At 59.3% G+C, this 455,967-nt stretch carries 420 protein-coding genes, 12 tRNA genes and 1 other RNA gene (1 of these 433 running past the window's edge); 296 read left to right on the top strand and 137 right to left on the bottom strand.

Annotation, left to right across the window (positions count from 1 at the left end; all coding sequences use genetic code 11):
- Together AACZ26_RS06205 and AACZ26_RS06210 are read right to left on the bottom strand one after the other, a co-directional pair.
- Window positions 1-586: the 5' end (the start) of a glycine betaine/L-proline ABC transporter ATP-binding protein gene (locus AACZ26_RS06205; RefSeq protein WP_339619976.1), read on the bottom strand. The gene continues 713 nt to the left of window position 1, outside the view; only the first 586 of its 1,299 coding nucleotides appear in the window; its start codon is at window positions 584-586; its stop codon lies beyond the left edge, outside the window.
- A gap of 412 nt (window positions 587-998) precedes the next feature.
- Entirely contained in the window at window positions 999-1,868 is an 870-nt protein-coding gene (locus AACZ26_RS06210; protein WP_339619978.1) for an acyl-CoA thioesterase II, read from the bottom strand.
- Between the two features lie 19 nt (window positions 1,869-1,887).
- Here AACZ26_RS06210 and AACZ26_RS06215 point away from each other — a divergent pair, with 19 nt between their 5' ends.
- Window positions 1,888-2,568: a hypothetical protein gene (locus tag AACZ26_RS06215; protein ID WP_339619980.1), complete on the top strand. Its 681-nt coding sequence runs from the start codon at window positions 1,888-1,890 to the stop codon at window positions 2,566-2,568.
- 7 nt (window positions 2,569-2,575) lie between these two features.
- Here AACZ26_RS06215 and AACZ26_RS06220 read toward each other — a convergent pair whose 3' ends face one another.
- The 3 genes from AACZ26_RS06220 to AACZ26_RS06230 form a co-directional block, all read right to left on the bottom strand.
- Window positions 2,576-3,136 (bottom strand): hypothetical protein, encoded by a 561-nt coding sequence (locus AACZ26_RS06220; RefSeq protein ID WP_339619982.1) that lies wholly within the window; start codon window positions 3,134-3,136, stop codon window positions 2,576-2,578.
- A 192-nt stretch (window positions 3,137-3,328) separates the two neighbouring features.
- Window positions 3,329-4,006, bottom strand: coding sequence for a DUF2510 domain-containing protein (locus AACZ26_RS06225; protein ID WP_339619984.1), 678 nt, complete (start codon window positions 4,004-4,006; stop codon window positions 3,329-3,331).
- A 37-nt stretch (window positions 4,007-4,043) separates the two neighbouring features.
- Window positions 4,044-5,717, bottom strand: a complete 1,674-nt coding sequence (locus AACZ26_RS06230) for an FAD-binding dehydrogenase (protein ID WP_339619986.1) — start codon at window positions 5,715-5,717, stop codon at window positions 4,044-4,046.
- Between the two features lie 251 nt (window positions 5,718-5,968).
- Here AACZ26_RS06230 and pdhA point away from each other — a divergent pair, with 251 nt between their 5' ends.
- The 5 genes from pdhA to AACZ26_RS06255 are packed head-to-tail and all read left to right on the top strand — an operon-like array spanning window position 5,969 to window position 10,926.
- A complete protein-coding gene (pdhA, locus tag AACZ26_RS06235; RefSeq protein WP_339619988.1) occupies window positions 5,969-7,087 on the top strand; it encodes a pyruvate dehydrogenase (acetyl-transferring) E1 component subunit alpha in 1,119 nt (372 codons plus the stop codon).
- Window positions 7,084-8,085 (top strand): alpha-ketoacid dehydrogenase subunit beta, encoded by a 1,002-nt coding sequence (locus AACZ26_RS06240; protein WP_339619989.1) that lies wholly within the window; start codon window positions 7,084-7,086, stop codon window positions 8,083-8,085. The genes pdhA and AACZ26_RS06240 overlap by 4 nt, the downstream gene beginning before the upstream one ends.
- On the top strand, window positions 8,085-9,551 hold the full coding sequence (locus AACZ26_RS06245) for a dihydrolipoamide acetyltransferase family protein (RefSeq protein ID WP_339619992.1): 1,467 nt from the start codon (window positions 8,085-8,087) through the stop codon (window positions 9,549-9,551). Before AACZ26_RS06240 ends, AACZ26_RS06245 begins: the two co-directional genes overlap by 1 nt.
- Window positions 9,552-9,586: 35 nt before the next feature.
- Window positions 9,587-10,159 (top strand): signal peptidase II, encoded by a 573-nt coding sequence (locus AACZ26_RS06250; RefSeq protein ID WP_339619994.1) that lies wholly within the window; start codon window positions 9,587-9,589, stop codon window positions 10,157-10,159.
- Window positions 10,156-10,926, top strand: a complete 771-nt coding sequence (locus AACZ26_RS06255; RefSeq protein WP_339619995.1) for a hypothetical protein — start codon at window positions 10,156-10,158, stop codon at window positions 10,924-10,926. The genes AACZ26_RS06250 and AACZ26_RS06255 overlap by 4 nt, the downstream gene beginning before the upstream one ends.
- 14 nt (window positions 10,927-10,940) lie before the next feature.
- Here AACZ26_RS06255 and AACZ26_RS06260 read toward each other — a convergent pair whose 3' ends face one another.
- Window positions 10,941-11,516 carry a TetR/AcrR family transcriptional regulator gene (locus AACZ26_RS06260; protein ID WP_339619996.1) on the bottom strand — a complete coding sequence of 192 codons (576 nt, stop codon included), beginning with the start codon at window positions 11,514-11,516 and terminating at the stop codon, window positions 10,941-10,943.
- A gap of 98 nt (window positions 11,517-11,614) precedes the next feature.
- Here AACZ26_RS06260 and AACZ26_RS06265 point away from each other — a divergent pair, with 98 nt between their 5' ends.
- From AACZ26_RS06265 to AACZ26_RS06285, 5 genes are read left to right on the top strand one after another with little or no spacing between them, the layout of a single operon-like run.
- The gene (locus tag AACZ26_RS06265; RefSeq protein ID WP_339619997.1) at window positions 11,615-13,216 is read left to right on the top strand and encodes a carboxyl transferase domain-containing protein; all 1,602 of its coding nucleotides are present in this window, start codon (window positions 11,615-11,617) and stop codon (window positions 13,214-13,216) included.
- A gap of 5 nt (window positions 13,217-13,221) precedes the next feature.
- Window positions 13,222-15,240 carry a biotin carboxylase N-terminal domain-containing protein gene (locus tag AACZ26_RS06270; protein ID WP_339619999.1) on the top strand — a complete coding sequence of 673 codons (2,019 nt, stop codon included), beginning with the start codon at window positions 13,222-13,224 and terminating at the stop codon, window positions 15,238-15,240.
- Complete coding sequence (locus AACZ26_RS06275) at window positions 15,237-16,424, top strand: acyl-CoA dehydrogenase family protein (protein WP_339620001.1); 1,188 nt, start codon at window positions 15,237-15,239, stop codon at window positions 16,422-16,424. The genes AACZ26_RS06270 and AACZ26_RS06275 overlap by 4 nt, the downstream gene beginning before the upstream one ends.
- Entirely contained in the window at window positions 16,421-16,900 is a 480-nt protein-coding gene (locus AACZ26_RS06280; protein WP_100388689.1) for a MaoC family dehydratase, read from the top strand. The genes AACZ26_RS06275 and AACZ26_RS06280 overlap by 4 nt, the downstream gene beginning before the upstream one ends.
- On the top strand, window positions 16,897-17,712 hold the full coding sequence (locus AACZ26_RS06285) for a CoA ester lyase (protein WP_339620005.1): 816 nt from the start codon (window positions 16,897-16,899) through the stop codon (window positions 17,710-17,712). Before AACZ26_RS06280 ends, AACZ26_RS06285 begins: the two co-directional genes overlap by 4 nt.
- Before the next feature lie 161 nt (window positions 17,713-17,873).
- Here the strand turns inward: AACZ26_RS06285 and AACZ26_RS06290 are convergent, their stop codons facing one another.
- Window positions 17,874-18,734 carry a DUF3800 domain-containing protein gene (locus AACZ26_RS06290; RefSeq protein WP_339620008.1) on the bottom strand — a complete coding sequence of 287 codons (861 nt, stop codon included), beginning with the start codon at window positions 18,732-18,734 and terminating at the stop codon, window positions 17,874-17,876.
- A gap of 62 nt (window positions 18,735-18,796) precedes the next feature.
- On the opposite strand from AACZ26_RS06290, the gene AACZ26_RS06295 reads away from it, so the two are divergent.
- From AACZ26_RS06295 to AACZ26_RS06305, 3 genes are all read left to right on the top strand, one after another.
- Window positions 18,797-19,120 (top strand): HpcH/HpaI aldolase/citrate lyase family protein, encoded by a 324-nt coding sequence (locus AACZ26_RS06295; protein WP_339620011.1) that lies wholly within the window; start codon window positions 18,797-18,799, stop codon window positions 19,118-19,120.
- Window positions 19,121-19,408: 288 nt separating this feature from the next.
- The gene (locus AACZ26_RS06300) at window positions 19,409-20,014 is read left to right on the top strand and encodes a hypothetical protein (RefSeq protein ID WP_339620013.1); all 606 of its coding nucleotides are present in this window, start codon (window positions 19,409-19,411) and stop codon (window positions 20,012-20,014) included.
- 95 nt (window positions 20,015-20,109) lie between these two features.
- Window positions 20,110-20,334 (top strand): hypothetical protein, encoded by a 225-nt coding sequence (locus AACZ26_RS06305; RefSeq protein ID WP_339620015.1) that lies wholly within the window; start codon window positions 20,110-20,112, stop codon window positions 20,332-20,334.
- A 138-nt stretch (window positions 20,335-20,472) separates the two neighbouring features.
- On the opposite strand, the gene AACZ26_RS06310 is transcribed toward AACZ26_RS06305, so the two are convergent.
- From AACZ26_RS06310 to AACZ26_RS06325, 4 genes are all read right to left on the bottom strand, one after another.
- A complete protein-coding gene (locus AACZ26_RS06310; protein WP_339620017.1) occupies window positions 20,473-22,554 on the bottom strand; it encodes a hypothetical protein in 2,082 nt (693 codons plus the stop codon).
- Between the two features lie 1,802 nt (window positions 22,555-24,356).
- Window positions 24,357-25,214 (bottom strand): DUF2971 domain-containing protein, encoded by an 858-nt coding sequence (locus tag AACZ26_RS06315; protein WP_339620019.1) that lies wholly within the window; start codon window positions 25,212-25,214, stop codon window positions 24,357-24,359.
- 518 nt (window positions 25,215-25,732) lie between these two features.
- Window positions 25,733-27,085 (bottom strand): NAD(P)/FAD-dependent oxidoreductase, encoded by a 1,353-nt coding sequence (locus AACZ26_RS06320; protein ID WP_339620020.1) that lies wholly within the window; start codon window positions 27,083-27,085, stop codon window positions 25,733-25,735.
- Entirely contained in the window at window positions 27,078-27,380 is a 303-nt protein-coding gene (locus tag AACZ26_RS06325) for a thioredoxin family protein (RefSeq protein ID WP_339620021.1), read from the bottom strand. Before AACZ26_RS06325 ends, AACZ26_RS06320 begins: the two co-directional genes overlap by 8 nt.
- A 54-nt stretch (window positions 27,381-27,434) precedes the next feature.
- Here AACZ26_RS06325 and AACZ26_RS06330 point away from each other — a divergent pair, with 54 nt between their 5' ends.
- Window positions 27,435-27,833 (top strand): heavy metal-responsive transcriptional regulator, encoded by a 399-nt coding sequence (locus tag AACZ26_RS06330; RefSeq protein WP_339620022.1) that lies wholly within the window; start codon window positions 27,435-27,437, stop codon window positions 27,831-27,833.
- Window positions 27,834-27,854: 21 nt separating this feature from the next.
- On the opposite strand, the gene AACZ26_RS06335 is transcribed toward AACZ26_RS06330, so the two are convergent.
- The 3 genes from AACZ26_RS06335 to pepN form a co-directional block, all read right to left on the bottom strand.
- The gene (locus AACZ26_RS06335) at window positions 27,855-28,226 is read right to left on the bottom strand and encodes a globin (RefSeq protein ID WP_040800259.1); all 372 of its coding nucleotides are present in this window, start codon (window positions 28,224-28,226) and stop codon (window positions 27,855-27,857) included.
- 128 nt (window positions 28,227-28,354) lie between these two features.
- Window positions 28,355-29,356 (bottom strand): mechanosensitive ion channel domain-containing protein, encoded by a 1,002-nt coding sequence (locus AACZ26_RS06340; protein WP_339620024.1) that lies wholly within the window; start codon window positions 29,354-29,356, stop codon window positions 28,355-28,357.
- Between the two features lie 77 nt (window positions 29,357-29,433).
- Window positions 29,434-31,974, bottom strand: coding sequence for an aminopeptidase N (gene pepN, locus AACZ26_RS06345; RefSeq protein WP_339620025.1), 2,541 nt, complete (start codon window positions 31,972-31,974; stop codon window positions 29,434-29,436).
- A gap of 106 nt (window positions 31,975-32,080) precedes the next feature.
- On the opposite strand from pepN, the gene AACZ26_RS06350 reads away from it, so the two are divergent.
- Genes AACZ26_RS06350 through AACZ26_RS06365 form a run of 4 tightly spaced genes read left to right on the top strand, consistent with a single transcriptional unit; the run spans window position 32,081 to window position 35,657 of the window.
- Window positions 32,081-32,569, top strand: a complete 489-nt coding sequence (locus tag AACZ26_RS06350) for a ribose-5-phosphate isomerase (protein ID WP_339620027.1) — start codon at window positions 32,081-32,083, stop codon at window positions 32,567-32,569.
- Complete coding sequence (locus AACZ26_RS06355; protein WP_339620029.1) at window positions 32,569-33,597, top strand: DNA-formamidopyrimidine glycosylase family protein; 1,029 nt, start codon at window positions 32,569-32,571, stop codon at window positions 33,595-33,597. The genes AACZ26_RS06350 and AACZ26_RS06355 overlap by 1 nt, the downstream gene beginning before the upstream one ends.
- A 1-nt stretch (window position 33,598) precedes the next feature.
- Window positions 33,599-34,222 (top strand): FMN-binding negative transcriptional regulator, encoded by a 624-nt coding sequence (locus AACZ26_RS06360; RefSeq protein ID WP_339620031.1) that lies wholly within the window; start codon window positions 33,599-33,601, stop codon window positions 34,220-34,222.
- Window positions 34,209-35,657, top strand: coding sequence for an amidohydrolase (locus AACZ26_RS06365; protein WP_339620033.1), 1,449 nt, complete (start codon window positions 34,209-34,211; stop codon window positions 35,655-35,657). Before AACZ26_RS06360 ends, AACZ26_RS06365 begins: the two co-directional genes overlap by 14 nt.
- Before the next feature lie 21 nt (window positions 35,658-35,678).
- Here the strand turns inward: AACZ26_RS06365 and AACZ26_RS06370 are convergent, their stop codons facing one another.
- Window positions 35,679-36,167, bottom strand: coding sequence for a DNA starvation/stationary phase protection protein (locus AACZ26_RS06370; RefSeq protein ID WP_339620035.1), 489 nt, complete (start codon window positions 36,165-36,167; stop codon window positions 35,679-35,681).
- A 240-nt stretch (window positions 36,168-36,407) separates the two neighbouring features.
- On the opposite strand from AACZ26_RS06370, the gene AACZ26_RS06375 reads away from it, so the two are divergent.
- Window positions 36,408-37,778: a sensor histidine kinase gene (locus tag AACZ26_RS06375; protein ID WP_339620037.1), complete on the top strand. Its 1,371-nt coding sequence runs from the start codon at window positions 36,408-36,410 to the stop codon at window positions 37,776-37,778.
- 10 nt (window positions 37,779-37,788) lie between these two features.
- A complete protein-coding gene (locus AACZ26_RS06380; RefSeq protein WP_339620038.1) occupies window positions 37,789-38,436 on the top strand; it encodes a response regulator transcription factor in 648 nt (215 codons plus the stop codon).
- Between the two features lie 65 nt (window positions 38,437-38,501).
- Here AACZ26_RS06380 and AACZ26_RS06385 read toward each other — a convergent pair whose 3' ends face one another.
- Window positions 38,502-42,326 (bottom strand): SCO7613 C-terminal domain-containing membrane protein, encoded by a 3,825-nt coding sequence (locus AACZ26_RS06385; RefSeq protein WP_339620040.1) that lies wholly within the window; start codon window positions 42,324-42,326, stop codon window positions 38,502-38,504.
- 51 nt (window positions 42,327-42,377) lie between these two features.
- Window positions 42,378-42,563: a DUF2510 domain-containing protein gene (locus tag AACZ26_RS06390; RefSeq protein ID WP_339620041.1), complete on the bottom strand. Its 186-nt coding sequence runs from the start codon at window positions 42,561-42,563 to the stop codon at window positions 42,378-42,380.
- A 185-nt stretch (window positions 42,564-42,748) separates the two neighbouring features.
- Between AACZ26_RS06390 and AACZ26_RS06395 the strand changes: the two genes are divergently transcribed.
- Window positions 42,749-42,922: a hypothetical protein gene (locus tag AACZ26_RS06395; RefSeq protein ID WP_339620042.1), complete on the top strand. Its 174-nt coding sequence runs from the start codon at window positions 42,749-42,751 to the stop codon at window positions 42,920-42,922.
- Between the two features lie 6 nt (window positions 42,923-42,928).
- Complete coding sequence (locus AACZ26_RS06400; RefSeq protein ID WP_339620043.1) at window positions 42,929-43,840, top strand: alpha/beta hydrolase; 912 nt, start codon at window positions 42,929-42,931, stop codon at window positions 43,838-43,840.
- Between the two features lie 73 nt (window positions 43,841-43,913).
- Here AACZ26_RS06400 and AACZ26_RS06405 read toward each other — a convergent pair.
- Window positions 43,914-43,987 (bottom strand) — tRNA-Gly (locus tag AACZ26_RS06405).
- Window positions 43,988-44,244: 257 nt separating this feature from the next.
- On the opposite strand from AACZ26_RS06405, the gene AACZ26_RS06410 reads away from it, so the two are divergent.
- Window positions 44,245-44,318: transfer RNA gene (locus tag AACZ26_RS06410), tRNA-Pro, on the top strand.
- A gap of 35 nt (window positions 44,319-44,353) precedes the next feature.
- Window positions 44,354-45,715, top strand: a complete 1,362-nt coding sequence (tig, locus tag AACZ26_RS06415) for a trigger factor (protein WP_339620045.1) — start codon at window positions 44,354-44,356, stop codon at window positions 45,713-45,715.
- A gap of 67 nt (window positions 45,716-45,782) precedes the next feature.
- Here the strand turns inward: tig and AACZ26_RS06420 are convergent, their stop codons facing one another.
- Complete coding sequence (locus tag AACZ26_RS06420; protein ID WP_339620047.1) at window positions 45,783-46,742, bottom strand: nucleoside hydrolase; 960 nt, start codon at window positions 46,740-46,742, stop codon at window positions 45,783-45,785.
- Between the two features lie 38 nt (window positions 46,743-46,780).
- A complete protein-coding gene (locus AACZ26_RS06425; RefSeq protein WP_339620049.1) occupies window positions 46,781-47,269 on the bottom strand; it encodes a tetratricopeptide repeat protein in 489 nt (162 codons plus the stop codon).
- A 119-nt stretch (window positions 47,270-47,388) separates the two neighbouring features.
- Between AACZ26_RS06425 and AACZ26_RS06430 the strand changes: the two genes are divergently transcribed.
- Window positions 47,389-48,009 carry an ATP-dependent Clp protease proteolytic subunit gene (locus tag AACZ26_RS06430; protein ID WP_339620051.1) on the top strand — a complete coding sequence of 207 codons (621 nt, stop codon included), beginning with the start codon at window positions 47,389-47,391 and terminating at the stop codon, window positions 48,007-48,009.
- A 2-nt stretch (window positions 48,010-48,011) separates the two neighbouring features.
- Complete coding sequence (locus AACZ26_RS06435; protein ID WP_339620053.1) at window positions 48,012-48,686, top strand: ATP-dependent Clp protease proteolytic subunit; 675 nt, start codon at window positions 48,012-48,014, stop codon at window positions 48,684-48,686.
- A gap of 102 nt (window positions 48,687-48,788) precedes the next feature.
- Here the strand turns inward: AACZ26_RS06435 and AACZ26_RS06440 are convergent, their stop codons facing one another.
- From AACZ26_RS06440 to AACZ26_RS06450, 3 genes are all read right to left on the bottom strand, one after another.
- Window positions 48,789-49,418 (bottom strand): copper resistance CopC family protein, encoded by a 630-nt coding sequence (locus AACZ26_RS06440; protein WP_339620055.1) that lies wholly within the window; start codon window positions 49,416-49,418, stop codon window positions 48,789-48,791.
- A gap of 8 nt (window positions 49,419-49,426) precedes the next feature.
- Window positions 49,427-50,149, bottom strand: coding sequence for a YcnI family protein (locus tag AACZ26_RS06445; RefSeq protein WP_339620057.1), 723 nt, complete (start codon window positions 50,147-50,149; stop codon window positions 49,427-49,429).
- Between the two features lie 61 nt (window positions 50,150-50,210).
- Window positions 50,211-50,789 carry a hypothetical protein gene (locus AACZ26_RS06450; protein WP_339620059.1) on the bottom strand — a complete coding sequence of 193 codons (579 nt, stop codon included), beginning with the start codon at window positions 50,787-50,789 and terminating at the stop codon, window positions 50,211-50,213.
- Between the two features lie 190 nt (window positions 50,790-50,979).
- Here AACZ26_RS06450 and clpX point away from each other — a divergent pair, with 190 nt between their 5' ends.
- On the top strand, window positions 50,980-52,257 hold the full coding sequence (gene clpX / locus AACZ26_RS06455; RefSeq protein ID WP_339620060.1) for an ATP-dependent Clp protease ATP-binding subunit ClpX: 1,278 nt from the start codon (window positions 50,980-50,982) through the stop codon (window positions 52,255-52,257).
- A gap of 311 nt (window positions 52,258-52,568) precedes the next feature.
- Here clpX and AACZ26_RS06460 read toward each other — a convergent pair whose 3' ends face one another.
- Window positions 52,569-53,231 (bottom strand): GntR family transcriptional regulator, encoded by a 663-nt coding sequence (locus AACZ26_RS06460; RefSeq protein ID WP_339620061.1) that lies wholly within the window; start codon window positions 53,229-53,231, stop codon window positions 52,569-52,571.
- Between the two features lie 117 nt (window positions 53,232-53,348).
- On the opposite strand from AACZ26_RS06460, the gene AACZ26_RS06465 reads away from it, so the two are divergent.
- Together AACZ26_RS06465 and AACZ26_RS06470 are read left to right on the top strand one after the other, a co-directional pair.
- The gene (locus AACZ26_RS06465; protein ID WP_339620063.1) at window positions 53,349-54,356 is read left to right on the top strand and encodes a 1-aminocyclopropane-1-carboxylate deaminase; all 1,008 of its coding nucleotides are present in this window, start codon (window positions 53,349-53,351) and stop codon (window positions 54,354-54,356) included.
- A 165-nt stretch (window positions 54,357-54,521) separates the two neighbouring features.
- Window positions 54,522-56,876, top strand: coding sequence for a transketolase-like TK C-terminal-containing protein (locus AACZ26_RS06470; protein WP_339620064.1), 2,355 nt, complete (start codon window positions 54,522-54,524; stop codon window positions 56,874-56,876).
- On the opposite strand, the gene AACZ26_RS06475 is transcribed toward AACZ26_RS06470, so the two are convergent.
- Complete coding sequence (locus tag AACZ26_RS06475) at window positions 56,873-58,897, bottom strand: M3 family metallopeptidase (protein ID WP_339620066.1); 2,025 nt, start codon at window positions 58,895-58,897, stop codon at window positions 56,873-56,875. The two genes, AACZ26_RS06470 and AACZ26_RS06475, sit on opposite strands and share 4 nt — an antisense overlap.
- Window positions 58,898-58,919: 22 nt before the next feature.
- Between AACZ26_RS06475 and AACZ26_RS06480 the strand changes: the two genes are divergently transcribed.
- The gene (locus AACZ26_RS06480) at window positions 58,920-59,711 is read left to right on the top strand and encodes a class I SAM-dependent methyltransferase (protein WP_339620068.1); all 792 of its coding nucleotides are present in this window, start codon (window positions 58,920-58,922) and stop codon (window positions 59,709-59,711) included.
- A gap of 45 nt (window positions 59,712-59,756) precedes the next feature.
- Here AACZ26_RS06480 and AACZ26_RS06485 read toward each other — a convergent pair whose 3' ends face one another.
- The 11 genes from AACZ26_RS06485 to AACZ26_RS06535 all read right to left on the bottom strand — a co-directional run bounded on the left by AACZ26_RS06485 (window position 59,757) and on the right by AACZ26_RS06535 (window position 71,279).
- The gene (locus AACZ26_RS06485; protein WP_339620069.1) at window positions 59,757-60,584 is read right to left on the bottom strand and encodes a PKD domain-containing protein; all 828 of its coding nucleotides are present in this window, start codon (window positions 60,582-60,584) and stop codon (window positions 59,757-59,759) included.
- Entirely contained in the window at window positions 60,578-61,132 is a 555-nt protein-coding gene (locus AACZ26_RS06490; protein WP_339620070.1) for a hypothetical protein, read from the bottom strand. The genes AACZ26_RS06485 and AACZ26_RS06490 overlap by 7 nt, the downstream gene beginning before the upstream one ends.
- 137 nt (window positions 61,133-61,269) lie before the next feature.
- On the bottom strand, window positions 61,270-61,500 hold the full coding sequence (locus AACZ26_RS06495) for a hypothetical protein (RefSeq protein WP_339620073.1): 231 nt from the start codon (window positions 61,498-61,500) through the stop codon (window positions 61,270-61,272).
- Window positions 61,500-61,979, bottom strand: coding sequence for a GNAT family N-acetyltransferase (locus AACZ26_RS06500; RefSeq protein ID WP_339620075.1), 480 nt, complete (start codon window positions 61,977-61,979; stop codon window positions 61,500-61,502). The genes AACZ26_RS06495 and AACZ26_RS06500 overlap by 1 nt, the downstream gene beginning before the upstream one ends.
- A gap of 63 nt (window positions 61,980-62,042) precedes the next feature.
- The gene (valS, locus tag AACZ26_RS06505; RefSeq protein WP_339620078.1) at window positions 62,043-64,640 is read right to left on the bottom strand and encodes a valine--tRNA ligase; all 2,598 of its coding nucleotides are present in this window, start codon (window positions 64,638-64,640) and stop codon (window positions 62,043-62,045) included.
- Between the two features lie 91 nt (window positions 64,641-64,731).
- A complete protein-coding gene (locus AACZ26_RS06510; protein ID WP_339620080.1) occupies window positions 64,732-65,337 on the bottom strand; it encodes a TetR/AcrR family transcriptional regulator in 606 nt (201 codons plus the stop codon).
- A 4-nt stretch (window positions 65,338-65,341) separates the two neighbouring features.
- The gene (locus AACZ26_RS06515; protein WP_339620081.1) at window positions 65,342-67,009 is read right to left on the bottom strand and encodes an ABC transporter ATP-binding protein; all 1,668 of its coding nucleotides are present in this window, start codon (window positions 67,007-67,009) and stop codon (window positions 65,342-65,344) included.
- Window positions 67,006-67,887, bottom strand: coding sequence for an ABC transporter permease (locus tag AACZ26_RS06520; RefSeq protein WP_339620082.1), 882 nt, complete (start codon window positions 67,885-67,887; stop codon window positions 67,006-67,008). Before AACZ26_RS06520 ends, AACZ26_RS06515 begins: the two co-directional genes overlap by 4 nt.
- Complete coding sequence (locus tag AACZ26_RS06525; protein ID WP_339620084.1) at window positions 67,884-68,882, bottom strand: ABC transporter permease; 999 nt, start codon at window positions 68,880-68,882, stop codon at window positions 67,884-67,886. The genes AACZ26_RS06520 and AACZ26_RS06525 overlap by 4 nt, the downstream gene beginning before the upstream one ends.
- Before the next feature lie 18 nt (window positions 68,883-68,900).
- A complete protein-coding gene (locus AACZ26_RS06530; protein ID WP_339620087.1) occupies window positions 68,901-70,535 on the bottom strand; it encodes an ABC transporter substrate-binding protein in 1,635 nt (544 codons plus the stop codon).
- A 144-nt stretch (window positions 70,536-70,679) separates the two neighbouring features.
- Window positions 70,680-71,279, bottom strand: a complete 600-nt coding sequence (locus AACZ26_RS06535; protein WP_339620089.1) for a biotin transporter BioY — start codon at window positions 71,277-71,279, stop codon at window positions 70,680-70,682.
- 282 nt (window positions 71,280-71,561) lie between these two features.
- Between AACZ26_RS06535 and AACZ26_RS06540 the strand changes: the two genes are divergently transcribed.
- From AACZ26_RS06540 to ndk, 7 genes are all read left to right on the top strand, one after another.
- The gene (locus AACZ26_RS06540) at window positions 71,562-72,815 is read left to right on the top strand and encodes a cation:proton antiporter (protein ID WP_339620090.1); all 1,254 of its coding nucleotides are present in this window, start codon (window positions 71,562-71,564) and stop codon (window positions 72,813-72,815) included.
- A 65-nt stretch (window positions 72,816-72,880) separates the two neighbouring features.
- A complete protein-coding gene (locus tag AACZ26_RS06545; protein ID WP_339620091.1) occupies window positions 72,881-73,231 on the top strand; it encodes a GntR family transcriptional regulator in 351 nt (116 codons plus the stop codon).
- On the top strand, window positions 73,228-74,232 hold the full coding sequence (locus tag AACZ26_RS06550) for a DUF1648 domain-containing protein (RefSeq protein ID WP_339620092.1): 1,005 nt from the start codon (window positions 73,228-73,230) through the stop codon (window positions 74,230-74,232). The genes AACZ26_RS06545 and AACZ26_RS06550 overlap by 4 nt, the downstream gene beginning before the upstream one ends.
- Window positions 74,233-74,480: 248 nt before the next feature.
- On the top strand, window positions 74,481-77,771 hold the full coding sequence (gene ileS / locus AACZ26_RS06555) for an isoleucine--tRNA ligase (protein WP_339620093.1): 3,291 nt from the start codon (window positions 74,481-74,483) through the stop codon (window positions 77,769-77,771).
- Complete coding sequence (locus AACZ26_RS06560) at window positions 77,764-79,323, top strand: folylpolyglutamate synthase/dihydrofolate synthase family protein (RefSeq protein WP_339620095.1); 1,560 nt, start codon at window positions 77,764-77,766, stop codon at window positions 79,321-79,323. Before ileS ends, AACZ26_RS06560 begins: the two co-directional genes overlap by 8 nt.
- Window positions 79,320-79,721 carry a DUF4233 domain-containing protein gene (locus AACZ26_RS06565; RefSeq protein WP_339620097.1) on the top strand — a complete coding sequence of 134 codons (402 nt, stop codon included), beginning with the start codon at window positions 79,320-79,322 and terminating at the stop codon, window positions 79,719-79,721. Before AACZ26_RS06560 ends, AACZ26_RS06565 begins: the two co-directional genes overlap by 4 nt.
- The gene (gene ndk / locus AACZ26_RS06570) at window positions 79,718-80,134 is read left to right on the top strand and encodes a nucleoside-diphosphate kinase (RefSeq protein ID WP_339620099.1); all 417 of its coding nucleotides are present in this window, start codon (window positions 79,718-79,720) and stop codon (window positions 80,132-80,134) included. The genes AACZ26_RS06565 and ndk overlap by 4 nt, the downstream gene beginning before the upstream one ends.
- A gap of 108 nt (window positions 80,135-80,242) precedes the next feature.
- Here ndk and AACZ26_RS06575 read toward each other — a convergent pair whose 3' ends face one another.
- Window positions 80,243-80,842 (bottom strand): vitamin K epoxide reductase family protein, encoded by a 600-nt coding sequence (locus tag AACZ26_RS06575; protein ID WP_339620101.1) that lies wholly within the window; start codon window positions 80,840-80,842, stop codon window positions 80,243-80,245.
- A 327-nt stretch (window positions 80,843-81,169) separates the two neighbouring features.
- Here AACZ26_RS06575 and AACZ26_RS06580 point away from each other — a divergent pair, with 327 nt between their 5' ends.
- The 5 genes from AACZ26_RS06580 to AACZ26_RS06600 all read left to right on the top strand — a co-directional run bounded on the left by AACZ26_RS06580 (window position 81,170) and on the right by AACZ26_RS06600 (window position 87,167).
- The gene (locus AACZ26_RS06580) at window positions 81,170-83,941 is read left to right on the top strand and encodes an Rne/Rng family ribonuclease (protein ID WP_339620103.1); all 2,772 of its coding nucleotides are present in this window, start codon (window positions 81,170-81,172) and stop codon (window positions 83,939-83,941) included.
- 49 nt (window positions 83,942-83,990) lie between these two features.
- Window positions 83,991-84,305 (top strand): hypothetical protein, encoded by a 315-nt coding sequence (locus AACZ26_RS06585; protein WP_339620104.1) that lies wholly within the window; start codon window positions 83,991-83,993, stop codon window positions 84,303-84,305.
- Between the two features lie 67 nt (window positions 84,306-84,372).
- Window positions 84,373-85,047, top strand: a complete 675-nt coding sequence (locus tag AACZ26_RS06590; RefSeq protein ID WP_339620105.1) for a permease — start codon at window positions 84,373-84,375, stop codon at window positions 85,045-85,047.
- The gene (locus AACZ26_RS06595; RefSeq protein ID WP_339620106.1) at window positions 85,037-85,786 is read left to right on the top strand and encodes a TIGR03943 family putative permease subunit; all 750 of its coding nucleotides are present in this window, start codon (window positions 85,037-85,039) and stop codon (window positions 85,784-85,786) included. The genes AACZ26_RS06590 and AACZ26_RS06595 overlap by 11 nt, the downstream gene beginning before the upstream one ends.
- Window positions 85,767-87,167 (top strand): Ig-like domain-containing protein, encoded by a 1,401-nt coding sequence (locus AACZ26_RS06600; RefSeq protein ID WP_339620108.1) that lies wholly within the window; start codon window positions 85,767-85,769, stop codon window positions 87,165-87,167. Before AACZ26_RS06595 ends, AACZ26_RS06600 begins: the two co-directional genes overlap by 20 nt.
- Before the next feature lie 54 nt (window positions 87,168-87,221).
- Here the strand turns inward: AACZ26_RS06600 and AACZ26_RS06605 are convergent, their stop codons facing one another.
- Window positions 87,222-87,494 carry a DUF4031 domain-containing protein gene (locus AACZ26_RS06605; RefSeq protein ID WP_339620110.1) on the bottom strand — a complete coding sequence of 91 codons (273 nt, stop codon included), beginning with the start codon at window positions 87,492-87,494 and terminating at the stop codon, window positions 87,222-87,224.
- Between the two features lie 315 nt (window positions 87,495-87,809).
- Between AACZ26_RS06605 and rplU the strand changes: the two genes are divergently transcribed.
- The 14 genes from rplU (at window position 87,810) to AACZ26_RS06675 (ending at window position 99,453) form a co-directional block, all read left to right on the top strand.
- The gene (rplU, locus tag AACZ26_RS06610; protein ID WP_009772527.1) at window positions 87,810-88,118 is read left to right on the top strand and encodes a 50S ribosomal protein L21; all 309 of its coding nucleotides are present in this window, start codon (window positions 87,810-87,812) and stop codon (window positions 88,116-88,118) included.
- A gap of 31 nt (window positions 88,119-88,149) precedes the next feature.
- Complete coding sequence (gene rpmA / locus AACZ26_RS06615) at window positions 88,150-88,401, top strand: 50S ribosomal protein L27 (protein WP_100388745.1); 252 nt, start codon at window positions 88,150-88,152, stop codon at window positions 88,399-88,401.
- Window positions 88,402-88,534: 133 nt separating this feature from the next.
- Window positions 88,535-90,079 (top strand): GTPase ObgE, encoded by a 1,545-nt coding sequence (gene obgE, locus AACZ26_RS06620; RefSeq protein WP_339620113.1) that lies wholly within the window; start codon window positions 88,535-88,537, stop codon window positions 90,077-90,079.
- Entirely contained in the window at window positions 90,072-90,869 is a 798-nt protein-coding gene (gene proB / locus AACZ26_RS06625; RefSeq protein ID WP_339620114.1) for a glutamate 5-kinase, read from the top strand. The genes obgE and proB overlap by 8 nt, the downstream gene beginning before the upstream one ends.
- 39 nt (window positions 90,870-90,908) lie before the next feature.
- Window positions 90,909-92,177, top strand: a complete 1,269-nt coding sequence (locus AACZ26_RS06630; protein WP_339620115.1) for a glutamate-5-semialdehyde dehydrogenase — start codon at window positions 90,909-90,911, stop codon at window positions 92,175-92,177.
- 30 nt (window positions 92,178-92,207) lie between these two features.
- Complete coding sequence (locus tag AACZ26_RS06635; RefSeq protein WP_339620116.1) at window positions 92,208-92,402, top strand: hypothetical protein; 195 nt, start codon at window positions 92,208-92,210, stop codon at window positions 92,400-92,402.
- Window positions 92,403-92,411: 9 nt separating this feature from the next.
- A complete protein-coding gene (gene nadD / locus AACZ26_RS06640; RefSeq protein ID WP_339620117.1) occupies window positions 92,412-93,014 on the top strand; it encodes a nicotinate-nucleotide adenylyltransferase in 603 nt (200 codons plus the stop codon).
- Window positions 93,014-94,450 (top strand): hypothetical protein, encoded by a 1,437-nt coding sequence (locus AACZ26_RS06645; RefSeq protein WP_339620118.1) that lies wholly within the window; start codon window positions 93,014-93,016, stop codon window positions 94,448-94,450. The genes nadD and AACZ26_RS06645 overlap by 1 nt, the downstream gene beginning before the upstream one ends.
- 42 nt (window positions 94,451-94,492) lie before the next feature.
- Complete coding sequence (gene rsfS, locus AACZ26_RS06650) at window positions 94,493-94,888, top strand: ribosome silencing factor (protein WP_339620119.1); 396 nt, start codon at window positions 94,493-94,495, stop codon at window positions 94,886-94,888.
- A gap of 120 nt (window positions 94,889-95,008) precedes the next feature.
- Window positions 95,009-95,998, top strand: coding sequence for an ATP-binding cassette domain-containing protein (locus AACZ26_RS06655; protein ID WP_339620120.1), 990 nt, complete (start codon window positions 95,009-95,011; stop codon window positions 95,996-95,998).
- Window positions 95,995-96,696: a methionine ABC transporter permease gene (locus AACZ26_RS06660; RefSeq protein WP_339620121.1), complete on the top strand. Its 702-nt coding sequence runs from the start codon at window positions 95,995-95,997 to the stop codon at window positions 96,694-96,696. The genes AACZ26_RS06655 and AACZ26_RS06660 overlap by 4 nt, the downstream gene beginning before the upstream one ends.
- Before the next feature lie 72 nt (window positions 96,697-96,768).
- Window positions 96,769-97,596, top strand: coding sequence for a MetQ/NlpA family ABC transporter substrate-binding protein (locus tag AACZ26_RS06665; protein ID WP_339620122.1), 828 nt, complete (start codon window positions 96,769-96,771; stop codon window positions 97,594-97,596).
- A 188-nt stretch (window positions 97,597-97,784) separates the two neighbouring features.
- Window positions 97,785-97,861 (top strand) — tRNA-Ala (locus AACZ26_RS06670).
- Window positions 97,862-98,016: 155 nt separating this feature from the next.
- Window positions 98,017-99,453 (top strand): DUF2130 domain-containing protein, encoded by a 1,437-nt coding sequence (locus AACZ26_RS06675; protein ID WP_339620123.1) that lies wholly within the window; start codon window positions 98,017-98,019, stop codon window positions 99,451-99,453.
- A gap of 46 nt (window positions 99,454-99,499) precedes the next feature.
- On the opposite strand, the gene AACZ26_RS06680 is transcribed toward AACZ26_RS06675, so the two are convergent.
- The 5 genes from AACZ26_RS06680 to AACZ26_RS06700 are packed head-to-tail and all read right to left on the bottom strand — an operon-like array spanning window position 99,500 to window position 105,167.
- The gene (locus tag AACZ26_RS06680) at window positions 99,500-100,699 is read right to left on the bottom strand and encodes a cation:proton antiporter (RefSeq protein ID WP_339620124.1); all 1,200 of its coding nucleotides are present in this window, start codon (window positions 100,697-100,699) and stop codon (window positions 99,500-99,502) included.
- Window positions 100,700-100,708: 9 nt separating this feature from the next.
- The gene (locus AACZ26_RS06685) at window positions 100,709-101,203 is read right to left on the bottom strand and encodes a TrkA C-terminal domain-containing protein (RefSeq protein ID WP_339620125.1); all 495 of its coding nucleotides are present in this window, start codon (window positions 101,201-101,203) and stop codon (window positions 100,709-100,711) included.
- Between the two features lie 56 nt (window positions 101,204-101,259).
- Entirely contained in the window at window positions 101,260-102,054 is a 795-nt protein-coding gene (locus AACZ26_RS06690) for a ferritin-like domain-containing protein (RefSeq protein WP_339620127.1), read from the bottom strand.
- A gap of 12 nt (window positions 102,055-102,066) precedes the next feature.
- Window positions 102,067-104,370, bottom strand: a complete 2,304-nt coding sequence (locus tag AACZ26_RS06695; RefSeq protein WP_339620129.1) for an SDR family oxidoreductase — start codon at window positions 104,368-104,370, stop codon at window positions 102,067-102,069.
- Complete coding sequence (locus tag AACZ26_RS06700; protein ID WP_339620130.1) at window positions 104,367-105,167, bottom strand: hypothetical protein; 801 nt, start codon at window positions 105,165-105,167, stop codon at window positions 104,367-104,369. Before AACZ26_RS06700 ends, AACZ26_RS06695 begins: the two co-directional genes overlap by 4 nt.
- 110 nt (window positions 105,168-105,277) lie before the next feature.
- Between AACZ26_RS06700 and AACZ26_RS06705 the strand changes: the two genes are divergently transcribed.
- The 3 genes from AACZ26_RS06705 to AACZ26_RS06715 are packed head-to-tail and all read left to right on the top strand — an operon-like array spanning window position 105,278 to window position 108,593.
- The gene (locus AACZ26_RS06705) at window positions 105,278-106,093 is read left to right on the top strand and encodes an SDR family NAD(P)-dependent oxidoreductase (protein ID WP_339620131.1); all 816 of its coding nucleotides are present in this window, start codon (window positions 105,278-105,280) and stop codon (window positions 106,091-106,093) included.
- Window positions 106,090-106,785 carry a lysophospholipid acyltransferase family protein gene (locus tag AACZ26_RS06710; RefSeq protein WP_339620133.1) on the top strand — a complete coding sequence of 232 codons (696 nt, stop codon included), beginning with the start codon at window positions 106,090-106,092 and terminating at the stop codon, window positions 106,783-106,785. Before AACZ26_RS06705 ends, AACZ26_RS06710 begins: the two co-directional genes overlap by 4 nt.
- The gene (locus AACZ26_RS06715) at window positions 106,782-108,593 is read left to right on the top strand and encodes an FAD-binding oxidoreductase (RefSeq protein WP_339620135.1); all 1,812 of its coding nucleotides are present in this window, start codon (window positions 106,782-106,784) and stop codon (window positions 108,591-108,593) included. Before AACZ26_RS06710 ends, AACZ26_RS06715 begins: the two co-directional genes overlap by 4 nt.
- Here AACZ26_RS06715 and AACZ26_RS06720 read toward each other — a convergent pair.
- Together AACZ26_RS06720 and AACZ26_RS06725 are read right to left on the bottom strand one after the other, a co-directional pair.
- A complete protein-coding gene (locus AACZ26_RS06720; RefSeq protein ID WP_339620136.1) occupies window positions 108,577-108,816 on the bottom strand; it encodes a hypothetical protein in 240 nt (79 codons plus the stop codon). The two genes, AACZ26_RS06715 and AACZ26_RS06720, sit on opposite strands and share 17 nt — an antisense overlap.
- Window positions 108,810-110,288, bottom strand: coding sequence for an SDR family NAD(P)-dependent oxidoreductase (locus AACZ26_RS06725; RefSeq protein WP_339620138.1), 1,479 nt, complete (start codon window positions 110,286-110,288; stop codon window positions 108,810-108,812). Before AACZ26_RS06725 ends, AACZ26_RS06720 begins: the two co-directional genes overlap by 7 nt.
- Before the next feature lie 69 nt (window positions 110,289-110,357).
- On the opposite strand from AACZ26_RS06725, the gene AACZ26_RS06730 reads away from it, so the two are divergent.
- The 3 genes from AACZ26_RS06730 to AACZ26_RS06740 are packed head-to-tail and all read left to right on the top strand — an operon-like array spanning window position 110,358 to window position 115,293.
- Window positions 110,358-111,251, top strand: a complete 894-nt coding sequence (locus tag AACZ26_RS06730) for an EamA family transporter (protein ID WP_339620140.1) — start codon at window positions 110,358-110,360, stop codon at window positions 111,249-111,251.
- A 52-nt stretch (window positions 111,252-111,303) separates the two neighbouring features.
- The gene (locus tag AACZ26_RS06735; RefSeq protein ID WP_339620142.1) at window positions 111,304-113,853 is read left to right on the top strand and encodes a DUF3516 domain-containing protein; all 2,550 of its coding nucleotides are present in this window, start codon (window positions 111,304-111,306) and stop codon (window positions 113,851-113,853) included.
- Between the two features lie 54 nt (window positions 113,854-113,907).
- Window positions 113,908-115,293 (top strand): MFS transporter, encoded by a 1,386-nt coding sequence (locus AACZ26_RS06740; RefSeq protein WP_339620144.1) that lies wholly within the window; start codon window positions 113,908-113,910, stop codon window positions 115,291-115,293.
- Between the two features lie 7 nt (window positions 115,294-115,300).
- Here the strand turns inward: AACZ26_RS06740 and AACZ26_RS06745 are convergent, their stop codons facing one another.
- Window positions 115,301-116,122 carry a UbiA family prenyltransferase gene (locus AACZ26_RS06745; RefSeq protein ID WP_339620146.1) on the bottom strand — a complete coding sequence of 274 codons (822 nt, stop codon included), beginning with the start codon at window positions 116,120-116,122 and terminating at the stop codon, window positions 115,301-115,303.
- 28 nt (window positions 116,123-116,150) lie between these two features.
- On the opposite strand from AACZ26_RS06745, the gene AACZ26_RS06750 reads away from it, so the two are divergent.
- A complete protein-coding gene (locus tag AACZ26_RS06750) occupies window positions 116,151-116,660 on the top strand; it encodes a hypothetical protein (RefSeq protein WP_339620147.1) in 510 nt (169 codons plus the stop codon).
- A gap of 33 nt (window positions 116,661-116,693) precedes the next feature.
- The gene (locus tag AACZ26_RS06755) at window positions 116,694-117,884 is read left to right on the top strand and encodes a glycoside hydrolase family 3 N-terminal domain-containing protein (protein WP_339620149.1); all 1,191 of its coding nucleotides are present in this window, start codon (window positions 116,694-116,696) and stop codon (window positions 117,882-117,884) included.
- Here AACZ26_RS06755 and AACZ26_RS06760 read toward each other — a convergent pair whose 3' ends face one another.
- The 4 genes from AACZ26_RS06760 to AACZ26_RS06775 form a co-directional block, all read right to left on the bottom strand.
- Window positions 117,885-118,928, bottom strand: coding sequence for an FUSC family protein (locus AACZ26_RS06760; protein ID WP_339620150.1), 1,044 nt, complete (start codon window positions 118,926-118,928; stop codon window positions 117,885-117,887).
- Window positions 118,925-120,721 carry a glycoside hydrolase family 15 protein gene (locus tag AACZ26_RS06765; RefSeq protein WP_339620152.1) on the bottom strand — a complete coding sequence of 599 codons (1,797 nt, stop codon included), beginning with the start codon at window positions 120,719-120,721 and terminating at the stop codon, window positions 118,925-118,927. The genes AACZ26_RS06760 and AACZ26_RS06765 overlap by 4 nt, the downstream gene beginning before the upstream one ends.
- A gap of 80 nt (window positions 120,722-120,801) precedes the next feature.
- Window positions 120,802-121,854, bottom strand: a complete 1,053-nt coding sequence (locus tag AACZ26_RS06770) for a phosphatase domain-containing protein (RefSeq protein ID WP_339620153.1) — start codon at window positions 121,852-121,854, stop codon at window positions 120,802-120,804.
- Window positions 121,855-121,913: 59 nt separating this feature from the next.
- Window positions 121,914-122,597 (bottom strand): SOS response-associated peptidase, encoded by a 684-nt coding sequence (locus tag AACZ26_RS06775; RefSeq protein ID WP_339620154.1) that lies wholly within the window; start codon window positions 122,595-122,597, stop codon window positions 121,914-121,916.
- Between the two features lie 102 nt (window positions 122,598-122,699).
- Between AACZ26_RS06775 and AACZ26_RS06780 the strand changes: the two genes are divergently transcribed.
- From AACZ26_RS06780 to AACZ26_RS06800, 5 genes are all read left to right on the top strand, one after another.
- Entirely contained in the window at window positions 122,700-123,350 is a 651-nt protein-coding gene (locus tag AACZ26_RS06780; protein WP_339620155.1) for a TetR/AcrR family transcriptional regulator, read from the top strand.
- 129 nt (window positions 123,351-123,479) lie between these two features.
- Window positions 123,480-124,307: an ATP-binding cassette domain-containing protein gene (locus tag AACZ26_RS06785; RefSeq protein WP_339620156.1), complete on the top strand. Its 828-nt coding sequence runs from the start codon at window positions 123,480-123,482 to the stop codon at window positions 124,305-124,307.
- Entirely contained in the window at window positions 124,304-124,981 is a 678-nt protein-coding gene (locus AACZ26_RS06790) for an ABC transporter permease (protein ID WP_339620157.1), read from the top strand. Before AACZ26_RS06785 ends, AACZ26_RS06790 begins: the two co-directional genes overlap by 4 nt.
- Window positions 124,978-125,730, top strand: coding sequence for an ABC transporter permease subunit (locus AACZ26_RS06795; protein ID WP_339620158.1), 753 nt, complete (start codon window positions 124,978-124,980; stop codon window positions 125,728-125,730). Before AACZ26_RS06790 ends, AACZ26_RS06795 begins: the two co-directional genes overlap by 4 nt.
- A gap of 2 nt (window positions 125,731-125,732) precedes the next feature.
- The gene (locus tag AACZ26_RS06800) at window positions 125,733-126,644 is read left to right on the top strand and encodes an ABC transporter substrate-binding protein (RefSeq protein ID WP_339620159.1); all 912 of its coding nucleotides are present in this window, start codon (window positions 125,733-125,735) and stop codon (window positions 126,642-126,644) included.
- Window positions 126,645-126,722: 78 nt separating this feature from the next.
- Here the strand turns inward: AACZ26_RS06800 and AACZ26_RS06805 are convergent, their stop codons facing one another.
- Window positions 126,723-127,403: a DedA family protein gene (locus tag AACZ26_RS06805; RefSeq protein WP_339620644.1), complete on the bottom strand. Its 681-nt coding sequence runs from the start codon at window positions 127,401-127,403 to the stop codon at window positions 126,723-126,725.
- A 73-nt stretch (window positions 127,404-127,476) separates the two neighbouring features.
- Complete coding sequence (locus tag AACZ26_RS06810) at window positions 127,477-128,241, bottom strand: aminotransferase class IV (RefSeq protein WP_339620160.1); 765 nt, start codon at window positions 128,239-128,241, stop codon at window positions 127,477-127,479.
- A gap of 11 nt (window positions 128,242-128,252) precedes the next feature.
- Here AACZ26_RS06810 and AACZ26_RS06815 point away from each other — a divergent pair, with 11 nt between their 5' ends.
- The 5 genes from AACZ26_RS06815 to holA all read left to right on the top strand — a co-directional run bounded on the left by AACZ26_RS06815 (window position 128,253) and on the right by holA (window position 136,541).
- Window positions 128,253-129,668, top strand: a complete 1,416-nt coding sequence (locus AACZ26_RS06815; protein ID WP_339620161.1) for an anthranilate synthase component I family protein — start codon at window positions 128,253-128,255, stop codon at window positions 129,666-129,668.
- Between the two features lie 175 nt (window positions 129,669-129,843).
- Window positions 129,844-132,450 (top strand): leucine--tRNA ligase, encoded by a 2,607-nt coding sequence (leuS, locus tag AACZ26_RS06820; protein ID WP_339620162.1) that lies wholly within the window; start codon window positions 129,844-129,846, stop codon window positions 132,448-132,450.
- 62 nt (window positions 132,451-132,512) lie between these two features.
- Window positions 132,513-133,103 (top strand): ComEA family DNA-binding protein, encoded by a 591-nt coding sequence (locus AACZ26_RS06825; RefSeq protein WP_339620163.1) that lies wholly within the window; start codon window positions 132,513-132,515, stop codon window positions 133,101-133,103.
- Window positions 133,100-135,481 (top strand): ComEC/Rec2 family competence protein, encoded by a 2,382-nt coding sequence (locus tag AACZ26_RS06830; RefSeq protein WP_339620164.1) that lies wholly within the window; start codon window positions 133,100-133,102, stop codon window positions 135,479-135,481. The genes AACZ26_RS06825 and AACZ26_RS06830 overlap by 4 nt, the downstream gene beginning before the upstream one ends.
- Window positions 135,482-135,512: 31 nt before the next feature.
- On the top strand, window positions 135,513-136,541 hold the full coding sequence (gene holA, locus AACZ26_RS06835) for a DNA polymerase III subunit delta (protein ID WP_339620166.1): 1,029 nt from the start codon (window positions 135,513-135,515) through the stop codon (window positions 136,539-136,541).
- A 119-nt stretch (window positions 136,542-136,660) separates the two neighbouring features.
- Here the strand turns inward: holA and rpsT are convergent, their stop codons facing one another.
- Complete coding sequence (gene rpsT / locus AACZ26_RS06840) at window positions 136,661-136,921, bottom strand: 30S ribosomal protein S20 (RefSeq protein ID WP_339620168.1); 261 nt, start codon at window positions 136,919-136,921, stop codon at window positions 136,661-136,663.
- Window positions 136,922-137,329: 408 nt separating this feature from the next.
- On the opposite strand from rpsT, the gene AACZ26_RS06845 reads away from it, so the two are divergent.
- From AACZ26_RS06845 to AACZ26_RS06855, 3 genes are all read left to right on the top strand, one after another.
- On the top strand, window positions 137,330-137,728 hold the full coding sequence (locus AACZ26_RS06845) for a DUF4190 domain-containing protein (RefSeq protein WP_339620170.1): 399 nt from the start codon (window positions 137,330-137,332) through the stop codon (window positions 137,726-137,728).
- 112 nt (window positions 137,729-137,840) lie between these two features.
- The gene (lepA, locus tag AACZ26_RS06850; protein ID WP_339620172.1) at window positions 137,841-139,709 is read left to right on the top strand and encodes a translation elongation factor 4; all 1,869 of its coding nucleotides are present in this window, start codon (window positions 137,841-137,843) and stop codon (window positions 139,707-139,709) included.
- A gap of 4 nt (window positions 139,710-139,713) precedes the next feature.
- A complete protein-coding gene (locus AACZ26_RS06855; protein ID WP_339620174.1) occupies window positions 139,714-140,310 on the top strand; it encodes a DUF1990 domain-containing protein in 597 nt (198 codons plus the stop codon).
- 19 nt (window positions 140,311-140,329) lie between these two features.
- On the opposite strand, the gene AACZ26_RS06860 is transcribed toward AACZ26_RS06855, so the two are convergent.
- Window positions 140,330-141,001 (bottom strand): HAD hydrolase-like protein, encoded by a 672-nt coding sequence (locus tag AACZ26_RS06860; RefSeq protein ID WP_339620646.1) that lies wholly within the window; start codon window positions 140,999-141,001, stop codon window positions 140,330-140,332.
- Window positions 141,002-141,103: 102 nt separating this feature from the next.
- Here AACZ26_RS06860 and hemW point away from each other — a divergent pair, with 102 nt between their 5' ends.
- Window positions 141,104-142,354, top strand: a complete 1,251-nt coding sequence (hemW, locus tag AACZ26_RS06865) for a radical SAM family heme chaperone HemW (protein WP_339620176.1) — start codon at window positions 141,104-141,106, stop codon at window positions 142,352-142,354.
- Window positions 142,355-142,368: 14 nt separating this feature from the next.
- On the opposite strand, the gene AACZ26_RS06870 is transcribed toward hemW, so the two are convergent.
- Together AACZ26_RS06870 and AACZ26_RS06875 are read right to left on the bottom strand one after the other, a co-directional pair.
- Window positions 142,369-142,743: a DUF4870 domain-containing protein gene (locus tag AACZ26_RS06870; RefSeq protein ID WP_339620178.1), complete on the bottom strand. Its 375-nt coding sequence runs from the start codon at window positions 142,741-142,743 to the stop codon at window positions 142,369-142,371.
- Between the two features lie 91 nt (window positions 142,744-142,834).
- A complete protein-coding gene (locus AACZ26_RS06875; protein WP_339620180.1) occupies window positions 142,835-143,233 on the bottom strand; it encodes a DUF4870 domain-containing protein in 399 nt (132 codons plus the stop codon).
- 211 nt (window positions 143,234-143,444) lie between these two features.
- Here AACZ26_RS06875 and hrcA point away from each other — a divergent pair, with 211 nt between their 5' ends.
- From hrcA to AACZ26_RS06975, 20 genes are all read left to right on the top strand, one after another.
- Entirely contained in the window at window positions 143,445-144,467 is a 1,023-nt protein-coding gene (gene hrcA / locus AACZ26_RS06880) for a heat-inducible transcriptional repressor HrcA (protein WP_339620182.1), read from the top strand.
- Window positions 144,468-144,490: 23 nt separating this feature from the next.
- The gene (gene dnaJ, locus AACZ26_RS06885; RefSeq protein WP_339620184.1) at window positions 144,491-145,588 is read left to right on the top strand and encodes a molecular chaperone DnaJ; all 1,098 of its coding nucleotides are present in this window, start codon (window positions 144,491-144,493) and stop codon (window positions 145,586-145,588) included.
- Between the two features lie 6 nt (window positions 145,589-145,594).
- Window positions 145,595-146,326 (top strand): 16S rRNA (uracil(1498)-N(3))-methyltransferase, encoded by a 732-nt coding sequence (locus AACZ26_RS06890; protein WP_339620186.1) that lies wholly within the window; start codon window positions 145,595-145,597, stop codon window positions 146,324-146,326.
- A 17-nt stretch (window positions 146,327-146,343) separates the two neighbouring features.
- Complete coding sequence (locus tag AACZ26_RS06895; RefSeq protein WP_339620188.1) at window positions 146,344-146,694, top strand: histidine triad nucleotide-binding protein; 351 nt, start codon at window positions 146,344-146,346, stop codon at window positions 146,692-146,694.
- Complete coding sequence (locus AACZ26_RS06900; protein WP_339620190.1) at window positions 146,684-147,733, top strand: PhoH family protein; 1,050 nt, start codon at window positions 146,684-146,686, stop codon at window positions 147,731-147,733. The genes AACZ26_RS06895 and AACZ26_RS06900 overlap by 11 nt, the downstream gene beginning before the upstream one ends.
- A 1-nt stretch (window position 147,734) precedes the next feature.
- Window positions 147,735-148,196 carry an rRNA maturation RNase YbeY gene (gene ybeY, locus AACZ26_RS06905; RefSeq protein ID WP_339620192.1) on the top strand — a complete coding sequence of 154 codons (462 nt, stop codon included), beginning with the start codon at window positions 147,735-147,737 and terminating at the stop codon, window positions 148,194-148,196.
- Window positions 148,197-148,202: 6 nt separating this feature from the next.
- A complete protein-coding gene (locus AACZ26_RS06910; RefSeq protein ID WP_339620194.1) occupies window positions 148,203-149,513 on the top strand; it encodes a hemolysin family protein in 1,311 nt (436 codons plus the stop codon).
- Window positions 149,510-150,409 (top strand): GTPase Era, encoded by a 900-nt coding sequence (era, locus tag AACZ26_RS06915; RefSeq protein ID WP_339620196.1) that lies wholly within the window; start codon window positions 149,510-149,512, stop codon window positions 150,407-150,409. The genes AACZ26_RS06910 and era overlap by 4 nt, the downstream gene beginning before the upstream one ends.
- Before the next feature lie 100 nt (window positions 150,410-150,509).
- Window positions 150,510-151,682, top strand: coding sequence for a histidine kinase (locus AACZ26_RS06920; protein WP_339620198.1), 1,173 nt, complete (start codon window positions 150,510-150,512; stop codon window positions 151,680-151,682).
- The gene (locus tag AACZ26_RS06925) at window positions 151,679-152,326 is read left to right on the top strand and encodes a response regulator transcription factor (RefSeq protein ID WP_339620200.1); all 648 of its coding nucleotides are present in this window, start codon (window positions 151,679-151,681) and stop codon (window positions 152,324-152,326) included. Before AACZ26_RS06920 ends, AACZ26_RS06925 begins: the two co-directional genes overlap by 4 nt.
- Window positions 152,327-152,399: 73 nt before the next feature.
- On the top strand, window positions 152,400-153,161 hold the full coding sequence (locus AACZ26_RS06930; protein ID WP_339620202.1) for an ABC transporter ATP-binding protein: 762 nt from the start codon (window positions 152,400-152,402) through the stop codon (window positions 153,159-153,161).
- Window positions 153,158-154,552, top strand: a complete 1,395-nt coding sequence (locus tag AACZ26_RS06935) for an FtsX-like permease family protein (RefSeq protein ID WP_339620204.1) — start codon at window positions 153,158-153,160, stop codon at window positions 154,550-154,552. Before AACZ26_RS06930 ends, AACZ26_RS06935 begins: the two co-directional genes overlap by 4 nt.
- Before the next feature lie 236 nt (window positions 154,553-154,788).
- A complete protein-coding gene (gene leuA / locus AACZ26_RS06940) occupies window positions 154,789-156,567 on the top strand; it encodes a 2-isopropylmalate synthase (protein WP_339620206.1) in 1,779 nt (592 codons plus the stop codon).
- A 271-nt stretch (window positions 156,568-156,838) separates the two neighbouring features.
- Entirely contained in the window at window positions 156,839-157,567 is a 729-nt protein-coding gene (gene recO / locus AACZ26_RS06945; protein WP_339620208.1) for a DNA repair protein RecO, read from the top strand.
- Complete coding sequence (locus AACZ26_RS06950) at window positions 157,564-158,376, top strand: isoprenyl transferase (protein WP_339620210.1); 813 nt, start codon at window positions 157,564-157,566, stop codon at window positions 158,374-158,376. The genes recO and AACZ26_RS06950 overlap by 4 nt, the downstream gene beginning before the upstream one ends.
- Window positions 158,377-158,546: 170 nt before the next feature.
- Window positions 158,547-159,263, top strand: a complete 717-nt coding sequence (locus tag AACZ26_RS06955; RefSeq protein ID WP_339620212.1) for an NrtR DNA-binding winged helix domain-containing protein — start codon at window positions 158,547-158,549, stop codon at window positions 159,261-159,263.
- Window positions 159,250-160,539: a quinolinate synthase NadA gene (nadA, locus tag AACZ26_RS06960; protein WP_339620214.1), complete on the top strand. Its 1,290-nt coding sequence runs from the start codon at window positions 159,250-159,252 to the stop codon at window positions 160,537-160,539. Before AACZ26_RS06955 ends, nadA begins: the two co-directional genes overlap by 14 nt.
- Window positions 160,540-160,541: 2 nt before the next feature.
- A complete protein-coding gene (gene nadB, locus AACZ26_RS06965) occupies window positions 160,542-162,107 on the top strand; it encodes an L-aspartate oxidase (RefSeq protein ID WP_339620216.1) in 1,566 nt (521 codons plus the stop codon).
- Window positions 162,104-162,961, top strand: a complete 858-nt coding sequence (gene nadC / locus AACZ26_RS06970; RefSeq protein WP_339620218.1) for a carboxylating nicotinate-nucleotide diphosphorylase — start codon at window positions 162,104-162,106, stop codon at window positions 162,959-162,961. Before nadB ends, nadC begins: the two co-directional genes overlap by 4 nt.
- Entirely contained in the window at window positions 162,961-164,205 is a 1,245-nt protein-coding gene (locus AACZ26_RS06975; RefSeq protein ID WP_339620220.1) for a cysteine desulfurase family protein, read from the top strand. Before nadC ends, AACZ26_RS06975 begins: the two co-directional genes overlap by 1 nt.
- Here the strand turns inward: AACZ26_RS06975 and AACZ26_RS06980 are convergent.
- Window positions 164,175-165,137, bottom strand: a complete 963-nt coding sequence (locus tag AACZ26_RS06980; RefSeq protein ID WP_339620222.1) for a LysR family transcriptional regulator — start codon at window positions 165,135-165,137, stop codon at window positions 164,175-164,177. The genes AACZ26_RS06975 and AACZ26_RS06980 overlap by 31 nt on opposite strands.
- An 81-nt stretch (window positions 165,138-165,218) precedes the next feature.
- Between AACZ26_RS06980 and AACZ26_RS06985 the strand changes: the two genes are divergently transcribed.
- From AACZ26_RS06985 to AACZ26_RS07005, 5 genes are all read left to right on the top strand, one after another.
- Window positions 165,219-166,265 (top strand): aminotransferase class V-fold PLP-dependent enzyme, encoded by a 1,047-nt coding sequence (locus AACZ26_RS06985; RefSeq protein WP_339620224.1) that lies wholly within the window; start codon window positions 165,219-165,221, stop codon window positions 166,263-166,265.
- 55 nt (window positions 166,266-166,320) lie between these two features.
- On the top strand, window positions 166,321-167,706 hold the full coding sequence (locus tag AACZ26_RS06990; RefSeq protein ID WP_339620226.1) for a glycine--tRNA ligase: 1,386 nt from the start codon (window positions 166,321-166,323) through the stop codon (window positions 167,704-167,706).
- A 256-nt stretch (window positions 167,707-167,962) separates the two neighbouring features.
- A complete protein-coding gene (locus AACZ26_RS06995; protein ID WP_339620228.1) occupies window positions 167,963-168,907 on the top strand; it encodes a type IV toxin-antitoxin system AbiEi family antitoxin domain-containing protein in 945 nt (314 codons plus the stop codon).
- Between the two features lie 119 nt (window positions 168,908-169,026).
- The gene (locus AACZ26_RS07000) at window positions 169,027-169,695 is read left to right on the top strand and encodes a DsbA family oxidoreductase (RefSeq protein WP_339620230.1); all 669 of its coding nucleotides are present in this window, start codon (window positions 169,027-169,029) and stop codon (window positions 169,693-169,695) included.
- A 3-nt stretch (window positions 169,696-169,698) separates the two neighbouring features.
- Window positions 169,699-169,848 (top strand): hypothetical protein, encoded by a 150-nt coding sequence (locus AACZ26_RS07005; protein WP_339620232.1) that lies wholly within the window; start codon window positions 169,699-169,701, stop codon window positions 169,846-169,848.
- A gap of 128 nt (window positions 169,849-169,976) precedes the next feature.
- On the opposite strand, the gene AACZ26_RS07010 is transcribed toward AACZ26_RS07005, so the two are convergent.
- Window positions 169,977-170,417: a hypothetical protein gene (locus AACZ26_RS07010; protein ID WP_339620234.1), complete on the bottom strand. Its 441-nt coding sequence runs from the start codon at window positions 170,415-170,417 to the stop codon at window positions 169,977-169,979.
- Window positions 170,417-170,896, bottom strand: coding sequence for a YbaK/EbsC family protein (locus AACZ26_RS07015; RefSeq protein ID WP_339620236.1), 480 nt, complete (start codon window positions 170,894-170,896; stop codon window positions 170,417-170,419). The genes AACZ26_RS07010 and AACZ26_RS07015 overlap by 1 nt, the downstream gene beginning before the upstream one ends.
- A gap of 63 nt (window positions 170,897-170,959) precedes the next feature.
- Here AACZ26_RS07015 and dusB point away from each other — a divergent pair, with 63 nt between their 5' ends.
- From dusB to AACZ26_RS07085, 14 genes are all read left to right on the top strand, one after another.
- Window positions 170,960-172,120: a tRNA dihydrouridine synthase DusB gene (dusB, locus tag AACZ26_RS07020; RefSeq protein WP_339620648.1), complete on the top strand. Its 1,161-nt coding sequence runs from the start codon at window positions 170,960-170,962 to the stop codon at window positions 172,118-172,120.
- Complete coding sequence (locus tag AACZ26_RS07025; protein WP_339620238.1) at window positions 172,110-173,354, top strand: deoxyguanosinetriphosphate triphosphohydrolase; 1,245 nt, start codon at window positions 172,110-172,112, stop codon at window positions 173,352-173,354. Before dusB ends, AACZ26_RS07025 begins: the two co-directional genes overlap by 11 nt.
- A gap of 32 nt (window positions 173,355-173,386) precedes the next feature.
- Entirely contained in the window at window positions 173,387-175,312 is a 1,926-nt protein-coding gene (gene dnaG, locus AACZ26_RS07030; RefSeq protein ID WP_339620240.1) for a DNA primase, read from the top strand.
- Window positions 175,313-175,472: 160 nt separating this feature from the next.
- Window positions 175,473-177,095, top strand: coding sequence for an ABC transporter substrate-binding protein (locus AACZ26_RS07035; RefSeq protein ID WP_339620242.1), 1,623 nt, complete (start codon window positions 175,473-175,475; stop codon window positions 177,093-177,095).
- A gap of 108 nt (window positions 177,096-177,203) precedes the next feature.
- On the top strand, window positions 177,204-178,298 hold the full coding sequence (locus tag AACZ26_RS07040; protein ID WP_339620244.1) for an ABC transporter permease: 1,095 nt from the start codon (window positions 177,204-177,206) through the stop codon (window positions 178,296-178,298).
- Between the two features lie 2 nt (window positions 178,299-178,300).
- Window positions 178,301-179,329: an ABC transporter permease gene (locus AACZ26_RS07045; protein ID WP_339620246.1), complete on the top strand. Its 1,029-nt coding sequence runs from the start codon at window positions 178,301-178,303 to the stop codon at window positions 179,327-179,329.
- A complete protein-coding gene (locus AACZ26_RS07050) occupies window positions 179,326-181,005 on the top strand; it encodes an ABC transporter ATP-binding protein (RefSeq protein ID WP_339620248.1) in 1,680 nt (559 codons plus the stop codon). Before AACZ26_RS07045 ends, AACZ26_RS07050 begins: the two co-directional genes overlap by 4 nt.
- A 1-nt stretch (window position 181,006) precedes the next feature.
- Window positions 181,007-181,828 (top strand): ABC transporter ATP-binding protein, encoded by an 822-nt coding sequence (locus AACZ26_RS07055; protein WP_339620250.1) that lies wholly within the window; start codon window positions 181,007-181,009, stop codon window positions 181,826-181,828.
- Window positions 181,815-182,837 carry a beta-propeller fold lactonase family protein gene (locus AACZ26_RS07060; protein ID WP_339620252.1) on the top strand — a complete coding sequence of 341 codons (1,023 nt, stop codon included), beginning with the start codon at window positions 181,815-181,817 and terminating at the stop codon, window positions 182,835-182,837. The genes AACZ26_RS07055 and AACZ26_RS07060 overlap by 14 nt, the downstream gene beginning before the upstream one ends.
- 51 nt (window positions 182,838-182,888) lie before the next feature.
- Window positions 182,889-182,961 (top strand) — tRNA-Asn (locus AACZ26_RS07065).
- 205 nt (window positions 182,962-183,166) lie between these two features.
- Window positions 183,167-184,471: a sensor histidine kinase gene (locus AACZ26_RS07070; RefSeq protein WP_339620254.1), complete on the top strand. Its 1,305-nt coding sequence runs from the start codon at window positions 183,167-183,169 to the stop codon at window positions 184,469-184,471.
- Window positions 184,468-185,133, top strand: coding sequence for a response regulator transcription factor (locus AACZ26_RS07075; protein ID WP_339620256.1), 666 nt, complete (start codon window positions 184,468-184,470; stop codon window positions 185,131-185,133). The genes AACZ26_RS07070 and AACZ26_RS07075 overlap by 4 nt, the downstream gene beginning before the upstream one ends.
- On the top strand, window positions 185,130-185,876 hold the full coding sequence (locus AACZ26_RS07080; protein ID WP_339620258.1) for an AzlC family ABC transporter permease: 747 nt from the start codon (window positions 185,130-185,132) through the stop codon (window positions 185,874-185,876). Before AACZ26_RS07075 ends, AACZ26_RS07080 begins: the two co-directional genes overlap by 4 nt.
- The gene (locus tag AACZ26_RS07085; RefSeq protein ID WP_339620260.1) at window positions 185,873-186,178 is read left to right on the top strand and encodes an AzlD domain-containing protein; all 306 of its coding nucleotides are present in this window, start codon (window positions 185,873-185,875) and stop codon (window positions 186,176-186,178) included. Before AACZ26_RS07080 ends, AACZ26_RS07085 begins: the two co-directional genes overlap by 4 nt.
- Before the next feature lie 21 nt (window positions 186,179-186,199).
- Here AACZ26_RS07085 and def read toward each other — a convergent pair whose 3' ends face one another.
- Window positions 186,200-186,763, bottom strand: coding sequence for a peptide deformylase (def, locus tag AACZ26_RS07090; RefSeq protein WP_339620262.1), 564 nt, complete (start codon window positions 186,761-186,763; stop codon window positions 186,200-186,202).
- Between the two features lie 40 nt (window positions 186,764-186,803).
- Between def and AACZ26_RS07095 the strand changes: the two genes are divergently transcribed.
- The gene (locus AACZ26_RS07095; RefSeq protein WP_339620264.1) at window positions 186,804-187,745 is read left to right on the top strand and encodes a DMT family transporter; all 942 of its coding nucleotides are present in this window, start codon (window positions 186,804-186,806) and stop codon (window positions 187,743-187,745) included.
- A gap of 129 nt (window positions 187,746-187,874) precedes the next feature.
- Window positions 187,875-189,119 carry a glycosyltransferase gene (locus tag AACZ26_RS07100; RefSeq protein WP_339620266.1) on the top strand — a complete coding sequence of 415 codons (1,245 nt, stop codon included), beginning with the start codon at window positions 187,875-187,877 and terminating at the stop codon, window positions 189,117-189,119.
- Between the two features lie 55 nt (window positions 189,120-189,174).
- On the opposite strand, the gene AACZ26_RS07105 is transcribed toward AACZ26_RS07100, so the two are convergent.
- Window positions 189,175-189,717 (bottom strand): DNA starvation/stationary phase protection protein, encoded by a 543-nt coding sequence (locus AACZ26_RS07105; protein WP_339620268.1) that lies wholly within the window; start codon window positions 189,715-189,717, stop codon window positions 189,175-189,177.
- Window positions 189,718-189,890: 173 nt separating this feature from the next.
- On the opposite strand from AACZ26_RS07105, the gene AACZ26_RS07110 reads away from it, so the two are divergent.
- Together AACZ26_RS07110 and AACZ26_RS07115 are read left to right on the top strand one after the other, a co-directional pair.
- Window positions 189,891-189,964: transfer RNA gene (locus tag AACZ26_RS07110), tRNA-Ile, on the top strand.
- Window positions 189,965-190,127: 163 nt separating this feature from the next.
- A complete protein-coding gene (locus AACZ26_RS07115; RefSeq protein WP_339620270.1) occupies window positions 190,128-192,992 on the top strand; it encodes an FAD-binding and (Fe-S)-binding domain-containing protein in 2,865 nt (954 codons plus the stop codon).
- Between the two features lie 21 nt (window positions 192,993-193,013).
- On the opposite strand, the gene AACZ26_RS07120 is transcribed toward AACZ26_RS07115, so the two are convergent.
- Entirely contained in the window at window positions 193,014-193,673 is a 660-nt protein-coding gene (locus AACZ26_RS07120; protein WP_339620272.1) for a Pr6Pr family membrane protein, read from the bottom strand.
- A 223-nt stretch (window positions 193,674-193,896) separates the two neighbouring features.
- Here AACZ26_RS07120 and AACZ26_RS07125 point away from each other — a divergent pair, with 223 nt between their 5' ends.
- On the top strand, window positions 193,897-194,022 hold the full coding sequence (locus AACZ26_RS07125) for a hypothetical protein (RefSeq protein ID WP_339620274.1): 126 nt from the start codon (window positions 193,897-193,899) through the stop codon (window positions 194,020-194,022).
- Between the two features lie 134 nt (window positions 194,023-194,156).
- On the opposite strand, the gene AACZ26_RS07130 is transcribed toward AACZ26_RS07125, so the two are convergent.
- On the bottom strand, window positions 194,157-194,345 hold the full coding sequence (locus AACZ26_RS07130; RefSeq protein WP_339620276.1) for a PLDc N-terminal domain-containing protein: 189 nt from the start codon (window positions 194,343-194,345) through the stop codon (window positions 194,157-194,159).
- A 34-nt stretch (window positions 194,346-194,379) separates the two neighbouring features.
- Here AACZ26_RS07130 and AACZ26_RS07135 point away from each other — a divergent pair, with 34 nt between their 5' ends.
- Complete coding sequence (locus AACZ26_RS07135) at window positions 194,380-195,738, top strand: CoA transferase (protein ID WP_339620278.1); 1,359 nt, start codon at window positions 194,380-194,382, stop codon at window positions 195,736-195,738.
- A 103-nt stretch (window positions 195,739-195,841) separates the two neighbouring features.
- Window positions 195,842-196,669, top strand: coding sequence for a DUF1684 domain-containing protein (locus AACZ26_RS07140; RefSeq protein WP_339620280.1), 828 nt, complete (start codon window positions 195,842-195,844; stop codon window positions 196,667-196,669).
- A gap of 40 nt (window positions 196,670-196,709) precedes the next feature.
- Here the strand turns inward: AACZ26_RS07140 and AACZ26_RS07145 are convergent, their stop codons facing one another.
- Window positions 196,710-198,179, bottom strand: coding sequence for a helix-turn-helix domain-containing protein (locus AACZ26_RS07145; protein ID WP_339620282.1), 1,470 nt, complete (start codon window positions 198,177-198,179; stop codon window positions 196,710-196,712).
- Between the two features lie 140 nt (window positions 198,180-198,319).
- Between AACZ26_RS07145 and aceA the strand changes: the two genes are divergently transcribed.
- The 6 genes from aceA (at window position 198,320) to AACZ26_RS07175 (ending at window position 206,491) form a co-directional block, all read left to right on the top strand.
- On the top strand, window positions 198,320-199,621 hold the full coding sequence (gene aceA, locus AACZ26_RS07150) for an isocitrate lyase (RefSeq protein WP_339620284.1): 1,302 nt from the start codon (window positions 198,320-198,322) through the stop codon (window positions 199,619-199,621).
- Between the two features lie 35 nt (window positions 199,622-199,656).
- Window positions 199,657-201,276, top strand: coding sequence for a malate synthase A (gene aceB / locus AACZ26_RS07155; RefSeq protein WP_339620286.1), 1,620 nt, complete (start codon window positions 199,657-199,659; stop codon window positions 201,274-201,276).
- A 60-nt stretch (window positions 201,277-201,336) separates the two neighbouring features.
- Complete coding sequence (locus AACZ26_RS07160) at window positions 201,337-202,629, top strand: transcriptional regulator (protein ID WP_339620288.1); 1,293 nt, start codon at window positions 201,337-201,339, stop codon at window positions 202,627-202,629.
- 134 nt (window positions 202,630-202,763) lie between these two features.
- A complete protein-coding gene (locus tag AACZ26_RS07165; protein WP_339620290.1) occupies window positions 202,764-204,287 on the top strand; it encodes an aldehyde dehydrogenase family protein in 1,524 nt (507 codons plus the stop codon).
- 83 nt (window positions 204,288-204,370) lie between these two features.
- Window positions 204,371-204,778, top strand: coding sequence for a DUF779 domain-containing protein (locus AACZ26_RS07170; protein ID WP_339620291.1), 408 nt, complete (start codon window positions 204,371-204,373; stop codon window positions 204,776-204,778).
- A 36-nt stretch (window positions 204,779-204,814) separates the two neighbouring features.
- Complete coding sequence (locus AACZ26_RS07175; protein WP_339620292.1) at window positions 204,815-206,491, top strand: bifunctional 3'-5' exonuclease/DNA polymerase; 1,677 nt, start codon at window positions 204,815-204,817, stop codon at window positions 206,489-206,491.
- A gap of 23 nt (window positions 206,492-206,514) precedes the next feature.
- Here AACZ26_RS07175 and AACZ26_RS07180 read toward each other — a convergent pair whose 3' ends face one another.
- Together AACZ26_RS07180 and AACZ26_RS07185 are read right to left on the bottom strand one after the other, a co-directional pair.
- Complete coding sequence (locus AACZ26_RS07180) at window positions 206,515-207,384, bottom strand: class I SAM-dependent methyltransferase (protein ID WP_339620293.1); 870 nt, start codon at window positions 207,382-207,384, stop codon at window positions 206,515-206,517.
- A complete protein-coding gene (locus AACZ26_RS07185; RefSeq protein ID WP_339620294.1) occupies window positions 207,381-208,043 on the bottom strand; it encodes a PadR family transcriptional regulator in 663 nt (220 codons plus the stop codon). The genes AACZ26_RS07180 and AACZ26_RS07185 overlap by 4 nt, the downstream gene beginning before the upstream one ends.
- 275 nt (window positions 208,044-208,318) lie before the next feature.
- Here AACZ26_RS07185 and AACZ26_RS07190 point away from each other — a divergent pair, with 275 nt between their 5' ends.
- A complete protein-coding gene (locus AACZ26_RS07190) occupies window positions 208,319-209,068 on the top strand; it encodes a hypothetical protein (RefSeq protein WP_339620295.1) in 750 nt (249 codons plus the stop codon).
- Between the two features lie 4 nt (window positions 209,069-209,072).
- On the opposite strand, the gene AACZ26_RS07195 is transcribed toward AACZ26_RS07190, so the two are convergent.
- Window positions 209,073-209,660 (bottom strand): Lrp/AsnC family transcriptional regulator, encoded by a 588-nt coding sequence (locus AACZ26_RS07195; RefSeq protein WP_339620296.1) that lies wholly within the window; start codon window positions 209,658-209,660, stop codon window positions 209,073-209,075.
- A 134-nt stretch (window positions 209,661-209,794) separates the two neighbouring features.
- Between AACZ26_RS07195 and AACZ26_RS07200 the strand changes: the two genes are divergently transcribed.
- From AACZ26_RS07200 to AACZ26_RS07230, 7 genes are all read left to right on the top strand, one after another.
- On the top strand, window positions 209,795-211,357 hold the full coding sequence (locus AACZ26_RS07200) for an ABC transporter substrate-binding protein (RefSeq protein WP_339620298.1): 1,563 nt from the start codon (window positions 209,795-209,797) through the stop codon (window positions 211,355-211,357).
- Between the two features lie 14 nt (window positions 211,358-211,371).
- Window positions 211,372-212,433: an ABC transporter permease gene (locus tag AACZ26_RS07205; RefSeq protein ID WP_339620299.1), complete on the top strand. Its 1,062-nt coding sequence runs from the start codon at window positions 211,372-211,374 to the stop codon at window positions 212,431-212,433.
- On the top strand, window positions 212,430-213,284 hold the full coding sequence (locus tag AACZ26_RS07210) for an ABC transporter permease (RefSeq protein WP_339620301.1): 855 nt from the start codon (window positions 212,430-212,432) through the stop codon (window positions 213,282-213,284). Before AACZ26_RS07205 ends, AACZ26_RS07210 begins: the two co-directional genes overlap by 4 nt.
- Complete coding sequence (locus AACZ26_RS07215) at window positions 213,281-214,150, top strand: ABC transporter ATP-binding protein (protein WP_339620303.1); 870 nt, start codon at window positions 213,281-213,283, stop codon at window positions 214,148-214,150. Before AACZ26_RS07210 ends, AACZ26_RS07215 begins: the two co-directional genes overlap by 4 nt.
- On the top strand, window positions 214,147-214,989 hold the full coding sequence (locus tag AACZ26_RS07220; RefSeq protein WP_339620304.1) for an ABC transporter ATP-binding protein: 843 nt from the start codon (window positions 214,147-214,149) through the stop codon (window positions 214,987-214,989). Before AACZ26_RS07215 ends, AACZ26_RS07220 begins: the two co-directional genes overlap by 4 nt.
- Before the next feature lie 154 nt (window positions 214,990-215,143).
- Complete coding sequence (locus AACZ26_RS07225) at window positions 215,144-215,647, top strand: DUF3145 domain-containing protein (RefSeq protein WP_339620305.1); 504 nt, start codon at window positions 215,144-215,146, stop codon at window positions 215,645-215,647.
- A gap of 361 nt (window positions 215,648-216,008) precedes the next feature.
- On the top strand, window positions 216,009-216,746 hold the full coding sequence (locus AACZ26_RS07230; RefSeq protein ID WP_339620306.1) for an SDR family oxidoreductase: 738 nt from the start codon (window positions 216,009-216,011) through the stop codon (window positions 216,744-216,746).
- A 141-nt stretch (window positions 216,747-216,887) separates the two neighbouring features.
- On the opposite strand, the gene AACZ26_RS07235 is transcribed toward AACZ26_RS07230, so the two are convergent.
- The 6 genes from AACZ26_RS07235 to aceE form a co-directional block, all read right to left on the bottom strand.
- Complete coding sequence (locus AACZ26_RS07235) at window positions 216,888-218,123, bottom strand: beta-ketoacyl-[acyl-carrier-protein] synthase family protein (protein ID WP_339620307.1); 1,236 nt, start codon at window positions 218,121-218,123, stop codon at window positions 216,888-216,890.
- A 113-nt stretch (window positions 218,124-218,236) separates the two neighbouring features.
- The gene (locus tag AACZ26_RS07240; protein ID WP_010202791.1) at window positions 218,237-218,485 is read right to left on the bottom strand and encodes an acyl carrier protein; all 249 of its coding nucleotides are present in this window, start codon (window positions 218,483-218,485) and stop codon (window positions 218,237-218,239) included.
- Between the two features lie 67 nt (window positions 218,486-218,552).
- Window positions 218,553-219,557, bottom strand: a complete 1,005-nt coding sequence (locus AACZ26_RS07245; RefSeq protein WP_339620308.1) for a beta-ketoacyl-ACP synthase III — start codon at window positions 219,555-219,557, stop codon at window positions 218,553-218,555.
- Window positions 219,554-220,474, bottom strand: coding sequence for an ACP S-malonyltransferase (locus AACZ26_RS07250; RefSeq protein ID WP_339620309.1), 921 nt, complete (start codon window positions 220,472-220,474; stop codon window positions 219,554-219,556). The genes AACZ26_RS07245 and AACZ26_RS07250 overlap by 4 nt, the downstream gene beginning before the upstream one ends.
- Before the next feature lie 93 nt (window positions 220,475-220,567).
- Window positions 220,568-221,716 carry a helix-turn-helix domain-containing protein gene (locus AACZ26_RS07255; protein WP_339620310.1) on the bottom strand — a complete coding sequence of 383 codons (1,149 nt, stop codon included), beginning with the start codon at window positions 221,714-221,716 and terminating at the stop codon, window positions 220,568-220,570.
- A gap of 51 nt (window positions 221,717-221,767) precedes the next feature.
- On the bottom strand, window positions 221,768-224,494 hold the full coding sequence (gene aceE, locus AACZ26_RS07260; protein WP_339620311.1) for a pyruvate dehydrogenase (acetyl-transferring), homodimeric type: 2,727 nt from the start codon (window positions 224,492-224,494) through the stop codon (window positions 221,768-221,770).
- 180 nt (window positions 224,495-224,674) lie between these two features.
- Between aceE and AACZ26_RS07265 the strand changes: the two genes are divergently transcribed.
- From AACZ26_RS07265 to rnpB, 8 genes are all read left to right on the top strand, one after another.
- On the top strand, window positions 224,675-225,148 hold the full coding sequence (locus AACZ26_RS07265; protein ID WP_339620312.1) for a redoxin domain-containing protein: 474 nt from the start codon (window positions 224,675-224,677) through the stop codon (window positions 225,146-225,148).
- Window positions 225,149-225,226: 78 nt separating this feature from the next.
- Window positions 225,227-225,302: transfer RNA gene (locus tag AACZ26_RS07270), tRNA-Val, on the top strand.
- 121 nt (window positions 225,303-225,423) lie between these two features.
- A complete protein-coding gene (locus tag AACZ26_RS07275; RefSeq protein ID WP_339620314.1) occupies window positions 225,424-226,854 on the top strand; it encodes an aminotransferase class V-fold PLP-dependent enzyme in 1,431 nt (476 codons plus the stop codon).
- 68 nt (window positions 226,855-226,922) lie between these two features.
- Window positions 226,923-227,846, top strand: a complete 924-nt coding sequence (locus AACZ26_RS07280; RefSeq protein WP_339620316.1) for a DMT family transporter — start codon at window positions 226,923-226,925, stop codon at window positions 227,844-227,846.
- A 9-nt stretch (window positions 227,847-227,855) separates the two neighbouring features.
- Window positions 227,856-232,619, top strand: a complete 4,764-nt coding sequence (locus AACZ26_RS07285; protein ID WP_339620318.1) for a cytosine permease — start codon at window positions 227,856-227,858, stop codon at window positions 232,617-232,619.
- A 9-nt stretch (window positions 232,620-232,628) separates the two neighbouring features.
- Window positions 232,629-233,447: a Nif3-like dinuclear metal center hexameric protein gene (locus tag AACZ26_RS07290; RefSeq protein ID WP_339620320.1), complete on the top strand. Its 819-nt coding sequence runs from the start codon at window positions 232,629-232,631 to the stop codon at window positions 233,445-233,447.
- Window positions 233,448-233,477: 30 nt separating this feature from the next.
- Window positions 233,478-234,218 (top strand): hypothetical protein, encoded by a 741-nt coding sequence (locus AACZ26_RS07295; RefSeq protein WP_339620322.1) that lies wholly within the window; start codon window positions 233,478-233,480, stop codon window positions 234,216-234,218.
- A 31-nt stretch (window positions 234,219-234,249) separates the two neighbouring features.
- An RNA gene (gene rnpB / locus AACZ26_RS07300) (RNase P RNA component class A) lies at window positions 234,250-234,621 on the top strand.
- Window positions 234,622-234,637: 16 nt separating this feature from the next.
- Here rnpB and AACZ26_RS07305 read toward each other — a convergent pair.
- Genes AACZ26_RS07305 through map form a run of 3 tightly spaced genes read right to left on the bottom strand, consistent with a single transcriptional unit; the run spans window position 234,638 to window position 237,003 of the window.
- Entirely contained in the window at window positions 234,638-235,348 is a 711-nt protein-coding gene (locus tag AACZ26_RS07305) for a VIT family protein (RefSeq protein WP_339620324.1), read from the bottom strand.
- Window positions 235,349-235,350: 2 nt separating this feature from the next.
- Window positions 235,351-236,097 (bottom strand): polyphosphate--glucose phosphotransferase, encoded by a 747-nt coding sequence (locus AACZ26_RS07310; protein WP_339620326.1) that lies wholly within the window; start codon window positions 236,095-236,097, stop codon window positions 235,351-235,353.
- A gap of 39 nt (window positions 236,098-236,136) precedes the next feature.
- Window positions 236,137-237,003, bottom strand: coding sequence for a type I methionyl aminopeptidase (map, locus tag AACZ26_RS07315; RefSeq protein ID WP_339620328.1), 867 nt, complete (start codon window positions 237,001-237,003; stop codon window positions 236,137-236,139).
- Between the two features lie 49 nt (window positions 237,004-237,052).
- On the opposite strand from map, the gene AACZ26_RS07320 reads away from it, so the two are divergent.
- Entirely contained in the window at window positions 237,053-237,220 is a 168-nt protein-coding gene (locus tag AACZ26_RS07320; RefSeq protein WP_339620329.1) for a methionine aminopeptidase, read from the top strand.
- A 72-nt stretch (window positions 237,221-237,292) separates the two neighbouring features.
- Here the strand turns inward: AACZ26_RS07320 and gdhA are convergent, their stop codons facing one another.
- Window positions 237,293-238,642, bottom strand: a complete 1,350-nt coding sequence (gene gdhA, locus AACZ26_RS07325; protein WP_339620330.1) for an NADP-specific glutamate dehydrogenase — start codon at window positions 238,640-238,642, stop codon at window positions 237,293-237,295.
- A gap of 46 nt (window positions 238,643-238,688) precedes the next feature.
- Window positions 238,689-239,519, bottom strand: a complete 831-nt coding sequence (gene panB, locus AACZ26_RS07330) for a 3-methyl-2-oxobutanoate hydroxymethyltransferase (protein WP_339620331.1) — start codon at window positions 239,517-239,519, stop codon at window positions 238,689-238,691.
- Between the two features lie 151 nt (window positions 239,520-239,670).
- Between panB and glnA (AACZ26_RS07335) the strand changes: the two genes are divergently transcribed.
- Entirely contained in the window at window positions 239,671-241,008 is a 1,338-nt protein-coding gene (gene glnA / locus AACZ26_RS07335) for a type I glutamate--ammonia ligase (RefSeq protein ID WP_100388865.1), read from the top strand.
- 16 nt (window positions 241,009-241,024) lie between these two features.
- On the top strand, window positions 241,025-243,958 hold the full coding sequence (locus AACZ26_RS07340; protein WP_339620334.1) for a bifunctional [glutamine synthetase] adenylyltransferase/[glutamine synthetase]-adenylyl-L-tyrosine phosphorylase: 2,934 nt from the start codon (window positions 241,025-241,027) through the stop codon (window positions 243,956-243,958).
- Between the two features lie 66 nt (window positions 243,959-244,024).
- Here the strand turns inward: AACZ26_RS07340 and glnA (AACZ26_RS07345) are convergent, their stop codons facing one another.
- The gene (glnA, locus tag AACZ26_RS07345) at window positions 244,025-245,461 is read right to left on the bottom strand and encodes a type I glutamate--ammonia ligase (protein ID WP_339620336.1); all 1,437 of its coding nucleotides are present in this window, start codon (window positions 245,459-245,461) and stop codon (window positions 244,025-244,027) included.
- A 137-nt stretch (window positions 245,462-245,598) separates the two neighbouring features.
- On the opposite strand from glnA (AACZ26_RS07345), the gene AACZ26_RS07350 reads away from it, so the two are divergent.
- The gene (locus AACZ26_RS07350) at window positions 245,599-246,003 is read left to right on the top strand and encodes an RDD family protein (protein WP_339620338.1); all 405 of its coding nucleotides are present in this window, start codon (window positions 245,599-245,601) and stop codon (window positions 246,001-246,003) included.
- 128 nt (window positions 246,004-246,131) lie between these two features.
- Here the strand turns inward: AACZ26_RS07350 and AACZ26_RS07355 are convergent, their stop codons facing one another.
- The gene (locus AACZ26_RS07355) at window positions 246,132-246,848 is read right to left on the bottom strand and encodes a DUF4191 domain-containing protein (protein WP_339620340.1); all 717 of its coding nucleotides are present in this window, start codon (window positions 246,846-246,848) and stop codon (window positions 246,132-246,134) included.
- Window positions 246,849-247,026: 178 nt separating this feature from the next.
- On the opposite strand from AACZ26_RS07355, the gene AACZ26_RS07360 reads away from it, so the two are divergent.
- On the top strand, window positions 247,027-248,529 hold the full coding sequence (locus AACZ26_RS07360) for a hypothetical protein (RefSeq protein ID WP_339620342.1): 1,503 nt from the start codon (window positions 247,027-247,029) through the stop codon (window positions 248,527-248,529).
- Between the two features lie 15 nt (window positions 248,530-248,544).
- Here the strand turns inward: AACZ26_RS07360 and sucB are convergent, their stop codons facing one another.
- From sucB to AACZ26_RS07375, 3 genes are all read right to left on the bottom strand, one after another.
- A complete protein-coding gene (gene sucB / locus AACZ26_RS07365; protein WP_339620344.1) occupies window positions 248,545-250,053 on the bottom strand; it encodes a 2-oxoglutarate dehydrogenase, E2 component, dihydrolipoamide succinyltransferase in 1,509 nt (502 codons plus the stop codon).
- Window positions 250,054-250,113: 60 nt separating this feature from the next.
- On the bottom strand, window positions 250,114-251,487 hold the full coding sequence (lpdA, locus tag AACZ26_RS07370; protein ID WP_339620346.1) for a dihydrolipoyl dehydrogenase: 1,374 nt from the start codon (window positions 251,485-251,487) through the stop codon (window positions 250,114-250,116).
- A gap of 98 nt (window positions 251,488-251,585) precedes the next feature.
- The gene (locus tag AACZ26_RS07375) at window positions 251,586-253,073 is read right to left on the bottom strand and encodes a leucyl aminopeptidase (protein ID WP_339620348.1); all 1,488 of its coding nucleotides are present in this window, start codon (window positions 253,071-253,073) and stop codon (window positions 251,586-251,588) included.
- Between the two features lie 101 nt (window positions 253,074-253,174).
- Between AACZ26_RS07375 and AACZ26_RS07380 the strand changes: the two genes are divergently transcribed.
- The 3 genes from AACZ26_RS07380 to AACZ26_RS07390 all read left to right on the top strand — a co-directional run bounded on the left by AACZ26_RS07380 (window position 253,175) and on the right by AACZ26_RS07390 (window position 256,382).
- A complete protein-coding gene (locus AACZ26_RS07380; RefSeq protein ID WP_339620350.1) occupies window positions 253,175-254,110 on the top strand; it encodes a PAC2 family protein in 936 nt (311 codons plus the stop codon).
- Window positions 254,111-254,323: 213 nt separating this feature from the next.
- Complete coding sequence (locus AACZ26_RS07385; RefSeq protein WP_339620351.1) at window positions 254,324-255,676, top strand: RNA polymerase sigma factor; 1,353 nt, start codon at window positions 254,324-254,326, stop codon at window positions 255,674-255,676.
- A gap of 7 nt (window positions 255,677-255,683) precedes the next feature.
- Window positions 255,684-256,382: a coenzyme F420-0:L-glutamate ligase gene (locus AACZ26_RS07390; RefSeq protein ID WP_339620352.1), complete on the top strand. Its 699-nt coding sequence runs from the start codon at window positions 255,684-255,686 to the stop codon at window positions 256,380-256,382.
- Between the two features lie 92 nt (window positions 256,383-256,474).
- Here the strand turns inward: AACZ26_RS07390 and AACZ26_RS07395 are convergent, their stop codons facing one another.
- Together AACZ26_RS07395 and AACZ26_RS07400 are read right to left on the bottom strand one after the other, a co-directional pair.
- Window positions 256,475-257,476, bottom strand: a complete 1,002-nt coding sequence (locus tag AACZ26_RS07395; RefSeq protein ID WP_339620353.1) for a sugar-transfer associated ATP-grasp domain-containing protein — start codon at window positions 257,474-257,476, stop codon at window positions 256,475-256,477.
- A 73-nt stretch (window positions 257,477-257,549) separates the two neighbouring features.
- Window positions 257,550-257,768, bottom strand: a complete 219-nt coding sequence (locus tag AACZ26_RS07400; RefSeq protein WP_339620355.1) for a hypothetical protein — start codon at window positions 257,766-257,768, stop codon at window positions 257,550-257,552.
- A gap of 215 nt (window positions 257,769-257,983) precedes the next feature.
- On the opposite strand from AACZ26_RS07400, the gene AACZ26_RS07405 reads away from it, so the two are divergent.
- On the top strand, window positions 257,984-260,062 hold the full coding sequence (locus AACZ26_RS07405) for a DNA topoisomerase IV subunit B (protein WP_339620357.1): 2,079 nt from the start codon (window positions 257,984-257,986) through the stop codon (window positions 260,060-260,062).
- Window positions 260,063-260,215: 153 nt separating this feature from the next.
- Here the strand turns inward: AACZ26_RS07405 and AACZ26_RS07410 are convergent, their stop codons facing one another.
- Window positions 260,216-262,675: a DNA topoisomerase (ATP-hydrolyzing) gene (locus tag AACZ26_RS07410; RefSeq protein ID WP_339620358.1), complete on the bottom strand. Its 2,460-nt coding sequence runs from the start codon at window positions 262,673-262,675 to the stop codon at window positions 260,216-260,218.
- 40 nt (window positions 262,676-262,715) lie between these two features.
- Here AACZ26_RS07410 and AACZ26_RS07415 point away from each other — a divergent pair, with 40 nt between their 5' ends.
- The gene (locus tag AACZ26_RS07415; protein ID WP_339620359.1) at window positions 262,716-263,828 is read left to right on the top strand and encodes a nucleotide pyrophosphatase/phosphodiesterase family protein; all 1,113 of its coding nucleotides are present in this window, start codon (window positions 262,716-262,718) and stop codon (window positions 263,826-263,828) included.
- 47 nt (window positions 263,829-263,875) lie between these two features.
- Here the strand turns inward: AACZ26_RS07415 and sepH are convergent, their stop codons facing one another.
- Complete coding sequence (sepH, locus tag AACZ26_RS07420) at window positions 263,876-264,886, bottom strand: septation protein SepH (RefSeq protein WP_339620360.1); 1,011 nt, start codon at window positions 264,884-264,886, stop codon at window positions 263,876-263,878.
- 200 nt (window positions 264,887-265,086) lie between these two features.
- On the opposite strand from sepH, the gene AACZ26_RS07425 reads away from it, so the two are divergent.
- On the top strand, window positions 265,087-265,380 hold the full coding sequence (locus tag AACZ26_RS07425) for a DUF4193 domain-containing protein (protein ID WP_339620362.1): 294 nt from the start codon (window positions 265,087-265,089) through the stop codon (window positions 265,378-265,380).
- Here the strand turns inward: AACZ26_RS07425 and AACZ26_RS07430 are convergent.
- A complete protein-coding gene (locus tag AACZ26_RS07430) occupies window positions 265,355-265,810 on the bottom strand; it encodes a DUF3093 domain-containing protein (protein ID WP_339620363.1) in 456 nt (151 codons plus the stop codon). The two genes, AACZ26_RS07425 and AACZ26_RS07430, sit on opposite strands and share 26 nt — an antisense overlap.
- A 69-nt stretch (window positions 265,811-265,879) precedes the next feature.
- Between AACZ26_RS07430 and dut the strand changes: the two genes are divergently transcribed.
- The 5 genes from dut to dxs all read left to right on the top strand — a co-directional run bounded on the left by dut (window position 265,880) and on the right by dxs (window position 272,765).
- Entirely contained in the window at window positions 265,880-266,344 is a 465-nt protein-coding gene (dut, locus tag AACZ26_RS07435; RefSeq protein WP_339620364.1) for a dUTP diphosphatase, read from the top strand.
- Window positions 266,341-266,949, top strand: coding sequence for a DUF3710 domain-containing protein (locus AACZ26_RS07440; RefSeq protein WP_339620365.1), 609 nt, complete (start codon window positions 266,341-266,343; stop codon window positions 266,947-266,949). The genes dut and AACZ26_RS07440 overlap by 4 nt, the downstream gene beginning before the upstream one ends.
- Window positions 266,946-267,677, top strand: a complete 732-nt coding sequence (locus AACZ26_RS07445; protein ID WP_339620366.1) for a DUF3159 domain-containing protein — start codon at window positions 266,946-266,948, stop codon at window positions 267,675-267,677. The genes AACZ26_RS07440 and AACZ26_RS07445 overlap by 4 nt, the downstream gene beginning before the upstream one ends.
- A gap of 182 nt (window positions 267,678-267,859) precedes the next feature.
- Window positions 267,860-270,676 carry an aconitate hydratase gene (locus AACZ26_RS07450; protein WP_339620367.1) on the top strand — a complete coding sequence of 939 codons (2,817 nt, stop codon included), beginning with the start codon at window positions 267,860-267,862 and terminating at the stop codon, window positions 270,674-270,676.
- 142 nt (window positions 270,677-270,818) lie between these two features.
- Complete coding sequence (gene dxs / locus AACZ26_RS07455) at window positions 270,819-272,765, top strand: 1-deoxy-D-xylulose-5-phosphate synthase (protein ID WP_339620368.1); 1,947 nt, start codon at window positions 270,819-270,821, stop codon at window positions 272,763-272,765.
- Window positions 272,766-272,868: 103 nt separating this feature from the next.
- Here dxs and AACZ26_RS07460 read toward each other — a convergent pair whose 3' ends face one another.
- The 4 genes from AACZ26_RS07460 to AACZ26_RS07475 form a co-directional block, all read right to left on the bottom strand.
- Entirely contained in the window at window positions 272,869-274,992 is a 2,124-nt protein-coding gene (locus AACZ26_RS07460) for a 3-hydroxyacyl-CoA dehydrogenase NAD-binding domain-containing protein (RefSeq protein WP_339620369.1), read from the bottom strand.
- A gap of 2 nt (window positions 274,993-274,994) precedes the next feature.
- Entirely contained in the window at window positions 274,995-276,191 is a 1,197-nt protein-coding gene (locus tag AACZ26_RS07465; RefSeq protein ID WP_339620370.1) for a thiolase family protein, read from the bottom strand.
- A gap of 77 nt (window positions 276,192-276,268) precedes the next feature.
- Window positions 276,269-277,528: an HRDC domain-containing protein gene (locus tag AACZ26_RS07470; protein WP_339620371.1), complete on the bottom strand. Its 1,260-nt coding sequence runs from the start codon at window positions 277,526-277,528 to the stop codon at window positions 276,269-276,271.
- Window positions 277,521-278,117, bottom strand: coding sequence for a DUF3000 domain-containing protein (locus tag AACZ26_RS07475; RefSeq protein ID WP_339620372.1), 597 nt, complete (start codon window positions 278,115-278,117; stop codon window positions 277,521-277,523). The genes AACZ26_RS07470 and AACZ26_RS07475 overlap by 8 nt, the downstream gene beginning before the upstream one ends.
- A 79-nt stretch (window positions 278,118-278,196) precedes the next feature.
- Here AACZ26_RS07475 and AACZ26_RS07480 point away from each other — a divergent pair, with 79 nt between their 5' ends.
- Window positions 278,197-279,393, top strand: coding sequence for an alpha/beta fold hydrolase (locus AACZ26_RS07480; RefSeq protein WP_339620373.1), 1,197 nt, complete (start codon window positions 278,197-278,199; stop codon window positions 279,391-279,393).
- A 39-nt stretch (window positions 279,394-279,432) separates the two neighbouring features.
- On the opposite strand, the gene AACZ26_RS07485 is transcribed toward AACZ26_RS07480, so the two are convergent.
- On the bottom strand, window positions 279,433-279,870 hold the full coding sequence (locus tag AACZ26_RS07485) for a SufE family protein (protein ID WP_339620374.1): 438 nt from the start codon (window positions 279,868-279,870) through the stop codon (window positions 279,433-279,435).
- A gap of 9 nt (window positions 279,871-279,879) precedes the next feature.
- A complete protein-coding gene (locus tag AACZ26_RS07490) occupies window positions 279,880-280,779 on the bottom strand; it encodes a sulfurtransferase (RefSeq protein WP_339620375.1) in 900 nt (299 codons plus the stop codon).
- A gap of 139 nt (window positions 280,780-280,918) precedes the next feature.
- On the opposite strand from AACZ26_RS07490, the gene zapE reads away from it, so the two are divergent.
- A complete protein-coding gene (zapE, locus tag AACZ26_RS07495; RefSeq protein ID WP_339620376.1) occupies window positions 280,919-281,929 on the top strand; it encodes a cell division protein ZapE in 1,011 nt (336 codons plus the stop codon).
- A gap of 86 nt (window positions 281,930-282,015) precedes the next feature.
- Complete coding sequence (locus AACZ26_RS07500; protein WP_339620377.1) at window positions 282,016-283,107, top strand: ammonium transporter; 1,092 nt, start codon at window positions 282,016-282,018, stop codon at window positions 283,105-283,107.
- Here AACZ26_RS07500 and AACZ26_RS07505 read toward each other — a convergent pair.
- Window positions 283,018-283,848 (bottom strand): EI24 domain-containing protein, encoded by an 831-nt coding sequence (locus tag AACZ26_RS07505; protein ID WP_339620379.1) that lies wholly within the window; start codon window positions 283,846-283,848, stop codon window positions 283,018-283,020. The two genes, AACZ26_RS07500 and AACZ26_RS07505, sit on opposite strands and share 90 nt — an antisense overlap.
- Window positions 283,849-283,927: 79 nt before the next feature.
- Window positions 283,928-284,000 (bottom strand) — tRNA-Val (locus AACZ26_RS07510).
- A 116-nt stretch (window positions 284,001-284,116) separates the two neighbouring features.
- On the opposite strand from AACZ26_RS07510, the gene AACZ26_RS07515 reads away from it, so the two are divergent.
- The 16 genes from AACZ26_RS07515 to AACZ26_RS07590 all read left to right on the top strand — a co-directional run bounded on the left by AACZ26_RS07515 (window position 284,117) and on the right by AACZ26_RS07590 (window position 298,101).
- A tRNA-Gly gene (locus AACZ26_RS07515) sits at window positions 284,117-284,188 on the top strand.
- Window positions 284,189-284,228: 40 nt separating this feature from the next.
- Window positions 284,229-284,299, top strand: a tRNA-Cys gene (locus AACZ26_RS07520).
- Window positions 284,300-284,351: 52 nt separating this feature from the next.
- Window positions 284,352-284,423, top strand: a tRNA-Val gene (locus AACZ26_RS07525).
- A gap of 207 nt (window positions 284,424-284,630) precedes the next feature.
- Window positions 284,631-286,544, top strand: a complete 1,914-nt coding sequence (gene thrS / locus AACZ26_RS07530) for a threonine--tRNA ligase (protein ID WP_339620649.1) — start codon at window positions 284,631-284,633, stop codon at window positions 286,542-286,544.
- 3 nt (window positions 286,545-286,547) lie between these two features.
- A complete protein-coding gene (locus AACZ26_RS07535) occupies window positions 286,548-287,111 on the top strand; it encodes an HIT domain-containing protein (RefSeq protein WP_339620380.1) in 564 nt (187 codons plus the stop codon).
- Between the two features lie 50 nt (window positions 287,112-287,161).
- Window positions 287,162-288,064: a pyridoxal 5'-phosphate synthase lyase subunit PdxS gene (pdxS, locus tag AACZ26_RS07540; protein WP_339620381.1), complete on the top strand. Its 903-nt coding sequence runs from the start codon at window positions 287,162-287,164 to the stop codon at window positions 288,062-288,064.
- Window positions 288,054-288,665 (top strand): pyridoxal 5'-phosphate synthase glutaminase subunit PdxT, encoded by a 612-nt coding sequence (gene pdxT, locus AACZ26_RS07545; RefSeq protein WP_339620382.1) that lies wholly within the window; start codon window positions 288,054-288,056, stop codon window positions 288,663-288,665. The genes pdxS and pdxT overlap by 11 nt, the downstream gene beginning before the upstream one ends.
- A gap of 18 nt (window positions 288,666-288,683) precedes the next feature.
- Window positions 288,684-289,298, top strand: coding sequence for a hypothetical protein (locus AACZ26_RS07550; protein ID WP_339620384.1), 615 nt, complete (start codon window positions 288,684-288,686; stop codon window positions 289,296-289,298).
- Window positions 289,299-289,349: 51 nt separating this feature from the next.
- Window positions 289,350-290,108: a YebC/PmpR family DNA-binding transcriptional regulator gene (locus AACZ26_RS07555; RefSeq protein WP_339620386.1), complete on the top strand. Its 759-nt coding sequence runs from the start codon at window positions 289,350-289,352 to the stop codon at window positions 290,106-290,108.
- A 9-nt stretch (window positions 290,109-290,117) separates the two neighbouring features.
- Window positions 290,118-290,747 (top strand): crossover junction endodeoxyribonuclease RuvC, encoded by a 630-nt coding sequence (gene ruvC, locus AACZ26_RS07560; RefSeq protein ID WP_339620650.1) that lies wholly within the window; start codon window positions 290,118-290,120, stop codon window positions 290,745-290,747.
- Window positions 290,744-291,361, top strand: coding sequence for a Holliday junction branch migration protein RuvA (gene ruvA, locus AACZ26_RS07565; protein ID WP_339620388.1), 618 nt, complete (start codon window positions 290,744-290,746; stop codon window positions 291,359-291,361). Before ruvC ends, ruvA begins: the two co-directional genes overlap by 4 nt.
- A complete protein-coding gene (gene ruvB / locus AACZ26_RS07570) occupies window positions 291,361-292,395 on the top strand; it encodes a Holliday junction branch migration DNA helicase RuvB (protein ID WP_339620389.1) in 1,035 nt (344 codons plus the stop codon). Before ruvA ends, ruvB begins: the two co-directional genes overlap by 1 nt.
- A gap of 65 nt (window positions 292,396-292,460) precedes the next feature.
- Entirely contained in the window at window positions 292,461-292,880 is a 420-nt protein-coding gene (locus AACZ26_RS07575; RefSeq protein WP_339620391.1) for a preprotein translocase subunit YajC, read from the top strand.
- A gap of 109 nt (window positions 292,881-292,989) precedes the next feature.
- On the top strand, window positions 292,990-294,726 hold the full coding sequence (gene secD, locus AACZ26_RS07580) for a protein translocase subunit SecD (protein ID WP_339620393.1): 1,737 nt from the start codon (window positions 292,990-292,992) through the stop codon (window positions 294,724-294,726).
- The gene (gene secF, locus AACZ26_RS07585; protein WP_339620394.1) at window positions 294,726-295,742 is read left to right on the top strand and encodes a protein translocase subunit SecF; all 1,017 of its coding nucleotides are present in this window, start codon (window positions 294,726-294,728) and stop codon (window positions 295,740-295,742) included. The genes secD and secF overlap by 1 nt, the downstream gene beginning before the upstream one ends.
- A 112-nt stretch (window positions 295,743-295,854) precedes the next feature.
- The gene (locus AACZ26_RS07590; RefSeq protein ID WP_339620396.1) at window positions 295,855-298,101 is read left to right on the top strand and encodes a bifunctional (p)ppGpp synthetase/guanosine-3',5'-bis(diphosphate) 3'-pyrophosphohydrolase; all 2,247 of its coding nucleotides are present in this window, start codon (window positions 295,855-295,857) and stop codon (window positions 298,099-298,101) included.
- Window positions 298,102-298,108: 7 nt separating this feature from the next.
- On the opposite strand, the gene AACZ26_RS07595 is transcribed toward AACZ26_RS07590, so the two are convergent.
- The 3 genes from AACZ26_RS07595 to AACZ26_RS07605 form a co-directional block, all read right to left on the bottom strand.
- Entirely contained in the window at window positions 298,109-298,672 is a 564-nt protein-coding gene (locus AACZ26_RS07595; protein WP_339620398.1) for a hypothetical protein, read from the bottom strand.
- Between the two features lie 82 nt (window positions 298,673-298,754).
- On the bottom strand, window positions 298,755-299,984 hold the full coding sequence (locus tag AACZ26_RS07600) for a DUF349 domain-containing protein (RefSeq protein WP_339620399.1): 1,230 nt from the start codon (window positions 299,982-299,984) through the stop codon (window positions 298,755-298,757).
- Window positions 299,985-300,067: 83 nt separating this feature from the next.
- Window positions 300,068-300,862, bottom strand: coding sequence for a peptidylprolyl isomerase (locus AACZ26_RS07605; RefSeq protein WP_339620400.1), 795 nt, complete (start codon window positions 300,860-300,862; stop codon window positions 300,068-300,070).
- Window positions 300,863-301,014: 152 nt separating this feature from the next.
- On the opposite strand from AACZ26_RS07605, the gene AACZ26_RS07610 reads away from it, so the two are divergent.
- From AACZ26_RS07610 to pyk, 47 genes are all read left to right on the top strand, one after another.
- Window positions 301,015-302,346, top strand: a complete 1,332-nt coding sequence (locus AACZ26_RS07610) for a replication-associated recombination protein A (protein WP_339620402.1) — start codon at window positions 301,015-301,017, stop codon at window positions 302,344-302,346.
- A gap of 253 nt (window positions 302,347-302,599) precedes the next feature.
- A complete protein-coding gene (rpsD, locus tag AACZ26_RS07615; protein WP_339620403.1) occupies window positions 302,600-303,229 on the top strand; it encodes a 30S ribosomal protein S4 in 630 nt (209 codons plus the stop codon).
- A gap of 117 nt (window positions 303,230-303,346) precedes the next feature.
- The gene (locus AACZ26_RS07620) at window positions 303,347-303,712 is read left to right on the top strand and encodes a DUF948 domain-containing protein (protein WP_339620405.1); all 366 of its coding nucleotides are present in this window, start codon (window positions 303,347-303,349) and stop codon (window positions 303,710-303,712) included.
- Window positions 303,713-303,766: 54 nt separating this feature from the next.
- On the top strand, window positions 303,767-303,991 hold the full coding sequence (locus AACZ26_RS07625) for a hypothetical protein (protein ID WP_339620407.1): 225 nt from the start codon (window positions 303,767-303,769) through the stop codon (window positions 303,989-303,991).
- 50 nt (window positions 303,992-304,041) lie between these two features.
- Complete coding sequence (gene alaS, locus AACZ26_RS07630; RefSeq protein ID WP_339620409.1) at window positions 304,042-306,696, top strand: alanine--tRNA ligase; 2,655 nt, start codon at window positions 304,042-304,044, stop codon at window positions 306,694-306,696.
- 3 nt (window positions 306,697-306,699) lie between these two features.
- The gene (gene ruvX, locus AACZ26_RS07635) at window positions 306,700-307,161 is read left to right on the top strand and encodes a Holliday junction resolvase RuvX (protein WP_339620411.1); all 462 of its coding nucleotides are present in this window, start codon (window positions 306,700-306,702) and stop codon (window positions 307,159-307,161) included.
- 3 nt (window positions 307,162-307,164) lie between these two features.
- Window positions 307,165-308,640, top strand: a complete 1,476-nt coding sequence (mltG, locus tag AACZ26_RS07640; RefSeq protein WP_339620412.1) for an endolytic transglycosylase MltG — start codon at window positions 307,165-307,167, stop codon at window positions 308,638-308,640.
- Window positions 308,634-309,521, top strand: coding sequence for a shikimate dehydrogenase (locus AACZ26_RS07645; protein WP_339620413.1), 888 nt, complete (start codon window positions 308,634-308,636; stop codon window positions 309,519-309,521). Before mltG ends, AACZ26_RS07645 begins: the two co-directional genes overlap by 7 nt.
- A 42-nt stretch (window positions 309,522-309,563) precedes the next feature.
- Entirely contained in the window at window positions 309,564-310,769 is a 1,206-nt protein-coding gene (gene aroC, locus AACZ26_RS07650; RefSeq protein WP_339620415.1) for a chorismate synthase, read from the top strand.
- Window positions 310,759-311,268, top strand: coding sequence for a shikimate kinase (locus AACZ26_RS07655; protein WP_339620417.1), 510 nt, complete (start codon window positions 310,759-310,761; stop codon window positions 311,266-311,268). The genes aroC and AACZ26_RS07655 overlap by 11 nt, the downstream gene beginning before the upstream one ends.
- Window positions 311,265-312,341, top strand: a complete 1,077-nt coding sequence (gene aroB / locus AACZ26_RS07660) for a 3-dehydroquinate synthase (protein ID WP_339620418.1) — start codon at window positions 311,265-311,267, stop codon at window positions 312,339-312,341. The genes AACZ26_RS07655 and aroB overlap by 4 nt, the downstream gene beginning before the upstream one ends.
- 26 nt (window positions 312,342-312,367) lie before the next feature.
- Complete coding sequence (locus AACZ26_RS07665) at window positions 312,368-312,823, top strand: type II 3-dehydroquinate dehydratase (RefSeq protein WP_339620420.1); 456 nt, start codon at window positions 312,368-312,370, stop codon at window positions 312,821-312,823.
- 71 nt (window positions 312,824-312,894) lie between these two features.
- The gene (gene efp, locus AACZ26_RS07670; RefSeq protein WP_339620421.1) at window positions 312,895-313,458 is read left to right on the top strand and encodes an elongation factor P; all 564 of its coding nucleotides are present in this window, start codon (window positions 312,895-312,897) and stop codon (window positions 313,456-313,458) included.
- A complete protein-coding gene (nusB, locus tag AACZ26_RS07675; protein ID WP_339620422.1) occupies window positions 313,459-313,872 on the top strand; it encodes a transcription antitermination factor NusB in 414 nt (137 codons plus the stop codon).
- A 91-nt stretch (window positions 313,873-313,963) separates the two neighbouring features.
- The gene (locus tag AACZ26_RS07680; RefSeq protein WP_339620423.1) at window positions 313,964-314,785 is read left to right on the top strand and encodes an ABC transporter ATP-binding protein; all 822 of its coding nucleotides are present in this window, start codon (window positions 313,964-313,966) and stop codon (window positions 314,783-314,785) included.
- A 41-nt stretch (window positions 314,786-314,826) separates the two neighbouring features.
- Window positions 314,827-315,867: an aliphatic sulfonate ABC transporter substrate-binding protein gene (locus tag AACZ26_RS07685; RefSeq protein WP_339620424.1), complete on the top strand. Its 1,041-nt coding sequence runs from the start codon at window positions 314,827-314,829 to the stop codon at window positions 315,865-315,867.
- Complete coding sequence (locus AACZ26_RS07690) at window positions 315,833-316,705, top strand: ABC transporter permease (RefSeq protein ID WP_339620425.1); 873 nt, start codon at window positions 315,833-315,835, stop codon at window positions 316,703-316,705. Before AACZ26_RS07685 ends, AACZ26_RS07690 begins: the two co-directional genes overlap by 35 nt.
- Window positions 316,706-316,804: 99 nt before the next feature.
- Window positions 316,805-317,332 (top strand): bifunctional pyr operon transcriptional regulator/uracil phosphoribosyltransferase PyrR, encoded by a 528-nt coding sequence (gene pyrR / locus AACZ26_RS07695; protein ID WP_339620426.1) that lies wholly within the window; start codon window positions 316,805-316,807, stop codon window positions 317,330-317,332.
- Window positions 317,329-318,276, top strand: coding sequence for an aspartate carbamoyltransferase catalytic subunit (locus tag AACZ26_RS07700; protein ID WP_339620427.1), 948 nt, complete (start codon window positions 317,329-317,331; stop codon window positions 318,274-318,276). Before pyrR ends, AACZ26_RS07700 begins: the two co-directional genes overlap by 4 nt.
- A 58-nt stretch (window positions 318,277-318,334) precedes the next feature.
- Entirely contained in the window at window positions 318,335-319,660 is a 1,326-nt protein-coding gene (locus tag AACZ26_RS07705; protein ID WP_339620428.1) for a dihydroorotase, read from the top strand.
- On the top strand, window positions 319,653-320,147 hold the full coding sequence (locus AACZ26_RS07710) for a hypothetical protein (RefSeq protein ID WP_339620429.1): 495 nt from the start codon (window positions 319,653-319,655) through the stop codon (window positions 320,145-320,147). Before AACZ26_RS07705 ends, AACZ26_RS07710 begins: the two co-directional genes overlap by 8 nt.
- Window positions 320,144-321,283, top strand: a complete 1,140-nt coding sequence (gene carA / locus AACZ26_RS07715; protein ID WP_339620431.1) for a glutamine-hydrolyzing carbamoyl-phosphate synthase small subunit — start codon at window positions 320,144-320,146, stop codon at window positions 321,281-321,283. The genes AACZ26_RS07710 and carA overlap by 4 nt, the downstream gene beginning before the upstream one ends.
- Complete coding sequence (gene carB, locus AACZ26_RS07720; protein WP_339620432.1) at window positions 321,283-324,597, top strand: carbamoyl-phosphate synthase large subunit; 3,315 nt, start codon at window positions 321,283-321,285, stop codon at window positions 324,595-324,597. The genes carA and carB overlap by 1 nt, the downstream gene beginning before the upstream one ends.
- On the top strand, window positions 324,590-325,432 hold the full coding sequence (gene pyrF / locus AACZ26_RS07725) for an orotidine-5'-phosphate decarboxylase (RefSeq protein WP_339620434.1): 843 nt from the start codon (window positions 324,590-324,592) through the stop codon (window positions 325,430-325,432). Before carB ends, pyrF begins: the two co-directional genes overlap by 8 nt.
- A complete protein-coding gene (gmk, locus tag AACZ26_RS07730) occupies window positions 325,432-326,361 on the top strand; it encodes a guanylate kinase (protein WP_339620436.1) in 930 nt (309 codons plus the stop codon). Before pyrF ends, gmk begins: the two co-directional genes overlap by 1 nt.
- Entirely contained in the window at window positions 326,354-326,614 is a 261-nt protein-coding gene (gene rpoZ, locus AACZ26_RS07735) for a DNA-directed RNA polymerase subunit omega (RefSeq protein WP_100388939.1), read from the top strand. The genes gmk and rpoZ overlap by 8 nt, the downstream gene beginning before the upstream one ends.
- A gap of 11 nt (window positions 326,615-326,625) precedes the next feature.
- Window positions 326,626-327,825 (top strand): bifunctional phosphopantothenoylcysteine decarboxylase/phosphopantothenate--cysteine ligase CoaBC, encoded by a 1,200-nt coding sequence (coaBC, locus tag AACZ26_RS07740; RefSeq protein WP_339620438.1) that lies wholly within the window; start codon window positions 326,626-326,628, stop codon window positions 327,823-327,825.
- Window positions 327,826-327,854: 29 nt separating this feature from the next.
- Window positions 327,855-329,051, top strand: coding sequence for a methionine adenosyltransferase (gene metK / locus AACZ26_RS07745; RefSeq protein ID WP_339620439.1), 1,197 nt, complete (start codon window positions 327,855-327,857; stop codon window positions 329,049-329,051).
- A 2-nt stretch (window positions 329,052-329,053) separates the two neighbouring features.
- Window positions 329,054-331,030 carry a primosomal protein N' gene (locus AACZ26_RS07750; protein WP_339620440.1) on the top strand — a complete coding sequence of 659 codons (1,977 nt, stop codon included), beginning with the start codon at window positions 329,054-329,056 and terminating at the stop codon, window positions 331,028-331,030.
- Between the two features lie 54 nt (window positions 331,031-331,084).
- Window positions 331,085-332,005, top strand: a complete 921-nt coding sequence (gene fmt, locus AACZ26_RS07755) for a methionyl-tRNA formyltransferase (protein WP_339620651.1) — start codon at window positions 331,085-331,087, stop codon at window positions 332,003-332,005.
- Window positions 332,002-333,366: a transcription antitermination factor NusB gene (locus AACZ26_RS07760; protein ID WP_339620441.1), complete on the top strand. Its 1,365-nt coding sequence runs from the start codon at window positions 332,002-332,004 to the stop codon at window positions 333,364-333,366. Before fmt ends, AACZ26_RS07760 begins: the two co-directional genes overlap by 4 nt.
- Window positions 333,367-333,379: 13 nt before the next feature.
- Window positions 333,380-334,051, top strand: a complete 672-nt coding sequence (rpe, locus tag AACZ26_RS07765; protein WP_339620442.1) for a ribulose-phosphate 3-epimerase — start codon at window positions 333,380-333,382, stop codon at window positions 334,049-334,051.
- Window positions 334,052-334,187: 136 nt separating this feature from the next.
- Window positions 334,188-334,562, top strand: a complete 375-nt coding sequence (locus AACZ26_RS07770; RefSeq protein ID WP_339620443.1) for an FKBP-type peptidyl-prolyl cis-trans isomerase — start codon at window positions 334,188-334,190, stop codon at window positions 334,560-334,562.
- Between the two features lie 59 nt (window positions 334,563-334,621).
- Entirely contained in the window at window positions 334,622-334,885 is a 264-nt protein-coding gene (locus AACZ26_RS07775; protein WP_339620444.1) for a phosphoribosyl-ATP diphosphatase, read from the top strand.
- 43 nt (window positions 334,886-334,928) lie between these two features.
- Window positions 334,929-335,768: an ATP phosphoribosyltransferase gene (gene hisG / locus AACZ26_RS07780; protein ID WP_339620445.1), complete on the top strand. Its 840-nt coding sequence runs from the start codon at window positions 334,929-334,931 to the stop codon at window positions 335,766-335,768.
- 2 nt (window positions 335,769-335,770) lie between these two features.
- Window positions 335,771-336,523, top strand: coding sequence for an imidazole glycerol phosphate synthase subunit HisF (hisF, locus tag AACZ26_RS07785; protein WP_339620447.1), 753 nt, complete (start codon window positions 335,771-335,773; stop codon window positions 336,521-336,523).
- The gene (gene hisI, locus AACZ26_RS07790; RefSeq protein ID WP_339620448.1) at window positions 336,520-336,897 is read left to right on the top strand and encodes a phosphoribosyl-AMP cyclohydrolase; all 378 of its coding nucleotides are present in this window, start codon (window positions 336,520-336,522) and stop codon (window positions 336,895-336,897) included. The genes hisF and hisI overlap by 4 nt, the downstream gene beginning before the upstream one ends.
- A complete protein-coding gene (locus AACZ26_RS07795) occupies window positions 336,890-338,416 on the top strand; it encodes an anthranilate synthase component I (RefSeq protein WP_339620449.1) in 1,527 nt (508 codons plus the stop codon). The genes hisI and AACZ26_RS07795 overlap by 8 nt, the downstream gene beginning before the upstream one ends.
- Window positions 338,413-338,982, top strand: a complete 570-nt coding sequence (locus AACZ26_RS07800) for a Trp biosynthesis-associated membrane protein (protein WP_339620450.1) — start codon at window positions 338,413-338,415, stop codon at window positions 338,980-338,982. Before AACZ26_RS07795 ends, AACZ26_RS07800 begins: the two co-directional genes overlap by 4 nt.
- 60 nt (window positions 338,983-339,042) lie before the next feature.
- A complete protein-coding gene (locus AACZ26_RS07805; protein WP_339620451.1) occupies window positions 339,043-339,273 on the top strand; it encodes a DUF6704 family protein in 231 nt (76 codons plus the stop codon).
- Between the two features lies 1 nt (window position 339,274).
- Window positions 339,275-340,045 carry an indole-3-glycerol phosphate synthase TrpC gene (trpC, locus tag AACZ26_RS07810; protein WP_339620452.1) on the top strand — a complete coding sequence of 257 codons (771 nt, stop codon included), beginning with the start codon at window positions 339,275-339,277 and terminating at the stop codon, window positions 340,043-340,045.
- A complete protein-coding gene (gene trpB, locus AACZ26_RS07815) occupies window positions 340,045-341,268 on the top strand; it encodes a tryptophan synthase subunit beta (RefSeq protein WP_339620453.1) in 1,224 nt (407 codons plus the stop codon). Before trpC ends, trpB begins: the two co-directional genes overlap by 1 nt.
- Entirely contained in the window at window positions 341,265-342,047 is a 783-nt protein-coding gene (gene trpA / locus AACZ26_RS07820) for a tryptophan synthase subunit alpha (protein WP_339620454.1), read from the top strand. The genes trpB and trpA overlap by 4 nt, the downstream gene beginning before the upstream one ends.
- A gap of 33 nt (window positions 342,048-342,080) precedes the next feature.
- Entirely contained in the window at window positions 342,081-343,130 is a 1,050-nt protein-coding gene (lgt, locus tag AACZ26_RS07825) for a prolipoprotein diacylglyceryl transferase (RefSeq protein ID WP_339620652.1), read from the top strand.
- 107 nt (window positions 343,131-343,237) lie between these two features.
- The gene (gltB, locus tag AACZ26_RS07830; RefSeq protein ID WP_339620455.1) at window positions 343,238-347,812 is read left to right on the top strand and encodes a glutamate synthase large subunit; all 4,575 of its coding nucleotides are present in this window, start codon (window positions 343,238-343,240) and stop codon (window positions 347,810-347,812) included.
- Complete coding sequence (locus AACZ26_RS07835) at window positions 347,805-349,262, top strand: glutamate synthase subunit beta (protein ID WP_339620456.1); 1,458 nt, start codon at window positions 347,805-347,807, stop codon at window positions 349,260-349,262. Before gltB ends, AACZ26_RS07835 begins: the two co-directional genes overlap by 8 nt.
- 46 nt (window positions 349,263-349,308) lie before the next feature.
- A complete protein-coding gene (gene pyk, locus AACZ26_RS07840) occupies window positions 349,309-350,754 on the top strand; it encodes a pyruvate kinase (protein WP_339620457.1) in 1,446 nt (481 codons plus the stop codon).
- A gap of 117 nt (window positions 350,755-350,871) precedes the next feature.
- On the opposite strand, the gene AACZ26_RS07845 is transcribed toward pyk, so the two are convergent.
- A tRNA-Leu gene (locus tag AACZ26_RS07845) sits at window positions 350,872-350,954 on the bottom strand.
- A gap of 39 nt (window positions 350,955-350,993) precedes the next feature.
- Between AACZ26_RS07845 and AACZ26_RS07850 the strand changes: the two genes are divergently transcribed.
- On the top strand, window positions 350,994-351,599 hold the full coding sequence (locus AACZ26_RS07850) for an ANTAR domain-containing response regulator (RefSeq protein ID WP_100388959.1): 606 nt from the start codon (window positions 350,994-350,996) through the stop codon (window positions 351,597-351,599).
- Window positions 351,600-351,682: 83 nt separating this feature from the next.
- Here the strand turns inward: AACZ26_RS07850 and AACZ26_RS07855 are convergent, their stop codons facing one another.
- Window positions 351,683-352,114 (bottom strand): hotdog fold thioesterase, encoded by a 432-nt coding sequence (locus AACZ26_RS07855; RefSeq protein ID WP_339620458.1) that lies wholly within the window; start codon window positions 352,112-352,114, stop codon window positions 351,683-351,685.
- A gap of 87 nt (window positions 352,115-352,201) precedes the next feature.
- On the opposite strand from AACZ26_RS07855, the gene polA reads away from it, so the two are divergent.
- The 4 genes from polA to rpsA all read left to right on the top strand — a co-directional run bounded on the left by polA (window position 352,202) and on the right by rpsA (window position 358,643).
- Window positions 352,202-354,850: a DNA polymerase I gene (gene polA, locus AACZ26_RS07860; protein WP_339620459.1), complete on the top strand. Its 2,649-nt coding sequence runs from the start codon at window positions 352,202-352,204 to the stop codon at window positions 354,848-354,850.
- A gap of 76 nt (window positions 354,851-354,926) precedes the next feature.
- Complete coding sequence (locus tag AACZ26_RS07865; protein WP_339620460.1) at window positions 354,927-355,193, top strand: HPr family phosphocarrier protein; 267 nt, start codon at window positions 354,927-354,929, stop codon at window positions 355,191-355,193.
- Between the two features lie 36 nt (window positions 355,194-355,229).
- A complete protein-coding gene (locus tag AACZ26_RS07870; RefSeq protein WP_339620461.1) occupies window positions 355,230-356,942 on the top strand; it encodes a DUF885 domain-containing protein in 1,713 nt (570 codons plus the stop codon).
- Between the two features lie 234 nt (window positions 356,943-357,176).
- Window positions 357,177-358,643 carry a 30S ribosomal protein S1 gene (gene rpsA / locus AACZ26_RS07875; protein ID WP_100389304.1) on the top strand — a complete coding sequence of 489 codons (1,467 nt, stop codon included), beginning with the start codon at window positions 357,177-357,179 and terminating at the stop codon, window positions 358,641-358,643.
- Between the two features lie 142 nt (window positions 358,644-358,785).
- On the opposite strand, the gene AACZ26_RS07880 is transcribed toward rpsA, so the two are convergent.
- Window positions 358,786-359,376 (bottom strand): DUF4126 domain-containing protein, encoded by a 591-nt coding sequence (locus AACZ26_RS07880; RefSeq protein WP_339620464.1) that lies wholly within the window; start codon window positions 359,374-359,376, stop codon window positions 358,786-358,788.
- 39 nt (window positions 359,377-359,415) lie between these two features.
- Between AACZ26_RS07880 and coaE the strand changes: the two genes are divergently transcribed.
- Window positions 359,416-360,033: a dephospho-CoA kinase gene (coaE, locus tag AACZ26_RS07885; protein WP_339620466.1), complete on the top strand. Its 618-nt coding sequence runs from the start codon at window positions 359,416-359,418 to the stop codon at window positions 360,031-360,033.
- Between the two features lie 59 nt (window positions 360,034-360,092).
- Window positions 360,093-362,165: an excinuclease ABC subunit UvrB gene (gene uvrB, locus AACZ26_RS07890; protein WP_339620468.1), complete on the top strand. Its 2,073-nt coding sequence runs from the start codon at window positions 360,093-360,095 to the stop codon at window positions 362,163-362,165.
- 15 nt (window positions 362,166-362,180) lie between these two features.
- Here the strand turns inward: uvrB and AACZ26_RS07895 are convergent, their stop codons facing one another.
- Window positions 362,181-363,302, bottom strand: coding sequence for a glycosyltransferase (locus tag AACZ26_RS07895; RefSeq protein ID WP_339620470.1), 1,122 nt, complete (start codon window positions 363,300-363,302; stop codon window positions 362,181-362,183).
- Window positions 363,303-363,381: 79 nt separating this feature from the next.
- Between AACZ26_RS07895 and uvrA the strand changes: the two genes are divergently transcribed.
- From uvrA to AACZ26_RS07945, 10 genes are all read left to right on the top strand, one after another.
- Window positions 363,382-366,255, top strand: a complete 2,874-nt coding sequence (gene uvrA, locus AACZ26_RS07900) for an excinuclease ABC subunit UvrA (protein WP_339620472.1) — start codon at window positions 363,382-363,384, stop codon at window positions 366,253-366,255.
- 17 nt (window positions 366,256-366,272) lie between these two features.
- Window positions 366,273-368,216: an excinuclease ABC subunit UvrC gene (gene uvrC, locus AACZ26_RS07905; RefSeq protein WP_339620474.1), complete on the top strand. Its 1,944-nt coding sequence runs from the start codon at window positions 366,273-366,275 to the stop codon at window positions 368,214-368,216.
- A 12-nt stretch (window positions 368,217-368,228) separates the two neighbouring features.
- On the top strand, window positions 368,229-369,104 hold the full coding sequence (gene rapZ, locus AACZ26_RS07910) for an RNase adapter RapZ (protein ID WP_339620476.1): 876 nt from the start codon (window positions 368,229-368,231) through the stop codon (window positions 369,102-369,104).
- A 45-nt stretch (window positions 369,105-369,149) separates the two neighbouring features.
- Window positions 369,150-370,133 carry a DNA-binding protein WhiA gene (whiA, locus tag AACZ26_RS07915; RefSeq protein ID WP_339620478.1) on the top strand — a complete coding sequence of 328 codons (984 nt, stop codon included), beginning with the start codon at window positions 369,150-369,152 and terminating at the stop codon, window positions 370,131-370,133.
- Between the two features lie 107 nt (window positions 370,134-370,240).
- On the top strand, window positions 370,241-370,867 hold the full coding sequence (locus AACZ26_RS07920) for a superoxide dismutase (protein ID WP_339620480.1): 627 nt from the start codon (window positions 370,241-370,243) through the stop codon (window positions 370,865-370,867).
- A 107-nt stretch (window positions 370,868-370,974) separates the two neighbouring features.
- Window positions 370,975-371,982 carry a type I glyceraldehyde-3-phosphate dehydrogenase gene (gene gap, locus AACZ26_RS07925; RefSeq protein WP_339620482.1) on the top strand — a complete coding sequence of 336 codons (1,008 nt, stop codon included), beginning with the start codon at window positions 370,975-370,977 and terminating at the stop codon, window positions 371,980-371,982.
- A 13-nt stretch (window positions 371,983-371,995) separates the two neighbouring features.
- On the top strand, window positions 371,996-373,213 hold the full coding sequence (locus AACZ26_RS07930; RefSeq protein ID WP_339620484.1) for a phosphoglycerate kinase: 1,218 nt from the start codon (window positions 371,996-371,998) through the stop codon (window positions 373,211-373,213).
- A complete protein-coding gene (gene tpiA, locus AACZ26_RS07935; protein WP_339620485.1) occupies window positions 373,201-373,998 on the top strand; it encodes a triose-phosphate isomerase in 798 nt (265 codons plus the stop codon). The genes AACZ26_RS07930 and tpiA overlap by 13 nt, the downstream gene beginning before the upstream one ends.
- Before the next feature lie 46 nt (window positions 373,999-374,044).
- On the top strand, window positions 374,045-374,293 hold the full coding sequence (secG, locus tag AACZ26_RS07940) for a preprotein translocase subunit SecG (protein WP_100388976.1): 249 nt from the start codon (window positions 374,045-374,047) through the stop codon (window positions 374,291-374,293).
- Between the two features lie 29 nt (window positions 374,294-374,322).
- The gene (locus AACZ26_RS07945; protein WP_339620487.1) at window positions 374,323-374,685 is read left to right on the top strand and encodes an RNA polymerase-binding protein RbpA; all 363 of its coding nucleotides are present in this window, start codon (window positions 374,323-374,325) and stop codon (window positions 374,683-374,685) included.
- A gap of 129 nt (window positions 374,686-374,814) precedes the next feature.
- Here AACZ26_RS07945 and pgl read toward each other — a convergent pair whose 3' ends face one another.
- From pgl to tkt, 6 genes are read right to left on the bottom strand one after another with little or no spacing between them, the layout of a single operon-like run.
- Window positions 374,815-375,618 carry a 6-phosphogluconolactonase gene (gene pgl, locus AACZ26_RS07950; protein ID WP_339620489.1) on the bottom strand — a complete coding sequence of 268 codons (804 nt, stop codon included), beginning with the start codon at window positions 375,616-375,618 and terminating at the stop codon, window positions 374,815-374,817.
- Window positions 375,618-376,589, bottom strand: a complete 972-nt coding sequence (locus AACZ26_RS07955) for a glucose-6-phosphate dehydrogenase assembly protein OpcA (RefSeq protein WP_339620491.1) — start codon at window positions 376,587-376,589, stop codon at window positions 375,618-375,620. The genes pgl and AACZ26_RS07955 overlap by 1 nt, the downstream gene beginning before the upstream one ends.
- Entirely contained in the window at window positions 376,586-378,127 is a 1,542-nt protein-coding gene (zwf, locus tag AACZ26_RS07960; protein WP_339620493.1) for a glucose-6-phosphate dehydrogenase, read from the bottom strand. The genes AACZ26_RS07955 and zwf overlap by 4 nt, the downstream gene beginning before the upstream one ends.
- A gap of 35 nt (window positions 378,128-378,162) precedes the next feature.
- Window positions 378,163-379,761 (bottom strand): glucose-6-phosphate isomerase, encoded by a 1,599-nt coding sequence (locus AACZ26_RS07965; RefSeq protein WP_339620495.1) that lies wholly within the window; start codon window positions 379,759-379,761, stop codon window positions 378,163-378,165.
- Window positions 379,758-380,870 (bottom strand): transaldolase, encoded by a 1,113-nt coding sequence (tal, locus tag AACZ26_RS07970; RefSeq protein WP_339620497.1) that lies wholly within the window; start codon window positions 380,868-380,870, stop codon window positions 379,758-379,760. Before tal ends, AACZ26_RS07965 begins: the two co-directional genes overlap by 4 nt.
- Before the next feature lie 24 nt (window positions 380,871-380,894).
- Entirely contained in the window at window positions 380,895-382,988 is a 2,094-nt protein-coding gene (tkt, locus tag AACZ26_RS07975; protein ID WP_339620499.1) for a transketolase, read from the bottom strand.
- 232 nt (window positions 382,989-383,220) lie between these two features.
- Between tkt and AACZ26_RS07980 the strand changes: the two genes are divergently transcribed.
- The gene (locus AACZ26_RS07980; protein WP_339620653.1) at window positions 383,221-384,141 is read left to right on the top strand and encodes a heme o synthase; all 921 of its coding nucleotides are present in this window, start codon (window positions 383,221-383,223) and stop codon (window positions 384,139-384,141) included.
- 25 nt (window positions 384,142-384,166) lie between these two features.
- Here AACZ26_RS07980 and AACZ26_RS07985 read toward each other — a convergent pair whose 3' ends face one another.
- On the bottom strand, window positions 384,167-385,087 hold the full coding sequence (locus tag AACZ26_RS07985) for a COX15/CtaA family protein (RefSeq protein WP_339620501.1): 921 nt from the start codon (window positions 385,085-385,087) through the stop codon (window positions 384,167-384,169).
- Window positions 385,088-385,333: 246 nt separating this feature from the next.
- Here AACZ26_RS07985 and sufB point away from each other — a divergent pair, with 246 nt between their 5' ends.
- From sufB to AACZ26_RS08010, 5 genes are read left to right on the top strand one after another with little or no spacing between them, the layout of a single operon-like run.
- Window positions 385,334-386,752 (top strand): Fe-S cluster assembly protein SufB, encoded by a 1,419-nt coding sequence (sufB, locus tag AACZ26_RS07990; RefSeq protein WP_339620503.1) that lies wholly within the window; start codon window positions 385,334-385,336, stop codon window positions 386,750-386,752.
- A gap of 3 nt (window positions 386,753-386,755) precedes the next feature.
- Window positions 386,756-387,943, top strand: coding sequence for a Fe-S cluster assembly protein SufD (sufD, locus tag AACZ26_RS07995; RefSeq protein ID WP_339620654.1), 1,188 nt, complete (start codon window positions 386,756-386,758; stop codon window positions 387,941-387,943).
- On the top strand, window positions 387,940-388,275 hold the full coding sequence (locus AACZ26_RS08000; protein ID WP_339620505.1) for a non-heme iron oxygenase ferredoxin subunit: 336 nt from the start codon (window positions 387,940-387,942) through the stop codon (window positions 388,273-388,275). Before sufD ends, AACZ26_RS08000 begins: the two co-directional genes overlap by 4 nt.
- Window positions 388,276-388,312: 37 nt before the next feature.
- Window positions 388,313-389,077, top strand: a complete 765-nt coding sequence (gene sufC / locus AACZ26_RS08005; protein WP_339620507.1) for a Fe-S cluster assembly ATPase SufC — start codon at window positions 388,313-388,315, stop codon at window positions 389,075-389,077.
- A 4-nt stretch (window positions 389,078-389,081) separates the two neighbouring features.
- Complete coding sequence (locus tag AACZ26_RS08010; protein ID WP_339620509.1) at window positions 389,082-389,411, top strand: metal-sulfur cluster assembly factor; 330 nt, start codon at window positions 389,082-389,084, stop codon at window positions 389,409-389,411.
- Here AACZ26_RS08010 and AACZ26_RS08015 read toward each other — a convergent pair.
- Window positions 389,408-390,028: a biotin transporter BioY gene (locus AACZ26_RS08015; RefSeq protein WP_339620511.1), complete on the bottom strand. Its 621-nt coding sequence runs from the start codon at window positions 390,026-390,028 to the stop codon at window positions 389,408-389,410. The genes AACZ26_RS08010 and AACZ26_RS08015 overlap by 4 nt on opposite strands.
- 116 nt (window positions 390,029-390,144) lie before the next feature.
- Here AACZ26_RS08015 and AACZ26_RS08020 point away from each other — a divergent pair, with 116 nt between their 5' ends.
- Window positions 390,145-391,743 carry an ABC-F family ATP-binding cassette domain-containing protein gene (locus AACZ26_RS08020; protein WP_339620513.1) on the top strand — a complete coding sequence of 533 codons (1,599 nt, stop codon included), beginning with the start codon at window positions 390,145-390,147 and terminating at the stop codon, window positions 391,741-391,743.
- On the opposite strand, the gene AACZ26_RS08025 is transcribed toward AACZ26_RS08020, so the two are convergent.
- Genes AACZ26_RS08025 through AACZ26_RS08035 form a run of 3 tightly spaced genes read right to left on the bottom strand, consistent with a single transcriptional unit; the run spans window position 391,740 to window position 393,111 of the window.
- Window positions 391,740-392,579: an SURF1 family protein gene (locus AACZ26_RS08025; protein WP_339620515.1), complete on the bottom strand. Its 840-nt coding sequence runs from the start codon at window positions 392,577-392,579 to the stop codon at window positions 391,740-391,742. The genes AACZ26_RS08020 and AACZ26_RS08025 overlap by 4 nt on opposite strands.
- Window positions 392,576-392,812, bottom strand: a complete 237-nt coding sequence (locus AACZ26_RS08030; protein ID WP_339620655.1) for a hypothetical protein — start codon at window positions 392,810-392,812, stop codon at window positions 392,576-392,578. The genes AACZ26_RS08025 and AACZ26_RS08030 overlap by 4 nt, the downstream gene beginning before the upstream one ends.
- On the bottom strand, window positions 392,812-393,111 hold the full coding sequence (locus AACZ26_RS08035) for a DUF3099 domain-containing protein (RefSeq protein ID WP_339620517.1): 300 nt from the start codon (window positions 393,109-393,111) through the stop codon (window positions 392,812-392,814). Before AACZ26_RS08035 ends, AACZ26_RS08030 begins: the two co-directional genes overlap by 1 nt.
- Before the next feature lie 70 nt (window positions 393,112-393,181).
- Between AACZ26_RS08035 and AACZ26_RS08040 the strand changes: the two genes are divergently transcribed.
- Window positions 393,182-393,904 carry a beta-ketoacyl-ACP reductase gene (locus tag AACZ26_RS08040; protein ID WP_339620519.1) on the top strand — a complete coding sequence of 241 codons (723 nt, stop codon included), beginning with the start codon at window positions 393,182-393,184 and terminating at the stop codon, window positions 393,902-393,904.
- Here the strand turns inward: AACZ26_RS08040 and serB are convergent, their stop codons facing one another.
- Window positions 393,905-394,543: a phosphoserine phosphatase SerB gene (gene serB, locus AACZ26_RS08045; RefSeq protein ID WP_339620521.1), complete on the bottom strand. Its 639-nt coding sequence runs from the start codon at window positions 394,541-394,543 to the stop codon at window positions 393,905-393,907. It abuts the gene before it with no gap.
- A 129-nt stretch (window positions 394,544-394,672) separates the two neighbouring features.
- Between serB and AACZ26_RS08050 the strand changes: the two genes are divergently transcribed.
- Both AACZ26_RS08050 and AACZ26_RS08055 read left to right on the top strand, forming a co-directional pair.
- Window positions 394,673-395,455 carry an ATP-binding cassette domain-containing protein gene (locus tag AACZ26_RS08050; RefSeq protein WP_339620522.1) on the top strand — a complete coding sequence of 261 codons (783 nt, stop codon included), beginning with the start codon at window positions 394,673-394,675 and terminating at the stop codon, window positions 395,453-395,455.
- A gap of 73 nt (window positions 395,456-395,528) precedes the next feature.
- Window positions 395,529-395,780: a type B 50S ribosomal protein L31 gene (locus AACZ26_RS08055; protein ID WP_339620523.1), complete on the top strand. Its 252-nt coding sequence runs from the start codon at window positions 395,529-395,531 to the stop codon at window positions 395,778-395,780.
- Between the two features lie 153 nt (window positions 395,781-395,933).
- On the opposite strand, the gene AACZ26_RS08060 is transcribed toward AACZ26_RS08055, so the two are convergent.
- Window positions 395,934-396,632 carry a 3'-5' exonuclease gene (locus AACZ26_RS08060; protein WP_339620525.1) on the bottom strand — a complete coding sequence of 233 codons (699 nt, stop codon included), beginning with the start codon at window positions 396,630-396,632 and terminating at the stop codon, window positions 395,934-395,936.
- Between the two features lie 145 nt (window positions 396,633-396,777).
- Here AACZ26_RS08060 and AACZ26_RS08065 point away from each other — a divergent pair, with 145 nt between their 5' ends.
- Complete coding sequence (locus AACZ26_RS08065) at window positions 396,778-397,689, top strand: alpha/beta hydrolase (RefSeq protein WP_339620527.1); 912 nt, start codon at window positions 396,778-396,780, stop codon at window positions 397,687-397,689.
- The gene (locus tag AACZ26_RS08070) at window positions 397,686-398,771 is read left to right on the top strand and encodes a glycosyltransferase family 1 protein (protein WP_339620529.1); all 1,086 of its coding nucleotides are present in this window, start codon (window positions 397,686-397,688) and stop codon (window positions 398,769-398,771) included. Before AACZ26_RS08065 ends, AACZ26_RS08070 begins: the two co-directional genes overlap by 4 nt.
- A gap of 6 nt (window positions 398,772-398,777) precedes the next feature.
- Here AACZ26_RS08070 and AACZ26_RS08075 read toward each other — a convergent pair whose 3' ends face one another.
- Complete coding sequence (locus AACZ26_RS08075; RefSeq protein ID WP_339620531.1) at window positions 398,778-399,407, bottom strand: histidine phosphatase family protein; 630 nt, start codon at window positions 399,405-399,407, stop codon at window positions 398,778-398,780.
- A 53-nt stretch (window positions 399,408-399,460) separates the two neighbouring features.
- A complete protein-coding gene (locus AACZ26_RS08080) occupies window positions 399,461-400,291 on the bottom strand; it encodes a Sir2 family NAD-dependent protein deacetylase (protein WP_339620533.1) in 831 nt (276 codons plus the stop codon).
- 82 nt (window positions 400,292-400,373) lie between these two features.
- Between AACZ26_RS08080 and AACZ26_RS08085 the strand changes: the two genes are divergently transcribed.
- The 3 genes from AACZ26_RS08085 to AACZ26_RS08095 all read left to right on the top strand — a co-directional run bounded on the left by AACZ26_RS08085 (window position 400,374) and on the right by AACZ26_RS08095 (window position 403,655).
- Window positions 400,374-401,177: an RNA methyltransferase gene (locus AACZ26_RS08085; RefSeq protein WP_339620656.1), complete on the top strand. Its 804-nt coding sequence runs from the start codon at window positions 400,374-400,376 to the stop codon at window positions 401,175-401,177.
- A 33-nt stretch (window positions 401,178-401,210) separates the two neighbouring features.
- A complete protein-coding gene (locus AACZ26_RS08090) occupies window positions 401,211-402,437 on the top strand; it encodes a D-alanyl-D-alanine carboxypeptidase (RefSeq protein ID WP_339620534.1) in 1,227 nt (408 codons plus the stop codon).
- Between the two features lie 111 nt (window positions 402,438-402,548).
- Window positions 402,549-403,655: an acyl-CoA desaturase gene (locus tag AACZ26_RS08095; RefSeq protein ID WP_339620536.1), complete on the top strand. Its 1,107-nt coding sequence runs from the start codon at window positions 402,549-402,551 to the stop codon at window positions 403,653-403,655.
- A gap of 111 nt (window positions 403,656-403,766) precedes the next feature.
- On the opposite strand, the gene AACZ26_RS08100 is transcribed toward AACZ26_RS08095, so the two are convergent.
- Window positions 403,767-404,528, bottom strand: coding sequence for an SGNH/GDSL hydrolase family protein (locus AACZ26_RS08100; RefSeq protein WP_339620537.1), 762 nt, complete (start codon window positions 404,526-404,528; stop codon window positions 403,767-403,769).
- Window positions 404,529-404,682: 154 nt separating this feature from the next.
- On the opposite strand from AACZ26_RS08100, the gene AACZ26_RS08105 reads away from it, so the two are divergent.
- From AACZ26_RS08105 to AACZ26_RS08115, 3 genes are all read left to right on the top strand, one after another.
- Window positions 404,683-404,946: a GlsB/YeaQ/YmgE family stress response membrane protein gene (locus AACZ26_RS08105; RefSeq protein ID WP_339620538.1), complete on the top strand. Its 264-nt coding sequence runs from the start codon at window positions 404,683-404,685 to the stop codon at window positions 404,944-404,946.
- A gap of 126 nt (window positions 404,947-405,072) precedes the next feature.
- Window positions 405,073-406,320 (top strand): DNA polymerase IV, encoded by a 1,248-nt coding sequence (gene dinB, locus AACZ26_RS08110; protein WP_339620539.1) that lies wholly within the window; start codon window positions 405,073-405,075, stop codon window positions 406,318-406,320.
- 97 nt (window positions 406,321-406,417) lie between these two features.
- Window positions 406,418-408,187 (top strand): DEAD/DEAH box helicase, encoded by a 1,770-nt coding sequence (locus AACZ26_RS08115; protein WP_339620540.1) that lies wholly within the window; start codon window positions 406,418-406,420, stop codon window positions 408,185-408,187.
- 143 nt (window positions 408,188-408,330) lie between these two features.
- Here AACZ26_RS08115 and AACZ26_RS08120 read toward each other — a convergent pair whose 3' ends face one another.
- The 4 genes from AACZ26_RS08120 to AACZ26_RS08135 form a co-directional block, all read right to left on the bottom strand.
- The gene (locus tag AACZ26_RS08120) at window positions 408,331-408,534 is read right to left on the bottom strand and encodes a cold-shock protein (RefSeq protein ID WP_100389010.1); all 204 of its coding nucleotides are present in this window, start codon (window positions 408,532-408,534) and stop codon (window positions 408,331-408,333) included.
- A gap of 154 nt (window positions 408,535-408,688) precedes the next feature.
- A complete protein-coding gene (locus tag AACZ26_RS08125) occupies window positions 408,689-412,132 on the bottom strand; it encodes an error-prone DNA polymerase (protein ID WP_339620541.1) in 3,444 nt (1,147 codons plus the stop codon).
- Window positions 412,132-413,718 carry a DNA polymerase Y family protein gene (locus tag AACZ26_RS08130; protein WP_339620542.1) on the bottom strand — a complete coding sequence of 529 codons (1,587 nt, stop codon included), beginning with the start codon at window positions 413,716-413,718 and terminating at the stop codon, window positions 412,132-412,134. The genes AACZ26_RS08125 and AACZ26_RS08130 overlap by 1 nt, the downstream gene beginning before the upstream one ends.
- Before the next feature lie 13 nt (window positions 413,719-413,731).
- Entirely contained in the window at window positions 413,732-414,517 is a 786-nt protein-coding gene (locus tag AACZ26_RS08135; RefSeq protein WP_339620544.1) for a hypothetical protein, read from the bottom strand.
- A gap of 78 nt (window positions 414,518-414,595) precedes the next feature.
- Between AACZ26_RS08135 and AACZ26_RS08140 the strand changes: the two genes are divergently transcribed.
- The 3 genes from AACZ26_RS08140 (at window position 414,596) to AACZ26_RS08150 (ending at window position 417,332) form a co-directional block, all read left to right on the top strand.
- On the top strand, window positions 414,596-415,606 hold the full coding sequence (locus AACZ26_RS08140; protein ID WP_339620546.1) for an ATP-binding cassette domain-containing protein: 1,011 nt from the start codon (window positions 414,596-414,598) through the stop codon (window positions 415,604-415,606).
- Complete coding sequence (locus AACZ26_RS08145; protein ID WP_339620547.1) at window positions 415,603-416,448, top strand: ABC transporter permease; 846 nt, start codon at window positions 415,603-415,605, stop codon at window positions 416,446-416,448. The genes AACZ26_RS08140 and AACZ26_RS08145 overlap by 4 nt, the downstream gene beginning before the upstream one ends.
- Before the next feature lie 182 nt (window positions 416,449-416,630).
- Window positions 416,631-417,332, top strand: coding sequence for a GDSL-type esterase/lipase family protein (locus AACZ26_RS08150; RefSeq protein ID WP_339620549.1), 702 nt, complete (start codon window positions 416,631-416,633; stop codon window positions 417,330-417,332).
- 21 nt (window positions 417,333-417,353) lie between these two features.
- On the opposite strand, the gene AACZ26_RS08155 is transcribed toward AACZ26_RS08150, so the two are convergent.
- On the bottom strand, window positions 417,354-418,073 hold the full coding sequence (locus tag AACZ26_RS08155; RefSeq protein ID WP_339620550.1) for a LysR family transcriptional regulator substrate-binding protein: 720 nt from the start codon (window positions 418,071-418,073) through the stop codon (window positions 417,354-417,356).
- A 37-nt stretch (window positions 418,074-418,110) separates the two neighbouring features.
- Here AACZ26_RS08155 and AACZ26_RS08160 point away from each other — a divergent pair, with 37 nt between their 5' ends.
- The 5 genes from AACZ26_RS08160 (at window position 418,111) to AACZ26_RS08180 (ending at window position 423,277) form a co-directional block, all read left to right on the top strand.
- The gene (locus AACZ26_RS08160) at window positions 418,111-418,473 is read left to right on the top strand and encodes a DUF5997 family protein (protein ID WP_339620657.1); all 363 of its coding nucleotides are present in this window, start codon (window positions 418,111-418,113) and stop codon (window positions 418,471-418,473) included.
- 373 nt (window positions 418,474-418,846) lie between these two features.
- Window positions 418,847-419,758, top strand: a complete 912-nt coding sequence (locus tag AACZ26_RS08165; protein WP_339620552.1) for a GAF domain-containing protein — start codon at window positions 418,847-418,849, stop codon at window positions 419,756-419,758.
- A 51-nt stretch (window positions 419,759-419,809) separates the two neighbouring features.
- Window positions 419,810-420,559 (top strand): DarT ssDNA thymidine ADP-ribosyltransferase family protein, encoded by a 750-nt coding sequence (locus tag AACZ26_RS08170; RefSeq protein ID WP_339620554.1) that lies wholly within the window; start codon window positions 419,810-419,812, stop codon window positions 420,557-420,559.
- Window positions 420,560-420,580: 21 nt separating this feature from the next.
- Window positions 420,581-421,900, top strand: a complete 1,320-nt coding sequence (locus AACZ26_RS08175) for a GNAT family N-acetyltransferase (RefSeq protein WP_339620555.1) — start codon at window positions 420,581-420,583, stop codon at window positions 421,898-421,900.
- Between the two features lie 78 nt (window positions 421,901-421,978).
- On the top strand, window positions 421,979-423,277 hold the full coding sequence (locus AACZ26_RS08180) for a M18 family aminopeptidase (protein ID WP_339620556.1): 1,299 nt from the start codon (window positions 421,979-421,981) through the stop codon (window positions 423,275-423,277).
- A gap of 71 nt (window positions 423,278-423,348) precedes the next feature.
- On the opposite strand, the gene AACZ26_RS08185 is transcribed toward AACZ26_RS08180, so the two are convergent.
- Entirely contained in the window at window positions 423,349-423,870 is a 522-nt protein-coding gene (locus AACZ26_RS08185) for an RNase H family protein (RefSeq protein WP_339620557.1), read from the bottom strand.
- 124 nt (window positions 423,871-423,994) lie between these two features.
- Between AACZ26_RS08185 and AACZ26_RS08190 the strand changes: the two genes are divergently transcribed.
- Both AACZ26_RS08190 and AACZ26_RS08195 read left to right on the top strand, forming a co-directional pair.
- Window positions 423,995-424,768, top strand: coding sequence for an ABC transporter ATP-binding protein (locus AACZ26_RS08190; RefSeq protein WP_339620558.1), 774 nt, complete (start codon window positions 423,995-423,997; stop codon window positions 424,766-424,768).
- Window positions 424,750-426,321 carry a transporter gene (locus AACZ26_RS08195; RefSeq protein ID WP_339620560.1) on the top strand — a complete coding sequence of 524 codons (1,572 nt, stop codon included), beginning with the start codon at window positions 424,750-424,752 and terminating at the stop codon, window positions 426,319-426,321. Before AACZ26_RS08190 ends, AACZ26_RS08195 begins: the two co-directional genes overlap by 19 nt.
- A 31-nt stretch (window positions 426,322-426,352) precedes the next feature.
- On the opposite strand, the gene AACZ26_RS08200 is transcribed toward AACZ26_RS08195, so the two are convergent.
- Window positions 426,353-426,637 (bottom strand): GNAT family N-acetyltransferase, encoded by a 285-nt coding sequence (locus AACZ26_RS08200; RefSeq protein ID WP_339620561.1) that lies wholly within the window; start codon window positions 426,635-426,637, stop codon window positions 426,353-426,355.
- 11 nt (window positions 426,638-426,648) lie between these two features.
- On the bottom strand, window positions 426,649-427,134 hold the full coding sequence (locus tag AACZ26_RS08205; RefSeq protein ID WP_339620562.1) for a glutathione peroxidase: 486 nt from the start codon (window positions 427,132-427,134) through the stop codon (window positions 426,649-426,651).
- 121 nt (window positions 427,135-427,255) lie between these two features.
- Between AACZ26_RS08205 and AACZ26_RS08210 the strand changes: the two genes are divergently transcribed.
- From AACZ26_RS08210 to AACZ26_RS08220, 3 genes are all read left to right on the top strand, one after another.
- The gene (locus AACZ26_RS08210; RefSeq protein WP_339620564.1) at window positions 427,256-428,194 is read left to right on the top strand and encodes a DnaJ domain-containing protein; all 939 of its coding nucleotides are present in this window, start codon (window positions 427,256-427,258) and stop codon (window positions 428,192-428,194) included.
- A gap of 100 nt (window positions 428,195-428,294) precedes the next feature.
- On the top strand, window positions 428,295-429,563 hold the full coding sequence (locus AACZ26_RS08215) for an APC family permease (RefSeq protein ID WP_339620565.1): 1,269 nt from the start codon (window positions 428,295-428,297) through the stop codon (window positions 429,561-429,563).
- 38 nt (window positions 429,564-429,601) lie between these two features.
- Window positions 429,602-430,321, top strand: a complete 720-nt coding sequence (locus AACZ26_RS08220; RefSeq protein WP_339620658.1) for an endonuclease/exonuclease/phosphatase family protein — start codon at window positions 429,602-429,604, stop codon at window positions 430,319-430,321.
- A 47-nt stretch (window positions 430,322-430,368) separates the two neighbouring features.
- On the opposite strand, the gene AACZ26_RS08225 is transcribed toward AACZ26_RS08220, so the two are convergent.
- Together AACZ26_RS08225 and AACZ26_RS08230 are read right to left on the bottom strand one after the other, a co-directional pair.
- The gene (locus tag AACZ26_RS08225; RefSeq protein WP_339620659.1) at window positions 430,369-431,886 is read right to left on the bottom strand and encodes a SulP family inorganic anion transporter; all 1,518 of its coding nucleotides are present in this window, start codon (window positions 431,884-431,886) and stop codon (window positions 430,369-430,371) included.
- 205 nt (window positions 431,887-432,091) lie between these two features.
- On the bottom strand, window positions 432,092-432,952 hold the full coding sequence (locus AACZ26_RS08230) for an SDR family oxidoreductase (RefSeq protein ID WP_339620566.1): 861 nt from the start codon (window positions 432,950-432,952) through the stop codon (window positions 432,092-432,094).
- A gap of 110 nt (window positions 432,953-433,062) precedes the next feature.
- Between AACZ26_RS08230 and AACZ26_RS08235 the strand changes: the two genes are divergently transcribed.
- Complete coding sequence (locus tag AACZ26_RS08235; protein ID WP_339620568.1) at window positions 433,063-433,449, top strand: helix-turn-helix domain-containing protein; 387 nt, start codon at window positions 433,063-433,065, stop codon at window positions 433,447-433,449.
- A gap of 29 nt (window positions 433,450-433,478) precedes the next feature.
- Here AACZ26_RS08235 and AACZ26_RS08240 read toward each other — a convergent pair whose 3' ends face one another.
- The 3 genes from AACZ26_RS08240 to AACZ26_RS08250 form a co-directional block, all read right to left on the bottom strand.
- Window positions 433,479-435,179, bottom strand: coding sequence for an AarF/UbiB family protein (locus tag AACZ26_RS08240; protein ID WP_339620570.1), 1,701 nt, complete (start codon window positions 435,177-435,179; stop codon window positions 433,479-433,481).
- A gap of 35 nt (window positions 435,180-435,214) precedes the next feature.
- Entirely contained in the window at window positions 435,215-435,781 is a 567-nt protein-coding gene (locus AACZ26_RS08245) for a PadR family transcriptional regulator (protein WP_339620571.1), read from the bottom strand.
- Between the two features lie 231 nt (window positions 435,782-436,012).
- Window positions 436,013-436,096: transfer RNA gene (locus AACZ26_RS08250), tRNA-Leu, on the bottom strand.
- Window positions 436,097-436,248: 152 nt separating this feature from the next.
- Between AACZ26_RS08250 and AACZ26_RS08255 the strand changes: the two genes are divergently transcribed.
- A complete protein-coding gene (locus AACZ26_RS08255; protein WP_339620572.1) occupies window positions 436,249-437,580 on the top strand; it encodes a M20/M25/M40 family metallo-hydrolase in 1,332 nt (443 codons plus the stop codon).
- 24 nt (window positions 437,581-437,604) lie between these two features.
- Window positions 437,605-438,456, top strand: a complete 852-nt coding sequence (locus AACZ26_RS08260) for an undecaprenyl-diphosphate phosphatase (RefSeq protein ID WP_339620574.1) — start codon at window positions 437,605-437,607, stop codon at window positions 438,454-438,456.
- A gap of 36 nt (window positions 438,457-438,492) precedes the next feature.
- Here the strand turns inward: AACZ26_RS08260 and AACZ26_RS08265 are convergent, their stop codons facing one another.
- Window positions 438,493-439,428, bottom strand: coding sequence for a PAC2 family protein (locus AACZ26_RS08265; protein WP_339620576.1), 936 nt, complete (start codon window positions 439,426-439,428; stop codon window positions 438,493-438,495).
- A 64-nt stretch (window positions 439,429-439,492) separates the two neighbouring features.
- Between AACZ26_RS08265 and AACZ26_RS08270 the strand changes: the two genes are divergently transcribed.
- The 12 genes from AACZ26_RS08270 (at window position 439,493) to AACZ26_RS08325 (ending at window position 450,753) form a co-directional block, all read left to right on the top strand.
- The gene (locus tag AACZ26_RS08270; protein ID WP_339620577.1) at window positions 439,493-440,164 is read left to right on the top strand and encodes an HAD family phosphatase; all 672 of its coding nucleotides are present in this window, start codon (window positions 439,493-439,495) and stop codon (window positions 440,162-440,164) included.
- The gene (locus AACZ26_RS08275; protein ID WP_339620578.1) at window positions 440,161-441,147 is read left to right on the top strand and encodes a tRNA (adenine-N1)-methyltransferase; all 987 of its coding nucleotides are present in this window, start codon (window positions 440,161-440,163) and stop codon (window positions 441,145-441,147) included. Before AACZ26_RS08270 ends, AACZ26_RS08275 begins: the two co-directional genes overlap by 4 nt.
- Before the next feature lie 10 nt (window positions 441,148-441,157).
- Window positions 441,158-442,159: a peptidylprolyl isomerase gene (locus tag AACZ26_RS08280; RefSeq protein WP_339620579.1), complete on the top strand. Its 1,002-nt coding sequence runs from the start codon at window positions 441,158-441,160 to the stop codon at window positions 442,157-442,159.
- 48 nt (window positions 442,160-442,207) lie between these two features.
- Entirely contained in the window at window positions 442,208-443,191 is a 984-nt protein-coding gene (locus AACZ26_RS08285; RefSeq protein ID WP_339620581.1) for a WYL domain-containing protein, read from the top strand.
- A complete protein-coding gene (locus tag AACZ26_RS08290; protein WP_339620583.1) occupies window positions 443,184-444,167 on the top strand; it encodes a WYL domain-containing protein in 984 nt (327 codons plus the stop codon). Before AACZ26_RS08285 ends, AACZ26_RS08290 begins: the two co-directional genes overlap by 8 nt.
- Window positions 444,168-444,175: 8 nt before the next feature.
- Window positions 444,176-444,523, top strand: a complete 348-nt coding sequence (locus AACZ26_RS08295; protein ID WP_339620585.1) for a hypothetical protein — start codon at window positions 444,176-444,178, stop codon at window positions 444,521-444,523.
- Window positions 444,524-444,907, top strand: coding sequence for a hypothetical protein (locus AACZ26_RS08300; protein WP_339620587.1), 384 nt, complete (start codon window positions 444,524-444,526; stop codon window positions 444,905-444,907).
- A 64-nt stretch (window positions 444,908-444,971) separates the two neighbouring features.
- Window positions 444,972-445,190 carry a Sec-independent protein translocase subunit TatA gene (gene tatA / locus AACZ26_RS08305; RefSeq protein WP_339620588.1) on the top strand — a complete coding sequence of 73 codons (219 nt, stop codon included), beginning with the start codon at window positions 444,972-444,974 and terminating at the stop codon, window positions 445,188-445,190.
- Window positions 445,191-445,240: 50 nt separating this feature from the next.
- Window positions 445,241-446,014 carry a twin-arginine translocase subunit TatC gene (tatC, locus tag AACZ26_RS08310; protein WP_339620590.1) on the top strand — a complete coding sequence of 258 codons (774 nt, stop codon included), beginning with the start codon at window positions 445,241-445,243 and terminating at the stop codon, window positions 446,012-446,014.
- Between the two features lie 10 nt (window positions 446,015-446,024).
- The gene (locus tag AACZ26_RS08315) at window positions 446,025-448,457 is read left to right on the top strand and encodes a DEAD/DEAH box helicase (protein WP_339620591.1); all 2,433 of its coding nucleotides are present in this window, start codon (window positions 446,025-446,027) and stop codon (window positions 448,455-448,457) included.
- Between the two features lie 12 nt (window positions 448,458-448,469).
- Complete coding sequence (gene lnt / locus AACZ26_RS08320) at window positions 448,470-450,035, top strand: apolipoprotein N-acyltransferase (RefSeq protein WP_339620660.1); 1,566 nt, start codon at window positions 448,470-448,472, stop codon at window positions 450,033-450,035.
- Window positions 450,028-450,753 carry a polyprenol monophosphomannose synthase gene (locus AACZ26_RS08325; RefSeq protein WP_339620592.1) on the top strand — a complete coding sequence of 242 codons (726 nt, stop codon included), beginning with the start codon at window positions 450,028-450,030 and terminating at the stop codon, window positions 450,751-450,753. The genes lnt and AACZ26_RS08325 overlap by 8 nt, the downstream gene beginning before the upstream one ends.
- Here the strand turns inward: AACZ26_RS08325 and AACZ26_RS08330 are convergent, their stop codons facing one another.
- The 4 genes from AACZ26_RS08330 to AACZ26_RS08345 form a co-directional block, all read right to left on the bottom strand.
- The gene (locus AACZ26_RS08330; protein WP_339620593.1) at window positions 450,754-451,119 is read right to left on the bottom strand and encodes an RNA polymerase-binding protein RbpA; all 366 of its coding nucleotides are present in this window, start codon (window positions 451,117-451,119) and stop codon (window positions 450,754-450,756) included.
- Between the two features lie 142 nt (window positions 451,120-451,261).
- Entirely contained in the window at window positions 451,262-452,044 is a 783-nt protein-coding gene (locus AACZ26_RS08335; RefSeq protein WP_339620595.1) for a glycerophosphodiester phosphodiesterase family protein, read from the bottom strand.
- Window positions 452,019-452,933, bottom strand: coding sequence for an SPFH domain-containing protein (locus AACZ26_RS08340; protein WP_339620596.1), 915 nt, complete (start codon window positions 452,931-452,933; stop codon window positions 452,019-452,021). Before AACZ26_RS08340 ends, AACZ26_RS08335 begins: the two co-directional genes overlap by 26 nt.
- The gene (locus AACZ26_RS08345; RefSeq protein ID WP_339620597.1) at window positions 452,930-453,460 is read right to left on the bottom strand and encodes an NfeD family protein; all 531 of its coding nucleotides are present in this window, start codon (window positions 453,458-453,460) and stop codon (window positions 452,930-452,932) included. Before AACZ26_RS08345 ends, AACZ26_RS08340 begins: the two co-directional genes overlap by 4 nt.
- Window positions 453,461-453,561: 101 nt before the next feature.
- On the opposite strand from AACZ26_RS08345, the gene AACZ26_RS08350 reads away from it, so the two are divergent.
- From AACZ26_RS08350 to AACZ26_RS08365, 4 genes are all read left to right on the top strand, one after another.
- A complete protein-coding gene (locus AACZ26_RS08350; RefSeq protein ID WP_339620598.1) occupies window positions 453,562-454,338 on the top strand; it encodes an SDR family oxidoreductase in 777 nt (258 codons plus the stop codon).
- Between the two features lie 10 nt (window positions 454,339-454,348).
- Window positions 454,349-454,804 (top strand): NUDIX domain-containing protein, encoded by a 456-nt coding sequence (locus AACZ26_RS08355; protein WP_339620599.1) that lies wholly within the window; start codon window positions 454,349-454,351, stop codon window positions 454,802-454,804.
- Window positions 454,801-455,298 (top strand): heme-binding protein, encoded by a 498-nt coding sequence (locus AACZ26_RS08360; RefSeq protein WP_339620600.1) that lies wholly within the window; start codon window positions 454,801-454,803, stop codon window positions 455,296-455,298. Before AACZ26_RS08355 ends, AACZ26_RS08360 begins: the two co-directional genes overlap by 4 nt.
- Window positions 455,299-455,605: 307 nt before the next feature.
- Window positions 455,606-455,743 carry a hypothetical protein gene (locus AACZ26_RS08365; protein WP_339620602.1) on the top strand — a complete coding sequence of 46 codons (138 nt, stop codon included), beginning with the start codon at window positions 455,606-455,608 and terminating at the stop codon, window positions 455,741-455,743.
- The last annotated feature ends 224 nt before the right edge of the window (window positions 455,744-455,967 follow it).

The following is a 455,967-nucleotide window of genomic DNA, read 5'->3' on the forward strand; positions in this document are numbered from 1 at the left end:
CTAGCGCACTGAATGCCTCGTCCATGAGGAGCACGTCGGTGTCGGCGGCTAAGGCGCGGGCAAGACCCACACGCTGCTGCATTCCACCGGAAAGTTGCGATGGCATCTTTTCGCCCCAGCCCTTGAGGCCGACGAGGTCGATTGTCTTCTGGGCGCGAGCCAGTCGCTCGTCGCGGGGCACGCCCTGCACTTCGAGAGCGTAAGCGGCATTCTCGAGAACACTGCGGTGCGGGAACAGCGCAAAATGCTGGAACACCATGGAGATGTGGCGACGGCGAACGTCGCGAAGTTTGGGGGCAGAGATGCCGGTGATGAGGTCGCCGCCGACGGTGACGGAACCTGAGGTCGTGTCCCACAGGCCGTTGAGCATGCGGATCAGCGTTGACTTTCCTGAACCGGAGAGACCCATGACGACGAAGATCTCGCCTTGGTGAACGTCGAAGCTCGCGTCGATGACCGCAGCTGTTCCCAGGTCTGAGATCTCATCGCGAGAGGCACCGTTCTTGAGCCGCTCGACTGCTTCATGGGGGCGTCGACCAAAAACCTTGTAGAGATTTTTGGCGCTGACTGCAATGTTGTCGGTCACGTTCTCCTGAATGCTGGGCACCTGAGGGCTTCGCTTTTCTTGATTACGGTCCGGGTTGAACGCAGCTTTCAACTCAACCAGCGCGCGTTGCGTGATTGGCGAAAGGGAACACACTGTCGGAGCGGTTCCACTGCGAAACAACCATACGAACGACGCTCTCAAAGAGTGGCGTTCGCGGCCTGATTCGTAGCACCTTGCCCACAAAGCCAAACAGGCACACCGGGGGCAAGGCCGATATCCACGGTAACGTTTTTCCAGCATTTGTGCAGGCTCGAGTCCGCCAGATTGGGGACATAGCGAGGTGTCGGCTTGGTTCGATCCGCGGCAGAATGGGGATCGAGCGGGGTGGGGTTTGTTACCGCTTTGTTACATTACGGTTCGCTGCAACCGTCAAATCTGACGAATATTGTGGCTAGTCGCGCGGAGGGCGAACCATGCCCTCTTGGGCAACGCTTGCAATAAGTCGCCCTGAGCGATCGTAGATTCGCCCGAGCGCAAGGCCGCGCCCGCCGATCGCATTGGGGGACTCCTGCACGTAGAGAAGCCACTCGTCAACGCGAGCATCCCGATGCCACCACATCGCGTGATCGAGGCTCGCAACTTTGATATCCGGGGTTGCCCACGCGAGGCCGTGACGTCGCAAAATCGACTCCAGGATTGAGTAGTCGCTGGCATAGGCAAGTGCAGCGCGATGCAGATTCTGGTCGTCAGGCATGGGGCCAACAGATTTGAGCCAGACCGCCTGATGCGCCACTGTGCCGCCGTCAACGCCGAGAAAGATCGGGGACGTTACATAGCGCATGTCGAAGGGGCGCTGCGAGGCCCAGTACCGAGCGACCGGATGATCGACTGCTGCAAGAATCTCTGCCGTCGTCGGGAGCGACTCCGGGTCGGGGAGATCAGCGGGCATATCAATCTGGTGGTCGAGCCCCTCATCATCATCCTGAAAAGAAGCGATCGCCGAGAGGATAGGCACGCCGTCCTGATAGGCCTGAGTGCGGCGGGTCGAAAAAGAGCGACCATCGTGAATGCGGTCGACCGAGAACGTAATGGGCAGGTTCACGTCACCCGGGCGCAGGAAATATCCGTGCATCGAGTGCACGACTCTGTCGGCGGCGAGAGTGCGCTGAGCGGCAACAAGAGCCTGCGCTAACACTTGGCCACCGAAGACTCGGCCCTGCGGCATCCATTGGCTAGGACCGGTAAAAATGTCTTCACTTGTTCGTGCACCGGTGTCGGTCAGATCAAGGGCAGTCAGAAGCCCAGACATAGGGTCGCTCATGCCTGTAGTTTAGAGGCCTATGACTGGAACGTTTACTTTGGTCGATTCCCTCGCACTGGGCGACCTGCAGGTTTTCTTGGGACGAGCTGCCCGAGTGGATGAAGGCTCCGTGCGCCTCATCGGTGGCGCTGGAGTTCTAGCCGTCTATGTTTCTGTGCTGCATCCCGCCGGATTGCTCGATCAGAGCCCCACGGTACTGGGATTGCGCACCTTCGCTCTCGGGGCAAAAGGCGACTTTGACGCGGTTGTTCCGGTGCGCTCACTTCTCGCGAGAATTGAAAGTGCACTGGAAGATTCCGCTGATGCAACCAGCGAGCCCGTCGAGGTGAGCCTGCCGATGAGTGTCAACACCGTCACCTGGGCGGCCATTACGCCACCCCGCGGTGGTTGGGTAGCTATCGATTCGGTTCCTAGCGCCGTGCTTGAAGAAGCAGCACGCGCAGGAATCGACGAAGTCGCGGCGGCGATCCCGACCGGCACCGGCGAAGCACTTGTTCACAAAGTGCGCACCGAAGTCTGGGGGCGCCCACTCGATGAGCCCGATTACCTGCCTGCGGGTGCAGGGTTCGCGGCGGTCAGCCTCGGGTTCCTCGGAGACGATGAAGCGGCATCCGTCTACGAATCAGGGGCGTGGACACGACTCACGACGAAGCGCGGGCACGTGCTTGTCAAGCGTCGGGCCTGGTCAGTCGCGCGCTAGCGACCGACTAAAAGCCACCGGTAACCACGCCGAGCGTGGAACCGAAGTTCGACACCGCGATGTACGCGCCGCCGAACATCGCAGCCGCCCCAAGAACCTGAACCGCAAGAGTCGCCCAGAAGATCGAAAGCCCCGAACCCACGTAGCGCTTGACGTTGGCGGTTCGCCCAATCATGAAGACCAGGGCGCCGAAATAGATCAGGCCCCAGGGCATGGGATAGGGCACTCCGCGGCTTTCTAGCTTTTTGCCGTCTGAGCGAGCTAAGAAGAAGCTGGCGATGAAAGCAAACCAGATGCTGCCCATCGCCGCGGCATAGAGCGGACTAGTCACGATCGCGAATTGTTCCTCAGGCGAATACAGGCTCGTGTCGAGTCCGGCTGTGGTCGCCGTAATGTAACTCATACCCACGAACGGGAATAGCGAGAGCACGACAATTGCCCACGCCTGCCACGTGTGGGGCGACGGCATGGCTGCTGATGCCCCGGTGCTATAGGGGGCTCGCGAGGAAACAGGAGTCGCTGCTGCTGGTGTCGTCGCGATCGGTTGAGCGCTTGCGGGATGGCTCACCGAGGCCGTCGCGGAAAACGCTGCACTGGCTAAGGCGGGCTGATGAGTGACGCCCGCAGGCTGGTGCGATACGACGGTGCTGCCGGGAACATACTCCGAAGGGCCCCAGGATGAGCCGTTCCACCACGCTTTGCCGCCGCGGCAGATGGCTTCTGAAGCTCAGACGACCGTAATGCTCGTGTGCGCGAGTCGTTAGTAGGTGAACTCCGTCACATAGTTCATCGTGGCGTTCACCAAGTTCACGACAAAGATGCCTCCCGCAACAATGCTGAGCACCTGAACCCCAATTGCCGCCCAAAGGGGAGCTATGCCATGACCAGTGCGGCGTCGAGCGACAACGGAGCGCCCGATAACGTACACAAGGCTGCCTAAGAAAATGAAGGCCCAGTGGAACGGCCGGTCGATACCGCGAGCGCTGAGGATTCGGCGGTCGAAAATCGCCAACGGAATGCTGACGCCGTAGATCAGCCATCCCCCCACAAGGGCGAGCAGATATCCCGGATCAGAATACTGGCGGAGTTGGGCCGTGAACGCATCTTCGCCTACCGCGGGCAACCAGCTCGAGACATCGATGAGGAGATACGACGGGGCGATGATGAGAGGCAAGAGCGCCAGCACCCAGATTTGCCACGTATTTGTTGCGGCGTCGCTGAGAGCGCTCGGTGCCGTGTGCGAATAGTTTGCAGCGACCGGCGCCACCGTAGCAGTAGGGGCGTTCGCAGTGGGGGCCGAGGTCGGTAGCGGCGTCGCATCAGCGGGCACCGTGTTGGCCGCAGCCCATTCGGTGCCATTCCACCAGCGAGGAGCAGCTCCTCCGGCGGGATCGCGATACCAACCAGCGGACGGGAGGGGAGTCGAGGCGTCATTCACGCTGCGATCCTAGCCGCGGTCAGAACAAAGTTGAAAGTTACTCGCTGGCGTTTTGTGTTCCCGCAACGCTTCGGCCCGCGGCCCGTCCGCTGAAAAGACAGCCGCCGAGGAAGGTTCCTTCGAGCGCACGGTAGCCGTGCATCCCGCCGCCACCGAATCCGCTGGCCTCGCCGGCAGCCCACAACCCGGGCACTACCGCGCCGTCGACACCGAGCACGCTCCCGGAAAGGTCGGTCTGGATGCCGCCCAAACTCTTGCGGGTCAGAATATTCAGCTTGACCGCAATGAGCGGTCCCGCTTTCGGGTCAAGGATGCGGTGAGGCTTGGCCACCCGAATCAGTTTGTCGCCCAGGTAGTTACGTGCCTGTCGCAGCGCAGTGATCTGGGAGTCCTTAGTGAAAGAGTTGGTGAGTTCGCGATCACGCGCTTCGATTTCGAGCCGCACCTGTTCGGCGTTGATCGCGACTTCAGGTGTGAGGTTCTGCATGCCGTCGAGCAGTTCGTCAAGGGTGTCGGCGACGATGAAGTCCGCTCCATGCCTTTTGAACGCTTCTACGGGGTCCGCTGCGCCTTTGCCTAACCGTTGCTTGAGGAGTTCGCGCACGCTTTTGCCCGTGAGGTCGGGATTCTGTTCGCTGCCGGAGAGAGCGAACTCTTTCTCGATGATCGCTTGCGTGAGCACGAACCACGAGTGGTCGTAGCCGGTAGAGACGATGTGTTCGAGGGTTCCGAGGGTGTCGAAACCCGGGAAGAGGGGAGCCGGGAGGCGATGGCCTGTCGCGTCGAGCCAGACACTAGACGGGCCAGGGAGGATGCGGATGCCGTGCTTCGGCCACACCGGATCCCAGTTCTGGATGCCTTCGACGTAGTGCCACATGCGGTCGCCGTTGATGAGGCGAGCTCCGGCGTTTTCGGCGATGCCGAGCATCCGGCCGTCAACGTGGGCGGGAACGCCGCTGAGCAGCTGTGCGGGCGCAGGCCCCAAGCGTGCAGGCCAGTGCGCGCGCACGAGTTCGTGATTGCCGCCGATTCCACCCGAGGTGACGATCGTGGCGGGGGCACGAAGTTCGAAATCGCCGACTACCGTTCGATTGCTTGCGGCTCCACGTGCTGCATCATCCGGTGCAAGCGTTGCACCACGTACGCCGACGACAGCACCGTTCTCGGAGATGAGTTCGTCAACGCGGTGACGCACGTGCAGCGTCGCGAGTCCCTGCTCGATTCCGCGGTGCAAGGCAGCAACAAAAGGTTCGATGACGGCCGGGCCAGTGCCCCACGTGATGTGGAAGCGCGGTACCGAATTGCCGTGACCGAGAGCCGTGTAGCCGCCGCGCTCTGCCCAGCCGACGACGGGGAAGAACTTCACCCCGCGCTCGCGGAGCCACTCGCGCTTCTCGCCCGCCGCGAACTGAAGATAGGCCTCAGCCCAGCGACGCGGCCACTCGTCTTCGTCGCGATCAAACCCGGCCGTGCCGAACCAATCTTGCCGCGCGAGTTCCAGAGAATCCTTGATGCCGAGCCGACGCTGTTCAGGTGAATTGACGAGGAACATGCCGCCGAACGACCACCACGCTTGGCCGCCCAGACTCGCTTCTGGCTCCTGCTCGACGAGCGCAATACGTTTGCCAGCGGCGAGCAGCTCGGCCGCAGCAACCAGGCCAGCGAGGCCGCCTCCGACAACGATTGCATCCAATTCGGGGGACTGCGGCATCCGTGGCTCCTTCGACACTGTGACTCTCGGTGACGCCAACGCTGGCGCACTCCTGCGCTGCCAGTATGCCGCGTCATCCTCACAATATGGGGCGACTTTCGTGCGGCATCTTGTGAACGGCCCGGTGTGTAGGTACCGTCAGATTAACTCCGAGCGACGAGGCTCGGGTCAACCTGCGGTTTACCAACCGCGGTTGTGAGGATCGCTGGAGCGCAGCACATCAGCAGGCGCGCTGGCAGATCGGAGAAACGATGAGTACCACCGTGCCCGTGAAAGCCCAGAATTCTGTGGCGAAGAAGCAAACTCCTGAGTTTGTGCAACTTCTCGACCCGGATGGTCGGCGGCTGAGCGACGAACTCTATGACCCGTGGATATCAGACGTTACCGGTGATCAACTCGCGAGCCTCTACGAAGACCTCATCATCGTGCGCCGTATCGATACGGAAGCAACAGCTCTGCAACGTCAGGGCGAACTTGGCCTGTGGCCACCACTGCTCGGGCAAGAAGCCGCGCAGGTCGGCTCGGCCCGCACACTGCGCCCCGACGATTTCGTGTTCTCCAGCTATCGCGAGAATGCTGTCGCGTACTGCCGTGGTGTGAAACTGCCCGATCTCGTGCGGGTGTGGCGCGGAACCGCAGCCTCCGGATGGGATCCCTTCGAGATCGGCATGGCAACGCCTGCCGTCATTATCGGCGCCCAAACGCTGCACGCAACCGGCTATGCCGTCGGCTGCAAGTTCGACGGCGCTGACAGCGTCTCAGTCGCTTACTTCGGCGATGGTGCCACGAGCGAGGGCGACGTCAACGAAGCAATGATCTTTGCTGCCTCCTTCAATGCTCCCGTGATTTTCTTCTGCCAAAACAATCAGTGGGCAATCTCTGAGCCCGTGGGACTTCAAGCACAGCGGCCGATTGCCGACCGTGCTCCGGGGTTCGGGATTCCGAGCATCCGCGTCGATGGCAACGATGTTTTGGCTGTCATGGCGGCAACACGCAGCGCCCTTGATCGCGCTCGCACGGGCGGTGGACCGACCTTCATCGAGGCCGTGACGTATCGCCGCGGTCCCCACACAACCTCTGACGACCCGAGCCGCTATGTTGACCCTGCTGTCGCCGCAGAGTGGGAGGCGAAGGATCCGATTGCGCGCGTTGAAGCATTTTTGCGCAGCGAGGGGGTGCTGACCGACGAACTGGCAGCATCCATTCAGGCGCGGGCAGACGCGGTAGCGGCAGAGTTCCGGGCCGGATGTGTGGGGCTCGAGAACCCCGAACCGCTCAGCGTGTTCGACAACGTCTATGCGACCGAGCACTCGGGGCTCGCTCGCCAAAAGAGCCAGTACAAGGCCTACCTTGAGGGGTTTGAAAAATGACTGAACTCACTCTGGCGAAAGCTCTTGGCTCTGGACTGCGCCGTGCCCTCAGCGATGACGACAAAGTTGTCTTGCTTGGTGAAGACATCGGAACTCTGGGTGGCGTTTTTCGCGTCACCGATGGCTTGCAGCGTGACTTCGGCACGGAGCGCGTGATCGATACCCCGCTCGCCGAGGCAGGAATCATCGGCATGGCGGTGGGGCTTGCGTTCCGCGGCTACCGCCCGGTGTGCGAAATTCAGTTCGACGGCTTCATTTATCCCGGCTTCGATCAGATCGTCGCTCAAGTTGCGAAGTTGCACTACCGCACAGCAGGAAAGGTGCGGATGCCGCTGACGATTCGTGTGCCGTACGGCGGAGGCATCGGCGCGGTCGAGCACCACTCGGAGTCGCCCGAAGCCTATTTTGCTCACACGGCCGGATTGCGGGTTGTCACGTGCTCAACTCCGCAGGATGCCCACAGCATGCTGCGCGAAGCGATCGCGAGTGACGACCCGGTGCTGTTCTTCGAGCCCAAGCGTCGCTACTGGACCAAGGGCGAAGTTGACGAGGATGCGGAAGGTCTGCCGATGGGCAAAGCCCGCGTCGTCACCGAGGGAAGCGATGTCACGCTTGTGACGTATGGCCCGCTCGTCGCTACGGCGATCGATGCCGCCGTCGCCGCATCCGACGACGGTATTTCTCTTGAGGTGATTGATCTTCGATCGCTGTCGCCCGTCGACTTCGACACCGTTGCGGCAAGCGTGCAAAAGACGGGGCGGCTCGTGATTACCCACGAAGCCTCGGAATCGGGCGGCCTCGGTGCAGAAATCGCGGCAACCCTCACCGACCGCTGTTTCTACTATTTGGAAGCGGCTCCTGTGCGCATCACTGGCTTCGATGTGCCGTATCCGGCCGCGAAGTTGGAAGATCACTTCTTGCCCGACCTCGACCGCATCCTCGATGGTGTTGACCGTGCGCTGGGTCGCGTGAACTCACTCACCGGTTGGAGCGCGTAATGGCTGTCAAAGAGTTTGCTCTGCCCGATTTGGGCGAAGGTCTCACCGAGTCTGAGCTCGTTGAGTGGCACGTCGCTGTTGGCGATCTCGTGACGCTCAATCAGCCCATCGCCGAAGTGGAGACGGCAAAGGCCATCGTGTCTCTGCCGTCACCGGTTGCCGGCACGATTTCAGCACTGCACGCCGAGCCGGGCACGACGGTGCAAGTGGGCACGAGGATTGTGACGTTTGAGCTCGACGGTGGGGCTGGAGCGGGTGGCGACAATGCGTCTGCTGCTCCGGTTGCTACGTCGGATGCTGACGCTTCCGCTGAGCGCGACGCGAACGGCAGCGACAGCGAGGCAGCGCCGGCCGCGGCAGAAGCGCCGGAGCGCAACTCGGTGCTCGTGGGCTACGGTCCCGCAGTCGAGAGCGGCAAGCGCCCGACGCGCAAGCCGCGCATCGCGCCTGCGGCATCCGGCTCGGCAGAATCTGCAGCGGAGACTCCTGCGGCTTCGGGCGAGGCAGCGCCCGCTGCAGCAACCGAGCCCGCTGGGACAAGCGAGCGCGCCGTCACGCCCGCAGAGGCCCGCACCACGACGACTCCGCCCGTGCGTAAGCTCGCGGCCGATCGCCGTATCGACCTGACTCAACTGACGGGCACGGGGCCCGACGGCATCATCACTCGTGACGATGTGTTGAGTGCGGCAGAACATTCGCCCGCCGCAACGCACGCTGACGAGCAGACCCCGGCGGGAGCATCCGCCCCGTCTCGCAGCGGCGCACTCGCCCAACGTGCGCGCGAAACTCGCACGCCGATCAAGTCGGTGCGCAAGGCAACAGCGGCCGCTATGGTTGCGAGCGCCTTTACTGCACCTCACGTCACCGAGTTTCTGACGGTCGATGTCACGCGCACGGTGGAGTTGGTGGCCAAGCTCAAGGCTCAGGGCACAGCGGCATCCGTGCTGGCCGTTGTCGCTAAGGCGCTGTGTATTGCTGTGGCGCGTAACCCCTCGCTCAATTCTCGGTGGGATACCGAAGCCAACGAGATCATTGAATTCGGGTACGTCAACCTCGGTATCGCTGTCGCGACTCCGCGCGGACTGATGGTGCCGAACCTCAAAGATGCTGACGCCATGAGCCTGGCTGAACTCACGGACGCTATCGGCGATCTTGCTCGCAATGCGCGAGCGAGCAAGGCAACTCCGGCGTCGCTCAACGGCGGAACTATATCGATCACCAACGTCGGTGTCTTCGGTATCGACGCGGGAACGCCCATCCTGAATCCGGGTGAAGCCGCCATTCTGGCCATGGGTGCCGTGCGAAAAATGCCGTGGGAACACCGCGGCGACATCGCGCTGCGCGATGTCATGACGCTGAGTCTGTCGTTCGATCATCGCCTCGTCGATGGCGAGCAGGGCGCACGATTCTTGACCGATGTTGGCTCGATTCTGAACGACCCAGGCACCGTCCTGACGATGGTGTGACAGCAGGAGTGGCCGCGACAGGTAAGAATGGTCTTATGACCGAGAATCTCGACCCTGCTGCGGCCACCCCTGCCTCGCGCGCCCCGCGCCGACTGCTGGTGGGTCTTTTCGCGCTCGCCGCCTTCGTGATTGCTGCTGACCAGCTCAGCAAGTGGTGGGCCGAAGCCAACCTCGGTGGCGGTAAGAACATCCCGATCATTGGCGATTTGCTGTCGTTCCAGCTCGTCTACAACCCCGGCGCTGCTTTCTCGCTCGCTGAGGAATACACCTGGGTTCTCACGATCATTGCCGCGCTCGCCGTTGTCGCCATCACGTGGTATGCGTGGACGGTGCAGTCGCGGGCGTGGGCTGTCGCACTCGGCATGCTCCTCGGTGGGGCCATCACGCACCTCGGCGACCGTCTGTTCCGTGAACCCGGTTTTGCGCGCGGTCACGTGGTCGACTTCATCAACTACAACGGCTACTTCATTGGAAACATCGCTGATATTGCTCTCGTCGGTGGAGCTGTCATGATCGTCGTCATCTCGATCATGGGTATTTCGGCGAAGCCCGAACCGGTCGTCGCCAGTGACGCGGATGCTCCGGCGAAAGCCACGACAAGCGAATGACTGACCTCAGCCTCCGCATGCCGAATACCCGGCTGCGCGCCGTACTGAACCTCGGCACGAGGCGAACGCCGCCGATCGATTTGCCACCCATGCTCGCCGCGCCTGAACTTTTTGCGGGCTGGGATGACGAAGCGCTGGTGAGCGATCTGCACGTGGAGTACCCGCACGGTCAGTTGCACTGCGAAACCACGAGCGAAGGCGTCAGCCACCACTTTCACACCCCGCAGGGCGAGGCTCGCGAGTCGAGCCCGTGGTCGGCGAATGACACTCGCACTCTCGTGTTGTGGGCAACGCGACTAGCGAGCGACTTTCATGCGCTGTTGCCGAACGTGCTCGATGACATCACTCAGGCTGCCGCGTGGCACGACGCCGGCTTTGATCTGTACATTTGCGAAGTAGCCGAGCCTGCTCAGCTCGATCTCTTGGAGATCGAAGTCGAGGGCGAGCTGCTGACGCTGCCGTGGCTCGGCGCGGGCACCGTTGGTCATGACCACATCGAGGGCGAGAATCATCCGATCGCGCTGCTGTGGGGTGCTGGGGAGTCTGAGCCCGACCAGCCCATTGCTGAAGCCTGGACTGATCCGCGCACGGGCGAGCCTCGCTCGAAGGCTGTGCCCGGCGTCGACTGGGACACCATTGGGCTTCCGGTTGAAGAAGTGTTGCCGTGGCTTGAAGGCATCTATCTCAATCACCACGTGATTCCGGATGCCGAAGGCACGCTCTTGAACGCTGTGCTGCGTCGACTCGGTGGTCTCGACCGCGACTAGCGGTCGCTCGCTCGCTAGGCGTTGAGGGCGGCTAACGCCATCCGCTCGAGCACGGCACGTGTCGCGCCGGCGCGCCCACTGTGGGGAGTGGAGTTGATGAGCCCGAAGGTGGCGTGGGCGCGTGTGCGCAGTTCGGCGGTCGCGGCATCCGGATTTATCTGGGAGAGCACGCCAACCCACAGTTCGACGTAACTGCGTTGCAGAGTGCGCACCTCGTGTTGGTCGCTGGCGGCGAGGCTGTCGAGGTCGCGATCTTGAACGCGGATGACGTCAGCGTTGCCGAGCGCAAAGTTGACGTGAAATTTCACGAGGCTTTCGAGCGCGGCTCGTGGTGTGGCGGCGTGCTCGATTACGCGCTGGGCTCCGCTGCGCAGGTTGGTGCTGGCGTCGACGAGCATTGCGGCGAGCACGTCTTGTTTGCCGTCGAAGTGGCGGTAGACGGCGGGGCCGCTGACGCCGGCCGCGGCACCGAGTTCTTCGAGGGAGACCCGGGTGAATCCGCGCTCGGCGAAGAGGCTGGCGGCGGCGGCGAGGAGGGCCTCACGTCGGTCGGCCTTCGCTTGGCTTCGCGGAGTTGGCGTCTCGTTCATGTTCTGAGTCTAGACAGTTCGGTTAATGCTCGCTAACCTATTTGAGTTAGTAGTGACTAACCCAAGTGGCCACAAGCTGCGCTGAACGAAGGTGTTCGATGGAGAAGATGTCGACCGCCGCTATACCGTCTGATCCGACGTTTGCGGCTAACGAAGAGTCAATGCGCGGCCTTGTCGAGCAATTGCGCGAACGACTGGCGACGACAGCTCTCGGTGGCTCGGAGAAATCTCGCGAACGCCACGTCTCTCGCGGCAAGCTCCTGCCGCGTGATCGAGTCGATGAGCTGCTCGATGAGGGCAGCCCATTCATTGAGATTGCCCCGCTCGCCGCGAATGGAATCTACGACGACCAAGCCCCCGGCGCCGGCGTTATTGCCGGTATCGGTCTCATCCACTCTCGCCCGGTTCTCGTGATCTCGAATGATGCCACGGTCAAGGGCGGCACTTACTTTCCGCTGACGGTTAAAAAGCATTTGCGGGCGCAAGAGATCGCGCTCGAGAACACGTTGCCGTGCGTGTACCTCGTTGACTCGGGTGGCGCTTTTCTCCCGATGCAGGACGAGGTGTTTCCTGACCGCGACCACTTCGGGCGCATCTTCTACAACCAGGCCAGGCTTTCGGCGGCGGGCATCCCGCAGATCGCCTCGGTCATGGGGTCGTGCACCGCGGGCGGCGCGTATGTGCCGGCGATGAGCGATGAAACGATCATTGTGCGCAATCAGGGCACGATTTTCTTGGGTGGTCCGCCGCTCGTGAAGGCCGCCATTGGCGAGATCGTCACGGCCGAAGAACTCGGCGGGGGAGACGTGCACGCGCGCACTTCGGGCGTCACCGACCATCTCGCCGATGACGACCGCCATGCGCTTGAGATTGTGCGGGACATCATCAAGACGATCCCCAAGCCTGCTGCTCCCGCGTGGGATGTTGTCGCCTCGCGGCCGCCCGCCGTGAACCCTGATGAGCTTTACGGGGTCGTGCCCACCGACGTGCAAAGCCCCTACGAAGTGCGCGAAGTGATCGCGCGACTCGTGGACGGCAGCGAGTTCCACGAATTCAAGAAGGAATACGGCACAACGCTCATCACCGGGTTCGCGACGCTGCACGGGCATCCGATCGGCATCGTCGCTAACGCTGGCGTGCTGTTCAGCGAGTCGGCGCTCAAGGGCGCGCACTTCATCGAGCTGTGCGATCAGCGCGGAATCCCGCTGTTGTTCCTGCAGAACATTTCTGGCTTCATGGTCGGTAAGGAATATGAGGCCGGCGGCATTGCCAAGAACGGAGCGAAGATGGTGACCGCGGTCGCGACAACCCGCGTTCCGAAGTTCACGGTCGTCATCGGTGGCTCGTTTGGTGCCGGCAACTATTCGATGTGCGGTCGTTCGTATTCGCCGCGCTTCTTGTGGATGTGGCCCAACGCCCGCATCTCGGTCATGGGCGGCCCGCAGGCTGCTGCCGTGCTCTCCACGGTGCGCCGCGATCAGCTCGGCGAAGACGCCTTCACCGACGACGACAAGGTCGAGTTCGAGAAACCCATCCGCGAACAATACGAACGTCAGGGCAGCCCCTACTATTCGACAGCCCGCCTCTGGGATGACGGAATCATTGACCCGAAAGACACCAGAGACGTGCTCGGCATGGCCCTCGATATCGCCGCGGCCACCCCGCTGCCTGAACCGGGCTTCGGCCTCTTCCGGATGTGATTGCCATGTTCTCTCAAGTTTTGGTCGCCAATCGTGGCGAAATTTCCTGTCGCATCACGCGCACCCTGCACTCGATGGGCATCCGCTCGATCGCGGTCTATACCGAGCACGATCGTGACGCGAAGCACGTTCAAGTAGCGGATGCCGCGGTGCTGATCGACAGCTACCTCTCGGTCGAATCGATCGTTGCCGCCACCCATGCCGTAGATGGCATGCGTGCTGATGCGGTTCACCCGGGCTATGGCTTCCTCTCCGAAAACGCGCACTTAGCCGAGGCCTGCGCTGCTGCCGGAATCACGTTTATCGGTCCCGGCGTTGAAGCCCTCGAGATTATGGGCGACAAGATTGCGTCGAAGATGCACGTGACCGAACGCGGTGTCGCGGTGATCCCGGGCATTGCTGAGCCGGGTATGACGAACGACGATCTGGTGGCTGCTGCTGCCGAGGTCGGGTTCCCGCTGCTGATCAAGCCGTCGGCCGGTGGCGGTGGCAAGGGCATGACGATCGTGCGCGAGCCCGATGCTGTTGCCGGTGCTCTCGACTCTGCTCGGCGCGTGGCCAGTGCCGCGTTCGGCGATGACACGCTCTTTCTCGAGCGCCTCGTCGAGAAGCCCCGCCACATCGAGGTGCAGGTTCTGGCTGATGGCCACGGCACGATCATCCACTTGGGGGAGCGCGAATGTTCACTGCAGCGTCGCCACCAAAAGATCATCGAAGAAGCGCCATCACCGCTGCTCGATGAAGCAACGCGGCAGCGCATTGGTGAGGCGGCCTGCGAGGTCGCGCGCAGCGTGAGCTACATCGGTGCAGGAACCGTCGAGTTCCTCGTCTCCGACAACGCGCCCGACGAGTTCTTCTTCATGGAGATGAACACCCGACTGCAAGTGGAGCACCCCGTCACCGAAATGGTCACGGGTTTCGACCTCGTGGAGTGGCAAGTGCGAATCGCTGCTGGCGAGAAGCTCACGGTGGAGACTCCAACGCTTACCGGCCACGCGGTCGAGGCGCGTATTTACTCCGAAGATCCCGCCAACGACTTCTTGCCGTCCGCCGGTCAGATCGTGCACCTGCACGAAGCTGCCGACGGAAGTTCGGCCAGCACTGCCACAACCAGCACAGCCGCGACCAGCGTCCGCGTTGACAGCTCGCTCATCCAGGGCGGCACGGTCTCGGCCAACTATGACCCCATGCTCGCGAAGGTCATCGCCCACGGGGCCACGCGCGCCGAAGCACTCCGCGCCCTCGACCGTGCCCTCGCCGACACCGTCATCTTGGGTGTCACGACCAACATCGAATTCCTCCGCGCCCTCCTCAACCGCGACGACGTCACAGCGGGCCACCTCGACACGGGCCTCATCGAACGGGCTCTTGCCGAGATTGAGTTCGCTGCGCCAACCCCGGCGGTGCTCGCAGCGGCGGCTCTGAGCATCCACTCCAAACGCTGGATGCCGGGCTCACCCTGGCAGCAGCCGAGCGGCTGGCGTGTGGGCCAGCATCGTCCGGCCCGCTACCGTCTGGCCTGTGCGGGGCAGGTGCACGAGGTTCTGGTTGCCGGCCCGCCCAGCGCAGCGGAGGTCACGATCGACGGCTCCACCATTCCGGCGCGCCTGACGAGCACCGGTGTCGAGTGGGGCACCCAGAGCATCCGTCTCGCCCTAGAAACTGTCGACGCGACGGTGTGGATTGGGCAGGAGGGCACTTCCTGGGCTCTCACTGCGCAGTCTCGCGCCGAGTCACTCGCGGCCCATCGCGCGACTCTCGCGAGAGTCGCCGGTGTGGTCGATCCCGAGTTGCGTTCGCCGATGCCCGGCACGGTTGTGGCCGTTGCGGTGGCGAACGGAGATTCTGTGACGGCCGGTCAGACGGTGCTCACGATTGAAGCCATGAAGATGGAACACCCCGTTGTCGCAACCCTCGATGGGGTTGTCGACATCAGTTTGAAGCCTGGCGATCTGGTCACACGCGATCAGATTGTTGCCCGAATCGAATCGCCACAAGCGAGCACTGAAGGAGAAACCTCATGAGTCACGACGCTACCCGCGGCGAAATCACCCACCTCGGCCTCACTGATGAGCAGCTGAAGTTGAGCGCTGATGTGCGCGATTTCGCTGACAAGGTTGTGGCTCCGGCAGCGTATGAGTACGACACGAAGCGTGAACTGCCCTACGGCATCATCGCTGAGATGGGTGAGATGGGTCTCTTCGGTTTGCCGTTCCCGAAGGAGTACGGCGGGCAGGGCAAGGATTACGTTTCGTTGTGTCTCGCGATTGAGCAGCTTGCTCGCGTTGACCAGTCGATCGCGGTGACGCTCGAGGCGGGCATCGGTCTTGGCGCTATGCCGATCTTCAAGCACGGTAGCGAGGAACAGAAGCAGCAGTGGGTTCCGATGCTCGCGCGCGGTCAAGCTCTCGCTGGTTTCGGCCTGACTGAAGCGGATGCCGGTTCCGATGCTGCGGGAACCAAGACCACTGCCGAGCTCGTCGATGGCGAATGGGTCATCAATGGCACGAAGCAGTTCATCACTAACTCGGGCAGCGAGATCACGAAGGTCGTGACGGTCACGGCGGTCACGGGTCGTCGAGAGAATGGCAAGCCTGAGCTGAGCGCCATCCTCGTTCCGAACGGCACGCCGGGCTTCACGGTGCACCCGCCTTACGACAAGGTCGGCTGGCACACTTCAGACACGCACCCGCTGTCGTTCGACAATGTGCGGGTTCCCGAAGAGAACCTGATGGGGGAGCGCGGCCGTGGTTTCGCAAACTTCATTGAGGCTCTGGATGAGGGTCGTGTTGCGTTCGCTGCACTCTGCACGGGGGCAGCTCAGGGGTGTCTGGAGGAATCGATCCGGTACGCCAACGAACGTCACGTCTTCGGCCGTTCGATTGGGTCGAACCAGCACATTGCGTTCAAGATTGCGCGGATGCAGGCCCGGGTTCATACGGCACGCTTGGCAACCTACGACGCAGCCCGCAAACTGGTTGCCGGGGTTCCTTTCAAGATGGAGGCGAGCTTGGCGAAAATGATCAGCAGCGAGGCGGCCATGGATAACGCTCGGGATGCCACCCAGATCTTTGGTGGCTATGGCTTCATGAACGAGAACCCTGTCGCCCGCCACTACCGCGACTCGAAGGTGCTGGAGCTTGGTGAGGGCACCACTGAGGTGCAGATGATGGTCATTGCTCGTGAGCTGGGGTTCGCGACCCTATGACCGGCAAACGGATTCAGCAGCGTGGTCTCTGGTTCGACGAGTTCGAGGAGGGCGCGGTCTATCTGCACGCGCCCGGCCGCACTGTCACCGAAGCTGACAACGTTCTTTTCACGACGATGACGATGAACACCCAGTCGCTGCATTTGGATGCCGCGTGGTCGGAGCAGCAGCCTTTCGGGCAGCGGTTGGTGAACTCGATGTTCACGCTGTCGACGATGGTGGGGGCATCGGTGGCTCAGTTGACGCAGGGCACGATTGTGGCGAACTTGGGCTTCACGGAGGTCAATTTTCCGCATCCGCTGTATCACGGCGACACGATGTATTCCGAGTCTGAAGTGCTAGAGAAGCGGCTGTCGAAGTCGCGCCCCGGCCAGGGAATCATTTCGTTGCGTCACACCGCCAAGAACCAGGATGGTGTTGTGGTGGCTGTGGCAACCCGTTCGGTGATGGTCTGGACTGAGGAGGGCGCACCGTGATTTTCACTTTAGGGCCGTCGATTCTGTTTGTTCCGGGCGATCGCCCTGACCGTTATGCCAAGGCGCTTGAGCGCGCGGATGCCATCATCATTGACCTTGAGGATGCCGTCGCCAGTGTCGACAAGGCTGCGGCCCGCGCTGCTTTGATCGCTAACCCGATGGATCCGGCCCGCACGATCGTGCGACTGAACCCGGCCGGCACCGAGGATCACGATAGTGACCTTGAGGCGCTGGAGCAGACGGAGTATCGCACGGTGATGCTCTCGAAGTCGGAGTCGGTTGCTGACTTCGATGCGCTCACTGACCTCGACGTGATCGCCCTGTGTGAGACGGCGCGGGGCGTGCTCGCTGCGACAAGTTTGGCGGCGCTGGATTGCGTGGTTGCTCTCATGTGGGGTGCCGAAGATCTGGTGGCGTCGCTCGGCGGCTCATCGTCGCGCGAAGATTCCGGCCCCTACCGTGGTGTCGCGCTGCATGCGCGTTCGTCGGTGTTGCTCGCGGCCGGCGCCTATTCAAAGGCCGTGATCGACGCGGTGCATCTCGACATCGCAGACCTGGAGGGTCTTGGTGCTGAGGCTCGGGATGCCGCGGCGCTCGGGTTCACGGCAACGGCCTGCATTCATCCCTCTCAGGTCGCTATTGTGCGCGAAAGTTATGCGCCCACGGTCGAGCAAATCGCGTCAGCACGCGCACTTCTCGCCGCCGCGGAATCGCAGCCCGGAGTGTTCAGCTTCGAGGGTCGCATGGTCGACGGGCCCATCCTGCGGCATGCGGAGTGCGTTGTTGCGCGGGCGGGGTTGCGCGAGGGTTAGTGTTTTTGAAGCCGGGCGCCTTATCAGTCTTGAGCAGAAACTGATCTGCTTCGTCTTGTGTCTGAGCAGGTTGACAAGCTGAGCAGCCGAACTAGAATAATTACACCGGCGCATGCGTCGGCCTTCTGGAATCCGGTGGGCCACGCGATTTGCGCCGGTTTTTACATTTTGGGAGCTCTCGCTTGCTTCGGAAAGATAGCGAGGCCGCTTCCCATTACTTTACCGCTCTGCCAGTGAACTGCCATGCAGCGCTCGATCTCCTTCCATAAAAACCATGGTTCGGTCGGAGCTTTGCCTTGCTTCATGCACTCGGCCGCAGAGTACGCAACGATATCTGCCAGTTGGATAATTTCTCGATCCCAAGAACTCAGATCAGTGTCCACCCATAGTGGCTTATCCATGACTAACTCATAGACAGGCTTCCGTGGCAGGCCGACAGTTAGTTGCCTTCGGATTTCGTGCATCTGTCCACTTCGGAAGAATGCCTCGTGCTGAGTCTGTTGGTCTGCGACAATTATCGACGCGTCACCGGCGTAGAGGTCTTCCATCGCTGCGGCAATTCGTTGATGCAAGTATGCGTATGCGACTCCAAGCGGATGCAGATCCTTGTCGTTGTTCAGCATCGCGCGCTTGTCGATAGCGACGGCGAACACGAGGGGCCTGAAAGTTGCGAATATCAGGCCGAGATCCTTGATGAGAGCGTTCACCTTCCACGGAGTGTCTAGGGTCCCGTATGCAGTTGGACTCTCGAGCACGTTCCCGGAGGCGGCACTTCTCGAAGCGCGCATGAGGTAGCGCCCTTTGATCTCGGAAGCATCCCAGTCCTTCGCTGCTGCTTTGCCAAAATGCTTAGTCTTTAATCGGAATAGTGCATCGGCGATCGGCTTCCTCGAAGTGTCTCTAACGCCCACTCCGGTGAGTACGAAGAATTCGCTAGTGCCGCTTTTCAGCTCGAGTGGGAGCGTGTCGGAGACCGTGCGCATGGAATGATCGCCATATTCGTCGGCGTAGAACAGAAGCATGTTATGACTCTATGCGATTCCGCAAAACTTCCTCAGCTTAGTGTCAATTCGTGTGAAGGACCATGTTCCTGGCAGCGGGAGCCTATTCGAAGGCTGTGATTGATGCGGTGCATCTCGACATCGCAGACCTGGAGAGTCTCGGTGCTGAGGCTCGGGATGCCGCTGCGCTCGGGTTCACGGCAACAGCCTGCATTCATCCCTCTCAAGTCGCTATCGTGCGCGAAAGTTATGCGCCCACGGTCGAGCAAATCGCGTCAGCACGGGCACTTCTCGCCGCCGCGGAATCGCAGCCCGGAGTCTTCAGCTTCGAGGGTCGCATGGTCGACGGGCCCATCCTGCGGCACGCGGAGTGCGTGGTCGCGAGGGCGGGGTTGCGCGAGGGGTAGAGACGCCGTCGGAGCCTCGGGTTCTCATGCATTCCAGACCCAGAGGCCCTGCGGCATTGGGGGCGTCGCGATCATTAGTCGCCTCTCTGCGGTGCCACGGTCAGGGCGCTTATCTGAGATGACGCTCAGTGATAAACCCCAGTCGCAAATTGTTGGGGATACGGTTCAGGCACTACGCCAACCGATAGTTTCAGCAAAAGGTGAACCTCGGAACAAATTTTGTAATCCAATAGCTCAAGTTCTGCGCGTCTGCTGTGAGAAACTGAGCCCGAGGGGATTGGAATCAACTTGAGTGAATTTGAAGTCGCTACGCTCGCAGTCGCAGGGACTCTACTCGCAACACTCCTCACGGGCACGTTAGCTCTGGTTGGCACCATGCTGTCAAACTCGTCCAGCCGAAAGACAAAAGCTTTAGAGCTAAGGCACGAGCAGCAGGAGGCCGACAGGACTGAGCGGCGGCGTGTATATGCCGAGTTCATCGGTTGCATGGATCAGTGGCGAGAGCTTGCAGGATCCGTCGGTCTACTTCACTGCGAATTCGAACCGCCACCAAACACCGAGCCGGACAAATCCGGATCATTTCTGCTGCTCGTAGATGACATTCCAGCATCGCATCCCAAACGGTCCGCGGCTGTTCTCCTTGAGAAGGAACACGATGAACTATGGGAGCGTTGGCGACGTTGTTTGGGGACGCTGCAGCTCATCGGGAGTTCGGAAGTTAGCACTATGGCGGATCAACTCTTCAAGAATTACAACCGGAGGATGGCAGAAGCTTGGGAGGGAGAGCTAATTCCTGCGTTTGAAGAAGATCTGCCGATCGACAAGGAACTCGTAGGAGTTATGCGCTTTGATCTGCAGCTTGAGGACGGCTACTCAATTACAGAGGAGTACTAGGCTCGCAGCGTGGCTTCGCTTGGATAAGTAATGCAACACGGGTGGCCAGCTAGGAATCTCCGTCTGGAAGACTCCACATCGCAGACGTGGAGGGCTTGGGTGCTGAGGCTCGGAATGCCGCTTCGCTCGGGCTCACGGCAACGGCCTGCATTCATCCCTCTCAGGTCGCTATTGTGCGCGAAAGTTATGCGCCCACGGTCGAGCAAATCGCGTCGGCACGGGCGCTTCTCGCCGCAGCGGAATCGCAGCCCGGAGTCTTCAGCTTCGAGGGTCGCATGGTCGACGGGCCCATCCTGCGGCACGCGGAGTGCGCGGCATGACGGGTGAGCTATTCGACCGCGCGTCCAACATCTATGGACGCTAACCCGAATGCCTGTTGGGACTGCGTCGATTCGCGTGACCGAATCTCAAGATTGCGGGCCCGCTTAGATTGAGATTATTGCGTAGGACTACACCAACTATTCCAGCCCAAGAATCATCGCGAAGTCGTTTATTCGAGATTGATAGATCGATTGAATCTCATCGGGAATCGGCCGCTCGAAGCTGTCGTAGTGAAGGGTCCGCTCCCCGCGAATCATTGTGACAAGTGTTAGTAACCGCGAATCCAGATAGCTCTCGATCAAGTCCTTCCGCACGTAAAAGTAGGCAGACCCAAAACCCGGCCCGGGGTGGCGGCGGAAAATGCTGGCCACTCTGCCGTTGCGGTCGATCAGGTCAGCGGATCCGGAGACACCACGAAGAGAGTGGAAATCCGCAAAGCTTGGGGAAGGGAAATAGACGTTTCCGAGGTCATTCAATGGGCTGTGATGCCCTTCCCACGCCCAAATTCGTGAAGTCGACTCTGCGGGATACCCCTCCCTCCACTTGCCGTCTGCGTAGTGATCCAGGATTCTCTCATTGAGCACTAGGGGCTTTCCATCCGCTCGACGGATATCGCTCCCAAATCGCTCAGACCACGGGACTTCCCCAAGAAACGTATAGAAGTCGTTGCCTGGTTCAGGGAGATCGCGATGCTCTGGAGCAGGGGTAGCGAACTCTGCTCTGAGGGAGCCGATTGACCGCTTCGGCACAAAAGCTGTGGTTACCCACGCCTGCGTCTCGCGCCCGTCGTCGGCCCCTTCATGGAACACGGCGTCAAGCAGTACCCAACCTCCTGAATGTCCATCGACTCTGCCAAGTGAAATTACGGAAGCATAGTTCGGAGTTTGACCTGCAGACAACCATTGGACGCGATCGACCGGTGACGAGGCGAACACGTCCGGCAACGGGGGGCGCCAGTCTGGAGGCTCCACTGGAAAGCTCGGATCGATGTCCGCGTCGGCGGAGCGCGGCTCATGGCGAGGGAACTCTTTTAGACGCCCAGAACGGCTCCTAAGCCCATACATCTCAAAATAAGCAATCCATGCGTACTTCTTCCCGTACCGGTCGCTGCGATTCCCGTCACGGCGGCTCTCTGAGTATCTGGCAATGATTTGGTCGATGTGCTGGAAATCAGCCTCGCGATAGCCGAGTCGACCGATCCGATCAGCGATCTGTCTCCGCACACCCACGTATTCCAGATTGTCCATGTCATAATTGCCGCGTTCATCGACAAGTCGACCCATCGTATAGTTGCCGAAATCCATATGGATCGTGCTTTCGCCGTCAACAACCTCGGCATCGGCAATCATCGCGATGGGTCGAAATGGGCTCTCGTCGGCACCTGGGGCGCGGGTAAGCGAGGCTAGATCCTTTGGGTGGACAAGCCGAGAGTTCAGCATTCCGAGCACCTGCACGATTCCTTCGGCATACGACCTAGTGAGCGTGTGCCAAGTACTGTGCGGAGCGCCTACTTCAAGAACACTAGTTAGGAGTTCTCGGGCAAGCACTTTGAGCGAACTGTCGAAATCTGGAGAGCGGCGCACGAGCCCCCAATTGCGAAGCGCTACGCCGTATGCTGCCGCCAGAACCCTCTCGCTGACATAAGGGTCGTTGAACTCGAGCGACTGTATTGCAAGTTCGAATAGTGCTCTTGGCTGGCTTTCGCTAAGAAGTACCATGGCGCGCGTCGCCCTATCCCGGACGAGTCGCTCGGTGGTTGTTGTCATCAGCGCTAGTAATTTCAATTGGTTGCTGAGAACGGCGGCATCGGCTTTGCTGGCAGCTGGCCGCTCAGCCCAAGCCAGCAGTCGTGACACATTGCTCGACTCTTCGGAGCAGCGAATAAACTCAGACCACATCAGATCCCGGTGAGGCATTTCCATGGATGCTAGTCGAGACCACAACCAAGCGCCGTTCCAGGGGTGTTCCCGCCGAGCCGCGATTCCAAGCAACACCTCCATGAGTCGATTGGCAATTTCTGAGTCTTTCCGCTTGAGCAATACGCGAACTATTTGCGCCGTCCCGGACCCAAACGAAGTGGCATCTCTCCAGTACAGTCCCTCGATGAAGGCGTTGGCAATGGGATAAAAGAGTCGTCGTTTGCGTGGCAGGTAGTCCAGCAATTCCGGCAAGTCAGCCCCAATACCCCACTTCTTCGCTCGTTCGGGGAACTCGACCATCAGAGCAGAAGCGAGCCCGGGCTCAGCAAACGATCGAGATGACCTGTCGATGGAGAAGACGGCACCCAGACGTCGGTTCGAGTAGAACGAACGCCGCAGACTGGTCTCTGTCCTGACGTCTAGGTGAGAAGCGAGTAGGTGCCTCGCGACGAGGTGATCCGAGAATCGCTGATACGGTAACGCGATTCCCTCAACGTAGGAGCCGTCACTGTATCTCATCTGCTCTACGAGTAGGCCCGATGACACCATGTCGCGGACAAGCTGAAGCGACTGGTGCTTGGTGAGGTCGGCCTGAGCCGAGACCTCGTCCATCACTTCGGAGGGCGACAGCCATTCCCTTCGGTGCTCAGCAAGACGACCGGCGACACCTTGGTGCCCCCTCCTCGGGTTGCCCTTGAGGAAATACCAGCACGCCATCTTGGGCAAGCTGTGTCGAATTTCGATTTCCTCGCCCACCGAACCGACGAAGTTTTCCAGGACGTACGTCATCCCCTTCTGTCCGGACGAAATGCCATCGAGATGGCGCTTTTGAGTGCGCCTACTGAGTCGGACAAGACCTGCGCAGAGCAGTTTCAAGAAGAGCGGGCGTGAAAACTCTGCGGAAAGGAGCGGCACATGGAGAACTGGAAGGCGATAGAACTCAAAAAACTCCAGCTGTGCGTCAAACTCCTGGTCCTCAAACCCTGGGTGGTGTAGCACTAGCATTCGACTGCGGGCCGCTGCTGGAATGATCTGGTCGACAAAAGGTGTTCTGCAAGTCACGACAAGTGCGACGTGTTTTCGAGCACCGATGGCAGCCAGAATGCTCCGGATGTGCCGTCGCCAAGCGACTCGGTCACCTTCGTTGATCGCATCGATAAGGACTAGGGCGCGCCGACCGGCCGCCACTGCTGCGATTTCAAGCTGGTCAAGTAGCGAGGTTGAATCGGGAAGCCCCACCTTCTTAGCAAGTTCATCGAGTGGCGCACCTGCTTCTAATTCCGGCGCGAGAACAGCAACCGCAGGCACGCCGTCGTCAATCGCGGCGAGTGCGAAGTCGCAAGCGAAATGAGTTTTTCCCGTTCCCCACTCGCCAAGAAGTAGGATGGGGGTGCCATCTGGCGCCGTCAGCCCTTCGTAGCGACTCATCATGTCTGAGCAAGGGTAAAGCGCAGACTCGAGCTTCTCGAGTGCCTGGATCCTCGCGTCAATCTGGGTTCTGCGGGACGGACTTCCAAGCGGATCTTGTGCGTCTAGTTCCCCGTTCGAAGTTTTGGTGAGCTCGTTATTGAGGCGTGCTTTCTCTGCTTCGATGGCCGTTCGGATTGAACGCATGTGACGTCGCAACCGAAGAAATCCGGCTCTAACTTCCATTGATGTTGCCGCAGCGCTAATCGAGTCCAAGTCGGCAGCCACTGAGCCGAAGGTTGTGGTTCGACCCCGCATAACGGCACGCGCTGTATGGCCGCTTACGGCGCGATCGGCTCTTAGTTCCGTCGCCAGCAACCTCATCCTCGCTCGAAAATCAGTTGACAAGCACTGAGCTGAAACAGTTCGATCTAGCATCTCGACCGACAAGTTCGGGGAGCCAGGGGTGAACGCGGGCGAGTAGCGCGGCCCTGCGGACGCAACAGTTTCGTCGGTAACGCGGCGCAGATTAGCGAGAAAGTCATCTAACATTGCCACCTCGGATGTTTGCTCGAACTCGCTTTGGTCGGGAATCCAAGAACAGAGTCTCAGCACCCCTGGATATTTGCAACAAAATGTGGCAGTTCGGCCGGATGTTGTGCCTGCAGAGCTTTCGCGCCCCCGAAACTGTGCCGCTATCTATACGGAATGGTCGAGCGCTCCACGACCACGTGTGAAAGCCCAAGATCCTGTAGCAACTCCCTCACTCGCTCGAGAGCCTCTGCGGTGCACTGCGGCCCACCAAGAACTTGCACGACGGGAAACTGGGTCAGGTTCGCCTCGCCCGGCGCAAAGCGATACGCGCCTATGGGGAGATGCTCTTGAGTGCCTGTGGCTTCGGGAGTACCGGCCATAAGGTCATCTCCGACCCAGCGAAGTTCCCTCTCTTCGCGAAACCCGGGATGCTTAAGCAACGTCGGCAGGGGCGACAGCGTGAGTCGAGCGACCCAAAGAGCATTCCCAGCGCGAGCAGATGGCGGCAGGTCCGCAAGGTACTCGAAGAAAGCACGAATCGTGGCTTGCTGGGCTTCAGATTCGTAGATGACATCGAACCAATATGGCAGACCTCTCGCACCCATGTTGCCATTTACCAGTCTGTCGGGCCCGCCAAACCAGACTTGATCAATTTGAAAGCCTATCGAGAAGCCGTCTGGACCTGCGTAGCTTCGCCATTGAGACAACATGTCTGCAGTTGAGCTCGCGCAAGCGATAAACGTGGAGCCCCGAAGCGAGTCCTCCCAGCCTTCGCCGATGACGCTATCGATAAAGTGTCGCGCCTCGGGATCGTTCGGTCGAAACGTTGCTCGGTCATCAGACCAGAGGTCGCGAACGAGCTGAATGCCGTAGTCGAGTTCGCTTGAGTCATTGAGCGATTCAGGTGGGCTCCCCCATATCCGGTTTGAAGTAAGAATTCCGCGCAGTCCAGCTTCGTTCGTGTAGTGCCAAACGAGTCCTGTAGAGCGCGGAGGGTAAGGAATGTTTAGAGGCGACATGGGCGAATTATGGCAGAGCACACCCGAACTGCCCAAAGAAGGTCATGCACTTTCAACCATGTCTTAGCTCGAGCTCTGCGCCCACTTCACCCCCCCCCCGAACGATCTAATTTCCGAGTCACCGCATACGGGCGGCATCGAGCAAGATCATTGATTTTTGCCATCTTTGAGCACACTCGGATTGGCGTGCCCCAACTAATACTTCAGCCGCGACTAGACCAAGGCAGTCTTCTAGTTCTCAAACGTCTTAGCTTTGGCGTGCGCGGTGCCGTCAGGGTGGGCTCGGAATTCGGCAACTTAGAGGGGCGGGAGCTCGAAGATGTCGAGAGTTGCCGGCAACTGATGCAGGCGCACGTCACGAGCATTCGGATTCGCTTTCACGGGCAGGTGGCGCATTCGCAGGCGGGGTGTTCTGTATTTCTTACTGCATGTATTCGGGCTGCTCCGTTGCAGTTTCAAGGGCCCCGTCAGGCGTCGAATGGCGGCCTCGGCGTCTGGTTGCGCTGGCGCTCACCACCTCAAACCATCGACCCTAGGTCCGACCCAGTCGACGGGTAAGCGGCAGTTGTCGCTTTGATTTGGCGGGTGGTGAGGCCGTTTTTCATGGCGAGAGCGATCGTGTTGGCGAGTTCGGCGTAATCGTGGCCGAGGAGGTGGGCGCCGATGATGCGGTCAGTGCTCTTGTCGACCAGAATCTTTGTCGCACCGGTCGTTTCACCAATGCGGTAGTTGGAGAACCATCCGCTAGTGTCAGTGAAGCGCACGTCAACGTCGAGTCCGCTCTCCTTGGCCTCGTGCTCGAGCATGCCGACTCTGACGAGCTCCGGAATGGTGAACACCGCAGTGGGAATGGCGCTGTAATCCGGCGTCGCCGAATTCGGCTTCAACATATTGGATGCCGCAATCTTCGCCTCGAACACCGCTACCGGTGTCAGCGGCATCCCTGGGGTGTCTGCAGCATCGCCAGCCGCATAAACATCCGGGTTCGTGGTGCTCTGCAGGTGCTCCGAAACGTGGATGCCGCGAGGGCCGAACGCGACATTGGCCGCTTCGAGATTCAAGCGACTGAGGTCTGCGGTGCGGCCAGCGCCGTGCACGACGAGGTCGACATCCATCGTGGATTCCGTGCCGCCCTGTTGGGTCGTGACGCGGAACCCTTGGGCGAGCTTCTCGACGCTCGTAATGGTCGTTTCGCGACGCACTGCGACGCCGGCGCTCTCGCCACGCTTGAGCAAGAGTTCGACGAGGTCGGGGTCGAAACCCTTCAGCGGGATGCGGCCGCGGTCGATCACTACCGGGGTGCTTCCTGCGCGGGCTGCGATGTGCGCAAACTCGAACGACACGAAGCCGCCGCCGATGAACGAAATCCTGCGCGGAAGCTCGGGGAGGTTGAGAAAGCCGGTGCTGTCGATGAGGTGCTCGTGACCGGGGAAGTCCAGCTCGCGGGGAACCGCACCGGTAGCGATCAAGAACTTGTTCGCCCGAAACTTCGTGCCGTCGATCTCGATGTGGTTGTTGTCAATGAACGTCGCGACGCCGTGGAGGGTGTCAACGCCGGCCGCCTCGAGCCCCTTCTCCATGCTCTCGGGCACCGGATCGGTGAACCCGTGCTTGTGCTGCATGAGGTCCGCCCAGTTGACGCTCAGGTCATCCGCGTTGATTCCCTTGTCCGTGAAGAGGCGGGCAGAATCGACGATCTCTGCAGCGCGCCGAAGGATCTTCTTGGGGTCGCAGCCACGAAGCGCACACGTGCCGCCATAGGGGAGTGCATCCACAATTCCGACGCGCCACCCGCGTGACGCCGTCTTCTTTGCGGCCGCAATGCCGGCCATTCCGGCGCCGATGACGAGCAAGTCATAGTTGTTAGACATGGCTGTTCAGCTTCTCTCTCAGTTGGTCAACGGTGGGTGCGCCGGCAAAGCCGTCCGGGGTGATGTAGCGGCGGCATGCGAGCCCGACCGGGGCATCCGGATGGGCAAAGGGATCCACACCATCGAAGAGGATGCTCGGCGACCCGCGGAACCCCACACGCTCAGCTTCTTCGACCGTGTCGACCAGGTGTCGCGACACCGTGATCTGCGGGAACTCCTGTACGAGTTCGTTGATGTGCTGATCGGCAACCTTCCAGTTGGGGCAGCCCTCGAAGTATTGCAGCGTGATTTCCATACCCTCACGGTAAACCTTGAAGTGCACTTGAAGGTCAAGCGTTAGTCTTGCCAGATGCTTATTGGAGAAGTCGCCGATCGCCTGGATGTTCCGCGCCACACGATCCGTTTTTACGAAAAACAAGGGCTCCTGCCCGAGCCTCAGCGGCAAGGCAACGGGTATCGCGACTACGATCCCGCCGTTGTCGACCGAGTCACGTTCATCCGCAACAGCCAAGCCGCGGGGCTCACGCTCTCGGAAATCATGAGCATCCTGTCGCTGCGGGATGCCGGCGAAGCACCCTGCACCCACGTCTCAAGCTTGCTCGAAGACAAACTAGAAGGCGTGCAGGAGCGCCTGAAAGACCTGGCGGCGCTTGAAGCGGAGCTGAAGCAACTCATCCACGAGGCGCAAGCTCTCGACCCGGCCAACTGCAGCGAGGCTGACATCTGCACCATCATCCCGCGCACCTAGAGAGCGGCGACAGTCCAATGTCTACTCTTCAAATGTGTTGACCATGGCGTGCGCGGCACGGTCGAGGTACGCCCAGATTTCGGCGTCGTAGAGCGGCGGTAATTCGAGAGTATCGAGGGCGTTGCGCATGTGGTGTAACCAGCGGTCGCGAGCATCCGGGTTCACTTTGAAGGGCATGTGGCGCATGCGCAGGCGGGGGTGTCCGCGTTCCTGGCTATACGTGTTCGGTCCGCCCCAATACTGTTCCAAGAAACCCGTCAGGCGCTGGATCGCACCCTCAAGGTCGGGCTGCTCGGGGTACATCGGCAGCAGCACCTCATCGGTTGCCACGCCCACATAGAACTCGCGCACGAGCTTCTCGAACGTGTCGCGACCGCCGATGAGTTCCCACATCGAATCGGCCGGAGCATCCGGGGTCACCGCCGGTTTCGCAATCAGGCGAATCTTCGGCAGCTTCGTCGGGGCAGCGTCGCTCGTTTGCTCGGCACCCTTCGCGGGGTCGGTCACGTTCTCAGCTTCGGTCATTTCTTGGGCTTCTCCTCGGAAAAATTCACCGGTACCGGACGAGTGCGGGGCGGTCGTGCACCGCGCACACTCGCAGCACCCTCAAAGCCACTCAACACGATCGAGTTCAATGCGGGAAGTTTGACACCCGCCTCATCCAAATCCTTCTTCAAACGGGCGCGCAACTCGCGAGCAACATCATCCTTCGTGGCGGATGCCGTCTTCACCACCAGACGAACAACAACGGCTTCATCCGAAATAGATTCAATGCCCCAAATCTCCGGCTTCTCCAAAATGCGAGTAGCCCACTTGGGGGTCTTCGACAGCTCAACCGCGGTCTGCAAAATCTGCTCCTGCACAGCATCCACATCCGACTCATACGGCACAGCAAGATCAATAATCACGCGCGCCCAGCCCTGCGACATATTGCCCACGCGGGTGATCTCACCATTGCGCACAAACCACAGGGTGCCATTCACATCGCGCACCTGAGTCGTGCGGATGTCGACAGACTCGACCACGCCCACCGCCGGCCCGAGGTCAACAATGTCGCCAACACCCAACTGATCCTCGGCCACCATGAACAGGCCATTCAGCACGTCTTTGACGACGTTCTGGGCGCCGAAACCGAGACCGGCACCGGTCGCGGCGGTGATGAGAGCGAACGCGCCCGTGGCATCCGGAGCAAAGAGATCGAAGAGCAACAGCAACACGACGATCACGATCGCAACGGTGACCAGGCTGGAGAGAACGCCGCCGAGCGTGCGAGTGCGTTGAACAACGCGCACGGCGGCAAGAGGGGAAGTCAGCAGAACTTGAGTGTCGTGAATGTTCTCTTTGTGCTTCACGCCGTTCACTACGCGGTCGACGACGCGCTTGATGATGAAGAGCAAAACGAGGCGCACAAACCACGCCACCACGATGATGATGGCGGCCGAGACGAGATTCTTGATGACCGGCCAGGCCTCAAAAAAGGCAGCGATGCTGTCGCGCACGCCGCCCAAGGTGAAATCTTCCATGCTCGGAGCCTAGCGAGTGACATCTGTGTAGTCACCGCTAGACCCCAGCATGCCCGCCGTGAGGCGGCTGAAAGGGGTTAGGAGTTGTCGCGAGCCTGAACTACCAGCGCACGCTCAACCCCCGCAAGGTTCTCCACGATGATGCGGCGCAGCGCCGGAACATCGGGGTTTGCCTCAAGCCACGCGTTCGTGGCATCCACGAGTTCCTGGTTGGCCAACGGTGCCGGGTAGAGGCCACGCAGAACCGTCTCGGCAATCGCGTAGCTGCGGTTCTTCCACACATCGTTGATCGCCTCAAAGTACGGAGCCACAAACGCTTCCAGCACAGCGGGGTCGTTCACGTGCGTGTAGCCCATTGTCACGTTGCGCACGATCGCGTTCGGAGCCTTGTCACTCTTTACGAGCGAGTCGAATGCGGCCTGCTTGCCCGCCTCCGTGGTGATCGTGGCGCGAGCGCGGGCCGCCGCCTGCTGGCCGTTCGCCGTCTTGTCCTTGGCGAGAGCCTCATCCACTTCAGCATCACCGGCAGCACCGTTAAGCACGAGGCCCTCCAGAAGCTCCCAGCTCAGGTCCGTGTCAATCTCGAGACCCTCGAGCGTGGTCGAACCGCTGAGCAGAGCGCGAAGCACCGTGACGTGCTGTTCGGTGGATGCCACATTCGCGAAGTACTTCACGAACTGGAACTGAGCATCCGACCCAGCCTCAGCGCTCTGAGCGAGACCCCAGAGCGTGTCGCCGATCTTCTCGATTGTGGCCGCACGACGCTCAGGCGCAACGTACTGCTTAGCAACCAGAACCAGCTGCGCAAGCGTAGTGCGGATGGTGGTCGACTCGGTCTCCGACGCAATGTTGCCGAGAACCAGGGCAACATAATCGCTGGCCGGAGTCTCAGCATCGCGAGCAGCATCCCACGCGGCACCCCACACGATGGCGCGAGCCAGCGGGTCAGTGATGTCGGAAAGGTGCTCCATCGCCACAGCAAGCGAGGAGTCATCGAGACGGATCTTCGCGTACGCGAGGTCGTCATCGTTGATCAGGATGAGGTCGGGGCGCGTCGTGCCCACGAGCTCGGGAACCTCGGTGCGCTCGCCCTCGACATCGATCTCGACGCGGTGATGACGAACAAGCTTGTCGCCCTCCAACGAGTAGTAACCGATAGCGAGACGGTGCGGGCGAATCGTGGGGTAGTCCTCGGCGGCGGTCTGAACGATCGCGAAGCTCTCGACGGTTCCGTCTTCAGCCGTCACAACATCCGGACGCAGCGTGTTCACACCAGCGGTCTCAAGCCACAGCTTGCTCCACTCCATGAGCTCGCGGCCACTGGTCTTCTCCAGCTCTACCAGCAGGTCCTTGAGCTCAGTGTTGCCGAAGGCGTGCTTCTTGAAGTACGCGGCAACGCCGGCCATGAACGCTTCGAGACCAACCCAGGCCACGAGCTGCTTGAGAATCGAGCCACCCTTGGCGTACGTGATGCCGTCGAAGTTGACGAGAACGTCATCGAGGTCATTGATCGAGGCGTAGACGGGGTGAGTCGAAGGAAGCTGGTCCTGCTTGTAAGCCCAGCTCTTCTCCATCGCCTGGAACGTGGTCCACGCTTCGGTCCACTCGGTGGCCTCAGCGGTAGCGATAGTCGACGCCCACTCGGCGAACGACTCGTTCAACCAGAGGTCGTTCCACCACTTCATGGTGACGAGGTCGCCGAACCACATGTGAGCCAGCTCGTGCAGGATCGTGACAACGCGACGTTCCTTGATGGCGTCGGTCACCTTCGAACGGAACACGTAGGTCTCAGTGAACGTGACAGCGCCCGCGTTCTCCATAGCGCCCGCATTGAACTCGGGCACGAACATCTGGTCGTACTTCTCGAAAGGGTAGGGGTACTGGAAATGCTTCTCGAAGAACTCAAAACCCTGCTTGGTCTTCTCGAAAAGGTAGTCAGCATCAAGGTGCTCGCTCAGCGAGGCACGCGTGAAAATACCGAGCGGGATGACGCGGCCGTCGCTCGAGGTGAGCTCGTCGCGAACCTCGGCATACGGGCCAGCCACGATCGCGGTGATGTAGCTCGACATGATCTGAGTGGCTGGGAACTCCCACGTGGCGTTCTCGCCATCCACGACAGGCTCAGGCGTGGGCGAGTTGCTGATGATCGCCCAGCGCGCCGGCGCCGTCACCGTGAACTGGAACCTTGCCTTGAGGTCAGGCTGCTCGAACACAGCGAAGACGCGGCGCGAATCCGGCACCTCAAACTGCGAGTAGAGGTACACCTCGTCATCAACGGGGTCAACGAAGCGGTGCAGTCCCTCACCGGTGTTGGTGTATTCGGCATCCGCCACAACCTCAAGAACGTTGTTCTCCGCAAGGTTGTCGAGCTGGATGCGCACACCATCGTTCACGGCAGCAACATCAAGAGCGGTGCCGTTGAGAGTGACCGAGTGTACCGTGCGGGTGATCGAATCAATGAACGTGGATGCGCCAGCAGTGGCAGTAAAGCGAACAGTCGTGCTGCTCTTAAACGTCTCAGGACCCGTCGTGAGGTCGAGCGCAATCTCATAGCTGTCAACGTTGACAATCGCTTTGCGTTCTTGCGCTTCAACTCGGGTGAGGTTCTCTCCGGGCACGTACAACTCCTTCGTGTTGGGGCGGTTTGTGGCCGCACCTATCTACCTTATGCCGCGCCCCCTTAATGTCAGCACTACAGCCCGGATGCGACCGTAGAATGAACGAATGCGCATCCATATCGCCACCGATCACGCCGGCCTCGAGTTCAGTGCCACCCTGCAGCAGCACCTCACCGATGCAGGCCACGACGTGATCAACCACGGACCAGTTCAGTACGACGCTCTCGACGACTACCCCGGGTTCTGCATCGCCGCAGCTCGTGGCGTTGCCGCCGACCAGGCTGCCGGTGTCGACGCCCTCGGTGTCGTCTTCGGTGGTTCGGGTAACGGTGAGCAGATCGCCGCAAACAAGGTCACGGGCATCCGCGCCGCCCTCGTGTGGAACGACTCGACCGCCGCCCTGGCGCGCCAGCACAACGACGCCAACGTCATCTCTATCGGCGCCCGTCAGCACACCGTCGACGAAGCGACGCGTTTCATCGACCTCTTCATCGCGGAGCCCTTCTCGGGCGATGAGCGTCACGCCCGCCGCATCGCTCAACTTGCCGAGTATGAGACGACAGGCGCCATCGCCGCGCACCCCTTCGACAACTAATGCCTGAGGGGCATTCCGTACATCGCATCGCGCGCCAGTTCGCGCTGCACTTCGTCGGCAAAACCGTCGCAGTGTCCTCACCGCAAGGTCGCTTTGCCGCGGGAGCCGAACGCCTCGATGGGTTGCGGATGCTCAGCGCCAAAGCCGTGGGCAAACAGATGTTTCTCGAATTCGAGCACGACCGCTGGTTGCGCGTGCACCTCGGGCTCTACGGAGCCTGGGATTTCGCGGGCAACTTCACCGCCGACGCCACCACGGCATCCGCTGCCGGCCGCATGGGACAAACCAACCAGCACGGCACCGTAGCTGCCGGCACCGTCATAGCCGACACTGTGGTGGGGGAGCACGAAGACTCACTCGCGAGCATCGGTGCCCCACGACGCACACGCTTGCGGATGTCGGAGCAAGAAAAAGCCACCGACGAGATTTCCGAATTTCCCCCAGAGCCGATCGGCGCCGTGCGCGTTCGCCTGCTGACGGACATGACGTGTGCCGACCTGCGCGGGCCCACCGCCTGCGAAGTTCTCACGCCCGACGAAGTGCAGGTCGCCCTCAACAAACTCGGGCCAGACCCCCTCGTCGACGACAACGGCGAAGCGGAAGAACGGTTCGTCGCAACAGTGCGCAAAAAGCAGACCGCTATCGGCATCCTGCTCATGGATCAGTCGGTTGTCAGCGGCATCGGCAACGTCTACCGCGCCGAGATTCTGTTCCGCGCCCGCCTCGACCCGCACACTCCGGGCAAGCTCATTCCCGAAGAGTTACTGCGCGAACTCTGGCGCGACTGGGCTCGACTGCTCGACATCGGTGTCACGACCGGCCAGATGATGACAATGGATGGTCTCACCGCCGACGAATATACGGCTGCGCTCGCGAGCCGGGATGACCGCCACTGGGTCTATCACCGCGAAGGTCTGCCGTGCCGAGTGTGTGGCACCAACATCGCCATGGAACTCGCTTCGGCGCGCAAACTGTACTGGTGCCCCAACTGCCAAGCGCCGCTCGGCACGAACCCGCAAGGAGACTGACATGCGTCACACGCCGACCTACGTCATCACCGACCCGCACGAAGTGCGTCGCCTCATTGGCGAGCACCCGTGGGCCACGATCGTGTCGCCAACCTCGAACGGGATGGTCGCCTCGCACTATCCCGTAATGCTCGAGAATCGCGACGATCAGATCAGTCTCGTCAGTCACTTCGGTCGCCCCGACGATGAACTACACGAGCTGGGCCAACACGAAGTGCTCGTGATTATTCAGGGACCGCACGGCTACATTTCATCGAGCTGGTATCCAGACGGCGACAACATCCCCACCTGGAACCACGCCACCGCGCACCTCTACGGCACCCCCGAAATTTTGAGCGACGAAGAGAACTATCGAGTGCTGAGCGAACTCGTTGATCACTTCGAACACCACGTCGAGCATCCGGTCAGCCTCGCCGATGACGAAGCCGGCGCTCGCCGCGCAGCGAAAGGCACCGTTGGCCTGCGCATCGTGATCGATCGCTTTGATGCGCGCCTGAAGATGAGCCAAAACAAAAAGCCAGAAGTGCACCAGCACATCGTGGATGAACTCAACTCAGATGGCACGTACGCTAGCCCACAACTGGCCGCAGAAATGACAAGGGTTCGACCGAGTGATCCTGAGTAACACCCGCATCGTCGGAGACGCCCCTGACCGTATCGTCGACGTGACGCTTGATGGCGGAAGAATCGCTGCCATCGAACCCCACGCCCAGTCCCGCGCAACCGACAGCGCCCACGACGTGATTGACCTCGACGGCCGCTGGATCATGCCCGGGCTGTGGGATCAGCACGTGCACTCCAGCATGTGGGCGCAACAATCCCAGCGCATCGACCTCAGCCACACCACCTCGGCGACCGAGGTTGCCGTTACTCTCGCGACGACGGTGCTGCCGCAGTCCGACGGCATCATTGTCGGCCAGGGGTTCCGCGATGCGCTCTGGCCTGATCAGCCGACGCGCGCGCTTCTCGACTCTGCCGTTTCAGACATCGCGGTCGTTCTTGTCAGCGGCGACTTGCACTCGTGCTGGCTCAACAGTCTCGCGCTCGAACGGTTTGGTTTCTATGACCACCCCACCGGGTTCCTGCGCGAAGAAGAGGCGTTCGCCGTCGGCAGTGCGCTCAGCCGGGTTGAGCCCGAAACCTTGGATGCCTGGATCCAGACCTGCGCCCGCGAAGCTGCATCCCGCGGCATTGTCGGCATCGTCGACCTCGAAATGACGTGGGAATTCGAGAACTGGCAGCGCCGCATGCTGCATGGATTCGACCTGTTCCGGGTGCGGGTCGGCGTCTACCCGCGGTTCTTGGAGCGCGCCATCTTCGAAGGTCTAGCGACCGGGCAGCAGCTCGCACCCCTACTCGAGGTCGGCCCCTTCAAGATCATCACCGACGGTTCACTCAACACTCGCACCGCGTATTGCGTCGACCACTATCCCGGCGAGCCACACAACAGGGGAGTGCTCAACATCCCCACCGACGAACTGATCGACTGGATCCGCACCGCGAGCGAGGCGGGTCTTTCGCCTGCCGTGCACGCCATCGGTGACGACGCCAACACTCTCGCTCTTGACGCCTTCGAAGCAGTCGGATGCCGTGGCCGCATCGAGCACGCCCAGTTGCTTTCCGCAACGGACGTGCCTCGATTCGCGGCTCTCGGCATTGCCGCGAGCGTGCAGCCCGAACACGCCATGGATGACCGCGATGTTGCGGAAGCTCTCTGGCCTGGCCGCAACGACCGCACGATTGCTTTGCGCACTCTGCTCGATTCTGGTGCTGAGTTGCTGATGGGCTCGGATGCTCCTGTCGCAGCCCTTGACCCCTGGGCGACAATCGCGTCGGCCGTGAGTCGCAGTCGCGATGGGCGGGAGCCGTGGCATCCCGAACAGTGCATCACTGTGGCGGAAGCTCTGCAGGCATCGGTGCAGTCAGAGATTGCCGTGGGTGAGGTCGCCGACATTGTCGTGACACGAAAAAACCCGCTCGACTGCAGCGGTGATGAACTGCGGGCGATGCGGGTTGACGCAACACTGCTGGATGGTCGCTTCACCCACAACGAGTTGTAGGCAAAGCGACCACCAGAAGAGTTACTTCGTTGCGAGGTGGGCGAAGAGGAACCAGCGGTCCTTCTCGAGCCCACGAGCGATCTCAATCGCGACGTCTTCGCTGACCTTGTCGAGCTCACCGAGCTCATCAACGGCAGTGCGCACGGTGACGAGGGTTGCGTCGATGGCAGCAATAACTTCGGCGATGACATCGTCGGACTGCTGGAAGCCAGCGGTCATGCTGGGGGTTGTTGCCTTCGAGCCGACAGTCTGCGTGCGAGCATCGATCGGAAGGCCCAGAGCAACGACTCGCTCTGCGGCGGTGTCAGCCCACTCGCGAGCGTGGTCGACAACCACGTCGAGGAGTTCGTGAACAGCCTGGAAGTTGGCGCCACGAACGTGCCAGTGTGCCTGCTTGCCATCAATGGAGAGGGCGGTGAGGTCAGTGACGACGGGGCCTAAAAACTGGGCAACACCCGAGGTGACGTCAGGGTCTGCTGAGGTCTGCGGAACTGCTTTAATCTCGGTCATTTGTGCTCCTTCGTTGTTCTTACAGATACAACGCTACGCAGCCACAAAAATTTCACAAGCAAGCTGAGGCAACGCTAAGTAGTTGCCAAACCCTCCCGCAGCGGGTCTTGAGCGCCCTGACGGGGGATATCCCCACTGCCGTTCTGTGTGCATCCACGCTGGGGAGAGCCGTTGAATATCGCGATTCTTGATATGTCGAACATCAGCCGCGCGAATGCACGAGACTAAAGCGAGAGACCTATGACTACACAGACTGTGACGAAGCCCGCAAACCCCTATTGGCAGTTGTGGCGCACGACGCCCAAAGAGGTGCTCTACCTCATGCTGGGATTCCCGATCGCGATGACCGGATTCAGCGTGGGCATCACACTGGCTGCCACCGCGGTGGGCACGATCGCTGTGTTTCTTATCGGCTTCTTCGTCATGATCCTCGCGCTGTACGTCGGTCGCGGATTCGGGCTCGTGCACGTCAATCTCTTGGAGTGGACTGGCCGCCACAAGCTGGAGCGCCCCGACTGGCAAGACGATCGTGCCGCAACCGGATTCGGCGGCTGGCTGACCGCAACGCTCGGCAACCCGCACTACTGGCTGTACCTACTGCACACCACGATTCTCGGCTTCGTGCTCACCCTCATCACGTGGACGATCTCGTTTGTCTGGCTCAGCATCGGGCTCGCTGGTCTCTCGAGCTGGTTCGTTCGCAGTCAAGTAGACGGCGAAAACTCTGAGTGGTCGCTCGGCGAATGGTTCTTCGGACTCTTCGGCGTAGACACCAGCACGTGGAATCTTGAAGTGGCAGACAACATCGTTGCCTTCGCAATCGGCCTCATCTTCATCGCGACGCTGCCCTTTATCACTCGTGGTCTTGTCATGGCCCAGTGGTTGCTTGCCCGCGGAACTCTCACCGCCTTCAAGTCGGATGGGCTTCGCCGTGAAGTCCAGTCGCTCGAAGAATCGCGCGGGGCAGCCCTCTCGGCAGAAGGTCACTCGCTTCGTCGACTTGAGCGCGACATCCACGATGGGCCGCAGCAGCGACTCGTACGACTGCAAATGGATCTTGCCGCCGCCGAACGTCAACTCGATAGCAACCCGGAACAGGCCCGCCAGCTTCTCACCGAAGCACAGGCCCAGTCAGCTGAAGCACTCGAAGAACTGCGCGCACTTTCTCGTGGGTTTGCACCGCCGCTGCTTCTCGATCGAGGTTTGGTCGCCGCCCTTGAGTCGGTCGCCACTCGCGCAGCCGTGCCCACCACGCTCGCTTCCGAGCTTCCCGTGCCACTCGTGCTTCCGGGAGAGGTCGAACGTGCCTCGTATTTCGTTGTTGCTGAACTACTGACCAACGTCGCCAAGCATGCTCACGCGACCCAAGCCGCCGTGCATCTGGCGACCGAATCCGCGGATGATCGTTCCTGGTTGACCGTGCAGGTCACGGATAACGGCCACGGCGGTGCTGCTGTGACAGCGGAGCATGGTCTCGCCGGAATCGCTGAACGTGTTCGCGGAGTCGGGGGACGCCTCGAGATCGACAGCCCCGAAGGCGGCCCGACCGTAATCACTGCACGACTGCCGCTGCCCAAGTCCAGCGCAGAGCGGGCGCCCGTTGACCTCTAGTCTTAACCCCATGAGCCCTTTGCGTGTTGCCGTTGCTGATGATTCGGTGCTGCTGCGTGAAGGGCTCGTGCGTGTGCTCATCGAAGCCGGTTTTGATGTCGTTGGGTCCTTTGGTGACGCGGATGAACTGCTCGCGAACCTCGACGACTGCGCTCCCGAGCTTGTCGTGCTCGATGTGCGCATGCCGCCCACGTTTCGAGATGAGGGCGTGCGGGCAGCGATCCGTCTCCGTGAGCTGCGCCCCCAGATCGGCATCCTTCTGTTGTCGCAGTATGTCGAGGTTCTCTACGCGCAAGAGCTGTTGTCGTCGGGGCGTGGTGGTGTTGGCTATCTGCTGAAGGATCGTGTGGCTTCGCTGCATGAGCTTCAAGATGCGGTGGAGCGTATTTCTGCCGGCAGCACTGTGCTCGATCCGGAGGTTGTTGCTCAATTGGTGGGTCGACGTCAGGATCCGCTGATGTCGTTGACTCCGCGCGAGCACGAGGTGATGACATTGGTTGCGGAGGGGCGCACCAATGCGGCGATCGCAAAGCAGCTGGTGATCGGTGTCGGTGCGGTCGAAAAGAATGTGACGGCCATTTTTCAGAAGCTGAATCTTGAGGATTCTGGCAGCGATCACCGACGTGTGCTCGCCGTGTTGGCTTGGCTTCAGCGCTAGCCGCGAGTTTCTGGTTACCGACGGATTCTCGCTACCACAGCGTTCTTACTACCGCAGGATTCTCGCTACCGCAGCGAGCTGAACTTCGAGTTCAGCGCCGTCAGGTCTCGGATGCGTCGCTCAAGCGTGATGCCGAGGAAGAGCACGATGCCGCCGCCGACGACTGCCCACACCCACCAGTCGGTGAGTTGGTAGAGACTCACGAGGGCCGGAGCGAAAGTGTGCGCGGCGTGAATGAGCGCAACGATTGCTCCGATGATGAGTGGCGCTTGGAGCTTGAGCCAGGTTCCCGCGACGATGGCTGCGACCGCGGCCACGCCGACCGCCAGTATGCGCCAAGCAGTGTCGTCGCTGTCCACGTCGAGGAATGTTGCGATGAGGCTGGGGAGCATAAGCACGAGCAGGCCTGCCGTGAGCGCTGCGAAGCTTCTGAGGGCGGGATTGCGCCGCATCCGGATGCCGCCGTGCGCGAGCACGGCTGCCCCGAGCGGCACGGTGACCCATTCGAGCGGCGTGATGAGGTCGCCAAGATACGCAATCACACCAACGAGGCTTGCGAGTGCAAATGCGAGATAACTCATGCGGTGGGTGAGCGGGCGCGCTGACGGTCGTGCTGTCAGCAGCAGTAACGCGCTGCCAATGGTGACGAGCGCGACGATCCGGATGCCGTCAAGGGCACGGTCGGCGCTGCCTGAGTCGAGCAATACAACAGTTTCGACCGCGTAGAGAAGCACTATCGCGGAGCCCAGTAGCGCTTCACTTGTTACAGCCCATCTGGTGTTCGAGGGTGCAGTGCTGAAGCGTGTGGAGGCGAGTCCGAAGCTGCCGAGTGCGAGCACGGCGACGCCTCCGAGTAGCCAGGAGTCGAGTTCGGGAAGCGTGCTGCTGTTCTGGCTTGCGATTACGAGGGCGCGGCTGGCGGTGCTCACGATGAGCCCCACTCCGGCACCGATGATGGCGACTCCCCAGAAATCAACGAGTCGTTCTTCGGGCTCAACGAAGCATGCGGTGAGTAGGAGCGCGCCGCTGAGCCCGGCGATCACGAGTGTGCGTAGTCCGTCTCCGCTGGCTGCGTTGAGGCCGAGGGGCAAGACCGCAATCAGGAGCCCCGCGAGTGCGATCAGGGGTGCAGAGATGAGCCGCGATTGGCGCAGTTCTGCACGGGCAGTGAACACGGCGATGGCGATGATCACGGCAGCGAGGGGCAGAACGTACGCCTCGAGTGCCACAACTCTGGTTTGGTCGAGACGCAACCAGAGTGCCCACGTGCCGAAGGCGACAGCAGCCCAGACGAAGTGTCGTCGCAGCGATCGAGACCCGAAAATTCCGTCTCGACTGACCGCAGCCAGCAGCAGCGTGATTGAGACGAGCAGAACGATGAGCCAGTGACTGGCATGCGAATCGATTATGGCGTTGCTCGCGGTCATGAGCGCTATAAGGAGGGCGCTGGTCTCGCTCACTCGGCGCACTTGGGGATGGAAACCGCGCACCCGCAGGGCCATACTCAGTGCACCAATGATCACGGATGCGGTGGCAGGAGCCAGCTGGATGGCGATGTCGGAGAGTCCCAGGCTGCGGCTCGCACTGTCGAGCGCCCAGACGGTTGCCGGAGCGAGGAGTGCGGCTGCGACGTATCGCTGTTCGATGTGACCCGAGTCAGTGCGGCTCAGCATGGTCAGGGCGAGAAGCGCGAGTGCCGCCGCGGCGATGATCAGGCTGACGACGGGCAGATTGAGCACGAGCGCGCTACGTTCGGTTGCGTATCCGTTGACCGATGAAATCCAGAGCACTGTCGCGGAGAGAGAACTGCCCACGAGTCCGACCCACCACAGTGTGCGGTGATCGGCGGACCGAAGAGTGGGTGCAGTCTTCCAGAACGAGAGTGCGAGCACAGCGACAGCGGTGAGTCCGACGAGTAGCCATGACTCGAGCGGATTAGCGCGTTCGGGGCTCAGCGCGAATTGCAGTTGTTCGCCAGCTCCTGCCGCTGCTGCGAGCACGACGAGAGAAGCGGCGCCTAGGAGAGCTGGCCGCGCGATGGTGTTGTCGACGAGGAACCGCGCGGCGAGAAGCAGCACTGTAGTGGTCACGCTCGAAAGCGCCCACGTCTCGTGACTCGACCACGCCGAACTGTAGGCGAGCAGCAGGGTGAAGAACCCGGCGGCGGCAATCGTGATGTGAGCGGGACGGTTACCTCTGCGCCGCCGGTCGACGCTGATGATCACTATCGCGACTGTCGTGAGGGCAAGCCACGCAATCACGGTGGCCAGAAGCGTGCCCGTGAGCGGTGCGGCGAAGGCGAGAGCAAGGCCGGCACTGCCGAGAACAAGGTGGATGCGCGCCGGCAGTTGACGGCTGAGCCACCACACAATCGCCATCGTTGCCGGGATGACCAGAAGCGTGAGCTGAGGCCAGCCCCCGTGCAGCACGTCGAAGGTAGCGCTGCCGAGAGTAGTTCGCCGTGACGCCTGTTCACCAGTGAATTGCATCGCAACGACGAGAGACTGGCTGAACGGAATGAGCGTTGCGCTCGCGGCGACGACCCACAGTCCTCGCGACGCCCACTGCACTGCAAGTCGAACGCTCGAGCGAAGTTTGAGTCCCAACGCTTCCACGACGAGAGCGCTCGCGGTGAGCGTAGCGACAACGACAAACAGAAGTGACTGCTGAGGCTTGTCTCCCGTCATCGCCTCGGCTTGAGTAAAGATGGAGACCCAGAGTGCTGTGCCGAGCAAAACTCCCGCGGCTGCGGCGAAGGCATTCCCAAATCCAGGAATTCGAGCGGCGCGGTGCCCGTGAGCAGCGACGCTGTGTACAGCGGCAATGGCGGCGAGTGTGAACATCCACACGCCGGTGTTGTCGTTGCCGTTATCTGTGTCTGCGAGCATGCCAACTGCCAGCCCCGCGACGACTGCGAGCATCCCATAGATCATGCACGTCACTCGCTCGGCATACGCCCGGTAGGTGCCGTGGGCGGCGACAACGTGCACGAGGGAGGCTGCTGCGAAGGCGGCGATAGTGATGAGCGCCGAAGTGGCGAAGCTCTGATCGCGAGCGATGCCCGCTGCAAAGATTGCCGCGGCCGGAGGGAACACGGCAAAGCCGGCGATGCTGACAAGCACGAGATTGCTGGCTCGATGCCAGAACATGAACCCCGCGGTGACGAGCAGCAGTGCGCCACCCCAATACAGGCGGCCTTCTGGGTCACCCACCACGAGAAGGTCGTTGGCCCTCAGAGCATAAATATCGAGAAGGATGAAGACTACTGCGAGCGCAGAAAGGGCTTCGCCCGTCGCAGCAAGCCCTCGTCGCTTCATCGTGGATGCCGCCACGATGCTCGCGATCGTGATGCTCGCGATGATGGCCGACCGCCAGATAAGACCGAACGTCAAGAATGCGTAGATCAGGAAGAAGATCGCACCAATAGAGAGCAGTGAGACACCAACGACCAGCAACAAGACTTGGATGCCTGAGTGCGAACGCGGGGCCGACAATGTTTCGGTGGAGATCTGCGGGGGAGTTGCGGCAGGGGCTGCGGGCGCAGGATGAGGAACTGAAGCCGCCGCGGAAGGAGCGGGGATGGCAGGAACAGGTGCAACGGGCGCGGAGGCCGCGCTCCTGAGCCGGGCACGCTCGGCTGCGGTTTCGAATCGAATCTTTCCGATGAGCTCGAGACGAGCATCCATCAGCGCAGCGACAGTGAGCGACTCATCTCTCAGGCGCGCGGCGTCGGGGTGGTTGAGGTCGAGCCCGCATTTCACGCACACTGCAGAGGGCGGGAGGCTTGCGAAACACGCTGGGCACCGCGAGGCATCGGTGAGATCGAGCGGTCCACGCGGGAAAAGCACGTGACCGACATGCTTTATGAACGAACGCGCTTCATCGACCATCGACCCTGACTTCCTTTCGAGAGGAAGTCTCAGAGTATCGGTGCGGGAAGCTTATGAAGCAATAAGGCGCGAAAGTGTGGATTGTTGCTGCGCGAAGCCTGAAGCGGCCTGGATCTCAGGACGCGGCTTCTCGAGACGGTTTGTCCACACTTTGCCATCCCACCAGCGGAGCAAGTGGCTGCCAGCGGGATCTGGGTACCAGCCGAAAGGGGGAAGTTGAGTTTCGGAATTAGACATCGGGGGAGTCCAAGGTGCCCTGCCACGAGGGGCGATACGGGTGTGGCGGTCGATCCAGCCGCGGAGGATCAGTTCGGGGGAACGGCTGTGCCCAGTATAGGGGGCACAATCTTCGCAAAACAAGGGTTCAGAGGGCGCAGGGCGTGGGCTTCGAGCATCCAGTCGACCGTGGGTAAGATAGTCCCGTGAACATCTTCGGTTTCGTCATCTCATTCGTGCTCTTTGTCGGTGGTATTTACATGATGGGTGAGGCCTTCTATGTAGAAGGTTTCGAGTCCGTCGTGTTCGTCGGTGGACTGCTCGTTACTACTCTCGGCGTGTTCATCCCTATTCACGTCATGAAGCGCGTCGACAGCTAACTAGTCGTGGTGAGCCTTCTCGGCCGTCTCGCACCCTTGGCCCTCCGTCTTCGTGGGTCGAAGCGCATGTTCACCGATCCGCAACGCACATTGGATCGCATTGCGTACCTGACGGAGCATCCACAAGATTTCACGCCTCCGAACTCGCTCGATCGCGAGGTGCGCATCACCCGACGAGAATTCGACGGGTGGACCGTGTACGACGTGTCGCCGCTCGATGAAGCAGGCATTGCAGCTTCGACGCCCAAGAATCGTGCCGTCTACCTGCACGGTGGTTGCTATTGCTTTGAGATCACCGCATTTCACTGGAAACTCATTGCGCAGCTTGTCCGCGATTCGGGCACGACGATTACGGTGCCGATCATGCCCTTGGCACCCCACGGCACCGCGTCCGTCGTCGTCGATAAGGTCGCCACGCTCACGCAGTCGCTCATCGCTGATGTTGGCGCAGCACACGTGAGTGTTCTCGGCGACTCCTCCGGCGGCGGATTGGCATTGGCGACGGCGATGGCCGTGCGGGACCGGCATCCAGAACCCTTGCGTTCTATCAATTTGATGGCCCCGTGGCTTGACGTTCGAGGCACAGATCCGATGCTGCAGAAAATTGCCCCCTCTGACCCATGGCTTGCCGTGCCAGGAACCAAAGCAGCCGGAGCCCTCTATCGCGCAGAACTTGAAGAAACCGATTGGCGAGTAAGCCCTCTCTTCGGCGACTTCACCGGTCTCGGGCCCATCACCGTCATTTCAGGAACACGCGACATCGTCTACGCGGATGCCCTCCGAATGATTCCCGCGGCGCGAGCGGCAGGCGTGCAGGTCAACACGATCGTCGGCGAAGGCATGATTCACGTCTACCCGCTGTTGCCGCTGCGCGAATCTGCGCCGGCGCGTGACGCGATGGCGCGCGCAATCTCCTAGCGCTACTAGCGCTAGCGTGAAACTCAAGCGCTTTAACGACGAAAGGCCGCCTCATTCGAGGCGGCCTTTTCAGTGGAGGGGATACGGAGAATCGAACTCCGGTCATCAGTTTGGAAGACTGAGGCTTTACCATTAAGCTACATCCCCACTCGGTACCCGGTCGTGCTGTGTACCGAGGAATACTGTACCCGAAACCTCGCCAAGTGCGAAGTCGAGATCGCTCAGCGCGAAACTTGCCAGTGATTTGCTGGATACTTCGCCCGATATTGCCTCGAACGGGATGTAAACGACACCGATCTCAGGATCTCGTCAACATTCTCGTCGCGCTCAGGCTAGACTTGCCGAGGCCAATTTTGTATCGGCATTGCACTGTGATGCCGGGGCCATGACACAGCACGGCGCCCCGGGGCGTAGCTCAGCTTGGTAGAGCGCTCGGTTTGGGACCGAGAGGTCGCAGGTTCGAATCCTGTCGCCCCGACGAAATACACCATCGAATTACAGGAGATCCACAACGTGAAGACAACCGTTGAGAAGCTGAGCCCGACACGCGTCAAGCTCAACATCTCGGTCACCCCCGAAGAACTCAAGCCGAGCATCGATCACGCGTATGGCCACATCGCCTCGCAGATCAACATCCCCGGTTTCCGCAAGGGAAAGGTTCCGCCGCAGCTGGTGGACCAGCGCGTTGGTCGCGAAGAAATCTTGAACCACGCTGTGAGCGATGGACTCGATGGCTTCTACCGCCAGGCTGTGACCGAAGAAGAGATCCGCGTTCTCGGTCGCCCCGAAGCAGACATCGTCACGTGGCCCGAGGTCAAGGACTTCAGCGGAGACCTCGTTCTCGCTATTGAGGTTGACGTTCGCCCCGAGTTCGACATGCCGGCCTACGACAAGCTCACCCTGACGGTTGACGCTGCAGAAGCATCCGCAGACGACGTCAAGGATGAACTCGACAACCTGCGTGCCCGTTTCGGCACGCTCGTGACCGTCGACCGTCCCGCTAAGTCGGGCGACTTCGCTCAGCTCGACCTCGTCGCCAAGATTGGCGAGACCGAGGTTGACTCCGCAACCAGCATCTCCTACGAGCTCGGCTCGGGTGAACTGATCGAGGGCATCGACGAAGCTCTTGACTCGCTGAGCGCTGGCGAATCAACCACCTTCGAATCCGTACTCCTCGGTGGAGACCACGAGGGCGAGACGGCGATCATCAGCGTTTCGTTGCTCACCGTCAAGGAGCGCGAGCTTCCTGAGGCCGACGACGACTTCGCGCAGATGGCAAGTGAGTTCGACACCATCAAGGAACTCAAGGCCGACCTCAAGGAGCAGGTCAAGCGTTCCAAGGCCTTTGGCCAGGGTGCACAGGCTCGCGACCAGATCGTTGACGAGCTGCTCAAGGCCGTCGAGATCCCCGTTCCCGAGAAGCTTGTTGAAGACGAAGTTCACCGTCACCTCGAGAACGAGAACCGCCTCGAAGATGACGAACACCGCGCAGAGGTAGTCGTCGCCAGCGAGAAGACTTTCCGTTCGCAGATCCTCCTCGACTCCATCGTTGAGAAGGAAGAGATCAAGGTCAGCCAAGAAGAGCTCACCTCGTACCTCGTGCAGGGCGCACAGCAGTACGGCATGGAGCCCGGCGAGTTCATCCAGATCCTGGACAAGAACGGCCAGATCCCTGCCATGGTCGCCGAAGTTGCACGCAGCAAGGCTCTCGCAGTCGTGCTCAGCAAGGCCAAGGTCGTTGACTCCAAGGGCAAGTCGGTAGACGTGTCGGCCTTCACCGCGGTCGCAAACCCGGCAGCCGCTGAAGAAGAAACCGCTGAAGAAGCAGTCGCTGCAGAAGAAGTGGCAGCAGACGACGCAAGCGACAAGGCCTAAGCCACACAGCTTTACCCCTCACGGTCGACTAGTTAGCTAGTCGGCCGTGAGGTCGTTAATGCGGTAACTAGGGGCTCGAGATCGTCTCGACAAAGAGCTGTGCGTAGCGCGCGCCATCAACGCCGAGCGCCACATCAATGCGGCGGAAGCCAGCGTCGGCAGCACCATCCTGCTCGTGCCCCGCAGTGCGGTGATCAACGACAGTTTGACCGCGAGTGAGCGGATCCGCGAGGCTGACGCGAACGGGCAAGTTCATGGTCGTGAGCCCCTCAGGGTCGAGTGCCGCGCAGACCGCCCCGGCATCGCCAATGTCGCCGTGGCCTTCGCCAGCCACTCGCACTTCGCCACCTTTCACGGTCACGAGATGCTGCAAGAGGCGACCAACCAGTTGTGTGCCCGGTTCGGCGGATGCCGCAAGGGTCGTGATGTCGGCCGGCGCGACCGTGACGGCATAGAAGACATCCAAGCCATACATGGTGATCGGAACACCTGCGGTCAGAACAATCTCGGCTGCCTCAGGATCATGCCAGGTGTTGAACTCGGCAACGGCTGTCGCGTTGCCAACCGAGGCAGAACCGCCCATGAAAACTATTCGCTCAACGTTGGTGAGAACCTCCGGGTGCATGCGAACCAGCAGCGCAATATTGGTCAGGGGAGCAAGCGGCACGAGAGTGACCGGAGTCGGACTCGCCAGAATCTCCCGCCGCAGTAACTCAACAGCGTGCACGGGAACAACCTGACGTGATGACACAGGCAGGCCCAGATCGGCGAGCCCATCCATGCCATGAACGTGAGCAGCCGGATGCGCGTCAGCGAGTAAAGGGCGGTTTGCGCCAGCAGCGACCGGAACAGGGCCGGCTCCCGCAGCATCCAGAACCATCAGAGTGTTGCGCACAACCTGCTCGAGACTCGCGTTGCCCGCCACGCACGTCACCGCCCGTAGATTGACCCCCGGATGCCGCACCGCCAGCATCAGCGCGAGAGCATCATCAATACCGGTGTCAACGTCGAGAATCATTTGCTGCATGCAGCAATGCTATTGCTCGATACTTGCCCGGGCCTTGCTCAGTCGGAGAGGAGCTCTGCCGCGTAGCCGCGCACCGAGCGCTGATAGATGGGCAGATAGTTGGCGAGAGCCATCAGCGCGACCGCAGCGCCCTGAGTGGGGTCGCCACGATTTGTCAGCGCGAGAGCGAGAAAAGCAGCAGTTGGACCTGTCCACTCATCATCCGGATGCTCGTGGAGCTGTCGCTCGAGTAAAGCAATGGACTCCTCAACGCGATTGAGGTTGCGCAGCGTGCTCGCCAACTGGATGACCGCTTGGGGCATCAGGGCGGCATCCAACCCGTTATCAATAGCACGGCGGTAGAGCGGCTCAGCCTCGGCCTCTAAACCCGCGTAGTCGCGTGCACCGGCTGCCTCAAAGAGAGCCTCGGCGTCATCGGGGTCGCGTTCGGCGACAAGTTCGTCAATAGCGGACACCACATCGCCCTCGGCCATCGCGCCCGCGTGAGCCCAAATATCTGCGATTCGATCGCGCCAGTTCTGCTGCATTCCGAGAGCCTACAAGCAGCCTCTGGCGACGCGGTACTTTGCCTAGGGCGAACACGCCAGAATCGCGACGCGTACTCGGATACATTCGTACTACGCGATAACTGAAATGGAGCGCAACAATGGCCCAACCGGCATTGGTCTCGAGCATCTTCGACCAACTCCTCAAGGACCGCATCATCTGGCTCGGCTCAGAGGTGCGAGACTCAAACGCGAACGAGATCTGCGCAAAGATCTTGCTGCTTGCCGCGGAAGACCCCAAGCGCGACATCTTCCTCTACATCAACTCGCCCGGTGGATCGATCACCGCAGGCATGGCGATCTACGACACGATGAAGTTCGTACCCAACGACATCGTCACCGTCGGAATCGGCCTCGCCGCCTCGATGGGGCAGTTCCTGCTCTCCTCGGGAACCAAGGGCAAGCGCTACATCACCCCCAACGCACGTGTGCTCCTGCACCAGCCCTCGGGCGGATTCGGCGGAACCGCTGCCGACATCCAAACTCAGGCCGGCGTCATCCTTGATATGAAGAAGCGCATGGCAGAGCTCACCGCCGAGCAGACCGGCAAGAGCGTCGAGCAGGTTCTTATCGACAACGACCGTGACAACTGGTTCACGGCGCAAGAAGCTCTCGAATACGGCTTCGTTGATCACCTCCGCGAATTCGCATCCGACGTTGTCGGCGGAGGCGGAACCGAAGATAACGCGTCCGATGACAACGCAACCGGCAAGAAGGACTAATCATGGAGAACTTTAACCTCGGCGCCCAAGCGCCCGCAGGCATCGGACGCCCCGATGTCGACGCTCGCTATATCTTGCCGACGTTCGAAGAGCGCACGGCCTATGGCTACAAGCGCCAAGACCCGTACGCGAAGCTATTCGAAGACCGCATCATCTTCTTGGGTGTGCAGATCGATGACGCTTCAGCAGACGACGTCATGGCTCAGCTTCTCGTTCTCGAAAGCCAAGACCCCGACCGCGACATCGTCATGTACATCAACTCACCCGGTGGTTCGTTCACCGCGATGACGGCGATCTACGACACGATGCAGTACATCCGTCCGCAGATTCAGACGGTTGTTCTCGGTCAGGCTGCTTCGGCAGCCGCAGTGATCACCGCCGGTGGAACCAAGGGAAAGCGTCTGGCTCTGCCCAACGCTCGCATCCTGATCCACCAGCCCAGCGGTGGCTCCGAAGGAGCAAGCCAGGCTTCGGACATCGAAATTCAGGCGCGCGAGATTCTTCGCATGCGTGGATGGCTCGAGGAGACCCTCTCGCACCACTCGAACCGTACCCCTGAGCAGATCAACAAGGACATCGAGCGCGACAAGATCCTGAGCGCGGCCGAGGCAATGGAGTACGGTCTGATCGACCAGGTGCTCACGAGCCGCAAGACGCTACCGGCGATCACGAGCTAACACTCGTTTTAGCGAAAGTGAGGCGGTCACCCTGTGGGGTGGCCGCCTCACTGCGTTAATCCGAGCGACGAAAACGACGTCGAGCGCTGTATTTCGCTGGCGCTACGACTCGTTCTTGCGCTTCACAGAGATCAAGAAGATCGCAACACCGGCAATCAGCACGAGGGCGATAGCCCCGCCGACCACTACCGCTGTTTCTGCATCGACATTGACGCCTGACTCGCTGGTGTCAGTGTCGCTGCCCTCCGGGGCTTCGGATGCTGTTGGGGGAGTGCTCTCCTCAAGCGAACCACCACCACACGCGGGCGGGGCATCCATGGCTTCTGAAAGAACCTGATCGGCATCGGGCTGCCATGTGAAATTGATCTCGTCTGAGATGGTGTGACCGTCAGCAGAAACCAGCTGCCAGAGCATCCGATAATCACCAGCATCACCGAGAGCAGCCATCGTCGAGAGCGACTCGTCGCGGATGCTGACGCACCCATCACCGTAATAACCGCCGTTCGAATCCAGAATTTGAATCGCGAAGCCGCCACCATCGCCCGCAAGGTCGAGGAGGGTGTCGTTAGTCGTGACAGAGAACTCGTCTGGCATCACTGTAAGGGTCTCGCCCTCAGTGGGGGTGCTATCGACGAGGTAGTTGTGCGCGTACGCGGGCGCGGCCACGAGCAGCACAAGCGCTGCAATCGTGGCCGCGCTGAACGCAGCGCCGACGCGAATAACTCGACGCATCGTTCGAGCTACTTAGCGGTGGGGCGTCGGAAAGCGAAGGCTGCTACGAGCGCACCAAGGCCCGCAACGAGACCAGCGATTCCGAGTCCGCGTGCAACGGGGTCGCTGCTCGGGGCAGTGTCGTTGCCATTGTCGCTCTCGCCAGAGTGATCGTCGCCGTGGGCATCCGCGCCTGCCGTCGCCGTGCCACCGTGGTGGTCAACAGGGGTGTCATTGACATAAAGGATGGGCGCGGGCTTCTCGGCTCCCTCTTCTGTGCCGCTCCAGCTCACAACAGAACCATCGGTGTAGGTCTGGTCAGCGGTGAGTACGACGCTTCCCACATCGGGAACCGGTCCTAGTGAGACAGGGAGCAAGAGAAGTGCGCCGTCGCCGAGTTCGGAACCCGCTTGCGCGGTCCAGACGATCGAGGTGACCGCTTCGGTGATTTCGCTTTCGCCGACCATGACAGGCTCCGGTAGTTCACTTCGCACGAGTTCTGCGTCCCATCCTGGAACCGGAACAAAACGAACGCTCGTGAACGGAGTGTCCGTCGGGAGATTCAGCTGAACTCGGTTGGTCTTCTCGGTGTCTGACTCATTGGGGACCTTGACAGTGATCAGTGCGTACGCGCCAGCGTCGGCCTGACCGGGGTCGATAGTGACATGGGCCATCGCGGCGAGTGGGGCAGCTACGGCAAGGGCAGCTCCTGCGCTGAGCGCGAGGGCAGCTTTAGTGAAGTTCTTCATCATTATCTTTCTCAAAATGGGTCGCGAATGTGCGACAAAAATCGGGGGATGCTGTGCGGTGCAGCTAAACCGCGGCGAGCTTCGCTGGCGGGCCCCGATAACGCGTAGTAGAAAGAAAACGCAAGACAAGAGTGATGGCCGGTGCGGTGCGCGGCAGCATCCGGAATTCGAGAACCGGAGTCGCCGAAAGCGACAGTGATGCAAAAAGGCGTGACACGAACATCCGGGCAGTGTCGAACAAACCCCAGAACGCACTTTCGGCATACCGGAAGGCCAGAATCGTCACGACCGCTGCGACCCCGTGGGAGAGGGACATCGCAGAATCTGCCGACTGCGCCACTGAGCTGAAATCGAAGGTCATCGCTGCCATGTCGTGCTGCGCGATTCCTTCGGGCGCCAGCATCGCACTAAACAGCGAGTGATACATCGCTTGGCTCGCCAGAATGGCAATGCTGAGACGCAGCAGAGAGAGGGTGCGCCCGGCCAACAGTGTGCAGATGGTGATGGAGATCACGAGTGAGACCCCCATTCCGAAGAGGGAAGGGGAAACGCCGCCAGCGAACTGGTGGGAGAAAGCTGCCGTGAAGGTGGCAAACACAGCGGCGAAACTGCCACGGAGCACGCGCATGGCACGTGTATGCATGGGGCTCCTCTCTCAGCGGCCGCTATTCCTCCCAGCCTAGTTCGTATTCTGACCCTATTTTGTCGTCGCGGATGCCCGCAGAACACCGCTCGACCGACTCGCCGAAACGCCACTGGTAATGGTGACCAAGACTGAACGAATATCGGGTTAGGCTCGTTGTCAAGGTATTTACTCAAGGAGAGGAACCGGCATGGCCCGAATTGGGGAAAGCGCGGACCTGCTCAAGTGTTCCTTCTGCGGCAAAAGCCAAAAGCAGGTACAGCAATTGATTGCCGGTCCTGGCGTATATATCTGCGACGAGTGCGTAGATCTATGCAACGAAATCATTGAAGAGCGCCTTGCTGAGGCCGGCGAAGAAGCATCAAGCGAATTCGATCTGCCCAAGCCACGCGAGATTTACGCCTTTCTTGAGGAATACGTCATCGGCCAAGAGGCAGCCAAGCGCGCTCTCTCTGTCGCCGTCTATAACCACTACAAGCGCGTTCGTGCCCGCAACACGATCACTTCTGCTGACGCTGTTATTGATGATGTCGAGATCGCCAAGTCCAACATCTTGCTGATCGGCCCCACCGGTTGCGGCAAGACCTACCTCGCTCAGACGCTCGCGAAGCGCCTCAACGTGCCTTTCGCTGTTGCGGATGCCACCGCGCTCACCGAGGCTGGTTATGTCGGCGAGGATGTGGAGAACATCCTTCTCAAGCTCATTCAGGCCGCAGACTATGACGTTAAGCGTGCTGAGACGGGCATCATCTATATCGATGAGATCGACAAGATCGCCCGCAAGGCCGAAAACCCTTCCATCACACGTGACGTGTCGGGGGAGGGCGTGCAGCAAGCACTCCTGAAGATTCTGGAAGGCACCGTTGCCTCCGTTCCACCCCAGGGTGGCCGCAAGCACCCTCACCAAGAGTTCATCCAGGTCGACACGACCAACGTGCTCTTCATTGTTGCTGGTGCATTCGCGGGACTCGAAGAGATCATCTCGAACCGTGCAGGCAAAAAGGGAATCGGCTTCGGCGCCCCGCTGCACAGCAAGGGTGATGACGTTAACCTCTTCGGCGAAGTTCTGCCGGAGGACCTGCATAAGTTCGGTCTTATCCCCGAGTTCATCGGCCGGCTCCCCGTGGTAACCACGGTCACTCAGCTCGATCAGGTCGCTCTCATGGACATCCTCACGACTCCGAAGAATGCCCTTGTTCGTCAGTACCAGCGGATGTTCGAGATTGACGGCGTCGAGCTCGAGTTTGAGAAAGAAGCCTTGGAGTCGATTGCGGACCTCGCTGTGCTCCGTCAGACAGGTGCTCGCGGCCTGCGTGCCATTCTCGAAGAAGTCCTCGGACCGATCATGTTCGATGTTCCCTCGGATGAAACAGTCGGTCGAGTTATCGTGACGAAGGCTGCCGTGTTGGAGAACGCGGCTCCGACGATTATTCCGCGTAAGCCTATTCGGCAAGAAAAGTCCGCTTAGCGCGGACTCAGCGCTTGAGGTATCCGGTGCCTCGCTGTGCCTTCAGGGGCACGCTGCCGTGTGAGCACAGCAGTGTCCAATGAAGGAGCACGCTGCTTTTTGAGAGACGGCAAGTGATGGGCCTGAGGGCGACCGCGCCGCGAATCGAATCGCAGCCAGATTTGGGTAAGGCTGTGAGTGAGTCGCCCTCAGGGCATCGTGCTAGGTGACGTCTAAGCGTCAGGGCCGAGTGAACTACGACCGCGAACCATTCTGCCGTGTTTTGGCACGCGAGCGAAAGGGTTTTCCCCAGATTTTCTTGCCGGCGACTTTTACGACGTAGCGTCCGTCGCGTGATGGGGGAGCGAAAGCCAATTCTCGCGCACCGCAACGAGCGCCTCGTCGATATCGTTGCTGCGCGCGTGCGCGACGATGAGCGCGTGCTGAGCGACGGACTCGCGCCCCGAATGAGAGCTAAACCGCATCCGTTCCACCCTGCGAAGTATGGGGGTTAGCTGCGAGAGCACTTGTGCGATGGTGTCGTTTCCGCTGGCTGCAATGAATACCTCGTGAAAGTCATCGTCAGCATCGAGAGCGGCGTCCACGTCTTCGGCATCCAGGGCGGTTTCGAACCTGGCATTTGCTTCCTCCATGGTGCTGAGTTCGGCATCCGTGATTGAGGGCAGTGCGAGCCTCGCCGCTAGCTCGTGGAGCGCTGCGGTGACCTGCTGAACGCCGTGAGTTGAAGCAGGGTCATAGGGGGCAACGAGGGTTGCTTTGCCTGGCTGAGAGACGACAAGTCCGCCGCGTTCAAGACGGAGCAGTGCTTCGCGAATGGGGGTGCGGCTCACCCCGAGCCACTTTTCGAGTTCGGTGTCTCGTAGCCGTTCTCCTGGCGCGAAACTGCCATCGACAATCGCATCACGGATGGAGGCGTACACGTCATCGCGCAAGAGCGATCGTTTGTGGACGGCGTTCTTCTCAGGCACTGGCATGCGAAATATTGTATGTCGCTGGCGCGACTTTGGCTGAGATTGCTTGACATAGGGGAGTCGAGGCTGCAATATATTGCATATCGGCTTCGGAACGGGGCCACAACGAGAGGAGCCCTCGTGGGCATTTCAGACTTCGAACGCTACCCCCTCACTTTTGGGCCGAGCCCGATTCACCAACTTCCCCGGTTGAGCGCCCACTTGGGCGGGGCAACTGTCTGGGCCAAGCGCGAAGACGTCAACAGTGGCTTGGCCTTCGGGGGAAACAAGACGCGCAAACTGGAGTACATCGTTCCGGATGCCATCGCGCAGGGCGCTGACACCCTCGTCTCCATTGGCGGCTACCAGTCAAACCACACTCGCCAAGTTGCCGCGGTCGCAGCAAAGCTCGGCATGAAAGCGGTTCTCGTACAGGAGAACTGGGTCGATTGGCCCGACCCCTTGAGTGACCGCGTCGGCAACATCCAACTCTCCCGGATCATGGGAGCGGATGTTCGGCTCGACAGTTCCGGGTTCGACATCGGTATTCGCGACAGCTGGAAGAACGCTATCGCTGACGTTGAGGCTGCCGGCGGTAAGCCGTATCCGATCCCGGCCGGAGCATCCGAACATCATCTCGGTGGTCTTGGCTTCGCCAACTGGGCCTATGAAGTGGAAGCTCAAGAGCGCGAACTCGGAGTGTTCTTCGACACGATCGTCGTCTGCACCGTGACAGGCTCTACCCACGCCGGAATGATTGCCGGGTTCGCGGGGCAAGATCGCCCCCGTCGTGTCATCGGTATTGATGCGTCGGCGACTCTCGAGAAGACGCGCGACCAGGTCTCGCGTATTGCTCGCCACACGGCTCAGCTCATCGGGCTTGAGCGCGAACTGCGTGAAGACGAAATCTCTGTGCTTGAGGGATGGGCAGGGGATCTCTACGGCATCCCCGTCGACTCCACGCTCGAGGCGATTCGCGTCGGTGGGACGCTGGAAGGCATGATCACGGACACCGTGTACGAAGGCAAGTCCCTCGCTGGACTTATCGATCTCGTGTCGAGCCGCGACATTCCCGCTGACAGCAACGTGTTGTACGCCCACCTCGGCGGCCAACTCTCGCTGAACGCTTACAGCGGGCTGTTTCGCTAGCGGATAACGCGCGCTGCCGCACACTGCCACTGGCCGTCGATACAGGGGCCACTTCTCGGTCCACAGCACACAAGTAAGGAATCACCGCCGATGCCGTACGACGTAGCACCACCGACCGGACCGAGTGAATTCGACGACTACCGCTCGCGCAGCGGTAGTCAGACAATGAGCGAACCCGCGGTCAACTCACGCCCTCTTTCAGCCGCAGCGAGCCTCGGCGACGATGTACTCGACTCGATAGCGCAGCGGGTGCTGTGGACAGCGACAGCCATCATCGACTCGGCGAACCGCGGCAGGCCGAACGATTCGGGCGTGAAAGTGGGCGGGCATCAATCGTCGAGCGCATCGATGGTGGGAATTATGACCTCGCTGTGGTTCGCCGAACTCACTCCCATTGATCGAGTATCGGTGAAGCCGCATGCATCACCCGTCTTGCATGCGATCAACTACCTGCTCGGAGAGCTGGGCGAAGAGTATCTTCCGACGCTTCGTGAGCTCGGCGGACTGCAGAGCTACCCCAGTCGCCTCAAAGACCCTGACACGGTCGATTTCTCGACCGGCAGCGTAGGAATCGGCGCCACCGCACCGCTATGGGCAGCGATGTCTCACCGCTACCTGCGTGATCAGTTTCCGGAAACCCCTGAATCTGGTCGCTTCATCAGTCTGCTCGGCGATGCCGAACTGGATGAAGGAGCCGTGTGGGAAGCAGTTACCGACTCGGGGGCGCGCCAACTCGGCGAGCTCGTCTGGATTGTGGACCTCAACCGGCAATCTCTCGACCGCGTTATTCCTGACGTTCAAATTGCCCGACTGCAGGGGATGTTTGCGGCAGCGGACTGGCAAGTTCTGACCTGCAAATGGGGGCGGCGTATCCATGCCCTCTTTGTGCAGCCTGGCGGAGAAGAACTGCGCGAACGCCTCGAGTCGATGGCGAATGAAGAGTATCAACGACTACTGCGCAGCCATCCCGACGAAGTCCACACACGCCTACTTGGCGAGGAGCCAGCGCCGGCTCTGGCACAGCTTGTGCAGACACTGAGCCCCCACGAACTCGCGGCGAGCATCCGTGATCTCGGCGGGCACGACATCCATTTGCTTCTCGAAACGTATCGAGAAATTGACCCTGAACGACCGACCGTCATCTTTGCGTACACCGTCAAGGGGCGCGGGCTTGCGACGGAAGGGCACCCCAACAACCACGCTGCCCAACTCACTGAAGCCCAGATGGCGGAGTTGGCCGCGCTATCAGGGATGACACTCGCTGAGCCGTGGCGGCGCTTCGCCGAGAACACTCGGGAAGGCGCACTCTGTCGTGATGCGGCAGAACGACTTCGTCGACCGGCTATCGAAGGCCACGCGATTGAGGCGGTGCCGAGCGAGCTGCCTTGGAGCTACAAACCAACCATTTCAACACAGGCAGCACTCGGGCGTTTTCTTCTTGACCTGAACCGCGCGGCCCCCGAAGTCGCTCGCCGAGTAGTGACATTGAGCCCGGATGTCGCGTCGTCTACGAACCTTGGCGGATGGATCAACAAGACCGGAGTGTGGTCAGTCGGCGAACGTCACGATTGGTTCGCTGACGACGCTGATCGACTGCTGAAGTGGAATGAAGGCGCGCAAGGGCAACATATCGAACTGGGCATCGCCGAGGTCAACCTTGTCTGTCTGGCGGGGGAGCTCGGATCTACGTGGAGCCGCTGGGGGCAACCGCTGATTCCTATCGCCACCATTTATGACCCCTTCGTCTCGAGAGCCCTCGAACCGTGGTCGTACGGTATTTACTCTGGCGGACAATCAATCCTGATCGGAACGCCGTCAGGCGTCACGCTCGCGCCAGAGGGCGGAGCGCACCAATCCATCACAACGCCCTCTATTGGCCTCGAACAACCAGGTTGTGTTGCATGGGAGCCCGCTTTCGCGCAAGACCTCGAGTGGTGCTTGCTGGAGAGTATGAGCAACATCGGAAAGCCGGATGGCCAGTCTGCTTACTTTCGAATTTCAACGCGCCCCATCGACCAATCGTTGTCGCCGCTACCGGAAGACCCGGCGCTTCGCCAACAACGACGCGATCAGGTGGTCGCTGGTGGCTACCGTCTGAGTTCTCATGATCCTGCCGAGGATGCCATCACTTTGGTGGGCGTCGGAGCGATCATGCCTGAAGTCGTAGATGCGGCACGGCGGCTCGAGGGTCGCGGAATCCGCACCGGGATCGTGTGTCTGACGAGTCCAGATCTCGTGTTCCGCTCGTTCAATCGACGCTATGACAGAGCCGCTCCAGCGCGGATGTCAATCGTTGACGATCTCTTCCCCGCCCACGCTCGCACCCCTCTGGTCACGGTGATGGATGGACACCCCCACACTCTCGCGTTCTTGGCGGGAGTGCGGGGTGATCGCATCCGTAACCTTGGGGTGAGCGAATTCGGTCAATCCTCGAGCGTGAGCGATGCCTATGCGCTTCATGGAATTGACTCGGATGCGATCATCCGAGCCGCGAGTGACCTGCTGGGATACTCCGCTTAGCTCAGCCCGCGACGGTTGAGGAGCGGCTGCAGTTCGGCGTCGCGTCCACGGAAGTCGCGGAACGCTTCGAGGGGGTTCTTCGATCCACCAACACCGAGCAGTCGCGAGCGGAAGCGGTCGCCATTGGCGCGCGTGAGGCCGCCGTTTTCGGTGAACCACTCGACGGTGTCGGCATCCAAGACTTCGCTCCAAATGTACGAGTAGTAGCCGGCGTCGTAGGCCGAGTTCGCAAAAATGTGCTGGAAGTAGGTGCTGGAGTAGCGCGGCGGCACTGCAGGATTGTCGAGGCCAACCTCAGCAAGGGCGTGTGCTTCGAACGCTGCGACATCCGTCACTTCGTCGCTCACACCAATGCGGTGCCACGCTTGATCGATGAGCGCGGCGGCCAGGTACTCGCTCGTGAGGAATCCCTCATTGAAGGCGGCGCTTGCCTGAATGCGCTCAACGATTTCGCGGGGCATGGGTTCGCCGGTCTTGTAGTGCTTGGCGTAGTTGTCGAGAACCTCGGGCCACAGCATCCACATTTCGTTGACTTGGCTGGGGAACTCGACGAAGTCGCGGTAAGTGTTGGTTCCTGAGAACTTGGGGTAGGTGACGCGTGCGAAAAGTCCGTGCAGGGCGTGGCCAAATTCGTGGAACAGAGTGTTGACTTCGTCATACGTCAACAGTGTGGTCTCGCCTGCTGCGGGTTTCGGCACGTTGAGGTTGTTGGTGACGATCACCGGATGCCCGAGCAGATCCGATTGGGCGATGAGCGAGTTCATCCACGCTCCGCCGCGCTTAGAGTCACGCGTGTAGAGGTCGAGCGTGTAGAGCCCGACTTCAGAGCCATCCTCGTTGGTGACTTCAAAGATGCGGACGTCGGGGTGATACGCCGGCAGGTCGTAGCGCTCGCTGAAGGTGACACCGTAGAGCTTGGTGGCGGCAAAGAACACTCCGTCGCGCAATACTCGTTCAGCTTCGAAGTAGGGGCGCATTTGGGTGGTGTCGACGTTGTATTTTTCGCCGCGCACCTTTTCGGAGTAGTAGGCCCAGTCGGCGGCGGTTACTTCGGTGCCAGCGAGTTTCTCGAGTGCCGCATGCTCGTCGCGCGCGTTGCGGGCGGCGGCGGGCGCCAGCTTGCCTAGCATGTCGGCTACTCGTTGTGGGTTCTGGGCGGTGCCGTCGGCTGTCACCCAGGCGGCGTGGCTGTCGTATCCGAGGAGGGCTGCTCGCTGCGACCGTAGTGTGGCGATTTCGAGAACGAGTTCACGGTTGTCGAATGCGCCGCCGCGGATGCCGCGAGTGCGTGATGCTGCCATGACGCGGCCCCGTACATCCGCATTCTTCAATAGGGAGAGGTGGGGCTGGTTGGTGGGCAGGATGAGCGTAATGAGGTATTTGCCGGTGAGGCCCCGATCGTTCGCCGCGCTGGCGGCCGCCGAGATTTCAGATGCGTCGAGTCCATCGAGTTCTTCGACGTTGTCGACGACTACTGCGAGGTCGTTGGTGTCGGCGAGGAGGTTCTTTTCGAATTTGGTGGTGAGGCTGGAGAGGCGCGAGTTGTAGTTGCGCAGGGTTGTTTTGTCTTCTTCGCTGAGCCCGGCACCGGCGAGGGTGAATTCGGTGAAGTATCGTTCGACGAGGTACCGCGCTTCGGCGTCGAGGTCGGTGCTGTCGAGGGTGTCGCGGATGCTGCGGATTCGTTCGTAGAGGGCACTGTTGAGGCTGATGGCGTCGTTGTGTGCTGCCAGTTGTGGTGCGATGACTTCTTCGAGGGCATCCGTTGCAGCGTTGCTGTCGGCGGAGGTCTTGTTGAAGAAGACGATGGCGACACGGTTGAGGAGTTGGCCGCTCTTTTCGAGCGGAAGCATGGTGTTGTCGAAGCTGGGTGCTTCTGTTTGTGCGGTGATGGCGTCAATTTCGGTGAGCTGTTCGGCCATGCCTTTCTCGAATGCGGGAGCGTAGTGCTCGTCTTCGATGTCGGCGAAGGGTGGCATGCCAAAGGGCAGTGTGCTGGGCTCATAGAAAGGATTGGTCATTCTTCTACCCTATTCTCGGTTTATGACGAATGAGCGATATACCCATGGCCATCATGAGAGTGTTTTGAAATCTCACACGTGGCGCACGATTGCTAATTCGGCGGCTTATTTTGAGCCGCATCTTGCGGAGGGGCTTTCGTTGCTTGATGTGGGGTGCGGTCCGGGCACGATCACGGCTGAGTTTGCGCAGCGGTTGGCGCCTGGCGCTGTGGTGGGGTTGGATGCTGCTCCCGCCGCGATCGAGAGGGCGTCGGCTTTCTCTGCCGACAATCTGAGTTTTGTGGTGGGTGACGCGTATGCGCTGCCGTTTGCTGATGACAGTTTTGATCTCGTGCATTCGCATCAGACGTTGCAGCATTTGGGTGATCCGGTTGCGGCGCTTCGGGAGATGAGGCGTGTTGCTAAGCCGGGTGGGCTGATTGCTGTGCGGGATGTTGATTATGCGGGCACTGTGTGTTTTCCGGAGCTTCCGGGTTTGAGGGTGTGGGCTGATGTTTATGATGCTGTGCATCGCAGCAATGGGGGTGAGCCTAATGCGGGGCGACGTTTGAAGTCGTGGGTGATGCAGGCAGGTTTTGTGGACTTTTCGGCGTCGGCTTCGGTGTGGAGTTTTTCGGATGCGGCTGATCGTGAGTGGTGGGGCAGCATGTGGGAGGCGCGGGTGTTGGAGTCGGCGTTTGCTGAGGATGCGTTGAGTAAGTCGCTTGCGACGCGGGAGGTGTTGCAGCAGATTAGTGGTGCGTGGCGGGAGTGGGCTGATTCTGCTGAGGGGTGGATGGCGATGCCGCATGGTGAGATTCTGGCGCGCGTGTAACGCTTCCTTTCGCGACCTCGGGGGCGTAGTCGGGGTGGTTTTCGTTTAGCAGCCGATTCCGGTGGGGTTGGTGTTGCAGTCTTGGTCGACGAGCACGGTGCTGGCGTGGCCTGCGGTTGCGGTGAGTGGTGGTGCTGTGATGGTGAGGGTGCCGACGACGTTTTGCCAGCTGCTGCCGGCGATGCGGTATTCGGCGGCGTAGGTCACGGCGAGGGTGATGGTGTAGTTGCCGGGCTCGTTGTAGATGTGGCTGGTGGGGGTGGGGTCGAATTCGGCGATCTTGTACTTTGCCCAGGTCGTTCCGGGGTTTGTGAGGCTGACGGTGTTCCCGTCGCCGTAGTCCCAGGTGTAGGTGGTGGGGGTGAATCGCACTTGGGCGGTGCCGCCGAAGAGGGTGCCGTCAACAACATGGGCAGGTGCGTTGGCGTAGAAGTTGGTGTCGAGACCGACGATCATCCACTGGTTGGGTTGCATTGCCGCGGTTGGTTGCTGTGGCCGGAAGCTCGCAATGTCGGAGATTGTGATCGGGCCAGCCTCGGCTTCTTCTACGGGTGGAGTCCAGGGGACACACTCAAGACGCTGGAGGTCACACCACGCTTCTTCGACGCTATCGAGAGCGTCATCGACCGGGATGTCTGCCGCGCCGTCAGCGTCAGGCTCCCACTCGGATGAGCCGCCGCCCGAGCCTGGCTGCTCGATAGTGGCTCCGAGGTCGACGGAGTCGCTACCCACTGCGACGTCTGGGCAGTGGCCAAGCGACTGCTGATAGCTAGAACAGTCAGTGCTCTGCCCGTCAGCATAAGCAACTGTGGGCGCTATGAAGCTAATGAGAAGAATCGATCCGACCGCTACAGCGGTTGGCTTTTTCAACACGGCTCGTCACTCCACTTCTCGGAGCCCGCAACCATAAGCGCACTCGAAGATTCGACGAAGTCAAAAGTTACTTGGAGCAGTATGGAGTCCCCTCGATCTGGGGAAACAACGGACTTTCCCTTCGAGTCCATGACGTCCACCAGGGAGAGGTCCTCGCAGAGATAGACAGTAATCATTTCCCGGCTGGGTCCCGTCCGGGAGTATCTCTGGAGCTCGACGCTCCTAATCGAAGACTTGCCAGTGACGATGTGGCCTTCAGCTTGCTGCTCTTTGAAGGAATCAATCGAGCTGTCCAGGAACGGGCCGACTGCGACCGTAGAGAGCCGCTCAGGATCGGTGCCGCCCGCGTGAAGAATTTCGTTTGAGACGCGAAGGTACTCCGCATAAGCCTCCTCAGCCGCAGCCAACGCTTCTTCATCGGTCGCGTAGGGCGCAACGAAGGTGGCGGTCGGCTCGGGCGATTCCGGGGTGCCGGAGGGTGCGCATCCGCTGAGTGAGGCGAGGAGAAGCACGCCAATTGTGAGGGGGGCGAGGTTCGAAAAGCGCATATAAAGAAGCTAAACAGGTGCACCAAACTTGGTGCTCAACTTTCCACAACACAAACGTTGCCCGCTCCGCACCGAAACGTGCACAAGCACGGGCGCGAAGCGAGCAACGTGAGAAGTGGTTTGAGTTGTGGTCTTTGCTAAGAAACGGGTTCTTCGACGGTCACAGTGCCGTCGGCGGCTTGGCGCACGGTAGTGCCGTCGTCGAGTTCAGCGACGGGACGTGATTCGAGCCAGGTGAGGGTCCACCGCCACGCGCTCGTATCGAGGTGGGCGATATCCGCTTCAACGCCTGCAATCGCTTCACGCATTTCTGCGGAAAGACGATCGGGCACAGCAGCGCCCACCGACCATCGTGTGCCGAGCTGCATTAAACGTTCTTTTCGTACAGGATCCACGACGTGCGGTCAGCAACCTTGTCGTAAAGGCGCTTAGCGCTGTCGTTCTCCTTGTTGGTGATCCAGCGGAGCTTTCCGCCACCATCTTCTGCCGCACGGGCAGCGATGTCGTCGATGATCGTTCCGGCAACACCAGCACCGCGGTGCTCAGGGTCGACATAGAGGTCATCCATGAACCAACCCCACGAGGCGGTGAACGTGTCAGGAAGGCGACGGTAGAGGCCGAAAGCGGCGATGTCACCGGGGTGGGGACGGTCTTCGGGAGAAACGGCAACAACTGCGTTGAGTTGTGCCGAGTCATCCATGAGCCATTCCCAGACGCCCTGAACGATTTCGTCAGTGAACTCGGTTTCGTAGAACACTCCGTACTTTACGAAGTGTGCTTTCCACTGCTCAAAATCATCTTCTTGGATGTCGCGGATCGTGTACGAAGGCTTCCCTGAGTTCGTCATTCATTCAACAATACGCGGTTTTCGGGTTCGGCACCGAACCCGGTGCCGAACCTTCACGAGACCTTAAGCGGACGTTTCCGGTGCAGCCTCAACCAAAACAATGTCGCGAACCTCAATCTCATCGGCTTCAACAATGGTCAGTTCGTGGATGCGGCCGACAGCCTTCAGGTCATCAATCGCAGCCGCAATCAGGGCTGGCCCCGCGAGGGTCGCCGAGGTCACTTCGGTCTTCTGCGACGCCTTGGCATCAGTTTTGGCGCGGCGAATCGTGATGAGTGCTTGGCTAACAGCCGAGAACAGACCACTCGGCGCGGCCGTCACGCCGAGCTCGTCGGCGGTCGGCCAGGTTGCCGTGTGCACGGAAGTGTCGTGCGTCCAACGCCAGACCTCCTCGGTAGCAAACGGAAGGTACGGCGCGAAGAGGCGCAAGAACACGTCGATAGCGGTGTGCAGGGCGCGATTGGCGCTCGCTTGTGCTTCAGGGGTTCCGGCACCGTAGGCGCGTTCCTTCACGAGCTCAAGGTAGTCGTCGCAGAACGCCCAGAAGAACTTCTCCGTGACTTCCAAAGCCTTCGCGTGGTCGAAGTTGTCGAGCGCGGTTGTGGCCTGCTCGACCACCGCGGCAAGCTCGGCAAGCATCTCGAGGTCGAGAGCCTCCGTCACCGCAGCGCCAGAATCGGCCGAAGCACCACTAGGAGCCGGGAACGAATAGACAAACTTCGACGCGTTCAATACCTTGATCGCGAGACGGCGACCGATCTTGATCTGCTTCGGGTTCTGCGGATCAAAAGCCGCGTCAGTTCCGAGGCGGCTGGATGCTGCCCAGTAGCGCACCGCATCCGAACCGTGGTCATCGAGCATGCCCTTAGGCGTGACCACGTTTCCCTTAGATTTGGACATCTTCTTGCGGTCAGGGTCAACGATGAAGCCCGAGATGCCGGCATTGCGCCACGGCACCGTTCCGTGCTCGAGTTCCGAACGCAACGCTGTGGAGAACAACCAGGTTCGAATGATGTCCTGGCCTTGGCTGCGCAGCGAGTAGGGGAAGACGACGTTGAAAAGTTCGGGGTCGGTCTCCCAGCCACCAGCAATTTGCGGGGTCAACGACGAGGTCGCCCACGTGTCCATGATGTCGAGTTCACCCTCGAAACCACCGGGAACACCACGCTGGTCTTCCGTATAGCCGGGAGCGGTATCCGACGAAGGATCGATTGGCAGCGAGTCTTCGCTCGGAACGATCGGGGCACCCTTTTCGCCATTGGCATCGAGCTCGTACCAAACGGGGATCGGCACACCGAAGAAGCGCTGGCGCGAAATGAGCCAGTCACCCGTGAGGCCGCCCACCCAGTTGTCGTAACGAACCCGCATGTGGTCGGGAGTGAAGTTGATTTGCTTGCCTGCTTCGAGCAGACGACCACGCAGTTTCTCGTCGCGCGCACCATTGGTGATGTACCACTGGCGCGTTGAAATGATCTCGAGAGGCTTGTCACCCTTCTCGAAGAACTTCACCTGATGTTGAATCGGCTTCGCGTCGCCGATCATCTCACCGGATGCCTTCAACAACTCAACAATGGCGGCCTTCGCGCTGAAGACCGTCTTACCGGCAAGCTCGGCATAGGCAGCCTGAGCGGCCTCGCCCACAATGACGTCGGGAGCATCAGCAATGATGCGGCCATCGGCACCAATGATGGTGCGGTTCGGCAGGTCAAGCTCGCGCCACCACACAACGTCGGTGACGTCACCAAACGTACAAATCATGGCAATTCCCGAGCCCTTGTCTTGCTGAGCAAGGCGGTGGGCCAGAACCGGAACCTCAACCCCGAAGATCGGCGTCGTCACCATCGTGCCGAAGAGGTGCTTGTAGCGCTCATCGTCGGGGTGAGCCACGAGAGCAACACACGCGGGCAGCAGCTCGGGGCGAGTCGTCTCAATGTGGATGTCGTCGCCATCCGCCTTGTGGAAAGCAAGACGGTGATACGCGGCGGGCTGCTCTTTGTCTTCGAGCTCCGCCTGCGCAACCGCGGTACGGAACGTGACATCCCACAGCGTCGGAGCGAAAGCCTGATAGGCCTCGCCGCGCTCAAGGTTGCGCAAGAAGGCGCGCTGAGCGGCACGCTGAGCATCGTCACCAATAGTGCGGTAGGTGAGGTTCCAGTCAACGCTCAAGCCAAGTTGGCGCCACAGGTCTTCGAACTGCTTCTCGTCTTCAGCAGTCAGGGTCTCGCACAACTCAACAAAGTTGCGGCGCGAAATCGGCAACTGGGCTGCAGCCTTCGTTGACTTGCCCTCGCCGCCGTGCTGCGGGGGCTCAAAGTTTGCGTCGTAGGGCAGTGTGGGGTCGCAGCGCACACCGTAATAGTTCTGAACCCGACGCTCGGTGGGGAGACCATTGTCATCCCACCCCATCGGGTAGAAGATGTCTTTTCCGCGCATGCGCTGAAAGCGCGTAACCAAGTCCATATGGGTGTAGCTGAAGACGTGGCCAATGTGCAGGCTTCCGGATGCCGTCGGCGGGGGAGTGTCGACCGAGAACACACAGTCAGACCCGTCGGTGAGCGCCTTCTGGCGATCAAACCGGTACGTGCCCTCGTTCTCCCAGACGGGAGCCCACTTGTCTTCGAGGCCTTCTAGGGCGGGCTTTTCGGGAACGCTCGACGACATGATTTCTCCGGTTCGATATGTGCGGCACCGAGTCAAAGAAGAGGTGCCTGAGTGTGAGTGGTGCTGTCAATCGTAACGGACAGCTGCGGGCTCAGACTGAACTCGACGGCGAGGCAACCAGCACAGTGTCGATGGCCCGGTGAACGTAGGGCTCAAGCCGCCCCCGCTGTGGACCCGACTGCGCCCATTCCTGAGCCGCAGCAACAACACACGCAATGAGTGAATAGGCGTGAGCGCGAGCCACCGCCGAATCGACACCGTGCTGCTGGGCGTATCCGCTCAGCAAACGCGCCTGGGTCGCAAAGCGACTCATCGCCGAGGCCTGCACTTCCGCAGCACTCCCTATGAGGTCGTATTGCGTGAGGATAAACGGCACATGGTGCGACTCGAAGGGAGCCACAGCCGCCAACATCGCCGTGCGGATGGCCTCGGTCGCGGGAGCATGCGGCGACGGCTGATCGGCCAAGGCCGTTTTCAATCGCTCGGTAGCGGCATCCAGCTCCACCCAAAATACTTCACCTTTGGCGTCGAAGTAGTTGAAGAAAGTGTTGCGGCTGACACCAGCACGGGTGGCGATCTGATCGACCGTAGTGCCCGTGTAGCCATTCTCGATAAACAACTCGAAAGCAGACTCTTGAAGGAGTTCTCGGGATGCAGCGGGCGGGCGGCCACGGGCAGAAGAGCGAGGAGACGTCACCGAATCATCTTCGCACTCGAGGCAGGGCTGCAAGAAGCGACCGAGTGTAAGGATCGCGGGGAGCCGTGAAAATCTCATTCGTTTCTCCCGTCTCCACAATGCGACCCTCGTTGATTACGGCCACGCGATCACTCATGTGGCGAATCACTCCGAGATCGTGAGAAATGAAGAGATAACTGAGGTCAAGATGGCGCTGAAGCTCGTCGAGCAGATTCAGCACGCGAGCTTGAGTGGAGACATCCAGAGACGACACTGGTTCATCGCACAGGAGCGTCTGGGGCGCAGGAGCGAGTGCGCGGGCGATCGCCACTCGCTGACGTTGGCCTCCCGAGAGGTGCAGCGGGCGGCGGTTCTTGATCGACTGAGGCAACCCAACGGCATCGAGCAGTTCATTGATCGTCGTCAGGGAACGACGGGTATCGGATACGCCAACGCTGAGAGCATCGGAGAGGATGCGCTCGACACTCCACCGTGGGTCGAACGAACTCAACGCATCTTGATAGATCGCCCCAAGAATGTGTCGGCGTGGACGGCGCTCACGGGCACTCAGAGCGCCCCACTCGTGACCGTCGAGCAATACGTCACCGCTGTCGGCGGTCTCGAGCCCGAGGGCGATCCGCGCAATTGTGGTCTTGCCCGACCCCGACTGGCCGACAAGACCCAGCGTTGTTCCTACCGTGAGCGTGAGCGACACAGAGTCGAGAGCCTGGATCGCGGCTCCCTGGGGCGTGGGGTATCGACGCGAGACTGAGCGAAGTTCGAGAGCCGGTGGCGGCACGGAGCCGGGTTCATCCAGCGGCGCGATGCTGATCTTGGGGCCGCGGTGAGCCGCAATCGCGGGAGCAACCGCACCCTCATCGAGCGGCAGCGTTAGCGCGACTCCGCGAGGCACATCGACCGGGATTGCCGCGAGCAACTGCTGGGTGGGCAGCGCGGTGGGCGCGCGGAGCACTGCGTTGGTTTCGCCGGTTTCGACAATGCGGCCCTCGCTCATGACCGCGACCCGATCGGCAACGCGGGAAACAACAGCGAGATCGTGAGTGATCAGAATCATTGCTGTACCGCTGTCGCGCAGTGACGACAAGACATCGAGCACGCGCGCTTGAACCGTGACATCGAGGGCGGTTGTCGGTTCGTCGGCAATGATGAGGGCCGGTCCGGCAGCGATTCCGGCTGCGATGAGCGCGCGTTGGCGCAATCCGCCGGAAAGTTCACCGGAGCGCTGTCGAGCTCGCAGAGCGGGATCCGGAATTCCCACCGCATGCAAGAGTTCAAGAACGCGGGCCCGACGCTCTCGCTGGCTGAGCGTGGTGTGCAGTCGCAACACATCATCAATTTCGCGGCCAACGGGTCGCAAGGGGTCGAGGGACACGAGCGCATCCTGCAAGATCAGCCCCATGGATGCTCCGCGAATGCTTCGCCACCGTCGAGCACCCTGTGCCGGCAGTCTTTCTCCCGCCAGGCTGAGCTCGTTGAAGCTCACGTGGGCACCCGCGGGCGCAAGCCCGAGCAGGGAGCGCGCCGTGAGGCTCTTGCCCGAACCCGATTCGCCGACGATGGCAAGGCATTCCCCGGCTGCCACCTCGAAACTGATCCCATCGACAGCAGCACGGGCGGAGCGGTCGAAGTGCACGCTGAGGTTGGCCACGACGAGAAGGGGGGAGGCGGTCATCCGCTGGCCTCCTGTCGGGTTCGTGCGTTGAGGGCGCGGCCGAGCACCGTGAACGCGGCTGCGGTAGCGACGATCGCGAGCCCGGGGAATACCGTGAGCCACCACGCAACATCAATGTAGGTGCGGCCGCTTGAGAGCATTGCTCCCCACTCAGCGGCGGGAGGGGCAACGCCGAGGCCGAGGAAGCCGAGCGAGGAAGCCCACACAATGGCTTGGCCCACACCGAGAGTGCCCAGTACGAAGATTGGCGTAAGCGCGCCGGGCAGAATGTGTTGCCAGACGATGCGGGCGCGCGAGTGGCCAAGCACGGTGGCTGCTTCAACGTAGCTGGCATTGCGCACGCTGCGGAGTTGGCTGCGAATGATGCGGGCATAGCCGGGAGCTGTCGAGAGGCCGACTGCTACTGTCGAGGTCACGACACCGGGCCCAGCGATAGCGATAAATACCAGCGCCAGTAGGAGGCCGGGAAGGGCAAACATTACTTCAACGATTCGAGTGCTCACAAAGTCGCCGAGTCTGCTGCCGAGGCCTCCGAGTAGCCCCAGAAAAAGAGCAAGACCTAGCCCCACCGCGGTCGCGGCAACTCCGATGACGAGCGAGTTGCCCGCACCAAAAACGACGCGCGTGTAGACATCGCGGCCTGACTCGTCTGTTCCAAAGAAATGGGCAAGCGATGGCGACTGAAATGCTTCTGCGGGCGCCACCGCATCGGGGTCGGCCGTAGTGATGAGTTGTGGTGCGAGTGCGGCAGTCAGGATGAGCGCAAGCACAGCCAGAGCGATCACGACGGCAACGCTGCTGAATACGCGTCGATTTCCCCGGATGCCCGGAGCGCCGCCTGCAGGTCGGGAGAGTCGGCCAGCCAAGATTTCGGTCATCGTGTTGCGACCTCCGTCACGCGGGGATCAACGATGCGGTCAATGACGTCTGTTGCGATGGTGACGACTATGAAAGTCAGGGCCGAGAGCAGGGCAACAGCGGTGACGACGGGGATATCGCGGATCGTCACGGCGTTGAGGAGAGTTCTGCCCAGCCCTGGCCGGGCAAAAATTGTTTCGACAACAACGGCACCGCTCAAGAGCGAGCCGAAGGCCCACCCCGAGAGGGAAATACCGGGGAGAGCTGCGTGCCGCAGCACATGCCGCAGTCGCACGCCCCATTCGCTCTCGCCACGGGCACGCGCAGAGAGCACGAAGGGCTGTTCGTAGGCGTTGGCCAAGGACTCGCGCATCACTTGACCGAGGAATCCGGTAAGGGGGAGCGCGAGAGTGAGCACCGGCAAAACGAGACCGAGCGGGCCAGGGACGCTGATCGGTGGCAACCAGTTGAGGGTATTGCTCAGCAGAATGATGAGCAGTGAGGCCAGCCAAAAATGAGGAACGGCCGCAGCGAGCAATTCAAGGCCCGATCCCAGCGCGCGCGAAATGCGGCCGCGACCGCTCGTGGAGATGATGAGCGCGAGAGCCCCCAACCAGGCGACCACGAGAGAAGCAATCGTGAGAATGAGTGTTGACCACAGTTGCGTCAGTACATAGGGAGCCACCGCCACTTTGAGAGCGTACGACGTGCCAAAGTCAGCCACGACAAGTTTCGACATCGCCAGAAAATACTGAACGATGAGTGGCCGGTCGAGTCCGTACTCGGCACGTATTTGGTCAACAGCCTCTGCAGATGCCTGCGAGCCAGGTCCGCCCAAAATGGCGTCCACCGGATCGCCCGGGATCAAACGCAAGGCGAAGAAAATGACGGTAGCGACGGCCCACAACACGAAAACTCCGCCAGCGGCTCGGCGCGCGACCCACCCCAGCGACCGCAATCGCGTCGCTGGGGCAGAGACACCCGCCAGTGCGGAAGTGTCAGTCGAAACCGTCACAGGATGTGTTCCTCAGTGCTAGTTGTTCAACCACGCATCGTAGAACGTCGGAGCAGACACAGTCGGCAACGCGCGGAACCCCTCGACACTCGTGCTGTAGAGGTAATGATTCTGCTGGTCATACAGCGGCAGAACATAGAAACCGTCCACAATGATCGACTGAGCTTCGGCATACAGATCGAGGCGCTCGCTGGCATCCGAAGTCTCACTCGCCGTCGTGAGAACCTCATCGAGTGCGGGATCGCTGAGCTGGGCCAAGTTCGCGTAGTAGCCGCTGGGGGCAGGCACGATCGAGTCGGAGTGGTACAGGATGCGCAGTACATCTGCTCCGACCTTCGTGTAGGGAGCGCTCACAAGGTTGTACTCATTGCTGAACAGCGCGCCGTACCATGACGACAAATCGGTCGGCTGCAGGATGACCTCGAAGCCCACTTCTTTAGCCGATGCTTGAATCTGCTCAAACAATGATTGCTCTGCCGGGATCGATTGGTTCGTGCTCACGGGGAACACGAGACTGAGGCGCTCGCCGTCTTTCGTGCGGTAGCCGTCAGAGTCAATCGCGTTCCAGCCCGCTTCGTCGAGCAGCGTCTCGGCCGCTTCCGGATCAGTCGTGAAGACGTCAGGTGTCGAGATCCCTGCTGGCTCGACGCTCGACAGCACCGAGTACGAGCGCTCGGCTGTGCCGAAGAAGAGGCTTTCGATCCCGGGGTTCACGTCGGCCGACCGGATGAAGGCTTCGCGCACGCGAACGTCGTCAAACGGTGCTTTTCCTGAGTTCAGTTCGATTCGGTTGGAAGCGCCGGGGCGCGGAGCATTGAGTTCCTCAATCGTGGGGGCGTCGGCGGCGGAGGAAATGTTGTTGGGTTGGGCGTTGTCGATTACGTCCACGTCGCCCGACTGAAGGGCCGCGTAACGGGTGGCGGCATCCGGAATGAAACGCCATTCGATCGCGTCGAGTCGGGCAGCGCCGGCGTGTTCAGCATCGTCGGGAGGGGAATTGTAGTTCTCGTTGCGTTCGAGGGTCACCGACTGTTGCTTGGTCCAGTCGGTCACGATGAAGGGGCCCGTGCCGATGGGGCTTTCACAGTTCACTGCTTGCTCACGCTCGAGAGCGGTAGGAGACTCGATGCTTACCCACGGCTGCGAGAGCGATTCGAGAAGCGCGCTATCTGGTGCTGACAGTGTGAAGCGCACCTGGTCAGCCGCGACGGCTTCGATTTCGTCAATCTTGCCGACGGCGAGGTAGCCGGTTGACGAGGCCGTTTCGGGATCCTTCAAGTGCTCGATGTTCGCTTTCACTGCTTGGGCATCGAAAGGGGTGCCATCGGTGAATGTCACATCGTCGCGCAGGGTGAAGTCCCACGTGAGGCCATCGCTGCTCTCGGTCCAGTCTGTTGCGAGCCAGGGGATGATTTCGCCGTCGTTGTTCTTGGAGACGAGTGATTCGAGGTACTGGGTGCTGAGCAGCGCTTGGGGATAGTTGCCTCCGACGTGGGGGTCGAGGCAACTGGGCTCGGCGTCGCCGGTGGCGTAGACGAGAGTGCCGCCCTCAACTGGTTCGACCGCAGGGGTGGTCGTTGCCGTGCATCCGGCAAGCAGGGCGGCGCTGGCCGCGATGGAGAGGGGGAGAAGCAGAATGCGAGGCGCGTTCAACGGAGTCCTTTGTGTGGAGGAATGCTGCTCGGATGCGAGACACTCAATTATTGTTGAACTGAGTACATTAAGTCCAACTGGGCAAAAAACCGGGCCGGTCCGCCTGAGCGAAACCGACCCGGTTCTGAAGTAAAAGCGTGAGCGTTAGTCCTGCTTGCGCGAGAACTTCGTCGAGATCTTCCACGTTGCAGGAATCACTGCTGCAGCGATGCCGGCCTTGATGAGTCCACCAATAATGAAGGGGTAAAGACCCCAAGCGAGAACCTGTTCAAGAGTGCCACCGGTCACAATGGCAAGCCACGCGAGGCCGAAGACGAAGGTCACTGCGGTGCCACCCAGGAACGACAGCGCTGCGCCGAGGAACTTCTTGTCCCAATCGCGCTGAGCAAGCCATCCCGTGAAAGCTGCCGCGAAAATGAAGCCAATGATGTAGCCGCCCGTCGTGCCAGCTAGAACACCGATTCCCGAGGACGCGTCGGTGAAGACGGGCAGGCCGACAACGCCGAGAAGAGCGTAGAGAGCGATTGACAGCGCGCCGCGAGTTGCGCCGAGCGATGCACCAACAAGAAGAACTGCAAGCGTCTGGCCGGTGATCGGAACAGGGTAGAGAGGCACGGCGATTTGGGCCATCACAGCGGTCAAGGCGGCGCCGGCGGCGACAAGCGTGATGTCAGTGGCGAGGCTGCGAGAGAAGACGGTGTCGGCGAGCGTGGGCCGGCCAAGGGTCAAAGTGAGAGTCGACACGCGACGCTCCTTTCCTTTGTCTGCGAACTGTTGAGAGCCCTGCCCGAAAAGGCGGGTGCCTGAATAACCCTAGTCATAGATCGCGCGCAGCAGTGTGTGCCTCGTGCTAACAAACCCGGCGAGATTTGTGCGATGCGTAACAATCGCGATTCTCACGCCTCCCATGAGTTGCTGCGAGAGTTCCGCCTCATGATTCCCGTAACCTTGACCACACCGCGGAGCCGAGTGGCGTTCTGTGATCGGCTGCGGGGCGTGCCGCACCTAGCCTGCAGTGGAGGAATCATGACGGAGCTCGTGATCATCGCCGTAGTCGTTTTTGCCTTCGCGATGGTCTCGCGCAAGCTCGCTCTCTCCCCAGTCACGGCCCCAATGGTGTTTACGGCAGCGGGTGTCTTGTTGGGTCTCGTCGGGGCGCAGTGGTTTCAGCTCGACCTTAAGAGCGAAGCCGTGTCGGTTCTCGTTGAGGCCACTCTTGTGTTGGTTCTCTTCACGGATGCCGTACGCATCGACATCCGTGCGCTTCGTAAGCAAGTTCTTCTCCCGCTGCGCTTGCTCGGGATCGGCCTTCCTCTGACGATTGCACTCGGAACGGTGGCGGCGGCAGCTCTCTTTGGCCAACTCAGTCTTATCGAGGCCGCGCTCATCGCCGCGATTCTTGCGCCGACGGATGCTGCGCTCGGCCAAGCGGTAGTGAGCGATACGCGGTTGCCGGTTCGCATTCGGCAGGCGCTCAACGTGGAAAGCGGACTCAACGACGGAATCATGGTTCCGGTGGTCACCGTTTTTCTGGCGATTTCCGCTGCGCATACGGGTGTAGTCAGCGACCAAAGCTGGGGCGTTTTCGCTGCGCAGCAGATCGGATTCGGAATTATTTTCGGCGGCGGAGTCGGGGCCCTCGGCGGGTGGCTGCTGAGTCGCGCTTCCCGCGCAGGCTGGGTCGAGGGTATCTATCGCCAGTTGGCTACGATCGCGATCGCGGTCGCGGCCTATGCGAGCGCCGGCGTGGTTGGGGGTAACGGATTCATTGCTGCGTTTGTTGCCGGCCTCGCCTTCAGCGCCATTGCGCGTCAAGAGAGTCGCGATGTTCAGGATTTCACCGAGGATGAGGGGGAGCTGTTGAGCTCCATCACCTTCTTGGTTTTCGGAGCAGTTCTCGCAGCTCCTCTCTTGATGTCTCTTACGTGGCAGATCGCGCTCTACGTCGTATTGTCGTTGACCGTTGTGCGCATGCTCCCCGTGCTCATTGCGCTTGCCTGGTCACGCACTCGTTTTGAAACCCGGTTGTTCATCGGATGGTTCGGACCGCGGGGATTGGCTTCGATCCTGTTTGCACTTCTCGTGTTCGATGAGCTCAGTGGTTCTGTTGCCGACACCGTGTTCTCTGTCGCGGTCTGGACAATTCTTGTGAGTGTCTTCGCGCATGGCGCGACCGCGAGCCCGTGGACGGCGCGACTTGCCCGTCGTCTCGACGGTGCTCCGGCATCCGCTGCCGAATTGAAGCATGTTCAAGAGATGCCCGCTCGCCGGCGTCTCTGAGCCCCGCGGCCAGCGTCGAGCAACTCAACTTGTGCTAGTCCTACTAGAACAACTATAATTACGTCATGCTTATTCGAGTGGATCCTGCGTCAGAGACGCCGCTATTCGAGCAGCTCGCCACGAGCATCCGTCAGTCCGTTATCGACAAGTCGGTTGCGGCAGGGGAGAGACTCCCAGGTGCTCGCGAATTAGCCAGCTCGCTCGGCATCAACATGCACACCGTGCTTCGGGCCTATCAAGAATTGCGCGACGAAGGCTTCATTGAACTGCGTCGCGGACGTGGAGCAATTGTCGCCGCCACAACCACCAGCTATGACTCGCTTGCCGATGGCATCACCGCGGTCGTTGCCGAAGCCCGCATCCACAACGTTTCCTTAGCCGCACTGACTTCACTCATCCGAGAGGAATACAAATGAACCTTCCCGCCGAGAATGTTTCGCCTCAACTCACGCGCAATCGTCGACTCATCATTGTGATCGGTGTGGTTATCCCGCTCGTGATCACAATGGGGGCAGCATTCGTCATGGCGCTCTGGATTCCTGAACTGCCTAACCCCGTTGCCTCGCACTGGGGCACTTCAGGCCCCGACGGCTATTCGACGGTCGGCAGCGTGATCGCACTCCCGCTCCTCATCACCCTCGTGTTCGCTGCGGTGACTGCTTTCGCTAGTTGGCGAGGCGCACCTCACGGCGGAATGCTCTGGGTCCACAAGTTCTTGATCGCAACATCAGTGTTCTTGGCTGTTCTGATCAGCGTGATTGCGGCTGGCTCGCTGGCAGTCCAGCGCGGGGTAGAGAACGCCGAGAATGCACCAGACATCGGCGCAATTGTTCTCGCAGCTTTCCCCATCGCGATCATCATGGCCTTCTTCGCATGGCTGATGCTTCCCGCGGCCGAACGCATCAACTCGTCGCCGGTCGAGGTTGAGCCGATTCCCGGTGCGGTGACACAGCGGGTGCACTTTTCGAGCACCACTCGTGTCGGCGCTGGTGTGGTTGTTATTGTCGCGGTCGCCCTCGTGGCGTTGGGGGCTGCTCTTGCCGTTCAAGCGGTGAGCAACCCTGCAGAGCTTCTGTTGCCCGCCGTTATTGGGCTTGTCGTGATCGCGCTTGCCGTCAGTACCCTCTCGTGGCGAGTGACGATCGATCAGCGCGGGCTGCGGGTTCGCTCAGCACTGGGCTTTCCCCGCACCACGATCGCACCCGATCAGATCGACTCCGTCGCAGTCGTCGACGTCAACCCGATCGACGAATTCGGCGGCTACGGCTGGCGTTGGGCTCCCGATGGTCGTAGCGGCATTGTGCTCTCCAAAGGAGACGCCATCGAAGTGACGCGGATGAACGGCAAAAAGTTCGTCGTCACGATGCACGATGCTCAGCTCGGCGCCGAAGCGCTCGCGACGGTCGCTCGAAAATAGCGCCCGACGATCGGCTAACTCGCGTATCATTGCGGCTACACGCTATGAACCGGCTATCACCGGGGAGCATTCGGAAGAAATCGTCTCAACTCTTGTCTCGGCAGGGGAGCGGGCGGCAGTAGAACCGAACGGGTAAGCCCGTTACAGCGATATGAGTGGTGTACCTCTGGGTGCACAAGCGGGGTGGTACCGCGGCTGAGAGGTCGTCCTCGTGCAGATTATTCGCACCCACGTACCACTGGAGCCTCATGTCGTATCCCCGCCACAGCTCAGACGATTCCGTAGCGCCGTCACCGAAGTTTCCGGCGATCGAAGAGCAGGTGCTCTCGTACTGGAAGGCCGACGGCACTTTTCAGGCATCCATTGATCAGCGCGAAGGCGCGGATGAGTGGGTCTTCTACGACGGACCTCCTTTTGCCAATGGCCTCCCGCACTATGGGCATTTGCTGACCGGTTACGCCAAGGATCTCTTTCCGCGCTACCAGACGATGCGCGGCAAGCAAGTGCACCGTCGCTTCGGTTGGGACACCCACGGGCTACCCGCTGAACTCGAAGCGATGCGCCAGCTCGGCATCACCGAGAAGAGCCAGATCGAAGAGATGGGCATCGACACGTTCAATGCCGCCGCTCGCGAATCGGTGCTCAAATACACCGGTGAATGGCAAGAGTATGTAACCCGCATGGCGCGCTGGGTCGACTTCGAGAACGACTACAAGACCCTCGACGTGAATTTCATGGAGAGCGTCATCTGGGCGTTTAAGCAACTGCACGAGAAGAACCTTGCCTACGAAGGCTTCCGCGTTCTGCCGTACTGCTGGAACGACGAAACCCCGCTCTCCAACCACGAACTGCGCATGGATGACGACGTCTACAAGATGCGTCAAGACCAGACCGTTACAGTGACGTTCCCTCTCGATGGCGTGAAGGCCGAAAGCCTCGGTCTCACGGGAGTGAAAGCTCTCGCCTGGACGACAACGCCGTGGACGCTTCCCACTAACCTCGCTCTCGCTGTCGGTCCCGATATCGACTACGCGGTACTGCCCGCTGGCCCGCTCGGCGCAGGTGATGGTTCCGAAGAGGGCTCTGCGCAGTTCTTGCTCGCGGCCGACACGATCGCGGCCTATGCAAAAGAACTCGGCTACGAAACGGCCGAAGAGGCTGTTGCTGCCGTCTCGCGCACCATCAAGGGTGCAGAGCTCGATGGCGTTCGCTACGACCGCCTGTGGGACTTTTATGCGGATGCCGAGGCCTACGGCACCGAAAATGCGTGGCAGTTCTTGGTTGCCGATTATGTTGCTACTGGCGAAGGTACCGGCATCGTGCACCAGGCGCCTGCCTACGGTGAAGATGACCAAAATGTTTGTGCTGCTGCGGGCATCCCCGTCGTTATCTCGGTTGATGATGGCGGCAAGTTCTTGTCGTCGGTCGCTCCTGTCGCTGGAATGCAGGTCTTTGAAGCCAACAAGCCGCTGACGAAGCTGCTGCGCGACGAGGGCCGCCTGCTCAAGGTCGCGAGCTACGAGCACTCGTACCCGCACTGCTGGCGTTGCCGCAACCCGCTGATCTACAAGGCGGTATCGAGCTGGTTCGTGAAGGTGCCCGAGTTCCGCGACCGCATGAGCGAGCTCAATCAGGAGATCAACTGGGTTCCCGAGAACGTCAAGGAGGGCCAGTTCGGCAAGTGGGTGGGCAATGCCCGCGACTGGTCGATCAGTCGTAACCGCTATTGGGGTTCCCCTATCCCGATCTGGAAGAGCGACAACCCCGACTTCCCCCGCATGGATGTTTACGGCTCGCTTGCCGAAATTGAAGCAGACTTCGGTCGCTTGCCTCTCAATCACGATGGTGAGCCCGACCTGCACCGTCCGTTCATCGATGAACTGACGCGCCCGAACCCCGATGACCCGAGTGGTCAATCGACGATGCGTCGTATCGAAGACGTTCTCGATGTCTGGTTCGATTCGGGTTCGATGCCCTTCGCTCAAGTTCACTACCCCTTCGAGAACCAAGAATGGTTCGACAGCCACAGCCCGGCCGACTTCATCGTTGAGTACATCGGCCAGACTCGTGGCTGGTTCTACACTCTGCACACGCTGTCGACGGCGCTGTTTGACCGCCCGGCATTCTCGAATGTCATCAGTCACGGCATCGTGCTCGGCAATGACGGGCAGAAGATGTCCAAGAGTTTGCGTAACTACCCGGATGTCTCCGAGGTATTTGAGCGCGACGGTGCTGACGCGATGCGCTGGTTCCTCATGTCGAGTTCGGTTATTCGTGGTGGCAACCTGATGGTCACGGAGGAGGGCATCCGCGACGGTGTTCGTCAGCTTTTGCTGCCGCTCTGGAGCACCTATTACTTCTTCACTCTGTATGCCAATGCGGCAGACAACTACGAGGCGAAGTGGCGCACAGATTCCGAGAACGTTCTCGACCGCTACTTGCTGGCGAAAACGCGCGAATTGGTCGAAGACGTCACCGCCGAACTCGACGCTCTTGACAGCCCGATGGCCGCGGCCAAGCTCCGCGACTTCGCCGACGTTCTGACGAACTGGTATGTGCGTCGCAGCCGTGACCGCTTCTGGAGCGGAGACGACACAGATGCCTTCGACACTCTCTTCACGGTGCTCGAGACTGTGGCCCGCGTTGCTGCCCCACTCATTCCGCTGGTCGCAGAAGATATGTGGCGTGGCCTCACGGGCGAACGCAGCGTTCACCTCACTGACTGGCCTGATGCGACGGCGTTCCCGAGTGACCACGATCTCGTGGCGTCGATGGACCGTGTTCGCGAAATCGCTTCGAGTGGGCTCGCGCTGCGAAAGGCCCGCAGCTTGCGCGTGCGCCTGCCCCTCGCGTCGTTGACGGTCGTGAGCGCCGTGCCGTCTGCTCTTGCCCCGTTTAGCGACATCCTTCGCGACGAGCTGAACGTCAAGGCCGTCAAGTTCGAACTTCTTGAAGAGGGCTCTCTCGACAGTTTCGGCATCACGAAGAAGCTCACGGTCAATGCTCGCGCACTCGGGCCGCGCGTCGGCAAGCAAGTGCAGCACGTGATCAAGGAAGCCAAGGCAGGCAACTGGGAGACCACTGCTGACGGCGTCAGCGTCGACGGTATGGCTCTCGAGGCTGGCGAGTACGAACTGCAGATGGAAGCGGCCGATGAGTCGAGCGCGATCGCGTTCCTCTCCGACGGGGGCTTCGTCATCATTGATACTCAGCTCACTGCAGAGCTTTCTGCCGAAGGGCTCGCTCGCGACGTCATCCGCGCAATTCAGGATGCTCGAAAGGCGGCGGGGTTCGATGTGAGCGACCGCATTGACCTCGTGATCAGCGCGGATGATGCGTCAGATCATGATGCGATCGCATTCCACAGCGCGATGATCGCTTCAGAAACGCTTGCAGCGCAATCGGCCGTTCAGAGCTTCGCGAATGAGCTCGCAGCAGGCACACTGGAAATGCACCGCACCGAATTGGCGGCAGGAAAGTACGCCAACACGGGCGCGCTGGTGATCGACATCACCAAGATGGGAGCGACCAATGTCTAATCGCGATGACGAGTTCGACAACGACGGCGAGTCCGACAACGAAGGCGCTCGTGAGCGATCCGACGCAAACGGTGGCTCGATCGAGGATTCACTGACGGATGCCGAACGTGAAGAACTCGGCGCTGACCATCCTTTAGCCGACCTCAGCCCCTTCGCTGATGGGTTCGAGGGCACCAACATCGACGAGGATTCAGACTTCGAGCTCGAAGACTCCGAATACGCCTCGGATGCCGCGATCGTCTACGAAGAGCTTCTCGCGCGAATTGGGGAGCAGACACCACAGCCACGCCTCGAAGCAACTCGTCGCGCAGTCGAGCTGATCGGAGACCCTCAGCGCAACTACCCCGTGATCCACATCACGGGAACCAATGGAAAGACGTCCACGAGCCGCATCGCCGAAAGCATTTTGCGCGCCTATGGACTGCGCACGGGGCTCATGACGAGTCCGCACTTGGTGCGCGTCAACGAGCGCATCGTGATCGATGGCCGCGCTATCTCCAACCGCGCTCTGGCAGAGAACTGGGCCGACATCCGTCCGTTCTTGCTCATGACCGATTCTGAATTGCTGGCCAAGGGCGAAGAGCCGTTGACCTATTTCGAGGCGTTGACGGTGCTGGCCTTTGCGAGCTTCGCTGATGCGCCGGTCGACGTTGCCATTCTCGAAGTCGGTATGGGCGGGGAGTGGGATTCCACGAACGTTGCCGATGGCCAGGTTGCCGTCTTTAGCCCGATTGCTTTGGACCACACTCACCGTTTGGGCACGACAGTTTCGGAGATTGCGCGCACAAAGTCGGGCATCATCAAGCCCGCTGCCGCCATCGTCTCGGCGCTTCAGACTGCGGATGCTCAGATTGAGCTTGAGCGTGCTGCTGACCTCACCGAATCGACGATGAGCGTAGAAGGAGACGCCTTCGAGCTTGTGAGCAGCGACGTCGCCGTTGGCGGGCAATTGATCACGGTTCGCGGAATCGCCGGAACCTACGCAGACTTGTTCATGCCGCTGTTTGGCGAGTTCCAGGGCCACAATGCCGCACTCGCGATTGCTGCCGTTGAGTCATTCTTGGGCGCAGGCAGCCAGGCCCTCGTGCATGATGTACTTGCCGAAGGTCTCGCTACCGTGTCGTCGCCCGGTCGCCTTCAGGTCATCGGTGCTGAGCCAACAGTGATTGTGGACGCCGCCCACAACCCTCATGGCGCTGCGGCTCTCGCGACTGCGCTCAAGGAGTACTTCACCTTTGACGAGATCGCGTTCGTGATCGCTGTCCTCGACGATAAGGATGCCGCAGGAATCGTGGGTGCTCTTGCCCCGATTGCGCATCGCTTCTACGTCACAACGTCGGAGTCGGAGCGTGCAATTGCACCGGAGGAACTCGTGGAAACGGTGCGCACCTTCACTGAAGAGACGACCGATTTTGACACTTTTGCTGAAGCAATCGAGCTCGCCCGCGGATGGGCTGCCGAGAACGAACGGCGTGCTGTAGTCGTGACAGGCTCGATAACGCTCGTGGGTGAGGCGCTCGCGCTCGCCAAGGTCGAAGGGTGGAAACCGTGACCGCCGAACCGAAGGCTCGCAGAAAGCGTTCGGTCACCGAACTGCTTCTGAGCATCGTGTTAGTGCTCGACGCCACTCTCATTTTCTTTGTCGCCCTGACCGCATTTGGGCTCAAGGCGCTTGCTCCCGCCCCCGCATTTATCGGGGGAGCGGTCCTCATCGTGGTATTCGTGGCGCTAGCTCGGATGCTGCACCGCCGAGGCGCGATGGCCGTCGGTTGGGCTTTGCAGGCTGGTTTGATTGCGCTCGGTTTTATTCTCACTCCGATGTTTGTGGTCGGAGCTGGCTTCGCTGCCATGTGGGTTTTCTGCTTCATCAAAGGCCAGCAGATTGATCGCGCGAAAGCCGAAATTCTTAACACCCCGTCCGTGAACACCCCCTCTGAGGAGACACAATGAACATCGAAGAGACCCTTGTACTGATCAAGCCTGATGGCGTCGCCCGCAACCTGACCGGCGAAATCCTTCGCCGCATTGAAGCCAAGGGCTACCAGCTCGTCGACGTACGTCTCGTTCAGGCAGATCTTGATCTTCTGTCGCAGCACTACGCCGAGCACGAAGGCAAGCCCTTCTACGAGCCGCTGATCGACTTCATGCAGTCTGGCCCGACTGTCGCGCTGCGTATCGCCGGCAACCGCGCTATTGAGGGCTTCCGCTCACTGGCAGGCACGACGGACCCTACGACGGCAGCTCCCGGTACCATTCGCGGTGACCTTGGTCGCGACTGGGGTCTCGCGGTTCAGCAGAACCTCGTGCACGGCAGCGACTCGCCAGAGTCAGCAGCGCGCGAACTGGCCCTCTGGTTCGCCTAAACCGCTCATTCGCGGCTGAGCCACAGAGTGGCTAGCCCTATAACAATGGCGGGAGCCTGACAGTCGTCAGGCTCCCGCCATTGTTGTGTTCCCCGCAGGGAATATGTTTTAGAGGTAGCTCAAAACATCGAGGCGTACTTGAGCGACCACAGCGATGATGATGTAACCGATGATCGAAATGACGGGAACCCAGCTGTAGGCCGCACTGGCAGCCTTGCGAATACTGCGCGGTGCGGGAATGGCGCCGACTTTAAGGTTGCGGAGGGTTACGGCCCAGAACATCGGGATCATCACGGACCAGACGGTCATGCACCAAATGCACAGCGTGCCCAGATTGAAAATGCTCTGGTAGGACAGCCACAGAATGAATCCGAAGCCCGCAGCGACGCCGACGTTGAAGACTACCCAGAACCACGCGTTGAATCGTGCGTCGGCCAAGATCGCAGCTCCGACGACGAGCGGAGCGGTAAACGCGATGAGTCCGATAATGGGATTAGGGAATCCAAGCACGGCGCCCTGTTGAGACTGCAAATTCGCCAAACACTGAACCACGATGCTGAAATCACAACTCAGTGCAGCATCCGGGTTTTCGAAGACATGAATCTTCTCGAGCATCAGCTGGAACGAGGCCCACAGCCCGACAAGTCCGGCGAAGATAAGAAATATGGCGAGGGCGATGGGCCTATTGCGAACACCGGATGCAGTCATGCTGGGATTATCGCATGCGCGTCAGGCTCATTTTCTGAGAATGCGTGCGATAATGAACCGTAGTTATTCCGAGCCGCGCTCGGAACGACACCAAGAAGTCTTCCCGGGCATAGCGACCGGACCAGTTGCGCAACGCTGTTGCGTGAGTCGGATAGCCAGTTCCGAAGTGCTGTGAGAGAGCACAACTGCAGCGTGAGCCACGAGCCCGTTGCAGGACCTGAAGAATTAGTAGCGGTTCCCGAACCATAGGTTTGGTGGGGGAATAGCGCACGAGAGAGTACCCGGTGGGTGGCGCGGTCGCCTACAAGGGCAAGGAGTACACCAGCAATGGTGAATGAAAGCGATAAGTCGAAAGATATTCCGAAGAAAAAGGGCCTATTTGGCCGAATTCTTCCGTCATCCAAAGCAGCGGTAGAGAAGCCTGTGGCGCAGACGCCTCCGGCAGAGACCCCCGCAGCAGCGAAGGCTCCGGCCGCCGCAGAAGCGCTAGGCGAGCAGTCGTCTGCCGCAGCGCGTGAGCCTCGTGCGGCGAAGTCGTCCCAGCGTCCTGCTGCGAAGACCGCGAGCCAGCATTTGGGGCTAGAGGTTCCGGATGCCGTTACCGGCATGAAGGCCGATTCGACGACCTCAGATTCAGCAGACACTCCCGCAGCCAAGGCAGATCAAAAGGCTGATTCTGGTTCACCTTCCCGGTCGCGTGCGCGCAAGAGCCCGGCACCGAAGAAGGCTTCGGGGGAGGCAGCGAAGGCTGACAAGGCGGCTGCAATTGCGCCCCTCGTGCCAGCGTCCACGACGTCGCTACTTTTCCAAGCTCCTGACCTTCCCGATTTGCCGGCGCGGGCGCCTCGTTCGCGAAACGACTCCAACGCCGATCCTCGCGATAGCGACGGTCGTGACAACGGCAACAGCGACGAAGCAGGCAACGTGCGTCGTCGTTCGCGTCGCCGTTCCGGCGAAGAAGCTCGCCCCGGCGACGAGTCGCCCAACACTGTTGTTCGAGTGCGCCAGCCGCGCAAGCAGGCTGAGCCGAGCAACGAGCCGACCCGGGTTAAGGGATCCACGCGACTCGAAGCTAAAAAGCAACGCCGTCGCGATGGCCGCGATGCTGGTCGTCGCCGTCCCGTGGTGACCGAGAGCGAGTTCCTTGCGCGCCGCGAAAGCGTAGACCGCGTGATGGTGGTTCGTTCTAAGTTTGACCGCATCCAGATTGCTGTTCTTGAAGACGGTGTTTTGGTTGAGCACTATGTCGCTAAGGCTCAAGACGCCAGCCTCATTGGCAACGTGTACCTCGGTCGCGTCCAGAACGTTTTGCCGAGCATGGAGGCAGCATTCGTCGACATCGGGCGTGGCCGCAACGCTGTGCTCTACTCGGGTGAAGTTGATTGGGATGCCGCGGCGGAGAATTCCGCGGATGGCAAGCCCCAAGCTCGTCGTATTGAGCTCGCCCTCAAGCCCGGCGACCGCGTGCTCGTTCAGGTCACAAAAGACCCGGTCGGGCACAAGGGTGCTCGACTCACGAGCCAGGTTTCTTTGCCTGGCCGTTACCTCGTTTATGTTCCGAACGGTTCGATGAGTGGCATTAGCCGCAAGTTGCCCGACACCGAGCGTTCACGCCTCAAGAAGATCCTGAAGGGTGTCTTGCCTGAGAACGTCGGCGTCATTGTGCGCACCGCGGCTGAAGGCGCAACGGAAGAGCAGCTCACCCTCGACGTCAGCCGATTGACCGAGCAGTGGTCAGACATCAGCACCCAGGTCGAAAAAGCTCAGGCACCGGCACTGCTGCACTCCGAGCCGGATCTGCTGATCAAGATCATCCGTGACGTCTTCAACGAAGACTTCCACAAGCTCGTCATTGAGGGTAGCGATGCTCGCAAGACGATCGAGAATTACGTTCGTTCGGTTGCCCCTGACCTCGTTGATCGCCTTCAGGCACACGAGGGTTCGGTTGACTCCTTCGAGGAGTACCGCGTTTCGGAGCAGATCGAGAAGGCTCTCGACCGCAAGGTCTGGCTGCCCTCGGGCGGTTCGCTCGTAATTGACCGCACCGAAGCAATGACGGTTGTTGACGTCAATACGGGCAAGTTCGTGGGCTCCGGTGGAAACCTCGAAGAGACCGTCACGAAGAACAACGTTGAGGCTGCTGAAGAGATTGTTCGTCAGCTGCGTCTGCGCGACATTGGTGGAATCATCGTTGTCGACTTCATCGATATGGTCCTGGAGTCAAACCGCGATCTCGTGTTGCGTCGCCTCGTTGAGTGCTTGAGTCGTGACCGCACGAAGCATCAGGTGGCCGAAGTCACGTCGCTCGGTCTCGTTCAGATGACGCGTAAGAAGTTGGGCCTTGGCCTGCTCGAAACCTTCAGCGAGAACTGTGAAGTGTGTGCTGGCCGCGGCGTGATTGTTCATCACGACCCCGTGTCAAAGCACCGTTCGCAACCGACACAGAATGAACAATCGGGCGGTGGGCGTCGCGGACGCAACCGCGGTGGAAACAACAACTCTGGCGGTTCGAACAACAACGGCTCCGCGAGTTCCAGTTCCGCTGGTGGCGGCAACGGCGGATCGAGTGCTCAGCACTCTAACGGTTCCGGAAAGACTGCCGCTACGCCCGCATCAGGTTCGAGCAACGGTACTCACGCCATCACTGAAGACGTTCGCAACGCGCTCGCCCGCGTCGCAGCAAGCACGGTCGTGCCGATCAATGAAATTGGTCCGGATGCCCCTGCTGCCGACACAGCAGCGAATACTGCAACGTCGACACCGACCGTCGAGAGCCCGAAGGAATCGGCCCCTGAACCGAAGAAGTCACGTCGGAGCAAGAGCGGCAGACAGTCAGTTCCACAGTCGCAGGATGCAGAGCAAGTTGCAGCTGTTGAGGTCCCCGCTGACGAGCCTGCGGTCGCAATTCTCGATATCCCGATCACTAAGACGGAGAATGCGGCTCCGAAGATCAGCACGCACGATGCCGAGCAAATTCTTGGTTCGGTTCTCGAAGCTCTTCCCGAGCCGAAGCAGGCTGGTCACGGTCGCGCTCGTGGCTCCCGCCGCGCAAGCAGCCAAGGCAAGATCGTCAACGCCACTCCCGGCGACGAGAAGTAAAACTGTGAGGCTCGGCACTTTCAGAGTTTCGAGTTTGTAGGGTTGTTTCGTGACTACCACTGTGCCAGCGAGCGTCGATGATCATCATCATCATGATCATCGACCTCGCCGACCTCGGCAATCGCCTCGTCGTTGGCTCTGGCTAGCCATAGGAACGGTAGGCGTTGCCGGGCTTTTGGGGCTTCGCACCTTCACAGGCGAGCAGAGTTCGCTCAGCATTCCGGGTCTCTCTGCAGATCTTTTGACTCTCTCGACGAGCGTCATTATCGAGTCGCTTCCGTTCGTGGTTCTTGGAATCGTGCTGTCGATCGTGGTCCAGGCATGGCTCCCGGACGATTTGCTCATGCGGGTACCTGCCGCATAGGCCGGTCCTGCGCAGGGCAGCGATCTCCCTTTTCGGCATTGCGCTTCCGGTCTGTGAATGTGGCAATGTGCCGCTGGCGCGAGGCCTCGTGCTGAAGGGCTTCTCGGTACCTGAGTCGATGACGTTCTTGCTTGCCGCGCCGATCATTAATCCGATCACGATCGTTACGACGCATCAGGCTTTCGGATTCGATGACGGCATCCTTGTCGGTCGAATTCTGGGCGGTTTGGCAATCGCCAACATTGTGGGCTGGCTATTCAGCCTGCACCCGCAACCCACTTCTTTGCTCACCGACAGGTTTGCAGCCCAATGTGCCGCAGGTTCTCACGAGCACCGGCAGTCTCGTTCCGAGAAGAGCCTCGATATTTTCATGCGTGAATCAAGCGTCTTGATGCCAGCGGTGTTTATCGGCTCGCTGATCGCGGGTGCGATTCAGGTTGCGGTTCCCCGGGATGTTCTGGTTTCTCTCGGCAGCAACCCGCTGTGGTCGATTCTCGCGATGATGTTGCTCGCCTTCGTGATTTCCGTGTGCTCTAGCGTGGATGCGTTCTTCATTCTTCCTTTTGCGAGCACGTTCATGCCGGGTTCTATCGTGACGTTCCTTGTGTTTGGCCCGATCATCGACATCAAGATGCTGGCGATCATGCGCACAACATTCACGGCTAAGGTGCTCGTGCAACTCTCTCTTGTCGTTGCCCTGATGAGCGCATTGATTGGGTTGGTGATTAACTATGTGGCCTAGCCTCCAACGCTGGTGGGGCGTCATCCTGATCTTGGTTGCGGTGTGCGCCACGGTCTGGCTTGCCGTTACTCAGCAGCTCGTTCTCTATATCCATCCGCGTTATGTCGTGTTCACGGTTGTAATGGCGGTGATCGCACTCGTTCTCGGCGTTCTGAGCGTGACCGTGCGGCCCGCCAATACCGAAGAATCAGAGACACCGCGCGGTTGGTCTCGAATAGTCGGCGGGGTCGCGCTTCTACTTTCTGGGGCTGTTGCGCTCACTCTTGTTGTGGTGCCTCCGGCAACGCTGTCGAGTGCCACAGCTAGCCAACGTGACATCGTCGGTTCCACGGTGGGCAGTGACAGTCAGAACGTTGATGAAGTTGCCAACGCCGATGATGAATTGATTGCGAGTTTCACGGTCGTCGACTGGTCATCGCTGCTTCGTCAGACGAGCGACCCGAGCTTCTATGCCAATAAGACCGCGGATGTTGTGGGCTTCATCACGGCGAGTGACGAGGATCCGAGCAATATCTTCTATCTATCGAGGTTTACTGTCACGTGCTGCGCTGTTGACGCGCAACCCACAGGAGTCGCGGTGTACGCGCCTGATTGGCAAAACGAGTTTGAGGTTGATTCGTGGGTAGAGGTCACGGGTTCGTTCGAAACCAACCCGAGTTCGCGCAGTGATCTGCCGCTTGTTCTTGTTCCTGAGACGATGACTGCAGTGGAGCGGCCAAGTGAGCCATATCTCTATTAGTCCGCCACCAGTAGAGGCTCGCAGTTCGCGTTCGTTCCGTCGCACTTTCGGCTGGACTGTTGCGGCGCTGCTTGTGCTCTGCGGGGTTTTTCTCGCCTTGGGGTACCTTCAGGGGCCCAAGCTTTCGAGTGCGCAGGTCGATGCGGATGCCGTTGTAACGTCGACTGACCAGACGTTGCGACTGTTTGTGAATCAGTCGATCGCGCCGGTCGACTCTGCGGCGGTGAGCGTGGAGCCCGCTGCTGAAGCGACGGCGTCGAGCGATGGCGATCTTGTCTCGGTGCAATTTGAGCAGCCGCTTGACTACAACACGGATTACACGGTGACAGTGGAGGGCGTTGTGAGCCCTTCGGGCGGGCCCGAGACGACGCTGAGCTATTCATTCACGACAGGGGAGCCTGAGCTCTACTACCTTGATCGCGGCGTGCCGAACGACGAGATCATTCGAACGGGCATGTCATCACAAGAACGTTCAGTGGTGTTTGCGGGCGAAGGCATCCAAGAGTTTGTTCCCGTTGGAGATGTTGTGGCGTTCGCTACAGCAGCAGCCGATCGCACGGGAACGCTCATGCTGGCCAATCCGGATACCGGGGTGAGCGAACAAGTGCTGCTGCCTGAAGTGGGCGAGGTCGCTGATCTCGATGCCACGCGCTCGGGGGCGCTGTTGGGCTTCACGATCTCGAGTGACGATCCGGGGCCGATCGCGGCGATTTCTCACACGCTTTACACCGTTGATCTCGATCGCGGTCGTGATGTCGTTGCCGTCACTGGACTAGACGGCGAGCCGATGCGTGTTGTGGGTTGGCAATTCGTGCCTGGCTCGACAACGATTGTCGCGATTACCACTGAGAGCACTCTGGTGAGGGTCGACACGACTACAGGTTTGGTGGTGCCCCTTGGCGGCTACTTTGAGTTCGATCGTGTTTCTGCAGACGGATCAAGGGTGGTCGTGAATGACACGCGAGGAAGCGCCGCGGTAACGCTGTCGGATGGCACGGAAGTTCGCTTGCATCCATCTCGTATCAACGGTGAACAGCCATTCATCGGACAGACCGATGCGGATGCCGCAGGAAATCTAGTGGCGAAGATGGTTCTGGTGGGGGAGAGCGGTGCTTCGTTCAGCAGCATTCTTGCTTTTGACGATGGCGATGAGTCGCGCATCCTCTACCAAACGGTAGACGACAAGGGTGCCATTCTTGATTTTCGGGTCTCGCCGAACAACCAGTTTGTTGCGGTCGAGGTGCAACCGAATGTGTCGGAATTCGACTCTGACGAATACGTCATGAACCCGAGGCCGCAGAGCGTCACTACTTATCTGGTAGAGATCGCCACTGGCGCTGTCACGCGCAGCATGGAGGGTTTTGAGGCAGTTTGGCGTTAGAACGATCCACTCGGCGCCGCCTCATCTGCGGGTCGATAGAGATAGCACGCGGGGCTAGTGCTGAGGGCGATCCCTTTGTGCAATACGGAGGCCGCTGGCTTCGAGGCGACGAACGAACTCTCGAACCCCGACAGGCTCTGCGCCGAGCGCTACCAGCTCGTTCCACATTCGAGCCGGAACGTCGTAGTGGTCGAGGTCGAAGCCTCGGCGAGGAATACCGGCACGCTGGGCAAACTCGTGGAGTTCGTCGAGTGATGTGTCGCTGACGATGTGTGCCCACACGGTATCGTGCGCGGGCCACATCGGCTGGTCAATCAACACGGTCATGTCTTGAGCCTAATTGACGGCAAATCAGGAGGCTGAGGTTTTGACCCGGTGCACGTTAGCGGCGTACTATTGAACCCGCTGCACCCGAGTTGTGGTTTCGATCTCCGAGATCGTTACCAATGTTGGTGTACACGTTCTCGTTTTCGTCGGGTCAAGATCATGATTGATTCAGTCGAAAGCTACCGCAGCGTGTCGTTTGACCGGGAGTGCCCACGTCGAGTATCGTTGATCCTTGGCGTGTGCTGGGCAAAGCCCGCAGAGATCGCCACAAGCTTCAGTAGTTCTAGCTATTCAATCGTTAAGTAAGGGTCAAAAGTGGTTTACGCAGTTGTGCGCGCCGGTGGGCGGCAGGAGAAGGTAGAGGTCGGCACGATTGTCGTTCTCGACCGCATCGCAGCCGACAAGAACGGCAATGTTGAGCTCGCTCCAGTTCTGTTCGTTGACGGCGACAAGATCACTCACGACGCTAAGGCGCTTGAGAAGATCAAGGTTGTCGCTGAGGTATTGAACGACGAGCGCGGTCCCAAGATCGTTATCCAGAAGTTCAAGAACAAGACCGGCTACAAGGTTCGCCAGGGTCACCGTCAAGAACTGACCCGCATCAAGATCACCAGCATCAAGTAACTGCTGACGGACGTAAAGGACTTCTAGACAGATGGCACATAAAAAGGGCGCAAGCTCCACCCGTAACGGTCGTGACTCCAACGCGCAGCGCCTCGGCGTAAAGCGCTTCGGCGGCCAAGAGGTTCTCGCCGGCGAGATCATCGTTCGCCAGCGCGGCACCCACTTCCACCCCGGCGTTAACGTCGGTCGTGGCGGCGACGACACCCTGTTCGCTCTCGCAGCGGGCGCAGTTCAGTTCGGTGCAAAGGGCGGCCGCAAGGTCGTCAACATCGTTTCCGCGTAACTTTCCGCGACATAAACTCCGCGTTTCCTGCAGGCAGGCAACGTAAAAGCGAAGAGCGAGCTTCGGCTCGCTCTCGCCATTTAAGATCGCAGTACAAGATTTTCAGTAGCTCACGAGAACAGGAGGAACCATCGTGGCATCGTTCGTCGATCAGGTAACTCTTCACCTCGTGGCAGGCCACGGTGGCAATGGTTGTGTGTCAGTCAAGCGCGAGAAGTTCAAGCCTCTCGCTGGACCTGACGGCGGCAAGGGCGGCGACGGTGGCGACATCGTCCTCGTCAGTGACCCACAGGTGACAACCCTCCTCAACTACCATCGTTCACCGCACCGCAAGTCGCAGCACGGTCAGCCCGGTCAGGGTGACCTCAAGGCAGGCACCGCGGGCGCTGAACTGATTCTTCCTGTTCCGGTAGGCACCGTTGTTCGTGACGGTGATGGCGAAGTGCTCATTGACATGGATGCGCCGGGAATGCGACTTGTCGTTGCTCCCGGAGGCCAAGGTGGCCTCGGTAACGCCGCTCTGTCATCCACCAAGCGCAAGGCGCCTGGATTCGCTCTGCTCGGAACTCCCGGTTTTCAAGGTGACATTTTCCTTGAACTCAAGACCGTGGCCGACGTGGCTCTTGTTGGCTACCCGTCAGCGGGCAAGTCCAGCCTCATTGCTGCGATGAGCGCAGCGAAGCCTAAGATTGCCGACTATCCCTTCACAACCCTTCACCCGAACCTCGGTGTCGTGGAGTCTGGGGAGATCCGGTACACGATCGCTGACGTTCCTGGGCTTATTGAGGGCGCTAGCGAGGGCAAGGGGCTCGGCCTCGAGTTCTTGCGTCACGTTGAGCGTTGCACGGCTCTCCTGCACGTTCTTGACTGCGCCACGCTCGAGCCTGGCCGTGATCCGATTAGCGACCTCGACATTATTCTGGGGGAGCTCGCAGCGTATCCCGTGCCTGAAGGCCAAAAGCCGCTTCTTGAGCGTGAGCAAATCATCGCGCTCAACAAGGTAGACGTTCCTGATGGAAACGATCTCGCTAACCTCGTGAAGGCTGAGCTCGAAGAACGCGGCTACCGCGTGTTCGAAGTTTCTGCCGTATCGCGTCACGGTCTGCGGGAGCTTTCCTTCGCTCTTGCCGCTCTCGTCGTTGCCGAGCGTGAAGCTCAGAACTCCGAGCCGGTCAAGGAACGCATCGTTCTCCGCCCGCGCGCGGTGAACGCCAAGGACTTTGTTGTCAAGGTTGAGGGTGGCACCTACGGCAATGTGTATCGCGTTGTCGGAGAAAAGCCCGAACGCTGGGTTGCTCAAACCGATTTCGTCAACGAAGAAGCCGTGGGCTACTTGGCTGATCGCCTTGCTCGCCTCGGTGTGGAAGATGAACTCTTCAAGTCGGGTGCTGTGCCTGGCTCGACCGTCATTATCGGTGCTGGCGGAGGCGTTGTCTTCGACTGGGAGCCCACACTTTCTTCGGCGGCCGAATTGATCGTTGCCCCGCGTGGTACTGACCCTCGACTCGATGACAACCCGCGTGAAACTAACCGCAGTCGTCGCCGCAACTACCTCGAGCGCATGGATGCAAAGGCTGCAGCCCGCGCTGAGCTCGAATCAGAGCGCGAAGCCGGCGTGTGGCGCGACGACGAAGGTTTCGCTATTCAACGCGACGATGAGACAGAGGATCGTGACTAACAAGCCCACCGTGCGTGCCGAGATTCCTCGTGCGCGCCGCATCGTTGTCAAAGTCGGCTCATCGTCGGTGAGCGGTGCCAACGTGGGGCAGATCGGGGCGCTTGTCGATGCTTTGGTCTCGGCCCATGCGGCTGGTTCTGAAGTCATCCTTGTGTCCTCCGGTGCAATTGCGACGGGCATCCCCTTCCTCAAGCTCGATAGCCGTCCGACCGACTTGGCGACTCAGCAGGCCGCGGCTGCCGTGGGCCAAAATGTGCTCATCTATCGCTATCAAGAGAGTTTTGACCGCTACGGCGTGGTCGCAGCCCAGATTCTGCTGACGGCGGGGGACATGGAAAACCCCACCCACCACAGCAACGCGCAACGTGCCCTAGAACGGTTGTTGGGGCTCAAGATCTTGCCCATCGTCAATGAAAATGACACGGTGGCGACTCACGAGATCCGATTCGGCGACAACGATCGTCTCGCAGCCCTCGTTTCGGTTCTTGTCCGAGCGGATGTGCTTGTGTTGCTCTCAGACATCGACGCGCTGTATACGAAACCGCCGTCTGAACCGGGTGCCGAGCGAATTGCCTACGTTCCGTTCAGCAACGACCTCAGCGATGTCACTTTTGGAGACATCGGTGCGGCCGGCGTGGGAACCGGGGGAGCGGGCACCAAAGTTGCGGCCGCGAAGCACGCTGCTGCGGCCGGAATTCCGGTTCTTCTCGCCGAAACAGGAAGCGTCGCTGCAGCGCTTTCAGGCGAAGAAATCGGCACCTGGTTCGAAGCCGATTCTTCCGCTCTGTAACGTTCTCTCGCGTCGGCTCGGCGCCGCTACACTCTGACTATGGTTGATTCGGCAGTTACCGCACTCTCTATTGACGACAAGTTGCACGCTGCGCGTGCGGCGTCACGCAGCCTTGCGACCGCCACTACAGTGCAGAAAAATGCTGCCCTCGAGGCCATCGCGGCAGGAGTGCTTGCTCACGCTGAACGAATTGTTGAAGCGAACGCGCTCGATCTGCAGCGTGGCCAAGACAACGGGATGACGGTTGGTCTTCAAGACCGTTTGCGTCTCACCCCCGAAAGAATCGCGCAGCTCGCTGAGGCTGTCGCGGAGATCGTGGAACTCGCCGACCCTGTCGGCACCGTCGTGAGGGGTTCGGTGCTGCCGAACGGTCTTTCCGTTGCGCAGACCAGAGTTCCTTTCGGTGTGATTGGCGCAATCTATGAAGCGCGCCCGAACGTCACGATCGATATTGCTGCTCTCGCCCTCAAGAGCGGCAATGCGGTGGTCTTGCGCGGAGGCTCTGCCGCAGAAGACTCCAACCGTGTGCTTGTTGAGGTGATTCAGTCGGCACTTTCCAGCGTCGGAATCGACCCTGCTGCAGTGCAGACCGTGGATGAATTTGGTCGAGAGGGCGCGAAGGCGCTCATGCAGGCCCGCGGTTTTGTTGACGTGCTTATCCCGCGCGGCAGTGCCCAACTCATCCAGACCGTCGTGAATGAATCCACGGTTCCCGTGATTGAGACAGGTGCGGGCATTGTTCATATCTTCTTAGATGAGTCCGCTGACGAAGCGACCGCTGTCGAGATTGTGCACAACGCCAAAGTGCAACGCCCCAGTGTGTGTAACGCCCTCGAGACTTTGCTCGTGCACGAAAGCGCCGCTGAGCGTTTGATCCCGGCGGTCTTAGCTCGTCTGGCCGATTCAGGGGTGACTATCCACGCCGATGAACGAACGCGTGAGCTCTTCCCGGCCGCTGAACCAGCGTCAGATGACGCGTGGTCGATTGAGCACTTGAGTTTGGATGTCGCGGTGAGGGTCGTTCCTGACCTTGATGCTGCCATCCACCACATTGACACTTACTCGACGAAGCACACTGAGTCGATCATCACGAACGACTTGGCGAATGCCGATCGTTTCTTGGCTGAGGTCGATTCGGCGGTCGTGATGGTGAACGCGTCAACCCGATTTACGGATGGCGCGGAGTTTGGTTTTGGCGCTGAAGTGGGCATCTCCACTCAGAAGCTCCATGCGCGCGGCCCGATGGGTTTGCCAGAACTGACCAGCACAAAGTGGGTTGTGCGCGGAAGCGGTCAGGTGCGCGGGTAGACTGTTATCGGTTTTGTGAATGGAGATCTGATGTCGATTTTTTTGAACGTTCTTGCGTCGAGCGAAGAGCTCGCACCTCTCGTGTTGCCGGTGTACGCTTTTCCGATTATCGCAGCAGTCGTCTTTACGACGCTTGCGTTCGTCACATGGAGCTTCCGTGACGTTGCCAACCGTCAAGACCCGAAGCCTGCCAAGGCTGGCGACGCCCACGGCGCAGGCCACTAAGGCTTCTTTATGACCGCCGAAACGGCGCCGCGGCGCGCACGCATCGGCATCATGGGTGGCACGTTCGATCCCATCCATAATGGTCACCTTGTGGCGGCCAGCGAGGCCCAGATCCAGTTCAATCTCGATGAGGTTGTATTCGTTCCCACCGGCAAACCGTGGATGAAAGATACCGTCACGCTGGGGGAGCACCGTTACCTGATGACGGTAATCGCGACAGCCGCGAACCCGGGATTCAACGTCAGCCGCGTCGACCTTGAGCGCGAAGGCGCCACATACACAATCGACACCCTTCGTGACATGCGCAAGGCCTACCCTGATGCCGACCTTTTCTTCATCACCGGTGCGGATGCCGTGGCCCAAATCATGGAGTGGAAAGACGTCGCCGAGGTTTGGACTCTTGCCCATTTCATAGCAGTTTCACGGCCAGGACATGCCTTAACCATTAGCGGATTACCGGAGCAAGGCGTAAGCTCGCTAGAAGTGCCGGCGCTTGCGATCTCATCCACCGATTGCCGAAACAGGGTCAGTCGGGGTTACCCGGTCTGGTATCTGGTTCCGGATGGTGTCGTGCAGTACATCGCCAAGCACCACTTGTATCGGAGTTCTTAATGACCACTTTTAACGATCCGCCGCCGCAGTCGCGCCGTGCGGCGCGTCAGAGTGAGCGCGAGCACACGTCAGACGAGCAGCCTGCGACAGAAGGATTCACTACCTTCCCCGCGAACGCAGAGAACGAGCAGAGCTCGGCTGCTGACGACCGTAATTCTTCCGCATTTGTTGTGCCCAATGCTGAAGCGGCAGAGACAGGTTCAGAGTCACGTAGCGCTGAGCCCACTGTGACGCGACCCAGCGCGAACGCTGGCTCCGAGCAGCCGATGACGCGTCGGGAATTGCGTGAGATGCGTGCGCGAGAAGAAGCGGCGAGTCGTGGAGTTGAAGTCTCCGAAGAACGCGCTGAAGAGGCCCCCGCGGCCGCGAGTGCTCTGCCCAAGCCGGCGAAAACTGTTGATGAGCTGTCTTTCGCTCCTGACGCACAGCTTTACGTCGAGCCACCGGCTCTCGTCGATCCTCTCGCGGTAGTTCCGGAAGCGGCTTCTGGCTCCGCCCCTCTTGACGCTCTCAGCGCATTCGAGTCGCTTCTCGCGGCTCCCGACTCAAACGCTGCCACTCCACCTGCTTCCGCAGCGCCACGATCACCGCTCGCGGATCTTCCGGCACCGGCCGCGTCTGCTCGGTCTTTCGCTGCAGATCTTCCGGCACCCACTTCCTCGCCGGCCTCCACATCGTCACCAGCGCCCGCACAATTTGAGCGTCCGACAATTGAAGGCCTTCTTGGGCTCGAACCTGAGCCAAGTGAGCCGGAGTCGCCTGCTGCAGACTCCACGTCCGTCGCGTCGTCGGATCAAGGAGCAGACGAGCAGGATTCTGTAGACGCCTCGGATTCGGCCGCGTCAAGTCAAACCACACTGAGCGACGCTCGCGCAGAGTTTGATGAGCTTTCCCGTAAGCGCCTTGATGGAGATATCACTGCGGCTTCAGCCGTGACCGCCAACCCTGAAGCAAGTAATTTTTCTTCTGGACTCTCAGCGGGGCATTGGTCGACTCAAGCCAACGCGGCTGATGAGCCTAACGACGCAATTGTCACCAGGACCATCGGTAGCGGCAGCACCGCGACCAACGCGTTAGTCTTGCCGGCGATTCCGTTCGCGACAGACATCCGCGGTCCGCTCAATTCGAGCGGTGAGCCGATGCTCACGGGGTCGATTGATCTTCCGAGCACGCTTTCGGCTAGTGGTGTGTCCGATCGATTCGACCGTGGCGATATCGATTCGCTTCTGGATCTCAACGACAGCGATATGGTGTCGACAGATTCAGCCCCCGTGCGCGCGGTACGAGCCGTGAGCACTTTTTCCAATCAGTCTGTGACGCAGACGCAGAAGCCGAAGGGCACCCGCGCATTAACGGTGTTGCTCATCTCGGCAGCGTCAATGGCTGTCGTTGTCGCGGGGCTTCTCGTGGCAGCGTTCGCCTTCAACATGTTGTAGATTTAACTGTTTGCCACCAGCTATTTTCCGATTAAGGATCCTGTGACTGCTTCTCCTCGTGCCAACGAGCTACTTTCCATCGTCGCGCACGCCGCTGACTCCAAGCAGGCGACCGACATGGTTGCCCTGGACGTCACCGGACCCATGCCTTACGCCGACATTTTTTTCCTTGCGACCGGTCGCAACGAACGTAACGTTCAGTCAATCGCGTCCGAGATCGAAGAGAAGATGATCGCAGCCGGCGCCAAGCCGCTGCGCCGCGAAGGGCGTGCAGAAGGTCGCTGGATTCTTCTCGACTTCGGTCACGTTGTTGCGCACATCTTCCACGAAGAAGACCGCCTGTACTACTCGCTCGAACGCCTCTGGAGCGACTGCCCGGTGATTCCGATCACTATTGAGCAGCCTGCACGCGACGACGTCGAGAGCGACTCTCTGTAACAAACTTCACACAACGTAACCCAATTTTGTCGGGCTGCGTTGAAGTGATGTGCTTGAGCAAGCCGGGCAGTTAGACCCCGGGGTCACTCATCTCGAGTTACCTTCTCACACTGGGGTTTCATGATCACGCTTAGTTCTGTCACCAAGACTTTTGGCGACGCCGCGAATCCGGTTCGCGCACTCGACGACGTCAGTCTGTCGGTAGCGAGCGGGGAGATCTTCGGCGTTATCGGCCAAAGCGGTGCGGGCAAGAGCACGCTCATCCGTACAGTCAATCTTCTTGAACGACCCGACTCTGGCTTGGTCTCTGTTGGAGACCGCGAACTCACTCGGCTCAACGATCGCGAGCTTCTTCAGGCGCGACGTGAGATCGGGATGGTCTTTCAGCAGTTCAATCTGCTCGACAGCCGCACCGTTCGAGGAAATGTTGAGCTTGCCCTCGAAGTTGTTGGTGTCGATCGCCGCCAGCGCACGACTCGCACCAACGAAATTCTTGAACTTGTCGGGCTTGAGCAGAAAGCTCAGCAATACCCGGCTCAACTTTCTGGCGGCCAGAAGCAGAGGGTGGGCATAGCCCGAGCGCTGGCGTCTCGCCCACGAGTGCTGTTGAGCGATGAAGCAACGAGTGCGCTTGACCCTGAGACGACCGACTCGATACTCCAGTTGCTGCGCAGCATCAATAAGGAACTCGGTCTCACGATTCTTCTGATTACCCACGAAATGGACGTCGTGAAGAGCATCTGCGACTCCGCAGCGCTCATGAGTGGGGGCCGCATTCTCGAGCAGGGCCGTTTGGTCGACTTGCTGACACAGCCAGGCTCGCAGCTTGCTCGTGGGCTCTTCCCTCTTGGGGAACTTCCTGAGGGCAACTCCACCGTGATTGATGTGACCTTTGTCGGGTTGTCGTCTGCGCGTCCTGTCGTGGCCCAATTAGCGCGAACCCATCAGATCGACGTGGGGCTTCTCGGAGCCGCGATGGAGACGATCGGCGGCGCTCAATCGGGTCGCACACGCCTTGAACTGCCCGGAAGCGTTGAGGCGAACGAGGCAGCGATCAATGACCTTCGGGCTCAAGGCCTTGTCGTTGAGATTGTGAGGAGCGGACGATGATCGATTCCACTGCTCCCGGCTTCTGGCCGCAGCTCTTCGAGACGCTCCTTAAGGCCACGGGGGAGACCCTGTACCAAGTGGGCGTCACGATGCTCATTACGCTCGTGCTGGGCCTCGCGCTCGGAACCCTTCTTGTCGTCACCGACCGTGGCGGCATCCTCGAGCGACCGTTCGGCAGCCGGGTCGCCGGGCGCATCATCAACGCCGTGACGCAAACCGTCGTGAACTTGGGCCGCTCTATTCCTTTCATTATTTTGATGATTGCGCTCATCCCTTTCACCCGCCTGCTTCTTGGTTCGGCGTTCGGCGTAACCGCGGCTATCGTGCCGCTGACGGTTGCAGCGATTCCGTTCTATGCACGCATTGTTGAGATCTCGCTGCGCGAAGTGAACGAAGGACTCGTCGAAGCAGGGCACTCGCTGGGCGCGACACGGTGGCAACTGGTGTCAAAAGTAATCATTCCTGAGGCGGTTCCTGGCCTCATCCGTGGCTTTACAACGACAGTGGTGTCGATTGTGAACTACTCGGCAATCGTGGGTGCGATTGGCGGTGGAGGACTGGGCGATGTTGCTATTCGCTACGGTCACCAGCGCTACAGCGTCATCCATATTGTCGCGGTCATCATCGTGTTGGTGGCGATTGTGCAGATCGTTCAAGTGGTCGGCGCGCGCCTGGCCAACCGAATGTCTCACCGCTGACTCTGTCGGCGGCTCACCCCCACGTAGTTCTCTTTTATCCCACCTGTTTCACCCTTCACCAAAGGATTCGTTATGTCACGCTCTAAGTTCTTCTCGCTCTCTACCGTTGCCGCCGCTGGTGTGCTCGCCCTAACGCTGGCCGGATGCTCCGCTCCTGCCGAAGAGGCTGCACCGACCGATGGCACGCTCGGTTCGCTGACCGTCGGTGCGACGGCAACGCCTGCTGGCGAAATCGTTCAGTACGTTATCGACAGCGGACAGGCTGAAGCAGCCGGTCTCGACCTCGAAATCGTGGAGTTCACCGACTACACGACGCCGAACCCCGCTCTGAGCGAGGGCAGCCTCGACGTCAACCTGTTCCAGCACGCGCCGTTCCTTGACCTCTACAACGAGAACACGGGCGACAACCTCGCTGTTGTCGGCCAGGTGTACCTCCCGCCGCTGGCGCTGTACTCCAAGACGGTTGATGAGCTCGCTGACCTGCCCGATGGCGCCAACATTGCGTTGCCGAACGATGCGAGCAACGAGGGCCGTGCCCTTCTGCTGTTGGCGGATGCCGGACTCATCGAGACGACCGACGCACCGTCAACCATTGCCGACATCACCGCTAACCCGAACGACTACAACTTCATTGAGATCGATGCAGCGAGCCTGCCGTCGGCTCTCGATGACCAGGACGCCGCGATCGTGAACTTCAACTACGCTGGCGCCGCTGGCCTCTCGGGTGACCTGCAGCTGGTTACCGAAGGAACCACGAGCTCGTACTACAACATCCTTGCCACGCGTGATGAACTCAAGAGCGACCCCCGCGTGCTCAAGCTCTACGAACTGTTGACCTCTGACGAGACGAAGGCGTACATCAACGACTTCTACAAGGGACTCGTTATCCCCGTCTCCTAGTCGACTCGGGCACATCGCCGTTCGCTGAGGTGAACGTAGGGCGGTCATCATCCACTTGGATGCTGGCCGCCCTTTGTTTTCGAAAAATTTCGCCAAGATTCGGCACTCAATCGCTCAGATGGTGTTGGATGCGCTGAGGGTGTAGTAATCTTGACAAGTTGCGTTTTCCGCAAGAAAACAAAACAGATGGGTCCATGGCGCAGCCCGGTAGCGCACCTGCATGGCATGCAGGGGGTCAGGGGTTCGAATCCCCTTGGATCCACCATCTAGCCCCGCAATCGTCAAGGTTGCGGGGCTTTTTCGTTGTCGGCCGGTGCTGGATGCCGTGCGGCAACTCCCACGGCATCCGCTCAGCCGTTAGCCTGATCGAGAACGATCTGGAGCGCGCAGCGGACCGCAGCCGGGGCCCGAAGCGCAACCATGCGAACGTTGAGACGAATGGACTACTCGCCGATGCACGAAGTCACCTGCCCACACTGTGGCAAAGCGTTCACTATCGATGAGGCAGGCTATGCCGACATCGTCAAGCAGATTCGCGACCGTGAGTTCGAGAGCGAACTGCACGAACGGCTTCAGTCGGCAGAAGCCACCAAGAAGGCCGAGATTGAGCTCGCCGAGGCGAAGGTGGCGCGCGAGCTGCAGGCGGAAGCCTCGAAGAAGGATGCGGCGATCCAAGAACTGAAGTCACAGCTGGATGCCGGCGCCGTTGCCCAGAAGCTCGCTGTCTCCGAAGCGCTCAGCTCTGTGCAGGCCGAGCGCGACGCCCTGGCGAATGAACTCGAGAAGACTCAGCGGGAGCGCCAGGCCGCGGCCGATCTGGCCGAAGCTAAACGGGTTAATGAACTGCAGAAGGCAACCGCCGACAAGGAAGCCGAAATCCAGTCCCTGAAGTCGAAGCTTCAGGCCGCCAGTTCGGAGCAGCAGCTGGCACTTTCGGCGGCGGTAGGCGCTGTGGAGAAGGAACGCGACGGACTCAAAGGCACTCTCGAGCGTGTTGAGCTGGAGATGAAGCTCGTCGAGACGTCAATGAAAGACAAATACGAAACGCAGCTCAAAGATCGCGATGATGCGATTGAGCGACTGCGCGACATGAAGGCACGACTCTCCACCAAGATGATTGGTGAGACGCTCGAGATCCACTGCGAAACGACCTTCAACCAGATCCGGGCAACCGCCTTCCCGCGAGCGTACTTCGAGAAGGACAATGACGCGCGAAGCGGTAGCAAAGGCGACTACATCTTCAAAGAAGCGGATGACTCGGGCACCGAAATCGTGTCGATCATGTTCGAAATGAAGAACGAAGCCGACACAACGGCCACCAAGAAGCGCAACGAGGACTTCTTGAAAGAGCTCGATAAAGACCGCAACGAAAAGGGCTGCGAGTACGCGGTGTTGGTTTCGCTGCTTGAGCCCGAAAGCGAGCTCTATAACTCTGGAATTGTGGATGTTTCGCATCGCTACCCGAAGATGTACGTGGTGCGTCCACAGTTCTTTATTCCGATCATCACGGTACTTCGTAACGCGGCGCTCAACTCGCTCACCTACAAGAACGAGCTCGCGCTAGTGAAAGCGCAGAGTATCGACGTGACGAACTTTGAAGAAGAATTGGATTCCTTCAAGTCGGGCTTCGCGCGAAACTTCGATCTGGCCTCGCGCAAGTTTCAGACCGCGATTGATGAGATCGACAAGTCGATCGATCACCTGCAAAAGACCAAGGATGCCTTGCTCGGCACGAACCGCAACCTGCGTCTCGCCAATGACAAAGCTCAAGACGTGACGATCAAGAAGCTCACGCGAGGGAACCCCACGATGGCGGAGAAATTCGCAGACCTCGACAAGACTGACGGCAACGATTAAGAGTCTAGGGCGGTCAGCAATCGACGCACAGCAGGTTTAGCTCCTGCTAGGCGGTCGTAACTGGCATCGGCGGCTGCGCAGTCTTAGGCTTGCGCACCCGCGCCTTGAACCACGCGGTGTCCGGAACGCGAGCCAGTAGTGGGCCCGCAATGATGGTGATCAGTACGTAGGCGGTAGCGAGCGGTGCGAGCATCGGCTCGACACCGGCACCGACGGCGAGACCGGCGATCACGATCGAGAACTCTCCTCGTGGCGTCAGCACCAGACCGGTACGCCATCGACCCGCAACGGCAATGCCTGCTCGTTTGGCGGCCCGATACCCTGAGAACGTCTTCGTGGCGATCGTGATGACGGCGAGGGCGAGGGCCGGCAGAAGAACGGGAACGATGTCGGCGGGTGACGTGGAGATTCCGAAGAACACGAAGAAGACGGCGGCGAAGAGGTCACGGAGGGGAGTGATGAGTTGAGCCGATTGGTGAGCTACCGGTCCTGAGATCGCAATGCCAACTAGGAAGGCGCCGACAGCCGCGGAGACACTGACGCGCTCGGCAAGCCCCGCAACGAGCATCGTGAGCCCGACAACGCCCAAGAGCAAGGCTTCGGCATTCTTGTCGGGCAGGAGCCGTGACAAGAAACGGCCATGCTTGAGAGCGACGTAGAGGATGACGACGACGACGGCGACAGCAACGGCGACGGTGATGGCACCCTGCATTAACCCAGCGCCGATGACTAGTGCCGAGAGGACAGGCAGGTAGAAGGCCATCGCGAGGTCTTCCATCACCAAAATGGAGAGCACTACGGGCGTTTCGCGGTTACCGAGTCGACCGAGGTCACGCACCACTTTGGCGATAACTCCGGATGATGACACCCAGGTCACGCCGGCGAGAGCGACGACAGCGACAGGTTCCCAGCCGAGCAAGAGGGCGAAGGCTGCGCCGGGAAGCGCGTTGAAAACGCCATCCAAGATTCCGGATACGCGCGATGTCTTGAGGTTCGATACAAGCTCTTCAGCGGAATACTCGAGCCCCAACATGGCGAGCAGCAGGATCACGCCAATTTGAGACCCAATTTCGAAGAACTCTTCGCTCGCCTGAAGCGGAAGAAGACCGCCATGGCCCACGGCGAGACCGGCAAGAAGGTAGAGAGGGATCGCGGAGAAACCGAAACGCGCGGCAACTCTGCCGAGGAGACTCAGAACGAGCAGGAGAGCGCCAACCTCGATGAGTAGCTGCGTCGTCTCATGCATACGCGGCTCTTAGCTGGGGCCGTTATTGATGAGCTTGCTCAGCGCGTCAAGACCCTTGCGAGTGCCCACAGCGACGATCACGTCACCGGACTCATACACAACTTCTGGTCCAGGGGACGCAATGACATCATTGTCACGAGCGATCGCAACGATCGACGCACCCGTGAGAGTGCGGGCTTTCATGTCGCCCATAGGGTGCCCGACAAAGCCGGAACCGCGAGGCAGAGAAATCTCCTCGGTAAAGAGGCCCTCGGCCTTTTCTCCGAGAACAGACAAACGGCTAAGCGTCAGTGACGAACCGAGAACTTCAGCGATAGCGGAAGCTTCGTCGTCGGTCAGCGAAATCGACGCAGCATTCGAATCGGGGTCATCCGCGTTGAAGAAAGCGAGATCGCGCTCGCCCGAACGCAGCGAAACTACGCTGACGCGGCATCCGGAGTCAGTGATGACGTCATTGCGTACACCAAAACCAGGAAGGTCAATTCGTTCGATTCTTACGCCCACAGCTCCAACTTACCAATTCACTAGTGGCCAATAGTCCAGCGAGAATCCTACGCCTGTTACGCCGCAACCCCATACTTTTTCATGGAGGTCTCGACAATGGTGAGACCCTCGAGCCCCGGCATGCGAGAAATGTGCTCATCGAGCTTGCGGATTTCGCGCAAACCCTCCTCTCCCGAGAAGAGGTGCCCCATCACATGGGTGACTTCTTCGGCCGGCATAATGCTCGAACCGACAGGCCCCCACGCGCCCTTTAGGGCGAAGCGGGCGAGCACTTGAGCCTTCTTGCTCTTCGCTAAACGTTCGCGCGCTTGAGTTGCATAGAAAGCCACGTGCCTGGCTTCTTGCTTCGCGATACGGCGGAGCAGTTCTGACAGAACCGGATGCTTTTCCATGTCAGCAAGCCGGTTGTACGCGGCAACAGCCGACCACTCATTCGCGGCACCCCAAATCATGTGCACGGCGATGAAGTCTTTGCCGATCACGTTGCCGAGAAGCGATTGCTTGATGGGATCGAGGCGGTCTTTCCACCCGAGCTTGAGGCGAGTGGCTTTGAGCTCGTCATAGTCGAGAGTGACATCGTGAGCGCCGAGCACTTTGGAGAGGGCTTCTCCGTGCCAGAACTCTTCTCGGTTCCACATCGTCATGAAGGCGCTGACGTCCACTTCTTTGTGAGAGGGAGTGACGAGCAGGTCGCGCAGGTAGCAGACCGTGTGGTACTCAACATCCGCCATGTAGCGCAAGCTTCGTAGCGTTGCGTCGGGCAGCGGAGTGCGCTCGAACTCGGTGAAGTCGAGGTCACCCCACTGCACCTTCTTCGAGGTGGAGGTGTAGCGATCAATATCAAATGCCATGAGGTGTGGGAACTAGCTCGACGGTGTCGAGTTCTGTTCCTCTCCTTCCGTGTTCGCACCGGCCGCGGCGCGGGGTCGCGGGATGCGGGTGTTGGGGGAGCGGCGCTTCCAGTCGAGCACATTCCAGCGCTTCTCTTGAGCGTGCTTGTACAGGTTGACGTCGGGGTTCACTGCGTTAGCGTTTCCGAGCAGTTGGAGCCACCGCAGGTCGGCGTGACTATCGCCATAGCCGTAGGACTGGCTGAGGTTGAAGCCGTGTTGGTCGGCGTAGTGCAGTAGCCACGCTGCTCGCGCCTCATCAACAAGTGGTGGATCTGCGAGGAAGCCCGTGAGAACACCGTTGCGTTCGTGCATGCGCCCGGCAATCACCTCGTCGAAGTACGGCAAGAAAGGGGTCACGACGAGATCCATTGTGCCTGTCACAAGAATGGTGCGGTGACCGGCATCGCGATGTTCCTGAACGCGACGCAAGGCATCCGGCATGACGCGACGCATCATGGCCCGACCAAAGCTGCCGCGCACCATCCGCTCGATTTCCGCGATCTTGAAGCCCTCGTAGCGACGCATGAAGGTGCGGATGAACTCGCCGCGGTCACGACGCTCAGCGCGCAAGTATTTACGCAACGAGAACGTGAAATCAGCGAGATCATGAACGACCTTGGAACGGGGAACCGTTCCACCCCACAACAGCAAGTACTGCTTGACGAGGTTGGAATCGACCACGGTGCCTTCGAGGTCAAAGACAGCGACAACATCGGTGCGTTGGGGCAACTTCTTTGCCGAGCGTGCCTTCGCCGCTGGGCGGTTCGCGAACGCGCGCGTGAGCGTTGTAATGGCGGGAAAATGAACCTTCTGGAAGTAGTCTTCCCACTGAATATCAGTGACGTCGAAACGTGCGCTCTCGGCAGTCTGCTCGGGCAGCGCGGCCAATAGCTCGCGAGTGCTCGCATCGTCGAAAATGATCTCGGTCTGCACGTACGCGCGATACAGGTTCGTGAATCCGCGCAACACCTCAAGTTGATGCTGGCCGCTCTTGACCTCATCAAGCCAGCGCCTGGTGCGCGGAGTCGTCGGTAGCTTCGCGATAACGCCCTCGGCTCGTGCCGCCTGGCGCTCTCGCTTCACGAGCGCCTTTTCAACGCGCTGGCCGCCAGGGAATCGCCAGAGTGGAACGCTGATCTCGCCGTCTTCGGCAGGCAATGGGTTCGCCGTGAAGTAAGCGTTAACGTTGTCGTACATGCGGTGGAACGGCAGGGGATTACTGGCGCCAGAGCTCACGTGGTAATACTTCGGAGCGGCAGGGTCAGCCTTCGTCGCGGCCGCCGCGAGAGTGGCGTTGACCACAAAGTCAACAGGGATGACATCGAGCACCGAGTCGGGAAGTCCAGGAAAATCGGGTAATTGGCCCCGGCCGTACGCCAGAATCAGCGGGTCGGCGACTTTGAAACCATCGATCCACCCCGGGAACGGATGCCGAAGCGCACTCTCAATAATCGACGGTCGAACAACCGAAAGCCGGTGTCCCGCCTGCGCCCACATCTCCTCGGCGACACGCTCGGCAAAGGCCTTAGTGAGCGTGTAAACATCGGTCCAGCCGAGGCTCTCGGCGCGCATGCGGCCATAATCGACGAGTCGATCGTGAACCCACTCTGCTCGAGCTGCCTCGGTGAACTGTGCGACAGCTTGCGGACCGGCTTTACCGTGGCGTGCCTTCGCTGCCGTCAATTGAGCGCGCAGCGCTTCGGGCTGGCGCGATTCAAACTCAACACGACTGCGTGCCGTACGCGCGGCCTCATACTCAGCTCGCCAATCGACATCGTGAATGAGAGATGCTTCGGGAACGATTCCCTTACGGATGCCGCCAACGTACGCAGTCGAAACGTGCACAACGTGCGGCCGCGACTTGCTCGCCAAGAGAGCGGAGTAGATGCCCGTTGCTCCGCCCACGTTGGTGTCGAACGCTTCGTCGATGGGCGGATCGAACGAGACCGTAGAAGCGCCGTGGATGACGACATCGATGTCATCGGGAAGGGTGCCGACATCCGTGAGGCTGCCTTCAATCACGGTGACACGGCGTGCGACGTGAGCGAGCGCTTCGTCTTTGCCGACCGTCTCCATCCACTGCGAGAAAACAGGCTTGCGCATGAGATTGGTCAGTCGACCTTCGCCGGTAGTTGAGCCTTTGCCTCGCACCAAAATCGAGATACGGGTGTCGGGGTGGCTCGACAGGAGTCGCTCAAGAATGGCTTGACCGACGAACCCTGTAGCTCCGGTGAGGAAGACGTGTTCGTTAGTGAGGGGCGTGATGGTCGTCATACGGCGGCTGCCCTTGTCATGAGGTTGAGGTTGGTCTGCCCGTCGAGGGAATCAACGAGTTCGTCAAGGTGCTGGATGGTTTCTGGTGCGCTGCTGAAAAGATAATCAAAGAAGAACTGAGTATTGGTGCGCGGTTCTGCGCGGGCACCGATGGGCCAGGGCGTCTTTGCGAGTCGTTTGCGGGTGACTTTTTGGGCACGGACTGATTCGGCAAGACGGTGACGCGCCTGTGCCTCGAAGAACTCCAGCTGCCGCGCCTTCGTGGCGAGAATGCGGCCGACTGTGTCAGTGAGTTGCTCGTGAGGGTCAAGCTCGACCAGTCGGCGATAGGCGGCCTGCATGAGCCACTCGTCTACCGTGCCGAGAGAGGTGTGAACCGCGATCATGGGGAGTCCCACAATGTTGGCAACGATGGACTCACGAATGGTTCGCTCAACCGGGGTGCGAAAAGGGGCGCGATCGGCATCCGCTCCGTCATGGGCGCGGATGATCTGGTCGAGAGCATCAGCGATCCAATACTTTTCGAAAGCCCAGGTAATAAGGAACGCGGTAACCCGCGAATCTTTGTGAGTAGCCGTGACGAGAACACTGCGCAAATGCGTCATCGTGCCCCGTTCAACCACTTGGAGATACCGCAAAGTGCGCAGCGTCTCTGGAGTGAGTGGCGCCGCTTCGTAGGCCTCAAGATTGAGGTCGTCACGATAGCTCGCTTGGGCTGAGTCGGCATACGCTCGCACGTCAAAATGCGCGGCGGGGACCGACATGTCGTCGAGAGCAACCTCAAGACTCTTGGACATCGTTCTCCTCTGCTCCAGACAGTGTTGGCGTGGCGAGTTTCATCAATTCTAGGTGCGACTCTGACGCACAATCACAATCGTTGCGGGAGGCGTGCCGTAGTCTTGGCGACATGGCAACAGCGCTTATAACCGGCGGCACTTCGGGGATCGGTGCCGAATTCGCGCTCCAGTTGGCGCAGTCGGGCACCGATATTGTGATTGTCGCTCGTGACGAGAAGCGCCTACTCGCAACGGCGACACAACTACATGCCGAGTACGGCATCACGGTAGAAACCATCAGCGCCGACCTCGCCGTGCGCGATGATGTGATGCGTATCGCAGAGCGGCTGACTGACGATTCACGCCCGATCGACATCTTCATCAATAACGCCGGATTCGGCGTGCACGCTCGGCTCACTGCCGAAGCCGACCTGCCCGTGCACGAGCATGCCTTCGACGTCATGTGCCGGGCGGTGCTCATTCTGGGCGGGGCTGCGGCACGAGGGATGCGAGCGCGCGGCTCAGGGTCGATTATCAACCTGTCGAGCATCGCTGGACTAGTGACGATGGGCTCGTACTCCGCGATCAAAGCGTGGGTCGCCTCATATAGCCAAGGACTCTCGGTAGAACTGCGCAATACGGCAGTGACTGCGACGGCGCTCATGCCGGGCTGGGTTGTCACGGAGTTCCACGAGCGGGCGGGCATCCGCACCTCTTCTATCCCCGACTTTATGTGGATGGATGCCGCGACCCTCGTAAGAGGCGCGTTGCGCGATGCGGCACGCGGCAAAGTAATTTCCATACCTACTGTTCGGTACCGAGTCATCGGGTGGTTTGCTCGACATCTGCCGAGACGCACAATTCGCTGGATCTCTGCCAAGATTTCTTCAAGCCGAAGTGACGAGGGCTCCGAATCACGTGGCGTGAAGGATACGACTAAGAAATGATCCGTGGTTTTGACCGTTTTACCTCGGCACCGGTGGCGAGTGTTCGGTTCATAGCGCAACGAGGGCTACTCAAACCCCTCGTGTGGTCGCTCGTACGTGTGCGAGTGCACGGTAGCGAACATATCGAGAGCTTTGACGGGCCCTTTATTGCCGTCGCTAACCACTCAAGCCACCTTGATGCTCCGCTTATTATTGGCGCTCTTCCCCGCAAACGAGCGCGATACCTTGCTGCCGGGGCCGCTGCGGACTACTTCTTCGAAGTCTGGTGGCGAAAGTGGCTGACAACGCTGTTCTTCAACGCCTTCGCGATTGAACGCAATGCCGAGGGTAAGCGCGTGGGATCCTCGCGGGCCCTGCTCGAACGGGGCGTTCCTCTCCTCATCTTTCCGGAGGGAGGACGAACTCGAGAGGGCGCGTTGACGCGCTTTAAACCGGGGGCGGCGGCACTGTCTATTGCGACTTCCGCGCCATGTTTGCCCATTGCTCTTGTTGGCGCCTCCGCAGCAATGCCTCGAGGCTACAACTGGCCAAAGCGAGGCCGCTTGCCCGTCACGGTAGTCTGTGGCGAATTGATGTACCGCTCTGGTTCCGAGACACCCGAAGAATTTTCTACCCGACTGTCTGACGCTGTTCGTCAGCTTCACGAGACGGTTCAACCAATGCCACGCTCATCGCCGAAGGGAATCAAATGACTGCTGTCAAACACATGAAGTGGTGGGGCTGGGGCAACGAGGGTGTGGGATTCCACCACGAGGACAAGCCCGGATTCGCTCCCTTCGTGGAGTACGCGGTCGGTCTCGACCTTGGTTCGGCCACTCGCGCTGGCGAGCCGTCGTTTGATGATCTGAACGTGCCGAAGAGCAAAGCCACGGCAGCCTTCATCTCACAACTGGCCGGCATCGTTGGCGACGACAACGTCACTCGCGACGACATGGTGCGCGTCATTCACACCTACGGCAAGAGCCTGCGCGACCTCGTGCGCATCCGCAGCAATGCGATCGAACGCAGCCCTGACGTTGTCATCTACCCAGCCGATGAAGCTGAAGTGCAAGCGATCGTGGATGCGGCTGTTGCCGCCAACGCGGTCATCATTCCTTTCGGTGGCGGCAGCAACATCGCGGGCAGCCTTGAGCCGATGCCCGCAGAGAAGCGCGTTGTCATCTCGCTCGACCTCGGACGTTTGCGAAAGGTCATTTCCGTAGACAAGGCGGCGGGGCTTGCGCGAATCCAAGCCGGCGCCCAGGGGCCCGACCTCGAGGAGCAGCTCAATGCTCAGGGCTGGACGATCGGTCACTTCCCCGACAGCTTCACACACTCGACGGTCGGCGGGTGGGTTGCTACCCGATCGTCGGGAATGCAATCAGACAAGTACGGCGACATCGCCGACATCACTCGTGGACTTCGAGTTGTGCGCCCCGGTGGCGTGCTCGTGTTGCGCCCTCTGCCGAGTACCTCAAGCGGTCCGAGCGTGCGAGAGATGATTCTGGGCAGCGAAGGTCGTCTCGGAGTCATTACCGAAGTAACGGTGCAGGTACACCGGATTCCCGAGAAGCGTGATGTCTACGCGTACTTCTTCCCAAACTGGCAAGCGGGAATCGCCGCGATGCAAGCCATCGCTGAGTCGGATGCGACACCATCCATCACACGCATATCTGACGCGAAAGAGACGGGTTTCTCACTCGCAACGAGCAAGACGCGCACTGGCTTTAGCAAGTTCTCTGCCGAGACTGCACTGCCGAACCTCATGAAGGCCAAGGGGTGGAATCTCGACGACATTTGTCTCTCGTTCATCGGCTTCGAAGGAGAAACTTCACACGCGAAACGTCAGAAGAGTCTCGTTGACAAGATCGTGAGCAAGCACGGGGGAATGGGCGTCGGCAAGGGGCCGGGCATCCTCTACGACCAGAAAAAATTCGACACTCCCTACCTGCGGGACTTCTTGCTCGACATGGGCGCCGCTGGTGATGTCTCTGAGACGGCAACCCCCTGGTCGTCGGTAGTGAAGCTCCACGCCGCAGCCCACAAAGCAGCGCAAGATGCCTACGATTCGCTCGGCACTAAGGGCTGGATCATGTCGCACATGTCGCACTCGTATCACTCGGGAGCGTGTCTCTACTTCACTTTTGCGTTCACATTTGGTGACGACCCTATGGGCGAATACGACACCGTCAAGCGCGCCATTCAACAGTCGTTCGTCGACAACGATGGCACCATTTCACACCACCACGGAGTCGGTGTTGAACATTCTCCGTGGCTTGAGGAAGACATCTCTACTGAGGGCGTGAAGGTCATGCAGGGACTCTTTGACTCTGCTGACCCTGGGCACATGTTCAACCCTGGCAAGGTCACACCGGCGAAGAAAGCACCAGCGGCGAAGAAGGCCCCAGCGGCGAAGAAGACCCCACCGGCGAAGAAAGCCCCACCGGCGAAGAAAGCCCCAGCGGCGAAGAAAGCCCCAGCGGCGAAGAAGGCCCCAGCGAAGGCTAGTCCGAAGAAGTAGCACGAGGGCGCGGCGCCGGTGGCGGCGGCACCTCTTTGGCCGCGATCACCCGCGCCAGCTCGATCGTTTCGAGCCCGCGGGCGGTCGCGACTACACAATGAGTGTCATCGGCGAGATGAAAATAGCCAAGAGAGTCGGTGGCGCGCCCATCGTCAATGAGGTGTCGCACGACGACGCGTGTTCCGCTTGTCGTGGCGCGAAGAAAATCTGCCGGCGTCACCATGAGCTCTTGTCGTAGTCCTTCAAGAAGATGCCGAACAGATCTTCGCCGTCCTCGCCGCGCACGATGGGGTCGTAGACACGGGCCGCACCGTCGACGAGGTCGAGCGGCGCATGAAAGCCTTCCTCTGCCAACCGCACTTTCGTCGGGTGGGGGCGTTCATCCGTGATCCATCCAGTGTCAACGCTCGTCATGAGAATGCCGTCGCTCTCAAACATCTCGCGTGCGCTCGTGCGAGTGAGCATGTTCACGGCCGCTTTAGCCATATTGGTGTGCGGATGCCCCGGCCCCTTGTAGCCCCGGCCGAACACGCCCTCCATCGCCGACACGTTCACAATGTACTTGCGTCGTGACGCGGAGGCAGCCATCGATGGACGTAGCTTGGAGATTAAGACGAACGGTGCTGTGGTGTTGGCGAGTTGAACTTCGAGCATTTCGAGCGGATCAACCTGGTCGACGTGCTGCGTCCACGAATTGATCGAATCGAGGTCGGGGACAAGCCCACCGGCATCAATCGCGGTGCCAGCAGCAAGCCGTTCGAGCGAGCTTGAACCGGCGGTCATGGCTTGCTCGGTGAGCTCTTCTGCACGAGTGGCCGCCGCAGCCAAAATGGGGTGAGCTGATACAGACTGGGCGAGCGCCTGCGGGTGCGGGTCGTTCGTGTGGCCGAAGGTCACGAGCTCGGGCAGCGGGCCGTCGGGCAGGGGAGCGAGCTCGCCGTCGACGAGAGGCTGGTACGCGCCAGGGGAGCGACGCACGGTCTGCGTTGCATTGTTGATCAGGATGTCGAGCGGGCCCTGAGCCGCGACGGACTCGGCGAGGCCGATGACCTGTGCGGGGTCGCGGAGGTCGATTCCGACGACGCGCAAGCGGTGCAGCCAGTCTGCCGAATCGGGCAGGCTCGAGAAGCGGCGAACGGCATCCCGAGGAAAGCGGGTCGTGATGGTGGTGTGGGCGCCATCCCGCAGCAGTCGCAACGCGATATACATGCCGATCTTGGCGCGACCGCCGGTGAGCAGGGCGCGCTTGCCACTGAGATCGGTGCGCGCGTCTCGCTTAGCGTGATTGAACGCCGCGCAACTCGGGCAGAGCTGGTGATAGAACGCGTCGACAGTGGTGTACGGCTGCTTGCAGATATAACAGGGGCGCGCTTTGATGAGTTCGCCTGCCGTCGGCGCCGTTGTGCTCGTCGAAATGGGGATGCCGCGAGTTTCGTCATCGATGCGGTCTGCTGCACCGGTGGCGGTCGCTGCGATGACGTCACGGTCGGCGTCAGCGATTGCGGCCCGTTTCTCGAGACGGCGCTCCTTCTTCACCGCTTTGAACATCGCTGCCGTCGCGCGGCGTACTGTCACAAAGTCGGGGTGCTCTTCATCCATGCCTACCATCTGGCCCAGCACCTTCAGCGCAATGTCGAGCTCTGCAGGGTCAAGGCCGCTCGGGGCGTGGTCGGGGGTGTCAGAAGAGTTAGGCACACCAGATTCTACCCGCGCTACTGATCTTCTCGTGCCTTGGATGGCTAGTACTGGCTCTATGCTGGCGACATGATCCTCAGCGTCGTGCTCGCCCTTGCGGGCTCCGTGTTCTACGGCGTCTCTGATTTCTTTGGCGGGCTGAGCACACGTCGTTTGCGGGTGGTTCCCGCCACCACGATCATCCATGTGTTCGCAACGCTGTCGTTGCTTATGGCAATGCTCTTTGTTCCGGTCAGTTTCGAGCCGGGAGCGTTGCTCTGGGGCAGTATCGCCGGGGTCAGTGCGATCGTCGGTCTCCTCACGTTCTACGCGGCTCTCGCAGATGGCCCCATGAGCCTGGTGGCACCTCTTATCGCTGTTATCGGCGCGATTGTGCCCGTCGCTTTCGCCGTGCTCACGGGCGAGCAACTGCCGGTTCAAGCGTGGATCGCTATCGTGCTTGCTCTCATCAGCGCGCTACTGGTCTCCGTCACGCGGTCGGATGCTGCACTGCGGGTGCGGCCGCGCACGGTTGTTGTCAGCATCGTTTCCGGTCTCGGGCTCGGTAGTGCCCTCATCGCTCTCGACCATGCGCCAGAGTCAGCGGGGCTCGCAACGGCGGTAGTGGAGATTCTCGTCGGTCTCGCCGCCATGCTCGTATTGCTTGCTCTGACACGTCTCAGTGTTCCGCTGCGCCACTTCTTCGCCCAGTTTGATCATCAACCCGAGGGCGGTCCGGTCGTGAGCGTTGGCCGGGCACGCATCCTCGCGGCCTTCGGTGGCGTACTCGTGGGGGCATCCAATGCCTTTGTGCTCTTCGCGCTGCAAGCGGGCAGTCTGGCGGTCGTCTCAGTGCTTGTGAGTCTCTATCCGCTCGCGACGATAGTGCTGGCGCGCTTCACGCTTCACGAGAAAGTCAGTCGAGTGCAGTTGCTCGGCATGGTGCTTGCTCTCGTGGCGTCGGTAATGCTCGCCCTGAGCTAACTCCCTGCATCCGGCGTGCTCTGAGGTGTCGAGACCCCGCTACGGTGGAACAATGCCCTCACTTCTGGACGCGCTTCCGACGCCCTTTGACGCAGACGCAACCTATGACGCTTTCGTGGGCTGGGCATCCGATCGTGGTCTGACTCTGTACCCTGCGCAAGATGAAGCCGTTATCGAGCTTGTTTCTGGCGCGAACGTCATTCTCTCCACTCCCACCGGTACAGGAAAGTCCCTCGTGGCGATCGCCGCCCACGCGATTGCTTTGGCTCAAGGGCAGCGCACGTTTTACACGGCACCGATCAAGGCGCTCGTGAGTGAAAAGTTCTTTGCCCTTGTCGACGTGTTCGGTGCAGAGAACGTGGGCATGGTTACGGGCGACTCTTCCGTGAACGCGGATGCTCCGATTATTTGTTGCACGGCAGAAATTCTTGCCAACCTCGCGCTCCGCGAGGGAGCGGATGCGCGGGTCGATCAGGTCGTCATGGACGAGTTTCACTTCTACGCTGATCCCGACCGCGGCTGGGCCTGGCAGGTTCCACTGCTGACGCTACCCAAGGTGCAGTTCGTGCTTATGTCGGCGACGCTCGGAGACATGCAGCCACTGGCGGATGATCTGAGCCGCCGCACTGGCCGCGAAACAAGCCTCATCACGGGTGTCGAGCGTCCCGTGCCCTTGCACTACTCGTGGGCGCTTACCCCTATTCACGAAACCGTCGAAGAGCTGCTCTCGACAGGGCAGTCACCGATCTACATCGTGCACTTTTCGCAAGCTGCTGCGCTTGAGCGCGCTCAAGCCATGACGAGCATCAAGGTCATCTCGCGAGAGCAGCGCGACGAGATTGCTGAAGCGATTGGTGACTTCCGATTCACCACGGTGTTCGGCAAGACTTTGTCGCGACTCATTCGCTCGGGTATCGGAGTCCATCACGCGGGGATGCTGCCGAAGTATCGGCGACTCGTCGAGCAACTTGCCCAGCGGGGATTGCTGCGAGTGATCTGTGGAACCGACACCCTCGGCGTGGGGATCAACGTGCCCATCCGCACGGTTCTGCTGACACAGCTCACGAAGTACGACGGAACTCGGATGCGTCAACTCACTGCTCGCGAGTTTCACCAGATCGCCGGTCGAGCCGGTCGCGCGGGTTTCGACACGGCGGGCACAGTTGTCGCGCAAGCACCCGAACACGAATCGGAGAACGCGAAACTCGTCGCGAAAGCGGGAGACGACCCCAAGAAGATCCGCAAGATTGTTCGCAAAAAGCCACCCGAGGGATTCGTGACCTGGAGCGAAACCAGCTTCGAACGGATGATCGCCGCTGAGCCCGAGCAACTCAGTAGCAACATGCGCATGAATCACGCCATGATCCTCAACGTGATCGCCCGCGGGGGAGACGTCTTCTCCAACGTGCGCACACTCGTCGAAGATAACCACGAACCCCGGCATAAGCAGCGCGAGCTCGCGAAGCAGGCGCTCGCGATCTACCGCACGCTGCGCACAGCGGAGATTGTCGAAGAGCATCGGGTCTCCGACACTGTTGTCGTCGACGGCGAAGAAGTCGAGAGCTTCGACGAGCGGATCGAGATTCGCCTCACCGTCGAGTTGCAGGCGAACTTTGCGCTCAACCAGCCGCTCTCACCCTTCGCTGTTGCATCGTTCGATCTGCTCGACCGAGAGTCGCCCAGCTATGCGCTCGACATGATCTCGGTACTTGAAGCGACCTTGGATGACCCGCGCCCGATCCTGTCGCAACAACAGTTCATGGCTCGCGGTGAAGCGGTCGCGGCGATGAAAGCCGAGGGGATCGAATACGACCAGCGCATGGAACTGCTCGACGAGGTCACGTGGCCGAAGCCTCTCGAAGAATTGCTTGATGCGGCCTTCGACATGTATCGCGCGAGTCAGCCATGGATCGGCGACTTTGCTCTGAGCCCCAAGAGCGTCGTGCGTGATCTCTACGAGCGCGCCATGACGTTCGCCGATTTCGTGGGTTTCTATGGGCTTGCCCGCAGCGAAGGTCTCGTGCTTCGGTACCTCTCCGACGCCTACCGCGCCACTCGCCAGACCATTCCGGATGACGCCAAGACAGACGAACTTCTCGACCTCATCGAATGGCTCGGCGAACTCGTGCGCCAGGTCGATTCGAGTCTCATCGATGAGTGGGAGGCTATGACGAACGGGGCCGATAGCGCCAGCAGTAATGAGCCCGTGTTGCCGCCGACCCCGGCATCCGTCGTGACGAACGCGCGGGCCTTCCGCGTACTCGTGCGCAATGAGATGTTCCGCCGCGTGCAGCTTGCGGCGCGTGACGACGCGGTCGCGCTTGGCGAGTTGGATGCCGCAGCAGGCTTCGATGAGCAGGCATGGGGTGAGGCGCTCGACCGTTACTTTGACGAGCACGACACCATCTCCACGTCGGGTGACGCGCGCGGTCCAGCGATGATTGCTATCACCGAGGAGCCAGGTCAGTGGCACGTTCGGCAAATTATCGAGGACCCTGCCGGAGATCACGACTGGTCGATCAATGCCACGGTCGATCTCGCCGAGTCTGCCGCCGAGGGGGTCGCTGTCGTGCGTGTCACGGGGTTGAGTCGGCTCGACTAATGACAGTCAGCTTGGCCGGGCATATCTCGCGGCCGGCGGGTGTTGAATAGCTGTATGACCCGCGATCAACGTTTCGTCCTGACCATCGCGATTGTGGCTTCGTTTGTCGCTTTTCTCGATGGGTCTGTGATTAATGTTGCGTTGCCCGCAATCAGCTCTGAGCTCGGCGGTGGACTGAGCACTCAACAGTGGGTCGTCGATGCCTATTTGATCACCCTCGGCTCCCTGATCTTGCTCGCGGGCTCTCTCTCCGATGTGTTCGGTCGCATTGTGATTCTGCGGATTGGGCTGATCGGTTTTGGCGTGGCATCGCTGCTCATCGCTGTCGCCCCGACTCCGGAACTACTGATCGTTATGCGTGGAGCGCAAGGTATCGCCGGGGCGCTCCTAGTGCCGAGTTCGCTCGCGTTGATCATGTCCACTTTCCGGGGCGCGGCTCAAGCCCACGCGATCGGTCAGTGGACGGCGTGGACGAGCGCGGCGTTCATCGTGGGCCCCGTGCTCGGTGGTGCTTTTGTCGACCTGCTGAGCTGGCGTCTCGTGTTTGCCATCAACGTCATACCTATCGCGATTGCGCTCTGGCTGCTCGTGAGACTCGGTCATCGTGACGAGCGAAAAGTAAACACTCGCATTGATTTCATTGGCGCAGGTCTGGGGATTGTCGGTCTTGGCGGCCCCGTCTTCGCGCTTATCGAGCAGGGGAATCTGGGCTGGGATAGCCCCGCTGTCTATGGCCCCCTCGCTGTCGGCATCCTCAGTTTTGTCGCGTTCATCGTGTGGCAGAGCAAGGCGGCTCAACCGATGCTGCCGCTTGAACTGTTTCGTCGGCGTAATTTCAGCATGGGCAACATTGCAACGTTCTTCATCTACGGAGCGCTGGCTCTCGGCGGATTCATTGTGGTCGTGTATTTGCAGGAAGTGGCGGGTTACTCGGCGACCTTCGCGGGAATCGCCTTCTTGCCTTCCTCCCTCGGCATTATTGTGCTCTCGTCGTACTTTGGCCGGTTGAGCGGCAAGTATGGGCCGCGACTCTTTATGACGCTCGGCCCTTTTCTCGGCGGTGTCGGCTACGTGACCTTCCTGCGGATGGGCGAGTCCGTGAACTACTTCACTGAAGTACTTCCGGGAGTGCTCTTATTCTCTGTCGGACTCTCCATGACCGTCGCGCCGCTCACATCCGCAATTCTGGGCGCCATCTCGGCGGAGCAGGCAGGTATCGGTTCGGCGGTAAATAATGCTGTTTCTCGCATTGCGGGGCTTGTTACGGTGGCGCTTATCGGCGTTATTGCGGTGGGACCGCTGTCGCCAGAGAACTTCCATCGCGTTGTCATAGTCACCGCTGCGTTGCTCTTCGCGGGGGCGCTCGCCTCGTTGCTCGGCATCCGCAACCCCGCTGCTACCGAAGAAGAGGCCGTGGAGGCCGCTCCACCACTGGCGTAGCGGAGCTCTAGCTCAGTCCGGGCGCTGAGAGCAGCAAGAGCGCAACATTGATGACCGCGGCGGCGATGGTGAGGCGGAACAGCATCCGTTCAAGGCGGCCACTCACCACGAGAACTACGCTCACGCTAGCGATGGTGGCTGTCGCCGCGAACCCGATGAGCGCCAGAACGCTCGGAGTCGTGCCGGGGCCGAAAACGACAGCAGCACTCGCGCCGATGAGTCCGAGTGCTATGACGACCGCGGAGACACGAGCCCCCAACACATGCGGAAGCCCGCGCACGCCGGTGTCGGAGTCATCGGCAAGGTCAGGGAGCACATTGCTGAAGTGAGCGGCCACTCCCAATAGCGCAGCAGCCGTCATCGACCACGGTGCGGCAAGCCGCGGCGCGTCGGACGCCAGAGTCACGATGGCGGGCAGCGAGCCAAAACCGACAACGTACGGCACTACTGAGGCCAGTGTCGACTTCAACCCAAGGTTGTAGACCCAGCCGCTTGCGAGAAAAATCCCATGGGCAACGGCTGCTAGCGGTCCAAGCGCGAGCGAGAGAACGATGGATGTCGCAGCCAACCCCAGCGCGACAACCGCCCCTGTCGTCACGGAGACATCGCCGCTCGCGAGAGGCTTATCGGTGCGGCCGGAGGAACGGTCCCGGTCAGCGTCGAGCACATCGTTAGAGATGCCCACCGAAAGCTGATTGGCCACGATGGCAAGGGTCACAAGCGCAATGCGCCACCCTTCGAGTCCGTAACCCCAGGCAAGAGCGAGAACAATGGCAGTCACAGCCAGTGTGGGGCCCGGGTGAGACGACCGAAGGAGGGCGCGAAACATGGGCCAAGAGTAGCCGGTGATTCGCGTCGTGACGGGACTCTCAGCCGTGGTGTTCTATGTTGATCTTGTGAGTGAAGTTTTTGATTCTTCGGTGCTTGCCGCCAAGCTGCCTGGCGCGTGGACTCTTCGAGCGACCAATTTTCCGATGTGGGTTGACGGAACGCGGCACAATCCGGAGTTTAGCTACGAGTCCGTGGAAGGCGATGAGCTGACATTGACCGACACAGTGAGCTACACGACTCGTACCGGTGAAGTGAAAACGATCATCGGCACCGACCGCTTGCGGGGTGACGAATTTGTGTGGCGGGGCCAAGGCTGGCTGAAGGTTCTCACCAGTCACTGGCAGGTCGTGGGGGCCGATGACAACTTTGACACCATGGTGTTGCGGTTTTCCAAGTCGCGACTTACTCCGGCGGGAATAGACGTGCTCACGCGCGTTGACTCTGACGTTCCCGCCGTGCGGTCGGCGGTGGCGCATGCCACCGACAAGTTTGGACTGAGCGCTGAGGATTTCGCGTCGCTCACCTGGCTGTTATAGGGAGACTTCTCCGATGCCGGGTACGATCGCTGCATGACGATCGCACGACGAATTCCGGCGTTCATCGGTGTTGTGCTCGCCTTCATGATGTTGGCCGGATGCACAACCGGCCGGAATCCCGAGATCGTGCCGGCTCCCACTTTTGCGGCTAGGCCGCCCGTGGAGAAGCTTGATCCTGTAGCGCAATATGCGAGTGATCGCCTTTCTACTATGTCGCTCCGTCACAAAGTGATGAGCATGCTCATGGTGCATGTTCCCGGAGTTTCTCCTGCTGCGCGGTTAGGGCCAGATCTTGAGGGAGCCGGCGGTTTCATCGTCATGGGCGACAACATCCCGAGCAGCTTGAGCCAATTGCGAACGGATACAGCTGCGCTCAGCGATGAAGCGGGACTTCCTGTGCTCGTCGCGACCGATCAGGAGGGTGGAATCGTTCGTCGTGTACCTACAGACGATGCCGCTTCTGCCTATGAACTTCGTTCGCAGTCACCGAGTGCATCCTTTGAGGCGTTCGCTCAACGTGGGGCATTACTCAAGTCAGTAGGGGTGTCGGTGAACTTCGGTATTGTCGCGGACATCGCGAGTGACACGTCGAGCTTCATCTATGACCGCTCGTTCGGAGCGACCGGACGGGATGCTGGCGCGCGGGTTGCTCAGGCTGTGCAGGGTGAGTCGATGGTGCTCTCCACTCTCAAGCACTTTCCCGGGCACGGTGCTGCTGCTGGCGACTCGCATTCGAGCATCCCAACGACGTCGTTGTCGTTTGCTGATTGGCAGTCGACTCACGCGGTTCCTTTTGAGGAGGGCATCGCCGCGGGAGCGCCGTTGGTCATGTTCGGCCATTTGACGTTCACCGCAGTGGATTCTGAGCCGGCGACATTCTCAAGCCGCTGGCATGAGATTCTGCGCGAAGATCTCGGGTTTGACGGCATAGTGATCACTGATGACATGGGCATGCTTGAACGCTCAGGAGTTGCGGAGTACGCCGATCAGACCGCGAATGCTGTCCGCGCGATTGAGGCAGGAAACACCATGTTGCTCTACGTCGGAGCAGTCGATACGGCGGCCATTGTTGCTGCCGTCGAGCAAGCTATTGACGACGGCACACTTGACGAGGCTGTCATCGATGACGCTGCGCTGCGGCTGCTCGAGTTGCGGCGTGAAATCTCGGGGGAGACGGGGCGATTTGTGCGCTGTCTCGCTGAGTGCGCGGCGATCGTTGGCTAGCTAGCCGTTGTCAGTGTTGCCGACGATTTCTTCGTGGACTCGGCGCACATCTTCGAGCAGTGATCCAATCAGAATCCAGTGTTGCGGATGTGGCGTCAGCACGGTGAGGGGTGCGGTGAGCGCGAGCAATTCCTGAGTGGGAGGCGCGGCCTCTCGTTCATTCGGCGAACGACCGCGCAGGCGCAGGTCGTGAGCGGCTCGCTCTAATTCGCGCGCAATTGACAGCACCACGGGGTCGGAGACGAGATTGGTGTCGTAGCGATCGTGGATCGCTCGCGCCATCCCGAGCGTTCGCGTCACGAGTACGGTGAGCATCGCAAAGAGCTCGGTGTCACGCCTGAGCAGTCGGTGATGTTTGCTCTTTCGGGGATTCAACGTGAGGCTGTTTGCGCCCTGACGTAGCGCGGTGCCAGCAGCATCGCGCAGATCGCGCAAGTGACGCGCCTCCTCAAGAAGCGTGCGTAACTGAGCGTCGGTCTGCGGCTGGCGCAGCGATACGGCGAGCGACTCGAGGGTTGCTGCGGTGCGCTTTGTGAGCGTGGCGACGGCCGCGTGGGCAGGGCTCACAATGACGGGAGCGACAATCGCGAGGTTCACGATGAGGCCGATCATGGCACCGATAATCGTTTCGATTATTCGCTCAACCGCATAGCCAGCATTCTGGCCGCCCAGTGCAAGCACGAGCATCGCGCTAATCGGGATCTGGTTCGCCGAGCCGGGGCTGAGTTTCAACAACCAGGCGACGAGAACCGCGATGATGATGACGCCCAGGATCACCCAGCTTTGATCACCAAACAGTTGACCAGCACCGAGCGCGACAACGACGCCGGCAACGACACCAATGCTGCGCTCGAGACCTTTCTCGATCGACTGTGTGACGCTCGGCTGCACGACGAGTAGTGCCGCGATCGCAGCAAAGATGGGGAGAGGTTCTTGCAGGGCGAATCCGGCGACGAGCCACGCAATGACCGCTGCTACAGATGTTTTGAGCACCTGTAGCAGCGGTGAACGACGCGCAATGACAAGCGTCGCAAAAAACTTCACTGCGGGTTCTTTGCTTTCGAGATCGCGTCTGCCGCTCGAACGAGAGCCAAGTGGCTCAGTGCTTGCGGAGTATTACCCGCCTGGCGCTCGTTGACGGTGTCGTATTCCTCGCTGATGAGCCCGACATCGTTCGCAAAACCTACGAGTCGGTCCATGAGTACCGTGGCGTCGCTTACTCTGCCGGAGGATGCGTATTGTTCAACCAGCCAGAACGAGCAGGTCAGGAAGGGGTTCTCGCCGTCGGGCAGGCCATCCACTCCGCTCTCGGTGCGGTAGCGCAACACGAGACCGTCCTGCAGGAGTTCGTCTTCGATCGCAGCAACAGTGCTGAGCATCCGGGGGTCGTCTGCCTTGAGATAACCCACCTGAGGGAGTTGCAAAAGCGAGGCATCGACACCGGAGCCGCCGTAGTACTGCGTGTACGTTCCGCGTTCGGCATCCCAACCGTCGCGTTCGATTTCTTGGCGAATCTCTTCGCGGATGCCGATCCAATTCTCAACGGGACCTTCAAGCCCGAACTCTTCCACGGCTGTGATCGCGCAGTCCATCGCTGCCCACAGCATCACTCGAGAGTGCGTGAAGTGGCGCTCCGGTCCGCGAATCTCCCAGATACCGTTGTCCGGACGGTTCCAGTTGTCTTCGACGTAACTCATCAGCGCCCGTTGCAGTGGCCACGAGAAGTCGTTCTCATGAACGCCGGAGCGACGGGCCGCTTGGAGGGCGATCATGACTTCGCCAAAGACGTCGCCTTGGAACTGGTCGAACGCACCGTTGCCGACGCGAACCGGCGACGCTCCTTCGTAGCCGGGCAGCGAGGTGAGCTCCCGCTCTTCCAGCCATCGCTCGCCCGAGAGTCCGTACATGATCTGCACGTCGGCAGGGTCTCCTGCGATCGCCCGCAACAGCCAACGGCGCCAGGCTTCTGCCTCTGCGACGTAGCCGTGATCCAGCAAGACGTGCAGGGTGAGCGCAGCGTCGCGAAGCCAGACGTAGCGGTAGTCCCAGTTGCGGCTCCCGCCAAACCACTCCGGCAAACTCGTCGTCGCTGCGGCAACAATGCCACCGGTGTCTTCGTGCGTGAGAGCGCGAAGAACCAGCAGCGAGCGCTTCACGATCTCGCGGTACTCCTCGGTCGGCTCGCAGTGTGCAGCCCAGTTGAGCCACCACTTGCTTGTCGATTCAAGAACGGAATCCACGTCAACGTCGGCTGGCGGGTTGCGGTGTGCGGGGTACCACGTCATCGTGAGGTCGCGGGTTTCGCCTTCGCTGATCGTGAAGTCGCCGCGGTGAGTGTGGTCGGCAGAATGCATTTCGATACCGCGAGCGACAATCGCATCAGGGCCAGCCACAGCGATGATCGCGTGGCCGCCAGCTTCAGGTGCCTGATGCAACCACGGTAGCGCGGTCGCGTAGCCGAACCGAATGAGCAGTTCGGTATACATCGATACGGTTCCGCGCACACCACGAATGCGGCGAACAACATCGGCGCGGCGGTTGCCATGGGGCATGAAGTCAATTACTTCGACCTCACCCTCCTCCGTGACCCACGTCGTGACGAGGATGAAGGTGTTGGTCTGATATTTGCGAGTCACGGTGACTGTTGCCGGGGCATCCACACTCGCCCTCGGGGCAACGAGCCAGCGGCCGTGGTCTTCGTTGCCGAGCAGCGCTCCGAACATCGACGCGGAGTCGAATCGCGGAAAGCAGAGCCAGTCAATGCTCCCGTCGATTCCAACGAGGGCAGCAGTCTGACAGTCGCCGATGAGGGCATAGTCTTCGATTGGTAACGCCATTACTCAATCATTGCAGCGTCGCGGGCCCTGTTCCTGTACATCGCCGCATCGTGCACGAAATTTAACAAATCAATGTGGCGCTAGTCGTTGATCAAACCCAGCTCGCGCAGTTCAATCGCCAAGCGGGCGCCGTCTGGTGCGTACCGCCACGGAACGGATGATTCGCTCTCACGCTCGGCGGTTTTGCTGCGGCCACCGGCGAGCACTGCCTCACCGGTTGAGAGCTGGCGGATGGCGACAGCGGCGACGTTCTCCGGGTGGCTGGCGACGAATTCGCCGTAGATCTCTTCGTCATGTTGCCCGTCGTCACCAACGAGCAACCACTTCACGTGAGGAAACTCCGAAGCGAGGCGCCGAAGGTTTGCCCGTTTGTGCTCGGCACCGCTGCGGAACCAGCGATCATGGGTCGGCCCCCAGTCAGTGAGCAGCATGGCTCCACGGGGATAGAGGTTTCGCCGCAAGAACCGGGTCAGCGTTGGCGCGACATTCCACGCTCCCGTCGACAGGTATACAACGGGAGAGTGCGGATTGGCGCGCGTGATGCGGTCGTAAAGGACCGCCATTCCGGCGACGGGGCGTCGCGCGTGCTCGTCGAGCACGAAAGTGTTCCACGCGGCGAGCAACGGTCGGGGGAGTGCCGTGACCATGACGGTATCGTCCACGTCGGAAATGATTCCAAAGTTGGCTGCCGGATCAACCACAAAGATGTGAGCCGTCGTAGGGTCGGAGCCCGCTGAATCGAGAGTGGCTGTCTGCCAACCTGGTGCCATCTCGACGTCGATTTGTTCATCAATTACTCCGCCACGGCCCGGAGTCAATTGCACTTGAGCGTCGCCAATCGTGACTGTAACGACTTCCGAGTTCACCGGAATGCTGAAGAAACTCCGCCAGCCGCGCACTTTCTCCGCGCGCTTCTTTGAGGCTTCAGTGCCGCGAGTCAGTACTACACGACACAGGATGCGAGCCCAGCCCTCCGTCGCATAGCTACTGAAAGGGATAATCGTCGTGGTGAGTCCGCGCTTGCGGCCGCGGCGTTCACGCCAACGATGGAACGCATCCTCGATTCTGGCGGCTCGATGAAGAATCTCACCCGCCGTCGGGCCAGGAGCATGGGACTTACGGGTTCGAGCCATTACTCCAGCCTAGGGTGCCTCGAGCGGGGCGCGCGCGCATTGCAGGTTTCGCTGTGACCTTAGCTCTGGGGTTCAGCACGCAATTGTTCACTCAGTGCGGCTGAAGCAGTCACCGTGGCATCAACGAGAAGGCGGTCACCGCGAACGCGGGGATCAGTCCATTCATCGATCGCGTCACGCGAGAGAATCACGGGCATCCGGTCATGGATCTCAGCAAGTGCCCCAATTGCTTGCTGCGTCAACATGGTGGTCGTCAGGCGCCAGCGCGCGGGGTCTGTAGGGTCTGCCGCGGGGTCTTTCCACCACGAATACAAGCCAGCGAAGTAGATGAGCCCCTCACGGGGCGCGATGTAGTGCGGCACTGGAACGGGGCCTGATTTTTGGGTTTCGAAGTAGCCGATGGCAGGTAGAACGGCACGCTGGCTGACAACGGCGGTGCGAAAAGTCGGCTTCTCGGTCACGGTCTCACTTCGCGCGTTGAAGGTGGGGTACTTGGCGCGAAGCACCGGAGAGTATGGCGGAGTAAACCACCACTGGGCGAGCGCAGCTCGCGGAATCAGCTCAGATTGTGGATCATCGCGATCCTCGAGCGTCTTCAGCAGGATCGGTACCTGGTCAGTCGGTCGAACGATCGGAGTCGCGAGCCAATCTGCTTGCCATTCCTCGGGCGGTCGACCGGTAGCGGTAACAAACGCGGTGATCATCTCATTCACCGTGTCATCCATTGCAAATCGACCGCACATATGACAATTTTACGGCTTCTTATCGAAAAAAGTGAGCTTCTACTCGACGTAGAACAAGCGTTCTAAAGGTTAGGATTGATCAGACACCAGAAGGGGGCCATTGTGTCCGCACAAACTACAACCCGCGACACCGCGACTGAACCAGCAGTCTCGCTTCGTAATGAGCCAGTGCAAGCACGTAGCACTGCCCGTTTGACCGCATTGCTTGATGCAGCAGCATCCATCGTCGACGAGGTCGGCATTGAGCGGCTCACCACCGCTATGGTTGCAGAACGCGCAGGCGCGTCGATCGGCACCGTCTACCGCTATTTCCCCGACCGCATCGTTTTGCTGCAGGCTCTGGGATCTCGCAACTTCGAGCGGGTCATGGCACGTATCGTTGACGCTATCGATGACCCCGCCAACGAGAACTGGCGCGATGCACTCCGCACTGCTTTCGCGTCGGTGATTGACGCTTACCGCACCGAACCCGGTTTCCGCGGTCTTCGGGTCGGCGACCAGCTCGACCTCCGTCCGCTGCCGAATGGCCGCACTCACAAGTCGTTGGTTGCCGAGCGAATCGTCGAAGCTTTGGCTGCGCGATTCGGCGTTGAGAACTCACAAGCGACTCGTTTCACTCTTGAGGCTGGCCTCGAAATGAGCGATGCACTCGTCGCTCGCGCGTTCTTGACGAACCCACAGGGTGATGATGATTTTATTTCGGTGAGCACCACGCACGTGGGAAGCTTCATCGCGGAGAACATCGGCTGGTAGCTCAGTTCGCTCTATGCGAACTCGTCTGAGTTATGCCCAATCGGGAATGACAGCGGCCTCGAATACTGTTTAGCTATAAGTGCTGGCAAGTGTCGATCCGCGCATGGGCGCGAGGAATGAGCCGAAATCATGATTGAATTTCGTGCAGTAACCAAGCGTTTCCCCGACGGTACGGTTGCCGTCGACGACTTTAGTCTCGTGATTCCGTCACGAAAGATTACGGTCTTCGTCGGTTCGTCAGGCAGCGGTAAAACAACGCTGCTCCGGATGATCAACCGCATGGTCGATCCCACGGGGGGCGACATCGAAATCGATGGCGACAGCATCATGAGCAAAGAGCCGGTGGCCCTCCGACGCAGCATCGGCTACGTCATGCAAAACTCCGGTTTGTTGCCGCATTTCAAAGTGATCGACAACGTCACTACAGTGCCGACGCTCAACGGAGTGCCGAAGAAACAGGCGCGCGAGCAAGCGCTCGAACTGCTGGATACTGTCGGTCTCAGCCGCACGCTCGCCGACAGATACCCCAGTCAGCTGTCCGGCGGCCAGCAGCAGCGCGTTGGCGTTGCACGAGGTCTCGCTGCGAACCCCAATATTCTTCTCATGGATGAGCCATTCGGCGCGGTAGATCCGATCGTGCGGGCAGAGTTGCAGCAAGAGACAATTCGCTTGCAGCATGAGCTCGACAAGACGATCGTGTTCGTGACCCACGACATCGACGAGGCATTCTTGCTTGGCGACCAGGTCGTAATCCTCGAAAAGGGCGCCAAGATTGCTCAGGTTGGCAGCCCGAACGAGATCATGGCTGCGCCGGCAAGTGATTTCGTGGCGGACTTCATCGGTGCTGAACGAGGCAAGCGCGCGCTCAGCCTCAAGAAGACCGCAAACGGAACGATTCTCGTTGACAGCGAAGGCCGTGGAGCCGGCGTTCTTGTAGGAGGGTCAGAGCTAGCGTGACCTGGATCATCAATAATCTTGATCTGATCTGGGGTCTCACCCTCGAACATATTCGGCTGAGTATTCCGCCGATAGTTCTCGGCTTCCTCATTTCTATCCCGTTGGGCTGGTTGGCTTATCGCTTCAAGCTCACTCGAGGCATCCTGCTGACCCTTGCCGGTTTGCTGTATACGATTCCGTCGCTCGCGATGTTCGTGCTTCTACCGCCGCTGATAGGCATCCCTTTCCTGAGCGAGCTCAACATTACGATCGCGCTCACGCTCTATGCCGTGGCCATCATGGCTCGGTCTGTCGCGGATGCTCTGGGTTCGGTTGATCCGGCAATCCGTCAATCGGCCACTGCCGTAGGTTTTGGCGGCTGGCGTCGATTCTGGACCGTCGACTTCCCACTCGCCGGTCCCGTTGTGCTTGCTGGCCTCCGTGTTGCTGCTGTATCAACGGTGAGCCTCGTGACTGTCGGAATTCTCATTGGCGTGCAGAGCCTCGGTTACCTTTTTACGAACGGCTTTCAGCGCCGAATCTTGGAAGAGATCTTCGCGGGAGTCGTGATGACAGTGATCGTCGCCTTGGTGATCGACCGCGCTCTTGTACTGCTGGGTCGGATGCTCATGCCGTGGACGACGGTTGCTAAGCAGAAGGCGCCCGCTCCCGCACTGGAAGGAGCGCCAGCATGAACTTGCTCATAGAAGCAGTGCAGTGGCTGTTCTCTCCTGAGCGACTTGAGGGGAGCAATCCGATTCCGGTCCGGATCGAAGAGCACCTTTTCTACACCTTCTTCGCGGTGATTGTTGCGGCCCTCATTGCTGTACCGCTCGGTTTCTACATCGGGCATACGGGTAAGGGGCGCGACTTCGCCGTCGGATTGTCGGGAGCCGCGCGCGCCCTGCCATCGTTTGGTCTCATACTGCTTCTCGTGCTGCTGATTGGGGTGACCCAGGTTCAACTGCAACTCGCAACGATTACAGCATTCGTGCTTCTGGCCATACCGTCGATTCTGGCGGGAGCATATGCGGGAATAGAAGCGGTGGACCGCCGCGTTATCGATGCTGCGCGAGCGGTCGGTATGACAGAGTGGCAAATCCTGTGGAAGGTAGAAGTTCCGCTGGGGCTTCCGCTGCTCATCGGTGGCCTTCGCGCGGCAACGCTGCAGGTTGTCGCCACCGCGACACTCGCGGCCTACGTGGGGCTAGGCGGCCTCGGAATCTACATTTTCCGCGGCCTCCCTCTCCAACGTTATGAAGAGATGTTAGGGAGCGCGTTGTTGATTGCAGCGCTCGCTCTCGTTCTCGACGGAATATTTGCGCTCATCCAACAATTTGCGGTTCCCCGCGGAGTTTCGGCTGGGCGTGCTAAAGATGTCCGCACGTCATCAACTCGACGACGTGCGGTGGCAGCAAAACCTGCCCAAGAAAGAAGAGGATAGAAATGTTCACAGCGAAGAACAAAGGCCGGCTCGCGCTAGGCGCCGCCGCGGTCGGGGTTGCAATTGCCCTGTCAGGGTGTGCAACTGGTGATCCCCTGGACTCCGGATCGAGTGACGAGAACACCAACAGCGACACCATCGTTGTCGGCTCGCAGGCTTACTACTCGAACGAAATCATTGCCGAAATCTACTCGCAGGCACTGGAAAACGCTGGCTTTGAGGTCGAGCGCCAATTCCAGATCGGCCAGCGCGATGCATACCTGCCCGCTCTGGAGAGTGGCGAAGTAGACATCATCCCCGAATACACGGGAAACCTTCTCCAGTTCTACAGTGAAGACACCACGGCAACGGCATCAGAAGATGTCTACGCTGAACTCACTGAAGCGCTGCCCGAGGGCCTCACGGTTCTCGAACAGTCGTCGGCTACCGACCAGGACTCCTACAACGTGACCGCTGACTTTGCGGCAGCTAACTCATTGACGAGCCTCGCGGACCTCGCCGATGTTGCGGACCTCAAACTCGGTGGAAACGCTGAACTCGAAGAGCGTCCCTACGGTCCTGCCGGACTCAAGGACGTCTACGGCGCCACGGTTGGCTTCACCGCGACCGGTGACACCACCGTTGCCGCGCTCGTCGAGGGAACCATCAACATCGCCAACGTCTACAGCGCCGACCCGCGTATCCAGACAGAGAACCTCGTCACCTTGACTGACCCTGAGGGCCTGTTCTTGGCGTCGAACGTTGTTCCTCTTGTGAACACGGATATCGCTGACTCGATCGCCGACGTCCTCAATGCGGTCAACGCGAAGCTCACGCCTGAGGGCCTCGTCGCTCTCAACGTGCAGAGCACCGTAGACAAGATGTCGTCTGACGACATCGCGAGTGCCTGGTTGAGCGAAAACGGCCTGAGCTAACTCAGGTTGCGAGACACGGCTGGCTAGTCCAGCAACGAGGGGCGGATGCGCGTGCATCCGCCCCTCTGCCGTTAACGCTTACTCGTGATCGAGTTGCTCCATATGGCGCTGCTGCGAGCGCTGCAAGAGCTTCTTGGCGATGAGAGTGACGATCGCGAGGACAACCACGATTGCGACGAAAATGTAGCCCGCATAGTGAAGCTGATCGAGCAACTCGCGAAAGCTTCCGGCAGTGAGTGCCCCCACGGAAACATAGGCGACCGACCAGATGGTTGTTGCCGGCACGGTCCAGGCCATGAAGGTGCGGTACTTCATGGTGCTCATGCCGACAGTGACCGGCACGAGCGAGTGCATCACCGGCAGAAATCTCGAGATAAACACCGCGATTCCTCCCCGGCGTCCCAAATAGCGCTCCGCCTGCACCCAGTTTTTCTCGCCAATGCGTTTGCCGAGGCGAGAGTGTCTGATCTTGGGGCCGAAAAAACGGCCGAGAGCAAACCCGACGCTCTCACCGACGAGCGCACCAACGATTACTACAGCGATCAAGATTGACGCTTCGAAGACACTGCCCACCGCGGTGCTCGCGACCAAGACGACTGTGTCTCCCGGAACAACGAGGCCGATCAAGATAGACGTTTCGAGCATGATGGCGACGCCCGCGAGAACCGTGCGAAGCACCGGATCGACCGACTGAACGGTGTCGAGAATGAAACTCAAGGCATCGTTTACCCACTCACCGAAGCCGCCGCTAGCGGGGATCGGGTCAGCGCTGAAGGCAAGGTCGAAGAGATCCACAGAATGAGCCTAGCGATCCAAGCCGAAAGCACACTGGTTATAGCTGGCGTGCGAGAGCAGCCATTCGCGTGCGCCACTGTTCGAGGCGGCCCGGCTTTTCAGCGAGTTCCGGCCCGTCCACCCAGCGTGCGATTATCCGGATGCCGTGCAGGGCGTTTACCGCCCACACTTCCGTTCCCGCGAGCTCGGCGGGCGTCACCGCTTCCTCGTGAGTATCGAGCCCGAGTGCCCGTGCCAATGTCAGCACGCTGCGCGAGGTGACGCTATCAATTCGCTCGAATTCTGCCGGCGGACCGCACAGAATTTCGCCCCGCCACCACAGGATTGCACTGTATGCACCCTCGATGACGTAGCCCTCGTCGGTGAGGAGAATGGCTTCATCGGCACCTCGATCGCGGGCGGCGGCCTGCAGCTCGCCCATGGCCACGAGGTCAGGCCCCTTCACCGAGGGCTGGGTGCGGGGGTCGTCGTCCTGCACAGTCACGGCCGTCGCGGAACGACGAAGCTCAGGGTTGGCGCGCAAGCGCAGAAAGAACTCGGCTCCGCGAAGTTCGACGCGAGGAAACCAAATGCCAGCGCGGGGGAGAGCCGCGACTGCAGCTGCAAAAAAACTCTCTGCGGTTTCGCGCTCGGCGGCGGGTACGGCATCCAGAAATCGTTGCCGGTGAAGCGCGAGGCCCACGACGGATCCTGCGCTGACAAGCCAAGAATCGGCCACCGTCATAGGTGTAGACGACACTGCGGCCGGGTCGATCTCGACGAGTTCTTCGTTCTGCCACCGATAAATTGCGTCCACACTCATAGGCTTAGGTTATGCGCTCTCGCGTCTTGACTGCTGACCTGCCGCGCTGGGTCGATCCCGCGGCGGTGTTCAGCGAACTCATGGCGCAGTGCGCTGGGGCGGCTGCGGGCGCGGTCTGGCTCGACAGCGGGGCACTCGCTCGCTCGGGGCGCAGCTACCTCGCCGTTTCGGAACGGGCGGTGCTGAGTTCCGACCTCGATGAGCCCGTCTTTGATTGGATGGCGCGGCAATTCTCAGCCCCTGATGTCGACTACGCGGAGGCTCCGGCAGGCTTCCGCTTGGGCTGGGTCGGCTGGCTCGGCTATGAGCTGCGCGGTGAGTCTCTTGGGGTGCCCATCACAACTCCGGCGACGACTGCGGATGCCGCATGGCTGTGGGTAGATCGGGTGATTGTTTTCGATCACGAGTCTCAGTCGCTAAGCCTGCTCGCTCTCGGCGAGGGTTGGACGGGAGAGCTCGCGCTGTGGCGGCAGCGGATGGAACGGCTCATTGAAGCGGCGGATGCAGCGGCGGATGCAGCGGCGGGCACAGCGGCAAGAGCAACCGGCGACGCAGCGCTCCCGGCAGCCCTGGCTCGGGCCGCGGCCGCACCTGCTCCGCTCGCTCTCTGGCGCGATTCAGATTCCGACTACCTCGCGAAGATCGAAGCGTGCCAGCGCGCGATCGTCGAAGGCGATGCCTACCAGCTGTGCCTCACCACCAACATACGCGTAGACCACGCAGCCGATCCTGTCTCCACCTACCTCGAGTTGCGGCGAGCAAACCCCAGCCATCATGGTGGTTTTATGCAGGTGGGGGAGACCGCACTACTCAGTTCGACCCCCGAAAAGTTTGTCTCGATTTCTCCCGACGGGGTGATCGAAACGAAGCCCATCAAGGGCACCCGCCGACGCAGCTCAGACCCTACCGAAGATCAACAACTGAGCGCCGAACTGCTCTCGAGCGATAAAGAGCGGGCCGAAAATCTGATGATTGTCGACCTCATGCGCAATGATCTTGGTCGTGTGTGCGAGGTGGGTTCAGTGACGGTGCCCACGTTGTTTGAGGTGGAAAGCTACGCCACCGTGCATCAGCTCGTCAGCACCATCCGAGGACAATTGCGTTCTGACGTGAGCGCTGTCGACGCCATCAAGGCATCGTTTCCGGCGGGATCGATGACGGGAGCACCGAAGCATTCAGCGACTCTCATTCTCGATTCTCTTGAGCGTGCTCCGCGAGGCATCTACTCCGGCGTCTTTGGGTATGTGGGGGTCGATGGTGCCGTTGACCTCGCGATGGTCATCCGCTCCATCGTCATGGATGCTCGGGGCTCAACGATCGGGGCAGGCGGTGGAATTACGGCTCTCTCGGTGCCCGAGGAAGAGCTGGCCGAGGTCAAGTTGAAGGCGGCGGCACTGCTGCGCGTGCTGGGTGTTTCGGCCGACTGAGCGGCCGTGCATCCGCTCTCGACCGTAGTGAACGACCCGTCTACCGTGGGGCTGTGTACTGTGAGATACGTCAACTCATAGACAATGGAATTACCCGACACAGTTTGGCCCCCTCGAGCGCGGCCGTGTGTTGGGTAATCTTGGAACTTCCCTGTAACGAATTGAGAGTGTTTACGTGACTGAGCAGCCTAACTTTGCTGGTGCACACGACGATCGCGATGGTGCCTCGGACTACGACGTAGCCGCCATTCACGCCAAGTGGCAAGCCAAGTGGGAAGAGCTCAAGCCGTTCGCGACGAGCGACCCGGACGACAAGCGCCCGCGCAAGTACATCCTTGATATGTTCCCCTACCCCTCGGGCGACCTTCACATGGGTCACGCCGAGGCCTACGCCTTTGGTGACATCGCGGCGCGCTATTGGCGTCAGCGCGGATTCAACGTACTTCACCCCATCGGCTGGGACTCGTTCGGCCTGCCCGCGGAGAACGCGGCGATCGAGCGCGGCATCGACCCTCGTGGCTGGACCTACGACAACATCGACCAGCAGAAGAAGAGCATGAAGCTCTACGGCGTTTCCTTTGACTGGGACCGCGTTCTGCACACGAGCGACCCCGAGTACTACAAGTGGAACCAGTGGCTGTTCCTCAAGATGTACGAAAAGGGCCTCGCGTACCGTAAGGATTCCTGGGTCAACTGGGACCCGGTAGATCAGACCGTTCTCGCGAACGAGCAGGTTCTGGCCGATGGCACGTCCGAGCGTTCGGGCGCGATCGTCGTCAAGAAGAAGCTCACGCAGTGGTACTTGAAGATCACCGACTACGCCGACCGCCTACTCGATGACTTGAACCAGCTCGAAGGTGCGTGGCCGTCGAAGGTTCTCTCGATGCAGCGCAACTGGATCGGTCGCTCTGTTGGTGCGGATGTCGACTTCGAGATCGAAGGTCGTGACGAGAAAGTCACCGTCTTCACGACGCGCCCCGACACTCTGTACGGTGTGACCTTCATGGTTGTCGCCCCAGACGGAGACCTCGCCGCGGAACTCGTTGAGGGTTCCGATGACGAGACCAAGGCCGCCTTCGCGAGCTACCTCGAGCAGACTCAAAAGCAGACCGAGATCGAACGCAAGGATGCCACGCGTACCAAGACCGGCATCCCGCTGAACCGTTTTGCGATCAACCCGGTCACGGGGGAGCGCATCCCGATCTGGACTGCAGACTACGTGCTGGCCGACTACGGCCACGGTGCCGTGATGGCTGTGCCCGCACACGACCAGCGCGACCTCGAATTCGCGATCAAGTTTGACCTGCCGGTGCGCGTTGTGCTCGACACGAACGCGCCCATCACCGGTGCGATTCCTGTTCTTGAGCTCGACGAAAACGGTATGGCGATTCTGCCCGATGACCTGCCACCGCTGAACCCCCGCGATACAGGTCAGTCGTTGCAGGGCGATGGCCGCATGATCAACTCGGGTCCGCTCGACGGGCTCAGCAAGAACAATGCGATCAAGAAGATCGTGGAACAGCTCGAAGCTGCTGGCACTGGCCGCGCCGCGAAGACGTATCGTCTGCGCGACTGGCTGATCAGTCGTCAGCGCTTCTGGGGAACCCCCATCCCGATCATCCACGGTTCGGATGGCGAGCTGATTCCGGTTCCTTTCGATCAGCTTCCCGTTGAGTTGCCGTCGACCGAGGGCCTCGATCTCAAGCCCAAGGGCAAGTCGCCATTGGCCGGGGCCGAAGACTGGATCAACGTTGAGGACCCGCGCGATGGCAGCCCAGCCCTGCGCGACGCCGACACAATGGACACCTTCGTTGACAGCTCGTGGTACTTTTTGCGCTTCCTGTCGCCGAATGATCCCGACAAGGCCTTCGACCCGGCCGAGGCTGAGAAGTGGGCTCCCGTCGACCAGTACGTCGGTGGCGTCGAGCACGCAATTTTGCACTTGCTCTACTCGCGCTTCATTACCAAGGTGCTCTTCGACCTCGGTTACGTCAGTTTCACGGAGCCTTTTAGCGCGCTGCTCAACCAAGGCATGGTTCTGTCTGAGGGCAAGAAGATGTCGAAGCGCAGCCGCAAGGCCGTCACCTTCTCTGGCGAAATTGCTGAGCACGGTGCCGATGCTCTGCGTCTGACGCTGGCCTTCGCTGGCCCGCCCGAAGAGAACATCAACTGGGAGGACGTGTCGCCTGCGGCGTCGCACAAGTTCTTGGCTCGAGCGTTCCGTGTGGTGCGGGATGTCACGAGTGCTCCCGAGATCGAGTGGAAGACGGGCGACACTACGCTGCGTCGTGCCACCCACCGCTTCCTCGCTGATGGCCCCGGCCTCGCGGAGTCGCTGAAATTCAACGTGCTCGTTGCTCGCATCATGGATCTCGTCAACGTCACCCGGAAGGCCATCGACACCGGTGCTGGTGGCGGCGATGCGGCAGTTCGTGAAGCGGCAGAAGTCATCACGATCGCGCTGAGCCTATTCGCACCGCACACGGCAGAAGAGATGTGGGAAAAGCTTGGCTACGAGCCCACTGTTGCACTCGCTGGCTGGCGCAAGGCTGACCCGTCGCTCCTCGTTGAGGAGTCGGTGACGGCCGTTGTGCAGGTGGATGGCAAGGTTCGTGACCGCCTCGAAGTTTCGCCCAAGATTGACGGCGCCGACCTCGAAGCTCTCGCCATGGCATCCGAAGCGATCAAGCGCACCGTCGGTGACCGCGAAATCGTCAAGGTGATCGTGCGGGCGCCCAAGCTCGTCAACATCGCGACTCGTCAACAGCCCGCCGGAGGCTAAGCAAGTCCACACGTTTTAACTAAGCGCGCTCCGAGCAATCGGGGCGCGCTTAGTTTGTGGGAGTGGAAGAGTTTGAGCAGGCTCGTAAGGCGCGCTTGCGAGTGCGCGTCGGCGCAGTCATCGTCGTGGTGCTCGTCGCGCTCGGTTGTGCGGTGCTTGCGACCGCGCTCACCGGTAGCCCTACTGCGGTTGAGATCGCGCGCGGCGAATTGGGCTCAGGCGGCGATGCGATCGTCGTTGAGTCGCCGTCCCTTTTCGTGCACGTCACAGGCGCAGTGATGCGCCCGGGACTCTTTGAGCTGGCCGAGGGCTCGCGCGTTATCGATGCGATTGCTGCCGCCGGGGGCTTCACCGACGAAGCAAACCGTGATCAACTCAATCTTGCGCGCTTATTGACCGATGGAGAGCAGTTCGCTGTTCCTGCAGCAGGTGACGACGTTGACGCCGCTGCCGCGTCCGATGGTCGTGTGAATTTGAACACGGCGGATGCCGCAGCGCTCGACACCCTGCCTCGCATCGGGCCAGCAATGGCCGCCCGCATTTTGGCGTGGCGAGAAGCTAACGGTCGCTTCGCGAGTGTCGATGACCTGCGAAATATTGCAGGGATTGGTGACGCTACCTTCGAAGGACTTCGCGATCTGGTCACAGTATGAGGCTCGATCTGCGGTTGAGCCTCCCCGTTGCCGCAGCATGGGTCGTGGCCGTTCTGGTGATTGGGGTCCCGGGCTGGGCGCCTGTGATCGCCATCGTGCTGTGGCTACTCGCCGGCGTTCTCACCGCGATTGTGCTTCTGAGGGCACGCCGAGTCCTCGCGAGCCTTGCGTTGGGCTGCGCTCTCGCCGCGCTCTGTTCTACGTCAGTGGCTCTCCATTCCGAAGATCGTCAACCAGCCATGCTCAGGGAGGTGGCTGAGCAGCACGCAACCGTTGTCGCGACAGCGACGACAACTTCTGCGCTGCGTGCGGATGCAGATTTCTTCCCAGCCACCATCACGCGGCTAGAGATCAACGAAGAGGTGCTGCAGCTTAACTCACCCGCTCTTATCTTTACCGAACGAAGCGGATTCGGCGGGCGCGAGGAGAAATCGAGCGACGATCAGCGCGGCAGTGTGGCGGCATTCGAAGAGAGCGCGGTTGAGCCTTGGGGCATCGGTGTCGAGTTTTCGGTCACGGGCACACTTGCCAGCACCGAGCCCGGCGACGGGCGGGCAGTGTTGCTTTTCGCCTCTGAGGCACCGCAGTGGCGTGCCGCGCCCGAGTGGCAATTCGACTGGGCTAACCAATTGCGACAAACATTCGCGAAGGCCACTGCTCAGCTCCCCGGTGGCGGCGGTCAGCTTCTTGGCGGGCTTGCGATCGGCGACACGACTGCCGTGAGCGATGATCTCGACGCCGCAATGAAGGCGAGCTCGCTGAGTCACCTCACGGCTGTCTCAGGCGCGAACTGCGCGATAGTCGTCGGGCTCATCATGGCGCTTGGCGCGCGGGCGGGAGCGAATCGTGCAGTGCGCATCGGTCTCTCAATCCTCGTGCTGGTGGCGTTCGTGATCGTCGTCACTCCCGATCCGAGCGTGCTGCGCGCGGCGCTCATGGCGACGTTCGTGCTGGTTGCGCTCGGCGGTGGTAGGCCGATCCGCGGCATGGCAGTGCTGTCGCTCGCGACGATCGGTTTACTAGTCTTCGATCCGTGGCTTTCGCGCAACTTTGCCTTTGTGCTTTCTGTTTTCGCCACGGCTGGGTTGCTTCTCTTCGCTGAACCTCTTGCGCAGTTCTTAGGTCGCTGGATGCCGCGTTGGCTGTCGCTCGTGATCGCTGTGCCCTTGGCGGCTCAACTCGCCTGCCAACCCGTATTGCTCCTTTTGCAGCCCTCACTGCCCACCTACGGGGTCATCGCGAACGTACTTGCAGCGCCCGCCGCGCCGATTGCGACGGTTGTTGGTCTCGCTGCGTGCGTTGCGCTCTCGCTGCTTCCCTTGCTCGGGCTCGTGCTGATGTGGATCGCGTGGCTGCCAGCTGCATGGGTTGCCGCGGTAGCGGAATTCTTTGCCGGGGCCCCGTGGTCCCGCATCCCATGGTGGGAGGGTTGGGTGGGGGTGGTGACGCTCAGCGTGCTCACGGTGTTGCTGCTTTGCGCGCTGATGGCTAGCGGGATCTGGCGGACACGCGCCCTTATGTCGCTCGCGATTGCGGCCACGCTCGCTCTGGCGGTAGTGGTGGGGTCTGGAGTGAGCGCAGCGTTGACCTGGCCGAGGGATTGGCAGTTCGCTCAGTGTGATGTGGGCCAAGGTGATGCGGTGGTAATACGCAGTGACGATGAGATAGCTCTCATTGATACCGGGGCAGAACCAGAACTGCTCGAAGCTTGCCTCGATCGCCTATCAATCGACCGAATCGACTTGCTCGTGCTGACACACTTTGACCACGACCATGTTGGTGGCACGGATGCCGTGATAGGGCGAGCCGATGCGGTGATCGTGGGCCCAAGCGGGTCACCCGCTGATGACTCGCTGCTTGACGCTGTGACTGCTGCTGGGGCGCACGTCGTCGAAGTCAGTGCCGGCGATCGCGGCCAGCTTGGCGAGTTGCAGTGGGGTGTTCTTTGGCCGCCCGCGCAACTGTCCGGTATCGAGGCGGGTAACGACGCGAGCGTAGTCGTCGAGTTCCGGCCACGCTCGGATTGTCAGCGCCACTGCCTCAGTTCGGTCTTCTTAGGCGATCTAGGGGAGAGCGCTCAATCGCGCCTTGACGTCAACCACACATTCAAGCGAGTGGATGTCGTCAAAGTAAGCCATCACGGCTCCGGAGACCAACGTCCGGCTCTTTATGCCGAATTGCAGGCCACACTCGGACTTATCGGAGTAGGCGCCGATAACGGCTACGGGCATCCGACCGCCGACGCGCTCGCGATGCTCGACGATGCGGGCACAGCCGTCGCGCGCAGTGATCTGGCCGGACTCGTGCTGGTCTCGCCCACGAGGCAGCCTGGCGTGGTTTCTGTGTGGTCGGAGAGGGATGTGGGCGCCCGGCATTAGGCTAGGTTCGCAGTTCAAATTGAGGAGAGTTGTGGCCGCCAGAACCCCCGCCCGATCGCCGGCGAAGTCCAAAGTCGCGATCCCGCAGCTGGCGTGGAACAAGGTGCGGCCCGCGCCCATCATTCTTGTCAGCGGCACCGAAAGTTTTCTTGCCGACCGGGCTATTCGCATGCTGCGCGATACCTTGAAAGTCGAAGATCCCAGCCTCGAAGTTAATGACCTCGAAGCTGACAACTACGGTCCGGGCGAACTCATCAGTCTCGCGAGCCCGTCACTGTTCAGCGAGCCTCGGATGATTCGGGTCACGAACGTCGAGAGGTGCACCGACGCTTTCATCACCGAAACACTCTCGTATCTCGAAGCGCCCGCGGACGACACCTATGTGATTCTTCGTCACGCCGGGGGAGTACGCGGCAAGAAACTGCTCGACGCGATCCGTGCAGGCAAGGGCGGCGGTATCGAGATTGCGTGCCTCGAGCTCAAGAAAGATGCCGAGAAGTACGATTTCGCGTCTTCCGAGTTCGCCGCACAGCGTCGACGCGTTACACCTGGGGCTCTGCGAACACTTGTCTCGGCTTTCTCAGCCGACTTAGCGGAACTAGCGGCAGCATGTCAGCAACTCCTCGCTGATGATGCCGATGAAATTAACGAAGCAACTGTAGCCCGCTACTATTCGGGCCGAGTCGAAACCAACGCTTTCAAGGTGGCAGATTCTGCAATTGCAGGTCGTTCCGGAGAAGCACTCATACTTCTCCGTCATGCTCTAGCTTCCGGTGCTGACCCGGTACCGATTGTTGCCGCCTTCGCGGCGAAACTTCGCACGATGGCCAAACTCTCGGGAGGCTCAATGTCATCCGGTCAAGCAGCGAAAACGTTTGGCATGGCACCGTGGCAGGCTGACCGGGCTATGAAAGATCTGCGGGGCTGGAGCGATGCGGGGCTTGGCTCCGCCATCGAGGCGATCGCAGATACGGATGCCCAAGTGAAAGGCTTAGGGCGCGACCCGGTCTTTGCTCTGGAACGCATGATTTCTGTGGTTGCCGCTCGCGGCATCCGCTAGAACGAGCGATCTGGCGAGCAGTTGCTGCTGGCTGCCGCTGTTACTCATTAACAACAAAAGCCCCTCACCGCGAACGGTAGGGGCTTTTGTGTGGTCGGCGTAGTGCCGATCAGAGAGCTTTAGAGAGCTGCAACCTGCTTGGCCATAGCCGACTTGCGGTTTGCTGCTTGGTTCTTGTGCAGAACGCCCTTGCCTGCAGCCTTGTCGAGCGACTTGGATGCTGCCTTGAGGCGCGCGATGGCGGTCTCTTTGTCGCCAGCCTTGATGGCTTCGCGGGTTGCGCGGATGGCGGTCTTGACCTGGCTCTTGACCTGGCGGTTGCGGTCTTGAGCCTTCTTGTTGGTACCAATGCGCTTGATCTGCGACTTAATATTTGCCACGTGTATGTGCTTTCTTGTTTGTGGATCAGAGATGGTGGGCGGCCGTGGAAGAGAATCGGTGTTCTGATTCCCGGCCGCGATGCGCATACTGTTCGACAAAGAACCATATGCATAAGCCAACAGGCAATGTTACCAGCGCGGTGGAGCTATGGCAATTGCGGAGCAATTGCGCGACCCCAGCGCCGAACAAACTAAGTTTGCCCTGTCGCTGAGAGTGTTTAGCCGCTGCAACAACATGTTGACGAGGTCAAGAGTAGTGACCGTTGCTGTGTCTGCGGGATGCCACGCCTGCGCTGGGGGTAAAAGCTCGTCAAGGCTGGGAGCTCGGCGCTTAGGGCGGTTCTTCCCCGGGCGATTTCGGGGGTTACCCCGATTACTGAAGCTGCAGCGTTTTTCTATGCTTGATGCATGACTTCTTCACCCACTATTTCTTCCGCTTCCCCGTCCTCCTCTGCGTCTGGTGATGTTCTGAGCGAGTCGCCGCTGGTTGCTGACTCTGCTGACCCCGCTGAGCCGACTGCTTCTGCAGCTCCGGCATCCGCTAGCAGTCAGCCCGCGGCGTCTCGAACGCTGAGCATTCTTGCGCTCAGTTTCGGTATCGCATCCTTCTTCTTCGCGCAGAGCATCGTGGTGCCGCTAGCTGCCGTGATTTTGGGTGTCTTTGGCTTGCGGGATGAGCCATCGGGTCGCAGCTTCTCCATCTGGGGAATCGTTCTGGCGTGCGTTGCGACCTTCGGTTGGGTGCTGATCCTGCTGGTTGGCGCGGTGGCGTTTGTGCCGTTTCTTCTCCTGATGGCAGCGGTCTAGCACCGATTCGGTGCCCTGTGCGGTGGCCGCGCTTCCGCTCTCGTGAGGGTGTTGGCCTGTCGTATTCGGCGGGTGCGCGCAGGAACGTCGGCTTCATGGGAGAATTGGGCGGATGTCTCCTCGCGCCTCTTACACACTTGAGCCTGCTTCGACCGATCCCGCGTTGATCCGCAACTTTTGCATCATCGCGCATATCGATCACGGCAAGTCGACCCTCGCTGACCGTATGCTGTCGGTCACGGGGGTCGTGAGCGACCGCGATATGCGGGCGCAGTACCTCGACCGTATGGATATTGAGCGTGAGCGCGGCATCACGATCAAGAGCCAAGCCGTTCGTATGCCGTGGTCGCTGACCGATGACAACGGCAAAGAGCAGGCCTACGCCCTCAACATGATTGATACTCCCGGGCACGTCGACTTCACGTATGAGGTTTCGCGTTCGCTTGCCGCTTGTGAGGGAGCAATCCTTCTTGTGGATGCCGCCCAAGGTATTGAGGCTCAGACTCTCGCCAACCTGTATTTGGCGATGGAGAATGACCTCACGATCATCCCTGTGCTCAACAAAATTGACCTTCCGGCGGCTGATCCTGACAAGTATGCCGAAGAGATTGCGGGCCTTATCGGTTGCGAACCCGCTGACGTTCTGCGGGTGTCGGGTAAGACTGGCATGGGCGTTCCTGAGCTTCTCGATGCCGCAACGCGCCTCATCCCCGCTCCGGTCGGAAATGCGGATGCTCCGGCCCGCGCCATGATTTTTGACTCGGTTTACGATGCCTACCGTGGCGTCATCACCTATGTCCGTATGGTCGACGGCCAGCTCTCGCCTCGCGAGAAGGTCATGATGATGTCGACGAAATCGGCTCACGAGCTGCTGGAAATCGGCGTGAGCTCGCCTGAGCCAACTCCGACGAAGGGACTCGGCGTCGGTGAGGTGGGTTACCTCATCACCGGTGTTAAGGATGTTCGCCTGAGCAAGGTCGGCGACACCGTCACGAACCACGCCAAGCCGGCCGAAATAGCACTCAAGGGCTATTCCGAACCCAAGCCGATGGTCTTCTCGGGGCTCTACCCGATCGATGGTTCTGATTATCCCGTGTTGCGCGAGGCGCTCGACAAGTTGAAGTTGTCGGATGCCGCCCTAGTGTATGAGCCCGAAACATCCGTGGCTCTTGGTTTTGGTTTCCGTTGCGGCTTCTTGGGACTGTTGCACTTGGAGATCGTGCGTGAGCGTCTTGAGCGTGAGTTCAACCTCGACATGATCGCTACCGCGCCGTCGGTAATTTATGAAGTCATGGGTGACGACAAGAAGCTCACAACGGTTACTAACCCGAGCGAGTTCCCTGGCGGCAAGATCGCCAGCGTGACCGAGCCCATGGTGAAGGCATCCATCCTGACCCCTAAAGACTTCGTCGGCACGGTAATGGAACTGTGCCAGTCCCGTCGTGGAACCATGCAGGGCATGGAATATGTCGGCACAGACCGAGTCGAACTGCACTACACGATGCCTCTTGGCGAGATCGTGTTCGACTTCTTTGACCACCTCAAGAGCCGCACCCAGGGTTATGCGAGTCTCGACTACGAGCCCAGCGGTGACCAGGAAGCCGACCTTGTGAAGGTTGATATCTTGCTCCAGGGCGAAGCGGTTGACGCCTTTAGTGCGATTGTGCACCGTGACAAGGCCTACGCCTATGGGGTGCTCATGACAGAGCGTCTCAAGAACCTCATTCCGCGCCAGCAGTTCGAGGTTCCGATTCAGGCTGCGATCGGTGCACGCATCATCGCTCGTGAGTCAATCCGTGCGATGCGCAAAGATGTTCTTGCTAAGTGCTACGGCGGTGACATCAGCCGTAAGCGCAAGCTCCTTGAGAAGCAGAAGGAGGGCAAGAAGCGCATGAAGATGGTCGGTCGTGTTGAAGTTCCACAGGCAGCTTTCATCGCCGCCCTTTCCGGTGAAGTTGAAGCCGGCAAAGACAAGAAATAGACCCATGGATGCCCGCACCTACCCCAATGCTCCTGTTACCTACGGAGCTGTGGGTGCCACGCGTGGCAGCACGTTCACTGTTCTCCCGCCCGCCGGCTTTCGTCGCGTAGAGCGAAGCGCGCGCATCGGTCACGGTGAAACGCGGTGGATTTTCGCGCGCGAACAGATTCTGACCTGGGGTGTTAAGCGTCGAAGTGGATTCGGCGTGACCCTTCTTCCTCGCGATCCGCTCGGGGAATTGCGCGACCTCTCAGCGGATAGTGTCGAGCATCCTCACGTGCGGCCCGGCGACACTATCGTGCTCTCCATCGGTCGCGGGCGGCTGACCGCTCACGAGCCAGTGCGCGTCGTGTATGTCGTCGACGACCCCACTGTTGCTGGTTCTGCCTACGGAACGTTAGAAGGGCATCCACTTCGCGGTGAAGAGTCGTTCATGGTGGAGCGTCGAGACGATAACTCAGTCTGGATGACGGTGCGGTCATTTTCGCGGCCCGCTTCCTTGAAGTGGATGCTGCTCTCTCCCGCTCTTCGGGTGTTCCAGTACATCGTGGTCGGCCGCTACTTGCGCGCCCTCGCTGGAGCGATTCCCGCACCGGTTTAACGCCAGCGCAGAGCCGTTCTTAGCCCCGCTTGTCGAGTTCTTCGATTGCGCCGAGCACATCGTCGAGACCGCTGACGAGGTCATCAACGACGACGAGCGCACTTGTGTCGCGCAAGTCAGCAACCGTATAGGCGCCGGTCGCCACAGCGATGAAGGGGATGCCTGCGGAATCAGCGGCTACGCCATCGTTGGGAGTGTCGCCGACAATCACTCGGGGCTGATCGCCGAGAACTGTTGCGACGAGTGCGGTGAGGTGATGTCGGTCGGGCGAGCGATCACCAAAGAATGAGTTGGTCCAGTCGAAGTCCTCTTCGGCATAGCCCGCCGCGGTGAGTTTCACGCGGGAGTGCTGCTGGCCGTTGCCCGTGAGGAGCGCGTTTGCCCAGCCGTGACGTGTAGCGGCGAGCAGAGCATCCGGACCCCCGGCCACCGGAGTGCGCACGTAGCCACTCTCGTGCAGGGCGTGAGTGCGCCGATCCAGTTCGGTGAGCACATCGTCCAGCATGGTGGCGGGATGACCGTTGAGTTCGAGCAGGGCGGTGAGGATTTGACCCTCGGTCTGTCCGTGCGGGTTGGTGATCAAGGCGTGCGGGGCAGCGCCCGTGACGTGAGTAAAAGCCTCAAGATAGACAGCGGCGCCGTCGCGCGAATTGTGGATGAGCGTTCCGTCGATGTCCCACAGGATGTGCATAGTCACGCATCCATGCTCCCACGTAGGAGGTGAGACAATTGACCAGTGCCCGTCACTGCGACACCGGGCACGCTTTCTTCACCATGTGTTAGGGGTTAGTTCGTGCCAGGTGCTTTGCCGATTGCTGATCCTGCCCCTCTCGACGGCGCCCTGCCCGACAGCGTCGCTGTCGGTTCCCACGAGCGGGAATGGAGCGTCTACATTCACGTTCCGTTCTGCCGTGTTCGCTGTGGGTACTGCGACTTCAATACCTACACGGGCGAGGAGCTTCGCGGAGCAAAACGTTCTGACTATGCCACCGAAGCAATCGCAGAGATTCGGCAAGCATCCACGGTGCTAGCTAATGCCGGTGTCGCACCGCGCAAAGCATCGACGGTGTTCTTTGGCGGCGGCACGCCCACTTTGCTTCCCGTCACGGATCTCACGCGGATGCTCGCCGCCGCGCGCGACACGTGGGGCTTCACGGATGACGTCGAGGTCACGACTGAAGCCAACCCTGACTCGGTCGACCGTGACTATCTCCTCGCGCTCAAGAAGGCTGGCTTCACTCGAGTGTCTTTCGGTATGCAGTCGGCCGTTCCGCACGTGCTCGCGACGCTGGAACGCACCCACGATCCCGAGAAGGTTCCGCACGTCGTGAAGTGGGCGCGCGAGGTCGAGCTCGACGTCAGTGTCGACCTGATCTACGGTACGCCGGGGGAGTCATTGGCCGATTGGGAGCGCTCGCTCGATCACGCCATCGCGCAAAACCCCGACCATATCTCGGCGTACGCGCTCATTATCGAGACCGGTACGAAGCTGGCGGCGCAGATTAAGCGCGGCGATGTTGCTCCGGTGGATGACGATTTGCAGGCAGACATGTATGAGCTGGCCGATAAGAAACTCGCAGCGTCGGGCTACGACTGGTACGAGGTCAGCAACTGGGCGAAGCGCGACGAAGACCCTGCCATCAGCCACGCAAGCCGTCATAATCTTGGCTACTGGCTAGGTAATGACTGGTGGGGTGTTGGCCCGGGGGCTCACAGTCACGTCGGGGGCGTTCGCTGGTGGAACGTCAAGCATCCGGCCGCCTACGCTGATCGAATCGCCGCTGGCCATTCTCCGGGAGCCGGGCGCGAAACACTCGCGGACTCCAGTAAATATCTTGAGCATGTACTTCTGCGGGCGCGTGTTCGCGGCGGTTTGAAAACGGCAACGCTCGATGCTGAAGGTCGCACGGCAGTCGCCGGGCTCATTGCCGATGAACTGGTGGATGCTCCCGCGGCGTTCAAGGGAACCCTCACCCTCACGCTTAAAGGGCGCCTGCTCGCGGATGCCGTCGTGCGGCGATTGCTAGCAGACGCCCCCATTTAGAGCGAAAAATCGAGTTACTTGATGAACTCGATGGTCAGCGGATACTTGAACGCTTGGCCGTTGTTGGCGGCGACGGCTCCCATGATGCTGAAAACCAGCACGAGAATGCCCACAGCGATGATCGTAAGGTAGCCAATGAGAATCAGCATGAGGAACAGCGAGATCACGTAGGCGATGGCCATGGTGATCTGGAAGTTAAGTGCAGTGCGAGTGTGAGCCTGAACAAAGGGTCCACGGTCTTTCAACACGAGGTACCCCACGAGTGCGGGAATGAATCCGAACAAGATTCCACCCACGTGGATCAGTGTTGACCAGAGCTTCTCGTCGCTCGGACTCATCGGCTGGACTGGTGCGTAGGGCGAAGTGGGAGGTGGTGTGGAATCTGACATGACCCCATTAAAGCGTGCATTGGCTAAAAAAGTAGCCCCGAGAGCAGAAGCTCTCGGGGCTACGCCCTATCGGCTCAGCCGATAAGCAGAATTACTTGATGAGGCGAAGCGCGAAGGGGTAACGGTAGTTATTTCCCTCTTTCGCCTTTGTGAAGCCGATGATCGAGAAAACCAGTCCTAGAGCCCAGAGCGCGAAACTCAGGAGCGTTTGCACGATCGCAAAGAGCCCGAACGTGACGGCGGTAAGAACCAGGCCGAGGACGAAAAGCGCGACCTGTCCGATTGCTAGGGTGATCTGGAAGTTCAGTGCTTCTTTCGCTTCAGTGTTCGTGAAGGCGCCGCGGTCCTTGAACACGAGCCAGATAATAAGCGCGGGCAGGAATCCGAGGATTCCGCCGAGGTGAGCGAATGAAGCCCACTGCTTGTCCTCAGCCTCGGTCAGTTGAGCTGCCGGCTGCGGTGCTGCGGGCTGCGGATTTGCGTCAGTCATATGTTCGTGCCTTTCAGGTGAACGAGGGAACTTCCCGGGTTTCATCAAAGTGCTCGGTGTCACACCTGAGCATTTCCACAAAAAGGTAGCGCTCAAGTACACAGACACGCTAGCGCTATGACTCGCGCGGTGCAACGGTTGTGTCGCGGTGTGTCGAGTAAGATTGGCAGTCGAACGGATTGAGTGCCAATCAAGAGAGGTGGGTGGTGGCATGGTTTCCGCCCGCGGACTTGATGTGCTGCGAGTCATCGTGCAGGACTACGTTGCTACGCGCGAACCTGTCGGGTCGAAGTCGATCGTTGAACGCCACTCTTTTGGGGTGTCAGCGGCCACTATTCGCAATGACATGGTTTTGCTCGAAGACGAAGAGCTCATCACCGCGCCCCATACGTCGTCGGGTCGAGTGCCGACCGATAAGGGCTATCGCATGTTTGTCGACCAGCTGGCTGATCTTCGCCCGTTGACGAGTGCTCAGCGCCAGGCGATTGAGTCGTTCCTCGGTCAGGCTGACGATTTGGATGACGTGCTTGCTCGTTCTGTACGTTTGCTTTCGCAATTGACTAACAGCGTGGCGCTTGTTCAGTACCCTTCGCTGGCGACGGCTCGCGTGCGTCATGTGGAACTCGTTCCGTTGCATCCCACTCGCATCATGACTGTCTTTATTACAGACTCTGGTCGGGTGGAGCAGCGTCTTATCGATGTTTCCGAGCACTTCGACGAGGTGTTCTTGGGAGAAGTTCGCGCCAAGCTGAACTCTGCGCTCACGGGTCAGTCGCTTCCAGAAGCGGCGGAGAGACTCGCGAACTTCCCCGAGCTGTTTCCGCGTGAACACCAGGCGTTCGTTGCCCAGATCTCATCGAGCTTGGTAGAGCAGGTGCTGGCAAACCGCGCCGACAAGCTCGTGCTGGCGGGCACAGCAAACCTTGCGCGGACTGAGCAAGACTTTAACGGCAGCATTTTCCCTGTGCTTGAGGCAATAGAAGAGCAAGTAACGTTGTTGCGCCTCTTTGGAGAGATGGAAGTGGCAAATGGCTCTGTTTCTACTCGCATTGGGCGAGAGAACGCAGAATTTGGATTAGAAGAGACATCTGTCGTCACGGGAGGGTATTCCTCATCCGGCGGTGGTGTTTCGCGATTGGGTGTTCTCGGCCCAACGCGCATGGACTATTCGAACAATATGGCGGCGGTTCGCGCAGTGGCGCGGTACCTATCGCGACTTTTGGAAGACAACTGAGCTCGTAAGGAGCAATCGGAACTTTGGCAGATCACTACGAAGCCCTCGGCGTTGCCCGCGAAGCGACCCCGGAGGAAATCAAGAAGGCATACCGCAAGCTCGCTCGCGAGTTGCACCCCGACGTCAATCCCAGCGCGGATGCGTCGGAGCGTTTCAAGACGGTTACTCACGCGTATGACGTGCTGAGTGATCCGCAGCAGCGTCAGCAATATGACATGGGTGGCAGCGGTGGCTTCGGCGGCGGCGGAAACTTTGGCTTCGGGGATATCTTCGAGACGTTCTTTGGCGGCGGCGGTGGTCAAACTGCTGGCCCCCGTTCACGCCGTGAGCGTGGCCAGGATGCGCTTCTTCGCGTTGAAGTGAGTCTGAAAGACACGATGTTTGGCGTGACCCGCGATATCGAGATCAACACTGCCGAGCTCTGCGAAACGTGTGAAGGAAGCTGTGCGGCTCCCGGTAGTTCGCCCGTTCGTTGCGATATCTGTCAGGGCAGCGGCCAGATTCAGCGCCAGGTGCGTAGCCTTCTCGGAAATGTCATGACGTCAAGCCCGTGTGGCACGTGCCGTGGCTACGGCAACATCATCGTGAACCCCTGCGCAACATGTGCGGGACAGGGTCGCGTTCGTGCTCAGCGCACGATCTCGGTCGACATCCCTGCCGGTGTCGAAACTGGACTTCGTTTGCAAATGCCCGGCCAGGGTGAAGTCGGTCCTGCTGGTGGGCCCCACGGTGACCTTTTCCTTGAGATAAAGGTTCGACACCACGACGTATTCAGCCGCGCCGAAGATGACCTGCTTGCCACCGTCGAGGTGGAAATGATCGACGCCGTTCTGGGAACCGAGGTAAAGCTCGATGGCCTCGACGGTGAGATCGAAGTGAACATCAAACCGGGTATTCAAAGTGGTGAAGTTCTCACGGTCCGCGATCGTGGCATCACGAGCCTTCGCGGTAGCGGACGTGGCGACTTGCGCTTGGGTATCCAAGTGGTGACCCCGACAAAGCTCAGCGGTGCGGAGCAGACGCTCATGAAACAGCTCGCTGCTGTGCGCAAGAGCAAGCAACCACACTTCGCCGAATTCCAACAGGGACTGTTCGCGAAACTTCGCGACCGTTTCCTCTAGGCGCTCATGGCACATCTCTACATCGATGAAGAACTCGGTGACGTTGGCATTGGTGCGTCCGTTTCTTTAGGCAATGCTGAAGCGCGCCACGCCGTCACGGTTTCTCGTCTTTCAGTCGGCGAGACAATCGCAATCGGCAATGGCGCGGGCCTGATCGTTTCTGGCCCCATTGTCACGGCAGAGCACACCGAGCTCACGATCGAGGTTGCCGACGTCACGCAGTCGCCGCGGCGCACGCCCGCCGTCTTTCTGGCTCAGGCTTTAGCCAAAGCCGATCGCGATGAGCTCGCCGTTCAAGTGGCGACTGAACTCGGCGTGGATGGCGTGATTCCTTGGTCGGCCGCGCGGAGTATTTCGCGGTGGCAGGGGCCCAAGATCACCAAGGGCCGCGACCGTTGGGCTGCCATCGTGCGCGAAGCGAGCAAGCAGTCGCTGCGCAGTTGGATTCCCGATGTGCTCGATCTCGTAAGCACTAAACAACTGGCGAGCTTTGCCTCAACGACTCGGATGCTCGTGCTTGAACCCACAGCGACGGAGACACTGGCCGAACTCGAGGTAGACGATCGTGACATCCTCCTCGTTGTGGGCCCGGAGGGTGGCGTCGCGGATCACGAGCTCGAGCTCTTGACAGCGGCCGGAGCATCCACCATTCGATTGGGTAGTGAAGTGTTACGCACGTCTACCGCGGGCCCAGCAGCTCTGGCAGCATTAAACGTCAAGCTTGGCCGTTGGAGCTAGAGGTTTAGGCTAGAGCTATGTCTGATTCTCCTTCGATCTTTACCAAGATCATCGCTCGTGAAATTCCCGCGGATATTGTCTTCGAGTCGGATTCGATGATTGCGTTTCGAGACATTGCGCCTCAAGCGCCGGTGCACGTTCTCGTCGTGCCGAAGACTGAGCAGTTTGCGAATGTCACGGAATTGGCAGCGGGCGATCCTGCACTTTTGGCCCAACTGGTTTCGGTAGCCCAATCGCTTGCCGACGAACTTGCAGGCGGGCAGTACAGACTGATTTTCAACACCGGCGAAAACGCTGGACAAACTGTTTTCCACGTGCACGCTCATGTGCTCGGCGGAAACCTCGAGGAAGGCACCCTTGGTCACTAGTGACTCTGAGTTCGCAGGTTCGATAGCGCGCGAGAGCGTCTCGATTGAAGTAGACGGTGTCGCCATGGTGCGACTACTTGGCCCGCACGATCGGCTGCTGAAAGTCGTCGAAAGCAAGTTTCCGGATGTAGAAATGCATGTTCGGGGCAATGAGATCACCCTGAGTGGTGAGCCTTCGTCGATCGAGGCAGCAAAGGAACTCGTCGACGAACTTGTGACGATGGTGCGTGGTGGACACGATTTGGGGGAGATCGAAGTCGATTCTTCCGCGAAGATCTTGCGCGGTAATCAAGGCAGCCCCAAGCAGTTGCTCGGCGAAACTATTCTGACGGCACGGGGCAAAGCCATCCGGGCCAAGACACTCGGTCAGGCACAATACGTCGATGCGATGGACAACAACACCATCGTCTTCGGTATCGGTCCCGCCGGCACCGGAAAGACTTATTTGGCGATGGCGAAAGCTGTGCAAGCGTTGCAGCGCAAAGAGGTTGATCGCATCATCCTGAGCCGTCCGGCAATCGAAGCGGGGGAACGGCTCGGCTTCTTGCCCGGTTCCCTCACGGACAAAATCGACCCATACCTGCGTCCGCTCTACGATGCTCTCAACGACATGATGGATCCCGAGCTCGTGCCTAAATTGCTCGCCGCAGGCACCGTCGAGGTTGCGCCACTGGCATACATGCGCGGCCGCACCTTGAACAACTCCTTCGTCGTGCTCGACGAAGCGCAAAACACGACGCCGGAGCAGATGAAAATGTTCCTCACACGTCTCGGCTTCGACTCCAAGATGGTCATCACCGGCGACATCACTCAGGTGGATCTTCCTGAAGGCGCGAGCGGGCTCAAGCTCGTCTCCAAAGTCTTGCGTGAGATCGACGACATCTACTTTGCTGAGCTATCGAGCGCAGATGTGGTCCGGCACAGCCTCGTCGGCCAAATCGTAGACGCCTACACAACCTACGATGCCGAAAAGCAGCGTGATGACTACAACCGCAATAATCGGCCGCCCAAGCGCAGCCGCAACCACGAGAGGCGCTAGCGTGTCGATTGAGATCAACAACGAGTCAGCTATAGAAGTTGACGAGCACGCCTTCCAGCGACTGTGCACCTTCGCCCTCGACCAGCTTCACGTGCATCCGGATGCCGAACTGGGCATCGTCTTCGTCGATGAGGCAGCCATGGAGCAGCTTCACGTGCAGTGGATGGATGAGCCGGGCCCGACCGATGTCTTGAGCTTCCCGATGGATGAGCTGCGCCCTGGCACTGAAGACCGCCAGACTCCAGCCGGCTTGCTCGGCGATATCGTCGTGTGCCCTCAAGTTGCGATTTCACAAGCCGAGACGGCCGGGCATACGCCTCTTGACGAAATGCTGCTGCTGACAACCCACGGTCTGCTCCACTTGCTTGGCTTCGACCACGCCGAGCCTGACGAAGAAAAAGAGATGTTTGGCCTCCAACGCGAAATTCTGTTGGGGTTCGCTCTGGCAGAGCGAAGTAAGTAGCCGGTCATGCTGATCGGTATCTTTATCACCGTTGCGGTCCTTTTGGTCTCGCTCGGTGGACTGCTCGCTGCCGCTGATTCAGCGCTCACAGTGCTGAGCCGCAGCGACCTTGTCGAACTTGCAGGCCGCAGCCGCGCGAAGAAGTCAATCCTCGCGATTTCGCACGACACGGGCGCCCACATCAACGCGCTCAACTTCATGCGAATCGTCGTGGAGACGACTGCGGCTGTTCTCGTGACCCTGGTCTTTGCCTCCACTTTTGAACAATGGTGGCTGGTGCTGCTGCTCAGCGCGTTGATCATGACGGGAGCATCGTTCGTACTCGTCGGCTCAAGCCCTCGAAGCGTCGGTCGAGCTCACTCGCGCAAGGTGCTGCAGGTCTCGGCGCGGCTCATTCGCGGCATCCGCGTAATTTTGGGTCCGATTGCTGATGCGCTCGTTGCAATCGGCAACCGCGTAACGCCGGGTCGCCCTCGCACCGCAACATTCTCAAGCGAAGAGCAACTGCTGAGCATGGTCGACGAGGCCACCGAACATGAGGTTCTCGATCAAGACGATCGTGACCTCATCCACTCTATTTTCGACTTCAATAGCACCGTGATTCGCGAGGTAATGATTCCACGCACCGACATGGTGACGGTCGAAGCGGATGTCACAGCAAGTGCTGCCATGGGGCTCTTCTTGAGCCGCGGCGTTTCTCGCGTGCCCGTAATTGGTGATGACATCGATCAGGTGATGGGCGTTCTGTACCTGCGTGACATCGCTCGTGTCGTCTACGAACAGCCGGCCGAAGCAGACAAACTGACGACCCAAGCTCTTGCCCGGCCCGCGCTGTTCGTGCCCGAATCGCAGCGGGCAGACAGTCTCCTGCGCCAGATGCAACTCGAATCGAACCACCTTGCGATGGTGGTTGACGAATATGGCGGTATCGCAGGACTAGTCTCGCTAGAAGACCTCATCGAAGAACTCGTCGGAGATATTTCGGACGAGTACGATCGTGAAGTTGCTGAGTTCGAAGAATTGAAAGATGGATCGTTCCGAGTGAGCGCTCGCCTTCCTATCGACGAACTTGGCGACCTCTTCGGCCTTGAGCTTGACGATGACGAAGTCGACTCCGTCGGTGGACTCATTATGAAGACCCTGGGACGACTGCCCGAAAGCGGCGCGGTCGCCCATTACTCGGGCCTCGTGCTCACAGCAGAACGTACCGAAGGTCGTCGCAAACGCATCAGCACTGTGCTGGTGGGACGTGACCCGTGGCTCGCAGACCAGAACGACTTACGCGCGAATGAACAAGAAAACGGTGAATCCCAGTGACTGAGACCAGTGAATTCAGAGCAGGGTTCGTGACCTTTGTTGGTCGCCCCAACGTGGGAAAATCCACGCTGACCAACGCGCTTGTGGGGGAGAAGGTTGCGATTACGTCGTCGAAGCCGCAAACGACTCGCCGCGCCATCCGTGGGCTCGTGCATCGCAAAGACGGACAGCTCATCATTGTCGACACGCCGGGTATGCACCGTCCGCGCACTCTGCTCGGTGAACGACTCAACTCGATCGTGCAAGACACTTTGGGCGAGGTCGACGTCATTGGCCTCTGCATTCCGGCCAACGAAAAGATCGGCCCTGGCGACCGCTACATCAATGAGCAGTTGGATGCTTTTCCTCGAGCCAAGAAGGTAGCGATTGTGACGAAGATCGATGCCTCGTCGCGCCCGGGCGTCGCGGAACAGCTCAAAGCAGTGGCCGAACTACGCGATTGGGACGAAATCATTCCGATCTCGTCATTCGACGATATCCAACTCGACATTCTTTCGACGGAACTCGTGAAGCTCATGCCGGTGTCACACGCGCTGTATCCAGACGACGCTGTCACCGACGAGTCGACAGAGTCGCGAGTGGCAGAACTTATCCGCGAAGCTGCGCTCGAAGGCGTCATGGACGAACTGCCGCATTCGATTGCAGTCACGATTGACGACATGATTGAGCGCGAAGATAAAAATCTCCTTGAAGTGTTTGCGAACATCTTCGTCGAGCGCGATAGCCAAAAAGGCATCATTATCGGCAAGGGAGGCGAACGCCTGCAGGATGTTGGCGCTCGTGCTCGAGCCGAGATTGAGAAGCTTGTCGGGAAGCAAATATTTCTCTCGCTTCGCGTGAAGGTCGCTAAGGAATGGCAGCGAGACTCGAAGCAGCTGGGACGTCTCGGCTTTTAACGCCCGGCGCCCATCCTCGTGTACATCGCAAGGATGATTCTGGTTGCCGATCGTGGGTATTTCGAGCGTTTCGGTCTCCCAGCCGCGTAGCGTTGCTGTCATGATCCGCACACTTTCGCGCGGTGCTCTCATCGTTGACGCGAGCATTGCGATTGTCGTCACTGCCCTGCGCATGCTCATCGGCATCGACGTTGTGCCCCTGTGGTTCGTGGTGATCGCGTTGGGAATTGCGCTCACTCTGTGGCGACTCAGCCCCGCGATCGCCCTAGCTGTGTCGTGGGTCGCTGCGCTCACACAAATGGCTTTTCTCGTGCCGGTCGACGCGGCCAACTTGGCTATTCTCGTGGTGCTCTTCTCCACGGCGCGGTTTGGTTCACGCAGGGTCCAGATAATAGGCCTAGTTTCGGCCGTGGTTGGCTCTCTGCTCGGCGCGACTTATCTCGTCGTTGTCACTTGGATTCCGTCTCTGAAGAGTGGGTGGGGCGCGCTTGAGGTTTCGCCGTCCTCAGACAGCATCTTCTTGTTTGCGGTCATTCTGGGAGGGATGCTCGCACTTCTCTGTCTGAGTTGGACTGCGGGGCTGCTTGCTCGAACCCAAGCGATCTCTCGAGAAAACAAGCGCGGCAGGGTAGTTGCTGAGCAGATTGCCGCGATCGAGCATGAACGAAACCAGATCGCAAGAGATATGCACGATGTCGTGGCGCATTCACTTGCGGTAGTGATCGCGCAAGCGGACGGTGCGCGCTATGCCTCGGCGGCGGACCCTGCCTCCGCTGAACGCGCCCTGTCCACAATTTCTGGAACCGCTCGCGAAGCGCTCACTGATGTTCGATTGCTGTTGGGCCAACTGCGGCACAGTCAAATAGCGGGGCCACAGCCTGGGCTCGCCGACATCACGTCCCTGGTCGAACAGATTCGTTCGGCGGGGCTCGATGTCGTCGTCACTGAAAACGGCAGTTCTCTCATCGTCCCTGCGGGCCAACAGATCGCACTTTATCGAATCGTTCAAGAAGCTCTGACCAATGCGCTCCGACACGGTGATACTTCTCAGCCCGCGGCTCTGGTAATAGATTGGGGCGAGGGCATCGTCACAATGTCGGTGACTAACGACTACAAATCTCATGGTGCGAGTGCTCACGAAAGCCCGCAACCACAGGTGGGGCATGGCCTTGTGGGGATGCGAGAAAGAGCGCAATTGACGGGGGCAGATTTGACCATACGAGATCAGGGCAGCCACTTTGAAGTCGTCGTCGCGATGCCCGTGGCTCGATGAGCGTCATCCGTGTCGCCCTTGTCGACGATCAAGCACTGTTTCGTGCGGGCATCCGGATGCTCGTCTCCTCCCAGGCTGACCTTGAGTGTGTTGGGGAAGCCGGCGACGGTGCTGAAGCGATCAGCACGGTTGCTGAAACGCGGCCCGATGTTGTGCTGATGGATCTTCGGATGCCCGTGATGGATGGCATCGAGGCAACGCGAGCGATTCTTGCGGGGAGGGATGCTCAGCTTCCCCGCGTTATCGTGCTGACGACGTTCGACTTAGATGAGGCCGCCGCGCGCGCGATTCGGGCTGGCGCGAGCGGCTTTGTGCTGAAAGATGCTGACCCCGAGTTCTTGCTCGCTGCGATTAGGACGGTACATTCGGGCACAAGCGTTATTGCCGCTGCCGCGACCCGGGAGCTCTTCGAACACTTTGGCAGTGCTCCCCGAGCGCAGCCGGACTCCTTCGAAACGCTTACCGCACGAGAGCGCGAGATCTTCGTGCTGGCGGCGCGTGGCCTCAGTAACGCCGAGATCGCGAAAGCAGAATTCTTGAGTGAAGCGACAGTCAAGACTCACGTCAGTCGAGTGCTGACGAAGCTCGGGCTGCGCGACCGAGTTCAGCTTGTCGTCTACGCCTATGAGAATGGGCTCGCCTAAGTCATCCTCAAGGATGACGCGGTCGACACTGCAGGCTGATTCGCTCGCGGCATGACCGCGACAAGCTTGACGTATGGACAATTCAAGCGGGAGATCCGAGATCATTGCTCGGGTCGAAAACCTCTCAAAATCGTACGGCTCAGGCTCAACACAAGTGACAGCACTGAGTGACGTTTCGCTGGGCATCCGTGCCGGGGAATTCACAGCAATCATGGGGCCGAGCGGTTCCGGCAAATCGACACTCATGCACATTCTCGCCGGCCTCGACACGGCGACTTCTGGACGAGTGTGGCTTCGATCGACAGATATTACTGATCTTGACGACACCGAGTTGACGATGCTTCGGCGTCGGCGTGTGGGGTTCGTCTTTCAGGCATTCAACCTCGTACCCACTCTCGATATCGAGCAAAACATATTGCTTCCGTTTCAGCTCGATGAAAGGTCTCCGTCAACGACGGAGCGTGGCTGGATCGAACAATTGGTCGACTCCTTGGGATTGCGCGAACGCCTAAGCCATCGCCCGCATGAGCTCTCGGGAGGACAACAGCAACGAGTCGCGATTGCTCGGGCACTCGGCTCGCGCCCGGAACTCGTATTTGCTGATGAGCCAACCGGAAATCTCGACTCCCGCACGAGTCGTGAAGTGCTCTCGCTCCTGGCGGCTGCAAGCTCAGAATTCGGTCAAAGTATCGCGATGGTCACCCACGACCCGATCGCTGCGAGCTATGCCGATCGCATCATTTTCTTGGCAGACGGACGCGTCGTGGATGACCGTGGCCGATCAAGCGCGTCCGACATCAGCCGGTTCATGCTGGAGATGGAGACGGCATCGTGAGGTTGCTGAATCTTCGCGATCACGCCTCCAGCATCCTCGTAGCAGCCTTGAGTAGTGCCTTCGGCGTCGCGCTATTGCAGCTCACTAATAACCTGGCCACCGCTCTCGCCCTGAATGATGAATTCGGCCACTGGGCGGGGTTTCGATTGGCCCTGAACGTGTTGGCTTTCGTGTTTATCGTTATTTCGGTTTACGTGGGCTCGATCGTCACCGCTAATACCTTCGCCACCGTGATCGCAGGCCGCACCCGCACCATTGCGCTCGTCCGTCTCATCGGCGGCAGTGCGCGCAGCCAACGGACGCAAGTGGCTCGCGAAGGGCTAATCGTCGGCGCCGTCGGCACCGCTGCGGGGGCAATTGTCGGCGCTGTGACCGCCTTCGCGATATTTCAATTCGCACAAGCCGCGGATGTGTTGCCCGCGAGTGCATACAGCTTCTTTGATCTGATCGCACTATTGCCTGTCATTGGCGTAGCCCTCACTACCTGGCTCGCGGCGTGGATCGGAGCGCGACGGGTGCTCACCGTCACTCCTATGCAAGCGTTAGGAGCATCCATCGACTCGCTTGACGCATCGGGAAAACCGCAATTGCAGCGAATCGTATTATCGACGTTACTGTTCGGGGTCGGAATGGGCGTCGTTGTGCTCGGCATGCTCGTTGGCCTAGCGACACAATTAGGGATGCTCATCTCGCTCGTCGGAGGCGTGATGTCATTCACTGGCTTCATTCTCGGCGCGCAATTCGTGATGCCGCGCGTACTGCGCGCAATCGGATCGCTTATCGGGCGCGGCGCGTCAGGCACACTCGCAGCAAAAAATGCGCTCCGTTATCCCGAGCGCAGCACTCGGATCACCCTGGGCCTTGTGATCGGAGTCACGCTCATCACGATGTTCGCTGTCGCGACGGAGAGCTTTCGGCACATGATGATGAGTTCTCCTGCATACGGGGAGATTGACAGTGCCGCTGATGCCCTCACGGTCGTATCGAGCACATTTTCGATCCTGATTGGATTCAGCGCGATTATTGCGGCCGTAGGCCTCGTCAACACCCTGTCGTTGAGCATTGTGCAGCGAACTCGCGAGTTGGGGCTGCTGCGAGCTCTCGGATTCACGGCCGCACAGTTACGGGCAATGATCCGTGTGGAGAGCGCGCAACTGACGATCGCGGCGAGCCTAGTGGGGTTGATCCTGGGCACCTTCTATGGCTGGGCGGGCGCTCAGTCTCTGCTCGGCTCGACATCGGGTTCAGCCGTGTTCGTGCTTCCGGTCATCCCGTGGTGGATCCTCGTCGCGACAGTGCTCCTTGCGGGTGGTCTCGCCTTGACCGCGGCAATCGCACCCGCTCGCCGAGTGACCCGTATTACGCCCGTGGAAGCTCTCGCCGTCGACTAATCGCGCCCGATTGCATGGCCCCGCCCTTCACCTGTGGCGGGGTCGTGAGGCGTGTTAGTCGACGACTGGACGGCGAAGTGCTGCACAGTGCTAGTCTGAATCCGTGTTCTTCGGTTTGCTCCTCCTTAGCTGCCGCGACGAGTCCTAATCCAGGCCTCACTCGTCGCGGAGTTTGTCATTGGCTGACCAATCCGTTATGAGTGGCCCACAAGGCCTGAGAACAGCAGGAGCTTCACATGAAAAACAATCAATGCGCATCCCCGATGCCGATCCACAAGTACCGTCCGTTTCACGAGATCATTTCTGTTGATCTGCCGGACCGCACGTGGCCGTCGAAGCGAATCACGACAGCACCGCGATGGTGCGCCGTTGACCTTCGCGATGGCAACCAGGCACTGATCGACCCGATGAGTCCCGAACGCAAGCGGATCATGTTCGATCTGCTCGTCAAAATGGGCTACAAAGAGATCGAGGTGGGCTTCCCCTCGGCGAGTCAGACCGACTTTGACTTCGTTCGCTCGCTCATTGAGACGAACGCAATCCCGGACGACGTCACGATTCAGGTGCTCACTCAGGCCCGCGAAGAGCTCATCGTGCGCACCTACGAGTCGATCAAGGGCGCGAAGCAAGCGATCGTTCATCTGTACAACTCGACGAGCGTGCTGCAGCGCGATGTCGTCTTCCGCAAAGACAAGCAGGGCATCATCGATATCGCCCTCAATGGCGCTCGAATCTGTAAAGCATCCGAGGCGATGGTCCCGGGAACCGAGGTGTACTACGAGTACTCGCCGGAAAGCTACACCGGCACCGAGCTCGAATTTGCGGTAGATATCTGCAACCAGGTGCTCGAAGTCTTCGAACCCACGCCGGAGCGCAAGGTCATCCTGAACCTGCCCGCCACCGTTGAAATGGCAACCCCCAACGTGTACGCCGACTCCATCGAGTGGATGTCGCGACACGTGAACCACCGCGAGAACGTCATCATCTCGCTGCACCCGCACAATGACCGCGGAACCGGAATCGCTGCGGCGGAGCTCGGCTACATGGCCGGTGCCGACCGCATCGAGGGGTGCCTGTTCGGAAACGGTGAGCGCACCGGAAACGTCGACCTCGTTGCGCTGGGCCTCAACCTCTTCACGCAGGGGATTGATCCGCAGATCGACTTCAGCGACCTCGACGAAATTCGTCGCACCGCAGAACACTGCAACCAGTTGAAAGTGCACGAACGCAGCCCCTGGGCCGGCGACCTCGTTTACACGGCATTCAGTGGATCGCACCAAGACGCCATCAAAAAGGGCTTCGAGTCGATGGCGGCTCAAGCCGAACGCGAAGGCAAGCACGTCAACGATCTGGTCTGGGCTGTTCCCTACCTGCCAATCGATCCCAAGGATGTCGGTCGCGGCTACGAGGCGGTCGTGCGCGTCAACTCGCAATCGGGCAAGGGTGGTGTCGCCTACCTGCTCAAGACCGACCACAACCTCGACCTGCCTCGCAAGCTGCAGATCGAGTTCAGCGGGGTCGTCCAGTCGAAGACCGACTCCGAAGGTGGCGAGGTTTCGAGCGACCAAATCTGGACCTCGTTCCAGGATGAGTACCTGCCGGCATCCGCAGAGCACGCCGAGCAAAAGTGGGGCCGCTACGAGCTTCTCGCGACCCGTACGACAAGCGCCAATGATGGTGAAGTAACTCTCGAAGCGCGACTCCGCGTCGATGATGCTGAGGTGGACACCAGCCACGTGGGAAACGGGCCGATCGACGCGTTCCTCGGCATGCTGTCTGTGCGGGGCCAAGGTATCGAAGTGAAGCTCTACGACTACGTCGAGCACACCATGAGCGCAGGAAGTAACGCGCAAGCAGCTGCCTACGTCGAGCTCGATATCAACGGGCAACGCCTGTGGGGCGTCGGCATCGACGGGGATATCTCCCGTGCATCCCTCAAGGCGATCGTCTCAGCGGTCAACCGTTGGGTTCGCGCAAACCAGAATGCTCCCGAATCTGAACTGGTCGCTGGCTAGTTTCGCTTGTTGCAAACGCCCCGCAGCTCTGTGCTGTGGGGCGTTTGTCTTTGAGCGCGCAGTTCTTGATGCGCGCTCTTTCGGTCCGCACTTTTGGTCAGTACGTCTGGCCCGCACTTCTGGAAATTCAGGAAATCTGCGCAGAGCTGGTGGTTGAGTGCGCATGGTGTCAGTAATTCGTCGGGCGGAGGAGTCAGATTTCCTGAGTTTCCGAAGGGGCGGCACGGGTTGTCGCTCAGCAAACTTGCGGCAAGCGGAGGATACTTGTGGGGTGCCTACCTATCGTGATGAAGCCGTCGTGCTACGCACCCACAAGCTGGGCGAAGCAGACCGCATTGTCACGATGCTGTCGCGAGAGCACGGCAAGATCCGAGCGGTAGCCAAGGGGGTTCGTCGCACAGCCTCCAAGTTTGGCTCGCGATTGGAGCCCTTCATGGTCGCCGATATCCAGTGTTATATCGGTCGCAGTCTCGACATCATCCAGCAGGCTGAGTCCTTAGGCTCCTACGGCTCAGATATCACCGCCGACTACGCCAGCTACACAGCTGCGAGCGTCATGGTGGAGACGGCAGACAAAGTGACGGATGACGACGGCTCTCTCCAGCAATATTTGTTGCTGGTTGGCGCGCTGAGGTCCCTGTCGCGGCGCGAGCACAACCCGAGCCTCACCCTCGACTCCTATTTACTGCGGAGTCTGTCGATCGCGGGTTGGGCCCCCAGTTTCGTTGACTGCGCGGTGACGGGTGCTCCTGGGCCGCACTCGGTCTTTGTCGCGCAAATGGGTGGTGTCGTTGCCGATGAGGTTGCCCCGCCCGGTTCGCCACGGCTCAGCCCCGAGACTCTTGAGCTGCTTGGCGCGCTGCTCGCTGGTCAGTGGGATGTCGCCGAGGCTGCCGATGAGCGTTCGCGTTCGCAGGCCAGTGGCATCGTAGCCGCGTATGCCCAGTTTCATTTAGAGCGCAGTCTTCGCTCTATTCAGCATGTGGATCGGAGCGCATGAGCCGCGTAGCAAAAACTCACAAAGATGCCGTGGAATTTCGTCCTCTGGACTGGACCGGCATCCATCCTCCCGCACTGCCGAAGGGGTCGGTGCCTGAGCACATCGCGCTCGTCATGGACGGCAATGGTCGCTGGGCGAACGCGCGTGGTCTCACGCGAGTGGAAGGTCACAAAGCGGGGGAGGCGAGCCTGCTCGATGTTGTGGCTGGCGCGATCCAGATCGGGGTGAAACACATCAGTGTGTATGCATTCTCGACTGAAAATTGGAGTCGTTCGCCTGAAGAGGTTCGGTTTCTCATGGGCTTCAATCGGGATGTTCTTCACCGCCGCCGCGATCAGCTGAATGAGTGGGGTGTGCGTGTCCGCTGGGCGGGGCGACGCCCACGCCTGTGGACTTCGGTGATCAAGGAGTTGCAGTTCGCCGAGAAGTTGACTGAGAAGAACAGCACGCTGACGCTTACGATGTGTGTCAATTATGGTGGCCGCAACGAAATCGCGGATGCCGTGCGTTCGATTGCCGATGATGTCGCGGCTGGCAGACTGAAGCCCTCCGCTGTCTCGGAGAAGCTCATTCAGAAGCGCTTGTATCAGCCACAATTGCCTGATGTCGACCTGTTTGTTCGGTCGTCGGGGGAGCAGCGGATGAGCAACTTCATGCCGTGGCAGAGTGCCTACGCCGAGATGGTCTTTCTTGACACGTTGTGGCCCGATTTTACTCGCGAAGACCTGTGGGAAGCGATTCGGATTTATGCGAGTCGTTCTCGTCGTTTCGGCGGGGCCGTCGACGCACCAACAAGTGGCAGCGTGTAACTAGACCGCCCGATGGCCCGCGGGCCAGAGTGGTTAGTCTGCTCGCAATCCGCCCCAGCTGTGCTGGTTCTGTGTGGTCGGCGGGAGGTTCTCGGAGCCCTTTTGGTCATGGTGACTTTAAGGTGTATTCTGTGTTCAGGTCAGCATGACTCTTACTGAAGGGAGTGGCGATGAAACAGAGTGAACAAGCAATCTCGCTTGCGGTTTCCACCGTGATTTTCGCGCTACGTCCTATCCCTGAGTCTGGCCAGAGCGCGCTCTGGATTCCTCTGGTGCGTCGCACCCGTGAACCTTACGCCCGCCAGTGGGCTCTGCCCGGTGGCTGGGTCGGCAATGACGAAAGCCTCGCGGATGCTGCCGCCCGCAACCTTCTCGAGACCACAGCCTTAGAGCCGGCCTACCTTGAGCAGCTCTACGCCTTTGGTGACGTTGAGCGTTCAATCGGTGGGCGCGCCGTGTCGGTGGTTTATTGGGCGCTCGTTCGCCAAGAAGAAGCTGATCGTGCAACCGAGGGCGAGAACGTTCGCTGGTTCCCCGCCGATGACCTTCCCCAGCTTGCTTTCGACCACAACGTCATCATCGACTACGCCCTGTGGCGCCTGCGCACCAAGATGGAGTACTCGCGCATCGCGCGAGCATTCTTGGGGGAGACTTTCACCTTGAGCGAGCTTCGCATCGTGCATGAGGCCGTGCTGCAAAAGCAACTCGATCCCGCCAATTTTCGTCGTCAGATTGAGAATTCAGGTTCGCTGGTTCCCACTGATCACGTTGTCTCGGGAGGGCGTCACCGGCCTCCGAGGCTGTACCGCTATGACGAGGGCGTTGAGCTCGTCGACAACGGCCCGCTCGGCCATCTAAAGACAGGGAGCACTCGTGTCATCCATTGATTCGACTATTCAGCGCATCACGAAGACGGGCGACGGGGAAACCTGCGCTCCTGAATTGGCTGATGGTCCGTGGACTTTTGACCTCGGCGTTCCGAGTTACGGCCCCGGAGCGTCCATGGGCGATGTCATTCCGACTGGCGCGCCACGACAGGGGCAGTTGCCGGTCGAATACCAGCAGGCGTCAAATGAAGACCTTCATGCTCGCATTATCGCGGCGAAGGCCACGCTGGGCGACCGTGCGGTTGTGCTCGGCCACTTCTATCAGCGTGACGAGGTCGTGCAGCACGCCGACTTCCTCGGCGATTCGTTCCAGCTCGCGAACGCGGCGCAGACCGTGCCCAACGCCGAGGCGATTGTGTTCTGCGGTGTGCACTTCATGGCCGAGACCGCAGACATCCTCGCGAAGTCGAACCAGGCTGTCATTTTGCCGAACCTCGCTGCGGGTTGTTCGATGGCTGACATGGCCGACATCGACTCGGTTGAGGAGTGCTGGGAGCAACTCACCGAAATTTACGGAACCGAGCCGGATGCCGATGGCCGTGTGCCGATCATCCCGGTGACGTATATGAACTCGTCTGCTGCGCTCAAGGGTTTTTGCGGTCGTAATGGCGGCATCGTGTGCACGAGTTCAAACGCTGCCACCGTTCTGGAGTGGGCGTATGAGCGCGGTCAGCGCGTCTTGTTCTTTCCGGATCAGCACTTGGGGCGCAACACCGCGAAGGCGATGGGTATCTCGACCGATCTCATGCCGATGTGGAACCCGAACAAGCCACTCGGCGGTAACGACGCTGAGACACTCAACGAGGCAAAAGTTGTGCTGTGGCACGGGTTCTGCAGTGTGCACAAGCGCTTCAACGTCGGCCAGATCGAGAAGGCCCGCGCTGCGCACCCCGGTGTTCGCGTGATCGTGCATCCCGAGTGTCCGATGCCTGTTGTGGATGCCGCCGACGAGGCTGGTTCGACCGACTACATCCAGAAGGCCGTTGCTGCCGCAACCGAACCGACAACGTTCGCGATCGGCACAGAGATCAACATGGTCAACCGCCTTGCTGCCGAGTACCCGCAGCACAACATTTTCTGCCTCGACCCTGTCGTGTGCCCATGTTCGACGATGTACCGCATCCACCCCGGCTATCTCGCGTGGGTGCTTGAGGGTCTCGTGCGGGGTGAGGTTCTCAACCAAATCTCTGTTGCGGACGATGTGGCAGCGCCTGCACGTGTGGCCCTGGAGCGGATGCTCGCCGCGAAGCCTCCGGTCGCGACGAAAGAAGCGTAATCGTGGCACGGGTCATTGTTGTGGGCACCGGGATCGCGGGGCTCATTACCGCGTATCGTGCGAGTTCTCACCACGAGGTGGTTCTCGTCACGAAGGCGGAGCTCGCGGAGAGCAACACCAAATATGCGCAGGGCGGTATTGCTGCGGTGCTATTCCCGGATGACACGGTGGCCAGTCACGTGTCGGACACGATGATCGCCGGCGCAGGACTGTGCGAGCGGGATGCCGTTGAAGTGTTGTGCAGTGAGGGCCCGCTGCGCGTTAAAGAACTTATTGCGCTCGGCGTGGAATTCGACCGTATTGCCAACGGTGAGCTCGCGCGCGGACATGAGGCGGCGCACTCATCGCGTCGCGTTATCCATGCTGGCGGAGACGCCACCGGGCTTGCGATCGAAGTGGCGCTCTTGCGGGCAGTTCGAGCCTTAGCCGTCGAAACCTATGCCTACACGTTCATGCGTGATCTGGTGACGGAGACGGGTGCCGATGGCAAGCCGCGAGTGACCGGCATCGATGTCATCGCTCCGGATGGCCGCTCACGCGTCATTGACGGTGACATTGTCGTGATCGCAAGCGGAGGGGCGGGTCAGCTCTACAAGCACACGACGAACCCCTTTGTCACGACGGGCGATGGTGTCGCCGCGGCGTACCGCGCCGGCGCGGCACTGGCCGATGTTGAGTTCTTCCAGTTCCACCCGACGTCTCTGGCCGTGCCGGGCAACCCTCTCGTCTCCGAAGCCGTTCGCGGCGAAGGAGCAACCTTGCTCGATGAGCACGGCAAGCGCTTCATGTTCGATGTTCACCCCGACGGCGAACTCGCCCCGCGCGATGTCGTCGCTCGCGGCATCGCCCGCGCCATGGAAAAGCAGGGCGGGCGACCGATCATGCTGGATGCAACAGCACTGGGCTCCGAGTTTCTCGCTGCTCGGTTCCCCGGCATCTCAGCCGTCTGTGAGCAGCACGGCTTCGACTGGGGCACTGAACCGATTCCGGTGACGCCTGCCGCGCACTACTGGATGGGCGGCATCCGCACCGACATCTCTGGCCGTACGAGCGTGAGTGGTCTGTATGCCGTGGGTGAGGCATCCTGCACTGGAGTGCACGGAGCCAATCGTCTCGCGTCGAACTCGCTCCTCGAGTCGTTAGTGTTCGCGTGGCGTGCCGCGGATGCTCTCAACGAACCTCAGCGTGCCATCGAAGTTGACGCGCTCGAGCCACAGTTCGAGATCACGGGCAAAGAGTCATTCACTCGTGACCAGTTGCGCGAGCTCATGTGGAGTCATGTCGGCCTTGAGCGTGACGCCACTCGGCTCGAAGAAGCAGCCGCGATTCTTGCGAGCTGGCGCTCGGAGAACGACACCGTCGAAGGTGCCGAGAATGCCAACCTGCTTGACCTGGCTCGCCTCGTCGTGGTTGCGGCACTCCGCCGCAAAGAATCTCGTGGCGCCCACGAACGCACCGACTTTCCCGAAACGCGCGAAGAGCTCGCATTCTCCACGCGCTGGGCTGCAGTGAACGTCGCGGGCGACTTCATTCCAGCAGAAGACCAAGCAGAGACGGCCCGTCGATGAACCAACAACTTGTAGACAACGTCATCCTGATGGCTCTCGCCGAGGATGCACCGTGGGGCGATGTCACTAGTGAGGCTTTCGTGCCCGAGGATGCCACCGCTACCGCAGTGCTCAATGCGCGCGAAGCGGGAGTGGTCAGCGGCCTCGAGGTGTTCGCTCGCACCTTTCAGCTCGTGGATGCCCAGGCCGAGGTCACTCTGCACGCCAGCGATGGCGACGCCTTCACTGCAGGCCAGCGGCTGGCAACCGTCTCGGGCAATGCGCGCGCCGTACTGCGCGCCGAACGTATTGCTCTCAACCTCGCCCAGCGGATGTCGGGGATTGCGACGCAGACGGCAGCCTACGTCGCGCAAGTCGCGGGCACTCACGCACGGGTTGTCGATACCCGCAAGACGACGCCGGGACTGCGCGCTCTGGAACGTCACGCTGTGCGTTCAGGTGGCGGTCACAATCACCGGTTCAGTCTCTCAGATGCTGTGATGGCGAAAGACAACCACCTGGCGGTTCTTGCGGCATCCGGGATCGAACTCGGAGAGGCTATTCGTCTCGCTCGAACCCGGATCGGTCACACCACTCACCTCGAGGTCGAGGTTGACCGACTCGACCAGGTTGAGACTGTCGTCTCCGCTGGCGTGGATACCATCATGCTCGACAATTTCTCGCTTGACGACCTGCGAGCGGGTGTTGAGCTCGTGGCAGGGCGCGCGATTGTCGAGGCCAGCGGCGGCGTGAGCCTCGAGACAATCGCGGCCATTGCAGCAACCGGCGTGGACGTTATCTCCGTCGGAGCTCTCACTCACAGCGTTCGATCGCTCGATCTCGGTCTCGACATTGCGGTGAGCGCAGCAGTCTGATGATTTTTCTCGACTCAGCAGCAACGACACCTGTGCGCCGTGAAGTGCTCGAAGCGATGTGGCCACTGCTGACGGGCGACTTCGGCAACCCGTCCAGTCATCACGAACTGGGGGAGTCCGCAAAGCGCGCTCTGGATGCCGCACGAACCAGTGTCGCCGTCTCGCTCGGCTGTCGGGCATCCGATGTCATCTTCACGTCGGGCGGCACGGAGTCAGACAACCTCGCCATCAAGGGGCTTGCGCTCGCTAACCCACGCGGCCGTCACATTGTCACGAGTGCAATCGAGCACGAAGCAGTGCTGGAATCCGTTGACTACCTCGTCCGCATTCACGGTTTCGAGGTCACAGTTCTGCCCGTGGATGCTCATGGTCTCATCGACCTTGATGAAGCTCGGGATGCGCTGCGCCCCGACACGACACTCTGCACCGTGATGTACGCCAATAATGAGATCGGTGCAGTTCAGCCCATTGCTGCTCTTGCAGAGCTCTGCCGGTCGCAGGGGGTGCCACTGCACACGGATGCCGTGCAAGCTGCGGGCTGGCTCCCTCTCGACGTTGCGGAGCTCGGCGTCGATGCGCTCAGCCTCTCCGGACACAAGCTCGGCGCGCCCAAAGGCATTGGTGTGCTGATGGTTAAGGGCCGGCGCAGTATCGAACCAGTGCTGCACGGCGGTGGACAAGAGCGCGGAAAGCGTTCCGGTACCGAAAACGTTGCGGGGGCCGTGGGGTTCGCGCACGCACTTGTACTGGCTGAGACGGGACGCGCCGAGCGTGCGCACAACATTGCCCGGCTTCGAGATGGCTTTGCCGCTGATGTTCTGGCGCGGGTTCCCGACGCGATCGTCACGGGCCCGCCCCGTGTCGCGGTGAACCCTGGCGAAGTGTGGGGGACTGCAGCCGCCGTCGACAGCGCCATCGACAACGCCGTCGACCGTGCCACGCTGGGCTCTGCCATAACGCCCACGCGGCTACCAAACAACGCCTCATTCTGCTTCCCGGGTACAAGCGGCGAATCCCTGCTGCTCGAACTGGGCCGCGCGGGCATCATCTGTTCAGCAGGCTCAGCGTGCGCTGTGGGCAGCGATGACGTCTCCCACGTGCTCACCGCAATCGGGATTGACGATGCTGTCGCCCAGACCGCTGTTCGCTTCAGTCTCAGTTCAGATACCACGGCAAATCAACTCGCTACGGTCGCCGCCGAAATCGACACTGCCTACCGTGCGGTGCGCTCTCTCTCCGGGTAGTCCTTGAGTCCCCAGACATCTCCGCCCAACGCGGTCAGGGTCGCAATCGTCGTCGCTACGCTAGGAATCCTCGTAGCCCCCGGCTGAATCACGTACTGAATGGTGCGCTCGCTCGACGGCTGTGGGGCATGAATGCTCACACCCTCCGGCAGCGTCAATGACGACAGTGCCAACTGGGGGAGAAGCGCCACACCGAGGCCGCGTGAGACAAAGCTCAGTACCGCGAGAGCGTTATCGGTCTGCAGCCCGATCTCCGGAGCGAAACCCTCGATATTGCACAGGGCAAGCAAGTGACCACGACAGAGAGCGCAGCCCGCAATCCACGCATCATCTGTCAGGTCAGCCAAGCTCACGCTGTCGGCATTCGCTAGGGGGTGAGTGTCGGGAAGCACGAGCACCACCGGCTCGGTAAACAGCGGCACCGTCGTGTGTCCGCCATCCGTCGACAGGTGCGGGTCGGCCCGATCCTCCGGGTAGGAGAAGGTGATGGCAAGATCGACGGACCCATCTCTCAACAGCTGCAAAGCCTGAGGCGGCTCAGCCTCGACATAATTCACCGTCAAATTCGGATGCTGCTGCCGCAACTGACGAATCAGTCGCGGAACAAGCGTCGACGACGCAGTCGGGAAGGCCGCGATGCGGACCGTTCCGCTCGACAGGCCAGCAAGCTCTGCGAGCTCGGCGCTCGCGGCATCCACGGCATTGAGCACGGTGACGGCGTGACTGGCGAGGGCTCGACCAGCTTCGGTGAGCCGCACGCCGCGGCCCGAACGCACAACGAGCGCGAGCCCGAGTCGCGACTGGGCGCGAGTGAGGTGCTGACTGAGGGCGGGTTGGCTGTAGCCGAGAACGCGGGCGGCTTCACTGATGGTGCCGTGCTCGGCAATTGCGCGCACGATGCGCAACGAGAGGAGGTCTGGCGTGGTATCCATCTTTCAAGCATAACTAAACGTGATCTTTTGTATCCCAATCATGCTCTTGTCGCATGTATCGGGGAGCACGAACATAGAGACATGACCTCTCCAGCTCTGGCCAGCGCCATCGACAGCTTCGCGAATACCCGCGGCTACCTCTCGGCTGCCACCATGGGGCTTCCCACGTGCGCCGCCGTCACCGAAATGACCGAGAAGCTGGGGCAGTGGGCAACAGCCACTTGCAACCCGATGAACTACGGCGACATCGTGGAGCGCACCCGTGGGCACTACGCGCGACTCGTCGGCATCGATGCCACACGGGTAGCGATCGGTTCGCAAACCTCTGTCATGGCGTCGCTCATCGCTTGCTCGCTTCCTGCGGGTTCCGAGGTGCTCGTCGTCGAATCCGACTTCACGTCGATCGTCTACCCGTTCTTGCAACACCCTGGTCTTGAGGTGCGAGCCGTGCCGCTCGCCGAACTAGCTGCGGCGATTAGCGACACGACCGCGCTCGTCGCTTTCTCGCTCATCCAGTCCTGCAACGGCAAGGTTGCCGATAGCGCGGCAATCACGGCAGCCGCTAAGCGCCACGGCGCCCGCACCCTGTGCGATATCACGCAGGCCGCCGGTGTTCACCCTGTGGATGCCACCCAATTCGACGCAACAGTGTGCCACGCTTACAAGTGGCTATGTTCGCCGCGCGGCGTCGCGTTCCTCACCATCTCCGAGGACTTCGCCGAGCACATCACCCCGGTGCAAGCGGGTTGGTATGCCGGCGATGACGTGTGGGGCAGCGTCTACGGCACCGACATGAAACTTGCAGCGGATGCTCGCCGGTTTGATGTTTCGCCCGCCTGGCAGGCCTGGGTCGGCGCCGAGCACCCCATCGCGATGTTCGCCGACCTCGATATCGCGGAAGTCTGGGAGCACTGCACTGGGCTCGCCAACCTGCTCTGCGACGAGTTGGGGATCGAACGCCAGAACCAGGCCATCGTGACGTGGCCGGATGAATCAGGAGCGGACCTCGCCAAACTCGCGGCCGCGGGAATCACCGCTTCCGGTCGCGCCGGTCGCCTTCGCGCCGCTTTTCACCTCTGGAATACCGAAGAGGACGTCGCGGCGGTTATCGCTGCGCTGCGTGTCTAGCTAAACTGGTCGTCCGCCGACCGTGCATCCAGCTCGGCTGACTATTGGAGTTTCTGTGGCTACGCCTAACCCCCTCGACGCCGTCATCAACCTCGCCAAGCGCCGAGGTTTCGTCTTCCAATCGGGAGAGATCTACGGCGGTTCACGCTCAGCATGGGACTACGGCCCACTGGGAACCGCTCTCAAAGAGAACATCAAAAAGCAGTGGTGGCAGACCTTCGTTCAAGGTCGCGAAGACGTTGTCGGGCTCGACTCGGCCGTCATCCTGCCCCGCAAGGTGTGGGAAGCATCCGGGCACGTCGAGGTCTTCTCCGACCCGCTCGTCGAATCGCTGCACACCCACAAGCGTTACCGTGCCGACCACCTTCTTGAAGCCTACGAAGAGAAGCACGGCCACGCGCCAGCTAACGGGCTTGCCGACATCCGTGACCCTGACACCGGTCAGCCCGGATCGTGGACCGAACCGCAAAACTTCTCCGGGCTGCTGAAGACCTACCTCGGTCCCGTCGATAACGAAGAGGGCATGCACTACCTGCGCCCCGAAACGGCGCAAGGTATTTTCACTAACTTCGCGAACGTCATGGGCGCTGCTCGTATGAAGCCGCCCTTCGGAATTGGCCAGGTCGGTAAGTCGTTCCGCAACGAGATCACGCCCGGAAACTTCATCTTCCGCACGCGCGAATTCGAGCAGATGGAGATGGAATTCTTCGTCGAGCCCGGAACCGACGAAGAGTGGCACCAGACCTGGATCGACGAATCCATGAAATGGTACACCGACCTTGGCATCAACCCCGAGAACCTGCGCTTCTATGAGCACGCTCAAGAGAAGCTCTCGCACTATTCGAAGCGAACGGTGGATGTTGAGTACCGCTTCCGCTTCGCCGGTAGCGAGTGGGGCGAGCTCATGGGTATCGCCAACCGCACCGACTTTGATCTGCATACGCACTCCGAAGCATCCGGTGCCGACCTGTCGTACTTCGACCAAGCCAAGGATGAGCGCTGGACCCCGTACGTCATCGAGCCCGCGTTTGGCCTCACTCGTGCCCTCATGGCCTTCCTCATTGACGCCTATGCCGAAGATGAGGCGCCGAACGCCAAGGGTGGCGTCGACAAGCGCACCGTACTGCGACTCGACCGTCGTCTCTCGCCGGTGAAGGTTGCTGTGTTGCCGCTGTCGCGCAACGAACGCCTCTCGCCGATGGCACGTGGCGTTGCCGCTGACCTGCGCAAGTACTGGAACGTCGACTTTGACGACGCTGGTGCAATCGGCCGTCGCTACCGTCGTCAGGACGAAATCGGCACTCCGTTCTGTGTCACGATCGACTTCGATTCGCTTGACGACAACGCGGTGACGATCCGTGAGCGCGACACGATGGAACAGAAGCGGATGCCCATCGAGGAGCTGCGCGGCTACCTCGCGCAGGAGCTCATCGGCTGCTAGCCCAGGGGTGGGCTCTGGGGCAACCCTCAGAGCCTGCACCGGCTGTCGCTGCCAACGCGACCAGCGCTGTGCCGTGCCGTGCTGTGCCGTGCCGTGCGGCAGCTCCTCACGGAAATTCAGGAAACTCGCGCGCGATGGTCTCGTCGCCCCGCTAGATTCCGCACACCGGTTGTAGCGGCTTTCGCGTTTTCCTGAATTTCCGTGATGGGCGGCTCATCCACAACGGTCGCGCGAACCTGATGTGCACTAATACCGGATGCGGAGCCTCCCAACAGGGCGCACCGACGATGCTTGCCGCATGGTGGATGTGCGGGCGCTGGTTGAAGAGTTCGGCGGGCTTGCGCAGAAACGCCAGCTTGTCGACCGTGGCGCGGCTGACTACGACTTGACGCGCGCGGTGAAACGAGGCGACGTGATTCGAGCTCGCCAAGGCTGGTACACCACGCTGGAGGAGTTGGAGCCGCGAGTGAGGGCGGTGCGCGTCGGCGGACGCCTCACGGGAATCTCGGCCATTCGCGACTGGGGCGGCTGGGTGCTTGGCGATCATCCTCTGCATGTCTCTGTTCCGCGCAACGCGGCGCGACTGCGTAGCCAATGGAATCGACGGGAGCCGCTCGGTGCACATCCTGGGGTTCAGCTGCATTGGGATCCGCCGGTCGTCGGTGAGTCGGGATCCGATTGGAGCGTGAGTGTGACCGAGGCGCTTCGCCGCGTGATCATTGACGAGAACCATGAAACCGCGATCGCCGCTTTAGATTGGGCCTTACATTCCGGACGAATCGACTGGTTCGACTTCGAGAAATTGATCATCGACCTCCCCGGTCACAAGCGGCGAATTCGATCGTGGGTCGCTGCTGAGTGCGAAAGTTTGCCCGAGAGCCTTGCGCGTACTCGGCTGCGGCTCGCTGGGCACAGGGTCGATATACAAGTGCCGGTGGGGAACAAGCGAATTGATGTGGTGATTGACGGCACTGTCGGACTCGAGATCAACGGCAAACAGTTCCACTCGCACACCTTTGAAGAAGACCACGTCAAGAGCGCTGAGATGACGATCGCTGGCTTCTACGCGAAGAGCGTGAGTGCGCACATGGTGTTTAGCAAGTGGAACCTAGTCACGCGAGCGCTAGATGCGGCCCTTGTCCCGCGCCCTCCGAGCAGGTGTAACGCCCCGTGCATCCTCGGAAATTCAGGAAACTTGTGACGGTCGACTTACGGATGCACGTGTTCAGGCGGGTAGCGAGAGCTCCGCAGTGAAGTTTCCTGAATTTCCGAAAAAGAAACGGACGGGAATATCCGCGCCGCACACGCGTTAGATGAACTGTGAATGAAACTGCTGCAGACTCGATTACCCCCGTAAAAGTCGACATCTGGTCCGACGTACAGTGCCCGTGGTGCTACATCGGAAAGCGACGCTTTGAAGCTGCTGTAGATAGTTCGGGTGTCGCCGTCGAGATTGAGTACCACTCCTTCGAACTTGCCCCGGATACTCCGGTCGAGTATGAGGGCACGCCGCTTCAGTTCTTGAGCGAGCGTAAAGGGCTTCCCATGCCCCAGGTTGAGGAAATGCTGACGCGGGTGACCGACATCGCTACAAGTCTCGGTCTTGATTACGACTACGAGCACATCCACCAAACCAATACGGTGAAAGCCCACGAACTTCTGCACTTCGCCAAGGCTCACGGTCGCCAGCTTGAGATGAAGGAACGCCTGCTCGAGGCATACTTCGTCAAGACGGAACACGTCGGGCGTATCGAGGATCTTGCTGACATCGCGGCATCCATTGGCTTCGATCGTGACGAAGTCGTCAACGCACTTGAGTCGAGTGAGTACTTGCCGGCGGTCAAAGCTGACATGGAAGTGGCGATGCAATACGGCATCCAGGGTGTGCCATTCTTTGTGATTGATGGCAAATATGGAGTTTCGGGCGCGCAAGAAAGCGAAACTTTCGCTAACGTTCTCACACAGGTACTTACCGAGAGAGATGCATAGCTAATGGATGCCGCAACGAAGCCAATCCCAACCTTGGCCCTTCAGCAGGTTGGTGAGCCCAATGTCGGTGTGTGTGAAGGCGATGCATGTCTCGTCGACGATCAGCGTTCTCAAGCGCTCGTCAACCGCCAGATTGACGAAGGACTCGTCTAGTCGTTGCCGCGTCACGTCGCTCTGACTGACGCGGCGCGCGCTGCATGTAACGCGTCACCGCAGGGAACGTATTCCGCCGCTGGCGTGAGGTTGTGCAATTGCCGTAGTGCGATATCTGTCCTAGAGAGTTAGCCGACGAAGCCGCGATTGGACCATTCGATGATCTCGGCGGCGCTCGCGTTCTCTGGTGCTGCTTTAGCGACTCGTGACGGCACAAGGGTGAGTGGCACGGTCGTGGGGCGCGCCGGCAGTGACGCGTGTTGGGCATCCGGGGCATTGAAACGTTTGTTGACCAGCGCAGCGATGATGGCTCCGCCGCCAAAGCCGAGAGGAAGCAACAGCAGGTACAGGGTGGGGTCGAGATTGGCCGAGGAACCGACAGCGAGTACTCCGGCGACGCCAACGGCTGCTCCGATGGAGAGCGCGAGCCACCAGCGCTGCAGCTTGGCGTTCTCTCGATCCCAGGCTCGTTGGGCCCGAAGTTGTTCGAGTGCTTCGTCGCGCGGAGCGGAACTTACCCACGTACGCGATTCAAATCGAAAGACGTTCGGATGCTCGTCGAGGGCCATTAGTTGCTTCCCGCTTCGGTCGTGATGTCGGCAACGATCGCGTCGAGGCCACTGATGAGGTCATCTGCAAGCACCCAAGCGGTGTGCCCGTGATCCCCAGCGCCCATGGATATGCGTTTTCCTGCCATACGTTCGTCGGCGTAGACGGGCCAGGCGGTGGTGCTGCCGAGTGGAGTGATGGTGCCCCGCGCATACCCGGTGGCATCGAGGGCAAGGTCGGCTTCGGGCAGCCGCAGCTTGTTGACGCCGACGATGGCGCGCAGTTTTGGCCACGATATTTGGCGGTCGCCTGGCACGAGGGCGAAAAGGTAGCTGCCGTCGCTGCGTTTGACGACGAGCGATTTGACGATGTCGGCCGGTGTGATGCCGAGGAGTTCTGCGGCGTGTTCGAGCGAAGTGGCGGGGGCGCGTTCGATGATCTCGATGGGGATCCCTCGGCGCTCCGCATCCGTGCGAACACGGTCAGTTCCTGCGGTCATTCGAGGCCTCCCGGTCTGTGCGGTGGCGGTTCAGTCTCGCCGTGGGACAATTGTTCTGTGACTATTCTTGCCCCTTCCGCCCCGCGTGTCGCGCCACAGCTGTCAATTGGCACCCTTGACCTTGACGTGCCTGTTGTTTTGGCGCCCATGGCAGGCATCACGAATACCGCTTTTCGGCGACTGTGCCGTGAATATGGCGCTGGTTTGTATGTGAGCGAAATGATCACGAGTCGCGCTCTTGTCGAGCGCACCCCAGAAAGTATGCGGCTTATTACCCATCATGAGTCGGAGACGACCCGCAGTATTCAGTTGTACGGCGTCGACCCGAAGACTGTGCGTGAGGCCGTCACGATGCTGGTGGCCGAAGACCGTGCCGATCACATTGACTTGAACTTTGGATGCCCCGTGCCGAAGGTCACTCGCAAGGGTGGGGGAGCGGCGCTCCCGTGGAAGATCGATTTGTTCCGCGACATCGTCGAGGGCGCTGTGAAGGCTGCCGGTGATGTTCCGTTGACGATCAAGATGCGTAAGGGAATCGACTCTGATCATTTGACCTACCTTGAGGCTGCACGCGTTGGCGCGGGTGCCGGAGTGGCGAGCATCGCTCTGCACGCGCGCACGGCTGCTGACTTCTATTCGGGTCACGCTGACTGGTCGGCGATCGAGAAACTTAAGAACACGATTACCGATACTCCGATTTTGGGCAACGGCGACATCTGGAGTGCTGCAGACGCGTTGCGCATGGTCGATGAGACCGGTTGCGATGGTGTCGTTGTCGGCCGTGGGTGTCTCGGCCGGCCGTGGCTGTTCGGGGATCTCGCTGCAGCGTTCCGGGGTGAGTCCCTTAAGGCAGAGCCGACACTCGGTGAAGTCGCCACGGCGTTCAAGCGCCATGCAGAACTGCTCGTCGAGTTCTTCGGCGAAGAAGATCGTGCGTGCCGCGACATCCGCAAGCATGTCGCCTGGTATTTCAAGGGTTATTCGGTCGGTGGCGAATTGCGTGCGGGGATGGCTGCTGTGCAGTCTCTCGACCACATGGACGAACTGCTCGGTACTCTCGATTGGTCACAGGAATACCCCGGCGTGGATGCCGAGGGCCAGCGTGGTCGTGCGGGTCGCCCGAAGAAGCCGACGCTTCCCCAGGGGTGGCTCGATAGCCGTGAGTTGCAAGAGTCGCACCGTTCCGAGCTGAACCAAGCAGAATTGAGTACCAGTGGCGGCTAAGGGCTACACGGAAGCTGACGCTGAGCGTTGGCTTCCCGAGCAGCATTCGAGTCGTCGGAGTGATTTCGCGCGCGACCGAGCGCGAGTATTGCACTCGAGCGCGCTGCGTCGACTTGCTGCGAAGACTCAAGTGTTGAGCCCCACGATGGGCACTGATTTTGCTCGCAACCGACTCACTCATTCACTTGAGGTCGCTCAGGTCGGTCGCGAACTGGCCGATAGTCTGGGGCTTGACCCGGATGTCGTAGACACGGCGTGCCTGTCCCACGACTTGGGGCATCCTCCTTTCGGTCACAATGGCGAGCGGGCGCTCAATGAGTGGGCTGCCGACATTGGCGGCTTCGAAGGTAATGCTCAAACTTTGCGTCTACTGACCCGTATCGAACCGAAAGTTTTTGGGCCCGACGGAGTCTCGTACGGACTCAATCTCACTCGCGCGAGTTTGGATGCGAGCACGAAGTATCCGTGGCCGAGCGCGCAGGGCATTCCTGACCCGAGTGGTCGAAGCAAGTACGGCTTTTTTGACGATGACACTGCAGCGTTTGAGTGGTTGCGGGCGGGTGCTCCGGATCGTCAGCGCTGCATCGAAGCGCAAGTGATGGATCTTTCGGACGATATTGCCTACTCGGTGCACGACTTTGAGGACGCCATCGTCGGCGACTTCATCGACGTGACAGCCCTGGGGGCTCGCGTCAATCACGACGACCTCGTGAAGTCAATGTTCGAGTGGATTGGTGGGGAGTTTACGCATGATGAACTTATCGCTGCTTTCGATCGGCTCGACTTGCTCGATCCGTGGATCGACCAGTGGGATGGCAGCCGGGCGGCTCACGGCCGTTTGAAGAACCTGACGAGCCAATTGATCGGTCGTTTTGCGGGCGCTGCCGTGCAGGCGACCCGCGAAGCGCACCCGACGGATGCTCTCGCCCGTTTCGGTGGCAGCCTCATTGTTCCGCACGAGATTCAGGCGGAGATTGCCGTGCTCAAGGGCATTGTGGCGGCGTTCGTGATGTCAACGAATGCGCGCCGGCCGATTTATCAACAGCAGCGCGATGTGCTCACGGAGCTTGCTGACGTATTGCTCTGGACAGGCCCGCGCGATCTTGATTCTGGTTTTACAGCGGACTGGAATTCTGCTGCGAACGATCACCAGCGCAAGCGAGCGGTCGTCGATCAAGTAGCTAGCCTGACGGATCAGTCGGCGATTGCCTGGCACACAAGGCTGGTTGGCTAGAGTCGTCAGCCGGTCAGCCTACAATTGCGATTGTGGCTGGTCTGATTAAACGAAGCGATATCGACGAGGTGCGTTCGCGCACGAACCTCGCCGACATTGTGGGCGACTACGTCACGCTCAAAAGCGCCGGTTCCGGTTCCATGAAGGGCCTCTGTCCTTTTCATGAGGAGCGCAGCCCCAGCTTTCATGTCCGGCCTCAGGTCGGTTTCTATCATTGCTTCGGTTGCGGTGAAGGCGGCGACGTCTATACCTTCCTGCAGCGCATGGATCACGTCTCGTTCTCTGAGGCTGTTGAGCGATTAGCCGGTCGCATTAGCTACGAGCTTCACTATGAAGACGGTGGAGCGGCAACCGATCACGGCAACCGCGCCCGCATTTTGGCCGCAAACCAAGCGGCATCCGAATTCTTTGTGGCTCAGCTAGCGACCCCAGAGGCAGCGCCCGGGCGCAGCTTCTTAGGCGAGCGAGGGTTCGATCAGTCCGCTGCAGAGCGATTCGGAATTGGTTTCGCGCCCCGTGGCGGCGTGCTCATGAAGCACCTCAACAAACTGGGCTATTCCTCTGAGGAACTTGTCGTTGCTGGCCTCATCGGCAAAGGCGAGCGCGGTGACTATTACGACCGTTTTCGAGGCCGACTGGTGTGGCCGATCCGCGATGTCACGGGTCAGACCTTGGGCTTCGGTGCTCGGCGTCTTCTCGATGACGACAAGGGGCCGAAGTACCTCAACACCCCTGAAACGCCGGTTTATCACAAGAGCCAGGTGCTCTATGGGCTTGATCTTGCCAAGAAAGACATCTCTCGCGGCAAGCAGATCGTTGTCGTCGAGGGCTACACGGACGTCATGGCGTGCCATTTGGCCGGTGTCACGACTGCGGTCGCTACGTGTGGCACTGCTTTCGGCGTTGACCACATCAAAATAGTTCGTCGCATGATCGGCGATTACGACAACGCTGACACGACAGCAACTGGCGAAGTGATTTTCACCTTCGACCCGGATGAGGCGGGCCAGAAGGCCGCCAACCGTGCGTTTGCCGAGGAGCATCGCTTTGCCGCGCAGACCTTCGTTGCTGTGGCGCCTGACGGTCTCGACCCGTGTGATTTGCGGCTGAAGAAGGGGGACGGTGCTGTGCGCCGTCTCGTTAGCACTCGCAAGCCCATGTTCGAGTTCAAGATTCGTCGTGAGCTTGGCGTTCACGATTTGGAGACCGTCGAGGGCCGGGTTGCAGCTTTGCGTGCTGCCGCTCCGGTAGTTGCGGGTATTCGTGATCAGGCTCTGGGCATTGGCTATGTGCGCAGCGTCGCGGGCTGGCTCGGCATGGAGCCCACCGAGGTGCAGCGTGCTGTGACCGAAGCGAAGCGTCAGGCTCCCTCCGCGGCTCCTGCGTCGCCGGCGCAGCAGAGTCAGTCCGCTTCATCGTCCCGGCCTTCGCAAGACGCGCACGCGGCTCCTGAGGGCTTCGGTGAAGCTCCAGCACAGCCTGGACCATCGATCATGAGTTTGAAGGTTGATGCTATTACGCGCCTTGAGCGCGACACGTTGATGGCGGTGCTTCAGCACCCGGATGTCGTTGGTGCTGAACTCATCGGCAAACTTACGCAGATTTCTATTGCTGAGCCCTCGCTCGCGGTGGTGCGCGACGCGATCGCTTCTCTCGCGGATCGGGCGCTAGACCCTGGTTGGGCTTCCGCCGTGGCTGACGAAGTTCCTTCGTCTTTTTCTACTTTTGTGAAACAGCTCAGCGTTGCACCTATTCCGGAGCGTGAGGAACGCATCGCGGTCTATTGCGTTCAAGTGACGACCGACCTGATTGAGCGCGATTTCTTGAGACAAAAACGGGAGCTTCTTGGGGTTCTTCAGCGTATGGATCGCGAGAGCGATCCCGAGCGGTACGTGCAGACTCAGCGTGACCTCATGAGGATAGAGGCGGAGCGTCGAGCGCTTCGCGACGACTCCTAGTTCTGCCTGTTTGGTTGCGTTCGTGTAAATATCCCTCGTTCGTGGGTGAACGACCTAGTCTCGAAGGTTCCTCGTGTGTTATTACTGAACAACTACGATGCGCGGCGCCTACAAACGCGCCGTCGCATTTTCTGCACGCAAGAGGAAGAGGTAGACGGATATGACATCCGCATCCAAGAACAGCAAGCGAGTCCTTGCTGTAGTTGCCGGCTCAGCAGCGTTCGCGCTCGCTCTGACCGGTTGCCAAGCTGGAGGAGACTCCGGCGGTGGCGGTTCCGAGTCGCTTATCGTGGGCACGACTGACAAAGTCACGTTCCTCGACCCGGCTGGTTCGTACGACAACGGTTCTTTTGCACTCATGAACCAGGTGTTCCCGTTCCTGCTCAACTCGCCGCTCGGAACTTCTGATGTTGAGCCTGACATTGCAGAGTCCGCTGAGTACACCAGCGACGATGAGTACACGGTCGTTCTTAAGTCTGGTCTCAAATTTGCCAACGGCAACGACCTCACGTCATCTGATGTGAAGTTCAGCTTCGACCGTCAAGTCGCGATCAGTGATGAGAACGGGCCTGCAGTTCTTCTGGGAAACATCGAGAGCGTTGACGCTGTCGACGACACCACTGTCGTCTTCAACTTGAAGAACGGTAACGACCAGACGTTTGCGCAGATTCTGTCGAGCCCGGCCGCACCGATTGTTGACGAAGAAGTGTTCTCGGCCGATTCGGTCACTCCCGATGACGTTATCGTCGACGGAAATGCTTTTGCCGGCCAGTACGTGATCGATAGCTACGACTTCAACAACATCGTCTCGTTCAAGGCTAATCCTGACTACCAGGGTGTCCTTGGTGCCGCAGCGACCGACAGCATCACTCTCAAGTACTACACCGACGCTTCGAACTTGAAGCTCGATGTTCAAGAGGGAAACATCGACGTCGCACACCGCAGCCTTTCTGCGACCGATGTTGCTGACCTTGAAGACAACGACAACGTCAATGTCATCGTCGGCCCCGGGGGAGAGATCCGCTACATCGTCTTCAACTTCGACACGCAACCATTTGGTGCGAAGACTCCGGAAGCTGATGAAGCGAAGTCGCTCGCCGTTCGTGGTGCAGTTGCTGACCTCCTTGACCGCCAAGAAATCTCGGATCAGGTTTACAAGGGCACCTACCTGCCGCTGTACTCCTACGTTCCTGATGGACTGACCGGCGCTACTCAGGTACTCAAGGACCTGTACGGTGACGGTGATGGTGGCCCCAGCACTGAGGCCGCACAGAAGCGTCTTGCTGACGCCGGCGTTGAGACGCCCGTCAAGCTCAACCTTCAGTACAACCCTGACCACTACGGTGAGTCCTCGGGAGACGAGTACGCGTTGGTCAAGAGCCAGCTCGAGGCTGACGGAATCTTCGAAGTCAACCTGCAGTCGACTGAGTGGGTTACCTACGCCAAGGAGCGCACCGCGGATGCTTACCCGGCATACCAGCTGGGTTGGTTCCCCGACTATTCCGATGCTGATAACTACCTCACCCCGTTCTTCGGTGAGGGCAACTTCCTCGCAAACCACTATGCGGATGCTGAAGTCAACGACTTGATCGTTGCGCAGGCGACCGAACTCGACCCTGCCACGCGTGAGGGAATGATCGAGGAAATTCAGGCGAAGGTCGCAGCTGAGCTGTCGACCGTTCCGTTCCTTCAGGGAGCGCAGATCGCTGTTACGGGCAAGGACGTTACGGGAGCTACGCTCGACGGTTCGTTCAAGTTCCGCTACGGCAGCTTGGCCAAATAGGGGCAATTCGCCCCAGTTAGGCCTCGGCCTAGCGTTATGACGCAAGGGGGTGGCCCACACACAATGTGGGTCACCTCCTCGTCTTCGTTCTCTGCACGATAGGTAGGTATGTCGCAGTCCGCTCCCGCCGTGATCAATCCGGCACAGTCAGAACCGCCCACCCGGCGTTCGAGGGGGATCACAAATCCTCTTGCTCGTTTTCTTATAGTTCGTTTTCTTCTGATCTTCCCGACCGTGTTCATCCTCGTAACGATGGTGTTCGTGTTGATGCGCTCAATCGGAGATCCCATCACCGCTGCTCTTGGTGGGAGGCTCACGGCGGCGCAACTTGAAGAGCGCATCAGCTCCGCTGGGTACGACCGTCCGATTCTGATTCAGTACTTTGAGTACCTAGGGCAAGTTTTCACGGGCAACTTTGGTACAGCCATCACCGACGGACGTCCTGTTTCTGAGCTGCTCGTAACGTACGGAAGCGCCACGCTCGAGCTCGCGTTTTATGCCGTGCTCGTCGCGCTCATTGTCGGTATCCCGCTCGGAATGGTTGCCGCCTACTTCCGCGATAAGTGGCCGGATGCAGTGCTTCGTGTTGCAGCGATCCTCGCGTATGCGACTCCCGTTTTCTTCGCAGGGCTCCTCCTCAAGCTCGTTTTCGCGGTGTGGCTGAAGGTTCTGCCGGTCGCCGGCCGAGCATCCACTCGCACTGAACTGCAATTGAGCACTCTCGATGACAAGACCGGCATCTATCTCATTGATGCTTTCCGTCTTGGCAGCCCAGCGGCAATCGGTGATGTGCTTTCCCACGCCGTGCTTCCTGGTCTGGCGTTGGGGTTGCTCACTGCGGGAATCTTCTTGCGTCTCGTTCGCACCAACGTCATTGGCACCCTGTCTATGGACTACGTGGATGCTGCGCGCTCTCGTGGCGTGAGCGAATACCGTCTCGTGCGCAAGCACGCTTATAAGCCCGCGCTGATCCCGATCATCACGGTCATCGGCTTGCAGATCGCGCTTCTGCTCGGAGGTGCGGTGCTGACCGAAACGACTTTCGAGTGGAAGGGGCTTGGCTTCAAGCTCGTCGAGTATTTGGGTGCACGTGACTTTGTTGCAGTTCAGGGCATTGTGGTGCTGCTTGCGGTAATTGTGGCACTTACAAACTTCATCGTCGACATAGTTGCGGCGATCATCGACCCGAGGGTGAGGTACTAATCATGACGACGACACCCTCACGCTTTGTGGCTGTGTGGCGCAAGTTGCCCATCGTGCGGCAGGTACGCCAGTCGGTAGGGCTCCAGCGCGGAATGCTCGTTGCTGGTCTGATCTTGACCGGAATCTTCTTGCTGACGGCGCTGTTTGCTCCGCTGCTCGCTCCGTATGGCTTCTCGCAATTGCGGGATGACGCCGGCACTTTTGGTGCGCAAGTCCCTCCCGGGGGTGCGCACATCCTCGGAACGACTGTTGGTGGCTACGACGTACTTTCGCGCGTAATCTGGGGCTCCCGCACGGCCGTGCTTGTCATTGTTGTCGCGGTCGCGCTGTCGATTTTCGCTGGAGTGTTGCTCGGTCTCGTTTCGGGTTACCTCGGCAGTTGGATTGACCGCGTTCTCGTGGTTATCTCCGATGCGGTGTACGCGTTCCCGACCCTCCTGCTTGCCATCGTCGCGGCGATTGCGATCAGTGGTGGTCAGTCGAGTTTCTGGGGTGGCGTTTTTGCTGCGGCGGTGTCGATCACGGTCGTCTACATTCCGCAGTACTTCAGGGTCATCCGTGCCGAAACGGTGCGAATCAAGTCGGAGGCCTACGTCGAGTCGGCGAAGGTTATTGGATCGAGCACGCCGCGAATCATGTTTCGCCATGTGTTTCGCAACGCGACGCGCACACTCCCGTTGATCTTCACTCTCAACAGCTCTGAGGCGATCTTGACCCTGGCAGGTTTGGGCTTCCTCGGCTTCGGCATTGAGCCTTCTGCCGCGGCGGAGTGGGGCTACGACCTCAATAAATCGATCTCGGATGTGACGAGCGGCATCTGGTGGACGTCACTGTTCCCCGGCCTCGCGATTGTTCTTGTTGTGCTCGGAATCACTCTGGTGGGGGAGTCGCTGAACGACCTCGCTGATCCACGACTGCGCACTCGTCGTCGCGCCGACCAGTCTGCGCCGGTTCTCGAAACCGCCGCTCTCTCGACAGTTGACGCTGACGACGATGCGAATCCGATTGACCCGCTGGAGGCTCGCTCATGAGCAACATTGTTGAGATTACAAATCTTGAAGTCACGTTTGCGACTGATGGCGGCGACGTCAAAGCAGTAGATGATGTGACGCTGAGTCTGGCTCCCGGCGAGGTTCTCGCGATAGTGGGTGAGAGCGGCAGTGGCAAGAGTGTGACGGCGAAGTCTGTTCTCGGGCTGTTGCCCGAGACGGCTGTCTCGCGCGGTGCCATTGTGCTCAACAACAAGGAAGTCATCGGCATGTCGGGCAAGCGGCTGCGCGAGCTGCGCGGTGTCGATGTCGCAATGGTTTTTCAAGAACCCTCGACCGCGCTGAACCCTGTGTTCACGGTCGGTTGGCAGATCGCGGAAGGACTTCGCGCCCACGGCAATGTGAGCAAGCGCGAAGCTCGTGCGAAGGCGATTGAGATTCTGCGCAAGGTTGGTATCCCCGAGCCGGATAAGCGGGTTGACTACTACCCGCATCAATTCTCGGGCGGTCAGAAGCAGCGTGTTGTTATCGCGATGGCTCTCGTATTAGAACCCGAGTTGATCGTTGCGGATGAACCGACGACAGCCCTCGACGTCACGGTGCAGGCAGAAATCTTGGATCTGTTGCGTCGCTGCCGCGACGAGTTCGGCGCCGCGATCATCCTGATCACTCACAACATGGGAATCGTGGCGGATCTCTCCGATCGAGTCGCCGTAATGTACCAGGGCAAGCTGGTGGAGGAGGCGCCGGCACAGCAACTGTTTGATGCCGCACAGCACCCTTACACCCAGAAACTCCTCGCAGCAGTTCCGCGGATTGGTTCCGGGGCTTCCCGTGCGGCCGCCCGCGTTGCCGATCGAGCCGAAGCTGGTGGTAAGACAAATGCCGACGCTATCGTGATCGCCGAGAACCTCGAGATTGAGTTCCCCGGTCGATTCGGGCGTGCTCCTTTCCGTGCTGTTGACCGTGTGAGTTTCAGCATTTCGCCCGGTGAAGTGCTGGGCCTCGTGGGGGAGAGCGGTTCGGGTAAGACCACGATTGGTCGGGCAATTGGTGGTCTCAACAAGATCACGGGCGGCTCACTCTCGGTGCTCGGGCACGAAATGCTCGGGTTCAAAGAGCGCAATTTTCGTCCGGTGCGCAGTGAGATCGGTTTTGTCTTTCAAGATCCCGCATCGAGTTTCAACCCACTGCTCACAATCGCGCAGTGCGTTGCTGAGCCGCTTATTGTTCATGGCAAAGCCGAGGATGCCGATGATGCGCGCGAGCGTGTCAATGAGCTCCTGGAGGCCGTTCAGTTGCCGCGCGCTTTCGGAGACCGTTATCCGCACGAATTGAGTGGCGGGCAGCGTCAGCGAGCAAGTCTCGCGCGTTCTTTGGCGCTCCGCCCCCGTTTGTTGATTGCGGATGAGCCCACCAGTGCTCTCGATGTGTCCGTTCAGTCAAAGGTGCTTGAGCTCTTTGCTGATTTACAGCGGGATCTCGGTTTTGCTGCGCTCTTCATCAGCCACGATCTTGCTGTAGTCGACATGCTTTCCGATCGCATCGCGGTGCTCTATAAGGGAAAGCTAGTGGAAGAGGGGGTGGGTTCCGAAGTGCTCGGTAACCCGCAACATCCGTACACTCAACGTCTCTTGGCATCGCTGCCGGTACCCGACCCGCGTGAGCAGAGGGAACGCCGGGAAGCGCTGCGAGCGTTGACTGACGTAGATTATTGAGGTGACTTCTACTCAGACCACGGTGAGCGCCCGCGATCTTTCGCTGCGCTACCCGTCCCGCAATCCAGAAACACGCTCGGTCGCCGTTAACGGACTGAGTTTTGAGATTGGTGCGGGAGAAGTGCTGACTGTCGTTGGCGAGAGTGGCTCGGGAAAGAGCACTCTCGCCAAGGCTGTCGCTCTTCACGCGGAGACCGGTGCCTATGGTTCGCCGCTGTTCAGCGGGGGAGAGCTCACTGTGCTGGGCACAGAACTTCGTAACGTAAGCCGGCGCAAGCGCGATCGACTGAGCTTGCGGGTGGGGTATCTGCCGCAAGATGCGGGCAATGAGCTCAACGGTCGACTGACGGTCGGGGAGAACATCGCTGAGCCGATTTTTGTGCGCGATCGCAGATTCAATCAGCGCGAAGCTGCCGAAGCCGTAGCGACACTGATCGACACGGTTCGCTTGCCCCTTTCCGTGATGAACCGCTACCCGTTCGAGTTGAGCAAGGGTCAGCGTCAGCGCGTCGCTATTGCCCGCGCCATGATTCTTGAGCCGCAGTTGCTTGTTGCAGACGATCCGACTGCAGGTATCGACGTCAATGTGCGCGCCGCCATCCTCGACCTCATCGTCGATCTGCAAGCGCAACGCTCATTCTCGGCGCTGCTCGTCACTGCGGATCTCGCGGCGGTTCGCCGAGTGTCGACGAATGTCGCGGTAATGCACCGCGGAATCTTGGTCGGGATTGGTGAACTGGATACGGTTCTCGACAACCCTTGGCATCCCTACGTGAGGGGGCTAGCCGACTCGATTATGGAGCTCCATCGTGACAATTCCTGAAGTGACGCCTGTCGCAGCTTCTACCTGGCTCGTGGGCGGCTATGGCCCCGACATGGATGGAGGGGCCGAAGGCGTCTCGGTCATGAGAAGCCGGGATGATGGTTCTCTTGAACTTTCCCACCTCGCGGCGGCCGTGCCATCGCCCTCGTTCGTGGCGGTGGAAGGCGACAAAGTGTACTCAACGCTTGAAGGCTCGGGGCAGATTGCGGTGTTCGACCGCGACGGTGACTCGCTCAGCGAGCCAACTCTGGTCTCAAGCGGCGGCCAGTATCCCTGTCACGTGACGGTAATGGGCACCACGGTTATTGCCGCCAACTACGGCACCGGCACGCTTGGCGTCATCGAAGTAGATGCCACCTCAAGCGACGTCACCATGCGCCAGATGGTTGAAACGACCGGTCTGGGGCCACGGCCTCAGCAAGAAGGCCCCCACGCACACTCCTCAATTTTCGTCGATGAGCACACCCTCTTGTCGCTCGATTTGGGTGCCGACCGCATCCGCATTTTTGGCTACGCCGATCACGCGCTCGAACAGGTCGATGAGGTCGTGTTGCCGGCAGGCTTCGGTCCTCGCGATATCGTTGCTCGTGAAGACAACCTGTTTTATGTGCTCGGAGAACTCGGATGCGGCGTCCTCGTTTTCGAGTGGAAGAACCGCCAACTTCACCAGCTATGCTCCATCTCCCTGCCGGGCGCGACAGAGGGAGATCAAGCGGCTGCGATTGCGATCTCGGATGACTCCCGCCACGCGTATGTTGGCGTGCGTCACAGCAACCTGATTGCCGTTCTCGCGATCGCCGACGATGGTCGCAGCGTTGCGCCGCTCACGGCGGTGTCGTGTGAAGGCAACTGGCCGCGGCACATCATTCTTGACAGCGGCATCCTGCATGTCTGCAACCAGCTGTCGAATGAGATCGCGAGTTTTAGAATCGATGAGAATGGAATTCCTCAGCTAATTGCTGCCCCTACGCGGATTCCATCGCCGACATACCTTGCTCGAATCGCCTGATGGTTTTTGAACTGCGAAATCATTTGCTAAAGTAGTCGAGTCGCACAGCGATCCTCGATAGCTCAATTGGCAGAGCAACGCACTGTTAATGCGTAGGTTCTTGGTTCGAGTCCAAGTCGAGGAGCTTATGAGTCCCGGTCACTTCGGTGGCCGGGACTTTGTGCATTCCGGACGAGCGACTCAGCATCTCTCGGATACAGCGGTGCTCGCCCAGGGCGCTGCTGCACCGGCAATAGCCTGAGTAGCTTCGTGTAGTACTCCGCGGGGAGTAGCTCACGCTGCGCCTCCCAGCTGACGACACCGTGGGCACTGCCAACTACCATCAAAGAATGCCTCTGCCCTTCCGTCGCTCAACACCGCGCGCATCGAACCGTATGTTCGAAGCGCTCGTGAACGGCTCAGGCTCGGGTGCGGCGCTGTCTTCTCGATCGAGACGCCTGCGCCGGTGGATGCCGGTGGTTGTTTCGCTACTCGTTCAAGTTCCCCTTACGGTCGTGGGGGTCATCGGTGCAGGCGCCTACGCTGCGTACGGCGATGGTGCCAGAAACCTGCCGTTCAGCACGGTTCTTAGCCTGAGCAGCATCGGTGCGGCAGGTGTCGCCGCCATAGCGCTTTCGATTGTTGGTCCGGTTCTCTTGCTGTGGATCCGTCGCTACCCCGGCCCCCTCATCGCGGTCATTTCTGCTCTAGCCGCTGCGGATTTTCTCCTTGGCTACGCCATGCTGTCAGCGCCGTACATTGCCTTGGCGTTCGCCATCGTGATGGCGATCTCTCACGGCGCTCGCACGTGGACGTGGGTGTCGATGATTGTGGTGTGGGAAGCGACGCTGCTGTTGGCATTGCTCGTCGGTATTGAGTTGGATCCGCACCGAGTGGTTGCGACCACTATCGGATTGCTATTGGTTCTTGGGTTCGCCGAAGCACATCGCCGTAGACGAGAACAGATCGTGCATTTTCAGGCAGCGTTTGCCACTCGTCGAGAGGAAGAATTGAGGGCCGAGCGAACACGGATTGCGCGCGAGTTGCATGACGTTCTTGCTCACTCGCTCAGCCAAATAAACGTGCAGGCAGGTGTTGGCCTCCACCTCATGCACAAGCAACCTGAGCAGGCTGAGGAAGCTCTCGCGAGCATCAAGCTTTCGAGCAAAGAAGCGCTCGATGAAGTGCGCTCGCTTCTGGGCATGTTGCGTAGCGATGGTGCTGATTCCAGCGGAGGAAACGGGGATGTTGCCCCCTTGATCCCAGAGCCTGATCTGTCTCGACTGGCGAGCCTTGCCGATTCCGTGCGGGCGCATGGTCTCGCTCTAGAACTGACGTGCACTATCTCCGAGCACACTGCTTCCGCTGTCCAGCTAGCGCTTTACAGAATCGTTCAGGAGTCGCTCACCAACGTTCTGCGGCATGCCTCCGCAACATCCGCGACCGTGTCGCTTGTCGTTGATGGTGACGATTATCTCGTTATCATTACGGATGATGGTGTCGGCATCGACGCTGAGGGGCATACGGAGGGCCGAGGATTGTTGGGAATGCGGGAGAGGGCTGAACTTCTCGGCGGAACAGTGACCGTGCGCGAAGCTGAGTCTCGCGGCACTGTCGTCACGGCTCGAATTCCGCATCGTTCGGCATCCGCATGATCCGTGTTGTGGTCGCTGATGACCAGCAGTTGATCCGAGCTGGATTCCGCAGTCTACTGAACGCCGAAGATGGCATCGAGGTCGTTGGCGAAGCGGCAACCGGTACCGAGGTTATTGAGGTTGTGCGGTGTGAACGCCCCGATGTCGTGTTGATGGATATCCGGATGCCCGAAGGTGACGGTTTGTGGGCAACCGAGCAGATCGCGACCTACCCTGACCTCGTCGACACGCGCATTGTTGTCGTCACCACCTTTGAGCTGGACGAGTACGTTGCGCGCGCGATCCGCGCAGGGGCGAGTGGTTTCCTCGTGAAAGACACCGAGCCCATTGAGTTGATTCGCGCGGTGCGTGTCGTCGCGTCGGGAGATGCTCTCTTGAGCCCCGGTGTCACAAAACGGTTGCTCGAGCAGTTTGCTCGAGGCTCTCAAGTGGCCGTCGACGACAGCATTCTGTCGGCAATCACTGATCGCGAACGCGAAGTACTTGCGCTGGTGGGCCAGGGCCTCACGAACTCCGAGATCGGCACCAAACTGTTCTTGAGCCCGCTCACGGCCAAAACTCATGTCTCGCGCATCATGTCAAAGCTCACGGCGCGTGATCGCGTACAGCTCGTTGTTATCGCCTATGAAACTGGTTTGGTGTCACTCGGGCGGGCGGTGTGACCGGGGCTAAGCGGCCGGCACGATCTCCTGAAGTTTCTGCGGCCATCCGCTCAAGCTTTGCGGTCGGCCTCGCGGTTGCCGCCTACGGGGTTTCGTTTGGCGCGCTTGCTGTGGCTGCCGGACTGGATGTCTGGCAGACGTGTGTGCTCAGCCTTCTCATGTTTTCTGGCGGTTCGCAGTTCGCGCTCGTGGGGGTGCTCGCCACTGGCGGAACGGCGGCCGGCGGCGCTGCCATTGCCAGTGCGGTGTTGCTGGGCGCCCGAAACTCGCTGTACGCGCTGCGCGTTGCGCCAATGATCGGTCCGGGCGTGCCCAAGCGACTGCTGGCTGGTCACTGGACGATCGATGAGACGACCGCGGTCTCCACGGCTCAACCGACGCTGGAGGGCCAGCGTGCGGGCTTCTGGTGGACGGGCGCGATCATCTACATCGGCTGGAACCTCACGACGCTCGTAGGAGCGTTAATCGGTGATCAGCTCGGCGATGTGAGTCAGTACGGACTCGATGCCGCAGCCGCAGCCGCCTTTCTCGGCTTGTTATGGCCACGATTGAAGCAACTTCAACCGATTGTCGTCGCGATCGGCGCCGCAGTCGTTGCCGCGCTACTCATGCCTGTGCTTCCAGCGGGAGTTCCCGTGCTGGCCGCAACTCTTGTGGCTGTTGTCGTTGGGCTCACCAACTGGTTGGGCACTCGCGAGAGTGACCTTGCTGAGGCCGAACCCGATCCGATGGGGGAGCGATGACTGTCTGGCACATCATCCTCATCGCCTCGATTGCGGTGCTAGCCCTCAAACTGGTGGGGTTCACGGTTCCGGCGGCCTGGGCCGAAAAGCCCACCGCGGCACGACTCGCCAACCTGCTTACGGTGTCACTATTGGCGGCGCTCATCGTCGTGCAAACGTTCGGTTCAGCGCGCGGTTTCGACGTGGATGCCCGGCTCCCGGCTGTCGCCGTCGCTGCCGTGCTCTTCGCGCTGCGGGTGCCGTTCATTCTGGTGATTATTGCGGCGGCTCTCGTCGCGGCCGGAATTCGCGCGCTCACCTAGAGAGCAGCGCGCTTGGCTTGGCTAAGCGTCGAGCTGTTCCTCAGAAGGCAACCACGAGTGGCCGGGTTGACCCCAGCCTTGCTTGCGGATCGCCTTAGCGGCAGCTTTCGCATCCGGCGTGCGTAGGCGGTCGGCATACAGCACGCCATCGAGGTGGTCATACTCGTGTTGGAAGATCCGGGCCAGCCACCCTGACGCTTCAATCTCGAATGGCTCCTGGTTGAGGTCGACGGCGCGCAGAATGACGCGCTCAGACCGCGTAAGCGGGAAGCGCTCGCCCGGGATCGACAGGCAACCTTCTTCGTCCACTTCGTCGTCATCGAGTAGCGGGAGCGGGCTTTGCCAAAGTTCGGGGTTGATCGCGACACCACGCCAGTGAACGTCGTTCTCGTCGGTCCAGTCATAGACGAAAACGCGGAGGCCCACGCCCACTTGTGGCGCTGCAAGGCCGACACCCGGTGCCTCTTCCATCGTCTCGAACATAGCGGTGATGAGGGTCGTGAGTTCGCTGTCGAAGGCCGTTACCGGGTTCGCGGGAGTGTGGAGCACCGGCTCACCGGTGATAATGATGGGAAGAACGGCCATGTGCCCAGAATATCCCGAGTTAACCCAGTACATTTGACGAGTGCCGCCGGACATTCTCGACCTTGCTGACCAGATAACTCTCACCCCTTCTCAAGCGGTGGGCATCCCGTTGGCTCTGATCGGTGCGATTCTGCTCTCCCTAGGCGCTCAGTTTCAGCACCGTGGCGTCGCCAAAATGGAACAAAAGCATGGCAGCGAAGCGCGCGGTGGTCTCAATTTTTCGCAGATTAAAGCGCTCCTCGCGCGACCGTCATGGGTACTCGGCACGGCATTTTTGGGGCTCGCAATTGTGTTTCAGCTCTCCAGCCTCGCTATTGCGCCGATCATGGTCGTGCAGCCGCTCGGTGCGGTAGCGCTCGTGATGACGGCGATCATGAATTCGCGCATCGCCAAGGTGCCCTTGGACGCTATTTCTATTCGAGCTATTGTGATGTGTGTTGTCGGGGTTGGCGTGTTCGTCACTATCGCCGCAATGTTCGCGAAATCAACCGTGATTACTCAACGCGAGCTCTCGCAGGTTCTGATCATCTTGGCAGTCGTTTTGGCGATCTGGATCACGCTGTTCGTGATTTTTCGAAAGAACGCGTCACCGGTGTTTTACATCTTGGGCGCGGGAATGTTGTTTGGGTTCGTTGCGACCCTCGCGAAGGTGGTCATTGACCGCATCAAGACAATTGTCATCTCGGGTTCCGGTTTTGAAAGCACCGATTTTTTGACGATCCTGTGCATTGTCGGACTCATCGTCGCGTCCTTGCTTGGTTCTTACTTTGTACAGACGGCATACGCCTCTGGACCACCCGACCTCGTAGTAGCGGGGCTCACCGTAGTTGATCCGCTCGTCGCGGTCACGGTCGGCATCCTTGTGCTTGGTGAAGCATCGGACGCACCGCTGTGGGCAGTGATTGCATTCGTGATCATGGGAGCGATCGCTATTTTCGGCGTCTTTTCACTGTCAAAGCATCACCCGCAACTTAAGTCTTAGTTTGTTTGTCGTGCTCGGCTCAGCAACCGGGCATCGTCAGCGTCGTGCGGTACGTTATTAGGTGTCGTTGACCTGACCGGGTCGTAAACGAGCTCGTTCATAATGCAAAATTTTAGGGAATCTTCGACTGTGACTTCCGCTGTGAAACGCTCGCCCCACGAGGGCAAACCGCGACTTCGCATCCTCATCGGTGCTGACACTTTCTGGCCGCAAATCAATGGTGCTGCCGTCTTTATCGCGCGCCTTTCTGCTGGTCTTGCTGAGCGTGGCCACGACGTTCACATCGTTGCCCCGTCGTATTCCAATAAGAAGCTCGGTGCGATGGTCGAAGAGCATGAGGGTCAGAAGATGACTCTGCACCGCCTCTATTCATGGCGTTGGCCAGGGCATCCGTGGTTGCGGTTTATGTTGCCGTGGCGTGTGAAACAGAATTCGGCACGCATTATCGATGAGATTAAGCCCGACGTGATCCATTTTCAGTCCCACATTGTGGTGGGCCGCGGTCTGACGATCGAAGGTGCGCAGCGCGGTATTCGCCTCGTCGGTACGAACCATTTCATGCCCGAGAATCTTCTCGATCATGCGTACATCATCCCCAAGTTCATGCGCCAGAAAGCGATCCGTATGGGGTGGGATGCTGCTGGGCGTTCTTTCGCGCGTGCCGAAAGCGTGACGACACCCACGCGTCGAGCCGCCGAATACCTCGAGGCCAGCACGAAGGTGCGCAACGTTGTCGCAGTTTCTTGTGGCATCGATGCCGATGGCTATAACGGCAATCTTGAACCCAAGCCTGAGAATCTCATCGTGTTCCTGGGGCGGCTTGCTGAAGAAAAGCAGATCGACAAGGTCATTCGTGCTCTTGCGATCATGGATCCGGCGCTGAATGCAAAGCTCGAAATTGTGGGCGGGGGAGAGCTTGAGGGCAAGCTGCGGGCACTGGCCACTTCGCTCGGCCTCGCGGACCGCGTGACGCTCACCGGTTTTGTGGACCAGGATCAATTGCGCGATTCGCTCCAACGCGGATCAGTATTTGCGATGCCGTCGACTGCTGAACTGCAGAGCATCTCAACGATGGAAGCCATGGCTTCAGGGCTTCCCGTTGTCGCGGCCAATGCGATGGCGTTGCCCCACCTCGTGCACGACGGCGAAAATGGTTTTCTCTTCGAGCCCGGCAACGTCGAAGATTTGGCTGCGAAGCTCACCACGGTGCTGACGATGCCAGCGGATGAGCTTCTCAAGTTCAAGAAAGAGAGTTTGGCGATCGTGGCGGCCCACGACATCCAGCGCACTCTCGACACTTTCGAAAGCATGTACCGTGGCGAGCCGGTTACTGACCCGGCGGCTCTGGGCAAAAAGAACGAGAGCGCCTCCTAGGTAGGAGACGCTCTCGCGGGAACCGCAGCAATCGGTTCGGAATTGTGGCTGGAGCCTACTTTTTCGCGGGAGTGCGATTCTCGGCCGACACCATCCAGGCGTACTGTTCAAGCGTTTCGAGGATGCCGTGCAGCAGGTCCGCGCTTGTGGGGTCTTCTTCATCGATAGGGTCATGCACTTCGCGAATCGTCGCGATCGTGCCTTCAAGTCGTTCGGTGAGTAGATCAATGGTGTGGGCCGTATCGATCTCTCCCGCAGGGAATTCGGGGAGAGTTGTGGTCGCGGCTACGGTGTCGCTTCGCCCGTCTGGTGTGGCGTGGAGTGCGCGCATCCGTTCGGCGATCGTGTCGCTGAAGCCGCGCGCCGCGTCGATGATTTCGTCAAGCACAAGGTGGGTGTCTCGGAAGTTTTTTCCGACGACATTCCAGTGAGCCTGCTTGCCCTGAAGCTGGAGTTCGAGCAGCTCTACTAACACCTGCTGAAGGCGGTCAGCGAGCCCTTTGGATGCCGTGAACCCGCGCTCGGCATTTTGCTGGCGTGTTTTGCGAGCCCCAGATGTGGCTGGACTCGTGGTCTGCGCTTTCTGTGAATCAGTCATCCTGAAACTGTAGGAGCATCGCATGAGTGCGCACTCAAAGTTTCTTGAGAGCGAGCCGAACGGATACTGCAGTTGGGCCTCTGGCAGGGCACCCTTGTGTTGCCGACCGTGGCGTGCGCTGAACGACTCATTTTGCCGGTAACGTAGATACGCGCTCGCACTCGTGTGAGCACGGGGCGGTAGCTCAGCTGGTTAGAGCAGCGGACTCATAATCCGTCGGTCACGGGTTCAAGTCCCGTCCGCCCTACTGTGACCTTGGTGTGGAGCGTCTTGCTGTGGCACGGTCTTGGTCTACCTCGTTCGTAGTGAACGGCGCTGCCGGGACAAGCTCGCACACGATTGCCTAAGCTCGTATTCATGATGGTAACGAGGCCGCTCGACGCTGCACCGAACACGATTAGCGGGCGCACGTGATTAGGCCAGACTCTGCGCTGCCTGAATCGGGCGACATAGTTAACCGTCTCGCCGCTGTCGGGGTGCATGAAGTTGATGTGACGAGCCGACGTCGTGCTGAGTACTCGTCTGATTCGTCGAATTACCGGATCGTTCCTAGCGCGGTAGCTTTTCCGCGCAGTGCCGAGCAAATCGCGTCTGTAGTGGATGTTGCGCGTGAGCTCGAACTACCACTGACGATGCGTGGCGCGGGTACTTCAGTGGCAGGTAATTCGATTGGACCGGGAATCGTTCTTGATTCTTCGCGTCACCTGGGTCGAGTGCTCGACATTGACCCAGAGGCACGCACGGCGGTTGTTGAGCCTGGTGCAACGCTCGGCGCAATTCAAGCGGCAGCGCGACCATTTGGATTGCGCTTCGGGCCTGATCCCTCGACCTGGGCGCGGTGCACTATTGGCGGATCGATTGGGAACAACGCTTGCGGACCGCGGGCGCTAGCGTATGGCTCCACCGCACAGAATGTCTTAGATCTTGATGTGGTGACGGGTTCAGGTGCTCGCTTTCGCTCCTCTGAGGGCATCAGTGCCGTACCTGGACTTGACGAGTTTGTTCGCAATGGGCTCGCAACGGTGAGAACTGAGTTTGGGCGATTTGGGCGCCAGCTTTCTGGGTACTCTCTAGAACACCTCCTCCCGGAGAATGGTGGGAATCTCACCCGGGCGCTTGTCGGTTCTGAGGGCACCTTGGCGGCGGTGGTTCAAGCCACAGTGCAGTTGGTGGCAATTCCCGAGAACCCCTCTCTCATAGTTCTTGGTTACGATGACATGCCCTCGGCGGCGGATGACGTTCTTGCATTGTTGGCGCACAAGCCGCATGCGATTGAGGGACTTGACGCGCGCCTTGTTGATGCGGTTATTGCCGCTCGGGGAGCAACTGCAGTGCCCGCGCTTCCTCGAGGCCGCGCGTGGCTGCTGGTGGAGATTGCTGAAAACGGAGCTCAAGGGCTGCCTGAACAAGCGGCGGCGGTGATCGCATCTGTTCGTGCAATCGACGCGAAGGTGTTGTCACCGGGCTCTGATTCTCATGCGGTGTGGCGAATTCGCGAAGATGGGGCTGGTCTTGCCGGTCGAAGTCCGAGCGGGCGTGCCGCGTGGCCAGGGCTTGAGGATGCCGCGGTGCCTCCCGAGCATCTGGGCGACTATTTGCGGGCGTTCGAAAAGTTGTGCTCACGTTACGACATTACCGGAATGCCCTATGGGCACTTTGGCGACGGCTGCTTACACGTGCGCCTCGATTTTCCGTTAGAACACGATGGGGCAGTCCTTCGCGCGTTCATGGAGGACGCGGCCGAGCTTGTCGCGTCCTTCGGGGGATCGCTGTCGGGAGAACACGGCGATGGTCGTGCTCGCAGCGAGTTGCTCCCGGCCATGTACTCCGCAAACGCGATCGACCTCTTCCGACAGTTCAAGAAGTTATTTGATCCGTCGAACATCATGAATCCTGGTGTTCTTGTGTCGCCGGACCCTATCGATTCGTCCTTGCGACGCCCAGTCGCTCTTCCTCTGTTGACGCGCGGAGGTTTTGGTTTCGATAGCGATGGGGGAGACGTAACAACGGCGGTGCACCGATGCGTCGGCGTCGGAAAGTGCAGAGCCGATAACACCGATGCGGGCTCCTTCATGTGCCCATCGTTCTTGGCGACACGCGACGAAAAAGACAGCACTCGTGCTCGAGCTCGGGTGCTGCAGGAGATGACCAACGGTTCATTCATCAAGGGAGGGTGGTCTGCGCCCGAAGTCGCTGATTCACTCGACCTGTGCCTCTCGTGCAAGGCCTGTGGCACTGAGTGTCCGGCGGGAGTGGACATGGCCACGCTCAAATCGCAGTCACTCTATGAGCGCTTCAAGGGCAAGCTCCGGCCGCGCGCGCACTACTCGCTCGGATGGATGCCGCGCTGGGCACGCCTAGGATCACGATTCGGCTCCCTTGCCAACTTTGCGCTTCGACTCCGTGTCCTGGAGAAGTTCGCTTTGTGGGCAGGCGGCATGGATACTCGACGGTCGATCCCCACTTTTTCTCCGCGTCCCTATCGCGACCTCTCTCGCGATCGTCGTGCATCGGCATCCGTCGCGGCGACGCTGAAACGCCCTGTCGTGATGTGGACTGATTCATTCAGCGACAATTTCGATGCGCCAATCGCCACGGCAATGGCCGCGGTGCTTGAAGCTGCAGGTTATAGCGTTGTAGTTCCGGAACGAAGCCCGTGTTGTGGACTCACGTGGGTATCGACCGGTCAGCTTGACGGGGCTCGGTCGCGGATGCTCGATCTGGTGAATGAGCTCAAGCCGTATGTCGCAGCTGGCATTCCTGTTGTAGGTATCGAGCCGAGTTGTATTGCGACGGTACGTTCGGATTTAGTCGAGTTGTTGGACGCGAATCCTGACGCGAAGCGAGTTGCCGGAAGCGTTATGACGCTGGCCGAGCTTCTTCATTCGCCTGTGCCTATGGGCCCCGGCGAAGACTGGTCGCTTCCCGATCTGAGCGATGTAACGGCCGTCGTTCAGCCGCACTGTCATCACAATGCGGTGATGGGGTTTGAGCTCGATCGTGCGCTCCTTGAACAGCAGGGCGCGGAGATAAAGGTGCTCGGAGGTTGTTGCGGGCTGGCCGGTAATTTCGGGATGGAAGCGGGCCACTATGAGGTATCTGTCGCCGTTGCCGAGAACGCACTATTGCCGGCACTCCGGGAACAGCCGGATGCTGTTTTGCTTGCCGACGGTATGTCCTGTCGCACTCAGGCAAAGCAGCTGGGGGGAATTCGGGGGGTCCACCTCGCAGAACTGATAGCGGAACGGCTCGATGTGAGCTCCGACAGTCCGTGAATGTCAGCGGGAACGGCAGCTCTAGACCTGCGGAACGCGCAGGAGCGAGCGTGTGCTGGAAATCCAGAAGACTAGCGATGCGAATGCGATCATCACGACAACGATGAGTCCTACGTAGAAGAAGACGCTGCCGTATCCGGTCGCCGGGTCAAGGAATGGGTAAGGAACCCAGCCGTCGGTCGCGCCACGAACCAGCACAACGATGATCCAGATGACTGGGTAAATAAGAACGATCCACAAGTTCGTGAAGACTATGCGCGCTCGGTCGGAGAAGACTACCCAATCGACGAGGGCGTAGATCGGCGTGATGATGTGCATGACCGTGTTCGCCCAGGCAACGGGAACGCCTCCAGCGACTCCCAGAGGAGCCAAGAGCGTGGCGTAGACGACACCCACAATGATGATGTAGGTCGTGGCGGATGCCCGGGCAACGTTCAAGGTCGGCGACGCGTGTTCGCCGCGCAGGCCCACGATGGCGATCGTAGCGAGAACCAGAAGCAACGCGATATTTGACTGGATAGTGAAGTAGCCAAACATGTTGAAGGGGTTGATTGTGGTGCGTCCTGCAGCCTCAGCCACTGTCGCGACAATGGCGGCGAGTGTCGTAATGGCGACGGCCAATCGAAGAGCAGCCACCGTGGCGGTACCGACTCGAGTGCTGGGTTGTGATGCAGTCTTCATAGTTTCCCTCGAACTGAAAACAGTTGTCAGCACTGACTATAGCGGGGAGGAAAAGTGGGGCCGCGGCGACCGCGGGGCACCTATATTGAGGTTGCAGTGCGCGTGTTGGGCCCGCCGTAATCGAGCAGTAAAAAAGCCGGTCAGAGGCGAAGTGCTTTCCTCTGAGCAATGGGCTATGGTCAAGGTGACCACGCCAACTGAGAAAAGGGGAAGCGGAGTAATCATGGCTGGAAAATCGCCTAGAGGAAGCACGAAAAAAGAAGCCAAGCTGTCAATCAAAGACAAGCGGGCACAAAAGCGGGCCAAGCTCGAAGACACCGGCTTCATCAAGCCGCGTAAGGGTCACTAACGGCCCAACAACCGAACTCGTCAGATTCCACACCCAATTTCGATGAGTTCAGCGTGGCGGCGCGCAGTCGCAGGCACGGAGATCCCGTGTCCCTTCAGTGCGCCGCCGCGCGCATCACGCCCTCGCTCGTGTGGTTAGTTGCGCACCTTGCCGCGACCGAAAATGAGCCACAGGATCGATCCGAAGATCGACAAGAAGAAGGCAACCAATATCCACACAAACTTGCCTAGCGCACCGTGGTTGCTGCTTTTGGCGATCGATACCACTGTGATGATGAAGATAATCAGGCCAACGATGCCAAAACTGAAGCTAATAGGTTCCATGGTCTAAATCGTAGCGGCATGGCACTATCAAGTTATGAGTTTGCTGGATGCCGCGTGGCACTCGTTGGGTGAAGATGCTGCTGCGCTCGCCCTCGTTCGAGATCGAGGATCCGCGGTGCCCCTTGCCGGAGCGCTTCCCTCGGGGCGTTTCGTTCACGACGCGATTGCGGCAGCCTCTTTTTCAGCCGCGCTCTTGGCTGCTCGACGAGTGGGCTGTGCTGTGCCGTCCGTCGAGCTGAACCCGCTCAAGGTGGCCACGGCGGTCACGAGCGATAAACACTTTCGGCTGAACGGTGAGCCGGTTGCCGCCTGGGGCGAGCTGTCTGGCTTCTGGCCATGCAGCGACGGTTGGGTTCGCACGCACGCCAACTACCCGCACCACCGCAGTGCGCTCCTGAGCGCGCTTGAGCTGCCCGATGACACGGGAGCCGATGAGTTCATGGTCGCGCTCCACTCGATGAATGCGGTCGACGTCCAGGAGAAAGTCGTCGCGGCTGGGGGAGTCGCGACAGTCGTGCGCACTGCCGACGAGTGGGCCGAGCATCCGCACGCCCGCCGAATCTCTGAGCTGCCGGTCATCGAAATGACATCGCTCGGCGATACAGAGCACGCAGTTCTTTCCGACACCACTATCGACGCCCCGCTTGCAGGAGTGCGGGTTCTTGACCTCACTCGCGTCATCGCGGGTCCAGTCGCTGCACGCACGCTCGGGCTGTGGGGTGCTGACGTGTTGCGTATCGATAGCCCACGGCATCCGGAACTCGGCTGGCAGCACCTCGACACCGGCGCCGGTAAACGATCGGCATTGCTTGACCTTGATGACACAGCCGATCACGCCAGCTTCGAAGAACTTCTCAAGACTGCGGATGTCGTACTCACCGCCTACCGCCCCGGTTCTTTAGAGAGGTTTGGGCTTTCGCCCGCGACTCTCGCTGCGCGCCGCCCGGGAATTATCGTGGGGCGCCTCTCCGCGTGGGGAACAGCCGGGCCGCTCGCTGACCGTCGTGGATTTGACAGTATCGTGCAGGCAGCTACGGGTATTGCGTTAGCGGAGGGCGATGGTGCGGGGACTCCTGGCGCGTTGCCCGCACAGGCTTTGGATCACGCGGCTGGCTATTTGCTCGCTGCTGCCGTCACAACCGCGGTGCGTCGTCGAGTTGATGCGGGCCACTCGTGGCTGCTGGAGGTTTCGCTTGCGCGGCTGGCCATGGAGCTATTGCAACAACGCCGTCCTCGGCACGCTCCGACGGCGTCCGCTGGCTTCACGCCGACTGTCGTGACGAGCGCTGGTGTGACGAGCACGTTGCCCGCGCCGGCGTACGCGGGGAGCCCCGGACGCTTCAGCGCTCCCGCGGTGGAGTGGGGTTCGAGCGAGCCGGAGTGGATTTCTTAGCCAAACGACTCCGACGGTGCTCGCGCAGCTCCTACAGCTGTTGTTCTGAAATAATCCCGTGTCGGCGGTGGTTGGCATGATGGACTTCAACAAGGATGGACTTATGACTGAAACTGCTGCCCCAACGCTCACGCCCGAAGCTAAGCTCGCGCTCTTTCGCGAACGTCGCGACCAGGCGGTCGTGCAGCAGAACGGCAATCTTGCTCTCACGAACACGCAGTGGGTTGATGCCGAGCAAACCATTTGGGGCGTGCCCGGCAGGTGGGCTCCTCACGAGGATGGCCTCACGGTGACGGCGACTGCAGCAGACAACATCGTGGTCGACGGTGTGCTCGTAGAGGGCAGTGCTGTTGTGCGCAGTAAGAGCGATGAGAGCCCGAGTGCCATCGTGTTCGGCGAGACCGTCACGGGTTTCGTGATTAAGTCGCCGGAAGGTAATCACGCGTTGCGGGTTTGGGACACCAATTCGCCCGCTATTCAAGAATTTGGCACGATCGATGCCTACGCTTACAACCCCGATTGGGTCATTACGGCAACGTTCACGCCGAATCCCGAGGGCACGACGCTCGGCTTCGAGCACATCAAAGACAATGGTCAAGAGCGCGAGCAGCCCATCCCCGGTGACATCTCATTCACGAAGGATGGCATTGATTACAGCCTCGCCGCATTCAAATCGGGGCGAGCTCTTCAACTGGTATTCGCGGATGCCACGAGCGGCGTCGACACCTACAGCGTTGGTCGCTTCCTCTTTGTAGCGCCCAACCCCGACGGAACGATCGTGCTCGACTTCAACCTGGCGATCTTGCCGCCCTGCGCTTTCAGCTATAACTTCAACTGCCCCATGCCTCCCAAGCAGAACCGTTTTTCGGTCGCGATTGAGGCCGGCGAAAAGAATGTGCTGAAGAAAGACGGCTCGCTGCTCCACGACTAGGCGGCACGAGCAGGCTGAAAGCGATGCGCGCCACTGCCTGCTAGGCGCTAGGCGAGTGCGACTCCAAGAATTCGAACACTTCGGTGGAGTCAACGCCCGGGTACATTCCGGTGGGCATCGCGGCGAGCAGAGAACTGTTGAGCCGGGCGCTCGGAAGTGAATGCTGCGCCCAGCGCGCCGTGAGGTTGTCGGGTGCGCTGCGGCAGCATTTTTCATCCGGGCATGTCGAGACGGCACGGTTCGAGGTGTCCCGCCCCCGGAACCACTTTGCTGAGGCAAACGGTGTGCCGAGACTCACCGAGAAATCTCCGCGACGCCCCGATTGAATGCGGGAGGTGCACCAGTAGGTGCCTCCGGGTTTGTCGGTGTATTGGTGGTACGGGCTGAACCGATCTTCGACATCGAAGACCTGGCGGGCGCTCCACTGGCGACAGACTGTCTGCCCCTCAATGGCGCCGAGTGCGTCGGTGGGGAAGGCCGCATTGTCGTTCTCGTAGGCTTTCGAGATAGTGCCGCCCTCGTGAACCTTGAGAAAGTGCACGGGGACCCCGAGGTGTTCGGTCGCGAGATTGGTAAAGCGGTGGGCGGCGGTTTCGTAGGGTACGGCGAAGGCATCGCGCAGATCCTCGACCGAGAGCTCGCGTTGAGCCTTTGCCGCGGTCAAGAATTCGACCGCGGTTTTCTCCGGAACCATGAGCGCGGCAGCAAGGTAGTTGGTCTCCACTCGCTGGTACAGAAACTCTGAATAATCGGCAGGCTCTCGGATGCCCAACACGTGTCCAGCGAGGGCCTGCAGCAACGTCGATCTCGGGTCGGTTCCTTCCCCTTGAGCTACCGGTAGATAGATCCGGCCATTGCGCAGATCCGTGACGCTGCGAGTCGATGCGGGAAGGTCGGGCACGTAGTGAAGCGAAAACCCGAGATGCGAGGCGAGATCGGAGGCAACGCGTTGCGAGAGCGGACCGCCACTGTGGCCCACGGCATCCAATAGTTCTCGGGCGGTTGTTTCGAGTTCGCCGAAGTAGTTATTGCGTTTGCGCATCATGCGGCGAAGTTCGGTGTTTGCTCGTCGCGCTTCTTCTGGTGTCGCCGCCCGCTCTCGATGCAGTCTTTGCAGTTCGTCGTGCAGGCCAAGCACGGTCTCTATTGCTTCATCACTGAGCGTTTTGCGAATGGGCAGGTCGGGGAGTGCCAAAGAGCTGTAGAGGGGTCCGCGTTGGGCACGCTCGAGGGCGATCTCCAGCGCGGCGCGGCGAGAGGGTGGTTCGGCGTTGAGTAAATCATCGACCGTCACGTCGAAAATTCGGGCGAGCTTCTGCAGCTCGCTGAGCTTGAGTTCGCGTTTACCGTTCTCGATGACGGATACCTGAGAAGCGGCGCGATTGAGAGCCGCGCCCAGGTCGTCGAGGGTGAGGCCGCGATCGGTGCGGAGTTGTCGGATGCGGCGGCCGATGGTGAGGGAATCGAGCATGTCCTCATCGTCTGCCTGCGCGAGCGTGCGTGGGGTCATATTCGCGTCCTCCTTGACGAGCTTCTACTGAAAAACAGAAGAATGCAAAGAATTCTGCCCTAAAAGCGGGTGAAGAACCAGAGCGGGGGCAGCAGAGTCGAAGAAACGCACCACCGACCACCCCGACGAAGGAGCCAGCAATGACGAACATCCGCCCCGGCGATCAAATCCAGTCCGCCGCCGAACTTGAGACCGAGTGGAAGACGGATGCCCGCTGGAACGGCATCGAACGTGAGTTCAGCGCCGAAGACGTTATTGCGCTCCGCGGAAGCGTCCGCGAAGATCACACCCTTGCTCGGCGCGGTGCCGAAAACCTCTGGAATCTCATCCAGCGCGACGAGACCCAGTGGGTTGCCGCGCTCGGTGCTCTCACCGGCAACCAAGCAGTCCAGCAAGTGCGCGCCGGTCTCGAAGCGATCTATTTGAGCGGCTGGCAGGTCGCCGCCGACGCCAATCTCTCGGGTCAGACCTACCCGGATCAGAGCCTCTACCCCGCGAACAGCGTGCCTGCCGTGGTTCGCCGCATCAACAATGCCCTCTTGCGAGCGGACCAGATCGAAACTGCCGAATCGGGTGCTCCGCAGACCGATTGGCTGGCGCCGATCGTGGCCGACGCGGAAGCCGGCTTTGGCGGGCCGCTGAACGCCTACGAACTCATGTCATCGATGATCGAATCGGGCGCCGCGGGCGTGCACTGGGAAGACCAGCTCGCGTCGGAGAAGAAGTGCGGCCACATGGGCGGCAAGGTGCTGATTCCCACCTCGCAGCACATTCGCACCCTCAACGCCGCGCGGCTCGCCGCCGATGTCGCGGGCGTGCCGACCATCATCATCGCGCGCACCGACTCGCTCGCCGCCGACCTCATTACCAACGATGTGGATGATCGTGACAAGCCATTCTTGACGGGCGAGCGCACGAGCGAGGGTTTCTATCGCACCACTCCAGGAATCGAGACGGTACTCAGCCGCGGCCACGCCTACGCGCCCTACGCGGACCTGCTGTGGGTGGAGAGCGCCAAGCCCGACCTTGAGCTGGCTCGCACTTTTGCGGAGAGCATCCACAAGGAGTTTCCTGGCAAGAAGCTTGCCTACAACTGCTCGCCGTCGTTCAACTGGAAGCGTCACCTCGACGATGCTCAGATTGCGACCTTCCAGCGCGAGCTCGCTGCGATGGGGTACGCCTTCCAATTCATCACCCTTGCCGGATTCCACGCTCTCAACCACTCGATGTACACGCTTGCTCGTGGCTACAGCGAGCGGCACATGAGTGCCTATGTGGAACTGCAAGAGGCAGAGTTCGCGTCTGAAGCAGACGGTTACACGGCCACGCGCCACCAGCGTGAGGTCGGCACGGGGTACTTCGATCGCATCGCGACAGCGTTGAACCCCACGAGTGAAACCCTCGCCCTGGTCGGAAGCACCGAAACCGACCAGTTTCACTAAACCCTCATCACGACACAACTTTCTAAGGACGCATCATGACAACGCACAGAATGGAACCGCTCGCTGAATCGCAGGAACGATTCGGTGAAATCCTTACCCCCGAGGCGCTGCACTTCCTCACGCGCCTCCACGATCAGTTCGCCGGTCGACGCCACGACCGCCTCGCGGCACGAATGGAATCGAGAAAGCACATCACGAATGGGCGCAACTTGCGCTTTCTGCCCGAAACCGCGGCAATTCGCGACGACACAACGTGGCGAGTCGCTGGTGCCGGGCCCGGTCTTGACGACCGTCGCGTCGAGATCACCGGCCCGACCGACCGCAAAATGACGATCAACGCGATGAACTCCGGCGCGAAGGTGTGGCTCGCTGATCAGGAGGATGCCACAAGTCCGACCTGGCAGAACGTCATCGATGGGCAAGTGAATCTGCGTGACGCGATCCGTCGTCAGATCGACTTCACAACCGACGAGGGCAAAAGCTACGCGCTCGGTGACGAGACGCCCACAATCGTGATGCGACCGCGCGGCTGGCACCTGGTTGAAAAGCACTTGCGTTATACCGACCGCGCGGGATTGCGTTCTCCGGCATCCGGTTCTCTCGTGGATTTTGGGCTGTACATATTCCATAACGCGCACGAACTTATTGAGCGCGGCAGTGGCCCGTACTTTTACATCGCCAAGATTGAGAACCACCTCGAAGCGCGCCTCTGGGATGACGTGTTCACGTTCGCCGAGAACGCTCTGAACATTCCGCACGGCACGATTCGCGCGACGGTGCTGATCGAGACAATTCCTGCTGCTTTCGAGATGGAAGAGATCCTCTACGAACTGCGCGAGCACTGCGCCGGATTGAACGCTGGCCGCTGGGACTACATTTTCTCGATCATCAAGAACTTCCGTGGCCGAGGAGCAAGCTTTGTGCTTCCTGACCGTGCCGAGATCACGATGACAGTACCGTTCATGCGGGCGTACACCGAGCTGCTGGTGTCGACCTGCCACAAACGCGGTGCGCATGCCATTGGCGGTATGAGCGCGTTTATTCCTAACCGCCGTGACCCAGAAGTCACGGCGCGAGCGCTCGAGGCTGTCACTCGCGACAAGCGTCGCGAGGCTACAGACGGCTTCGATGGCACGTGGGTCGCGCACCCTGACCTCATCCCCACCGCTCGTGCCGAGTTCGATGCAGTTCTGGGGGAGCGACCGAATCAGGTTGACCGTCTACGCGACGATGTTCATGTCACAGCGGATGACCTGCTCGACCTGCGCATCGATGGTGCGGTGACGGATGCCGGAGTGCGCTCCAATGTGTCTATAGCCTTGCGCTACATCGAGAGTTGGTTGCGCGGGGTTGGAGCCGCAGCGATCGACAACCTCATGGAAGACGCGGCCACCGCGGAGATCAGCCGCAGCCAACTCTGGCAGTGGATGCATCAGCGCGTCGTGACGGCAGAGGGCACGCCCATTACGCACCGCAGCATCGAGGAGGAGCTCGTTCGCGTGCTTGACTCGATTGAGCGCACCGCCGGCGACCGCTTCGATGAGGCTGCCGCGGTGTTCCGCGACGTGACCTTGGAGGAAGAGTTCCCCACCTTCCTGACGCTCAGTGCCTACAGCAGCTACCTCGTGGAACAGCCTCGCGAGAACGCAGCCTGACGTGCCCACGGGCTAGCCAACTATAATGAGGGCACTCGACCGCTGTTGATCGGAGTGCCTGTGGCTAGCCCGTGGATGTCCACCGCCGATTCCGCTGCGCGCGCCAGGGTCGAGCAGGCTCACAATCGCACCGTAGCCGACGGAATCCCCGCCTCCGGAGTTCGCCGGCTGGTCCATGAATCGTGGCAGCGGTCGCTCGAACGTGAGCTCGATCCCGACCAACCGCTCGATGCTCGCCAATTGACGGAACACGACCTGCGTGAGTATCGAAACTCTCATCCGCTCTCGCTCGCTCTTCCGACCATCCATCGATTGCTCATTCGTCACACTCTGGATGCTGGACTCATCGTTGCCGTCGGAGACCAAGACGGGCGACTGCTTTGGATCGACGGCGACCGAACCATGCGCCGCCGCGCTGAAGGGATGCTCTTCGTTGAGGGCGCCGATTGGAGCGAGCAAGCCGTGGGAACAAGCGCACCGGGCACGGCGCTTGCGCTCGACCATGGAATCCAAATTCATGGTGCCGAACATTTCAACAGAATCGTGCACCCGTGGAGCTGCACCGCTGTTCCAGTGCATGATCCATCGACTGGAGTGATGCTCGGCGTTATCGACATCACGGGTGGTGATGATGCTGTGGCGCCGGCCACTTTGCCGTTGATGGAAGCCGCTGTTGCGGCCGTCGAGTCAGAACTGCGCATCCGCACCCTTGACGGACAGCTAGCCAGGCCCACGCTTCGCGTTCACCACGCCGTCTCGCGGCCTGAATCGCTGCCAGGGCTATCAGTGTTAGGCCGCGAAGGTGGAGTTCTCGACGTCTCAGGCGCCTCGACCGACCTCAGCCTTCGCCACGCGGAGATGCTCCTGTTGCTCTCCTGGCACTCATCAGGGCTTTCGGCTGAACGACTGGCCGAACTTCTCGGGTGCTCGGTAGAAACGTTGCGGCCGGAGATGGTGCGTTTGCGCCGCGTTCTAGAGAGCGTGGACTCCAGCCTTGTGCCGAGTTCGCGTCCCTACCGTCTGCCGCGCACGGTCGATCTTGACGCGCAACGGGTTCTCGCATTTCTCAATCGTGGAGCGCACCGGGTAGCCCTCGCCGGCTACTCAGGACAAGTGCTTCCCACGTCGAGTGCTCCGGGCATCCGCTCGATTCGTGACGAGGTCAGTGCGCGACTGCGGGAATCGATGCTGACGGATGCCTCGCTCGAGACTCTCTTAGCGTATGCCCGCATCGACGAAGCCGCGTATGACGTAGAGGTCTGGAAAGCATGTCTCACACGTCTTCCCGCTAAGTCGCCTAAGCGTGCTTCGATCGTCGCACGCATTGAACGCATCAACGCAGAGCTCGCCTAGACCACCTCTCGACGAGGGCCGTTGCCGGCGCAAGCCACTGCAACGTTGCTGCAACCTGTGTCGGCGTAGCGTTCTGGCCACGGCAATCGCATCACCGCCGTATCTCAGACAACGACGTCGACAGGAGTTTTCGAATGACCGTTTATGCAGCCCCAGGCACCCCAGATTCGCTGATGGCTTTCAAGCCTCGCTACGAGCACTGGATTGGCGGCGAATGGGTTAAACCCGTGAAGGGCCAGTACTTCGAGAATGTTTCTCCCGTCAACGGCAAGCCTTTCACCGAAGTTGCTCGCGGTACCGCTGAAGACATCGAAGCGGCACTCGATGCTGCACATAAGGCGGCCCCCGCGTGGGGTAAGACATCCACTACGGAGCGAGCAGCAGTACTGAACAAGATCGCCGACGTTATTGACGCCAACCTGCAGATGCTTGCAGTGGCCGAGACCTGGGACAACGGCAAACCCATCCGTGAGCCGCTCAACGCTGACCTTCCGCTCGCCGCCGATCACTTCCGTTATTTTGCCGCGGCGATCAGAGCACAAGAGGGCCACTTCGCCGAGATGGACGGCGATATGACGGCCTACCACTACAAAGAACCACTGGGCGTTGTCGGCCAGATCATCCCCTGGAATTTTCCCATTCTGATGGCCGTGTGGAAGCTCGCGCCGGCCCTCGCCGCGGGAAACGCGATAGTGCTCAAACCCGCCGAGCAAACCCCATCGTCAATCCTTGTTCTCATCGAGTTGATCGGCGATATTCTGCCTCCCGGAGTACTCAACATCGTGAACGGTTTCGGAGCAGAGGCGGGCAAGCCGCTCGCGTCGAGCCCGCGCATCCGCAAGATCGCGTTCACCGGCGAAACCACCACGGGCCGGTTGATTCTTCAGTACGCAAGCGCCAACATCATCCCGGCAACGCTCGAGCTCGGGGGCAAAAGCCCCAACATGTTCTTCTCGGATGTTGCCGATCATGACGACGCTTACTACGACAAAGCTCAAGAAGGGTTCGCGCTTTTTGCCTTCAACCAGGGCGAAGTCTGCACGAGCCCGAGTCGTGCCCTCATTCAGAAGCCGATCTACGACGGGTTCTTGGCGGATGCCGTCAAGCGGACTGCGCTGGCGGTCCAGGGGAATCCGCTCGACACCGATACGCAGGTCGGAGCACAGTCATCCAACGATCAACTCGAAAAGATTCTGAGCTATGTAGACATTGGTAAGCAAGAAGGGGCAAAGCTTCTCCTCGGCGGTGAGAGGGTCGACCTGGGCGGCGATCTCAGCGGCGGTTTCTACGTTCAGCCGACAATCTTCGAGGGCCACAACAAGATGCGATTGTTCCAAGAAGAGATTTTTGGGCCGGTTGTTGCCGTCACGAGTTTCGAGGACTATGACGACGGAATCTCGATTGCGAACGACACTCTGTATGGCCTCGGTGCGGGGGTGTGGTCGCGTAACGGCAACATCGCTTACCGTGCCGGGCGCGACCTCCAAGCTGGGCGTGTGTGGGTGAACAATTATCACGCCTATCCTGCTGGTGCGGCATTTGGTGGGTACAAGAGCTCGGGCATCGGCCGCGAGAACAGCGCTCTCGCACTCGATCATTACCAGCAGACGAAGAACCTGCTCGTTTCGTACTCCGAGAACAAACTCGGTTTCTTCTAAACCGATGACCTAACGTCCGTGGGCGGCTGGCGCGAATCACTATCGCGTCAGCCGCCCAGAGCTGCAATCGACAGGAGCAGACGATGATCGAAGCTCGGACAGCAATCCCCGGAGAGTCACAGCCACGAGTCGCGATGACGGCAGAGAGCATCGACCTGCTTCGCTCGCTGTGGCGAACACACGGGCCGCTCATGTTCCATCAATCCGGCGGATGCTGCGACGGTAGTTCGCCCATGTGCTTTGCAGAGGGCGAATTTCTCACCGGAGCCAGTGATGTATTGCTGGGGGTCTTCGACATTGCGCCGGTCGGACATCCAGAACAGCTCATCAATTTTTGGATGTCGAGCGAACAGTTCGCGTACTGGAGTCACACCTACTTGACGGTAGATGTTGTCACGGGCCGGGGGAGCGGATTCTCTCTCGAAGCGCCTGAGGGAGTGCGTTTTCTGATCCGCTCCACACTGATGGAGACCGCTGATCCGTTCACGTAGGCACTCGGTGTCAGCGCAGCACGGCAGACTAGTCACGTGTACCTTGTGCTCGCGACTAGCGGCCGCACCCTCACCGCCACTCGCGTGGATGCGTCGGGCGCGGTCCTTGACGAACTCACCGTGGACGATCTTGCTTCGTTCGTAGTTCAGGTTCAGCATGCTGAGCCCGACATTCGTTGGGTGTGGCATGACACAGCTGCGTGGTATCCGGCTCTCTTAGAGGCTCGAGTGCGTGTCAACCGGTGTTTCGACCTGCGCCTCTGTCATGCGATCCTTCGCAACTCGGCCTTCACTCGACAGTCATCGCTCGCTCGCGCTCAGCCGGGTCGTTGGGATTCCCTTGCTCAAGCGGGGCATGTGGCGCCCCTTGATCACGTCGCGCCTCAACACTCGACGCTGTTTGATTTCGACGATGGGGCCGTCGATGTCGCTGAACTCGACGTTGTCGCTGAATTCTTGCGTCAGCGTGACGCCGTTGCGGTCTCAACTGAGATTGGCCGCGTGCAACGCTTGCTTTCTGCGGAGTCGGCGGGTGCCCTTATCGCCGCCGAGATGCGATTCGCGGGGCTCCCGTGGAGCGCGCGGGCCCATGATGAGATCTTGACCGAGCTGCTGGGTTCGCGACCGACTAGTGAGGGTGTGCGGCCCGCGAAGCTCCAAGCACTTGTCGACGAGATCCGCAGTCTGCTCGACTCGCCTCGACTCGCGCCCGAGTCACCCGCCGAGCTTTTGCGGGCGCTGAGCGTTGCGGGAATCCAAGCGGCAACAACACGGTCGTGGGAGCTCAAGCAGTTGAAGCATCCGGTTATCGCACCCCTTCTCGAGTTCAAGAAGCTTCAACGTCTGATGACGGCGAATGGATGGACTTGGCTCGACTCTTGGGTGGTTGACGGTCGTTTTCGTCCCGACTACGTTCCCGGCGGTGTGGTGACGGGGCGTTGGGCCACGAGCGGCGGTGGAGCGTTGCAGCTTCCTCACCTTATTCGCGGCGCGGTGCGAGCCGATCCGGGGTGGAAGTTTGTCGTTGCCGACGCATCGCAGTTGGAGCCGCGCATTCTGGCTGCGATGGCAGGCGACCGTGGGATGGTCGCTGCCGGCGCTTCTGGTGACCTCTACGAAGGCATCGTCGCGAGCGGCGCTGTGGATACTCGAGCGCACGCTAAGCTCGCGATGTTGGGTGCAATGTATGGGGCGACATCGGGGGAGAGCGGTCGCTTAATGCCCCGCCTAGCTCGCGCTTATCCGCAAGCGATCGCGCTTGTCGAGAAGGCGGCGCGGGCGGGTGAGCGCGGCGAAGTCGTCAGTACTCAACTCGGTCGAAGTTCGCCTCCCGGCACTCACGCCGCGGCGTACGATGATTCGCAAACTCCGGCGCAGCGTGCAGCTTCGCAAGAACGAGGCCGGTCCTGGGGGCGCTTTACCCGCAACTTCATCGTGCAGGGCACCGCTGCTGAGTGGGCGCTGTGCTGGATGGCGAGCATCCGCAACAGGCTTCGAGAGCTCTCGGATGATGCGTGGTTGACTGATGCGCCACACCTCGTGTTCTTCCTGCATGACGAGGTTGTCGTGCACTCTCCCGAAGCGCTGGCTCAAAGTGTCGCCGAGCATGTGGCAGCAGCAGCGGCGGATGCCGGGCGACTCGTCTTCGGTGATATTCCGGTAACGTTCCCGCTGACTACGGCGATTGTTGATCGCTACGACCACGCGAAATAGCGCCGCCGAGGCGCGGAAGACGGTCAGCGGATGCGCGTTGCCTGAAGCGTGTAGGTCAGCGGAACTTGTTCAGCTCCGTGGGTAAGTCGATACTCGCCATCCTCTCCGCGTTTCATCTGTCCGGGCAAGGCGTTCCAGGGCAGGCTCTGGTGTTCCACTAATCCGTCAATGCGCATTCCATGGTTGAGCAGCGCAGTGATCGTTTCTCCGAGACCGTGGCTCCATTCGTGACCGGTTGTCGCGGTGAAGACGTGGTCGGTCTCCACGTACGTTCCAGCGTCTTCCCAAATCAGGGCATCCGGCTGCTCAAAATAGGGGTATCGCACAACGAAGGCGTCGGGATTCTCGTCGTCGAGGGCATACAGCATGGGATGGCCTTCGCGAATAAACAGCCGTCCACCCACGTGCAAAAGCGCCGCGACGGTCCGCGCCCAGCGATCAATGCTCGGAAGCCAGCAGATCGCGCCAATGCCGGTGTAGACAAGGTCGAACTTTTGTCCATCGAGGGCAGCAGGGGCATCGTAGACTTCGGCCTCAACGAAGGTTGTCGCGGCGTTGCTTCGCTCCGCAAGCCGTCGCGCTTCGGCGAGGGACGCAGAAGAGAAGTCCAGTCCGGTCATTGACGCTCCGAGCCGTTCAAGCGACACGGTATCCGTACCGATATGGCATTGCAGGTGGATTCCACGCAGTCCGGCAATGTCGCCGAGGAGGGGCATGTCGAAGCGTACGACGTCGCTCAAAAAATCGGGGTCTGTGACGAACTTGTCGACGGCGTAATCGGGGGAGTTAGCGTGCACGGGCGCCCGTTCGTTCCAGCTCGCAAGATTGTCCATAACGTACTGCGGGCTCTGTTGTGTATCCCGCGAAGTGTGCGATGGGGTGATTTCGGTCATGAGGTTCTTCTTCCGTTCTCGGGTGCGGGTGTGGCTGCGGGCCCGCTTCCGGATGATGCTGGTCGTCCACGTTTGGGTTTGGTGGGATCGATGGGGAAAGCTCGAACACGCCCTTGAGCCTGTGCGTCTGTTACAGCTTCCTCGACGTGATCCAGCCAATCCAGTTCTGCCTCGGCGTGCGTGCGCAGGGATTCGCTCACGAGTTGCTGAGCAAACTGACTCGCGTCGGCCGCTGGCTCGCGCTTGGCGGCAGCGAGCGAGAGTGTGTCGAGTGCGCCTCGTGTTGCCTGACGCTGGCGCTCAATGACGGTGTGCACATCGACACCGGGAAGAGTAACGGCGATGGCGAGCTTGATCGCCAGTTCGTCGCGGCTCTCGGAGTAGCTATGCACGGGATTAGTTAGCCAGTGCTCGACTTCGGCTTTTCCAGTCTCGGTAATCGCATAGAAAGTCTGCTGTGCGGCATCCGAGTCTTCGTCGACGGGAGAACTTGTCTTCGTCACGAGGTTGTCCCGCACGAGTCGATCGAGGGTGTTGTAGATCTGGCCGACATTGAGCGGCCACGTCGATCCGGTACGCCGGTCGAATTCCGAACGTAGCTGATAGCCGTAGCAGGAGCCTTGCGCCAAAATTGACAGCAAGCTGTGGCGGATTGACATGGCCAACCTCCCGAATAACTCGATACTGAGTATGTACTAATTGACGATAGTGATGAGGCCGATTCTCCACCGTTGTTCTGGCGTGTGTCGGCTTTCTCGAACGGCGCCGTGGGGAGCGGTCACTCGCCGCAGCCGATTTGCGAAGATGGATAAATGGCGGCGCATCAGGGCGCGGTCGCGGCAGAACGTCCAACGATCTCATGGCGACTCTAGATGAACTGGACTCTTCGCGACTGATTTCGTGCAGGTCGACTCACGGCCCCATACTCATCTGCGTGAGTGATGCACCCCTAGCCCCAGCGGCGAACCAGCCAATTCCCGAATCAATCAACGATCTCGAGTTCGTCTTGACGTCCTCGTCAGGTAGTGCGGTGTCGGCGACGTCGCCGACACGGTTCCGCTACCACCAAGAAGACCACATGGTGTGGGGTGAGTACTTCGGGGACACTGTCGCTGTCGGCCGTTTTGTTGGCCGCCGCGACGGCGATGTCGTGTCCATCCGCTTCGCTCATCGTCTCGCTGCTAGCGAGGAGGTCGTGCTCGGAATGGCGTCGAGCACCATCCGCTGGAATGAGAATGGCAGCCTCGAACTCTACGAAGTGTTTGAGAAGAACGGGGAATCACACGTGAGCGTGTGCGTCGCGGTCGAGCCCCACGAGGCGTGGCCTGAACTAGACCCGGCTCAGCGCACTCGACCCCTGCTCGACGGAACCACGTTCATCCTTGAGGAATCGACAGCGAGCACCGTCAGCGCTGAGCCGACGCGCTTCGACTTCGAGGAAAATTCCGGAGTTGTCTGGGGCTTCTATTACGGAGACACCGTGACCGCAGGGAGATGTGTCGGCAGATACCGCGATGGTGTTCTCGATGAGTTCTTCGTGCATCACGTCATCGCGAGCGACGCGACGCTGCTAGGAGACAGCAGCACGACACTCGGCACGCGATCTGACGGCCGCCTTGAGCTCATTGAGGAATTTGTGCTGGATGGCGTTCCAGGAAAGAGCGTCTGCGTTCAGGTCGTTTAGCGGACTAGCTGTTGAGGCCGGCCCGACCGGGGTCTGCGCGAGTGAATCGAGTAAGGCCCAGTTGGGCGGGTTCTTGAGGTCGCTCTGACAGATCCGATGGCAGCAAGTAGGGGCGCTGGAAGACTTCATCCAGAACCAGCACTGTCTCGAGCGATTTAACCTCGGGGAGCACAGACAGCACGCCGACGATGAAGTCGTGAATTGCACCTACCTCATGCCCGCGAATCAGCAGCATCGCGTCGTGCTCACCCGTCGTGATCCGGCACGACTCGATCTCGGTCATGGTCGTGATGCGATCGCGAAAGCTTGCCCAGGTTTGTGGATGCACGGAGAGAAACACCAGCGCGCAAATGCCGAGTCCAGCTTTCGCGGGGTCGATCTGAGCGCTGAACCCCGTGATCACTCCATCCGACATCAATTGCTCAACGCGCGTATAGACGTTGGCGCGGGAGACGTTTACCTTCTCGGCAAGAGCCGACATTGATATTCGTCCGTTATAGCGCAGCTCACTCAATATCTTCAGGTTGATCTCGTCCAATCCGGACGGTGATTGTCCAATACCGGTTGTACCGTTGGTGCCTTTACTGGACATATTGTCTTAAATCTCCCTCAGCTTTTACTCATGGTCTGAACTATGTCGCCTTTGATTGGACAGACTAGCGGGAATTGTGCCAATCTCAAGCACAGCCGTCCAGAGGCTGTTCTATAACCATCAAGGAGTTCCCTTTGCGCACCAAGTTCCGCTACGTAGCGGCCGCATTCGGTCTGACTGCATCACTGGCTCTCGCCGGTTGCGCTGCAGCAGCACCCGAAGCAAGCGACAGCATCGTTATTGACACCGCTTTCACTCTCGAGACCAGCGATCCCGGTCGCAACTACGTTCCTACGGGGTACATGGTCTCCAAGGCTCTCTACGAAACGCTTCTCGACTTCGCTGGGTCCGACGAATCGACTCCAGTCGACGGGCTTGCCTCCTATGAGTCGAATGACGATGCAACCGTGTTCACCTTCACGCTCAAAGACGGTCGCGTCTTTTCTGACGGTTCAGCAATCACGGCTGATGACGTTGTGTTCTCGCTCAACCGTGTTGCCGGTATGACCGAGAGCAAAGCGAACTTCTTGATGAACGGCATCACCGTCACCAAGATCGACGACATGACAGTCGAGCTCAGCACGGAGACCCCGTCGCTCAAGCTCCCCGCTCTCATGACGAACCCGTCGCTGGCCATCCTGAACTCCGCCCTCGTTATCGAAAACGGCGGAACGACCGATGATTCGGATGCTGCTGAAGCGTTCTTGAACGAGACCTCGGCAGGCTCCGGCCCGTACGTTCTCGACTCGATCAACTTCGAGTCGCAGGTCGTGCTCACCGAGAACGAGAACTACAACGGTGATGAAGACATCGACTTTACCCGCGTTGTGATTCGCAACGTTTCTGAGGCCGCAACCCAGAAGATCAACCTTGAGGGTAACGACTCCCAAGTGGCTGTTGACCTCAGTGGCGACCAGGTCGCCAGCTTGAGCGACGGGGTCAACGTGTTCTCGACACCGTCGGCTCAGACGATCTTCCTGCTGATCAACCAGAACGAAGAAGTGGGCGGAGTCACCTCCAACCCAGACTTCGCGAACGCTGTTCGCTACGCCCTCGACTACCCGGCACTGCTTGAACTCGCTGGTGCAGGTTCCGAGCAAGCGACAGGCGTTATCCCACCGTCATTCCTCGGCGCGCTCGAGAACGGTGTTGAGCAGGACCTCGACGTCGCAGCAGCATCGCTCGAAGCATCCGGCTACGACGGAGAGAGCGTCACGCTCGAGTACCCGAATGACTACCCGGTTGGTGGCGTGAGCTTCACCCCGCTGGCCGAGCGTGTGCAATCGCAGCTTGCGGATGCCGGCATCACGGTCGAGCTCGCTCCAGCGCCGTTCACGACACAGATCGACAGCTACGTCAACGGAACCGAAGCCTTCAGCATCTGGTTCTGGGGCCCCGACTACGCAGACTCGGCCAATTTCCTGCCGTTCTCAGCTGGCCAGAAGGTTGGACTGCGTGCCGGTTGGACCGCTGAACAGGACGCCGACGTCGTCAACCTCGCTGCAGCTGCAGAGAACGCGACGAACTTCGACGAGCGCGAGACTGCGTTCAGCAATTTCGCTGAGGCTCTCCAGCAGCGTGGACCGTTCGTGCCGCTGATCGTTCCTGGCTCCAACATTGCGACCGCGTCGTACATCGATGGAGTTGCCTACAACTCCACATGGACGATGGACATCGCTGAACTGCAAGCTAAGTAGAAAGAACCTCTAGCGTGGGAAACACACCCCGCGCGACTCGCAGGTACTCGGCCAGATCACCTCTGGTCGGGTACCTGCTTCGTCGCCTCGGAACCTCAGTCCTGCTCCTCTTCGGAGTCACTATCGTCACGTTCGCTTTGGCGAACCTCGTGCCGGGTGACCCTATTGCCGCAGCGCTCGGTGAGGGGGCGGCGAGCAACCCCGCCACTGTCGAGGCGTACATCAAGGAACGCGGGCTCGATCAGCCGCTTCCGGTGCAGTATGTGAACTACATCGGTGGTTTGTTCCAAGGCGATATGGGCATTTCGTTGCGTACAGCCCAGCCCGTGGCATCCGACCTTGCGAAAGCCGTACCCGCCACGGTCGAGATTGCGCTCCTCGCAATTGTTGTGAGTCTTGGCGTCGGTGTTGCCCTTGGCTCGATCGCGGCCTACCGCCGGGGCAAGATCAGCGACCAGGTGGTGAGAGTGTTGTCTCTCATCGGTCTCAGCATCCCTACATTCTGGATGGCGCTGGTCAGCTTCAATTTCTTCTTCCTGCAGTTGCGCATTGCGCCTGGTTCGGGAAGGCTCTCACCAGCGCTCGCACCGCCTCCCACGGTCACGGGCTTCTATACGGTTGACTCGCTACTCGCCGGACAATGGGTTGCCTTTTCGGATGCACTTGCTCACTTGATGCTTCCGGTCTTTGTGCTTTCGCTCTTCACGATTGGCTTGTTGACTCGCTTCGTTCGCACCTCTGTCCTTGAAGTGTTAGATGCCGACTATGTTCGCGCAGGCCGAGCTAAAGGGCTCAGCGGGTCCCGGCTGTTCTTCGGCTACGTGTTGCGTGGAGCTTCGCTCCCGATCCTTACGATCGTCGGTCTCGCGTTCGGAACGCTTCTGTCGGGCACTGTTCTGGTCGAGGCTGTTTTCGCCTGGCCCGGACTCGGCAGCTACGCCTACAACTCGGCAACGAGCCTTGACCTGCCCGGCGTCATGGGCGTCGGCCTCGTGGTCGGGGTCGTCTACTTGACCATCAACTTCGCCGTCGACCTTCTTTACGGTGTACTCGACCCGAGGGTGAGGCTCGCATGAGAAAACGTTGGCTAAAGATTCCTGCCGCGTGGGTAACCCCGCTTGGCGTTATTGGTGCTGTGATCGCTGTCGTGTGGGTGGGTATCGCCTTCACTGCCCGGCTCTGGGTGCCGTTTGACCCACTGTCGCAAGATTTGCCTCGACTGCAAGCTCCCGGCATCGACACGCTGATGGGTACCGATGCGCTCGGTCGAGACATTTTCTCCCGCTTGATGACCGGTGCCGGAGTCACGATTCCGCTGGCCCTCATGCTTGTCGTGATGTCTCTCGCAGTGGGAACCCTGATTGGCGCGATCGCCGGTTACTTCGGCAAGTGGGTTGACGAGCTTCTCATGCGCTTGACTGACCTCGTGATGGCGTTCCCGACGGTCATCCTGGCGATGGTCGTCGCTGCTGCCCTCGGGCCCTCGCTCTTCAACGCTGTGATTGCGGCCTTCGTGGTGTCGTGGCCGCAATACGCTCGAATGACGCGAAGTATCGTGCTGGGTCTTCGCACCCAGAATTATGTGATGGCCGGACGCCTGATGGGTTTCTCGCCTTTCAAGACGCTTCGGGTAGATATTGCGCCCAACGTGGTTGGTCCGATTCTGGTGTTGGCCAGCCTCGATGTGGGAACCGCGATCTTGCTGCTTTCCGGTCTCTCGTTCCTGGGCCTGGGTGCTCAACCACCGACGCCAGAGTGGGGCTCGATGATCTCCGCGGCCATCCAGAACTTCGACAGTTGGTGGATCGGGTTGTTCCCCGGTCTCGCGATCCTCACTGTGGTCATGGCGTTCAACTTCGTCGGTGACTCGCTGCGAGACATTTTTGATCCGACATCACAGGTATCGCGAGCGGGGGCACGATCATGATCGACGAAACGACACCCGAGACTTCGGATGCCGCATCCGCGCTGTCTGCGCCAGTGCTGACTGTCGACGGACTCACGATTGGCATCGGCTCGCGAAATAGCGTCAAGTCCATCGTTAAGGGCATCAGCCTCGCCCTCACCCCCGGACGCGTGCAGGGGCTCGCGGGGGAGTCGGGCTCGGGCAAGACGGTCACGTCGCTTGCGATGTTGGGTTTGTTGCCGAGCAATGCTGTTGTGGGGGGCTCGATCCGCTTGAGTGATCCTGCTGGCGGCGATGCTGAGCTTGTAGGGATGTCGAACCGTCAGCTGAATGAGATTCGTGGGCGTCGCATTGCAATGATCTTTCAGGATCCTTCGTCGAGCTTGCACCCGCAGCTCACAGTCGGGGTTCAGCTGACCGATCATGTGAGGCGGCATCTCTCTCTCTCGAAGGCGAAGGCCCGCACGCATGCGATTGAATTGCTCGATCGAGTTCGCGTACCAAACCCGGCGGAAGCACTGGGGCGGTATCCTCACCAGTTCTCGGGCGGTCAGCGCCAACGCATCGCGATTGCGATCGCACTCGCGTGTGACCCGGTCGTGCTGTTGGCTGATGAGCCGACAACCGCGCTCGATGTCACCGTACAGGCGGGCATCTTGCACTTGCTCCGTGACCTCGCCGACGAACGCCAGCTTGCTGTGCTTCTTGTCACTCATGACTTGGGCGTGATGAGCGCAATTGCGGATGACATCGCGGTGATGCGTCACGGCGAGATCGTTGAGTCGAATGCTCGACAGGCGATCTTCACTAGTCCGCAGCACGCCTATACGCGTGAACTGCTCTCGTCTCTGCCGGGTGCAGAGGGCTTCCAGGAGGCAAGCGAATGAGTGAATTACTCGAAGTATCTGACCTCGTCATCGAGTATCACGGTGCCAGCGTGGTGCGCGCTGTGGACGAAGTGTCGCTGACGATCGCGCCCGGTGAGGTTCTCGCCCTCGTGGGGGAGAGTGGTTGTGGAAAGTCGAGCTTGGCGCGGGCTGTCGTCGGCATGGAGAAGCCTCGTGCTGGTGCTGTGACGTATCGCGGTACAGAGGTTCCTTTGCTCGGCGTGCGTCGTCGTCGGGCGCAGTTCACGTCGATTCAGATGGTCTTCCAAGATCCGAACTCGTCGCTCAACCCTCGCATCCGTGTGGGGCAGCAGATTTCCGAGGGTATTCGCGCTGCGCTTGAGCGTGGTGATGAAGGCTCCGCACCCGAGGAGTGGCTCGAACGTGTCGGTCTCCCCACCGATATGGTGTCGCGTTATGCTCACGAGTTATCGGGCGGGCAGCGTCAACGGGTGGCAATCGCGCGTGCCTTGGCGGCGCGCCCCGATCTCTTGGTTGCCGACGAACCGATTTCTGCTCTGGATGCCTCGAGCCAGGCATCCGTCGCTGACATGATGCGCAGGCTCGCGCTCGATGCCGGCGCCGGGTTGCTCTTTATTTCTCACGATCTCGCGATTGTGCGCCTCATCGCTGATCGCACGGTTGTGATGTATCGCGGCAAGATCGTGGAGTCAGGGGTATCTGATCGGATCTGGAACGACCCCGTGCATCCCTACACGCGTGCTCTCATTTCGGCTATACCGGAGCCGGATGGCAAGGGAAACTTGCCTGCCGCGCCAGCGGCAGAGGCTCCCGAAGAGTGGCGGATGGCGATGCCTGAGGCTCTTGACCGCAGCTAATTTGCGCAAAAGTAGTTACACGCTTGTATTTTCCCGGATTCTTCGGGGATAATGTCCCCAAGCGGTTCGCTGCACAATTTAATAGCTTTAGTGCCGTCACAGGTGCCGTTCGTGGGTCGATGGGGAAGTCGCACCCAAACGGAACGGAGATATCGTGACTGCACACAACGCTCGCGGAGTGCTCTACGTGCACTCTGCTCCTCGCGCGCTCTGCCCACACATTGAGTGGGCTGCAGGTCGCGCTCTTGATCGTGCCGTGAACTTCTCATGGGATGATCAGCCCGTGCTCAAGGGCTCGCAACGCGCTGAATTCTATTGGGAGGGCCCGCAGGGTTCCGGTGCCGTGCTTGCTTCGGCGCTGCGCGGCTGGGAACACCTCCGTTTCGAAGTAACTGAAGACCCCAGCCCTGGCTCTGACGGAGGTCGTTGGATGCACACGCCCGACTTGGGAATCTTCTTCGGGCAGACAGACAGCGTCGGCAACATGGTGATCCCCGAGGATCGACTGCGCTACGCGATGGAAGTTGCTGGTTCCGATGCTTTTGAGCTGCACCGCGAGCTCCGCTTGGCTCTGGGCCAGGCGTGGGATGACGAGCTCGAGTCGTTCCGCCACGCCAGCCAAGACTCTGCAGTTGTGTGGCTTCACAAGGTGGGTTGATGATGATCTCCGAACGCACGCACACGCCTGACGTAGCTGTTGATACGCGGATTCCGCTTATCGAGTGGCAAGACTGCATCGATGTCGTTCTTGATTCCGTTGATTCAGCTTTCGATGGCGAGTGCGCGCTCCACGATGGATGTCGTTCGATCCTCTGACCTGACTGCTCTGCTCTAGGCGCACATGTGTGTCGCTGATGGTTCACTGCGAGCGTCCCTCTCAGCTCGCTTACAGCGGATGCTCGGAGTAGCGTTAAAACGTGGCCGGAAGTAGTCGGGCACGGTTTCCACAACGGACCGTTCTCGCCTCTGACGACTATGTCCTTCCGGCTGAAACCTATTCAGTATGTGAAAGGAACACAATGTCTCGATTCGACGGAAAAGTAGTTCTCATCAGTGGCGGAGCCCGCGGAATGGGCGAGTCGCACAGTCGCGGTGTCGTCGCTGAGGGCGGCAAAGTCGTCATCTCTGACGTTCTCGATGCTGAAGGTCAGACTCTCGCTGACGAACTCGGTGAGAATGCCGTCTACACACACCTCGATGTCACCAAGGAAGAAGACTGGAACGCTGCAGTCAAGCTTGCAGTCGACACTTTCGGTGGGCTCAACGTGCTCATCAATAACGCCGGAATCGTCAACTTCGGCACGCTTGATGCGTACACGGAGAAGGACTGGTCGCTCATCATCGGCATCAACCTCACGGGCGCATTCTTGGGAATCAAGGCAGCGACACCCGAGCTCGTCAAGAACGACACCTCGTCGATCGTCAATATTTCCTCGACGGCGGGCATGCAGGGCTACGCGGCGCTTCATGGATACACGGCATCCAAGTTTGGACTTCGTGGACTTACGAAGTCGGTCGCGATGGAGTTGGGTTCGCAGGGCGTCCGAGTGAACTCGGTACACCCTGGTGGCATTCGCACGCCGATGACCGACGGTCTCGACAACAGCGACCCCGGAACGCCGATCAACCGACTCGGGGAACCAGATGAAGTCACCAAGATGGTGCTTTTCTTGGCGAGTGAAGATTCGAGCTTCTCGACCGGATCTGAGTTCATCGTTGACGGTGGAACGCTTGCTGGAGAGGGCGCTGTTAACTAGCGCACCTGGTGTGTGGCGCCCCTGCGGGGCACTAGGCGCGGGACTCTATGCGCCTCATAAACGAATCGCCCGCCTTGATCATTGATCGAGGCGGGCGATTCGTTGTTGCGCCCACCGCAGTGCGGGAGAGCGAAGCGAAGCTTAGACCGAGCGGAACGCTGCGACGGCGTTGTGTCCGCCGAACCCGAACGAGTTGCTGATCGCCAGTTGCGGTCCGCTGCCAAGGTCGCGAGGCGACGTGACGACATCCAGAGGAATCTCTGGGTCCTGGTCAGTCAGGTTGATTGTCGGAGGAGCGGTGCGGTGATGGAGAGCCAAGACTGTGAAGATGGCCTCGAGAGCTCCTGTACCGCCCAGAAGATGCCCTGTAGCGCCCTTGGTGGCGGAGACAGGAATGTTCGGCAGGTGATCACCAAAGATGCGCAGGAGCGCCTTGTATTCGGCGATGTCGCCGACGGGCGTGCTTGTCGCATGAGCATTGATGTGCGTCACTTGTTCCGGTGTTGCGCCGGCTGCTTCGAGAGCATCCCGCACGGCGCGGGCCGCAGCCGTGCCCTCGGGGTCCGGCGCAGTGATGTGGAACGAATCGCTTGTGACAGCACCGCCGGCGAGTTCCGCGTAAATGCGAGCTCCGCGAGCAAGAGCATGCTCTTCGGTTTCCAGAACGAGTGTCGCCGCGCCTTCGCCCAAAACGAAGCCATCGCGAGAGACGTCGTATGGACGTGAAGCGGTCGCCGGGTCGTCGTTGCGCTTCGACAGCGCCTGCATCGACGCGAAGGCAGCAATCGGAAGAGGATGAACGACAGCTTCGGTTCCGCCGGCAATCACGACATCCGCGAGTCCGGCCTGGAGGTGAGCGTAGGCATTGGCGATGGCTTCGGTGCTGGATGCGCAGGCCGAGACGTCCGTGCGGGCGTAGGCGCGAGAGGGAATAGCCATGCTGATCGCGGCTGCAGCAGCGTTGGGCATGAGCATGGGGATCGTCATCGGAAGAACGCGGCGAGGTCCCTTTTCGCGCAGGGTGTCCCACGCGTCAAGCAGTGTCCACAACCCACCGATACCGGTGGAGTAGTCGACACCGATACGTACAGGATCGATGTCGGGGGAGCCAGCGTCGGCCCAGGCCTCACGGGCCGAGATGAGGGCGAATTGGCTAGAGGGGTCGAGTCGCTTGTATTCAACGCGCTCGAGAACTTCTTCGGGGCGAACCTTAGCTTCAGCGGCAAAGGTGACCGGGAGCGAGTGCTCTTCAACCCAGCTGTGCTCGAGAGAGCGCGCACCCGACTCGCCAGCGAGAAGGGCGTTCCACGACTCGGTCGCGGTTCCGCCGAGGGGCGTAGTGGCACCAATGCCAGTTACAACGATCTTTTTGGTCATTTCACGTTCCTTTTGAGTGCATGGCTCAGAAAACTCCCCAGGATAGACGCCCCGGAGTGCTGCGCGGAGGCCAACCACACCGAGTGCGGTTGGCCATCCACGTCGAGCTGGTGTTACGCCTGAGCGTTGGTGATAAAGCTCACAGCGTCGCCGACAGTCTTGAGGTTCTTTACCTCTTCGTCGGGGATCTTGACGTCGAACTTCTCTTCTGCGTTAACAACAATCGTCATCATCGAGATCGAGTCGATGTCGAGGTCATCGGTGAACGACTTGCCCATTTCAACAGTGTCGGTCGCAATGCCGGTCTCGTCGTTGATGAGCTCAGCCAGTCCGGCCATGACTTCTTCAGTGGACAGTGCCATGTTTTTCTCCTTGGGATGTAAATTGACCGTTAGCCAGTGTAGGCCAGCAGCAGTGATTCTCGGGGTACTACGGCAGAACGATTACTTGCGCGCCGAAGACGAGTCCCGCACCGAAACCGATCTGAAGGGCGAGGCCGCCACTCAGTTCGGGGTGTTCTTCGAGCAATCGGTGTGTTGCGAGGGGAATGGAAGCGGCTGACGAGTTTCCCATGTCGGCGATGTCACGAGCGATCACGACAGACTCAGGCAGTTTCAGTTGCTTGGCGAACTCGTCAATGATGCGCATGTTTGCTTGATGAGGGATGAACGCCGCGAGATCGTCTGCGCTGATCCCCGCGACATCCAGAGCTTGCTTGGCAACCTTTGCCATATCCCAGACAGCCCAGCGGAATACGGTCTGACCTTCTTGGCGAAGGGTAGGCCACGCGGCATCGCCTTCGCGGAAATCAACAAGGGTCGCATTCATCTTGATTGCGTCGGCCTTTGAGCCGTCCGAGCCCCAGACGGGCGCGGAGATGCCGGGAGTATCGCTCGGGCCGATCACGACAGCGCCAGCGCCGTCAGCCAAGAGGAATGAAATACTGCGGTCGGTCGGATCGACTAGGTCCGAGAGCTTCTCTGCGCCGATCACCAGGGCATACTTGGCAGCGCCACTGCGGATGAGGGCATCGGCCTGAGTAACGGCATAGCTGAATCCTGCGCATGCCGCATTCATGTCGTACGCGGCAGCAGGGTTTGCTCCCACACGGTCCGCCACGACGGCCGAAATCGAAGGTGACTGTTGAACGTTGCTAATTGTCGCGACAATTACAACGCCAATCTCCGATGGGTCAACGCCCGACTTCTCGATTGCTTCTCGAGCCGCGTCCGTGGCCAGATCGAGCGCGAGGATACCTGGCGACGCGCGACGACGAGTGATCATGCCGGTGCGCTGCTGGATCCACTCGTCGCTGGAGTCGATCGCCTCTACGAGCTGGTTATTGTCTACGACAAGATCACCGCGTGCGGCACCGTAGCTGTAGATTCTGGTGAACTGTGACCCCGCGGACTGGGTGAGGGTTGGTGCGGTCATGCGGTGGCCTCCATCAGGTCAAATGCTGCGGATAGATCGTCAGGGGTCTTCACCGCAACGGCGGGAATTCCACGCAAGCCACGCTTCGCGAGGCCGACGAGAGCACCTGCTGGAGCAAGTTCGATAATGCCGGTGACGCCGGCATCCGCCAAAGAATTCATCGTACGATCCCAGCGAACGGGCGAGGAGACTTGGCCGACGAGAAGGTCAACGAAGTGCGAACCGCTCTCAATCAGCGAACCGTCGCGGTTCGTATAGATCGGCAGTGAGGGATCGTTCACCGTGAGCCCTGCTGCGACGGTCTCGAGGTGAGAGACGGCGGATTGCATGTAGCGCGTGTGAAAGGCGCCTGCGACCTGCAGCGGTACTACGCGGGTTCCCTTCAGCGGTTCTTCGGCGAGCTTTGCGAGAGCGTCGAGAGCTCCGGCGACAACAATCTGGCCTCCGCCGTTGAAATTGGCAGGCTGCAGCCCCAGTTCGGCGAGGCGCTCAAGGAGCGCGGTTTCATCTCCACCGATTACGGCCGACATTCCCGTGGACTCGAGGGCAGCGGCTGCGGCCATTGCCGAACCACGCTGTACAACAAATCGCATCGCGTCGTCTTCGGAAAGGATGCCTGCTGCTGCTGCCGCTGTGATCTCGCCGACAGAATGCCCTGCCACAGCACTAATGTGCTTACGGCGATCTCCCGCGGTCAAGGCATTCAACGTGAGCAATCCCGCAGCAACGATAAGAGGTTGAGCGACCGCGGTGTCGCGGATGGTGTCGGCATCCGACGTCGTGCCATGAGCAATGAGGTCTATCCCAGCTGCATCGGAAATTGAACCGAGCTGCTCGCGCAAGGCGGGGTCTTCGAGCCAAGGCTCAAGAAAACCGGGGGTCTGGGAGCCCTGACCGGGCGCTACTACAACAATCACTTAGCTAGTCTGCCAATCTTTCGTGCGAATCGCTTGGATGACCCCGCCAAAGCTTGACGGAATCGTTGTGTGAACTCACCAAAAACGCAAATGCTAACGAGCCCGTCCGGGTTCCGGTTCAGAAATCGAACCGACGATAAGGGCTGCTTGCAAAATCAAGGCTTCGCGTGCACCAGTGGCATCCCAACCGATAACCTCGCTGACCCGCTTCAAGCGGTAGCGGACGGTGTTGGGATGCACAAAGAGCTCTCTGGCGGTTGCTTCGAGAGACCTGCCGTTGTCGAGATAGCACCACAAGGTCGTAAGGAGATCCGTCGAGTGAGCTTGAAGCGGCTTATAGATTTTGTTGATGAGGGTTGAGCGAGCGAGTGGATCTCCCGCGAAGGCGCGCTCCGGCAAGAGATCATTCGCGAGCGTCGGTCGGGGGGCGTTCCGCCACGACCGGGCGACGGCGAAGCCAGCGAGAGCTGCTTTTGCACTCTTTGACGCATCAACGAGGCTCGGAACTTCTGGCCCCAGCACGAGATGACCGCTCCCAAATCCTGGTTCCAATTGCTCGGCGATGGTGATGAAGGGCAGCGGCTGGTCATCGTCCGCCTTCTCCGACCGTGGAGCAGCGCGACCAATGACGAGAACCAGTCGGGATCCCTGAACCCCAATGAGAACATCAGCGTCGAGGTGTCGAGCGGTTCGTCGTAGTTGATCGACATCGAGCATCCGTGGGGACGTGCCCACAAGTACGCACACTTCTCCGTGACCGTTCCAGCCCAATGCTGCAATGCGACTCGGGAGTTCGTTGTCATACTCTCCGCTGAGGATTGAGTCGACGACGAGAGCCTCGAGGCGGGCATCCCACAGCCCGCGGGCTTCAGCCGCTCGAGCGTAAACGTCTGCAGCAGCGAAGGCGACTTCGCGTGAATAGAGAAGGATAGCTTCACGCAGCACATCGTCGTCTGCCTTGACGCGCGCCTCGACAACCTCAACAGCAATGCGGATGAGCTGCAGAGTCTGAAGCAGTGAGACCGAGCGCAGCAACTCGCGAGGTGCTGCACCGAAGACGTCGGCGGCAATCCACGGCGTGGACGTGGGATCTTCAAACCAGCTAATGAAGCTAGTGATTCCGGCCTGGGCTACTAAGCCAACGGCGGACCGCCGCCCTGGCGGGATTTCTCCATACCAGGGCAGCGTGTCCTCAAGACGCTTGAGCGTCGCCGTCGATAGCTCGCCCGAGATAACACGCAACCAGGCGAGGGTTTGCGCCTTGGTTTTCTGTACCGGGGGAATGGCTACTGCCTAGCTCTCGCCGCCGGCAGAGCCGGTGGTGCCAGCGTTGACGTCGTGGAGGCTGTACTTTTCAATTGCTTGAGGAAGAACAGCGGGATCCATTTCGCCGCGCTTCACGAGCGACTGCAAAGTGCGAACAACCAGCGAGTGGCTGTCGATCTTGAAGTAGCGACGTGCCGCTGCACGAGTGTCTGAGAAGCCGAAGTCATCGGCGCCCAGAGTCGCGTAGTCACCGGGGATGAACGCGCGAACCTGGTCGGGCACGGCGTGCATGAAGTCGGTGACAGCCAAGAACGGTCCTTGAGCATCCGAAAGCTTCGACGTGAGGTACGGAACCTTGGCCTCAGCGGTGGGGTTGAGGAAGTTGTGCTCCTCTGCTGCCAAACCTTCGCGACGCAGTTCAGACCACGAGGTCACTGACCAGACATCAGCCGCGACGCCCCAGTCGGACGCAAGGATCTGCTGTGCTTCAAGAGCCCACGGAACAGCAACGCCCGAAGCCATCAGTTGAGCTTTCGGCCCCGTGATGGTCGGGGATGCCAAGTGGTAAATACCCTTGAGCGCGCCCTCGACATCGAAGTTCTCCGGTTCAGCAGGCTGAACAAGAGGCTCGTTGTACAGGGTCAGGTAGTACATGACGTTCGGATCTTCGTGCGTGCCGCCATACATGCGCTCGATACCATCGCGCACAATGTGGCCGAGTTCATAACCATAGGCAGCGTCATAACTGATCACCGCAGGGTTTGTCGATGCCAGCAATAGCGAATGACCATCAGCGTGCTGCAGTCCCTCGCCCGTGAGCGTAGTTCGGCCAGCGGTGGCGCCCATGATGAAACCGCGAGCCATCTGGTCACCGGCGGCCCACATCGCGTCGCCAGTGCGCTGGAATCCGAACATCGAATAGAAGACGTAGACGGGAATCAGCGGCTCGCCGTGAGTCGCGTACGAGGTGCCGACAGCAGTGAACGCTGCAAACGCGCCAGCTTCGTTGATTCCGACGTGAACGATCTGACCCTGAGGGCTCTCTTTGTAGGCCAACAATTGTTCGCGGTCTACCGAGGTGTAGTGCTGCCCTGCAGGGTTGTAGATCTTGGCACTGGGGAAGTACGCGTCCATACCGAAGGTGCGTGCCTCATCCGGGATGATCGGAACGATGCGGTTGCCGATTGACTTGTCGCGCAAGAGATCCTTCAACAAACGAGCGAACGCCATCGTCGTGGCGATCTCTTGCTTGCCTGAACCCTTCTTGACGATGTCGTAGGTCTTCGCCTCGGGAAGTTCGATCTGGGTGTACTTGCTGCGACGTTCGGGAACGTAGCCACCGAGGTTGCGACGGCGCTCTTGCAGGTACTGGATGCCCTCGTCGTCGTTACCGGGGTGGTAGAACGGAGGCTGGTAGGGATCAGCTTCAAGCGCGGCATCCGTAATAGGAATGTGCATCTCGTCACGGAACTGCTTGAGGTTCTCGAGCGTCAACTTCTTCATCTGGTGGGTCGCGTTGCGACCCTCGAAGCTGGGGCCGAGGCCGTAACCCTTGACGGTCTTCGCAAGGATGACCGTCGGCTGTCCCTTGTGCTCGCTTGCTGCCTTGAAGGCAGCGTAAACCTTGCGGTAGTCGTGGCCACCGCGCTTGAGGTTCCAGACTTGGTCGTCAGTGAGGTGCTCAACCATCTTGAGCGTGCGCGGGTCGCGGCCGAAGAAGTTCTCCCGAACGTAGGCGCCTGACTCGGCCTTGTAGGTCTGGTAGTCACCATCGGGGGTGCGGTTCATGAGGTCGCGAAGAGCGCCCTCATCGTCATTGGCGAGCAGGTCATCCCATTCGCGGCCCCAAATGACCTTGATAACGTTCCAGCCCGCACCGCGGAAGAAGCTCTCGAGTTCTTGAATGATCTTGCCGTTACCGCGGACCGGGCCATCAAGGCGCTGCAGGTTGCAGTTGATGACGAAATTGAGATTGTCGAGTTTCTCATTCGCAGCCCACTGCAGAGCACCGCGGCTTTCGACCTCGTCCATCTCGCCGTCGCCGAGGAAGGCCCAGACTTGCTTGTCTGACACATCCTTGATGCCACGGTTGCTGATGTACTTGTTGTTCTGAGCCTGGTAGATCGCGTTGATCGGGCCGAGGCCCATCGACACCGTCGGGAACTGCCAAAACTCGGGCATGAGGCGCGGGTGCGGGTAGCTCGAAATACCGTTCGGCGCTTGCGACTTCTCTTGGCGGAAGCCAAGGAGCTGGTCTTCGCTCATGCGGCCCTCAAGGAAGGCGCGAGCGTACATGCCGGGGGAGGCATGGCCCTGATAGAAGATCTGGTCTCCACCGGACTCGTGGTCAGCGCCACGGAAGAAGTGGTTGTGCCCTACTTCGTAGAGGGCAGCGGATGACGCATACGTGGAGATGTGGCCACCGACACCGACGCCGGGGCGCTGCGCGCGGTGCACGGTGATTGCCGCATTCCAGCGGATCCATGCGCGGTAGCGACGCTCAAGCTTTTCGTCACCGGGAAAGTCGGGCTCATCGTCTTTTGCAATCGTGTTGATGTAGTCGGTGGTCGGAACCATCGGTACACCAAGGTGCAAGTCTTTTGAGCGTTTGAGAAGGCTGAGCATGATCTCCCGACCACGCTCATGGCCTTGTGCTGCAACGAGGGAGTCGAGTGATTCGTTCCACTCGGCGGTTTCCTCCGGGTCCTTGTCGGTGTTGGTTACCGAGTATGGGTCCTGGTCGTTTACCGTCACCGTTGACCTCTTTCGTGTAGAGAACAGAGTCGTGCGCGTCGAGTCACGACCGGGTTACGGATGTGATGGGATCGACTACGCCCGTCGATTCTAGTTGTCGAATGCGGCAAGATTCGAACCGGGCCGGTTTCCCCCGTAAACATAGGGGCGTTCTTTCGGTTTTCCAGAGAGAGGATGGGGATGGAGATCACTCAGGGGTCTGTTGCACCTGATTTCGAGTTGCGTAATCAGTACGGTCAGTCGATCCGTCTGCAGGAGTTGCTCACTCGCCGGTCTGTGCTTGTGGTGTTTGTACCGCTCGCATTCTCTCCGGTCTGCACGAACGAGGTCGCGCAATTGAACGAATGGCACGATATTGCAGCGAGCGCTGGCGTCGAAGTGGTCGTGATTTCGGTCGACTCCTCCGCAACGTTGCGAGCCTGGTCGGATGCTGAGGGCATCCGCCTCTCGTTGCTTTCAGACTTTTGGCCCCACGGGGAAACAGCACACGCTTTCGGCGTTTTTCTGAACGACAAGGGAATTGCTAGGCGCACCAGTTTTCTCATCGATGGCACTGGAATTGTTCGGGATGTGATTGCCTCCGAACTGGGCGATCCCCGCCTGTTTGCTGACTACGAACGAGCGATAGAGCGGCTTTCGTCAGAGCGTTCGTGAGCGTTTTGGGCTGCGTGTGTAACTGGCGCCAAAATCCCGTGTAAGATTATCGAGCGCTGCTTCGCATTGCGTCGCTGCGGGCCTTTAGCTCAGCTGGTAGAGCGCCACGTTTACACCGTGGATGTCATCGGTTCGATCCCGGTAGGGCCCACCACACAGAAAACCCCCGCAATTGCGGGGGTTTTCTTCGTTTCTAGAGAGCATTCGGCGGTATGCTCCCTGCATAACCCGCGACGGTGCGGTTGATGAGGTCTAGCCCGACAAGGTTGTGCAACATGTCCGAAAATGTTCAGCATCCTGCGCTTGATGACACCGTGCTCGTTCGCTCGCACGAGCACTCTCAGCGCTACCTTCAGAGTTTGGCCACTCGGCATGTCGGTACGAAGCGCGGGCGTGACTCGATGATGGCGGCACTGGAAGAACCGCTGTCATCGCTAGGGGAGGATCCTGCCCAAGTGATCGACCTCATCGCGGAGCAAGTCGAAATCGGGATGACTGACTGCAGCTCTCCGCGCTATTTCGGCTTTGTCATTGGCGGAGCTCATCCGGTGGCATTGGCGGCCGATTGGCTCGTCTCGACGTGGGACCAAAACGCCGGCATCCACGCAATATCGCCATTCTCGGCAGCGGTTGAAGAAGTTGCCGCAGGCTGGTTGCTTGACCTCTTTGGCCTCCCGACGGACGCGTCGGTTGGCTTTGTCACGGGGGGACAGATGGCAAACTTCACTTGTCTCGCTGCGGCCAGGCATCACGTTCTCCGAGCTGCGGGATGGGACGTGGAGCTCGACGGCTTAGCGGGTGCTCCACGCGTGACTGTTGTCGTTAGCGAAGCCGCGCATGTCACTATCCACGTGGCTCTCAGATATCTCGGCTTCGGCACTCGATCACTTGTGCAGGTAGCGGCGGATGATCAGGGGCGAATGAGCGCGGACGATCTCCGGAAGGCGCTGGCCGCGGTCAGTGGTCCCACGATCATTTGCGCTCAAGCCGGGAACGTCAACAGCGGTGCGTTCGATCCGCTGCGAGAGATTTCAGAGATTGCGACGGCGGCGGGCGCGTGGCTGCACGTCGACGGAGCCTTCGGCCTGTGGGCGACAGCGAGCAAAGAGCTGGCACCTCTCGTCGACGGCATTGAGAACGCAGATTCGTGGTCCACGGATGCGCACAAGTGGTTGAACGTTCCCTACGACAGCGGCGTCGCGATCGTAAGACACGCCGCCGACCATCGTGCGGCGATGAGTGCATCGGCCGCGTATCTCATCCAAACCTCCGGAGCAGAGCGCGATGCAATCGATTGGGTGCCCGAACTCTCGCGGCGCGCTCGAGCTATCCCTATCTACGCCACGATCCGCTCGCTGGGGCGGCAGGGCATCGATGATTTAGTTACTCGGGGGTGTGCCCGTGCTCGGCAGATGGCAGCAGCTCTTCAGGGTGACTCGGGCGTGACCCTGCTCAACGAGATTGTGCTCAACCAAGCGCTGCTGCGATTTGACGGCTCAGATGAAGTGACTCGCAGGGTGATCGCTGGAGTGCAAAACGAAGGAACGTGCTGGGTGAGCGGCACGACATGGCAGGGTCGAGCGGCGATGCGTATTTCCGTCACTAATTGGGCGACAACCGAACGCGACATCGCGCTCAGTGCCACCGCAGTTCTGAAGGTTCTTGGCGCCGTACGTGGTCGTCGGGGAGACGTGAATGATGCGTAGCTCACGCTCCCTGGCCTAACGCTGCTCCGGGGACGTCGCAGGCGCAGGCGGAGGCATAAGCTAACACGGTGCTGAGATCCGTAGTTTTCCGTTGGGGGCCGTTTGCAATCGTCGGCGCAGCGGTGCTCTGGGGCACGACTGGCACTGCGGCAACTTTTTTTCCGGCCGGGGTGAGTCCTCTCGCTATTGGTGCCGTCACGATGGCAGGTGGCGGGGTCTTGCTCTTCGCGGTGAGCTACCGGGGTGCCATTGCGGCGCTTCGCAGTCGCACTTCGCGTCCCTGGTTGATCCTTGGTGCAGTGGGGGTGTTCGTCTATCCGCTGGCCTTTTACAGTTCGATGGATCTCGCGGGGGTTGCTGTCGGAAACGTCGTGTCTTTGGGCACCGGGCCTGTCTTTGCGGCGCTCCTCGAACGATTCATCGAGCGCCAGCGGTTCAGCATGTTGTGGAAGGTCACTACCCCGATCGCGTTGTTGGGGGTGATTGCGTTGACGTGGGGCGGGGAACATCGAAGTGTCGAGTCCGACTCGACTGTGGCCTCGGAACTTGCGGGAGTCGGCCTGGGCCTCGTGGCTGGCTGTTCGTACGCGCTCTATACATATTGCTCATCCCGAGTCATTCGTAACGGTCACAGCTCTGGAGCGACGCTGGGGGCGATATTCGGATGCGGAGCCCTCGGGCTGCTGCCGGTGTTGGCGGTCTTCGGGGCGCCGATTGTGCAGTCGGGCTTGGCTCTTGGCATTGCGAGTTACTTGATCGTGGGACCGATGTTTGGGGCCTACATCCTGTTCGGAATTGGGTTGAGAAATACCTCAAGTTCAACCGCAACGACCATCACCCTGATCGAACCAGTTGTCGCAACTCTGCTCGCTGTCGTGGTTGTTGGTGAAGTGCTCGGTGCCCTCTCGTGGAGCGGCCTCGCGCTCATATTTGTTTCGGTATCTGTGCTAACAACGGCTAGTCATACTCGCAAAACATTGGTATCGCCTTAGGATCTGTGCATGGCATTCCACGACGACGTTGACGACGCGAACGATGCGAACGATAAAACGTCTTCAGAGCACGAGTTCGAACTACCCTTCCCCAAATCTGCAGTCTCGAAAAACGACGGCTCAGATTCGGCCGCTGATGCGACGGACGATGGTCTCGTTGACTTGAGCGAAGCTTCGACCGACAACGTGCTCGATTTGGACGCTGCGCTAGCTGGGGATGAGCCAGAATCTGTTTCCACAACGGAGAACCTAGACGCCCCTTCCGGTGGCGCTTTCCCCGCTGCGCCGTTTGACTTGAACGACGAGTTCCAACGCTCGGATGTCGCAGATGCGCTTGATCAAGGGATACCTCCGTGGGCGATGGCTCCGGCGCCGGACCCCAATCAAGCGGTGTCACAACTCGATGCCCCTGAGGTTCCGGAGGCGCCCGCTGCGCCGGCGGCCCCAGAAGGGAATGCGAGTGACGAGGACGATCCGTACCAAATCCCTGCCGACTACACGACGCCCGATTTCTTCGCTTCGCGCATTTCACGTCGACGTACTCCGCAAGAGGCTGAAGAAGAGAACGCCGCTGCCGCTGCTGCAGAACTTGCCGAGAGCGAAGACGAGTCAGAAGCATCCTCCGCTGCTCAGCCTGAGCGATCGGGTGATGCGGCTGATCCGGGTACGGGCGACGGTCACGGTCGTTCAGACGAGTTCAGCTTCGACTCCCTCTTCGCTCCTGAACGACCTGCCGGATCGTCAGTTCCCACACCCCCCGCATCCGCGGATGATTTCGACGACACGATGTGGGCAGATGTTGCACCGGTGAGCGGCGCCGACGAGTCAACTTCTGTCGCTTCTGAATCCGATGCACCAGCGAACCACATTTGGAAGCTCGGACCACTCGAACCTGAGGTCGTCGGCTCATCACCTGCGCCACCGGCGTCACCCGCAGAGCCCCCAGCGGACGTCGAGACATCGATTCCCGTTGAGGACGTTGTCGAGGGCGCCCCGATGTGGAATCTTGACGGCCAGGACGCGCCTGTCGCGAGTGCTGCGCCTAGCCTGGGGCTCAGCGGGTTGCTCTCACTCGACGACGCAGACGAATCCGAAGACGAGTCCTCTCGCGACGACGCGGTAGTACCGGTCGTAAACGGTTCGGCGACAGACGAGACTCTCGAGAGCGACACCGCAGACGAATTACCAGCCGTCGATAGCGTTTCTGCAGTTGACCTAGACGCGGCATTCCAGCAGGCCGCTTCAGTGCCGGTCGTTGGCAGCGATGAGGGTGAAACTGAGAGCGAAATTCGCGAAGAGGAGGCTGAGGATTCCGCCGCCGTGGCGACAGCCCCTAGCGACCACTCCGAGTTCGAGCTTCCGTTCACTCCGCGACAGTCATTCGTTGCGCCGTCTCGCGAAGATTCGGCACCTCGTGCAGACGAAGTGTTTGGTGCGGCCCAGAGCCCTTCCCGTTCTGATTCGCCCGCCGAGGGCGTTCCGTTCGCCCACGACCGTGAAGAGGGCACAAGTAACCCCAGCGAGTCCGGTGAAGTCCGTGAAACTGAACCTACTCTCGACACCGGCGAAGCAGCGGCATCAGAGTTACCGGCACCCCCTACGCGACGCTCGATGGCCGATGATGAGCTTCTGACGTGGGCGGATAACCCTGCCAATCAATCGACTGGGGCACTCAGCGTTATCGAGGTGCTTGAAGCACAGCTGCGCTTGCGCGAAGAAGAGGCACGAGAGTACCGCGAATGGGAAACCACTTTGCGTTCACGAAATGCTCCCGTTGCCGATCAAGTAATCGATGACGTTCGCTCTGAGTTTTCGGACGTGGTCGATACGGACGCTAGTTCGCCCGCTGAATCAGGCGTTCCCGAAGCTCTGGGAGCTACGTCTGAAGAGCCTGTTGTTCCGGAAGAGCCTGCTGCTCCGCAAGAGCCTGCTGCTCCGGAAGAAGCCCCGGTTGCTCCATTGCCTGCCTGGGAAGTTCCGCCACCCAGCGAGTCGTGGTCACCTCCGGCAGATTTTGAGGATGAAATTCCGTTCGCTGCTCACGCAGACCCGACCGGATCGATCACGCTTCCACCCGCTGCAGACACTGCGGCGGTTGACGCTGTGCCCGCAGATATACCGGACTTAGACTCGCCGTCTGAGCCGGACAAGATCCAGCAGCCAGCCGAAGAACAGACTTCGACTGCGCCACTGTTCGACCCCGCGTCCGGGCTGCTCAGCTTTGAGTCCGCTCCGACGGTCTCCGAGGCTGCCGCTGCAGAGGCTGCTGTCGCTTCCGGAGCATCTCAGGGCCATAGTGAGCAGGCTGCCGCTGCCGAGGGTTCCGAAATTGCAGCAGGTGAATCCGAAGTGCAGGCAGCGCCAGATTCGCCGTCTGACGAAGAGGGTGACTACGACGAACTACCGTTCGCCCCTCCCGCTCTCGTAGAACCTGAGATCGCGCCCAGCGTTCCCCGGGCAAATCTTGATGAGCATGTGTCCTTCGGCGACTTTGGATTTACCCCGCCCCCCGCTGACCTCTCGGCGGCATCCGCTTCCGATGACGGTGACTCTGAGCAAGCGGTAGAAACGCCCTTCGCTTTTGACTTGAGCGCTGACGCTCAGCTTCCCGAATCGCCACAATCGGAGAGCCCTGAAACCTCTTCTCCCATTGCCGACTCGGAATCGGATGACGGTCAGACACCTGCTGCGCCTGAAGACGTTGACGTGGTTTCGGCGTCTGCGGACAAGCTTGCCCAGAAGAGCACGCTCGAGGCCAGTTCTGTTGCGTCCGCATTCAGCTTCGCATCGACCGAAAATCCTCCGTTTGTCCCCTCTGAGCCGTTGAGCTTCGATGACCTCCTGAAGGCGGATGACATCGAGAGCACCGACCTCGGTGAGGACGAAGCCGCGGCAGACCCGTTGATGGCGCTGCTTGCAGATGCCGCGCCACCGCTTCACGGTGACCCCCTTTCTGAAGTCCAGACCGGATCGATCGCCGTCAATCAATTCACTCTTGAAGCCGAGTCAGATGACGCCGTCGATGACAGCGACCGGCTCACCTACCCCACGCAGCTTTCTGCTGGAACAGGTGATCCTTCGGGTCCTGACGCGTCCGTTGGCGATGAAATACCATTCGCCGCTGGCGCGGCCGTCGCCGGAGCTTCTCTTGCTTCACAGCCCGCGCCTATCGGTGCCGCGGTCCCGCTGCCTGCGCCGTCAGAGACTGTGTCATCCGCAGCATCATCAGCCTCGTTGCCGCAGCCGGTTGCGCACTCGACCACAGTGGTGGCTCAGCAGCCTTTGGGGCTTGACGACGTTGCGCCAACTGCTCACAAGGTCTTCAGCCTCGAAGAAAGTGGGCTAGAGCCGACCCCAGTTGATCGTCGAGTAGGACACGCCGCACGGATGTTCTGGCTGTGGTTTGCCGCAAACTCTTCGATCGTCAGCCTGGGCCTCGGTGCTGCGGTCTTCGCCGTGGGGATGAGCTTGCGCCAGTCCGTCGTGGCGATCCTCGTGGGTGTCGCGCTGTCCTTTATTCCGTTGGGTTTCACTGCTCTCGCGGGAAAGCGCAGCGGCCAACCGACGATGGTTGTATCGCGCGCATCCTTCGGTGTAGTCGGAAATATCGCGCCCTCGATCGTCGCCCTCGTCGCCCGTCTCTTTTGGGGTGCGGTATTGCTCTGGGTCTTGGCCTCATCGGTTGCGATCGTTCTTATCGGTTCTGATCTCAACGGCGCGCTCGGCGATCGACAGCTGCTGCTCATCGCACTTGCGCTGTCGTTCCTTATCGCTCTCGTGATTGCGTTCGCTGGCTACCCACTTTTTGCGCGCATCCAACTGATCATCAGCATTATTTCGGGTGTTCTTGTTGTGGGCCTGATCGGCTTTACAGCGCAGTACGTCGACGTGTCGCAGGCGCTCACGACACCCGATGGCTCGTGGTTGCTCACAGTCACGGGCGCAGTGCTCGTCTTTAGTTTCTTGGGGCTGGTGTGGGCTTACAGCGGTGCTGATATTGCGCGCTACCAACGTCCCTCATCAAGCGGAGGTGCTTCAATGCTCTCCGCAACATTTGGCGCTGCACTGCCCGCGTTCGCTCTCATTGCGTACGGTGCGCTTCTCGCGGCATCTGATCCGGCCATTGCGCGGGGGTTCCTCGCGTCACCGCTCGACACCTTGATGCTTTTGCTCCCGAGCTGGTACCCGATCCCGTTGCTACTTGCGGCAACACTGAGCCTCCTGTCTGGCATCACCTTGAGCCTCTATTCAGGCGGATTCGCACTTCAGGCAATTGGCGTTCGAGTTCCCCGTCAGTGGTCGATAGTGATTGTGGCTGTTCTGCTCGGTGCTCTCTCTATCCTCTTTGCATTCGGAGTTGATGGGGGAATCAACGAGTTGTTCCGCGACGTCGCCACCACGCTTGCGGTGCCAACCGCCGCCTGGGTGGGCATCTTCGCCTCGGAGACGATGATTCGCAACCGCAAGCTTGACAGCGCAGCGCTGCTGTCTCGTGGGGGAGTCTATGGGGATGTTCGTTGGGTAAACCTCGGCGCTTTTGTCGTGATTTCGGCTATCGGGTTCGCACTGACGAGTGCGACGATCAGCTGGCTCTCGTGGCAGGGGTATGGTTTCGCTGCTCTTGGCGTTGATCTCAGTTCAGAGCTTGCAGGAACAGACCTCGGTGTTCTCGTTGCCCTCGGACTGGGACTCTTGACACCCCTCGTGGCTGGAATACCTGCAATCCGACGCCAAGAGGCTGCGCAAGCCGAGCGCGCACCGCGTCGCGCCTAGACTGAAAGCGTGTCTACTACTGTCGCTCACGTAATCGCTGCGGCTGAACAGCTTTGGCCCGCCTCTGGCGCTGAAGACTGGGATGCTGTGGGTCTCGTCGCGGGTGATCTCGACGCTCCAGTGTCTAGGATCTCGCTTGCTGTTGATGCCGTCCTCGACACCGTGGACGAAGCCATCGCCGACGACGCTGACATGCTTATCACCCATCACCCTTTGCTGCTGCGTGGCGTGACTTCGGTCGCGAGTGACCGCTACAAGGGTGCGGTGCTGACCAAGTTGATCAGAGCCGAATGTGCGCTGCTGGCGGCCCATACCAATGCGGATGTCGTAGAAACCGGAACATCAGGCCGCTTCGCAACGAAGCTGGGTTTGTCTTCAATCGCACCTATCGTTCCCGGCCAGACTGCGGATCGTGGCATCGGCCGTATCGGCCAACTCCCGGAGGCGATGACGCTCGGTCGTCTCGCCCGCCTGATTGGCGAGATCGTTCCGGCGACGGCGACGGGCATTCGTGTCGCTGGCGATTTCGACCAGGTGGTGCGTTCCGTGGCGTTGTGTGGGGGAGCGGGTGACGCATACTTGAATCACCCGGCCGTTGTGGCATCCGATGTATACATCACGAGTGATTTGCGACATCATCCGGCGTCTGAGGCCCGTGAGAATGCTCGCCTCATGAATGGTCCGGCTTTGATCGATGTGTCGCACTGGGCGAGCGAATGGTTGTGGCTCGATGCCGCGGCTGAGGAGTTGCGGGCTCTGCTTCCAGACGTGACTATTACGGTGAGCGAATTGCGCACCGACCCGTGGGATTTTGCGGTTGTGCAGTGAGCGCACCGTTAGACAGAAAGAAGCATCACTATGGCGTTGATCGCTAGCCCCGCTGACCAAGCTTTGCTCCTCGATTTGCAGGCCTTCGACACGAAGATCTCCCAGCTGGAGCACCGCGCGAAGAAGCTGCCTGAGCACGAGCAATTGGCTGAGCTGAAGAAGCACCGCGACAAGCTTCAACTGACCATTCTTGAAGAGCGCGGCATCAAGGAAGACATCGAGCTCGAGTTGAGCCGCATTGATTCGGACGTCAAAGTCGTTGAAGCCCGGATTGCGCGCGACACTGCGCGGTTGGATGCGAGTTCGTCTCCCAAAGACGTCGCAGCTCTCGAGCAGGAACTGACAGCGTTGCGCACGAGACTCAGCAATTTGGAAGATATTGAGTTGACCGTCATGGAGAAGCTGGAAGCACAGCAGAAGGTTGTCGACAACCTTCTTGAGCAAGGGGGAAACCTGACCGCTCAAGCCGCTGACCTTGAAGCCAGCCGAGATGAGGCATTGGCTGCGATCGAATCCGAGCTTGGCACGACCCGCACTGGCCGCTCAGCGCTTCAGGCCACAATCCCTGAGGACTTGCTTGCGCTGTATGAGCGTCAGCGCGAGCGCTACGGCGTTGGGGCATCACTACTACGTGGTGGTGTTTCCCTGGCATCGGGCGTCAAACTCCTGGAGAACGAGATGCAGGAGATTCGCGCGGCAGCTCCGGAAACGGTCATCATGTGTGCCAGCAGCGAAGGCATTCTTGTGCGCACCAACGAGTCGGGACTCTAAGCGGTTACTGAACGATAAGCTTGATGGTGAATGGGTCGGCAAGACGGTCGCGTTATCCGTTATGGGTACCGAGGAACGTCCGGGCTCCGCAGAGCAGGATGGTGGGTAACACCCACCCGGGGTAACCCGCGAGAACAGTGCAACAGAAAGCAGACCGCCACAGACTTCGGTCTGGGGTAAGGGTGAAACGGTGGTGTAAGAGACCACCAGCGGCCGGGGTGACTCGGTCGGCTAGGTAAACCTCGTCCGGAGCAAGATCAGACAGAAGACGCTAAGGCTGCTCGCCGAGTCTTCGGGTAGATCGCTAGAGGTGTGCGGCAACGTACATCGTAGATAGATGACCGTCCAGCACGAGATTTCGGTTTCGTGTGAACAGAACCCGGCGTACTAGCCGGCCCATTCCTTCAGTTCAGCAGGGGCTAGACAACACCAGTGGTGCCCAGGAGCGTACCAATCAGGAATGTGGTTGCGAGCGCTAGTGCCCCTCCGATCACGATGCGTAGTGTCGGACGCACCCAGCTGTTGCCTCCCACGCGCGCGGAGAGCGCACCGGTGACGACCAGCGCGCTGAGCACAGCGATGAAAGTCGCGAGTACGCGAATGGGTTCGGGCACGAGAAGAATCGCAGCTAACGGCAACACTCCGCCGATGGTGAAGGCGAGAGCGGATGCACCGGCCGCTTGCCAAGGGCTCACAACATCGCGCTCGGTGATACCGAGTTCCGCTTCGAGATGAGCCGACAGGGCGTCGTGCCGAGTGAGCTCTTCGGCTACTTGCCGTGCGGTGGCAGCGCTGATCCCTTTGGACTCGTAGATAGCCGCTAGCTCGGCGAGTTCCTCGTCAGGCATTTCAGCGAGTTCGCGCCGCTCTTTCTCAATCAGAGCGCGTTGACTGTCACTCTGGCTGCTTACTGAGACGTATTCGCCGAGTGCCATCGAAATTGCGCCACCGACGAGTCCCGCGACTCCGGCCGTGATTAGCGGCGCGACAGAAGAGGTGGCTCCAGCAACACCCACGACAATCGCAGCGACAGACACGATGCCATCATTCGCGCCCAGTACCCCTGCGCGTAGCCAGTTGAGACGGCCGGCAAGATCACCAGCGTGGGGCTCGTTATTGTGAAAACTCATGACTACTCATTCACGGCTAGGGCGGCTGCGCCCATGATTCCCGCGTTATTGCGCAACTGGGCGGGAACGATCGGTGCGTTGAGCTTCAACAAGGGCAAGAACTTCTCGTGGCTCTTTGACACTCCACCGCCCACGAGGATGAGGTCGGGCGAGAAGAGGAGTTCAAGGTGCGAGTAGTAGCGCTGGAGTCGCTTCGCCCAGCTTTTCCAGCTCAGACGTCGGCGCTCTTTGGCAGCGAAAGACGCACCCTTTTCGGCATCACGACCGCCGATGAGAAGATGCCCCAATTCGGAGTTGGGAACGAGGGTTCCGTTGTAAATCAGCGCACTACCGATTCCCGTGCCGAGCGTCGTGAGCAGAACGAGCCCGGGCACGTCTTTAGCGGCGCCGTAGCGAACCTCAGCGACTCCAGCGGCATCCGCATCATTGACGAAGTGGATGTCTCGACCGAGAGCTTTCTCGAACAGTTTCTCTGCTTCTAAGCCGATCCACTCCTTCGAGATGTTCGCCGCGGACATTGTTGTGCCGTTCCGCACAATCGCGGGAAAACACACGCCAACGGGCATCGACTCGGGGATACCTCCGAGCTTGTCAATGAGCTCGATGACCACCTTCACGATCGCGTCGGGCTTCCCTGACTTGGGCGTCGCAATCTTCATGCGATCACTGACGAGTTTTCCCGTGTCTGTGTCGACGATGGCACCTTTGATTCCGGTGCCGCCAATGTCGATTCCTAGTGCCTGAGTCATGCTGTCTGCTTTCGCCTGCGTGGTGATAGGTACGGAGGGTTAGGGGAGCGTCAAGATTTCAGTGCCGCGTTCAGTCACGACCATGGTGTGTTCAAACTGGGCAGTCAGACTCTTGTCGCGAGTGGTGACTGTCCAGTCATCGTCCCACTGGTCCCACTCGTGCGTTCCGAGCGTCAGCATGGGCTCGATCGTGAAGACCATCCCGACTTCGATGATGTCATTGAACTGCGGAGCAGCGTCATAGTGGGGGATGATGAGCCCCGAATGGAATGCCGCGCCAACCCCGTGTCCAGTAAAGTCCCGAACGACGCCATAGCCGAATCGCTTCGCATACGACTCAATTGCGCGCCCGATTACGTTGACTTGTCGCCCGGGGGCAACAGCTTTAATACCGCGATTGAGGGCTTCCTGAGTGCGTTCCACGAGGTTGCGGGCACTTTCGGATACTTCGCCAACGAGAAATGTCTTGTTGAGGTCTCCGTGCATACCGTCTTTGAACGCCGTGATATCGATATTGATGATGTCGCCATCTTCAAGAACGGTGTCATCAGGGATCCCGTGACAGATGACCTCATTAATGCTTGTGCAGCACGACTTGGGGAAGCCACGGTAGCCGAGGGTGGAGGGGTACGCGTCGTGCTTAAGCATGTAATCGTGGGCGATACGATCAAGCTCTGCCGTTGTGATGCCGGGCGCAATGGCGGCCCCGACGGCTTCGACTGCTCCGGCAGCGATCTTTCCCGAGGCACGAATCCGATCGACTTCTGCTGCGCTGTAGACGTCTGAACCGGTGAACGGGCGCGGAGCTGATTTGCCGACATACTCCGGTCGCGCAATTGACTTCGGTACAGCGAGCTGAGGTGGGATTACTCCCGGAACGAGGTGACCAGAATTATCCCGAGGCATTGTCCCAGTGTATCGGCGTACGCTTGCGACAAGCGAAAGGACGAACCTCATGGAGCAATGGTGGTACAACCACAAGACGGGCGAAGTAGAAGAGGGCCCCCATTCGTTGGCGGTCGATCGTGACGGGCCGTTCGAGACTCGTGCCCAAGCGGAACACGCTCCGCAAATCATCGCGGAGCGTGCACGCAAGTGGGCAGAGGAAGAATCGAGCGACTAGTGCACCGGGGTTCGACGCGGCGGTTGACTCGTTGCATCCGCGCGCACGCCGGTCCATAGCTCTCAGGTGGGGCTAGATAACGCCCTGAGCGAGCATCGCATCAGCAACGCGCTTAAACCCTGCGGCATTGGCGCCGACGACGTAGTCGCCCGGATGACCATACAACTCTGCAGCTTCCCACGCAGAAGCATGGACGCCTTTCATGATTTCGTGAAGTTTGTCTTCGCTCGACGCAAAATCCCAACGTTGTCGAGCTGCGTTTTGACTCATCTCGAGCGCTGACGTGGCGACACCTCCGGCATTCGCTGCCTTCCCTGGCGCAAACAGCGCATCGGCTGTCTGAAAGGTCTCGACAGCATCCGGTGTGCACGGCATATTTGCACCTTCAGCGACGAGCAATAGCCCGTTTTTGACGAGTGTGCGTGCGTCACTTGCTGTCAACTCGTTTTGGGTTGCACAGGGGAATGCGAGCTCGCCAGCGACGTCCCACACTGAGCCACCAGAGACATAGTGCGCGGATGTTTTCCGTTCGGCGTACTCCGAAATGCGGGCCCGTTCGACTTCCTTCAACTGCTTAAGCAATGCGAGGTCGATTCCCGCCTCGTCAACGATGTATCCCCCGGAGTCGGAGGCCGTTATGGGGATTGCCCCTAACTGCTGAAGCTTCTCAATGGCATAGATTGCAACGTTGCCCGAACCAGAGACAATTGCTCGCTTGCCGTCAACGCTGTCGTTTCGTGTGTTCAGCATCTCCTGAGCGAAGAATACCGTGCCGTAGCCTGTCGCTTCGGTTCGCACTTCTGCGCCGCCCCACTGCACTCCCTTTCCAGTGAACATTCCTGATTCATGTCGGTTCGTGAGACGCCGGTACTGGCCAAAGAGAAAGCCGATTTCCCGAGCCCCGACACCCATGTCGCCTGCCGGAACGTCGGTGTGCTCGCCGAGGTGACGGTAGAGCTCGTTCATGAAGCTCTGGCAAAAACGCATAACCTCGGCGTCTGATTTACCGTGCGGATCGAAGTCTGATCCGCCTTTGGCGCCCCCGATGCCTTGCCCAGTCAGTGCGTTCTTGAAGATCTGCTCGAACCCGAGGAACTTCACGATTCCCAAGTTCACGCTCGGATGAAAACGGAGCCCGCCCTTGTAAGGTCCGAGTGCAGAGTTGAACTGCACTCGGAAGCCCCGGTTGACCCGAACCGCGCCGCTGTCATCAAGCCAAGGTACGCGAAACATGATCTGGCGCTCCGGCTCGACTAAACGCTCAACTATTCCCGCGTTGACGTACTCAGGATGCTTGTTGAGAACCGGTGCGATCGACTCGAGAACCTCATTGAGCGCTTGGTGAAAGACGGGCTCATGTTCATTCCGAGAAATTGCTTCGTCGTAGATAGTGCGGAGGGCAGGAGAAAGTGCAGTCGTCATTCATGGCTTTCGATGTTGGAGGTTGAGCGTGGAAAAAGGGTGGGGCTTAGTACGAGTGCTCTTCGGTCGGGTAGGAGCCTGAGGCCACGTCCGCGCGGTATTCCTCGACGGCGCCGGAGAGCGTCGCGCGAAGATCGGCATATTGCTTAACAAACTTCGGGATGCGTCCCTTGGTGAAGCCGGCCCAGTCGGTCCACACCAACAGTTGTCCATCGACGTGGGGGCCCGCGCCGACCCCAATAGTAGGAATAGCCAGCGCTTCGGTGATCTTGGCAGCGGCATCCGCGGGGACCATCTCGAGAACGACAGCAAAAGCTCCTGCTTCTTGAACAGCAAGAGCATCGGCGAGCAACTGTTCGAAACCGTCACCTCGCCCCTGGATCACGTGACCTCCGAGTCCGTGCTCGCTCTGCGGTGTAAAGCCGATGTGAGCCATCAAGGGGATGCCGGCATCCACGATGCGTCTGATCTGTTCGGCGCTACGCACACCGCCCTCGAGCTTGACTGCATGTGCGCCGGTTTCCTTCATAAAGCGGAACGCGGTGTGAAGTGCCTCGTCCGATCCAGTCTCGTAGGAGCCGAACGGCATATCTGCAACGACGAACGCTCGCGTGACAGCCCCGGCGACAGCACGCGCGAGAGGGATCAGGTCATCAATGCTCACCGGCAGAGTGGTGTCGTAACCGTAAACGTTGTTGCCAGCAGAATCGCCCACGAGCAGGAAATCGATTCCCGATTCGTCAAAGATTCCCGCGGTCAATTGGTCGTAGCTGGTGAGGCCAACGATCTTGATGCCGTTCTCTTTCGCCGTCTGAAAGTGGCGAGTTCGAACGCGTTTGAGCTTGGCTTGGGCCTCAGCGGCAGCAGAGTCAGTCATAGCCGCCAGTCTAACGACACCGACGCGGGGTTCAATTGGGCTAGCGCGGCGGCGAGTGCGCTGCATAGATGCCTCAGAGCAAGTAGCCTTAGATCGGCAGAATCGATGTCGCAATTTCGCGGCAGGGCACGGATCGAGGGACTCAATGTCAATGGATAAGCAGCGCGACTTCGTTCTTCGCACTATTGAAGAACGTGGCATTAAATTCGTTCGTCTCTGGTTTACGGATGTTGTAGGCACGCTCAAGAGCGTCGCTGTTGCACCGGCAGAGATCGAGGGTGCCTTCGCTGAAGGCCTCGGTTTTGACGGTTCGGCGATTGAGGGGTTTACTCGGGCGTACGAGGCAGACATGCTCGCGCATCCCGACCCCACTACCTTTCAGATTCTTCCGTGGCGTGGGGAGATCGATCCCACCGCTCGTATGTTCTGCGACATCACCACACCCGACGGCCAGCCGGCGGCATCCGACCCCCGCAACGTGCTCAAGCGCACTCTCGAGAAGGCGGCGGAGCGCGGCTTCACCTTCTATACGCACCCAGAGATCGAGTTTTACCTGCTCAAGTCGAGCAAACTCAAGAAGGGTCGCCCCGAGCCCGTGGACTCGGCAGGTTTTTTCGACAATGTTCCCGGTGGAACCGCTCATGATTTCCGTCGGCGTTCGGTCCGGATGCTCGAAGACCTCGGTATCTCCGTGGAGTTCAGTCACCACGAGTCGGGTCCCGGCCAAAATGAGATCGACCTGCGCTACGCGGATGCTCTCACGACCGCCGACAACATCATGACTTTCCGTACTGTCATCAAAGAGGTTGCGATTGAGCAGGGCGTCTACGCGACGTTCATGCCGAAGCCGATGTCGGGGCAACCAGGATCGGGAATGCACACGCACATGTCGCTCTTTGAGGGCGATCAGAACGCTTTCTATGACGCCAGCGGTCACTACCAACTTTCGAAGGTCGGTCGTCAGTTCATGGCAGGCGTTCTCAAGCATGCTCCCGAAATCACAGCCGTCACTAACCAGTTCGTAAACTCGTACAAGCGCCTCTGGGGCGGCGATGAGGCCCCGAGCTTTGTGACTTGGGGCCACAACAACCGTTCCGCACTCGTGCGCGTTCCGCTCTACAAGCCAGGCAAGGGCCAGAGCGCTCGCATTGAATACCGCGCGCTTGATTCTGCTGCGAACCCGTATCTCGCGTACTCGCTGCTGCTCGCTGCTGGGCTCAAGGGCATCGAAGAAGGCTATGAGCTCCCGCTTGAGGCAGAAGATGCTGTTGGAGACCTTTCCGAGCACGAGCGTCGGGCGTTGGGCTATGAGCAGTTGCCGTCGAACTTGAACCACGCGCTCAGCATTATGGAGAACTCAGAACTCGTTGCGGAGACACTAGGGGAGCAGGTCTTCAATTTTGTTCTCCTCAACAAGCGTCGCGAGTGGAAGGAATACCGCGCTCAGGTGACGCCGTACGAGTTGGAGAGCAGCCTCGAGATCCTCTAGATCCCACGGTCACGTAATGTCGACGACTACCTACACTCTGACCGAACTTGCCAAGCTGGGTTTTCTTGAGCTCAGCGAGGCGCGAGCACGACTTGTCGCCCTTGACCGGCCGGAAGTGCCTGCGCAACTGTTCTCGCGGGCTGCGGACCCTGACCAGGCTCTGCGGTTGCTCCTCGAACTGTCCGAATCGGCTCCGCAGCAATTGGTTCCGCTGCTGCAAAATGATGATGCTGCTGTTCGTCTTGTCCAAGTTTTAGGGGCGTCATCGGGGCTTGGTGACTTTCTCATCCGGCATCCTTCAGAACTCGACGCGATGTGCACGCCGATTGCGGCGCCAGCATCTCCCGAAGAGTATGTCGAACTCCTGACCGAGGTAACTCGCGAACGTGAGGGCGAAGAGGCGTGGGTCGCACTTCGCGTTCGCTATCGACGCGAACTCGCGAAACTCACTGCGTGGGATTTGTCTCAGGAAGATCCCCTTGCCGCTGTCGATCGGGTCGCGATGGCCTTGGCGGATCTCGCAGGTGCGGCCCTCGAAGCATCACTCTCGGTGGCGCGCAGGTCGGTCAATTTTCCTGAGGAAGATGTTGCTGCCACACGGGTTTCCATTATCGGAATGGGTAAAGCGGGCGCTCGTGAGCTGAACTATGTGTCAGACGTCGATGTGATTTTCGTGACGGAACCGGACGGCATCAGTGCCGACCGGGCCGTCACAATCGCGACACCCCTTGCGGTGCAAACGATTCGTGGTATTCAAGACCTCACCGTCGAGCCTGCGCTCTGGGAAGTTGACACTAATCTGCGCCCCGAGGGCAAAGATGGCGCACTTGTTCGCACCCTCGAATCTCATCTGGCCTATTACGACCGGTGGGCGGAGAGCTGGGAGTTTCAAGCTCTTCTGAAAGCTCGACCACTTGCTGGTGACCGCGAGCTTGGCGGGCGATACATCGCAGGTGTCTCTCCTCTCGTCTGGTCGAGTGCTTCGCGCGAAAATTTCGTCGCGTCAGTTCAGCGGATGCGCGAACGCGTCACCGAGAACATTCCGCCACAGGAGCGTGATGTTCAGCTCAAACTCGGACCGGGTGGGCTTCGTGACATCGAGTTCACTGTGCAGCTTCTGCAACTAGTTCACGGGCAAAATGACGAAGACGTCCGCCAAACTTCGAGCCTTCAAGCACTCATTGCTCTCGCCGAGCATGGCTACATCGGCCGCACCGAAGCGGGTGAATTTGCTCGGGACTATAGATTCTTGCGACTCCTTGAACATCGCATCCAGTTGTCTCGGCTGCGTCGAACGCACCTTATGCCCCGAGATACGGATGACTTGCGGGTGCTTGCGCGCGCAACCGGAATCGCCAAGAACGCCGCCGATCTTACCGAGCAGTGGCAGCGTACGAAGATTGCGGTGCGAAGACTTCATGAACGGCTCTTCTATCGACCACTTCTGTCTGCAGTGGCCGCGCTCCCTGAGGACGGGCTTGCGTTGTCAAGCGAACAAGCGGCCGCGCGACTCGCCGCGATCGGATTCCTTGATCCCAAAGGGGCGCTTGCCCACATTGCGGCCCTCACCGGCGGAGTATCGCGGCGCGCCACGATTCAACGTGCGCTCTTGCCCGTCATGCTTCAGTGGTTCTCTGACGGTGCTGACCCCGACTACGGACTGCTTGCATTCCGCCGTCTCAGTGAGGCGCTGGGGGAGGCGTACTGGTTCTTGCGAATGCTGCGCGATTCCTCGGGGGCAGCAGAGCGACTTACCCACGTGCTCTCGGCATCCAAATATGTGGGCGGACTGTTTGAGCGCATTCCCGAAGCAGCTGCGTGGTTAGAGCATGAGAAGGAGCTTCGACCTCGCCCTCTTGCTGTGCTCCGTGATGAGGCTCGTGCAATAGTTTCTCGGCACAGAGGTCACGAGGATGCAGCAGCGGTAGCGCTGCGTACTGCTCGCCGCCGAGAAGTGCTTAGGCTGGCGATTGGTTCCATCGTCGGAGTGATCTCGATCCAGGAACTTGGCCGGGGCTTGAGCGATATCACCACAACGATGCTGGAAGGCACTCTGGCCGTGTTGCGTCCTGAGCCAGACGGTATTGAGTTCGGCATTATTGCGATGGGGCGCTATGGAGGAGCCGAGTCAGGCTTCGGCTCCGACACTGATGTGATGTATGTCTATCGCGCAACTGAAGCGTCGAAAGAAGATGCTGCTAAGCGAGCCGATGCTCTAGCGAAGGGGCTCACGCGCATCACGGAAGATGTGAAATTGCCTCTCGATCTTGATCTGGATCTCAGGCCAGAAGGCAAGAACGGCGCTATCGTGCGTTCGCTTGAGTCGTATGAGGCCTACTACGAGCGTTGGTCCTTGACGTGGGAGGCTCAAGCTCTGCTGCGTGCCCGTGGCGTAGCCGGAGACAAGGCGCTACTCGACGATTTCACTGAACTGGCTAATCGGGTGCGGTACCCGAAAGCAATTTCACCACAGGACGTCCGTGAGGTGAAAAGAATCAAAGCCCGGGTGGAGTCTGAGCGACTCCCGCAGGCTGCTGACCCGGCGCGTCATCTTAAATTGGGGCGGGGGTCACTGAGCGATGTTGAGTGGTTTGTGCAGCTTCTCCAACTGCAGCACGGTGCCGCTGTCGAGGGGCTTCGCACCACGTCTACTCTTGATGCACTGGATGCCGCTGTCGCTGAGAAGTTAGTAACGGCTTCGGATGCTGCCCGCTTGCGAGAAGCCTGGATCCTCGCGTCTCGGGCGCGTTCGGCGATCACGTTGTGGACCTCGAAGACATCAGATGTTCTCCCCAACGACCGACTCCAGCTCGAAGGAATTTCGCGGATGCTTGAGTACCCTCCCGGGTCAGCGAGCGTCCTAGAAGAGGACTATCTTCGCGCTACTCGTCGTGCTCGCCGGGTCTTTGAGCGTCGCTTCTACGGTGTTACTAACGTTCCTCGTTCGTAGCGCCCCTTAAAGCACATTCGGGCCGCATCCCGAAGGATGCGACCCGAATGTGTGCTGTGTGAGCGCTTAGACGCCGAAGTACAGTTCGTACTCGTACGGGTGCGGGCGCTGTGCGAACGGAAGCAGTTCGTTCGTACGCTTGTAATCGATCCAGGTCTCGATCAGGTCCTTGGTGAAGACGTTGCCTTCCATCAGGAACTCGTGGTCAGCTTCAAGAGCGATGAGCGCCTCCTCGAGAGAAGCGGGAACCTGAGGAATCAGGCGAGCTTCCTCGGGCGGCAGCTCGTAGAGGTCCTTGTCGACGGGCTCGTGCGGCTCAATCTTGTTCTTGATGCCGTCGAGGCCAGCCATGAGCTGAGCGGCGAACGCGAGGTACGGGTTGCCCGAGGCGTCAGGTGCACGGAACTCGATGCGCTTTGCCTTGGGGTTGGTTCCCGTAATCGGGATACGGATCGACGCCGAACGGTTTCCAGCCGAGTACACAAGGTTCACGGGAGCTTCGAATCCAGGGATGAGGCGACGGTATGAGTTCACGGTCGGGTTGGTGAACGCGAGCACAGCCGGAGCGTGCTTGAGCAAGCCACCGATGTACCAGCGCGCCGTGTCGCTGAGGCCGCCATAGCCCTTTTCGTCGTAGAACAACGGCGAACCGTCATTCCAGAGCGACTGGTGGGTGTGCATTCCCGAACCGTTGTCTCCGAAGAGCGGCTTAGGCATGAACGTGGCAGTCTTGCCCCACTCGTTTGCCGTGTTCTTGACGATGTACTTGAACTTGAGGATGTCGTCACCGGCATGAACGAGGGTGTCGAACTTGTAGTTGATCTCGCCCTGGCCGGCGGTTCCCACCTCGTGGTGGCTGCGCTCTACTTCGAGCCCGACGTCGATGAGCTTCACGACGATGTCGTCACGAAGGTCGGCGTGCTGGTCAACGGGGGAGACGGGGAAGTAGCCGCCCTTGAACGGTGTCTTGTTGGCGAGGTTTCCGCCTTCTTCGGTACGTCCGCTGTTCCAGGCACCTTCACTGGAATCGACTTCGTAGAAGCTCTTGTTGGCCTTCACTTCGTAACGAACGTCGTCGAAGATGTAGAACTCGGCCTCTGATGCGAAGAATGCGGTGTCAGCGATTCCTGTTGAGGTGAGGTACTTTTCGGCCTTCTTGGCAACCTGACGCGGGTCACGAGCGTAAATTTCGCCGTTGCGCGGGTTGTAGATGTCAAAGATGATCACGAGGGTGCGCTCGACGCGGAAGGGGTCGACGTAGGCGGTCGTGACGTCGGGGATCAGCTGGAGATCCGATTCGTGGATCGACTGGAAGCCGCGAATCGATGAACCATCGAAAAGCTGGCCGACAGCGAAGAAGTCTTCATCGACTGAGGCCGCGGGAATGTTGAAGTGCTGCTGGATACCGGGGAGGTCGGTAAACCGGATGTCGACGAACTTGACGTCTGTGTCCTTGATAAATGCAAGGACCTCAGACGAATTGGAAAACTTCGGATGAGACATTGAGTGGAACTCCAAGGGGTTCATTTGATGATCGGCTGTCGTTACAACCACCTCTTAGAGTACAGAACCCGAGTTTCGCAGTCACTTCGGAAATGTTTCCGACATGTTACGCAGACGTAATTCGTTAGGCTGATCATGTGAACCAGCGTGTATCAGTTTCCGACGAGTGGCCAGGCAAACGAATCGGACTTCCGGCGGAAGGCCCACGTTCAGTAGGGCGCCTCGGCCGCAGGCTGGTGGCACTCACAATTGACTGGGGATTTGCAGTAATCGTGTCGATCGCATTCTTCAATTACGACGCCTTTGCCACGCTGGGCATTTTTGTGGCAGCGCAAGTTGTCTTGCTGATCACGGCAAATGGCAGTTTCGGGCATCTCATTACGGGGCTGAGGGTTGTCCCGATCGCGGGAGGAATGCTGGGCATCTGGCGCCCGATCGTGAGAACGCTCCTTATGGCCCTCGTGATCCCGGCTGTCATCTGGGATGCGGACCAGCGTGGAATGCACGACCGGGTCGCTGGCACGCTACTCGTTCGTCGCTGATCACTCGTGCATCTATGACGTGTCTCGCCGTTGAATGGCGCTGAGTCGGAAATTCTCGCCGAACCAAGCCTGACGCGCTCACCTGGTGAGCAGACTCTTTACCTTTCGGGTGTAGTCGCCCAAGAAGTTTAGGCGCGCTGTGAACGCTGTGCGCGAGCCTTCATCGGGTCGATTCCCTTAGGAATCGGCAGTCCGTTCTTGTCGAGGGACTTGAGACGATTAGAAATCGCGAGAATCTCCGGCTTGCGCAGGACGTTCTTGAGTCGGCCGAGTGCAGGAGCAAGTTTGTGGAGCGCCACCGAATCCGCGTCAGGCCCGACATAAATAAAATGAACAGGCACGTTCGGGAGGAAGCGATTCATCTTGCGACGTTCGTCTTCGAGCATCTTCTGCGTTCGACTACGTGGGCCTTCACCGATTAGCGCGATTCCTCCCTTGCCTACTGCGCGGTAGACAGCATCCTGAGTCTTGGGGCTAATCGCTACAGGCATTTCGCTCGCCGTCCAACCGCGACGAAGTGAGCTCTTCAAGACGGCGCCCACAGCACCGGGTTGCCCGGCAATCTGTGAGTAGGCAGCTCGCTCGGCACGTCGCCCTAGGACGATGAGGAACGCAAGGAGCCCTGCCATGACGCCGGCCACGATGTAGAGCACGAAACCGAGGACGTTGTCTGCTGAGAGCAGGAAGGCGAGTCCAAGCCCAATGAGGATCGGCAACAGGAAAGCTAAGAGGAAGAACCAGACGGCGAGGTTGTCATACCGACGCGTCATCTGGAAAACCTGATACATCTGCTTGATGCGACCGGGTTCTTTCGGAGCCTTAGGAGTCTTTTCGCTGCGTGCCATATCTCTAGGATACGGCCTCCAGCCCGTCAATGAATTCCTTGAGTACGCACACCCGCGTATGGCGTCGGTGAGCTGCGCGCGCTTAGCTCTCGTCCTCCACTATTTATTACCAATGCGCGGCTGCACACATCACCAGAAGGGCGTTCTTGTGCGCTGGTTTGGAGCCAAGAATGGAATGGTGAACGAGAACAGTATTGCTGGCTACCGCACTGTGCGGTCCCTGAACGAAACCACCCACTCGCAGTCGATTCTGGTGCGTGCTGGCAGCAACGACGTGAGTGACGAGTCAACGGGGTTGCGCATCGTCAAGCGTTTCGTTCCGCACACTCCGATGGGACCTATTCTCGGTGAGATTGAATGTCGGTTGCGTGCGCGGGGCGCCCACGTCCTGGCGATTGACGACGTAGCAGCATCCCATGACGACACTCCTGTCCTAGTCATGCCATGGCAGAGCGTTGGCACGTTGCGGCGCCTCATGCGGGAACGCGATTCACTTCGCGCTGGCGAAGCGATCACGATCCTTGCACCGCTGAGCGCTGCGCTCACTCGCGTACATCGAGCTGGCGTCGCAATGGGTTCCATTACGGTGGATGCGGTCCATTTTGACTCATCAGGTCGGCCATTCTTCGCGGAATGGCAACAAGCTCGGGCGTTCGATGTGCTGCCGACACCGCTTGAGCTGCAAGAGGTAACGGCGTTTCAAGAGGATCGTTCGCAGTTCGCTCTGCTGGCTAGTGGGGTATTGTCCATGATCGCTCCGGATCGAGACAGCGAACGCCTTGTAGCCGAGCTCGTGCGATGGCTCGCCGATCCCCGCCACATCGCGACCGACGACTGGGCGCTTCAGTGCGAGAGTCAACTGTTTGCATTGGGAGCACCGGAGCCAGTCCGGCTCAGCCTTGACCCCGCAGTTGAGGGGAGTCCTTCGCCTCCTCACCCTCGTGAGTATTTCGTTGCCGAGGTCGCGGGCGGCGACGGTATTGCGAGCGAGTGGGGAGTCGTCTTGGCTTTGCCTGCAGCGATTCAGGATCGAATCGGCGTGCTCATCAAGGCGACGACGAGAAGCACTCTACGACTCGTGAGAGTCATCCAGGATTGGTGTCGCCCTGTCCGAAAACGAACGTGGGTCGTTGCTGGAGCGGGACTGCTGTCCGTGGCCTTAGCAACAGCGGTTCTGGCGTCGGACGGGGCAGGGGAGAGGTTTGATTCCGCTGTGACTGACGAAGTCGATGGCGAGCGCCGCCAGAGTGGCAAAGAGGCCTATACGATCTCTGGCAAGGAGATATCTCCTGACGGCACAAGCGGCGATATCGATAGTGTCCCCGTTCAAGACGAGAGTACCGCGGGCGAGCACCTCTCAAACGACCCTCTTGCGGCCCTGCTGATCCTGTTGGAGACACGAGAGCGTTGCATTCGCGACCTCTCGATTGTCTGTCTCGAGGTGGTCGCTGCACCTGATTCTCCCGCCTTCGCTGCAGACTCGGCTTACATCCAGCGGGTCTTGGCGGGTGACGAGCCTTCCACTGGCACTATGTTTGACCCGAGCACCGCAGAGCAACTCCAACGACTGGGCGACAGCGTGCTGTTGGGGTTTGGCGACGAAGGTCTAAGCGAACCGGCCTCGCTCCTTCTCGTGAAGGGCGAGGCCGGTTGGCGAATCAGGAGCTACACGCTCCCTTGATTATGCGGGTGTGATTTAGATGCCAAGCTTGTCGGCGAAATCGCCAGCTTCGAGACGCTTCTTCATGTCCACGAGGAACCCTGCAGCATCTGCTCCGTCTACGATCCGGTGATCGTAGCTGAGTGCCAAGTAAACCATCGAGCGGATTGCGATCGAGTCCCCATTGGCGTCACTAATTACTACTGGTCGCTTGGTGACGATGCCCGTTCCAAGGATTGCTGACTGAGGCAAGAATACGACTGGAGTGTCGAAAAGTGCGCCGCGCGAACCCGTGTTTGTGAGCGTGAAGGTGCCGCCCGACAGCTCATCCGGAGTCAGCTTGTTATCGCGCGTGCGCGCGGCAAGATCTGCAATCTCGCCGGCGAGGCCCGCAATGTCAAGTGATGCAGCATCACGAATCACCGGCGTGAGCAATCCACGTTCGGTGTCAACGGCGATGCTGATGTTCTCCTGCGCGGGGTACACGATCGAGTTGTCCTCGATGGTCGCGTTGATGATCGGATGCGCGGTTAGCGCTTCCGCTGCAGCCAATGCGAAGAACGGCAAGAACGAGAGCTTCGTGCCCGTCTTGTCGAGGAACTCATCCTTGACCGAGTTGCGGAAGTTCGCGACTGCGGTGACATCAACCTCTACGACTGACGTGAGCTGAGCTGATGACTGCATCGACTGCACCGCTCGCTCAGCAATTACCTTGCGGAGGCGAGACATCGGAACGGTCGTACCACGCAGCGGTGAAACCTCAAGCGGGGTTGACGACGTTGCGGATGTTTCCGCCGCCGGTGCCTCGCTCGTGGCCTTTTCGCTGGCGGCGAGTACATCCTGCTTGCGGATACGGCCGCCAACGCCAGTGCCAGTGATAGTGCTGAGGTCGACGCCGCGTTCGTTCGCGAGCTTGCGCACGAGAGGAGTGAGGTATCCAGCCTGCGAGTCATCGCTGTCGTCTTCGGATGCTGCGGGAGCAGCCTCGTCGGAAGCTGACGGAGCGGCAGTCTCTTCAGCAGCCGGAGCAGACGCGGGAGTCTCCTCCTTAGCAGGCGCCTCGACTGAGGGCTCCTCAGCAGGAGCTGGAGGAGCCTCTTCGGCTGCGGCAGGCGCTTCTTCCTGCTCGGTGGACGCAGGCTCTTCAGCCGCAGGAGCCTTCTCTGTAGTCTGAGGGGCCGCTTCCGCAGGCGCTTCTGATGCCGGTGCTGCTGTTTCGTCTTGGGCAGGCTCCGACTCTGCTGGTGCAGATTCGGCAGGCTCTGATTCCGCAGGCTCCTCTGATGCGGGAGCGTCTCCGCCGCCCGAACCGTCACCGATCTTTACGAGCGCGGTGCCCACTTCAACTGTCTCGTCTTCGGCGACCAAGATCTCTTCGATGACTCCGGCTACGGGAGAAGGAATCTCCGTGTCGACTTTGTCAGTGGAGACCTCGAGCAGGGGCTCGTCAACCTCTACACGCTCGCCGACTTGCTTCAGCCAGCGGGTCACCGTGCCCTCGGTGACACTCTCGCCGAGTGCCGGAAGGTTAACGGATTCGCTCATCAGTACTGCTCCTTTGTGATGCTTGTCATCAATAGCTTAGTTCCGTGGTTGAGGCGGAGCCTAGACCGCGTGTAGCGGCTTGCCTGCCAAGGCGAGGAATGCCTCGCCAAGGGCTTCATTTTGGGTGGGGTGCGCGTGCAGCAGCGGGGTAATGTCTTCGGGATGTGCTTCCCAGTTGACAATGAGCTGCGCTTCGCCGATCAGTTCGCCAACGCGCGCGCCGATCATGTGAACTCCGATGACGGGGCCGTCAACGACGCGAACAACCTTGATTGAACCTGCGGTTCCGATGATGGCGCTCTTGCCATTTCCACCGAGGTTGTAGTCGTACGCCTTGATGTTCTCAGCACCGTGCTCTTCGATCGCCTTTGCCTCGCTGAGACCAATCGACGCAACCTCTGGATCGCTGTAGGTCACCTTGGGGATGTGGAGGTCGTTGATCACGATGGGCTTGAGGCCCGCGATTTCTTCCACGACGAAGATTCCCTGTTGGAATCCGCGGTGAGCAAGTTGCAGTCCAGGAACGATGTCGCCAACCGCGTAAACACCGGGAACGTTTGTCGCGAGGCGTTCGTTGGTCAGAACGAAGCCGCGATCCATTTCGATGCCTACTTCTTCGAACCCGAGTCCAGCCGTTGACGGACCGCGTCCTACAGCGACGAGCAAGAGCTCCGCTTCAATGGTTTCGCCGTTCTCGAGCGTGACGACGACTCCATCATCATTCTGCTCGACGCTCTTGAAACGAACGCCAGTGTGGAAATTGATGCCACGGCGGCGGAACGCACGCTCGAACTGCTTGCTGACGGATTCGTCTTCGGCGGGTACAAGGTGGGGGAGACCTTCGATGATCGTGACATCGGTGCCCCAGCTCTTCCAGACGCTAGAGAATTCGACGCCGATAACGCCGCCGCCCAACACCGCTACCTTCTTAGGAACGAAGTCGAGTTCAAGCGCCTGCTCAGAAGTGATGACGCGGCCGCCGATTTCAAGGCCGGGGAGGCTGCGTGAGTAGGAACCAGTCGCCAGAATGACGTTCTTTCCCACAATCGTGTCTTCGCCCACCTGAACGGTGTTCGGAGCAACGAGCTTGCCTTCGCCCTCGATGACGTTGATGCCGCGCATCTTCACGAGGCCCTGAAGCCCCTTGTACTTGCTCGCGACAATGTCTTGGCGGTACTTGGTAACGCCGGCGATATCGATTCCGTCGAGGGTGGCGGTGACTCCGTATTTTGCTGACTCTCGTGTGACGTCAGCGACCTCTGCCGAGTGCAGGAGCGCCTTAGTCGGGATGCAACCCACGTGGAGGCAGGTGCCTCCGAGCTTGTTCTTCTCGATCAAGCCAACCGTCATACCGAGTTCCGCGGCGCGCAACGCTGCTGCGTAGCCACCACTTCCTCCACCTAGAACGACAAGGTCAAAATTGTGCTCAGCCAATACAGCAGCTCCTCTGTAAGGAATTTGTTCGCCGGAACGCATAGTGTGTAATCCGTGCGACCGGATGGTGCGGAAAGAACCCGCGTTTAAAAACCTTACTACGGACGGGAAAATTCCTCGGCCAGTTCAATGAGTGTTCGCACACCGATTCCCGTTGCGCCCTTGCCGACGTAACCCCATCCACCACCGCGATTATCGGACGGCCCTGCGATGTCGATGTGGGCCCAGGGGATCGTTTCGGCGCTGTCGTGACGTTTGCCGACGAAATCCTTGAGGAACGCGGCCGCGATGAGCATGCCACCCGCGGTGTTGCCCGGCTTGATATTCGCGATATCCGCAATGTCCGAGGCAAGTAGAGGTCGAAGCTCGGGGCTTATCGGCATCGGCCAGAATGGCTCGCCGACTCGATCAGCCACGGCGACAACCTGATTCACGAGGTTCTTGTCACCCATTGCGCCGGCGTAGCGGTTGCCGAGCGCTACTACGGCAGCTCCAGTCAGAGTCGCAATGTCGACGATAGCGTCGGGGTTCTCTTCACTCGCGGCGACGAGGCCGTCAGCCATGACAAGTCGGCCTTCAGCGTCGGTATTGAGAACTTCGACGGTCTTTCCTCCACGAATTGTCAATACATCGTTGGGGCGAATGGCACTTCCCGAGGGCATGTTCTCGGCCAGGCAGAGCCACGCCGTCAGTCGAACGTTGGTGCCGAGCTTTGCGCAGGCTTCCACGACTGCCATTACGGTGGCAGCGCCACTCATGTCGAATTTCATTCCGATCATAGAAAGACCGGGTTTGAGCGAAAGCCCTCCCGAGTCGAAAGTGATTCCCTTTCCGACTAGGGCAAGGTGCTTGGTTGCATTAGCAGGCGTGTAGCTGACCTTGACCAAGCGCGGACCCCGCGTTGAGCCCTGACCAACGCCGAGAATTCCGCCAAAACCGCCGTCCTGCAGTTCTTTCTCGGCAAAGATTTCCACCTCAATATTGTCAAGGTCAGCGAGTTCGCTGGCGCGGTCAGCGAAAGTGGCGGGGTAGAGCTCGCGAGGGGCCTCATTGACAAGATCTCGGGTCACGTGTGTGGCATGAGCGATGATCGCAGCGCGCTCGACTAGTGCAACGTCTTCCACGGGACTGAGAACGGTGATGCTGTTCGCGATCCGCTTAGCGGCGTCCGTGGGCGTGGAGCGGTAGGCGTCATAAGAGTAGGCGCCAATCGCGGCGCCTTCCAGAACCGCAAGAGTGTCTTCCGCGGACTGAACCCCGAACGCAAGCGCGATGTGCTCGGCACCGCGAAGTTGGCGCGCGGCAGAGCCTGCGGCGTAGCGAAGGCTTTCCGTTGTGCGCGAAGCCTCGCCCAGCCCAATGAACGCGACAGCTGGTGCTGAGATTCCAGTTGCGGGGATGCGGTGAAGCTCGTCGGCAGAACCCGTTGCGCCGATCAGCGCGAGCGACTGCTCGAATTCGGCAAGTTGAGGTGAAGTATCTACAAGCTTTGGGCCTGAATCCGTCTTCACCACCCCTATCACGAGAACATCGGTGTCGAGTTCGGAAGCGGGCGAGGTGGACAAGTGCAATGTAGCAACGGTCATGTCCTCATGATAGCCAGCATCCGATTGCGTGTTCGCTAGGAGCATGACGCTGCGGGGGCGATTCCGAAGGATGTAGTCGTGCCCACGATTAGAGTGGAAGTATGCGAGATCCAGCCGGTTTATATGACATCGCCACCGATGTCGCGGGTGTCCCGCGCGGTCTACCTCTAGTCGCCGGTCTCACTGGCTTTGCGGACGCCGGTGGCGCTGTTAGCCAGTTCAGTCAGTATTTGCTAGACACTCTCGAACGTACGGTTGTTGCGTCCTTCGACAATGATGCTTTGCTCGATTATCGAGCACGCCGTCCCACAATCTATTTTGACCAAGATCACTTGAGCGATTACCGCCCGGCGAAGCTGGAGTTGTATCTGGCCAAAGACGAGTTGGGTCAACCTTTTCTTCTCTTGACTGGTTACGAGCCCGACTTCCAATGGGAGCGTTTCTCCGCAGCGGTGTTGCGGTTGGTATCCAAGCTTGATGTGAAGTCGACAACGTGGGTTCACGCTATCCCCATGCCCGTTCCGCACACGCGGAGCATTGGCGTCACCGTGAGCGGCAATCGCGCTGAGCTCATCGACTCGATGTCGGTCTGGAAGCCTCACACTCAAGTTCCCGCCAACGCAATGCACTTGATTGAATACCGCTTGCAGGAGCTAGGGCATCCGACAGCAGGTTTTGTGCTCTTGATCCCGCACTATCTGGCGGACACGGAGTGGCCGACAGCTGCAGTGACCGCTTTGGAGAGCGTGAGCGCCGCAACTGGCCTTATCTTCCCCACCGATCGCCTCCGTGAAGATGGTCGAGAGTTCGTGGCCAAGATCGATAGTCAGGTCGAAAGCAATCAAGAGCTTGCGAAATTAGTGGGAACACTTGAAGAACGCCACGACGATTACATGCAAGAGAATCCAATGAGGTCTCCATTGACAGACGAAGATGGAGAACTGCCGTCTGCGGATGAGATTGCCGCTGAATTGCAAAAGTTCTTGGCCATCCGTCGCGCGGGTGACGATGATGGGTCGCCACGTTCTCCGTTGTAGACCAGCTGATTGAAGCACAGCGCGCTCACTATCGCTGTGAGCTCACGGTGCAGGTGTTGTTGGCAGTGAGTAATGGTGCGGAGCATCAGAAAAGCGTGGCATAATAGGAATAAGACCCGGTTTTGTTTCTGGTTCTGTTTCGCGTTGCTGTGAAATAGTCGGAGACTTGACATGGGTCTTAGTACTGCCCGAAAACCTCGGAAAGGTGTTCACATGGCGACCCGAACTAAGACTGCGGAGACCGCATCCGCACCAAAGAAGGCCCCCGCAAAGGCGGCCACTCAATCTGGAGCGCGCACTAAAGCTGCCGACGCAGTCGACGATGTGGTTAGTGACGCCGAAGGCGTGGAGACCGCTACGACAAAGACAGCCGCGAAGAAAGCGACGACAACGAAGTCGACCGCTGCTGCGTCTGCTGCCAAGAAGCCCGCTGCCAAGAAGCCCGCTGCGAAGAAGCCTGCGACTCGAGCCAAAAAGGCTGCCGCTGATGCTGTCGAGATCGTCGAAGCAGATGGTGAAGAAGCCAAGCCCGAAGACGAGCAAGATGAGAAGTCGACGGGCAAAGACGAATCTTTGCCCACGGGCGCCCTCGTTCTTTCCTTGGTCGATGACGACGATGACGTTCCCGTGTATTCCGCCGCAATCACTGGTGCAACCGCGGATCCTGTCAAGGACTACCTGAAGCAAATCGGTAAGGTGGCCCTGCTCAATGCCGCTCAAGAAGTCGAGCTGGCGATGCGCATCGAAGCGGGACTTTTCGCAGAAGACAAGCTTTCCCAGATGGCTCCCGGCGAAGTGCGCTCGACGCTCGGTCGCGAGCTGCAGTGGGTGGCGAAGGACGGCCAGCGGGCTAAGAGTCACTTGCTCGGCGCAAACCTGCGCCTTGTCGTGTCACTTGCAAAGCGTTACACCGGCCGCGGAATGCAATTCCTTGACCTCATCCAAGAGGGAAACCTAGGTCTCATTCGTGCCGTCGAAAAGTTCGACTATACGAAGGGCTTCAAGTTCTCGACGTATGCGACGTGGTGGATCCGTCAGGCAATTACGCGTGCAATGGCAGACCAGGCCCGTACGATTCGTATTCCTGTGCACATGGTTGAAGTGATCAACAAACTCGCTCGTGTTCAGCGTCAGATGCTTCAGGATCTCGGTCGCGAGCCTACTCCTGAAGAACTATCGCGCGAATTGGACATGACGCCTGAGAAGGTCGTAGAAGTTCAGAAGTACGGTCGCGAACCTATTTCTCTGCATACTCCGCTCGGTGAAGACGGCGATAGCGAGTTCGGTGACCTGATCGAAGATACCGAAGCGGTTGTTCCTGCAGACGCAGTGGGATTCACGATGCTGCAGAAGCAATTGGAGAGCTTGCTTGACTCGCTATCCGAGCGTGAAGCCGGCGTTATCCGCATGCGTTTCGGTCTTGGCGACGGAATGCCGAAGACACTTGACCAGATCGGTGACACGTTCGGAGTGACTCGCGAACGTATCCGACAGATTGAATCTAAGACGATGGCCAAGCTGCGTCATCCGTCACGCTCGCAGTCACTGCGCGATTACCTCGAATAGGTCGACAATGGGTGCTGAAGCGAACGCTGGTAAAAGTCTCACTGTTGACGTTGATGGCGCTGTTTACGAACGGCTACCGATCAAGACGCGACTGGTCGTTCGTGAGGATGACATTGTTCAGGTTGTGTCGGAGTATGCGAGCGATTTAGTTCGTGACGGAGATTTGCTCTTTGTCACGGAGAAGATCGTCGGAATCACGCAGGGCCGCGCCTACCCAATTTCGGAAATTCAGCCCCGCAAGCTAGCCACATTCTTGTCGAAATATGTCACGAAGACGTCGCACGGGATCGGTCTCGGCATGCCGGAGACAATGGAGATGGCCCTACGTGAATGCGGTACTCCGCGAATTCTGTTCGCTGCGGCTGTTGCCGCGGTGACGAAGCTCATCGGTCGTCGTGGTGACTTTTATCGCATCGCTGGTCCGAAGGCTCGAGCGATCGATGGCCCGACTAAGAACACGATTCCGCCATACGATTCGCATGTCGTGCTCGGTCCAGCTCGCCCAGATGGAGTTGCCGCTGATATTGCGGCAGCCCTGGGGCGCGATATCCACGTTCTCGTTGTGGACATCAACGACTTCGGCGGAAATATTCTCGGTTCAACGACCAACAAGGCCACGAACGAGCTCGTTCTCAAGGTGCTGAAGGACAACCCTCTGGGGCAGGACCATCAGAGCACTCCGTTGGGCATCATCCGGGGCGCTTAGCACGCGCCGTAATTGGCACTTTCAGCAATTCTCTGCGCACTACTTCGTGGGGTGAATCTCGCCAATCGACGTGAGTGTTCTATAGATGTGCTTTAGAAGTCGATTACTTCGCGAAACCGGGGGAGCAAACCGGTCTTTATTCCGGTGAGGCTTGGCTTCATCTGAAAAACACCGGTGTTGTAATTTCCCTCGATGATGGCGGGCCCGGTGGTCGAGATGGCGATGTCCCAGCCCACATAAGGAATTTCGGGAATCACACGCCCCACCGTGTCAAGCGTTGCGAGGACTTCATCGTAAAGCGGTACTTGGAAACCGACGATGGGCGTTCCAGTCTGCGGATGCTCCGTAAACGTGTTCGCGTACTTGTCGAATGCACCGTAGTGCGCAATTCCGGTCTTCTCATCGAGAACGGTATACATTCCGCCGCGGCCATAATTATCGACCTCCGCACCGTTTCCCATTCGCAGCACTGCTTCCATGACGTGGACTTCGTCACCGTCGAAGAAAGTGATCATGCGAAGGGAATTGACGCTCGTGGGGCAAAGTGAAGACATCCCTGGATGCTGCTGGATAAAAGCCTCCACCAAGAACTGTCGCTTCTCCATAAGTTCCCGATAGAGCGAGTGAGCATCGGTAAGCGCATCCCCAGAGTGTTTTTCGATTCCCGCACCACTCATGCTGTCAACAACCTTGACCATGATCGGATCGTGGTGCGAGACAAACTCGGCAAATTCCGCCTCGGTGGCGGTTCGGAGGTCCAGCCAAGCGCGCCCAAGCCACTGATCGAAAGTCTTGTTGAACGTTGGCTTGTCGTAAAAACGTTCGCGAAATTCGCGTTGGTTGTACTTCACGACGATGGAATTGGCGTTGCCGCTAGTGATCCAGGTGCGGCGTTCGGTGCGGCTGAGAACGTTGAACTCGAACTCTTCGTAGTCGAGGTATCCCGCTTGATATACGAGTGAACACCACACCATGTCGATCAGAACGAAGAACACGGGAGTTCGGCTACGGGAGCTGATCGCCCGAGCTACAGCGATCATGTTTTTAACGTCGAGCGAGACAAGACGCGACACGTAGTGCCGGATGCGCTTCACAGTTCTCCTACGAAGGTCACACCGACACACGTGTCGGCGGCGAGCTAACTATCTGCTGATGTTAGGCGACGCCCTATGCGGTTAGACGGCTGGACTCGTCGTGCCAGTTGAGCGCGGTGGGGAACAGCTTGTCTTTGAATTTTGCGCCGTGGTGGGCGCAGAAGAGGAGGTCGCCACTGGCGAGCGTCGCGCGGATGTATGCCTGCGCGCCACAACTGTCACAGCGATCAATCGCCGTGAGGGTGTAGTCCATCTCATCGACTGGGGTGTCTTCTGTTGCAATGTTCGACATGGCCTACTCCTTCTTGCTTGCGGTTGTTATTCCGTACGCCTATACAAGCACGCGTGCCTGAAGATTCTTCCTACATTATGGGCATTTCGCTCAGCGCGTATCGAAGGCCAACCGGGAGCTCCTGCGTGCCTCGGTGGGTGTCGGTGAGCGCTAATGTCATGAGGAGAACGTAGTCTTGAATGAGGCCTCCCGTCGTCAAACCCTAGGAGATTACTATGGCGAGCTCTGACTATTCAGCCCGTCACTTATCCGTACTCGAGGGGCTCGAAGCCGTTCGTAAGCGCCCTGGCATGTATATCGGGTCGACTGACTCTCGTGGGCTCATGCATTGCCTGTGGGAGATAATCGATAATTCGGTTGACGAGGCTCTCGACGGACACGGTTCGGAGATCAGTGTAATTCTGCACGCAGACGAAAGTGTCGAGGTGCGTGACCGCGCACGTGGCATCCCCGTTGATGTGGAGCCGAAGACCGGGCTCACCGGCGTTGAGGTTGTCTTTACAAAATTGCATGCTGGCGGAAAGTTCGGCTCGGGTTCGTATGCTGCGTCCGGTGGCCTTCATGGAGTTGGTGCCTCAGTAGTCAATGCGCTGTCGGAGCGGCTTGATGTCGAGGTGGATCGTGACGGAAAAACTTATGCGATGTCGTTCCACCGAGGTGAGCCTGGCACTTTTGCTGATTCCGGTGAACCGACGCCGGATGCACCATTCACTCCGTTCGTATCAGGAAGTGAACTTCGAGTAATCGGCAAAGTGCCCAAGGGGCGCACGGGCACGCGGGTGCGCTACTGGTCCGATCGCCAGATCTTCACCAAGGGCGCAACCTTTCAGTCCGATGGATTAATTGATCGCCTCCGCCAGACTGCATTTTTGGTTCCGAACCTCACTCTGAATGTGTCGGATGAGCGCGGTGACGAGCCGCGCCATGAATCCTTCTTGTTCGAGGGCGGAATTTCTGAGTTTGTTGAGCATCTAGCAGTTGACCCGCCCATCACCGATATCTGGCGTCTCACGGGTTCCGGTGGCTTCACCGAGAGCGTTCCTGTTTTGCAGGACAACGGGCACATGGTCTCGACCGAAGTGTCGCGCGATTGTGTAGTCGATGTTGCCCTGCGCTGGGGCACAGGGTACGACACCGTTATTAAGAGCTTCGTGAATATCATCGCGACTCCTAAGGGAGGAACGCACCTCGCGGGGTTCGAACAGAGTTTGCTCAAGTTTCTGCGGGCCGAGACGGAGAAGAACTCTCGGCGCTTGAAGCTCGGCAATGACAAACTCGACAAAGACGACGTTCTTGCAGGGCTAACAGTCGTATTGACCGTGCGACTGCCTGAGCCACAATTCGAGGGCCAAACAAAAGAGATTTTGGGCACCCCCGCCGTCAGAGCAATCGTCGCGAAGGTTGTGGCGGCGGCGCTCTCTGAGCGATTCACCTCGACGAAGCGGGATGACAAGTCGCAAGCAGCTCTCGTGCTCGACAAAGTTGTTGCCGAAATGAAGTCGCGAATCTCAGCCCGAGCACACAAGGAAACTCAACGACGCAAAAATGCTCTCGAGAGCTCAAGTCTCCCTGCGAAGCTTGTCGACTGTCGCTCTAACGATGTCGCAAACAGTGAACTTTTCATCGTGGAGGGCGACTCAGCGCTGGGCACTGCAAAGCTCGGTCGAGACAGCGAGTATCAGGCTCTGCTGCCCATTCGAGGCAAGATTCTCAACGTGCAAAAGGCCTCGATTAGCGACATGCTCTCCAACGCGGAGTGCGCCTCGATCATTCAGGTCATCGGCGCAGGGTCAGGGCGGAGCTTTGATCTATCGACAGCGCGTTACGGCAAAGTAATCATCATGGCCGATGCCGATGTTGATGGCGCCCACATCCGGACACTTTTATTGACTCTCTTCTTCCGCTACATGCCGGACATGATTCGTGACGGCCGCGTGTACGCTGCTGTTCCACCATTGCACCGAGTGGTCGTGATCAATCCCGGTTCGAAGCCGAACGAAACCATTTACACCTACTCAGAAAAAGAGCTCAATGGTGTTCTTGCGGGTCTAAAGAAGTCAGGCAAGCGCTATCAAGATCCCATTCAGCGCTACAAGGGACTCGGCGAAATGGATGCCGATCAATTGGCGACCACCACAATGGACCGCAATAACCGGGTTCTTCGCCGCGTCAACATCGCCGATGCTGAGAATGCCGGAACCGTTTTTGAGTTACTCATGGGCAATGAGGTCGCTCCGCGCAAGGAGTTCATTATCCAAGGTCAGGGACTTGATCGCGATCGAATCGACGTCTAGCTGATCGGGTGTGAACCAGCATCTTGTTCTGAAAGACTGCTTTATCGGTACCGAAAGCTAAGCATGTATCGATCGCTAAACGCGAGAGGCCGTTGCCTGAATTTTCAGGCAACGGCCTCTCGCGTTTAAGCCAGTAGGCCTCTGGGGGTCGTGTTAGGGCGTCGTGCCTAGTGAACCGATAACGCTGTCGAGGAGAGTTCCAGAGCCATCGCGTTTCGATCGTTCGGTGGGGAGCTGGCGCACCGCACCATCAGGGCCGACTGCCGTTGCGGGAACTCGACCGACCCAAGCGAGCGTGAGTACGTCTTCACCCTTGAGCAGCGAGTGAGCGCGAACCCCGCCGGTTCCGCGACCCTTAGCCGGGAATTGAGAGAACTCGCTGAGCTTCACACGCCCCGGGTCCGTGCCCGGGATGGTGACGCTTGAGCCCGAGATCGTGACTGCGACGTTCTCGAGGTCAGGCTTTACGGCATCGAAGAAGATTACTTCCGCGCCAGGACTCACTCTGATGCCAGCCATGCCACCCGCGCTCAGACCCTGTGGGCGCACCGAGGAGGCGGCAAAGTGCAGAAGTTGAGTATCGGATGTCACGAAAGTCAGTTCATCATCATCGGTGCTGTGCGCCGCACCAACGAGTTCGTCTCCCGCTTTGAGGGAGATGATCTCGAATTCAGGTTTAGAAGCCCATACGCCGGGTGAGACGCGTTTAACGATGCCCTGGCGAGTTCCGAGAGCGATCGGTTCGTCGCTGTCGAGCGAAACGATAGCGAGAACGCGTTCCTTCTTTTCGAGCGTGAGGTACTCGCTGATCTTTGCGCCCGCACCCAGTTGCACTGAACTAGTCGGTACGTTCGGCAGATCGACTGCAGTAAAGCGAATCAGTCGGCCACGGTTCGTGACGGCTCCGATCTCGGTGCGCGTCGTCGTTGTCACCCGCGAACGGATCGCGTCGTGCTTGGAGCGTCGCGATGCAGCTAACACGGTGTCGCCTTCGCTGATGCCCACTCGAATGATCTGACCAGTCGTTGATAGAAGCACGATGCACGGCTCATCAGCGATCTCAAGCACAGCCTGGTTCTTGCGCGCGGCTGCGCGTGACGTCGTGGCGATGGAGGCAGGCGCCTCGGTGAGAAGAGTCCGTCGCGGGTTGCCAAACTTCTCTGCGACTGTGTCGAGTTCGTCAGATACGAGGGCACGAATGAGGGTCTCGTCGGATAGCAGCGCCTCGAGACGAGCGATTTCTGTCCGCAGCTTTTCTGCCTCGGCTTCGAGCTCGATGCGGCTGAACTTCGTGAGGCGGCGTAGCCGCAGTTCGAGGATGTACTCGGCCTGCAGTTCACTGAGATCGAAGACATCCCGCAGTCGGGTGCGAGCCTGATCGCTGTCGTCGCTCTGGCGAATAACCTGAATGACCTCATCGATGTCAACGATCGCGATGAGCAATCCTTCAACGAGGTGTAGTCGTTCGAGGTGGCGGGCGAGGCGGTACTTGCTGCGTCGCGTAACGACTTGAAGGCGGTGCTTGAGAAATACCTCGAGTAGCGCTTTAAGGCCGAGAGTTTGAGGGCGCCCGTCAACAAGCGTCACAGCATTGATGCTGAAGTTGTCTTCAAGCGGAGTGAGCCGGTAAAGCTGGTCGAGAACAGCATCCGGACTAAAGCCTGTCTTGATGCCGATCACGAGCCGAAGGCCGTGATTGCGGTCGGTGAGATCGGTGACATCAGATATGCCGACGATCTTCTTGTTGTTGACTCCGTCTTTGATCTTCTCAATAACACGCTCGGGTCCAACAAGGTAAGGAAGTTCGGTGACGACGAGACCCATTTTGCGCGCTGTGATCGACTCGACAGAGACCTTCGCGCGAGTCTTGAATGCGCCGCGGCCATTCGCGTAAGCGTCTTTCACTCCACTGAGGCCGATGATGGTACCTCCCGTGGGAAGGTCGGGACCAGGGACAAACTGCATAAGCTCTTCGAGAGAAGCCTCTGGGTGTGAGAGCAAGTGTTGCGCCGCGCCCACGACCTCGACGAGATTATGGGGCGCCATGTTCGTGGCCATTCCCACGGCGATACCGCTCGCACCATTGACCAAGAGGTTGGGGAATGCCGCAGGCAATACCTCAGGCTGTGTAGTCGAATTGTCGTAGTTGGGTACGAAATCGACAACGTCTTCGTCGAGGTCGTCGGTCATGGCGATCGCTGATGCCTGCAAACGGGCTTCGGTGTACCGCGGAGCGGCGGGGCCGTCGTCTAGCGAACCAAAGTTTCCGTGACCGTCAATGAGTGGCACTCGCAGAATGAAGCTCTGAGTGAGACGCACCATCGCGTCATAAATAGATGCGTCGCCGTGGGGATGCAATTTGCCCATGACGTCACCCACAACGCGAGAAGACTTGACGTGGCCCTTTTCTGGCCGCAGTCCCATTTCGCTCATCTGGTACAGAATGCGTCGTTGCACCGGCTTGAGGCCGTCGCGTGCGTCGGGGAGCGCACGCGAATAGATCACGGAGTACGCGTACTCCAAGAACGAACCCTGCATCTCGGTCGTGACATCGATGTCCTCGATGCGTTCGCCGGCAGGGGAGTCTGGGGTGGGTTTTGTGGGAGTAGCCATAGGATTAGACCTAATGTTACCGGCGCTCAACCCAGACTCAGTGAACCTTAGCGATGTGTTGTCAAGTTCCCTCCAGGCAATCGCGGGTGAGGACAATCGCCTGAGCCTGCCTGCGGTGCGGCACGCCGTCGTGCTTCTTGTAGATGGCCTTGGCGCGCATAATCTCAAAGCGCGCTCGGGGCACGCTCGAACCCTTGCCGCGGCGCTATCCAGAGCCGCTGTAATTCAATCGGGTTTTCCCACGACAACGGCAGCGGCGATTGCCAGCCTCACGACCGGTACCCGACCGGGCCAGCACGGCTTGGTCGGATATAGCGCTCTTGACCCAGTGAACAATCGAGTGCTGCACCAACTATCCGGCTGGGACTCTCTTACCGATCCTGCAACCTGGCAACGGATGCCCACAGTCTTCGAGCGAGCATCCGAGAGCGGATTCAGAGCGGTCGCTGTCGGTGCTGCGCGATATCGGGACTCTGGTTTCACGAGAGCCGTTCTGCGGGGTGCCCGTTATGTCGTTGCGGGATCGCTTGCTGAACGCATTCGTGCGGCTGTAGAGGTCGGTCAGTCAAGCGATCAGCCGTCGCTCACTTACGTTTATGCGCCTGAACTCGATATGGCGGGTCACGCCAATGGCTGGCAATCGCCGCAATGGACTCATGCGCTCGAATCTCTCGATGCGGCTCTGAGCACAGCAGTCGCGCAACTTGCGCCAGATCAAGGCCTTCTCGTCACCGCGGATCACGGCATGATCGACATCCCGCGCGAGTCGCACGTACTTTTCGATACGGCGCCAGAATTGCTGGAAGGCATTGCGCACGTCGCAGGCGAGCCGCGATGTCTACAGCTCTACTTTCACACTGGCGTGAGTATTGAAGTGCGCGCGGAGGTCCTTGAGCGATGGCGCGAAAGCGAAGCGAGCCGCGCCTGGGTGACTAGCCGCGAGGAAGCGATCGCAGCGGGCTGGTTCGGTGCAGTGTCTCCCGATGTCACTGATCGCATTGGTGACATCATCGTGGCGGCACGAAAGAGCGTCGCGTATTACGACTCGCGTATCGCGAACGAAAAGGGCCGGAACATGATCGGCCAGCACGGATCCTGGTCTGACGAAGAACTTCGAGTGCCTTTGCTCCGCTACGGTGCTTTCGCTTTATAACCTCAATGCTTTACGCCGTCACGCAAAGAATCTGCAGTAGCGAGAATCTAGGCGGGGTCGTCATCGGGTTTTGTCCCGAATACGATGTCGTCCCAGCTCGGCATGGCCACGCGACGACGCCGCGACTTGGCGCTGGGCTGTGGCGCTGTTGCGTGAGGCGGTGCTGGGGCATCCCGTCGCTCTTCTGCGGCAGGTGGGTCGAGCAAACGCATTGACGGCTCAGAGCCGACATTCGGAGTGGAATCGTCTTCTTCGGCGTCGAAATTCGCGGGCTCGCGCTCGCCACGACGACGACGAAGTGCGTCAAGAAGGTCGGCGGTCTGGTTTCCGACTCCCGCTTCTGCGCTGCGGTCTCGCATGACGGGGAGTTCTGCGGGGCGGATGGGAGCAGGTTCGTCGGCGAGCTCATCGATGTCGAACGCGCCGCTGTCGAAGCGGGCGGCGTCTGGAGTTCCCTCTGTTGGCGAAACAGCACGAAGGCGCGGGATCAGTGCGCCCGTTACTTCGCCCTGTTGCGACAGTGTCTTGGCTTCGTTGTTGAGCGGCGAGAGCGACTGGCGCTTGGGGTCGTACTGCCAGCGCGCGTCGTGATCAATAGTGTTGGCGCTGAACGAGAGCTTTACTATCCATCCCGACTCAGGATCTTTCCAGCTAGCCCAGCGCTCGTCAGCCGCGTTCATATCGGCCAAGCGTTCCCGAATAGCAGACCCGAAGGTGCGGCTTGACGTGAGGGAGTCTGTTTCGCCAGCGACGTGCACGGGCACGGCGAGGGCGGATGTGACCACAAATTCGCGCTCGGCTACTACCGGCCCCTCGAAACGTTCGATGTACTCAAGGTCGGCGCCGGTAAGTGTTGCGACTTCCTGAGCAGACATTCCGGCACGGATGTGGGCCTGAATCTCTCGAGGGGCGAGCTTCGGGCCTGTTCCTGACAGCGCACGGCTCTGACGCAGTCGTGACTGCAGAACGCTATCAACGGCGAGACGGTATCGAGTCCCGTCACCACTCGACACGATCAGCGCACCGTCTTGTACTTCGATTACCCGAAGGTCTTCCATAGTGAACTTCTCCAGCCCTCACGATTACCCTTTAGGGTCGCACGCAATAGGCGGTTTATATGGGAATAACACGCCTCCGCAGACAGTTGTCTCAGGCGCTGCACAGAGTTGCAGTTTCGGCGGTTTGCAATTCGGTTCGCTTTCATGCAAACTGTGCCCGCCGATTCCGGTGATTCAACGTAAAAAAGAAGTGGATGGGCATGGCCACCGACTACGACGCACCTCGTAAGACCGACGACGACTCCGAGTCGATCGAGGCTCTTAAAGAGCGTGTTCCTGACAAAATGTCGGGCTCGGTTGATGTTGAGGATTCAGACAACCCGGCGAACTTTGAGCTTGCCGGCGCTGACCTCTCTGACCTTGACCTCGATGTGGTTGTTCTGCCGCCTCAGGCTGACGAATTCACTTGCGTGAGCTGCTTCCTTGTGAAGCACCGCTCGCAGGTAGACCACACCACCAAGCTCGGCGCTATTTGTTTGGAGTGCGCAGCTTAACTTCTGCGATAGCTTCGACAACCAGTTCGGGAGTGCGACTCGACAACAACCAATACGGTGTCGGGTCGCTCTCATCGAGCACTTCGAGGCGCACTACGGGAGAGATCCATCCGCGGATCATCAGCCACGCCCGCGCATCTAGGCGCTGACCGCGTTCAAGAGTGGCTTCAGCGTCGTGAAAAGTCTCTACCTCCCCGATGATCTCGATCGGAAGTCGAGCATTGCCTGCACGAAGTTCTTCCGCATCGATAGTGATCGTCGGTGCCGACCAGAGCAAGAATCCAATAATCGACGCATAGAGCACGGCCGCGGTTATATACCCCACAGTGATGTTGATGGGCATGAAGACCAAAATGCTCGCGGGAATGATGAGTGCGGATGCGATGTAGAGCCAAGCTGCGGGCCATAAGCGTTCACGGTAGTAAGTCACGCATCCATTACACACTGTTTTTGTTGCGCACGTTTCGAGGAGTGGGCCGTTCTGCACTAGCCTCGACTCGTGATTGACAACGTAGAGGTGCTCATTTCCTCCGGCCAGACACCCACCTATGCGCATCCGGGGGATGCCGGGGCAGATCTGTATTCCGCCGCGCGCTACTCGCTTCAGCCCGGAGCACGTGAGACCGTTGCGACTGGAGTTTCGATCGCCTTACCTGACGGCTATGTGGCCTTTGTCGTTCCGCGCAGCGGCCTCGCGGCACGGCACGGCATCACGGTAGTCAACAGTCCGGGAACAGTGGATGCCGGCTACCGGGGCGAAATAAGAGTTACGTTGCTCAACACTGATTCTTCGTCCACTTTCGAGATCGAAGCGGGCGATAGAATCGCGCAATTGATCGTTATGCCAGTTTCCCGAGCTCGATTCATACCCGTTTCGACTCTTCCTGGAAGCCATCGCGGTGAGTCGGGCTTTGGCTCGACCGGAATCCGCGCAGAGTCAACACAACAAGGAGCCACTTCGTGAGCGACACTACTGAAACTGACCAGCCACAGGAACAGCCGAAGTCGGCACCCGAGAATCGTGCCACGGTCGGACCTCTTGACGAGAGCGAAGCTAACGCTGTTCGGCCTTATGTTGACTTGGGCGGGGTCAAGATTCTTCCGCGACAGGACCTCCATCTTCGGCTTGAGGTTGAAGAAGCGAGCAAACGAGTCGTCGCGGTAGGGCTCGATTACTCGGGTTCGACTCTCCAGATCCAACCATTCGCGGCTCCGCGCTCAAGCGGGTTATGGCACGAGATTCGCCAACAAATTATCGATCAGGTGCACACGCAAGGTGGAACTACGAAGGTTTCCGATGGGCCGTTCGGGCCAGAAGTCTTCGCTGAGATCCCCGTAGCAGGCAAGCCAGGGGAGAAGCGCATTGCTCGTTTCGTCGGAGTTGACGGGCCACGTTGGTTCCTCCGTGGCGTAATAGCAGGCGAAGCGCTGAAGGACGCGGTGGCCGCGGCCAAGATTGAAGATCTATTCCGCTCCATCGTTGTGGTCCGCGGCAGTACTCCGATGCCGCCTCGCGATCTTATCCCGCTGCACATGCCCGCGACCGGTGACAAAGAAGCCAACGCGTGAGTTCTGAAGACGAGCACGAGGGGCAGCCGGTTCCGGGAGACAGCGGCGGTGATCCCAGCGTTCGTGAAGCGCTAGCGGCGGCGGCTCGCCGTTCGGCAGTAGGGCAGGTAGCCCCGGGTGAGGCGCCGACCACGGGAGCCTTGCTCGCTGCCATGGGTGGCATCAGGGGCTTGGTGGAGTCCATCCTTCCAGGGCTCGCATTCTTGGTCATCTTTACAATCACACAACAGCTAGTGGCCTCTGTCGTGGCGCCGGTTGTCGTGGCGCTAGCATTCGTCGTGGTGCGACTCGTCTCGCGTACTCCTGTTTCTTCAGCATTAGTAGGGGTTCTTGGCGTGGGCCTCTCGGCGGGGCTCGCACTTTTCACGGGCCGCGCCGAGGACAATTTTCTGCTGGGGTTTGTCATTAACGGTCTGTTCCTGATCGCCATCGTGGTGAGCGTGATCGCGCGTCGACCGCTCGTCGGCCTTATCGCGACGCTGTTGGTTCCTACTGCGGCTGACTGGCGTGAGGATAGAGCGAAGTTCCGTGTGGCGCTCATCGCCACGGTCCTGTGGGCTGGGCTCTTCGCTCTCAGGCTCGGAGTGGAACTGCCCCTGTACTTCGCCGAAGCCACTCAAGCTCTCGCTACCGTCAAGCTGCTGCTGGGTGTGCCGCTGTACGCGGGAGTGCTCTGGGTTACCTGGCTGCTCATGCGCACCGCTTATGGTCGAACGGCATCCGTCTAGTTCGAATTCGTCGCCGTGGCGTCGCTCTAGCTAAAACCGGATGGTGTATATTTATCTCGACGTCAAGATACTTTTGACGAAAGTCGCAGCGCAGTTTCTGTGATTCAGTCTTAGGCTTGCCTTGCTGGATTGCAGCGCACGCTCCGCGCAAGGATTGAAGAACCGTAGCAAGGGAGATGACAGTGTCGACAGTCAATAGTTTTGGGTCGAAAGATACCCTCACAGTCGGTTCGTCCGACTATGAAGTGTTCCGCATCGACAAGGTAGCGGGATACGAAAAGCTACCGTTCAGCCTTAAGGTTCTGCTCGAGAACCTGTTGCGTACCGAAGACGGAAAGAACGTCACGAAGTCGCAAATCCAGTCCCTCGGATCGTGGGTGCCCAGCGCAGACCCTGACACCGAGATTCAGTTCACCCCGGCCCGTGTTGTTATGCAGGACTTCACCGGCGTTCCCTGCATCGTTGACCTCGCCACGATGCGTGAGGCCGTTGCTGAACTCGGGGGAGACCCGACGAAGATCAATCCGCTCGCTCCGGCAGAGCTCGTGATTGATCACTCGGTCATTGCAGACCTGTTCGGTTCCGAGAACGCCCTCGAGCGTAACGTCGAGCTCGAATATCAACGCAACGGCGAGCGCTACCAGTTCTTGCGCTGGGGCCAGACTGCGTTCGACGACTTCAAGGTTGTTCCTCCCGGAACGGGAATCGTGCATCAGGTGAACATCGAGCACCTTGCTCGTGTGACGTACACGCGCGAAGTTGACGGCAAAACCCGCGCCTTCCCCGACACTCTCGTTGGAACCGATTCGCACACCACGATGGTCAACGGTCTCGGCGTTCTCGGCTGGGGCGTCGGTGGTATTGAAGCCGAAGCAGCGATGCTCGGCCAGCCCGTCTCGATGCTCATCCCCAAAGTTGTTGGATTCAAGCTCAATGGCTCGATCCCTGCTGGTGTAACCGCTACCGATGTTGTGCTGACGATTACGCAAATGCTGCGCCAACACGGCGTTGTTGGCAAATTCGTTGAGTTCTACGGTGAGGGTGTCGGCGCTGTGCCGCTCGCTAACCGCGCCACTATCGGAAACATGAGCCCCGAGTTCGGTTCGACGGCGGCGATGTTCCCGGTTGACGACGTTACTCTCGACTACCTGCGTCTGACCGGCCGCAGCGATGAGCAGGTTGCGCTTGTCGAGGCATATGCCAAGCTTCAGTCGCTCTGGCATGACCCGAGTGTTGAGCCGAACTACAGCGAATATCTCGAGCTTGATCTTGCGACTGTCGTTCCTTCGATTGCTGGCCCGAAGCGTCCTCAGGACCGCATCGAGCTCACGAACGCGAAGAGCCAGTTTGAGATTGATCTCAACAACTACGCATCGACGGATCACTCCAAAGTTGACGCCGCCGTTGAGGGAACTTTCCCGGCGTCCGACCCCGTGGGGCTTACCCCGCAGGACGAAGATTCGGCGCATGCTCGTTCGCACTCGCACGCTAGCCATGCTCCGTCGACGGCTTCTCAGCCCACAAGGGTGAGTGTGGACGGCGGCGATGCCTTCACCCTCGATCATGGTGCGGTCGCTATCGCCGCGATCACCTCGTGCACGAACACGTCAAACCCTTCGGTGATGCTCGCGGCAGGCCTGTTGGCTCGCAACGCAGCGGCGAAGGGTCTCAAGTCGAAGCCGTGGGTCAAGACCACCCTGGCTCCCGGTTCCAAAGTGGTCACTGACTACTACGCGAAGTCGGGACTTGACGAGTCGCTTGAAGCTCTCGGTTTCTACACCGTTGGCTACGGCTGCACGACGTGTATCGGTAACTCTGGTCCTCTGGAAGATGAAATCTCCGCTGCGATCAACGAGAACGATCTCGCGGTTACCGCGGTTCTTTCGGGTAACCGCAACTTCGAAGGTCGCATCAACCCCGACGTGAAGATGAACTACCTCGCGAGCCCTCCGCTGGTTATTGCCTACGCTCTCGCGGGTTCGATGAACTTCGACTTCGACAATGACTCGCTTGGTCACGACCAGGATGGCAACGAAGTCTTCTTGAAGGACATCTGGCCCGATGCCGCTGAGGTCCAGGCCACGATCGATTCGTCGATCGACCGCGACATGTTCACTCATGAGTACGCCGGAGTCTTCGACGGTGACGAGCGCTGGCAGAACCTGCCGACGCCGACCGGTTCCACCTTCGAGTGGGATGACGAATCGACCTACGTTCGCAAGCCCCCATACTTCGAGGGCATGACTATGGAGATCACTCCGGTCAGCTCGATTTCCGGTGCTCGCGTTCTGGCTAAGCTGGGCGACTCGGTTACGACCGACCACATCAGCCCTGCCGGTTCGATCAAGGGCGACAGCCCCGCTGGTATTTACCTCGCAGAGCACGGCATCGACCGTAAGGACTTCAACTCTTACGGATCGCGCCGTGGAAACCACGAAGTAATGATCCGTGGAACCTTCGCCAACATCCGCCTCAAGAATCAGCTCCTCGATGGTGTCGAGGGTGGTTACACTCGCGACTTCACCACGCCGGATGCCGCACAGTCGTTCATCTACGATGCCGCTCAGAACTACGCCGCGCAGGAAACTCCGCTCGTCGTTCTCGGTGGCAAGGAGTACGGCTCCGGTTCATCGCGTGACTGGGCTGCAAAGGGCACGAGCTTGCTCGGCGTGAAGGCTGTCATCTGTGAGAGCTTCGAGCGCATCCACCGCTCCAACCTCATCGGAATGGGCGTTCTTCCGCTCCAGTTCCCCGAGGGGGAGAGCTGGGAGACGCTGGGACTCGACGGAACCGAGAGCATCAGCATCACGGGTGTTGAAGAACTCAACAACGACCGCATTCCCAGTACTCTGCACGTAGTGGCTGTACCGACCGCGCACTCGCCCGAGGGCAAGGCAACGATCGAGTTCGACGCGAAACTCCGCATCGACACTCCCGGTGAGGCCGACTACTACCGCAACGGTGGAATCCTTCAGTACGTTCTGCGTTCGCTGGTCTAACTACCGCGTGCGCATGAGACGCGCGGGGGAGCACTTCTGCTCTCCCCGCGCGTTTTTTGCGTTGTCGGAGAAGACTGAGGGTCGGCTCAGAACCTCATGCACATTTGTTCACACGGCAATTGAAGGAGCCTAGACTGAAAGTATGAACATACTCGAGGGAATCAATGGTCCCCGCGATCTAGACGGTCTCTCCACGCAGCAACTCGCTCAGCTATCGCAAGAGATCCGCGAGTTCTTGATCGAAAACGTGTCGCGAACAGGCGGGCATCTCGGCCCCAACCTCGGCGTTGTCGAGCTCACTACGGCTATTCATCGTGTCTTTGATTCACCGCGAGATGCTGTGGTATTCGACACCGGGCATCAGAGCTACGTTCACAAGATCCTGACGGGGCGCAAAGACTTCACGAAACTACGTTCGCAGGGTGGCCTTGCGGGTTACCCGCAACGTTCAGAATCTGAGCACGACATCGTAGAGAGTTCCCACGCCTCGAGTTCGCTGTCGTGGGCAGACGGAATTTCCCGCGCGTTCGAGATGACGGGCCAGGGCGACCGTCACGTGGTCGCAGTTGTCGGCGATGGGGCCCTCACGGGCGGGATGACGTGGGAAGCGCTCAACAACATCAGCGACGACAACAGCCGTAATTTGGTCATTGTCGTTAATGACAATGGGCGGTCGTATGCTCCCACCATCGGTGGAATGGCGCACTTTCTCAATAGCGTGCGCACCCGACGGTCCTATCGCTCGCTGCATGGATCGAGCGAGAGGTTTTTCGGCACCTTCGGTGGACCGGGTAGAGCGCTGTACCGCGGCATCCGCGGTGGTGCTCACGGGTTCCTTTCGCGCTTTAGCAACAACGAAGCTCTCTACTCCAATCTGGACATTAAGTACTTGGGGCCTGTGCACGGCCACGACATCAGCGCGCTCGTTGAGACGCTCGAGCAGGCTAAGTCGTACGGCGCTCCGGTTATCGTTCACGCGATTACCGAGAAGGGCCGGGGTTACGAGCCTGCCTTGGCCGACGTCGCGGATCAGTTCCACGCCGTCGGTCAGATCGATCCCACCACGGGGGAGCCGATCGAAACGGGCGGCGCTGCATCGTGGACATCGGTCTTCTCGGAAGAAATTGTGAAGCTGGCTGATGCCAACTCGCGTCTAGTGGGAATCACTGCTGCCATGCTGCGTCCCACGGGCCTTCATCGCTTTGCTGAGAAATATCCCGCACGGGTTCACGACGTCGGGATCGCTGAACAGCACGCCGTTACGTCAGCGGCAGGACTCGCGTTCGGTGGACTTCACCCAGTTGTGGCGCTCTACGCCACATTTGTCAATCGTGCTTTCGACCAGGTACTGATGGATGTCGCGCTTCACCGCGCTGGCGTCACCTTCGTGCTTGATCGGGCGGGGGTCACCGGCCCCGACGGCGCAAGCCATCACGGCATGTGGGATCTCGCACTGTTGCAGGTCGTCCCGAATATCCGTATAGCGGCCCCCAGGGACGCTGCACGTTTGCGTGAAGAGCTCGGCGAGGCCGTTGCGGTCGACGATGCACCTACTGTCATTCGCTTCGCTAAAGGCACCGTAGGGACCGAGTACGACGCGCTTCGACGCACCGACGACGGCGTTGATGTGCTTCGTGAAGACGAGCAGCGCGATGTTCTCATCGTCACGGTTGGATCGATGGCCAAGACTGGACTGCAGGTTGCAGAGCTCCTTGCTGCCCAGGGAATCGGAGCGACCGTAATCGACCCTCGCTGGGTGGTTCCGGTTCCCCGAAGTGTTATCGATTTCGCCGCTGATCACCGCATCGTAATCACGATTGAGGACGGTGTGCGCGTGGGCGGCATCGGAACGCGAATTCGCCAGGACATGCGTGCCCATGGCGTCGACACTGCGGTCAACGAACTGGGATTGCCGGACACATTCCTCGATCACGGCAGCCGCGACTATATCCTCGACCAGGTGGGGTTGACCCCGCAGCACATCGCTCGCGACGTTGTCGCCCAAGTGCTCGGCAGCAAGATCCCGATTGCCCGGCCGCTCATCGACAGCGACTCCGACGAGTATCGGCTTCCCGCCGAACGAAGCTAACCGCACCGCAATACGGGTGCCCGCAACAACGTTAGCGACTCGAGGCCCTGTTCAGATTCTCTCTGAACAGGGCCCCGGTCGTTATATCGGTGAGAGTGCGCGGCTACTGAACGCCGCGGATGCGCGGGTCGTGGAAGGTGCTGCCGAATGCTCGCTCCGACGCTCCCGCCCGGTCGAGGTAGGGCGTGACTCCACCCATCTGGAACGGGTAGCCGGCGCCGAGAATGAGGCAGAGGTCGATGTCTTCTGCAGCAGCGACGACGCCGTCTTCCAGCATCCGATGAATTTCGTCGGCGAGACCATCTTCGATGCGGATCTGAAGTTCTTCCGCTGTCATGGGTGAGTTGCCGCCCTTGACGATCTCGACAGCCTTCTTTGAGACGCCCTTTGACTTGCCCTTGCTGTCACGCTCGAAGATGTAGCCAAGTTCCGCGAGCTTGTGAAGGTTCTTGCTCTCAAAGAATCGGTCAGGGAACGCCGCATGGTGTGTGTCCAGCACGTGTGCGCCGACCTTGAGCCCCACGAGTTCGAGCAGCTCGAACGGCGTCATCGGAAGACCGAAGGGTCGGGTCGACTCTTCAACGACCTCGAAAGGAGTTCCGGTATCCACCGCGTGCATGGCTTCGCCGAGCACCTTAGCGAGGATGCGGTTCACTACGAAACCAGGAGTGTCTGTCGTGATGACGGCATTCTTGCGCAGGTTCTTCGCGGTCACCATGGCGGTAGAGAGGGTCTCGTCGTTGGTGTGGGGTGTCTTGACGACCTCGATCAGCGGCATGACGGCAACCGGGTTGAAGAAGTGGAAGCCCACGACACGTTCCGGGTGCTTCAGCTTGGCACCAATTTGCTCGACAGAAAGTGACGAGGTATTCGTGGCCAAAATAGCCTCTTCGGAGATGTACTGCTCGACTTCGGCAAAGACCGACTGCTTAGCACCGAGTTCTTCGTAGATCGCTTCGATGACCCAGTCGCAATCAGCGAAGTCAGCCTTGTTCGTGGTGCCCGTCACGAGTGCCTTGAGACGGTTCATGTCGTCAGAGGAGAGGCGCCCCTTCTCGTGGAGCTTATCGATCTCCGAATGAATCGCGGCGACTCCGGCGTCGGTTGCAGCCTGATCAAGATCAGTGATGACGACCGGCACCTGCAGGCGGCGAACGAAGAGAAGTGCGAACTGCCGAGCCATGAGGCCGGCACCGATCACACCGACCTTCGTTACCGTGCGGGCGAGTTCCTTATCGGGAGCTCCCGCGGGGCGCTTTGCGCGCTTCTGCACGAGGTTGAAGGCGTAGATGCTGGCCTGGAACTGGTCACCGGAGATCATGTCGGCGAGAGCGTTGTCCTCTGCCTCGAAACCAGTCTTCTTGTCAGTGTTCTTGGCAGCCTTGAGCAGTGCAAGCGCGGCGTATGGCGACTTGGCGACGCGACCAATGCGGTTCGCGAGCATCTTCTCGGCGATACCGATAGCGACATCCCACTTCACCGTGCGTTCGATCTTGCCCGGCTCATTCTTGCGTTTGACCTTCGTGGTGCCAGCGATAACACCATCTGCCCAGCGAATGGAATCCTCGAGGAAGTTGGCGGGGCCAAACATAGCGTCGGCGATGCCCAGCTCAAACGCTTCGGGGCCCTTGAGCATCCGGTTGTTCTTGAGCGGGTTCTCGATGACGACCTTGAGTGCATTCTCGATGCCGATGAGGTTGGGGAGCAACCACGCTCCACCCCAACCCGGAATGAGTCCGAGGAAGACCTCGGGCAGCGCAAGCGCCGGAACCGAGCTGTCGATCGTACGGTAGTCAGCGTTGAGGGGAACCTCGACGCCACCGCCCAAAGCGAGACCATTAATGAAGACAAAAGACGGCACACCCAAGTCGCTGAGTTTGCCGAGCGCCCAGTGACCGAGTTCGGCCATCTGCTTACCGGTTTCGCGGTCAGGGATTTCGCTGACCTTCGAAAGATCGGCGCCCGCAGCGAAGATGAATGGTTTACCGGTGACAGCGAGGCCGTGGATCTCGCCAGCGGTGGCGCGTTCCTTCTGCTCGTCGAGTACCTTGGCGAACTCGAGAAGAGTGGCGGGGCCAAGTGTGTTCGGACGCGTGTGGTCCTTGCCGTTGTCGAGCGTGATGAGGGCGAGCGTGCGGCCCGCTGAGAGCGGAACGTCGCGTACGTAGGAGTGAGTGACTACTTCGTCTTTGGCTAGATCAGCAAGACGTTCAAATTGCTGGGTCATTGTTACTTTGCTCCCTTGTAGTTGGGGTTCTCCCAGATAACGGATCCACCTTGACCGAGGCCGACACACATGGCGGTAAGGCCGTAACGCACCTCGGGGTGCTGCTCGAACTGTGCGGCGAGTTGGATCATGAGTCGGACACCGGATGATGCGAGCGGGTGTCCCATTGCGATGGCTCCACCCCACTGGTTGACGCGGGGGTCTTCGTCATCGATGCCGTAATGATCGAGCAACGAGAGCACCTGAACAGCGAATGCTTCGTTCAATTCGAAGAGGCCGATGTCGTCGATCGTGAGGCCAGCCTTGCGCAGCGCCTTCTCGGTTGAAGGGATTGGACCAATACCCATGATTTCGGGTTCTACGCCGGCGTACGCGAAGCTCACCATGCGCATCTTGGGCTTGAGGCCGAGTTCACGAGCCATCTCGCCGCTGGCGATAATGCTGGCGGTCGCGCCGTCGTTGAGCCCCGATGCGTTTCCGGCCGTGATACGGCCGTGCGGGCGGAATGGCGTCTTGAGACCGGCAAGGCCCTCAAGAGTCGTTTCCGGGCGAAGCCCCTCGTCGCGAGTAGCCATGCCCCAGCCGGCCTCACTCTTCGTTGCGACGGAGATCAGGTCCGGCTGGATGTTGTTGGCTTCGTACGCGGCCGTGGCGCGCTGTTGGCTACGCAGTGCGAATGCATCGGCGCGGGCCTTCGTGAGGTGCGGGAAGCGGTCGTGAAGCTTCTCAGCGGTGTTGCCCATGTTGAGGGCTTCAGGATCAACCAGCTTTTCTGCTAGGAAGCGAGGGTTCGGGTCTACTCCAGACCCCATAGGGTGATGTCCCATGTGCTCGACGCCGCCAGCAATCGCCAGGTCATAGGCGCCGAAAGCGATTCCGCCGGCCACGTTGGTGACGGCGGTCATCGCACCAGCACACATGCGGTCGATGGCATATCCGGGAACGGATTGGGGGAGTCCGGCAAGAAGAGCCGCACTGCGGCCGATCGTCAAGCCTTGATCTCCAGTTTGAGTGGTCGCCGCGATGGCAACTTCATCGAAGCGTTCCTTCGGAATCTGGGGGTTTCGCTCCAGAAGTCCGATCATCGCCTTGACGACGAGGTCATCAGCTCTGGTATTCCAGAACATGCCCTTCTCTCCGGCACGTCCAAATGGAGTACGGACTCCATCTACGAATACAATCTCGGTTTTCTCGGCCACAATGCCTCCACTAAATCCTTGGATGTAGCACTGATCATAAGTGGCCGAGTTTAAGGTTAGGAATCCTTTGATTGTTCCTACGACTCGGTATCGACGGAGTCCTCAGGCGTTTGGTTGGCTTCCACAAAGGCTTGCGCAATTGACTGTGCAGATACGTCAAGTTGCCATTGACGTGCTCCGAGCGCGATGAGGGCTTCAGAAATGCTCTCCGTGGAGATTACTGTGGGCGGGTTCCACGCAACTCGGCGCAGGTAGTCGGGCGTCAATAAATTCTCGATAGGAATCGACATCTCCTCGGAGAACTCGGTCATGAGCGCGCGAGCAGCTTTCAGCCGACGATCCGCTTCGGGATTCTTGTCCGACCAGACTCGCGGGGGAGGCAGCGTATCGCTAGCGACGCGCGATGCAGGAATGTCGGTTGATGCAAGCCCCGCCTGAATGGCATCCCACCAGCGGTCAATCTGGGTGCGGCTTGCGCGCCCACGGAACTCTTTCACACTCGACAGCTGTCGCTTCGACTCGGGAAGTACCTTTGCGGCTGCGAGCAGCGCTGAATCTGGCACAAGACGACCAGGGGCTGTATCGACTTCTTGCGCGTACGCATCGCGAGCGAGCCAGAGCTCACGCGCCACGGCCAAGTTCTTGCCGCCACGAATTGAGTGAACTCCGCTCAACCGGCGCCATGGCTCGGCCCGAACATTGCTGAGGTCGCGCCTCAAGACCGATTCAAACTCTTGGCGAGCGATCTCGCCCTTGCCGTCCTTATCGAGCAGTGCACCAAGCTCTTCGCGAAGATCAACGAGAAGCTCGACATCCAACGCGGCATAGACGAGCCACGACTGCGGAAGCGGGCGGGTTGACCAGTCTGCCGAGGAATGTTCCTTCGCAAGGTGGATCCCCAGTAAATGCTCGACGACCGTTCCGAGACCGACGCGGGGCAGACCCGCAATTCGCGCACCGAGCTCAGTATCAAAGAGACGGGTGGGATTCAGGCCAACCTCGCGCAAACAAGTGAGGTCTTGCGTGGCCGCGTGCAGAATCCACTCTTCCTCCGCAATGACAGCGTTCAGCTCACTGAAGTCACCAATCGCGGGCGGATCAAAGAGGAAGGTGCCGGCGCCACGTCGAAAGATCTGGATGAGATACGCACGCTGCGAGTAGCGGTAGCCGCTAGCCCGCTCGGCGTCAATACCGATGGGGCCGTGTCCGGCAGCAATGGCATCGACGGCAGCAAGATATTCGTCCCGTTCGTCGATGACATCAACGGGAACATGGGGGGCTTGGGTTGCGGCGTGCGACTCACCCTCTGGGGCTGCACTCTCGGCGGCGCTACTCACGTCCTGCTCTACGGGCCGACAACATGGTGACTCCTTCAATCGTGGGCGGAAGTCCGGCAAGCATGCAGACTAACTCGCTCCAGCCTTCCACATGCGCGGCAATGTCTAGGTCTTGGGGACTCCACGACGCTCTGAGTTCGATCTGCGCGCCGTCTGGTTGAGAGCCAAGTTCGCCGAATCCGGTAGAAAGGATGCGGGTGGCAGTGCCGGATACTTGATCGTATTTGGCCTCGCGGCTATCAAGCGCATCAACCAACCACGACCATGTGACTTCGCTCAAGAACTCGTCAACGCCGATGTCGGGTTCGAGGGGTGCTTGCGCGAAACAGATTATCCGAAACTCGCCGTCCCATGCTTCAGGGGCATCCGGGTCATACAGAAGAACGAAGCGTCCTGTGCCGAGGTCAGAGTCCTCTCCATGACGGCTTGGGGTGACATCCGCTGCGAGCGCGAACGACCACGGCGCAATCTGAGTTGGAGCCGATATCTCAGTAATCGCCAGTTCAGGGCGCAAGGTTGCGGCTCGAAGTGACTCAACCGCAGAAGAAAATACCGCGGGTGGCGTTGGTCCAGCTGGCGATTCGGGCACGTCAGAAGATTAGGCTTTAGCTGAACGATCGCTAGTAAGGCACGCCGGGCTCTGGCGGCTGCACAATGGAGGTTTTAGCATGCGGGTGTCAAACCGAACGCGCACACTTGCCGCTGTAGCGGGAGGAATTGCTGCATCGGGAGTTGCTGTGGCAGCGATCGGTCTTGTGAGCGGTGTCGCGCTTTCAGTGTATTTTGCGCGCAAGATTGTCACCCCACCCGGAAGGGCAGACAGCGCTTTGCGCGTGCTAGCGGTCGGAGAATCGACAATCGTGTTGTCTTCTGCCGCGGAGAGTCGGGCGCCCGGGCGGTTCAGCTTATGGTTCGCGGACGAGTCTGGGCTTGCTCGGATAGGGCCGGTCGTGTCGCAGGGTGCGCAATGGGTAGCGCGGGAGCTGATTGAGATCGAAAAGGGTGTACCGAAGTCGGGAGACAACGCTCGTACTAGCGGCTGGTTCTATCTAACTCCTGCAGGGCTAGGCCTTCACTTCGAGGAGATCGCTATCCATACCGAACTGGGGCCAGCTCCAGCGTGGCTTATTCCCGCAGCTAACCCATCGGCCACGTGGGCAATTCATATTCATGGACGAGGGGTTCAGCGTCCTGAGACCGTTCGTGCTCTTGGGGAATTCTACGACGCGGGGGTTACCTCGATCGCCGTGTCTTATCGCAATGACAGGGAGGCCCCTAGTTCGCCGGATGGGCGCTATGGTTTGGGCTCGACAGAATACCGGGACGTTGACGCCGCGATTTCGTTTGCGCTCGCGTCTGGAGCTGAACGCGTCATCCTCATGGGCTGGTCGATGGGAGGCGCCACCGCGCTGCAGACTCTGGTGCGTTCGAAGAATCGCGCGAAAATTCTCGGACTCGTCTTGGATTCACCTGTAATCGCCTGGGGGCCAACGATGGACCTTCACGGTGACCTCAACCACATTCCCTCTCGCGTTCAGCGCGGTGCTCAGGCAGTGCTGAGCAGTGAGCAATCCCAGTTTTTGGTCGGGACTGCTCAGCCGTTAGATATAGCGCAAATGAATTTCGTGGATCGAGCCGATGAACTCGATCGTCCAATTCTCCTTATGCACAGCGAAGACGACGGTTACGTTCCGGTCGGACCGTCACGAGAGCTAGCTGCTGCGCGTCCAGACATTGTGACTTATGAAGAGTTCGATACTGCCGGGCATACGCGTTTGTGGAACTATGACGGCGAACGGTGGCTGCTAGCCATCCGAAACTGGCTGGCAACTGTGCTCAGCGATGATGTTGCCGCCGCGGAGTAGTTGGGTAAAGCCGGATTTGAGATCGATGAGTGTCGAAAGCTAGACGACTGTTTTGAGCCGAATCTGTCGTTTTGCGCGAGCAAGCATTCCGGTCATTCCGCGCAATCTCAGCGGGCTTACCGCTTGAGAGAGACCAAGCGACTGAGGGTAGTCGTCAGAAAGATCGAGCACCTCGGCGCTACTGAGCCCTGAGAGGCCCTGAACCAATATTGAAGCGAATCCCCGGGTCGTCGGCGCTTCTGCTGGTGCAGTGGCGTACATATGCACCACGTCGTTCTCAACCTCAATAAAGATGAAAACGGGGGACTGGCATTCCTCAACCCGCTCGAAGAGATCAGGGTGGTCGCGGTAGCGATCCGGAAGATCCGGAAGTTCGTTCGCGAACTCGAGCAGGAGCTGCAGCCGATCCCGCAGTTCGAGATCAAGAAAATCGTCTCGAATTTCGGCCAGTTGACTGGGAATCTGCTGCTCACTCACCGCTTCAGTCTAACGCGAAGGAACGTCACCCGGCTCAGCGCCGATAGCGATGGGAACGCCCACGAGAGAGCCCCACTCGGTCCACGAGCCGTCGTAGTTGCGCACATTGGGGAACCCCATCAGGTAGTTCAGAACGAACCACGTGTGACTCGAACGTTCTCCGATGCGGCAGTAGGCAACAATGTTGTCACCGTCTTGGAGCCCGGCACCGTCACGGTAGATGGCGTCGAGTTCTGCAAGCGGACGGAAAGTGCCATCTTCGGCCACTGCTTTCGACCACGGCACACTCTGCGCGCTTGGAATGTGACCGGCGCGAAGTGCCCCTTCTTCCGGGTAGCCAGGAACTGTCGTGCGCGCGCCACTGTATTCCTCCGGCGAGCGGACATCGACGAGTGGGTTACCAAGATGTGCGAGAACATCGTCGCGGAATGCACGGATGACAGAATCGTCGCGGTCAACAATCGGGTACTCAGTCGGCGTAGGCGAGGGTACCTCAAGCGTGTACTTGCGGCCATCCGATTCCCACTTTGCTCGACCGCCATCCATGAGGCGAATGTCTTCGTGACCGAAGAGCGTAAATACCCACAGAGCGTATGCTGCCCACCAGTTGGTCTTGTCGCCATAAATAACCACAGTGCTGTCACGAGAAATACCGCTGCGCGACATCAGCTTCGCGAAAGCCTCGCCGCTGATGTAGTCGCGAGCGACTGGGTCGTTCAGATCGGTGTGCCAATCGATCTTTACCGCGCCAGGAATATGACCGGTCTCGTACAGCAAGACGTCTTCATCGGACTCGACAATGACGAGTCCGGGTTCACCCAAGTGTTCTTCAACCCACTGCGTTGACACCAAACGTTCCGGGTGGGAGAAATCTGCAAATTGGGGGGCTGGGTCGCGTTCGATAGTCATTGCTACCTTCCGGTTGGGGGTGGAAAAACTGGCTCGGGCTTCAAACTAAGCTTGATGGGTCCCTTGCCCAAGAAATTACGCATTCGCCGCTGATTAACCCGCGTTGCCGTAACACTGCGAAAAATAACCGAGGCTGAGAATGAGCGCTACCGCGCCTACGACTCCTGAGCGTCTAGTCGATCGTATCCCGTCGTTGACCGGAGCGCAGATGCTTGCCGAACTTGTACCCCCGCGTCAGTTCGCCGGAGCGACTTTAGATTCGTACCGACCTGACCGCGACTACCCTTCGCAGGGTGGCGCAGTCGCAGCAATGCGACACTTCGTAGCAGGAGCCAAGTCGGGTGGATTTTTTTCGCGAAAGAAGACGCCCGTGAGCAAACCGGGCGTCTACCTCGATGGTGGATTTGGTGTCGGCAAGACGCATCTATTGGCGGCGTTGTGGCATCAGATGGCCGGACGAAAATACTTCGGAACATTCATTGAGTACACCGCGCTCGTGGGCGCGGTCGGTTATGCCCCGGCAGTCCAATTGCTGAAGGGAGCATCGTTAGTCTGTATTGACGAGTTCGAATTGGACGACCCAGGCGACACCCGTCTTATCTCACGATTGCTTTCGGAGCTCGTGGCTTCGGGCACCAAAATCGCTGCTACCTCCAATACGCCGCCGAACGCTCTCGGTGAGGGACGGTTTGCTGCTCAAGACTTCTTGCGTGAAATCGACTCGTTGTCAGCGAAGTTCGAGACTATTCGCATAGATGGGCTCGACTATCGCCGTCGTGATACGGGAGCGCACGCGGTCGCTGTTGATGACGCCGCGGAAGCGATCAAGGGCGTCTCCGGGTTAGTGGCGCTCGACTCATTCGATGCGCTGCTCAAGCACCTCGCTGGGGTTCACCCCTCGCGGTACGTCAAATTGATCGAGGGTATCGATGCCATCGGGTTGAGTGGTGTGCATGAGTTCGCCAACCAGACGGATGCTTTGCGCTTCGTCGCTTTTGTGGACAGGCTCTATGACGCTCAAATCGCGGTCTATGCCGATGGCACTGCGCTCGATGCGGTGTTCCCCGACGACATGCTCGCCGGTGGCTATAGCAAAAAGTATCTCCGCGCGGTTTCTCGACTCATCGCGCTGACATCGAATAATTCCTAAGTTAATCGCCGTTAACGCTTGATCCAATTCCAGGTGAGTGTTGTGTCGTGCCTCGCAGGGCGTGAGACTTGTGCGGGGAGGCTACTGTGACGGCAGCTAGTGCAACGGCGGCCATAGGGGCGTTAGCACTTGTGGTGCTTCTTGCTGCCCTCATAGTGCTGTACGCAAGCACTCTGCCCACATCTACCTGGCCGAGGCTGGTTGCCGAATCCCTGGCGTGCGCCGCACCGGGGGCTATTGCGTGGTTGGCGATCGTTCCGGCGCTCTCGGTCAGTGTGCGTCCAGTAATGATGCCCTCGCTCGCGGCGCTGGGAGCCGTCTGTTGCTTCTTGGTCACTTTGGTCTCTCGAAGTTCTGGCGCTCCGCTGCTGCGAAGTGTTCTTTACAGTTGTATTTGGGCCGCTGTTGTGTTCGTTCCGATAGCCGTCCGGACCTTCGAGCGTTTTGATGCAGCCACCCCGTTTGGGCTTGACCCGATTGATCACGGCGGGGCCCTAGTAATGAGCGTTGCCGTAGGGGCCAGCATGCTTGCGGTTCTTGTCGTGGAACGACGTTCGCTCATCAGAGGAGCCAGAAAAGCGGTTCCCTCGCTTGTTGGGGCCGTCGCGCTTGCGATCGCGGTGCTGGCGTGGCTGATGTGGCTTGTTGGGGCCGAATTCGCGATCGACGACGTAGTCGGTCTCATTCTCCTCAACGGGGTGGTTAGCGCGGCGTTTGGCGCGTTCGGCTGGTTCTTTGTCCAGATAATTAATCACGGCACAGTAAGCCTGAAATCGCTTGCCGGAGGGCTGGTCAGCGGGCTCATCGCCGTCACCGCCGGCGCACCACTTTTCACGCCGGTCTCCGCAGCTGTCGCGGGGCTCATAGCCGGAGCAATTGCGTGCGCATTCACCGTGCGAAAAGGCTCGCCCTTGGGAAACCAACTGCGATTTCTTGTAAACACCCACCTCATGGGGGGAAGTATCGGTGTCTTGTCCCTGGGAATCCTCGCCACTGGCTCTGGATTTCTATTCACTGGTCAAACTTTTGTTTTCCAACAGCAGCTGCTCAGCGTTCTTGCTTCGGCAGTTTTCGCCTACATCGTTTCGTCAGTTGTCTGGTGGTTGCTCGGCAGCCGTCGTCGACGCACCGCGCTCGGAGGGCGACCCGTCCTCACCCAACACAGACCTCGTCAATAGTGTTGCGCCGGCGAGGGCCGCAGGCATAGCAAACACCGCGCCGAGCGGAATAAGGAACACCAGGTAAGTCGCGGCACCGAGTCCCAATGACCGGGCACGGGCAGCTCGAAGCACGCGCCTGCGCGCTGTGAGATGGAGTCCGCGTGACTCAAACGGGATATTGCTGAGTTCGACCACAAGGAGCCAACCGCCCATCAGCGCACCCGCGGTCGCGGCGATGAAACCTCCAGCTAGAGGTATGAATCCCAGAACTAGCAAGAGAATGGCGAGCCCCACCGTCGGGAGTAATACACGGATGCCTTCGACAATTCCCCGACGGAGATCCCGCCAAAAGCCCTGCGTATCGTGCGCAGGGGGAGCGCCGTGCATCGTGTCAACGTGAGCCGCAATCATCCGGTAGAAAACATCACCGACCATCAGCGTGACTGTCGTGTAGGTGTTTACAATGACAAAGAAGCTCGCGATGAGCACTGCTAGCCCAGCAGCGAACTCTGTAGCGGCCTGGGCAAAGTCATTCCACTCGCGGGCGAATGGGGTTGCTGCAGTCGCGATCGATTCGATATTTACGACCAGAACGATGACCGCCGCGATCGCAAGCGCCCCTACGATGGCTGCCGGGATCATTCCCAGGAGCATCAATCGCGGAGCAGTTGCCCAGATGCGAAATCCACGAAAAAGTAAACCGACGCCCGAGAAGAATTCGCCCAGAGCCGATGCGCGTCGCGAAGGATGAGCTGGCATTGGATAAGGCTATCGGTCAGTACTTTGTGGTGAACGCTCGCACCCGTGAATTCTTGGGAGCAGCTGAAGGGACGTGTTGTGGGCGATACCGGACTCGAACCGATGACCTCTTCCGTGTGAAGGAAGCGCGCTACCAACTGCGCCAATCGCCCTGCACGTCAATCTTGGCATATCTTCGCGACACGCTCTCAACCGAATTGGCTCTTCGCGCAGACTTCGTATACAGTCATCTAGCACGCGAAAACGGGTAACCGAATAGCTGCAAAATGCGGATGTGGCGCAGTGGTAGCGCATAACCTTGCCAAGGTTAGGGTCGCGAGTTCGAATCTCGTCATCCGCTCGAATGAGAAGTGTCAGCCTCGCCGGCACTTCTCATGTGCGGTGGAGTGGCCGAGAGGCGAGGCAGCGGCCTGCAAAGCCGTATACGCGGGTTCAAATCCCGTCTCCACCTCGTAATGAGTGTTCAGCCGGTTCTCTGGCTGGTATTTTTAACTAAATAGCATGAGCGATTGGCGCAGCGGTAGCGCGCTTCCCTGACACGGAAGAGGTCGCTGGTTCGATCCCAGTATCGCTCACAGTTGAAGCCCCGGTTCGCCGGGGCTTCTGCTTTTAAGGCTTGATCGATGGTTTGCGACTCTCAGAACTTTGCCCCGCAGCGTCGTTACGGTTTAGCGCACGCGAGTGTGAGACCCGTGGTGACGTGCACCGCCAAGGATGGCCGCTAAAGTTGTTGTGTGAGTAACACTGGATTTGAGCTATTTACCGACCGCAACGTCGTCGCCATGCGCGTCAATGGTGAGTTGAAAGATCTCGCCGCGACAGTGACCGACACGGATGAGGTCGAGGCTGTCACGATCGACTCGCCCGATGGACTGAATATTCTCCGTCACTCGGCTGCGCACGTCGCAGCTCAGGCGATCCAGACCATTAACCCGCAGGCGAAGCTCGGCATTGGGCCTCCCGTCACAGACGGCTTCTATTACGACTTCGATGTCGAGGAGCCGTTCACTCCGGAAGACCTCAAGGCCATCACGAAAGCGATGGATCGCATAGTCCGTCAGGGGCAGCGTTTTCAGCGTCGTGTCGTAACCGAAGCAGAGGCACGCGCAGAGCTAGCTGACGAACCCTACAAGCTTGAACTGATCGGTCTCAAGGGCTCTGTCGATGACAGCGAAGTCGATGGCGACAACGAGTCTGTTGAAGTCGGCGGTGCTGAGCTGACGATTTACGACAACGTTGATGGCAAGACCGGCGAGGTCTATTGGAAAGACCTCTGCCGCGGGCCACATCTGCCGAATACCCGCATGATCGGCAACGGCTGGTCACTGACGCGCACTGCTGCCGCTTACTGGCGCGGTTCTGAAAAGAACAAGCAACTCCAGCGCGTGTACGGGACGGCATGGCCCACCAAGGATGAACTGCGTGCCTATCAAGCGCGTCAAGAGGAGGCGCTCAAACGCGACCACCGCAAGCTGGGTGCTGAACTAGACCTGTTCTCTTTCCCCGATGAGATTGGCTCGGGCTTGGCGGTATTCCACCCCAAGGGCGGCATCATTCGTCATGAGATGGAGGACTACTCGCGCAAGCGACACGCTCAAGAGGGCTATTCCTTCGTCAACACCCCGCACATTACTAAAGAGGCCTTGTTCGAGACTTCAGGACACCTGGGCTGGTACAAGGACGGCATGTTCCCGCCGATGCACCTCGATGAGGCTCGCAACGAAGAAGGCGAAATTACTCGCCAGGGCGCTGACTACTACCTCAAGCCGATGAACTGCCCGATGCATATCCTGATCTATCGGTCGAGTGGACGCTCGTACCGTGATCTTCCGATGCGCCTCTTCGAGTTCGGCACCGTGTACCGCAATGAAAAGTCAGGCGTTATCCACGGACTCACGCGCGTTCGGGGACTGACTATGGATGACGCGCACATCTTCACTACCAAGGAGGGGATGAAGCAAGAACTCACCAATACGCTCAATTTCGTTCTCTCCCTGCTTCGCGACTACGGCTTGACCGACTTCTACCTCGAGCTCTCAACGAAGGATCCCGACAAGTACGTCGGCGACGACGACATTTGGGATGAGGCCACGCGAACCCTCGCCGAGGTTGCAGAAGAGTCAGGCCTCGAGCTCGTACCCGACCCGGGTGGGGCAGCTTTCTACGGACCGAAGATTTCGGTGCAAGCGCGTGACGCCATCGGCCGCACGTGGCAGATGTCGACTGTGCAACTCGATTTCAACCTGCCAGAGCGTTTCGATCTGGAGTACACGGCGGCAGACGGCTCTCGTCAGCGTCCCGTGATGATTCACCGCGCGCTCTTCGGTTCGATTGAGCGTTTCTTCGGGGTACTCACCGAGCACTACGCAGGTGCGTTCCCCGTCTGGCTTTCGCCTGTGCAGGTTGTGGGCATCCCGGTTGCAGAAGCCTATGAAGAGTACTTGGGGGGCGTAATCGACCAGCTGAAGGCTCTCGGTGTCCGCGCCGAGATGGATGCCTCGAGCGAGCGTATGCAGAAGAAGATCCGTACGCACACCAAGTCGAAGATTCCGTTCCAGCTCATTGCCGGTGAACAGGATCACGCTGCGGGTTCTGTCAGCTTCCGCTTCCGCGATGGAACGCAGGAGAACGGCATCCCGATTTCAGACGCTGTTGCTCGCATCACTGACGCGATCGCGACCCGAGCTCAGGTTTAGTTCGTGCACGACTACGACGGTTCACAGTTACCGGTGGGGGAGTCGAGCACAGACTTCGCCGCCGTGCCCGACGCCTTTCAGCGTCTATGGACGCCGCATCGCATCGCGTATATCACTGACCAGACGCAGCCCGATAAAGATGACTGCCCGTTCTGTGTTGCGCCGACGCTCGACGACGAGAAAGCTCTCATCGTTGCGCGAGGGACTCACGCTTACGTGTTGCTGAACCTGTTTCCCTATAACAGCGGTCACCTTTTAGTGTGTCCCTACCGTCATGTGCCGCTCTACGACGAGGCAACTGAGCAAGAGACCGCTGAGATCGCCACTCTCACGCAGACCGCCATGCGGGTGTTGCGCGAGACCTCGAAAGCCCACGGCTTCAACATTGGGATGAACCAGGGTGCCTTGGCCGGCGCTGGCATCGCGAATCATTTGCATCAGCACGTTGTCCCGCGGTGGGCAACCGATTCGAATTTTTTCCCTATTGTGGCTGGCACTAAGGCGATTCCGCGGCTGCTCGGTGAGGTTCGGGATGAGCTCGCGATGGCGTGGCCTACGAGCCACTGAGTTCAAATTGGCTGCATTGCTTTCAGGGCTTCGGTCTTAGCGTTGAAGCTATGAGCGAGAACACTTCATCCAACGAATCGGGTACGAGCCGCGTTAAGCGCGGGCTGGCAGAGATGCTCAAGGGTGGCGTCATCATGGATGTCGTCAACGCCGAGCAGGCAAAGATCGCGGAAGATGCCGGCGCAGTCGCCGTTATGGCCCTCGAGCGAGTGCCCGCCGACATCCGTTCGCAGGGCGGCGTTGCTCGCATGAGTGACCCGGATCTCATCGACGGCATCATCGATGCTGTGTCGATCCCCGTGATGGCGAAGGCTCGCATCGGACATTTCGTCGAAGCTCAAGTTTTGCAGGCGCTCAAGGTTGATTACATTGACGAGTCAGAGGTGCTCAGCCCGGCTGACTACGTGAACCACCTCGATAAGTGGAATTTTGACGTTCCGTTCGTGTGCGGTGCGACCAACCTGGGTGAGGCTTTGCGTCGGATCACCGAGGGCGCTGCGATGATTCGCTCGAAGGGTGAAGCCGGAACCGGCGACGTCTCTGAGGCGACCAAACACATCCGCACCATCAAGGGTCAGATCAACGAGCTTCGCTCCAAGTCGATCGACGAACTGTATGTCGCTGCGAAGGAACTGCAGGCACCGTATGAACTCGTTCGCGAAGTTGCGCAGAGCGGCAAGCTGCCTGTCGTCCTCTTCACCGCTGGTGGAGTCGCTACCCCTGCTGACGCCGCTTTGATGATGCAGCTCGGTGCTGACGGAGTTTTCGTCGGTTCGGGAATCTTCAAGTCGGGCAACCCGGCTCAGCGTGCTGCCGCGATCGTCAAGGCCACAACCTTCTTCGACGACCCCAACGTTATCGCCGAGACTTCGCGTGGCTTGGGTGAAGCGATGGTGGGCATCAACGTCTCTGACTTAGCAGCACCGCACCGCCTTTCTGAGCGTGGCTGGTAGCCCTTCGGTCGATCAGCTCCCCATCGGGGTTCTTGCCCTTCAGGGTGATTTTCGTGAGCACCTGCAGGTGCTCCGGCAACTCGGAGAAACGGCTGTAGCGGTCAAATCTCCTGAGCAACTGGAGCACATTGCGGGTCTCATCATTCCCGGCGGCGAGTCAAGTGTGATCGACAAACTCTCGCGGCTCTATGGTCTTTTCGGGCCGATTCGCACAGCTATTCGCGCGGGACTTCCTGTCTACGGAACTTGCGCGGGGCTGATCATGCTGGCGGATAGTGTGCAGGATTCGATCGAAGGTCAGCAGTCTTTCGGCGGCCTAGACGTGATTGTTCGCCGAAACGCATTTGGGTCTCAGACTGATTCTTTCGAAACTGATCTGAGTATCCCGGAACTGGGCGAGACCCCCGTGCACGCCGTCTTTATCCGCGCTCCGGTTGTCGAAAGCGTCGGTGCTCGGGCGCGAGCTTTGGCAACACTGGATGATGGCCGCATTGTCGCGGTGGAACAGGGCAATCTGCTCGGCACGTCCTTTCATCCCGAGATTACGGGTGATACGCGATTCCATGAGTACTTCGTGAGTCGAGTCCGCGCGGTGCGGTAGTTCCTGCATCATGGGGGAATGCAACTGTATGCGGACCAGCCCGCGCGTCGAATGCGTCAAATCATCGCTGACCTGATCTCCCTCGGGTTCATTGTGGTGTGGATTGCTCTCGGCGTCTGGGTCTATCAGCTCATCGCCGCCTTTCAGCAGCTCGGCGTTCAAATGCAGGAAGCGGGCGCCGGATTCGAGTCGACGATGACCGAACTGGGCGACACACTTGGCTCGGTGCCGCTGATTGGATCGGGCATCCGGGCACCGTTCGACGGTGCGAGCGAAGCCGGTGCAGCCCTGGAGTCTGCGGGGCAGAGTCAACAAGCTTCGGTCGAAACCGCTGCAGCGGCGGTAGGGCTGTTCATCGGCATAGTGCCGGTGATGCTCATTCTTCTTGTCTGGCTGCTGCCGCGCATCCGGTTTGTGGTGCGGGCCAACGAAGCAAAGCGGCTGTTGGCAACGCCGGGTGGCGCCGATCTGTTGGCTCTCCGAGCGCTCACGACGCTGAATATGACCGAACTAGCGCGGGTCTCGGAGGCCCCCGCCTCAGAATGGCGAGCGGGAAACAGCGCGACTGTGGCGCGACTAGCCCAATTGCAATTGGCCGAGCTGGGGCTCCGCAGTTCGCTCGAAGAACGCTAGCCCGGGGATTCGCGCAGTCGAGCGAGGTTCGCACGCGTTAGAATGTCCCTTATGTCAGGGCATTCTAAATGGGCAACTACCAAGCACAAGAAGGCGATTACAGACTCTCGCCGCGCGAAGGCTTTCGCGAAACTAATCAAGAATATTGAGGTCGCCGCCAAGATTGGAGGCGCTGATCTTTCGGGAAACCCGACTCTTGTTGACGCCATTCAGAAGGCAAAGAAGACGTCAGTACCCAACGACAACATCGATCGCGCAGTCAAGCGTGGCTCGGGCCAGCTCGGCGACGCCGTTGAGTACCTCAACATCATGTACGAGGGCTATGGCCCCAACGGCGTAGCGCTTATGGTCGAGTGTCTGACCGACAATAAGAACCGCGCCGCGGCAGATGTTCGCACGATCATGAGCCGCAACGGTGGCTCGCTCGCAGATCCCGGCAGTGTGGCTTACAACTTCGAGCGCAAAGGCGTTATCTCGATTACGAAGACCGAGGGCGTCTCAGAAGACGACATCCTCCTGGCTGTGCTCGACGCGGGTGCCGAAGAGGTCAAGAACCACGGTGAGGGCTTTGAAGTCATCACCGATACCGCTCACTTGGTTGAATCGCGCAACGCTTTGCAGGCCGCCGGGATCGACTATGACTCCTCAGAAGCAGAGTTCGTTCCGAACCTCAAGGTTGAGGTCGACGCCGACACTGCGCGCAAAGTTTTCAAGTTGATTGATGCGCTCGAAGAGTCTGACGACGTTCAGAACATCTACTCGAACTTTGACATCAGCCCCGAGGTGCAAGCAGAACTCGACGAGGACTAGTCGATGACCCTGCGGGTGATCGGGATCGATCCTGGTCTCACGCGCTGTGGTGTCGGAGTGGTCGACGTCGCTCCCAATCGGCGGGCAACGCTCGTTTATGTTGGAGTCGTTCGTACGCCGCCAGAGATGGTGCTCGAAGAACGGCTGCGGGTGATCGGCGAAGGCATCGACGCGGTGATTGGCAAGTACGAGCCAACGCAGCTCTCTCTTGAACGCGTCTTTGCTCAAAACAATCTCAGTACCGTGATGGGCACTGCTCAAGCGAGCGGCGTCGCAATGTATGTCGCCGCGCGCCGGGGGCTTTCCGTCTCGCTACACACTCCGACCGAAGTCAAACTTGCGATTACTGGGTTCGGCGGAGCGGACAAGAAGCAAGTGGGCACCATGGTTGCCCGGGTTCTCGGTCTCGCCGAGGCACCCACACCAGCGGATGCCGCAGATGCGTGTGCCCTAGCAATCTGCGGTGCGTGGAAGAGTGGGCCGGGATTCTCGGCAGCGCCGCGGTCTGCTTCGGGCGATGCGAGCGCGAGCGGCGGCGGTGCTCGGCCTGGATTATCCGACGGTCCCGGGCTCACCCCGGCGCAGGAGGCGTGGCGGTCGGCAGAGAAGTCGGCGGGTGCTCGTAGGCTGAACCTATGATTTCTTCCCTTCGTGGCACCGTTCTCGCCGCGGTCGGAACCTCACTCGTTGTCGAAGTAGGGGGAGTGGGGCTCACTGTGAGCGTTACTCCCGAGCACGCGCTTTCGGTGCGGGTAGGTTCTGAGGCTCAGGTCAACACAGCGCTCATTGTTCGAGAAGATGACCTCGCCTTGTACGGCTTCCGGTCGCCCGACGAGCTCGAGGTCTTCAATCTCTTGCGAGGGGTCACTGGTGTTGGTCCTAAGAGCGCAATGGGAGTTCTTGCTGCGCTTACGCCCGATGATGTTGCTCGCGCTGTCACCGAAGAAAACGACTCTGCCTTTCGTAAGGTCTCGGGCATCGGTCCTAAAACCGCCAAGCTGATTGTGCTGAATCTCGCTGGCAAACTTGTCGTGTCGACACGCCAGCCGGGCGTAACCTCGGTCCGGTCGAATTCCGTCTCGGAGCAAGTGTCGATGGCGCTGCAAGGATTGGGCTGGCCCGAAAGACTCGCTCAGCCGGCTGCGGAGAGCGCACTGCGCGATGCAAGCAACGCTGAAGTTGACGACGTGCAAGCGATTTTGCGAAGGGCTATCTTGCTCGTCGGGTCTCGTAGTGGCAAGGCTGGTTCCTGATGTTTGAAAACGGCGACGATCTGGTTGCGAACCCCACAGTCGAGTCGGATGCCGAACTCGCGTTCGAGGGAGCGCTTCGACCGGCTTCTCTCGCCGAGTTTGTGGGGCAAACTAAAGTCCGAGGCCAGCTGCAGCTTCTTCTGCGCGCCGCAGCGATGCAAAACCGCACTGCCGACCACATTCTCCTCGCGGGCCCGCCCGGCCTGGGTAAAACAACTCTGGCGATGATCGTCGCCCACGAAAGTGACCGACCGTTGCGCCTCTCGAGCGGTCCCGCTATTCAGCACGCCGGCGATCTTGCGGCTGTCCTTTCTTCGCTGCTCCCCGGTGAAGTGCTCTTCATCGATGAAATTCACCGCATGGCGCGTTCGGCAGAAGAGATGCTGTACCTCGCGATGGAAGATTTCCGTATTGACATCATGGTGGGCAAAGGTGCCGGGGCAACCTCTATCCCGCTCGATATCGCTCCCTTTACTTTGGTCGGCGCGACGACGCGCTCGGGATTGCTTCCCAATCCGCTTCGCGATCGCTTCGGTTTCACCGCTCATCTTGAGTTTTACGACGAGCCTGAATTGGAGCGCGTAATTGCGCGTACGGCACGCATGCTCGACCTTGAGATCGATCACGAGGCAGTCGCTGAAATCGCGGGACGATGCCGGGGTACTCCTCGGATAGCGAACCGGTTGCTCCGTCGAGTCCGGGACTATGCGCTTGTCAACGACACCGTCGCAAGTAAGGACACCGTGCGTGCGGCTCTTGAGTTGTACGACGTTGATGAGCGTGGGCTGGATCGCCTTGACCGTGCGGTGATGATGACCGTGCTGGAACGGTTCGATGGCGGTCCAGTAGGCCTCAGCACGTTGGCTGTCTCGGTCGGCGAAGAGGCGGAGACGGTCGAGTCTGTCGTCGAACCGTTCCTTGTGCGGATCGGCCTGCTCACACGAACGCCGCGCGGGCGTGTAGCTACGCGGGCGGCCTGGGATCACTTCGGGATGACCGATCGGAATTCGAGTCATGCCGCCGATGAACTATAGTTTTACTGGCTTAACACGCGCCTCAGCTTGAGCGCCAGGCCCACAGACCAACCGAAAGGTACCTCATGGATCCTCTTTCCATTGCGATGCTCGCCATTCTCGGCGTGCTCATTTTCTTCATGTTCCGCAACAGCCGCAAGCGCAAGCAACAGATGGAAGAACTGCGCGGGCAGATGGTTCCTGGCGTGGACGTCATGACCAATTTCGGTCTCTTCGGCACGTTGATCACGATGGACACTGTCAAGAACGAAGCTGAGATCGAGATCAGCAAGGGTGTCATCGTTAAGGTGCACAGCCAAACTCTCGCCAAGGTCGTTGCCGAGGATGCTGTCGAAGATGGTGCACCTCGTTCGGTAGAGGAAGCAATGGAAATTGCTAATCGGGAGGCTGCGGAGCGTGAAGCAGCTACTGAAATTCCAACCGAGACGACGACTCCCGAATACGGCGAGCTTTCCGATTCAAAGGACGACAAGTCCTCAAAGTAGAGGAACGTGTCCCTGTAACCCACTAGTGTTGAGAGTCGTCCTACCCGGGGGCGGCTGTCCAACGCCGTGCGATTCTGCACAGCACTGTCAAGAAAGCTGAGTCAAATAGGTGGCAAGAACAACCCCTGTGAAGAACGCCTGGCGGGCCATTGTCTGGCTCACAGCAATCACGGTGGGACTCACCGTCTTGATTGGCGCTGGCTCCATCTTCGGTACGGCATCCTGGGCTCCTAAGCTCGCTCTCGACCTTGAGGGTGGCACTCAAATCGTTTTGGCGCCTCAATTGGAGAGCGGCCAGACGGTTTCCGGAGAGCAGCTCAACCAGGCTGTGTCGATTATTCGCGATCGAGTCGACGCCAGCGGTGTCGCTGAAGCAGAAGTGACGACGCAGGGTGGAACGAATGTCGTCGTTTCAATTCCGGGTGTGCCGGATGAAGAGACGCTCAACCGCATTCAGTCTTCTGCGAAGCTCGAGTTCCGCCCGGTTCTTTACACTGATGTCGCAGGTACCGCTGCCGCTGAGGAAACACCGGATCCGGCCGCGACTGATACTCCTTCAGGGGAGACGCCCACCCCGGAGCCGACTCTCGCGACGACCCCAACGGCAGCTCCGACTGATGCGAGTGACCTCAACTGGATCACGGAAGCTCTCTTCGATGAGTACACGAATTTCGATTGCGCTTCGTTAGACACGTTCAGTGTCGCCCCGGTCGACGAACCCCTCATTACGTGCGAGGCTGACGGCTCTTACAAGTACATTCTTGGTCCCGTTGAGGTCGAGGGCAGCACCATTACCGACGCATCGAGCGGTCTCATCACCAATTCGCAGGGCGTAAGCACCGGACAGTGGGGTGTTTTCCTGACATTTAATGATGGCGGCACCGCTGACGTTGCGGAGATGACAACGCGCCTGTTCGGGTTCGACCAGACCGACCCCCGCAATCGTTTCGCTATCGTCCTCGACGGTCAAGTCATTTCAGCACCGACCACTCAGGGCATCATTACCGGTGGTAATCCCCAGATCTCCGGAAGCTTTACTCAAGAGACGGCAACTGTTCTCGCTGACCAGCTAAAGTTCGGAGCGCTTCCCATTGGCTTTGAGGTACAAAGCAGTGAGACGATATCTGCCACGCTCGGAACGACTCAGCTGAGCTCGGGACTGATCGCAGGTCTGATCGGACTGCTTTTGGTCGTCGTGTACTCGTTGTTCCAGTACCGTCTTCTTGGCCTCGTCACGGTAGCCTCTCTCATCGTCGCCGGCGTTCTCACTTATCTCGTAATCGCTTACCTCTCGTGGCGGCACGGCTACCGCCTCTCTCTCGCCGGCGTCGCGGGTCTTATCGTCGCGATCGGTTTCACAGCAGACTCGTTCATTGTTTACTTTGAGCGTATTCGTGATGAGTTGCGCGATGGTCGCTCACTGACTGGCGCTGTGGAAGCAGGTTGGAAGCGAGCGCTACGCACGATCTCGGCGGCCAAGGCTGTCAACTTGCTCTCCGCCGTTGTCCTATTCGTGCTTGCCGTGGGAAACGTCAGAGGGTTCGCGCTGACGCTCGGGATCACAACGGTCATCGACGTACTCGTCGTGGTGTTGTTTACCCATCCTGTATTGCAATTGCTCGCGAGCACTCGCTTCTTCGCAAGCGGACATCCTTTGAGCGGTCTCGATCCCAATGCTCTCGGAGCCGTCTACCGTGGTCGTGCTCAATTCAGAACGCCGGTTGCCGCGAAGAACAAGGTGGGTGCTAGCCGCGAAGCAGCGCGCCGACAAACGATTGCCGAACGCAAGGCTGCTGATGTGGCCAGGCCCACAACAGATTCCAGCTCAGATGGAAAGGACTCCTGATGGCTAGCTTCTCGAAGTTTGGCAACGACCTCTACACAGGCGATGTGTCGATCAACTTCATCGGTCGCCGGAAGGTCTGGTTCGCTCTAGCGGCCGTGCTGATCGCGGTTTCGATTCTGGTTCCTGCACTTCGTGGTGGTTACGTATTCGGAATCGAATTCACCGGCGGATCCCAGTTCCAGATCGACTCAGTTGAAGCGCTCTCGAACCCCGACACAAGCGCCGACGCTCAGAATCTTGCAATCGACACTGTCGTTGGCGTCGTCGAAGAAGCGGCTCCAAAGGTAACCGTGGTGGGTACTAACTCGCTTCGCATCCAGACAGAGCAATTGGAGACCGAAGAATCGAACTCGGTGCGAGACGCCTTGGCTGGTGCATTCAACGTCGATAAAGACGCGGTGGCTGCCTCGTTCGTCGGTCCATCATGGGGAGCGGACATCACGGGGTCAGCCCTGCGTGCTCTTATCGTTTTCATTGCCTTGGCGGCGATCATGATGGCGATCTACTTCCGAACGTGGAAGATGTCGATCGCCGCGATGATCGCCTTGTTGCACGACATCGTCATCACGGCCGGTGTGTACGGCATTTTCGGCTTCGAGATCACACCCTCAGCAGTGATTGGGTTCCTTACGATCCTTGGATTCTCGCTCTACGACACTGTTGTAGTGTTCGACAAGATTCGGGAGAACACGTCGGAGGACGGTTCTGAGTCGCGTCGTACCTTCGGCGAGTCTGTTAACTTGGCGGTCAACCAAACACTAGTTCGGTCGATCAACACGGGTGTTGTTGCTGCGCTCCCCGTAGCCGCGATCCTCTTCATCGGAGCCTACGTGCTCGGTGCAGGCACGCTTCGCGACATCGCTTTGGCGCTGTTCATCGGGATCGTAGTGGGAACGTACTCGACGATCTTTATCGCTGCTCCGCTCTATGCACAGTTCCGTCAGAACGAGCCTGACATCCTCAGCCGCACGAAGCGACTGACTGTTGCTCGCGCTGCGGACAAGGGTAACAAGTAGCCAGCGTGCGCAGAGGGCAGAGTGTGCGTGCACACAGAGCTGATTTCGCTCTGAGCGACTATGTCTTCGATGGTTCCCATCGCAACCTAGAATCAATCTAGGAGGTAGCGGAGTGAGCGAAACGCAGCAGTCATCGGCGTCTTTCCGCGCGCTACTTCCGCGCCTATTCTCTCGCGCACAGCCGGCCGGCTCTGTTGAGAAGCTCCTTCGCACGGTAAAGACGAGCCACCCCAAGGCGAACCTCGCACTTATCGAGCGCGCATACGCCGCTGCATTTCGAGCCCATGATGGACAGAAGCGCAAAAGCGGTGAACCGTACATCACTCATCCGATCGCGGTGGCGCAGATCCTCGCCGAGTTGGGCATCGGCGAAAAGACGATCGCCGCTGCACTGCTTCACGACACGGTAGAAGACACTGCGTATTCCTTAGACGAACTCCGTCTTGAGTTCGGCGACGAGATCGCGATGCTCGTCGACGGTGTCACTAAGCTCGACAAGGTCAAGTACGGCGACAGCGCGCAGGCCGAGACAGTGCGAAAGATGATTGTGGCAATGTCTAAAGACATCCGCGTGCTCGTCATCAAGCTCGCAGACAGACTTCACAACGCACGGACGTGGGGATTCGTGCCACGAGAGTCTGCTTCTCGTAAAGCACAAGAGACTCTCGAGATCTATGCTCCCTTGGCGCACCGTTTGGGTATTCAAGCCATCAAGCTCGAGCTCGAAGACCTGTCGTTCGCTGTCCTCCATCCCAAGATTTATGTGGAGATCGAGAGCCTTGTATCCAAGCGAACTCCCCAACGGGACGAGTTTGTCAAACAGGTCATAGCCTCGGTGAAAGACGACCTCCGCACCTCTCGCATCAAAGGCGCAGTAGCCGGACGTCCGAAACAGTATTATTCGATCTACCAGAAGATGATCGTTCGGGGTCGCGAGTTCGATGAGATTTACGACCTTGTTGGCATTCGCGTGTTGGTGAACTCAGTACGAGACTGCTACGCGGTCCTGGGTTCAATCCACGCTCGCTGGAATCCTATTCCTGGCCGCTTCAAGGACTACATCGCGACCCCCAAGTTCAACCTCTACCAATCGCTCCACACGACAGTTATTGGTCCCCAAGGTCGTGCCGTGGAGATCCAGATTCGTACAAACGAAATGCACCATCGAGCTGAGTTCGGCGTTGCCGCACACTGGAAGTACAAGGATCGCGCTGCTGGGAAAGCAGTTGAATCTGCTCCAGCAGACAACGATATGGCGTGGTTGGCGCATATCACCGACTGGCAAGCAGAGACATCCGATCCCAGCGAGTTTCTCGAGTCGTTGCGTTTCGAAATCGGGGCGAAAGAGGTCTACGTCTTCACCCCGCAAGGAAAAGTTATCGGCCTCCCTGCTGGAGCCACACCGGTCGACTTCGCCTACGCGGTGCACACGGAAATTGGTCATCGCACCATGGGCGCTAAGGTCAACGGTCGACTAGTTCCCTTGGAGACTGCGCTCACCAGCGGCGACTCAGTAGAAGTTTTCACGTCGAAGAGCCCCGATGCCGCGCCCAGCCAAGACTGGCTAGGTTTTGTGAAGAGCACACGAGCTCGCAATAAGATTCGCGCATGGTTCACCAAGGAACGCCGCGACGAAGCCATAGAGCAGGGCAAAGATGCAATTGCGCGCGCAATGCGCAAGCAAAACATGCCGCTTCAGAAGCTCATGAGCCAAGAGTCATTCGCTGAACTGGCGGCGACCATGCGCTACGAAGACGTATCCGCCCTCTACGCTGCTGTGGGCGAAGGGCATATTTCAACTCAGTCTGTTATCGAGAAGCTCGTAGGTTCTCTCAGTAGCGGCACCGAGGAAGACGAGAACGAGCTAACTTTCCCCACAGCGGGAAAACTGCGTCCCTACAAGCACTCTGACTCAGGAATCCTCGTACGGGGGGCCCCAGATATCTTGGTCAAGTTAGCACGCTGCTGCACGCCGGTGCCGGGGGATGGTGTCGTCGGATTCATCACGCGCGGCGCTGGCGTGTCTGTACATCGTGACGACTGCAAGAACGTTCAGTCATTGCTAGATGAACCAGAGCGGATGATCGATGTGGAGTGGGCGCCTACGTCTAAGAGTCTCTTCTTGGTCCAAATTCAGGTGGAAGCTCTTGACCGGGCAGGCCTGCTCTCAGATATAACGAAAGTACTGAGTGAGACCCACGTCAACATTCTTTCGGCGACAGTAAACACCTCGACGGCTCGACTCGCGATCAGCAAGTTTGTGTTCGAAATGGGGGACACTACTCACCTCGATCGTGTGCTCAATGCAGTGCGGCGCGTCGACGCTGTCTATGACGTTTACCGGGTCAATAGCGGTTAGGTCGTTTCTAGGCCGCGGATGCGGCGTCTTTAAGCGCGTTTAATCGCTCTAATGCCAAGCGTTTTAGGGGTAGGTTTCGACGCGCATTGAGTGCATCGGCGCAGTCCTGATACCCGAAGCCCCCGTCACGCATTAGCGTCGCAATCGCAGCACTCTCCTGGGCACCGAGGGGTTCGCTGAAACGTGCGAGATCCAACACGGTTCGCAGCCGCGATGTCACGCTCACCCCGGACACGGTGTCAATATCGTCGGGTCCGATTACGACCTCTCGCAATACCGCGTTGAGCCCGTGTTGAGGGCGTGTTCGTGCGCCGATAGCCACGCAGAGTTCGTGCCGGTTCGGGGGATTGAGGGTTGCCGCCCAGACCCACGCTGCAGTCATGCGCTCCGCAATGATTCGATTGTCGAGAACAACGGCGAGAGCACGAGCGCGCAGGTGAACTGTGTCGAACTCATCGATAGGGCAAAAGCAGCTGTCGAGGGGGTAAAGTTCGCCATCAAGTGCTGCGCACTGCAGCTCAGCTAAGGGCAAGTCGTGTGCACTGAGTACGGGTGGCAATCGAGGTGTCATACCTCAATGGTGCGGCGACAGCGGGCCGCTCTCGACCACAGAGTCTGGTTCGGTGGAGAACCAGAACCCTGTGGACAAATTGCTACTTAAGAGCGCTCAACCATGCCTTACGGGCATCCAGAGCGTCTTGAGCGGCGGCGATTTTCTTGGCGTCCTTGGTAGCTTGGGCCTCAGCCAGTTCTGCTTCAAGCTTTTCGATGGCTTCATTGAGCTGGCCCAAGAAACCCTCGGAACGCTCTTGGCGTTCTGGATTGTTCTTGTTCCAGTGATCCTCATCGAGCTTGCGCACTGCGGTTTCGACCTTGCGCAGTCGCTCCTCAGCGACCTTGATCTTGTCGCGAGGTACCTTGCCGATTTCATCCCAGCGCTTCTGAATCGAGAAGAGCGCTTTCTTGGCTTGCACGCGGTCGGTCGAAGTGAGCAAAGGCTCAGCTTCTTCCAGAAGGGCCTTCTTCAGCTCCCAGTTAGCGGCGAACTCGACATTGTCTTGCGCATCGATTTCAGACTTCGCTGAGTAGAGAGCATCTCCAGCTTGCTTGAACTTAGCCCAGAGCGCATCGTCGAACTTCTTACCGGCGCGACCAGCGGCCTTCCATTGATCGAGGAGTCGACGGTATGTGGGGATTCCGTCTGCTCCCTGGGCGACGAGTGCTTCGGCCTGGTCCACCAGAGCTTGCTTGTCGGACCGCGCCGTCTTGTGTGCAGAGTCTAGTTCTGCAAAGAACGCGCGACGGTGAGTATCAATAGTGCTGCGCGCGGCACGGAATCGCTTCCATAGCTCGTTTGCCTCGTTCTTGGGCAAACGCGGGCCGTCAGCCTGGTGTGCCTTCCAGCGTGCAAAGATGTCATCCATCTGAGCGGTGACTTGCTTCCACTGAGCCTTGGCCGGGTCCGCTGCGGCGAGAGTCTCCGCCTCCACGACGAGCGCGGTGCGCGCTGTGATGGCCTCAGCCAGTGCCGCCTTCGCTTCTTCGCTTTGCTTTTCCGTAAGTTTGGAAACTGAGCCGCTCAAAGCTTCAACACGAGCGTTGAGAGCGGCCAGATCGCCTACGGCGTTGGCCGTCGTAATTGACTCTGTAAGGGCCTTAATCGCCTTGGAGACATCCGAAGCAGGAGCGCCGTTCTTGACTCGCTGTTCGAGCAGGGTTACTTGACCCGCTAGTTCGTGGTATTTGCGGGTGAAGTAGGCCAAAGCCTCTTCGGGAGTTCCGTCGGGGTACTGGCCGACGGCACGTTCGCCGTCTGCCTCTCGCACAAAAACGGTACCCGTCTCGTCGACGTGTCCCCACTCGTTCTGCTCTTGTGTAGCCAATTACTTCACCTTGCTGCTTATGCCGGAAGTCGCTGCCGGGTTACCCAAGCTTAGGACAACCGTGCTCTTCGTCGCTGACGCTGTTACTGGATCGTGAAGCCCGTGATGCTTGTGGCTACCACTGGTGCTCCGTCTTGGGCATCATCAACAATGCCACCAGCGACGATCTCGGATTGGAGAGCGTCGAGTCCGGAGACGACGCGACCGACGATGCTGTAGCCGCCGGCGGTATCGTCAGGAATGATTGCATCGTTGTAAACGATGAAGAATTGTCGGCCGTTGGAGAAGGCGTTGTCGCCCGTTCGCGCCATAGCTATAGTTCCCGCTGGGTAGAAGCCACCGACCCCTGAGTTCTCGATCGGGCCGTAGGCATAGTCGGGATCGCTTGCTCCGGTTCCATCAAGTGAACCGCACTGGATTAGTCCTGCGCTCTCAGTATCAACGAGACGGTGGCACGTGGTTCCTTCGTAGTAGCCAGAGGCTGCCGAATCAACGAGCGAAGACACAGCTTGGGGAGCGGCAGCGCCATCGAGTTCGATGTCTAGAACAACGTCATTGAGGGTGAGCTCGCCCGTCCATGTTCGGTTCTCTGCGAGTGCAAGGTCCGGAACGTCCCCGATGTTGCCCTGTGCCGTGGCTTCCGGTTCCGGAGTGAACGACGGTGCAGCCTCAGGGGTGCCCGGTCCCGAGGAGAAGTAGAAGACCTGTGCGGTCGCAACGAGAGCGATAACAAGGATGCCGACGCCGATCGCGAGCATGTTGTCGCGCTTGCGTCGCGCGATTGTGTTCTCGTGCACTGCGGCTCGCGCTGTGTACTGGCGCAGTCGTTCCCGAGCATCTCGTTGCTCGCGTGATTGCTTCTTGCTCGATGCCACCATTACTCCTTGAAGAATCGCGGATTTCGCCGCTGTCGTAGGAACGCCACAATGAACCTTACGGTCTCGCGCGAACCGCGACCAAACGCCACGGCGTGACCTCGCCGTCAGCGCCTACTGTATCGATGGTCGGCGCAGCCGATTACGATTGACGCATGGACGGTTCCGCAACTCTGCATAGCGGAGCAACACCTCTCGCAGTGCGCATGCGGCCGCTCACTATCGACGAGATAGTCGGTCAAAAGCACTTGCTGCAGCGAGGGTCGCCATTGATGCGTCTGGCATCGGATGCCGAGGGCAGTCACGGTTCGGCATCCATCATCCTCTGGGGTCCGCCCGGCACAGGCAAAACCACCATTGCCAAGGCCATCGCTCGCGGTTCACAGCGAAAATTTGTGGAACTGTCTGCGGTGACTGCCGGCGTGAAAGATGTGCGCCAGACAATGGAAGAAGCGCTCACCGCCCGCGATCTCTATGGTGTCTCCACAGTTTTGTTCCTCGACGAGATTCATCGCTTCACGAAGGCGCAGCAGGATGCTCTATTGCCGGGCGTTGAGAACGGCTGGGTCATCCTCATTGCCGCAACGACCGAGAATCCGTCTTTCTCTGTTATTTCGCCGCTACTGTCGCGCTCACTCTTGCTCACGCTGAATCAGCTTGACGATAACGACCTGGGCGAGCTCGTCGATCGTGCCGTGAGCGACCCACGAGGCCTTAAGGATGCTGTGGTTCTCGAGGCTGAGGCGCGGGCACTTCTTATTCGCTTGTCTTCTGGCGACGCACGTCGTGTTTTGACCGCGCTCGAGGCTTCCGCTGTTTCGGCTGCTAACGATGAAGGTGCTGCTTCGCCTGCAGTCGTGACTGCTGAACATGTCGCCAACGCTGTCGACCGAGCACTGTTGCGGTACGACAGACAGGGTGACGAACACTACGACGTCATCAGTGCCTTTATAAAGTCAGTTCGTGGTTCCGACGTTGATGCCGCATTGCACTATTTGGCCAGAATGATCGAAGCGGGGGAGGACCCGCGCTTTATTGCTCGGCGAGTGATCATTAGCGCCGCTGAGGACGTGGGAGTTGCCGATCCGCAAGCGCTGGTTATTGCTGTTGCTGCCGCTGATGCCGTCCAGCTTATTGGCATGCCTGAGGGCCGTATCCCGCTAGCTGAAGCCGTTGTATATTTGGCGACCGCACCCAAGTCGAATGCCGCTTACGCTGCTTTGGATGCCGCAATCGCCGATGTGCGCGCCGGCAAGATCGGGCGAGTACCTCCACCCCTTCGTGACGCTCACTACCCCGGCGCGAAGCGCTTGGGGCATGGAAAGGGTTATCGCTACTCTCACGATTCTGCGTTCGGCGTTGTGAAGCAGCAGTATCTCCCTGATGTGCTCAAGGGAACCGAGTACTACACGCCAACGAACAACGGAAACGAGCGCGAAGTCTCGGCGCGGTTGGCTAAGTTGCGCGAGATCATTCGCGGAGAATAGCCGCTCAACGGGACTGCGCGAGCGTGCGTGGCGATTCGTCGTCTGTAGAGCCGTGTCGTGGTAGAGTTATGCGTCCCAACGATACGGTTTCGGCGCGCGGCTGCAATGAAATCGAATATCGCGGAACACAGGTCTGTAGCCGACCAGGTTCCCTAGGGTCATCCCTCTTCTTTCGTCTGGTGTGTTGCGCACGCGCGTTCGCGTGCGAGTGATCATCAGATTGTTCTTACTTGAATCAATCGAAAAGGATCCTGTGTCTACTAAGTCACGTACCCGTAGCAAGACTCGTCTTTCGCGCGCACTGGGCATTGCCCTCACGCCGAAGGCAGCCAAGTACCTCGAAAAGCGCCCCTATGCTCCCGGTGAGCACGGTCGCACCAAGCGCAAGCAAGACAGTGACTATGCTGTTCGTCTCCGCGAGAAGCAGCGTCTACGTGCCCAGTACGGCATCCGTGAAGCTCAGCTGAAGATTCAGTTCGAGGAAGCACGCAAGACTGCTGGCCTCACCGGTGAAAACTTGGTTGAGCAGCTCGAAATGCGTCTCGACGCTCTGCTCGTTCGTTCGGCTATTGCTCGCACGACCGCTCAGGCTCGTCAGATGATTGTTCACCGTCACATCTTGGTTGACGGCCAGCTCGTTGACCGTCCCTCGTTCCGCGTTAAGCCGGGACAGCTCATGCACGTCAAGCCTCGCAGCGAGGGCATGGAGATCTTCCAGGTCGCAGCAGCAGGCGGACACGTTGATGTTCTCCCCAAGACCCCTGGTTACCTCGAGGTGGAAATCGACAAGCTGCAGGCACGTCTCGTACGTCGTCCGAAGCGCGCCGAAGTTCCCGTGACCTGTGAAGTTCAGCTCGTTGTTGAGTACTACGCAGCACGCTAACTAGCGAAAGAAAGGGCCGGAGCTATTGCTCCGGCCCTTTCTCGTTTTGCGGCGCTATTCGAGCCCAATCTCGAATAGCGTGTACATGTACATTTCTTCAGAGTGATCGGAGTAGCCATGACTGGCGGAGATATCGCAGGGCTCATCGCGGCCGGAGTATTCGCAATTTTGGTGGCGTTGCTCGCTATACCGCTGTTGAAGCTCGGCAAAGTGTTCGATGAGACGAGCGCGGCGATTCGAGGGGTCAGTGACAACCTCGATCCCATGCTCACAGAAGCGACCACGACGATTTCGGAAACAAATCGTCAGATCGCTCGGGTTGATGCAATTACTCGGAATGTCGAGGAGACGACGGGCAACATCTCGGCATTAGTAGCACTTGGTGCCGCTACTGTCGGCGGTCCTCTGATTAAGATCGCGGGCCTGAGCGCCGGCGTTCGCGCCGCGGTTCTGGCACTTCGCCCCAAGAGCCGCCGCTCATGACACTAAACCGCCTAAACTAATACGGTTCGTGTATCCCCAATCTGAAGGAGAAATATGAAAGGCGCAGTCCTTTTCGTCGTTGGAATTGCCGTCGGATTCGTGGCAGCTCATCAGGTAGCCAAAACTCCTGAAGGAAAACAGTTCTTCTCGGACGTCGACACAAAAGCTCGCGAGTTCACCAGCGCCGTCGTTGACGGCTACCGTGAGCGTGAAGCGGAGCTTCGCGACGCCGTAGCGGATGTCGAAGAAGCCGTTTCGGACTTCACAAAACGTTCCTAGCAAGACCATCAGGGCCCTTGGGCCGCAGTATTTAGTTCCCCGGGGATCCCATGCAAACCGCAGAAATTCAGAATCGTTGGCTGACCTATTTTGGTGAGCGCGGCCACACCATTGTGCCGTCGGCATCGCTTGTGAGCGATGACCCGACGCTGCTGTTCACCGTTGCTGGGATGGTGCCCTTCGTTCCTTACCTGACAGGACTCGTTCCTGCGCCTTATGACCGTGCAACAAGCGTTCAGAAGTGCATTCGCACTCTGGACATCGAAGAGGTCGGTAAGACCCCACGGCACGGCACCTTCTTTCAGATGAACGGAAACTTCTCGTTCGGTGATTACTTCAAGAAGGAAGCAATCCAGTTCGCCTGGGAGTTTCTCACCCTCGCTGAGGACAAAGGCGGGCTCGGGTTCCGGCCAGAAGACTTGTGGGTCACGGTCTACGAAGACGATGACGACGCGGTGGCGTACTGGAAAGAGACCGCAGGCCTCCCGGATGAGCGAATCCAGCGACTGGGGATGGACACCAATTATTGGTCAACAGGGCAGCCTGGTCCCGCTGGACCGTGCTCCGAGATCTTCTTTGACCGCGGTCCCGCCTATGGAGCAGACGGCGGCCCAGCAACCGACGATGACCGTTATGTTGAAATCTGGAATCTTGTCTTCATGCAGTACCTGCGCGGTGAGGGCAAAGGTAAAGAGTTCTCGATCTTGGGCGAGTTGCCGAAGCAGAACATCGACACCGGCATGGGCTTGGAACGCGTCGCGTTCTTGAAGCAGGGTGTCGAGAACATGTATGAAATCGACCAGGTTCGCCCTGTCCTTGATAAGGCGGCCGAGCTCGCTGGTCGCACCTATGGCGCTGACCATGATGCTGATGTTCGACTGCGCGTCGTGGCCGACCACGTGCGCTCGAGCCTCATGCTCATTTCGGATGGAGTGACTCCGAGCAACGAAGGCCGCGGTTACGTGCTCCGTCGCTTGCTTCGCCGCGCCGTTCGCGCAATGCGTTTGCTTGGAGTTGAAGGCGCGACGTTCGCGGAGCTCTTCCCGGCATCCCGTGACGCCATGAAGGCCGCCTACCCTGAAGTCGCGAAGGACTATAACCGCATTTCTCGCATTGTGCTCGCAGAAGAAGACACCTTCTTACGCACGCTTGCCAGCGGAACAACCATTCTTGACACGGCCGTGGAGCACACGAAGCAGTCGGGCCTCGCGCAGCTTCCCAGCGATACAGCTTTCCTTCTCCATGACACTTTCGGATTCCCGATCGACCTGACACTCGAGATGGCGGGCGAAGCCGGACTCAGCGTCGACCGCGAGGCATTCGACACGCTCATGAAGCAACAGCGTGACCGTGCAAAGGCGGATGCAAGCTCAAAGAAGCAGCACTTGGCCGATCTTTCGGTTTACAGCGCTTTCCGCGCTCTAGGCGAAACCACATTTACCGGCTACGAGAACCTTGAGACTGAGTCGAGCGTGATCGGAATCATCGTCGACGGTCTTTCGGTAAACCGCGCCACCGCGGGTCAAACCGCCGAGGTTATTCTGGCTGAAACCTCGCTTTATGCCGAATCTGGTGGTCAAGAAGCGGATGCCGGCGCGATCGTGGGCGCGAGCTTCCACTTAGAAGTCCTCGACGTTCAGCGTCCCGTCAAGGGACTCATCAGTCACAAGGTGAAGGTAACGGCGGGTGAGGTCGGAGTTGGCGATCCGGCAAGTGCGCTAGTCGACGCCGACTGGCGCCGTGGCGCTACGCAGGCTCACTCGGCGACTCACGTCATCCATGCCGCTCTTCGCCAAATTTTGGGTAAGGATGCTCACCAGTCAGGGTCATACAACAAAGCTGGCTACATGCGTCTTGACTTCTCGTGGTCGCAAGCCCTGTCTGTCGAGACAAAGACTGAGATTGAAGAGGTCGCGAACACTGCAGTGCGCGACAACTTGGAAGTCTCGACGCGCATCATGGCGCTCGACGACGCGAAGGACCTTGGTGCCATGGCACTCTTCGGCGAAAAGTATGGTGACACGGTTCGCGTTGTTGAGATCGGTGGCCCGTGGTCACTTGAGCTCTGTGCGGGAACGCACGTCGCACGCTCGTCTGAAATCGGTCTCATTTCCCTCGTGGGTGAATCTTCGGTGGGCTCAGCCAATCGCCGAATCGAGTCTCTCGTCGGTTTGAATGCGTTCCGTAACTTCGCCACTGAACGCGCAATCGTGAGCGAGCTCACGACCAACCTGAAAACCCCGCGCGAGCAGTTGCCTGAGCGCATCTCCGAACTTCTTGCCAACCTGAAGGCCGCTGAACGCAAAATCGCGCAGCTCGAAGCCGGCCAATTGTCGCAGCGTGTACCCGCCTTGGTTGAATCGGCGCAGGTTGCGGGATCAGTGAAGCTGGTCGTTGAGAACGTCGGAGAGCTAGCCTCTACGGATGATCTCCGTGGTCTGGTTCAATCAGTACGGGAGCGACTCGGCGCTGAAGCTGCTGTAGTCGCTCTTGCCGCAACGATTGGCGACAAGCCTGCAGTAATCGTCGCAACCAACGAAGCATCACGCGCGCACGGTGTCGCCGCGGGAGCCTTGGCGAAGGCTGCCGCGGGAGTGCTCGGTGGAGGCGGAGGTGGCAAGCCTGATATTGCCCAAGGCGGCGGCGCGAATCCTGCTTCGATCCCCGAAGCTCTCGCTCTCATCGTGTCGACTCTGTCTGCCTAGTCCATGCGTTCTGGTACCCGAATCGGCGTCGATGTCGGCAAGGTGCGCGTAGGGGTTGCGCGGAGTGATCCGCACGGAATGCTAGCGACCCCTGTCGAAACAGTTCAGCGCGCTCAGGCGAGCGTGAAGCGTGTAATCGCGTTGGCCGAAGAATACGGCGCTGTTGAGTTCGTGGTCGGTCTTCCGATCGCGCTCTCAGGACAGGATACTGCTTCGACTGGTGATGCGCGAACTTTCGCTCAGCAACTGGCTGATCGCTCGGGGCTACCCGTGCGTTTGGTCGATGAGCGGATGAGCACGATGACAGCCCAAACCGCGCTTCGTGCATCCGGTCGTACGACAAAAAACTCTCGTTCTGTCGTCGATCAGGTTGCCGCCGTTATAATTTTGCAACATGCCCTCGACTTCGAGCGCTCGGCGGAACGACCACCGGGAGAGCTCGTTGACCCGACGCAAGGATCTTGAATCATGGCCGATGAACCGAGCTGGGATGACATTTTCAGTGACCAACCCGCTGCCGGCGAGCCCAAATCAGCTCGCGACGCTGCGGCTCACGGCACCGATACGTCCCAAGAGCAGGCAGCTGCGCCCGAAACCAACGCTGCTAGGCCTGCTCCCCAAGCAGCGCCAGCCAGCGGTCAGCCGATGACTCGTCGCGAGGCTCGAGCGGCTCAAGACGCCTTAGAAGCCCAGAACAAGCATGAGTCGCAGTTGCCTGCGGTAACACAGGCAGCTCGAGAAGCCGACGCTCTCGTCACCTTCGAAGAACTTACAGCCGGCACCAATTCATCGGCGACCGGCGCCGCAATAACAGCACCGGCAGTCTCCCAGGGCGGTAGCGGCGGTGGAGATGAACCTCCGCGAAAGAAGCGTCGACTTGGTCTAATCATCGGTCTACCGATCCTCATTCTTGGTTTGATCGCAGGCGGTGTTGTCGCGTTCGGCTGGATCAACTACGAAGATAAGATTCGCGAGATTATGGGATGGGAGCTCGCGAACGACTTCGAGGGCACAGGTAACGGAGAAGAAGTAATCGTCGCCGTCAACTCGGGCGATATCGGCTCAGACATCGCCAGAAGCCTGAACGTCGCGGGAGTCACGATGACGTTCGACGCTTTCTATGACCTCTTGCTCGAACAGGAAACTGACCCGGCTTTCTTCCCTGGTAACTACGCGCTGCAAAAGGAGATGAGCGCACAGGCTGCACTCGACGCCCTGCTCGATCCTGAAAACAAGGTGACTGACCGTCTTCTCATCACCGAGGGCACCACGCTGCCCGATGCGCTTGAGATCATCGCTGAGACAACGGGCATTCCTCTGGCCGAGGTGCAGACGGCCTCCGAAGATCTGGCGCATTTTGGACTTCCGAGTGAAGCTGTGAGTCTTGAAGGGTATCTCTTCCCCGCTACCTATGAACTTGATGGTGGCCAAGACCCATACGCTGTGCTCGACCTTATGGTCAACACGATGTACGAAAAGCTGGATGCCGCCGGTGTTGCCGTTGAGGATCGCTATCGTATCCTCACCATGGCGGCGCTCGTGCAGCGTGAGGCGGGCCCAAACACCGACGATTTCTACAAGATTGCTCGAGTGTTCTACAACCGTCTCGACCAAGACATGCTCTTGCAGTCGGATGCCACGGTGGCCTACGGCACAGGGAATCTACACACCGTGTGGACGACCGATGCGGAACGAGCGGACGCAAGCAATCCCTACAACACCTATGCAAATCCTGGCCTTCCCGTGGGGCCGATCGGGTTGCCGGGTGAACTCGCTATCGATGCAGCGATCAACCCTGCCGCCGGCGATTGGTTGTTCTTCGTGCCGATCAACCTGGCGACGGGGGAGACTGTCTTCACGACAAACGTTGAAGACCATGAGGCCGCAGCCCAGCGCCTGCGCGATTGGTGCGCCGAGAGCGACGAGAATGGAAGCTATTGCTAGAGCGCTCAACCCAATTTCCCTCATCTCCGAGTCGGACTCGGCTTGCGGTCTTAGGCTCGCCTATCGCGCATTCCTTGAGCCCCGCCATCCACAGGGCCGCTTATGAAACCCTCGGTTTCGACTGGGAGTACGACGCGATTGAACTCTCAGGGGAGTCGCTTCCGGCGTTTCTTTCAGCTCTCGACGGACGCTGGCGGGGGCTTTCCCTGACGATGCCTCTGAAGCGAGACGTCGTTTCATTGCTGGATTGGGCGGATCCTCTCGTCGAGTTGGTGGGCGGCGCGAACACCGTTGTTGTTAGCGACGACGGACTGCGTGGTTTTAACACTGATGTTGAGGGCGCAATGCGCAGCATTCTTGATGCAGGCCTCTCCGAGCTGCGCGCTGTATGGATTCTCGGAGCTGGAGCGACCGCCGCATCGCTGCTTGTCGCCGCGATCCGCATGGGCGCTTCAACGATCACAGTCTTTGCTCGTACACCTTCAAAAGCCAGCCCACTTCAGGAGTTGGGCGAGTCTTTGGGCGCTACAGTGATCGTTCGCCAGTGGAGAGAAGCTGCGGAAATTTCGGAGCCCCCCACGGTGATCATCACGACTGTGCCTGGCGGGGCAATGGATCTGAAGTTCGCGCTGAGCGTGCGCGAGGCCGCCGCGCTCTTCGACGTTGCCTATGACCCCTGGCCAAGCGCGGTTGCGCAGAGTTGGTTCGATGCGGGCGGAACCGTCATTTCAGGGCACGACCTTCTCGTGAATCAAGCGATCGCACAAGTGCGAATTTTTGCATCAGGCGTCGCTGATGTTCCGTTGTCGCGGGAGGCAGATGCAATTGACGCGATGCGGCGAGCGGTGAGCGAGCAGCCTCAGGCACACGAGACCTCGTAGCCCGCGCGAAAGTCGGCCCTTCTCATGTGGGAGGATTGACGCATGCTTCGATGGTTAACGGCCGGGGAATCTCACGGCCCCGAATTGGTTGCAATTCTTGAGGGGATGCCGTCAGGTGTGCCCATCTCACCCGAACAGATTCAGGCGGATCTGGTGCGTCGCACTCTCGGCTACGGTCGCGGAGCCCGGATGAAGTTCGAGCAGGATGAGCTCAGTCTCAGCGGCGGCATCCGCTTTGGTCTCACGATGGGTAGTCCGGTCGCTTTGCGCATCGGAAACACCGAGTGGCCACGCTGGGTTGATGTCATGAGCCCCGTTCCGGTCGACCCGGAGACTTTGCCCAAAGGCCGCGGTGCTGCGTTGACACGTCCCCGGCCAGGTCACGCGGATCTCGTCGGAATGCAGAAGTACGATTTTGCTGAGTCACGCAACGTTCTCGAACGCGCAAGCGCGCGTGAGACTGCCGCTCGCGTCGCTCTGGGCGCCGTAGCGCGCGCTTTTTTGGAGGGCCTCGGCATCCGGTTGGTGAGCCACACGCTCTCGATCGGCACCGTGCGTTCGCCAGAAGGTAGCGCGTTGCCGTCAGCCGACGATGTTGCAACTCTAGACGCGGATCCGCTGCGGTGCTTCGACCCTGAGACGTCGAAGCGTATGGTCGCTGAAGTTGATCTCGCCCACGAAGATGGTGACACTCTCGGCGGTGTAGTCGAAGTTCTTGCGTACGGCCTTCCCCCGGGGCTTGGCTCCTACACCCACTGGGACCGCCGGCTCGATGCTCAGCTTTCGGCTGCCCTCATGGGCATCCAGGCAATAAAGGGTGTCGAGGTTGGCGATGGTTTCGAGACTGCAGCCCGCCGTGGCTCTGTTGCGCATGACGAACTCGTTCACGGCGACGACGGAATCTCCCGCCTCAGTGACCGTGCTGGCGGCATCGAGGGTGGTATGACAACCGGTACCGTACTCCGGGTTCGTGCGGCTATGAAACCGATCTCAACCGTGCCTCGTGCTCTTCGCACGGTCGACGTCGCCACTGGTGAGGCAGCCGTTGCCCACCATCAGCGCTCTGATGTCTGTGCGGTTCCGGCATCCGGCGTCGTTGCAGAAGCTATGGTTGCACTCACTCTTGCTAATTCGGTGCTCGAGAAGTTTGGCGGCGACTCGCTCGGCGAGACGAAGCGCAATCTTAACTCCTACCTCGCTGCGATTCCCGAGTCGCTCAGTACTACTCAGGCGTCCCGTGCTGAATGACAGTGGCGCCCACGTGGTGATCATTGGAGCACCGGGTGCCGGAAAAACAAAGGTTGGCAAGAAGCTGGCGAAGATTCTGGATGCCCCGCTGATCGATACCGACAAAGTTGTTGTGGCCTCGCATGGCCCTATCGCGGAGCTTTTCGCTGAATTCGGCGAAGAATACTTCCGCGAACGTGAGCGCGAGGCTGTTGCCAATGCGTTGCTAGAGCCTGCCGTAGTAACACTCGGTGGGGGAGCGGTGCTCAACCAGGAGACCCGTGCTGATCTCGCATCGCATCGGGTTGTGCAACTGACAATGTCGAAAGCTGCAGCGCGCCTCCGTATCGCAGGCACGAAACGCCCCCTCGCGAAGAACGCTGATGAGTGGGAGAAGCTCGTGGAGGCTCGGCGCCCAATCTACGATGAGCTCTCATTGCTCACGATCGACACTTCACTGAAGCCAATGGACAAAGTCGCGCATGAAATAGCCGACTGGTTGGGAACCCAACAGCAATGACCGAAACAACGATCATCCCGGTCGCCGGAGTGAGTCCTTATGACGTACTGATCGGGCGTGGCTTGTTGCCGCAGCTTTCCGAGCAGTTGGGTCCGCGAGTAGCGAAAGTGCTCATCATTCACCCGCCAACGCTTGGTGCGCGAGCAAACGCACTCCGCGAATCTCTGTCGCAGAACTACGAGGTGCTTCTTGCGGAGATTCCAGATGCCGAAGACGCTAAGCGCGTCGAAGTTGCGGCGTTCTGCTGGCAGATCATGGGGCAGACCGATTTCACTCGCACTGACGCTGTCATAGGCTTTGGCGGCGGAGCAGCGACCGACCTCGCTGGGTTCGTCGCTGCTACCTGGCTGCGTGGCGTGAAGCTGATTCAGTGCCCAACGAGTGTCGCTGGAATGGTTGATGCGGCCGTCGGCGGTAAGACAGGTATTAATACGGCAGAGGGCAAGAATCTCGTGGGTGCCTTCTACGCGCCGAGTGCTGTTGTGGCGGATCTCGATGTTCTCGATGACCTCCCACGCAACGAGATTCTCGCTGGTTTCGCGGAGATCGTAAAGTGCGGATTCATCGGCGAGCCTGAGATTCTCGATCTCATCGAAGCGGACGTGGATGCCGTCACCGACCCCCATTCTGATTCTTTCCGTCGGGTCGTCGAGCTTTCGATCGGGCTGAAGGCTCGAGTTGTTGGGGAAGATTTTACAGAGACAGGCGTACGCGAAATTCTGAATTACGGTCATACTCTTGGCCACGCAATCGAACATGCCGAGCGCTACCGTTGGCGTCATGGCGCGGCGGTATCTGTCGGTATGGTGTTTGCTGCTGAGCTGGCGCATCTAGCGGGCTCGTTGAGTTCTGACATCGTGGACCGTCACCGCAGCATATTGCAATCCTTGAGCTTGCCCATCGATTACCCCTTGGGCCGGTGGAACACGCTTCTGGCCACGATGCAACGCGATAAGAAAGCTCGTGCCGGCATGATTCGTTTCGTGGTGCTTGATTCCGTGGGACACACGTCGATGCTCAACGGTCCGGACGAAGCAATGCTGTACTCGGCGTACCAAGAAGTCGGGGTCTAGCGGGCTCGTCTCGCTAGAGTGGAGCGGTGACTACAGTATTCGTCCTTAACGGTCCCAATCTCGGACGGCTCGGCAGCAGAGAACCAGATGTGTATGGCGGTGGAACCCTCGTCGATCTTCAGGCTCAGCTTGAAGAGCACGCGCGAGCACTGCCCAATGCGACCTCGATTGTTCTCGATTTTCGGCAGACCGACAGCGAGACAGAGCTAATCGCCTGGCTTCATGAAGCTGCGGATGCTGGCGCTCCCGTCATTATGAATCCGGCTGCCTTCACACACTATTCGTACGCTCTGCGTGATGCTGCTGCGCAAGTGTCGGGGGCTGGACTTCCTCTCATCGAGGTGCACATCACTAACCCCCACGCCCGAGAAGAGTTCCGGCACACGAGTGTGATTTCGGGTGTTGCGACTGGTGTTATCGCGGGCTTCGGCTTTGAGTCCTATATTCTTGGCCTCGACGCGGTTGCTCGACGACTCGGTTAGACTCGAACGTCGGTTTTGTCGCCTGCGCGACTCGACTGCGCTTTTGCTCGTTAACAGAAACGGATTTACGAATGGCCTCTACCGCTGACATCAAGAACGGCGTCGTTCTCAACATGGACGGTGGACTGTGGACCGTTATCGAGTTCCAGCACGTCAAGCCGGGTAAGGGCGGCGCCTTCGTTCGCACGAAGGTCAAGAACGTGCGTACGGGCAAGATCGTTGATCGTACGTTCAACGCTGGCGCGAAGATCGAAACTGAGACTGTTGATCGCTCTGACTTCCAGTATCTCTACAAGGACGGCGAAAACTTCGTCTTCATGAACACGAGCGACTACGACCAGATCACCCTGACCGAAACAGCAGTGGGCGATGCAGCCAACTTCATGCTGGAGAACCAGAACGTGACGATTGCGCTGCATAACCAAGAGCCTCTCTATGTCGAGTTGCCGGCATCCGTTGTTCTGGAAATCACTTACACCGAGCCTGGACTGCAGGGCGACCGTTCGACCGGCGGCAGTAAGCCAGCAACGGTGGAAACCGGATACCAGATTCAGGTGCCGCTCTTCGTTGAACAGGGCACCAAGGTCAAGGTTGACACCCGCGATGGCGGCTACCTCGGTCGCGTGAACGACTAAATGGGAGCTCGCACCAAGGCGCGTAAGCGCGCGCTTGACGTTATGTACGGCGCGGACGTTCGCGGGGAGAGCATCAATGCTGCTCTCGCCGCCGAATCGACCCGCGCTATGAGCGAGCCCGCTCGCGCCACGGCCTGGGCCTACGCGCAAGACATCGTTGTAGGCATCACTGAGCACGGCGAAGAGATTGATGAACTCATCGAAACCTATTCGCAGGGTTGGCCATTGAACCGGATGCCCGCAGTCGACCGCGCACTGCTGCGCATTGGCCTGTGGGAGATCATGTTTAACGATGAGGTTCCCGCGGGCGTAGCGATCTCTGAGGCAGTCGAATCCGCAAAAGTGCATTCGACGGAAGATTCCGCCGGCTTTATCAATGGCCTGCTCGGTCGCATCGCGGCCAGTCTGGGCTAAGAACGCTTCTGTGACGTGGCGTTACGTGCTTACGTGACGCTACGTTACGGCTCCAGTAGCCAGCGAGAGCGCAAGGTTCTAGCGTTCAGGGATGAGTTCTTCCTCCCTTCGCGACAGCATCGTTTCTGATGCGCTCTCGGTGAGCATCCGCAGCCTCTCTCGCAGTTTCGGCGAGCGTCGCGTGCTTAACGATGTCTCGATAGAGATCGCTGAGGGCGAGATTGTTGCGCTCATCGGCCCTTCGGGCTGCGGCAAATCGACTCTCCTGCGCCATATCGGGGGATTGGACACTCCGACGGCTGGCTCGATCAGCATCGGCAACGCGCCTGTGCAGGGCCTCGATGAGCGGTCAGCTATAGCGTTTCAGGAGCCTCGATTGCTCCCGTGGCGCTCGCTCACGCGCAACGTAGAGGTGGGGCTGCCTCGAACTCGTCGCTCAGCAGGCGATAGCGAACGCGTTTCTCACCTTCTTGACCTCGTCAAACTCTCGGGTGCTGCTCACCTGCGCCCCCGTCAGATTTCTGGTGGCATGGCTCAGCGTGTGTCGTTAGCTCGTGCTCTCGCCCGTCGTCCCGGCGTTTTACTGCTTGACGAACCGTTTGGTGCTCTCGACGCTCTTACACGCTTAGCTATGCAGGATTTGCTGCTTGAACTTCACGCGGCGGAGCCAGCCACGATAGTCATCGTCACTCACGATGTTGACGAGGCGCTCTATCTCGCTGACCGGGTCATTTTGCTCGGCTCAACTCCAACTGATGCCGTGGGCGAAGCTTCCAGCGTTCGCACCACAGTCACTGTTCCTGGCTATCGCCCCAGGGATCGGGGCAGCGGAGATCTCGCTGAGCTTCGCGCCGAGCTGCTCGAAGGTCTTGGCGTCGCCACCCACCACCCCAGCGCTCCTGTCAAAAGCTAGTACCTCACTCTCTTTGCTCACGCTCACCCATTAAGGAAATTATGTCTCGCCGATCACTCGTTTCAGTCCTCACCGCTGGGGCCGTCGCGCTCACGCTCGGTCTCTCCGGTTGCGTCGCAGGTGAAGGTTCAGCCCTCTCGCCCGACGACACTGAGACAGCAGGAGGGTGGAGCAGCGATCAGCTATCGGTCGACTTCGCCACCTACAACCCGCTGAGTTTGATCATCAAGGAAAAGGGGTGGCTTGAAGCTACCCTCGGGGACGATGTCGAAGTCACTTGGCTCCAGTCTTCGGGATCTGCTGCGGCAAATGACGCGTTACGCGCCGGTGCGCTTGACGTGGGATCTACGGCAGGCTCAGCGGCGCTGCTTGCGCGTGCTAACGGCTCGCCCATCAAGACGGTTGACGTGTACTCGCAGCCCAATTGGTCAGCGATCGTCGTGGCGGCAGATTCTCCGATCCAGTCCGCGGAGGATCTGCGCGGCAAGAACATTGGAGCGAACGCCGGTACGGATCCGTATTTCTTCCTTCTCCAGACACTCGCCGAGTTCAACATCGGTCTGGACGAAGTCACAGTCACGCAGTTGCAGCACGCTGACGGAAAGACCGCACTGGAGTCCGGCGCCGTTGATGCTTGGGCTGGCCTCGATCCGTTGATGAGCGCATCCGTCGTAAATGCGGGCTCGCGCATTGTGTACGACAATCCGGACTTCAACAGCTACGGATTCCTGAACGCTACTGAGAGCTTCCTCGAGAAGTCACCTGATCTTGCACAGGTCGTTATCGATGCTTATGAAAAAGCGCGTCAGTGGGCCGCGGAGAATCCGGATGACGCGGCCGCTATCTTCGCGGACGTAGCGGGTATCGATCTACCGATCGCCAACTCGGTTCTCCTTGACCGCACGAATCTCGCGATCGACCCGGCCCCTGGCCAGAAGCAGTTGGATGTGCTCGGAGTGATCGGCCCGATCTTTGTCGACTCGGGCGCTGTTGCTGAACAGTCTCAGATTGACGATGCTCTCGCTTCACTGTTCGACACGACGTACGTTGACGGAGCGGATCCGAGCCGTGTCACTGAATAGTCCTTTCAGCGTGTCTGAGGGCCCCGACGTCGCTGACGCCGGGGATGCTCAGGCGCCTACGCGTAGCAGCGGTGGGCACCGGCGGCCTTGGCTCCGACCTTTCCTTCTAGGCGCTGTGCTTCCGATTGCTCTCCTCGCGATTTGGCAATTCATCTCCACGTCAGGGTTGGTTGCCAGTTACCGATTGCCTACGCCCGAGAGTGTGGTGGGTGCTGGAGTCGATCTCTACGAACGTGGGGTGCTCTATCAGCACGTGGCGATATCGACGCAACGAGTTCTGCTTGGTTTTGTGATCGGTTCGATTGTCGGCCTCGCCCTTGCCGCTGTCGTGGGCCTATCCGCCCGAGTGTCAGAATTCTTGGCGCCAACTCTGGGAGCGATTAGAGCAGTGCCGTCGTTGGCGTGGGTTCCGCTCCTGGGGCTCTACCTCGGATACAACGAGGACTCCAAGGTCGCGCTGATTGCTATTGGCGCGTTCTTTCCCGTGTACACGACTGTCGCTTCAGCGTTGCGACATGTGGATGTCCACCTGGTGGAGTTGGGTCGAAGCTACGGTTATTCCGGCACAGCGTTGCTCAGTCTCGTGCAACTACCTGCCGTAGTTCCCGCGGTGATTTCCTCGCTACGACTCGCGCTCGCGCAGGCGTGGCTCTTTCTCGTTGCGGGGGAGTTGCTCGGCGCTTCTCTTGGGCTCGGCTTCTTGCTCGTCGATTCGCAGCAAAACGGCCGCATCGACCGTCTCTTCCTCACGATCATTCTGCTCGGCGTGCTCGGAAAGCTCACTGACACGGCCGTGGGAGTTCTCGAACGATTCCTACTGAAGCGTTGGGGCGTCTGACCTTAGCTTCGTCGTGTGACCTGCTCGCCAAGGTGCGCTAGAGTTGTCTCAACAGATTTCCTTTAAATTCCGTCCAGAGAGGCGGGGAAGGAGGTCAGAATGCCTGTACGCACAGTGCTGCAGCATGCTGATATCACTCGAGCGTTGACTCGTATTTCTCACGAAATTCTTGAGTCCAATCGCGGTTCAGACGATCTTGTCATCCTTGGCATCCCTACTCGCGGTGTCACTCTCGCTCAGAGAATTTCGGCGATCATCCAGTCGGTTGACTCGGCGGTGATTCCCGCCGGAGCACTCGACGTGACTATGTATCGCGACGACCTCGCCCAGAACCCCACGCGCGCAACGGGCCCCACCGATATCCCCAGCGGCGGTATCGACGGCAAGACCGTGGTACTCGTCGATGACGTGTTGTACTCGGGCCGCACTATTCGGGCAGCTCTTGACGCCCTCGGCGACCTTGGCCGTCCGAGAGCGGTACGCCTTGCTGTGCTTGTCGATCGAGGTCATCGCGAGTTCCCGATCCGCGCCGACTTCGTGGGCAAAAATCTTCCTAGCTCCGCCGAAGAACGCATCAACGTGCGGCTTGAAGAAATCGACGGAACTGACGAGGTGACAATCGGATGAGAAACTTACTGACCACTCAGGGGCTAGCCCGCGATGAAGCGATCGCGATTCTGGATGTCGCCGAAGATATGGCGAGCGTGTCCGAGCGCGAGGTCAAGAAGCTTCCCACGCTGCGTGGCAAGACCGTCATTAACCTCTTCTTTGAGGACTCGACGCGCACACGCATATCGTTTGAGGCCGCTGCGAAACGACTGAGTGCCGACGTCATCAACTTTGCGGCCAAAGGATCGAGTGTCTCGAAGGGTGAAAACCTCAAGGACACTGCTCAGACCCTGGCTGCGATGGGAGCGGATGCCGTTGTCGTGCGGCACTGGGCATCGGGAGCCCCGAAGACCCTGGCCGACAGCGGCTGGATCGATGCCGGAATAGTTAATGCGGGGGATGGCACGCACGAGCATCCAACTCAAGCGTTGCTCGACGCCTTCACTATTCGTCGACGCCTACACGGAACCGCTGCTCGCGGTAAGGGCCTCGACGGCGTAACTGTCACGATCGTCGGGGATATCGTTCACTCACGAGTGGCTCGTTCAAATGTCTGGCTGCTCACTACCCTCGGCGCGCACGTGACCCTCGTAGCCCCGGCAACTCTCTTGCCCGTCAACATGAGCGGCTGGCCCGTCGAGGTGTCTTATGACCTCGACAGTGCCATTGCGCAAGGCCCCGACGTCATCATGATGTTGCGGGTGCAGGCAGAGCGAATGGCTGCCGCGTTCTTCCCGAATGCCCGCGAGTATTCTCGCCAATGGGGACTCAATGACGAACGGCTGACTGCTCTGCCAGCCAGTAGCATGGTTATGCACCCTGGGCCAATGAACCGCGGCCTCGAGATCTCTGCTGCGGCTGCAGATTCGCCACAGTCGACAGTTCTTGAGCAAGTGGCGAATGGCGTCTCCGTGCGGATGTCGGTGCTGTATCACTTGCTGTCCGGAGCTGTGGAGCGGTGAGCGCGGGAATTTTGCCCGCCGCCCCTCAACGCGAACTAATCCAGAGAAGAGGACTCTCGTGAGTATCAGAATCGTCAATGCCACTCTGCCGAGCGGAGAGCGGGCCGACTTCACGATCGATCGTGGTGTTTTCACGGAGGCAACATCCGCTGATCGCACCATCGATGCGGGCGGCTTGCAAGCACTTCCTGGCCTCGTCGATCTGCACACTCATCTGCGCGAACCCGGGTTCGAGCAGAGCGAGACGGTTCTGTCGGGCACTCGTGCCGCGGCGATGGGTGGATTCACCGCCGTATTCCCGATGGCTAACACCATGCCCGTTCAAGACACGGCTGGGGTTGTCGAGCAAGTTCAATCGCTGGGACTCGACCACGGCTACGCCACAGTGCGACCCATCGGCGCGGTCACCGAAGGACTCGGAGGGGTCACACTCTCTGAGATCGGGGCGATGGCGAATTCTCGGGCAAACGTTCGAGTCTTTTCGGATGACGGCAAGTGTGTCCACAATGCGCTCTTGATGCGTCGCGCGCTCGAATACGTCAAGACCTTTGACGGCGTCGTCGCACAGCACGCGCAAGAGCCCACTCTCACCGTGGATGCCCAAATGAATGAGGGCGCCGTGTCAAGCGAGCTCGGATTGGCCGGCTGGCCCGCCGTCGCGGAAGAATCGATCATCGCCCGTGATGTGCTTCTCGCAGAACACGTCGGTGCTCGCCTCCATATTTGCCATCTTTCGACGGCAGGTTCGGTCGACGTCATCCGGTGGGCTAAAGCCCGCGGGATTGCGGTGACGGCTGAAGTGACACCGCACCACTTGCTCCTCACCGAAGAACTGGTTCGCGGCTACGACGCTCGTTTTAAGGTCAACCCACCATTGCGGCGCGACGAAGACGTGCATGCACTGCGCGCGGCACTCGCCGATGGCACCATCGATATCGTCGCTACCGACCACGCCCCGCACCCGCCTGAGGCCAAGGAGTGCTCCTGGGCTGAGGCGGCCTTTGGAATGGTGGGGCTCGAATCTGCTCTTAACGTCGTGCAGCAAGCCGTCGTGGACACCGGTCAGCTGGATTGGGCGGATGTTGCTCGAGTTCTTTCACAGAAACCAGCGGAGATCGGTCGTCTTGACGGCTACGCGACGCCTTTCGCCCTCGGATCCCCGGCCAACCTCGTGTTGGTCGACCCGAGCGCTCGCACTACTTTCTCGACTGAATCGCTGCGCGGAAAGAGCACAAACTCTCCCTACCTTGGTCGCGAATTGCCTGGCCGAGTCATGACTACGATCCACAACGGCTACGAAACGGTGCGCGACGGTGAAGTCGTTGATGCCGCCGAAGTTGCTGAACAAGCGCGCACAGCTGAGAGCGAGGCCAATCGTGGCTAAAGACGTTCCGCTGATTATTCTCGCGAGCCTTGCGCTGCTGATCTTCGCCCTCATGCTGTTCGGCTGGTACTCGCGAAAACGACGTCAGGCACACATCGGCCTTCCCGTGGCGCCGCCGGCGGGCCTCGCCGACACTGATCTTCGATTCACCGGCAAATACGTCGCGACCACGGTTGCCGGCGATCAACTGAACCGAATCAATGTGCATGGCTTGGGTTTCCGGGGGAACTGTCTCCTCGAGGTTCACCCCGATGGCATTGTGGTGTCGCGTGCTGGCTCGCCGGATCTCTGGCTAGCTCGCTCTGAAGTGCGCGGGGTGTCTCGCGCTACCTGGACCATCGACCGTGTGGTCGAAAACAACGGGCTGCAGGTGATCGAGTGGAATCTCGATGGCACTGCGGTCGATAGTTATTTCCGAATGGATGACCCCGAGCCGTGCGAACGTGCGCTCGATGGTGTCGTCGGCAACGAAAGGCAGTCCCAGTGACTTTTGAACCAGCAGTCCTCGTCCTCGAAGATGGCTCGCGCTATCTCGGTCAGGCCTATGGAGCGAGCGGCCAAAGAATCGGCGAGGTCGTCTTCGCTACAGGCATGACGGGCTACCAAGAGACCATCACCGACCCGAGCTATGCGGGACAGATCGTCGTCATGACGGCTCCCCACATCGGCAACACGGGGGTGAACTCTGAAGACCCCGAGTCATCGAGAATCTGGGTCTCAGGCTTTGTTGTGCGCGACGCCAGCCGAGTAGTGTCCAACTTCCGTGCTGAAGAATCGCTGGATGACCAACTCACCGAGCAGGGCATCGTGGGGATCAGCGGGGTCGACACGCGAGCGATTACTCGACGACTTCGCGACTCTGGTTCGATGCGCGGCGGCATTTTCTCCGGCGCTGCTGCACAACTCAGCGATGATGACCAGCTCGCCGCGGTGACGGCGGCGGCGGAGATGGCAGGCCAGAGTCTGTCATCTGAAGTATCGACCTCCGAGGTTTACGTCGTAGCGGCGAAGGGGGAAAGCATCGGGCGATTGGCGGTTCTCGACCTTGGCGTGAAGACGTCGACCTTGAACTACCTCGCCGAGCGGGGATTTGACGTCCATGTTCTTCCGCAGACTGTGACCTTCGACGAGATACTGGCGATTGAGCCGGTCGCCGTGTTCTATTCGAACGGTCCAGGCGACCCATCGGCATCCGATGGTCATGTCGCCCTTCTCACCGAGGTGCTGAAGAAAGGCCTGCCCTTCTTCGGTATTTGCTTCGGCAACCAGCTCTTGGGGCGGGCTCTGGGTTACGGTACGTACAAGTTGCCGTTCGGCCACCGGGGTATCAATCAGCCGGTCATTGACGTGCAGACCCTTCGCACGGAAATCACCGCGCACAATCACGGCTTTGCAGTTGACGCCCCCGTAGGCGAGATTAGCCAGTCACCCGCGGGCTTTGGTCGGGTTGAAGTGAGCCACGTCAACCTCAACGACAACGTTGTTGAAGGTCTTCGCGCGCTCGACATTCCCGCTTTCTCCGTGCAATACCACCCCGAGGCCGCTTCAGGCCCTCACGACGCTAACTACCTCTTCGACAGGTTCCGCGACCTAGTTCTCGAGACCGCAAAGGACGCCAAGTAATGCCCAAGAGAGACGACATTTCATCGGTACTCGTCATCGGTTCCGGCCCGATCGTGATCGGTCAGGCCGCTGAGTTCGACTACTCAGGAACTCAAGCCTGCCGTGTCTTGCGAGAAGAGGGCATCCGTGTCATTCTCGTGAACTCGAACCCGGCCACGATCATGACCGACCCCGATTTCGCTGACGCCACGTACATCGAACCGATTACGTGGGAAGTCATTGAGTCGATCATCGCCAAAGAACGTCCGGATGCACTGCTTCCGACCCTCGGAGGACAAACGGCCCTCAACGCCGCGATCGAGCTCGACGCTCACGGCATTCTCGAGAAGTACAACGTCGAACTCATCGGCGCCAACCTCGAGGCCATCAACAAGGGCGAAGACCGCCAAATCTTCAAGCAGCTTGTACTCGACTGTGGTGCCGATGTCGCAAAGTCACACATCGCTCACACCGTTGCTGAGGCCGTAGAGTTTGCCGAAGATCTCGGCTACCCGCTCGTCATCCGTCCTTCATTCACCATGGGCGGGCTCGGATCGGGCTTTGCGTACTCACGCGAAGAACTCATTCGTATGGTCACTGACGGTCTCCACCAGAGCCCCACCACCGAGGTGCTGCTTGAAGAGAGCATTCTCGGCTGGAAAGAGTACGAGCTTGAGCTCATGCGCGACACGTCGGACAACACTGTCGTCGTCTGTTCGATTGAGAATGTTGACCCGGTCGGAGTCCACACGGGTGACTCGATTACCGTCGCGCCGGCGTTGACGTTGACCGACCGCGAGTACCAGAACCTGCGCAACATTGGTATCGATATCATTCGCGCGGTCGGCGTTGATACCGGTGGCTGCAACATCCAGTTCGCAATCGACCCCGCCAATGGTCGCGTCATCGTCATCGAGATGAACCCCAGAGTTTCGCGCTCGAGCGCGCTTGCCTCAAAGGCGACGGGATTCCCGATCGCCAAGATAGCGGCCAAGCTCGCCATCGGTTATCGCCTGGACGAGATTCCGAACGACATCACTAAGGTCACGCCGGCGAGCTTTGAACCTACTCTCGACTATGTCGTCGTGAAGGTTCCCCGTTTCGCTTTCGAGAAGTTCCCTGCCGCCGATACTCGGCTCACGACCACCATGAAGTCGGTGGGAGAAGCCATGGCTATTGGCCGCAACTATTCAACCGCACTGCAAAAAGCACTTCGGTCTCTGGAGAAGCGCGATTCGAGCTTCCACTGGAATGGTGAAGTAGGTAACAAAGACGAGCTGCTCGCGCTTTCATCGATCGCGACTGACGGCCGCATCATCACCGTGCAGCAGGCTATGCGTGCGGGTGCGACGGCTGAAGAGGTCTTCGACGCCACCAAGATCGACCCCTGGTTCATCGACCAGATTGCGCTCATCAACGAGGTTGCGGCGGATGTCGCGTCAGCGCCGGCACTAACCGCTGCTTTGCTCACTCACGCCAAGAACCACGGCTTCAGCGACGTTCAGATCGCCGACTTACGTGGAATGACGGAAGCTGACGTGCGCGACGTTCGCTGGAGCCTCGACGTTCGCCCTGTCTTCAAAACAGTCGACACGTGCGCGGGGGAGTTTCCCGCTCTGACGCCCTACCACTACTCGAGTTACGACTCCGAAACTGAAGTTGTGCCAAGCGACAAGAAAAAGGTCGTCATTCTCGGCTCCGGCCCGAACCGAATCGGGCAAGGAATCGAGTTCGATTACTCGTGTGTTCACGCCTCGTTCGCCCTCTCGGATGCTGGCTACGAGACGATCATGATCAACTGCAATCCCGAAACCGTGTCAACTGACTACGACACGAGCGATCGCCTCTACTTCGAGCCCCTCACGCTCGAAGACGTCTTGGAGATCATCCACGCCGAAAGCGCGAGTGGTGAGCTTATGGGTGTCATCGTGCAGCTCGGGGGTCAGACGGCGCTCGGTCTTGCGCAGGGGCTGAAGGATGCCGGCGTTCCGATCCTCGGTACAACTCCCGAAGCGATCGATCTCGCCGAGGAGCGCGGGCTCTTCTCCGCAATTCTCGACAACGCCGGGTTGCTCGCGCCCAAGAACGGCACCGCGACGAACCAAACCGAAGCAGTCATGATTGCGGAGAACATCGGTTACCCGGTCTTGGTCCGTCCATCGCACGTTCTCGGCGGTCGCGGTATGGAGATTGTGTACGACTCCGAAGCCCTCGCTGACTATTTTGATCGCGTGCGCGACCTTGTCATCATCTCGGGAACATCGCCGCTGTTGGTCGACCGGTTCTTGGATGACGCGATCGAAATCGACATTGATGCGATTTACGACGGCACTGAGCTTTACGTCGGCGGCATTATGGAGCACATTGAGGAAGCGGGAATCCACTCCGGCGACTCGGCGTGCACCCTTCCTTCCGTCACCCTTGGCCGTGACGTACTCAATCGCGTGCGCGAAGCCACTCTCGCGATCGCCGAGGGCGTTGGTGTGCGCGGGCTGTTGAATGTGCAGTTCGCGATTGGCCAGGGAATTCTCTACGTACTCGAGGCCAACCCGCGAGCAAGCCGCACGGTTCCTTTTGTGTCGAAAGCGCTCGGTATTCCGCTTGCGAAGGCTGCCGCTCGGGTGATGGCAGGATCGAGCATCCGTTCGCTGGTCGAAAGCGGGCTCCTGCCCATTCTGGACGGCTCAAACGTGCCGGCAAGCTCGCCAGTTTCCGTCAAAGAAGCAGTGCTTCCCTTCAAGCGCTTCCGCACTGTAGAAGGCAATGTTGTCGACTCCGTACTCGGCCCAGAGATGCGGTCAACCGGAGAGGTCATGGGCATCGACTCGAACTTCCCGAAGGCTTTCGCGAAGAGCCAGGAAGCAGCCTACGGCGGACTTCCCGACAGTGGCTCTGTGTTCGTGTCGGTCGCTGACCGTGACAAGCGTGCCGTCATCCTGCCGGTGCTGCGCTTGAGCCAACTGGGCTTCACAATTCTCGCCACGGAGGGCACCGCAGAGATCCTGGCGCGCAATGGGATCGAAGCTCAAGTAGTACGCAAGTACTTCATGGGCCAAGAGTTGGATGCAGCTGAGCCTTCGATCGTGGAGCTCATCAACGACGGCAAGGTCGACGTTGTCATCAACACGCCGAGCGGTCGTAGCGCTCGAGCCGATGGCTACGAGATCCGCACCGCGACGGTTGCCGCAGACAAGCCAATCTTCACGACGATCGCGCAACTTGCTGCCGCAGTGGCGTCGTTCGAAGCGATCCGAGAGGGCTTCGATGTTCGTTCCCTTCAGGACTATGCGCTGGATCGTGCCGCCGAACTTGAGAAAGTAGCGAAGAATGCCTAGTTTTGCTTCGCAGCTGGCACAGACCTTCGACGAATTCGGGGGAGTGTGCATGGGGATTGATCCACATCCGTTCCTCTTAGAAGCGTGGGGACTTTCCGACGACGCGCACGGCGTGCGTGAATTTGCTCTTCGCGCTGTGGATGCCGCAGCGGGCAACGTGGGAATGATCAAGCCCCAGGTGGCGTTCTTCGAGCGCTTCGGCGCAGCGGGGTACGCGATTCTCGAGGAGTCTTTTGCCTTGGCGCGCTCCGCGGGACTGCTCGTGATTGCCGATGTCAAGCGCGGTGACCTGTCGTCGTCTGTCGACGCCTATGGGCAAGCATGGTTAACACCGGGCTCGAGCTTGGAAGCTGATGCTATGACGGCGGTCGCGTACCAGGGGGTGTCCGAACTCTCGGGGCCTTTCGAGTTGGCTCGTTCGGCGGGCAAGGGCATCTTCGTTCTTGCCGCAACGTCAAACGCCTCGGCGCGCACCATCCAGACTGCTCGGATTGCGGAAGGTGAGCACGCGGGGGCGACGGTCGCGGCGAGTGTGGTTCGAGATGTGACTGCCCTTAACACCGAGAGCGGTTTGGGCTCATTCGGGGTGGTAATCGGTGCCACCGTAGATGTGGCGGACTACGGCATCAAGAGCGGTGAGCTTGTCGACCTGCCCATTCTTGCGCCTGGCTTCGGTGCCCAAGGTGCTCAGGTTGAGCAAGCGCGCGAGTTGTACGGCGATGCTGTGTCTAACACGATCGTCACGGTGTCTCGGAGCGTTCTTCAGGAGGGCGCGAATCAGATTCCGGCGGAACTCCGCTCGCTGCGTTCTCAGTTGCGCGAGCAGGTGCGCTGATGGCCCCACGTCCTGCCCCGCCAGCGGTTGACCGCGCGGCCGCATCGCGCGCCGCGATTGCTGCGCGGCGCGCCCGGGCTGCGGTGAAGCGTGAAATCGCTGAGCGACGAAGAACAGCGCTCAGCGTTGCGCGCGCCGCATGGGCGAAGCCTGAGGGTGCTGAGGCGAGATTGCTCGTCCGCGAGCTCCTGCTGAGCGTTCCTTCGCTCGGGCCGACGCGAGTGGAATCAATAATGGCTGAACTTGCGATTGCTGAACGCAAGCGGGTTGGCGGACTGGGGCTCAAGCAACGGGAGCGACTCAGTAATTTCCTCTCCAGCCGTCAGGGGCCGGAGCCGACGCGGCTGGTGGTGCTTGCTGGCCCGACAGCTGTTGGCAAGGGCACCGTTTCTGGGTACATCCGTGAGAACCATCCGGATGTTCTTCTCAGTGTTTCTGCGACGACCCGCAAGCCGCGCCCTGGCGAAGTCGATGGCGTGCACTATTACTTTGTGAGTGACGCCGAGTTTGACTCGATGATTGCGAACAACGAACTTCTTGAATGGGCCGTCGTCCACAACTCGTACCGTTACGGCACCCCGCGACCGCCGATCGACGCCGCGTTGGCGGAGGGCAAGCGCGTGTTGCTCGAGATTGATCTGCAGGGAGCTCGCTCGGTTCGACGGGTCATGCCAGAAGCACTACTTGTCTTTTTGCTCCCGCCCACTTGGGAGGAACTAGTGCGTCGCCTTATCGGTCGCGGCACCGAAGAGGCGGCAGAACAGTCGCGCCGTTTAGAGACTGCAAAGGTCGAATTAGCAGCTCAAGATGAGTTCGATGTGAAGGTCGTCAACACAGAAGTACGCCAAGCGGCTCAAGAAGTCGTAGAATTGATGGATGCGCCCATTGGCGCGACCACTTCCGACTCCAAGGAGCACCCTCATGGCTGACAAGAACTCGGGCATCATTGATCCCCCCATCGACGAATTGCTGTCGAAGGTCGATTCCAAGTACCAGCTCGTCATCTTTGCTTCGAAGCGCGCGCGCCAGATCAACGACTACTACGCCGACCTTCATGAAGGAAGCCTGTTCGACAACGTTGGGCCTCTCGTAGACTCCACGATCGATGACAAGCCTCTTTCCGTTGCTCTCCACGAGATTAACGAAAACAAGCTCGAACTCAAGCGACTCAGCGGCGAATAGAACGTTTCTCGGTGACCGCGCTCAACGTCGTCGTCGGAATTTCTGGCGGCATAGCTGCGTATAAAGCAGTATCCGTTGTGCGTGAGCTTGTGCTTGCTGGCCACGACGTTCACGTCGTGGCCACGAGTAACGCGCTCAAATTTGTGGGGCTCCCCACTCTTGAAGCGATTAGCCGTAACCCCGTCCACACTGACCTCTACGAGGGAGTGGATGAGGTCCAACACGTCGCCGTCGGACAAGCTGCAGACGTTATCGTCGTTGCGCCGGCCACAGCAAATACGATTGCCAAGATCGCCACAGGCCAAGCTAACGACTTCCTCGGCAATACCCTCCTCGCGAGCACTGCGCCCGTTCTTGTCGCGCCCGCAATGCACACTGAGATGTGGTCGAACCCCGCCACAGTCGCGAACATTGCGACGCTGCGGTCTCGCGGCATCCGCATCATTGGGCCCGAATCGGGCCGATTGACGGGGTCTGATAGTGGACCGGGGCGCATGTCAGAGCCGAGCGACATTGTTGCCGCGGTTCTCGATGCAGCAATGGTGGCTCACGATCTCGCTGGTCTCTCGGTTGTCGTCACGGCCGGGGGAACGCGAGAGCCTCTTGATCCCGTTCGGTTTATTGGCAATCGTTCCAGCGGTAAGCAAGGGGTTGCGCTGGCGACTGCTGCCGCCGCTCGCGGCGCGGATGTGACGCTTATCGCGGCGAATATCGAAGTTCCCTTGCCCTCGGGCGTCCGCTGCCTTCCGGTGGGCACGACTTTGGAACTGCAGTCAGCTGTCACGACCGAAGCCGCGACTGCTGACCTCGTGATTATGGCTGCCGCTGTTGCCGATTATCGTCCTGCAGAGACTGCGCAGTCGAAGATCAAGAAACGAAGCGATTCGAGCACTCTCGAGCTGCGGCTTGAAGAGAACCCCGACATTCTACGTGGGCTCTCTCGCGACCGCCCGCGCGAGCAAACGATCGTGGGCTTCGCGGCAGAGACCGAGCAAGACGACGCTGCTCTGCTCGAGCTCGGCCGCAGCAAAGTTTTCCGAAAAGGCTGCGATTACCTCGTGATCAACCGTGTGGGTTGGACAGAAGGATTTGCCACAGACAGTAACACTGTCATCGTGATCAATAACGGCGGCGATAGAGTGGGTGAGGCAAGCGGAAGCAAGTTGTCGGTGGCCCACCGCATTCTGGACTTTGTGTTCGCAGCCCGCTGACATCCATTCATCACTACCGGAGACGGCTTATGACTTCGCCCCTGCGCACCTTTACCTCGGAGTCTGTTACCGAGGGACACCCTGACAAGATCTGTGACCAGATCAGCGATGGCATCCTCGATGCGCTACTCGCGGAAGACCCGCACGCTCGAGTCGCCGTGGAGACCTTGGTGACGACCGGTCTCGTGCATGTTGCTGGTGAGGTCACGACATCGGCTTACGCCGATATCCCGGCGATAGTTCGTGATCGCATTTCGGAGATCGGCTACAACTCGTCCACCGTGGGCTTCGATGGCCGATCGTGTGGTGTTTCGATCTCTATTGGCGCTCAGTCTCCTGATATCGCTCAGGGAGTGGACCGGGCTCTCGAGGCGCGAGAAGAGAACTCAGATGACGCATTGGACGTCTTGGGTGCTGGCGACCAGGGTGTGATGTTTGGGTACGCGACCAATGAAACTCCGCAGTTGATGCCTGCCCCCATTTGGTTTGCACATCGCATGGCAGAGCGTCTTGCCGAGGTGCGCAAACAAGGGCTCGTCGACTATTTGCGTCCCGACGGAAAGACACAAGTGACCGTGGGCTACGAGGGCTCGGTGCCTCGCAGTATCGAGACAGTTGTTCTCTCCACGCAGCATTCGCCGTCGGTCTCGACTGCCCAGTTGCGCCAGGAGATCGAGGAGCTTGTAGTGCGCCCGATAGCGGAGAGCTCTGGCCTTGACCTTTCCTCGCTGCAGGCGATCGTGAACCCGAGCGGTCGTTTCGAAATTGGCGGCCCACAGGGCGACGCCGGCGTTACCGGTCGTAAAGTCATCGTGGACACCTACGGTGGGGCTGCGCGCCACGGCGGGGGAGCCTTCAGCGGAAAGGACCCGTCGAAAGTCGATCGTTCCGCCACCTACGCAATGCGGTGGGTTGCGAAGAACGCGGTTGCCGCAGGTCTTGCCGATCGTGTCGAAGTGCAGATTGCCTATGCGATCGGTCGCGCAGCACCGGTGAGTCTTTATGTAGAGACCTTCGGCACCGGGCACGTATCCGATGAAGCTCTCTTGGGCGCGATTCACGAAGTCTTTGATCTGCGCCCTGGCGCGATCATTCGGGATCTAGATCTACTGCGTCCGATCTATGCGAAGACGGCAACGTACGGTCACTTTGGTCGCGAACTTCCCGAGTTCACGTGGGAACGACTCGACCGCGTTGACGCGCTGCGCCAGGCGGCCGGCCTGTAGCGATGAGTGACGCATCCATCGCTCGGGTGCTCATTGATTCGCCGCTGCCGCAACTTGACAGGCTCTTTGACTACGCGATCCCCGAGAAGCTCCGCGCCGACGCGAAGGCTGGCGTTCGCGTCAAAGTGCCATTAAGGACTTTGGGTCGGCTGGTTGAGGGGTGGATTGTCGAACTGACTGATACCGTCGCCTACTCGGGCAAATTGAGCGAACTCGAAGCCGTCGTTTCGCCTTTCCCTGTGCTGACTCCAGAAGTCTGGACCCTTGCTCGTACGGCAGCCGATCGTGCATCGGGCAACGCTGCTGATGTGTTGCGCTTGGGGATCCCCAAGCGACACGCACGCGCGGAGAAGACCCTGCCCGACCCCTCAACAGCGACTTTCGAGCCCACGGGTGAGCTCAAGCCTGTCGCGTTCTTCGACGAGGCGGCGATCACGACTCTCGTGACGCAACGAAAGCGAGCTGCTCTTGCTGCGCCAACCGGCGTCGCTGAAGTCGCCCCTGGCGTGTGGGTAGGGCGTTGGGCGATCACGATGGTCGAGTTGGCGGCTCAGGCTCTCGCTCGGGGCACAACCGCCATCTTGGCCACGCCTGATTTTCGTGATCAAGAACAGCTTCAGGCGGCTGCGGCGGCACTGCTGCCCCATGATCGCGTTCTCCGATTGGACGCACGTCAGAGCGACCAGAAACGCTACGGCAACTTTCTGCGCACGCACGACGGCACTCCCTACGTCATCATTGGCAACCGATCTGCTGTCTACGCCCCGGCCGCCAACCTCGGCGTCATCGTTGTCTGGGATGACGGGGATTCGCTCTATAGCGAAAACCTTTCGCCGTACATCCACACTCGTGATGCTGCCCTTCTTCGCCAAGAGCAGCAACAGTGTGCTCTTGTCTTCTTGAGCCATTCCCGCAGCACGGAAGTGCAACGACTCGTGGAAGTCGGCTGGCTTGTTGCACTCCGCCCAGGGGGAATCCGGCCGCCAAAAGTGATCCCTTCGGCGAATCAAGTCAGTCAGGATCGGCTGGCAGCGATTGCCCGTATTCCATCCTCGGCGTGGAAGGCCGCGCGTGCTGGTCTTGACGAGGGGCCCGTGCTTGTTCAGGTCGCACGTCCGGGTTACGCTCCACGGCTCGCGTGTACCGATTGCGCCCAGACGGCACGGTGCACGACGTGTGCCGGTCCGCTCGCTCAGCGTTCGGCATCCGCGACGCCCAGCTGTGTGTGGTGCGGTGCTCTCGCAGTGAAGTGGCGCTGTCGTGAGTGCGATGGCACACGGTTGCGCATGGTGGGTTCGGGTAGCGCGAGAACTGCTGATGAACTCGGGCGAGCCTTCCCGGGCTATCGCGTGATTGTCGCCGACGGCGACCATCAAGTTCTGACGGTTACAAATGAACCTTCGTTGGTCATCGCAACTCGTGGCGCTGAGCCGGTAGCCGAGGGTGGGTATCGCGCGATACTCCTTCTTGATGGAGCCGGGATGCTCTCGCGAGAAAGCTTGCGGGTCGCCGAGGATTGCTTGAGGTGGTGGTCCAACGCGATTGCGTTGGGAGCCGATGGCGCTCCTACTGTGATCGTGGGGGTAGGCGGCTCTCTCGCGACATCGCTCGTGACGTGGCGTCAAGAAGATTTCGCGCAAGCGGAGCTTGCCGATCGCAGAGAACTCCGATTTCCACCCGCGGTGCGCGTAGCTACGCTCACTGGCACAGTCGCCCTGATTGACGATGCCATCAGGCAATTGCCGGTTGCGCCACTCGACATCTTGGGCCCCGTTGACTTGCCGGGTGGCCTCGTCCGCACGATTATTCGCTTCGACTACAAAGATGGTGCAGCAGTCGCGGAACAGCTGAAGGCTCTCGTTGTTGCCGCAACGACGGTGTCTCGAAGTAGCCGAAAACCGGGCACTCCTCGGGCCCAACAATCTCCACCAGGATTGCGAGTTCATCTCGACGATCTGGAGCCCTTTGTCGACCTTTAATCATCGTGTGCGCGTGATCACGCCATTTCGCGAGACAATTGGTGGATGACTTCCTTGCGACTCCTTTTTGCCGGTAGCCCCGAGGTAGCTGTTCCCAGTCTCGATGCCCTCTTGCGTTCCGAGCACGAGGTTGCTGGAGTCCTCACGCGGACCGACTCGCCGCAGGGCCGCCGTCGCGTGATGACTCCCACACTCGTGGCCGCTCGTGCAGAAGAGGCTGGAGTGAGCGTTATCCGGGCCAACCGTCTCGATTCTGCTGCGGCATCCGCGATTGACGATCTGGGAGTCGACCTTGGAGTGATCGTCGCCTACGGCGGTCTCGTGCCCGCCACGGTACTCACGATTCCGCGTCTCGGTTGGATTAACCTGCACTTTTCGTTGTTGCCTCAGTGGCGGGGCGCTGCTCCCGTACAGCGAGCCATCATGGCAGGAGACACGGTGTCAGGCGCGACGGTGTTCCAGCTTGTGGAACAGCTCGATGCTGGCGATATCTTCGCAACGATGACCGAACCGATAGGCGCACAGCAGACTGCTGGCTCACTACTGCAACAGTTATCCTTCTCCGGCGCGACCCTGCTGGCGAACGTTGTCGATTCTCTTGCTGATGGTTCAGCTCACGCTGTGCCTCAGACCGGCGAAGTTACCGTGGCCCCCAAGCTTGCGCTTGATGACGGCCGCATTGACTGGTCAGCACCCGCTCAGGCAGTGCACAACCGTATCCGTGGCGTTACGCCTGAGCCGGGCGCGTCGACGTCGATCGGCGGCAGTCGCCTGAAGGTGCTTGAAGCCGCTATTGCCCGCGACACCGCGACGCTCGCTCCTGGGCACTTTGATTGCGTGGGCAAGAGAGTGTTGGTCGGCACGGCAACCGACCCACTAGAACTTCTCCGGGTGCATCCCGAGGGGCGTAAAGCAATGGATGCCGCAGCCTGGTGGCGCGGCCTGAATTCAGAATCAGAGGTGGTGGCCTCGTGAGCTACGCACAGTCAGCCCGTCGGGTCGCGCTCGACGTCATTATGGCGGTGCGCGAGTCAGATGCTTATGCCAATCTGCTCCTTCCTGTTCATATAGATCGCGCAAAGCTCTCGAGCGCGGATGCCGGACTCGCGACCGAACTGACGTACGGGACTTTGCGCATGCAGGGCTACTATGACGCGGTTATCGCGCAGGCTGCTGGTCGTGCGGTGTCGAGAATCGATCCTCCCGTGCTTGATGTGTTGCGCTTGGCTACACACCAACTCTTGTCGATGCGTGTTCCATCGCACGCCGCTGTTGACGAGTCAGTGCGTCTCGCAAAGACGATCGGCTCGCGTTCCGCGGTGGGCTTCGTCAATGCCGTCTTGCGTGCGATCACCAAGCATGATGCCGAAACGTGGCGCGAACGCGTGATTGGTGCCGCAGGCTCGGGAGAGGAAGCTCTCGCACTCTCGTATTCGCATCCGCTCTGGGTCACACGGGCGTTCAGGCAAGTGCTCGTTGCTGAAGGCCGTGAGGCTGAACTTGAGGCACTTTTAGCGGCAGACAACGTGCCCGCGCGCGTTTCTGTTGCGGCACTGCCGGGATTTTCCGAGGCTGAAGACATCGACGTGACTCTGTCCGAGTATTCCCCGATTGGCGGTACCTTGCGCGAAGGAGACCCGTCTAAAAACACGGCAATTGCCTCGGGGCGGGCGCGCGTGCAAGACGAAGGCTCGCAGATAGCAGCGCTCGCGCTGAGTCGTGTTCGCCCCGTTGAAGCAGGGGAGTCGTGGCTGGACATGTGTGCCGGTCCCGGCGGCAAAGCTGCCCTGCTGGCCGCAGAAGCTCTGGTGGGTGGCGCAACGCTGACCGCAAACGAACTTGTACCGGCCCGCGCGAAGCTCGTGCGCAATGCCCTTGCTGTGTTTGAGGCTCCACCGGAGGTGTGGGAGAAAGATGGCGTCGAGATCGGTGAGGAGCATCCCGAGCAGTTTGACCGCATTCTCCTCGACGCGCCGTGCACGGGACTGGGTGCCCTCCGCCGCCGACCGGAGGCGCGCTGGCGCAAGCAGCCAGGTGATGTGGCACAGCTTGGGGCCATCCAGACAGCGCTGTTGAAGTCGGCGTTGAAGGCGCTTAAACCGGGCGGAGTCTTGGCCTACGTCACGTGTTCACCGCACGCTGCAGAGACTAAGGCGATCGTTGGCTCTGTACTGCGCAAGGTTGAGGGAGTGACCAAGATAGACACTCCAGCGGTGATCCAAGGATTCGCTAAGACCGAGCTTGACTTGCCTGACGCAACCCACGTGCAATTGTGGCCTCACCGGCACGGCACAGACGCCATGTTCATCCAGCTGCTTGTCAAAGCTGACGCATAGAGAGGTTTTGGTTATGTCTGTTCGAATTAACCCCAGCATTCTGGCGGCCGATTTCGTGAATCTTGAGCGGGACATCGCGAAGATTTCGAACGCGGATCTCGTGCACGTTGACATTATGGACAATCACTTTGTGCCGAACCTGACGTTCGGACTTCAGATGACAGAGCGCATCCAGCAGGTTTCCTCGATCCCGCTCGACGTTCACCTGATGATCACCGAGCCCGATCGCTGGGCCCCTGACTACGCCGACCTTGGCGTCTATGGGGTTACCTTCCACGCGGAGGCTGCCGCGGATGCTGTTGCACTCGCCCGCACGCTCCGAGCGAAAGGTGCCCGAGCCGGTGTCGCTATCAAACCTGGCACGTCGATCGATCCCTATCTCGAGCTCCTCGAGGAATTCGACCAGGTCCTTGTAATGACAGTGGAACCTGGTTTCGGCGGCCAGAGCTTCATGGAAGACACGATGCCGAAGCTGACGCAACTCCGTGAACTTGTTGACAAGCGTGGTCTTGATGTCTGGCTGCAGGTCGACGGCGGTGTCAATGAGCGCACGATTGAGATAGCCGCGGCTGCGGGTGCCGATACCTTCGTCGCGGGCTCTTCTGTGTTTCGTGGCGACGATCCCTCCCTGAGCGTTTCAGATTTGCGCGCGCGGGCGAACGCGCACCGTCATACTCAGCACTGATCGCCGGTCGGCGTCAATCGGCATGGAAGCAACGCACACGAACAGACTGTTTCTGATGATGCTGCCGACAGCGAACACGCTGAGTTTCCGCTCAATGGTGCCCTATTCCTCCTGAGTGATCTGGTTGACTAGTCGAATGACTGATTCAGCAAAAACAAAGCCAGAGGTCGAGTTCTACGAGGGCCCTGCGCCCACTGAGCTCGTCATCATCGACATTGAAGAGGGAACCGGCGCCGAAGCGAAGGCCGGATCCACTGTTGACGTGCACTACTTGGGCGTCGATTTCGAAACGCTCGAAGAGTTCGACTCTTCGTGGAGCCGCGGCGAGTCCATCAACTTTCCGCTCATGGCTCTCATTAGCGGTTGGCAAGAGGGAATCCCCGGCATGAAGGTTGGCGGTCGTCGCCAGCTCATCTGCCCGCCGCACCTCGCGTATGGTCCTGCCGGTGCAGGCCACCAGCTTTCCGGACGCACGTTGACCTTCGTGATCGACCTGCTCGGCACGAACTAGTCACCCAGATCGGCTGTCATGCGGCAAGGGACCGTCCTCCGGGGCGGTACCCTTGACATGTGAAAGACTTCGACGCACTTTTTGCTGAACTAAGCCGCAAAGCGGTTGAACGCCCGGCCGACTCCGGTTCGGTTGCTCTGTTGGATGCTGGAGTGCATTCAATCGGCAAGAAGATTGTCGAAGAGGCCGCTGAAGTGTGGATGGCCGCGGAGTACCAATCTGACCAAGAAACTGCGGAAGAGATATCCCAACTCATCTATCACCTGCAGGTTCTGATGGTTGCTAAAGGGCTCAGCCCTGAGGATGTGTGGCGACATCTGTGATGTCCCCACGATCACTTTTCGCACCAACTGACTGAGAGCTGACATGTTAAGAGTTGCAGTGCCCAACAAGGGTTCACTGAGTGAAATCGCTTCGGAGATGCTGTACGAAGCGGGTTATGTGGGGCGTCGTGACCCACGCGCACTGAACGTGCGTGACGAACGCAATGGTGTTGAGTTTTTCTACCTCCGCCCGCGCGATATCGCTACATACGTCGGCTCGGGTGCGCTCGACGTGGGTATCACCGGCCGTGACCTTCTTTTGGATTCCGGTTCCGCCGCTACAGAGATCGCAAGTCTCGACTTTGGAGAGTCAACATTCCGGTTCGCTGGCGAGCCAGGTCGATTTAATGACCTTTCCGAGCTCAACGGTGTGCGCGTCGCCACGAGCTATGCAGGACTCGTTGGTGCTTTTCTCGAGCGCAACGGTGTGAAAGCAGAGCTCGTGAGCCTCGATGGCGCCGTTGAATCTGCGATCCGACTTGGTGTTGCGGATGCTGTGGCTGACGTTGTCTCTACAGGTTCAACGTTGCGGGCCCAAGGTCTGGAAATTTTCGGTCCCGTCATTCTCGACTCGACTGCGGTGCTCATCAGCTCGGGTACAGACGTCGCGGGCAGCGCGACCCTGCAACGCCGGCTGCAGGGTGTGCTCGTCGCTCGCCAGTACGTTCTCATCGACTACGACGTTCCCCTTGCTTTGCTCGATGCAGCCACGAAGGTGACTCCGGGCATCGAGAGCCCCACTGTTTCCCCGCTCCAAGACCCCGCGTGGGTTGCGGTGCGTTCGATGGTCCGCCGTGTCGACACCAATCACGTCATGGACGAACTCCACGCTGTTGGGGCTCGGGCGATTCTGGTCAGCGCCATTCACGCAGCGAGGATTTAGTCATGTCGGTCGCTGTACGCGTCATACCGTGCTTGGACGTCGCCGATGGTCGCGTGGTCAAGGGGGTCAACTTCAAGGATCTTCGCGACGCTGGCGATCCGGTCTCTCTCGCTCGCTTGTACTACGAGCAGGGTGCCGATGAGGTTACTTTCCTTGACGTGACGGCCACTGTCGAGGGACGCGCCACGATGTATGAGGTTGTGCGGTCCGCGGCAGAACAGATATTCATTCCGCTCACCGTCGGTGGCGGAGTTCGCGAACCTGACGACGTGTCAAAACTTCTGGCTCACGGTGCCGACAAAGTGGGTGTAAACAGTGCCGCTCTCGCGCGGCCGCAACTCATCGACGACATCTCGCACCGTTTCGGTGCACAAGTGCTCGTTCTGAGCCTCGACATCAAACGACGGGGTGACGGGTGGATTGTCACGACTCACGGTGGTCGCACCGAAACTGATCGTGACGCGCTTGCCTGGGCCCGTGAAGCAATGGAACGGGGAGCGGGAGAGTTGCTCGTCAACTCAATCGATGCTGACGGCACGAAAGACGGATTTGACCTCGAGCTCGTTGCTGCCATCACCGAGTTTGCTACAGTGCCTGTCATCGCAAGCGGTGGCGCTGGCACGGTAGAGCACTTTGCCCCGGCAATCGATGCTGGTGCTGATGCGGTGCTTGCGGCATCCGTGTTTCATAACCGTCAGCTCACTGTTGGAGACGTAAAGGCTGCACTCACTAGTCATGGATTGGTTACACGATGAGCGATGAACTGACTCTCGAAACGGTAGGTGATGTGTTGGAACGTGCGCAGTTCGCTGCGGATGGCCTACTACCGGCGATCATCCAGCAGTGGGATACCAAAGAGGTGCTCATGCTGGGTTATATGAACGCTGAAGCGCTCACACGAACCCTTACCGAGGGTCGCGTAACGTTCTACAGTCGAAGTCGTCAGGAGTTATGGCGCAAGGGCGACACCAGCGGACACCACCAGTACGTGCGCACAGCGGCGCTTGATTGTGATCGGGACGCGCTCCTCGTGGGCGTAGAACAGGTCGGCCCGGCGTGCCACACAGGTAACCATTCGTGTTTTGACGTTGATCCGCTTGTTCCGCTTCACGGGTCCTTCGATGAATAGCACGACGACTCGGCCAGAGTTCGGCCAGCTGACTACTGAAGGTCATCGGGTGGTTCCCGTGATCCGTCAATTATTCGCGGATGGCGAGACTCCCGTTGGCGTGTATCGCAAACTCGCGCAGGCGCACCCTGGCACATTCCTGCTCGAATCGGCCGGACAGGGCGGTATTTGGTCGCGTTTCTCCTTCGTCGGCGTCTCAAGCTTCGGCGTGCTGACACAACACGACAACGGTGTCGAGTGGATCGACTACGGGATGCCGCGGGAGCGCATTCTCGGAGCGGACTGCCCGACTGCGCCGCTCGAAGCGCTCGCGCATCTCAACGAGCGCTGGAAGACGCCTCGCGTTGAAGGCCACCCGCCGCTGACCGGCGGACTTGTAGGGTTCATTGGCTGGGAAGCTGTTCGCGAACTCGAAAACCTTCCGGACGCGCCGCCCGCTGATTTTGAAGTACCGAGTCAGGCATTGAGTTTCGTCTCTGACCTCGTCGTACTCGACCACCGTTTCGGCACAGTCCTGCTGATCTCTACGGCGCTTAACGATGGTCACGAGAACGTAGAAGAGATGTGGATCGCGACACAGTCTCGACTTGATTCGCTTCAGTCGGGGCTCGCTCAACCGACTGAGGCCTTCATTGCCGATGTCGATATTGAGAAAGAGCCGCAGCCAACTCCGCGCACGACACCCGAGGACTACGCGACGGCCATCGAGCGGTCAAAAGAGTTCATCCGTGATGGCGATGTTTTTCAGGTCGTTATCTCGCAGCGTTTTGACCACGAGGTTTCGGCGACACCGCTCGACGTGTATCGCGTCTTGCGCACGCTGAATCCCTCTCCGTACATGTACTTGCTTTCTCTCGTCGATATCGATGGCCGACCCTATTCCATCGTGGGTGCAAGCCCTGAAGCGCTTGTGAAGGTCACTCAAAAGCGAGTGCACATGCATCCGATTGCTGGTTCCCGGCCGCGCGGAAGCGATACCGAGCGGGATCTTGAACTCGCTGAGGAGCTGCTCGCCGATACCAAAGAGCGAGCAGAGCACCTGATGTTGGTTGACCTGGCACGCAACGACCTCCTCAAGGTGTGCACCCCGGGGACCGTAGCGGTAACAGAATTCATGCAGGTGGAACGGTTTAGCCACATCATGCACCTTGTTTCCTCGGTTGAAGGTGACTTGCGTCCCAGCGCGACAGCGGTTGATGTGTTCCGCGCGACGTTCCCGGCAGGCACGCTTTCCGGGGCACCAAAACCTCGCGCTCTCGAGATCATCGATGAGCTCGAACCCGCCCAGCGCGGTGTCTACGGAGGAGTCGTCGGTTATTTCGATTTCGCCGGAGATGCGGACCTTGCCATCGCTATCCGAACGGTCACGATCGTTGATGGAGTGGCTCGAGTGCAGGCGGGTGCGGGTCTCGTGGCCGATTCCGATCCAGCCGCCGAGCATCAGGAGGCTCAGAACAAGGCGGCAGCACCGTTGAGGGCCGTTGCTGTTGCGAATGCGATGACGAAGTTGAGCTCATGAATTGGAGACGGTCCCGCGCAATAGCCCTCGGTGGGCTCTTTCTGTTGGCTGCGCTTGTGATGCTCACCTGGACTCAACGCTGGTTCATGATCACCCTGCAAGATGAAGTGACAGTGGAAGTATTAGGAAGCGACGCGGCAGGCTCTTTGGCCGCACTTGCACTCTCGATTTTTGCTCTCGTGGCGGCGTTGAGCATTGCATCCGTGCTCGTCCGTCGCGTACTCGGTGTCGTCGCAGCAGCCGTGGGCGCTGGGATCGTTGCAGTCAGCCAATCAACTCTTTCTGATCCCGTACGCGCATCGTCTGAGCTGATCACGCAATCGACAGGAATCGGTGGCATCGATTCTGTTCGAGGCCTCGTCGTCACGCTCGAAGGCACCCCCTGGTCGTATACGGCGCTTATCGCTGGTGTTTTGGTGGTGGTTTTCGGGGGCTTTGCGTCAGTCTCCGCCCATCGCTGGCCGACCGCGACAAAAAAATACGAACGTTCAGCTGTCGTTGTCGCCGATGATCCAGCGTCTCAGTGGGATGCACAAAGTCGTGGAATCGATCCGACAGAACGCTGATTGGCAACGCCGAGTGCCATAGTCCCGCTACAATTTAGGATCAGCAAAGAATGGAGCCTGATGAGTACTGATACTGACCCCGGCCACGGAAACTCCCCGGCGGCATGGACCGCTGTAGTGATCATGTTGGTCGCGTTCACGATCGGAACGCTCGCTTTCTGGTTCAACATCGCGTGGCTTGTATTCGCGTCGGCCGGGCTGGTTGTCGTTGGCCTGATTGTCGGCCAGGTGCTCAAGCGTCTTGGCTATGGCGTGGGTGGCGACAAGCTCACCCCCAAGACGCACAGCTAGAGTGCTTTCCGATTTAGTTGACGGCGCTCTTGAAGATGCCGCCGTCCGTCGAGAGTCGGTCAGCCTGGCCGCTGTCGAACGCGCTGCTGCTGACGCTGTTCCGGCTCTGGATGCTCTAGAAGCACTCTCTCCTCGAGACCGCGTGCACATCATCGCCGAGATCAAGCGGTCGAGCCCCTCCCGGGGCGCTCTCGCTGAGATTAGTGATCCGGCATCGCTTGCTGCCTCGTATCAAACCGGGGGAGCGAGTGCGATTAGCGTGCTCACCGAGCAACGTCGTTTCGGCGGGTCACTTGAAGACCTCGTAATGGTGAAGTCTGTTGTGCGTCTGCCGGTGTTGCGCAAGGATTTCATCGCTGAGCCCTATCAAGTGTTCGAGGCTCGTGCTGCTGGCGCTGACCTCGTGCTCTTGATCGTGGCTGCACTCGATCAAGAGACGTTGACTACGTTGTACAACCTGATTGTGCAATTGGGTATGACTCCGTTGGTCGAAACGCACTCGGCTGAGGAAGTCTCTCGAGCACTCGACGTCGGCGCTAGCTTGGTTGGCGTCAACGCTCGCAACTTGAGCACCTTCGAACTTGACCAAAATTTGTTCGGCGAACTCGCTGATCAGATTCCTAGCGGAGTGATCCGCATCGCAGAGTCTGCTGTTAAGACAGCCGCGGATGTTGCGCACTATCGCAACGCTGGTGCGGATGTCGTTCTTGTCGGCGAAGCTCTCGTCACAGGCGATCCCATCGCTACTCTGCAAGACTTTTTGGACTGCTAATGCTGAAAGATGAACTGGGCCCCTACTTTGGTGAGTTTGGCGGCCGATTCGTACCTGAATCGCTCATCGCGGCCCTCGATGAACTGGATGCCGCTTACAACGAGGCGAAGAATGATCCGGCGTTCATCGCCGAGCTCGCTGAGCTTCATGCAAGCTACACAGGGCGACCGTCGATCATCACCGAGGTCCCGCGTTTCGCTGAGCACGCTGGCGGAGCCCGGATTATTCTGAAGCGGGAAGATCTCAATCACACGGGTTCGCACAAGATCAACAACGTTCTCGGCCAAGCGCTGCTTGCGCGGCGTTTAGGCAAGACGCGGCTCATCGCAGAAACTGGTGCCGGTCAGCACGGCGTGGCTACCGCAACGGCCGCAGCACTCTTCGGCATGTCGTGCGTTGTCTATATGGGCGAGGTCGACACGGAGCGTCAGGCGCTGAACGTTGCACGCATGCGTCTTCTCGGTGCTGAAGTCATCCCAGTGACAGCAGGCTCTCGCACTCTCAAGGACGCCATTAACGAGGGATTGCGTGACTGGGTCGCCAATGTGGAAGACACGCACTACCTCATGGGTACTGTCGCTGGTCCTCATCCTTTCCCCGTGATGGTTCGTGACTTCCACCGTGTTATTGGTGACGAAGCGCGTAAGCAGGTCATCGCGTCAACCGGTGCGCTTCCCACTGCCGTCGCGGCGTGTGTGGGCGGCGGCAGCAATGCGATGGGTATTTTCCATGCGTTCCTCGACGACGCAGATGTCGCTCTTTACGGCTACGAGGCTGCTGGCGAAGGTCACTTGACTGAACGGCACGCTGCCACCCTTACTCGGGGTCGCCCGGGTGTTCTGCATGGAGCTCGCAGCTACATGCTTCAGGACGACGAAGGACAAACAGTTGAGTCGCATTCTATTTCAGCAGGACTCGACTATCCGGGTGTCGGACCAGAACACTCGTGGCTCAAAGACATTGGTCGCGCTAACTACGAGCCCATCACGGATGCTGAAGCCATGGAAGCTCTGCGGCTCCTCAGCCGCACCGAGGGCATCATTCCGGCAATCGAGTCGGCTCACGCTCTAGCTGGCGCAATCAAGCTCGGCAAAGAACTAGGTCCAGACTCGGTCATCCTCGTGAACCTCAGCGGTCGTGGAGACAAAGACATGGAAACCGCTGCCGAGTACTTCGAACTGATTGATTCTGCACACGGCCAGAAGTCAGGGGAGCAGCAGTGAGTGCAGTAGAAGCGGCGATCACCCGCGCCAACAGAGAACGCGGCGGCGCCCTCATCGGGTACCTACCCGTAGGATTTCCGACTGTTGCGGAGAGCATCGAAGCTGCTGTCGCGATGGCTGATAATGGTGTCGATGTTATCGAGCTTGGCCTGCCGTACTCCGACCCTGTGATGGACGGGCCCGCTATCCAAAAGGCAACCCAGACAGCCTTGTCGAATGGTTTTCGCCTTCAGGATGGTTTTGATGCGGTCCGCGAGATTACCTCCCGCGTGTCGGCGCCGGTCGTTCTCATGAGCTACTGGAACCCCATCATGCAGTACGGAGTCGATCGATTCGCTGACGAGCTTAAGGCCGCTGGCGGAGCCGGAATCATCACCCCTGACCTCGTGAGCGATGAAGCAGCTGATTGGATAGCCGCTTCAGAGCGCACCGGGCTTGATCGCGTCTTTCTCGCGGCTCCGTCGTCGAGCGATGCACGTCTTGTTCGCGCTGTAGGAGCGAGCACTGGTTTCGTGTACGCCGTTTCAACCATGGGGATCACTGGCGCACGATCTGACGTGGATGCCGCAGCAAAGACTCTCGTGGCGCGGTTGCGCGATGCAGGGTCTACCAGCGCGTGTGTCGGCTTGGGTATTTCCACAGCCGACCAAGTACGAGAAGTTTTGACCTATGCCGACGGCGCGATTGTCGGCTCAGTGTTCGTTAGTGCGTTGTCGTCCGGCGGGGTGGATGCTGTTGCGAAGACTGCAGCGTCACTCGCGACCGGTACTCTTGCTTAGTCGCAGTCCAGAAAGGTGACCTCCTTGTCATTAGTGCCCTTCAGTATCCCGAGCCCACCTGACTCGTGGTCGACGCTTGTTACGATCCCGTTTGATCAGTGGTTCAGTGCTGTGGGGCTCAATTTCGGACAAGCTGTGCAGATCAACACCTATGCGATTTGCATCTTGCTGGGCATCATTGCCGCGACGATGTTGACCTCCCGACGACTCACGCGTCACGGAGCTGAGCCCGGAATTGTGCTCGACATCATCATTTGGGCTGTTCCTCTGGGCCTGGTTGGTGCGCGCCTCTATCACGTCGCCACTCATCCCGGTGATTACTTCTACGAGGGCGCCGACCCGTGGGAGATTATACGCATCTGGAACGGCGGTAACGCCATCTTCGGCTCACTCATCGGCGGTGCGGTAGGAGCTTTCATCGGTGCTCGCATGACCGGCATCCGGTTCTGGAGCTTTGCGGATGCACTCGCTCCCGCAATGCTATTGGCGCAAGCCATCGGTCGCCTCGGTAACTACTTCAACCAAGAGCTTTTCGGTCAGCCGACTGCGCTTCCCTGGGGGCTTCAGATCGACTCCGGAAATTCCGCGATCCCTGTCGGACTTCCTGCCGACACGCTCTTCCACCCCACATTCCTCTACGAGATGATCTGGAATGTGGTCGGCATCGTGTTCTTGCTCACGATGGAGCGCCAGTACGGATTCGTGAAGAAGCATGTTCTCGGACTTAAGCTTCCGGTATTCGCTCCCACCGGCCCTGTGCGACTGCAGTGGGGCAAGGTCTGGGCGCTGTACATGATCTGGTACGGCATCGGCCGTGTCTGGTTCGAATCGATCCGGATCGACCCCAGCGAGGTCATCATGGGACTGCGGGTGAATGTCTGGGGTGCCCTGCTGACAATCGTGATTGGTGTGGTGCTCTTCATCATTCAGTCACGCCGTCATGTCGGCGCGGAAAAGACGGCCTACGTGGATGGTCACGTGTGGAGTGCCGATGGTGTTGTAAACTCCGAAGATCGTTATTCCGAGCATGACATTGTCGTCAACGCTGTCGAGGAGTCCGCTCCCGTCATAGCTTCGAAATAGTCCGCCACAAGCGGTCGCACCCTCTCGGGCCTGAAACAGGCACCGAAAATTGTCTCTGGGCCATAGAAGTCCCTCTCCGCACCAGTAATACGTGAGGACGGTACGGCATGGCTGTTACCCCACCCTTTGAACGCTTTGGTTCTATCCCCGCAGCACAGGGGATGTACGACCCAACAAATGAGAAAGATGCTTGCGGGCTCGCCATGGTGGCGACTCTGCGCGGCACTCCCGGTCACGACATTATTGCAACCGCCCTTGAGGCGTTGCGTAATCTCGAACACCGTGGCGCTGTAGGTTCCGACGCTGGCACCGGCGACGGTGCTGGCATCATGACTCAGATTCCGGATGCCTTTTTCCGCGACGTTGTCGATTTCGAGCTGCCCTCCATGGGGCGCTACGCGGTCGGCATCGCGTTCCTTCCCCTCGACACTGCAGCGCGCGCTGAAGTGAAGGAGGGTATCGAGAGGCTCGCGGAAGAGGAAGACCTCACCGTCCTCGGTTGGCGTGAAGTTCCCATTCAGCCCGGCGAGCTCGGCTCCCTTGCTCGCGGGGCCATGCCTGCGTTCGAGCAATTGTTTTTGCAGTCGAAGCGAGTCGACCTGAAGGGCACGCTTCGCGGCATCCATCTCGATCGTCAGACCTATCGTTTGCGCAAGCGCTCGGAACGTGATCTGCACGTGTACTTCCCGTCACTCTCCTGCCGCACGATCACGTATAAGGGCATGGTGACTACTCTCCAGCTAGAGCCCTTCTATCCTGACTTGTCCGACGAGCGCTTCGCGTCGAAGCTCGCTCTCGTTCACTCCCGGTATTCGACGAACACGTTCCCGTCGTGGCCGCTGGCTCAGCCCTTCCGTATGGTTGCCCACAATGGTGAGATCAACACCGTGCAGGGAAACCGCAACTGGATGCGCGCACGCCAATCACAGCTCGAGTCGGCGGTCTTCGGCGACATCAAAGACATCCTGCCGGTTAATACACCCGGCGCCAGCGACTCGGCGTCGTTTGACGAGGTTGTAGAGCTTCTTAACTTGGCCGGGCGTTCGCTCCCGCACGCCATGATGATGATGGTGCCAGAGGCCTACGAAAACCAGACAGATACCGATCCTCGTCGTCGTGCGTTCTATGAGTACCATTCGATGCTCATGGAGCCCTGGGACGGCCCGGCTGCACTCGTATTCACCGATGGTTCGCTCGTGGGTGCCACGCTCGACCGCAACGGGCTCCGTCCCGGACGGTACTTGGTAACAGACGATGGTCTTGTTGTTCTCGCCAGTGAAATTGGTGTCTTCGATGTTGAGCCAACGAAGGTGGTCCGCAAGGGGCGCCTCCGCCCCGGCAAGATGTTCCTCGTGGACACCGCAGCGGGACGTCTCATCGAAGATGATGAGATTAAGGCTGAACTAGCCGCGTCGCAACCGTGGGCCGAATGGCTTGAAAGTGGGCGGATCGCACTCGAGGAACTCCCTGAGCGCGAACACATTGTGCACACTCCTGCTTCCGTTACTCGACGCCAGCGCACCTTTGGCTACACCGAAGAGGAAGTGCGCATTCTGATTGAGCCGATGTCCCGGCTGGGCGCTGAGCCCCTGGGCGCCATGGGATCGGACACCCCGATCGCCGTGCTCTCACAACGCCCGCGTCTTCTCTTCGATTACTTCACTCAGCAGTTCGCGCAGGTCACGAACCCGCCACTCGACTCAATTCGCGAGGCTGTCGTCACGTCGATGCGACTCGGCATCGGGCCCCAGCGCAACCTATTGAACGCCACGCCGGAGCACGCCAAGCAAGTCGCTTTGCCTTTCCCCGTGATCGACAACGACGAGCTAGCCAAAATCCAGCACATTGAACCGCATCCCGGCAGTCGTCTCTCGACGACCATCAAGGGACTGTACAGAGTTGACGCTGGCCCTTCGGCCATGGAATCTCGACTTGCCGAGATGTGTGCTGAAGCGGACGCGGCGATCGCTGCCGGCGCAGAGTTCATCGTGCTCTCCGATCGCGACTCGAACAAGGACCTCGCGCCTATCCCGTCATTGTTGATGCTCGCGACGGTCCACCACCACCTCATCCGCCAGCAGGAACGCATGAAAGTGGGCATGATCGTTGAGGCGGGCGATGTGCGCGAAGTTCATCACGTTGCGCTGCTTGTGGGCTATGGCGCTTCTGCGATCAACCCCTATTTGGCGATGGAATCAGCCGAAGAACTCGTCCGTAACGGCACCATCACCGATGTCACGCCCGAGAAGGCTGTTCGCAATCTCATCACTGCCCTCGGCAAGGGTGTTTTGAAGATCATGTCGAAAATGGGTATATCCGTTGTGAGCTCCTATGCAGGAGCTCAAGCGTTTGAAGCGGTAGGTCTCTCACAGGCGTTTGTTGACCAGTACTTCACCGGCACGAAGAGTATCCTTGGCGGCGTCGGTCTCGACGCTATCGCTCGAGAGAATGCTGAACGGCACGTTGCTGCGTATCCCGAAGATCGTGCACCCACCGCTCACGAACGCCTCAACACGGGGGGCGAATACCAGTGGCGTCGCGAGGGTCCACCGCACCTCTTCAACCCTGAGACGGTCTTCAAGCTCCAGCATTCCACGCGAAACCGTCGGTACGACATCTTCCGCGAGTACACCTCCAAGGTTGACGAGCAGGCAGAGAACCTGATGACACTCCGTGGGCTCTTCAGGTTCAAGAAGGATGAACGCACCCCCATCTCAATCGATGAGGTCGAGCCGGTTTCAAGCATTGTCAAGCGCTTCAGCACTGGCGCGATGAGTTATGGTTCCATCAGCAAGGAAGCACACGAAACTCTTGCGATCGCGATGAATCAGCTCGGAGCGCGTTCCAACACGGGCGAGGGTGGCGAGGATGTCGATCGACTACTCGATCCCACGAGACGCAGCGCCATCAAACAGGTTGCCTCGGGCCGTTTTGGCGTAACAAGCATGTACCTGACTCATGCAGACGACATCCAGATCAAGATGGCTCAGGGAGCCAAGCCTGGTGAGGGTGGCCAGTTGCCTGCAGGCAAGGTATATCCATGGATTGCACGGACGCGCCACGGCACGCCCGGTGTGGGGCTCATCTCGCCGCCGCCTCATCACGATATCTATTCGATCGAAGACCTCAAGCAGCTTATTTTCGACCTCAAGCGGTCCAACCCGTCTGCTCGAGTCCACGTCAAGCTCGTGAGTCAGAAAGGCATTGGCGCAGTTGCTGCTGGTGTCACGAAGGCAAAAGCCGACGTCGTTCTTGTCTCCGGCCACGATGGCGGCACAGGGGCGAGCCCTTTGAATTCGCTCAAGCACGCCGGTACTCCCTGGGAGATCGGCTTGGCAGAGACTCAGCAGACACTCATGCTCAACGGCATGCGTGATCGAGTTGTTGTTCAGGTAGATGGCCAGATGAAGACCGGTCGCGATGTCATCGTGGGTGCGCTGCTTGGTGCTGAAGAGTATGGTTTTGCCACCGCACCTCTCGTTGTGTCTGGGTGCATTCTCATGCGCGTTTGTCATCTCGACACCTGCCCAGTGGGGGTAGCCACACAGAACCCTGAGTTGCGTGAGCGCTTTACGGGTAAGCCTGAGTTCGTCGTCAATTTCTTCGAGTTCCTGGCTCAAGAAGTGCGTGAATATCTCGCTGAGCTCGGCTTCCGTACGCTCGAAGAAGCGATTGGACACAGTGAGCTTCTCGACGTCGATCGGGCGGTTTCGCATTGGAAAACTGACGGGCTCGATTTGTCTCCTATCTTCGAAGGACCGCATTTCAGCGAAACTGAACCTCGTACTCACGCGGTTGAACAGGATCATGAACTCGCTGAGCACTTCGACCAGCAGCTCATTCAGTTGAGCGCGGCCGCCCTCGAAAACAAGCAGCCGGTAGAGATCGATCTGCACGTTCGCAACACGGACCGTGCAGTCGGGACCATGCTGGGTCACGAGGTAACCCGTCGTCACGGCGAGCACGGACTTCCTACCGACACGATCACTATTACGCTTCACGGTTCTGCCGGTCAGTCGCTCGCGGCTTTCGTGCCAGCAGGTATTTCGATCAAGCTCTATGGCGATAGCAATGACTATGTCGGTAAGGGTTTGTCTGGTGGCTCGGTTGTCGTGCGGCCCGATCTCTCTAGCGTGTTTGCGGCTGAGAAGAACGTAATCGCCGGAAACGTCATCGGCTACGGAGCCACGAGCGGAAGTATCTTCATCCGCGGCAAGGTCGGCGAGCGGTTCATGGTCCGCAACTCCGGCGCAACTGCCGTAGCTGAAGGTGTCGGAGACCACGCACTTGAGTACATGACGGGTGGGCTGGCACTTATTCTTGGCACTACCGGTCGCAACCTGGGTGCTGGAATGTCTGGCGGCACGGCATACATCCACCAACTCCGAGAGGAGCGCGTCAACGGTGACTCCCTGAGCTCGGGAGAGCTCGTGTTGAGCGGGCTCGGCAGTGGCGATATCGAAATCGTCAAGGATCTCCTCGAACGTCATCTCGAAGAGACCGGGTCAGTCGTTGCCGAAGGCATGTTGGCAGATATGGATGCCACGGCAGCCCAGTTCACGAAGGTCACCCCTCGTGATTACGCCGCCGTCATCCAAACTCGAGAGACTGCATTAGCCGAGGGACTCGACCCCGACGGGGACGTTACTTGGGCACGAATTAGGGAGGTAACCGGTGGCTGATCCGAAGGGATTCCTCAAGGTTCAAGAGCGAGAGCTTCCAAAGCGGCGCCCCGTCAGTCTTCGACTGATGGACTACAGGGAGGTCTACGAGCAGCAGGAGTCGGGTCAACTGACACGCCAAGCTGGTCGCTGCATGGATTGTGGTGTGCCGTTTTGTCATCAGGGCTGCCCGCTCGGCAACCTGATCCCGGAGTGGAATGACCTCATGCGTCGCGGTGAGAGCGCGGAAGCCATTGAACGCCTCCATGCAACGAACAACTTCCCAGAATTCACGGGGCGTTTGTGCCCGGCTCCCTGCGAGAGCTCGTGTGTGCTGGGTATTAACCAGCCGGCAGTGACCATCAAGCAGATCGAGGTCTCGATCATCGATCAAGCCTTTGCAGACGGTAACGTCACGCCCCACCCGCCTGGGCGGCTCACAGGTAAGACTGTGGCTGTTGTCGGTTCCGGGCCAGCTGGCCTTGCCGCTGCGCAACAGCTCACTCGCGCTGGCCACACCGTTGCAGTATTCGAACGCGAAGACCGCATCGGAGGATTGCTGCGTTATGGCATCCCTGATTTCAAAATGGAAAAGCGTCATATTGAGGCTCGACTGGCGCAAATGCAGGCAGAGGGAACACGGTTCCGTGCCGGCGTCACTATCGGCGTCGATATCTCTTGGAGCGATCTGCGTTCGCGCTACGACGCTGTTGTAGTTGCGACAGGTGCCACCGTGCCTCGAGACCTTCCGATTCCGGGTCGCGATGCGCTAGGCGTGCATTTCGCGATGGACTATCTCGTTCAATCGAACCGCGCTGTTGCGGGCGACACTGTCAGCGAGCAAATCACTGCGGAGGGAAAGCACGTCGTTGTGCTCGGCGGTGGAGACACAGGAGCTGACTGTATCGGTACCGCGCACAGACAGGGCGCTCTCTCGGTCACCAACCTCGCAATCGGCGTGCAGCCCCCCAGCGAACGTCCTGAACACCAGCCCTGGCCGCTTACACCTACGTTGTTCGAGGTTTCCAGCGCCCACGAAGAAGGTGGCGAGCGCCAGTACCTGGCGTCGACAGTGGAGTTCGTCACCAATTCTGTGGGTGAAGTTCGAGCCATTCGAGTCGCAGAGACCGAGTTCGTTGACGGCCGTCGCGTGCCTAAGGTTGGCACTGAGCGTGAGATCCCCGCAGATCTTGTGCTTCTCGCCCTCGGTTTCACCGGTCCAGAAACTGACACGCTCGACAAGCAGCTCCCACTCGAAGCTGATGCTCGAGGTAACCTCACTCGTGACGACAATTACGAGAGCGGAACTCCCGGCGTGTACGTCGCAGGAGATGCCGGTCGCGGCCAGTCGCTCATAGTCTGGGCGATCGCTGAGGGAAGGGCTGCAGCATCCGCTGTTGATCGCTACCTTGAGGGGGAGACACAATTGCCGTTCCCCGTTCGACCGGACGATCGCGGTATGTCCCTCTAGAAGTTTCACCACCACCACCACCACCACCAACCCGTCAAAGGAAGATATGAGACGCGCTAAAATCGTCGCGACCCTCGGCCCGGCTACGTCGAGCTACGAGAACATCAGGGCAATCATCGATGCAGGTGTCGATGTTGCTCGCATGAACCTCAGCCATGGAAGCTACGCCGTCCACGAAGAGGTGTACGCGAACGTTCGTCGCGCCGCGCAGGATGCTGGCAAGCCGGTAGCGGTGATGGTTGACCTTCAAGGGCCCAAAATTCGTCTTGGCAAGTTTGAAGACGGCCCCTACGATCTCGCTGTCGGAGACACTTTCAAGATCACGATCGAAGACATCGTGGGTAATCGCGAAATCTGCGGAACTACCTTCAAGGGCTTGCCTCAAGACGTTGCTCCCGGTGACTTCCTCTTGATTGACGACGGCAAGGTCAAAGTGAAGGTTGTGAGCGCAACTGACACCGTCGTGACCACTGAAGTAGTCGTCGCCGGTGCAGTTTCTAACAACAAGGGAATCAACCTTCCCGGCGTAGCGGTGAACGTTCCTGCTCTCTCTGAGAAGGATGAAGACGATCTTCGTTGGGGGCTGAAGCTCGGTGCAGACCTCATCGCGCTGTCCTTCGTGCGTAACGCGGATGACATCGTCCGCGTCCACGAAATCATGGACGAAGAAGGACGACGCGTTCCCGTCATCGCCAAGATTGAAAAGCCTCAGGCAGTCGATCACCTCGAAGCAATCGTGGACGCTTTTGATGCGATCATGGTGGCCCGTGGAGATCTTGGCGTCGAACTTCCCCTTGAGGCGGTGCCGATCGTCCAGAAGCGCACTGTCGAGCTTGCGCGCCGTATGGCTAAGCCCGTGATCGTTGCGACTCAGATGCTTGAATCGATGATTTCGAGCCCTGTTCCGACTCGCGCCGAGACGTCCGACGTTGCGAACGCCATCCTTGATGGTGCGGATGCCGTCATGCTCAGTGGGGAGACCAGCGTAGGGGAGTACCCCGTCATCACCGTTCAAACGATGGCAAAGATCGTTGAGTCGACAGAAGAGCACGGTCTTGACCGCATCGCTGAGCTCGGCACGAAGCCAAAGACCCAGGGCGGCGCGATCACTCTGGCTGCCGCAGAAGTTGCTTCCTTCGTCGAGGCTAAGTTCGTCTGCGTTTTCACCGAGTCAGGTGACTCCGCTCGGCGTATGTCGCGCTTGCGCTTCCGGATCCCGATGAAGGCATTCACCCCGAGCCCAGAAATTCAGCGTCGCATGTCGTTGATCTGGGGCATTGAGTCCTTCATCGTTGACCGCGTCACGCACACCGATGAAATGTACCGCCAGGTCGACGAAATTCTTCTCGGTCAAGAACTTGCTGAAGTCGGCGACAGGGTCGTAGTGATTTCGGGTTCCCCTCCCGGAATTTCCGGTTCCACTAACGACTTGAGAGTGCACATCATTGGCGATGCCGTCAATGCCAAGGCACCGGCTTGGGCTACGAAGTAGCGTCAGGACGCTTCTGAGGCTCCTCAGCGGCACGAACTTTCGAGTTCGTGCCGCTGAGGTCGTTAATGAGAAAAACCGAGAGCGCTCTATGCTCCCGGTTTTCCCGTCGAAATGTTGTGCCGAATGTGGGACTCGAACCCACACGTCCTTTCGAACAAAGCATTTTGAGTGCTCCGCGTCTACCATTCCGCCAATTCGGCTGACTACAACGCTGAATAGAATACCGTAGGCTTGCCTGTGTGACTGACCAAAACACCAATCAAACTGCTCCTCGCCGCGTTGTCGTTGCCGAAGATGAGTCGCTCATTCGCATGGACATTGTCGAAATCTTGCGGGATGCCGGCTACGAGGTAGTCGGAGAAGCCGGTGACGGCGAGACCGCTGTTGCCCTTGCGACCGAGCTGCGTCCCGATCTGGTCATCATGGATGTCAAGATGCCTCAGCTCGATGGAATCTCCGCAGCAGAGCGTCTCAGCGCCAACCACATCGCTCCTGTAGTCCTGTTGACAGCGTTCAGCCAGAAGGAACTCGTGGAGCGTGCTTCTGAGGCCGGTGCTCTGGCGTACGTGGTGAAACCGTTCACCCCCAACGACTTGCTGCCTGCGATCGAGATCGCTCTCAGCCGCTATACCCAGATCATCACGCTCGAGGCCGAGGTCAGCGACCTTGTCGAGCGCTTCGAGACGCGCAAGCTCGTCGACCGCGCCAAGGGGCTTCTCAACGAGAAGATGGGGCTCAGCGAGCCAGACGCCTTCCGTTGGATTCAGAAGGCCTCTATGGATCGCCGTCTCACCATGCACGACGTTTCGCAGGCAATCATCGATCAGTTGAGTGCCAAGAAGTAGAAGCTTCGCTAAAGACCCGGTGCGTCTCGCAATCACGAGACCCACCGGGTTTTTGGTTTTTTGGGCGTGCGACACGCCCGTGGTTACGTCGTGGGGCGATCTTTCAGTATGTTCGTAATCCGGATTGTAGAGAGTCGGCGCTCCTGCTCATCGCGAATGACGATCTCGTGGGTTGCTAATGTGCGCCCGAGCGCGAGCGCTGTGCACGTAGCGGTCACGACACCGGAGCGCGCTGACCGGCTATGAGTGGCATTGATCTCGATCCCCATGGCAATGCGCCCGGGGCCGGCATGGATCGCCGAGGAAATCGAGCCCAAGGACTCTCCGAGCACGACGTGTGCTCCGCCGTGAAGGATGCCGATTACTTGGGTGTTGCCTTCCACCGGCATCGTCGCGACGGAACGTTCAGCTCCCAGCTCGAGAAACTCGATGCCCATTTTTCGCGTGAGTGATCCGCCACCAGACTCAACGAGGCGAGCAATTAGTTCAGGATCGAGGTCGTCGGGGTACTTCACAGAGGGTGTCCTTCGTGTTGGGCCGTTTCCGCTGTCGGCAGCCCCGGCTAGGCTGGCTGCGTGTCGGATTCCCAAAAGCCTACTCTTATGATCATTGACGGCCACTCGCTGGCCTTCCGAGCCTTTTATGCGCTCCCTGTCGACAGTTTTCAGAACCGCGAGGGGCAGCACACCAATGCCATCCACGGTTTCTTGTCGATGTTGATTTCACTTCTTCAGAATGAGAAACCAACACACCTCGCGGTCGCATTCGATATTTCGCGGTACTCCTTCCGCACCCGCGAGTACCCCGAATACAAGGGAACTCGCAGCGAGACGCCCGTCGAGTTCGTCGGCCAAATACCGCTGCTCGAAGAAGCGCTGAAGGCCATGGGCATTCAGACGCTCAGCAAAGAGGACTTCGAAGCCGACGACATCCTCGCCACTCTGGCCCACGAGGGCTCAGAGAACGGCTATCGCGTGCTCGTGGTCTCAGGCGACCGCGATGCGATCCAGATGGTCAATGACAATGTCACGTTGCTCTACCCGAACGCTCGCGGTGTTTCTGAGCTCAAGCGGTACGACCGTGATGCTGTCGTCGAGCGATATGGCGTTGAACCCCATCAGTATCCGGATGTCGCAGCACTCGTCGGAGAGGCCAGCGATAACCTCATCGGCGTCGACAAGGTGGGGGAGAAGACCGCTGTTAAATGGGTCAATCTGTACGGGTCGCTCGACGAGGTGCTGGCTCACGCCGAAGAGATCAAGGGCGTCGTAGGTCAGAATCTTCGTGATCAGATTGATCGCCCTGTACGTAACCGCAAGCTCAACCACTTGTTGACGACTGTTGAGTTGCCGGTGAGCGTTGGTGACCTTGACCGCCGACCAATCGACGAGGCAGCCGTCCGTGAGGTATTTGATCGTCTGCAGTTCAAGACGTTGCTGCAGCGAGTAATGAAGATAGCTGCCGCCGAACGGGGCGATGAAGCAGCTGCCGCTACATCATCCGATGCCGTCGATGACGCGGCGGCTATTCCTGCCGTCCGAACCATGGTCGACGAAGAGCTCGCAAAATGGCTTTCTACCAACAGCAAAGACAACACGGCGCCGCTCGGGCTCACCGTCACGAGCGTAGACGGCGTTGTCACCGGGCTGGGGCTCGCGACCGCCAGCGAGACAGCTTTCGTTCCGTGGGCTGCAGAGCGCCCCGACTACGAGGCGCTCACTACCTGGCTCGCGAGTGATTCCCCTAAGTTCATGCACTCCGCCAAGACGCAACTGAAGGTTGCCGCGAACTCTGGCCTGGATATTTCCGGAGTTGCCTTCGACACGATGTTGGCCGCTTGGGTGCTCAAGCCGAGTGGTAAGCCCGAGGAGCTTGAGGCGCAGGTCTATAACTACCTCGGTGAAACGATCGAGCAGGGTGATCCCAATCAGTTGGTCCCCGAAACCGAGGAAATGAGTCCGGCGACTAAGTCGTGGTATGTCGTGCGGCTCGCCGAGTACCTTGCGTCGCGCCTCGACGAGGGGTCCCTTGCCGTTCTCACCGACATCGAAATGCCGCTCGTGCCCGTCTTCGCGCAGATGGAACGTACGGGAATCGCAGTAAACCGCCAGCTGCTCACTGACCTGAGTTCCTCGCTCAGCACGACAGCGGCCGACGTCGCCCGCAATGCGTTTGAAGTCATTGGTCGTGAGATCAATCTCGGCAGCCCTAAACAGCTACAAGACGTGCTATTCACCCAGCTTGAGATGCCAAAAACCCGTGCCAACAAGACCGGGTTCTCGACGGACGCTGCCAGTCTCGCTGATCTCCAAGAACAAGCGCCGCACCCGTTCCTCGATCTGTTGCTTCAGCATCGTGATGCGACGAAGCTGGTTCAAATCATCACCGGTATTGAGAAGGCTATCGATGATTCCGGTCGTGTCCACACGACGTATGAGCAGGCGGGATCGAGTACGGGACGCATTGCCTCAAACGATCCCAATCTGCAAAATGTGCCAGTCAAAACTGCCACGGGGCGACAAATTCGCGCGTCGTTCGAAGCGGGCGCAGGATACGACACTCTGCTCACTGCGGACTACTCGCAGATCGAGATGCGAATTATGGCTCATCTCTCCGGTGACGAGGGTCTTATCCAAGCCTTCAACGACGGAGAGGACCTCCACCGTTTCGTCGGCTCTCGCATTTTCGGCGTCGAGCCAGCAGACGTGACTGCCGAAATGCGCACCAAGGTTAAGGCGATGTCCTACGGGCTCGCCTACGGTTTGAGTGCGTTCGGCCTGAGCAAGCAGTTGCGTATCGAGACCAGTGAAGCAAAGGCGCTAATGACTGACTACTTTGCTCGCTTCGGCGCGGTACGTGACTATTTGCGCAACGTAGTTGAGCAGGCTCGAGTCGACGGGTACACCACGACGATTTTCGGTCGTCGTCGTCCCTTCGGCGATCTCAACTCCAAGAATCGCGTTCTGCGGGATAACGCAGAGCGTCAGGCCCTCAACTCACCTATCCAAGGTTCGGCAGCCGACATTCTCAAGCGGGCAATGCTGCAGATCGATGCTGATATCCGCAGTGAGGGACTCCAGTCGCGCATGCTGCTCCAAGTGCACGACGAATTAGTGTTTGAAATCGCTGGGGGAGAACTCGAGCGAATGACTACACTCGTTCATGAGCGAATGTCAGGGGCTGCGTCGTTGACGGTTCCGCTCGATGTACAAATTGGTACGGGTCACAATTGGGACGCTGCCGCGCATTAATCGCGCCAGTGGCGTACCCCGTGCGCCGCATACGGCACGCACGAGCAACACGCGAGCACCCCACGAAGGAGCAGATGTGAGTAGCAGAACAGTCACTGTTGGTTCGAAAGTGGGGCTGCACGCCCGCCCCGCTTCGGTGTTCGCCCGGGCCGTTGCTGAGAGCGGCGTTGTAGTGATGCTGACTGATGCCGCGGGTAAGACCGTGAACGCGGGCAGCATCCTTAGCGTGCTCTCGATGGGTATCGCCTACGGAGACACGATCACGCTCAGCTCTGACGATGAGAGCGCGGGCCCCGCGCTGGATTCTCTCGCGCAGCTGCTCGCAAGCGAACTCGACAACTAACACGCCCACCCGGCAACCTGAAGGAGCCCGACAACGATGTCAGAGACGAACACCTCATCCGCAGCATCTCACCACGCGCCTCGTGCGGCCACCCCCATCGACGCGATCGCCGAGGAGTGGGTGGAAAAGCTGGTCGAGCTCAACCCTGCTATCGGCACGTATATCGGTTCACCGGGGGAGCACGCAGGCTATGCCGACTACTCGCCCGAAGGTCACGCGGATGTGGTCGCGGCTACCCGCGAAGTGCTGGCACGTCTAGAAGCAGCTCCGATCGTCGATGATGTCGACGTCGTCACCAAGACAGAGCTGGTCTCGACGCTCAAGCTCGATCTCGATTCCGATGCCGCTCAATTGTGGAAACGGGATCTCAACAACCTCGCTAGCCCTGCTCAAGATATTCGTGGTGTTCTTGACTTGATGCCGACCGCCACTGAAGCGGATTGGTCTGTCATCGCCGATCGCCTCCACAACGTCCCCGAGGCAATCAATGGCTACATCGCTACGCTTCGCCACGGAATTGAAGGTTCAGTCGTTCCTGCCGAGCGTCAAGTTGCTGAAGTGATCGCTCAAGCGCGGCAAATCGCGGCTCCCGGCGGATTCTTCGACTCCTTCATCGCTCAGGCCGCCACAGTCGGTGGCAGTAGCAAACTTAACTCCGCTTTGTCGGAGGGAGCAGCGGCTGCAGCTTCCAGCTATCAGAAGCTCGAACGCTTCTTAGCCGAGGAGCTGGCGCCGAAGGCAACGTCGCAGGATGCATTTGGTCGCGATCTGTACGCGCTGCAGTCGCAGTCGTTCCTTGGCGCGAAGATCGACCTCGACGAGACCTATGAATGGGGAATCGAGGAGCTTGCGCGCATGACGGCCGAGCAACAGGAGATTGCTCACGAGATCAAGCCGGGCGCTTCTATTGCTGAAGCGATCGAGCTTCTCGACGCTGATCCCTCTCGCACACTCCATGGCACGGATGCACTGCAGCAGTGGATGCAGAAACTGAGCGATGAGGCGATCGAGGCGCTGGCGGGCACCCACTTCGACATTGCTGAACCGATGCGCGCTCTCGAGTGCATGATTGCCCCCACGCACGATGGAATCATCTACTACACCGGCCCCAGCGATGACTTCTCGCGCCCCGGCCGCATGTGGTGGTCTGTTCCCGAATCGGTAACGGAGTTCACGACCTGGCGCGAAGCTACAACCGTCTATCACGAGGGCGTTCCCGGCCACCACCTCCAAATCGCTCAGGCTGTCTACAATCGCGATCAGCTCAACACGTATCGCCGACAGCTGGCCGGCTCCTCAGGCCACGCCGAAGGCTGGGCGCTCTATGCCGAGCGGCTCATGAGCGATCTGGGCTTCCTTGACGACCCAGCCAACCGTCTCGGCATGCTCGACGGCCAGCGGATGCGAGCGGCTCGGGTTGTTCTCGACATCGGCGTGCACCTCGGCAAGCCCAAGCTCACGGGTTCTGGCGTGTGGGATTGGGACTATGCGCTCGATTTCATGACGAACAACGTCACTCTAGATCCCGCGAACGTGCTGTTTGAAGTGAACCGTTACTTCGGGTGGCCAGGGCAAGCTCCGTCCTACAAGGTTGGCCAGCGCATTTGGGAACAGTTGCGAGACGAGTGCCAAGCCATCGAGGGCGCGGACTTTGATCTGAAAGAGTTCCACCGGCGTGCTCTCAACGTTGGCGGCGTCGGTCTCGACACGCTCCGTACGGCGCTTTTGGCTCCATACTCGTTGTCGTAAGTTCACGGCCACGGACTCGCTGCAGGCGACTTCCGGCTCGTCGCGAGTGTGGCTAGAGTGAACTCCGCGAAGTGCCGGCGCTTCATGGTTGGTTTTGTGGCGACTGAGGGGCTAGGCTGGAGTGTCGCAATTGCGACTTCTTATTCGCCTGCCTTCGGCGATCCACAAGATCATTTCGTCGCTGGCCCAATTATGCGCTTCCTGAAGCGTGACCCATACCGGAGCAACTACTACATGACAAACGCAACGACCGACAAGGCACCCAAGCAGGTCGCCATCAATGACATTGGATCTGCTGAAGATTTCCTCGCCGCGGTCGAAAAGACGCTGAAGTTCTTCAACGATGGTGACCTTATCGAAGGTACCGTCGTCAAGATCGACCGTGACGAGGTTCTCCTCGACGTCGGTTACAAGACTGAGGGTGTCATTCCCTCTCGTGAACTTTCCATCAAGCACGACGTTGACCCCACAGAGGTCGTTAACGTTGGTGACACCGTTGAGGCCCTCGTTCTCCAGAAGGAAGACAAAGAAGGCCGCCTCATCCTGTCCAAGAAGCGCGCACAGTACGAGCGTGCTTGGGGCGACGTCGAGAAGATCAAGGAATCGGATGGCGTTGTCACCGGTTCGGTCATCGAGGTCGTCAAGGGTGGACTCATCGTTGACATCGGACTTCGTGGATTCCTCCCGGCATCGCTCATCGAGCTGCGCCGTGTTCGTGACCTCACGCCGTACCTCGGCCAGGAGATCGAAGCCAAGATCCTCGAGCTTGACAAGAACCGCAACAACGTTGTTCTGTCGCGCCGTGCACTCCTTGAAGAGACGCAGTCGGCTAGCCGCACTTCGTTCCTCAACAACCTCGCCAAGGGCCAGGTTCGCAAGGGTGTCGTTTCATCGATCGTCAACTTCGGTGCTTTCGTTGACCTTGGCGGCGTAGACGGCCTCGTCCACGTTTCTGAGCTCTCGTGGAAGCACATCGAGCACGCTTCAGAAGTTGTTGAAGTTGGCCAGGAAGTCACGGTTGAAATCCTCGAGGTTGACCTCGAGCGTGAGCGCGTGTCGCTGTCGCTCAAGGCAACGCAGGAAGACCCGTGGCAGGTATTTGCCCGCACCCACGCAATCGGACAGGTTGCTCCCGGTAAGGTCACCAAGCTCGTTCCGTTCGGTGCGTTCGTTCGCGTCGCAGACGGCATCGAGGGCCTCGTGCACATCTCCGAGCTTTCGGGTAAGCACGTTGAACTCGCTGAGCAGGTCGTGTCAGTTGGCGACGAAGTATTCGTCAAGGTCATCGACATCGACCTCGAGCGTCGCCGCATCTCGTTGAGCCTCAAGCAGGCCAACGAGGGTGTTGACCCCGAGGGTACCGAGTTCGACCCGGCTCTCTACGGAATGCTCACGGAGTACGACGACCAGGGTAACTACAAGTACCCAGACGGCTTCGACCCCGAGACTAACGAGTGGAAAGACGGCTTCGAGTCGCAGCGCGAGAAGTGGGAGCAGGATTACGCTGCTGCCCAGGGTCGCTGGGAACAGCACAAGAAGCAGGTTGCCGCTGCAGCGATTCAGGAAGAGTCGATCAGCAGTGCGCCCGCCGGAGCATCCTCGTTCTCGAACGACGACGCTGCATCGAGTGCAGGCGCCGGAACGCTCGCGGACGACGAGACTCTCGCCGCTCTTCGTGAGAAGCTCTCGAGCAACAACTAGTAGCACCGATCTCAACGCTGTGGCCAGTCTCCTTAGGGAGACTGGCCACAGTCAGTTAAGCGGCGTCGGAGAGTGGTGGATTATGCGCATCGCTGCACAGCTGGCCGCGCAGCACTCGAGAATGAGCAAGCGCACTCTGCCCCTATGGGACGAGAGAGGTGGTGCGGCGGGCTCGTCTCACCCGAACTACGAGAAGAACGATGAGCCCAATGATCGCTAGTACACCCAGTACTGGCACGATGAGGGCGAGCACGCTCAGCAGAACGCTGCTGATGTCCTCAACGGTGCTGACGACAGGCGCGGCGGCTCCTGCGGTAGCGGCATTCAGCGCTGGTCGCACGGCCATTTTAGCGGCATGAGTCGCGAGCGCTAGAACGATGCCTACCACGACGGGCACCCACGCAGTTGACGAAAAGAAGGACGCAGGATCGCTGACGACGGCAGTCTCTGAGGCCGCACCCGTTCCGAAGGCGATTCCGCCAGCGGCCGGTCGAATCACTGTCTGGATCCAATCATTGATTGAATCAACAACAGGAACTTTATCCGCTACGAGTTCAACGATGAGCAGTACAACAAGAATGCCGATAACCCACGGGTTCTCTAGCCAGACCCAGGCGACGGGGAGCTCAACGAAGTCGAAGACCCGCCCCGCGACACCCAAGATCAACAGGGGTATGTAGGCATTGAGCCCAGCTGCGACAGCCAGTCCGCTGCCGGTCAAAACTTCGAGCATCCGCAGTTCCTTCCTCCAGGCTGAGGTTAGCATTAGGGCATGCACTTGATTGCGCTCACGGGAGGCATTGCCTCCGGAAAATCGACAGTAGCGTCACGGTGGGCTGAGCATGGTGCCATCGTCGTTGATGCGGATGCCTTAGCCCGCGAGGTGGTGGAAGCTGGTTCGCCGACCTTGCAAGCGATCGTCGAGCGGTTCGGTGTCGACGTCCTGCACGAAGACGGCTCGCTCAATCGGCAAGCGCTCGGGGCTGCGATTTTTAGCGACACAGATGCCCGAGAAGCGCTGAATGCAATCACGCACCCGGCGATTAGCGCACTTGCACAACACCGCTTCGATGACGCTGCTGCTCGAAACTCTGAAGCTTTCATCGTTTACGACGTGCCACTGCTCGTGGAGTCACGGCAATCACTCTCCAAGTTCGGAGCAGTCGTGACAGTCGAGGCGGATGCTGACATCCGCGTAGAAAGACTGGTCGAACATCGCGGGATGGATCGCGCCGCGGCCGAGCGGCGGGTGGCATCGCAGGCTGCTGAAGAAGAGCGCCGAGCGATTGCCGATTTCGTTGTCGACTCAGGGGACTCGCTTGAGGACACTACTGCGCGTGCTGACGAGATCTGGTTCGCACTGGTGGAGAAACTCCAGTCTGCACACTGAGTGCGCGCTATCACACAACACTCAGGCTCGTTGTCAGTGCCCCTGTTTACACTTGAGGGATGCAACCAACTCGATCTGTGCGTCCTTTTGAGGTAATCAGCGAGTACTCGCCTTCAGGCGACCAGCCTCAGGCCATCAAGGAATTGGCTCAGCGAATTAACGCCGGTGAGACCGACATCGTTCTGCTGGGAGCCACAGGAACGGGCAAGTCGGCGACGACGGCGTGGCTTATCGAGCAGGTACAACGACCGACACTCATCATGTCGCACAATAAGACTCTCGCGGCCCAGCTTGCTAACGAGTTTCGTGATCTCATGCCTAACAACGCGGTGGAGTATTTCGTTTCGTACTACGACTACTACCAGCCGGAGGCGTACATCCCTCAGACGGATACATTCATCGAGAAAGACTCCTCGGTAAATGCTGAAGTGGAAAGACTTCGACACTCCACAACGAATTCGCTGCTGAGCCGTCGAGACACCGTCGTTGTGTCGACCGTATCGAGCATCTACGGCCTGGGCGCCGCTGAGTCGTATCTAGAAGCGATGATTGCCCTACAGGTGGGTATGCGAATTGATCGCGAAGCTCTGATTCGCAAGTTTGTCGGCATGCAATACCAGCGCAACGACTACGACTTCTCGCGAGGCAACTTTCGTGTGCGTGGCGACACTATTGAGATCATTCCGGTGTACGAAGAGCTTGCGATCCGGATTGAAATGTTCGGGGATGAGATCGAAGCGCTGTATTCACTTCACCCTCTCACGGGCGAGATCGTGAAGAAGATGGATTCGGTTTCAGTTTTTCCGGGCACTCATTATTCTGCGAGCCCTGAAACGATCAAGACGGCGATCGTCTCCATTCAAGAAGAGTTGGCAGAGCGGCTCGCGGTTCTCGAGCGTCAGGGCAAACTGCTTGAAGCGCAGCGACTGCGGATGCGCACGACATTCGACATCGAGATGATGGAGCAGATCGGCTTCTGTAACGGCATTGAGAACTACTCGTTGCACATGGACGGTCGGCAGCCTGGTGAACCTCCAAGCTGTCTCCTTGACTACTTCCCTGACGACTTCTTAGTTGTACTCGATGAGTCACACGTCACCGTCCCGCAGATCGGTGCGATGTACGAAGGCGATGCTTCCCGCAAGCGAACACTGGTGGAGCACGGTTTCCGCCTCCCGAGCGCTCTCGACAATCGTCCACTCAAATGGGAGGAGTTTCTCGATCGTGTGGGACAAAAGGTCTACCTCTCGGCAACTCCGGGCAAGTACGAACTCGGCATAACCGACTCAATTGTTGAGCAGGTCATCCGTCCCACCGGTCTTATTGACCCGCAGATCGTGGTGAAGCCGTCCAAAGGCCAAATTGACGACCTACTTGAACAGATCACCCTGCGCGTCGAGAAGAACGAACGTGTCTTGGTTACGACTTTGACCAAAAAAATGGCCGAGGAACTGACCGAGTTCCTGTCCGAGAATGGCGTACGAGTGCGCTATTTACACTCCGATGTAGACACGTTGCGTCGCGTCGAGCTGCTTACGGAGCTCCGACAGGGAGTGTACGACGTTCTCGTAGGCATCAACCTGTTGCGAGAAGGTCTCGACCTTCCTGAGGTGTCGCTTGTCGCGATTCTCGACGCAGATAAGGAAGGTTTCTTACGCTCGTCGACATCACTCATCCAGACCATCGGTCGTGCAGCCCGCAACGTTTCGGGCGAGGTCCACATGTATGCGGATGTTGTCACTCGATCGATGGCTTTCGCCATCGAGGAGACTGACCGTCGCCGCGAGAAACAGATCGCCTACAACACTGAGCATGGAATTGATCCGCAACCACTTCGCAAGAAGATCGCGGACATCACGGATGCGCTTCTACGCGAGGGCGCGGATACAGCAGAGCTTCTCGCTACCCGCAGTCGAGATGGAAAGAAGCGCACTCCGACGCCCAACCTCAAACGGGAAGGTATCGCAGCCGCTGGGGGTAACGACCTCGAGCAGATCATTTCGGACCTCAACGACCAAATGTTGCAGGCCGCGTCTGAACTCAAGTTCGAGCTCGCCGCACGGCTTCGTGACGAAGTCCAAGACCTCAAGAAAGAACTGCGCCAGATGGAACAGGCCGGACATTTGAAGTAATAGCCACCGTTGTGACTACTTTTCGCGACGGTGAAGAGACTCGTGCAGGTTAATGAACGCCCGCTCTGATTCGATTGAATCGAAGGAAACTGCGGTGGATCGTGCTGCGTCCCTCCGGTTTTCGACCGGCTCTTCACCGAGAACGCGAATGGCGTGCTCAATGTGAGAGAGTTCTGGTTCCACAGTGAGCCCCCCGCCACTCACGAAGGCAATTGGGATGCCACGGGTGTGGGAGTTCACGACGGGCGTTCCCGTCGCGAGAGCCTCAAGGGCGATCGCGTGACCAGCATGACCGCCTGTGGTCACCAGCGCGATGTCTGCTGTCGCGAATACTTCGGCACGTTCGTCAAGTTCAAGATCGCGTGCACTAAGAAATTGAACAGGTAGTTCGGCTGAACTGCGCTCAAGACGACTGCGGAGTGGGCCGTCGCCCAGGATGACGAGATGCACGTCCTTACCGGACGCGGTCATCCTTCTGATGAGATCGATCGCGAGAGCTGGTTGTCCTGCTGAGGTGAGGGGAGTAGCGCAGAGCAGCACTAAGTCAGCGTCGCTGGAGTCGCGCAAGCCACTGTTGTGGCGGAGTGGGGAAAACACCTCAAGATTGACTCCGTCTGGAGCATTCATGGGGTTCTCGGTATCAAGCGTCGTACTGGTCGAATGACGATCAGCACTGGGGACGCCCCCGTGAGGGCCTGCTGTCACGGGATCACTTGCCGGATGAGGTGACACACTCACGACCCGGTCGTAACCCGCCACGTCGCTGTGGGACGAGAAGGCCTCTTCGAGCGGAGTATCGACGATGAAAATTGCTGGCACGCTGCTACTCAATGCCCACGCTCCCAGCTCTCGAGCGCTCAACCGATCAGCGACCTCAATCTGATCGGGGACAAGTTTTTCTAATGCTCGCCGAATCGCCTTCGCTACCGGCACAAAGCCGCGAGCGAGTGCGCGGCCGCGGGCGGGGACAGTGACGACGGTGCCGTATTCCGCCCACGTAACGGAGGGCTCTGTGCCAGGCACGATAACCGTAAACTCGTGGCCCGCTGCGCGGTAGGCGAGACCACGAGAGCGAACCGCGCTCGACGGAGCGAGCGCGGGAACAGCGTAAAAGCTCGTGACGTGCGCAATGTGCATACTGCCATTATCCCGGCTGCCTCTCGTTGTACTCGGCGAACGTTCAGTCAATGTCAGTGGTCTCCGTAGAATAGTAAGAGTGACTACTGCTCAGTCGATCCCCAATTCTCATCTCAGCGTCCGTGGCGCTCGGGTCCATAATCTCAAGAACGTCGACCTTGAAATTCCGCGCGATTCTCTCGTTGTTTTCACCGGATTGTCCGGGTCTGGCAAGTCGAGCCTGGCCTTCGACACCATCTTCGCGGAAGGCCAACGCCGCTACGTCGAGTCTCTCTCCGCGTATGCTCGCCAGTTTCTTGGACAGGTAGACCGGCCCGATGTCGATTTCATCGAGGGCCTCAGCCCTGCGGTGTCGATCGATCAGAAGTCGACAAACCGCAACCCGCGCTCGACCGTGGGCACGATAACCGAGATTTACGACTACATGCGATTGTTGTGGGCGCGAATCGGAGTCCCTCATTGCGCGGTGTGTGGTGAAAAGATCGAGCGCCAATCTGTTCAGCAAATCGCAGACCAACTCATGAAGCTCGAAACTGGCAAACGCTACCAAGTAGTGAGCCCCGTCGTTTCGCAAAAGAAGGGCGAGTTCGTCGACCTCTTCGCGGAGCTAGCGTCGAGTGGGTACTCGCGCGCTATCGTCGATGGTGACGTCGTTCAACTCAGCGAACCGCCTAAATTGAAGAAGCAGTTCAAACACGACATTTCGGTTGTTGTCGATCGTCTGGTTGCCGGTGACGACATCCTGACGCGGCTCACAGATTCACTTGAGACGGCGCTGCGCCTCACCGACGGCACAGTCGCCATCAACTTCGTTGATGAAGAGGGGGATGCTGCGTGGCGTTCGTTCTCTGAGAAGCTCTCCTGCCCCAACAACCACCCGATACAGCTCACTGAAATTGAGCCGCGAACGTTCTCGTTCAACGCACCGTTCGGTGCGTGCCCGGAATGTTCAGGCTTGGGCACTCGAATGTCGATTGATGCTGAACTCCTGGTAGCAGATGACTCAGTGAGTCTTGCGGAAGGCGCTATTCTTCCGTGGGCGCAATCGGGCAAGGGGCTGTATAACTACTTCGAAAAACTGCTAGACGGGCTTTCGCGAGACCTCGACTTTTCGCTAGACACTCCTTGGGGTGAGTTGCCCGAAGACGTGCGTGAGGCAGTACTCCGCGGAAACGATTTCAAAGTATCCGTGAAGTGGAAGAACCGCTACGGCCGTGAGATGAAGTACTCCACGGGCTTCGAGGGCGTTATCCCGTATATCGAACGAAAGTATCTTGAGGCCGAGACCGACGTTCAACGCCAGCGTTATGCCGCCTACCTCCGCGAGGTTCCTTGTCCGGTGTGTGACGGAAAACGTCTCAAGCCGGAAGTCCTGGCCGTCACGGTTGCCGACAACAGCATCTCTGACATCTGTGAGCTCAGCCTTATTGACGCCTATGGCTTCATGAACGAACTCACGCTCTCTGAGCGAGACGCCAGAATCGCAGCGCAAGTTTTGCGTGAAATACGTCTGCGACTTGAGTTCCTCGTCGAAGTGGGACTCAGCTACCTTAACCTTGCTCGCGCAGCAGCCACCTTGAGCGGCGGAGAAGCTCAGAGAATTAGGCTTGCAACCCAAATCGGCTCGGGCCTCACTGGTGTGCTTTACGTGCTGGATGAGCCCAGTATCGGTCTGCACCAGCGGGACAACCGCCGGCTGATCGAGACTCTCGTTAAGCTCAAGAACTTGGGCAACACCCTCATTGTTGTCGAGCACGATGAAGACACTATTCGCACGGCAGATTGGGTCCTCGATATTGGACCAGGAGCGGGAGAGCACGGCGGAGAGGTCGTGCACTCCGGATCCTATGAAGAGCTGCTCAAGAACAAGAGTTCAATCACAGCCGACTACTTATCAGGCAGGAAAGCGATTGAGACGCCCAGAAAGCGCCGCCCCGTCGATAAGAAGCGTCAAATCGTTGTAGAGGGCGCTAAGGCGAACAACCTCAAGAATCTCACTGTGAAATTCCCTCTGGGCACCTTCACCGCCGTTACCGGTGTGAGCGGATCCGGTAAATCTAGCCTTGTCAACGACATCCTCTATAAGGTTCTCGCCAACGAGCTCAACGGTGCTCGTCAGATTCCTGGCAAGCACACGCGAGTCACCGGACTCGAAAACCTTGACAAGGTAGTGCACGTCGATCAGAACCCGATCGGTCGCACCCCACGATCCAACCCCGCAACCTACACGGGTGTCTTCGACAAGATCAGAACCCTTTTCTCTGAAACGGCGGATGCGAAAGCACGCGGCTACTTGCCGGGTCGCTTTAGTTTCAACGTCAAGGGCGGGCGTTGCGAGAACTGTTCTGGCGACGGCACGATCAAGATCGAAATGAACTTCCTGCCCGACGTCTACGTTGCGTGCGAAGTGTGCGGGGGAGCGCGGTACAACCGCGACACTCTCGCTGTGAAGTACAAGGCGAAAAACATCGCAGAAGTACTCGACATGCCGATCAGCGAAGCCGCAGAGTTTTTCGAAGCGATCTCGAGCATCCACCGGTATCTGAAGACGCTCGAAGAGGTTGGTCTCGGATACGTCAGGCTTGGCCAGAGCGCGACCACCCTGTCAGGTGGAGAGGCACAACGCGTCAAACTCGCGACCGAGCTTCAAAAGCGTTCAATGGGTCGAAGCATTTACGTGCTCGATGAGCCCACTACCGGCCTTCACTTCGAAGACGTACGCAAGCTTCTGCTCGTGTTAAATGGCCTCGTTGATAAAGGAAACACGGTCATTGTGATCGAGCACAACCTCGATGTGATTAAGTCGGCAGACTGGCTCATCGATCTTGGCCCTGAGGGGGGCTCCGGCGGTGGTGAGTTGCTGTCAACGGGAACTCCCGAAAAGGTAGCCAACGTAAAGGGCAGTCACACCGGCCAGTTTCTGGCCGAAGTCTTGAGCGGTGAACGTGTCTAATTTGCGAGGTTCGCGTCATGGCTAGCACGGTTGCGTGGCGTCCGCGGGCAGGCGACATACCGACTGAGCCGGGCGTCTACCGGTTTATTGATAACAAGAAGCGCGTCCTTTACGTCGGCAAGGCAAAGAACCTGCGTGCCCGTTTGAGCAATTATTTTGCTCCTTTGACAACGCTTCATGAGCGGACTCGTCGTATGGTGCTCTCGGCCTCAAATGTCGAGTGGACAATCGTCGGCAACGACTTCGAAGCTCTTCAGCTTGAATACACGTGGATTAAAGAGTTCGATCCGCCCTTCAACGTTCAGTACAAAGACGATAAGTCATACCCCTATCTAGCGATCACGATGGGCGATGACGTGCCACGAGTTCTCGTAACTCGTAATCGAAATCTTCCCAATGCGCGCTATTTCGGGCCATACTCTCGCGCGTGGGCTATTCGTGACACAGTGGACGTTCTGCTTAAAGCGTTTCCGATGCGAAGTTGCTCTACGTCCGTCTACAAGCGCGCTCAGCAGACAGGGCGACCATGTTTACTCGGCGATATTGGCAAGTGTGCCGCTCCCTGCGTAGGGCGCGTTTCGCAGCAAGAGCACAAATCGATCGCTCTCGACTTTGCTTCTTTTATGGCAGGCAACGACTCTCGAATGCTTGATTCGATTAGAGTAAAAATGGCTGATGCCGCTGGCACGCAAGATTACGAATCTGCCGCTCGCTATCGTGATCAGATCGGCGCGATGGAGACCGCTCTCGCCAAGAATCAGATTGTGCTGTCCGAGGATGTAGACGCCGATTTCTTCGGCATCGCTCACGATGAGCTCGCAGCGGCAGTGCAGCAGTTTATTGTTCGCGGCGGCCGAATTCGTGGTGTGCGCGGTTGGGTTGTCGACAAAGAGCTTGATGTTGAGCTCGGGGGACTCGTGGAATCTGTTCTTCAGAAAGCCTATGACGATAGTGCCCCACCGCGCGATGTCTTGGTTCCGACTCTCCCCGACGACAGCGCGGCTCTCGAATCGTGGCTGATGCAGCGCCGGGGACTTGGTGCCCGCGTGCGCTTGCGAGTCGCCCAACGTGGTGAGAAGGCGACGCTCGCCCAAACCGTGGAGACTAATGCCAAGAATGCACTCATGCTCTACAAGTCGAAGCGAAGTGGCGATTTCGTCGCGCGTTCGCAGGCTCTAGCAGACATCCAAGAGGCGCTGGGGATGACAGAAGCCCCACTCCGTATGGAGTGCTTCGATGTCTCTCACCTCTCCGGAACCAACGTTGTGGCATCGATGGTTGTTTTTGAAGACGGATTGCCCAAGAAACAGCACTATCGTCGTTTCAACATTGCCGAAACGACTGACGACACTGATTCTATTTATCAAGTACTGAAGCGCCGACTGGCCTATCTGGCTGCGGGTGACGCTGTTCCCACAGCCGCAGAGGCCGAGTCGGCGTTGGGGAGCACTCCCGTGTCAGGCGACCCAATGGGCGGTACCAAGAGTGTCGAAGCGGCCGCGCCGCCGTCCAAGTTCGCTTACCCGCCACAATTGCTCATCGTGGATGGTGGTCAGCCGCAGGTCAATGCAGCCCAACGTGCGCTCGAGGAGTCGGGAGTTTCGGGCATCCAACTCGCAGGCATAGCCAAGCGACTAGAAGAAGTCTGGCTTCCTGATTCCAGCTTTCCCGTCATCTTGCCGCGTAATAGTGATGCCCTTTTCTTAATTCAACGTATTCGGGACGAGGCTCACCGCTTCGCGATCACCCACCAGCGTCAGCGCCGGTCGAAAGACATTTCGTCTGTGCTCTCGACGGTGCCTGGTCTAGGTCCTTCGCGAATCAAAGCTCTACTTCAGCACTTCGGTTCTGTTGCCCGCCTCAAAGCGGCGACGTCCGAGCAGATCAGTGAAGTTCCCGGTATTGGAGAACAAACAGCTTCAGCAATAATCGAGAAGCTCGGCCCGGGTTCGCTCAGGTAGTCTGAACACACCATGAAACCAGTCACAGAGCAGCAAGAAGTTCTCATTGTGACCGGCATGTCGGGCGCCGGGCGTTCGACTGTTGGCAACGCACTAGAAGACCTCGGATGGTATGTCGTCGACAATCTTCCTCCGCAGATGCTTTTGCCCTTAGTGGACCTTGCTCATCGCGCCGGCGATTCGCTGCCTCGTGTAGCTGCCGTGATCGATGTCCGGGGAGGCAAGCTCTTCTCGGATGCCCAGAACGCCATCGAAACACTTCGCGGATCGACATCGTTGAGGGTCCTTTTTCTCGATGCGGAAGACGCGGCCCTAGTCCGTCGATTCGAACAGGTACGACGACCTCACCCACTTCAGGATGAAGGCACGCCGCTCGACGGAATCGCCGCCGAACGTACTCGAATGGCAGAAATTCGCTCGAACAGCGACATCATCATCGATACAACTGACCTCAACATTCATCAGTTGGCAACGACCATCATCGAAAAGTTCTCTGCGGAAAGTGATGCGGGTTTGCGTATTACTATTGAGAGCTTCGGATTCAAGTACGGTCTTCCGGCAGACGCCGACATGGTGGCTGACTGCAGATTCTTGCCTAATCCGTTTTGGGTGCCCGAGCTCAAGGCATTAGACGGGCTCGATGAACGAGTCCGAGCGTATGTTGTTGGGGCACCAGGAGCGCAGGATTTCGTTGCGGACTACGCACGAGCACTCGAACCTGTATTTGCCGGGTATCAGCGCGAGAATAAAAGACACGCAACGATCGCGATTGGCTGTACTGGTGGCAAGCACCGGTCAGTTGCAATCGCCGAAGAGTTGTCAGCAATTCTGAGTGGCCTACCAGGCGTCGCCGTGAGTATCAAACATCGGGACCGTGGACGAGAGTAGATTACTCATCCAACACGACCCTCATCTCGAAAGAAAGGCCAGTTAGTGGCATTAACTGCTGAAGTCAAAGACGAACTGGCACGAATTCAGTTGGGCAAAACGAGTGAACGTGCCGCTGAGCTCGCTACTATCCTGCGGTTTTCCGGTGGATTGCACCTGATTTCTGGCCGCATTGCCGTCGAATCAGAGCTAGAGACTGAGCTATTGGCTCGCCGCGTGCGCCGCGATATAGCGGAGCTGTACGGAGTTCGCTCAGAAATTTCTCGGGTCGCTTCTTCGGGAGGCGGTCGACGCACAAATAATCTTCTCGTGCGGGTGCTCGACGGGGGAGAGACCCTTGCGCGTCAGACCGGACTGTTGGATGCTCGGCGGCGTCCCATCCGAGGCCTGCCTAATAAGGTCACGACCGGTGGTCGGGGAGAGCTCGCCGCCGTCTGGCGTGGTGCCTTTCTCGCGGCAGGTTCCCTCACAGACCCTGGACGCTCTGCCGCGCTCGAAGTCGTCTGTCCCGGCAACGAGGCAGCAATGGCACTTGTCGGTGCTGCGGGACGTCTTCGCGTCGCGGCCAAGGCACGCGAGGTGCGCGGCGTGCATCGCGTCGTCGTCCGCGATGGTGAGGCAATCAGCACGATGCTGACCATAATGGGGGCTGGCACCACTGTTGTGAGTTGGAATGAACTCCGTCAACGCAGGGAAGTTCGCGCGACAGCTAATCGCCTCGTGAACTTCGATGATGCGAACCTGCGCCGTTCGGCGCAGGCTGCGGTTGCCGCGTGCGCTCGAGTTGAGCGTGCACTTGAGATATTGGGGGACGATGTTCCGCAGCATCTCAGATACGCTGGCGAACTTCGCCTTAGCCATCGCGACTCTAGTCTCGACGAACTCGGGCACCACGCGGACCCGCCTATGACCAAAGATGCTGTTGCCGGTCGAATTCGGCGCCTACTCGCCATGGCAGACAAGCGAGCAAGCGATCTCGGCATTGCGGGCACCGAGGCTAACCTTCCCGTTGAGTTAGACGAGGCTTAGCGTTCACTCCATGCGGCACGAGTGTCGCATGGACGTGGTTAGACTGGAACTATCGCCTGACCGTGCTCATCAGCCGGTGAGGAATCTAGATCCTAGGAGGACTTTCGATGGCTGACTACACTCTTCCCGAACTCTCGTACGACTACTCCGCGCTTGAGCCAAGCATCAGCGCGACGATTATGGAATTGCACCACAGCAAGCACCACCAGGCCTATGTCACTGGCGCAAACGCTGCGATCGATGGCCTTGCCGAGGCGCGGGATAGCGGCAACCTCGCCAACGTGAACAAACTTGAGAAAGACCTAGCATTCAACTTGGGTGGTCACGTCAACCACTCAATCTTCTGGACCAACATGTCGCCCAATGGGGGAGACAAGCCCACAGGTGACCTCGAAAGCGCGATCAACGATCACTTCGGATCGTTCGACAAGTTCACGGCTCATTTCACCGCAACTGCCATGGGCGTTCAGGGATCCGGATGGGCAGTGCTCGCGTGGGATTCGATCGGTGAGCGACTCATCATCGTTCAGTTCTTTGACCAGCAGGGCAACCTCCCCGCCGGCATCGTGCCTCTCCTCATGCTCGACGTGTGGGAGCACGCGTACTACCTCGACTACAAGAACGTGCGCGCTGACTACGTCAAGGCGTTCTGGAACATCGTTGACTGGGCAAACGTGCAAGACCGCTTCAGCGCAGCTCGCTCGAAGACAAACGGTCTCCTGCTACTCTCGTAGCGGCATCGTGGCCGGGTTAGGCCCCGGCTTAAGCCCTGTCTCCGCTAAAGCAATATCCCACCACTACAGCACGACGCGTCGAAGACGCCTGATTTTCTGGAGTAACAGTGAGCGTAAAAATCGGTATTAATGGTTTCGGTCGCATTGGCCGCAACTTCTTTCGAGCAGCTATGGCCAAAGACAGCAACATCGAAATCGTTGCGGTCAACGACCTAACAGACAACAAGACGCTCGCTCATCTGCTCAAGTACGACACCATCACCGGTCGTCTCAACGCCGACGTTACGTTTGATGACGACCAGATTGTCGTTGACGGCAAGGCCATCAAGGTCTTCGCTGAGCGCGATCCTTCCAACCTGCCTTGGGGCGAATTGGGTGTTGACATCGTTATTGAGTCCACTGGTCACTTCACCAAGTCGGCGGATGCCGCGAAGCACATTGCTGCTGGGGCCAAGAAGGTCATCGTTTCGGCACCGGCAACAGGTGACGACGTCGCGACGTTGGTGCTCGGAGTGAACGAAGACACCTACGATGCTGCGGTACACAACATCATCTCGAATGCGTCATGCACCACGAACTGCTTGGCACCTCTTGCCAAGGTATTCATGGACAACTTCGGCATCGAAACCGGCTTCATGACGACGGTTCACGCGTACACTGCAGACCAGAACCTTCAGGACGGTCCTCACGGCGATCTTCGTCGTGCACGCGCTGCAGCACAGAACATCATCCCGACTTCGACAGGTGCAGCTAAGGCGCTTGGCCTTGTCATCCCCGAACTCGTCGGCAAGTTGGATGGCTACGCACTGCGCGTCCCGGTTATCACGGGATCGATCACGGACCTCACGATCACCACGAATTCCGAGGTCACCGTCGAGCAGATCAACGCGGCTTACAAGGCAGCAGCAGAAGGCCCCCTCAAGGGAATCCTCAAGTACACCGAAGATGCCATCGTGTCGACCGACATCGTAGGCGACCCTCATTCGTCGATTTTCGATGCGGGACTTACCAAGGTAATCGGCAACCAGGTCAAGGTAGCTTCGTGGTACGACAACGAGTGGGGTTACTCCAACCGCCTCGTTGACGTTGCAGAGTTCGTCGGCGCCCGCCTCTAACACTCAACCGATTATGAGCCTCAGAACTCTTTCAACGCTCTCCGATCTGCGCGGAAAGCGCGTCATCGTCCGTTGCGATTTGAACGTCCCGCTCAAGGACGGCCACATCACCGACGATGGTCGCATTCGCGCATCTTTGCCGACGCTCAACGCCCTCATCAACCAGGGTGCACGCGTGGTCATCGTTTCTCACTTGGGTCGCCCCGGGGGAGAACCCGATGCACAGTACAGTCTCGAGCCCGTCGCTCAGCGACTCTCGGAGCTACTGGGCAAAGCAGTCGTGTTTGCCAAAGACACCGTGGGCCACGCCGCCGAGCAGGCGGTCGCGGACCTTGACGACTGCGGTGTAGCACTGTTGGAGAATCTGCGGTTCAATTCCGGTGAAACCTCCAAGTCAGAGACCGAACGCGAAGAGTTTGCTGGCAAGCTCGCGCGCTTCGGCGACGCGTTCGTCTCTGACGGTTTCGGAGTAGTGCACCGCAAGCAAGCGAGTGTCTTTGAACTGGCGAAAGTGCTCCCCAGCGCTGCTGGTCTGCTCATTGAGACAGAACTGAAAGTGCTTGAGCGCCTCACAGTAACCCCTGAGCGTCCCTACACCGTGGTTCTAGGTGGTTCGAAGGTTTCGGACAAGCTCGATGTGATCGGCGCCTTGCTTCCTCGCGTCAACTCACTTCTCGTAGGCGGTGGAATGCTCTTCACCTTCCTCGCCGCCCAAGGGTACAAAGTCGGCGCAAGCCTTCTTGAGCAAGACCAGCTCGAGACCGTCAAGCGCTACTTGGCTCAGGCGGATGAACTAGGCGTGGAGATCGTCCTCCCCACCGACATCACCGTGGCAGCATCATTCGGCCCTGATGCGGCTCACACTGTGACTTCGTCCGATGCGATCGAGGACACTGAGTTTGGTTCCGCGGGAATCGGACTGGATATCGGCCCAGAGACAGCCGTACGATTTGCCGAATTCATACGGGATTCGAAGACCGTGTTTTGGAACGGCCCTATGGGCGTTTTTGAGTTCTCTGCGTTTGCCTCTGGAACTAAGGCGATCGCTCAAGCACTCACAGACACTGAAGGTTTCGGCGTGGTTGGCGGCGGGGACTCGGCCGCAGCCGTTCGCGCTCTAGGTTTTGACGACGACCAATTTGGTCACATTTCTACGGGTGGCGGTGCAAGCCTCGAGTTCCTTGAGGGAAAGCAGCTCCCCGGACTGGAGGTACTTGGATGGCAAAGGTAAAGCGCGTCCCGCTCATCGCGGGAAACTGGAAGATGAATCTTGACCATCTTCAGTCAATCGCTTTCGTACAGAAGCTCGCATGGACTCTTAAGGACGCTAATCACGATTTTGGCGTCGACGGAGCGGAAGTAGCAGTGTTCCCTCCGTTCACAGACCTGCGTTCTGTGCAGACTCTCGTCGCAGCCGACAAACTCGACGTTCGCTTCGGTGGACAAGATCTTTCTGAGCACGAATCCGGTGCCTACACCGGCGAGATCTCTGGAGCATTCCTTTCTGCGCTCGACTGCCGCTACGTTCTCATTGGACACTCAGAGCGTCGCACGATGCACGGCGAAACCGATGAGCAGCTTGCTCGCAAAGTTGCCGCCGCGCTCAAACACGGGCTAGTTCCCGTTCTGTGCGTGGGCGAAACTGCTGATGACCTAGAGGCTCACGGCCCGAGTGCGGTGCCGGTTGCTCAGCTGAAGGCTGGCCTGGCCGGCATCACAGGCGCGCCCGAGATTGTTGTGGCGTACGAGCCAGTGTGGGCCATCGGCTCCGGAAAGGCAGCCACTCCTGAACAAGCAGAACAAGTTGCTGCTCGACTCCGCGAAACGCTCGCTGAGGTTCTGGGCGAGGACCTTGCTGCTTCGACGCGAATCCTCTATGGCGGTTCCGTCAAGTCGAGCAACATCGCAAGCCTCATGCGGGAACCCAACATCGATGGCGCGCTCGTGGGCGGTGCAAGCCTAGATGTAACCGAATTCGCGAGCATTTCGCGCTTCTCCAAGCACGTCGGCACCTAAACGCTATACTGTTCGAGGCCGCTACGGCCTGTTCGAAAGGTTTTTTGTGGAAATTCTCCAAGTTGTGCTGCAGGTATTGCTCGGTATTACGAGCTTGCTGCTCACACTTCTTATCCTTCTCCACCGCGGTCGCGGTGGAGGTCTCTCCGACATGTTCGGAGGAGGAGTAACGTCCAACCTCGGCGCGTCGGGTGTTGCTGAGCGCAACCTCAATCGCATCACGGTCATCTTAGGTATTGTCTGGATAAGCTGCATCGTGGTTCTCGGTCTCATCACCAAGTTTGACGGCGCCTAAGAGGCTAACTCTCTCAACGAAGGAACACAGTGGTATCTGGCGGAAGTGCAATTCGTGGTTCGCGCGTGGGCGCAGGACCAATGGGCGAACAAGATCGTGGTTTTCATGCTGATCGTGTCCACATTTCGTATTGGGATGCCGCCGGCAACGAGACCGTTCGGTCATTCGCCGCCAATGTGCCTGACGAAGACATTCCTGAGACGATTGACTCGCCCTCGACAGGGCTTCCTGCAGGACGCGATAAAGAAAATCCTCCTTCGGTGACAAAACTTGAACCTTACAAGACGCATCTCGCTTACGTAAAAGAACGTCGTAGCGATGATGAAGCAGCCGAACTTCTTGATGAAGCACTCGTACAGCTGCGGACTCGTCGCGGAACTATCGGTTCATAGGGCTCGCAATCAGCTCCATCGGGTCGCGCTCCGCATAATGCTCAAGGCCCCAACCAATATTGGTTGGGGCCTTGAGCATCTGATGTTCCAGGGTTCGAGCCGACCTCCCTGGTCGGAGCTAGCTACGTTCTAGTGTTCATCCGTGGAATCCGCACTCGTCCAGAACTGACCTGGGTCGATTAGCGACGCCGGCACTTGTGCCGCTGCATCCGAATCAACAAAGAACAAGGTCTTTCGGCGACCTTCAAGCCCTGCTGCGGGAACTTCGTTGTAGCTCGCACCCGCGAGCGTCAGACCGAGAGCAGAAGCCTTATCCGCGCCCGCGACAACCGCCCAAATTCGCACAGAAGAGTTGATGACGGGGAGAGTAAGGCTGACGCGCTCATCGGGGGGCTTGGGGGAGTTGCGAACCGCAATGACTGTACGATCGAGCTCCCTGATCCCTTCGCGTTCGGGGAAAAGCGACGCGACATGGCCATCAGGGCCGACCCCGAGGAAAACGATGTCGAAGTTCGGGTACTTACCCGTGCGCGCTGAGTGGGCCCTGAGGTCGTTTGCGTAGGCTTGAGCCGCATCGTCAAGCGAGAGACCGGAATCCGAGGCTGCGACTGCGTGCACTCGCGAAGCGGTTACGGGAATATGGTCGAGCAACGCCTTTCGCGCCTGAAAGTCGTTTCGTTCAGGATCACCGGCGGGTAGCCAACGCTCGTCGCCCCACCAAAAGTTCACCCGAGACCAGTCAACCGCGTCGCGCTGTGGTGACTCATTAATTGCTTCGAGAACAGCCTGTCCCATTGTTCCACCCGTCAAGACGACAGTGGCCTCATCGAACTCCGCAATTATCTGCGGCACCTTAGAAAGAAAACGCGCAGCAACTGCGTGCGCCAATTCAGCTTTGTTGGGATGAACTATTGCTCGACGTTCGTTACTCATCAGATTTCTGCCTTCACGTATTTCTCGATCTCAACGCCAGTGATTTCGCTCACTCCGCGACGTACGACGTTCCCAAAGAGCGTGTCAGGGTCGAGCCTACGCAGCTCCTCAGAGAGACAATCGCGAAGGTTTCTCCGGGGGAGTGAGATGTCGTGCACCGGCTGATCCGGCTGTGTCAAGGTCGCGACCGCCGCAACGTTGCGCTCTAACGTGATCGTTCCCGATGCCCGCTCGAGGGTTACAGCATGGATTCCGGTGGGAACGGGCGAGCCTTCCGCGACGTGGAGTGCCACCTCGACCTTGAGCTGCATCTGCAACCATGCCGCAAGAAGCATCGTGGACGCCGAGTCGGCGGCGCCGCTGACGGTAACGGCGGTGATCGGTTCGAACGGAGGCTGATCGAGCACCGCAGCGAGTTGAGCGCGCCAGAGAGTCAGACGCGTCCACGCGAAGTCTGTATCGCCAGGCACATATGTTTTGCACATCCGATGCATCGCATCGAGGGGCGAGGTGCTAGCCGCGGCATCGGTTATCCTTCGTTGCGCGATTCGACCTAACGGCGACTCTGAAGCACTGGTTGGCCCCTCACCCGGCCACCATGCGACAACGGGAGCATCCGGAAGAAGAAGTCCAGTAACGAGGCTCTCTTGGTCAAGAGCAGCATCACCGTGCGCTGTTACGACGATTACCTCACTGGCACCGGCATCTCCGCCGACACGAATTTGTGCATCGACCCGTGCTTCCTCGTCGGCTGACGGTGTCGTTGCGCTGGTCGAGACGACCAATACACGCATCGGGTGCTCTCGAGATGCGTCATTTGCTGCTTCAATTGCCTCTTCTTCGTTTCCGAATTCGGTAGCAATAATCAGCGTAAGCACTCGCCCGAGAGCAACAGCACCACCATCTTCTCGAATTCGGACGAGGGTTTTCGAGATTTTGGCGGTTGTCGTGTTCGGTAAATCAACGATCATGGTCGTCTCCAGACTCGGCCGTCGCGCTCCATGAGGTCATCGGCAGATTTCGGGCCCCACGTTCCGGGACGATATTGCTCCGGCGCACCCTGCGACGCCCAGAACTCTTCAATGGGGTCAAGAATTTTCCAACTGAGCTCGACCTCTTCATGTCGAGGGAACAGAGGTGGGTCTCCGAGGAGCACATCGAGAATGAGCCGCTCGTACGCTTCAGGGCTCGCCTCCGTAAACGCATGGCCATAGCCGAAGTCCATGGTGACGTCGCGAACGTGCATTTCTGCTCCAGGAACTTTGGAACCAAATCGAATTGTGACTCCCTCATCCGGTTGAACGCGAATAACGAGGGCGTTTTGTCCGAGCGCTGACGTGCGACTCTCTTCGAACAGATACTGGGGCGCTCGCTTGAAGACAACCGCAATTTCAGTCACACGGCGACCGAGGCGCTTGCCCGCGCGGAGGTAGAAGGGCACACCAGACCAGCGTCTAGTACCGATGTCCAGCCGAATCGCAGCGTAGGTTTCAGTGGTCGAGTCGGGGTTCATGCCATCTTCGTCAAGGAACCCCGTTACTTTTTCGCCCCCTTGCCAACCGCCGGCATACTGTCCGCGAGCAGTGTGTTCGCCAAGGTTCTCGGGCAGACGAACAGCTGAGAGCACTTTCTCTTTCTCCGCGCGCAGGTCAGCAGCATCGAACGAAACTGGTTCTTCCATCGCAGTGAGTGCAAGGAGCTGAAGAAGATGATTCTGGATGACGTCGCGCGCTGCACCGATCCCGTCGTAGTAGCCTGCACGGCCCCCTACTCCGATGTCTTCCGCCATTGTGATCTGCACATGGTCTACGTGATTCGAGTTCCAGAGGGGCTCGTATAGCTGGTTCGCGAACCGCAACGCGAGAATGTTCTGGACCGTCTCTTTACCGAGGTAGTGGTCAATTCGGAACACACTATCCGGAGGAAACACAGACTCAACCACATCATTGAGTTCGCGAGCGGTTCGGAGGTCGCTACCGAATGGCTTCTCAATGACGACACGACTCCACCGGCCGTCGCGCTGCTCAGCGAGTCCTGAATTTCGGAGTTGTTCCGTTACTTGAGGAAAGGACTTCGGAGGGATCGAGAGATAGAAGGCATGGTTTCCCATGGTTCCCCGTTCACGATCCAGCTCTGCAAGAGTGGTCTTGAGTCGCTCGAATGCAGCCGCATCGTCAAATTCTCCTTGGACGAAGCGAATTCCTTGAGCGAGTTGCTTCCAGACATCCTCATCGAAGGCGGTACGAGCGTGCTGCTTCACCGCATCATGAACAACTTTTTCGAAGTCCTGGTCTTCCCAGTCTCGGCGAGCAAAACCTACAAGCGCGAAGCCAGGAGGAAGCAGCCCCCGGTTGGCGAGGTCGTAGACCGCCGGCATCAACTTCTTGCGCGACAGATCTCCAGTTACGCCAAAAATGACCAAAGCGCTCGGACCCGCAATGCGATTGAGCCTGCGGTCTGAAGCTAACCGCAAGGGGTTAAATTCAGCACTGATGTCAACGGGGGACATACTTCTCCTCTGTAGGCTGCGCCCTCGAGCGGCAGCTATCCGATCGCGTCGAGAACGAGCGGCAACGAAACCTGGGGGTTTGAAACCGTAAGGCTCAAAACCGGGCGGCCGTGACCCGCGAGAACGCTAGCATCGCCAGCGGCCTGTGCGCGGATGAGTTCGCCGAACGTGAACGGACGGTCCGGGATCTGCAGATCTCTGTCCTCAACAACGATGATTTGCAAGAACACCCCGACAGCGGGGCCACCCTTGTGGAACTGCCCGGTGGAGTGGAGGAATCGAGGGCCCCAACCGAAAGTAACGGGGCGTTTCGCCCTCGCTGCCGCGCGTTCCCGCATTTCCGCGAGCTCTGGGTACGCTGTGCGATCTGCGTAGGCCTGAATGGCGACATAGCCGTCATCGTCCAAGTAAGACAGCAATGACGACACGACGCTTGCGAGATCGTTGCTGTTGGTAACTACGCCTTCGGTGCCACGAACTTCGACATCCCCAGCCGTGAAAGCTGGTGCCTCTGGAGGCGTCGGGTTGTCGATCAGTTCACGCGCTGCCACCTTCGCAGCTTCAACATCCGGCTGGTCGAAAGGATTGATGCCGAGGAGGCGGCCGGCAACAACCGTCGCATACTCCCACAACAACAGTTGCCCACCGAGCGATCCGGCTATTTCAATTTCACCTTCGACGACTTCTTTCGTGTCGTCCCAGTCGCCGACGAGCCGGACAATCTGCAGGTCTTCGAGTCCCTCGCCGATCTCAGGCGATCCAGGTTGGAGTACGACCGGCAGTATCCCTGTGCCGAGCTTTCCTGTCGACTCAGCAATGAGCTGTTCTGCCCAGTCTCCGAACCCGAGGATGTGGGTGCCATCCGAGACGATGCCCAATTTGTCTTTACGAGGATCAGCTCCGGCGATTGCAGCGCCCAGGACGAGACCGGGGTTGCTCTCGTTATCAACCGCAAGCTCAACCATCACTGCTTCAGCCTCATCGAGAAGTTCGGCGAGATCCACACCGGCCAACCCTGAGGGCACTAGTCCGAAAGCAGTGAGCGCTGAGTATCGCCCGCCAACATTGGGGTCAGCGTTGAATACGCGGTATCCCGCAGCCCGGGCCGCAACATCAAGAGGTGATCCTGGGTCAGTCACGATGACAATACGTTCGCGGGGATCAATTCCTGCGTCGGTGAAGAACTTCTCATAAATGCGCTTCTGCGAGTCGGTCTCAAGCGTAGAACCTGACTTCGACGAAATGACCACAGCGGTAGAGGTCAGACGGTCTGCGAGAGCCGCCTGAACTTGCGCAGGATCCGTCGAGTCGAGAACGGTGAGTTCAACACCATAGGTGCGAGTGATGACCTCGGGCGCAAGCGACGAGCCGCCCATGCCGCCGAGAACAAAGTGGTTGATGCCATCCGCACGCAGCTTGTCGCGCAACGCGTAGATGTCATCGATCATCGGGCGGCCGACAGAGACTGCTTCGACCCAGCCGAGGCGCTTCGCAGACTCATCTTCAGCGTCGGGCCCCCACAGAGTGGCATCTCCGCCAGTGATACGACTCGCAACAAGATCATTGACGAGCTGCGGAACAATCCGGTTCACTGCCTCCGCAGCTGCCCCGGATACTGCGAGCTTGACACTCATTTTGCAGCCTCAAGGGCGGCAGAAACAGTGTCAAGAAGTTCGTTCCACGAAACAATGAACTTTTCAACGCCCTCCTTCTCGAGAAGAGCGGTTACTTCATCGTACGAAATTCCGAGCGCAGTGAGCGCGTCAAGCGTGATATTCGCTGCGTCATAGTTCGATGTCACCTGCTGGCCTTCGATCACGCCGTGGTCGAACGTTGCTTCCAGAGTCTTCTCCGGCATCGTGTTGACGGTATCGCCAACCGCAAGTTCGGTCACGTACAGAGTGTCGGGAAGGCTCGGGTCTTTAACACCGGTGGATGCCCACAGCGGACGCTGCTTGTTCGCGCCAGCAGCGATAAGCGTCTGAGCGCGCTCCGTTGCGAAAGCACTCTCGAACACCTGATACGCGAGACGGGCGTTAGCAACGCCAGCCTTGCTCTTGAGCGCCTTGGCTTCATCCGTTCCGAGCGCGTCGAGACGCTTGTCGATTTCCGTATCAACTCGGGAGACGAAGAAGGAAGCCACTGAGTGGATCTTAGAGAGATCGTGGCCGGCCGCATGAGCTTTCTCAAGCCCGGTGAGATAGGCCTCGATGACCTCCCGGTGACGTGCCAAGCTGAAAATCAGCGTGACGTTCACGCTGATACCTGCGGCGATCGTCTCGGTGATTGCCTCAAGTCCTTCAACTGTTGCGGGGATCTTGATCATCGCGTTCTCGCGAGCGACCTTTGCCCAGAGTTGCTGTGCCTGAGCGATGGTTCCTGCAGCATCGTGCGCAAGTCCAGGCTCAACCTCGATCGAAACCCGACCGTCACGCCCAGATGTTGCGTCGTATACGGGACGGAAGATGTCGCTGGCGGCAGCTACGTCATCCGTAGTGATCTCGAACACGGCATCAGTAACAGTGGTGCCCTGAGCGGCAAGAGCGGCGACCTGCTCGTCATAGGCTTCGCCCTTGGCTAGAGCCGTCGCGAAGATCGTCGGGTTAGTCGTGACACCGACGACATTGCGTGACGCCATCAGTTCCTGCAGACCGCCGGAATTGATGCGTTCTCGAGAGAGGTCATCGAGCCAAATGCTTACTCCAAGGTTGGAGAGCTCGGCGGTGGGGGTTTGGTTCGTCATAATTATCTCCTTGACTGGGGGCGCCTAAACGGCATCCAGTGAATCGCGTGCGGCGGCCACAACGGCCTCGGTGGTGATGCCAAACTCACGGAAGAGCGTCTTGTAGTCGGCAGAGGCCCCGAAGTGGTCGATCGAGATGCTACGGCCTGCGTCGCCTACATACTCGCGCCATCCCGTGGAAACCCCGGCCTCTACAGACACACGTGCACGCACAGTAGAAGGCAAAACGGACTCGCGATATTCCGCAGACTGCTCCACGAACCACTCAAGGCTCGGTGCGGAAACAACGCGAGCGTTGATTCCGTCAGCTTTCAGCACCTCGCGTGCTTCGACGGCGAGTTGAACTTCAGAACCCGTAGCGATCAGGATGACCTCGGGCGTCCCGTTCGGAGCCTCAGCGAGCACGTAGGCGCCACGAGAAACGTTCGACGCGGCAGCAAAGGTCTCGCCGCTTGCATCTCCTTCGCCACGCTCAAATACGGGAATGTTCTGACGCGTCAGCGCGATACCTGCGGGGCCGTTCCGGCGCTCGAGGATCGTCTTCCAAGCCCATGCCGTCTCATTGGCATCTGCAGGACGCACAACGTCCATGCCGGGGATCATACGGAGGCTAGCGAGTTGCTCGATGGGCTGGTGAGTCGGCCCATCTTCGCCCAACGCGACTGAATCGTGTGTCCACACAAAGATCGACGGCACCGCCATAAGTGCTGCAAGCCGAACTGCGGGACGCATGTAGTCGCTGAAGATCAGGAACGTTCCACCGAATGCACGAGTGTTTCCGTGCAGCACGATTCCGTTGATGATGGCGCCCATCGCGTGCTCGCGAATGCCGAAATGAAGGACACGGCCATACTCGTCACCGCTCCACTCGTCAGTCGAGTGTTCTGCGGGGATGAACGACTTTCCGCCTGCGATCGTTGTCAGGTTCGATTCTGCGAGATCAGCTGAACCACCCCACAACTCGGGCATGACGGCACCGATCGCGCCAAGAACCTTGCCACTAGCGGCACGAGTCGAGATGTCTTTACCTGCTTCGAACTGGGGGAGTGCGTCATCGATGCCCTCCGGTAGCGCGCCGGAAAGAACCCGGTCGAGCAGCTGATTGCGTTCAGGATTCGCCGCAGCCCACTTGTCGAAGCTCTCGGTCCATTCGGCACGTTGCTGCTTGCCACGCTCCACAGCCAGTCGAGTGTGCGCAATTACGTCGTCATCCACGACGAAGCTCTGCTCTGGGTCGAGCCCCATCGCGACCTTCGTCGCAGCAAGTTCGTCCGCGCCCAACGCTGATCCGTGAATCTTGCCGGTGTTCTGTTTGTTGGGAGCGGGCCAACCGATGATGGTACGAAGAATGATGAGCGAAGGCTTGTCGGTCGCGGCCTTAGCTTCATCTATCGCAGCGTTGAGAGCTTCGACGTCTTCAACGTATTCGCCGGTCTTCTTCCAGTCGACCACTTGTACGTGCCAGTTGTATGCCTCGTAGCGCTTCTGCACGTCTTCAGTGAAGGCGATGTTCGTGTCGTCTTCGATTGAAATCTGGTTGCTGTCGTAGATCGCAATCAGGTTTCCGAGTTGCTGGTGACCCGCAAGCGACGATGCTTCTGCCGAGACACCTTCTTGTAGATCTCCATCGCCAGCGATGACATAGACAAAGTGGTCGAATGGGCTAGTGCCTGCCTCTGCTTCGGGATCGAAGAGGCCACGCTCGTAACGAGCTGCGTACGCAAAACCGACTGACGAGGCGATGCCTTGGCCGAGTGGGCCCGTGGTGATCTCGACACCCTTAGTGTGCCCGAACTCTGGGTGTCCAGGAGTGAGCGAGCCCCACGTGCGCAGGGCCTTGAGGTCGTCCAGCTCGAGACCATAACCGCCCAGGTACAACTGAACATATTGCGTAAGCGAGCTGTGGCCGACAGAGAGGATGAATCGGTCGCGACCAATCCACTGGTCATCGCTAGGATCACGCCGCATCACCTTCTGAAAGAGCAAATACGCTGCAGGCGCCAGGCTCATAGCGGTACCGGGATGACCGTTACCTACCTTCTCAACAGCATCAGCCGCCAGAATTCGAGCGGTGTCTACCGCTTTATTGTCGATGTGATCCCATTGAAAAGCTGCCATGAGATTAATGACCCTTCTGCAAGCGAAGTGCCCGACCGAGAACGATCAAGGCACGTGAACGACCCGCCACGCGACATCTTTGGCTCCGTCGGTATTTTCTCGCGGCCCAAGAGTTGATAGCGAGTAGTCCACCGACAGGCGGGCACCCCAAGTATAGGGAACCAAGCAACCGCTCGCTGCCGTGCGACGAACGCGGTCAACACAATTTGTTATGCGGATTACAATCATTGGTATGGATGTCACGTTAGAAGCCCCCACTCAACAGGAGCGCATTGGCATCCTTCGTAAGATTCGCGCCTACGTAGCTCTCACGAAACCGCGAGTCATCGAGTTGCTCCTCGTGACCACGGTTCCGGTCATGGTTCTCGCAGCGAACGGCATCCCGAACCTGTGGCTAGTGCTCGCCACTCTGGTTGGCGGCATCCTGAGTGCATCGTCGGCCAACGCCTTCAATTGTTACATCGACCGCGACATTGACCGCGTGATGGATCGCACCCAAAAGCGCCCACTCGTTACGGGTGAACTGAGTGATCGAGAAGCGTTATCGTTCGCGTGGATCAGCGGAGTTGGCTCCGTCGTGTGGCTTGGATTACTCACGAACTGGCTTGCTGCGGCTCTGTCGCTTTTCGCCATCCTGTTTTACGTCTTCGTGTACACGCTTCTTTTGAAGCGCCGCACGCCGCAGAATATTATTTGGGGCGGCATTGCTGGTTGTATGCCCGTGCTGATCGGTTGGGCGGCTGTCACCGGTGATTTGTCGTGGTCTGCATTCATCCTGTTCGCAGTGGTCTTCCTGTGGACTCCTCCGCACTACTGGCCGTTATCCATGAAGTACCGCGCCGACTACCAGTCAGTCGGGGTTCCGATGCTTGCCGTGGTTCGGGGCCGGGCCGCAGTCGGTCTCCAAGTCATTCTCTACGCGTGGGCAACCGTCGTTTGCTCTCTGCTCTTGGTTCCGGTGGCGGGGATGGGCGTGCTCTACACTCTTGTCGCGTTGCTGAGCGGCGCTTGGTTCATCATCGAGTCACATCGTCTCTACAACACAGCAATTCGGCATGGCGAAGTAAAGGCGATGCGTGTCTTCCATAGCTCAATTAGCTACCTCACGCTGGTTTTCCTCGCGGTTGGTATTGACCCACTGCTTCCGTTCTAAACGACCTAAGTTTCGGTAGGTCAGATCACTTTCCCTCAGCGTGGGCCATGTGGTCCAGACTCGGGCGCAGCGAAAGCACGACCGCAGTCATCGCTGCAGCTATCGCGCAGGCGATCACCATGTGGCTACCCACGAGAAGGATCGGCAGGCCAGTTCGGGACTGAATGATCCCGATCAACGCTTGAACGATCTCAAGCACGAGCAGGATTATGGCGAAGTCCATGACACGTCGCTGATGAGCGCGGGCGAGCATAATCACGAGCGCGAGAGTCGCGGCAATGAGGGCGTATCCCGGCCAGCTGTGAACGTGTTGCAGAATGCCCGCATCCAGGCCGTTTCTTGCCGAGCCGTCGTCGCCCGCGTGCGGGCCAGCTCCGGTTGTCAGGATTCCCGCAACGATTGTGAGAGCGACAAGAAGACTCGTGACATGCGTCACAATCACGATCGGACGCGAGACCGAGAACTCGGGGCCCCTCAGGCCAGTCCACGCTCGATACACGAGTGCTGCGCTGACGGCCACCAAGATGGCGGAAATTGCGTAGTGAACGCCGACGATGCTCGGATCGAGTTGCACGCGTACCGAAAGGCCCCCGATAAGCCCTTGTAGAACAGTGCCCCCCAAAACCACAAGGGATAGTGCCATCAGGTCGCGTCGTTCACGGCGTATGCGTAGAACCATCAGAACCATAAGAATCGCCACAAATCCCACAACAATGGAAAGGAGACGATTGCCGAATTCGACGGCACCGTGGAGTCCCATCTCTGGAGTAGCGATCAACGACTCATCGGTGCACAGCGGCCACGTTGGGCATCCGAGTCCCGACCCCGTCAATCTCACCGCTCCGCCGGTAGCCACAATAAGGATTTGGATGACGAGCGAAGTGACGACAAAAAATCTCACTCGCGCGTCGACAGACTGCGGTAATCGTGCGATGACGGCGTTCACGGCCGTACCTCCTGTTATTTCGGGCTTCTGCCTGTAGAATGGATCGCGTTCAGGAACACAGCCCATGCCGGGAAGTCAATGATGACAGCGGGGTGATCCCTCGCTTGTCCTGTTTCAGTCTAAGTTCGCCCGAGCAGTGTTGTGACACAGCGCACGTGCACCTCGCGAAATATTCCCGGCAATGTGCTGTGCGAAGGAATGCCAACGCAGCCACCTTGGTTGATAGAGGCAGGAAAAGAGGTACCAATGTCCGACGTGCTGATTGATCGTCCGGAACTCAATGGCTTGGGCCAGTATGAGTTTGGCTGGGCCGACTCCGACGTTGCGGGAGCCTCTGCACGACGGGGCATCAACGAAGAGGTCGTTCGCGACATCTCTACGCTTAAGAACGAACCGGAATCTATGCTCAAGATGCGCCTCAAGGGCCTTGAGCTGTTCGGTCGCAAACCCATGCCGAAGTGGGGAGCGGACCTTTCAGGGATCGACTTCGACAACATCAAATACTTCGTGCGTTCTACCGAGAAGCAGGCCCAGACTTGGGAAGACCTTCCGGCAGACATTCGCGACACCTACGAGAAGTTGGGCATCCCGGAAGCCGAGCGCAACCGCCTCGTCTCCGGTGTTGCTGCGCAGTATGAGTCCGAAGTCGTATTCCACTCGATCAACGCCGAGCTTGAAGCCAAGGGCGTTATCTTCATGGACACCGATACGGCACTGCGCGAGCACCCCGAGTTCTTCGAAGAATACTTCGGAACCGTTATTCCGGCCGGCGATAACAAGTTCGCGGCTCTTAACACGGCCGTCTGGTCGGGCGGCTCGTTCGTCTACGTGCCAAAGGGCGTTCACGTAGAGATTCCACTGCAGGCTTACTTCCGCATCAACACGGAAAACATGGGCCAGTTCGAGCGGACCCTGATCATCGCTGACGAGGGTTCCTACGTTCACTACATCGAGGGTTGCACCGCGCCGATCTACAAGTCGGACTCCCTGCACTCCGCAGTTGTTGAGATCATCGTCAAGAAGGACGCTCGCGTTCGCTACACGACGATCCAAAACTGGTCCAACAACGTCTACAACCTCGTGACCAAGCGAGCAATCGCGCACGAGGGTGCCACCATGGAATGGATCGATGGCAACATCGGGTCCAAGGTCACGATGAAATACCCGTCGATCTATCTGGTAGGGGAGCACGCCAAGGGCGAAACGCTTTCCGTCGCATTCGCTGGCCCCGGCCAGCACCAAGATGCCGGCGCCAAGATGATCCACATGGCGCCGTACACGACGTCATCGATCGTCTCGAAGTCTGTCGCACGTGGTGGAGGTCGCGCTGGCTATCGCGGAGAAGTACGCGTTGATGAGAAGGCCCACCACTCGGCCAACACCGTTCGCTGCGACGCGCTGCTGGTTGACACGATCTCTCGCTCGGATACGTATCCTGCGATCGACATCCGCGTGGATGATGTGCAGCTCGGCCACGAAGCTACGGTTTCGAAGGTCAGCGCTGAGCAGCTCTTCTACCTGCAGTCCCGCGGTATGGAAGAAGATGAAGCTATGGCGATGATCGTCCGCGGCTTCATCGAACCCATCGCGCGCGAACTGCCCATGGAATACGCCTTCGAACTCAATAAGCTCATTGAACTGAGCATGGAAGGATCCGTCGGCTAAATGATGACCGTCGTTACACCAGAACAACACGGATTTAAGGCTCACAGCGACGGCGGATGGGACGCAAGCGAAAAAGGCTTCGTACCCGTCCAGACTCGCTCGGAGCGCCCCAAGTCATTCGCTCACGCTGATTTCGCTCCGGTCAACGGACTGGAAGCGGAGTGGAAGCTCACTCCCGTCAAGCTTGTTAAGCCGCTCATCGACGATGCCCTCGACGGCTCGCCGTACGACATCGCTACTGACGCAGTCGACGGTGCCACTGTCGAGTGGGTTTCACGCGATGATTCTCGCGTCGCTTCCGCTGGCGCGCCCGAAGAGCGTGCTTCCGCAAACGCGTGGAGCAGCTTCGAACGGGCTTTGGCGATTACTCTAACGGGCGAAGAGCACAGCACTGTACGAATCTCGCGATCGACTCTGGGCGCTGCTGCACGCGGTGCGCACACGGTGATCACCGCTCGTCCCCACAGCAACACCACGGTGATCATCGAATCTGCCGGTGAAGCCTTGCTGAGCGAGAACGTCGAAGTCGTGGTTGAAGAGGGCGCAACCCTTAACTTCGTGAGCGTGCAGGACTGGGCGTCTGACTCCATTCACCTGTCGAGCCACTTTGTTCAGGTAGGACGCTCGGCCACTTTGAAGCACACAATCGTGTCGCTCGGAGGCAAAGTCGTTCGCGTGAACCCGTCAGTTCACCTGTCTGGAGAGGGCGCCGACGGCGAACTTTACGGCCTGTACTTCGCTGACGCGGGACAGCACCTCGAGCAGCGAGTGTATCTGCACCACCAGGCTGCCCAGACTCGCGGTCGCGTCAATTACAAGGGCGCGCTTCAGGGTGACGGCGCACGCACTGTGTGGGTCGGTGACGTCTTGATCGGTCGCGACGGTGCTGGCACAGACAGCTACGAGCAGAACCGAAACCTGGTTCTTACCGAGGGCACGCGCGCCGACTCGATCCCGAACCTTGAGATCGAAACCGGAGACATCCAGGGAGCTGGCCACGCTAGTGCCACCGGACGATTCGACGACGAACAGCTCTTCTACCTGCAGGCTCGTGGAATCTCCGAGGCAGAGGCGCGCCGCCTCGTGGTCATCGGTTTCCTCGCAGAGATCGTTCAGAAGGTTGGCGACGAAGACCTCGAAGCGCGACTTACTGTTGCGATCGAGTCTGAGTTGGAAGGAACGCGCTCGTGACCGCTCAGCGCGTCTGCGGCGTCGATGAACTCCAACTCAACAAGGCTTATCGTGTTGAGCTCGATGGCACCGCAATCTGCATCGTCAAGGACTCGGCTGGTGAGGTGCACGCCATTGGCGACACCTGCACCCACGGAGATATCTCCCTAGCCGAAGGCTTCGTTGAAGATGGAGCGATTGAATGCTGGGCTCATGGCTCACTCTTCTCGCTTGACACGGGAAAGCCGCTGAGTCTGCCTGCCTATGAACCTGTACCGGTCTTTGTAGTGAAGATCGACGACGACGGAGGGGTTCATATCGACCCCGAAGACACCGTCGCCATCGAGAGCTAACAGCTCTCCACACGAGACCATTAAGGAAAAAAAACCAATGTCAGTACTGTCAGTCAAAGACCTGCACGTGAGTGTCGAAACCGAGCAGGGGACAAAGCGAATCCTCAACGGTGTAGACCTTGAGATCAAGCAGGGCGAGATCCACGCCATCATGGGCCCCAACGGCTCGGGTAAGTCGACTCTCGCATACACAATCGCTGGTCACCCGAAGTACCACGTCGAGGGAGGCTCGATCACTCTCGATGGTGCTGAAGTTCTCGACATGAGCATCGACGAGCGCGCCCGCGCTGGTCTCTTCTTAGCCATGCAGTACCCGGTAGAGATTCCTGGGGTCAAGGTTGCCGATTTCTTGCGCACCGCAAAAACCGCTCTCGCCGGTGAGGCCCCGGCTCTTCGCCCGTGGATCAAAGAGGTGAACGAGTCGATGAAGGCGCTCCGTATGGATAAGACCTTCTCTGACCGCAACGTAAACGAAGGTTTCTCTGGTGGAGAGAAGAAGCGCCACGAGATTCTCCAGCTCGAGTTGCTCAAGCCGCGCTTCGCTATTCTCGACGAGACCGACTCCGGCCTCGATGTCGACGCACTGAAGATCGTCTCTGAAGGCGTCAACCGTGCGCAGGAGGCGACCGGACTCGGCCTGCTGCTCATCACGCACTACACGCGCATTCTGCGCTACATCAAGCCCGACTTCGTGCACGTGTTCGTTGACGGGCGCGTGGCCGAAGAAGGCGGCCCCGAACTTGCAGATCGCCTTGAGAATGAAGGCTACGATCGATTTTTGACCGACACGAGCGTAGCCTAGGCGTATGTCTACAGTTCTGGCACCGGCCCTCTTTGATCAAGTCGAAGAAGCCCTAAAAGACGTGGTTGACCCTGAACTTGGTGTCAACATTGTTGACTTGGGGCTTATTTATGATCTCAGCTGGGATCCCGAGAATAATGCCCTGATCATCAGCATGACGCTTACTTCCGCTGGTTGCCCGCTCACGGACGTTATTGAAGAGCAGATCGCCCAATCATTAGATAACGTCGTCGAGGCATTCCGCATCAACTGGGTGTGGATGCCGCCATGGGGACCGGAAAAGATCACCGATGACGGTCGTGACATGATGCGCGCACTAGGTTTCTCGATCTAAGAGTCGACTGCAGTTCGCGTTTGACGCCGCAGCACGCTTCTCGATGCGAGAGAGATGATTGCTGCGGCGAGTATAACCTTTAGGGTCGCGCCGACGAGAAACGGGGTCACCCCCGTCTCAAGCAGAAGAGCAATAGTCGCCTCGCGGTGTGTTTCGATCAGCACCCGTCTTAGTCCAAGAACGCCTGCGGTGAACATCACTACGGTGCCAAGCGCTCCCGCAGCGCAAGCGGCCCAGAATGACTTATTCCATCCCCTCTGCGCGAGGGTGCCTACAAGCCAAGCGGCGGGAATGTAGCCGAGGATATAGCCACCACTCGGTCCTAGTAGCACCTCGACGCCACCCTGTGCGCTACTAAAAACGGGCAGGCCGCTCAGTCCCAGGAGCACATAAAGCAGCATCACTAGCGCCGCCCGCGTTGCGCCGAAGCTCAAGCCTATGAGAATCACTGCAAAAGTCTGTCCCGTGATGGGCACCGGATTCAGGGGAACGACGATTTGCGCGACTATTGCGATGAATCCGGCCGCCGCCGCAACGAAAACCACGCTTGCTGCAATGCTTGGGCCAAAGATGAGATCGATGATCGTCGGCATGAACAGTTTCCTCGTGAAACTCACAACGCATCTTCCCCTCACAAAGTCATGCCTGCACTGATCACCCAGCACTAGCAAGTAGACTAGTTGGTTGGTGCCGTCGCCCACTTTCCCCAACCCCCAGATTTGGATGTTTTGCCGTGCTTGCTGTGCATGATCTCGAGTTGCGCGTAGGCGCACGCATGCTCATGCAGGGCGTCAATTTTCGAGTCGACCGTGGGGACAAAATTGGGCTTGTCGGACGCAATGGCGCAGGTAAGACAACGTTGACTAAAACTCTCGCGGGAGAGTTGGAAGCAACGGACGGGAAAATTGAACGCACCGGGGAGATCGGCTATCTGCCACAAGATCCGCGATCGGGAAATCCCGAGGATCTCGCTCGTACCCGGATCCTTGACGCTCGCGGGCTCGGCAGCATCGTGCTCAAAATGCGTCAGGCTCAAGACGAAATGGGCAGTAGCGATCCCGCCATCAGCGCCGCAGCTATGGATCGATACAGCAAACTCGACGATCGCTTTTTAGCGCTTGGAGGGTATGCGGCTGAGGCGGAAGCAGCATCGATCGCCAGCAACTTGAGTCTTCCTGATCGAATTCTCGATCAGCCTCTTTCCACTCTTTCCGGCGGCCAACGCCGCCGAATTGAACTCGCGCGTATTCTCTTCTCCGGCGCAGACACGATGCTCCTCGACGAACCTACGAACCACCTTGATGCGGACTCTGTCGTGTGGCTGCGGGAGTTCCTGAAGAACTTCAGCGGCGGTCTGATTGTCATCAGCCACGATGTCGAGCTGGTCGAAGACACCGTCAACAAGGTGTTCTACCTCGATGCCAACCGCCAACTGATCGATCAGTACAACATGGGGTGGAAGCACTACCTGCGCCAGCGCCAGTCCGACGAGGAACGTCGAAAGAAGGAACGCGCGAACGCGGAGAAGAAGGCTTCTACTCTGCAGGCTCAAGCTGCTCGATTCGGCGCAAAAGCATCCAAGGCTGCCTCAGCGCACCAGATGGTGGCGCGAGCTGAGAAGCTTCTCGCAGGTCTTGAAGATGTCCGCGCGTCCGACCGCGTCGCAGCCCTGCGTTTTCCTGACCCAGCGCCCTGTGGTCGAACCCCGCTTATGGGCTACGACCTCAGTAAGAGTTACGGCTCGCTCGAGATTTTCGCTTCGGTCGATCTCGCTATCGACCGTGGATCTAAGGTCGTGATTCTGGGTTTCAACGGCGCCGGAAAAACCACGCTCCTCCGAATGCTTGCCGGCGTCGATGAGCCCGATACAGGCCATATCGAACCCGGCCACGGCCTGAGAATTGGCTACTACGCGCAGGAACACGAGACGATCGATGTTAAGCGATCAGTGCTCGAAAACATGGTCTCGTCCTCTCCAAACATCACCGAGATGGAAGCACGCCGAGTGCTCGGATCCTTCCTGTTCACCGGTGACGACGCTACAAAGCCAGCAGGGGTGTTATCCGGTGGGGAGAAGACGCGTCTGGCTCTAGCGATGATCGTGGTCAGCGGCGCAAACGTGCTCTTGCTCGACGAACCGACTAACAACTTGGATCCTGCAAGCCGTGAGGAAATACTCGGAGCTCTCTCCAACTACACCGGTGCCGTCGTTTTGGTCAGCCACGACGAGGGCGCAGTAGAAGCTCTTAATCCCGAGCGCGTGTTGATCCTTCCCGATGGCATCGAAGACCACTGGAACAAGGACTACGCGGACCTCATCAGCTTGGCCTAAGAGTCAAGCAGCGCGTCTTCGATCTCTGCATCAGAGGGACCGCGTTTCTCTGACTTGAGTCGACGTTTCTTTGCGCGCTCTCGTTCAGCAGGGTCGTCCTCGTTAACGAGGCGGTATTCCTGGCGTACAGCCCAAGCCAGCCCAATGAAGGCAAGGACTCCAAACGCAACCCACTGGAAGGCGTACGATAAGTGCGCGCCTTCGTCGAGAAGAGGTTTGGGGTAGGGGAGCGGAAGAACATCAACCGCAGGGTCTTCGCTCGCAAGTAGCCCATAGGCGGCTGTGTAGGTCGGCTCCGCGAGTTTCTCCGCAATTGCCGGAAGGTGGATTGTGGCAATCTGACCCTCGGGCGCCGACCTGCCGTATACCGTCGGCTCACCCGGCTTGAGTCGGACGATAACGTCAACGCGACCCGTGGGCGGAGCAGGTACCGAGTCAGGTTCGTCTTGGCTGTTCCCTGAGGGCACCCAACCTCGGTCCACGATAATGACGTCGCCGCTATCAAGCTCTAATGGGACCAAAACTTCGAATCCTGGTTGGCCCCCGCCATACGGCCGGCCTCTCACCAAAAGCTGCTCATCGGCGAGGTACTGGCCGCTCACCGCGACCGAACTCCATTTGCTGTCGTCATCAAACTCGTCGAGCTCCGGCATCACGCTAGAAAGAGGCACCGGGGGAGACTCCCAGTTATCGCTGACCCGTGCGACCTCCGCCGCTGCTTCTTCGCGTCGGTCAAACTGCCACTGCGAGAGAAAAACACAGCCGATCGCGAAGGCGACAACGAGAGCGAGATAGCCGAACCAGCGGCTAGAGAACGCAAAACGCCATTTATTCACACATCACCATCCGGGACAACGGCCACAGGCTCGCTCAAGGCACTCACCACGACAGGGAAGCCACGGCTTGATAGATATTCACGGAGAAACTCTTCGTGATCCGAGCACGCCAACCAGATTTTGACCCGTTCCAGCCCATGGATGCGCGGATTACGCCAGTTCACATTCCACTGCGCGGGTTCAGCACAACCGGCGCGTGAGCACTGTTGCGTGCTCGGGCCACTCGCTCCGATCACCGAGCTTCCTCATCCGATCCGTGTGCAAGAAAGGAATCACGAGATTCCAGCGAGAACTGACCGGGGGCGCTCACCGTTCCAACGCGACGTGTTTCAAGGTTGGCAAGAACGACCGCGACGTACGGCAACACAACAGCTCCGAGAATTGGGAGCACGAGCCACCAGCCGCGAACAAAGACACAGAGCAGCACACAAACGACGCGAATGGCCATCGCGATCGAATAGTTGATGACTCGACGACGCCTTTCATCATCCGGCCGCTCGGGAAGCGACGTGATTGACTCTGGACTGTTCATGGGCTTTCTTTGGTTAACGGGGTGGTGGCTATAAGCCTACGCCGCCATCGGCGACTATATGCTGGGAACCATGAGCACCACAGCAACTGAATCACGAATCGTTCTAATCACTGGCGGCAACCGCGGAATCGGTCGGGCGATCGCCGAAGAGTTTGTGGCTCAAGGCTACCGAGTAGCCGTTACTGCACGCTCGGGTACAGGCCCAGAGGGAACTCTCACCGTCAATGCTGATGTAACCGATCCGGCCAGCATCGATGCCGCGTTCAGCGAAGTCGAAGCAAAACTGGGTCCTGTCGAGATCGTCGTTGCCAATGCCGGCATCACGCGCGACATGCTTCTGATGCGGATGAGCGACGAAGACTTCACCGAAGTGCTTGACACCAACCTGTCCGGGGCTTTTCGCGTTGTTAAGCGCGCCTCGAAAGGAATGATGAAGGCCCGTTTCGGTCGCGTCATTCTCGTCTCAAGCGTCGTCGGACTCCTAGGTTCGGCGGGACAGGTCAACTATTCCGCCTCGAAGAGCGGCCTAATCGGGCTCGCTCGCTCGCTCACTCGTGAACTAGGTAGCCGCGGTATCACTGCCAATGTCGTCGCTCCTGGCTTCATCGAAACCGACATGACGGCAGCGCTTGCAACTGAGCAGCAGGATGCCTACCTCAAGCAGATTCCAGCCAACCGATTCGCTCAGCCTGCCGAGGTGGCCAAGGCAATCACGTGGTTAGCAAGCGACGACGCTGGCTACATTTCAGGCGCTGTCATTCCAGTCGACGGTGGACTGGGAATGGGGCACTAGCTAGCCTCGCAGCCCAAGAAGGGGCATTACGGCGCTGAGATCTCGAATGTCAATGTGGACGTCAGCCTGAGCGCGAACAATCGCCTTGGCCGTGATCCCGACGGAGAGGGCGGCGACGTCCATCATCCGAAGATCGTTGGCGCCGTCACCGACCGCGATCGTGCGCGAGAGCGGGATTCCTGAATCGGCAGACCACTCATGCAAAGCGTCAGCTTTGGCTTGAGCGTCAATGACAGGCCCGAGAACGGCGCCCGTTAAGGTTCCGTTGACGACTTCGAGCCGATTGGCTCGTGCGTAATCGAGCCCGAGGCTTGACGCTAGTGGGTCAAGGAGTTCGTGAAAGCCGCCAGAGACCGCTGCGGCGCGACCCCCCGCCCGCTTCACTGCGCGAATCAACTCTTCAGCGCCCTTCGTGACACGGATGTCGCGAGCACACTCGGCGATTACGCTCTCGGCCAGACCTGCCAGCGACGCCACTCGCGCCCGAAGGCTCTGCTCAAAATCGAGTTCTCCGTTCATCGCGCGAGTCGTAATCTCTGTCACCTCGCGTTCAGCCCCGGCTCGGGCGGCAAGGAGCTCTATGACCTCGTTCTCGATAAGGGTGGAGTCGACATCGAAAACGACGAGAAACTGTGCCAAAGCGTGGACCTTTCTTGCGATCATTTCGGTTGTGGGATTGCCAACCTCACCACTTCACCCGCCAGACTATCGGGATCGCCCTTCGCACCTCGCCCATGGAAGCGTGGGAAGCAATATGATGATCACATCATGGCTAGCGTTCTTTCTTTCACCGACGTCACCGTTACTCGAAGCGGCAATACGATCCTCGACTCTGTTTCTTGGAGCGCGGATGATTCCGACCGGTGGGTGATTCTCGGGCCGAATGGAGCAGGCAAGACAACACTGCTCCAACTTGCTGCCGCTCAAATTCACCCGAGCGCGGGTGAAGTCACCGTGTTGGACAGCACCCTCGGCTCATCCGATGTCTTCGATGTACGGCCGCGAATTGGTTTTGCCTCGACAGCTCTTGCTCGCCGCGTGCCTGGCAACGAACGCGTGATCGACGTGGTTCTCACCGCTGCCTACTCGGTGACGGGTCGCTGGAACGAGCAATACGAGAATGTTGATATTCGTCGAGCCCGCCGCGTGTTAGCCGAATGGAGCCTTTCGCATTTAGAGGAGCGTCGCTTCGGCGATCTCAGCGATGGCGAACAAAAGCGCGTTCAGATCGCGCGTTCGGTCATGACTGATCCTGAACTTTTGCTGTTGGACGAGCCTGCCGCAAGTCTCGATCTGGGCGCTCGGGAAGAGCTCGTTCAGCTTCTGAGCGGCTACGCGCAGGCAGACACGGCTCCCGCCATCGTCATGGTCACGCACCACGTAGAGGAGATTCCACGCGGATTCACCCACGCGCTGGTTTTGACCGACGGTTCCGTCCACAGCGCGGGTAGGATCGAAGACATTGTTACCTCCGAGAACTTGAGTACCGCTTTCGGCCTCGAACTCATCATCACGAAAGACGCCGGTCGCTACACCGCACGAGCTGCCTAATCCTCTGATAGGCTTGTGTGTCGGTCCGCGTGACCGCCTACGTCTTTTTTCATCCAGAATCCAGGGAAATCCAATGAAGTCCGATATCCACCCCACGTACGCGCCCATCGTTTTCCGCGACCTCGCGTCTGGTTCCACGTTCCTCACTCGCTCGACGGTATCGAGCGACAAGACGATCGAGTGGGAAGACGGCAACACCTACCCGGTGATTGACGTTGAAATCTCCTCGGAATCGCACCCCTTCTACACCGGCAAGCAGCGCATCATGGACTCCGCTGGTCGCGTTGAGAAGTTCAAGAACCGCTACAAGGGCTTCGGCAACTAGTAGCATCCAGTTTTCCCTGAAGGCGATCGGTTATCCGGTCGCCTTCAGTTGTTTACAGGCGCATTAACATTCCCCAAGGGCAGAGCGTCGCCAGAGACAGCTAGTGCGCAGCGCCCGAAGGCGCTACGCACCACGAACTCTTGATCGAGAGGCTTACTGGGGGAGTGAACGCACGGGCCATTCTGGGTTAGCAACAAAATTGAGATCGCCCTTCGACGAGCGCATATAGTCCTGAAAGCTCGAGGCTTGATCTGCGTACCAACGCTGCTGTTGGAAATGAAGATCATCGAGCGGAATGCTTAGTTGTTCGCCATATTTAGCGAGTAGCGCCTGAGCAACGCGGGCCGCAGCAATAGCATCGGATCCGGCGTCGTGCGCGTCATCAAGAGAAACGCCGTAAAGCGCGGACGTAACTTCAAGCGTGCGCTTGCCCCGACGATAGCGGTCTACCGCTTTATCGATAACGAGCGGGTCGATCACGACATATGGCTCGGGAAGAGCATCGACCGAGTGACGACGACATTCTCGATCGAGCAAGGAAAGATCGTACGGAGCGTTGTACACGACGAGCGGGATGCCTAAGGCGCATGTCACTTTAAGGGTCTGAACGATCTCAGCGACGACAAGCGCTGCGTGCCGGCCTTCAGCTTGGGCTCGCGCAGTCGAAATGCCATGAATCGCAGCAGCACCAGCGGGGATCTCGACGCCAGGATCAGCGAGCCAGTCCCAGCGGGAAACTACAGCTCCCGACGCGTCAACGATCGCGATGCAGGCTGAAACGATACGACTGGTCTCTACATCTACGCCAGTGGTTTCAAGATCAAAGGTGGCTAGGGTGCCGGAGTTGCTCATGAACTCAGCGTAGAGCGCGACACTGACACCGGGAACTCGGCTCGCGGGACTCGCGACAGCGAGCGATGCTTCGTGCTCGCTCGCGGCATGATCTGTATGTCGCTCAATGCGCCTAACAGCTCCAGCACTGCATAAGATTGTCTGAATGAGACCCGCATCGCCTTACCGAGCACTTCTCGACGCCAATCCGGCGAGACACTCCACGATCGATGTGTTGGGATCATCCACTCACTATTGGGAGTATGGTCCTGAAAGTTCTCCCACCGTTCTCGTTCTTATTCACGGGTTTCGAGGCGATCATCACGGCCTCGAAGCGGTAAGCGCACACATTCGCGGCATCCGAATCGTGAGCCCTGACCTTCCCGGTTTCGGTGAATCGACGCCCCTCAGCGGGCATCATCACGACATCGACGGCTACGCACTCTGGCTCGCAGCATTCCTTGAACAGTTGGGACTCAGTGGCCGCGCTCACCTCGTTGGCCACTCCTTCGGATCAATTGTTGTGTCGGCCGCTGTCTCGCGAGGACTATCGACTCCCAAGCTCATCCTCATGAATCCAATTGCCGCGCCGGCTCTCTCGGGGCCGAACGGAGCACTCAGCAAACTAACTCTGTGGTACTACCGAGCGGCACGCGCGTTACCGCTCGCGATCGGCTCACAGTTGCTCAGCAATTGGCTTGTCGTTCGCGTGATGAGCCTCATCATGGTCAAGACCAAGGATCCAGAGTTGCGGCGCTGGGTGCACCAACAACACCACTCCTATTTCAGCAGCTACGCCAACCGCGACAGTGTGCTTGAGGCCTTCGAAGCGTCGATTAGCTCGGATGTCAGTATGTTCGCCCCGACAATCGCTACTCCTACGCTACTCATCGGAGCTCGTAACGATCCGATCAGCGCGGTGCCTGCTCAAGAGCGGCTGCACTCCCTCTTCGCTGATTCGCAGCTCGAAATCTTCGACGACGTCGGCCACCTTATCCATTACGAACGGCCGCGCGAAGCAGCCCAATTGATCGTCACGTTCCTCGGTGCGGGGACTGTTGCGGAGGCTCACTCATGAAAATCATCTTCGATTGCCGCTATACCCGTATTGGTCGCCACGACGGGATTAGCCGTTACGGATCACGCCTCGTCGAAGAGATCAGCAAGTTGCATCCCGTAACAATGTTGATTTCAGACAAGCGTCAGCTTGAACTGCTCCCTGACCTTCCCTGGGAGATGGCATCATCGCCGACCGGTATCTTGGAGCCGTTCGTTGCACTCCAAGTAAACAAACTGAAGCCGGACGTAGTTTTCACCCCAATGCAGACGATGGGGCCCTTTGGCCGCAAGTACGCGCTCGTTACGACGGTGCACGACCTGATCTACTACAAGCACCCCACACCACCCCGCAATCTTCCTGCGCCGGTTCGCTTGATGTGGCGCGTGTACCACTTGACCTGGGCTTTCCAGAGGGCGCTTCTCAACAGGGCCGATAGCCACGTCACAGATTCCAAGACAACCCGTGATCAGATGGTTGAGCACAAACTCACTCGCAACCCGATCACTGTCGTGACACTCGGCACCGATAGCCCCGAAAAGTACGAACCCCGCGCCGCACCGACGACGCGAGAGCTTGTCTATATGGGTTCGTATATGCCATATAAGAACGTCGGCCTCATTGCACAGGCACTCAACGATCTGCCAGGCTACTCCTTGCATTTGATGAGCCGCGTGGATGACGCGACGAGAGCCGAGCTCACAAGCATTGCGCCTGCGGGCAGTCTCATTTTCCATGACGGAGCAAGCGACGAGGTTTACGCCGAGACACTCTCGCGGGCAACCGCTCTGGTCACGGCATCCCGTGATGAAGGTTTTGGTCTGCCTCAGGTCGAAGCTATGGTTCTCGGAACTCCCGTGCTCGTCAGCGACACTGAGATATTTCGCGAAATCTCCGGCCCCGCAGGCGGTTTCTTTAGTCCGGATAAGGCCTCCGAGCTAGTCCGAGAAGTCAAGGCGCTCGAAGACCCGGCAACTTGGCAGGCCCGCTCTACTGCGGCTCGAGCGCGCTCTGCTGAGTTCACGTGGCAAAAAGGGGCCGCTTCGCTCTACGACGCTCTCCATAGAGCGGTTGTCGCGCATCAGGCCAAGAAGAAGCGCTAGCGTTCCCTACCCGTCTCGTTCACGTCGGGCGAGTGCATTTTGCGCCTCGAAGTCTTCGCCGCCCTGAAGCTCGGATTGCTCCTCGATAGGGTCATCAAAATCGACAAGAGTAAGAGTTCCTTCATCGTGGCGAAAACTGTGGACTGAACCATTGCGGATCCGCCCAAAGGGCTGTTCTGGGGCGACCGCCGCGAGAACTGTGGCTATGACACCGCCATGGGCGACCACGATGATGGACTCGCCGTGATGTTCTTCGGCAAGACGCACGAGGGCAGGCACGACGCGCTGGGCAACGGCCTCTCGCGGTTCACGCCCGGGAACGTTCACGTCGGCAGGGTAAAGCGCATCGATCTCTTCATCGGTACAGCCCTCCGCAGCGCCGTAGTTACGTTCGACAATCGCCGGCACAGGCAGCGGCGCGGGCAAACCCACCATGTCGGCGATGATCTCTGCTGTCTCCATTGCGCGGGAAAGCGGGCTGGCGAAGATGCCGCTCCAGCGACGACGAGCCAGAAGTGAACCTGTTGCGCGCGCCTGAGCGCGGCCCGTCTCGTTGAGCGGAATGTCGGTGCTGCCTTGAATTCGTCGTTCACGGTTCCAGTCAGTCTCTCCGTGGCGCACAAGATAGATATACACAACGCTCCGTTCAGGGCATAGAAACAGTCTCGGCAGGTGTACGACAAGAACTGTTATGCAGCGAGTCGCTTCACAAGTTCGCTGAGAACCGCGGAAGCGCCGCCATCAATCTTAACGTTTGCCCGTCGATCTGCTTTCGTGGTTCCCCGATTGATGATCACGAGAGGAATCTGTTTGCGCATCGCTCTCTCGACAAGGCGGATGCCTGAGTTCACCACGAGCGAAGAGCCTGCGACGATCATGGCTTCCGATTGATCCACGAGTGCGGCACCAAGTTGAAACTTTCTAGTTGGTACGAACTCACCAAAGAACACGACATCCGGCTTCAAAAGACCGCCACAAACGGTGCAGTCGGGAACGATGAAATCATCGACATTGTGCACATCAGCGTCGCCGTCAGGGTTGAGCGTGTGAGAGTCCGATTCTTCGAGCCAAGGATTCAACTCGGATATCCGCGCGGCTAGGGGAGTGCGAGCAAAATACTGACCGCACGTCAAGCACCGCGCGCGATCGATGCTGCCGTGCACATCAACGACACGCTTCGACCCGGCGCGTAAGTGCAATCCGTCGACGTTTTGCGTGACGATGCCGTTGCTGATGCCGAGACGTTCAAAATCTGCGAGAGCTTCATGTCCACGATTGGGAGCCGAGGCAGCGAACCTCTTCCACCCCAGGTGACTACCCGCCCAATAACGTTGGCGAAACCCGGGCGAACTCTGGAACTGGTCAAATGTCATCGGATTGCGCACTGCGGCACCTTCACCGCGATAATCAGGTATGCCCGAATCGGTGCTGATACCAGCGCCAGTGAGAACGCTAACGAGCTTGCCCTGAAGAAGCTCTGCAGCACGATCAATCTCGTCGCTGGCCGGGAGTGTATTCACTCCCTAAGCGTAAACACTTCGAGCACAACACACGCCATTTCGGATTCACCTGATGGCGAAACCGCACAGTTGGGAACACACCGTGAACGTCATCCGGGTCACCGATCTCTCCGACCCTCGCCTGAGCGACTTTGCTAATCTCACGGATGTTGCCCTCCGTCGCCGCACGGAGCCGGCTGGCGGACTCTACATTGCTGAATCATCCAAAGTGATTGCTCGCGCTCTGCGTGCCGGACATCAGCCCCGCGCGATTCTCGTGCTCGAACAGTGGCTCGACGATGTTGCAGAGCTGCTCGGCGATTCCGACACGCCGGTCTATGTCGGCGAATCTGACCTTCTGGAACAGCTCACGGGATTCAACTTGCACCGCGGTGCGCTGGCCTCCATACATCGGCCTGCCCTACCCACCGTTGCCGAGTTGGTGAAGGATGCTCGCCGCATCGTGATTCTCGAAGACATCGTTGATCACACTAACGTCGGCGCCATTTTTCGGTCTGCTGCGGCCCTCGGAGCAGATGCAGTGCTGATCACTCCGCGGTGCGCAGACCCGCTCTATCGACGAAGTGTTCGCGTGAGTATGGGTACCGTCTTGCAAGTTCCGTGGACACGCATCCCCCGCTGGCCGGCCGATGCCGCTGAACTCAAGGATGCCGGCTTTCATCTGGCTGCACTCGCACTCAACGATGATTCTGTTGATCTCGACACTTTTGCCGCCACCGCACCGGAACGTGTGGCGCTCATTTTGGGTACGGAAGGTGACGGCTTGTCTCGCAGCACGATCGATGCCGCCGATACTGTGGTGAAGATCCCCATGATGCGTGGGGTCGATTCCCTCAACGTTGCCGCTGCCAGCGCGGTGGGAATGTATATGCTCCGCGCACGCTAGGGCCCGCGCCCAGACACCTGTTAGCGTTATGCGGTGCCGCTGACTCAACGCCAAATCTTTCGTCGCCGCCGCATCATCGTTTTCTCTGCTGTGGCCGTCGCGTTCTCGCTGACGTTCTATTTGCCGTTGACGTTGCTCGCTCCTCTTGATGAGGTATCCGCGAGCGTCACGACAATTGATGCGCCGGAGCTCAGCGTTCCGGAGATCACCCTGCCCAATTACGGAGCATCGGCGATCGGAGCACTGGATCGCCCAGGTGTTCTCGCTAGTGCGGGCAGCACCGACCCCTTGCCGATCGCCTCGATCACCAAGGTGATCACTGCGCTGGTAGTGCTGGAGGCGAAACCCTTGTCCGTGGATGAAGCGGGCCCGACAATCACCTTCGGCCAGACAGATATCGACTACTACAATACCCAGCAAGCCCAATACGGCCTGGTGTGGCCCGTCTACGACGGTCAGCAGCTTTCTCAACGCGATGTGATGAACGTCGTGCTTCTCGCCTCCGCAAACAACTACGCGCAGTCGCTCGCTCACTGGGCCTATGGCTCGGAAGATGCATTTGTCGCCGCCGCAGGGGCGTGGCTGGCCGACCACGGGCTATCAGGCACAACGCTGACTGAGGCATCCGGAATCCAAGAATCGAATCGAAGCACCGCAGCAGACCTGACGGAACTCGCTCGCCTAGCAATTGAGAACCCGGTCGTCGCGGAAATCGTGTCCACTTCCTCCGTCGAGGTACCCGAACTCGGAACTGTCAGCAATCGCAATCAGTTGCTCGGAATTGATGGTGTTGACGGAATCAAGACAGGAACCCTTGACGACGACTGGGCTTGCCTCCTCTTCGCTGCCGACATCACCATCGGAGGCGAGACCAAGTCATTCATCGGAGTAGTAGTCGGAGGACCTGACCACCCCACGGTTGCGGCCGCCATTCGAGAACTTATCGCAGATGCGACAGCCGGGTATTCCGAGGTAACCCTGGTGAGCGACGGGCAAGTGTTTGCTGAATATGACACGCCGTGGGGCGATGAGGCCTCTGCCGTGTCGCAAACGACGGTGAACGCGGTCGTCTGGGGCGAAGACGAGATCTCTATGACAGTGGATGTCGAGCCTGTCCGCCTTGCAGACGCTGGGCAGCGCACAGGGTCAGTGCAGTTTCAGGTTGGAAACGAATCGTTTGACGTGCCCCTAGTGCTGAGCGATGAGATTGACGACCCAGGTCCTTGGTGGAGACTGACAAACCCAGCCGCAATGTTTTAGTTATCGAATAGACACGGCTCTCACAGGCGGCCGCGATAAGGTGGAGCGTATCTGGAGCACCCGCTCGCTTGTCACATGGCTGAGAAGTCATTCGAAAATGTCTGAGGTCATGTGAGTAGTTCTCTCTCAGCCGATCCCGTACGTGTAATTAAGACTGGACCCCGCGGCGTCGGGAGCCAGATGAGCGACTTCGCCGCCCTCTTGCGCACTGTGCGCGAGGCCGGACTGCTGCGACGCAGCAAGCGCTTTTACATCACAACTTTTGCCGTCATCACCCTCGCCATGGCTGGCGCTTGGGTCGGCTTCGCGATGCTCGCCGGCACGTGGTACATCCTCCTCATCGCCGCGGCTATGGGGATCATTTTCACGCAGTACGCGTTCTTGACTCATGAGTTGGCTCATCGACAGGTTTTCCAGTCGAGCAAACTCAACGACACTCTCGGTCGACTCATGTCGGACCTCGTCGTGGGAATTAGCTACGCCTGGTGGATGAACAAGCACTCGCGTCACCACGCGAATCCGAACACCGTTGACAAAGATCCCGACATCGAAACCGATTTCATCATTTTCCAGAAGGAAAAGGCTGTCGGTCTCAAGGGAGTAACGAAGTTCATGGCCAACCGCCAGGGCTATCTCTTCTTCCCTGCACTGTTGCTCGAGGGCTTCAACCTTCATTCTCATGCTTTCCAAGAAGTATTCAACTTCAAAAAGAAGGTCGACAAGCGCTGGGTCGAGATCACGCTGCTGCTTGTGCGCAACATCGGTTACCTCGCGATCGTGTTCAGCTTCCTGCCCCTGGGGATGGCTTTCGCGTTCCTCGGAGTCCAAATGGGAATTTTCGGTCTCTACATGGGCGCTTCGTTCGCGCCTAACCACAAGGGGATGCCGATCCTGCCCAAGGGTTCCAAGGTCGACTTCTTGCGTCGTCAGGTGCTCACGAGCCGCAACATTCGTAGTGGCCACTTCATGAATCACTTCATGGGCGGTCTCAATTACCAGATCGAGCACCACTTGTTCCCCACGATGCCACGGCCACACTTGCGTCGTGCGCAAGAGATCGTGAAAGAGTACTGCAAGACGAAGGAAATTAAGTACACCGAAGTCGGGCTCTTCACCTCTTACGGCATCGTGATTCGCCACCTCAACGAGGTTGGCCTCAGCGCCGACGGCGACCCGTTCAACTGCCCAGCAGCAGGACGAACCGGTTACAGCGGCTAATTGCCGCTCGTCTCAGCACGAAGAGAGGCCCTCACCTTCCGGTGAGGGCCTCTCTTGGCGTCTCCCGGTGGGAAGGCGTCACGACGAGGGCTGCCGCCCGATGTTCGGCCTCTAGTAGCCCGGGCGCTTTGCAGTGATGTTGTCGCCGGAAGACTGGTGACGCACGCGACGCAGAACCCAGGGGACAAGGTGCTCGCGGGCCCAGCCGATGTCCTCTACGCGCGCTTGACGCCACGGGCGAGGCGGTAGTGGCTCCGGCCGAAATGGCTCAAGGTCGTTCTCAACGTTGAGTGACGCCAGCACCATGCGAGCGACGGTGTGGTGGCCGACAGCGGAGAAATGCAGGCGATCCGGTGCCCACATTCGCGAATCGCTCAGTTCCCGCAAGGACCACATGTCAGCGACAATCGCGTCATGACGTTGCGCTACGGCACGAATATTCTCGTTATAGATGGCAACTTTGCCGCGCATCCGATTGAGCACGGGCGTCATCCCAATGTCTGGACCCGTAAAGAGAACAACTGTCGCACCATCACGGCGAAGCTCGCTCACGAGGGAATCTACGCGTGCAGCCACTTCGTCCGCATCAGAGCCAGGACGGATGATGTCGTTGCCGCCAGCTGAGACGCTGATGAGGTCTGGCTTGAGCTCGAGAGCCGGTTCCAGTTGTTCGCTGGCGATCTGATTAAGGAGGCGCCCGCGAATAGCAAGGTTCGCGTAGGCGAAGTCAGCTTTGTGCGATCCCAGCACTTCGGCGACACGGTCAGCCCAGCCACGATTGCCGCCGGGGGAGGCTGGTTCGGGATCACCGATGCCCTCCGTAAAAGAGTCGCCAATAGCGACATATCTGCTCCACGGGTGTTGTTGTTGCATCTCTCTACCTTCTCCCACATTCCCTCTGTGCGCTACCCGAGTGATTCCTGTGAGCCAACTGAATTGCTTTGACCCTCATACGGGTTACGTGGTTAAGTCTTCTGTGTTGGTTTTCACATTGAAAACTACTTAACCACCGTTTGGAGAACACACAATGGGAATCATCGGTTGGATCGTTCTGGGACTGATTGCTGGAGCTATCGCAAAGGCCATTCTGCCCGGACGCCAAGGCGGCGGTTGGCTCGCAACACTCCTGCTAGGTGTAGTGGGAGCACTCGTCGGAGGATTCGTGGGAGGCGCTATCTTTGGTGTCGGCCTCGAGGACTTCTTCTCGATCGAGACGTGGCTCGTAGCCATTGCTGGCTCAGTGCTCGTGCTCTTCCTCTATGGACTGATCACGCGCGGCTCACGTCGCTAGACACTCTTTGAAATGGGGCGGTGCACTTCGGTGCACCGCCCTTTTTGCCGTTACATGCCCCAACAGGCCCGCGAACGATTCGCATTACTCGGTTCGATCGTCAGAGGCACCTGAGACAATGAAGCCATGGGTAAGCAAGACGGTCGCACGCGACATGTGACCGAGCCAGGCGTGGATGACCGCAGCGCAACGATTCTCCACGTGGATATGGACGCGTTCTTCGCCTCGGTCGAACTTCTCGATCATCCAGAACTTGTCGGCAAACCAGTCATCGTCGGACACAATTCGGTTCGCTCAGTCGTCACCGCGGCCACGTATGAAGCACGCAAATTTGGGGTCAACTCGGCCATGCCGATGGCCCTCGCGTTGCGTCGCTGCCCTCACGCTGTCGTCTTAGAACCTCACTTCGAGCGGTACCAGCACTTTTCCTCAGTGGTCTTTGATATCTGCGACCAACTTACGCCCAAGGTCGAACGGCTCGGCATCGATGAGGCTTTTCTGGATGTCACTGGCGCGCGCACGATTTACGGTTCGCCCATGCAGGTTGCGGCGCTCCTGCGCGAGCGCGTGTTTGAAGAAACCGGATTGATTTGCTCCGTGGGAGCAGCAGCCTCAAAGTACGTTGCCAAGGTCGCCTCCGGACTCTCAAAGCCAGATGGGCTCCTTGTAATTCCTGCCGAGAAGACAGTTGAATTCTTGCATCCGCTCCCCATCTCGGCGCTGTGGGGAGTCGGAGCCAAGACGGCTGAGGCGTTGCAGCAGCGCGGATTCACCACGATCGCGCACGTTGCCCACGCCGATCGAGACACGCTCACACGTGCGGTGGGGGAGGCCGGGGCCGTAAAGCTGCACAACCTCGCGTGGGGCAATGATCCGCGACCCGTCGTCGAACGAGCGGCAGAGAAGAGCGTCGGCCATGAAACGACATTCGAATACAACGTGCTTGATTCCAACGAGATTCGCAGAGAGCTCTTGCGCCTCTCCGGTAAAGTCGCGGCTCGCCTCAGGGCAGGCGGTGTCGAAGCGCGCACCGTAGTCCTCAAACTTCGTTTTGAAGACTTCAGCACGATCACCCGCTCGCGAAAGCTTTCTGATCCCACAGATCTCGGTCGCACACTCTACGAAACCGTGCGAGACATCTATGCTGATTTTGCTCGCGAAGGGCGCCCGGTTCGTCTCGTGGGAGTTCGCGGTGAGCAACTTGTCGAGCCTGGGGGAGGTCAGTTGAGCCTGTGGGACACGACCGACGGCTGGCGCGATGCCGAAGAGGCCATGGAGGCAGCATCCGCTCGGTTCGGCACTGGCGCCATCGGCCCCGCCCGTTTGCTCGGCACGCAACGCCTAGAGCGGCCGCGACTCGGGCAACGAGACTAATTCTCCTCTCCACTCCACTCGTTCTTTCTCAGTCGGGTCATCGAAATACGGCCAGCACGAACCTGGTTGTCAGCAGCGAACGGTAAAGTCTTATCAAGTGAGCACTCCATTGCCTGGCCCCACCGTGGGCACCTTCGCGGCGGAACACCTCTCACCGTCGTACCCAGAACGCGCTGCCCGTGGTACTGCCTCAAAATTACGGGCTTGGCAGGCAGAGGCCCTTGATCTCTACTTCGAAAAAGAACCTCGCGACTTCCTCGCCGCCGCGACGCCGGGCGCTGGAAAAACCACGTTCGCCCTTCGTCTCGCTGTTGAACTTATCGCCCGACGCGAAATAGACCGTGTCACCGTGGTTGCACCGACCGATCACCTCAAACGCCAGTGGGCGGATGCCGCCAACCGAGTAGGGCTTCGACTCAACCCCTCGTTCTCCAACGGTGACGCGTGGGGAGGTCGCCGCTTTCACGGGGTTGCTGTTACCTACGCTCAAGTCGCGATGAAGGCGTCTCTTCACCAAGAGATCACCGATTCCTCACGCACCCTCGTCATTCTCGATGAGGTTCACCACGGTGGAGATGCCCTCAGCTGGGGTGACGCAATCCACACCGCTTTCGGTCGTGCGACTCGCAGGCTTTCCCTCACTGGAACACCGTTCCGCAGCGATACAGCGCCCATCCCCTTCGTGACTTACGCGCCCAACCATGAGGGCATCCGCACGTCTGTTACTGACTACAGCTACGGTTACGGTCGTGCACTCGAAGACGGCGTTGTTCGCCCCGTTATTTTTATGGCGTACGCCGGCAAGATGCGTTGGCGAACACGCATGGGTGACGAAATGGAAGCCCGCCTTGGCGAAGGCGACACGAAAGATGTGACTGCTCAGGCCTGGCGCACCGCTCTCGACCCGAAGGGCGAATGGATGCCCGCGGTGCTGCGCGCCGCCGATCGCCGTCTCAGCGAAGTGCGGCACTCAGTTCCGGATGCCGGAGGACTTGTCATTGCGACAGACCAACTCGCAGCACGCGCTTACGCCAAGCTGATCAAGGACATCACGGGGGAGTCCGCGACAATCGTTCTCTCCGATGAGAAGGAGTCATCGTCCCGCATCGAGTCTTTCGCTGAGAGCGATAGTCGGTGGATGGTCGCTGTCCGCATGGTGTCAGAGGGTGTCGACGTTCCCCGCCTCGCTGTTGGCGTATACGCGACCTCGGCTTCCACCCCGTTGTATTTTGCACAGGCAGTTGGCCGTTTTGTGCGTACGCGTCGTCGCGGAGAGACAGCGTCGATTTTCTTGCCCAGTGTTCCGAATCTTATGAATTTGGCAGGCAAGCTCGAGAAGGAACGTGATCACGCTCTCGATCGCAAAGAGACGGGCGACGAACTACTCGATGACAACCTGCTCGATGCCGAGAATCGCGAAGAGAAAACAAGCGATGAGCTTGCCGACGAGTTTACGTGGGAAGCACTCGAATCTGACGCGAACTTTGACCGGGTGCTCTTTGACGGTGCAGAGTTTGGTTTTGCGGCCGAACCTGGCAGTGATGAAGAGCTCGATTTCATTGGTCTTCCGGGAATCCTCGAACCTGAGCAAGTGCGTGAGTTGCTAATGCAACGCCAGAAACGTCAGTCGAAACGTGCCGAGAGCCGCCCGAAAGCGGAACAGCCGGCTCCGCTGTATCGAACGCTTAAAGAGCAGCGAACGCTACTGAACAACCTCGTGGGCCGTAGAGCGAAGCTTTCCAACGAACCGCACGGATTGATCCACGCCGAGCTCCGACGCGTCTGTGGCGGTCCTGCGGTCGCTCAGGCCACCGTAACGCAGTTGCAGACGCGCATCGATTACCTCCGCAAGGGCTTCCACTCATAAAGCACGGCGAGAGTCTGCCCGCGAGAAACCGGGGCATTGGTAAGAGCGCAAATGGTGAGAAGTGCCGACGATGATAAGAGCTCTTAACAAGAAAACGCCCCCGGTATAGGACCGGGGGCGTTCTCATTACTGAACTATCAAGATCAGAGGGGGCGGATGTTCTCCGCCTGGGGACCCTTGGGTCCCTGTGTGATGTCAAACTCAACCTTTTGGTTCTCGTCGAGCGACTTGTAGCCATTTGTTGCGATGGCCGAATAGTGGGCGAACACGTCAGGACTTCCATCCTCGGGGGCGATGAATCCAAAGCCCTTCTCTGCGTTGAACCACTTGACGGTACCTAGTGCCATTTAAAACTCCTCCAGGAGCGTTCTTCAGGCCCCGACAGTCGAGGCCGCATTCATGCCTTGTCTAGAACATGAACGATGGCCTAAGGCTATATCAGTAAAGGGCTGCATGTGTCATGTATTTCGAAAAAGTCACATAACGGTAATGAAATGGTCACTAATGAAAGTCGCGAGACTGAGTGCGGGGCAGCCCCGAAAGTGGCTCGAAGAGATCTGCGACCACATTAATGACACCCTCGTCAGACCTTTCTAAGACGCCCCGAACGATGAGAGCTGCGCTGTCGCGAGCGACTCGACGATAGCGCCCCCAGACCCCGACACTGCAAATAACATTGATCAGCCCTGTCTCATCCTCGATGTTCATAAAAGTGATCCCGCTTGCGGTCGCCGGACGTTGGCGGTGTGTCACAACGCCTGCGATAGTGATGCGACGCCCCGATTCTGCAGCCATCAGGTCCTGAGCGCTCAGTATTCCGTTCCGGGCAAGCGCCGGCCGCAAGTGTGCAACCGGGTGGCTCGTGGGCGAAATTCCTGTCGACCAAAGGTCGGCCATGAGGTCATCGACCGGAGAAGCTAATGAAAAGAGCGGAGGCTGAACGGCAATCACGCTGTTCGGGAGAAACTCTTCACGGTCCTGGGCTGCTGAGCCCGCATTCCACATTGCCTCGCGTCTAGTCAGCTCGAGACTTTCAAAAGCTCCTGCCGCCGCCAAAGCTTCCAACTGTTTCGTTGTGAGCCCAACGCGGCGCACTACATCGTTCATCGACGTGAACTCGCCTGCTTCGCGGGCGGCGACAATTTTCTCCGCCACCGGCGTGCCGATGCCCTTCACTTCGTCAAAACCAAGCCGCACCGCAAAAGAACCGTCACGGCGGTGTTCATCAGTATCAAAGTGAGCCGAACGGTCAAATGGCCCTATCGGAGGTTGCTCGGATGAGAGACAGCGATCGCTGCCCGTCGCCTTCACCTGATCGGTCTGCGGTTCGAGTACTGCAAAAACCCCAGAGCGCTGGATGTCAGGGCCGTGCACGACCACACCGTGACGTCGCGCATCCGCCACTAACGACTGCGGGGAATAAAAGCCCATAGGTTGAGCCCGCAGCAATGCTGCCAAGAACGCCGCTGGATAGTGCAGTCGCACCCAGGCGCTGGAATACACAAGCAAACCGAAGCTCAGAGCATGGCTCTCTGCAAAACCGAACCCGGCGAACGCTTGAATGCTCTCGTAGATGCGGTCGGCATCCGCCCCCTCAATACCGTTGCTCGCCATTCCGGCATAAAGCTTGGTACGCAACTTGTCGATACGCTCGATGCCACGTTTGGAACCCATTGCGCGACGCAGCAAGTCGGCATCATCGGCCGAGCAGCCGCCAACCGCCACCGCAATTTGCATCAGTTGCTCTTGAAATATCGGAACGCCGAGCGTTCGTTCGAGAGGCTCGACAAGATTGGGGTGCAAATAGGTGATCGGCTCAGCGCCCATCTTGCGACGAACATAAGGATGCACGGCACCACCTTGAATGGGGCCGGGGCGCACGAGCGCGATTTCGACGACGAGATGATAAAACTCACGCGGCTGAAGGCGCGGTAAAAGTCCCATCTGAGCACGGCTTTCGACCTGAAAGACCCCGATGGCATCCGCGCGACAAAGTTGGTCGTAAACCCCCTGCTCTTCTGCCGGAATCGTGGCGAGGTCCCAGCGCTCTCCGAGTGCGTCATCAACAAGGTCGAAGCTGTATTGCATCGCGGAGAGGATGCCGAGCCCCAGAAGGTCGAACTTGACGAGTCCCATCCACGCGCAGTCATCTTTATCCCACTGAACCACCGTGCGTTTCTCTTTACGCGCGTGCTCAATTGGGACCACTTCGCCGACAGGGCGTTGTGTCAACACCATGCCTCCCGAATGGATTCCGAGATGCCGGGGAAACTTCATGACCTGCTGCGCAAGGTCTAACACCGAATCGGGAATGTCGTGATCGATCCCCGACACGTCGGATCCCCAGCGTTCCATCTGCTTCGACCATGCATCCTGCTGGCCTGGACTATGACCGAGCGCTTTTGCCATATCGCGCACGGCAAAGCGAGGACGATACTGAATAACGTTGGCAACTTGAGCCGCATTTTCGCGACCATAGCGTTCGAAGACGTACTGGATGACCTCTTCGCGACGTTCGGAGTCGAAGTCGACATCGATGTCTGGTTCTTCTTCTCGCATCGCGGAAATAAAGCGCTCGAAAGGAAGCTTGTAGCGGATGGGGTCGACCGCGGTGATTTTGAGGAGATAACAGACAACAGAACTTGCTGCGGAGCCACGACCTTGGCACAGAATTCCTTGCCCCCGAGCAAAAGCCACGATGTCATGAACGATCAGGAAATACCCTGCGAAACTCTTTTCTTCGATTACATCGAGTTCTCGTTGGATACGGGCACGGTTTTCTTCAGACAGATCAATAGAACGATCTTTAACACCCGCCCACGTCAACTCGCGCAGCCAGCTTGCCGGAGTGTGCCCCTCGGGAACATCTTGATCGGGTAGCGCTGGTTTGGCTTGCCTCAACTCGAAAGCAGCGTCCTCTGCGATCTGCACAGTTGTCTCGACGGCTCCCGGATAGTGCGCGAAACGTGCCGTCATTTCCGCCCCCGATCTCAAATGGGCGGTACCGGCGGCGGGAAGCCAGCCATCCATTTCGTCGAGACTGCGTCGCGCTCGCACCGCCGAGATCGCGGAATGCAAGTGATGCTGGCGAGGAGTGGCATAGTGCGCATTCGACGTAGCAACAACTCGCAAGCCACGCTCAACGGCAAGACCATACAGAGCGTCGTTGTAGGCAGAGTCAAGGGGATACCCATGGTCAAAGAGCTCAACCACGACCGAATCACGCCCAAAAAGCGTGCAGAGGCTATCGAGCTCTCTTCCTGCCGCCAGCATCGAGTCCGCGGTGGGAGCGCTCGTTCCTTGCGCACCGCTCAGGGCTCGACGCACGCCACCCTTGCGACATCCGGTAAGAATGAACCAGTGGCCAGACGCCAGCTCAGCCAGTTCGTCGAGGTCGTAACGTGGCCGGCCTTTCTCTCCGCCGGCGAGCTGGGCTCGAGTGATGGCCAAAGCAAGCCGGTGATACCCCTCTTCTTTGCGCGCCAGAACAAGCAGATGATCGCCTTCAGGGTCTGCGATGCCGTTTTGCGGGCCACGGAGACCTAAAGAAAGTTCAGCCCCGAATAGGGTGCGGAGCCCCAATTCGGATGCTGCCTCTGCCATGCGGACAATTCCGTACAGCCCATCGTGGTCAGTGAGAGCTAGTGCACTGAGCCCCAACCGAGATGCTTCTTCTGCGAGTTTCTCGGGCATGCTGGCGCCGTTGAGAAAGCTGAAACTCGAATGTGCATGCAGCTCTGCATAGGGCACGGTGTCAACGGCGGAGTCGAACGCGGCATCCGCACGATCAGGAGGGCTTGCGGGCGCAATGTACGGGGCCCGTTTGCTCGACACGAGCGACATTGCACGACCATCGCTAGCTTCACCGATCGGAGTGACCGTGCCGAAGCCGGAAAGCGTGCGCTCTAGCTGTTTCCAGGGAATCGGGGGGTTGCTCCACGCCATTAGTCGTACCTCGCTTCAGCCCACCAACCACCGTCATCAAGTACGAGAAGCCACGCACACCCGGTGTCATCAACAGCTTGAAACCGCCATGAACGACCGGGGGACTCAGGTTCCCACCACCGTTCTGCCAACGGCCACGGGCCTGCCCAGGCCGTGAGACTGCGGGAGCGGGAATCGCTCGTCGACAATCGGGTGGGTGGCGCGAGAAGCAGACCGCGCTCATCCACCGACACCGCAGTGCCATCGGCGGCAAAAACGTGCACGGGGTGACGGTGTGAGAATACTGTTCCCGGTAAAGGGTCGGGAAGCGCGCCCGGCCAAGGTCGCTGTGCCGAACGCACGGCGACACTGCGATCGCCCCATGCCGTGAGACGTTGTCGCGACTGCAAAGTGCGCCCACCCTCAATCGTGGGCACGAGAACCCCACCGTGACCGAGCATGCTCTGCACTCGAGAGAGACCGTGATGGATGCGGGGCTCCAGCCCTGAACCCCACAGTCCTGTCTCGTGGTGACCAATTTGATCCACCGTTTCGGGCGCAATGCGTACTCTGCTAATGCCCGCGCTCAACCCAGCCGCGATCACGTTAGAGCCTTGAATTTGCCACCGCACACGGTCAACAACATCGCTGGCACTGAATGACCGAGGATGTAACCACACCCGTTCAGCAACCTCACCCGATTCGGAATCCAGCTCGACCCGAATTGCTGTTGCAACCAAGTGTGCTCTCACCAAAGCATCCACAAAGTCGCCAGCTCGGCTGCGAACCGCAAAAGCAACTTGATCAACACGGTCGAGTGCTGGCTCGAAATCGACCACAACATCAAGGTCGATCGGGGGAGTGCGGGCAATAAACGCTTGTGGATCACGACCGCTAGCGAGAGCGTGCAAACGCGCCCCGACCTCGCCAAAACGAATACGGACATCGGTGCTATCGAGTTGAGCAAACTCACCGAGCGTTGAAACGCCGAGCTTGAGCAGCAGCGTGACGATCTGAGGCTCTTCGAGTGCCGCCAGCGGGAGCGGTGCCAAAAACGACGCAGAATCACCAGCAGGAACCACGCGCACGGAGGAGGGACGAGAACGCGAGGCTGTCGGAAGAGTGCTGCGAGCAGCATGAACAGCAGTGAAGAGAGCATCAGCAACTCCCGCTCGAGCGTCAGATGCTGCAATCTCATTCACTCGAGCAATCACCGTCAACGCAGCAGCCTTTTCTCCGCCGTAATACTGCGCAGCACCACGAACTTGCACAGCACACATACCAGGGCGCAATGCTTGAACCCCAGGGATGAGTTGTTCTACCGCAGTCAAGACTGGCTCAAACGCTCGACTATCGAGAGCAGGGTCGTAAGGTCGATCAATGATGCCCGGAAAGCGAGATTGGGCCTCTCTCAACCGGAGCCCCCTCGTCACGCCTTCGGCGCGGGCTGATGCCGCTGCAGCAAAGACGAGACCCTTCTCTACGAGAACGAGCGGCGCATCCGCCGGCAGTTTTTCGTGCTGCCGAGCAGCAACGATGGGCCAGTCAGGAGCCCACAGCACGAGGACTCGCGGTATGAAATCTTTGCGTGACGAGACCGCGCTCACGTTGATGCCGCCCTCACGCCGACACCTGCTGGGGAACAGCCCGCAGCTGCGGGGGATCTGATTCAACTGCACTGTATGCACGAACTGCTTGCGAAGCATCCGGCAGCCACAGTCGAGCGCTGCGGGGACGACCAGTATTCTTGCTCGTTACCGTGATTGTGACTTCGCGTGCGGCCAAATGACCATGCCCGTCAGCGATACCGTGCCACTGACTCTTGCCCAGTGACATCATTGCTTCGCTCTGCGGCCACGAGCCAACCATGAGCAGAGTCGACTTGCGTTGTCGGAGTCGCGAAGCGAGTCTGGCGACCGCAGAATCGGATGCACGTGTAGGAGGCCTCGCCACCACAACATCGACCACATCAGCTATGGCTGCGGTGACCGCCAGCCACTGTTCCCCTGGATGCGGCACCAGTATAAGTCGTTCAAGATCGACTCCAAAGCGCTCGGCCGCTTCGATGCCGAATTCGGGCACTCCCACAACAGCGCACCATGATCCGGCGGCAGAGGGAGCCGCTAAGAGAGTCATAAGAAGCATCGCTGAACTGTCCACCGAATAAACGCTGCCCTGTTGCAAGCCACCGCCAGGCAGCAGAGAGGCAATAGCCGGATGAGTAGGAATGAGCCGTGAACTCAGCGTGCGGGACTGCATCGTGCTGATGCGTGCCTGTAATTCAGCAACGCGTTCGGCCGCTGTCACAACACTGCCTGATGCGCTGTCGCGCTCAGCCGAAAGATCTTCAGCGGTTGCTGAAGCGGCAGAAACGGATACAGGGGACACCTGTTCATATTCGAACATATGTTCGAGTCTGTCAATTGCGTACGACATCGACCGGCGTGTCTTTCAGATGTCGGCCGTATCGCCTAGTTTTAGCTCGTGAGTTGTATCGAAGCAGTAGACCTCAAGAAGACATACACGCCCAAAGGGACTGCCCCGGTACACGCCCTTGATGGGCTCAATTTAGAGGTTCCCCAAGGCACAGTGACGGCGCTTCTTGGCCCGAACGGTGCAGGCAAGACCACCACCGTCAAGGTGCTCACGACGCTCATCAGCCCCGATTCGGGCACGGCAACGGTTAACGGCGTCGATGTCATCGCATCACCCGAACGTATTCGCCCCATGATCGGCGTCTCAGGGCAGTATGCGGCCGTCGATGAAAACCTCACAGGTTTCGAGAATCTCGACATGGTCGGACGCCTTTACCATCTCGGCGCCAAGCAATCTCGCGAGCGAGCGCGTGAACTCATCACCCTTTTCGACCTCACCGAAGCCCAAAACCGGCCCGTCAAAGGATTCTCTGGCGGCATGCGCCGACGCATCGACCTCGCCGGCGCTCTAGTGATGCGCCCACCGGTGCTCTTTCTCGATGAACCAACCACAGGGCTTGACCCGCGCAGCCGCATCGGCATGTGGGATGTCATCACAACACTCGTGGGGGAGGGTACAACAGTGCTCTTGACTACCCAGTACCTTGAAGAGGCCGACCAACTCGCCGACAGCATCTCGGTGATTGACGATGGAAAAGTTATCGCCCAAGGCACCTCAGACGAGCTGAAAGCCTCCATAGGGGGACAACGCGTCGAGCTCAGCTTGGTGTCGCAGGAGGATTCCCCCGCCGCCCGTGAGATCCTCACCCGTTTCGGCAGCACGGAACCGGTCGAGAGCCTCGACGGTCGCGGCTACACCGTCAACGCGGAAGATGCCCCCGCTGCACTGCAGCTCATTCTCACCGAGTTCGCCAGCCGCGGCATCCAGCTCTACGACGCAGGAATGCGTCGCCCCACCCTCGACGATGTGTTCTTGACGCTCACCGGCCACACGGCAAGCACCGACGATTCCGAGACTGACACGACTGATACAGCACCAGCACAGAAGGCACAAAAATGACCGCCAGCACCCCTACGAAGACACCTCGTGCCGCTGCACCTTCGCCAGTAACGAACTGGCTCAACGACGGTTGGATCACGACCCGCCGCAACCTCATCAAGATCAAACGTGTACCTGACATCTTGGTCTTCACAACGCTGCAGCCCATCATGTTTGTGCTGCTCTTTACCTACGTGTACGCCGGCGTCATCGACATCCCCGGTAGCACCTACACCGAATTCATCATGGCTGGCATTTTTGCCCAGACTGTTGTTTTTGGCTCCACTTATTCAGGTTCGGCAATGGCTCAAGACCTCAAAGACGGCATTATCGATCGCTTCCGCACCCTGCCCATGAGTCCCTCCGCGGTTCTCGTTGGCCGCACGAACGGTGACCTTCTCATCAACTCGATTTCGATGATCGTGATGATGGCAACGGGCCTGATAGTAGGGTGGCGCATCAACTCAAGCCCGCTAGAGGCGCTTGCCGCGATCGCCCTTCTCCTTTTCTTTGCCTACGCCCTCTCGTGGGTAATGGCGTTCATTGGCATGAGTGTCCGCAGCCCTGAAGTCATCAACAATGTTTCATTCCTTGTTCTCTTCCCTCTGACTTTCATCTCGAACGCTTTCGTTCCTGCAGAGACACTTCCCACACCGCTTCGAGTTTTCGCCGAATTGAACCCGGTATCTGCTCTTGTGCAGGCTGCTCGAGAACTCTTTGGAAATACGCCGGTGGGGTCAGCCCAGTCAGACGTCTGGTCTCAGCAGCACCCAGTTCTCACGGTACTCATTGGCATCGTCGTCATGCTGGCGATTTTCGTTCCGCTTTCAGTGCGTAAATTCGCCAGCATCAGCACTCGCTAGCACAACGATGGAAGGCAATTGAGGCGCATCCGAAAAGTGATGGTTTCAGTTCTCGCTATAGGAAGCCCGCTTTTTCGGTGCTAGTCTTCGCGTAATTGCAGCTACCGGTAGCGCCCGACGAAATATGTTGAGGCCCACCCTTCTCAACATGCGCCGCAGCCACCCGAAACGGAGTTCGCGAAATGTTGGCCACCCTAGAGCACGTCGTGATGAAGATCTTTATGTTCACGTGGGTACGCACATCGTCCAATTCCTGGCGCGGCTACCCCCACCCCAAGGGTGATGCTGTCGTGCGCTCGGAGGGGCCCAACCCCTGCAAAGTCGTTCTCTGCGGATCAGGAATCGTGATTGGCTACGGCGTCACCTCGCACGAGCTTGCACTGGGAGGCTCACTCGCTCACTCGCTCACGGCATTAACTCAGCGAGGAACTGACGTCACTGTTGTCACCGCCCCGGGCCTCACAGCTCGAAATGCACAATCCCGACTGACGACGCAGCTACTGAGCGACACCGACATTGTTATCCTCTCATTCGGCACTTTCGAGATACTTACACTGATGCCTTCGCGGTCGTGGGGAGCACAGCTTGACGCTCTCGTGACAGGCATAATCGCGCGGTCTTCCCCTCACACTCAAATATTCTTGGTCGACTGCAACACCCCCAAAATGTCGACTTTCGTCGCCGCTTACAAACAACGAATTGCTCAAGTAGCCGCTGATTTCAACAACCAAATACGGTCGATCGCACACGCGAAGGAGAGAGTACATCGCGTTGAATTTCGGCCCGCTGCTGAAGATGCAGAAAACATCGAGGGGCGGTCACGCTATCAGGAGTGGGCTGCCAGTCTGGTCCCTGAGATTGTTGCTCAGCTACCACGCGACTAAACCCGGGTAGTAATAGCGATTTCAGCCCTTACGGCGCTTGTTGCGGCTGCGCTGAGGCTTAGCCGTGTGTCGCGGAGCAACCTTTGCGCCCGACGCCCGCGCGCCCGCACCGCGATTCGCCGTCTTTTTTGCGCCGGATGCGCCCGCTGAGCGTTTCGATGTGTCAGTTCCTTCGGCTTCGACAGCCCCAGCGGTGCCTCGAGAACTTCTCGCGGTACGCCCGCGCACGATTCCGATGAACTCTTCAACGAGCGGATCAATAGATCCGTCGCGCCACGCCACCGCGACTTGCCATTCGGGGCCTTCAATAATCAGTCGCGGCACCACGTCTTTTCGCATGAGAGCGCGTGCGACCGCTTGAGGCATCACGGCGATACCGATATTTGCGGCCACTGATTCGACCGCTGCACGCCATTCCTCATCGACCAGCAGCCCGGAGCGCACCTCAGCAATGCTGAGTTCGTCGCGCTCAGCCAGAGGATGCTCTTTGGGGATGACGGCAACGGCTCGCTCGGTATAGAGAGGTATTGCGGCGAGCGGACGATCGCTTTCCAACGCCCGGTCGATGGGCAGTCGAACAAGTGCCACATCGGCGGTGCCTGCCGCGAGCATTGCCAGCGCTTCATCTTGCTCGCTCGGTACGAGTTCAAGGGGAGTCTCGGGAAGCCGCTCTCGCCAGACGCGCGACCACTTGCCGGGCGTCGCCCCCAGGACAAAAGCGACGGTGAATGATGATGGCATGTGTTCAGGTTAGTCTTGGGGTGTGCCAGTCCAGACCATGAAACCCGCAACAGTCGCCAAGAAGCTCGGGATTTATCTCCCTTCAGCTCCGGAAGAGTTCCGTGATTCAGAAATCAGCCGCCAAGAATTTGCCGAACTTCTTGCGTCACCTCCCGAGTGGCTCACGAAGTTGCGCGCTGAAGGACCGCATCCCCGGCTTGTCGTTGCTCAGAAGCTCGGCATTTCAGCATCGGGCCTAGCGCGCGCGGGGGCCCCCGACGTTATGACAACGGCGGAGATCAAAGCGCTTCTCGTGGAGATGCCAGAATGGCTAGTAGTGGAGCGCTCCGTTCACGCGGCAGTGAACGAGGAGAACGCACGCATCAAGACAGAGCGTGCTGCGAAAGCCGCGCGCAAATAATTTTAGCTTTCCTCATGCTCTCTAGTATTGAAAAGTATTCAGCTCTATACTAAGCAGCTTAGAGCGACCGTGTCTGGCCACTCGGGCAGGAACACTATTGTTTCGCAGCTTCGCCACGCTATAAGTGTGGCCAATAGTCACACTCTGGCTTGCGCTGTATCCCCAACGGTGGCGCCATGTCGTCGTGCCCAGTGATGATGCTCGCGCAGAAGCCATCGGACCAGATCCGGACAGAGTCCTGCTAATTGGGCCAGGGAAGTCGTCTGGTTTCGGGGTTCACACGCACGAGCTCGGTCTCGGCGGTCACCTCGCGCGCGAATTATCTGCGCTGACCGGACGCGGGTGCAGCGTCGACATCGTTTCTGAACCCACAATGTCTACGATCGACATCGGTGCGGTGATCGAATGGGCGAGTTTGGATCGCTTCGATGCGCTCGTGCTTACCATGGGTGGGGGAGACGTTCTCCGATTCCGTTCACTTTTCAGCTGGCGGCGCGATGTAACTGCCGTGCTCGACAGCATCGCGGCGCATGGATGCGGTGCTCTCCACCCCTTCATCCTGGGCATCGCCCCCGTGGGAGATGTGGTCTCCTTGCCCGCTCCATTGTTGGTGATAGTCAACCGCAATATCGAGCACCTCAACGCCATCAGTGCGCAGTTGTGTTCTGCGCGCGGAAATGCGACTTTTGTACCGGCAACAACCCATGATGGCAGAGCTAGCGTTCGGTTGGAGAGTTCCACCTATGCGCACTGGGCGCACGAACTCGCACCGTTGATCGCGGAGCAGCTCTCCAGCGTCGCACTTGGTTCGCCCCCTCACAGACCCGTCCTGCTTGACTCCAGAGCTTTCGAAAACGCGATTCTGACGATACCCGCAGTGTCGGAATCGTTGACCTCAATTGTCGACTCTGCGAGGGCTCTGTTTGATACTGCTGGAGCCGCTGTCACTTTTCACGACGAGCAAACGCACTGGTTCGCGTCAACATCCCGTTTGGGAGAGATGAGGCGAGAGGACGCCGGCGCCTTCTGCAACAGGGCGTTCACGGCTCCCGGTCTCGTCGTGCTCGAAGATCTCGTGAAGGATGAGCGCTTTGCGGACCATCCGTGGGTGGTTAGCGGACCGCGCATCAGGTTTTATGCGGGGTACTCAATCGCGGCACCCAACGGAGACACTGTGGGCGCGGTCTGCGTGTTCGATACAGCACCGCGACGGTTCGATTTAAGTCACGAAACCCTGCTTCGAGAACTCGCTCGGCGTGCAGAGACGGCGATACACCATCAATAATTGCCGTACCTTGGATACGGAGGTCATTTCTGAACTCCGAGAAAGGACCCCATGTCTGGCACCGAATGCATCCACGGCTTTGAAAACAATCTGTGCGATTCTTGCTTTCCTAAAGCGACCCCCGTCAAGCCTCTAACGCGTGCCAGCGGCCCTTCTCGCGCAAAGCGAGTTCCAGGAACTCCACGCGCGTCCAGCGCCAAAGTTCCGTCGCTCTCTGACCAACGTGTTTATCACTTTACACACATCAGCAATCTGGAGAGCATCCTTCGCGAAGGGCAGCTCGTGGCGGCCGCTTCAATCGAGGACGCGATTTTAGATATCAGTTCACCCCTCACCCGTGAGCTCCGCGCGGCTGCTTCGCTCAGCACTGGAGAGCCCGTCGATCGCTACGTTCCGTTTAGTCTCGTTCCGGAATCCGCGTCGTGGCGCGAGCTACGCGCAGGAGCAACCGAGCCTCGCTGGTCCGATGCAGCTCGCACTGCGACTCCAACGGATTTCGTGTTTCTCGTCAGCACTGTTCGCGCCCTTGGCGAAGACGCGGTGCTTGCCGATGGCGATGCCGCAGCGGCCTTAACTCGGTTTGCTACTGACGAAACCGCAATCACACGCATGCTGGGCAATCTGCGTGCCGATGAACTCACGGACGATGCTGAAGTTCTCATTCACGGTTCGTTTGCGTTTGACGATGTACAACTTGTGGGAGTCGCAAGCGACAAGGCCCGCGAGCGAGTAAAAGCGCTGCTCGATGCTGCTTCGTTCAAGACCAAGGTGGCGGTCTATCCGCCATGGTTCATTCAGTGACGTTCGCGATACCGTTGGTGCATGACCAACGATTTTGCTCACCACCCCGTTGACCCTGAGTCGGCAGCCGCTCTCGCCGCGACTGGGCTGCGGTACGACCTCGTAGATACGACCGATCGAGCCGCGTTTGAAGCCTGGTTTCAAGCTGATTCTCGGGGCTTTCATGGTTCGGCGCTGTCGAAAGACCAGGTCGATTCGGGCTTTGCTGGAATCACTTATCGTCGCACCGTGGGTGTCTGGGATAAGCGTTTGGCCGCACCTGAAGTTCCCATTGCCACGACGAGCTCGTGGACAGAACAGGTGACCGTTCCTGGCGGCAGGAGCATCGATGCATGGGCTATCAGCTCGGTGACAGTGTCGCCGACTCACCGCCGCCGCGGCATCGCTCGTGCGCTTCTGGAGGGAGAGCTCCGCGCTGCTGCCGACATGGGGCTACCCATGGCAACACTTACGGTTTCAGAGTCTACGATTTATGGCCGCTTTGGCTTCGGTCAAGCCGTTTTTGCAGCTGAACTTACGATCGATACAAGCCGGGCAACTCTCGCCACGCGGGAGCGTCGAGGCCTCTTGCAGCACGTCGATCCCTCAGCTTTCGTTGCTGAAGCCCCAGCGATTTTCGAGCGAGTTCGTCTGACGACTCCCGGTCAAATTAACGTCTGGCCGCTGCGTTGGGAACAGATCGCGGGAACAGCAGCTGGCGATGACGAATACACCAAAAACACACGCATCGTGCGCTTCGACGACGACGAGGGCGTTCCGCGCGGCTTTGTTGTCTACCGCGTCGCGGGTGGAGACCTCGATTTCACGAAGCACACGCTCACCGTTGACTACTTGCTCTCAGAGACCCCCGAAGCCTACGAGGCTCTGTGGCGCTACATTCTTGACGTTGACCTCGTTCGCGAGGTCAAGGCTGGACTCCGTTCCGTGGATGAACCATTGCAGTGGCTCTTGACCGATATGAGAGCCGCACAAGTGGCACCGATCGACCACTTGTGGCTGCGCATCTTGGACGTTTCCGCATCGTTAAACGCCCGCACCTATTCCAGTGCTACTCAGCTGGGTTTTGAGGTGAGCGACGACCTTGGATTCACTACGGGTCACTATGTGCTTGAGACTGATGAGGCAGGGACGCCGGATGCTCGTCGCGTAGAGAGCATCCCCGAAGGCACGCCGTCCGTTTCACTTTCGGTGAACGAACTCAGCTCCTTGTACCTCGGGGGAGTCACGGTATCGTCGTTGGTCTCGGCTGGACGGGTCGTGGAACTTACTGAAGGCGCTGCTGCCGTTGTTGAACGCGTGTTCCATTCTCCGACGACTCCGTGGTTGAGCGTGTGGTTTTAAATCAAAAGACGCGCTGCCCGAGCTGCTTCAGTACTGCCGCGGAACGAGGCGTACACGGAGTGATGAGAGAATGGACGAATGACTGCTGCCTTGGAACACGTCCATGATCTCGCTTCATTTGTCGCTGCTTCACCCTCGTCGTTTCACGCGGTAGACGAAGTTGCTCGGCGTTTGAGAGCAGCTGGATTCAGCGAGTTGCGTGAGGCCGATGACTGGAACGGTTCGCGCACACGCAAGGCTGCAAAGTACTTTGTTATTCGTGATGGCGCGATCGCTGCGTGGGTTCAGCCAACGAAGGCGGTGGGCACGACACCGTTCCGCATCCTTGGGGCGCACACAGATTCACCGAGTTTCAAACTCAAGCCCAAGCCCACGACCGGCTCGGAAGGCGTTTTGCAGGCCGGTGTAGAAATCTACGGTGGCCCGCTCCTCAACTCTTGGCTCGACCGCGAACTCGAATTTGCTGGACGCGTAACGTTTAGTGATGGAAGCACGGAGCTTGTGCGCACCGGCCCGCTGCTGCGCTTCCCGCAATTGGCTATCCACTTAGATCGCGGCGTCAACGATAAGCTCACCCTCAAGCGTCAGGCCCACATGAATCCGATGTTCGGGCTTGGCGAGCGGGACGATGCTGATGTACTCGCTCACCTTGCCTCGATTCTCTCCTCGAAGACCACAGATCGGTCAGCCGACGAAATCGACGGATATGACATCGTCGTCGCCGACACTGCGGCTCCCGCAGTTTTCGGCCTCGATGACGCTTTGTTTGCTTCCGGTCGACTCGACAACCTCTCGTCGGTTCACGCGGGGCTCGTTGCGCTAATCGGCCTCGATACCAAACTCGACCACATTCCGCTCTTCGTTGCTTTCGATCACGAGGAAATTGGCTCAGCATCTCGTTCCGGAGCCGGCGGGCCGTTCCTCGCCGATCTCATCGCTCGAATCAGCGCCGGCCTCGGCGGCTCAGAAACTGACCGCATGCGTTCTGTCGCGGAATCGTGGTGCCTATCGTCGGATGCGGGGCACGCAGCGCATCCGAACTATCCAGAACGCCATGACCCCGCCAATCGACCTCGACTGGGCGGAGGACCACTCCTCAAAATCAATGCCAACCAGCGTTACGCGACCGATGGTCCCGGCGCGGCGGAGTGGGCTCGAGCCTGCCGTCAAGCCGGAGTCGACTACCAAGAGTTCGTGTCGAATAACGACATGCCTTGCGGTTCAACGATCGGCCCGATTACAGCAACACGTCTCGGTATCCGCACAATTGATGTCGGATTGCCGTTGCTTTCAATGCACTCAGCTCGTGAAATGTGTGGAGTGGCTGACCCGATCGCGCTTAGTCGTGCGATCGCCGCCTTCTTCGCCCCCGAGTAGATCGTTACGCTACAGAACCCTGCTTCGCAGCAGTTACTGTCGCCAGCAATTTCGCGCGACGACTGCGCGGGCTAAAACAGGGGAGCGATGCCGTCAGCAGCCGACGGCAAGCTGGCATCCGTTGCTGATGCGCCCGGGTATCCCGGGCCTACCGGGCACACGCTGCCTTGCTGAAATGCCTCGGCAGCTCCTCGAGCGCGCACATCTGCAGCTTCGTTGAGTGGGTGTCCTACGTGGCCCCGCACCCACTCAAATCGGTAGCGTCGCCCTGCGATGGCTTCGTCAATCTGCTTGATGAGTTCTACGTTCATGACAGGTTTTCCATCACCCTTACGCCAGCCTTTTTTCTTCCAGCCAGGCATCCACTTGGTAACTGAATTGATCACATACTGGCTGTCGCACAGGATGAGGAGATCGTCGTCGACATGAGCCGTTGCCCGAAAAAGTTGGAGCACCGCCATAAGCTCACCCTGATTATTGGTGGCGTGCTCCCAGCCCCCAGCTGCCCACGTGTTGTCGTCGACGTACCATGCCCATCCGGCCGGTCCGGGGTTACCGAGAGCAGAACCGTCAGCAGCAGCAGTTATCGTCATGACACCCTTTCGTGGAGTTCGCGAAGTCTGAAAAACTCGCACCCTCCGACTCTAGTAGCTGGTTGTCGGCAGTGATTGTGTGGCAATCGCATTGCGTGGCGCTGTTCGGTTTTAGGGTAGAGCTGTGCCCGATACCTCGACCATCATCCCTGCCCTGCAGATCATTGGATTGACGAAGCGATTTGGCGAGAAGGTGGCCGTCAATTCAGTCGATCTCACTGTTCCGCGCGGTTCATTCTTTGGCCTCGTTGGCCCCAATGGAGCCGGTAAGACTACGACGCTCTCCATGGCGACGGGTCTTCTTCGCCCAGATTCCGGCTCGGTTGCTGTTCATGGCCTTGATGTGTGGAGCAATCTCGTTGACGCTAAGAAAAAGATTGGCGTACTAAGCGACGGCGTGCGACTGTTCGATCGCCTCACGGGCCTGCAGCTTGTCACTTATGCGGGCCTACTCAGCGGAATGGAACGCTCCGTGGTTGCGGAGCGAGCCGCTGATCTGCTCGAGCTGTTCGATCTCGACGCGGTGAGCGGCACTCTCGTCGTCGACTACTCGGCCGGGATGACGAAGAAAGTTGCGCTAGCGTGCGCACTCATTCATGCGCCTGAACTTCTGGTGCTCGACGAGCCTTTTGAGTCAGTGGATCCGGTTTCTGGAGCCAACATTCGCGACATCTTGCACGGTTTCGTTGAGTCCGGCGGCACAGTCATCGTCTCTAGCCACGCCATGGATCTTGTGCAGAGAATGTGTGACCATGTCGCCGTTATTGCCGATGGTCGAGTGCTTGCATCCGGAACCACCGACGAAGTGCGCGGCTCGTCAACCCTCGAGGATCGTTTCGTCGAGTTGGTCGGCGGCCGCCGTCACGGGAGAGGGCCCGAATGGTTGCGCATCTCCTAAGACTGCGATTTCGACTTCTCGCCAATTCGCTGACGCGGAGTCCGTGGCAAGCGGTCGCCGTCGTCCTCGGAACCATGTACGGCTTTTTCATGCTGCTCCTCGCCGTCATCGGGCTGTTCTTTCTCAGCACAGCTCCCGAGGAGTTCGGCCGTACCGTCACGGTGCTCGGCGGGGCTGTTCTTGTGCTGGGTTGGACTTTCTTGCCACTGCTCAGTTCAGGTATCGACGAAACTGTCGATCCTGCGAAGTTGGCGACCTTCCCGATTCCCATCACTACGCTCCTTATTGCCCTCGCCGTGAGCGGTGTCCTCGGAATCCCCGGCATCATTACGACGCTCGCCGCTCTCGCCACCAGTCTTGTGTGGTGGCAGACACCTGCGATCGCAATCGTCGCCATCTTCTGCGCCGCAATAGGAACGCTCACGTGCGTTGTGGGATCTCGGATGCTCGCAGCGTTGACGGTGCGCATGTCTTCCGGTCGTAGAGCTCGTGAAGCGAAGACCGTTCTCGTACTCATTCCGCTCTTGTTGCTCGGCCCTGCAATCCTGGCAGTGTCGACATTATTCCGTGAACTGCGTTCGCTCCTTCCTTTCATTTCCGACATCGTCGCTTGGACTCCTTTTGGTGCTATCTGGGCTGTGCCGGGGGATCTCGCCACGGGACACCCTGGCGTTGCAGCGCTGCACGCGCTCGTGGGCATTGCCACGCTGCTTGCCGCCACTGGAATCTGGCGTTGGGCCTTAGACCGGGCGTTAGAACGGCCGGCAGCCTCCGTGAGCGCGGCACGCTCTCAACGCGGCTTAGGCTGGTTTGCCGTCTTTTCCGCCACTCCCACGGGCGCGGTAGCGGCGCGGTCTCTCACCTATTGGGCTCGGGACCCTCGCTACGCTCAGTCGCTCATCAGCGTTCCGCTGGTACCTGCGATTATCTTCTTCTACACCGGCGCGAGTGGGGATCTCAGCGGCCTACTCTTCGTCGGGCCGATCGTGGCGGTGTTGCTTGGCATGTCGATCTACACTGATGTTTCTTACGACAACACCGCCTTCAGCCTGCATCTTCAGACTGCCGTGAGCGGGCGAGCAGACCGCTGGGGCCGAGTGATCGCGGTGAGTACCTTCGCCGTACCCACGACCATCGTATTGACTGTGGCAAGCGTCTGGATCAGCGATAGCGGAGATCGTCTCGTAGGCATGTTGGGCATTTCGCTTGGGCTGCTCGTCACGGGGCTCGCACTGTCTTCGCTCGTCTCTGGGCGGTTCGCCTTCTCAGTTCCGGCTCCTGGTGAGAATCCGTTCAAAGCGCGTCCCGGCGGCGGTTTTACGCTGATGCTCTCCATGTTTGCATCATGGACGGCGCTGGCCGTTCTCGCTCTTCCGGAAATGGTCATCGCTATCGTCGGATTCGCCACATTCAATGAAGCACTCGGCTGGGTCTCGCTCGCCGTTGCACTCCTGCTCAGCAGCATCCTGCTCATCATCGGAGTGCGTGTCGGAGGAAGGATGCTCGACGATCGAGGCCCGGAGCTGCTCGTGCAGCTCCAGCGCCAGAGGTAGCGCGCAAGGGCGCGTAGAACGGCACTAAGCGCTAGCGCGAAAGCAGTCCTGCCCGCTCCGGATTCGCTTCGAACCACTCTGCGACGTACCAACACATCGGAAGAACTCTTAGCCCGGAACTCTTCTCAACATCGTCAACCGCGAACTTCACTATCTCGGCCGCGTAGCCTTTTCCGCGGTGTGCGGGCTGCGTGTAAGTGTGGTTGAACGAGATAGAAGATCCGTTGGTTCGGTAATCCACCACGGCTACAAGCGTGCCATCGAGATTCATGACGTAGCGGGCAGCATCTTTCTCGTGAACAAAGTCCTTAGCCATAACTGTCGGCCTTATGCGGGGAGGGCAGCTTCGATTGCACCGACGATGGCGGGATCATCCGGAACGACAGTCGGTCGAAAACGCTTAACGTCATCACCAGGAGTCACCAAGAATTTCTCGAAGTTCCACGCCACGCGGCCAGCTTTCCCTGCACTATCGGCAGTCTTTTTCAGTTCGGCGTAAAGCGGATGAGCGGACCGACCATTGAGCTTGACCTTTTCGAACATCGGGAAGGTGACACCCCACGTCGTCGAGCAGTATTCCTTGATGGCATCTTCAGAGCTCAACTCTTGCAAGAACTGGTTGCTCGGGAAGCCAAGCACAGTAAAGCCACGATCTCCGTACTTCTTCTGCAACTTCTCAAGCTGTTCGTACTGCGGTGCAAGACCGCAGCGCGATGCCACATTAACGATGAGCACGACTTTGTCTTGATAGTCGGCCAGAGTGGTCTCGTTGCCGTCGATGGTAGTAAGCGGGATGTCTCGAAGTGTGGTCACGAGATAAAACTACGCCCGCAGCCTGAACGACCGCCGACGACATCCCGAGACTTGCCAGCGAGGTTCGCTAAAGTGGGACTTTCGCCACTTCCGCTATTCGCGGTTCACCGAAAGTGAGTTCATGCCCGATAGTCCTCTGTCAGCGAGTGCCTACGAAGTGCTTGGTGTGCAGGCTTCGGCTAGTGAGAGTGAGCTTAAGCGTGCATTCCGCCGCGCCCTCCGCGAAACGCACCCGGACACAGGGGGAGATCCGGCGCGGTTCGCCGCCGTGCAAGACGCATGGGAGCGGGTGGGAACGCCAGAGAAGCGCCGCAGCTACGATGCGAGATCAGGCACCCATTCGCGGGGCTCGGCCTCGAGTTCTTCACCATTTTCGTCACGGCCCGCCTCGTCTTCGCGCGAAGATTCTCGCCCCCGCGCCCGCACTCATGGACACCCGGGCGGATGGCGCCGAGAACGTTTTCTCGACAGCATGCGCGAGTGGGTAGGCCGCGGCGTTTCGCTCGACGATCCCTACGACCCCGCCCTCGTGCGTAGTGCACCGAGAGAGATCCGACGCACTCTAGCGGATGCGTTGGCCGAAGAAGCAACCGCGCGCACCGTCAGTGAGCTCGGCATCGGCTACACCGTCTGGCACGACGTGTCGACCGGCGCGCCGGAGCGTAAAATCGATCACGTCGTTCTCGGCCCCACCGGCATCTTCGCCATGCTTTCTGAAGACTTTGGAGGCCAAGTGAAGGTTCGCCGTGGCGAACTCATCGGTCCCGCTGTGGCGCCGGAGAAACCCATGCATGAGTTGGCTGCTCGAGCGAAGACGCTGAGTCGCCAATTGAAAGTCAACTTCACGTGCTTCGTCATCATCGTCCCCGATAATGACCTTGCTGAACCGCAAATCTCCCTCGGAACAGTAAAGGGGCAGCCCGCCGTCGTAGTGCGCCAGAGCGTGCTTGCGCACTTACTCCGCACCGGGCCAGAGCTTGGCCGCGGGCGCGACATCGGCGGCAACGAACTCTTTGACGTGCGCACACGACTTTCGAGCGGCATCCGTTTCGTCGAGTAGTCCGACACACTTCCTCAGTTTGCCAACTAGTCACCTGTAGTTCATCACAACAAAGCGCCTCTGCCACGGCAGGGTTGATACCCGCAAGTAGGGTGAGCACGTGAACAGCAATGCTCGACTGGCACGAAGGCTAACGACCTTCGATGCCACCGTCATCGGGGTGGGTTCGATGGTCGGAGCCGGAGTGTTCGCAGCGTTCGCGCCCGCTGCTCATGCCGCCGGGTCAGGACTCATCATCGGGCTCGCTATCGCCGCAATAGTGGCCTGGTGCAACGCTTCGGCCAGCGCCCAACTAGCAGCCGCTTACCCGGTAGCAGGCGGCACCTACGTGTACGGTCGCGAGCGCTTAGGTGCTTGGTGGGGTTTCACCGCAGGCTGGTCGTTCATCGTCGGTAAAACTGCAAGTTGCGCTGCTATGGCTCTCGTCTGCGCAGCGTATGTTTCGCCGGCGGGTGGAGAGAAGCTCGTTGCAGTGCTCGCAGTGGTACTCGTCACAGGCATCAACCTCGGCGGAATAAGCCGCACTGCCAACGCGACCAAGGTGATTGTCACGATTGTTGTTGTTGTGCTTGTCGGGGTGGCTGTGGTCGCGCTCGGTGGAGTGTCAGGCTCAGCGGCTCAGTCATTCGTTGTTGATACCCCGGACGTGTACAGCGTCTTGCAATCGGCGGGCATCCTCTTTTTCGCCTTTGCTGGCTACGCTCGAATCGCAACGTTGGGGGAGGAGGTGCAGAATCCGCGTCGAGCCATTCCCCGTGCAATTATGGCTGCCCTTGGTATTTCCGCCGTTCTCTATTGCGCAATCGGAGTTGCCCTCCTCGCGGTGCTCGGCCCCGATAGGCTCGCGGCTTCTCGCGCTCCAGTCACAGAACTCCTCAGCCATGCAGGTTGGGGAGCCGCGTCCCCGGTTGTCGCTGTGACTGCGGCTCTGGCATCTTTAGGTGCGCTCCTTGCACTCACGGCTGGCATTGCTCGTACGACTCTGGCGATGGCACGCACGCGAGATCTTCCCCGCTGGTTTGATGCCATACATCCACGTTCTTTGGTTCCTCATCGCGCAGAACTCCTTGGAGCGAGCGTCGTCATCGCGGTCATCCTTATAGTCGACGTTCGCGGTGCGATCGCCTTTTCTTCGTTCGGGGTATTGCTCTATTACTTCATAGCCAACGTCGCGGCCTTCACGCAGCCTGCGGCACAGCGGCTCGTGAGCCGTGCAGCGAATATTCTCGGTGCAACTGCGTGCATTGTTCTCGCGGTCACACTTCCTCCGCTAGGGGTTGCCGCCGGAATAATCGTCGTGGCTGCCGGTATTCCTGTACGTTTGCTTTCTAATCGCCAGTCTCGGCCACTTTTCATCCCTAGTACGTAGGCTAGTTTTCTCTTAAGAAAGAGGGTTATCGGTTCGTGATTCGCGCAATTAGCTACAACCTCCGCAAGCATAAGGCTGCGACAGAGCTCGATGCTCTCTCGCAAACTCCCGACCTCGATGTTCTGTGCCTCCAAGAAGCGATCTCCACGCAGCTACCTCAAGAGATTGGCAATCTGCATCTCGCCGACTCGACTAAGAACAATCGTCTGGGACTCGCTGTGTACTACCGACGAGACCGCTATGAGCATGTCAGAAGCCAAGCGTTCGAACTCAAGAAGTCGTTGCATGATCGGGTTTTTGGCCCCACTACTGAGCGCCTCGTCGGCTCGCAACTCATTGATCGTGAGACCAGTCAGGAAATCGTCGTGGCTTCGTTCCACGCCGCACCTCTGACCGCGCTTAACTCACTCCGCCGCAATCAGATCAAGGCCGCGCATTCGCTGCTGAAGGATCTCGGCTCAGGATCACCCATTTTGATGCTCGGGGATTACAACTATCCTCTGTTCAAAGACGGCCTCACCCAGCGGATCAACAAGACCGGCTACGACCTGTCGCTGAGCGATCGCATCACGTACACCAACTACAAGTTCTTCCGTGGGCATTTCGACTTCGTGACCTCTCAAGGATTCACGATCGAGGGAGTTGAGACTATGCCGCGCGGTTCATCAGATCATCTGCCGATTCTGGTGACAGCGTCTTACGGCACGACCAACACTCACCAATCCACCATCTCGCCTTCGGGCGCCGTCTCCCGCTAACGCAGTGAAGGCTACGCTCAGCGTTACTCCGGCGCGGTGAGCGTTGTCTAGCCTTCGCCGCCTAAATTGCCGGCAAGACGCTCGTGCATGTACTGGCTTGCCTCATTGAGCCCGATGAGCACCACTCGCTTCTCTAGTCGCTCGTACTTCGTAGTGATCGCATCGAGAGCCGCGACCGTGGAGGCATCCCAAATGTGAGAGTTCGACATGTCGATAATCACGCGCTCCGGGTCATCCGTGTACTCGAACTGCGTGGTGAGGTCGTTGCTCGAGGCAAAGAACAGTTCGCCGTTGACACGGTAATACGCGGTAGGAACGGCCTCGTCTTCAGGGAGCGTGCGCTCCACGGTGGCGAAGTGCGCCACTCGACGCGCAAAGGCAACCATCGCAACGACGACACCCACCAGCACGCCAATTGCGAGGTTATGGGTTGCAACCACGACGACAACAGTTGCCACCATGACGGTCGTCTCGCTCTTCGGCATGCGCTTGAGCGTTGACCAACGGACACTATGCCAGTTGAACGTCGACACCGACACAATGATCATGACGGCAACGAGTGCTGCCATGGGGATAATCGCGACGACGTCTCCTAAGACAACGACGAGGATGAGCAAGAAGACTCCAGCAAGGAACGTCGAGATTCGAGTGCGAGCTCCCGATGCTTTCACGTTGATCATGGTCTGGCCGATCATTGCGCAGCCGCCCATGCCGCCGAACAGGCCGGAAAGCACGTTCGCTACGCCTTGGCCCCACGCCTCCCGAGTCTTGCGCGAGTGAGTGTCGGTAATGTCATCCACCAGTTTTGCAGTGAGGAGTGACTCAAGAAGGCCTACTAGCGCCATGGCGATCGCGAACGGGCCAATAATCTGCAGGGTTTCCAGCGTCAGAGGCACGTTGGGGATGAAAAGCTCGGGGAGGCTCCGGGGGAGTTCACCCTGGTCGCCAACAGTAGGCACGGCTATAGCCATCGTTACGGTGGCTGCCGTGAGGAGCACAATCGCAACCAGCGGCGCCGGAATTACCTTCGTGAGGCGCGGCATGAGGACCATGATGACCAGGCCGACCGCCACTAGGGGGTAGACCATCCATGGGACGTCGATGAGGTGGGGCAATTGAGCCATGAAGATCAGAATTGCCAACGAGTTGACGAATCCCAGCATCACGCTACGGGGAATGAAGCGCATGAGTTTTGCGACACCGAGCACGCCCATGAGCACTTGAAGGAGCCCGCCCAGGATCACTGTGGCGATGAAATAGTCCATGCCATATTCCCGGGCGACGGGCGCGATGACCAGCGCAATAGCTCCCGTGGCTGCTGTAATCATCGCGGGGCGTCCGCCGAGGAAGGCGATTGACACTGCCATGACGAACGACGAGAAAAGTCCAACTCTCGGGTCGACTCCGGCGATGATCGAGAACGAGATGGCCTCGGGGATCAACGCCAGAGCGACTACGAGCCCCGCGAGTACCTCACGAGTGAGGATGCGGGGAGTGCGGAGTGCAGTAAGTACGGAAGGGTCCGCACGATACCGATCGGACCGATTTGCTTGAGTAATAGCGATGAGATTCTCCTACAGAAGGAGCCACGAAGATGCGCGACCAACGATGTGATGTGAGCCGAGCGTGTGGTTATCGCTGCACGGCTAAAACGTCAGCAACTTTGCCGACTACGAGTCGGCTGCTGGCCGACTAGACAAGGGCGGTTGGCGAAACATGCGCGCAAACCTTTTCCCACGATAGCCGATCACGCAGATTCATGGAGGAATCTCAGGTGCTGAGATGCTGAGAGAGGGTCTCTTTCAGAACTGTCGTAGGGCGACCGATAAGCGTGCTCAGGTCACCAGTCACGGTCCCCAAGAAACCAGCACGAATGCCAGCGTCCAAGCCAACGACGAAACCAATAGCATCCGCCGGGAGTCCCGCAGCGCTCAATGCTTCAGCGTGCGCTTCAGAGGAGACATTGCTGACGACCACAGGCTTGGCGAGAAGCTCCTCGAGGTCTTGTGCGAAGTCATCCGCACTCCAGGCGATATCGCCGGAGAGTTCGTAGGTCGTATTGTCGTGGCCCTCAGTGCTCGCCACAACGGCAATTGCCTCGGCGTAGTCAGTGCGCGCAGCGCTTGCGACTCGCCCCTCTGCCGTGCTCGTGAGATAGACGCCGCTCTGCGCGACCTGGCCAAGCGTAGAGACGTAGTTCTCGTTGTACCAATTGTTCCTCAGGATCGTAAAAGTGATTCCCGAGTCGACAAGGAGCTTTTCCGTTGCCTTGTGGTCAGGCGCAAGCAGCAGTTCCGATGTATCAGCAAACGGAGCGCTCGTGTAGATAATGTGCGTGACTCCTGCACGTCCAGCTGCAGCAATCACATTGCTGTGCTGCGCTACCCTCTCACCAATCGCGCTACCGGAGACGAGCACGAGCGTGCTGACTCCGACAAGCGCGGCATCGAGGCTTTCGGCGTCACCATAGTCGGCAACGGCGGTGCCGACACCGCGTTCAGCAAACGCCGCGAGCTTGCTAGCGTCTCGGCCCGCAGCAATAATCTCAGACGGCTTTACATCGCGGGCGAGAAGATGGTTGATGGCCAGTGCGCCAAGGTTTCCAGTTGCGCCAGTAATGAGAATGGTCATGAGATTTCCGTCCTTTCGTGCATGCAGTGTCGCGTGCTTAGGAAAGTGAACCGCACCCCGTCTTCTAACATTCCAGAAAACCCATACCCACTTTTAGGTAAGCTTCAACTATGAATGAAGTGTTGTGGGATGTCTTCGGTTCGGGTGCGACAACAGGTAGAACCCTCGCGAATCCATTTAGCGAGAAATGCGCGAGTCGGAATTTGCTCGACCACATCACAAGTAAATGGGGGATCCTCATCCTTGTCGCGCTCTCCGAGAGAACCTTCCGCTGGGGTGAACTGCGAGATCACATCGGAGGTATTAGCGAGAAGATGCTTGCTCAAACTCTGAGGACCTTAGAGTCAGACGGTCTGATTGTGCGGAACTCGCACGGCACGGTTCCACCGCGCGTCGACTACTCGCTATCGATGGCAGGAAACGAGCTCTCCGAACTTCTCATTCCCTTGGCGCGTTGGACAGCGGATTATGCATCAGCTCCTACAACAGATAATTAGCCGACCAACCACCTGGGTGACCCGAGTCGCTAAAAGAGCCTGGTGCGATTGAATATCCCTGCGAAGAGCGCATGCCCCAGGGGGAGTGCAGAACCGACGATTAGCACCAAGCCGAGAGCCGGGTCAGTAGCACGCAACAAGATTCCGCCGATAAGTAGCGCGGTAAACAACACAGACGAAAGCACCCGGCGCACGAGCTGCTCAATCACCCGAAGTCGTTTGTCAGCATTCGGCGTTTCGACCGCAAGTTGCCCGCGCTGCATGAGCGTCGCAACACTTTCCAATTGTTGCGGCAGCCGAAGAATAAGCCCGGCGGAAGAGAGCGCCTGTTTGGCAAACTCTCGCACAGTTCCGCCGCCTTCGTCACGCGCCAGTCGCGCCGCGAAAGGCTCGATCGCGGTCCACACGTTGTAGCGAGAATTGAGATCGCTCGCGACTCCTGAAGTGACGGAGACGGCACGGATAATGAGCAAGAAGTTTTCAGGAAGTTGAAACGGCATCGTTCGCACGACATCGCTGAATTCATTACCGAAGGCACGGAATTCTTGCGGGTCAACCTTCTGCAGTTCGGCAAAGCCCATGCCGCCAAAACGATCGAACAATTCTCCCATGGCACGTTCAAGTGGGGCAGTTTCTGCCGTTTTAAGCAGGATCCCCATATCCCGAACGCTCGCCACGAGCCCTGGGGCATCTCGCGCAGCAGCAGCAATAATGAGCCGCTGCAGGCCCCTGCTGAGGTTCTCCGGAACTTCGCCCATCATTCCGAAATCGATAAACGTTAAGGTCCAGTCCGCCGAAGACTCATCGGCGCGCGCTGGGTCGGCCGGCGTGACAAAGATATTTCCGGGGTGGGGATCGGCATGGAAAAAGCGGTGGATGAAGAGCTGCTCAAACATTGCGCGAGATAGTTCGTCAGCGACTTCGGCCGGATTAATTCCAGCAGCTTCGAGACGCGCATGATCATTGATCTTGATCGCGGTTGCATCGGTGAGGGTCAGGATGCGGCGAGTAGAACGCTCCCACACCACCTCGGGCGCGTGAACACGAGGATCTTGCGCGAAATTTTCGGCGAACCGTTCGGCGTTGCTTCCCTCGCTCAGATAGTCGATCTCCCGAAGGCTAATGATCGCGAATTCTTCGAGCAACGCAGGAAGATCAACGCGTCGCGAGATGAAGCGCACTCGGCTGAGCCAGGCAGCAACCCGGCGAAGCGCAGCGAGATCGACGTCGATGATCTCCCCGATTCCGGGGCGTTGTACCTTGACAACCACGTGGGCGAATCCGAGATCTGCAGCATCCACAGGGGTGAGGCGAGCACGGTGCACTTGGCCAAAGGATGCCGCAGCCACCGGTGTCGGGTCGAAGAACTCGAACGCACGCTCGAGCGGTATCCCGAGCTCTCGCTCGGTGCTTTCTTGGATGAGCGCGAAGTCGACCGCTGGCACTTCATCTTGAAGGCCTTCAAGTTCACGCGTGATTTCGCCGGGAAGCACGTCAAGGCGGGAGGACATGAACTGCCCGACCTTGATCATGAGTCCGCCGAGGTCTACTGCCAGGTCGTGAAAGTTGCGCGCGATATGGGCGGCACGCTCAAGCCGGCGTCGAGCAGCAATTCTTTCGAGCCCGAAGCGCGGCAGCACAAGCTCGAACCACCACTCGAGAACCATGTACCGGGCAGCGAAGCGCAGAATCCGCCGATAGCGGGCACGCAGCTGTCTGGTGTCGGTCATCAATTCTCCTTACGCCGATGGTTCGGCGTATCCGATCAGTCTTGGGCGAGGATTGCGTAAAGCTTACGTCGCGCATCATCGACGACACTGATGGCTTCGTCGATCTGTTCGGGAGTACCTGTCCGCATAATTGGCACAACTGCTTCAGCGAGCTTCGCCGCAGAACGGGGGAGCGCTGTGGGGCGAGTCGAGTCATGCGTGTCTGCATCTTTCCACGGAGCAGGCCTGCTCGACTGGGCCTCGGTGTGCCCTTTTTCCGTGAGCGTGTAGGTCTTCTTGCCTTCGGCCTCATGGGCCTCAATCAAGCCTTCGTCGGCGAGCAATTGCAGAGTCGGGTACACCGAACCGGGGCTCGGCTTCCACGCGCCGTTACTGCGCTTATCGATCTCACGAATGATCTGATATCCGTGCATCGATTCCTCGGCCAAGAGGGAGAGGATGGCGACGCGCACGTCTCCACGCCCCATGCGTGGTGCCACTCGGCGCTCGAACTCGGAGCGCACGTTATCGAGTGCGTCCCACAGTCCTTTGCCCGCAGAATCGAAGGCGTCCGCGAATGAGCGGTGCGAGTTGTGGCCGCTGGTTCCGAATGAGTTATTCATGCTGGTCGTCCCGTCGGTGGATGCAGGGCACGATTGCCCCGCCGATACTCAACGATACATCGCTAACTTTGAGCGTCGCCAACATCCAGCTAACTAGCAGCAGGCGAAACGCTGCGCAGCGAGACTTAAGGACGAGCGCGATTTCGTTAAACAAGTAAAGGCCGACAACCAGATAGATCTGATTGTCGGCCTTTACTTTCTGTTCCGATTCGGTGTCCGAATCGTTCGCTGTGCGCGAAGGGGGACTTGAACCCCCACGCCCTTACGGGCACTAGCACCTCAAGCTAGCGCGTCTACCAATTCCGCCATCCGCGCGCATCTGCGGCGCTACAAGAGCACCGCCGAGATAAGACAATAGCACCCTTTTTGAGCACTAAATGACACTTCACCGCCACGACCGTCGCACGGTCGGTTCGAGTCTGCCGTGGCGTGCAGATTTTTGCGGGGGAGACGGCTAGCGTGGCTTTATGACTTCTGAGCCAGAACTCGAGCGCACTGCCCGCATTGCGCAAGATCTCATCCGTTTTGATACTTCCAACTATGGGGAGGGTCGATCCAACGGCGAGACAGTTGCTGCCGAGTACTTAGGTGCGCTACTGGAAGATATGGGTCTCACCACCCAGTATTTTGATGCTGCCGAGGGTCGGACGACCGTCATTGCGAAGGTCGAAGGAAGTTACGACACGGCATCGTCCGCACCGCACGCGAAAGAGCGCCCCGCGCTGATTCTGCATGGCCACACTGATGTGGTTCCCGCGGATCCCCAGAACTGGTCTGTCGATCCATTCGGGGGAGTGATCCAAGACGGACTGCTGTGGGGCCGTGGTGCCGTTGACATGAAGAATATGGATGCGATGATCATCACCGCACTCGGCGACATCCTGGGAGCCGGTAAGCGCCCTGCCCGCGACCTCACCATCGCTTTTTTCGCGGATGAAGAAAACGGCGGCGAATACGGCTCACACTTCATGGTCAAGAAGCACCCCGAAGTTTTTGCCGGTGCCACCGAAGCGATCAGTGAAGTTGGTGGTTATTCAGTCGACCTTCAAGGTCAGCGGGCTTACTTGCTCCAGACAGGTGAGAAAGCGCTCATGTGGATCAAGCTCACGGCCCGCGGGATGGCCGCTCATGGTTCGCGCGTCATCCACGACAACGCGGTCACAAAACTCGCTGAAGCGATTGCGATCATCGGCCGCCAAGACTGGCCTGTCCGCCTGACGGACACCACGACTCTGCTCATCTCTGAGCTCTCGCGCATCCTTGACATCGATCCCGAGGAAGTCGGGCCAGACCAGCTCATTCTCGCGACCGGCACGGCCTCCGGCTTCTTGCAGGCCACGTTGCGCACCACCAGCAACCCCACTCTGCTGAACGCAGGCTACAAGCACAATGTGATCCCCGACGTCGCTGAAGCTCTCGTCGACATCCGAACACTTCCCGGTGAAGAGGATGAAGTACTTGCTCAAGTGCGAGCACTGTTGCCTGATGAGATCGAGATTGAGATGATGCACCGCGACATCGGCCTCGAGACGAGTTTCGACGGGCCCTTGGTCGACGCAATGGTCAATAGTCTCGGTGTCTTTGACCCCGGAGCACCCGTGCTGCCTTACTTGATGTCGGGCGGCACCGATAACAAAGCCTTGAAGCTCCTTGACATCACCGGGTATGGCTTCGCCCCCTTGCAGTTGCCTCCCGAGATCGACTTTCCGGGGATGTTTCATGGCGTTGATGAACGAGTGCCCCTTGACGCACTAGTCTTTGGCAGGCAGGTCTTGGGAGACCTGCTTCTCAAGTACTAGTTTTCATCTAATCGGGAGCGCTCCATGGGTTTTATCGAGGCCATTATTTTGGGGCTTGTTCAGGGCCTCACCGAGTTTCTTCCGATCTCGTCGAGCGCGCATTTGCGCATCATGGGCGAGTTTTTGCCATCAGCGAGCGACCCCGGCGCGACATTCACGGCGATCACTCAGTTGGGTACCGAACTCGCGGTCATCCTCTATTTCCGCAAAGACATTGCCAGAATCCTGACTCGTTGGTTTCAACAGTTCCGTGGCGCACACGGCGCTCACGGCGAGGTAGTCGATAAGAATCATCCGGATGTTCGGCTCGGGTGGCTCGTCATTCTTGGCACGATCCCCATTGTGCTGGTGGGCTATTTCGCGCAGGAGTACATTCGTTCAACATTCCGCTCGCTTTGGCTGGTTGCAACGGTGTTGATTGTGTTTGGAATCATCTTGGGTATCGCTGACTATCTGGGAAAACGTACGCGATCAATCGAAGAGATGAGCTACGGCCACGGCATAACGATCGGTCTCGCCCAGATGCTGGCTCTTGTGCCAGGTGTCTCGCGGTCAGGTTCCACAATGACGGCAGGACTCGCCCTCGGCTATACGCGCCCTGCTGCGGCACGATTCGGATTTCTCTTGGCCATTCCCGCGGTCTTCGGTAGCGGTCTTTACGAGCTCGTGCACAGCTTTGGCGAGCCAAACCAGGTGTTCACCTATGCCGAAACTGCGGTGGCGACAGTCATCGCGTTCGTTGTCGGATATGTCGTAATCGCCGCTCTCATGCGATACATCGAAAAGCGGTCGTTCTTGCCTTTCGTTATTTATCGCGTAGTGCTGGGCGTTGTGCTCTTCGTTCTGTTGTCAACGAACGTGATCCAGCCGCTCTAGCCCCGATGAGACCTGGCAGATCTCGCCAACCCAGAACTAGTCCTTGCCCCGCCACGGCTCATCACCGGCGGCACCCTGATCAGGCTTGTCGTCTCCGCGGCGAAGGTACTTCTCGAATTCTTGAGCTATCGCTTCCCCGCTAGCTTCGGGGGAGTCGACAGTGTCTCGCGCTCTTTCGAGCTGCTCAATATAGGAAGACATGTCGTCGTCTTCGCCAGCGAGGGCGTCGATACCGTTCTCCCAGTCGGCGGCGTCGGTCACGAGCTCTCCACGGGGGATCACAACATCCACGATTTCTTCGAGCTTGTCGATAAGAGCAAGAGTCGCTTTCGGCGAGGGCGCGTTGTGCACATAGTGCGGAACGGATGCCCAAATCGACATGGTCGTGATGCCGCTGGCTTCGGCGGCCTGCCCCAGTACAGACAAAATACCCACAGGTCCTTCGTAGGTACTCCGCTCGATACCAAGAGCCGAACGCACACCTGCGTTCTCACTCGACGTGAATACTGAAATCGGTCGCGTGTGCGGCACATCCGCGAGCATCGCGCCTAAGAAGACAATCGAGGTAATTCCGTTGTCAACGACGGTTTCGAGGATGTCGCGAGCAAATGCTTTCCACGACCTCGACGGTTCGGTGCCCAACAAAAGATAGATGTTCGACTGATTGCTCGCGCTGAGCTGCAGTTCGGCATCCGCAGCGATGCTCTCTGGACGGCTCGCGTTCGGGCGTGCCGGCCCGTACATCGTCACGGAAGGCCACGTCAGGGAGCGGTTGCCGTCGTCGTCGTGGGACAGAACGGGCCGGTTGAACTGGTAGTCGAAGTATTCTTCGGGGTCGACTTCGGAGATGGGATAAACGTCGAGTTGCTCTTTCAGCGATCGCACTGCACCGCTGGCGGCTTCTCCGGCGTCGTTCCACCCCTCGAAGGCGACGACGAGGAGTCGTCCGTTCGCAAATGGGGTGTCAGTCACAGGTCTCCTTGGGGTGCGTGCCACGAATGTCGCTTAGTCAAGGATAGAACTACGATGGTGCGTTGTGACTCACTCCACTCCAGCGGCCGTCCTGTGGGACATGGACGGCACGCTCATTGACTCAGAACCGTATTGGATTTCCGCGGAAGTAAAGGTTGTCGAATCCTTCGGCGGCGAGTGGACTCATGACGATGCCATGTCGTGTGTTGGAAACGGCCTGTTGGAGTCTGCGCGCGTAATGCAGTCCAAGGGCGTCGCACTCGATGCGCAGGTCATCGTCGATCACCTCACAGACAGCGTGATGGCTCAGCTCAAAGAGTCCGGAATCCCGTGGCGCCCAGGTGCGCGCGAACTGCTCACTGAATTGCGCGAGGCAGGAATCCCTACCGCGCTAGTGACAATGTCTGTCGGCAGGATGGCTAAACACGTTGTCGAAAACCTCGGTTTTCACGGATTCGATGCCGTGATTTCCGGCGACGATGTGGAACACGCCAAGCCCCACCCACAGCCCTATCATTTGGGAGCCGCCGCGCTCGGCGTCGAGGTCACTGATTGCGTCGCCATTGAGGACTCGCCTCCGGGTGCGTCGTCCGCTCATGCGGCAGGCGCGACCGTCATCGGTGTGCCCTTCATGGTTGACATCCCCGAGCATAAGACCCATGCCCTGTGGCAAACACTCGATGGTAAAACTCTTGACCATCTCTCCGAACTTCACGCAAAGGTGACCACGCGATGAGCGACGTATTCCGACGACAGAGCGGTCCTTTTCGTGAGGGCGACCGCGTACAACTCACCGGCCCCAAGGGGCGGCTCAACACCGTCACCCTTGAAGTGGGGGGAGCGTTCCACACCCACCGCGGCGTGCTCAGCCACGATCTGATCATCGGGCAACCCGATGCCAGCGTCGTCACAAGCACCAATGACATCGAGTATCTGGCGATGCGCCCCTTGCTCACCGATTTTGTGATGTCGATGCCACGCGGTGCTGCGATTATTTATCCCAAAGACGCCGCGCAGATCATCGGACAGGCGGACATCTTCCCGGGCGCGCACGTCGTCGAGGCTGGAGTAGGTTCCGGTGCGTTGTCGCTCTGGTTGCTTCGGGCGATCGGCTCAAGCGGCACGCTGAGCTCCTTCGAACGCCGCGAAGAATTCTCCGAGATCGCGCAGTCGAACGTTCAGGCCTTCCTTGGCGCGAAGCCCGACAATTGGACAGTAACAGTCGGAGATCTTCAAGAGCAGCTGCCGGCATCCGTCGAAGCAGGTTCTGTTGATCGGGTCGTTCTCGACATGCTCGCACCGTGGGAGTGCATTGAAGAGTGCGCCGAGGCTCTCACGCCCGGTGGAGTCTTACTCTGTTACATTGCGACCGTCACTCAGCTGTCGCGTGTCGCGGAAGCTATTCGTTCAACGGGACTGTTTACCGAGCCTGATTCAAGCGAGACTATGGTGCGCGGATGGCACGTTGAGGGTCTCGCCGTTCGCCCCGCCCACCGCATGGTCGCTCATACCGGTTTCTTGATGACTGCGCGCCGGCTGGCTCCAGAGTCAGTCCTTCCCGAGTTGAAGCGCCGTGCCTCCAAGTCTGATTTCAAGGACGAGGATGTGGAGGCGTGGACCCCTGGAGCCCTCGGGGACCGAAATTCCAGCGCCAAGCGCCTGCGCAAAACGGCGCGCGAAGCGAAAAGAGCGGCTGATGCCGCCGCGTCTGACCGGTAGAGTGTTGGCGATGTCTGTGTCGATGAAAAGAGTGTTTGTGCGCAAGCTTGCAGTAGTGGCCGTCAGTGCCGGAGTTGTTGTTTCGTTGGCCGGATGTGCCAATGGGCCGTTGAACTTTGCCGGCTGCACTCCCGTGTATTCCTCTGGTTCCAACACCGAACTAGTGACGACACCAGGTGCTCTCAGCGCAGACCCCGAAGCGGAATTCCCAACTCCTCTTATCGCTTCTGATGTCGAGAGCACGATCACGGTCGAAGGCGATGGCGAGAAGGTTAATGCCGGCGATGTAGCGACACTTCAGATCACGATCTATGACGCTGCGACAGGTCAGCAACTCATCTCTACCGGGCACGACAGCGCGGGTCTCCGCGTCCCCGTGACCGACCGCGAGCCGCACTTTGGTGACATTGCTGAGTGCGCCACCGTGGGGTCCCGCATTGTCACGGTCGGCAACGCCGGGGATATTTTGGGAGCGGACAACATCGCTCAGAACCAGTTGACCCTCGCCGAAGACGACGCGATCGTCATGGTCAGCGACGTCGAATCGCGCTATCCCGGCAAGGCGAACGGTGTCAGCAAGCCTGCTCCCGCAGGAACGCCCGCTATCGTCTTAGCCCCCAATGGGCAGCCCGGTTTCAGCTTCCCCTCCGGAGACGCTCCTACGGAACTTCAATTTGCCGCGCTGAAGGTGGGCTCGGGCGAGAAGATCTCTTCGGGCGATGCAGGCATCATGCACGTCAGCGGAATCGAATGGGGTGCCGACCAGACGTTTACCAATAGCTGGCAGGATTCGGGCGTTCCCGGAACCTTCCTCGTGGAGAGCACCGAAACGTCTGACGGCGGCTTGCCGCCCGGGCTAGCCGAGGCCCTGATCGGCCAGACAGTCGGCTCTCAAGTTCTCGTCGTGCTGCCGCCGGATGTTGGCTTCGCCCCAGGCACAGAGCCAACAGGTGTCACGAGCGGGTCGACTCTAGTCTTCGTGTTCGACATCCTCGGAATTCAAGAGCAGTAACCGCTAACTACGACACGGCCGGGTGTCAGAGACAAAAGGATTTGACTCGTGCCAGCACCGAAAGTTCCCAACGAAGAACGGCTCTTCAGCCTCGTTTTGGCGTTACTCTCCACTGAAAACGGACTCACCAAGAGCGAGATTCTGTCGACAGTGCAGGGGTATCGCCAACGATTCGTTCATTCAGGGGACAATGCGAACCTTGAGCGACAGTTTGAGCGCGATAAAGACGACATCCGCGAACTCGGTGTGCCGTTGGAAACCATCGAGCCACCAGAGCAGGCCGGCAACAACCAGAACCTTCGCTATCGCATCCCGCGGGTAGATTACGAACTTCCCGAGGACATCGCGTTCTCCGCCGAAGAATCGACTCTTCTCGGTTTGGCGGCGATGGTGTGGCGTGAGGGTTCCCTCTCAGAGGGTTCGCGTCGCGCGATCGTCAAGTTGCGCTCACTCGGCATCGAGACCGCAGAGCCCGTTCTGAGCTACGCGCCTCAAGTGCGAGTCCGTGACGAGTCGTTCGAACCTCTGCGGGAAGCAATGGATCGTCGCGTGCTCGTGAACTTCGAGTACTTGAAGCCAGGGGAGCAGATGTCAACAACTCGCCTCGTGGCCCCGTTGGCGCTCGTGCAACATCAGGGACGCTGGCACCTGTACGCGAAGAATCCCGCGACGGACACCTTCAAGACGTTCTTGCTACGTCGCATCGTCAGCAGCATCCAACGAAGTAAAAAAACTTTTGATTACCCGACCGACGATGCTGCGGCGAAAGCCCTCGCGGGGCTTGAGGAAGTGTGGCAGTCGAACCTCGCGCACTTGCGCGTCGAGCCAGGAACCGACGCTGCGACGCGTCTTGGCAAGCGTCGGGGAGCAATAATGCACCCCGATTGCGAACTCGAAGTGAATTTCACCGATCTCAACATCTTTGCTGATGAACTCGCGAGCTTTGGTCCCGAAGTGATCGCGATCTCTCCACCCGCGCTTCGCTCCGCTGTAATCGAGCGTCTGACGAGAACGGTGGCTGACCATGGCTAACAAGATTCCGCCGCTACGCGCGCAAGACAAGCTGGTCTTCCTGCTCGCACTCGTGCCGTATTTGATGGACCGCGATCGTGTCAGCGTTGCTGAAGCCGCGAAGCACTTTGGTGTTCCTGAACAGCAGATTCGTGATGCCGTTCGTTTGATCGCCGTGTCGGGAATCCCGGGGGAGACGGCCACATATCAAGCTGGCGACCTCTTCGATATCGCTTGGGATGACTTCGAAGACAATGACCAGATCGTATTGACCCACCTTGTCGCAATCGACGATTCGCCACGTTTCTCAGCTCGTGAGGCATCCGCGCTGATCGCCGGACTTCAGTATCTGTCAAGCCTGCCCGAACACGCCGATCGTCAGGCTATCGCCACGTTGACGTCCAAGCTTTCTCGAGGTGCTTCTGCGGCCCCCACCGCTGTGGCGGTAGAATCGAGTGCACTCGACGAAACCCTTGCACTCATCCGCGAGTCGGTCGCTGCCGGCACCCAGATCGAGTTTGACTACCGAAATTCACGAGGTGAGTCGGAGCGCCGCCGCATTGACCCTCTCCGTGTCGAGTCTGTAGATGCTGACTGGTATGTCCGCGGCTGGTGCCACTCCCGCGAAGACGTTCGCACCTTCCGTCTCGACCGCATTTCCCAGCCGTCGATGACTTCGGAGGCCATTACGCACACTGCCGGCGACGTGAACCTCCCCGAAACGCTCTTCGATACGTCGGATGAGGACATTGAGGTAAGCATTGAAGTGCTCCCGAGCGCGATAGGGCTGCTGGGGGACTATGTCTCCGATGACGCGGTGCTCGTTCCGGCGGGTAAACACATACGCACGACAGTTCGGGTGCCGCACTTCCACGGACTCAAGAGGCTGATCGCAGGACTCCCCGGAGTCGTTACTGTGGTTTCACCGCCTGAGGCTCGCGACGCAGTCGCGCGCTGGGCGCAGGCTGGAGCGTCACAATACGAGGAAGAGCAGTAGGTATCATTGTGATTGCATGGTGGGGTTGGCTGCTTATCTGGGTGAGCCTTGTGCTTGCCCTTCTCGTCATGCTCGCAGTAATCGCGTGGGTGCTCTTCCGCAAAGCGATGGTCGTCATGAACGATCTGTCGGATGTCGTCGACAAGACTTCGATCCTTGACGTGGAGTCAGAGAAGCTCTCGAAGCCTCAGATTGCGATCCTTACTCAGATGGCGGAGGTTCGTGATCGCCATGACGCCCAAAGGCAACGACGCCTCGACCTCAGGGATGCTCGACGAGAACGCCGTCTCGAACGTGGCAGAACCATCACGAAGCGGGATGCATCTCAATCGCAGTGGCCAGAGGGCTGGTCTTAAGTGGGCTGGATTTTTGCGATCGGGTTGATTCTGATCGCGCTGCTGTGGTTCGCGACATGGCTTCGACGGCGAGCCATCCGTGCTTTGCTGCTGACATCCGGAGCGCAAACCTCAGGTGCGAGCAGTATGTATCGCCGTGGTCGTGGCACGCCGCGCATAGCGGTGAGCTACACCGACGACACGGGTGCAGAGCGCGTCATCGTCAAGGCTCTCGTGAGCGCAGGAGATGCCCAGTTGCTCGAGAAGCCCGCTGTCGTTCTGTACCACCCCAAGTATCTCGGGCGTTCCGACTACGTGTTGCTCGGTTTTGGAAAGCAGCCCCACCGCTGGTTTCAGGGAGAGTTTGTGCGGGTTTCCAAGCCTCAGTCTCGACCCTCAAGGTGAGAGTAATCTCGCCGAACCTAGGTATGATTGGCCCACGCAGCCTCGATCTTTAAGGAAGTTCTTCATGTTCGGAAACGCTCTCAGCGGTTGGCACCTCGTCATTCTCCTGGTCGTCATCCTTTTGCTCTTCGGTGCACCGAAACTTCCTGGACTCGCGCGTAGCTTGGGCCAGTCAATGCGAATTTTCCGCAGTGAGGTTAAGACGATGAAAGACGAGAACAGTTCTGACTCGTCTGGCGACAACTCCACGGATTCGAGCAACGACTCTTCGCCTAAGTCCTAACTCTCGTGGCGGTACGTGCCGAGAGGTGGCGGTCTAAGGGCGACGAACGCATGTCCCTGGGCGCCCACCTCGTAGAGCTCAAAAAGCGGTTGTTCATTGCTGCGATCGCGATCCTCGTTACGGCGATTGCGGGCTTCATCTTTGCCGATTTCTTCATTGACGCGCTGCGTGCGCCAATTACGAATATCGCAGAATCATCGGGGCGAGGCGCAGCTCTCAATTACGATGCAGTGACGCAAGCATTCGATATTCGGATGCAGATCGCATTCACAGTGGCGATTGTCGCGGCAAGCCCTGTCTGGCTTTATCAAGTGTGGGCATTTCTTGTTCCCGGCTTGGTGCGCAAAGAGAAGCAGTACGCGGTTGGATTCCTGGCCACCGCTATCCCGCTGTTCTTAGCTGGCTGCGCGGCTGGCTGGTACGTGATGCCTAACATCGTCACGCTCATGCTGGGGTTTGCGGGAGAGCAAGATCTCTCCAACTTGAACGCGAAGTACTACTACGACTTCATCGTGAAGTTGCTGCTCGCCGTTGGCATTGCTTTCGTTTTGCCGGTGTTCATCGTACTTCTCAACTTTGTCGGAGTGCTGTCGGCGAAAGCGATCCTCAAAGGCTGGCGAATCGCGATTCTTACTATTTGCGTTTTCACTGCTATCGCCACCCCCGCAGCCGACGTCATCTCGATGTTCTTGTTGGCGATCCCCATGATCATTCTTTATTTCATCGCCGCTTTGATCGCGTGGATCCACGATCGTCGCGCTGCGAAAAAAGCAGCGACTATCGATACCGAGTTGCGCACCGAGGCCGAGCCTTTCAGCGCTTAGGCTGTAAGCAATGATTGAATTGTCTCCCGCCGAACGCTACGCCGCGGCGAAGAAGCGTCGTGGATACCCCGTGCTCGAATCATTCCGCGCGAGCCAACGCTTTGATCTGGACTCGTTCCAGATCTCTGCCTGTGAAGTGGTCGAATCCGACAAGAGTGTTCTCGTCGCGGCGCCTACAGGCGCTGGCAAGACGATCATCGCGGAGTTTGCCATCTATCGGGCCATGCAGTTGGATGGCCCCAAGGTCTTCTACACAGCGCCGATGAAAGCGCTCAGTAATCAAAAGTTTCAAGAACTCGTCGCCGAATATGGCCCCGAAGCCGTTGGCTTATTGACCGGGGATACCAACGTCAACGCGAGTGCCCGCATCGTGGTGATGACCACTGAGGTGCTTCGCAACATGCTGTATGCGAAGTCCGATCTGTTGAAGAACCTCAGCACTGTCGTCATGGATGAAGTGCACTTCCTCGGCGATCGTTTTCGAGGCGCCGTCTGGGAAGAAGTGATCATTCACCTTCCCGAAGACGTTCGGATGGTGTCACTGAGCGCGACAGTGTCGAACGCTGAGGAGTTTGGCGACTGGTTGCAGGCGGTGAGAGGCGACACTGAAGTTATCGTCTCTGAAGACCGTCCAGTGCCTCTCGAACAGCACGTGCTCGTAGGCACAAAGCTCATTGACCTGTTTGATTCTTCGGGACTGGCTGCCACGAACCGAGTAAATCCGGAACTCGCGCAAATGGCTCGCTTCGGCGGCCGAAGCCAATCTGTGGGCAACCGCCGCAAGAGTAATCGTCAGAACTCTTATGGCGGACGCCCTGCACGGTCTCGAATGGACCGCGCGGATGTCGTAGCCATGCTGTCGTCGAAGAACCTTGTGCCGGCTATTTTCTTTATCTTCAGTCGCATGGGCTGCGATCAGGCAGTGAACCAGGTACTGCGCGCGGGTGTTCGCCTCACGACGTCAGAGGAGCGTGACGAGATTCGCGAAATCGTGGAGGCACGCTGTCGCACTCTTCTCGATGAAGATCTCGCTGTTCTGGGCTACTGGGATTGGTTGAGCGGTCTCGAACGTGGCGTTGCGGCCCATCATGCGGGCCTTCTTCCTGCGTTCAAAGAGGTAGTAGAGGAGCTCTTCCAAAAGAAGCTCGTCAAAGCGGTCTTTGCGACAGAAACACTTGCTCTCGGCATCAATATGCCTGCCCGTACTGTCGTGCTGGAAAAGCTTGAGAAGTTCAACGGTGAAGCTCGAGTTCCGATCACACCGGGGGAGTACACCCAGCTCACGGGTCGTGCCGGCCGGCGCGGTATCGACATCGAGGGTCACTCGGTCATCCAGTGGGTCGACGGCCTAGACCCGCAAGCGGTTGCGTCGCTTGCCTCACGCCGCACCTACCCCTTGAACTCAAGTTTCAAACCGACCTACAACATGGCCGTCAACCTCATCGAATTGTTTGGCCGAGAACACACTCGTGAAATTCTGGAGTCGAGCTTCGCGCAATTCCAAGCAGACCGTGCTGTCGTCGACCTCGCACGCAAGGTCCGTTCGCAGAAAAACTCGCTCGACGGCTATGCAAAGTCGATGGAATGCCACTTGGGCGATTTCGCCGAGTACTCTCGCATCCGCCGGGAACTCAACGACCTTGAGAAAAAGCCTCAACCACGCGGCGATGCGGGTCACCGGGGCGAACGCGAGCGGCGCCAGCGAAAGCTCGGCGCCCTGCGCAATCAGATGCGCAAGCATGACTGTCACGCGTGCCCCGAACGCGAGTCTCATGCTCGTTGGGCCGAACGCTGGTGGCGCCTCAAGCGCGAGACAGATCAGTTGAGCCGTCAGATCCAGAACCGCACGGGTGCCGTGGCGAAGATCTTCGACCGGGTGACCGACGTTCTTACTCAGCTTGAGTACATCGAGCCGGGCAAGAACGGGGAGATGACGCTCAACGCGCACGGGCGCATCCTGCGTCGAATCTATGGCGAACGCGATCTCCTGGTCGCCGAATCACTGCGCCAAGGGTTCTGGAACGACCTTGACGCCGCGTCTCTCGCGGCCATGGCGACAACGCTCGTCTATGAACCTCGCCGCGACGAGGGAGACCTCGGCGACCGGTATCTGCCTCGTGGACCATTCCGTGAGGCTTTCGACAAGACGACGACGCTGTGGGCTCAACTCGACGACTTGGAGCGCGATAACCGTCTTCCCGGCAGTCAGCCCCTCGCGGCCGGGCTTGCGCTCTCGATGTACCGCTGGGCGAATGGATCAAACTTAGACTCTGTGCTTGACCTCGCCGAGATGGCAGCAGGAGACTTTGTGCGCGTGACCAAGCAAACTATCGATCTGCTCGACCAGTTGTCTGTCGTCGCTGATGGGGACGTGGGCCGTACCGCGCGTAAGGCGCTTGATGGCATCCGTCGTGGAATCGTCGCCTACAGCTCTGTCGCTTAGGCTCGACTCGTGATGCCCGACAAACCCGTTGCTGTGCTGCCATTGTGGGCCGCAATCGTCACAGCGATTGCCTCGGGGCCGATTATGGATGCGGGCTTTCCCGACAAGAGCTTCTGGCCGGTGACATTTGTCGGTATCGCTCTCATGCTCGTTGCGCTGCGGGGGCGCAGCACGGGTTCCGCACTTCTCGTGGGTTTTGTGGGCGGATTCGCGTTCTATCTGACCCACATTTCGTGGGCGTCTCTCTTTTTGGGTCCTGTTCCGATGTTGGCCCTGTCGTTTCTTGAGTCGCTGTTCGTCGCGCTCGGCGGTCTTGCCATCGCTCTGGCCTATCGCTGGATTCCGCGTGTATACGGCGCGGGCTGGGGAGCAACCCTAGGTCTTGCGGTCGTTGTTTCCGGCCTCTGGACAGCTCGCGAAGCATGGATGAGCGTGTGGCCGTACGGCGGCTTTTCCTGGGGCCGAGTTGCTCTCTCGCAGTCAGAGAGTCCGCTTTCACCCCTATTTCCGTGGCTCGGTGTTTCCGGCGTTAGCTTCGCCATGGTTCTTGTGGTAGCGCTCTGTCTCTCCGCTGCAGAATATTCGTGGCGTCACTACACCTCGCTGCCACTGGATGCTCGCTCCCAGCACACGTCAAGGGTGCTCCGCACCGCTTTCGTGCCGGTGGCCATCTTCACGATCCTGCTCAACGTTCCGACGTGGCAATCGACGCTGGAGGGCACGCTCCGGGTTGGCGCAGTGCAGGGCAATGGCAAGGCAGCGTACTTCGACCAACGAGAACGAGGCGATCTCCTTAACGCTCAGCTCAGCGCCACTGAACCGCTCTATGGGCAAGATCTGGACCTTGTGGTGTGGCCGGAGGGCGGCACCGACGTTTCGCCGCTGAGCAATAGCTACGCGGCATCCGCTTTCGACTATGTCGTAGACAAAGCTGGTGCACCGCTGATCTCTGGTGACATTACTGAGCGCGACGGCAAAGTCTTTAACAGCCAGATCCTCTGGATGCCGGGGGAGGGCGTCGTTGATATTTACGACAAGCGCCACCCGGTTCCATTCGGCGAATATGTACCGAATCGAGAATTTTGGTCGCAATTCGCGCCGGACCTCATTGGTCTCATCGCCCGCGACTATTCCATCGGAACCACAGACATGGTCTTCGACGTGAATGGCGTCACGGTGGGCGTCAACATTTGCTTCGATATCGTTGACGATCAGATTTTGACCGAGTCTGTCGAACAGGGCGCGCAAGTAATTATCGCGTCTTCGAACAATGCCGACTTCGGCTTCACTGACGAGAGTGCTCAGCAACTCGCCATGGCTCGAATTCGTGCGCTCGAACTGGGCCGCAGTGTCGTCAATATTTCTACTGTCGGGCTGAGCGCGATTATCGCGCCCGATGGAACTACTGTCGCCGAAGTACCCTGGTATACCGCAGCAACCATGGTTGAAGATGTGCCGCTCTCCACGAGCATCACTCCGGCCGTTTTGGGCGGCCGGGAGCTTGAATGGCTCGTGTCAGGCCTTGGACTCAGCGCAGTCTTAATCGCAGGTCTGGTCGGTCGGAGAAAGAATGCCTAACGTCGTCGTGGTAGTCCCCACTTACAACGAAATCGAGAACGTTTCCTCAATCGTCGGTCGGCTACGGCAAGCAGTGCCGCGCGCTCATGTGCTCGTCGTCGACGATTCCAGCCCCGACGGCACAGGGGAGCGCGCTGAAGAGCTCGCCGCCGGCGACCCAGGCGTATCAGTTCTGCACCGCGCGAAGAAAGAGGGTTTGGGTAAGGCCTACTTGGCTGGCTTTGCTCTCGCTCTCGAGCGAGGCTACGACTACATCGTTCAGATCGATGCTGATGGTTCACACGATCCATCTGATCTTCCGGCCATGATCACTCTCGCTAAAGCAGGCAACGACCTTGTTATCGGGTCCCGATGGATACCGGGGGGTTCAGTAAAGAACTGGCCGTGGTACCGCCACAGCGTCTCGCAGGCAGGAAACTCGTATGCTCGTCGGATGTTGCGCTCAGATATCAAAGATCTGACCGCAGGATTCCGGGTGTTTCGCGCGAGCGCCCTTCGAGAACTCGGACTCGAGGGTGTCTCCTCGCAGGGCTACTGTTTTCAAGTCGAGCTGGCCTGGAACATGGAACGTGCGGGCTACCGAGTGGCAGAGCATCCGATCACGTTCGTTGAGCGTTCGACGGGCCGGTCAAAAATGCATGCAGGAATTGTTGCAGAGGCACTGCTCAGGGTCACCGGATGGGGCATATCGGCGACCCTGAGTTCAGCACGTCGTTAGTTAGGCGCCGATCTTCTGCTGGCCGCGGCGGGCACGCAAGAAGTCAAGGCGCTCTTGAAGGAGTTCTTCGAGCTCGGGCCGGGTGCGACGCTCGAGAAGCATGTCCCAGTGGCTACGTGGAGTCTTAACGTCGACCTCATCGAGTTCGACCAGTGCACCGTCTTCGTCGAGGAGTGTTCCCTCGTGACCAGTCTTGGCATCCTGCCATTGCTGGGGAACTTCGGCGTCTGCCGCGAACATCACTTCAAAAGTGCTGCCGTCGGCCGCCTTGTATACGCTCTTTTTCCGCGGGGAAAACTCGACACCCTCTTCGCTCTGTAAGCTCTGGGTTCCAAGTCTCATGCCGCGCAAGCTGCGATCTGCCATCGTGTGGCCTCCTTCAATTCGCGGTTTCTACAAGTAATAACGCCTCTTGCTGAACGAATGCTTCCAAGCGCGCAGTGTTCACAGCGAGTTGTCAGCATTTGCCAACATTTCCCGCTGCCGTGAAGTGGAGTGTGCGCGACCGTTAGGCGCGCGATTTCACAACTTCGAGGGCGAGGTCTGCTCGATCAGTGACGATTCCATCGACTCCGAGATCGAGCAAGTGACTCATTCGCTGCGGTTCATTGATTGTCCAGACATGCATCTCGAGTCCGAGATCATGCACGCGGGAAATCATCCGTTGAGTGGTCACCCGCAACCCTAGCGCTTTCTCTGGCACTTGAATGGCCACTAGGCCCGAAAGTGCTCGCTTTGTTGCGGGAGAGATGCCCGCTTTCGCACTAATGAGCGCCATCAAGAATCGGCGCGCGGATGCGGAGCTCGCGATTCCGGGCAGTTGTTCAACGGCCGCAGCACGGCGTGCTTCATCAAACGAGGTTACGAGCACGCGATCGACCGCGCGAATTTCGCGAATGGCACGCGCTGCCGGAAGGACAGCTCCTGTGATCTTGACATCCACGTTGAAGCGAGTCTCGGGAAAGCCATCGAGCGCATCGGCCAGTGAACAGAACCCTTGGCCGTCGCCGAGTTCAATGCGTCGCAGTTCGGCCATCGTGAGTTGGCTGACTTTGATATCACGTCCTGCAACTCGAGCGAGCCCGGGGTCATGAGCGACGACCGCGACCCCGTCGAGACTGACGTGAACATCCGTCTCGATGTACTGCGCGCCGGCCGCAACAGCCTTCGCAAAGGCAAGCATCGTATTTTCGGGTGCGTCAACCGCAAGCCCCCGGTGCGCGAACACGCGGGGGTGTGCGGGGGAGAGATACGACGAGTTACCGCTACCGCGCGACTGGTCCCTTGCCACTAAAGAATCCTTCACCAATGCCCTTGAGCGCTTCCGTCAATTCTGACGGGATGATCCACATCTTGTTGGAGTCACCTTCTGCAATCTTAGGCAGCGTTTGGAGGTATTCGTAGGCAAGAAGCTTCGGGTCGGGATCGCCCTCATGAATTGCGGCAAAAACTGTCTTGATCGCCGCAGCTTGACCGTCAGCGCGAAGAACAGCCGCTTTGGCCTCACCTTCAGCCTCGAGGATCGCGGCTTGGCGCGAACCCTCAGCTTCAAGAATCGCTGCCTGCTTCGTTCCCTCGGCGGTCAGAATTTGCGCTCGGCGGTCACGCTCGGCACGCATCTGCTTCTCCATCGAGTCCTGAATTGACAGGGGTGGATCAATCGCTTTGAGCTCGACCCGCCCGACGCGGATGCCCCACTTGCCCGTTGCTTCGTCCAGAACGACTCGCAATTGTGAGTTGATGTTGTCGCGACTCGTGAGTGCTTGCTCGAGGTTGAGGCCACCAACAACGTTTCGCAGTGTGGTGGTCGTCAGCTGTTCGACGGCGCCGAGGTAGTTGCCGATTTCGTAGGTCGCGGCACGAGCATCCGTGACTTGGAAGAAGACCACCGTGTCGATGGAGACGACGAGGTTGTCTTCGGTGATCACCGGCTGCGGTGGGAACGAAACAACTTGTTCGCGCAGGTCGATGAGGGGCAGCATCCGGTCGATGAACGGCACGAGAATGTTGAGCCCAGGAAGGAGAGTTTTTCGATACTTTCCGAGCCGTTCGACGACGCCGGCGCGCGCCTGCGGAACAATCCGAATAGCGCGGAACAGCGTGACGAGCACGAAGATCGCGAGAATGACGAGCAGGATGATGACAAATATCTGGCCGATGAAGCCAGCGGGATCATTCACTTTTCTTCCTTTCTCGGCGACTGTGGGGTCGCTCGAGGCTTAGTGGTGCTGGAGTGTGGCTGCGAAGGTTCGGGAACCACGCGGGCGATCGCACCCTCTATGCCTGCGACAGCGACACGCTTACCTACCGCGATCGACGCAGTGGGCGACTGCTCATCGATACGCGCAGTCCAGGTCTCACCGTTGTCGAGCTTCACTTCGCCCACACCGTTGGTGAAGGCGCCCGTGACTCGACCGCCGAGATCGTAGAGAGCATCGACGTTGCTTTTGGCGGGGTCTGCACCCTTTTCAAGGTTCATCAACAGGATCGGCCTGATCGTGAAGATGAGGAGGCCCGAAATTGCGGCAGCGAGAGCGATTTGCACAAACCACGGCCAGCCCAAGAGGTTGGAACCAAGCCCACCGATGAGGGAGCCAGCCGCAATCATCAGAAACGTGAACTCGAGAGTGAGAACTTCAACGACGATGAACAGCACAACAAGAGCCAACCAAAGAATCCACAGATACTGGGTGAGGTCTACGAGCATTAGCTGGCGCCCTTCATCGTTGCGCTGATCAACAAATCTTCATTCACGACGCTAGCACTTAGATCACTGCAGAGGGCAGCTTCGACCGCTAAAGTCGTAGCGTGAATAGCGATACTTCAAACCCCCTGGCCGCTCACTCGCTCGATGGCGCTCGCGCGCTCATCACTGGATCGTCGCGGGGGATTGGTGCCGACACCGCGGCTTACTTCGCCCAGGCCGGTGCCCGTGTTGCCGTGAACTACCGCAACAAGGAGGCGCGCGCGCTCAAGCTAGTCGCGCAGCTCAACGAAACTGATGGTTCAGCTATCGCCATTGGCGCGGACCTCACTGACCCGGCTACTGTTTCAGCGCTGTTCGAGACAGTGAAGGCCGAATTCGGCGGGCTCGAAATCTTAGTGCTCAACGCATCCGGCGGCATGGAGGGCGGAATGGCTGAGGACTACGCCATGCAGCTCAACCGTGACGCTCAGGTCAACTTCCTGAAGACAATGATGCCGCTGCTTCACGAAGGTTCTCGCGTCGTTTTCGTCACGAGCCATCAGGCGCACTTCATTCGCACAGTAGAAACGATGCCCGAGTACGTGCCTGTCGCACTCAGCAAGCGCGCCGGCGAAGATGCCCTTCGCGAACTGATTCCAGAACTTGAAGCCCAGGGTGTTGGCTTTGTGGTTGTTTCCGGCGACATGATCGAGGGCACCATCACGGCAACTCTCCTCCAGCGCGCCAACCCCGGCGCGATCGAGGCGCGAAAGGAAGCAGCCGGGCGCCTGTACAACGTGAGCGAATTCGCCGCTGAGGTCGCGTCTGCCGCCGTGGATCCCGTTCCTGAGAACAACACTCGCTACGTGGGCGACGTCTCCGACTTCCTCAACAAATAGAGAGTCTCGGATGCCGGTCAACCGCGCTACTAGCCGCGTACTGCTATTCGACCGCGATAACCGTTTCTTGCTCTTTCTCACGAAAGCACCGGACACGAGTGGCGTCGCGCGCTGGCTGACCCCGGGCGGAGGCGTGGACCCGGGGGAGTCCCATCACGAGGCTGCTGTTCGTGAGCTTCACGAAGAGACCGGGCTTGTTCTCTCTGATCTCGGTGAGCCTGTGTGGACACACGATTTCGATGTCGAGTGGGACGACGCCGACCATGACACAGGTCATGCCGTGTTCTACGAGGCCGAGGTGGATGCCTTCGTGCCGTCGCAAGATTTCTGGACTGACGACGAGAAGGTCGACGTGCTCGAGCACCGGTGGTGGAGAGTCGAAGAGTTGGCTACATCATGTGATCGTTTTGAACCGGCGGAGCTTGTTGAGATCGTTCAGACTCGCTTAGAGAAAAGAAGCCGATGACTCGCCGCATTCGCGAATACACCGTTGCTGATCTTGAATACTTGAACACGGTGAATTGCGTTCGAATGACCAATGATGACGCTGTGGAGTTGGGACTATTCGCCGTCCAGGTCATCAAGGAGTGGGATCTCAATCTTGCAGTTGAGGTCGTGCTCGGTGGGGATGTCGTGTTCAAGGCGAAGCTGAAGGATACGAACGTCGACAACGATGCATGGCTTGCCGGCAAGGCAGCCGCCGCGGAGCGATTCGAAGAGCCGTCTCTTCTTGTCAAACTTCGCCATCGTGCAAACGGTGCGCCTTTCGAAGACCGCACCGACGTCGATCACGAAGTGGTAAAAGCCCACGGAGGCTCCATTCCTTTGCGGGTCGATGGCGAGATCGTCGGCACGATCACAATGTCAGGGGAGCCAGACGCTGTCGACCACGAGGCCGCAGCGGAAGCGCTTGCTCGTTTTCTCGATAGTCGCGGACTCCCACACAAGCGCAGAAGTTGATATATTCTCTATGAATTCGTGTATTCTGGGCACAGCAGCCACATCAGCATTTCTTCTCACGCAGCGTGAGCTGCCGCACTCCGAGACCCCTGCCGCACTCCGAGACCCCTGCCGCACACCGAGACCCCTGCCGCACACCGAGACAGGGGAGCGGCGTTGAACCGCGACGCTCTCGTGGCGGCGTGGTTCGGACTCGTCACAGTCGCTCGATGCGCGTCAGCAACCCTGGACGAGAGTGGCACGGCCGCAGCGCTCGGGATACCGGCGCAAGCCACGGAGGCAGCGCGGCGCCGAAGTCGCTCACGTTATGTCAGAAAATGTGAATCGGGTGGCACTCAACGCGCTGCTTGCGGCGCTCGACGCGCTGAACGAACTCCTATTGGCCCAGAGCTCACGCGCTGGTGGAACGCACAAAACTCCAGCGGGAATCCTGAAGAACGGTTGAGTTGCCGTCTACTCAGACTGCATCAGGTCCGCAAGAAACACGCCTGCGCTTCGGCACCAGCGAGAAAGATCTCGCGACTGTCAGTCGACCGCTCAAGAGGCCGCACACAGAGCCAACCCGGCCACTCTCGCGGTCACAGTTGGTATCCGATAATGCACATTATGTCAGCTCGTAACGTAGTCATCCGCATATTTTGCAGATAGCCATGAATCGTGTATCCAGTA

It is taken from the genome of uncultured Salinibacterium sp., assembly GCF_963974405.1.
Classification (GTDB): domain Bacteria; phylum Actinomycetota; class Actinomycetes; order Actinomycetales; family Microbacteriaceae; genus Rhodoglobus.

Bases quoted from the DNA above. Each gene is read 5' to 3' on its own strand.
- hrcA (WP_339620182.1), top strand. From the start codon at position 143,445: ATGGTTTCCGCCCGCGGACTTGATGTGCTGCGAGTCATCGTGCAGGAC.
- AACZ26_RS08145 (WP_339620547.1), top strand. From the start codon at position 415,603: ATGACCGCCAGCACCCCTACGAAGACACCTCGTGCCGCTGCACCTTCG.
- AACZ26_RS07285 (WP_339620318.1), top strand. From the start codon at position 227,856: ATGGCATTCCACGACGACGTTGACGACGCGAACGATGCGAACGATAAA.
- AACZ26_RS06595 (WP_339620106.1), top strand. From the start codon at position 85,037: ATGTGGCCTAGCCTCCAACGCTGGTGGGGCGTCATCCTGATCTTGGTT.
- AACZ26_RS06360 (WP_339620031.1), top strand. From the start codon at position 33,599: ATGCGTCACACGCCGACCTACGTCATCACCGACCCGCACGAAGTGCGT.
- AACZ26_RS07235 (WP_339620307.1), bottom strand. From the start codon at position 218,123: ATGACCAAAAAGATCGTTGTAACTGGCATTGGTGCCACTACGCCCCTC.
- AACZ26_RS06275 (WP_339620001.1), top strand. From the start codon at position 15,237: ATGAGTCACGACGCTACCCGCGGCGAAATCACCCACCTCGGCCTCACT.
- AACZ26_RS07050 (WP_339620248.1), top strand. From the start codon at position 179,326: ATGAGCAACATTGTTGAGATTACAAATCTTGAAGTCACGTTTGCGACT.
- AACZ26_RS06495 (WP_339620073.1), bottom strand. From the start codon at position 61,500: ATGCAGCTCGGCACACGATGGTCGGTGGGCGCTGCTGTGCCCGATCGT.
- AACZ26_RS08200 (WP_339620561.1), bottom strand. From the start codon at position 426,637: ATGGCTAAGGACTTTGTTCACGAGAAAGATGCTGCCCGCTACGTCATG.
- AACZ26_RS06830 (WP_339620164.1), top strand. From the start codon at position 133,100: ATGAGGCTCGATCTGCGGTTGAGCCTCCCCGTTGCCGCAGCATGGGTC.
- ileS (WP_339620093.1), top strand. From the start codon at position 74,481: ATGTCGTATCCCCGCCACAGCTCAGACGATTCCGTAGCGCCGTCACCG.
- AACZ26_RS06375 (WP_339620037.1), top strand. From the start codon at position 36,408: ATGACTACACAGACTGTGACGAAGCCCGCAAACCCCTATTGGCAGTTG.
- AACZ26_RS07795 (WP_339620449.1), top strand. From the start codon at position 336,890: ATGAATAGCACGACGACTCGGCCAGAGTTCGGCCAGCTGACTACTGAA.
- trpB (WP_339620453.1), top strand. From the start codon at position 340,045: ATGCTGAAAGATGAACTGGGCCCCTACTTTGGTGAGTTTGGCGGCCGA.
- gdhA (WP_339620330.1), bottom strand. From the start codon at position 238,642: ATGACGACTGCACTTTCTCCTGCCCTCCGCACTATCTACGACGAAGCA.
- pyrR (WP_339620426.1), top strand. From the start codon at position 316,805: ATGCCTGTACGCACAGTGCTGCAGCATGCTGATATCACTCGAGCGTTG.
- AACZ26_RS07120 (WP_339620272.1), bottom strand. From the start codon at position 193,673: ATGAAGACTGCATCACAACCCAGCACTCGAGTCGGTACCGCCACGGTG.
- AACZ26_RS07015 (WP_339620236.1), bottom strand. From the start codon at position 170,896: ATGACCGCAGGAACTGACCGTGTTCGCACGGATGCGGAGCGCCGAGGG.
- AACZ26_RS08170 (WP_339620554.1), top strand. From the start codon at position 419,810: ATGTCTGGCACCGAATGCATCCACGGCTTTGAAAACAATCTGTGCGAT.
- nadC (WP_339620218.1), top strand. From the start codon at position 162,104: ATGAACCAACAACTTGTAGACAACGTCATCCTGATGGCTCTCGCCGAG.
- clpX (WP_339620060.1), top strand. From the start codon at position 50,980: ATGGCCCGAATTGGGGAAAGCGCGGACCTGCTCAAGTGTTCCTTCTGC.
- aceB (WP_339620286.1), top strand. From the start codon at position 199,657: ATGACAACGCACAGAATGGAACCGCTCGCTGAATCGCAGGAACGATTC.
- AACZ26_RS07895 (WP_339620470.1), bottom strand. From the start codon at position 363,302: ATGCACATTGCGCACGTCACGAGCTTTTACGCTGTTCCCGCGCTCGCT.
- AACZ26_RS08185 (WP_339620557.1), bottom strand. From the start codon at position 423,870: ATGACGATAACTGCTGCTGCTGACGGTTCTGCTCTCGGTAACCCCGGA.
- uvrB (WP_339620468.1), top strand. From the start codon at position 360,093: ATGCAACCAACTCGATCTGTGCGTCCTTTTGAGGTAATCAGCGAGTAC.
- AACZ26_RS06325 (WP_339620021.1), bottom strand. From the start codon at position 27,380: ATGGAAATCACGCTGCAATACTTCGAGGGCTGCCCCAACTGGAAGGTT.
- AACZ26_RS07550 (WP_339620384.1), top strand. From the start codon at position 288,684: ATGCAACTGTATGCGGACCAGCCCGCGCGTCGAATGCGTCAAATCATC.
- rpsA (WP_100389304.1), top strand. From the start codon at position 357,177: ATGACAAACGCAACGACCGACAAGGCACCCAAGCAGGTCGCCATCAAT.
- AACZ26_RS07240 (WP_010202791.1), bottom strand. From the start codon at position 218,485: ATGGCACTGTCCACTGAAGAAGTCATGGCCGGACTGGCTGAGCTCATC.
- AACZ26_RS08240 (WP_339620570.1), bottom strand. From the start codon at position 435,179: ATGACCGACACCAGACAGCTGCGTGCCCGCTATCGGCGGATTCTGCGC.
- AACZ26_RS06460 (WP_339620061.1), bottom strand. From the start codon at position 53,231: ATGCCAGTGCCTGAGAAGAACGCCGTCCACAAACGATCGCTCTTGCGC.
- AACZ26_RS07610 (WP_339620402.1), top strand. From the start codon at position 301,015: ATGGACGGTTCCGCAACTCTGCATAGCGGAGCAACACCTCTCGCAGTG.
- AACZ26_RS07400 (WP_339620355.1), bottom strand. From the start codon at position 257,768: ATGTCGAACATTGCAACAGAAGACACCCCAGTCGATGAGATGGACTAC.
- AACZ26_RS06680 (WP_339620124.1), bottom strand. From the start codon at position 100,699: ATGCATGAGACGACGCAGCTACTCATCGAGGTTGGCGCTCTCCTGCTC.
- glnA (WP_339620336.1), bottom strand. From the start codon at position 245,461: ATGTCTCATCCGAAGTTTTCCAATTCGTCTGAGGTCCTTGCATTTATC.
- AACZ26_RS07505 (WP_339620379.1), bottom strand. From the start codon at position 283,848: ATGCCAGCTCATCCTTCGCGACGCGCATCGGCTCTGGGCGAATTCTTC.
- AACZ26_RS08050 (WP_339620522.1), top strand. From the start codon at position 394,673: ATGGCTAGCGTTCTTTCTTTCACCGACGTCACCGTTACTCGAAGCGGC.
- AACZ26_RS07040 (WP_339620244.1), top strand. From the start codon at position 177,204: ATGTCGCAGTCCGCTCCCGCCGTGATCAATCCGGCACAGTCAGAACCG.
- AACZ26_RS06800 (WP_339620159.1), top strand. From the start codon at position 125,733: ATGTTCACAGCGAAGAACAAAGGCCGGCTCGCGCTAGGCGCCGCCGCG.
- AACZ26_RS06260 (WP_339619996.1), bottom strand. From the start codon at position 11,516: ATGAACGAGACGCCAACTCCGCGAAGCCAAGCGAAGGCCGACCGACGT.
- AACZ26_RS06660 (WP_339620121.1), top strand. From the start codon at position 95,995: ATGATCGATTCCACTGCTCCCGGCTTCTGGCCGCAGCTCTTCGAGACG.
- AACZ26_RS07125 (WP_339620274.1), top strand. From the start codon at position 193,897: ATGGCTGGAAAATCGCCTAGAGGAAGCACGAAAAAAGAAGCCAAGCTG.
- AACZ26_RS06980 (WP_339620222.1), bottom strand. From the start codon at position 165,137: ATGGATACCACGCCAGACCTCCTCTCGTTGCGCATCGTGCGCGCAATT.
- AACZ26_RS06845 (WP_339620170.1), top strand. From the start codon at position 137,330: ATGACTTCTTCACCCACTATTTCTTCCGCTTCCCCGTCCTCCTCTGCG.
- AACZ26_RS07035 (WP_339620242.1), top strand. From the start codon at position 175,473: ATGACATCCGCATCCAAGAACAGCAAGCGAGTCCTTGCTGTAGTTGCC.
- AACZ26_RS06340 (WP_339620024.1), bottom strand. From the start codon at position 29,356: ATGGAAGATTTCACCTTGGGCGGCGTGCGCGACAGCATCGCTGCCTTT.
- AACZ26_RS06855 (WP_339620174.1), top strand. From the start codon at position 139,714: ATGGATGCCCGCACCTACCCCAATGCTCCTGTTACCTACGGAGCTGTG.
- AACZ26_RS06440 (WP_339620055.1), bottom strand. From the start codon at position 49,418: ATGCGTCGAGTTATTCGCGTCGGCGCTGCGTTCAGCGCGGCCACGATT.
- AACZ26_RS06690 (WP_339620127.1), bottom strand. From the start codon at position 102,054: ATGGCATTTGATATTGATCGCTACACCTCCACCTCGAAGAAGGTGCAG.
- AACZ26_RS06605 (WP_339620110.1), bottom strand. From the start codon at position 87,494: ATGACCGTGTTGATTGACCAGCCGATGTGGCCCGCGCACGATACCGTG.
- AACZ26_RS07135 (WP_339620278.1), top strand. From the start codon at position 194,380: ATGAGTTTGCTGGATGCCGCGTGGCACTCGTTGGGTGAAGATGCTGCT.
- AACZ26_RS07305 (WP_339620324.1), bottom strand. From the start codon at position 235,348: ATGAGTTTTCACAATAACGAGCCCCACGCTGGTGATCTTGCCGGCCGT.
- glnA (WP_100388865.1), top strand. From the start codon at position 239,671: ATGGATAAGCAGCGCGACTTCGTTCTTCGCACTATTGAAGAACGTGGC.
- AACZ26_RS06785 (WP_339620156.1), top strand. From the start codon at position 123,480: ATGATTGAATTTCGTGCAGTAACCAAGCGTTTCCCCGACGGTACGGTT.
- AACZ26_RS07410 (WP_339620358.1), bottom strand. From the start codon at position 262,675: ATGGCTACTCCCACAAAACCCACCCCAGACTCCCCTGCCGGCGAACGC.
- AACZ26_RS08260 (WP_339620574.1), top strand. From the start codon at position 437,605: ATGGGTTTTATCGAGGCCATTATTTTGGGGCTTGTTCAGGGCCTCACC.
- AACZ26_RS08230 (WP_339620566.1), bottom strand. From the start codon at position 432,952: ATGACCATTCTCATTACTGGCGCAACTGGAAACCTTGGCGCACTGGCC.
- alaS (WP_339620409.1), top strand. From the start codon at position 304,042: ATGCAAACCGCAGAAATTCAGAATCGTTGGCTGACCTATTTTGGTGAG.
- tkt (WP_339620499.1), bottom strand. From the start codon at position 382,988: ATGGCAGCTTTTCAATGGGATCACATCGACAATAAAGCGGTAGACACC.
- AACZ26_RS06245 (WP_339619992.1), top strand. From the start codon at position 8,085: ATGGCTGTCAAAGAGTTTGCTCTGCCCGATTTGGGCGAAGGTCTCACC.
- AACZ26_RS07805 (WP_339620451.1), top strand. From the start codon at position 339,043: ATGAGTACTGATACTGACCCCGGCCACGGAAACTCCCCGGCGGCATGG.
- nusB (WP_339620422.1), top strand. From the start codon at position 313,459: ATGGGAGCTCGCACCAAGGCGCGTAAGCGCGCGCTTGACGTTATGTAC.
- AACZ26_RS06795 (WP_339620158.1), top strand. From the start codon at position 124,978: ATGAACTTGCTCATAGAAGCAGTGCAGTGGCTGTTCTCTCCTGAGCGA.
- AACZ26_RS06580 (WP_339620103.1), top strand. From the start codon at position 81,170: ATGGTGAATGAAAGCGATAAGTCGAAAGATATTCCGAAGAAAAAGGGC.
- AACZ26_RS06545 (WP_339620091.1), top strand. From the start codon at position 72,881: ATGCTTATTCGAGTGGATCCTGCGTCAGAGACGCCGCTATTCGAGCAG.
- AACZ26_RS06705 (WP_339620131.1), top strand. From the start codon at position 105,278: ATGGCAACAGCGCTTATAACCGGCGGCACTTCGGGGATCGGTGCCGAA.
- AACZ26_RS06500 (WP_339620075.1), bottom strand. From the start codon at position 61,979: ATGACGAACTCAGGGAAGCCTTCGTACACGATCCGCGACATCCAAGAA.
- AACZ26_RS08060 (WP_339620525.1), bottom strand. From the start codon at position 396,632: ATGAGCAACTCCGGCACCCTAGCCACCTTTGATCTTGAAACCACTGGC.
- pyrF (WP_339620434.1), top strand. From the start codon at position 324,590: ATGCCTAGTTTTGCTTCGCAGCTGGCACAGACCTTCGACGAATTCGGG.
- AACZ26_RS06715 (WP_339620135.1), top strand. From the start codon at position 106,782: ATGACTGCTGTCAAACACATGAAGTGGTGGGGCTGGGGCAACGAGGGT.
- coaE (WP_339620466.1), top strand. From the start codon at position 359,416: ATGCACTTGATTGCGCTCACGGGAGGCATTGCCTCCGGAAAATCGACA.
- AACZ26_RS06335 (WP_040800259.1), bottom strand. From the start codon at position 28,226: ATGTGGGAACTCATCGGCGGTCGCGACACGTTCGAGAAGCTCGTGCGC.
- AACZ26_RS07680 (WP_339620423.1), top strand. From the start codon at position 313,964: ATGAGTTCTTCCTCCCTTCGCGACAGCATCGTTTCTGATGCGCTCTCG.
- zapE (WP_339620376.1), top strand. From the start codon at position 280,919: ATGAGCGCTACCGCGCCTACGACTCCTGAGCGTCTAGTCGATCGTATC.
- AACZ26_RS07930 (WP_339620484.1), top strand. From the start codon at position 371,996: ATGAGCCTCAGAACTCTTTCAACGCTCTCCGATCTGCGCGGAAAGCGC.
- AACZ26_RS07045 (WP_339620246.1), top strand. From the start codon at position 178,301: ATGACGACGACACCCTCACGCTTTGTGGCTGTGTGGCGCAAGTTGCCC.
- sucB (WP_339620344.1), bottom strand. From the start codon at position 250,053: ATGAGCGAATCCGTTAACCTTCCGGCACTCGGCGAGAGTGTCACCGAG.
- AACZ26_RS08040 (WP_339620519.1), top strand. From the start codon at position 393,182: ATGAGCACCACAGCAACTGAATCACGAATCGTTCTAATCACTGGCGGC.
- AACZ26_RS07165 (WP_339620290.1), top strand. From the start codon at position 202,764: ATGACCGTTTATGCAGCCCCAGGCACCCCAGATTCGCTGATGGCTTTC.
- AACZ26_RS06470 (WP_339620064.1), top strand. From the start codon at position 54,522: ATGAGCGAACCCGCGGTCAACTCACGCCCTCTTTCAGCCGCAGCGAGC.
- AACZ26_RS07170 (WP_339620291.1), top strand. From the start codon at position 204,371: ATGATCGAAGCTCGGACAGCAATCCCCGGAGAGTCACAGCCACGAGTC.
- ruvB (WP_339620389.1), top strand. From the start codon at position 291,361: ATGTTTGAAAACGGCGACGATCTGGTTGCGAACCCCACAGTCGAGTCG.
- AACZ26_RS07870 (WP_339620461.1), top strand. From the start codon at position 355,230: ATGTCAGAGACGAACACCTCATCCGCAGCATCTCACCACGCGCCTCGT.
- AACZ26_RS08055 (WP_339620523.1), top strand. From the start codon at position 395,529: ATGAAGTCCGATATCCACCCCACGTACGCGCCCATCGTTTTCCGCGAC.
- AACZ26_RS07920 (WP_339620480.1), top strand. From the start codon at position 370,241: ATGGCTGACTACACTCTTCCCGAACTCTCGTACGACTACTCCGCGCTT.
- AACZ26_RS08290 (WP_339620583.1), top strand. From the start codon at position 443,184: ATGGCTAACAAGATTCCGCCGCTACGCGCGCAAGACAAGCTGGTCTTC.
- AACZ26_RS08035 (WP_339620517.1), bottom strand. From the start codon at position 393,111: ATGAACAGTCCAGAGTCAATCACGTCGCTTCCCGAGCGGCCGGATGAT.
- AACZ26_RS06450 (WP_339620059.1), bottom strand. From the start codon at position 50,789: ATGCATACACGTGCCATGCGCGTGCTCCGTGGCAGTTTCGCCGCTGTG.
- AACZ26_RS06775 (WP_339620154.1), bottom strand. From the start codon at position 122,597: ATGTGCGGTCGATTTGCAATGGATGACACGGTGAATGAGATGATCACC.
- AACZ26_RS08175 (WP_339620555.1), top strand. From the start codon at position 420,581: ATGACCAACGATTTTGCTCACCACCCCGTTGACCCTGAGTCGGCAGCC.
- ruvX (WP_339620411.1), top strand. From the start codon at position 306,700: ATGCGTTCTGGTACCCGAATCGGCGTCGATGTCGGCAAGGTGCGCGTA.
- AACZ26_RS06315 (WP_339620019.1), bottom strand. From the start codon at position 25,214: ATGTCGCCTCTAAACATTCCTTACCCTCCGCGCTCTACAGGACTCGTT.
- AACZ26_RS08255 (WP_339620572.1), top strand. From the start codon at position 436,249: ATGACTTCTGAGCCAGAACTCGAGCGCACTGCCCGCATTGCGCAAGAT.
- rpoZ (WP_100388939.1), top strand. From the start codon at position 326,354: ATGGCTGACAAGAACTCGGGCATCATTGATCCCCCCATCGACGAATTG.
- tpiA (WP_339620485.1), top strand. From the start codon at position 373,201: ATGGCAAAGGTAAAGCGCGTCCCGCTCATCGCGGGAAACTGGAAGATG.
- AACZ26_RS08365 (WP_339620602.1), top strand. From the start codon at position 455,606: ATGTCAGAAAATGTGAATCGGGTGGCACTCAACGCGCTGCTTGCGGCG.
- AACZ26_RS06385 (WP_339620040.1), bottom strand. From the start codon at position 42,326: ATGGTCGATGAAGCGCGTTCGTTCATAAAGCATGTCGGTCACGTGCTT.
- AACZ26_RS06420 (WP_339620047.1), bottom strand. From the start codon at position 46,742: ATGCAGCAAATGATTCTCGACGTTGACACCGGTATTGATGATGCTCTC.
- AACZ26_RS06240 (WP_339619989.1), top strand. From the start codon at position 7,084: ATGACTGAACTCACTCTGGCGAAAGCTCTTGGCTCTGGACTGCGCCGT.
- sepH (WP_339620360.1), bottom strand. From the start codon at position 264,886: ATGGAAGACCTTCGGGTAATCGAAGTACAAGACGGTGCGCTGATCGTG.
- AACZ26_RS08160 (WP_339620657.1), top strand. From the start codon at position 418,111: ATGAAACCCGCAACAGTCGCCAAGAAGCTCGGGATTTATCTCCCTTCA.
- AACZ26_RS06520 (WP_339620082.1), bottom strand. From the start codon at position 67,887: ATGACCGAAATCTTGGCTGGCCGACTCTCCCGACCTGCAGGCGGCGCT.
- hisG (WP_339620445.1), top strand. From the start codon at position 334,929: ATGTTAAGAGTTGCAGTGCCCAACAAGGGTTCACTGAGTGAAATCGCT.
- AACZ26_RS08280 (WP_339620579.1), top strand. From the start codon at position 441,158: ATGTCTGTGTCGATGAAAAGAGTGTTTGTGCGCAAGCTTGCAGTAGTG.
- AACZ26_RS07145 (WP_339620282.1), bottom strand. From the start codon at position 198,179: ATGACCCCACGCACGCTCGCGCAGGCAGACGATGAGGACATGCTCGAT.
- AACZ26_RS07700 (WP_339620427.1), top strand. From the start codon at position 317,329: ATGAGAAACTTACTGACCACTCAGGGGCTAGCCCGCGATGAAGCGATC.
- AACZ26_RS06745 (WP_339620146.1), bottom strand. From the start codon at position 116,122: ATGTTTCGCGCCCTCCTTCGGTCGTCTCACCCGGGCCCCACACTGGCT.
- AACZ26_RS06475 (WP_339620066.1), bottom strand. From the start codon at position 58,897: ATGACCAATCCTTTCTATGAGCCCAGCACACTGCCCTTTGGCATGCCA.
- AACZ26_RS07195 (WP_339620296.1), bottom strand. From the start codon at position 209,660: ATGTCCAGTAAAGGCACCAACGGTACAACCGGTATTGGACAATCACCG.
- AACZ26_RS07770 (WP_339620443.1), top strand. From the start codon at position 334,188: ATGACTGATTCAGCAAAAACAAAGCCAGAGGTCGAGTTCTACGAGGGC.
- AACZ26_RS07375 (WP_339620348.1), bottom strand. From the start codon at position 253,073: ATGACCGTTGCTACATTGCACTTGTCCACCTCGCCCGCTTCCGAACTC.
- AACZ26_RS08065 (WP_339620527.1), top strand. From the start codon at position 396,778: ATGAGACCCGCATCGCCTTACCGAGCACTTCTCGACGCCAATCCGGCG.
- AACZ26_RS06950 (WP_339620210.1), top strand. From the start codon at position 157,564: ATGAGCCGCGTAGCAAAAACTCACAAAGATGCCGTGGAATTTCGTCCT.
- AACZ26_RS08125 (WP_339620541.1), bottom strand. From the start codon at position 412,132: ATGGCGTGGAGCAACCCCCCGATTCCCTGGAAACAGCTAGAGCGCACG.
- AACZ26_RS06230 (WP_339619986.1), bottom strand. From the start codon at position 5,717: ATGCCGCAGTCCCCCGAATTGGATGCAATCGTTGTCGGAGGCGGCCTC.
- dinB (WP_339620539.1), top strand. From the start codon at position 405,073: ATGGGTAAGCAAGACGGTCGCACGCGACATGTGACCGAGCCAGGCGTG.
- AACZ26_RS06370 (WP_339620035.1), bottom strand. From the start codon at position 36,167: ATGACCGAGATTAAAGCAGTTCCGCAGACCTCAGCAGACCCTGACGTC.
- carB (WP_339620432.1), top strand. From the start codon at position 321,283: ATGCCCAAGAGAGACGACATTTCATCGGTACTCGTCATCGGTTCCGGC.
- AACZ26_RS06765 (WP_339620152.1), bottom strand. From the start codon at position 120,721: ATGGCGTTACCAATCGAAGACTATGCCCTCATCGGCGACTGTCAGACT.
- AACZ26_RS06735 (WP_339620142.1), top strand. From the start codon at position 111,304: ATGCCCTCACTTCTGGACGCGCTTCCGACGCCCTTTGACGCAGACGCA.
- AACZ26_RS06875 (WP_339620180.1), bottom strand. From the start codon at position 143,233: ATGACTGACGCAAATCCGCAGCCCGCAGCACCGCAGCCGGCAGCTCAA.
- AACZ26_RS06645 (WP_339620118.1), top strand. From the start codon at position 93,014: ATGACCACTTTTAACGATCCGCCGCCGCAGTCGCGCCGTGCGGCGCGT.
- pdhA (WP_339619988.1), top strand. From the start codon at position 5,969: ATGAGTACCACCGTGCCCGTGAAAGCCCAGAATTCTGTGGCGAAGAAG.
- sufD (WP_339620654.1), top strand. From the start codon at position 386,756: ATGACCGTCGTTACACCAGAACAACACGGATTTAAGGCTCACAGCGAC.
- AACZ26_RS08010 (WP_339620509.1), top strand. From the start codon at position 389,082: ATGTCTACAGTTCTGGCACCGGCCCTCTTTGATCAAGTCGAAGAAGCC.
- AACZ26_RS06700 (WP_339620130.1), bottom strand. From the start codon at position 105,167: ATGTCCAAGAGTCTTGAGGTTGCTCTCGACGACATGTCGGTCCCCGCC.
- AACZ26_RS06515 (WP_339620081.1), bottom strand. From the start codon at position 67,009: ATGACCGCCTCCCCCCTTCTCGTCGTGGCCAACCTCAGCGTGCACTTC.
- AACZ26_RS06320 (WP_339620020.1), bottom strand. From the start codon at position 27,085: ATGTCTAACAACTATGACTTGCTCGTCATCGGCGCCGGAATGGCCGGC.
- efp (WP_339620421.1), top strand. From the start codon at position 312,895: ATGGCCTCTACCGCTGACATCAAGAACGGCGTCGTTCTCAACATGGAC.
- AACZ26_RS08245 (WP_339620571.1), bottom strand. From the start codon at position 435,781: ATGAATAACTCATTCGGAACCAGCGGCCACAACTCGCACCGCTCATTC.
- AACZ26_RS07185 (WP_339620294.1), bottom strand. From the start codon at position 208,043: ATGTCAATCCGCCACAGCTTGCTGTCAATTTTGGCGCAAGGCTCCTGC.
- AACZ26_RS06920 (WP_339620198.1), top strand. From the start codon at position 150,510: ATGATCCGCACACTTTCGCGCGGTGCTCTCATCGTTGACGCGAGCATT.
- rpmA (WP_100388745.1), top strand. From the start codon at position 88,150: ATGGCACATAAAAAGGGCGCAAGCTCCACCCGTAACGGTCGTGACTCC.
- AACZ26_RS08345 (WP_339620597.1), bottom strand. From the start codon at position 453,460: ATGCTCGTAGACCTCACCCAGTATCTGTGGATTCTTTGGTTGGCTCTT.
- AACZ26_RS06975 (WP_339620220.1), top strand. From the start codon at position 162,961: ATGATTTTTCTCGACTCAGCAGCAACGACACCTGTGCGCCGTGAAGTG.
- AACZ26_RS06560 (WP_339620095.1), top strand. From the start codon at position 77,764: ATGTCTAATCGCGATGACGAGTTCGACAACGACGGCGAGTCCGACAAC.
- AACZ26_RS06665 (WP_339620122.1), top strand. From the start codon at position 96,769: ATGTCACGCTCTAAGTTCTTCTCGCTCTCTACCGTTGCCGCCGCTGGT.
- rpe (WP_339620442.1), top strand. From the start codon at position 333,380: ATGTCTGTTCGAATTAACCCCAGCATTCTGGCGGCCGATTTCGTGAAT.
- AACZ26_RS06655 (WP_339620120.1), top strand. From the start codon at position 95,009: ATGATCACGCTTAGTTCTGTCACCAAGACTTTTGGCGACGCCGCGAAT.
- AACZ26_RS07750 (WP_339620440.1), top strand. From the start codon at position 329,054: ATGAGTGACGCATCCATCGCTCGGGTGCTCATTGATTCGCCGCTGCCG.
- AACZ26_RS06350 (WP_339620027.1), top strand. From the start codon at position 32,081: ATGCGCATCCATATCGCCACCGATCACGCCGGCCTCGAGTTCAGTGCC.
- AACZ26_RS07245 (WP_339620308.1), bottom strand. From the start codon at position 219,557: ATGACCGCACCAACCCTCACCCAGTCCGCGGGGTCACAGTTCACCAGA.
- AACZ26_RS06490 (WP_339620070.1), bottom strand. From the start codon at position 61,132: ATGCGCTTTTCGAACCTCGCCCCCCTCACAATTGGCGTGCTTCTCCTC.
- AACZ26_RS06215 (WP_339619980.1), top strand. From the start codon at position 1,888: ATGACTGGAACGTTTACTTTGGTCGATTCCCTCGCACTGGGCGACCTG.
- hisI (WP_339620448.1), top strand. From the start codon at position 336,520: ATGAGCGATGAACTGACTCTCGAAACGGTAGGTGATGTGTTGGAACGT.
- AACZ26_RS07605 (WP_339620400.1), bottom strand. From the start codon at position 300,862: ATGGTGGCATCGAGCAAGAAGCAATCACGCGAGCAACGAGATGCTCGG.
- AACZ26_RS06635 (WP_339620116.1), top strand. From the start codon at position 92,208: ATGTCGATTTTTTTGAACGTTCTTGCGTCGAGCGAAGAGCTCGCACCT.
- aroB (WP_339620418.1), top strand. From the start codon at position 311,265: ATGACCGAAACAACGATCATCCCGGTCGCCGGAGTGAGTCCTTATGAC.
- pyk (WP_339620457.1), top strand. From the start codon at position 349,309: ATGAGACGCGCTAAAATCGTCGCGACCCTCGGCCCGGCTACGTCGAGC.
- AACZ26_RS07075 (WP_339620256.1), top strand. From the start codon at position 184,468: ATGATCCGTGTTGTGGTCGCTGATGACCAGCAGTTGATCCGAGCTGGA.
- leuA (WP_339620206.1), top strand. From the start codon at position 154,789: ATGAAAAACAATCAATGCGCATCCCCGATGCCGATCCACAAGTACCGT.
- tatA (WP_339620588.1), top strand. From the start codon at position 444,972: ATGTTCGGAAACGCTCTCAGCGGTTGGCACCTCGTCATTCTCCTGGTC.
- AACZ26_RS06390 (WP_339620041.1), bottom strand. From the start codon at position 42,563: ATGTCTAATTCCGAAACTCAACTTCCCCCTTTCGGCTGGTACCCAGAT.
- dxs (WP_339620368.1), top strand. From the start codon at position 270,819: ATGAACATACTCGAGGGAATCAATGGTCCCCGCGATCTAGACGGTCTC.
- AACZ26_RS08150 (WP_339620549.1), top strand. From the start codon at position 416,631: ATGTTGGCCACCCTAGAGCACGTCGTGATGAAGATCTTTATGTTCACG.
- AACZ26_RS07265 (WP_339620312.1), top strand. From the start codon at position 224,675: ATGGAGATCACTCAGGGGTCTGTTGCACCTGATTTCGAGTTGCGTAAT.
- AACZ26_RS08100 (WP_339620537.1), bottom strand. From the start codon at position 404,528: ATGCAACAACAACACCCGTGGAGCAGATATGTCGCTATTGGCGACTCT.
- AACZ26_RS07575 (WP_339620391.1), top strand. From the start codon at position 292,461: ATGGATCCTCTTTCCATTGCGATGCTCGCCATTCTCGGCGTGCTCATT.
- lnt (WP_339620660.1), top strand. From the start codon at position 448,470: ATGCCCGACAAACCCGTTGCTGTGCTGCCATTGTGGGCCGCAATCGTC.
- thrS (WP_339620649.1), top strand. From the start codon at position 284,631: ATGCGCGTCAATGGTGAGTTGAAAGATCTCGCCGCGACAGTGACCGAC.
- AACZ26_RS07215 (WP_339620303.1), top strand. From the start codon at position 213,281: ATGATCGACGAAACGACACCCGAGACTTCGGATGCCGCATCCGCGCTG.
- AACZ26_RS08315 (WP_339620591.1), top strand. From the start codon at position 446,025: ATGATTGAATTGTCTCCCGCCGAACGCTACGCCGCGGCGAAGAAGCGT.
- mltG (WP_339620412.1), top strand. From the start codon at position 307,165: ATGGCCGATGAACCGAGCTGGGATGACATTTTCAGTGACCAACCCGCT.
- AACZ26_RS07480 (WP_339620373.1), top strand. From the start codon at position 278,197: ATGCGGGTGTCAAACCGAACGCGCACACTTGCCGCTGTAGCGGGAGGA.
- secF (WP_339620394.1), top strand. From the start codon at position 294,726: ATGGCTAGCTTCTCGAAGTTTGGCAACGACCTCTACACAGGCGATGTG.
- AACZ26_RS06295 (WP_339620011.1), top strand. From the start codon at position 18,797: ATGTTCCTGGCAGCGGGAGCCTATTCGAAGGCTGTGATTGATGCGGTG.
- AACZ26_RS06910 (WP_339620194.1), top strand. From the start codon at position 148,203: ATGCTGATCGGTATCTTTATCACCGTTGCGGTCCTTTTGGTCTCGCTC.
- AACZ26_RS06925 (WP_339620200.1), top strand. From the start codon at position 151,679: ATGAGCGTCATCCGTGTCGCCCTTGTCGACGATCAAGCACTGTTTCGT.
- AACZ26_RS07230 (WP_339620306.1), top strand. From the start codon at position 216,009: ATGTCTCGATTCGACGGAAAAGTAGTTCTCATCAGTGGCGGAGCCCGC.
- map (WP_339620328.1), bottom strand. From the start codon at position 237,003: ATGCCTCGGGATAATTCTGGTCACCTCGTTCCGGGAGTAATCCCACCT.
- AACZ26_RS06815 (WP_339620161.1), top strand. From the start codon at position 128,253: ATGCGCTCTCGCGTCTTGACTGCTGACCTGCCGCGCTGGGTCGATCCC.
- panB (WP_339620331.1), bottom strand. From the start codon at position 239,519: ATGACTGACTCTGCTGCCGCTGAGGCCCAAGCCAAGCTCAAACGCGTT.
- AACZ26_RS06445 (WP_339620057.1), bottom strand. From the start codon at position 50,149: ATGATGAAGAACTTCACTAAAGCTGCCCTCGCGCTCAGCGCAGGAGCT.
- AACZ26_RS08120 (WP_100389010.1), bottom strand. From the start codon at position 408,534: ATGGCACTAGGTACCGTCAAGTGGTTCAACGCAGAGAAGGGCTTTGGA.
- metK (WP_339620439.1), top strand. From the start codon at position 327,855: ATGACTTCGCCCCTGCGCACCTTTACCTCGGAGTCTGTTACCGAGGGA.
- AACZ26_RS07380 (WP_339620350.1), top strand. From the start codon at position 253,175: ATGCGAGATCCAGCCGGTTTATATGACATCGCCACCGATGTCGCGGGT.
- AACZ26_RS07010 (WP_339620234.1), bottom strand. From the start codon at position 170,417: ATGGCCCTCGACGAGCATCCGAACGTCTTTCGATTTGAATCGCGTACG.
- AACZ26_RS06265 (WP_339619997.1), top strand. From the start codon at position 11,615: ATGGAGAAGATGTCGACCGCCGCTATACCGTCTGATCCGACGTTTGCG.
- AACZ26_RS07800 (WP_339620450.1), top strand. From the start codon at position 338,413: ATGAATTGGAGACGGTCCCGCGCAATAGCCCTCGGTGGGCTCTTTCTG.
- rapZ (WP_339620476.1), top strand. From the start codon at position 368,229: ATGAAACCAGTCACAGAGCAGCAAGAAGTTCTCATTGTGACCGGCATG.
- AACZ26_RS06870 (WP_339620178.1), bottom strand. From the start codon at position 142,743: ATGTCAGATTCCACACCACCTCCCACTTCGCCCTACGCACCAGTCCAG.
- AACZ26_RS07070 (WP_339620254.1), top strand. From the start codon at position 183,167: ATGCCTCTGCCCTTCCGTCGCTCAACACCGCGCGCATCGAACCGTATG.
- AACZ26_RS06955 (WP_339620212.1), top strand. From the start codon at position 158,547: ATGAAACAGAGTGAACAAGCAATCTCGCTTGCGGTTTCCACCGTGATT.
- AACZ26_RS07390 (WP_339620352.1), top strand. From the start codon at position 255,684: ATGGGTGCTGAAGCGAACGCTGGTAAAAGTCTCACTGTTGACGTTGAT.
- AACZ26_RS07105 (WP_339620268.1), bottom strand. From the start codon at position 189,717: ATGACTGATTCACAGAAAGCGCAGACCACGAGTCCAGCCACATCTGGG.
- AACZ26_RS07005 (WP_339620232.1), top strand. From the start codon at position 169,699: ATGGATGCCGCAACGAAGCCAATCCCAACCTTGGCCCTTCAGCAGGTT.
- ndk (WP_339620099.1), top strand. From the start codon at position 79,718: ATGAACATCGAAGAGACCCTTGTACTGATCAAGCCTGATGGCGTCGCC.
- AACZ26_RS06255 (WP_339619995.1), top strand. From the start codon at position 10,156: ATGACTGACCTCAGCCTCCGCATGCCGAATACCCGGCTGCGCGCCGTA.
- AACZ26_RS06995 (WP_339620228.1), top strand. From the start codon at position 167,963: ATGCGGAGCCTCCCAACAGGGCGCACCGACGATGCTTGCCGCATGGTG.
- AACZ26_RS08330 (WP_339620593.1), bottom strand. From the start codon at position 451,119: ATGGCAGATCGCAGCTTGCGCGGCATGAGACTTGGAACCCAGAGCTTA.
- gmk (WP_339620436.1), top strand. From the start codon at position 325,432: ATGGCCCCACGTCCTGCCCCGCCAGCGGTTGACCGCGCGGCCGCATCG.
- AACZ26_RS06540 (WP_339620090.1), top strand. From the start codon at position 71,562: ATGACGGAGCTCGTGATCATCGCCGTAGTCGTTTTTGCCTTCGCGATG.
- AACZ26_RS06290 (WP_339620008.1), bottom strand. From the start codon at position 18,734: ATGCTTCTGTTCTACGCCGACGAATATGGCGATCATTCCATGCGCACG.
- AACZ26_RS06810 (WP_339620160.1), bottom strand. From the start codon at position 128,241: ATGAGTGTGGACGCAATTTATCGGTGGCAGAACGAAGAACTCGTCGAG.
- AACZ26_RS06930 (WP_339620202.1), top strand. From the start codon at position 152,400: ATGGACAATTCAAGCGGGAGATCCGAGATCATTGCTCGGGTCGAAAAC.
- AACZ26_RS06740 (WP_339620144.1), top strand. From the start codon at position 113,908: ATGACCCGCGATCAACGTTTCGTCCTGACCATCGCGATTGTGGCTTCG.
- AACZ26_RS08105 (WP_339620538.1), top strand. From the start codon at position 404,683: ATGGGAATCATCGGTTGGATCGTTCTGGGACTGATTGCTGGAGCTATC.
- AACZ26_RS08135 (WP_339620544.1), bottom strand. From the start codon at position 414,517: ATGTTCGAATATGAACAGGTGTCCCCTGTATCCGTTTCTGCCGCTTCA.
- AACZ26_RS06755 (WP_339620149.1), top strand. From the start codon at position 116,694: ATGACGATCGCACGACGAATTCCGGCGTTCATCGGTGTTGTGCTCGCC.
- tal (WP_339620497.1), bottom strand. From the start codon at position 380,870: ATGACGAACCAAACCCCCACCGCCGAGCTCTCCAACCTTGGAGTAAGC.
- sufC (WP_339620507.1), top strand. From the start codon at position 388,313: ATGTCAGTACTGTCAGTCAAAGACCTGCACGTGAGTGTCGAAACCGAG.
- AACZ26_RS07085 (WP_339620260.1), top strand. From the start codon at position 185,873: ATGACTGTCTGGCACATCATCCTCATCGCCTCGATTGCGGTGCTAGCC.
- AACZ26_RS08180 (WP_339620556.1), top strand. From the start codon at position 421,979: ATGACTGCTGCCTTGGAACACGTCCATGATCTCGCTTCATTTGTCGCT.
- AACZ26_RS06985 (WP_339620224.1), top strand. From the start codon at position 165,219: ATGACCTCTCCAGCTCTGGCCAGCGCCATCGACAGCTTCGCGAATACC.
- AACZ26_RS06770 (WP_339620153.1), bottom strand. From the start codon at position 121,854: ATGGCTCGAACCCGTAAGTCCCATGCTCCTGGCCCGACGGCGGGTGAG.
- def (WP_339620262.1), bottom strand. From the start codon at position 186,763: ATGGCCGTTCTTCCCATCATTATCACCGGTGAGCCGGTGCTCCACACT.
- AACZ26_RS07220 (WP_339620304.1), top strand. From the start codon at position 214,147: ATGAGTGAATTACTCGAAGTATCTGACCTCGTCATCGAGTATCACGGT.
- AACZ26_RS06675 (WP_339620123.1), top strand. From the start codon at position 98,017: ATGCGAACGTTGAGACGAATGGACTACTCGCCGATGCACGAAGTCACC.
- AACZ26_RS07140 (WP_339620280.1), top strand. From the start codon at position 195,842: ATGACTGAAACTGCTGCCCCAACGCTCACGCCCGAAGCTAAGCTCGCG.
- AACZ26_RS06890 (WP_339620186.1), top strand. From the start codon at position 145,595: ATGGCACATCTCTACATCGATGAAGAACTCGGTGACGTTGGCATTGGT.
- AACZ26_RS06730 (WP_339620140.1), top strand. From the start codon at position 110,358: ATGATCCTCAGCGTCGTGCTCGCCCTTGCGGGCTCCGTGTTCTACGGC.
- AACZ26_RS08155 (WP_339620550.1), bottom strand. From the start codon at position 418,073: ATGCCATCATCATTCACCGTCGCTTTTGTCCTGGGGGCGACGCCCGGC.
- AACZ26_RS07460 (WP_339620369.1), bottom strand. From the start codon at position 274,992: ATGACCCAGCAATTTGAACGTCTTGCTGATCTAGCCAAAGACGAAGTA.
- pgl (WP_339620489.1), bottom strand. From the start codon at position 375,618: ATGAGTAACGAACGTCGAGCAATAGTTCATCCCAACAAAGCTGAATTG.
- AACZ26_RS08235 (WP_339620568.1), top strand. From the start codon at position 433,063: ATGAATGAAGTGTTGTGGGATGTCTTCGGTTCGGGTGCGACAACAGGT.
- AACZ26_RS08195 (WP_339620560.1), top strand. From the start codon at position 424,750: ATGGTTGCGCATCTCCTAAGACTGCGATTTCGACTTCTCGCCAATTCG.
- AACZ26_RS07275 (WP_339620314.1), top strand. From the start codon at position 225,424: ATGTCCGAAAATGTTCAGCATCCTGCGCTTGATGACACCGTGCTCGTT.
- AACZ26_RS06425 (WP_339620049.1), bottom strand. From the start codon at position 47,269: ATGCAGCAGAACTGGCGCGATCGAATCGCAGATATTTGGGCTCACGCG.
- AACZ26_RS08165 (WP_339620552.1), top strand. From the start codon at position 418,847: ATGTCTACGATCGACATCGGTGCGGTGATCGAATGGGCGAGTTTGGAT.
- AACZ26_RS06710 (WP_339620133.1), top strand. From the start codon at position 106,090: ATGATCCGTGGTTTTGACCGTTTTACCTCGGCACCGGTGGCGAGTGTT.
- AACZ26_RS06575 (WP_339620101.1), bottom strand. From the start codon at position 80,842: ATGACTGCATCCGGTGTTCGCAATAGGCCCATCGCCCTCGCCATATTT.
- AACZ26_RS07210 (WP_339620301.1), top strand. From the start codon at position 212,430: ATGAGAAAACGTTGGCTAAAGATTCCTGCCGCGTGGGTAACCCCGCTT.
- AACZ26_RS06250 (WP_339619994.1), top strand. From the start codon at position 9,587: ATGACCGAGAATCTCGACCCTGCTGCGGCCACCCCTGCCTCGCGCGCC.
- AACZ26_RS06550 (WP_339620092.1), top strand. From the start codon at position 73,228: ATGAACCTTCCCGCCGAGAATGTTTCGCCTCAACTCACGCGCAATCGT.
- AACZ26_RS06280 (WP_100388689.1), top strand. From the start codon at position 16,421: ATGACCGGCAAACGGATTCAGCAGCGTGGTCTCTGGTTCGACGAGTTC.
- AACZ26_RS07295 (WP_339620322.1), top strand. From the start codon at position 233,478: ATGGCGTTGATCGCTAGCCCCGCTGACCAAGCTTTGCTCCTCGATTTG.
- uvrC (WP_339620474.1), top strand. From the start codon at position 366,273: ATGGCTAGCACGGTTGCGTGGCGTCCGCGGGCAGGCGACATACCGACT.
- AACZ26_RS07425 (WP_339620362.1), top strand. From the start codon at position 265,087: ATGGCCACCGACTACGACGCACCTCGTAAGACCGACGACGACTCCGAG.
- hisF (WP_339620447.1), top strand. From the start codon at position 335,771: ATGTCGGTCGCTGTACGCGTCATACCGTGCTTGGACGTCGCCGATGGT.
- AACZ26_RS07620 (WP_339620405.1), top strand. From the start codon at position 303,347: ATGACTGGCGGAGATATCGCAGGGCTCATCGCGGCCGGAGTATTCGCA.
- gltB (WP_339620455.1), top strand. From the start codon at position 343,238: ATGGCTGTTACCCCACCCTTTGAACGCTTTGGTTCTATCCCCGCAGCA.
- pdxS (WP_339620381.1), top strand. From the start codon at position 287,162: ATGAGCGAGAACACTTCATCCAACGAATCGGGTACGAGCCGCGTTAAG.
- valS (WP_339620078.1), bottom strand. From the start codon at position 64,640: ATGTCGTCGAGCGTTCCCGAAAAGCCCGCCCTAGAAGGCCTCGAAGAC.
- tatC (WP_339620590.1), top strand. From the start codon at position 445,241: ATGTCCCTGGGCGCCCACCTCGTAGAGCTCAAAAAGCGGTTGTTCATT.
- AACZ26_RS06720 (WP_339620136.1), bottom strand. From the start codon at position 108,816: ATGGTGACGCCGGCAGATTTTCTTCGCGCCACGACAAGCGGAACACGC.
- AACZ26_RS06310 (WP_339620017.1), bottom strand. From the start codon at position 22,554: ATGGTCGAGTTCCCCGAACGAGCGAAGAAGTGGGGTATTGGGGCTGAC.
- AACZ26_RS07980 (WP_339620653.1), top strand. From the start codon at position 383,221: ATGGATGTCACGTTAGAAGCCCCCACTCAACAGGAGCGCATTGGCATC.
- AACZ26_RS08210 (WP_339620564.1), top strand. From the start codon at position 427,256: ATGCCCGATAGTCCTCTGTCAGCGAGTGCCTACGAAGTGCTTGGTGTG.
- AACZ26_RS07180 (WP_339620293.1), bottom strand. From the start codon at position 207,384: ATGACCGAAATCACCCCATCGCACACTTCGCGGGATACACAACAGAGC.
- AACZ26_RS06380 (WP_339620038.1), top strand. From the start codon at position 37,789: ATGAGCCCTTTGCGTGTTGCCGTTGCTGATGATTCGGTGCTGCTGCGT.
- AACZ26_RS06430 (WP_339620051.1), top strand. From the start codon at position 47,389: ATGGCCCAACCGGCATTGGTCTCGAGCATCTTCGACCAACTCCTCAAG.
- aceA (WP_339620284.1), top strand. From the start codon at position 198,320: ATGACGAACATCCGCCCCGGCGATCAAATCCAGTCCGCCGCCGAACTT.
- AACZ26_RS07405 (WP_339620357.1), top strand. From the start codon at position 257,984: ATGGCGAGCTCTGACTATTCAGCCCGTCACTTATCCGTACTCGAGGGG.
- AACZ26_RS07355 (WP_339620340.1), bottom strand. From the start codon at position 246,848: ATGGCACGCAGCGAAAAGACTCCTAAGGCTCCGAAAGAACCCGGTCGC.
- polA (WP_339620459.1), top strand. From the start codon at position 352,202: ATGATCATTGACGGCCACTCGCTGGCCTTCCGAGCCTTTTATGCGCTC.
- AACZ26_RS07490 (WP_339620375.1), bottom strand. From the start codon at position 280,779: ATGACTATCGAACGCGACCCAGCCCCCCAATTTGCAGATTTCTCCCAC.
- AACZ26_RS07340 (WP_339620334.1), top strand. From the start codon at position 241,025: ATGTCGACGACTACCTACACTCTGACCGAACTTGCCAAGCTGGGTTTT.
- AACZ26_RS07130 (WP_339620276.1), bottom strand. From the start codon at position 194,345: ATGGAACCTATTAGCTTCAGTTTTGGCATCGTTGGCCTGATTATCTTC.
- AACZ26_RS06355 (WP_339620029.1), top strand. From the start codon at position 32,569: ATGCCTGAGGGGCATTCCGTACATCGCATCGCGCGCCAGTTCGCGCTG.
- AACZ26_RS06435 (WP_339620053.1), top strand. From the start codon at position 48,012: ATGGAGAACTTTAACCTCGGCGCCCAAGCGCCCGCAGGCATCGGACGC.
- nadD (WP_339620117.1), top strand. From the start codon at position 92,412: ATGACCGCCGAAACGGCGCCGCGGCGCGCACGCATCGGCATCATGGGT.
- aroC (WP_339620415.1), top strand. From the start codon at position 309,564: ATGCTTCGATGGTTAACGGCCGGGGAATCTCACGGCCCCGAATTGGTT.
- AACZ26_RS08070 (WP_339620529.1), top strand. From the start codon at position 397,686: ATGAAAATCATCTTCGATTGCCGCTATACCCGTATTGGTCGCCACGAC.
- AACZ26_RS06480 (WP_339620068.1), top strand. From the start codon at position 58,920: ATGACGAATGAGCGATATACCCATGGCCATCATGAGAGTGTTTTGAAA.
- AACZ26_RS07595 (WP_339620398.1), bottom strand. From the start codon at position 298,672: ATGACACCTCGATTGCCACCCGTACTCAGTGCACACGACTTGCCCTTA.
- AACZ26_RS08275 (WP_339620578.1), top strand. From the start codon at position 440,161: ATGAGCGACGTATTCCGACGACAGAGCGGTCCTTTTCGTGAGGGCGAC.
- AACZ26_RS08360 (WP_339620600.1), top strand. From the start codon at position 454,801: ATGACTCGCCGCATTCGCGAATACACCGTTGCTGATCTTGAATACTTG.
- AACZ26_RS06895 (WP_339620188.1), top strand. From the start codon at position 146,344: ATGTCTGATTCTCCTTCGATCTTTACCAAGATCATCGCTCGTGAAATT.
- ruvA (WP_339620388.1), top strand. From the start codon at position 290,744: ATGATTTCTTCCCTTCGTGGCACCGTTCTCGCCGCGGTCGGAACCTCA.
- AACZ26_RS07625 (WP_339620407.1), top strand. From the start codon at position 303,767: ATGAAAGGCGCAGTCCTTTTCGTCGTTGGAATTGCCGTCGGATTCGTG.
- AACZ26_RS06210 (WP_339619978.1), bottom strand. From the start codon at position 1,868: ATGAGCGACCCTATGTCTGGGCTTCTGACTGCCCTTGATCTGACCGAC.
- AACZ26_RS06330 (WP_339620022.1), top strand. From the start codon at position 27,435: ATGCTTATTGGAGAAGTCGCCGATCGCCTGGATGTTCCGCGCCACACG.
- AACZ26_RS07320 (WP_339620329.1), top strand. From the start codon at position 237,053: ATGGAGCAATGGTGGTACAACCACAAGACGGGCGAAGTAGAAGAGGGC.
- AACZ26_RS07955 (WP_339620491.1), bottom strand. From the start codon at position 376,589: ATGATCGTTGATTTACCGAACACGACAACCGCCAAAATCTCGAAAACC.
- AACZ26_RS06695 (WP_339620129.1), bottom strand. From the start codon at position 104,370: ATGACGACCATCACGCCCCTCACTAACGAACACGTCTTCCTCACCGGA.
- AACZ26_RS06270 (WP_339619999.1), top strand. From the start codon at position 13,222: ATGTTCTCTCAAGTTTTGGTCGCCAATCGTGGCGAAATTTCCTGTCGC.
- AACZ26_RS07685 (WP_339620424.1), top strand. From the start codon at position 314,827: ATGTCTCGCCGATCACTCGTTTCAGTCCTCACCGCTGGGGCCGTCGCG.
- AACZ26_RS08355 (WP_339620599.1), top strand. From the start codon at position 454,349: ATGCCGGTCAACCGCGCTACTAGCCGCGTACTGCTATTCGACCGCGAT.
- zwf (WP_339620493.1), bottom strand. From the start codon at position 378,127: ATGTCCCCCGTTGACATCAGTGCTGAATTTAACCCCTTGCGGTTAGCT.
- sufB (WP_339620503.1), top strand. From the start codon at position 385,334: ATGTCCGACGTGCTGATTGATCGTCCGGAACTCAATGGCTTGGGCCAG.
- AACZ26_RS07880 (WP_339620464.1), bottom strand. From the start codon at position 359,376: ATGCTCGAAGTTTTGACCGGCAGCGGACTGGCTGTCGCAGCTGGGCTC.
- AACZ26_RS07965 (WP_339620495.1), bottom strand. From the start codon at position 379,761: ATGAGTGTCAAGCTCGCAGTATCCGGGGCAGCTGCGGAGGCAGTGAAC.
- AACZ26_RS07385 (WP_339620351.1), top strand. From the start codon at position 254,324: ATGGCGACCCGAACTAAGACTGCGGAGACCGCATCCGCACCAAAGAAG.
- AACZ26_RS07555 (WP_339620386.1), top strand. From the start codon at position 289,350: ATGTCAGGGCATTCTAAATGGGCAACTACCAAGCACAAGAAGGCGATT.
- AACZ26_RS06860 (WP_339620646.1), bottom strand. From the start codon at position 141,001: ATGCACATCCTGTGGGACATCGACGGAACGCTCATCCACAATTCGCGC.
- AACZ26_RS08325 (WP_339620592.1), top strand. From the start codon at position 450,028: ATGCCTAACGTCGTCGTGGTAGTCCCCACTTACAACGAAATCGAGAAC.
- AACZ26_RS06630 (WP_339620115.1), top strand. From the start codon at position 90,909: ATGGTTGATTCGGCAGTTACCGCACTCTCTATTGACGACAAGTTGCAC.
- lepA (WP_339620172.1), top strand. From the start codon at position 137,841: ATGTCTCCTCGCGCCTCTTACACACTTGAGCCTGCTTCGACCGATCCC.
- AACZ26_RS07310 (WP_339620326.1), bottom strand. From the start codon at position 236,097: ATGACTCAGGCACTAGGAATCGACATTGGCGGCACCGGAATCAAAGGT.